Origin of the sequence: Enterobacter cloacae complex sp. SHL020 (assembly GCF_049236945.1) — a bacterium.
GTDB lineage: Bacteria > Pseudomonadota > Gammaproteobacteria > Enterobacterales > Enterobacteriaceae > Enterobacter > Enterobacter dykesii.
Map to the genome: position 1 here is coordinate 115,344 of NZ_JBMKJF010000004.1, position 373,717 is coordinate 489,060.

The window sequence follows — 373,717 nt, forward strand, 5'->3', positions numbered from 1 at the left end:
CTGACCTCCGTTATCCTGATCATCGGCGTGAGCGGCGCGAAGGTGCACATTGGTGCGGCCGAGCTGAAGGGCATGGCGCTGGCGACCATCGTCGGCGTGGGCCTGAGCCTGATCTTCAAGCTGATCTCGGTCATCCGCCCGGAAGAAGAAATTCTGGACGCGGACGAAAGCGAAAAAGCGCCACATTGATCGAAAAGTCGGGCGAGGGATCGCCCGGTTCTCTCCTTGCAGGTTCCGTGTTAAACTCCATTCCGATTTTACGTAGGATCTCTGGTTGAGGTATTTCTGAACGGACCGGCACAGCTCTCTCTGCCACTCTATCTCCCTGACGACGAAACTTTTGCGAGTTTCTGGCCGGGTGATAACCCCTCTTTACTGGCTGCACTGCAAAACGTGCTGCGCCAGGATCACAGCGGATACATCTATATCTGGTCACGCGAAGGCGCGGGGCGCAGCCATCTGCTGCATGCCGCCTGCGCGGAGCTTTCGGCGCGCGGTGATGCGGTAGGCTACGTGCCGCTGGATAAACGCACATGGTTCGTGCCTGAGGTGCTGGAGGGAATGGAACATCTCTCGCTGGTCTGCATCGATAATATCGAATGCGTGGCGGGGGACGAGCCGTGGGAAATGGCGATCTTTAACCTCTACAACCGCATTCTGGAATCGGGTAAAACCCGACTGCTGATCACCGGCGATCGTCCACCGCGTCAGCTGAATCTGGGGCTGCCGGACCTGGCGTCTCGTCTGGACTGGGGGCAAATCTATAAGCTCCAGCCGCTGTCGGATGAAGATAAGCTTCAGGCGTTACAGCTGCGCGCAAAGCAGCGCGGGTTTGAGCTGCCGGAGGACGTTGGGCGTTTCCTGCTCAAGCGTCTGGATCGCGAAATGCGCACGCTGTTTGACACGCTCGATCAGCTCGATCGCGCCTCCATTACCGCCCAGCGCAAGCTGACCATTCCGTTTGTGAAAGATATTCTCAAGCTGTAGTTGTGCCGGGTGGCGGCTAAATATCTCCCAGCAGGTGCTCAACCAAAAGTGGAATAGGTCTTCCCGACGCCACGCTCCTGCCGCTCTCTCGCCATAGCGCCGTACCGCTAATATCCAGATGCGCCCACGGAATGGTCGGTGGGCAGAAGTGGTGCAGCAGCCACGCCGCCGACGCACTGATTGCCGCATTGTTGGTCGGCGTGTTGCACAGATCGGCGATGGCGCTGTCGGTCTGTTTTTTCAGCCGCGCATCCAGCGGCAGGGACCACACTTCATCGCCGCTTCGTTTGCCCGCCAGCGTCAACGCCGCGCGCAGCGGCTCATCCTGCGTCATCAGCCCGCTCAGCTCATACCCCAGCGCCTTCACGACCGCGCCGGTTAAGGTGGCCATATCAATGATATAGTGCGCCTGCGGATGACGAAGGCTGGCCCAGGCGATGGCATCCGCCAGCACCAGTCGGCCTTCGGCATCGGTGTTGTTGATTTCAACCGTGGTGCCGTTGCAGGCCGTCGCCACCGTGCCGGGCTGCATGGCGTCCGGGCCGATGGCGTTTTCCGCCAGCGCCAGCACGCCCATGATGCGCACGGGCAGCGCCAGTTCTGCCACGGTCAGCATCAGGCCCAGCACGTTAGCCGCACCGCACATGTCGTATTTCATGGTGTACATGCCCGCGCCTTCCTTCAGCCACAGGCCGCCGGTATCGAAGGTAATGCCTTTACCCACATAGCAGCGCACCGGGCCGTCGTTGACGCCGTCATAATGAAGAGCCAGCAGGCGCGGCGGACAGGTCGCCCCTTTGCCAACGGCGTGCAGCAGCCCCAGACCCTGCTCAGCAATAGCCTTTTCGTTCAGCGCTTCGCAGCGCAGGGCGGGGAAGGCGGCACAGAGCCTTTGCGCCTCTTCCACCACAAACTGCGGCGTGCATCGGTCGGACGGGATATCCGCCAGACGTCGCGCCGCAACCATGCCGTGGGCGATGGCCTGCTGCTGGCGGAAGATCCCCTCCAGTTTTGCCTGCTGTTCCGGCAGGCAGAGGGCGGTGATGTGCGTAAGGCGCACCGGCGATTCATCCGTTTGCTTCAGCTTCAGGTCGCTTAGCCTGTGCGCCTGATTAAAGAGAAAACGCAGCACCTGCGCCAGCACCACATCGTCGATATCGGTAACGTCCAGTATCAGCTCGGGGCTGGCGGGCGAGGCCAGCAGCGGACGCAGCGCCTTCAGTAATCCTTCGGTCAGGCTATCCTGCCAGAGGGCACCCGGCAGCAGGGTGATCCGGGCAAACGGGGCGCAGCCAAAGCGGGTGTCAGCGAGGCCGGCAGACTGGCGCATTTCCGCGACAAGCGCCGTTTCGGGCAAATACGTACAGGAGGCGGACGCAATCAAATGGCTTTGCGGAGCCGCGTCAGAAAGCGCGGTGATAAACTGATAAGTAATCATCATGACTCCTCAATCGGCGCGCGGATCCGCGCGGCATAGGCCTGCATCCACGCATCGTCTACCGCGTGATAATGCGTTTTCTCCCGCAGGCGTTCGGTACGAAAAACGGTGAGGGGCTGGCGAGCCGTCGCCACCACGAACGAAAAGGTTTTGATGTTGGTAGCGGCACCAAATTCGCCCCTGTTGTTCATGCACACCACGGAGAGATCGCCCGCGCGGCCAAAGCGCGACATCAGCTTGTCCTCCAGTTCGAGCACCACCGAATCCGCCGCCTGCTGCGGCGTCATACCCTGCGCCATGCGGCGGACGATTTCGTAGCTGGTGCAGCCTTTCATCAGATCTTCACCGACGCCCGTGGCGGTGGCCGCGCCGGTTTCACTGTCGCAGTAAAAGCCGGAACCAATAATGGGCGAATCCCCGAGTCGGCCGCGCTTTTTCATGAACAGGCCGCTGGTGGAGGTAGCGACGCTCATTGACCCCTGTTTATCGAGGCCGATAACGCCGACGGTGTCATGCCCGTCGTAAGGGCTTAAGCCCTTATCCAGCGTCTCGCGGCAGCGTTTGCGGTAGTGCTGCATGGCGCGGTCAGTGAGCATAGTTTTGTCGGCAAAGCCCTGGCTCAGCGCCCATTCCCGCGCGCCCTGGCCGACCAGCAGGCTGTTGTAGCGCTGGCGGCTAAGCGCCTGCGCCACGCGCACCGGGTTGGCGATATCCACCAGGTTGCCCACGGCGCCAAACGCCAGCGTATCGCCGTCCATGTAGGCGGCGTCCAGCTCCACTTCGCCATTTTCGGTGGGCAGCCCGCCGTAGCCGACGGATTTATAAAACGGAAAGTCTTCGACGGCGGCGACGGCATCCACCACTGCCGCAGAGACCGGTTTTCCCGCAGCCAGCGCAGACGCAGACTCCGTAACGCTTTCAAGCGCCATTCTCCAGGTCGCGATAATTCCCCACATGCTTTACTCCTGTTTTGCAAGGGTGGTGTCGGTTTGCGTAACGGTGGCCATTTCCGCCGCGCGGTACTGTTTGTCCACGATACGCATAAAAGGCAGGTACAGCATGGCGCCAATCAGCAGGTTGATAAGCTGCATGACGCTGCCGCTCAGGTGTCCGGTAACGATAAAGCCGCTGATAACCGGCGGCAGCGTCCAGGGAATAAACACCCCGGTGGTGACGGCAACCGCGCCAATCTTCATCGCCGCATACTGCACGGTGACCAGCACCAGCGGCACCAGGTTGAACGGGATGAGCATGATCGGGTTCATGATCACCGGCAGGCCAAACAGGATCGGTTCGTTGATGTTAAACACCGATGCCCCGGCGCCGAGGCGCGCCACTTCACGCATGTTTTTGCTGCGGGCGAAAATCAGCATCGCAATCACCAGCGACAGCGTGGCTCCCGCGCCGCCCATCCAGATCATGTCAAAAAACTGTTCGGTGATAATGTGCGGCGGCGTCGTGCCTGCCTGAATCGCGGCGATGTTGTCGGTCTGGTTCTCCATCCACAGCGGGCGAATGATGCCGTTGATCATCGAGCCGGAGTTAATGCCCACTGACCACAGAATGGTGATGCTGAACACCGTCATCAGCGCGCCAAAGTAAGAGGTGCCGTAGTGGCGCACCGGCGTGGCAACCACTTCGTAAATAAACTGGTGGATGGTGTTGTAGTGGGTGTTTTCAAACACGATGCGGATACCCAGTACCAGAATCATCACCAGCAGGGCAGGGATCAGCGCGGCGAACGACTCCTGCACCGCCGGAGGCACGCCGTCCGGCATTTTGATCACCAGCTTTTTGCGCTTGAGCCAGCAGAACAGCTCCGTCCACAGCAGGGAACCGATCATCGCTACGAACAGCCCTTTGCTGCCAATCCACTCCACCGGAATGACGGTAATACCGCCGCTTTCCGCCACTTTGATAAAAGGCGTCAGGATGAGAAAGGCGACCAGCGCCAGGATACCGCAGGAGATGCGGTCTTCACCGTAGTGTTCCGCCAGGCGGAAGGCGACCAGGAAGCTGATGAACAGCGACATGGTGGAGAACACCGCGTTGAAGGGGATTTCAATAATGGCGCTCCAGCTCTCACCAAAGGCCTGAGACATAAACTGCTGGTAGGCTTGATTCGGGAACGACGAAATCACCAGCAGAATAGAGCCGACGATGATAAACGGCATGAAGGACACGTAAGCGCCGCGAATGGCCCCGAGATGACGCTGCTGGGCCGTTTTGGCCGCCAGCGGCATCAGTTTTGCTTCAAGAAATCCCAGAACATTGTTCATTGTGAACTCCGTACAAGATTGAGGGGGTGGTTTATGTTATGTCTGAGGATTATCAGTGAAGCGTGGCGAGCGAAAGGTGAAATCGGTCACAAAGCAATCGCTGGTGTAGTATAAATCTCATAAGATTGGTTCTGAGGATCCTGCGATGGAAATTAAACTGCATGCTAATGCCACCACGACGCCGCGCATCCGTCGCTATCTTCAGCAGTCAGATAAAAGCGACAGGGAGCTGGCTACCGAGCTGGGCATTTCGGTCACTACCGTCAGGCGCTGGCGCAACCGCGAGCAGGTTTCGGATAACCACACGACGCCAAAAGTGATACACAAAGCATTGAGACAGGAACAAGTTGCGCTGGTCAATGCCCTGCGGGATATCACTGGCGCCCCGCTGGACGAACTGCTGCAGATGGTCAATAGCGGACTCGGGATCGCCGTGTCCCGCGCGACCCTGAACCGCTACCTCAAACCGGCTTCGATAAAGCAGAAGGCCACGACGTTGCAGGGAAAAAAGGCGCTGAAGGCAGGTATCGTGCCGCAAAAACTCCTTTTACATTATCAGCCTCTGTCGCTGCATATGGACGATGGCGGAGAACAGCATCTGCTCTGGGCGCGTGAACCCGTGAGCGGCTGGTGCTACGCCCGGCTGTACGCGGGCATTTCTCCGCAGCTGCTGACCCGCTGGGCGAACGACGCGCTGGAAGCCTGTCCGGCTGTTATTCAATCTGTTGAGACTTTTGGTTTCGAGGTGAAGCTTGAAAAACGCAATACCACCGTAACGGTGCATCCGCAGCAGTACCGCGCCGTTCAGGTTGATCTGCCGCTATGTGAAATCATCCCACGTCTGAACAGTGAACCGGCAGGCGAGCTGTTGATCCAGCTGTGCGAAATTTACAACCGCGGAAAAGCGCAGAAAAAGCTGGGAGAGAGTACGCCGCAGGCCTTTCTGGAAGCGCTGCGGCATAAGGACTAGAGGATCTCGAGCACGTCTTCCGGCGGGCGTCCAATGCGCGCCTGGCCGTTCGCCACCACAATCGGGCGCTCAATCAGCTTTGGATTTTCAACCATTGCCTGGATCAGCTCAGCCTCGGTGAGACGGCTGTCATCCAGGTTAAGCGACTTATACAGATCTTCTTTCTGGCGCATCAGCTCTCTTGCACTGCCCATTCCCAGCATGTGCAGCAGCTGGCGGAGAGTTTGCGCGTCAGGTGGGGTGTCGAGGTACAGCACCACTTCCGGCTCAACGCCGTTAGACTTCAGCAGGCTCAGGGTGTCGCGGCTCTTGGAGCAGCGAGGGTTGTGATAAATTTTTACGGCGTCTGTCATGACGTGAATTCTCCTTTATTACATCTTCTCGTACGGCTTAAAGCGCTGCTGCAGGCCGCGCAGCTGATCGATACGCGCGTCGTAACGGGCCTGCTGTAGGCTGCCGAGCTTGACCTGCGAGCTGGCGCTGCTGAGCGCGGAAATCGCCTGATCGAGGCGGCCCACCAGGGCAAAACCTTCGGCACGCGCCGCCAGCTCCTGATCGCGATTGCCAAGCTGCGCTTGCGCCTGAGCGAGCAGATCCCAGCCGTTTTGATCGTCTTTATTATTAAAGGTGTAGCGGTTCAGAATGGTCGCCGCTTCGCCAGGCTGGCCGCCCTGTAAGTAAGCGTTCGCCAGGTTAAGCTGCAGCACCGGGTTGGTACGGACGTCTTTCGCCCCTTTCAGACGGTTAATCGCATCGGCCGTTTTCTTCTGGCCCAGATCGATATCCGTCGAGAGATCGAGATACCACGGGTTGTTCGGGTCGGCGGCCAGGAGCGGTTGCAGCGCTTTACGCGCCTCGTCGTATTTGCTGGCTTCCATCGCCTGGAGCGCCTGACCATACTGCGCGGCGTTTTTCTCACGCACGTTGCCTTTCGCCAGGGTATCCAGCAGGTCGCTGGTGAGCTGGTTACGCCCGGAATTGTACATTCCAAGCGTTCTCACTTTCGCCATGTAGAAATCCTGCGAAGACTGGACCACCACCGGACGCATCTGGTTTGCACGGTTACGCGCGTCCGACAGGCGGCTTTCCGGCAGCGGGTGCGTCAGCAGAATTTCCGGCGGACGGGAAGAGTAACGCGCCTGATCGAGCAGTTTTTCCAGGAAACTCGGCATGGCCTGCGGGTCAAAGCCCGAACGCTGCAGCACCTGAATCCCGATGCGGTCCGCTTCCTGTTCGTTTTGCTGGGTAAAGCTGATCATCCCCTGGCGCGTTCCCGCCAGCGTACCGGTCAGAGCCGCCATCCCGGCCTGCGGGCTGGCCATCGCCAGCAGAATAGAGCCCAGCGCGCCCACCCAGGTGAGGGGAGCGTTACGTTTCTGGTCTTCCATCGCACGCGCCAGGTGACGCTGTGTGACGTGCGAAATTTCGTGCGCCATTACCGAGGCCAGCTGGCTTTCATTGTCGGAATAACGGAATAACGCCGAATGCAGCACCACGTTACCGCCAAAGAAGGCGAAGGCGTTGATTTCGTCATTATTGATTAAATAGAAGTGGAAGGGGGTTTTTACCGAGTCAGCGTGCGAAACCAGGCGCATCCCCAGCCCGTTAATGTACTGTACCAGCAAAGGGTCGTTAATCAGCGGGGCGCTGCCGCGCAGCTGGCGAACATAGTAATCCCCCATTTGCATCTCTTGCCCAATAGAGAGCGTGCTTCCTGCTGTGGTGCCCATGTCCGGCAATGAATCGGACGAGTCAGCAAAAGCGGGCAACACCTGACCGACCGTCACCGCGGCAATCAGTGTTGCAACCAGTGTTTTTCTCAACTGCCTGAACATAACCACTGTCCTGTATGTTGGATGTGCTAATTTGACCGATGAACCGGCATAACGTTCCTCTCTGCTGCTCTGCGAGTGTAGCCGTGTTACAGCATGAAGAAAATCCCATTCATCAGGCTTTTGCGGATTACGATCGGGATACAAAAAGCGAAAGTCTTTTTTGTGACAGTTAGATACAATTCATCGTCTCACTCCCGCCATTCGATTCAGGGAAGGGTTGTATGCTCGAAATGTTAATGCAGTGGTACCGGCGTCGGTTCAGCGACCCGGAAGCCATTGCTTTGTTGGTTATTCTGGTTGCCGGGTTCGGTATTCTGTTCTTCTTCAGCGGTCTTCTCGCTCCCCTGCTGGTGGCGATCGTGCTGGCGTACCTGCTGGAGTGGCCGACGGCGCGCCTGGAACATATCGGCTGTTCCCGCCGCTGGGCGACAAGCATCGTGCTGGTGCTGTTTGTCGGCATCCTGCTGTTGATGGCCTTTGTGGTGATGCCGGTCGCCTGGCAGCAGGGAATTAACCTGATCCGCGATATGCCCGGCATGTTGAATAAACTCTCTGATTTTGCCGCCACGCTGCCGCGCCGTTACCCGGCCCTGATGGATGCCGGGATTATCGACGCGATGGCCGAAAATATGCGCGCCCGCATCATGACGATGGGCGATTCGGTGGTGAAGTACTCTCTGGCCTCGCTGGTCGGGCTGCTCACGCTGGCGGTTTACCTTGTGCTCGTGCCGCTGATGGTCTTCTTCCTGGTGAAAGATAAAGATCAGATGCTCAACGCCGTGCGCCGTATTCTGCCGCGCAACCGCGGGCTGGCAGGGCAGGTCTGGGAAGAGATGAACCAGCAGATCACCAACTACATTCGCGGCAAGGTGCTGGAGATGATTGTCGTGGGGGTAGCTACCTGGATTGGCTTCCTGATTTTCGGCCTGAACTACTCGCTGCTGCTGGCGGTGCTGGTCGGATTTTCGGTTTTGATCCCCTACATTGGCGCGTTTGTGGTGACCATTCCTGTTGTTGGCGTCGCGCTGTTCCAGTTTGGGCTGGGGACAGAGTTCTGGAGCTGCTTTGCGGTGTACCTGATTATTCAGGGCCTGGACGGTAACCTGCTGGTACCGGTGCTGTTCTCTGAAGCGGTGAACCTGCATCCGCTGGTGATTATCTTATCGGTGGTGATTTTCGGCGGGCTGTGGGGATTCTGGGGCGTGTTCTTTGCGATTCCGCTGGCGACGCTGATTAAGGCCGTGGTCCACGCATGGCCGGATGTGCCGGCGGTGGAAGAGAAGTAGGTTTTATGAGGCCTGATGCCCTCACTCCGACCCTCTGGGGAAAACACGAAAAACGGCAACCTGGGTTGCCGTTTTGCTGTTTATCAGGCGCTTGCTTTCAGCCAGTTCAACACCACGTCGTGGTGGTTGCTGGTTTTGAAGTCGTCAAACACATGTTCAACTTTACCGTCAGCGTCAATCAGGAAGCTGATGCGGTGAATACCGTCGTAGGTTTTACCCATAAACGTCTTTTCGCCCCAGACGCCGAACTGCTCGCACACCTGATGATCTTCATCGGAAAGCAGCGTGAAGTTCAGCAACTCTTTTTCAGCAAATCGTGACAGCTTTTCTGGTTTATCCGTGCTGATACCCAGCACTTCCACGCCGACTTTTTTCAACTCGTCCATGTTGTCGCGTAAGCCGCAGGCCTGTACGGTGCAGCCGGGGGTCATGGCTTTCGGGTAGAAATAGACCAGAACACGCTGTCCCTGGAAGTCGGTCAAATTTACTTGCTCGCCGTCTTGATCCGGTAAGCTAAATTTCGGTGCGATGTCACCGGCTTTCAGTGGGTTCATTACTCAACTCCATCCTGTTCGTGCTGCGAATAATTGACGACGCTTATACTGCCCTGCGCGTTTAATTCTGTACAGAGGGCTTTGAACGCTTGCTCGATATTTGACGCATCCTGTGAGGCAGGGCTGTGCGCGGTAATTTGAATAAACAGCACCGGAAGACCATGGTCATCGCTTGTCTGCGTACGGGAAACCAGTTCGGCAATATTCATCTGATGATTGTCAAAAAGCGCGGTGAAACGCTCAATCAGATGCGGTGAATCAGGCACTTCAACCTGCACCCAGACGGTAGAAGGCAGTGCCGGACGCGGACGCGCAGTGGTGCGCTTCATGACAATCAGCAAATCCAGTTCGGCCCCCTTCAGCGGCAGGGTCGATTCAATCAACGTAATGGCGTTCCATGTCCCGGAAAGCAACATAATAAATGTGAACTCTTCGCCAAGCATCGCCAGACGGCTGTCTTCGATATTACAGCCGCAGCTGCTTACGTGGCGGGTGATGGTGTTCACGATACCCGGCCTGTCGGCACCCAGCGCAGTGATAACCAGGTAATGTTGTGATGAGGTTGTCAAACCTGTTCTTCCTTTGCATGGTTAAGTCTTCCTAAGGAAAGCATAAAAAAAACATGCATACAACCGCCTGAGAGCCTCAGGTCGCTTGCTTTTATTACAGTTCCAAACGTAACATTGAGGCTCTTGTTCGCACAGAGGATGGCTCATGTTCACGGGAAGTATTGTCGCGCTTGTAACACCGATGGATGAAAAAGGTAACGTCTGCCGGTCAAGCATGAAGAAGCTCATTGATTACCATGTCGCCAACGGAACCTCGGCGATCGTTTCGGTAGGGACTACCGGTGAATCCGCAACGCTGAGCCACGACGAGCACGGCGATGTGGTTATGCTGACCCTGGAACTGGCTGACGGACGTATTCCGGTTATCGCGGGCACAGGCGCGAATGCAACCGCAGAAGCGATCAGCCTGACCAAACGTTTTAACGACAGCGGCATTGTTGGCTGTCTGACGGTGACCCCTTATTACAACCGTCCTACTCAGGAAGGTTTGTTCCAGCACTTCAAAGCCATCGCTGAACATACTGACTTGCCACAAATTCTGTATAATGTGCCGTCCCGTACCGGTTGCGATATGCTGCCGGAAACCGTTGGTCGTCTCTCGGAAGTAAAAAATATTATCGGTATTAAAGAGGCGACAGGGAACTTAAGCCGCGTTCATCAGATCAAAGAGCTGGTTTCAGACGACTTTATCCTGTTGAGTGGTGATGATGCGACCGCGCTGGACTTTATGCAGCTCGGTGGCCATGGCGTGATCTCCGTAACGTCAAACGTTGCGGCGCGCGATATGGCTGAAATGTGCAAACTGGCCGCAGCCGGTCACTTTGATGAAGCGCGCGTCATTAATCAGCGTCTGATGCCGCTGCACAATAAATTATTTGTCGAACCCAATCCGATCCCAGTGAAATGGGCATGTAAGGAGTTGGGACTTGTAGCAACCGATACGCTGCGTCTGCCAATGACACCGATTACCGACCACGGTCGTGACATCGTCAGGGCGGCGCTGAAGCATGCCGGTTTGCTGTAGAGTTTAGGGAGATTTGATGGCTTATTCAGTACAGAAGTCGCGCCTGGCGAAGGTTGCGAGTGTTTCGCTTGTTATGCTGCTCGCTGCCTGTAGTTCAGACTCGCGCTACAAGCGCCAGGTGAGCGGTGATGAATCCTATCTGGATGCGACCCCGCTTGCTGAACTTCACGCACCGGCTGGTATGATCCTGCCGATTCAGAACGGCGATTATAATATTCCCGTGACCAACGGCAGCGGCCCGGTCGGTAAAGCGCTTGATATTCGTCCGCCAGCACAGCCTCTGGCGCTGGTCAGCGGGGCGCGTACCCAGTTCACCGGTGATACGGCGTCTCTGATGGTTGAGAGCGCGCGCGGTAGCACGCTGTGGCCGCAGGTTGTCAGCGTCATTCAGTCGAAGAACTACACCATCGATAAACGCGATGACGCCAGCCAGACGTTAACCACCGACTGGATCGAATGGAACCGTCTGGATGAAGACCAGCAGTACCGCGGTCGTTATCAAGTCTCCGTTAAACCACAGGGTTACCAGCAGGCGGTTAACGTTAAGCTGTTGAACCTGGAGCAGGCGGGTAAACCGGTTGCGGATGCCGCGTCCCTGCAGCGTTACAGCACCGAAATGCTGAACGTCATTGCCGCAGGTCTGGATAAGACCGCTACCGATGCCGCCAACGCAGCGCAGAGCCGCAACGGCGCGACCTTCGATGTACAAAGCGGTGCGGATGATACCGGCCTGCCAATGCTGGTGGTGCGTGCACCGTTTAACCAGACCTGGCAGCGTCTGCCAGCGACGCTGGAAAAAGTGGGCATGAAAGTGACCGACAGCACGCGTTCAACCGGCAGCATGACGGCAACGTATAAGCCGCTCTCCGACAGCGCATGGCAGGAACTGGGCGCGAAAGATCCTCAGCTTGCCTCCGGTGACTACAAGATTCAGGTAGGCGACCTTGATAACCGCAGCAGTCTGCAGTTTATCGATCCTAAAGGTCACACGCTGACCCAGTCGCAGAACGATGCGCTGGTCGCTGTCTTCCAGGCAGCATTCAGCAAATAAATACGAGGGCTGGTGAATCCAGCCCTTTTTATTTTAGTGCCACGCAAACGTGTGCGTGGCATAATATCCCCAGTTTTGAACACAAATCATCACACCAGGAGTAATGAAGATGCAGAAGCAAGCTGAGTTGTATCGTGGCAAAGCGAAGACCGTATACAGCACGGAAAACCCGGATCTGTTGGTGCTCGAGTTCCGCAATGATACGTCAGCAGGGGATGGTGCACGCATTGAGCAGTTCGATCGTAAAGGCATGGTGAACAACAAGTTCAACCACTTCATTATGACCAAACTGGCCGAAGCGGGCATACCGACCCAGATGGAAGCGTTGCTGTCCGATACGGAATGTCTGGTGAAAAAACTGGATATGGTTCCGGTTGAGTGCGTTATTCGTAACCGTGCGGCGGGCTCCCTGGTGAAGCGTCTGGGCATTGAAGAAGGTATCGAACTGAACCCACCGCTGTTCGACCTGTTCCTGAAAAACGATGCGATGCACGACCCGATGGTCAACGAATCCTACTGCGAAACCTTCGGCTGGGTGAACCAGGAGAACCTGGCGCGCATGAAAGAGCTGACCTACAAAGCCAACGACGTGCTGAAAAAACTGTTTGATGACGCGGGCCTGATCCTCGTCGACTTCAAGCTGGAGTTTGGTCTGTTCAAAGGCGAAGTGGTGCTGGGCGATGAGTTCTCACCGGACGGTAGCCGCCTGTGGGACAAAGAAACCCTGGATAAAATGGACAAAGACCGTTTCCGTCAGAGCCTGGGTGGCCTGATTGAAGCGTACGAAGCGGTTGCTCACCGTTTAGGCGTTAAGCTCGACTAACTCCCTCACTTGCCAAAGGATGTTCCCATCCTTTGGCGTCTTACCCTTGTTTCCTATGGTAATCTTGCCGTTAACCGCCTACGATCATAGCTATTATAAATGGAATAGTTCGAGGTGGTTATGCGCTGGCAAGGGCGTCGTGAAAGTGACAATGTAGAAGACAGACGCGGTGATGGCGGCGGCGGTCCTTCAATGGGAGGACCCGGCTTCCGGTTACCCAGCGGCAAGGGCGGGATAATCCTGCTGATTGTCGTGCTGGTTGCGGGGTATTACGGCGTCGATCTCACTGGTTTAATGACCGGTCAGCCGCTGCAACAGCAGCAGCATTCTCAGCGCTCCATCAGCCCGAATGAAGATGAAGCGGCCAAATTTACCTCCGTTATTCTCGCCACAACAGAAGACACCTGGAGTCAGCTGTTCGAAAAGATGGGGCGTACCTACCAGCAGCCGAAGCTGGTGATGTACCGGGGGGCAACCCGCACCGGATGCGGTACCGGGCAATCTGTGATGGGGCCGTTCTACTGCCCGGCAGACGGCACCGTCTATATCGATCTCTCTTTTTACGATGACATGAAACGCAAGCTTGGCGCTGACGGTGATTTCGCCCAGGGCTACGTGATCGCGCATGAAGTCGGCCATCACGTGCAAAAGCTGCTGGGGATTGAGCCCAAAGTGCGCCAGCTTCAGCAAAATGCGTCTCAGGCTGACGTGAACCGCCTTTCCGTTAAAATGGAGCTGCAGGCGGACTGCTTCGCGGGCGTCTGGGGCCACAGCATGCAGCAGCAGGGCGTGCTTGAATCCGGCGATCTTGAGGAGGCGTTAAATGCCGCTCAGGCTATCGGTGACGACCGTCTTCAGCAGCAAAGCCAGGGGCGCGTCGTGCCGGACAGCTTCACTCACGGTACTTCACAGCAGCGCTATAGCTGGTTCAAACGCGGCTTCGACAGCGGCGATCCGGCGCAGTGTAATACCTTCGGCAAAGCGATGTAATGCTGGCGTTTGAACAGCTGATAAGCGAGCTTGAGCGCACCGGCCATCGTCGGTTGGTGGTGCTCAGCGGTGAGGCGCAGTGGACGTTAACCCAGGCGCTTGCCCTGCGTGACGCCTTGCCCGGAGACTGGGTTTGGTTTGACGAACATCCTTCAAAAGCCATCAGCGGCCTGCTGGGACGCGAGTTCCGGCATGCCGTTTTTGACGCCAGCGCCGGGTTTGATGTCGCCGCATTTGCCGCCCTGAGCGGAACGCTCAACGCCGGAAGCCTTCTTGTGCTGCGGGTTCCGCCGCTCGACACGTGGGCTGAGTTGCCAGACAGCGATTCACTGCGCTGGAGCGACAGCGCCGAAGCGATAGCCACGCCGCATTTTGTCCACCATTTCTGCCGGACGATTGCCGCCGATCCCGACGCGATTGTCTGGCTTCAGGGCTGCGCGTTATCCCTTCCGCCTTTACCCGACGCGCCAGACTGGCAGCCTGCCAGCGGCGCTCCGCAGCGCGAGCAGGCTGAGATCCTGGATGTGCTGCAGGGGATGGCGGAGGGCATCGTGGCCGTCACCGCCGCGCGCGGGCGCGGAAAATCAGCCCTGGCGGGCATGCTGCTGAACCGCATTGCGGGCAGCGCCGTGGTTACCGCGCCGTCGAAGGGGGCGACGGATATCATCGCCCGCTTTGCCGGAGATCGTTTTCATTTTATGGCCCCGGACGCGCTGCTTGCCTCTTCACGCCAGGCCGACTGGCTGATTGTCGATGAAGCTGCTGCTATCCCTGGACCTCTGCTGGAAAAGCTGGTTGCCCGTTTCCCTCGCGTGTTGTTGACCACCACGGTGCAGGGCTATGAAGGGACGGGCCGGGGGTTCCTGCTTAAATTCTGCGGTCGGTTTACCGGGCTGCAGCGCTACAGCTTATCTACACCGGTACGCTGGGCGGCGGGCTGCCCGCTTGAGCGGGTCGTCGCCAGCGCGCTGCTGTTTGACGATACGCTGATCGACCGACGTCCGGAAGGGGAGGTGCGTTTAACGTCTTTGACGCCGACGGCATGGGAAAGCCGCCCGGCGCTTGCAGCGAGCGTATACGAGCTCCTCTGCGCGGCGCATTATCGCACCTCGCCGCTGGATTTACGCCGCATGATGGACGCGCCCGGGCAGCAGTTTTCCGTTGCCGAGACGAATCCCGTTATCGCCGGGGCGCTCTGGCTGGTGGAGGAGGGCGGGCTCTCACCTGAGCTTAGCCGCGCCGTTTGGGCAGGGTACCGGCGTCCGCGCGGTAACCTGGTGGCGCAGTCTCTGGCGGCGCACGGCGGCTCTCCGCTGGCGGCGACGCTCAGAGGACGACGGGTGACCCGCATTGCCGTCCATCCTCACCGTCAGCGGGAAGGGATTGGCCAGGCGCTTGTTCGCGGCGCCAGCGGTGAAGATTATCTGTCGGTGAGCTTTGGTTATACCGATGAGCTGTGGCGTTTCTGGCAGCAATGTGGGTTTGTGCTGGTGCGGATGGGCAGCCATCGTGAAGCCAGCAGCGGCTGCTACACGGCGATGGCGCTGCTGCCTCTGAGCGAGGCAGGGCGTCGGCTGTGCGCTCAGGAACATCAGCGCTTGTGCCGGGATATGCGCGTCCTGTCTGCCTGGAACGGTGAAAAGATCCCCGTGGAAGACGGCTGGGAAGCTACCCTTAATAATGACGACTGGCTGGAGCTGGCGGGGTTTGCGTTTGCGCATCGGGCGTTTTCAACCTCGGTTGCCGCGCTGACGCGGCTGTTGCTCACCGTTGATATACCGCTCCCGGCCCTGCGGGGGAAAATGGACGGAAAAACGGAAGACGTCGGGCGAAAAGCGTTGCTGGCAACGTTGCGAAATGAAACCGCGCAAGCGATTGAAAGTCTTGATTATCTTCGTAGTCAGCAGTTGAAAGAAGACATTTTGCAATGGCAATTTTTTCAATGACTTCTTCAGTAAAGTGGCATGGTCATTCACGTCGGGAGGCGTAGAATCCAGGTCATCTATTAAGGAGACCACCATGAAACACGACCATTTTGTTGTTCAAAGCCCTGACAAACCGGCTAAACAGTTACTGCTTCTGTTTCATGGCGTTGGCGATAATGCCGTCAATATGGGTCAGATTGGCAGCTGGTTTGCGCCCGTTTTTCCGGAGGCATTGATTGTCAGCATCGGTGGCGTAGAGCCATGCGGTCCAAACGGACGCCAGTGGTTCTCTGTGCAGGGCGTGACGGAAGAGAACCGTCAGGCTCGCATTGACGCCATCATGCCTACCTTTATCGATATCGTCCGCTACTGGCAGCAGCAGAGCGGCGTGGGTGCCGACGCGACCGCGCTGATTGGCTTCTCGCAGGGGTCAATCATGTCGCTGGAAAGCGTAAAAGCGCAGCCGGGTTTGGCTTCACGGGTGATAGCGTTTAACGGCCGTTTTGCGACGTTACCGACAAGCGCAACCACGCAGACAACGATCCACCTGATCCACGGTGGCGAAGACCGGGTGATTGAGCTCTCGCATGCGGTTGCCGCTCAGGAAGCGCTGATTCGTGAAGGTGGGGACGTGACGCTGGATATTGTTGATGATCTGGGGCACGCGATTGACGACCGTAGCATGCAGTTCGCGCTCGATCGTTTGCGCTATACCGTACCGAAGCACTACTTTGATGAAGCGCTCAGCGGAGGCAAGCCGGACGATGATGATATTGTAGAGTTTATGTGAGGTTTCCCCCTCTCCCGGGGAGAGGGGAAACTTAACGATTACTTCTTCTGGTCCTTGTTCGGCCAGTCGTCGTCATCGTCCCACTTGTCGTTAAAATCACGGTGCGGGGGAAGATCCGGTTTGTTGGCGAGAAATTTTTTATGGTCAACGCGCTTAAGATCTTTAATCACGTTCAGCAGTACGCCGACCAGAAAAACCAACACCAGAATCCACCAGTACTTTGAAAGCCAATCCATTCGCTATTCCTCTCAGAGCGTTCGTCAGGCGACGAGTTGCTCCATAATACGTTGATACATACGGGCCAGCAGTTGCAAATCTGCCGCATTGACACACTCATTGATTTTATGAATGGTTGCGTTCACTGGACCCAGTTCGACAACCTGGGCGCCCATACGGGCAATAAAGCGTCCGTCTGAGGTGCCACCCGTTGTCAGCAGCTGTGGCTTAATTTCATTATAGTGCTCGATGGCGTTCACCACCGCATCCACCAGTTTGCCACGCTGCGTCAGGAACGGCTGGCCTGAAAGCCACCACTCCACGGTGTAGCGCAGGTGATATTTTTCCAGCAGGGCAACGACGCGCGCCTTGATCATCTCATCGGTCAGTTCGGTGCTGAAGCGGAAGTTAAACTGGACGAAGTAATCACCCGGGATCACGTTATTGCTGCCGGTCCCGGCCTTGACGTTCGCAATTTGCATGCTGGTCGGCGGGAAGAATTCGTTGCCTTTGTCCCACTCGATGCCCACCAGCTCGCTCAACATCGGCGCAGCGCGATGGACCGGGTTATCGGCCAGGTGCGGATAAGCCACATGCCCCTGAACGCCGTGAATGGTCAGGTTACAGGTCAGCGAGCCGCGACGTCCGTTTTTGACGACGTCACCCACCACTTCGGTACTGGACGGCTCACCGACCAGGCAGTAGTCGAGACGCTCGTTGCGGGCCATCAGCGCCTCAACGACCTTCACGGTGCCGTTATGGGCGCTGGCTTCTTCGTCGGAGGTGATTAAAAACGCGAGACGGTTTTTGTGGTTTGGATGCTGAGCCACAAAGCGCTCTGCCGCCACGACCATCGCCGCCAGAGAGCCTTTCATGTCTGCCGCGCCGCGACCAAACAGCATGCCGTCGCGAATGGTCGGTTCAAACGGCGGGTTAATCCAGCGATCCGCGTCACCGGCGGGAACGACGTCAGTATGCCCGGCAAAGGCCAGCGTTTCGCCCTGGCCGCGCCACGCCCAGAAGTTCTGGGTATCGCCAAAATCCATGCGTTCAACGGTAAAACCGATGGCACGCAGGCGTTCAATCATAAGAGCCTGACAACCTGCGTCGTCCGGGCTAAGGGAAGGACGGCGAATAAGCTGCTGAGTCAGCTCAATGACCGGGCATGACATAAACTACACCTCAACGAAAAAAGTCGGAATAAAGGGTTTCACTGAAACCCAGCAGCATAGGCTGCCCTGGCGCGCAGAGCAATGGGCGTTTGATAATTGCCGGCATCTCGAGCATCAGTTTTGCCGCGCTGTCAGCGTCGTTGATGCTGGCGCGCAGAGATTCGTCCAGTTTACGCCAGGTGGTACCGCGGGTGTTCAGCATTGCTTCCCACCCCAGTTCGCCGATCGCGCTATGCAGAAATTCTGCATCAAGCCCGTCGGCTCGGTAATCGTGGAAGCGGTACTCTACGTTGTTTTCTTCCAGCCAGCGGCGGGCTTTTTTGATGGTGTCGCAATTTTTAATGCCGTACATCACAACCATGGTGAATCCTTTTGACCTAATGATGATTAAATGTTCAGTAAATTCGAAGATATATCCTTAAGTAGAATATAACACATTGAGGAATCGTCTGGATTTACGCTTCATCTTAATTCAACTCACATCTGTACGCTGAATATTCTTTCACCCTTTAAGCATAGATGTCCATAAACTTTAAATTTCGAATAAACTCAGCGGGTAAAATAAAACTCACCCGTCCGTGGGGTTATTTCAAAATATTGCTAGCCGTCACAAAAAATTGAGGCCTCTCCGTTCATATTTATCATAAATCCCCGCAGGACGTGGGGTACAATCACAGCAATTGGTTAAATAGTCTTCACAATGATGGTCCGTTTTTGTAGAATGCGCATAATAATAAGAGAGGTTGTTATGATTGAACGTGAACTGGGGAACTGGAAAGATTTTATCGAAGGCATGCTTCGTAAATGACATTCAGTAAGAATTGCAAGAGCACTAAAATAAGTAAAATAACCATAGTGTGAATTAATCACGCAATAAAAAGGCGGCCGATAAAGCCGCCTTTTTTTATTTCAATCACTTACTCAGCCCGTTCCTTTAGCGGGAAGCGGCGACGCACCAGCACAAAGAACAGCGGAACGAAGTAAATGGCCAGAATGGTGGCCGAAATCATGCCGCCCATGACCCCTGTGCCGACGGCATGCTGGCTGCTGGAGCCTGCGCCCGTACTGGTTGCCATCGGCAGCACACCAAAAATAAACGCCAGCGACGTCATCAGGATCGGACGCAGGCGCTGACGGCAGGCGTGCAGCGTGGCGGCCATCAGTTCATGGCCTTTAGCATTCATCTCGTTGGCAAACTCAACGATCAGAATGGCGTTTTTCGCCGATAGCCCAATGACGGTGAGCAGGCCCACCTGGAAGTAAACATCGTTCTCGAGGCCGCGCATCCAGGTCGCGAGCAGCGCACCGATAACCCCAAGGGGCACGACCAGCATGACCGAGAACGGGACCGACCAGCTCTCATACAGTGCTGCAAGGCAGAGGAAGACCACCAGCAGCGAGAGCGCGTAAAGGGCCGGGGCCTGCGCCCCGGAGAGACGCTCCTGGTAGGACATTGCCGTCCACTCCAGACCAAAACCGGCGGGCAGCTGTTGAACCAGTTTTTCCATGGTGTCCATGGCGGTACCGGTGCTGACGCCCGGCGCGGCTTCCCCGACGATTTCAACCGCAGAATAGCCGTTATAGCGCTCCAGGCGTGGCGATCCGCTCTCCCAGTGCGATGTCGCAAAGGCAGAGAACGGCACCATGCCGCCAGCGTTATTCCTGACAAACCAGCGGTTAATATCATCCGGCAGCATGCGGAACGGCGCGGCGGACTGGACATACACTTTTTTCACGCGGCCGCGATCCATAAAGTCATTCACATAGCTCGAGCCCCACGCCGTTTGCAGGGTGTCGTTGATATCGTTGATCGAGACGCCCAGCGCCTGCGCCTTACGCTGATCGATATCCACCTGAAGCTGCGGGCTGTCATCCAGACCGTTATGGCGAACGCGGGTCAGGCCGGGATCGTTGCCTGCCAGCGCTAACAGCTTATCGCGTGCCGCCATCAGCGCCGTGTGGCCCGCGCCGGCGTGATCCTGGAGCTCCATATCAAACCCGGCGGAACTGCCCAGCCCGCTTATCGCCGGCGGGCTGCTGGCGAAGACGCGCGCCTCTTTAATATGCGCAAAGGCTTTGGTCGCACGCTCAATGATGGCAAATGACGTTCCCGTTCGGGTATCGCGCTCGTCCCAGTCCTTCAGGCGGACAAACATGCGGGCGACGTTCTGCCCGTTTCCGCCCGGCCCGGAGCCGACGGTAGAGAAGACCGACACAACGTTATCTTTCTCTTTAGTAAAGAAATACTGCTCCACTTTCTGGACCACTTTCAGCGTCTGCTGCTGCGTTGCGCCGCTCGGGAGCTGCACCGAGGTGGTGAACATGCCCCGGTCTTCCATCGGCAGGAACGAGGTGGGGAGATGCATAAACAGCCAGACCATGCCGCCCAGCAGCACAACGTAAATCATCATCCAGCGCAGGCTGCGATGGAGCACGCCACCGACGGCAGATTCATACCGCGCGGCATTGCGGTTGAACATCCGGTTAAACCAGCCGAAGAACCCTTTTTGCCCGTGATGCTCCCCTTTGTGCAGCGGTTTCAGAATAGTGGCGCACAGCGCGGGGGTGAGGATCAGCGCCACCAGCACGGAGAGCACCATCGCCGAGACGATGGTTATTGAGAACTGGCGGTAAATCGCCCCGGTTGTGCCGCCAAAAAAGGCCATCGGGATAAAGACCGCCGACAGCACCATCGCAATACCGACCAGCGCCCCCTGAATTTGCCCCATGGACTTGCGCGTCGCCTGGCGCGGCGAGAGTCCTTCTTCGCTCATGATGCGCTCGACGTTTTCAACCACCACGATGGCATCATCCACCAGAAGGCCAATCGCCAGCACCATCGCAAACATCGTCAGGGTATTAATGCTGTACCCGAACGCGTAAAGCACCGCAAAGGTCCCCAGCAGCACCACCGGGACGGCAATGGTTGGGATCAGGGTCGCGCGGAAGTTTTGCAGGAACAGGTACATCACCAGGAATACCAGCGCGATGGCTTCCAGCAGGGTCTTCACCACGTCCTCGATCGACGCTTTAACGAAGGAGGTGGTTTCATAGGCGACTTTGTACTCCAGCCCGTGCGGGAAATACTGTGAAAGCTCGTCCAGACGGTCTAACACCAGTTTCGCCGTCGCCATTTCGTTCGCGCCGGAGGCCAGTTTAATCCCCAGACCGGAGGCCTGATTGCCGTTAAAGCGGCTCAGGTAGTCATATTTTTCCGCCCCCATTTCCACAGTGGCGACATCGCCCAGACGCACTTCCGACCCGTCCTGATTCACGCGCAGGGTGATGTTGCGGAACTGGTCCGGCGTCTGCAGCAGGGATTGCGAATTAATGGTGGCGTTCAGGGCTTGCTTATCAACGGAAGGCGTTCCCCCCAGTTGCCCCACGGCAATCTGGGCGTTCTGGGCCTTTATGGCATCCGTCACGTCGGTTGCCGTCATCTGGTAGCTGTTGAGCTTGTTGGGATCGAGCCAGATGCGCATGGAGTATTGTGAGCCGTAGGCGTCGATATCCCCGACGCCGTTAATCCGGCTGATGGGATCCTGAATATTACTGGCGACGTAGTCCGCGATGTCCTGTTTATCCATCGAGCCATCGGTCGAGACAAACGCGATGGTCAAAATGTTTGTATCACCGGTTTTACGCACGGTCACGCCCTGATTCTGCACCGCCTGGGGCAGCTTGCGCATGGCCGACTGCAGCTGGTTTTGCACCTGCTGTACAGCTTCGTCCGGGTCGGTGCCCGCCTTAAAGCTCAGGGTAACCGTCGCCTGACCCGTGGCGCTACTTTGCGAGGACATGTACATCAGGTTATCCAGACCCGTCATGTTCTGCTCGATAACCTGCGTCACGGTGTTTTCCAGCGTTTGTGCGGAAGCGCCGGGGTAGTTTGCTGTTACGCGCACGTTAGGCGGTGCCAGATCGGGGTATTGCTCAACAGGAAGTGAAGTAATCGCCAGGACACCTGTAAGACACAACAGGATGGCAAGCACCCAGGCAAAAATGGGGCGATCGATGAAAAAATTCGCCATGAAAGAGTGACCTCGTTTTGCTGCACGTCATTATTGTTTATTGCCCGCATAACTTTAGCGGTAAGGCCCAGGTCAAACGTGGAGAAATAAAGGAGATAATGTAAATTATCATGCGCTTTTTCCTGCGCGTCCTCCTTTACCGTTATTTACCCGTTAGCGGCGCGGGCGCCGGGAACGTCACGCTGACCAGCGTGCCGCCGTTTTGCGGCTGCGAGAAGTGCAGCATCCCGCCGAGCCGTTGCGCGCGTTCGCGCATAATGTTCAGGCCGTAATGTCCCGGCGGCTCGCTGGCTTCGCCAATCCCGATGCCGTTGTCACGAATGCTGACGCTGTGCGTACCGTCCGGTGCGGTCACGCAGCTTACGGTGATCTCGCTGGCCTGCGCGTGCTTAATGGCGTTCAGCACGGCCTCACGCACGATCTGCAACAGATGCACCTGCTTTTGCGCGTCCAGCGCCAGCGAGGAGAGGCGGCAGTCAAGGTGCAGCTTCGCCTGCGTCTGGCTCTGCAGGACGTCGAGAGACTCCTGCAGCGCCGCGGGTAAGTTTGCGTGGTTCAGCGTCAGGCGGAAGGTGGTGAGCAGCTCGCGAAGCTGCTGCCAGGCATTGTTCAGCTCGCGGGAGAAGTCGGTGATGATGGTCTGCGCCGGGATATTTTCCTCGGGCACTGCGCGTTTGAGCAGCGCAAGCTGAATGCGCAGATATGACAGGACCTGCGCAAGCGAATCGTGCAGTTCGCGTGCAATGGTGGCGCGCTCTTCCATCAGCAGCAGCTGCTGGTAATGTTTTTGCGCCTGGTTAAAGTACAGCCCGCGCCCGAGCATGGTCGCCACGCTTCTCATCAGCGGAAGGGGAACGCTGTCCGTCTCGCTTTGCCAGCGCAGCTCGCCATAAAGGGTGTCCTGCATCAGTACCGGCAGGTGCTGCAGAGGAATGCCATGTGACTCCGTCCCTTCAGACAGCCGCCAGTCGTCGCTGGTGCGCAGTTCGAGATAATTCATCTGCGTATAGTCATGGACAATCTGCAGGATATGCCGAAAGCAGTGGCTGTCTATCTGGCCGGTATTCAGCGCCTGAGAGCATTTGAACAGCATGTCGAGCTGCTGGTGGGCTTCATGCAAATGCCGCGTCTTTTCCGCGACCGAGGCTTCGAGCGAACGGTAGAGCGTAGCCAGTTCGGCGGACATGTGGTTGAAGGCGCGGGAGAGTTGGCCCAGCTCGTTCGGCAGGGCGGTATCCGGCGCCGGGGTTGTAAATTCGCCACGCTCAACCCGTTCGCTGGCCGCCACCAGATTGTTAAGCGGCAACACCACCTGGCGACGGATGCGTCGCAGGGTAAACAGCGTTAGCAGCAGGATCCCGAGGGCGCCCGCCAGCGAGAGCAGGGTCACCGTCTGAATTTTATGTTCGGTGTAGTGCTGAAGGGCGAGCACAAAGGCATCAATGCGGCCGACAAAATCCTCAATGTGGGTTTGATACCACGCGCTGTCGCCGCGGGCGATGCGCGCATCCATTTCCAGCCACGCCACGTGCAGCTGCTGGTAGCGCGCTTTTACATCGTCCGGGACGTACCAGCGGTTCAGCTTCTGCAGGGCAGGCGCGTTCAGCGTCTGTTGCCAGCTGTCGCGATGCGCGGCAAGGGAAGGGCTGTTGCGCTGCATCTCGTAGCCCAGACGATAGCTCTGCATGCGCAGCGAACCCGCGATATTAATGGCTTCGGCGTCACGCTGGCTGCTGGCAAGCGTCAGCAGCGCGACGGTGCTGGTCAGCACGGATAAGGCAATTATCGAAAAGAAAGCCCAGGCAAGGCTTCCGGAAACGGGTCGTTTGACGGTCACAGAACGGCTCTCTGAATAAAATTGATCTGCTACAGGTTCACTGTAAATAATTCGGCATTCCGGGCAGTTGAACATTGCCCGATCGCGCCGTGATGCGTAAATACCATATTCATACAAAGAATAAGGTTATTGAACCAAAAACAGGTGTGGTTATGAATCGTTTTATTATGGCTAACAGCCAGCAGTGCATCGGGTGTCGCGCCTGCGAAGTGGCCTGCGTGATGGCGCACAACGATGAGCAGCACGTCCTGAGCGAGCGCCATTTTCATCCCCGTATTATGGTCCTGAAAACCGGCGAGAAGAGTAGCCCCGTCACCTGCCATCACTGTGAAAACGCGCCCTGCGCGCAAAGCTGTCCGAACGGCGCCATCAGCAAATGCGATGACAGCGTACAGGTGAATCAACAAAAATGCATCGGCTGTAAGGCCTGCGTGGTGGCCTGCCCGTTTGGCACGATGGAGATTATCGTCACCCCGCTCGACAGCGGCGGCGTGAAGGCCTCGGCGAATAAATGCGATCTCTGCCTGACGCGGCCACAAGGCCCGGCCTGTATCGAAAATTGCCCGGCAGATGTCCTCTCACTGGCGACGCCTGCTGTCCTTGATACTCTGGCGAAATCGCGCCGCCAGCGCACGGCCAGCCTGGAAGCGCAGCCCTGGCATGCGGAAGCTGTCAGAGAAGACGCTTCGCGCACCAAACTGCAGCAGATGCAAACAACCCCGCCACGCGGCGAGCCCGACAAGCTGGCTGCCGCCGCACGCGTGGGCCATTTTAACGAAATTTACCTGCCGTTCCGGGCCGAGCAGGCCGCCCGCGAGGCGTCGCGCTGCCTGAAGTGCGGCGAGCACAGCATTTGCGAATGGACCTGCCCGCTGCATAACCACATCCCGCAGTGGATCGAGCGCCTCAACGCGGGGGATATCGCCGGCGCGGTCGAGCTTTCTCATCAGACCAACTGTTTACCTGAAATTACCGGCCGCGTCTGTCCGCAGGATCGATTATGCGAAGGCGCCTGCACAATACGTGACGAGGTGGAATCTGTGACCATCGGTAACATCGAGCGCTATATCTCCGATCGGGCGCTGGCGATGGGCTGGCGGCCGGATATGTCCGCCGTCACGCCGTCAGGTAAAAGAGTCGCGATCGTCGGCGCGGGGCCCGCCGGGCTGGCGTGCGCCGACGTGCTGGCGCGCAGCGGCGCGAGCGTGACGGTCTATGACCGGCATCCGGAAATTGGCGGATTGCTGACCTTTGGCATCCCGGCATTTAAGCTGGACAAATCGCTGCTCGCGCGGCGCAGAGAGATATTTACCGCGATGGGGATCCGCTTCGAGCTGAACTGCGAGGTGGGCCAGGACGTGTCGATGTCTCAGTTAAAGAACGATTACGACGCCCTCTTTATTGGCGTGGGAACCTATCGCTCGATGAAGGCGGGTATCCCACATGAAGACGCGCCTGGGGTCTACGACGCGCTGCCTTTCCTGGTGGGTAACACGCGCCATGTTATGGGGCTGGGGTCGACGGCCAGCGAACCGTTCATCGACACCCGTGGTTTAAACGTGGTGGTGCTTGGCGGGGGCGATACCGCGATGGACTGCGTCCGCACCGCGTTACGCCACGGCGCGGCGAAGGTAACCTGCGCCTATCGTCGGGATGAGGCCAATATGCCGGGCTCGAAGAAAGAGGTGAAGAACGCCAGAGAAGAGGGCGCGGGGTTTGAATTTAACGTTCAGCCGGTCGAGCTGACGCTGGATCCCGACGGAAAGGTCAACGGTATCCGGATGCTGCGTACCGAGCTCGGAGAGCCGGACGCGCAGGGACGGCGTCGGCCCGTTCCGGTAGCGGGCAGCGAGTTCGTGATGGCCGCTGATGCGGTCATCATGGCGTTTGGTTTTAACCCGCACGCGATGCCGTGGCTTGAGGCGCAGGGTGTCGAAACGGATGACCGGGGGCGGATCGTTGCTTCGGTCGAGAGCCGCTACCGTTACCAGACGACCAACCCACAGATCTTCGCCGGGGGCGATGCGGTACGCGGCGCGGATCTGGTGGTGACCGCAATGGCGGAAGGGCGTCATGCGGCGCAGGGGATACTCGACTGGCTTGGGGTTAACGCGCCAAAACATCATTAATCCGGCGGGCGACAAAGCGGGATTCACGGCGTAGTATAGGACGACTCATTGTGTTGTGGAGCCCGTATGACCCTGAAAATTGACGTTATCAAAGACAAAATTCTCTCTGAAAACTACTTTGTCCTGCGTAACATCACCTATGACCTTACGCGTAACAACGGTGAGGTGATCCGCCACAAACGCGAGGTCTACGACCGCGGCAACGGGGCAACCATTCTGCTCTATAACCGTGAAAAGCAGAGCGTGGTGCTGATCCGTCAGTTCAGGGTGGCGACATGGGTTAATGGCAACCCTGACGGACGTCTGATTGAAACCTGCGCGGGCCTGCTCGATGATGATGAGCCGGAAGTTTGTATCCGCAAAGAGGCCGTGGAAGAGACCGGCTTCGAAGTGGGCGAGGTCAAAAAGGTCTTCGAGCTCTTTATGTCGCCGGGCGGCGTAACGGAAATTGTGCATTTCTTCATCGCGGAATACAGCGACGCGCAGCGCACTCACCGCGGCGGTGGCGTGGAGGATGAAGATATCGAAGTGCTGGAGCTTCCCTTTACCCGGGCGCTGGAGATGATGCGTTCAGGCGAAATCAGGGATGGTAAAGCGGTGATATTACTGCAGTATTTACAGACAACCGGGCTGATGAACACCACTTTCGAACGGATATAGCCTGTTTTTCGGGTATATCTGATAAATCCGATTGAGCAACCCCGGCGGGAACACGAAGATACTGCCCAGTTAAGCGTTTTCGTTCCGGGATTGTGTCATTCATGCGCTACAGCGTCTTTTTATTTTACCTGTTTTGTGTGCTCCTCGCGCCGCAGGTGCGGGCTGCACCTGCCCAGCAAGCCTTCTCCGACTGGCAGGTAACCTGCAATAACCAGAATTTTTGCCTCGCACGCAACACGGGTGAACACCGTGGTCTGGTCATGACGCTCACCCGTAGTGCCGGGGCGAAAACGGACGCCACGCTGCGTATCGATCTTGGCGGTCTTGATGCGCCCCCGGTCAAAGAGCCAGAGATTGCTACCCGGCTGCTGCTGGATAACGTTCCCCTGAAGCTGGACAAACAGCGCTGGCAGCTCACGCCCTGGCATCTGAAAACGGACGATGCGGCCACCATCACCGCCTTTCTGAAAAACATCCAGGAAGGGAAGGCCCTGACCCTGCGCGGCGGTAAGCAGGTTATTTCGCTGAGCGGTCTGAAAGCCGCGCTGCTGTTCATTGATGCGCAGCAAAAGCGCGTTGGTAGCGAAACAGCATGGATCAAGAAAGGTGACGATCCGCCGTTAAGCGTTCCGCCTGCTCCTGCCCTAAAAAAGGTGGCGGTCGTTAACCCGACCCCGACGCCGCTCTCCCACGCCGAACTGAACGACCTGCTGGACTATGGCACCGGGCGGATGAACACCAGCCAGTGCTCGCTGGATCCTAACCGTCGCGAAGTGCGCGTCACCGCGTTAACCGATGATAAAGCGCTGCTGATCGTCAGCTGCGAGGCGGGGGCCTATAACACGGTCGATCTGGCGTGGCTGGTATCGCGTAAAAAACCGTTCACCGCACGCAGCGTCAGGCTGCGCCTGCCGTTTACGCCGTCAGACGACGGGAGCGAAATGGAGTTGATGAATGCAAGCTTCGATGAAAAGACGCGCGAGCTGACAACGCTCGCGCTGGGGCGCGGTTTGGGCGATTGCGGAATACAGACGCGCTGGCGTTTTGACGGCCAGCGTTTCCGCCTGGTGCGTTACGCCGAGGAGCCCAGCTGCGACAACTGGAATGGGCCAGATGCCTGGCCCACGCTGTGGATCACGCGGTAAAGCACTACAGCACGCTCAGCGCCTTCTCAACCACGTTCTCAACGGTAAAGCCGAAGTACGGGAACAGCTTGTCGGCAGGGGCGGATTCACCGTAGCCCCGCATGCCGACAATCGCCCCTTTGAGCCCGACATATTTGTACCAGTAGTCGGCAATACCGGCTTCCACCGCCACGCGAGCCGCGACGCTGGACGGCAGGACCGATTCCCGGTACGCCTCGTCCTGGGCGTCAAAGATATCCGTGGAGGGCAGGGATACGACCCGAACCGCGTGTCCTTCGGCAGTCAGTTTCTCCGCCGCTTTCACCGTGATTTCCACCTCTGAACCGGTCGCAATCAGGATCACGTCCGGCTTGCCGCCGCTGTCCTTCAGGATGTAGCCGCCGCGGGCGATGTTCTTCACCTGCTCCGGGGTTCGCTCAATCTGCGCCAGGTTCTGGCGTGACAGAATCAGTGCCGTTGGGCCATTGTGGCGTTCTACCGCCAGCTTCCAGCCCACCGCCGCTTCGACCTGATCGCACGGACGCCAGGTGCTGAAGTTCGGCGTTAAGCGCAGGCTCGCCAGCTGTTCCACCGCCTGGTGCGTAGGCCCGTCTTCCCCCAGACCGATGGAGTCGTGGGTATAGACCATAATCTGCCGCGCCTTCATCAGCGCCGCCATGCGCGCCGCGTTACGGGCGTACTCGACGAACATCAGGAAGGTGGCGGTGTACGGCACAAACCCGCCGTGATGGGCGATGCCGTTGGCAATGGCGGTCATCCCGAACTCGCGCACGCCGTAGTGGATGTAGTTCCCGGCGATGTCCTCTTTCAGCGATTTTGAGCCCGACCAGATGGTCAGGTTGCTGGGCGCCAGATCCGCCGAGCCGCCGAGCAGTTCAGGCAGGAGAGGGCCGATTGCGTTCAGGGTATTTTGCGACGCCTTGCGGGTGGCGATTTTCGCCGGGTTGGACTGCAGGTTTTCAATCAGCGCCTGGGTTTTATCGTCCCAGTCCTCCGGCAGACCGCCGCTCATGCGGCGGGAAAACTCGGCGGCGAGATCCGGGTGCGCTTTTTTGTAGGCGGCAAACTTCTCGTTCCAGGACTGCTGGGCCTTTTCGCCCTCCTCACGGGCATCCCAGGCTCTGTAGATCTCTTTTGGGATCTCAAACGGTGGATGTTTCCACCCCAGCTTCTGCCGGGTCAGCGCCACTTCTTCCTCGCCCAGCGCCGCGCCGTGCGCCTCTTCTTTGCCCGCCTTGTTCGGCGAGCCGAAGCCGATCACCGTGCGGCAGATAATCAGGGACGGTTTATCCTTCACGCTCTGCGCTTCCTGAATCGCTTTTTTCACCGCTTCAGGGTCATGGCCGTCGATCTCATGCACCACGTGCCAGTGGTAGGCTTCGAAGCGTTTTGCCGTGTCGTCGGTAAACCAGCCTTCGGTTTCCCCGTCAATGGAGATGCCGTTGTGATCGTAAAACCCGATCAGCTTGCCGAGTCCCAGCGTGCCCGCCAGGGAGCAGACCTCGTGCGAGATCCCCTCCATCAGGCAGCCGTCACCCATAAACACGTAGGTGTAGTGGTCGACAATCTCGTGGTCCGGCTGGTTAAACTGCGCCGCCAGCGTGCGTTCGGCAATTGCCAGCCCGACCGCATTGGCCAGCCCCTGACCGAGCGGCCCGGTTGTCGTTTCCACGCCCGGCGTATAGCCGATCTCCGGGTGGCCCGGCGTTTTGGAGTGCAGCTGGCGGAAGTTTTTTAGCTCCTCAAGCGGCAGGTCGTAGCCGGAAAGATGCAGCAGGCTGTAGAGCAGCATCGATGCGTGACCGTTGGAAAGAATAAAGCGGTCGCGATCGTACCAGGTAGGGTCATTGGGGTTGTGCTTCAGAAAGTCGTTCCACAGCACTTCGGCAATATCAGCCATGCCCATCGGCGCGCCGGGGTGGCCGGAATTGGCTTTTTGCACGGCATCCATGCTGAGGGCGCGAATGGCATTGGCTAGCTCTTTACGGGACATAGTTCACTCCGTGGCAAGGTTAAAGTTTGGCGGCGAGAAGATCTTCAAGTTTGCGCTGGTCGACGGCGAACTGGCGGATGCCGTCCGCCAGTTTTTCAACGGCCATCGCGTCCTGATTGTGCTCCCAGCGGAACTCCGCTTCGGTCATGGCTTTCGGTTTCGGCAGAACGGTGGAGGTTGGCACCAGCTTGCGGATCACCGTTTCTTCTTTGTCCTGTAGCTCCTGGAGCAGGTTAGGGGAGATGGTCAGACGGTCGCAGCCTGCCAGGGCGAGGATCTGCTCGGTACGGCGGAAGCTGGCCCCCATGACGATGGTTTCGTAGCGGTGCTGTTTGTAGTAGTCGTAGATATTACGGACCGATTTCACGCCCGGATCCTCATCCACTACGTACGGATCCATCGGCTGTTTCGCCTGATACCAGTCGTAGATGCGCCCGACAAACGGCGAGACGAGGAACACGCCCGCTTCAGCGCAGGCGCGCGCCTGGGCAAACGAAAACAGCAGCGTCAGGTTGCAGTGAATGCCCTCTTTTTCCAGTACCTCCGCCGCGCGGATGCCTTCCCAGGTAGAGGCGAGTTTGATCAGAATGCGTGATTTATCGATCCCCTGTTCCTCGTAGAGTTCCACCAGGCGACGCGCCTTGTTTATGCTCTTTTCTTTATCGAACGAGAGGCGGGCGTCGACTTCGGTCGAGACGCGGCCCGGGATGCTTTTAAGAATTTCCGCACCAAAATTAACCGCCAGCTTGTCGCTGGCTTCGGCAACCTGCTGCTCCTGCGTTTTCCCGCGCTGTTTACCGTAGGCAATAGCGTCATCAATCAGATGACTAAAATGGGCAAGCCCTGCCGCTTTGAGCAGTAGCGAAGGGTTAGTGGTCGCGTCCTCCGGCTGATAGTGGCGAATCGACTCGATATCGCCGCTGTCTGCCACCACCGTAGTGAATTGTTTGATGCCGTCTAGCTGGTTCATAAATGATTACTCCTTGGAAATAAAAGAGTTAGATGAGTGCGTTAGTTCACACTTCTGAGAAAATCATGATGGACTTAACAAAAAAGCATAGCAGACGGGGGAGGCATTGCTTTTGAGACGGGTAACATGGCTGTTATAAATTGATAACAATTTTTAATGTGTGATGGTGAGAGTTTGGCAGCCTTCAAAGTTTATGCGCTGTCCTGCGGCGATACTATCTGACCGATACGTAAAAGGAATAACAAGATGGACGATCAGTTGAAACAGAGTGCCCTCGATTTTCACGAGTTCCCTGTCCCGGGCAAAATCCAGGTCTCCCCAACCAAGCCGCTGGCAACCCAGCGCGATCTGGCGCTGGCCTATTCGCCGGGCGTGGCTGCACCGTGTCTGGAAATAGAAAAAGACCCGCTGGCGGCCTACAAATACACCGCGCGCGGTAATCTTGTCGCCGTGATCTCTAACGGCACGGCGGTGCTGGGGCTGGGCAATATCGGCGCGCTGGCCGGTAAGCCGGTGATGGAAGGGAAGGGGGTACTGTTCAAGAAATTCGCCGGTATCGACGTGTTCGATATCGAGGTGGATGAACTCGATCCTGACAAATTCATCAACGTGGTGGCCGCGCTGGAGCCGACCTTTGGCGGGATCAACCTGGAAGACATCAAAGCGCCGGAATGTTTCTATATCGAGCAGAAGCTGCGCGAGCGTATGAACATTCCCGTGTTCCACGATGACCAGCACGGCACCGCGATTATCAGCACCGCCGCGATTCTTAACGGCCTGCGCGTGGTAGAGAAAAATCTCTCCGACGTGCGCATGGTGGTCTCCGGCGCGGGCGCGGCGGCGATTGCCTGTATGAACCTGCTGGTGGCGCTGGGTATGCAGAAACACAACATTGTGGTCTGCGACTCCAAAGGCGTTATCTATAAAGACCGCGAGCCGAACATGGCGGAAACCAAAGCGGCGTACGCGGTCGACGACGACGGTAAACGCACCCTGGACGACGTGATCGACGGCGCGGATATCTTCCTCGGCTGCTCCGGTCCGAAAGTGCTGACCCAGGAGATGGTGAAGAAGATGGCGCGTGCGCCAATGATCCTGGCCCTGGCGAACCCTGAGCCGGAAATCCTGCCGCCGCTGGCGAAAGCGGTGCGTGAAGACGCCATCATCTGTACCGGTCGTTCGGACTACCCGAACCAGGTCAACAACGTGCTCTGCTTCCCGTTCATCTTCCGCGGCGCGCTGGACGTTGGCGCAACGGCGATCAACGAAGAGATGAAGCTTGCCGCCGTTCACGCCATCGCGGAGTTGGCGCACGCCGAGCAGAGCGAAGTGGTTGCCTCTGCCTACGGCGATCAGGATCTGAGCTTCGGCCCGGACTACATCATTCCAAAACCGTTCGACCCGCGTCTGATTGTTAAAATTGCGCCAGCCGTTGCCAAAGCGGCGATGGACTCCGGCGTGGCGACGCGTCCGATTCACGATTTCGACGCTTACGTCGATAAGCTCACCGAGTTCGTCTATAAAACGAACCTCTTCATGAAGCCCATCTTCTCCCAGGCCCGCGCCGACGCGAAGCGCGTGGTGCTGGCGGAAGGGGAAGAGGCGCGCGTGCTGCACGCCACCCAGGAGCTGATCACCTTAGGCCTGGCGAAACCGATCCTGATTGGTCGTCCGAGCGTGATTGAAATGCGTATCCAGAAGCTGGGCCTGCAGATTAAGCCGGGCGTCGACTTCGAGATCGTTAACAACGAATCCGATCCGCGCTTCAAAGAGTACTGGAGCGAATACTACGCGATCATGAAGCGCCGGGGGATCACCCAGGAGCAGGCGCAGAAAGCGGTGATCAGCAACACGACGGTGATCGGCGCGATCATGGTGCATCGCGGCGAGGCGGACGCGCTGATCTGCGGCACAATCGGCGATTACCACGAGCACTTTAGCGTGGTGCAGGAGATCTTCGGCTATCGCGACGGCGTCCATACCGCCGGGGCGATGAACGCGCTGCTGCTGCCAAGCGGCAACACCTTTATTGCGGATACTTACGTTAACGACGATCCGACCCCGGACGAGCTGGCGGAAATCACGGTGATGGCCGCCGAGACCGTGCGTCGCTTTGGTATCGAGCCGAAGGTGGCGCTGCTGTCGCACTCTAACTTTGGTTCGTCTAAATCCGCGGCGGCCTGCAAAATGCGTCAGACGCTGGAGCTGGTGCGCGAGCGTGCGCCGGAGCTGATGATTGACGGGGAAATGCACGGCGATGCCGCGCTGGTGGAAAGCATCCGTAACGAACGTATGCCGGACAGCCCGCTGAAGGGATCGGCCAACATACTGATTATGCCAAACGTGGAAGCGGCGCGTATCAGCTACAACCTGCTGCGCGTCTCCAGCTCTGAAGGGGTGACCGTAGGGCCGGTACTGATGGGCGTGGCGAAACCGGTGCACGTGTTAACGCCGATTGCCTCTGTGCGTCGTATCGTGAATATGGTGGCGCTGGCGGTGGTTGAGGCGCAGACGCAGCCGCTGTAATTTTTACCCTCACCCTAACCCTCTCCCAAAGGGAGAGGGGCTACACCCAGTCCCGAACCTGAATAAACTCACGCAAGGCAGCCTCCGGGCTGCCTTCTTTTGGTTCGTAGCAGTACTCCCAGCGCACCAGCGGCGGCATCGACATCAGAATCGACTCCGTGCGCCCGCCGGTCTGCAGACCGAACAGCGTCCCGCGGTCCCACACCAGGTTGAACTCCACGTAGCGCCCGCGGCGGTAAAGCTGGAACTCGCGCTCGCGCACGCCGTAGTCGGTATTTTTACGACGCTCGACAATCGGCAGATAGGCGTCGGTATACCCTTCGCCCACCGCTCGCATAAAGCTGAATGCGGTATCAAAATCAGGGGTGTTGAGATCGTCAAAGAACAGCCCGCCGATGCCGCGCTGCTCGTCGCGGTGCTTCAGGTAAAAGTAGTCGTCGCACCACTTTTTGAATTTCGGGTAGACGTCTTCACCAAACGGCAGACAAAGGTCCCGCGCGGTGGTGTGCCAGTGCACGGCATCCTCTTCGAAGCCGTAGTAGGGCGTTAAATCGAAACCGCCACCGAACCACCAGACCGGGTCGGCGCCCGGTTTTTCCGCAATGAAAAAGCGCACGTTGGCGTGGCTGGTGGGCACGAACGGGTTGTGCGGGTGCACCACCAGCGAGACGCCCATCGCTTCGAAGCTGCGGCCCGCGAGTTCAGGACGATGTGCCGTCGCAGAGGTGGGCATGGCGTCGCCGTGAACGTGGGAAAAATTCACGCCCGCCTGTTCGAAGATGCCGCCGTTTCGCAGCACGCGGCTGCGCCCGCCGCCTCCGGCCTCGCGCTGCCAGGTATCTTCCTGAAATTCACCGCCGTCTGCGGCAGCCAGTTTCTGGCAGATCTCATCCTGCAGCTGCAGCAGGAAGGTTTTGACCAGTTGAGCATCGGGTTTCATCAACGTTTCCTGGAGTGCGCTTTTTGGTTATCGAACCAGTTGAAGTAACTGATAATGCCGGAGGCGATGGCGTTGGCGATCTTCTGACGAAACGCCGTGGTGCCGAGGAGCCGCTCCTCTTCCGGGTTGGTAATGAAGGAAGTTTCCACCAGCACGGACGGGATGGACGGTGATTTCAGCACCACGAACGCCGCCTGCTCGGTGCTTTTGCTGTGCAGGCGGTGCACCGGCTTAATCCGCTTGAGGATATGCGAGCCGAGCGTCAGGCTGTTTTTAATCGTATCCGTCTGCACGAGGTCGAACAGCACCTGCTGCAGCAGATGATCTTTGTCGGTGGCTTTCTTCCCGGCGACTTCATCCGCCCGGTTTTCGCGGTCGGAAAGGTATTTTGCCATGGCGCTACTGGCGCCACGGTTAGAGAGTGCAAACACCGAGGCACCGGCCGCAGAAGGGTTGGTAAAGCCGTCGGCGTGAATCGACATAAACAGATCCGCACCGTGCTGGTGGGCGATCTCAACGCGGTCATACAGCGGAATAAAGGTGTCGCCAGAGCGCGTCAGACGGGCGTCAATGCCGTTGCTGCGTAAAATTGCGCGCACGTTTTTTGCAATTGCCAGCACGACGTGTTTTTCTTTCGACCCGTTTTTGCCGATAGCGCCGGTATCAATACCGCCGTGGCCCGGGTCGAGCATTACCAGACGCTTCGCGCCCGGCTTTTTGGTTTTCGGTTTGCTGTGTCCGTTACTGGTTTTGAGCGTGCTCTCGTCTTTCGCCTGAGCCTGCTTTGCGATGCCCGTTAACGTTAAGGCCGCCAGCCCCGCTTTGAGAACCTGACGACGCGATGTGAGTGCTTTTAATGGTTTGAATGTGCTCATGCGGCCTGAATACTAAAAAATGGGGTCCTGGTGTTATATCGTATCGTGTTTCCCGTTACGACAGTCCATGTTGAGAATTGTTTTACTTTTCATTTCAATACGTGACAAAGTGACATTATGCCAAATTTTGGCGAGATTTTCCCCGGTTATTGGCGAAAGGCGAGCTTCGCGCCATAATCACTGTTTTTAAACCCGAAAAGGCGGTTAATACCATGGAGATACGCGTTTTTCGCCAGGAAGATTTCGAAGAGGTGATCACCCTTTGGGAGCGCTGCGATCTGCTGCGTCCGTGGAACGATCCGGAAATGGATATCGAACGTAAGGTGAATCACGACGTCAGTCTGTTTCTGGTCGCGGAAGTCAATGGCGCGGTTGTGGGAACGGTAATGGGCGGTTACGACGGCCACCGCGGCTCGGCCTATTATCTGGGCGTCCACCCGGAATACCGTGGCCGCGGCATCGCCAATGCGCTGCTGAACCGGCTCGAGAAGAAGCTGATCGCCCGCGGCTGCCCGAAAATCCAGATCATGGTGCGGGAAGATAACGACGTGGTGCTGGGCATGTATGAGCGTCTGGGCTACGAGCATTCCGACGTGCTGAGTTTAGGAAAGCGTCTGATCGAAGATGAAGAGTACTGAGATCCATCCGGCAGACTATGACGCGCAGGGCCGCGTCAGGCTGCCCTTTTTATTCTGGTGCGTTCTGCTGCTCCAGGCCCGAACCTGGGTGCTGTTTGTGATGGCCGCCGCGTCGCGCGGGCAGGGCGACACATTGCTGAATCTCTTTTATCCCGACCACGACGCCTTCTGGCTCGGTTTACTGCCGGGCGTACCGGCGGTGGTCGCTTTTTTGTGCAGCGGACGACGGCAGGCGATCCCCCGTTTTTGGCGCGCGCTTCGCTGGCTGCTGATCCTCGCCCAGATTGCGCTGCTCTTCTGGCAGCCGGTACTCTGGTGGTACGGTGAACCGCTGACGGGCACCGGCGTTGCGCTGGTGGTTGCCGATATCGTGGCGCTGCTGTGGCTGCTGACCAACCCACGTCTTCGCGCCTGTTTTGCTCATCAGGATGATTAATCCGGCACTTTTTGCCGATGTCGCACTCCAACAAGCGTTGATTTAACAAGAAAGGACGTTTCAATGAAATCGCTGCGTTTACTCTTATGCGCCCTCCCGCTGGCGTTGACCGGCTGTTCGACGCTCTCCTCCATTAACTGGTCCGCCGCGTATCCGTGGAACTGGTTTGGCTCATCAACGGAAGTGACCGAGCAGGGCGTGGGGAAAATTACCGCCGCGACGGCGCTGGATCAGGACGCCATTCAGGATGCGCTCAGCGGCGATTACCGCCTGCGCAGCGGCATGAAAACGGAGAATGGCAATATTGTTCGCTATTACGAAGCGCTGAAGGGCGACAAGCTGGCGCTGGTGATTAACGGTGACAAAGGCACCGTAAACCGTATCGCTGTGATGGATGAAGATATTCCGACGGCGAGCGGTGTGAAGGTGGGTACGCCGTTCAGCGACCTTTATAAGCAGGCCTTTGGCAACTGCGCCAGCCTGCCGTCTGACGACAAGGTCGCGGTGGAATGTAAGGCTGAGGGCAGCCAGCATATCAGCTATGTCTTCACCGGAACCTGGAGCGGCCCGGAAGGTCTGATGCCGTCCGACGACACGCTCAAGAGCTGGAAAGTGAGCAAAATACTCTGGAAGCAGTAATTTGCGCCTGAACAAACCGCCTCGCTGAAATCCGGGTATAATACCCGCCATCAATGCCACGCTGACGTGGCATCTTTATTTCAGGAGGAGCGATGTCTCAGGTTCAGAGTGGCATTTTGCCAGAACATTGCCGCGCGGCGATTTGGATTGAAGCCAATGTTAAAGGGGATGTGGATGCCCTGCGTGCGGCCAGTAAAGCGTTTGTTGATAAGCTGGCTACCTTCCAGGCCAAATTCCCGGAAGCTCACCTCGGCGCCGTTGTCGCCTTTGGCAATAACGTCTGGCGTCAGCTGAGCGGTGGTGAAGGGGCGGAAGAGCTGAAAGACTTCATCCCTTACGGCAAAGGTCTGGCTCCGGCAACCCAGTACGACGTGCTGATCCACATTCTCTCCCTGCGTCACGACGTGAACTTCTCCGTTGCCCAGGCGGCGGTAGCGGCCTTTGGCGACAGCATTGAGGTGCAGGAAGAGGTTCACGGTTTCCGCTGGGTGGAAGAGCGCGATCTGAGCGGCTTCGTCGACGGGACGGAAAACCCGGCGGGTGAAGAGGTTCGTCGCGACGTGGCGGTGATTAAAGACGGCGTGGACGCGGGCGGCAGCTACGTGTTCGTGCAGCGCTGGGAGCACAACCTCAAGCAGCTTAACCGCATGAGCGTGCACGATCAGGAGATGATGATTGGCCGCACTAAAGAAGCCAACGAAGAGATCGACGGCGACGATCGCCCTGTGACCTCTCACCTGACCCGCGTTGACCTCAAAGAGGACGGCAAAGGGCTGAAGATTGTCCGCCAGAGCCTGCCGTACGGTACCGCAAGCGGCACGCACGGCCTCTACTTCTGCGCCTACTGCGCGCGCCTGTATAACATTGAGCAGCAGCTGCTGAGCATGTTCGGCGATACCGACGGCAAGCGCGACGCCATGCTGCGCTTCACCAAACCGGTGACCGGCGGCTACTACTTCGCGCCGTCCGTTGAGCGTCTGCTGGGGCTGTAAAACCGCTCTCTATACGTAGGCCGGGTAAGCGTTAGCGCCACCCGGCAATTTTCTCCGCACCCTTATTCCCTTTTCTGCTTCTAAATCACCAAACGGTATATAAAACCGTTACTCCTTTCATCCCCGTTATAAATATTATGACTATAAGATAGTCATCACATTTATAAGGGTGCGCAATGGCCGTTACTGTACTGAAAAAAGGAACTCTGGCGCTGGCAGGTTTACTGCTGGTTGCCCAGGCGCAGGCGACTGAACTGTTAAACAGTTCGTATGACGTTTCCCGCGAGCTGTTTGCCGCCCTTAATCCACCGTTCGAACAGCAGTGGGCAAAAGACAATAACGGCGACAAGCTGACCATCAAGCAGTCCCACGCCGGCTCGTCCAAGCAGGCGCTGGCGATTTTGCAGGGCCTGAAAGCGGATGTGGTGACCTACAACCAGGTCACTGACGTGCAGATCCTGCACGATAAAGGCAAGCTGATCCCGGCCGACTGGCAGAGCCGCCTTCCGAACAACAGCTCCCCATTCTATTCCACCATGGGCTTCCTGGTGCGTAAGGGCAACCCGAAGAATATCCACGACTGGAGCGACCTGGTGCGTTCCGACGTGAAGCTGATTTTCCCGAACCCGAAAACCTCCGGTAACGCGCGCTACACCTATTTAGCCGCGTGGGGCGCGGCGGACAAGGCTGACGGTAATGATAAAGCCAAAACCGAGCAGTTTATGACCCAGTTCCTGAAAAACGTCGAAGTGTTTGATACCGGCGGCCGCGGGGCGACAACGACCTTCGCGGAGCGCGGTCTCGGCGATGTGCTGATCAGCTTCGAGTCGGAAGTGAACAACATCCGCAAACAGTACGAAGCGCAGGGCTTCGAGGTCGTTATCCCGAAAACCAACATCCTGGCCGAGTTCCCGGTGGCGTGGGTGGATAAAAACGTGCAGGCGAACGGTACCGAGAAAGCGGCAAAAGCCTATCTCAACTACCTGTACAGCCCGCAGGCGCAGACCATCATTACCGATTACTACTACCGCGTGAATAACCCGGACGTAATGAACAAGCTGAAAGATAAATTCCCGCAGACCGATTTGTTCCGCGTGGAAGATCATTTCGGCTCCTGGCCTGACGTGATGAAAACGCATTTTGCCAGCGGCGGTGAGTTAGACAAACTGCTGGCGGCGGGGCGTAAGTAATGTTTGCAGTCTCGACAAAACGCGTGCTGCCGGGCTTTACCTTAAGCCTCGGGACAAGCCTGCTGTTCGTCTGCCTGATCCTGCTGTTGCCGCTCAGCGCGCTGGTGATGCAGCTTGCTCAGATGAGCTGGGCGCAGTACTGGGACGTGATCACCAACCCGCAGGTGGTGGCGGCATATAAGGTGACGCTGCTGTCGGCGTTTGTCGCCTCCATTTTTAACGGCGTGTTTGGCCTGCTGATGGCGTGGATTTTAACCCGCTATCGCTTCCCGGGCCGCACGCTGCTTGACGCCCTGATGGATCTGCCGTTTGCGCTGCCGACGGCGGTGGCGGGCTTAACCCTCGCGTCGCTTTTCTCCGTGAACGGGCTGTACGGCGAGTGGCTGGCGAAATTCGACATCAAAGTGACCTACACCTGGCTCGGTATCGCGGTGGCGATGGCATTTACCAGCATCCCGTTTGTGGTCCGTACCGTGCAGCCAGTGCTGGAAGAGTTAGGTCCGGAATACGAAGAAGCGGCGGAAACGCTGGGCGCCACGCGCTGGCAGAGCTTCCGTAAGGTGGTTTTGCCGGAGCTCTCTCCGGCGCTGATGGCGGGTGTCGCGCTGTCGTTTACCCGCAGCCTCGGTGAGTTCGGCGCGGTGATTTTTATCGCCGGGAACATCGCCTGGAAAACAGAAGTCACCTCGCTGATGATTTTCATCCGTTTGCAGGAGTTTGATTATCCGGCGGCGAGCGCGATTGCTTCGGTGATCCTTGCGGCCTCGCTGCTGCTGCTGTACTCGATTAACACTCTGCAAAGTCGCTTTGGTCGACGTGTGGTAGGTCACTGATGGCGGAAGTTACGCAATTGAAGCGATACGATGCACCCCGCATCAACTGGGGTAAATGGTTTCTGATTGGGGCGGGCGTACTGGTTTCCACCCTCATTCTCGTCGTGCCGACGATCTATATCTTCGTTCAGGCGTTCAGCAAGGGCCTGATGCCCGCGCTGGAAAACCTGGCGAACCCGGATATGCTGCATGCCATCTGGCTGACCGTGCTGATTGCGCTGATCACCGTGCCGGTGAACCTCGTGTTCGGGACCCTGTTGGCGTGGCTGGTGACGCGCTTTAACTTCCCGGGACGTCAGCTGCTGCTGACCCTGCTGGATATTCCTTTCGCCGTATCGCCGGTGGTGGCGGGTCTCGTGTACCTGCTCTTTTACGGCTCCAACGGTCCGCTGGGCGGCTGGCTGGATGAGCACAACTTGCAAATCATGTTCGCCTGGCCGGGCATGGTGCTGGTCACCATCTTCGTGACCTGTCCGTTTGTGGTGCGTGAGCTGGTGCCGGTGATGTTAAGCCAGGGGAGCAACGAAGACGAAGCGGCGGTACTACTGGGCGCGTCAGGCTGGCAGATGTTCCGTCGCGTGACGCTGCCGAATATTCGCTGGGCGCTGCTTTACGGCGTGGTGCTGACCAACGCCCGTGCGATTGGTGAGTTTGGTGCCGTGTCCGTCGTCTCCGGCTCCATCCGGGGTGAAACCCTGTCGCTGCCGCTCCAGATTGAGCTGCTGCAGCAGGACTACAACACCATCGGCTCGTTTACTGCCGCAGCGTTGCTGACGCTGATGGCCATTTTGACCCTGTTTTTGAAGAGTGTGGTGCAGTGGCGTTTAGAAAATCAGGAAAAACGTCAGCATCAGGAGGGAAATCATGAGCATTGAGATTGCCAATATTAAGAAGTCTTTTGGTCGCACCCTGGTGCTGAATGATATCTCGCTGGATATCCCTTCCGGACAAATGGTGGCGCTGCTGGGGCCGTCCGGCTCGGGCAAAACCACGCTGCTGCGTATTATCGCCGGGCTTGAGCATCAGACCAGCGGGCACATCCGCTTCCACGGCATCGACGTGAGCCGCCTGCACGCCCGCGATCGTAAAGTAGGTTTTGTATTCCAGCATTACGCGCTGTTCCGCCACATGACCGTGTTCGACAACATCGCGTTTGGCCTGACCGTGCTGCCGCGTCGCGAGCGCCCGGATGCGGCAACCATTAAAGCGAAAGTGACAAAACTGCTGGAGATGGTGCAGCTGGCTCACCTTGCGGATCGTTTCCCGGCCCAGCTTTCCGGCGGGCAGAAACAGCGTGTGGCGCTGGCGCGCGCGCTGGCCGTTGAGCCGCAAATTCTGCTGCTGGATGAGCCCTTCGGCGCGCTGGATGCGCAGGTGCGTAAAGAGCTGCGTCGCTGGCTGCGTCAGCTGCATGAGGAGCTGAAATTCACCAGCGTCTTCGTGACCCACGACCAGGAAGAGGCGATGGAAGTCGCGGATCGCGTGGTGGTCATGAGCCAGGGCAACATTGAGCAGGTTGACGAGCCTGAACAGCTGTGGCGTGAACCGGCGACCCGCTTCGTGCTGGAGTTTATGGGCGAAGTGAACCGTCTGCAGGGCATCATTCGCGGCGGCCAGTTCCACGTTGGCGCGCATCGCTGGCCGCTGGGCTATACCTCCGCGCATCAGGGGCCGGTCGATCTGTTCCTGCGTCCGTGGGAAGTGGACGTGAGTCGCCGAACCAGCCTGGATTCACCGCTGCCGGTGCAGGTCCTGGAAGCTAGCCCTAAAGGTCACTACACCCAATTGGTGGTACAGCCGCTGGGCTGGTATACCGAGCCGCTGACCGTGGTCATGCGCGACGACGTGCCGCCGCACCGGGGCGAGCGTCTGTTTGTCGGGCTGCAGCATGCCCGTATTTATCACGGGAAGGAGCGTATTGAGACGCGCGAGGATATTGCTCTGGCGGAGTCAGCCTGATAGGTTAATGCGTATGTTTTTCGCCCGGTGGCGTAATGCTTACCGGGCTTTTTATTGAGCAAAAATCGTGAATACACTCGAACACACCATCGGCGACACTCCTCTGGTCAAACTTCAGCGCATGGGGCCGAACAACGGCAGCGAAATCTGGGTCAAACTCGAAGGCAATAACCCGGCGGGATCGGTAAAAGACCGTGCGGCGCTGTCGATGATTGTCCAGGCCGAAAAACGCGGAGAAATTAAGCCAGGAGACGTGCTGATTGAGGCTACCAGCGGCAACACCGGTATCGCCCTGGCGATGATTGCGGCGCTGAAAGGCTACCGCATGAAGCTGCTGATGCCGGACAACATGAGCCAGGAGCGCCGTGCCGCGATGCGTGCCTACGGGGCAGAGCTGATTCTGGTGACCAAAGAGCAGGGGATGGAAGGCGCACGCGACTTAGCGCTGGAGATGGCCGAGCGCGGCGAAGGTAAGCTGCTGGATCAGTTCAACAACCCGGACAACCCGTACGCGCACTACACCACCACCGGCCCTGAAATCTGGCAGCAGACCGACGGGCGTATCACCCATTTTGTCTCCAGCATGGGCACCACCGGCACCATTACCGGGGTATCGCGTTTTCTGCGCGAGCAGGAAAAAGCCGTCACCATCGTTGGCCTGCAGCCGGAAGAGGGGAGCAGCATTCCGGGCATTCGCCGCTGGCCGGCGGAATATATGCCGGGCATCTTTAATGCGCAGCTGGTGGATCGGGTGCTGGATATTCATCAGCGCGAGGCGGAGAATACCATGCGTGAGCTGGCCGTGCGTGAAGGCATATTCTGTGGGGTCAGTTCGGGTGGTGCTGTAGCAGGGGCAATCCGCGTTGCAAATGAAAACCCTGGCGCGGTTGTCGTGGCGATTATCTGCGATCGCGGCGATCGTTACCTGTCTACCGGCGTCTTTGGTGAAGAGAGTTATTCGCAGGGGGCGGGGATTTAAGCGTCATGGAGATGATTCTATTCCGGGATAACACCCGGGCGCAGCAAACCGACATTGTCGCCGTGCAGTCGCAGGTGGTTTACGGCAGCGTGGGGAACAGCATCGCGGTACCGAATATTCGTACCCACAGGCTGAACGTCACCGCCGTGCCGACGGTTCTGTTCAGCAACACGCCGCATTACGACACGTTTTATGGTGGGGTGATCCCCGACGAGTGGTTCAGCGGCTATCTGAAGGCGCTGGAAGAACGCGAGATCCTGCGCGAGCTTAAGGCGGTGACTACCGGCTATATGGGCAGCGCCAGCCAGATCGTCCTGCTGGCGCAGTGGCTGAAGGCGGTCAAAGCGCAGCATCCTGACCTGCTGGTGCTGGTCGACCCGGTTATCGGCGATATCGACAGCGGTATGTACGTGAAGCCTGAGATCCCGCAGGCGTATCGGGAGCATCTGCTGCCGCTGGCGCAGGGGATTACGCCAAACGTCTATGAGCTGGAAGTGTTAAGCGGCAAACCGTGCCGTACGCCGGAAAGCGCCATCGCTGCGGCGCAGGGACTGCTCTCCGACAGCCTGAAATGGGTGGCGATCACCAGTGCGCCGGTCGCCGATGACCCGGAAAACATCCACGTGGTGCTGGTGACGAATGAAGGCGTGACCGTCAGCGCGCATCCGCGCGTAGAAACCGATCTGAAAGGGACGGGCGACCTGTTCTGTTCAGAGCTGGTGAGCGGAATTGTTGAGGGGAAAACCGTTGCCGACGCCATTCGCATGGCGGGCGATCGGGTAACTGACGTGATGCTCTATACCCAGTCGAAAGGCTACGACGAGCTTATCCTCCCGGCATAAACAAAAATGGCGCCCGAAGGCGCCATTTTTCTGTGCGGCAAGAATTACTTCTTGATGCGGATAACCGGGGTTTCACCCACGGTGACGCTGCCAGACAGTTTGATCAGTTCTTTGATTTCGTCCATGTTGGAGATAACAACCGGCGTCAGGGTAGACTTGGCTTTTTCTTCCAGCAGTGGCAGATCGAATTCAATTACCGGGTCACCAACTTTAACACGCTGGCCTTCTTCCGCGATACGTTTGAAGCCTTCGCCTTTCAGTTCAACGGTGTCAATACCGAAGTGAACGAACAGTTCGATACCGCTATCAGATTCGATAGAGAACGCATGGTTGGTTTCAAAAATTTTACCGATGGTGCCGTCAACTGGAGCAACCATTTTGTTGCCAGTTGGTTTGATAGCAATGCCATCACCAACGATTTTCTCAGCAAACACTACATCCGGCACGTCTTCGATGTTGACGATCTCGCCGGAGAGCGGAGCAACAATCTCAATAGTTCCGGAGTCTTTCTTATCATCAGAAACCAGAGATTTCAGTTTATCGAACAAACCCATGATCTTCTCCTAAGCAGTAATTTGGGCCGCATCTCGTGGATTAGCAGATTGTTTTTTCTTCAATGAACTTGTTAACCAGCGTCATTAACTCGTCCGTTGTCGGTTGAGCAAGAGCCTGCTCTGCTAACACCTTCGCATCTTCGAAGTTCGTGTTACGGATAATCTTCTTAATGCGCGGGATGGAAATGGCGCTCATAGAGAATTCGTCCAGACCCATACCCAGCAACAGAAGTGTAGCACGTTCGTCGCCTGCAAGCTCACCACACATGCCAGTCCATTTACCTTCTGCATGAGAAGCATCAATAACTTGCTTGATCAAGTTCAGTACGGACGGTGACATTGGCTGGTAGAGATGTGAAATCATATCATTACCACGGTCAACTGCCAGGGTGTACTGCGTTAAATCATTGGTGCCGATACTAAAGAAATCAACTTCTTTGGCTAAATGACGCGCAATGGTCGCCGCCGCAGGTGTTTCCACCATCACGCCGATCTCGATTGACTCGTCAAACGCTTTACCTTCGTCACGCAGTTCCTGTTTGTAGATTTCGATCTCTTTCTTCAGTGCACGCACTTCTTCAACAGAGATGATCATCGGGAACATGATGCGCAGTTTACCGAACGCAGAGGCACGCAGGATCGCGCGAACCTGGTCACGCAGGATCTCTTTACGATCCATCGCGATACGGATTGCACGCCAGCCCAGGAACGGGTTCTCTTCTTTCGGGAAGTTCATGTACGGCAGCTCTTTGTCGCCGCCGATGTCCATGGTACGGACGATAACCGCCTGAGAGCCACAGGCTTCAGCCACAGCTTTATAGGCAGCAAACTGCTCTTCTTCCGTTGGCAGCGCGTCGCGGTCCATGAACAGGAATTCTGTACGATAGAGACCTACGCCTTCCGCACCGTTGCGCTCAGCGCCATCAACGTCGCGGACGGTACCGATGTTTGCGCATACTTCTACCTGATGGCCGTCCAGGGTGATGGCTGGCAGGTCTTTCAGCTTAGCCAGTTCCGCTTTTTCAGTCGCAACCTGCTCCTGAACCGCGCGCAGTTTATCGATCTCTTCGTTGGTTGGGTTGACGTAAACCAGATTGTTTACGGCATCCAGAATCAGATAGTCGCCGTTTTTCACCTGAGAGGTGACGCTACCGGTACCCACGATGGCAGGCAGTTCCAGAGAGCGCGCCATGATAGAGGTGTGCGAGGTACGGCCACCCGCGTCAGTGATGAAACCGAGGACCTTTTTCAGGTTCAGCTGTGCGGTTTCAGACGGGGTGAGGTCAGCGGCAACCAGGATGACTTCATCCTGAATCGCGCTCAGGTCTATAATGGCCAGACCCAGGATGTTGCGCAGCAGGCGCTTACCGATGTCACGTACGTCAGCCGCACGCTCTTTCAGGTATTCATCATCCAGTTCTTCCAGGGCAGTTGCCTGACCTTCGATAACTTCATGCGCAGCCGCGTCGGCCGTCATGCCTTTATCTTTAATCAGGGCTATGATTTCCTGCTCCAGCTCCTCATCTTCGAGCAGCATGATGTGCCCTTCGAAGATGGCTTCTTTTTCTTCACCGAAAGTTTCGCCAGCTTTAGTTTTGATTGCTTCCAGTTGCGCAGATGCCTTGGCACGACCGCTCAGAAAACGTTCAACTTCCTGATCAACCTTGTCGGCAGAAATTTTTTTCCGGTCGATGACGATCTCGTCTTCTTTCAGCAGCAGTGCTTTGCCGAAAGCGATACCCGGGGATGCTAAAATGCCTGAAATCATAACCCTACCTTACTTGTGACTGATATTTAAAAGAACCCGGAAACTTACTCGAGCTCAGCCATCAGTTTTACCAGATGCTCAACTGCTTTCTGCTCGTCTTCACCTTCTGCAGAGATGGTGACAACGGTGCCCTGAGTCAGGCCCAGAGTCTGCAGTTTGAACAGGCTTTTTGCGCTCGCGCTTTTGCCGTTGGAAGTCACAGTGATTTCAGAAGTGAAGCCTTTTGCTTCTTTAACAAACTGAGCAGCAGGGCGGGTGTGCAGACCGTTCGGAGCGGTAATGGTAACTTCTTGCTGGAACATTGTATTTCCCCAACTTATAGGTTTAGTGTTGTGGAACTAAAGTCTAGCCTGGCGACTGAACTTTAGCCTGTATTGTTAGCGCTGACGTTTCGATCGTCATTAAACATTATGCAGCGAAAGCAAGACTTGAACCAAATCATAAAATCGATTCAGCAAGGCTATTTCATTCACCGATTAATTTCACGCATCAAAATAATTGCTGGTTTAAATACCAGACCCAACGGGGTGAAGCAATGCCAGGAGGGGCAAAAGTTTGAAGCAGGCCACAAAAAAGCACCTGAAAAGGTGCTTTTTTACGCGTTATTAACATGCTGGCACTACTGTTGCAGTTCTTTTTCGGTAAACAGATCGGCAAACAGTGCGGTGCTCAGGTAACGCTCGCCCGAAGAAGGAAGGATAACCACAATGTTCTTGTTGGTAAAGGCTTCATCTTCCTGAAGCTTGAGCGCTGCCGCAACGGCCGCACCGGAAGAAATACCCGCCAGAATGCCTTCTTCATCCATCAGGCGACGCGCGGTAGAGATGGCTTCTTCGTTAGTGATGGTCACCACTTTATCGATCAGCTTCAGATCCAGGTTGCCCGGAATGAAGCCTGCACCAATACCCTGAATTTTATGAGGGCCTGGTTTAAGCTCTTCACCCGCCAGTGCCTGAGTGATAACCGGTGAGTCTGTTGGCTCAACGGCAACGGTGATCAGGTCTTTTTTACCTTTTGTGCCTTTAATATAGCGTGACACGCCGGTCAGCGTACCGCCGGTACCCACGCCGGAGATAAAGACGTCAACCTGGCCGTCGGTATCTTCCCAGATTTCCGGACCGGTGGTCTTCTCGTGAATTTCCGGATTAGCCGGGTTGCTGAACTGCTGCAGCAGCAGATATTTCGCCGGATCGCTGGCCACGATCTCTTCAGCTTTCTGAATGGCGCCCTTCATGCCCTTCGCGCCTTCGGTCAGCACCAGGTTCGCACCCAGCGCTTTGAGCAGCTTACGACGCTCGATGCTCATGGTTTCTGGCATGGTCAGCGTCAGCTTGTAGCCACGCGCGGCAGCCACATAGGCCAGAGCGATACCGGTATTACCGCTGGTCGGTTCCACAAGCTCAACGCCAGGCTTCAGTACGCCACGTTTTTCAGCATCCCAAATCATGTTTGCACCGATACGGCATTTTACGCTGAAGCTCGGGTTACGTGATTCGACCTTCGCCAGAATGCGTCCATTACCGATACGGTTCAGTCGAACCAGGGGCGTATGACCGATAGTCAGCGAGTTGTCTTCATAAATCTTACTCATGGCCTGTCCTTAACTGTATGAAATTGGGATACCGACCCAGCATACCTGCTAAGCAGGTAGGGGGAAGTAAGGAATTCGCATATCTATATACTGCAAGGAAATAATGGGGATCAGTATGGAATAAGGGGCGGCATAAGCCACCCCTGCTTTACACATTTTTGCATTATTTCCATAACGCGTGCTTAGCACGGTAGCAGTCGACCCACATCGCCGTCGCGCCGCAGACGGCGACGGGCACGATGAATAGATTCAGGAAGGGAATCATGGTGAACAGGCTGGTCAGCGCGCCAAACTGCATATTGGCGACCTTCTGGCTGCGCAGGGCGGTGCGCATCTCTTTAAACGGCACCTTGTGGTTATCGAACGGATAATCGCAGTATTGAATAGCCAGCATCCAGGCACTGAACAGGAACCACAGCACCGGCGCCACCGTCTGGCCAAAGCCTGGCACAAAATAGAGGATAAGCAGCACGACCGCGCGGGGCAGGTACCAGGCAAACTTCTGCCACTCGCGCCTCATGATGCGTGGCAGGTCCTTCATGATCCCCAGCACGCCCGTGTCCGGCGGCGTCGCGCCGGTAAGCCGCGCTTCAAGCTGTTCCGCCAGCAGACCGTTAAACGGCGCGGCTATCCAGTTGGCAATCGTCGAAAAGAAGTACCCAAACACCAGCAGCACGGAGATCACCGCTACTGGCCAGAGCAGGTAGTTAAGCCACTGCAGCCAGTCCGGCACGTAACTCATCAGCGACGGGATCCAGCTCTCCAGCTTTGTGAACAGCCACCAGAACGCGCCGCCCATCAGAATAATGTTGATCAACAGCGGCAGAATGACGAAGCGTCGAATCCCCGGCAGGGAGACCAGTTTCCAGCCCTGAGAAAAATACCAGACGCCGCTGCGCGGGGGAGAAGAAGATGTTGAAACCATAGACAGGCTGTACTCCTTTTTACACAACCAGTGGAATTGCCCGCCTATATTATCCACTTACGGAGCAATGACCAGTTCGGAAATGTTCGAAAAACCAGCAAAAAGCACGATTTCCTTCATCTTTATGCTGTGAATGCTCTGCACACACTTGCACTTGACGTAAACGGCAAATACTCTTAGTGAGTAAATGTTTGCCGTGGTGGCAAGGTGTTAGAACAACAGAGAATATAATGATGCAGGATTTGCGTCTGATATTAATCATTGTTGGCGCGATCGCCATAATCGCTTTACTGGTACATGGTTTCTGGACCAGCCGTAAAGAGCGTTCCTCGATGTTTCGCGATCGCCCACTGAAGCGCATGAAGTCCAGTCGTGACGACGATGACAGTGAAGATGACATCGACGGCAGCGATGATGACGGCGTGGGTGAAGTTCGTGTTCATCGGGTTAATACTGCGCCCGGCGCAGGCCATGGGGAGCATGAAGCGCCTCGTCCTTCGCAGCACCAGTATCAACCGCCGTATGCTTCTGCACAGCCGCGCCAGCCAGCGCCGCAGCCAGTGGAAGAGCCGGTGCGCCAGCCGCAGCAACAGCCTGTTTATCAGCAGCCTGCAGCGCCACAGCCGGTTCAACAGCAACCGGCGCAGCAGCCCGTGCCGCAACAGCCTGCTCAGCCGGTACAACAACCGCAGCAGCCTGTTCACGTACAGCCTGCGCCTCAGCCTGCTCCAGCCCCGCACGTTGAGCCTGAGCCCGTTGTAGAGCCAGAGCCGGTTGTTGAAAAACCGCAGCGTAAAGAAGCGGTGATCATCATGAACGTGGCCGCGCATCACGGCAGCCATCTCAACGGTGACGTGCTGCTCAACAGTATTCAACAGGCAGGATTCAAGTTTGGCGATATGAATATTTTCCATCGCCATCTGAGCCCTGACGGTAGCGGCCCGGCGCTGTTCAGCCTGGCCAACATGGTTAACCCTGGCACCTTTGATCCGGAAATGACCGGTGATTTCGTGACCCCGGGCGTCACTATCTTTATGCAGGTGCCTTCTTACGGCGACGAACTGCAAAACTTTAAGCTGATGCTGCAGTCCGCTCAGCACATCGCTGACGAAGTCGGTGGTGTGGTGCTCGACGATCAGCGTCGAATGATGACCCCGCAGAAGCTGCGCGAGTATCAGGACCGCATCCGCGAAGTTAAGGAAGCTAACGCGTAATAGTCGCGCTTACTTCAACTCCTCCTCAACCCCCGCCTGTCGGGGGTTTTTTCTCATTGATGGTGCGATATGGACTCAATCGAACAACAACTCACTGAACTGCGAACCACGCTTCGCCATCATGAATACCTCTATCATGTTATGGACGCGCCGGAAGTCCCGGATGCGGAATATGACCGCCTGATGCGCGAGCTGCGCGAACTAGAGGCGCAGCATCCGGAGCTTATCACGCCGGATTCCCCCACCCAGCGCGTCGGCGCTGAGCCGCTGGGCGCTTTCAGCCAGGTGCGCCATGAGGTGCCGATGCTGTCGCTGGATAACGTCTTCGATGAAGAGAGCTTCCTCGCGTTTAACAAGCGTGTGCAGGATCGCCTGAAAAGCTGCGACTCCCTCACCTGGTGCTGCGAGCTCAAGCTGGATGGCCTGGCGGTCAGCCTTCTCTACGAAAACGGCGTGCTGGTGCGTGCCGCAACGCGTGGCGACGGTACGACGGGCGAAGACATCACTACCAACGTGCGTACCATCCGCGCGATCCCGCTGAAGCTGCAGGGTGACAACATTCCCGCGCGTCTGGAAGTGCGCGGCGAGGTGTTCCTGCCCCAGGCGGGCTTCGAGAAAATTAACGACGAGGCGCGTCGCACCGGCGGTAAGGTGTTTGCTAACCCGCGTAATGCGGCGGCAGGCTCTCTGCGCCAGCTTGACCCGCGTATTACCGCGAAGCGACCGCTTACTTTCTTCTGCTACGGCGTCGGTATTCTGGAGGGGGGCGAGCTGCCGGATACGCACCTGGGACGTCTGCTGCAGTTTAAAGCGTGGGGCCTGCCGGTGAGCAACCGCGTTCAGCTCTGCGACTCGCCGGAAGCGGTACTGGCGTTCTACCACAAGGTGGAAGAGGACCGTCCTACGCTCGGTTTTGATATAGATGGCGTCGTCATCAAGGTGAATTCACTGGCGCTGCAGGAGCAGCTGGGCTTTGTTGCTCGCGCGCCCCGCTGGGCGGTGGCGTTTAAGTTCCCTGCTCAGGAGCAGATGACCTTCGTTCGCGATGTGGAGTTCCAGGTTGGCCGTACGGGGGCGATTACCCCTGTCGCCCGTCTGGAGCCCGTGCAGGTTGCGGGCGTGCTGGTAAGTAATGCCACACTGCATAACGCCGATGAAATCGAACGTCTGGGCCTGCGCATTGGTGACAAAGTGGTGATTCGCCGGGCGGGCGACGTTATCCCGCAGGTGGTTAACGTCGTGGAGTCAGAACGTCCTGCCGATACGCGCGAGATCGTCTTCCCGACCCACTGCCCGGTGTGCGGCTCCGACGTTGAGCGTGTGGAAGGTGAAGCGGTGGCGCGCTGTACGGGCGGCTTAATCTGTGGTGCGCAGCGTAAAGAGTCGCTGAAGCACTTCGTCTCCCGTCGGGCGATGGATGTCGACGGCATGGGTGACAAGATTATCGATCAGCTGGTTGAGAAAGAGTATGTCCATACGCCAGCGGATCTCTTCAGGCTGACGGCAGGTAAACTGACCGGTCTGGATCGCATGGGGCCAAAGTCAGCCCAGAATGTGGTTAACGCGCTGGAAGCCGCCAAAGAGACGACTTTTGCCCGCTTCCTGTACGCGCTGGGCATTCGTGAAGTGGGAGAGGCGACGGCAGCGGGCCTGGCGGCGTACTTTGGTACGCTGGAGGCGCTGGAAAAGGCAAGCATCGACGAGCTGCAGAAAGTCCCTGACGTTGGCATTGTAGTCGCCACGCACGTCTTTAATTTCTTCGCCGAAGAGAGCAACCGTGAAGTCATCGGCAAGCTGCTGGAAGAGGGCATCAGGTGGCCCGCGCCGGTGGTGGTTAACGCCGAAGAGATCGACAGCCCGTTCGCCGGTAAAACGGTGGTCCTGACTGGCAGCCTGAGCCAGCTTTCACGCGACGATGCGAAAGCGCGCCTGGTGGCGCTGGGGGCCAAAGTGGCGGGCAGCGTGTCGAAGAAAACCGACCTGGTGATCGCCGGGGAAGCGGCGGGCTCTAAGCTGGCGAAAGCCCAGGAGCTCGGCATTGAGGTTATCGACGAAGCGGAAATGATGCGTCTGTTAGGAGAGTAACGTGGAGAAAGAACAGCTCGTTGAGATTGCCAATACGGAGATGCCGTTCGGTAAATACAAGGGCCGCAGGCTGATTGATTTGCCGGAGGAGTATCTGCTGTGGTTTGCCCGCAAGGATGAATTCCCGGCAGGGCGACTGGGCGAGCTGATGGCTATCACGTTACTGATCAAAACCGAGGGGCTGACCCAGCTGGTTCAGCCCCTGAAACGTCCTTAAGCCTTCGCGGCGCGGGTCTCTTCCTGCGCCAGCTTTTCGGTCTGGCGCTTGTAGCGACGCGCCAGCACCGCGCAGACCATCAGCTGGATCTGGTGGAAAATCATCAGCGGCAGCACCATCATCCCAATCACCGAGGTCGGGAACAGAATATTGGCCATCGGGATACCGTTAGCCAGGCTTTTCTTCGAACCGCAGAAGACAATTGTGATTTCATCCGCTTTGCTGAAGCCGCACCTGCGTGCCACAAAGACGTTTACCGCAATCACAATCGCCAACAGGACGAGGCTGACTACCACGATAAACAGCAGCGAGCCTGCGCCTACCTTATGCCAGATCCCGTTCACGACCGCTTCGCTGAAGGCGGAATAGACCACCAGCAGAATCGATGACTGGTCGGTTTTGGAGATCCATTTTTTGTGCTTCGCCACGAATGCCCCTGTCCATGGACGGGATAGATGCCCCAGGACAAACGGGAGCAGCAGCTGCAGGCAGATTTTTCCAACCTGCTCGAGATTGCCTTCCGCGCCGTGCATGTTCATCAGCAGGCCTACCAGCAGCGGGGAAACGAAAATCCCAAGCAGGCTGGATGCCGAGGCCGAGCAGACCGCGGCCGCAACGTTCCCTCCGGCGAGAGAGGTAAAGGCAATGGCGGACTGCACGGTAGCCGGCAGAATACAGAGATACAGGAAACCGGTGTAGAGCGCCGGGTCGACGTTAACCGGCGCCCACCAGGCAAAAAGCACCCCAAGGATCGGGAACAGAATGAACGTGCTGCACATCACCCAGAGGTGCAGCCGCCAGTGGCTACCGCCCGCGATAATGGCTTCGCGGGAGAGCTTTGCGCCGTGCATAAAGAACAGCAGCGCGATGGCGGCCGTCGTCAGCCCTTCAAAAAACGGGACAAAGCCCCCGCGGGCGGGGAAGAACGAGGCCAGTAAAACGGTAACAACAAGGGTGAGCGTAAACGGATCAACAATACGAAATAGTTTCATAATGACTCCTGAAAACAGATGTCGCTATTGTGCTTTTTTCCATTTGAGAAATAAAATTGATTTATTGCATCCATTCATGAATAAAACAGATGAATTACTCCTTACGCCAGCTTCGTATTTTCGTCACCGTCGCTCACGCCCGCAGCTTTAGCCGGGCAGGGGAGACGATCGGCCTGAGCCAGTCGGCGGTCAGCCACAGCGTGAAAGAGCTGGAGAATCAGACCGGGGTGAAGTTGCTTGACCGCACCACGCGTGAAGTGGTGCTGACCGAAGCGGGGCAGCAGCTCGCCCTGCGTCTTGAACGATTGCTGGATGAGCTGAACAGCACGCTCAGAGATGTGGGGAGGCTGGGGCAGCAGCTTTCGGGGACCGTGCGCGTCGCGGCCAGCCAGACGATCTCTGCGCACCTTATCCCGCAGTGTATTGCCGAGGGAAATCATCGCTACCCGGACATTGATTTTGTCCTGCATGATAGGCCGCAGCAGTGGGTGCTGGAGAGCATCCGCCAGGGCGATGTGGATTTTGGTATTGTTATCGATCCCGGCCAGGCGAGCGACCTGGCGTGCGAAAGCGTACTTTCCGAGCCCTTTTTGCTGCTCTGCCGTGACGACGACCCGCTGGCCACGTTGTCGGAAGTCAGCTGGCAGTCCCTGACCGGCGCGAACCTGGTTTTACAGGATTATGCCTCGGGCAGCCGTCCGCTGATTGATTCCGCGCTGGTGAATCAGGGCGTAAAGGCAACGATCGTGCAGGAGATTGGGCACCCGGCAACGCTGTTTCCCATGGTGGAAGCAGGGATTGGCATCAGCGTGTTGCCCGCTCTGGCGCTTCCCCTGCCGCAGGGGAGTCGACTGGCCGTCAGGCGATTAACGCCCGTTGTTGAGCGAAAGCTGATGCTGGTGCGGCGAAAAAATCGTTCACTCTCGGGGGCGGCGCAGGCCATCTGGGAAGTGGTGCGCATCCAGGCACAGCGATTAACCGAGGCCCGCATACGCGACCCACTGTTTAATGCATCAGACGATTAGATGTAGATATCGATCTGATGATCGTCTGACGGGTTATTCACACCTTCGACCTTGCCCAGATTTATATCCTGCTTCTTCTGGGCCTCTTCGGCCTGCTGGCGCTGCAGCGCGGCGAGCTGCGCCTGCAGCACTTTGATCTGGGTCTGAATAAGCTCCTGCTGCTTCTTCTTCTCATCAGCGCTGCCGGTGTTGTTCGCCAGTTCTTTTAGCTGCTGAGTCAGCTTATTGATCTTGTCAATAATACTGCTGATCTGGGAAGCGATGTCGTTGCTGCCAGAAGCACCACTCCCACCGCTGTTGGTTTGAATCATTTGGGTTGAAGCCTGAATGGTCGTCATAGTATTTCCTCGCGTTATAAAACAGAGGTATCGGCACCGATGGGATTAGCTTGAGCAAAACTGCCATATCTGGCAGGGAGTTGCATCGATACACAATCAGTATTGATGGTGCGGTGAAAGTGTATTGGAGGTCACCGGCAGGCTGCGGATATAAGACGTAAGTCATGCGATCCCCGCTATCGCGAACTTAATCCTTAAGGAGCCTCTATGACCCTCTCGAATAACCCATGGTACTGCGCCGACATTATTCGCGCCGCTAAGCCGAACTTCACGCCTCGCGTGGCGTTTATTCTCGGCTCTGGACTGGGCGCGCTCGCCGACCAGATTGATGACGCCGTTTCCCTGAGCTACGAAAAGCTGCCGGGCTTCCCGGTGAGCACCGTGCATGGACATGCCGGCGAGCTGGTGCTCGGGCATCTGGCCGGGGTGCCTGTGGCCTGCATGAAGGGGCGCGGCCATTTCTATGAAGGGCGCGGGATGACCATCATGACCGATGCGATCCGCACCTTTACGCTGCTGGGGTGCGAGCTGCTGTTTAGCACCAATGCGGCGGGCTCGCTGCGCCCGGAGGTTCAGCCAGGAAGCCTGGTTGCCCTGAGCGACCATATCAACACCATGCCGGGCACGCCGATGGCAGGGCTGAACGATGAGCGCTTTGGCGATCGTTTCTTCTCGCTGGCCAATGCTTACGACGCGGATTACCGTGCCGTTCTGCAAACCGTGGCAACGAAAGAAGGCTTCCCGCTGCATGAAGGGGTGTTTGTCTCTTATCCCGGCCCGAATTTCGAGACGGCGGCCGAGATCCGCATGATGCAGATTATCGGCGGGGATGTAGTGGGGATGTCAGTGGTGCCGGAAGTGATTTCCGCGCGCCACTGCGGCCTGAAGGTCGTGGCCGTTTCTGCAATTACCAATCTCGCCGAAGGTCTGGGTGAGGTCAAACTCTCGCATGAGCAAACCCTTGCCGCCGCCGAACTCTCCCGCCAGAACTTTATCAATCTTATCTGCGGTTTTCTTCGCCATATTGCCTGAGTAAAACAATAAAGTGGCCCGCCAGGGCCACACTGCTATAAGGAATGGGTTATGAACATCACGACTCGCTTAAACATGATGTCCTTTATGCAATATTTTATCTGGGGGAGCTGGCTGGTTACCCTCGGCGCTTACATGATCAACACCCTACACTTTACCGGCTCCGACGTGGGCATGGTGTACAGCTCCAAAGGACTTGCCGCGATCGTTATGCCTTCGCTGGTGGGGATTATTGCCGACAAGTGGCTGCGGGCCGACCGTGTCTACGTGATTTGCCACCTCGTCTGCGCCGTCGCGCTCTGCTATGCCGCGCAGGTCAATGAGCCCGGGCTGATGTTCTGGGTCATGCTGGTGAATGCGATGGCGTTCATGCCCACGATTTCGCTGTCGAACACCATTTCCTACTCCTGTCTTGAACAGGCAGGGCTGGATACGGTAAGCCATTTTCCACGAGTACGGGTGTATGGCACCGTGGGCTTTATTGCCGCGATGTGGGCCATAAGCCTGATGGGAGCGGAGCTGAGCAACGTGCAGCTCTATATAGCGGCTGCCGCGTCCCTGCTGCTGGCGCTCTATTCTCTGACGCTACCGGCTATTCCGGTTGCGAAGGCAAAAGCGTCTCCGTCTCTGGCAAGCAAGCTGGGCCTCAATGCGTTTATCCTGTTTAAACAGCCCCGTATGGCGGTGTTCTTTTTATTCGCGATGCTGCTGGGCGCCGTGCTGCAGATAACCAACACGTTTGGCAGCCCCTTCCTGCATGATTTTGCGCGTAATCCGGCGTATGCAGATAGCTTTATCGTCAAATATCCGTCCATCCTGCTCTCCGTTTCGCAAATGTCTGAGGTGTTCTTCATTCTGACCATTCCGTACTTCCTTGGACGATTTGGCATTAAAACCGTCATGCTGATGAGCATGGCGGCCTGGATGCTGCGGTTCGGGCTATTTGCCTTTGGCGACCCGTCCGCGACGGGCTTTGTGCTGCTCATGCTCTCAATGATTGTCTACGGCTGCGCGTTCGACTTCTTCAATATTTCAGGCTCGGTATTTGTTGAACAGGAAGTCAGCGCCGATATCCGCGCCAGCGCGCAAGGGTTGTTTATGACGACCGTTCACGGTGTCGGGGCGTATTTCGGTTCGGTATTGAGCGGTATGGCAGTGGATTATTTCTCGGTGGACGGGGTGAAGGACTGGCAGACGATCTGGCTGGTGTTTGCGGCCTATGCCCTGGCGCTCGCGGTAGTCTTTTACTTCAGCTTTAACGACCACCACACCTGTAAAAACAGCGGGATGCGCACAGTTGCGCACTAAATTTTCCCTCCCGACGCTGAAAGGCTTTAAGGTAGGCGCATAAATGTTATCGCCAGGATATGTTTTGATGGAACGCGTCTATCGGACCGATCTCAAGCTGCTGCGCTATTTTCTGGCCGTGGCGGAGGAACTGCATTTTGGACGGGCTGCGGCCCGTCTCAACATGTCTCAGCCGCCGTTAAGCCTGCATATTAAAGAGCTGGAAAGTCAGCTGGGCACGTTATTGTTTATTCGCCACTCGCGGAGCGTCGCGTTGACGCATGCCGGTAAAGTGCTGATGGAAGAGTCCCGTCGGCTGCTCGCCAGCGCAAACCAGGCTCTGGCTCGCGTCGAGCAAATTGGCCGGGGTGAGACAGGGCGCATTGAGCTGGGGATTGTCGGCACCGCCATGTGGAGTGAAGTGTGCACGGTCATGCGCGCTTTCCTGAAAGAGCATCCGAATGTAGATGTCGTTTTTCGCGAAAAATCGCCGGTAATGCAGATGGCGCTGCTCGAGCGCCGGGAGTTGGATGTCGGGATCTGGCGAATGGCAACGGAACCTACCGCGGGGTTTACCAGCCTGCGGTTGCGTGAGGCGGCTTTTCTGGTGGCGATGCCGGAAGATCACCGGCTGGTCAGAGAGTCTTCCATTGCGCTCGCAGAATTGCAGGACGAGTATTTTGTCACAATGCCGTCTGCCCATTCAGACTGGGCATTTTTACATCGCGTCTGCCAGCAGGCCGGTTTTTCGCCGATGATTGTGCGCGAAGCCGTTGAACCGCAAACGGTGCTGGCGATGATCAGCATGGGGATGGGGATTACGCTCGCCGCAGACAGCTACGCGCAAATGCAGTGGCCGGGCGTGGTGTTCCGCCCGCTGAAAGAGCGTATATCGGCAGATTTATACGTGGTGTATGACGAGAAGCAGGCGACGCCCGCGGTGAAGACGTTGATTGCAACACTGTGATGTAAATCGCAGATAGCAAAAAAGCGCCTTTAGGGCGCTTTTTTACATTGGTGGGTCGTGCAGGATTCGAACCTGCGACCAATTGATTAAAAGTCAACTGCTCTACCAACTGAGCTAACGACCCGAAATGGTGGGCGATGACGGGCTCGAACCGCCGACCCCCTCCGTGTAAAGGAGATGCTCTACCAACTGAGCTAACGACCCGAAATGGTGGGCGATGACGGGCTCGAACCGCCGACCCCCTCCGTGTAAAGGAGATGCTCTACCAACTGAGCTAATCGCCCATTTCGGAACTGCTGCGATAAGGTGAGAATGGTGGGCGATGACGGGCTCGAACCGCCGACCCCCTCCGTGTAAAGGAGATGCTCTACCAACTGAGCTAATCGCCCAATCTCAATTCTTATCTACACTGCGAGTCTACCGAAGTAGATGGTGGGTGATGACGGGCTCGAACCGCCGACCCCCTCCGTGTAAAGGAGATGCTCTACCAACTGAGCTAATCACCCCCGCTGTGTGGAGTCGCATTATAGGGAGAGTTGAAAATGAGTCAACGCATTTTCTAAAGTTTTTATTCGTTCGTCGTAAAATTAAACAAAACGATCGCGAAACGGGCAATGGCGCATGATTTCTAAACAAAAATCGCAAACTCGGTCACGATAAAGGGATCAACATTGAGGAATCCCCCCACAGTGATAGAATATTGCCCATCGTTTTTTCCCCAGGATTTGCCGATTGCCGGCATCTTTATAACGTAAGGCCATTTCATGAAAATCAAAACTCGCTTCGCGCCGAGCCCGACAGGCTATCTGCACGTCGGTGGTGCACGTACCGCTCTCTATTCCTGGCTTTTCGCACGCCACAACAAAGGTGAGTTCGTGCTGCGTATTGAAGACACCGATCTTGAGCGCTCCACGCCAGAAGCAATTGAAGCCATTATGGATGGGATGAACTGGCTGAATCTGGAATGGGATGAAGGTCCTTATTTCCAGACCAAACGCTTTGACCGCTATAACGCTGTCATTGATGAGATGCTGGTCGCGGGCACGGCGTATAAGTGCTACTGCTCTAAAGAGCGTCTGGATGAACTGCGTGAAGCGCAAATGGCTAACGGTGAAAAGCCGCGTTATGACGGCCGCTGCCGACACGACCATAGCGAGCATGCTGCAGATGAGCCTTGCGTGGTGCGTTTTGCTAACCCGCAAGAGGGATCGGTGATCTTTGACGACCAGATCCGTGGCCCAATTGAATTCAGCAACCAGGAGCTGGACGATCTGATCATCCGTCGTACCGACGGTTCCCCAACCTATAACTTCTGCGTCGTGGTTGACGACTGGGATATGGAAATTACCCACGTTGTCCGTGGTGAAGACCATATCAACAATACGCCGCGTCAGATCAACATCCTGAAGGCGCTGAACGCCCCTGTGCCAGTTTATGCGCACGTTTCCATGATCAACGGCGATGACGGGAAAAAACTGTCTAAACGTCACGGTGCGGTAAGCGTTATGCAGTATCGCGACGACGGTTACCTGCCGGAAGCGCTGCTGAACTATCTGGTGCGTCTGGGCTGGGCCCACGGTGACCAGGAGATCTTCAGCCGCGAAGAGATGATCGAACTGTTCTCTCTGAGTTCTGTAAGCAAATCAGCGAGCGCCTTTAATACCGACAAGCTCCTGTGGCTGAACCATCACTACATTAACACCATGCAGCCAGAATATGTGGCGACGTATCTGCAGTGGCATATTGAGCAGGCAAATATTGATACCCGCACTGGCCCTGAGCTGGCGGACCTGGTGAAACTCCTCGGCGAGCGCTGCAAAACGCTGAAAGAGATTGCCGAAAGCTGCCGCTACTTCTATGAAGAGTTTGAAGAGTTCGACGCGGACGCCGCGAAGAAACACCTCCGTCCGGTTGCGCGTCAGCCGCTGGAAGTGGTGCGCGACAAGCTGGCGGCCCTTACCGAGTGGACCGCTGAGAATGTGCATCAAGCGATTCAGGCGACGGCAGACGAGCTGGAAGTCGGTATGGGTAAAGTCGGCATGCCACTGCGCGTTGCGGTGACCGGGGCGGGGCAGTCTCCGGCGCTGGATGTGACGGTTCACGCGATCGGCAAGTCACGCAGCGTGGCGCGCATTAACAAGGCGCTGGACTTTATCGCTGAACGTGAAAATCAGCAGTAATTAGGCCCCAGATAAAAAACGGCAGGTTATCCTGCCGTTTTTTTATGCCTCTTTTTCCGCGATGCCGAGCCGCGTAAGAAAACCGTCAATGCCTTCTCGTTTCAATAACGCGTCCAGACGCTTCTGCTCTGACGCAGTCATACTCTCCAGCGTCTCAATAATGCCCGGAGACAGGTTTGAAGAGGGTTCACTGTATGACGCGGTGACTTCAGCGAGATGGTAAACCGCCTGACGGTTACGGATCGCCGGGAGGCTCATAATATGTTCCTTCACGCGCGCATCGACATGAATGAGCCGCGCGCGACCGCCTTTCACGCCGTTGAGCCCTTCAGTTTTCCACCCCTGCTGGCGTATCCAGCGATTAACCGTTTGTCTGGCAACGCCCAAACTCTCCGCCAGCTCTTCCGTGGTCATTTTGCTGCGTAATCTTTTCATATCAGTCCCGATCGCGTATCCCTAAACGTTGCAACAAGCCGGTGATCCCTTCCCGTAATAACAGCGATGTCATCTGCTTCTGCTCTTCTGGCGTCATTTCATTGGCCAGCGTCAGGAGCAGCGTGTGAAGCGAACGGTCATGACCGACTCCTTCAGGCAGTTCGGACGTTTCACTTGCCCGACGTGCGCTGCGGATAAAGTCACGGACTTTTTCGTTGACATGTACCAGGCGAGCTTTCCCGCCCTGGACGCCTGGTTTTGGTGATGTAATCCAACCCTCTTTGCGTACCCATTTATTGATGGTCTGGCGGCTATAGCCAGTGAGGAGGGCTAACTCTTCTGGCGTCATTCGTTCCTTGATCATGCAATTTCCTGAATATCAGTGGGGTTAATTAACGGCTCATTTTATAGCACCGTTTTACGTGAAAACGTGACAGGCTTAACTCCTGACTGCGAGCAGGCTCGCAAAGTGATTCATTTGCATGAATTTTCGGCGATTGAATGGCTGGGATTGATTTTGCCGTTGACACTCCGCGGCGGAATTCATATTATGCCGCCCGTCAACATGACAGCTTTACGATGGGGCTATAGCTCAGCTGGGAGAGCGCTTGCATGGCATGCAAGAGGTCAGCGGTTCGATCCCGCTTAGCTCCACCAAACTCTGAACCCAACAGAGTGCGGTCAGTAAAGTCACATGTGGGGCTATAGCTCAGCTGGGAGAGCGCTTGCATGGCATGCAAGAGGTCAGCGGTTCGATCCCGCTTAGCTCCACCAAAATTGTAAACCCTCGTCGAAAGACGAGGGTTTTTTTTATGTGTTTGTAACACACTCTCCTGCATTTTGTTATCAAAAAGAAGGTATTCCCGTACCTCACCTCAATCGGCATCAATTAACCAGTCTAAAAATAGACTTGAACTTGATTCGCGCAATTAATAAACCTATTATCCATCCGGTCAATAATTCTCTCGGAAAATAACGCCCCGGTTAATGAATAGAAAAGCTTACAATAATGTAAAGATATTTATGATTGCTCTGGCTTTATGCCTGATTGCGGTACCTGTCTCCCGTTATCTCTCTCCCCGCGCAATTGTTAATGGTCACGACGTTTATTTAGCATGGTTACCTTTAAGCGTGATGCTGGCGGTAATCCTGCTATTTGGGCGCAGGGCTATTCTTCCCATTTTGTTAGGTTTTACTGTCACTAATTTATTCTATGTAAATTTAGCACCGCTACAATATTTAGTATTACTGTTCTGTCAGACCCTTGCGTTGTTCGCGGCGTGCGGCCTTCTGCGTATCATGCTGGGTAAGCGTTGGCGTTACTGCATCCCTAACAAGCACATCGGATTACGGATATTCTGGCTCGGTTTTATGGTGCCAATAGGGATTAAGCTGTCAATGTATTTGGCAGGCTATTTGTTTGATTTTCCGGTGACAATTTCGACATTTTTCGGCGAAGGAACGGTAATTTATAACGTTGTGGATATACAAAGCCTGATATGTGCGGCATTGATTTTTACCATGATGTTCTATTACCCGTTAAGAATGATAATTAATCCTCGTTATGCAATGAGTTTCTGGCGACGAAGCGTGAAGCCCGTGTTTTTTCACAAGAATTCATTATATATTTTTGCCTGGCTGGTGCTTTTAAGTTTCATTCTCATCATTTTATGTGGTCCTTTTGAATCTCCCGTCATTGCGGGCTATTTGATGCCGCTGATTTTTATTCTTTTTACCTTAGCGATAAGCCGACTGACCTATGCGTTGATTTCTCTGCTCTGGGCTGTATCTGCGCTCCTGCTGTTGACCTACAACTACAACTTCCTTAACGGGGTGGAATCGGGCCATTCGCTCTCTTTTATTCTGTCCGTGCTTATCTCGTTCGCGATCTGCCTGCTCTATATGTCGCGTATTTACCAGCGCAGCGAGTGGCTTAAGCGGGGCTGGCAGGGGAGGGCGCTCACCGATCCGCTGACCGGATTGCCCAATATTCGTGCGCTGGAGGATTATCTTGAGATTCACCCGGATGCAAAAGTGAGCATTCTGCGTATGGATAACCTGGAATTTTTGAGTCGCCACTATGGGATCCTGATGCGGGTCCACTGCAAACGCACGATCGCCACGTCGCTGCAGCCTCTCCTGCAAAAAGATGAGACGCTCTTCCAGCTCCCTGGAAGCGAGCTTGTGCTGGTATTACTGGGCCCGGGAACCGCTGAGCGCCTTCAGCATATGGTTGATCGGCTGAACAGCCGTAAGATTTTCTGGAACAACACCGGGCTGGATATTGAATTTGGCGCGTCCTGGGGAATGGTGGAAAACGGCGAAAAGTTGCACCACACGCTGGGGCAACTGAGCTGGCTGGCCGAGCAATCCTGCGGAACAACAAACAACGTGCTTGCGCTCACGAATAGCCTCGAGGCGGCATCAGGGCAAACGACAGAGCGAGTCCTGATGCTTGCGCGGATTAAGCATGCCCTGGAGGCGGGCCAGTTCCATTTGTACGCGCAACCGATCCAGAAGGCGGACGGGAGCGGCTACTACGAAATTCTGGCGCGTATGGAGAGCGAGGGCGAGATCTTCACTCCTGACCGCTTTATTCCGTTGATTGCCCAGTTCAACCTCAGCCACCGGTTTGATATGTGCGTCATGGAGAAATTACTGCTGTGGCTGCGCGATCACCCTTCAACGCAGGCTGGCGCCCGTTTCTCCGTCAATCTGATGCCGCTCACGCTGATGCAAAAAGAGGTGGCGACCGAGATTTGCGCGCTCTTTGAACGCTACGGCGTTGCGCCTCAGTCCGTCGTGATTGAGATTACCGAAGAGCAGGCCTTCTCAAATTCAGGGTGCAGCATCCACAATATTCAGCAGCTGCGGGATTACGGTTTCCGGATTGCCATAGATGATTTTGGTACCGGCTACGCCAACTACGAGCGCCTCAGACGCCTGCAGGCGGACATCATTAAAATTGACGGCTGCTTTATTAAAGACATTTGTACTGATGATATGGATGCGATGATCGTGCAGTCGATGTGTAATCTGGCGAAGACGAAATCGCTGTGCGTCGTAGCGGAATACGTCGAAACACCGGCGCAGCGGGAGATGCTGCTTCGTTTCGGCGTGGATTATCTGCAGGGCTACCTGATAGGCAAACCCAAGCCGCTGGAAGAATTGCGGGCATAAAAAAACCGGGAGCCAGGCTCCCGGTTTTTTGTTTAACGCTAAAGGTTAGAGCACCAGTGCCGCGATAGAAGCAGACAGGACGCTCACCAGCGTAGAGCCGTAAACCAGCTTCAGGCCAAAGCGAGAAACCACGTTGCCTTGTTCTTCGTTCAGACCTTTAATCGCGCCCGCGATAATCCCGATGGACGAGAAGTTCGCGAAGGAGACCAGGAACACTGACAGAATGCCTTCCGCGCGTGGAGAAAGCGTGCTGGCAATTTTCTGCAGATCCATCATCGCAACGAATTCGTTGGAAACCAGTTTGGTTGCCATGATACTACCCACCTGCAACGCTTCGTGAGCTGGCACACCCATCACCCATGCAACCGGGTAGAAGATGTAACCCAGAATACCCTGGAAGGAGATACCCAGCACCGCTGCGAACAGGGCGTTCAGCGCAGAAATCAGCGCAATGAAGCCGATCAGCATGGCGGCAACGATAATCGCCACTTTGAAACCGGCCAGAATGTACTCACCCAGCATTTCGAAGAAGCTCTGGCCTTCGTGCAGGTTAGACATCTGGATGTTCTCTTCGCTGGCATCAACGCGGTACGGGTTGATCAGCGACAGAACGATAAAGGTGCTGAACATGTTCAGAACCAGCGCCGCAACAACATACTTTGGCTCCAGCATGGTCATATACGCGCCCACGATAGACATGGAAACGGTAGACATTGCGGTTGCCGCCATGGTGTACATGCGGTTGCGGGACATTTTGCCGAGAATATCTTTATACGCGATGAAGTTCTCAGACTGACCGAGGATCAGGGAGCTGACTGCGTTGAAGGATTCCAGCTTGCCCATGCCGTTCACTTTGGACAACAGGAAACCAATTCCGCGAATAACGAACGGCAGAACGCGGATGTGCTGCAGAATACCGATCAGCGCGGAGATGAAGACGATAGGGCAGAGAACCTTCAGGAAGAAGAACGCCAGGCCTTCGTCGTTCATTTTACCGAAGACAAAGTTGGTCCCTTCATTGGCGAATCCGAGCAGTTTTTCAAACATTTCGGAGAAGCCTTTCACGAAGCCGAGGCCTACGTTGGAGTTCAGGAAGAACCACGCAAGTAAAACTTCAATGACCAGCAGTTGGACAACATAACGGATACGAATTTTTTTGCGGTCTGTGCTGACCAGCAATGCAAGTGCAGTAACGACAACAAGTGCCAGGACAAAATGAAGGACGCGGTCCATATTTGCTCCAAATATGAGGCAGGTTTAATTTTCGTGCACATTCTATGTAACAAGCGAAAAGAAAACGAGATCGAGGACACACTATAGTTACATCCTGTGACGAGTCTCAAAAATAGTGATCCACAATACATTTTTGTTATGTTAGGTAAATGAGTGAAAAGTTAAGTTTGTGTGCTAGTCTTCATAAAAGCGCGCGCAATTCAGTTTCTGTTTGAACGCCCACTTACCCGCCCGTCTATCGTTCAAAGCTATCAGAGAAATCACTGTAAACATCATAAACGATCTTGATAATCATTCTCATTTTGATAGCATTAAACATAGCAAAGGCTATATTTCAGAGGCAGAAATGACAAACAGTCGCGTAGAGGGTAGCAGTGGCAGAGCCGCGCGCAAGTTGCGGTTCGCATTAATGGGACCTGCGTTCATCGCTGCCATTGGCTATATCGATCCAGGTAACTTTGCGACCAATATTCAGGCCGGGGCTAGCTTCGGCTATAAGCTGCTGTGGGTGGTCGTCTGGGCTAACCTGATGGCGATGCTGATTCAGATGCTCTCTGCAAAGCTGGGGATTGCCACGGGTAAAAACCTGGCAGAGCAAATTCGCGACCATTACCCGCGTCCGGCCGTCTGGCTCTACTGGGTTCAGGCGGAAATCATCGCCATGGCCACAGACCTCGCTGAATTTATCGGCGCAGCGATCGGCTTTAAACTGATTCTGGGCGTATCGCTGTTGCAGGGGGCTGTGCTGACCGGGATTGCCACTTTCCTGATCCTGATGCTGCAGCGTCGTGGTCAAAAACCGCTGGAGAAGGTCATCGGCGGTCTGCTGCTGTTTGTCGCGGCGGCCTATATTGTCGAGCTGATTTTCTCACAGCCGAACCTGGCGCAGCTCGCTAAAGGAATGGCAATCCCAAGCCTGCCAACCTCGGAAGCAGTGTTCCTGGCCGCTGGGGTACTGGGGGCGACCATCATGCCGCATGTGATTTACCTTCACTCCTCGCTGACCCAGCATCTCCATGGTGGAACGCGCAAAGAGCGTTACTCCGCTACCAAATGGGACGTGGCGATCGCCATGACCATCGCGGGGTTTGTCAATCTGGCGATGATGGCTACCGCTGCCGCCGCTTTCCACTTTAACGGCCACACCGGTATTGCCGATCTCGACCAGGCCTATCTCACGCTTGAGCCCTTACTGAGCCATGCTGCCGCCACGATATTTGGTCTCAGCCTGGTGGCTGCCGGTCTTTCTTCTACGGTGGTGGGCACGCTGGCAGGCCAGGTGGTGATGCAGGGCTTTGTCCGCTTCCATATTCCGCTGTGGGTTCGTCGCTCCGTCACCATGCTACCGTCATTTATCGTGATTCTGATGGGGCTCGATCCTACGCAAATTCTGGTCATGAGCCAGGTGCTGCTGAGCTTTGGTATCGCGCTGGCGCTGGTGCCGCTGCTGATCTTTACCAGCAACAAAAACCTGATGGGCGAACTGGTTAACTCAACGCTGGTGAAACGGACCGGGTGGGCCATCGTGGTGGTGGTCGTTGCGCTGAACCTGTGGTTGTTGGTGGGAACCGCACTGGGTCTTTAACAAAAAAAGGAGCCTCCATGGCTCCTTTTTTATTAGTGGTGATGGCCGTGACCATGACCTTTCCCGCGACCCCAGCCGCCGCGGCGGTCGTCACGGTCGTTCCAGCCTTCACGGTAACCGCGCTCGTATGCGTTGTCTTTATACCAGCCGCGGTGTCTGCCGTTGTCATGTTTCCACCAGCGGTCTCCGCGCCACTCATAGTGACGGTTCCAGTAGTCACGGTCGCGCCAGTAGCCACCGTCCCAGTATCTGCCGTAGTCGTCACGATCGCCAATTTGTAATTTTACTGATGGCAACAGGGTGATTTCGCCCGCATTGGCGACCAGCGGGGCTGAAGCCAGTAATACCGCTGCAAGAATCAGTGACCTGAACATACTCTTTCTCCTTCACGATCGGGGCCCTTGTGGGGCCTGTTAACGCAATATTACGAGTTGGTAAAGCCTCGTTTCATCGCCTCAACTCCGAATTCCTGGGTGGGAGCACTTTTTGCTAAAAGTGATTCTATTTTGAGCTGCTCAGGATCGTGTCAATACGGACAAGTTCTTCTGCAGAGAAAAGGCGGTTTTCCAGCATCCCCACGGCATCATCAATCTGGGCCGTTTTACTTGCCCCAATCAGCACTGACGTCACATTCTCATGGCGTAATACCCAGGCCAGCGCCATCTGGGATAGCTTCTGACCGCGCTCTTCAGCTATGGCGTTCAGCTTTCTTACCTTCTCCAGCTTCTCTTCGGTGATCTGGTCAGGGTTCAGGAACTGACTGCCGCTTGCCGCGCGTGAGTCTGCCGGAATGCCGTTCAGATAGCGGTTGGTCAGTTGTCCACCGGCCAGCGGCGAGAAGGGAATGCAGCCCACCCCTTTTTCCTGTAGCACGTTCAGCAGCCCCTCTTCCGGCGCACGCTCAAACATAGAGTATTTCGGCTGGTGGATCAGGCAGGGGGTACCGAGATCGTCAAGGATATCAATTGCCTTGCGGGCCAGTTCCGCAGGATAGTTGGATAACCCGACATAGAGGGCTTTTCCCTGGCGCACCGCATGGTCAAGCGCTTTCATGGTTTCCAGCAGCGGCGTTTGTGGGTCAGGACGGTGGTGATAGAAGATATCCACATACTCCAGCCCCATGCGCTTCAGGCTTTGATCGAGGCTTGCCAGCAGATATTTGCGTGACCCCCAGTCGCCGTAAGGGCCTTCCCACATGGTATAACCTGCTTTGGTAGAGACGATCAGCTCGTCGCGCCAGGGCAGTAAATCCTCCTGCAAAATACGGCCGAAATTACGTTCGGCCGATCCCGGTGGCGGGCCATAGTTGTTGGCAAGGTCGAAATGCGTAATGCCCAGATCGAACGCGCGCTGTAAAAGTTGACGGCTGTTTTCGATAAGCGTGGTGTCGCCAAAGTTATGCCACAGCCCAAGCGAGATGGCGGGCAACCTGAGCCCGCTTTGCCCGCAGCGGCGATACTCCATTGTCTGATAACGATTTTTGTTCGGCTGATAACCCATTCTCATGACCTCTGGCGCTGAAGAAAAAAATCAGTGTATGCGTTTACATTAACGTGAAAAAAAGCAGCATAGCGCAGCCTTTTTTGTAAAGCATTCTTTCCATGCTCTTCTTATCGCCAATTCTGGACAGTCATCACGCTTATTTAATACTCAAGGTGAGGTCAACATTAGAAGGATACCTGTTCATGCGTACCCCATACTGCGTCGCCGATTACCTGCTGGACCGTCTTACAGATTGTGGAGCCGATCATCTGTTTGGCGTGCCGGGCGACTATAACCTGCAGTTTCTCGACCATGTGATAGACAGCCCGGATATCTGTTGGGTGGGCTGTGCCAACGAGTTAAACGCCTCTTATGCCGCGGACGGATATGCCCGATGTAAGGGCTTTGCCGCGCTGCTGACGACATTTGGTGTAGGAGAGTTAAGCGCCATGAACGGCATTGCGGGCAGCTACGCCGAGCACGTTCCGGTACTGCATATTGTCGGCGCGCCGGGTACGGCGTCGCAGCAAAGAGGAGAGTTGCTGCACCATACGCTGGGCGACGGTGAGTTTCGTCATTTTTATCATATGAGCGAGCCGATCACCGCAGCACAGGCGATTCTGACTGAACAAAACGCCTGTTACGAGATTGACCGGGTATTAACTACCATGCTTCGGGAACGTCGCCCCGGCTATCTGATGCTGCCTGCGGATGTGGCAAAAAAAGCCGCCACGCCTCCTGTAAACGCTCTCACTCTCCGGCATGCGCATGCGGATAGCGCCTGCCTGAAAGCGTTCCGGGATGCCGCTGAGAACAGGCTGACCATGAGCAAGCGTACTGCGCTCCTGGCCGATTTTCTGGTCCTGCGCCACGGCCTGAAGCATGCCCTACAGAAATGGGTCAAGGACGTACCGATGGCACACGCCACTATGCTGATGGGTAAAGGCATATTTGACGAGCGTCACGCCGGTTTTTACGGCACATACAGCGGTTCGGCGAGCGCCGGTGCGGTAAAAGAGGCGATTGAAGGGGCAGACACGGTGCTGTGCATCGGGACGCGATTTACCGATACCCTGACCGCCGGCTTCACGCATCAGCTAACCCCGTCACAAACAATTGAAGTTCAGCCTCATGCCTCACGCGTCGGTGACGTCTGGTTTACCGGCATCCCCATGCTTCAGGCAATCGAAACGCTGGTAGAGCTCTGTAAACAGCACGTGCACGATATGCCGGTACCGTCGTCTCAAAGCACGATGGGATATCCGCAGCCGGATGGCTCGCTGACGCAGGAGAATTTCTGGAAAACGTTGCAGACGTTTATCCGCCCGGGAGACATCATCCTTGCTGATCAAGGCACTTCGGCCTTCGGCGCGATCGACCTTCGTCTGCCGGCTGACGTGAATTTTATCGTCCAGCCGCTGTGGGGATCGATTGGCTATACGCTGGCGGCGGCGTTTGGCGCGCAAACCGCCTGCCCAAACCGGCGCGTGATTGTGCTGACGGGGGATGGCGCGGCGCAGCTCACCATACAGGAGCTTGGCTCGATGCTGCGGGATAAACAACACCCCATCATTCTGGTCCTTAACAACGAAGGGTACACGGTGGAAAGAGCGATCCACGGGCCGGAACAGCGATATAACGATATTGCGCTATGGAACTGGACGCAAATCCCGCAGGCCCTGAGCCTCGATCCTCAGGCCCAGTGCTGGCGGGTCAGTGAAGCGGAGCAACTGGCGGACGTCCTTGAAAAAGTGGCGCACCACGAGCGGCTCTCGTTGATTGAGGTGATGCTGCCGAAAGCGGATATCCCGCCGCTGCTGGGAGCGATCACCAAAGCGCTGGAAGCGCGCAATAGCGCCTGATTACTTGTCGTTTCGCCAGGCCATCATCATCGGTTTGCCCGCCAGCAGGAGCCAGGCGGGCAACATCACGATACAGAGCAGGGGGAAAAGCGTTGAATCCGGCACCACCACCGCAGCCATAAACAGGCTGAGCCACGCGTCGCGCGTAACCACCAGAACCAGTCCCAGAATAGAGCAGGAGACGGTAATCGCCGCCGGGACCGCATCGACATGCTCGTGCAGCATCAGCCCCAGCGCGACGCCGACAAAGACCACCGGGAAAATGCGTCCACCGCGGAAACCGCAGGCTGCAGCCACCACCAGCGCGGCCAGCTTGATCGCGGCAAACAGCAGATAGTCGGACACGCTAAACACCTGGCTGAAGGCCAACTGCTGCATCTCGTCCAGACCTTTGAACAATGTCACCGTTCCGCCGATTGCCCCTAAGATACCGAGGATCAAACCACCAGCCCCCAGAACTAACACCGGGTGTTTGAGTTTATGCATCAGCCGGTGCAGGCGAGGAAGACACCATACCGCCACCATTCCCAGCGCGATGGCGATCGCGACGACGATTGCGCCGCTGAAAATATCGGCTATCTGCATTTGGCCGTAGTGGGGGAAGGAGAGTGAAAAATGGGGATGGAAAAACAGGCTGGTCGTCAACGCCCCGGCGGCTGCGGCCATCAGCGGGGCAAACAGCTTATCCCACAGCGGGACGTCGTTATTGCTGCTGAGCGTCTGAGAAAAGATCAGTGCGGCAGCGACGGGCGTGCCGAAAAGCGCACCGATGGTGCCTGCGGAGGCGAGGATGGTCCAGTCCAGCGCGCCGACGCGGGGCAAAATCCGTGAGCCGAGGAAAACCGCCAGGCCAATATTCACCGCCATAATCGGATGCTCCGGCCCCAGGCTGACGCCGCCGGCCAGACCGATAATCAACGCAATGAGCAGCCCGGGCAGTGCCGAAGGGGGAACAGGGGCGCCAATCAGCGGTTCCTGCGCCGGGTCTGGCCCTGCATGGCCGGGACTGAAACGGATCACCAGGCCTACCGCAATACCGGTCAACGTCAGCATCACAATGATCCAGGCAGGAGAATCAGTGCTGACGCCCAGTTTTGTCGGAAGCGCTGTCCATAACATGGCTTGCAGCACCGACGCGACTTTCATCACGACAATGAGCACCAGACTTGAGGCCACGCCAATAATTAGCGCCGGAATTGCCAGCAACAGCATGGTTCTGGCTCGCGGGTGGAGCATGATGATTTCCTTGTACAAAACGGTATTACGTTACTTTGCACATTAAGCTTTATGGCAATAGTGCAAAAGGTGCTGAAACGGTAAAGTTATTCTGTGACGAAGATCGATAATCCATGGGCATTCACCTTATGGCCGTTGTTGTTATCACGCCTTGAATTTACAGTGTCCCAAAGATTTATTTTGACTTTAGCGGAGCAGTAGAAGAATGACAAAGTATGCTTTGGTAGGTGATGTGGGCGGCACGAACGCGCGCCTCGCATTGTGCGATGTTAATAGCGGTGAGATTTCCCGGGCGAAAACCTACTCAGGACTGGATTATCCAAGCCTTGAGGCCGTTGTTCGCGTCTATCTGGAAGAGCATCAGGTGAGCGTTGAAGACGGCTGCATCGCGATAGCCTGCCCGATAACCGGCGACTGGGTCGCCATGACCAACCATACCTGGGCATTCTCTATCGCCGAGATGAAAAAAAACCTCGGCTTTGCGCATCTTGAAATCATCAATGACTTCACCGCGGTGTCCATGGCGATCCCGATGCTGAAGCCTGAGCATCTGATCCAGTTTGGCGGCGCTGAACCTGTCGAAGGCAAGCCGATTGCGGTCTACGGGGCCGGTACCGGTCTGGGCGTGTCGCATCTGGTGCATGTTGCTCAGCGCTGGGTGAGCCTGCCGGGTGAAGGGGGTCACGTGGACTTTGCACCAAACAGCGAAGAAGAGGGCATTATCCTCGAAGAGTTACGCGCGGAGATCGGCCACGTCTCCGCCGAGCGCGTGCTGTCAGGGCCGGGGCTGGTGAATCTGTATCGGGCGATTGTGAAGTCAGACGGTCGTCTGCCGGAAAACCTGCAGCCGAAAGACGTCACCGAACGCGCGCTGGCGGACAGCTGCATTGACTGCCGTCGTGCCCTGTCGCTGTTCTGCGTGATTATGGGACGCTTTGGCGGCAACCTGGCGCTGACGCTGGGCACCTTCGGGGGCGTTTATATCGCGGGCGGAATTGTGCCGCGCTTCCTGGAGTTCTTTAAAGCCTCCGGCTTCCGCGGCGGGTTTGAAGATAAAGGGCGTTTCAGAAGCTACGTGCAGGACATTCCGGTTTATCTGATCGTGCATGATAACCCAGGCCTGCTGGGCTCGGGTGCTCACCTGCGTCAGGTTCTCGGTCAAATCCTCTGACGCAAAGCCCTCTCCAGCAGGAGAGGGCTTTTTCTTTACAGATGCATGAGCTGGCGGAACTCTTTCACCTTGCTGCGGCTTACCGGCACCTGAAAATCCAGATCTTTCAGACGTAAAATGTAGGTGTTGTTAAACCACGGTTCGATCTCGCGGATCTTGTTTAAATTCACGCAAAACGACCGGTGGCAGCGGAAAAAGTGGGCAGCCGGGAGCTTGCTGCAGAATTCGGTAATGTTCATCGCCATCACGTACGATTCCCGCCGGGTATAGACAAACGTCATCTTTTCATGGGCTTCGGCGTAATAGATATCGTTGACCGGGGTCACGATGATGCGCTCGTCTTTGACCAGATTAATGGTGTCGTTTTCCCGTACCGTCGGGCTGGCGGGAGCGATTTGCTGCTGCCAGGCGGCCTCCAGCTTTTGCAGCATGCTGACAATCCGCGACTCCTGATAAGGCTTAAGAATATAATCAAACGCCTCCAGCTCGAAGGCCTCTACGGCGTGCTCCTTCCAGGCGGTAACGAAAACGATAAACGGCTTATGGGCAAACTGATTGATGTTTTGCGCCAGCAATACGCCATCCAGCGACGGAATGTTGATATCCAGGAAAATGGCGTCGACCCGGTTATGCTGCAAAAATTTCAGCACGTCCAGACCATCATCAAACGTGCCCACAATCTCCATCTGGCTGTGGGTTTTAATAAGCCAGGTGAGCTCCTGCTGAGCCAGGAATTCATCTTCTACGATGATAACTTTCATGGGTCACTCCACCTGGGGCAATAGTGATGTCGTTGTATGCGCGCGCGAGCGCTCATTCGGGACGTAAAAAGCAATTTCTGTGCCCGGCTCAAGACGTTGAATATGCAGCCCGTCGCCATAAAGCAGCTTGACCCGGTGGTGCACGTTTAGCAGGCCTATTTTATTCCCCGGCATCTCGTTAGACTCCACGCGCTCAATGACTTTTGGGTCAATCCCGTGGCCGGTATCGCGCACGGCAATCCGCACCCGGTTGCCGCTTTCGGTAACGCTGATGGTGACGACGCCTTTGCCTTTACAGGGCTGAATACCGTGAACAATCGCGTTTTCGACCAGCGGCTGGATAAGCAGGCTCGGGATCACACAGTTGACCTCTTCATCAATATCGTAAATGACCGTGAGCTTGTCGCCAAAGCGGGCCTGCTCAATCGCGATGTAGTCCTTGATCTGATAAAGCTCTTTTTTGATGTCGATGTGCTCGTCATCTTTCAGTTCGATGTTGTAGCGCAGATAGCGCGACAGGTTAAAAATCAGCTGGCGCGCGGTGTCCGGATTAAGGCGGATGGACGAGGAGATAGCGTTCAGCGCGTTAAACAGGAAATGGGGATTAATTTTACTCTGCAGCGCGCGCAGCTCTGCCTTATTTGCCATCTCGCGCAGCTGTTCTGCACGGGAGACTTCCAACTGGGTGGAGATAATCTGCGACAGTCCGATGGCCATCTCCTGCAGCGTTGAGGTGATCTGATGCGCGTGGCAGTAATAAATTTTCAGCGTGCCCGTCACGACGCCTTTCTCCCACAGCGGGATCACCAGCATCGAGTGGATTTCCGGCGTTCGGTGGGCTTCATCATTGTTTTTAATAATGATTTTACCGTAGTTGATCGCCTGTCTGGTGGTCGGGCTAATAGTGTCATCATTGTCGCGATAGTTGTGCTCCCCGACGCCAACGTAGGCCAGCACGTGGTCAATATTGGTGATGGCGACAGCGTCAGCGTGGATGTCGTGGCGGATAATTTCGCAGACCTGACGCAACGATTCCGCGTTAACGTGGCGGAAGAGCGGCAGCGTTTTGTTGGCGATATCCAGCGCCAGCTTGGCCTGACGGGCGGCACTGGCCTCTTTTTCCCCTTCAACGCTTTGCACTAGCAGCACGATAAAACCGATGCATACGCTGCCCAGGATCATCGGAATACCGATTTTCGAGACGATATCCAGCCCCAGCTCGGTGGTGGGGGCCCAGACGACGACCAGGATCATGGTCAGCGTTTCGCACACCATGCCTGCGACGATCCCGGCGCGCCAGCGCTGTTTTTTCGGGATTTTGCGGCTGATCCAGCCGGAAAGCACCCCGGCGATAATGCTGGTAATAAAGCACGGCACCGCCGTTACGCCGCCGATATCAATCAGGTAGCGGTGCGTCCCGGCAATCAGGCCGGTGATAACGCCGACCCAAGGACCAAACAAAATGCCGCCGGACATGACGGCGATAATGCGCACGTTTACCAGCGAACCCTCTACCGGCACGCCGGACCAGGTGCTGAACAGGGCGAACAGCGAAAAGATGGCGGTAACGGCCAGCAGCTCTTTTGGCGAGTGGGCTGATTTGTGCAACAGCTCGCGAAACAGGCGAATGCGAATCAGGAAGAACAGGCAAATCAGCATTAATGCCGCACGGTCAAAAACCGCCAGCAGCATATTGAATATTTCGTGCACGAGTAGACCTGGGAAAACGGGAAAGAACCATGATAAAAAACCTGACGCGTATTGACCAGCTATCCGTCAGGTTTATCAAATGAGGAAAAACCATAATTTTCAAAGGGGATTATCTGTCCATGACCGATGCTTCCTGTTTTGTTCTTAACGGCGTATCCTCAGGTAACTGGTTTGATATCGTCCTGTTAAATAACAGCTACCAGAAAGCCGATCCCGAAACAAAGGCTTCCGCTTTTAGGCTCAGCCGGGTTCCTGTTTTCAGACGATCGCTTTTTTTTCATTTCCCTCTCGACAGCATGATTTTTTTCAGGTTATTTTCTAAGCATGCCACATCGGTGGCAGCGTCGCTCGGACGGTCCGGGCGCTAACGTTAATCTGAGGAATCTATGGCTGAATTCAGTCCTGAACGCCGTTTTACGCGTATCGATCGTCTCCCCCCTTATGTTTTCAATATCACTGCTGAACTGAAAATGGCTGCGCGTCGGCGCGGCGAAGATATTATCGATTTCAGCATGGGTAACCCTGACGGCCCAACGCCACCGCATATCGTTGAGAAGCTCTGCACGGTTGCCCAGCGCCCGGATACGCACGGCTACTCAACCTCTCGCGGTATTCCCAGGTTACGTCGCGCGATCTCGCGCTGGTATCAGGATCGCTATCAGGTTGATATCGATCCGGAAAGTGAAGCGATTGTCACCATCGGCTCGAAAGAGGGACTGGCACACCTGATGCTGGCCACGCTGGATCATGGCGACACGGTGCTGGTGCCTAATCCAAGCTACCCGATCCACATCTACGGCGCGGTGATTGCCGGGGCGCAGGTCCGTTCTGTGCCGCTGGTGGAAGGTGTCGATTTCTTTAACGAACTGGAACGTGCGATTCGCGAAAGTTATCCCAAACCCAAGATGATGATCCTCGGTTTCCCGTCGAACCCTACGGCGCAGTGCGTGGAACTCGATTTCTTCGAAAAAGTGGTAGCCCTGGCCAAGCGTTATGACGTGCTGGTGGTTCACGATTTAGCCTATGCAGATATCGTCTATGACGGCTGGAAAGCCCCGTCGATCATGCAGGTCCCGGGCGCACGTGATGTGGCGGTAGAGTTCTTCACCCTTTCGAAAAGCTACAACATGGCGGGCTGGCGAATTGGCTTTATGGTGGGTAACAAAACGCTGGTGAGTGCCCTGGCGCGCATTAAGAGTTATCACGACTACGGTACCTTCACGCCGCTGCAGGTCGCGGCTATCGCTGCCCTGGAAGGCGATCAGCAATGCGTTCACGAGATTGCCGCCCAGTATAAGCGCCGCCGCGACGTACTGGTAAAGGGGTTGCATGAAGCGGGCTGGATGGTGGAAATGCCGAAAGCGTCCATGTACGTCTGGGCGAAGATTCCGGAGCCCTATGCGGCGATGGGATCGCTGGAGTTTGCCAAAAAGCTGCTGCAGGATGCGAAGGTGTGCGTATCACCGGGCATTGGCTTTGGTGATTATGGCGATACCCATGTGCGTTTTGCCCTGATTGAAAACAGCGATCGTATTCGTCAGGCGGTGAGGGGCATCAAGAGTATGTTCCGGGCCGACGGTCTTCTGACCTCAAAGAGCGCCGCTGAACATCCCGCGTCGTCATGACATAAAAAACAGGAGCCGATGGCTCCTGTTTTTTTGACTGCATGTTCTTCACTAGATCATCAGGGCAAAGGTTCCGGCCCAGACTAAAACAATCACCGACATGCCCATAAAGAAATATTTCACGTTTCATCGCTCCGCGTATCTTGTGGTACGCATTTAAAAACAGAGTCCACCTGATTATAGAGAACTGAAATCCGGTCAAAACGGAAATGAGAATTTTCCCGTTACGCCGCTCACTCCAGCTCAGAATTCTGTGCTTTCCTGTTGCCAGACGGCGCTAATGTACGCTTAAAAATGAGGGGTGACAAGAGGGATTTTTTTAAATAATTTCCGTCACTTACGAGTGTCGTGGAACGGCGACAGTTTGATTTCACTTCGCAATAAATTCACTTTGGGCGACGCAATGAAAGACGATTTCTTAACGGGATGACAGGTGATTGAAAAGGTTAGTTTCTTAGCGAAACTAACCTTAATGAAAGGCTTAAATATAGAGCGAGGCTTCGCCAAGAGGGCGGGTTTTAAAACGACGATGCATCCACAGATACTGCTCCGGCGCACGCATGATTTCAGTTTCGATGACTTTATTAATAAACGCCGCGGCTTCGCACTCGTTTTCCGGATAGTTAGCCATTTCAGGAGAGATGTGCAGACGATAGCCTGATTTATCTGCTTTTCTCACCATCGTTACGGTCAGCATGGAAGCACCTGACAAACGAGAAATGACAAAGGTGCCGTTAGTCGTCGCAACATCTTTAACCGCAAAGAAAGGCGCAAAGCTGCTGCCTTTACGTCCATAATCCTGATCGGGTGCAAACCAGACAGCCTCTCCTTTCTTGAGAGCTCCGACCATACCGCGCAGGTTATTACGGCTGATCATCGCCTTATTGGAACGCATGCGGCCTCGCGTCTGCACCCACTCCATCAGAGCACTGTTGTGCGGTCTGTAAGTTGCCATCATTGGCTGACAAAGCCCCATCACGCGGCCGCCCAGCTCCAGCGACATAAAGTGAACGCCGACGACCATCACGCCGCGTTTTTGCATCTGCGCGCGTTTCAGATTATCCAGTCCTTCCACGTCAAACCACTTGCGGACACGCTCATCAGGCCAGAACCAGGCCATGCCGGTTTCAAGCAGCGCCATGCCGATAGACTTGAAGTTTTCAGCGATGAGTTTTTCGCGCTCTTCGGCATTGTACTGTGGAAAACAAAGCTCAATATTTTTACGCGCGATGGATTCGCGACGTTTCAGGAAAACGCGGGAAGCGCTGCCCAGTTTCGACCCCAGCAAGCGCAGGACAGGGTACGGAAGTTGAACCAGCAGCCAGAGTACGCCAAGGCCAAACCATGTAAACCAGTAACGCGGGTGTAAAAACGCGCGTTGAAATTTGGATTGAGACAAAATAGTAGAACCTATGTGAAGCCTGTAAAGGTAGCGCAGAGTTTGCGATACGACGTGCCGATAAGACCGTTCTTCAAGGTGATGGTTGCAGGCTTTACCGAACTTTACGGCGGCGTTGCCTGGCCACTGCTGATTTGGGCGGGCGGCGTAATGTAGCACCGTTATACGATATGTGCTATTACTCGTTTTTGATTAAAAAATCGGCGATCCGGGAGGTGTTTGATTTTACACTATATAAACTCCAGAAAGGAGAGCAGCTTTCATGCCTGAGAGGAGAACTGAAGTCTTTGCGCAAGGAGGAGTGGGCCGACAAAAGAGCAGCGGTGTTTATTTTCGGACCCGCATCTACATTTTATTTTCCTTCGAATGATAAATAAGAATTTTCTTTGTGAAAATTCTTATTTATTATTCATGTCATCAATCAATTCGTCACTCTTCTTAATTCATTAGCCTCTGTCCTTTATCTGCTTGTAATAACCTGTTTCCGTTCCTTCATCTTTTTTAATATCATGTTGTGATGCAAGTCAAAACAAGATGGTTTTATTAGCATCTCTCAGGTTACGATCCTTCTTACGGTACAAATATTCACTTTGCGTGAAAAAAGCAGTGTCTTTCCCTGAGGTGAGTGGATAATTCGCAATAATATATTAGTGGAAAATTCTTAAGAAATTTCTCATTGCGGATAAAAGATCTGTGTATTTGATTTTGTGTCGATCATTATTCTAATATTGCGCATCAAGAACGATACCGTGAATTTGGCGTAGCAAAAACAAAGAGGGATGATGAGATGGCTGACAGTTTTCAGAATGAGGTGCCTAAGGCACGTATTAACCTGAAGCTTGATCTGCATACGGGCGGGGCAAGCAAGAAAATGGAATTACCGCTGAAATTACTGGTTGCGGGTGATTTCAGTAATGGGAAAGAGTCTGCTCAAATATCTGATCGTGAGAAGGTTAACATCACGAAAAATAATTTCGACAGTGTTCTTTCTGAATACTCCCCAAAACTTAATCTAACCGTTAAAAATACGCTCTCTGATGATGGTGGTGAGGAAAATGTTCAGCTGACTTTCCAGAGTATGAAAGATTTTACGCCAGAGCAGGTGGCTGCTCAGATACCGCAGCTGAAGGCGATGCTGGCGATGCGCAACTTGCTCCGCGATCTGAAGGCCAATTTGCTGGATAACCAGACTTTCCGAAAAGAGCTGGAAAAAATCCTTCTGGACCAGTCCCTTAGTGCTGAACTGCGAAATGAACTATCCGCACTTGCATCAAGAAAATAGTAACCATCACGCTGTTTTAACGGATTAATCAAGGAATGCTCATGTCTGTACAAAATAATATTGCCGGTACTGAAAGCGTGGTGCTGGAACGTCCTGCTGCGGGTGGGGTTTACGCCTCCCTGTTTGAGAAAATCAATCTGAACCCTGTCTCTGAGCTGAGCGCGCTGGATATCTGGCAAGATGCGCAGGCGATGTCGGATGCGACCGCTGACGAGCGTCTGACCGCAGGTATGCAGGTCTTTCTGGAATGCCTGACCAAGGCAGGCGCGAAGGTCGAAAAACTGGATAAAAGCCTGATCGATCACCATATCGCTGAGCTCGACTACCAGATAAGCCGCCAACTGGACGCCGTTATGCACCATGACGAGTTTCAGGCGGTTGAGAGCCTGTGGCGCGGAGTGAAGTCGCTGATTGATAAAACAGATTTTCGCCAGAACGTGAAAATTGAGCTTCTGAGCATGTCTAAAGAAGAGCTGCGCCAGGACTTTGAAGACAGCCCGGAAGTCATCCAGAGTGGTTTGTATAAACACACCTACATTGATGAATATGACACCCCAGGCGGCGAGCCGATTGCGGCGCTGATTTCCGCTTATGAGTTCGATGCTTCAGCGCAGGATGTCGCTCTGCTGCGCAACATCTCAAAAGTATCTGCGGCTGCACATATGCCATTTATCGGCTCAGCAGGCCCGAAATTCTTCCTCAAGGAGTCAATGGAAGACGTTGCTGCGATTAAAGATATTGGTAACTATTTTGACCGCGCAGAGTACATCAAGTGGAAATCGTTCCGCGATACGGACGACGCCCGCTACATCGGCCTGGTCATGCCGCGCGTACTGGGACGTTTACCGTATGGCCCGGACACCGTTCCGGTTCGCAGCTTCAACTATGTCGAAGAAGTCAAAGGTCCGGATCACGACAAATACCTGTGGACCAATGCATCGTTTGCCTTCGCGTCCAACATGGTGCGCAGCTTTATCAATAATGGCTGGTGCGTACAAATCCGTGGCCCGCAGGCTGGCGGTGCGGTTCAGGACCTGCCTATCCATCTGTACGATCTCGGTACCGGCAATCAGGTAAAAATCCCGAGCGAAGTGATGATCCCTGAAACCCGAGAATTCGAATTCGCGAATCTGGGCTTCATTCCTTTGTCCTACTACAAAAACCGCGACTACGCGTGCTTCTTCTCGGCCAACTCCACTCAGAAACCGGCGCTGTATGACACCGCTGATGCGACGGCGAACAGCCGCATCAACGCCCGTCTTCCGTACATCTTCCTGCTGTCGCGTATCGCCCATTACCTGAAGCTGATTCAGCGCGAGAACATCGGTACTACCAAAGACCGCCGACTGCTGGAGCTGGAGCTGAACACGTGGGTCCGCAGTCTGGTGACCGAAATGACCGATCCGGGCGACGAGTTGCAGGCTTCTCACCCGCTGCGCGACGCGAAGGTGGTAGTGGAAGACATCGAAGACAATCCGGGCTTCTTCCGCGTGAAGCTTTACGCCGTGCCGCATTTCCAGGTGGAAGGCATGGACGTCAACCTGTCGCTGGTTTCCCAGATGCCGAAAGCCAAATCGTAAGGCGAGAGGAAATCAGGGATGAAAATTTACCGCCCGCTTTGGGAGGATGGGGCCGCTCTGGCCCCGCAACAGTTCCAGCAGCAGCTTCGCTGGAATGAGCACGTTGCCGACATGGTCGCCCGGATGGGTATTTCACATCCCTGGGGCGTGGTTGTGGCAGAATTTGATGACGCTGCGCTGGCGCTCTCTCGCCTGAATGCCACCCGTCTGGTGGTACGCTTTCAGGATGGTACTCTTGTGGATACCGACCTGGCAGATACGCTTCCTCCGGTCTGTGACTTGTCTGTTGCAGCCGGCAGTGAATCTGTTGATGTGGTTGTCGCACTACCGCTGCTGAGTGCCAGTGGTGGCAACCTCGATAACGGCCAGGACAGTGAGCGTCCGCGTCGCTGGAAAGCGGAGCGTGTGGTAGTGCAGGAACTGGCCGGGTATGAAAGCGGGGAGTTGGCCATTCTGCGTCATGCGTTGACCCTGCGTTTGTCCAGCCAGGAAAATACGGCATACCTGACCTGTCCAGTGGCCCGTCTGGTGCGTAATGCTCAGGGGCAATGGAGCCGGGACCCTGCATTCATTCCGACGATGCTTTCCCTTTCTGCAAGCCCGCTTCTGACCACCGAACTGGGTGACCTGCTGATCCGTTTACAGGCCCGCCGCCGTCGCCTGATGGCCATGCGCCGTGAAAGCAATGAGAGGATGGCCGACTTTGCAGTCGCGGATGTCTCCCTGTTCTGGCTACTCAATGCTCTGAACAGCGCCGAGCCGGTGCTGACGGAACTGCTGCAGACACCGGATCGGCACCCGGAGTTGCTGTACCGCGAACTGACACGTCTGGCTGGCAGCCTGTTGACCTTCTCGCTTGAGCACGACGCCGGGGACATTCCTGCTTATCAGCATGATGCACCGGAACGGGTATTCCCACCGCTGCTGACACTGCTCGATAAACTGCTGGAAGCGAGTCTGCCGTCGAGGGTGGTGAGTATCCACCTGGAGCATCAGGACCAGATCTGGAGAGGTGCCCTGCACGATGCGCGCCTGCGCGAAGGTGCTGACTTCTACCTTTCCGTACGTGCCTCCATGCCGAACCATGAACTTCAGACGAAATTCCCGCAGTTGTGTAAGGCGGGCAGCTTTGATGATGTTTCGGATGTGGTGAATGTGGCTCTCAGCGGGATGGTTATCAAACCTCTGACCCATGTTCCAGCGGCTATCCCGTTACGCCTTGAGAACCAGTACTTCTCTCTGGATCTGAGTACCGATGCGGCCCGGGCGATGCTGGAAGCGGGAAGCTGCACCTTCTACACACCGCGCTCATTGGGAGATGTCAAACTTGAACTCTTTGCGGTGCTGCGCACATGAATAAATCCGATCTCACCCAGTTAGAACGTATCTTCTACCCGGGCTGGCTGATGGTCAGTCAGCTACGGGGCGGTCAGGAAGTTCGTGATGGTGAAGGGCTCTATCGCCGTGCCTGCCGTCTGGTGCAGGACGCGAAAGCGGCGCTCACGGAAGTCGGCTACAGCGACATCCGCCGTGATCATATGGTGTATGCCCTGTGTGCGCTGCTTGATGAGAGCGTGATGAACCGGGGAACCACCGATGATGGTTATCTGACCTGGCGGCGTGACCCGCTGCAGGCACACTTCTTTGGCACTCTCAATGCTGGTGAGGAGTTGTGGGAAAGAATCCGAGACCTGCTGAAAGAAACTGCCCCTGACGCCGCCGTCCTGACCTGTATGTACCGGACCTTGCAACTGGGATTCGTGGGTCAGTATCGCGCCCAGGATGACGAGCGTCGGGAAGACATTATTCGCGCTCTCGCAGAACGGGTGCCCGCTTTTTCGCTGGCCCAGGATGCCCCCATTGTTGCCCGAGTATCACGTCTGCGCAGCGGTTGTCGCTGGTACTGGCTGACCTGGGCTGTGGCTGTTGTCGCCCTGGCAGCGCTCTGGTTCTTCCTTTCGTCTTCGCTTACCGAACTGGTAAGCCAGACCGTCAGGCCGGGGTAAGAGATGCGGGATGCGTACCGAAGTCTGTTAACTGCCCTAGGTGCCGTACTGGCGCTGTGGCTCATTCTGGGGTTCTGGGCACTGTCGACGGGAAGCCGTGTAGTACTCAGTCTGCTGGTTGTTGTGGTGTCCGGGCTGATGCTCTGGCGTCAACGCCGGGCTTCTCAGGCGCGGGCAACCGCTGTTCATCAAATTGTGGATGAAAACCTGCCGCCGGAAGATTTTCAGGGGGCGGTGATCCTCGCCTGTGGTGACAACGCTCCGCTGTTTGCGTCCGGCTTCCATCACCGGGAAACCCGGCATGGCTGGTACCTGCGGGTGAAAGATGCGGAACAGCTTCCCCTCTTTGCGCAGCACCTGAGTTTGATGCGTCCAGCCCTGGTGTCGCAAATCTCCGTAATGCTGGCGGTGGTGCCTGAACAGCATACCTGCCGTGATGATTTTACCCAGTCTCTGCGGGGCTGGCAGCGGGCTGTCGTCCAGTGCCGCGCGGCATTTGGCACTTTGCCACCGTTGTGGACCGTGACCTGGGTATCGCCCCCTGTGGCCTGCGCAGAGGAAGAGCCTGTCTGGTTTACCACGGTAAGTCAGCGGGGCGGTATTCATGTGTATCAGCCCGGTCAGGGCAGTATGTCACTGACGGAATGGACCCGAGATACTGGGGCAGAAGGGCGTCTTTCTCGTCTGAGTCAGGGCCTATGGCTGGACAGTCTGCTTGCCTGGCAGAACAGCGCGTTGAATGACCTGTTGTCGGTACGGCGGGGAGAGTTGCCGGTGATGAAGCCCTGCGTACAGGGTATGTGCATAGTTCCGGTGAGCGGTATCGAAGGCAATCTCTGGCAACAGCACATTACTTCCGTGACGGCGCTGCCACCGGATGCCGTTGTGACGACAGAGCCACTGCCGCTGCCTGAGTTGCTGCTGCCAGCGTTACCGCGCCGACGTGGCGTCAGCCGCAGAATGGTGTTCTGGCGCTACGCCGGATTTCTGGGCGGGATTTTCCTCGCGCTTGCCATGCTGGCGTCCTGGATGAACAACCAGCGCCTCATACGGAATGTTGGCGATCATCTTGCGTTATATCACCAGCTGACGGGGCAGCCTGCTGCTCCGAAACTGCGTGCGCAGCAGCGACTGAGAGCAGATGGCGCATTGCTGGACGACTGGCAGCGCCGCGGGGAGCCACTGCGTTATCGTCTGGGGTTGTATCAGGGTCTGCGCCTGATTCCGCTCGTTGAGGCTGCTCTCAGCGACTGGGCACCTCCGCCACCACCTCCACCGGTCATTAAGAAAATCATTCAGGGTCCGAAAACACTTCGCCTCGACAGCATGTCGCTGTTCGATACCGGCAAGTTCGTGCTGAAAGCGGGCTCCACCAAAATGCTGGTGAATTCACTGGTTGGCATTAAAGCGAAGCCGGACTGGCTGATCGTCGTGTCCGGGCATACCGATAACACCGGCAATCCGCAACTAAACCAGACGTTGTCTCTGAAACGTGCTGAAGCGGTGCGCAACTGGATGCGTGACACCGGCGACGTGCCGGAAAGCTGTTTTGCGGTGCAGGGCTATGGCGAAAGCCGCCCTGTCGCAACCAACGACACCCCGGAAGGGCGTGCGCTTAACCGCCGTGTCGAAATCAGTCTGGTACCGCAGGCAAGTGCCTGTCAGATACCCGGCAAACACATGGCGCCATCGCAGGATGATGGCGTCTCAGAAAATAAAACGGAGTAATTAACATGGCAATTCCTGTTTATCTTTGGCTGAAAGACGACGGCGGCGCGGACATTAAAGGGTCTGTTGACGTTCAGGATCGTGAAGGCAGCATCGAAGTTGTCGCTCAGGAGCATAACCTGTACATCCCGACCGACAACAACACCGGCAAGCTGACCGGCACCCGCATCCACACCCCGTTCCTGTTCACCAAGGAAATCGACTCGTCCAGCCCGTACCTGTACAAGGCGGTGACCACCGGTCAGACCCTGAAATCCGCTGAATTCAAGTGGTACAAAATCAACGACGCGGGTCAGGAAGTGGAGTACTTCAACACCAAACTGGAAAACGTGAAGGTAGTGAAAGTGAATCCTGAAATGTATGACATCAAGGATCCATCTAAAGAGAAGCACAACCACCTTGAACGCGTAGAACTGCGTTACGAAAAAATCACCTGGACCTACAAAGACGGCAACATCATTCATTCCGACTCCTGGAACGAACGCGCCACGGCGTAATCCAGATGCGGGCAGGTTTTCCTGTCCGCAGTTTTTTGCTGAGTGCCTGAGATGCGGGTACTCAGCAAAGAAAAAAATCTGCCTGCCTGACCTTATGCGCTTTGGTGAACAGCGAGGGGCGGTAGCGTGTCCAGGAACCGACAAAGAGAGAATCTCATGGAAAATCCAGCCATCCTGTTACGTCGTCTGAACCCTTACTGTGCCCGAGCGATGGAAGGCGCAGCTTCGCTCTGTCAGACCCGCACCCATGCGGAAATTTTGCCGGAGCACTGGCTGCTGAAGCTGCTCGAACAGGGAGAAGGTGATCTGACGGTGCTGGCACGCCGCTACGAGTGGGATATGGACGCCATCTGGCAGGATTTGCTGGGCTGGCTCGATAAACAGCCGCGCTCGGTTCGCCATCGTCCGCAGCTGTCTGATGCCATTCAGTCTCTGCTGCAGGAGGCCTGGCTGATTGCCTCGCTTAACGGTGAAGAGCACATTCGCAGCGTCCATCTTCTGATGGCGCTGGTGGAAAAACCGAAACTGGCGCGTTGTGACGGCCTGTGGCCGTTGTTAACGCTTGGTCAGAGCCAACTGGACCGCCTGCGACCTTTGCTGGATGCGCAATCGGATGAACGTCCGGAAATGCAGCGCGAAGCCGAGCTGGCACAGAGCCACGGTGGTGAGGTGGAGTTTGTCGGGCGCCCGGCTGGTATGGAAATGGAAGAGGGGGAGCTGAGCCCTGCGCTGCAGAACGCGCTGGATAAATTTACCCTCGATGTCACCGCCAAGGCTAAGGAAGGGAAGATCGATCCTGTGTTTGGCCGTGACACGGAAATCCGCCAGATGATGGACATCCTTTCTCGTCGTCGCAAAAACAACCCGATTCTGGTCGGCGAGCCGGGTGTGGGGAAAACCGCACTGGTTGAAGGTCTGGCGCTGCGTATTGCCGAGGGTAATGTGCCTGAATCCCTGAAAACGGTCACTCTGCGTACCCTTGACTTGGGCCTGCTACAGGCGGGTGCAGGCGTGAAAGGTGAGTTCGAACAGCGCCTGAAAAACGTCATCGATGCGGTGCAGCAATCACCGTCCCCGGTCCTGCTATTTATTGATGAAGCGCATACTATCATCGGCGCGGGCAACCAGGCGGGTGGTGCAGATGCGGCCAACCTGCTGAAACCGGCGCTGGCGCGTGGCGAACTGCGTACTATTGCGGCCACCACCTGGTCTGAATATAAACAATACTTCGAGCGCGACGCCGCGCTGGAGCGCCGTTTCCAGATGGTAAAAGTGGATGAGCCTGACGATGACACCGCTTGCCTGATGCTCCGAGGACTGAAATCCCGCTATGCCGAACACCACAATGTGCATATTACCGATGATGCGGTCCGTGCGGCAGTTACTCTTTCGCGTCGTTATCTGACCGGACGTCAGCTTCCTGATAAAGCGGTCGATCTGCTTGACACCGCTGCCGCTCGCGTGCGTATGAGCCTCGACACCGTACCGGAACAGCTAACCCGACTTCGCGCGAGTATCGCTGCGCTCGACATGGAGAAGCAGGCGTTACTGGAAGATATCGCCATTGGCAATCAGTGTCATGCCGAGCGTTTGAGCAAGATTGAGCAGGAAGAGGTGCGCCAGATAGTGACACTCGACGAACTGGAAACCCAGTACGGTCAGGAGATGAAACTCACCGAGCAGCTACGCGAAAGCCGTCAGGATATATCACGCCAGCGTGAAACTCACAGGCTGCAGCAGGAGCTTAACGAGATGCAGCGCAGCAACCCGCTGCTCTCCCTGGATGTGGATGTCCGCACCGTTGCCAACGTGATTGCCGACTGGACAGGCGTACCGTTGTCATCACTGATGAAGGACGAGCAGACCGAACTACTGACTCTGGAAAATGAAATCGGTAAACGTTTGGTTGGGCAGGATGTGGCGCTCGAGGCCATCGCCCAGCGTCTGCGTGCAGCAAAAACGGGTCTCACCTCCGAGAATGGCCCGCAGGGCGTGTTCCTGCTTGTCGGACCGAGCGGTGTCGGCAAAACTGAAACCGCACTTGCGCTGGCCGATGTCATGTACGGTGGTGAGAAGTCACTCATAACGATTAACCTTTCTGAATACCAGGAGCCGCACACGGTTTCCCAACTGAAAGGCTCGCCGCCGGGCTACGTGGGTTACGGCCAGGGCGGTATCCTCACCGAAGCTGTGCGCAAGCGTCCGTACAGCGTGGTGCTGCTGGATGAAGTAGAAAAGGCGCACCGCGACGTGATGAACCTGTTCTACCAGGTTTTCGATCGCGGCTTTATGCGCGACGGCGAAGGGCGAGAAATCGACTTCCGCAACACCGTCATTCTGATGACCTCGAATCTCGGCAGCGACCACCTGATGCAGCTGCTCGATGAACAGCCTGAGGCCAGCGAAGGCGATCTCCACGAGCTGCTGCGTCCGATCCTGCGCGATCACTTCCAGCCCGCGCTGCTGGCCCGCTTCCAGACCGTGATTTACCGCCCTCTGGCGGAAGCGGCTATGCGTACCATCGTGGAAATGAAACTCTCACAGGTCAGCAAGCGCCTGCATCGACACTACGGCCTGAGCACGCACATTGATGAAAGTCTTTATGACGCGCTGACTTCAGCCTGCCTGCTGCCGGATACGGGGGCACGTAACGTTGATAGTCTGCTCAATCAGCAGATTCTGCCGGTGCTGAGTCAGCAGCTGCTGAGCCATATGGCGGCGAAGCAAAAGCCGCAGTCTCTGACGCTGGGATGGAATGATGAAGAAGGGATTGTGCTGGAGTTTGCTAATGTCTGAAGAAGCTCAGGATCAATTCAATATAAAAGAAGATGGTATCAGACTACTCACTCTTGGTGAGATAAAGTTGGCTCAATCTGTTTTTCTATCCACTATTGATTATTCGAAAGTATGGATCCACAGAGAGAGTTATCTTCCTTTCAATTTACAGGATAAGAATACGGCGATGACCCCAAATGGGGAGATCCATTTTCGTGATCTATATTTCGATGATTTCTCACAGACAACCGACAGTTTTCAGCATCTGTTCATCCATGAAATGAGTCATGTCTGGCAGCGTGAAAAAGGAATGAATGTGATCTTCAGAGGGCTGGTGAGCTGGATGGTGAGTTACCGTTATACCCTTGATGGTCGTCTCTTAAGCGAATATACGATGGAGCAGCAGGCGCAGATTATTGCAGATAATTTTGTTTTACAGACATTTGGGTATGAAATCTGGAGTCACCTTGAAAATAAAAGATATCCCGATATTACGCTCGGTGGGGATACTTCTGAGTCGGTGATACGTGAGGGATATAAAAATGCTTTGAGGAGTTTTCCATGGTGAGAAGTAACTATTTTATTAAGCTTAACTCTTTGTTGTTAGCGTTTTTTTGTCTTCCAATCCTGACGGGATGCCCTGGACCAGGTGACAGATTTCGTTTTGATGAAACTGCACAGGTGAGTAAAAAGGGTGATAATGTTTGCGTGAATATTGATAATGCACAAGATTATCAGCCAGTAGATATGGGTATCAATCTGCGAGGGACGCCTTCAAAGGAGAAAGATTTTAATTTTTCTCCCGGCCTTAAGGTTATTGAAGGTGAATTATGTATTCCTCCATCTTATTTTCATTTTAAAGATGGTAGCAAGTATATTGTTGAGTTTGTACTTTATTCAACACTTGATAATAAAGAAGCGAGAAGCTTTGTTGTTGGTGTCGGTATTGATAATAATCAAGTGTATAATTTCCCTTTGACAGTTCGCGAATTCGCAAGGCCGTATGGTTCAATTAAGGTTCCAGAATAGCAAGTGTAATAAGTTTCCGTATTTAAAGTTTTTCATCTTATTTCTGTTTGTTATCGTTGGAGTTCTATTTCTACCTGAAGCTTTTATTTACACGTTTGTTAAGCGTTTTATTCCCATCAGTGGTAATGGGGAATATGCGATGGACAACTTTGAAATGACCGTGTTGCTGGTTAAAGCCCTCATGTGTGCTGTCGGGGGTGGAGCCGTAATCACTCTTTTTCGTACGCGCAGAGTACCCCTGATTAAACCTGTTACTTACCTGTCGGCAAGAAAGTCATGGACAGCAGGTTATCCCATGGAGTCAAAATCATGAGTCTGACAGATACACTGAAGAACACCTTGGCTGCACTAACTGAATGCGGGCTAAACCGCTACCGCCTGGATATTCCGTCCTGCACAGCATCACTGGATGTGGAAGAGTTTAACGGTAAGGAGTTCATGAGTGAGCTTTATTACTACCAGATTGTCTTTACCAGCAGCGATCAGAATATTAATTCAACTCAACTGTTGACCAAACCTGCGACGCTGACCATGGGAACCGGGCCTCTGATGGGGCTGACCGGGCAGAAAGTGGTGCATGGCGTGGTGACGCATTTTAAGCGTATCAGTGGCTCACTTGACCAGGTGACGTACCAGATTATTATTGAGCCGTTCCTGTCTTTGTTGCGCAAGCAATTCCGTACCCACCGCTTTTTTGTCAATAAGTCGGTGCCGGAAGTCGTCGCCGAAGTATTGCAGGAGCATGGCCTGAAAGGCTGGGAGTATGAGTTCACTCTCAAGGCCGACTATCCGAAGCGCGAACAGATTAACCAGTACAAGGAAAATGACCTCGCGTTCATTGAACGTCTTCTGGCCGAAGTTGGGATTTTCTATTTCTTTACCCTGCAACCTGAAACCCAGACTGAAGTGGTGCATTTCGCAGACAAGCAGAGCGCATGGACGTTCGGTAAGTCTCTGCCGCTCAGCAGCCCGTCAGGGATGAGTGATAATGCTGCTGACTCGGTATGGGGGGTTCACGTCCGACAGAACGTAGTCGAGCGCTCTGTCACCGCCAGTGATTACAACCACCGTGAAGCCCAGAATATCCTGACTTCTGTACCGGCAGACATGACGAGGGGTGATGGTGAAGGTGTGACCTACGGTGATGTGTATCACTACCTGCCACGTCATCTTGAACGCGGCGACAAAATCACCCCCGCAGCAGAAACCAGCAACTTCTGGGCACGCCTGGAGCATGAACGTTTCCTGTCCGGGCAGACGACTATCAGCGGCTGTAGTAATGATGCCCTGCTTTCTCCGGCCCAGGTGCTGACCATCAGTGAACGTGTGGTACCGCCGACACTGCCGTCAGAAACGGACAACGGTATTATCATTACCCGCACGGGCTATATAGCCAGTCGTAAAGATGCCCTGATAGTGATGTGGGAGGGGATGCCATATTACGAGAGCCGCTGCTGGCGTCCTGCGGCCAAAAAGCGTCCGGTGGTCAGCGGCACCCTGATGGCACGAGTGACCAGCGCCAAAGATAACGACATCTACGCCTGGCAGGATGCATCCGGCATGTACCGGGTGAAATTCGATGCTGACCGCGACGATAAACGCCAGGGCATGGAAAGCATGCCGGTGCGCTTTGCCAAACCTTACGGAGGTGACAAATACGGCTTCCACTTCCCGCTGATACAGGGTACTGAAGTTGCCATTGCATTCCATGAAGGCGATCCGGATCGTCCGTATATTGCCCATGCCATGCACGACTCCCGCCACGTTGACCACGTCACTGAACTGAACAGCACGCGTAACGTTATCCGCACAGCTGGCCTGAACAAGCTGCGGATGGAGGACAAGCGCGGCGAAGAGCACATTAAGCTCAGTACCGAATACGGGGGTAAGACCCAACTCAATTTAGGACACAACGTCAATGCTTCCGGGGCCCTTCGTGGCGAGGGAGCAGAGTTGCGCACTAACGACTGGGTCAGTGTTCGTGGTGGTAAGGGGATTCTGCTCACTGCAGATGCTCAGCCTGACGTCGGCAGTAAAATGCTTGAAATGGACAGGGCTGTGGAACAACTGGAGCAGGCACTCACGCTGGCAAGAAACCTCCAGGCCGCTGCGAAAGGGGCACAGGCCACGGTGTCTGACATCGACAGCCAAAAGACGCTAAACAGCGCACTGAAATATCTGAAAATGCCAGGAATGCTGGCCAGTGCTCCCGCGGGAATAGGCATTCTCAGTCCTGAGGCTGTCCGGCTTGCTTCAGGCGGCGCAAGTATTGGCCTCATGTCAGGTAAAAACACCGATATCAGCGCCGGGCAATCGTTCACTGTAGCGGCAAGCGAGGCTGTAAGTTTGTTCGCACAGGTTGCAGGAATGAAAATGTATGCCGGGGCAGGGAAGGTTGATATTCAGGCTCAAGCTGACGCCATGAATGTCTCAGCATTACAGGACATCACTGTCGCCAGTGGTCAGGGGAGCGTGAAGGTAAATGCCAGCAAGGAACTGATTTTAAGTTGTGGTGGTGCTTATATAAAGCTTAGCGGCGGGAATATTGAACTGGGATGTCCGGGGAATATTTTGCTGAAAGCGGCCAATGTTAATCAGACAGGTCCTGCCAGTTTAGATACACCGCCTGTAACTTTTCCTAAAGGGTACAGTGAAGGGTTTATCACAACCTCATCGACCAGCGGAGCAGTCAAGCCTTTCACCACATATAAAATTACAACGGCTGAAGGGGAGGTTTATGAGGGCATTTCCGGTGCAGAAGGAGAGACTTCTCCAATATTTACGTCTATGCCATCGCAGTTAAAAATCGAATATCCGCGAAATATTGCTGATAGCCAGGAGGGCGAATAACATGACTACCGCTGTATCCTCACTCTGCCGTAAAAACCCCCATGCTCCATGTGACGAGCAAATGCCCTACTGGGTCGAATTTCAGTTGGTTGATGAGCAGGGCGATGCTGTAGCGTATATGCCATGGACTGTTGAAATTGCTCATCCTGTTTCCGGGCCAGTCGATAACTTTACACATTCAGGCCAAAGTGATGCGAATGGGCTTATTCGTATTGATATGCCCCATGGACTTGAATTGAGGCTGACATTAGATGGCGAACAGTTGGCTACTGAAATGGAAAAACGTACCTTACGCGTTAGCCGTGATGCAGAAAATGTTCTGTTGTTCGTCCCGAAGCTGAAGAGAAAGGGTATATCTGGCATTATGCAGTTATCGGTGAGCTTTGCCGTACCCTTCCCTCCGTTAAACTACGAAAAGGAGAAGTGTGGCCGCCATTCCATTTTCCTCAGAATAAAATTCTGAAAGGGGTGGTAATAAGAACCAATGAACTTGAAAAGCGACACGTTATAGAAATATGTCCGTTCAGAGCCTGGGAGCTTGTTCTGCATCATCAAAAGGACTATTCCATTGCAAATGGAATTAATCTTGGTGCTGCAGCAACGCTTGCCTATGCAGACGACAGTGCTCTGGATACGGTGTCAATTACGCGCTTTTTTATCAACCAGTGCCAGGATCTTTCTCGCTTACCTCTGCTTTATAAAGACGACTCAGCATGGAATACGTTAGTACAGGATGTTCCCTACAGTAAGCGGTATTATCCCCCGGTATTTATGGATACCTCGCGCGATACTTCGACTAAGGTAGATGAGAAGACCCCACATGGAACAGTACAGGCAGAGGACGATACTGCTGCAACAAAGGCAGATGGTGATACGCAGCTTTATTATGTTTATAACGAGGATAAGGTGATAGTTGCCTGGCGTGGAACGGCCAGCTTGTTTGATGTGGGAACAGATCTTGCGTTTAGGCCGGTAAATTCGGAATTATGCGATATAGACAAAACGCAATGCACACCGTTACTCCCTGCTGGCAAAGTGCATACGGGGTTCTGGAGTGGATATAGTCGCGTTGAAAAGAAATTCAATAAAGAAATACTAGAATTATTAAAAACTATTGAAAGTAGAATGCTATTTATCTGTGGTCACAGTTTAGGTGGGGCTTTAGCTCTTATCCATGCTGCAAAATTAAAGGTTTATAATCCTTTACTATACACCTATGGGATGCCGCGAACATTTACCCGCGATGCTGTGGTGCAATTGTCGGAGATTACCCATTTCCGGCATGTCAATGATAACGACCCGATTCCTGCGCTCCCGGCAGAAGCTAATCTGGATAATGAGTTATATCAACTCTGGGGGTGGCTGGGCGGTACTCTGGGTTTTTTCTGGTCGGTGGGTGAACTTCTCGCTTACCAGATGGTTGCCTGGGGAGACTGCTTCTGGCACCACGGCAATACGGTTGCCTTTCTCACAGCCACACAGAGCCGGGAATGGAATGAGTGTAAGAGGGCTCTCCCCACTCCTGCAGGGTGTATTACCATCAGAAATCCACTTCCAGTAAAGGCTAAGCTTTATCTGGTGCCCGCTCTGGCGGAACAAGAGATGCAACAGGCCGGGAGGAAACAGAAAGATTTTAAAGCGTCATTGACGCAATCGAATTTAAATGATTTCTTCCCCAAAGGCAGCAACCCGGATAGAGGTTTTAATATAAATATTTTTGAACACTTTATGACGTCCTATATGCCTTACATGTATAACAAGGTGTTAGAGTTGATTGATAACGCCGGTATAGTAGAAAAACGCACATTTACTGAGCATATGTATAACGTTGATTCATTCAGGGAGCAGATGGCAGAAAATAAAAATGATATACCGGAGAAAGAGTTAGCAAGAAATAACATCTTTCTAAATATAGAAGGGCTGCTTGGCGTATCGCTTTCCTCTACGCTGTCTATGCCGTCTGGGAACGATACGCTTTTGCGGTTTGCTCAATATGGAGAAGAGGTAATGGAAAATGCATAACCAATCAAAAATTATTCTGCTTTCCCTGGTGCTGTTTACTGTGGAGGGTTGCAGCATGAGCCGGGCCGTAAATAAAACGTTATCCCCGCCGGCAGATACAAAATGGGTCAATATTGAAGTAAAAAACCCGTCTCAGTATACAAAACCCTTCCCGCTGGAAGTCAGATACATCTCGTATGAATGCATGAAAAAGAGAATCAGTGGCTTTGATGGCTCAGTTATCACGGAACCCAGCTATAACGTTATTGGGGTCCCCATGCAGAAAGAGAGCGGGGATATCTGGAAAGCAAAGGTGGCTATGACCGGGGGGGGCTCATGTAAATGGACCTTGAGTGCGGTTAATTTAGGTATCGAGTATATAGATGCAACACATCTTGGCAAAGATCTTCTACCTGGCACTGCGGTAGGGGTATCGCTCGCTTTTGATAATGATTCTTCTAGAAATGGGCAGTTTTATATGGTAGCAGGTAATATCTTAAAATTAGCACCTAATTATTATCCTTTGATTCATACTAACAAAAGGATTCAGAAAAATGATGCTTTAGAGCTTTTTGGTAAAAAAGATTTCATACAAAAAAGAATTGTTTTCAATGTCAGTAATGATGTTGTTATTATATTTTCACCAAAACTTGATGAGTCAAAAGTTGTAAAAATGGTTGCGCCAGTAGAGTATGGAGTGGGGGCATATTATAAAATAATATATCCTGATGGTACTGTCGTATCTGACGGCTCAACTCATCCCGACATCAGGAGGATGGAAAAGTAGGAGATGTATAATCAAACAAAAATTATTCTGCTTTCTCTGGTATTGTTTACTGTGGCAGGGTGTAGTGTGAGACAGGCCGTTAACAAGACGTTATCTCCACCGGCGGATACTAAATGGGTCAATGTTGAAGTAAAAAATCCGTCTCAGTATACAAAACCCTTCCCGCTGGAAGTCAGATACATCTCGTATGAATGTAAGAAAAAAAGAATCAGTGGATTTGATGGCTCAGTTATTACGGAACCCAGCTATAATGTTATCGGGATCCCCATGCAGCAAGAGAGCGGGGATATCTGGAACGCAAAAGTGGCTATGATCGGTGGTGGCTCGTGTAAATGGACGTTGAGTGCGGTCAATTTAGGTATCGAGTATATAGACGCGACACATCTTGGTAAGGATCTTGTACCCGGTACTGCCGTAGGGGTATCGCTTGCTTTTGATAACGATGCATCAAGAAATGGTCAATTTGAAATCATAAGTGGAAATAAATTCAATTACACCCCTAAATATTATCCCGTAATAGAAAGATGGAGCACTCAAAAGAACTCTACGAAATCAGACAAACTGAATTTGTTTGGGGAGGAAAGTTCCTTTTTTGATGTTCGTATGATTATAAAAGACAATGATGCTTGGGTGAGTTATGTTCCAGTAATTGAAGAAGCTAAAAAAGTTGAAATGATTTTTCCTTATGAAAAGAAAAAAGGAGCAACATTCACTTTTGTATATCCAAATGGTGAGAGGGTGTCATCACGAGATATTAAACCTGACTTTAAAAAACTTGATGAAATGAAGTCGGTGGCAATAAGAATAAATGAAGTACTTTGATGTTATGCTGTTGTTCAGGGGTATGGAAAATGAAGCATCAGATGAAAATTATTGTTGTTTTGCTGTCTGTATTGATTTTGAATAGCTGTGCACATGCAATGGATAAACACTCTCTCCGCCTTCAAACTCGAAGTGGGTGAATGTTGAAGTGAAAAACCCATCTCAGTACACGAAACCGTTTCCGCTGGAGGTTAGATACCTCTCGCATGTATGCATGAAAAAGAGAATCAGTGGATTTGATGGCTCAGTTGTCACAGAACCTAGCTATAACGTTATTAAAGTACCGTTGCAACAGCAGAAAGGTGATAAATGGAAAGGTACAGTCGCTATGACTGGCGGGGGGGCGTGTACATGGAGCTTAAGCGCAATCAATATGGGTATTGAATATATAGATGCCACCCACCTCAGTAATGATTTGATTCCAGGTGCTGCGGTTGGTGCAACTATTGCTTTTGATGCAAATGCGTCGCGGAATGGTCAGTTTGATACGGTGGTGGGTAATGAGTTTAATTACTCACCAAAGTATTATCCATTTATAAAGAAATGGAATGATAGCCCACAATCTTCTATGAAGGATAAACTTTATCTTTTCGGTAAGGAAGATGCATTTTGGAAAGTGAAGTTGAATTACAAATCTAACGAAGATATTTTAATAAATTACAATCCCTCTTTAGATGAAAGTAAAAAGGTGTTAATGACATTCCCAAATAAAAAGGGGAAGGATGCTATGTACTCTTTTGTCTATCCTGATGGGAGCATCATTTCATCAAAAAACACAAAACCTGATTTTAGTAAAGTCGACAGGACGAGGGGGGAATAATCAGCTAACCAAATTCGGGCATAATTTCAACGCGAGCAGGGGGCTTCGTGGTGAAGGCGCAGAACTGCGGACTAACGACTGGGTCAGCGTTCGTGGAGGTAAGGGGGTTTTGCTTACTCCAGATGCTCAGCCTGACGTCGGCAGTAAAATGCTTGAAATGGACAGGGCTGTAGAATAACTGAATAACTGGAGCAGGCACTCACGCTGGCAAGAAGCCTCCAGGCCGTTGCGAAAGGGGCACAGGCGACAGTATCTGACATCGACAGCCAAAAGACGCTAAACAGCGCACTGAAATATCTGAAAATGCCAGGAATGCTGGCCAGTGCACCTGCTGGAATAGGCATTCTCAGTCCTGAGGCTGTCCGGCTTGCTTCAGGCGGGGCAAGTATTGGCCTCATGTCAGGTAAAAACACAGATATCAGCGCCGGGCAATCGTTCACTGTAGCGGCAAGGCAGGCTGTAAGTTTGTTTGCACAGGCTGCAGGAATGAAAATGTATGCCGGGGCTGGGAAGGTTGATATTCAGGCACAAGCTGATGCCATGAATGTCTCAGCATTACAGGACATCACTGTCACCAGTGGTCAGGGAAGCGTGAAGGTAAATGCCAACAAGGAACTGATTTTAAGTTGCGGTGGTGCTTATATAAAGCTTAGCGGTGGGAATATTGAACTGGGATGTCCGGGGAATATTTTACTGAAAGCGGCCAATGTTAATCAGACAGGTCCTGCCAGTTTAGATACACCACCAGTGACTTTCCCAAAAGGGTATAGCGAAGGGTTTACCACAACGTCATCCGCCAGCGGAGCAGTCAGGCCCTTCACCACATATAAAATTACGACGGCTGAAGGCGATGTTTATGAGGGCGTTTCCGGTGCAGAAGGAGAGACTTCTCCAATATTTACGTCTATGCCATCGCAGTTAAAAATCGAATATCCGCGAAATATTGCTGATAGCCAGGAGGGCGAATAACATGACTACCGCTGTATCCTCACTCTGCCGTAAAAATCCCCATGCTCCATGTGAAGAGCAGATGCCCTACTGGGTAGAATTTCAGTTGGTTGATGAGCTGGGCGATCCCGTGGCGAATATGCCATGGGTAGCCGAAAGTTCTCATCCTGTTTCTGGGCCAGTCGATAACTTTACGCATTCAGGTCAAAGCGATTCAAATGGACTTATTCGTATAGATATGCCCCATGGACTTGAGTTGAAACTGACACTTGACAGTAATCAACTGATAAAGGAAATGGAAAATCGCGTTCTTCGTGTTGGTAGGGATCCTATAAAAGATTCGACCGTTCGTCCAAAAGCAGAGAAAAATGGCTATGTTTGGCACTATGCCGTCGTGGGCGAATTATGCCATGAAAAACCTGATTTACAACTAAGAGACGGGGAGGAGTTGCCTCTATATCATTTTCCAATCAGTAGTTCATTTAAGGGCGTTAAGGTCAGAACAAATGAACTCGAAAAACGTCATGTTATCGAAATTTGCCCGTTTAGAGCCTGGGAGTTAGTTCTCCATCACCAGAATGATTACTCTATGGCCAATGCCGTTAATTTAGGGTTGGCCTCTGATTTGGCATATGATGATATAGAAATTATTACTAAGTATTTTATTAGTAAATGTCAGGATCTGTCGACCATACCATCAAGAAAGATCGGTAAAACGATGATTAATGCATTAGTAATTGATGTACCGTATGCCGATAGATACTTTCTTCCTATAGATATCGATTCGAGCAAAGCGGATGATCCTGAAGGTGATACCCAGCTTTATTATGTTTACAGTAAAAATAAAATTATCATAGCGTGGCGCGGTACTGCCAGCCTGACTGATGGGATAACTGATGCTTCTTTTAGGCCAGTAGAGTCCGATAGTTGCAATATCAAATCGGAATGTACTTCATTAGTTCCTGCCGGGAAGGTGCATACTGGTTTTTGGGCAGGCTATACCTTAATAGAACGAAAATTTGAAAAGGAATTTACTGAACTAACGAGAATAATACCGGGTAAAGAGTTATTCATTTGTGGGCATAGCTTAGGAGGAGCGCTGGCATTAATTCATTCTGCTAGGTTAAAAAATAGGAACCCACTTCTTTACACATACGGTATGCCAAGGACGTTCACTAAAAATGCTGTAGATGCATTATCAAGTATTATTCACTATCGACATGTAAACGATCAAGACCCGGTACCATCAGTTCCACCAGAGGCCGATCTGGATAATCAGTTATATAAACTATGGGGGCCATTGGGAACAACGCTTGGTTTTTTATGGTCTGTCGTTGAGCTTACCGCCTGGCAAGTCGTAGAGTGGGGGGACTATTTTTGGCACCATGGGAATACGGTCGCATTTTTAACCACAACTCAAAGTAGAAAGTGGCAACAATGTAGTATTGAACTTCCTTACCCAAAAAATTGCATGACCATTCAGGCAAGGCTTCCAGAAAAGGTTAAGCTTTATCTTGTTCCTTCGCTGGCGCTTCAGGAAGCCAGGCAATCCGGGCAAGATCAAAAGGCTTTTAAAGCTTCACTAACTAAGGAAGATCTTCAAGGATTTTTCCCCGAAGGCATGAATCCAAATAGAGGGATTCCTGCGAATGTTGGAAATCATCTTCTGACATCCTATATGCCCTATATAAATAATAAATTGTTAGGGTTAGCTTATGAAAAAGGATTAAGCGATGGAAAGGCCTTCACTGAGCATGCCGATAAAGTAGCATCCTTTAATTTACAAATGGACCACTATTCAGGTGAAATCCCTAAGAATGAGTTTGACAGGAATAAAAAGTTTCTTTCGCTCGAGGATTTGCTAAAAAATTCGCTTAGCTCAACCATCTCTGCCACATCCGGTTCCGATGCTCTTAAAAGATTTGGCCATTATGGTGAAGAGGACATAGAAAATGTATAAGAGATTAAATTCATTCGTCTTGATCCAGTTTGCTTTATTGCTAAATGGATGCGCTCAGGCAACTGACAGAACATTATCACCACCATCGAATTCTGATTGGGTTAATATTGAGATAAAAAATCCTTCTGCGTATACAAAGCCTTTTCCTCTTGAAGTGTTGTACGTATCTACGACGTGCAAGCGTGAGTTGATGAGTATGCGAGATGGTAAGCATTATGAGAAGGTGGGACACAATCCAATAAAAATACCTCTTCAGGAAAAGAACTCATCCGGTGTATGGATTGCAAAAGTAGCAAGAGATGGTGGTGGCAAGTGTGACTGGAAATTGAGTGAGTTCAATATGGGGATCGAATATATTGAAGCTACCCACCTTGGTAAGGGATTGGTTCCTGGAACTGCCGTTGGTGCTACTATTGCGTTTGATGACAATGCAACAAAAAATGGTCGATTTAAGATATTTACAGGTTCCGAACTTATTTTATCTCCCATGTACTACCCTTTGATAGATAGTAATAAAGATGTAAGCGTGAATGATACGTTGAATTTATTTGGTCAGGATGATTTTTTACTGAAAAAGATAGTATCTTCAGAAAAAAATGTTCAAATTAAATTCGAACCGACAATCGATGAGTCTAAAGTCGTCAGGATGATTGCTCCAACAGAACAAAAAGTTGGGGTAAACTATAAAATTATCTACCCTGATGGCACTGTTGTGTCTGATGGGACAACTCACCCTGATGTAAACAGATTGAAGGATTAATTATGGAGAAACTTATAAATAAGTTATTCCTCTGCACGTTAATGTCCTTTATTGTTAGTTGTGTCAGTGCAGATGATCGTACGCTGTCACCGCCACTAAATACTGGCTGGGTTAATATTGAGATAAAAAACCCGTCTTCGTATACAAAGCCTTTTCCTCTTGAAGTGTTATACGTATCAACGACGTGCAAGCGTGAATTGATGAGTATGCGAGATGGACAGCATTATGAGAAGATAGGGCTTAATCCAATAAAAATACCTCTTCAGGAAAAGAACTCATCCGATATATGGATTGCAAAAATAGCAAAAGATGGCGGCGGTAAGTGTAACTGGAGACTGAGTGAGTTCAGTTTTGGTATTGAATATACTGATGCTACTCATCTCGGGAATGGTTTAGTACCGGGAACTGCTGTTGGTGCAACAATCGCGTTTGATGACAATGCAACAAAAAATGGCCTATTTAAAGTAATTCAAGATTCTGAGCTCGTTTTATCACCTGCGTATTACCCCTTGATACAAAGTAATAAGCGTATCAGCACAAATGATATATTGAATTTATTTGGAGAGAAAAACTTTATGAAAATAAAGATGATTTCCTCTTCCAAAAGCATTCAGATAAAATTCACGCCAACTCTTGATGAATCTAAGTTGGTTAAAATGATTGCACCAAAAGAGCATAAAGTCGGAGAGTTTTACAAAATCGTCTACCCTGATGGCTCAGTTGTATCTGATGGATCAACCCACCCCAATGTAAGCAGATTGAAGGATTGATTTGTGGGAAAACTTATAAATAAGTTATTTCTCTGTGGGCTAATGTTCTTTATTGCTAGTTGTGTCAGTGCGGATGATCGTACACTTTCTCCGCCATCAAATACGGAATGGGTAAATATCGAAATAAAGAACCCTTCATCGTATACGAAACCTTTTCCTCTTGAGGTGCTCTACGTATCGACGACGTGTAAGCGTGAGTTGATGAGTATGCGGGATGGTCAGCATTATGAGAAGGTGGGATATAATCCAGTTGAAATTCCACTTCAGAAACAAAGTGATTCAGATACGTGGGTCGCAAAAATAGCTAAAGATGGCGGTGGTAAGTGTAATTGGCAATTGAGTGAATTCAATTTGGGTATTGAATATATTGATGCAACTCACCTTGGTAAGGGGTTGGTACCGGGAACTGCTGTTGGTGCAACAATCGCGTTTGATGATAATGCAACAAAAAATGGTCTTTTCAAGACGGTTCATGGCGATGTTAATTTGTCACCAATATATTACCCATGTATAAGGGAGAGGAAATTAAACTCTACTGAAACTAGTTTATCACTTTTAGGTGAGAAAAGTTTTATCTCCTTGAAGGCGGATGGGACTAATAAGGTTAGTTTTATCCCTAGGTTAGATGAGTCAAAAGTCACACGGTATATTGGAGTGGCAAAGAAGGAGCCAGGCTCATACGCGAAGATAATTTATCCGGATGGAAGTGTAGCGCCAGAAGGTACAATAATTCTTGATTTTAATAAAATCAATGCAAAGTAACTGCTAATAAAATAAGGTGTTTATTATGTCCAATGGCATCGTATTGATCGGAGACAAAACTTCTCACGGTGGAAAAGTGATCTCCGCCTCTTCCAATATTACTGTTGACGGGAAAAAGGCCGCGTTAGTTGGCGATATGATCAGCTGCCCGATAGAAGGGCATGGAACAAATCCTATTGTAGAAGGATCACCGCACCGGACATTTAACGGTCGCGCTGTTGTCGTCGATGGCTGTAAATGCCAGTGCGGTTGTACTGTAATTTCAAGTGCTCAAAACAGCACAGTAGGATAATCAATGGGCTGGGAAAGGACGAAAGCAACAACAACGGAGTTGCCTCCTGAGCCATCTTTTACGGGATGGCTGTTGGCAGGGGGCGGGGCCGCAGTTGTGGGTATTTTGCTGTTTATTCTGCATGCATCAGGCTTGTTTAAGGCACTGGTTGTATTCAATATCTGGTGGCTGGCATCCAGCCCGGTTCTTGGCTGGTTTTTCCTGTTTTGCTTGCGGGGATGGCTGTGGGGCAGAACAGTCAATGAACATCAGTTTTTACAGAAGGAGGCTGAATACGGGCAGCAACAGTGGGAAGCCTGGGCTGGACGCTATCTGGCCGTACTGGGAAGCAGCATACTGCTGCCTTCCGGAGTGACCTCTGACGCCATTGCTAAATCAGATGCTGCAGATGCGCCGCAATTGCTTTCACTGACCAGCCATTTTGATGCGAAATCGACGACGTCCACCTCCTTGCTCGAACTGGGTCTGGCCGGTGTACAAAACGCGATCGCGTTGTTGCCTGCGTCAGTGCCGTTCAACGTTACCATTGTGAGCGACATGATTTCGTCAGACTTCGATACCCGGTTTCGCAAATCATGGGGGAAAATTTACCCTGGGCGTGCGCTAACAGGTTCAGTTTCATGTTGTGAAGCCCTTTCTTTTGACTGGGTCGAGGAGCGCCTTAAAAATCCCGTTTTCGATATTGATTTGATCCTGATATTGCAGAACCAGGGTGCTGAACTGTATTCCGATGCACTCGCAGCGATGGTTCTTACCAGCGATGATGTTGCTGAAAAATACCAGCTTTCACACTCCGCCCGCATATTGCGACCGATGCCGCTGAACATGACAAATTTCAGGGCTGATATGAGGTTGTTCCTCGAAACACAAACGATCGCCTGTCAGACGTCAAACGTGTTCTGTGATTACGGGCACTGGAATGACGGGTTTGCTGATCTAATGACCGCGTCTCAATCACATCTGACACCGTGGGTGCCCCAGGAAATTGATGTACTGGAAAAATATAACGGAATTCCAGGGGGCGGGAGTGCGTGGCTTCTAGCTACATTACTGGCCGACATTGTGTCCGTCAGCAACAAACCTGTTTTAGGGTTGTTTACCTCAGGTGCTGATCGTTTTGTCAGTACTGTTACCTCAGGGAGTGAAAATAATGATGCCGGGTAGTACATGGAGCAGAGGAGGGCTTGCTGGCATAATAGCCTGCATCTCAGCGATTATAGTGGCCTTGATCCTTCATTTCGGCCCCTCGCATGGCCTTGATACCCGACTGAAGCAAGTGCTTGCATTTGTTGCCGTATGGATAGTCCTGCTGATTATTTTCTATACACCGTTTATGTTCCGGTTTATGAAGGAAAAGTATCATCGCTGGCGAGAGCAGAAGAACAATGCGCTGCCCTCTGATGAATCAAGAGTTGCCCGGACTCCGCCACGCAATGTCACTGTGGATACTATCCGTGAAGCCATGCGTAACCTCTACGATCGGCGCTGGGGGCGTAAAACTCGCATCCTGCTGATAACCGGTACGGCCGCTGAAGTGGAGCAACTGACTCCGGGCCTTACAACTCAGCTCTGGCAGGAAGACCGCGGCACACTATTGCTGTGGGGCGGTGACCTCAATACACCAGCAGATAGTGCCTGGCTGACCGCGCTGCGTAAGCTGCGCCGTCGTCCGGTGGATGGCATGGTATGGGTCACCTCGGCCTTTGACCAGCTCTCAGCACCTGGGCTGGAGCAGCCGCTACCGGTTCCTTCAGAAAGCACCATGGATTCCCTGTCTCATGCCATCAGCGCGCGTATGGAAACGCTTGGCTGGAAACTTCCTCTCTACGTCTGGTCCCTTCATCCGCGCGCCGGTAAGCCGGAAGGGCGCATTACTCAGGCTACTGGTTGTCTTTTGCCTGCCGGTTGTCGCACCGAAGGGCTGGCAGAGCAACTCTCCGCCCTGACGCCAGACCTGACCTCACTGGGTCTGCAGCAGACCTGCGGTGAGGTGAAGCATAACTTCCTGCTGATGCTTGCCGACCAGCTCATTCGTGAGCCGGAGAGCCTGACCGCACCGCTGTCGGTGATGCTCAACCCGTACCGCCCGCTGCCGCTGGCTGGTGTGGTGTTCAGTCAGCCTTCTGCCGGTGCTGAACGTGCCGTGCCGCATCACTGGGGCATGGATAAGCGCTGGGATGTTCTGCCGGAGTCTGTCCGGATGCTTCCTGCCGGACTGCGTCCGCGCAAACCGGGCATTCCATGGCGCAAAGTGTTTGCGTCTCTCGTCGTCCTGGCGATGGTGGGCTGGGCTGTGTGGATGGGCATCGCGTATGTCACCAACCGCAGCCAGATTGCCGGTGCGAACGCCCAAGCCGCACTTGCCGCCAGACAGAATCAGCCGCTGGAGCAGCGCCTGCACGCGCTGTCTGAACTCCAGAAAACGCTGGGCCGTCTGCAGTACCGTTCAGAACACGGCGTACCGTGGTACGAGAAGGCCGGGCTAAGCCAGAATAATGCCCTGCTGGCGGCACTCTGGCCACGCTATCAGGACAGCGCGTTACCGCTATTGCGGGATGCGGCCGCAGACCATCTGCAAAAACAAGTCAGTGCCTTTAACGCGCTGCCGCCGGGCAGCCCGCTGCGTGAGCAGATGGCAAAAACCACTTATGACCAGCTCAAACTCTACCTGATGCTGGCTCGTCCGGAACACATGGATGCGGCCTGGTTCAGCCCTGCGTTGCTGCACGACTGGCCGAAACGTGATGGCGTGAAAGACGGCGTCTGGCAGGGTGTGGCACCGTCACTGCTGTCCTTCTATGGCGCGCAGCTGGTTGCGCACCCTGAGTGGAAATTGCAGGCAGATGAGAGCATGGTCAGCCAGGCGCGCTCGCTGCTGGTTCGCCTGATGGGCGTACGTAACAGCGAATCGACTCTGTACCAGAATATGCTCTCTCAGGTGGCGCACCTGTATGTCGATATGCGTCTTGAAGATATGACTGGGGATACCGATGCTGCCCGCCTGTTCAGCACCACCGAAATTGTACCAGGCATGTTTACCCGCCAGGCCTGGGAGCAGGCCGTTCAGCCCGCCATTGAGAAGGTGGTGAAGGCCCGCCGGGACGAACTCGACTGGGTGCTCACTGACAGCAAGCGTCAGGTGAATAAACAGGACGAGACCTCGCCGGAAGCGCTGAAAAAGCGTCTGACGGAACGTTACTTCGCTGATTTCGGTGGTGCGTGGCTGGCGTTCCTCAACAGCCTGCGCTGGAACCGGGCGACCACGTTGTCGGATTCCATTGACCAGTTGACCCTGATGGCCGACGTGCGCCAGTCGCCGCTGGTGGCGCTGATGAATACCCTGAATGTACAGGGCCGTACCGGCCAGACCGGTGAGGCTATTTCGGATTCACTGTTGAAATCAGCGAAAAATCTGCTGGGCGGTGACAACAGGGATGCCATTGACCAGAGTGCAGGTGTTCACGGCCCGCTGGATGCGACCTTTGGTCCGGTACTGGCGCTGATGGACAAAAACCGGACAGGTACACAGGAACTGAGCCTGCAGTCGTACCTGACCCGTGTGACGCAGGTGCGTCTGCGTCTGCAGCAGGTGACCAACGCTGCCGACCCTCAGGCAATGACTCAGACCATTGCCCAGACGGTGTTCCAGGGCAAGGCCGTGGACCTGACCGAAACCCGTGACTACGGCAGCCTGATTGCCGCCGGTCTGGGGCAGGAGTGGAGCGGCTTTGGTCGGACGGTGTTTGTGAATCCGATGGAACAGGCCTGGCAGCAGGTGCTGACCCCGGCGGCTGACAGCCTTAATGCTCAGTGGCAGCAGGCGGTGGTGGCAGAGTGGAACAGTGCCTTTGGTGGCCGCTACCCGTTCAATAACTCCAGCAGCGATGTTTCTCTACCGCTGCTCGCCAAATACCTCAATGCAGATTCCGGGCGTATCGCGCAATTCCTGCAGACCCGCCTCAAAGGTGTGCTGCACAGAGAGGGCAACCACTGGGTACCGGACAGCATCAACTCACAGGGCCTCGCCTTTAACCCGGCATTCCTCCACGCCATTAACACCCTGAGTCACATCTCGGATGTGGCCTTCACCGAAGGCAATGCCGGCATGAACTTCGAACTGCGTCCTGGTACCGCCGATGGCGTGATGCAGACCGACATGATCATCGACAGCCAGAAGCTGACGTATGTGAACCAGATGCCAGCGTGGAAGCGCTTCACCTGGCCTGCGGATACTGAAGACCCTGGTGCGAACCTCAGCTGGATCAGCACGCAGGCGGGCACCCGCCAGTACGCCGATATTCCCGGCGCCTGGGGCTGGATACGCCTGCTTGATAAAGCCGCGGTCAGTGCGTACCCGGGTGTCGGCAGCAGCTACAGTCTGAGCTGGAAAGCCCAGGACGGTCGCACGCTTAACTACACCCTTCGTACTGAAGCAGGCGAAGGCCCGCTGGCGCTGCTGAAGCTGCGTAACTTCCGTCTGCCGGAAACCATCTTCAGCACCACCGAAGTTGCACCGTCAGACCAGGTCGCCAGTGCGAACAGTGATGCAGAGGAGGTCTACTGATGAGCACGCTCAATGCCTTACTCAGTGCCTGCCGGGCAGAACAGGAACCATTACTTGTAGCAACCCGTGAGCGTGTGGCGCAGTGGGACAGCTGGCTGCAGCCGCTGTCCGGGCAATCGCCCACTGGCGAAGATCCGGGCTATGACGATGACTTCCAGCAGATGCGCGAAGAGGTCAACAAACTCTCCGGAGCGGATACCGAACTCATCTGCCGGCTGGCAGAGAAGTTGCTGACCACGACCGCCAAAGATATCCGTGTGGCGACCTACTACTGCTGGGCGAAGCTGCACCTCGAAGGTGAACAGGGGCTGGCCGAAGGACTCGAACTGCTGGCTGGTCTGTTGGAACGCTTTGATACACAGCTGCACCCACAACGTGACCGCAGCCGTAAGGCGGCACTGGAATGGCTGGCCGGGTCGCGCATGACTGATTCGCTTTCCCTGTACCCGGAAGTGGTCAGGATCGATGCGATGCGAACCACCGGTGCACTGCTGCTGATAGCACAGCTTATTGAGAATGAGCCGGATGAAACCCGTCCCGAACTCAATGCGCTTTATAGCGCGCTGGAAAGCCGTCTGCAGAAAGCGGGCGGCGTGGATGCGGTGGTACCGCAGAATGCCAGTACCAGTGAAACCCCTTCGGCTGCCAGCCGCAGCGATGCCCCGGCTATCGGGCGGATCACCTCCGGTCAGGATTTGCTGGCCCAGGCCCGCACCCTCACCGAATACTTGCGCGAGCAGCCAGATGGCTGGCTGTCAGCACACCATCTGATGAAAAGCCTGCGACATGACACCCTGCGGGCCATTCCGGCCCCGAATGCGCAAGGGCGCACACGCATCGAGCCGCCAAGGGCGGATCAGCGCGCGTTACTCAAACGCCTCTACCTGCAGCAGAGCTGGGCTGAAATGCTGGAAACGGCCGACAGCACCTTTTCCCGCGGAGCCAATCACCTGTGGCTGGATTTGCAGTGGTACATCCACCAGGCGTTGACGAAATCCGGTCAGGAGACGCTGGCCGACATTGTCTTGGCTGATCTGAAAGGGCTGCTGTCTCGCCTGTCCGGGCTGGAGACACTGGCGTTCAGTGACGGTACACCGTTTGCGGACGAAGTGACGCTGAACTGGATCCAGAATAGCGTGATTGATACCACTGGTGGGTGGGACAACGATACGCCATTAGCCCCGGCCACCGCCGGTAACGATGACATTCTGGCGCTGGAGCCGGAAGCCGTGGCGCTGGCCGACAGTGAAGGCCCGGATGCCGCGCTAGGCTGGTTGCAGACCCGGCCGGGCATGACCACCGATCGTCAGAAGTGGCTGTTGCGTCTGCTGATGGGGCGCATTGCTGAGCAGTACGGTAAAAATGACCTGGCGGTACACCTGTTTGCTGAGCTGGGTGAACGTGCAAGAGAAGTGACCCTCAGTAACTGGGAGCCTGAGCTGATGTTTGAGGTGCAGGCCCGCCATCTGAAACTCCTGCGTCTGAAAGCCGGTCGCAGCGAGGCTGAAAAGGCCCGCCTTACACCAGTAATGGACCAGTTACTTGCCGGACTGATCGCCGTCGATCCAGCCCGTGCCGCCGTGCTTTGCGGTTAAATCCACAGGAACAGAAATAAATGGAAGATTTGACCCTGCGTTATTACGACGCAGAAATGCGGTACCTGCGTGAAGCCGCGAAAGAGTTCGCTCAAACCCATCCCGATCGCGCAGCAATGCTCGACCTGGATAAGGCCGGCACACCCGATCCGTATGTAGAACGTCTGTTTGAGGGCTTTGCTTTTTCGATCGGACGCTTGCGGGAGAAGATTGACGACGACCTGCCGGAACTGACTGAGGGGCTGGTCAGTATGCTCTGGCCACACTACCTGCGAACCATTCCGTCACTCTCGGTGGTGGCGTTCACGCCAGTGCTTCAGGCCGTGAAGATGGCGGAAGTCATGCCCGCGGGTCTGGAAGTTTACTCCCGCCCGGTAGGGCCGAAGAATGCAGTCTGCCGCTACCGCACCACTCGCGATGTGATGCTCAATCCGTTGAACATCTCAGGGATAACCATGACCACTGAGCCTGACGGGCGTTCGCTGCTGCGGATGCGCTTTGCCTGCAGCACACAGGCGGACTGGTCCCATGCTGATCTCAGCCACCTGAGTCTCTATCTCGGCGCGGATGCGCCTGTCAGCAGTCAGTTACATCTGATGCTGACCAGGCGACAGGCTGCCCTGTATATGCGCCTGCCCGGACAAATCGACCGCATTCGCCTTGACGGGTACTTCTCGCCGGGAGGATTTGCTGAGGAAGATGGACTGTGGCCGAAAGGCGATACCGCCTTCAGTGGTTACCAACTGCTGCTGGAGTATTTCACCTTCCGTGACAAGTTTATGTTTGTCCACCTCAACGGCCTGGATGGCATTACACCCCCTGCCGGAGCGGAGTATTTCGACATCGAAGTCGTGTTCAGCACACCGTGGCCATCAGAGCTGCCGGTCACCGATGACGCAGTTCGTCTGCACTGTGTGCCGGTGATTAACCTATTCACACTGGAAGCTGACCCGCTCACCATTACCGGGCTTGAAAGTGAGTACCTGCTGCGCCCCAAACGTCTGCAGGACGGACACACCGAGATTTATTCGGTGGATTCGGTGACAGGCTCAAACCGGACCAGTGACGCTGAGTATGTGCCGTTCAGCAGCTTCAGGCACAAGGGCGGGATGATGCGCCGTCATGCACCACCCCGTTACTACCACACCCGCGTGAAGCGCAGCGTGACCGGGTTGTATGACACCTGGCTTATCCTTGGGGGACACCAGTGGGAAGAGGACCGCCTCTTTGAGCGTGAAGCCGTATCGCTGCAAATCACTGGCACCAACGGCCAGCTGCCGCGCCGTGCACTACAGAGTACGCTGCTTGACCGCTGTGAGCAGGTGGTCAGTACACAACTTTCAGTACGTAATCTCTGCAAACCAACGCTGCCAGTCTATCCGCCTTCCGAAGACCGGTTTCACTGGCGGGTTCTGAGCCACCTGGGATCCGGTTTCCTGAACATGATGAGTACCGCCGAAGTGCTGCGCGGGACGCTTGCGCTCTACAACTGGCAGGAAGATGAACTGAACACCCGGCGTCTGGAGGCGATTCAGCATGTAGAGCACCATCGCCTTCAACGTTTTGAACAGGGCTACCTGCTTCGGGGGCTGGATATCGAAGTAACCCTCGACAGCAACGGTTTCACCGGTGAGGGTGACATTCACCTGTTCGGTGAAATGCTCAACCGATTCTTTGCGCTGTATGCCGATATGAACCAGTTCAACCAGCTCACCCTCATTGTTCAGCCAGAAGGAAAATGCATCCGGTGGAAAGAGAATCACAGTCCGCGTCTGCCCGGCTGATAGCGCAACTGGGCGACCGGCTGCCGCACATGAATTTTTACCGTTTCTGTCAGCTACTGGAGCAGAGCCAGCCGGATAAACCCGTCACCGGCAGCACCTGGCAGGTACGTCATGAGCCGGTGCGCTTTCGGCCCCATTCGGGGATGGGGTTCCCGGCCTCTGAAATCAAAGGGGCAGAGCTATCGGAACATCCGCACCTTCCACCCACAATCCGTACCACCTTTATGGGGCTCTACGGCGTGGAATCCCCGCTGCCAACGCACTATATCGATGACATCACCCAGCGCCGGGAAGGGTATGAGGCCACCGCGGACTTCCTCGATATCTTCAACCACCGGCTGATTGCTCAGTACTACCGTATCTGGCGTAAATATTCATACCCGGCGACCTTCGAAGAAGGCGGTAAGGACAAAACCTCGCAGTACCTGCTGGGACTGGCCGGGCTTGGGATTAACGGCTGCACGGACAGCATCGCGACCCCGGCTTCGCGCTTTCTGGCGCTGCTGCCGGTTATGTTGCTGCCGGGGCGTACCGCAGAAGGCATGGCCTCGCTGGTGCGACTCCTGGCACCCAACACGCAGGCGAAAATCTGGCACCATGACAAACGCCGTGTGCCTCTGAAGAAACTTTTGGTTATGAGCGTCAGCCAGCCTGTCACGCTGACAAACCGTCCGGTGATGGGTAACTATGCCACCGACGTAAACAGCCAGGTGCTGATACGCCTGACAACCACTGACTCAACTGAAGTGCTGGGCTGGTTACCGGGCGGGGAGCTTCACTCGGACCTGATGACGCTGCTGCATGTGTATCTTGGGACTCGCCTGGATGTCCGCCTGCAGCTATCCGTCGACCGTAGTCTGCTGCCGGACGCGACGATGAACGCTAAACCCAACGCCGGCGCAGTGCAACTGGGCCGCACCGCAGTGATGCGACCGCTGAATGCGGCTAAGACCGCATCACACCCAAAAACCATAACCATCAATCTTGGCCGCTATGAGCGGGTACAGGAAAATATTCACCGCAGGGAGACCGATGAAGATGGCGATTACCGCTGGTAAATTTCCTCTGGCTGCGCTGGCCGCTGGTATCACCTTGATGCTGGCGGGCTGCGGGCTGACGCAAAAAGTGACAGACGGCACCGTTGCTGTGACCAAGTCGATTTTTTATAAGCAGATAAAGACCCTGCATCTGGATATACGTGCCCGGGAGGCAGTGAACAGCAATGCCGGCGGCGTGGCTCTGTCGACGGTGGTGCGCATCTACCAGCTTAAGGACCGCAAAACCTTCGATACCACCGACTACCCGTCGCTGTTTAAGGCTGACAGTCAGGCCATCAAGGCAGACCTTGTGGCGGAGAAAGATATCCGACTGCAGCCGGGGGGGGCGGTGATGGTCGATATGCCGATGGATGAAAATGCGCAGTACGTGGCGGTGGCCGGGATGTTTATGTCACCGGACCTGGAGAACAATACCTGGCGTGTGGTGATGAGTCGCGATGACCTTGATCCGGATAAGGCACGCGTCATTGAGGCGGGGAACAACAAACTGACCATGCAGGTGCTGAAAGATGAATGAGACGCCCCATTCCTCGCTTTACGAGACGCTATTTGGCAATTTTACCGGTGGGTTCGATCTGCATCAGGTCAGTGAAGAAAACCAGATCATCCTTTCGGTTCTGGACAATATGCAGCGCGTTCTCAACTGTCGCGCCGGCACGCTGGCGCATCTGCCTGATTACGGGCTGCCCGATATGACAAAAATCCTGCAGGGGATGCCCGGAACGGCTCATGAGCTCATGGGCACATTGTCTGCCGTTCTGCTCAAATATGAACCGCGCCTGAAAAAGATAGACGTTGTTCTGCTGGAGCAGAACATTCCCGGCGAGCTGCGCTATGCCATTGATGCTGAACTTAAAGGGATTGGCCTGGTGCGCTACGGGACTGAGTTCATGCCCGAAGGTCGGGTCCTGTTGCGGCATCTCAGGCAACAGCAGTATCTCGACACAACTCTCCGTATATAAGGCAGATAACACCATGTCAGTAAAATCACAGTTCCTGAAGAAGTTGCAGGCGCAACAACCTTCACCCGTTCCCGCAGTTAGCAAGAGTCAGGCCGACATTGCAGCGTTTCGCCAGCGAATGGCTCAGCTTAAGGATCAAATGGACGCGTGGCTGACAGATACCGGACTGAATGCAGAGCCACTGGCGGTATATGTTCCGGACCTGCTGGTGGAGGGGGGGACTTTTGATATTTCCGGTATCGTCCTGCGTTATGGTAACCGGGCGGTTAAGTTTATGCCGATATTCCTTTATGGACAGGGAGTCGCAGGTTGTATCGAGGTGACTTTGTGTTTCGGGGATAAGGTGATTTCTCAGGGACGCCTGTTCATGCGGGTGGGGAGCGTAAATGACTGGATCTTTATTCCCCCTGATACATCACCTCAGTCAGGACAACTATTTGATGAAGGTGTTTTTTTCGGCCTGATTTTAGCGCTGCTGCCCTAGCAATAACATTCATTCCTTTATTAGTCATTGCGTTTCTACACGCAAAATTGCTTTACACATCAACTGACGATATTAACCGACACGGATATGCAGGCCCTGCAGAATGACCAAACATATAACGTTAAAAACCGGCGGCGACCCGCGTACGCTGCCAGATTATGCCGCCCTCCGCGATGAACTCAGTAAGCTTACACATCCTGCTCGCCCTGATGTGAACTGGCAATATGTCCAAAGACTCTGTCTCTCAATGTTTGAACAGAACGGTGTGGAGTTGCAGACAGCAGCCTGGTACACCCTTGCCCGTACTCACCTGTCTGGATTAGCTGGCCTGAATGAAGGGCTTGCGATTCTGGAGGCCCTGATTAGCCGCCAGTGGCACACCTTATGGCCGAAGACACAACACGCTCGAATGGAAATCCTTAGCGGCCTTAGCCAGCGCCTGCAGCAGCGCATGCGTATGCTTCCATTCAACAGCAGTCATCTTAGTGAGCTTTATCGTGCAGAAGCGTTACTTACCAGCCTGAGCGCGGTGCTCCAGCGTCTTGAACTCAAACACATTAGCCAGTTCGATACGTTACGAACGTTGATACGTTCAAATGCTGAACGGCTGGAAAACAGTAATGACGCATCAGATTTGAATGTGAATATGAAGCCCGATAGCGAATCGCCTCTGGATAAAGCCGAACCGATCGAAGAGGTGAAATGGATATATGTTGTGCATCAGGAAAATCAGCCGAATGGAGAGGATCGCACGACAGCCCCCGTGCCAGTCAGACAGTTGAAGCCCTTTATTGCCGGGATGTGTTCTACGCTGGTGGTTTGCATCGCTGTGGCTTGGGGATGGATTTCTTTGTCCAGACCCGACCCCCTGGCGACTCAGGCTTTTGCCTCTCTGGCTCCGTTACCTGAAGTGCTCACGCCCGTGCAGCAAAACGCGTTAACACTGCGAGGTAGTTTACCGTCCACGTTTATCACAGACACGCAGCAGCAGCTTGCCCGCCTGGATAAACTGCCTCCTGACTGGAATATTTCCTACAGCCTTCAGCTGTTAGAACAGCTCCAGACATTGCGGCCGGAGGAGGCGAAATCGCTCACAATGCAGTGGCAGCAAAAATTTAACGCGGCAGCGTTACCTGTCGACGCAATGAACAGCTGGTATCAGGGAATGATGACGCTTCAGCAACTGAGTCACCGGCTGAGTAGTCTGGACGAGCAAAAAGGAAAATACATCACGGTAAGCGAGCTTAAATCGGTGGTTTTTTCGACTATACAGTCCTTTAACCAAACGATACCGGCTGAAGAACAGCTCAGGCGTCTGTCACAGCATCCAGCAGGTGATGCGCTTCCTGAAGCTGAAAAGACGCAACTGGAGTTACGTCTTAAACAGCTGGCAACGCGTTACGCTCAAATAAAACAGGATTCTTCTGCTCAGTGAATTCTGGCGGTAGACAGACGAATGTGCTGAAAAAAGCGGGAGGGTAAAGTGTCCCCTGCAGGAATCGAACCTGCAACTAGCCCTTAGGAGGGGCTCGTTATATCCATTTAACTAAGGGGACGAGGCGGCACGAGTATAGCCTTATTTACACTTTGCGTTAAGCGCATCGCCGCATGACTGCTCAAAGAGTCACCATTCAGGTCGATTTTTTTGTCGATTTATCATCATTTTCCCGTGCCTTAAGCTCAGCTTTGCGTTTGTTCGACATGTCGTTACGAATTTGGGCATGGCTTAACAGCGCGAAGATAAACGTTCCGCCGCAAATGTTTCCCGCCAGCGTCGGAAGGGCAAACGGCCAGAAAAAATCGCTCCAGTGAAGCGTACCGTTAAAGACCAGATAGAGGATTTCAACGGTACCGACCACTATATGCGTGGTGTCCGCCAGCGCAATCAGCCAGGTCATCAATATGATCACCACAATTTTGGCGTTTCCCGCTGAAGGAAACATCCAGACCATCGTGGCGATAATCCAGCCAGAGATGATGGCGTTTGAGAACATCTCGACCGGCGTGTTTTTCATTACGTCCATGCCGATTTTCACAAACGCATCCCGGGTGGGTTCATCAAAGATCGGCATATATTCAAACGCCCACGCCGCGATGCCCGTGCCGATAATATTACCCAGCAGGACCACGCTCCAGAGCCGCATCAATAAACCGAAATTACCGAGTGTGGGGTTTTGCATCACCGGCAGAACGGCGGTCACCGTGTTTTCGGTAAACAGCTGCTGGCGGGCCATGATGACAATAATAAAGCCGAAGGTATAGCCGAGATTTTCCAGTAAAAATCCACCGGGTACGCCTTCCAGCTGCACATGAAATATCCCTTTCGCAAGCAGAGATGCGCCCATTGAGAGCCCGGCAGCGATGGCTGACCAGAAGAGGGCCATCGCGTCGCGCTCCATCTCCTTTTCACCATCCTGGCGTATATGCTCGTGGATAGCCATTGCGCGGGAGGGGAGGCGATCTTCATCAATTTCTATCTTCTCGCCGCGCGCTTTCTCCTCACTTTCAATTTCAAGATCCTCACTGCTCTCGCCAATTTTTTCTTCGCCTACATCTTTCATATCTGCTCCCGGAGGTTGTCTTTCTCTTAAGCGTAGCGGCTTTTATCGGGATGCCTGTGGGGATGCTCTTAAATTGTCAGCAATGACAACAAAGGTGATACATCTCTTTCAAAGACATTATAAAATTGCCAGCGAAACGAATTCCAAAAGCCAGGCTATGCTGAGATCAGAGTCACGGTGGTTACTGCCCGTAATTGTGCTCATAGACATCGGTAAACGTGCTGTTACAATCGCTTGCACGTTTACAGACGGAGCATTAACGGCTCCGTTACGGATGGCAATCAACGATAGCCATACTGAACAGGGAGATATTTATGAAACTTCGGCTGTCGGCGCTTGCGCTTGGCGCGACGATGCTTGTGGGCTGCGCCAGCTCCGGTGAGCAAACGGGACGCTCCGATCCTCTCGAAGGATTTAACCGCTCAATGTATAGCTTCAACTACAACGTACTGGACCCGTATGTGGTTCGTCCGGTAGCAGTAGCATGGCGCGATTATGTTCCACAACCTGCGCGTAACGGGCTAAGTAACTTTACCAGCAACCTCGAAGAGCCTGCGGTAATGGTGAACTACTTCCTGCAGGGCGACCCGTATCAGGGGATGGTCCACTTTACCCGCTTCTTCCTGAACTCCATTCTGGGGATGGGTGGCTTTATTGATGTAGCAGGTATGGCTAACCAGAAACTGCAGCGTGAACAGCCGCACCGTTTCGGCAGCACAATGGGACACTATGGCGTAGGGTATGGTCCGTACGTGCATTTACCGTTCTACGGTAGTTTCACCCTCCGTGATGATGGCGGCGATATGGCGGATACGCTGTATCCGGTCTTGTCATGGCTGACCTGGCCGCTGTCGGTGGGTAAATGGACGGTGGAAGGGATTGAAACCCGCGCACAACTGCTCGACTCTGATGGCCTGCTGCGCCAGTCTTCTGACCCGTATATTATGGTGCGTGAAGCGTACTTCCAGAATCATGACTTTATTGCCAACGGCGGCAAGCTGAAGCCGGAAGAGAATCCAAACGCGAAGGCGATCGAAAACGAACTAAAAGATATCGATTCGGAGTAAATAAAAAAGGTGAGCAATGCTCACCTTTTTTGATTCCTGCGCAATTAGAACGCGTAGTTGAAGTTCATGCCGTACAGCCAAGCTTTACCTTCGGAAGAGAACTCATACGGACCTTCCTTGAAGTTAACTTTTTGACCGTGCATATAAGAGATGCCTGCATCAATAGATGCATCTTTATTGAATGCATAGGTCGCACCTGCGCTCAGCCAGAAGCGGTCCTGATCCGGAATTGAGATAGAGCGTTTGTCTGCTGGTACCGGACTATCATCGAAGGCAATACCGGTACGGAATGTCCAGTTGTCATCCATATAGTAGGTGGTCCCCAGCGCGATGCGGTAAGCATCACGGAAGCTCTCATCTTTATAGAAGAGCGTGTCGCCGTTGCTATTGGTCGCCTTCAGCTCCTGGAACTGGCTCCAGCTGGTGTAGGTCAGGCTATAGTGAACTGCCCACTGTGGCGCCACTTTGTTATAACCTGACAATTCCCACATTTCTGGTAAGTGCAGGCTCAGAGAGCCGCCAGTGGTTTGGCCATTGGTGCCCATCGGCAGACCGAAGTTGCCGAGGATCTGGTTATAGGCAGAAGGGAGGCTGCTTTTGTAATCTCCATCAAAGTCGATTTTTACTTCGGAACGGTAGGTTAAGCCGTAACGGTTGTTTTTATCGAGTTCATAAAGGATACCGGCGTTCCAGCCAAAGCCCCACTCATCGCCCTTCAGATAAGCGATCTGAGTGTCTGCCGGGATACCAGCCACTCGCTGTGCCAGGGCTGGAGGAAGTGCGCCTGAGCCAGCGACGACTTTACCCAGGTCGCCCGCATAACGTTCGATCTTGGCTTTAGCATACACAGCGTCAAAGCCAACGCCGAAACTCCAGTGACTATCCAGACGGTAAGCACCGCTCAGGTTCAGGTTCAGGGTTTCCAGGTCGGTTTTACCGCCAAACGCTCCAGCTGCATAGTCGTTATTGAACTCGGTTGCTAAACCATAGTTAGAGGTCACGGATGCGCCCCAGCCGAACTGGTCGTTAATCGGCGCCACGAAGTGCATGTTTGGAACCCATGCCGTTGGGGCAATGTTATCCGATTTCAGATCGGCACCTGTCGGAGAACGGCCCGATATATCAACACCTGGATCGACAAAAATTGCACCGGCAGAGAAAGTCGGACGATCGAACATCATGATCAACGCGGGGTTACGACTCGCGTTACCCGCATCATCAGCAATAGCGCCTTCCCCGGAATACGCACGGCCAAGGCCAGAGGAAGAAAATTCGTTTAACTGAAAGCCCGCTGACCAGGCGGAAGTGGAGACGAGTGCCACTGCGACTGCCAGCGCAGTCTTGTTGAACAGGGTTTTCTGGCTCATGACCATAACCTCATTGAGTTATTTTTATTCAATAATTGTTACATACCGTAACAGGAGCGCGAAGTGTAGGGTCTGAGGTATGACAGACAAATCAGACCAGTGGCCAGAGTATAGGTCTGACCAGCCAGAATGTTGCAAGTTTGTTTATTAATATTTTCAAACATGTTTCGTGAAACGAGATCTGGTTGGCAAAATTGTGACCATCAATACTCACCCATAAGGGTGGTTTTTGTTTTAGATCATTTTTTAGTGTGATATTGGTCACTTATCCGCTTTTGCGCCATTAACGGCTGGAGAGCGCCCGCTCCGGGGCGTAAAATATCAGCATCGTGTCTATCTCGCGCGCTGCGCGAATACAGAGGAAATTGAGCTATGAGTAAATGCAGTGCTGATGAAACCCCGGTTTGCTGCTGTATGGATGTTGGGACCATCATGGACAACACCGATTGCACCGCCTCTTACAGCCGTGTATTCACCAACCGTGCCGAAGCGGAAGAGACCCTGGCCGCGCTGAGCAAGCGTGCGCGTGACGTTGAATCCGATCCGTGTGAAATCAAGTCTACCTTTACCGAAGTGGAAGGTGGCGTGAAGCTGGACATCGACTTTGTCTTCGCCTGTGAAGCAGAAACGCTGATTTTCCAGCTGGGCCTGCGTTAATCTCTGCGGCCTGATGCCCTCACCCCCAGCCCTCTCCCACGGGAGAGTGTGCAAACACTAAAAACGGTAACCTATGGGTTACCGTTTTGCTTTTTCCTTGGGGCATTTTCTTTTTCTTCTCTGTGTTTTAGCTCGCACTTTTTCGTTTCCCCGATTGGCTGAATGTAAAAAAATGGTTAAGACTATTATCAGGTCAGACCACTTTATGTTTGCGAAAATTTTTTACAGGGGAGTGTTATGAGTCAGGCATTACCGCTTATTACCCGTCAGGGCGATCGCATTGCCATAGTCAGTGGGTTGCGCACGCCGTTTGCGCGTCAGGCAACGGCGTTTCATGGCATACCGGCCGTCGACCTGGGGAAAATGGTAGTGGGGGAGATGCTGGCTCGCAGCGAAATTCCGCCTGAGGTCATCGAACAGCTGGTATTTGGTCAGGTTGTGCAGATGCCTGAAGCCCCCAATATTGCGCGTGAAATCGTCCTCGGTACCGGAATGAACGTGCATACCGATGCCTACAGCGTCAGCCGCGCCTGCGCAACCAGCTTCCAGGCCGTGGCTAACGTCGCCGAAAGCCTGATGGCGGGCACGATTCGCGCCGGGATTGCGGGTGGGGCGGACTCCTCTTCGGTGCTGCCGATTGGGGTCAGTAAAAAGCTGGCGCGCATCCTGGTGGATGCCAATAAAGCCCGTACGACGAGTCAGAAACTCAAACTCTTCTCGCGTTTACGTCTGCGCGACCTCATGCCTGTACCACCTGCCGTCGCGGAATACTCCACCGGCCTGCGCATGGGGGATACCGCCGAGCAGATGGCAAAAACGTACGGCATTACGCGTGAACAGCAGGATGCCCTGGCGCATCGTTCACATCAGCTTGCGGCAAAAGCCTGGTCGGAAGGCAAGCTGGCCGACGAGGTCATGACCGCCTATATTCCCCCTTACCGTGAACCGCTTGCGGAAGATAACAATATTCGCGGCACCTCAACGCTGGCGGATTACGCCAAACTGCGCCCGGCGTTTGACCGCAAGCACGGCACCGTGACGGCGGCGAACAGTACGCCGCTGACGGATGGCGCCGCCGCCGTGATCCTGATGACCGAATCCCGCGCGAAGGAGCTGGGCATCACTCCCCTGGGCTATTTACGCAGCTATGCCTTCACCGCCATTGATGTCTGGCAGGACATGTTGTTAGGTCCGGCGTGGTCCACGCCGCTGGCGCTGGAGCGCGCGGGGCTGACGCTGGCTGATTTAACCCTGATTGATATGCACGAAGCGTTTGCCGCGCAAACCCTGGCAAACGTCCAGCTGCTGGCAAGCGAGCGTTTCGCGCGCGATGTGCTGGGCCGCGCGCATGCCACGGGCGAAGTGGATCAGAGTAAATTCAACGTGCTGGGCGGCTCTATCGCCTACGGTCATCCGTTTGCCGCCACAGGGGCGAGGATGATCACGCAAACATTACATGAACTCCGTCGCCGTGGCGGCGGGTTTGGCCTCGTTACCGCCTGTGCGGCGGGTGGCCTTGGCGCAGCAATGGTTCTGGAGGCTGAATAATGGATATGCCATCTGCATTTAATCTGACGGTTCGCCTCGATAACGTGGCCGTTATCACTATTGATGTGCCGGATGAAAAGATGAATACCCTGAAGGCCGAATTTGGTGTTCAGGTGCGCGCGATGCTAAAGCAGATCCGCGACAACAAAGCTATTCGTGGTCTGGTGTTTATCTCTGCCAAGCCGGATAACTTTATCGCCGGTGCGGATATCAACATGATCGCCCGGGCGCAAAGCGCCCTGGAAGCCGAAGAGCTGGCGCGTCAGGGCCAGCAGGTGATGGCGGAGATCAACGGTCTGCCGATCCCGGTCATTGCCGCGATCCACGGTGCCTGTCTGGGCGGTGGGCTTGAGCTGGCGCTGGCCTGTCACAGCCGGATTTGCACCGACGATGCGAAAACGATTCTGGGCCTGCCGGAAGTGCAGCTGGGCCTGCTGCCTGGATCCGGCGGAACGCAACGGCTGCCGCGCCTGGTGGGTATCAGCACGGCGCTGGAGATGATCTTAACCGGTAAACAGCTGCGTGCCCGTCAGGCGCTGAAAGCCGGTCTGGTCGATGATGTCGTGCCGCAGTCCATTTTGCTGGAGGCCGCCGTTGAGCTTGCGCTGAAAGGGCGTCAGGCAAAACGTCCTCTGCCGGTTCGCGAGCGCGTGCTGGCCGGCCCGTTGGGAAGAACCCTCCTGTTCAACATGGTGGGCAAAAAGACCGAACAAAAAACCAAAGGCAATTACCCGGCGGCAAAGCGGATCCTGGACGTGATCGAAACCGGGCTGTCGCAGGGCAGCAGCAGCGGTTATGCCGCGGAGGCCAAAGCCTTTGGCGAACTGGCGATCACGCCGCAGTCGCAGGCGCTGCGCAGCATCTTCTTCGCCAGCACGGAGGTGAAAAAAGATCCGGGCAGCGAGGCTGAGCCTGCGCCGCTGCGTGCCGTTGGCATACTGGGTGGGGGACTCATGGGCGGCGGTATCGCTTTTGTTACCGCCAGCAAAGGCAAATTGCCTGTACGAATCAAAGACATTAATCCTAAGGGGATCAACCACGCGCTGCAGTACAGCTGGCAGAACCTTGATCGGAAGGTTAATCGCCGCCATATCAAGGCAAGCGAGCGTGATAAAACCCTGGCGATGATCTCCGGTACGACGGATTACAGCGGTTTTGCGCACCGCGATCTGGTGATTGAAGCCGTGTTTGAAGATCTGGCGCTTAAACAACAGATGGTGGCAGACGTTGAGCAACATTGCGCCCCGCACACCATTTTTGCCTCTAACACGTCGTCATTACCAATTGGCGATATCGCGGCGAAAGCCGTGCGTCCGGAGCAGGTGATCGGACTGCACTTCTTTAGCCCGGTAGAAAAAATGCCGCTGGTGGAGGTTATTCCTCACGCGACGACCAGTCCGCAAACTGTTGCCACCGTGGTGAAGCTTGCGAAAAAACAGGGCAAAACCCCGATTGTGGTAGCGGACAAAGCTGGCTTCTACGTCAACCGCATTCTGGCGCCCTACATTAATGAAGCCATGCGGTTGCTGACTGAAGGGGAGAAGATTGAGCACGTCGACGAGGCGCTGGTAAAGTTTGGTTTCCCCGTTGGCCCAATCCAACTTTTGGATGAGGTGGGAATAGACACCGGCACTAAAATTATACCAGTGCTGGAAGCCGCATATGGCGATCGTTTTAGCCCACCTGCAAACATTGTTTCTGCGATTTTGAAGGACGATCGCAAAGGCAGAAAAAATGAACGCGGTTTCTATCTTTACGGCGCGAAAGGGCGTAAAAGCAGGAAACAGGTCGACCCTTCGGTATATGGACTCATTTCGACCACAGGTCAGGGAAAACTGTCCGCCGTTCAGTGCGCTGAGCGCTGCGTGATGATGATGCTCAATGAAGCGGCGCGCTGCTTTGATGAGCAGGTGATCAAGAGCGCGCGCGATGGCGACATCGGCGCGGTATTTGGCATTGGTTTCCCGCCGTTCCTTGGCGGCCCGTTCCGTTACATGGATACGCTCGGCGCGGGTGAAGTGGTTGCTATCCTGCAACGTCTGGCTTCGCAATATGGTCCCCGGTTTACGCCGTGTGACGAATTATTGCTGATGGCGGAACGCGGCCAGACATTTTGGCCTGCAAGGGAAACTGTCCTCGTAAGCTGAGGTCAAAGAAGGGTAAATCCTGAAGTGAATGGACCTGTTCTGGCGATTTTGTAAACAGAGATTGACTATACTTACGCCATTGAGGTAAAAAACAGCGTTTCATTCACCGAATGGATCAGGCACAATGCCCGGCCATCGGGTTTTCTACCTCTTAGCATTTATCGCGGGTAGTTAACGCCGGTGATTCTGGTTAACAAAAGCGGTGCAATATGCAAGTTTTTATCATGCGTCACGGCGACGCGGCACTCGATGCCGCCAGTGACTCAGTACGTCCTTTGACCGTCTGTGGCTGCGACGAATCTCGTCTGATGGCGACCTGGCTTAACGGTCAAAAAGTGGACATCGAACGCGTTCTGGTGAGTCCGTTCCTGCGTGCAGAACAGACGCTGGATGTGGTAGGTGAATGTATGAACCTGCCGACCAGTGTGGATGTTCTGCCTGAACTCACCCCGTGTGGCGATGTAGGCCTTGTCAGCGCTTATCTTCAGGCGCTGTGCAATGAAGGTGTCGCTTCCGCGCTGGTCATTTCCCACCTGCCACTGGTTGGCTATCTGGTATCTGAGCTGTGCCCGGGCGAGACCCCGCCGATGTTCACAACCTCCGCCATTGCCAATGTATCTCTCGACGAAACGGGCAAAGGTGTCTTCAACTGGCAAATGAGTCCGTGCAACCTGAAGATGGCAAAAGCGATCTGACGTGACGTGCGATATGGCGGGGTGCAATGTGCTTCCCGCCATTCTGTCAGGGCAACTCTGGCGGCTGCCACTCTTCCACTTCAATCAACACCAGCAACGCGGCATCTCCGCCGTACTCTTTCGGTGCCTGATGAAAAGCCATTACGTGTGGGTGCTGAGCCAGCCACAGCGGCGTCTGTTGCTTGAGGATATGTTTACCGTGGCCATGCATCACGCAGGCGCAAAAAACATGTTCACGGCGACAGGCAGCGATCAACGCCCCCAGCTCCTGTTTCGCCTGCATCTGCGTTAAACCGTGCAGATCGAGAAACAGCTCCGGCGAATAATCCCCGCGGCGTAATTTTTTCAGCTCAAAATGGCTGACGTCTTCGCGTACATACTTAACAGCCCCTTGCGTATTAAGCAGCGGCTGAAATTCATCTGAAAAATAGTGGCTGTTATCTGCCTGCTCCTGCAGCAGCCGTTTGACCGGGACTTCGCTGATTTTTTTACGCTGCGGGCGATGGACAATCGTGTCCTGCGCGATTTTCCGCGTCCCGGTCATTAGCTGGCGGAAGAGCGCCTGATCCTCCTCGCTGAGCGATGTTTTCTTTTTCATTCGTCATTCTCATCTCGTATTTCCGACAGTGTACCCGACTAAACGCATTTTTTAACCTCAAGCGCGACGCGTCATTGCTGATTTATCGCCGTCTTCATGGCAAACTAGCCGCCGAAAATTATGCGAGCATGCCCTGGAGGAAAGAGTGGATAAAATATTTGTCGATGAAGCAGTAAACGAGCTGCATACCATACAGGACATGTTGCGCTGGTCGGTTAGCCGCTTCAGCGCCGCCAATATCTGGTACGGTCACGGTACCGATAACCCGTGGGATGAAGCCGTACAGCTGGTGCTGCCGTCTCTCTATCTGCCGCTGGATATTCCGGAAGACATGCGCACCGCGCGCCTGACCTCCAGCGAAAAACATCGCATCGTTGAGCGCGTGATCCGCCGCGTGAACGAACGCATTCCGGTCGCCTATCTGACCAATAAAGCCTGGTTCTGCGGCCACGAGTTCTATGTCGATGAACGCGTGCTGGTGCCGCGCTCGCCGATTGGCGAGCTGATCAACAACCACTTTGAAGGTCTGATTGGCCATCAGCCGCAGCACATTCTCGATATGTGTACCGGCAGCGGCTGCATCGCGATTGCCTGCGCGTACGCCTTCCCGGAAGCGGAAGTGGACGCCGTCGATATCTCCACCGACGCGCTGGCCGTGACCGAGCACAACATCGAAGAGCACGGGCTGATCCATCACGTTACGCCAATTCGCTCCGACCTGTTCCGCGATCTGCCGACGCTGCAGTACGATCTGATCGTCACCAACCCGCCGTACGTCGATGCGGAAGATATGTCCGATTTGCCGAACGAATACCGTCACGAGCCGGAGCTGGGTCTGGCGTCAGGCTCTGACGGCCTGAAGCTGACCCGCCGCATTCTGGCCTGCGCGCCGGATTACCTGACCGACGACGGCGTTCTGATTTGTGAAGTGGGCAACAGCATGGTACATCTGATAGAGCAGTACCCGGATGTGCCGTTCACCTGGCTTGAGTTCGACAACGGCGGTGACGGCGTCTTTATGCTGACCAAAGCGCAGCTGCTCGACGCGCGCGAACACTTCAGCATTTATAAAGATTAATCCAGCGGGCTTCGGCCCGTTTCACAACGCTCAAACACAAACAACAACATCGGAGCCGTGATGGCAGGAAACAGTATTGGACAGGTATTCCGCGTGACCACCTTTGGGGAATCACACGGGCTGGCGCTGGGCTGTATCGTTGATGGCGTACCGCCAGGCATCGAACTGACCGAAGCCGATTTACAGCACGACCTCGACCGTCGTCGCCCGGGCACCTCTCGCTACACCACGCAGCGTCGCGAACCGGACCAGGTCAAAATTCTCTCCGGCGTCTTTGAAGGCCGCACCACCGGGACCAGCATTGGTCTGCTGATCGAAAACACCGATCAGCGCTCCCAGGACTACGGCGCCATCAAAGACGTGTTCCGTCCGGGCCACGCCGACTACACCTACGAACAAAAGTACGGCTTCCGCGACTATCGCGGCGGCGGACGTTCTTCCGCGCGTGAAACCGCGATGCGCGTGGCGGCAGGGGCGATTGCCAAAAAATACCTGCAGCAGAAATTTGGCATCGTTATCCGCGGCTGTCTGACCCAGATGGGCGACATTCCGCTGGCGATCAAGGACTGGGATCAGGTTGAACAAAACCCGTTCTTCTGCGCCGATGCCGACAAGCTTGAGGCGCTGGATGAACTGATGCGCGGCCTGAAAAAAGAGGGCGACTCCATTGGCGCGAAAGTGACCGTGGTGGCCGACGGCGTCCCGGCTGGCTGGGGCGAGCCGGTATTTGACCGTCTTGACGCCGACATTGCCCACGCGCTGATGAGCATCAACGCCGTGAAGGGCGTAGAGATTGGCGACGGCTTTGACGTGGTTCAGCTTCGCGGCAGTCAGAACCGCGATGAAATCACGAAAGCGGGCTTCCAGAGCAACCATGCGGGCGGCATCCTGGGCGGTATCAGCAGCGGGCAGCAGATTGTTGCCAACATCGCGCTGAAGCCAACTTCCAGCATTACCGTGCCGGGCCACACGATTAACCGCGATGGCGAAGAAGTTGAGATGATCACCAAAGGACGTCACGATCCGTGCGTGGGGATCCGCGCGGTGCCGATCGCAGAAGCGATGCTGGCGATCGTGCTGATGGATCACTTCCTGCGCCAGCGCGCGCAGAATGCGGATGTGACGACCACCATTCCACGCTGGTAAACATGAAAAAAACCGCAATTGCTCTGCTGGCGCTGCTTGCCAGTGGAGCCAGTCTGGCCGCCACACCGTGGCAAAAAATTACCCACCCGGTGGCGGGGAGCGCGCAGTCTATTGGCGCCTTTTCCAACGGCTGTATCGTCGGTGCCCAGGAGCTTCCTCTCCAGTCTGATACCTATCAGGTGATGCGTACCGACCAGCGTCGTTACTTCGGCCACCCTGACCTGGTGCTGTTCATCCAGCGCCTGGGAAACCAGGTGCATAACCTGGGGCTGGGCACGATGCTGATTGGCGATATGGGGATGCCTGCCGGCGGGCGTTTTAACGGTGGGCACGCCAGTCACCAGACCGGACTGGATGTTGATATCTTCCTGCAGCTGCCGAAAGCGCGCTGGTCGTCTGCCCAGTTGCTGAAACCGCAGGCGCTGGATCTGGTGGCGAGCGACGGTAAGCGCGTTGTCCCGTCCCTGTGGACGCGGGACGTATCCAGCATGATCAAGCTGGCGGCTGAAGATAACGACGTCACGCGGATTTTCGTCAACCCGGCCATCAAGCAGCAGCTCTGCCTGGATGCCGGAACCGATCGCGACTGGCTGCGCAAAGTGCGCCCGTGGTTCCAGCATCGTGCGCACATGCACGTTCGTCTGCGCTGCCCGGCGAATAGCCTGGAATGTGAAGATCAGCCGCTTCCGCCGCCAGGCGATGGCTGCGGTGCGGAACTGCAAAGCTGGTTTGAGCCGGCAAAACCTGGAACCTCTAAGCCTGAGAAGAAGACACCGCCTCCGTTGCCGCCTTCCTGCCAGGCGCTACTGGATGAGCATGTACTTTAATGGATAATTTCGTCGATCTGTTTATGGTGTCACCGCTGCTGCTGGTGGTGCTGTTCTTTGTGGCCATGCTGGCCGGTTTTATCGACGCGCTCGCGGGCGGCGGCGGGTTGTTAACCGTGCCCGCGCTGCTGGCGGCGGGCATGAGCCCGGCGCAGGCGCTTGCCACCAACAAGCTGCAGGCCTGCGGCGGCTCGCTCTCGGCGTCGCTCTATTTTATCCGCCGTAAGGTGGTGAGCCTGGCCGATCAGAAGCTCAATATCCTGATGACCTTTATCGGCTCCACGTCGGGCGCGCTGCTGGTTCAGCACGTGCAGTCCGATATTTTGCGCCAGATCCTGCCGATTCTGGTCATCTGCATCGGGCTTTACTTCCTGCTGATGCCAAAGCTCGGTGAAGAAGACCGCCTGCGTCGCCTGTACGGCCTGCCGTTTGCCCTGATTGCCGGGGGCAGCGTGGGTTTTTACGACGGTTTCTTCGGCCCGGGGGCTGGCTCGTTTTACGCGCTGGCGTTCGTGACGCTGGCCGGGTTTAACCTCGCCAAATCCACCGCCCATGCCAAAGTGCTCAACGCGACCTCAAACGTCGGCGGCCTGTTGCTGTTTATCATTGGCGGCAAGGTTATCTGGGCAACCGGGTTTGTGATGATGGCAGGGCAGTTCCTGGGCGCGCGCGCGGGCTCGCGTCTGGTATTAAGCAAAGGACAAAAACTTATTCGCCCGATGATCGTCATCGTCTCGGCCGTAATGAGCGCCAAACTTCTTTATGACAGCCATGGACAGGAGATCCTCACCTGGTTGGGGATGCACTAATGAACAGTACGCATAAATACGAACAGCTGATTGAGATTTTCGACGGCTGTTTTGCTGACGATTTTAATACCCGTCTGATTAAAGGCGACGACGAACCGATCTATCTTCCTGCTGATGCGGAGGTTCCGTATAACCGCATCGTCTTTGCCCACGGCTTTTATGCCAGCGGCTTGCACGAGATTTCGCACTGGTGCATTGCGGGTAAAGCGCGGCGCGAGCTGGTGGACTTCGGTTACTGGTACTGCCCGGACGGACGTGATGCCGCCACTCAGGGCCAGTTTGAAGATGTGGAAGTGAAGCCGCAGGCGCTGGAATGGCTATTCTGCGTCGCTGCGGGTTTCCCGTTCAACGTCAGCTGTGACAACCTCGAAGGCGACTTCGAGCCAGACCGTATCGTCTTCCAGCGCCGCGTTCACGCGCAGGTGATGGAATATCTTGAGAAAGGCATCCCGGAACGTCCGGCACGTCTGATCGAGGCCTTACAGAATTATTACCACACGCCGGTTATCACGGCGGAATGCTTCCCTTGGCCGGAAGATCTTTAACAGAGGAAAGAAGATGATCGCAGAATTTGAATCACGCATTCTGGCGTTAATTGATGACATGGTGGAACATGCCAGCGATGATGAGCTGTTCGCCAGCGGTTATCTGCGTGGTCACCTGACGCTCGCGGTAGCCGAGCTGGAAGCGGGGGACGATCACTCTGCTGATGCCGTTCACGCTGAAGTCACTCGCAGCCTGGAAAAAGCCATTCTGGCCGGGGAGCTCTCTCCGCGCGACCAGTCACTGGTGCTGGGCATGTGGGACAAATTGTTCCAGCAGGCGAAAGCGAAGTAAGTGTTTCACCACCCTCTCCCTGTGGGAGAGGGGCGGGTGAGGGCACCAGGCCGCACCTACTTAACCTTCTTCCCCTTCAGCAGTTTCCGTACCCACAAGCGATTCGGATTCAGCCCCGCAAGCGTAACCCTGTTCAGCGGGATCGGCTCGCCGCTCATTTGCGCGGCTAACACTTCCGCCAGCAGCGGCGCAGAACAGATCCCACGAGAACCCAGCCCGCCCAGCATAAACAGCTCCGGATACACCGGCGAGGCCGCCGCCGTCTCCCTGCGTTCAGCCAGATCCTGATAGGCCTCAAGCGTCGCATCATAGTCCGGCACATTTCCCGCCATTGGCAGATGATCGCGGGTGGCGCAGCGCACGCCGCAGCGCGCGTCTCCGGCGCTGACGTCGACTTCTTTCGCCCACGCCGCATCCGGGAAACAGTCAATCAGGCGCTGGCGGTTCTGCGCCTGATCCGCTTCGCTGTAGCGCATATCCGTTTCGCCACGATGATAGCTGGCCCCGATGCAGTGATGGCCGTTAGACGGATTTTGCGGCGTCAGATAGCCGTCATAGCACAGCACCTGACGCAGTTTGCTCAGTTCGGGCGCGGAAGGAATATGGCTCACCTGGCCGCCGACGGGATAAACCGGCAACGTCTCTGTCTGGATAAACTGGCTGATGTTATGTCCGTTTGCCAGCACAACGCTGGCATGGCTCGCCTCTTTGCCATCGGCAAAACGCAGATTCCAGCGTTCTGTCCGGCTCAACGATTCAACCTTGTGAGTATAATGCGTCGTCAGCCCGCGCGACTGCGCCAGCGCAATGACCGCCGCAGTCAGTTCAGCCGGGCACAGCCAGCCGCCGAGCGGATACTGAATGCCCCCACAGCCGGTTTCCACGCCAGCGGTGTCCGCCACCTCTTGCGCACTTACCGCGCGGGCAATCTCGTCAGGCAGGCCCAGCGACAGCATCTGCGTGATTTTTTGCTGGCTCTTTTCATCCCAGCCGAGCTGCGTGACGCCGCACCAGTCATGATCGAACGCCACCGGCAGGGCGTCGTACAGACGACGAGCGAAGGTAAACGCCGCGGGGAAAAACTGGAACAGGGCCGGATCGTGCGCGCTTAAAAGCGGGTAGAGCGCCCCCTGACGGTTACCGGACGCTCCACAGGCGGGTGCGTCGTCAGCGCAGTAGAGCGTGACCTGCCAGCCGCGGTGGAGAAGCGCGAGGGACAGCAGAGCGCTGGCGATCCCCCCGCCGACTATCGCCACCTCACGGGATGCGCTGGCGCGGCGCGTAAACCAGGGCGCCTGTGCGGGGATGTCCAGCGTCTGCTCCATTCTGCCGACCAGCATGTCGCGCTTGCGGCCAAAGCCTTTGGTTTTCTGCATGGTAAAGCCCGCCTCCTGCAGCCCGCGGCGGACAAAGCCTGCCGAGGTGAAGGTGGCAAGCGTTGCGCCCGGGCGCGCCAGCCGCGCCATCGCGCTAAACAGATGCTGGCTCCACATGTCCGGGTTTTTAGCGGGGGCAAAGCCGTCAAGGAACCACGCGTCCACCGTCTGATTCATCGAATCGTCGAGGGTATCGGTCAGGTCATTGATGTCGCCAAGCCATAAATCCAGCGTCACGCGTCCGCCGTCCAGAATCAGACGGTGGCAGCCGCCGATGTGAGGCGGCCACTGCGCCTGAAGCTGTTCCGCCCAGGCAGCAAGCTCTGGCCAGCGCTGATGAGCGAGCCGCAGATCGTGCGCGGTCAGCGGGAATTTTTCGAAACTGATGAAATGTAATCTTTGTAGCGTAGCCTCAGGGTGTGCAGCGTGAAACTGGTTAAACGCCTGCCAGAGGGTTAAAAAATTCAGCCCGGTGCCGAATCCACTTTCCGCGACCACAAACAGGCTCCGCGGATGCTCCGGGAAGCGGGTGCTGAGCTGGTTTCCGTCGAGGAAAACATAGCGAGTTTCTTCGAGTCCGTTATCATTAGAAAAATAGACGTCATCAAAATCTCGGGAAACAGGTGTACCCTCAGCGTTGAATTCGAGGTTGGCGGGTTGTATAGCGTTTTGTTTCACGTAAGTTACTCGTCTGACAGGCAGTGGCACGATCTTAACGATGTGAGTCCATCGGTGCAAATTTCCGCAGAAAATGTCTGATCGGACTTGTTCGGCGTACAAGTGTACGCTATTGTGCGACTCGAAACTTACTATAGTGCGACTTACAGAGGTATTGAATGAAACGTGCAGTGATTACTGGCCTGGGCATTGTTTCCAGCATCGGTAATAACCAGCAGGAAGTCCTGGCATCTCTGCGTGAAGGACGCTCCGGGATCACTTTCTCTGAAGAGTTTAAAGATTCAGGTATGCGTAGCCACGTATGGGGTAACGTCAAACTGGACACCACCGGTTTGATTGACCGCAAAGTGGTTCGTTTCATGAACGATGCCTCTATTTATGCTTATCTCTCCATGCAGGAAGCGATCAAAGATTCCGGCCTGAGTGAAGAGGTTTATCAGAACAACCCGCGCGTGGGTCTGATCGCCGGTTCCGGCGGCTCATCAAAAGCGCAGGTATTCGGCGCTGACGCAATGCGTAGCCCGCGTGGTCTGAAAGCAGTAGGTCCGTACGTGGTGACTAAAGCCATGGGTTCTGCGGTTTCCGCGTGCCTGGCGACCCCGTTCAAAATCCACGGTGTGAACTACTCCATCAGCTCCGCGTGTGCGACTTCCGCACACTGCATCGGTAATGCTGTTGAGCAGATCCAACTGGGTAAACAGGACATCGTATTTGCTGGCGGCGGCGAAGAGCTGGGCTGGGAAATGGCCTGTGAATTCGACGCGATGGGCGCACTGTCCACGAAGTACAATGAAACCCCGGATAAAGCATCCCGTACCTATGATGCGCACCGTGACGGTTTCGTTATCGCGGGCGGCGGCGGCATGGTTGTGGTTGAAGAGCTGGAGCATGCCCTGGCACGTGGCGCACACATCTACGCTGAGATCGTGGGCTACGGTGCAACGTCTGACGGCGCCGACATGGTTGCGCCATCCGGCGAAGGCGCGGTGCGCTGCATGAAGATGGCGATGCACGGCGTTGACACCCCAATCGACTACCTGAACTCCCACGGTACCTCTACTCCGGTAGGCGACGTGAAAGAGCTGGGTGCGATCCGCGAAGTCTTCGGCGACAACAGCCCGGCAATCTCCGCGACCAAAGCCATGACCGGTCACTCTCTGGGTGCGGCTGGCGTGCAGGAAGCGATCTACTCTCTGCTGATGCTGGAAAATGGCTTTATCGCGCCAAGCATCAACATTGATGAGATGGACGAGCAGGCTGCTGGCCTGAACATCGTGACCAAACCAACGGAAGCGACGCTGACCACCGTCATGTCAAACAGCTTCGGCTTTGGTGGCACCAACGCCACGCTGGTCATGCGTAAGCTGAAAGCATAAGTTTTACGTTTGAATCCGGAAGGGAGCCATAAGGCTCCCTTTTTTTATGCATTGACAAGCGGCTGATCTCACAGGCAAACTTCACCCTCAACATTATCCTCACGATAATGCGTAAGCGTTTAACGTCAACCAACGCACCTTAATCCTGATTATCAGGTAGAGGGGGCGTGGCATTTCCCCGCCTTACTCTTCATTTCGGAGTAAAGCATGACTGCAGTAACTCAAACAGAAACAACCCCTTCAGCGAACGTCTCGCTGTTCCGTATCGCGTTTGCGGTATTTCTGACCTATATGACCGTTGGCCTGCCGCTGCCGGTGATCCCGCTGTTCGTTCATCAGGAGCTGGGCTATGGCAACACCATGGTCGGCATTGCCGTGGGCATTCAGTTTTTAGCCACGGTATTAACCCGCGGTTACGCCGGACGGCTGGCGGATCAGCACGGTGCAAAACGCTCGGCGTTACAGGGGATGTTTGCCTGTGGGCTCGCGGGCGGCGCATGGCTGCTGGCTGCTCTCCTACCGGTAGAGGCCGCGTATAAGTTTGCGCTGCTGGTGCTGGGCCGTTTAATCCTCGGCTTTGGTGAAAGCCAGCTGCTGACCGGCACCCTGACCTGGGGAATGGGGCTGGTGGGTCCCGCACGCTCCGGCAAGGTGATGTCCTGGAACGGTATGGCCATCTATGGCGCGCTGGCCGCAGGCGCACCGCTTGGGCTGCTGATCAATAGCCAGTTTGGATTTGCGGCGCTGGCCGCAACCACAATGGCTTTACCCCTGCTGGCGTGGGCGTTTAACGGCTCGGTGCGTAAGGTGCCCGCGCACAAAGGCGAGCGTCCTTCCCTGTGGAGCGTGGTCGGCCAAATCTGGCAGCCGGGTCTTGGCCTGGCGCTGCAGGGCGTGGGTTTTGCGGTGATTGGTACCTTCGTCTCGCTCTATTTTATGAGCCGCGGCTGGGCGATGGCCGGTTTTACGCTTACCGCGTTTGGCGGCGCGTTTGTGCTGATGCGCGTCTTCTTCGGCTGGATGCCGGATCGCTTCGGCGGCGTGAAGGTCGCGGTGGCGTCGCTGATGATAGAGACCGTGGGTCTGCTGCTGCTGTGGAATGCACCCGTGGCATCCGTTGCGCTGCTTGGCGCGGCGCTGACCGGCTGCGGCTGTTCACTGATCTTCCCGGCGCTCGGTGTTGAAGTCGTGAAGCGCGTGGCCCCACAGGTGCGCGGCACGGCGCTGGGCGGTTATGCGGCGTTTCAGGATATCTCATACGGGGTAACCGGGCCGCTGGCCGGGGTATTAGCTACCTCGTTTGGTTATCCGTCCGTCTTTCTGGCCGGTGCGGTTTCTGCGGTGGTGGGGATCGTGGTGACGCTGGTGGCGTTTCGCAGGACTTGAGCCGCTGTAGGCCCGGTAAGCGCAGCGCCACCGGGCAAAACCTCAGGCAACCAGCCAGAAAATCGCCAGCGCAATCAGTAGCGCAATAAACATCAATCCCGGGCGCGCAGAGAGCGTTCTGAACGTCTCGACGACCGGCGCAAACAGCGGGCTATAGATCGGCTGAATGTTTCTCACCTCCGGCACGCCGCCCTCACGCTCGGCGCGGCGAACGAAGATTTGATTGAGCAGATCCTGCACCTGCGCGGTGGTCAGAACCGTTTGCGGCGTGGCCTGCCAGTTTTGCTGGGCGTAATCCCGGATGACTTCAAATTCGTGCGGCTCAAGCGGCTGCTTCAGTGCCGCCTGGACGGTATGCAGGGTAGGGGTATTCTGGGTGCTGAGCGTCTGGCGCGCCTGGAGCCAGGTCACCAGATGCGTAAACTGTTTGGCCGGGATTAACTCACCCGCCTTCACGCCGGACAGCTCCAGCATGGATTGCCAGATAAGCTTCGTCGGTTCGCCGGTGGCCGCAGCCAGCTTCGTCACCATCTGCTTGAGCGTGTTGTGCTCGGCTGGCAGCAGCGGACGCTCGGTCGCCGGGCGCACCTGAGGCTGCGGAATAGACAGCTCGTTGTTCTGCAGCAGGGTCAGCACGGTTTTAAGCTGGTCGGGCGTCAGCTGGCCCAGCGCGGTCTGACCATACTGCTGGCGAATAAAATCACTCACCGCCTGGCGGTTATTGCCCTGGCCCAGCAGCTCCGTCAGCTGAGCAACAATCTGGCGCGTGGTGTGGTTCTGCTGCGCGGTATTAATACGCTGGTTCAGGTTTTGTTCGGCCGCTGGGAAATGGCGCGACTGCAGCGGTGCGTCGTTCCTCACGCCTAAATCATGCTTTACCCCGGCCCAGACTTCCGCGTTTTGCTGCGAAGTCAGCGCAATCAGGCGCGTGATCAGTCGCTCCAGCACGGTGCGCTGTTGCGTGGATAGCGGTTGTTCACCGGCAACGTTTGGCGTGACGGGGCCTTCACCCGGAGGGCGTGGCGGCGTACCTGAAATGGGCTGCATCGTCAAAAATCCTTAAAGTCAAAACTCAGCGTAAACCTGGCGAACGTATATGCCTGGCGGCCAGATTATGGCACACTTGGCAGGTTTTCTTCCTCTCAAACAGGTACTCAGACGTGAAAATCCTCGTTGATGAAAATATGCCTTATGCCCGTGAGCTGTTTAGCCGCCTGGGTAACGTTAAGGCTGTCCCTGGTCGCCCGATCCCGGTCAACGAACTGGATGACGCCGACGCGCTGATGGTGCGCTCGGTGACCAAAGTAAATGAGGCGTTGCTCGCCGGTAAGGCGGTTAAATTTGTCGGGACCGCAACGGCAGGGACCGATCATGTGGATGATCAATGGCTGAAGCAGGCCGGAATCGGTTTTTCCGCCGCGCCGGGCTGTAACGCCATAGCCGTCGTGGAATACGTCTTCTCCTCCCTGCTGATGCTGGCCGAGCGCGACGGTTTTGCGCTAAAAGACCGCACCGTGGGGATTGTCGGCGTGGGTAACGTCGGCGGGCGCCTGCAAAAGCGCCTTGAAGCCTTGGGGATCCGCACGCTGCTGTGCGATCCGCCGCGTAAAGACAACGGTGATGACGGCGATTTCCGCTCGCTGGATGAGCTGGTCGAACAGTGTGACGTGCTGACTTTCCACACGCCGCTGTTTAAAGAGGGGCCGTATAAGTCGCTGCATCTTGCTGACGAGGCGCTGATCCGTCGTCTGAAGGCTGGCACTATTCTGATAAATGCCTGCCGTGGTCCGGTGGTAGATAACGCCGCGCTGCTGACGTGTCTGAACGAAGGACAAGACCTCAGGGTGGTGCTGGACGTCTGGGAGCCGGAGCCGGATCTCAACGTTGAGCTGCTTAACAAGGTGGACGTGGGCACCGCGCATATCGCCGGTTATACCCTGGAAGGCAAAGCCCGCGGTACCACGCAGGTCTTTGAAGCCTACAGCACTTTTATCGGCCATCCGCAGCAGGTGGCGCTGGATACCTTACTCCCCGCGCCTGAATTTGGCCGCATTACCCTGCACGGCCCGCTCGATCAGGCAACGCTGAAAAGGCTGGTGCATTTGGTGTATGATGTGCGCCGCGATGATGCGCTGCTGCGTAAAGTGGCGGGGATCCCGGGTGAGTTTGATAAGCTGCGCAAGAACTACGTTGAGCGCCGCGAGTGGTCTTCCCTGTATGTAATATGCGACGACGCCCCGGCGGCGACGCTGCTGCACAAGCTGGGGTTTAACGCCGTTCATCACCCGGCGCATTAATGTCTTCTTAATGCTCCCTGTCGGATACTCCGACAGGGACGCTTTTTTATTTCTGGAGTAAACCACCATGTCTGAAGGCTGGAACATTGCCATTTTAGGTGCCACGGGTGCCGTGGGCGAAGCCCTGCTCGAAACCCTTGCTGAGCGTCAGTTCCCGGTGGGCGATATCTATGCGCTGGCGCGTACCGACAGCGCAGGTGAGCATCTGCGTTTTAACGGTAAATCCGTCATGGTCCAGGACGCGGCCGCGTTCGACTGGACGCAGGCGCAGCTGGCGTTTTTCGCCGCGGGCGCTGAAGCCACTGCGGCGTACGTTGAAGAGGCGACTAACGCAGGCTGCCTGGTGATCGACCTGAGCGGTCTGTTCTCAATGGAGCCGGATGTGCCGCTGGTGGTGCCGGACGTGAACCCATTTGTGCTGGCTGACTACCGCAACCGTAACGTCATTGCGGTGCCGAACAGCCTCACCAGCCAGCTGCTGACCGCCCTGAAACCGCTGATCGACGACGGCGGCCTGTCACGCATTACCGTCACCAGCCTGCTGTCCGCGTCCGCGAACGGCAAAAAGGCCGTTGACGCCCTGGCCGGGCAAAGCGCGAAGCTGCTGAACGGTATCCCGATTGACGAAGATGATTTCTTTGGCCGCCAGCTGGCGTTCAACATGCTGCCGCTGCTGCCGGATCGCGAGGGCTCCGTGCGCGAAGAGCGCCGTATCGTCGATGAAGTGCGTAAAATTCTGCAGGATGATGGCCTGGCGATCTCCGCGAGCGTCGTGCAGTCTCCGGTCTTCTACGGCCACGCGCAGATGGTCGGCTTTGAAGCCCTGCGTCCGCTGGCGGCAGAAGAGGCGCGCGACGCGTTTGGCCGCGGTGACGACATCGTGCTCTCTGAAGAGAGCGAGTTCCCGACGCAGGTTGGTGATGCCACGGGCAGCGCGCATCTTTCCGTTGGCTGCGTGCGTAACGATTACGGCATGCCGGAACAGGTTCAGTTCTGGTCCGTTGCCGACAACGTTCGCTTCGGCGGCGCGCTGATGGCGGTCAAAATCGCTGAAAAACTGGTGCAGGAGTACCTGTACTGATGTCAGGCGTGGAACAAAAGCCGGTCCATAGAATTGCCCTCGGAATTGAGTACGATGGCAGTAAATATTATGGCTGGCAGCGTCAGAACGAGGTGCGCAGCGTCCAGGAGAAGCTGGAGAAAGCGCTCTCTCAGGTGGCAAACGAGCCGATTAACGTCCTGTGCGCGGGACGTACGGACGCGGGAGTTCACGGCACCGGACAGGTGGTGCACTTTGAAACCACCGCCGTGCGTAAGGATGCCGCCTGGACGCTGGGTGTAAATGCGAATTTGCCTGGTGACATTGCGGTGCGTTGGGTAAAAGCTGTGCCGGATGATTTTCACGCGCGCTTCAGCGCCACGGCGCGTCGCTACCGTTATGTCATCTACAACCAGCGCCTGCGTCCTGCGGTGTTAAGCCTGGGCGTGACGCATTTTTATGAACCGCTTGATGCAGAACGTATGCATCGCGCGGCGCAGTGTCTGATTGGTGAAAATGACTTTACGTCGTTTCGTGCGGTGCAGTGTCAGTCCCGCACGCCGTGGCGCAACGTCATGCACATAAACGTCAGCCGTTTTGGCGCGTATGTGGTGGTGGATATCAAAGCCAATGCCTTTGTACATCATATGGTTCGGAATATTGTGGGCAGCCTGATGGAAGTGGGTGCCGGACACCAGCCGGAGAGCTGGATTGCAGACCTGCTGGCAGCGAAGGACAGAACGCTTGCGGCAGCCACGGCGAAAGCGGAAGGATTGTATCTGGTCTCAGTAGACTATCCGGATCGATTTGACCTGCCGAAACCGCCAATGGGTCCGCTGTTTTTAGCGGACTAAACAAAGGTGCAATTAGGGCTTAGACAATATGGACGTAATACGTTTTCTGATTGATTTCATTCTGCATATTGATGTTCACCTGGCGGAGCTGGTCGCGCAGTATGGCGTCTGGGTTTACGCCATACTGTTCCTCATTCTGTTTTGTGAAACCGGTCTGGTCGTTACCCCATTCCTGCCAGGGGATTCACTGCTGTTCGTGGCTGGGGCGCTATCGGCGCTGCCCACTAACGATCTGAACGTGCATCTTATGGTTGTGCTGATGGTGATTGCCGCCATTGTCGGTGATGCGGTCAACTATACGATTGGACGGGTGTTCGGTGAGCGGCTTTTCAGCAATCCTGATTCCAAAATTTTCCGTCGCAGCTATTTAGATAAAACCCATGCGTTTTATGAACGCCATGGCGGGAAAACCATTATCCTTGCGCGTTTTGTGCCTATTGTGCGCACATTTGCACCGTTTGTGGCGGGAATGGGGCATATGTCCTATCGTCATTTTGCGGCATACAACGTGGTTGGCGCGCTGCTGTGGGTACTGCTGTTTACCTACGCAGGCTATCTCTTTGGCGATCTCCCGGTGGTGCAGGAAAACCTTAAGTTACTGATTATAGCGATTATTGTGCTTTCCGTACTGCCTGGCGTTATCGAAATCATTCGTCACAAACGTGCGGCGGCAAAACAAGCGAAGTAAATGCACACAGGCGGTTCGACCACTTTTTTATCCAAAGTTTCGGGCTGTTATGTTTTAATGTGCAACATTCATGGTCTGTTGGAGGCAAAAATGGCATTATTCGCCTCTTATAGCAAAACTGGCATACGACCAGGTTCAGGCAGAAAGGTTATCAATGAGCTGGATTGAACGAATTAAAAGCAACATTACCCCAACGCGCAAAGCGAGCATTCCTGAAGGGGTATGGACGAAGTGTGATAGCTGCGGTCAGGTTCTGTATCGCGCAGAGCTGGAGCGCAACCTTGAGGTGTGTCCAAAGTGTGACCACCATATGCGTATGTCGGCGCGCAACCGCCTGCATAGCCTGCTGGACGAAGGCTCTCTGGTAGAGCTGGGTAGCGAACTTGAGCCAAAAGACGTGCTGAAGTTCCGCGATTCCAAAAAATACAAAGATCGTCTGGCCTCTGCACAGAAAGAGACCGGCGAGAAAGACGCGCTGATCGTCATGAAAGGCACCCTGCATGAGATGCCGGTTGTCGCCGCTGCCTTTGAGTTCTCCTTTATGGGCGGCTCAATGGGCTCCGTGGTCGGTGCGCGCTTCGTGCGTGCCGTTGAGCAGGCGCTGGAAGACAACTGTCCGCTGATCTGCTTCTCAGCCTCCGGCGGTGCACGTATGCAGGAAGCGCTGATGTCGCTGATGCAGATGGCGAAAACCTCTGCAGCGCTGGCGAAAATGCAGGAGCGCGGTCTGCCGTATATCTCCGTGCTGACCGACCCAACCATGGGCGGTGTCTCCGCGAGCTTCGCGATGCTGGGCGACCTGAACATCGCTGAGCCAAAAGCGCTGATCGGCTTTGCGGGTCCTCGCGTTATCGAGCAGACCGTTCGTGAAAAGCTGCCGCCGGGCTTCCAGCGCAGTGAGTTCCTCATTGAGAAAGGCGCTATCGATATGATCGTCCGCCGTCCGGAAATGCGCCTGAAGCTGGCGAGCATCCTGGCGAAGCTGATGAATCTGCCAGCGCCGAACCCGGATGAGCCGCGCGAAGGCGTGGTGGTACCGGATCAGGAACCCGAGGCCTGATAACTGAAAAGGGCAGGGCCGGTTGGCGCTGCCCTTTTGCTTTCTAATCTGTTAATGACAACCGGGCATTATGGAAAATAAAAGCATTCCCCAAGCCACGTCGCCCCTGGCCGCGTGGCTTTCTTATCTGGAAAACCTGCACAGTAAAACCATCGATATGGGGCTTGAGCGCGTAAGCCAGGTCGCCGCGCGTCTTGATGTGCTCAAACCGGCACCTTTCGTGTTCACCGTCGCGGGCACCAATGGTAAAGGCACCACCTGTCGTACGCTGGAATCTGTCCTGATGGCTGCGGGTTACAGAGTAGGCGTGTACAGCTCTCCACACCTGGTCCGCTACACCGAGCGGGTCCGCGTGCAGAACAGCGAGCTGCCGGAATCGGCGCATACGGCGTCGTTCGCGGAAATTGAAGCCGCGCGCGGTGAGATCTCATTAACCTATTTTGAATACGGTACGCTTTCCGCGCTGTGGCTGTTTAAGCAGGCGCAGCTGGATGTGGTGATCCTTGAGGTTGGCCTCGGCGGACGTCTTGATGCGACCAATATGGTGGATGCGGACGTGGCGGTGGTCACCAGCATCGCGCTGGACCATATCGACTGGCTGGGACCGGATCGTGAAAGCATTGGCCGCGAGAAGGCCGGTATTTTCCGGGCAAATAAACCCGCCGTGGTTGGCGAGCCGGACATGCCGCACACCATTGCTGACGTGGCAAACGAGAAGGGCGCGCGTCTGCTGCGCCGCGGCGTTGACTGGCAGTATGTGGTTCAGGATAACGGCTGGCGCTTCAGCGATGGTCAGGGCACTCTGGACAACCTGCCGCTGCCGCAGGTGCCGCAGCCGAACGCGGCAACCGCGCTGGCGGCACTGCGCGCCAGTGGATTAGCGGTCAGCGATCAGGCTATCCGCGACGGCATTCAGAGCGCAATTCTGCCCGGGCGTTTCCAGATTGTCAGCGAGTCACCGCGCCTGATTCTGGACGTGGCGCATAACCCGCATGCGGCTGCGTATCTCGCGGGACGTCTCAAATCGTTACCAAAAACCGGGCGCGTGCTGGCGGTTATCGGTATGCTTCATGATAAAGATATCGGCGGGACGCTGGCCTGCATGGAGACTGTGGTCGATAGCTGGTATTGTGCTCCTCTGGAGGGGCCGCGCGGCGCGACGGCTGAGCAGCTGATGGAACATCTCGGCAAAGGCGCAATCTACAGTAGCGTGGCTCATGCCTGGCATGCCGCGATGGCGGATGCTAAACCAGAAGATACCGTGCTGGTGTGTGGTTCATTCCACACGGTGGCACATGTCATGGAAGTGATGGACGCGGGGAGAACCGGTGGCGAGTAAGTTTCAGAACCGTTTAACAGGAACCATTGTGCTGGTCGCGCTCGGGGTGATTATTCTCCCCGGGCTGCTCGACGGGCAGAAAAAGCATTATCAGGATGAGTTTGCCGCTATTCCGCTGGTGCCGAAGCCGGGTGACCGCGATGAGCCGGATATGCTGCCCGCGGCGACGCAGGCGCTGCCTGCCCAGCCGCCGGAAGGGGCGGCGGAAGAGGTGCGGGCAGGCGATGCCGCCGCACCGTCGCTCGATCCGTCTCGCCTGGCGGCAGCGAGCAGCAGCGATATCGATCCGTTGCCGGTAGAGCAGCCTAAACCTGTTGAAAAACCGAAGCCGGTTGAGAAGCCGCAGCCGAAACCGCAGCAACAGCCACAGCGGGATAAAGCAGCAGAGCAGCTGGCTGCCGCATCAGAAACCCCTCCGCCGGCAAAACAAGACGCGGCACCGACCGGAAAAGCGTACGTTGTGCAGCTCGGCGCGCTGAAAAACGCCGACAAAGTTAACGAGGTGGTGAGCAAACTGCGCAGTGCGGGATATCGTGTTTACACTTCACCTTCCACGCCGGTGCAGGGTAAAATTACCCGCATCCTCGTGGGGCCAGAAGCGTCCAAAGATAAGCTTAAAGGTTCGCTCGGCGAGCTGAAGCAGATCTCCGGCCTGAGCGGCGTGGTGATGGGCTACAGCGCGAACTAAGTACGACCTGCTCCTTAAAGAGAGAGGCGATAAGCCAACGGCGTTGAGCATTTTTTCAGCGCCTTTTTTATTTACGCGCGGGAAGGAAATCCCTACGCAAACGTTTTCTTTTTCTGTTAGAATTCGCCCCGAACTGGATGACAGGGCGTTAAATCGTGGGACACATATGGTCTGGATTGATTACGCCATCATTGCGGTGATTGGTTTTTCCTGTCTGGTTAGCCTGATCCGTGGCTTTGTTCGTGAAGCGTTATCGCTGGTGACTTGGGGTTGTGCTTTCTTTGTCGCCAGTCATTACTACACTTACCTGTCTGTCTGGTTCACGGGCTTTGAAGATGAACTGGTCCGAAATGGAATCGCTATCGCGGTGCTGTTTATCGCAACGCTGATTGTCGGCGCTATCGTGAATTACGTGATAGGTCAGCTGGTCGAGAAAACCGGTCTGTCAGGAACGGACAGGGTACTCGGGATCTGTTTCGGGGCGTTGCGAGGCGTGCTGATTGTGGCCGCGATCCTGTTCTTCCTGGATACCTTTACCGGGTTCTCCAAAAGCGAAGACTGGCAGAAATCGCAGCTCATTCCAGAGTTCAGCTTCATCATCAGATGGTTCTTTGACTATCTGCAAAGCTCGTCGAGTTTTTTGCCCAGGGCATAAACCCTGAGATGTGGCTTAACGAGGAAAAGACGAATGTGCGGTATTGTCGGTATCGCCGGTTTCATGCCGGTAAACCAGTCGATTTATGACGCGTTAACGGTGCTTCAGCACCGTGGGCAGGATGCTGCGGGTATCATCACCATTGATGCAAACAACTGCTTCCGTTTACGCAAGGCGAATGGCCTGGTGAACGATGTGTTTGAAGCCCGCCATATGCAGCGTCTGCAAGGTAATATGGGGATCGGTCACGTTCGTTATCCTACTGCTGGCAGTTCCAGCGCCTCTGAGGCACAGCCTTTCTACGTCAACTCACCGTATGGCATCACCCTTGCTCATAACGGCAACCTGACCAACGCGCATGAGCTGCGTAAAAAGCTGTTCGAAGAGAAACGTCGCCACATTAACACCACCTCTGATTCTGAAATTCTGCTCAATGTGTTCGCCAGCGAGCTGGATAACTTCCGCCACTACCCGCTGGAAGCAGACAACATCTTTGCTGCCATTGCTGCGACCAACCGCCAGATCCGCGGCGCGTATGCCTGCGTGGCGATGATCATCGGTCACGGCATGGTGGCCTTCCGCGATCCAAACGGCATTCGTCCGCTGGTGCTCGGTAAGCGCGACCTCGGCGATGGCCGTACTGAATATATGGTTGCCTCTGAAAGCGTGGCGCTGGATACCCTGGGCTTCGAATTCCTGCGCGACGTTGCGCCGGGCGAAGCGGTTTATATCACCGAGAAGGGCCAGCTGTTTACCCGTCAGTGTGCCGACAACCCGGTCAGCAACCCGTGCCTGTTTGAATACGTTTACTTTGCCCGTCCGGATTCCTTCATCGACAAGATTTCCGTCTACAGCGCGCGCGTGAACATGGGCACGAAGCTGGGCGAGAAGATTGCCCGCGAGTGGGACGATCTCGACATCGACGTGGTGATTCCTATCCCGGAAACCTCCTGCGATATCGCGCTGGAGATCGCCCGCATTCTGGACAAGCCATACCGTCAGGGCTTTGTGAAGAACCGCTACGTTGGCCGCACCTTTATCATGCCGGGCCAGCACCTGCGCCGTAAGTCCGTGCGCCGCAAGCTGAACGCCAACCGCGCTGAATTCCGCGACAAGAACGTTCTGCTCGTCGATGACTCCATCGTTCGCGGCACCACCTCTGAGCAGATCATCGAGATGGCGCGCGAAGCGGGCGCGAAGAAAGTCTACCTGGCCTCTGCTGCGCCGGAGATTCGCTTCCCGAACGTGTACGGCATCGATATGCCAACCGCTAACGAGCTGATCGCTCACGGCCGTGAAGTGGATGAAATTCGCCAGATCATCGGTGCCGACGGCCTGATTTTCCAGGATCTGAACGACCTCATCGACGCGGTGCGTGCTGAGAATCCGGAAATTCAGCAGTTCGAATGCTCCGTGTTCAACGGTATTTACGTGACCAAAGACGTTGACCAGCAGTACCTCGACTATCTTGATTCGCTGCGCAACGACGATGCGAAAGCCGTCCAGCTGCAGAACGATCTCGAAAGCTTAGAGATGCACAACGAAGGTTGATGCTCCGGCAGGTGAGGGCGAATGCCCTCACTTGCAACTCCCCGCAAAATCCTGCACAGTCTGCCCTGAAATCAGTAAGGGCGAAAATCATGAAACGACTCATTGTTGGGCTCAGCGGCGCCAGCGGCGCGATTTACGGCGTACGTCTGTTACAGGTTCTACGTAACGTGGCGGAAGTCGAGACCCATCTGGTGATGAGCCAGGCGGCGCGGCAGACCCTCTCTCTGGAAACCGATCTCTCCCTGCGCGATGTCCAGGCACTGGCTGACGTGGTTCACGATGCCCGTGATATCGCCGCCAGCATCTCCTCAGGCTCGTTTAAAACGGCCGGCATGGTTATCCTGCCCTGTTCGATTAAAACGCTCTCCGGCATTGTAAACAGCTATACCGACACCCTGGTGACGCGCGCGGCGGATGTGGTGCTGAAGGAGCGGCGTCCTCTGGTGCTCTGCGTGCGGGAAACGCCGCTGCACCTCGGCCATCTGCGTTTAATGACCCAGGCCGCCGAGCTTGGGGCCGTCATCATGCCGCCGGTACCGGCGTTTTATCATCGCCCGGCCTCGCTGGACGACGTGATCAATCAGACCGTCAACCGCGTGCTGGATCAGTTTGACATCGACCTGCCTGAAGATCTCTTCACCCGCTGGCAAGGGGCCTGAATCTGTGCACAAACAGAGTGCATGAAAAGAGACGTTGCCCTGTTTCAGGGCAATTATGCAACGGCGATCATATCCTCGACATTTAATTCGTTTTTTCCCTTTTTCTCTTTCCGGTTCGTTCGGCAGACCTGCTATCTTTCACCATTAAGGCAATATCGCAACGTTTTATTAACATATTTAACGTCGAAGTTTTGACCAGACGGCAATGTGGCATAAGACCTGCAAGATGAAGCCTGCAACACAACACACAACACAATACATAATAAAATCACGGTACTTGAGGGTAAATGTATGAAGAAGACGGTTCTGGCTCTGTCTTTGCTCGTGGGGTTAAGTGCGGCGGCAGGTAGCTACGCAGCGCTTCCACAGACGGTTCGTATCGGTACAGACGCAACCTACGCGCCATTCTCTTCCAAGGATGCGAAAGGCGATTTCGTGGGGTTTGATATCGATCTGGGAAATGAAATGTGCAAACGCATTGCTGTGAAATGCACATGGGTGGGCAGCGACTTTGACGCATTAATCCCGTCGCTGAAAGCCAAGAAAATCGATGCCATTATCTCTTCTCTCTCCATCACTGAAAAACGCCAGCAGGAGATTGCCTTCTCTGACAAGCTCTACGCTGCGGATTCGCGTCTGATTGCCGCGAAAGGTTCCCCGATTAAGCCCACCATCGACTCGCTGAAAGGGAAACACGTCGGCGTGCTTCAGGGGTCGACGCAGGAAGGTTATGCCAATGCGACCTGGCGCGAGAAGGGCGTAGACGTGGTGGCTTACCAGAACCAGGATCTGATTTACTCTGACCTGGCCGCAGGCCGTCTGGATGCGGCATTCCAGGATGAAGTCGCCGCGAGCGAAGGCTTCCTGAAACAGCCTGCGGGTAAAGACTATGCATTTGCTGGCCCGTCGGTAAAAGACAAAAAATACTTTGGTGACGGCACCGGTATTGGCCTGCGCAAGGATGATACCGAGCTGAAAGCCGCCTTTGACAAAGCCTTTGCAGAGCTGCGTAAAGACGGTACTTACGACAAACTGGCGAAGAAATACTTCGACTTCAACGTATACGGTGAATAATACCTGACGCTAACGCACCTAAAAGGTGCGTTACGGGAGCGGTTGACCCAATGCGGTGCGTTTGTTGCACCGTATTGGATCGCTTTGTGCATACTTACGCATTTATAATGCAAAAAATCCCGCCTGAAGGGCATTAGTCTTTGCCTGGCAGAGGGGATTAATGGCACATTAGCACCACCCCGTCGTCGTAAAAATCCCGTATGAAGACAGTTTGTTGAGGATAAATATGAAAAAACTCGTGTTGTCACTATCTCTGGTACTGGCCTTTTCCAGCGCCACCGCGGCATTCGCAGCCATTCCGCAGAAAATCCGAATTGGTACCGATCCAACCTATGCGCCGTTCGAATCGAAGAATTCAAAGGGTGAACTGGTCGGTTTTGACATCGATCTGGCCAATGAGCTGTGCAAACGCATCAAAGCACAGTGTACCTACGTTGAGAACCCGCTGGATGCGCTGATCCCGTCCCTGAAAGCGAAAAAAATCGACGTGATCATGTCCTCACTCTCCATCACCGAAAAACGCCAGCAGGAGATTGCCTTCACCGACAAACTCTACGCGGCCGATTCTCGTCTTGTAGTGGCTAAAGCTTCTGACATTCAGCCAACGCTGGAGTCGCTAAAAGGCAAACGCGTCGGCGTGCTGCAGGGCACCACGCAGGAAACCTACGGCAACGAACACTGGGCGCCGAAGGGGATTGAAATCGTCTCCTATCAGGGCCAGGAAAATATCTACGCTGACCTGACGGCAGGCCGAATTGATGCGGCATTCCAGGATGAAGTCGCGGCAAGCGAAGGCTTCCTGAAAACGCCGGTGGGTAAAGATTACAAGTTTGGCGGCCCGTCAATTAAGGACGTGAAGTTGTTTGGTGTGGGCACCGGCATGGGCCTGCGCAAAGAAGACAACGAGCTGCGTGAGGCGCTGAACAAAGCGTTCGCTGAAATGCGCGCTGACGGTACCTACGACAAACTGGCGAAAAAGTACTTTGATTTTAATGTTTACGGTGGCTAATCGCCCCGTCATATAACGTGCGGCCCCTCCCGCTGCGGGAGGGGAAAAGACACGGTTCCACCACTCACGATACGACAGGGCTCGCGGTATGCTGTACGGATTTTCTGGCGTTATTTTACAGGGCGCGCTTGTCACCCTTGAGCTGGCTATCAGCTCCGTGGTGCTGGCGGTGCTGATAGGTCTGGCAGGCGCAGGGGCGAAGCTTTCAGCTAACAAACCGCTGGCGCTCATATTTGAAGGCTACACCACGCTTATTCGCGGCGTTCCCGATCTGGTGCTAATGCTGCTTATCTTTTACGGTCTGCAGATTGCGCTGAACAGCTTAACGGACGCGATGGGCATGGGACAAATTGATATCGACCCGATGGTGGCCGGTATTATTACCCTCGGTTTTATCTACGGTGCCTACTTCACCGAAACCTTCCGCGGTGCCTACATGGCCGTGCCGAAAGGACACATTGAGGCGGCAACCGCATTTGGTTTTACCTCTTCACAAACGTTTCGTCGGATTATGTTCCCGGCCATGATGCGCTATGCGCTGCCGGGTATCGGCAACAACTGGCAGGTTATCCTCAAAGCGACAGCGCTGGTCTCGCTGCTCGGTCTGGAAGACGTCGTAAAAGCAACTCAGCTGGCGGGCAAGAGCACCTGGGAGCCGTTCTACTTTGCGGTGGTCTGCGGCGTGATTTATCTGGTCTTTACGACCGCCTCCAATGGTGTGCTGCTCCTGCTCGAGCGTCGCTACTCCGTGGGTGTGAAGAGGGCTGACCTGTGATTGAGATTATTCAGGAATACTGGAAATCGCTGCTCTGGACGGATGGCTACCGCTTTACCGGCGTGGCGATTACCCTCTGGCTGCTGATCTCCTCCGTGGTGATGGGCGGTATTCTGGCGGTGTTTCTTGCCATTGGCCGCGTGTCGAACAATAAATTTATCCAGTTCCCGATCTGGCTGTTCACCTACGTGTTTCGCGGTACGCCGCTGTACGTGCAGCTGCTGGTGTTCTATTCGGGGATGTATACGCTTGAGATCGTAAAAGGCACTGAGATGCTGAACGCGTTCTTCCGCAGCGGCCTGAACTGTACGGTGCTGGCGTTGACGCTCAACACCTGCGCCTACACCACCGAGATTTTCGCCGGGGCAATTCGCTCTGTTCCTTACGGCGAGATTGAAGCGGCGCGCGCGTACGGCTTTTCCTCGGTGAAACTTTATCGTTGCATTATTCTGCCGTCGGCACTGCGTATCGCGTTACCGGCGTACAGTAACGAAGTGATTTTGATGCTGCACTCCACCGCGCTCGCCTTTACCGCGACGGTGCCGGATCTGCTCAAAATCGCGCGCGATATTAACTCCGCGACCTATCAGCCGTTTACCGCGTTTGGCATTGCGGCGGTGCTCTATTTAATAATCTCTTATGTTTTGATTAGCCTGTTCCGTAAGGCTGAAAAACGCTGGTTGCAGCATATAAAACCTTCTTCGACGCACTGAGAAAGATGATGGCTGAGAACAAATTAAACGTTATTGATTTGCACAAACGCTACGGCGAACATGAAGTGCTGAAAGGGGTGTCGCTGCAGGCGAATGCAGGCGATGTAATCAGTATCATCGGCTCATCCGGCTCGGGTAAAAGTACCTTCCTGCGCTGCATTAACTTCCTTGAAAAGCCGAGCGAAGGCTCGATTGTGGTGAGCGGGCAGAATATTAACCTGGTCCGTGACAAAGACGGCCAGCTGAAGGTTGCGGATAAAAACCAGCTGCGCCTGCTGCGTACGCGCCTGACGATGGTGTTCCAGCACTTCAACCTCTGGAGCCACATGACGGTGTTGGAGAACGTGATGGAAGCGCCAATTCAGGTGCTGGGCCTGAGCAAGCAGGAAGCCCGCGAGCGCGCGGTGAAATACCTGGCGAAAGTGGGTATCGACGAGCGCCAGCAGATGAAATATCCGGTGCATCTCTCCGGCGGTCAGCAGCAGCGTGTCTCTATCGCCCGCGCGCTGGCGATGGAGCCAGAAGTGCTGCTGTTCGACGAGCCGACTTCCGCGCTGGACCCTGAACTCGTCGGCGAAGTGCTGCGCATCATGCAGAAGCTGGCCGAAGAGGGCAAAACGATGGTGGTGGTGACGCACGAGATGGGCTTCGCCCGTAACGTCTCGAACCACGTTATCTTCCTGCATCAGGGGAAAATTGAAGAGCAGGGACACCCGGACGAGGTGCTGGCGAACCCGCAAAGCCCGCGCCTGCAGCAGTTCCTGAAAGGGTCTCTGAAGTAGGTTTTGCCTTTCCCCCTCTCCCTGTGGGAGAGGGCATCAAGCCGCACCGCACTCCAGCCGATACACCCAGTCGTCATAGCGCACGCCGTCAATTTCATACGCCTTTTCCAGCACCTGCGTGCGCACAAACCCGGCTTTCTCCAGCACCCGCACCGAACCGCCGTTATCTGCCAGCACGTACGCGTTAATCGCTTTCACGCTGGTCTGGTTAAACGCGTAATCACACACCGCGCGCAGCGCCTCGCTGGCGATACCTTTCCCCTGCGCGGCAGGCACAACCGTATAGCCGATATCGGCCTCTTCACGATTCTCAGGGCTGATTTGCAGGCCGATATCGCCAAGCGGCGTATCGTCCTCAAGAGAGCGGATCACGAAGACATGCTCCGCCATCAGGCGTGCAGCAAACACGCGGCGGGTCTCTTTTTCCGGCGCGATGGCGGCCATGTAGCGCATGATGCGGCGATCTTCTCGCAGCGAGCGGAAGAAGGCCCAGTCAGTGGGTTCGAAAGGTGTGAGGTGAAGCCGGGGAGTGGTTATCGTTGCCATTGTTACGCCATATCTTCGGAACATGGCCTGTCACTGTAACATATTCACCGCACCACATCCCCCAGCGCCTCTTCTAATTCGTACCAGCGGAACGCAAAGCCGGCCGCTTCCAGCCGTTTTGGCAGCGCTCGCTGTCCGCCTAATACCAATACAGACGCTTCACCCATCATCAGGCGAATCACCGTGGCAGGCACGCGTAATATCGCCGGGCGGTGCAGGGCATGCCCCAGCGCGTGGGCAAACTGTTCGTTACGCACCGGATAGGGAGCAACCATGTTAAACGGCCCGCGCAGGTCGTTATCCAGAAGCCAGAGAATCCCGTTGACCATATCGTCGATATGGATCCACGCCAGGTACTGACGACCATTGCCGATAGGGCCGCCGAGCCCAAGCCGGAAAGGGGGAAGCATCTTCGCCAGAATGCCGCCCTTCGGCGCAAGTACGACGCCGGTCCGCAACAGGCAGACGCGGGTGCGATCGCTCTGCGCCGCGCAGGCGATACGCTCCCACTGGGCGCAGAGTTTATGGGTAAACTCGTTATGCGGCGGCTCTTCCTCGGTCACCACCACCTCGCCGAGATCGCCGTAATAGCCCACAGCTGAACCTGAAATCAGTACCGAAGGCGGCGTGTGGCTATTGCGGATCAGCTCGACCAGCTTTTCGGTAATGTTCCACCGGCTGCTGCATAACAGCTGTTTTTGCTCTTCCGTCCAGCGCTTATCGGCGATGGGTTCACCCGCGAGGTTAATGACGGCGTCAAAGCCGTCCAGATTTTGCTGCTCGGCCAGATTTTTCCAGATATCGACACCCGCCCCCAGCACCTGGCGCGCTTTCTCCGGGCTGCGCGTGACCACGGTAATGTCGTGATGCAAGGCCTGCAGATACGCAATGAGGTGACGACCAATCAGGCCTGTCCCGCCGGTCAGCAAAATCTTCATACAACCTCCAGGGTTACGCCTGGCGTCGCCAGCTTAGCGTCATGGAGACGGAATCGGCGTAGCGCAGGGCGTGAAGTTTATCGATCTCAACTTCAGCATAAGTGACCCAGTGATGTTCACGTGCGATATCGAGCACATCCTGAGTTAATTTTTCCAGCAGAGAGAAGCGGTTATTCTCCACGTACTGAATGATGTTTTTGGTTATTGTGCGGTAGTTCAGCGCGTCGTTGATATCTTCGCTGGCCCGCGCTTTGTCTGCGGGATAGTGAATTACCACGTTAATGACAATATCCTGACGGTTGGCGATCTCTTCCTCTTTGATGCCGATGAAGGTGCGCAAGCGTAAATTTTTTATACGAATAATGGCGTCTGGCTGTGACATTGCAGGTCTTCTCCGTGTCAGTATTTCCTGCTCATCATACATGAGAGGCTCGCAGGCACCCAGCCTCATAGCGGGTTAAATCTGCTGGATTTTTTGCATTGCCCGCTCGGTGGCCGGCCGGGTCCGGATGCGCTCAAACCAGTTGTTCACCGCCGGGTAAGCGGCCAGGTCAATTCGATGTTTTTCATGCGTATTCACCCACGGCCAGCAGGCGATGTCGGCAATACTGTAATGATCGCCCCCGAGCCACGGCGTTTTCTTCAGCCGACGGTTCAGAACGTCATAGAGCCGCTGCGTCTCGACCTGATAGCGTTCTATCGCATAAGGAATGGGCTGCGGGGCGTAAGCGGTAAAATGATGATTTTGCCCCAGCATGGGCCCCAGCCCGCTCGCCTGCCAGAAGAGCCATTGCAGGGTATGGTGACGCTCGCGAAGTTCGCCGCTCAGCAGTTTGCCGGTTTTCTCCGCCAGGTAGAGCAAAATTTCACCGGATTCAAACAGGCTCAGCGGCCTGCCCCCGTCCGCCGGCTGGTTATCAATAATGGCCGGGATTTTATTATTCGGCGATATAGCCAGAAAGAGAGGGCTGAACTGTTCGCCTTTGCTGATATCCACGCGAATGATCCTGTAATCCAGCTCGGCTTCTTCAAGAAAGAGGGTGATCTTATGGCCGTTTGGGGTAGGGGCGTAATAAAGGTCGATCATTCTCAACTCCTGTCCATGCGAAGAGTGGTGCCATGACAAATGAGTATAGGTGGTTGTTGTAAATCGTGAGTTTTCATCAAGTGACAGCGACGCAAAGAGATTATATGTTGAGTAAAAACCCGATCAGCCGATGAGGATGTTATGAACCAGCCCGTAATCACGTTGTGGTCCGATGCGAATTTCTTTTCTCCCTATGTTATGAGCGTATACGTTGCGCTGGCCGAAAAAGGGCTTACTTTTACGCTGAAGACCGTTAATCTCGACGGCGGTGAGCATCTCAAGCCGCAGTGGCAGGGTTACGACCTGACCCGACGCGTGCCGGTGCTGGAGATTGACGGTTTTGCCCTGAGCGAATCGTCGGCGATTGATGAATATCTGGAAGATCGGTTCGCGCCGCCCGAGTGGGAGCGCATCTATCCTCACGACCTGCAAAAACGCGCGCGGGCGCGGCAGATCCAGGCGTGGCTGCGAAGCGATCTGGTGCCAATTCGCGTGGAACGCTCAACGGACGTCGTGTTCGCCGGGGTGAAAAAGCCAGCGCTCAGCGCTGAAGGTCGTGAAAGCGCGCAAAAACTCATTGAAACCGCCACCTCGCTCCTCGCACACGGCAACCCGAACCTGTTCGGCGAATGGTGCATTGCCGACGCCGATCTGGCGTTGATGCTAAACCGCCTGATCCTCAACGGCGATGAGGTGCCGCAGCTGCTGGTGGATTATGCCGCGTTTCAGTGGCAGCGTGCCTCCGTGCAGCGCTATGTGGCACTATCTGCCAGGCGCGCGGGCTGATAAGCCCGGACGCTTCAGGTATGATGGGGGCAGTCTGTTTTCCCGAGGAGTGACTGATGAAACTGATGTTTGCGTCGGATATCCATGGATCGCTGCCCGCTACCGAGCGTGTCCTTTCCCTGTTTGCACAAAGCGGCGCGCAGTGGCTGATTATTCTGGGGGATGTGCTCAACCACGGACCGCGCAACGCGCTGCCGCAGGGCTACGCTCCGGCGCAGGTCGCGGAAAAGCTCAACCCGTACGCCTCGCGCATTATCGCCGTTCGCGGCAACTGCGACAGCGAAGTGGACCAGATGCTGCTGCATTTCCCCCTTACCGCGCCATGGCAGCAGGTGCTGCTGGAACAAAGCCGTCTGTTCCTGACGCACGGGCATCTTTTTAGCCCGGATAATCTCCCGGCGCTCGCGGCTGGCGATGTCCTGGTTTACGGTCATACTCATATTCCGGTTGCTGAAAAGCGCGGTGAGATTTATCACTTTAACCCGGGTTCGGTCAGCATACCGAAAGGCGGTCATCCAGCGAGCTATGGCATGCTGGATGGAAATACCCTGCGCGTTATCGCACTTAATGATCAGCAAGTTATTGCGCAGGTAGCGATTAATCCGTAAGTTACACCTCAACTGCAAACGCGCCGAAAGAGCGCTTAGAAGAGAAGGTTTCCCGATGGTGGAGCAGAGTCATTTGGCAAGTACAGAGTGGGTTGACATTGTCAGCGAAGAGAATGAAGTGATCGCGCAGGCCAGCCGCGAACAAATGCGTGCGGAGCGTCTGCGTCACCGCGCAACGTATATCGTTGTGCATGACGGGATGGGCAAAATTCTGGTCCAGCGCCGCACGGACACCAAAGATTTTCTCCCGGGTATGCTGGATGCCACCGCTGGTGGGGTTGTCCAGGCAGATGAAGTGCTGCTGGATTCCGCGCGTCGTGAAGCGGAAGAAGAGTTAGGCATCGCCGGTGTGCCGTTTGCCGAGCACGGCCAGTTCTATTTCGAAGACGAAAACTGCCGCGTCTGGGGCGGGCTGTTTAGCTGCGTCTCCCACGGGCCGTTCGCTCTGCAGGAAGAAGAGGTGAGTGAAGTCAGCTGGATGACGCCGGAAGAGATCACCGCGCGCTGCGACGAGTTCACGCCGGATTCGTTAAAAGCGCTGGCGCTGTGGATGACCCGCAACGCCAAAAACGAATCGACCAAATCAGAGAAAGAGGAAGAGGCTGAGTAAGCGTCAGCAACTCTCTCTCAGACACAGACTGGACGCGATGGGCTTTTGATCGCGCCAGTCCCCGTCATTCAGACGCTCCAGCAACGCTTTCCCGGCTTCAATTCCAATCTTACGATGCGGCACCGCCATCGTCGTCAGCGGCGGCTGACAGACGCGGCTCACGTCGCTATCGCCAAAACCTACCACCGCCAGATCGTCCGGCACCTTGATTCGCCTGCGCTGACACTCGTACAGCGCCCCGCAGGCCAGCTCGTCTGAGACGCAGACAAGCGCATCCAGCTCAGGCCACGCCAGCAGGAATTCTGGCAGCTGTGCCGCGCCGGTCGAGAAGCTCGGCGGCATCGCCGCGTTAATCACCCGGTTCGGCGACATATGGTGGCGAAGCATGGCTTTGTACCAGCCCTGCAAATGCTGCTGGAAAATCCACTGCTCCTGGTTAGCGCACAGCAGACCAATATTTTGATAGCCGCGCTTAATCACCATTTCCGTGAGTTCATACATAGCCGCTACGTTATCAATCCCGATATTCATATCGATCGGGTCGGCGCGCATGGCACCCATCTCCATCACCGGAATAGAGGCGTTTTTCAGCCAGTGGCGAACGGTATCGGTATGTTCAACGCTGAGCAGGATTGCGGCGGCAATGTTCGACGCCAGCAGCGTCTCCAGCAATTTCTCCTCCTGCTCCAGGCGATGCTGGGATTCTGCCAGCATGATCTGATACCCGGCAGGCTGTAGCACCTGCTGTAGCCCGGCGAACATCTCCGAGCATCCGGCTTCGGAGAGATTAGGCACCACCATAGCGATCGTCCATGACGACGCCGAGGCTAGCGCGCTGGCGGCAAGATTAGGCATATAACCCAGCTCCTGCACGGCAGCTTCAATTTTTTCTCGTAGTTTATCGGAAACCTGTTCGGGCGTGCGGAGTGCACGGGACACGGTCATCGTGCCCACACCGGCAAGCTGTGCGACATCGGCGAGTGTCACTTTACCGGTACTGCGCCGTTTTCGGGTTAGAGACATACACCTTCCTGCTGACCAGACGCGTTCTTCATTTCCTTCGCTTCACGTGACAGGCAGTATACGCCTTAAATCCCTTTTTTTGCTGTGATTTAGCGCCGTGATTGCAATTTGATAGCGCTATCACATTTCTGCATGTTAGTGATTGATAGCGCTATCTTTGTGATCGCGATCGCAGTCATACAGCGATGTGTTGAATAAAGTTTGCTCATCTTTAGCGTGTGGCGGGAGTGAAAAGTGCTCAAAAAATGGATATATGATACAACCATCACGCTGCAGGATAGCGTGGAAAACTGGCCGCAGGCGCTGGAGCTGTGCGCGAAGCCGCTTCTGGATTTGCAGGTGATTGAGCCTGAATACGTCACGGCCATCATCCAGCAGCATCACACGTTAGGACCCTATTATGTGCTGGCACCAGGGCTAGCAATGCCGCATGCGCGGCCGGAGGAAGGCGCCAAAGGACTGGGGTTGTCATTATTAAAACTAAAACAGGGCGTCTCGTTTGGTGCCGGTGAGTTTGACCCTGTCGATGTCATTATTATGCTCGCGGCACCGGACAAACATAGCCATATCGAAATGATATCCGCACTCGCAGAATTATTTTCCAGCGACGAGGATATGGAGAAACTGCATCAGGCGAATACCCTGGAGGAAATTAAAACGATTATTGACCGCTTCTGATTTAATTCTTTAATCCGATTATTCACAACATTACGCGCCAGCGTGATGGGGCGTGCTCTACTCAAAATAAGGGGACAACAATGAAAATCATGGCTATTTGCGGCTCCGGCCTGGGCAGCAGTTTTATGGTCGAAATGAATATTAAAAAGGTGCTTAAAAAGCTGGAGATTGAGGCTGAGGTTGAACATTCCGATCTCTCCTCGGCCACGCCGGGCGCGGCCGATCTGTTCGTGATGGCAAAAGACATTGCGGCCAGCGCCAGCGTGCCGGAAAGCCAGCTGGTGGTGATTAACAACATCATCGACATCAACGAACTTGAAGCGCAGCTGCGCGCCTGGTTCGAAAGACAATAACCCTGATAAGGCGAGGTGGATATGTTTATCCTTGAAACGCTGAATTTCGTTGTTGATATTTTAAAAGTCCCTTCGGTGCTGGTCGGCTTAATTGCGCTTATTGGTCTGGTTGCGCAGAAAAAAGCGTTTTCGGACGTGGTGAAAGGGACGATTAAAACCATTCTTGGCTTTATTGTGCTGGGCGGCGGCGCCACGGTGCTGGTGGGGTCATTAAATCCTTTGGGCGGTATGTTTGAGCACGCCTTTACGATTCAGGGCATTATTCCAAACAATGAAGCGATTGTGTCAATTGCGCTGGAAAAATACGGTGCAGCGACCGCGCTTATTATGGCTTTCGGCATGGTGGCGAATATTATCGTCGCGCGCTTTACCCGCCTGAAGTACATCTTCCTGACCGGACATCACACGTTTTACATGGCGTGCATGATTGGCGTGATCCTGACGGTAGCAGGCTTTGAGGGCGTGGGTCTGGTCTTTACCGGCTCGCTAATCCTCGGCCTGATCATGGCCTTCTTCCCGGCGATTGCGCAGCGCTACATGAAGCGCATTACCGGCAACGATGAGATTGCATTCGGCCACTTCGGCACGCTGGGCTACGTGCTGTCCGGCTGGATTGGCAGCAAGGTCGGCAAAGGCTCCCGCTCAACCGAAGAGATGAACCTGCCGAAGAACCTGAGCTTCCTGCGCGACAGCTCGATTTCCATCTCCCTGACCATGATGATTATCTACCTGATCATGGCGGTGAGCGCCGGGCGCGAGTACGTGGAGGCCACCTTCAGTGGCGGTCAGAACTACCTTGTCTACGCCATCATCATGGCGATCACCTTCGCGGCGGGCGTGTTCATCATCCTGCAGGGCGTGCGCCTGATTCTGGCGGAAATCGTTCCGGCCTTTACCGGCTTCTCGGAGAAACTGGTGCCGAACGCGCGTCCTGCGCTGGACTGCCCGGTGGTGTATCCCTATGCGCCAAACGCGGTGCTGATTGGCTTCCTGTTCAGCTTCCTCGGCGGGATTGTAGGGTTGTTCATTTGCGGTCAGTTTAGCTGGGTGCTGATCCTCCCGGGCGTCGTGCCGCACTTCTTCACCGGCGCAACGGCGGGCGTGTTCGGTAACGCCACCGGCGGACGTCGCGGGGCAATGATTGGCGCCTTTGCTAACGGCCTGCTGATCACCTTCCTGCCGGTCCTGCTGCTGCCGGTGCTGGGCGCCATTGGTTTTGCCAACACCACCTTCTCGGATGCCGACTTCGGCGCGGTCGGGATTGTGCTCGGCAACCTGGCGCGCTTCCTTTCGCCGCTCGCCATCACCGGGCTGGTCGTGGCGCTGTTCGCGCTGCTGGTGGCGTACAACGTCTTCGCGAAAAACAAACCTGCGGGCGGTAACGCGCAGGAAAACACCGGAGCCAAATCATGAATGAGAAAGAGATAACCGAACTCGCGCGTCAGATCCGTCTTGAGACGCTGAAATCCCTGACGCTGCTGGGCTTTGGGCACTACGGTGGCAGTATGTCGGTGGTTGAAACCCTGGCCGTGCTGTACGGCGCGGTGATGAAAATCGACCCGGCGGATCCGGACTGGCCGGAGCGGGACTATTTTGTCCTGTCGAAAGGTCATGCGGGCCCGGCCCTCTACAGCACGCTGGCGATCAAGGGCTACTTTCCGGTTGAAGAGCTGAGCACGCTGAACCAGAACGGCACGCGTCTGCCAAGCCATCCGGACCGCCTGAAAACGCGCGGCGTGGACGCCACCACCGGTTCGCTGGGGCAGGGGATCTCCATTGCCGGCGGTATGGCGCTTTCGCACAGGCTGGCGGGGCGACCGAATCGCGTCTTCTGCATCGTCGGTGACGGCGAGCTGAACGAGGGGCAGTGCTGGGAAGCCTTCCAGTTTATTGCCCACCATCGCCTGAACAACCTGACGGTATTCGTGGACTGGAACAAACAGCAGCTCGACGGCGAGCTGGACGAGATCATCAGCGCGTTCGACCTGGAGGGGAAATTCCGCGCCTTTGGCTTTGACGTGGCGAAGGTGAAGGGCGACGACATCCCGGGCCTGCTGGCGGTGACGTCGCGGGTCCCGGCTGCCGACGCGCGTCCGTTAGTCGTCATCCTCGACAGCATCAAAGGGCAGGGGGTGCCGTACCTGGAACAGCTCAGCAACTCGCACCACCTGCGGTTGACCGCGGAGAGCAAAGCGGCCCTCAACGAGACGATTCGCCAACTGGAGGCTTCACATGATTAAGGTTGCACCGGCAGGAGAGAAAGACGCCGTTGAGATGCGTAAGGTCTACGCGGGCTTTGTGGCAAAGCAGATTGAGGCGGGAAGCGAGATTATCGCCCTGGAAGCGGATCTGATGAGCTCGATGGCGATGGACGGCGTGGCGCGCGATTATCCGCAGCACGTGATTAACTGCGGCATTATGGAAGCCAACGTCATCGGCACGGCAGCCGGGCTGTCGCTTACCGGGCGTAAACCGTTCGTTCATACCTTCACCGCGTTTGCCAGCCGTCGCTGCTTCGACCAGCTGTTTATGTCCCTGGACTATCAGCGCAACAACGTGAAGGTGATTGCCTCGGATGCGGGCGTGACGGCCTGCCATAACGGCGGAACGCATATGTCGTTTGAGGATATGGGCATCGTACGCGGTCTGGCGCATTCGGTGGTGCTGGAGGTGACCGACGCGGTGATGTTTGAGGACGTGCTGCGCCAGCTTATCGACCTCGAAGGCTTCTACTGGGTACGCACCATCCGTAAGCAGGCGCCGAGCGTGTATGCGCCGGGCTCAACCTTCACCATTGGTAAAGGCAACGTGCTGCGCGAAGGAACCGATATCACCCTGATTGCCAACGGCATCATGGTGGCGGAAGCGCTGGAGGCGGCGCGCCAGCTTGAGCAGGAGGGGGTAAGCGCGGCGGTCATCGACATGTTTACCCTGAAGCCTATCGACCGGATGCTGGTGAAAAACTACGCCGAGAAAACCGGTCGCATCGTCACCTGTGAAAACCACAGCATTCACAACGGGCTGGGATCGGCGGTGGCGGAGGTGCTGGTGGAAACCTGCCCGGTGCCGATGCGGCGGGTGGGCGTCAAGGAGCGTTACGGTCAGGTGGGGACGCAGGAGTTCCTGCAGAAGGAGTATGGCCTGACGGCGCATGACATTGTGTCGGCGGCGAGAGAGCTGTTGTAAATAAAAAAGGCGACCAATTAAGTGGTCGCCTTTTTGTTGCCCGGTAAGCGCTAGCGCCACCGGGCTTTTTAACATTACTGCTGCTGTGAAGACTGGATCGCAGTCAGCGCGATGGTGTAGACGATATCGTCAACCAGCGCGCCACGAGACAGGTCGTTCACAGGTTTGCGCATGCCCTGCAGCATTGGCCCGATGGAGATCAGGTCTGCTGAACGCTGCACCGCTTTATAGGTGGTGTTACCGGTGTTCAGATCCGGGAAGATGAACACGGTAGCGCGACCTGCAACCGGCGAGTTCGGCGCTTTAGATTTCGCAACGTCGGCCATCACGGCGGCGTCGTACTGCAGCGGGCCGTCGATCATCAGGTCAGGACGTTTTTCCTGCGCCAGACGGGTCGCTTCACGTACTTTCTCTACGTCGCTACCAGCACCAGAGGTACCGGTGGAGTAGGAGAGCATCGCTACGCGCGGTTCGATACCGAAGGCAATCGCGGAGTCCGCGGACTGGATAGCGATTTCTGCCAGCTGCTCTGCGGTTGGATCCGGGTTGATCGCGCAGTCACCATAAACGTAAACCTGTTCAGGCAGCAGCATGAAGAACACGGAAGAAACCAGAGAGCTGCCCGGTGCAGTTTTGATCAGCTGCAGCGGTGGGCGGATGGTGTTCGCCGTGGTGTGAACCGCACCGGAAACCAGACCGTCAACTTCGTCCTGCTCCAGCATCAGCGTGCCCAGCACCACGTTGTCTTCCAGCTGTTCGCGTGCAACGGCTTCGGTCATGCCCTTGCTCTTACGCAGCTCAACCAGACGGGCAACGTAGCTCTCGCGAACCACTTCAGGGTCAACGATTTCGATGCCAGCGCCCAGCTCAACGCCCTGAGACGCCGCAACGCGGGTGATCTCATCCGGGTTACCCAGCAGCACGCAGGTCGCGATGCCGCGCTCTGCACAGATAGCAGCTGCTTTAACGGTACGTGGTTCGTCGCCTTCTGGCAGAACAACGCGTTTGCCCGCTTTACGCGCCAGCTCGGTCAACTGATAACGGAATGCTGGAGGAGACAGGCGGCGGCTGCGCTCGGAGGTTGCAGTCAGGGACTCGATCCAGTCTGCGTTGATGTAGCCCGCTACGTATTCCTGAACTTTCTCGATACGCTCGTGGTCATCAACCGGCACTTCAAGGTTGAAGCTCTGCAGGCTCAGAGAGGTCTGCCAGGTGTTGGTGTTCACCATGAAGACCGGCAGGCCGGTAGCGAACGCGCGTTCGCACAGCTTGCTGACGCGTGGGTCCATCTCGTAGGCACCGGTCAGCAGGATCGCACCGATTTCCACGCCGTTCATCGCTGCCAGGCAGGCGGCAACCAGCACGTCAGGACGATCTGCGGAGGTCACCAGCAGGGAACCAGCGCGGAAGTGTTCCAGCATGTGCGGAATGCTGCGCGCACAAAAGGTCACGGACTTCACGCGGCGGGTGTTGATGTCGCCTTCGTTAACGATGGTGGCGTTCAGGTGACGCGCCATATCGATTGCACGGGTGGCAATCAGATCGAAGCTCCATGGCACCGCGCCCAGTACTGGCAGAGGGCTGGATTCCTGCAGCTTAGCCGGGTCAACTTTGATGACTTTCGCTTTGGAAGAGTCGTCGAAGATCTCGGACAGGTCAGGGCGAGTACGGCCCTGCTCATCCACCGGTGCGTTCAGTTTGTTCACGATCACGCCGGTGATGTTGGTGTTTTTCGCGCCGCCGAAGCTGCTGCGCGTCAGTTCGATACGCTCGTTCAGCTGCTCTGGGGTATCAGTGCCCTGAGACATCACGAAAACGATCTCTGCGTTCAGGGTTTTCGCGATTTCGAAGTTCAGAGACTGGGCAAACTGGTGTTTGCGGGTTGGCACCAGACCTTCAACCAGCACCACTTCCGCGTCTTGCGCGTTAGCATGGTAGTTGGCGATGATCTCTTCCATCAGCACGTCTTTCTGGTTGCTGGACAGCAGAGATTCAACGTGGCTCATCTTCAGCGGTTCGGCCGCCGGCAGATTGGAGTTCTTGCGAACGATGGTGGTGGTCTGGTCTGGCGCATCGCCACCGGCACGTGGCTGGGCGATTGGCTTAAAGACGCTCAGACGAACGCCTTTGCGTTCCATAGCACGGATAACGCCAAGGCTGACGCTGGTCAGGCCGACGCTGGTTCCGGTAGGGATCAGCATAATAGTACGGGACACGGTTTATCCTCTTTCGTTACCGCCGCAATTGGGCGGGTTACAAAACAGCACCGCCAGCATTGCTGGCGGTGTGGAATCAGGCAGTCAGGCGGTGCGCGTCTTGCGCAATGACCAGTTCTTCGTTAGTTGGGATAACGAGAGCAGGGCGGGTGCCTTCTTTGTTGATGAAGCCAGACTTGCCGAAACGGGCAGCCAGGTTACGCTCGTGATCAACGTCGAAGCCCAGAACGCCCAGTTTGCCCAGGGACAGTTCACGAACCATTGCCGCGTTCTCACCGATACCACCGGTGAAGATAACCGCGTCCAGACGGCCTTCCATCAGCGCAGTGTAAGAGCCGATGTATTTCGCCAGACGGTGGCAGTAAACGTCCATTGCACGTTTAGCGTCTTCTTTCTCTGCGTAGTTGTCTTCAACGTAACGGCAGTCGCTGGTGACTTCGGTCAGACCCAGCAGGCCAGACTCTTTGGTCAGCATTTTGTTGATCTGGTCAACGCTCATGCCCAGGGTGTCGTGCAGGTGGAAGATGATCGCCGGGTCGATGTCACCGGAACGGGTACCCATCACCAGACCTTCCAGCGGGGTCAGACCCATGGAAGTATCAACACATTTACCGTTGCGGATAGCAGAAACAGAACCACCGTTGCCCAGGTGGCAGGTGATGATGTTCAGTTCTTCAACCGGCTTGTTCAGGACTTTAGCGGCTTCCTGAGTCACATAGAAGTGGCTGGTGCCGTGTGCGCCGTAGCGACGTACGCCGTGTTCTTTGTACAGGCTGTATGGCAGGGCATAGAGGTAAGACTCTTCCGGCATGGTCTGATGGAACGCGGTGTCGAATACGGCCACGTTTTTGTCTTTCAGATTCGGGAAGGATTTCAGCGCTTCAGCGATACCGATCAGGTGAGCCGGGTTGTGCAGCGGTGCGAAGGACGCAGAGTCCTTGATGCCCTGGATCACAGATTCGTCGATGACGACGGAGCTGGTGTATTTTTCGCCGCCGTGGACGATACGGTGACCAATCGCAGTCAGCTGAGCAGACAGTTCTGGTTTTTGTGCCAGAATAGTGTTAACGATAAAGTTCAGCGCTTCACTGTGAGCGGCGCCTGCACCTAAAGCCGCTTCTTGTTTGCTGCCGTCCATCTTCCACTTGATACGTGCTTCAGGCAGATGGAAACATTCGGCCAAACCAGAGAGGTATTCGTCACCGTTGAGCGCATCGATGATGGCGAATTTCAGTGAGGAGCTACCGCAGTTCAGAACCAGTACTAACTTACTCGACATGGAAGTACCTATTATTGATACGTGGCTAAAAAAACGTCAGTGAGTCTAACAGCGTAACGCATGAGGACTCGGACATTTATGATTAACATCATGCCAAACGAACATTGTGGCATGATGGAAGAAATAACTATGATTTTATGCCATTTTGCACAATTTTCAGCCAATGGCATAATGTGCAATAATTTGACGAGTTAATGATTCTCGTCTATGGCCCTATCAGGCTGGCACAGGATACCCGATACGGGGTAGAGATGACAAAATATTTTGAACGTTGTCATAGCTTGTTGTGGTTTTGCACGAAAATTTTAATTTTTATATGTGAAGTTGAGGTACAGCCATGTCGACACCAGAGAACCCGTCCGTAAATTTTTTTAGTCTGTTTCGTCGGGGACAGCATTACGCAAAGACGTGGCCGATGGAAAAGCGCCTTGCGCCGATGTTCATTGAGAATCGCACCATTCGCGCCACGCGCTATGCGATTCGCTTTATGCCGCCAGTCGCTGTCTTTACGCTGTGCTGGCAGATTGCGTTGGGCGGGCAGCTTGGTCCTGCCGTCGCGACGGCGCTCTTCGCCTTAAGCCTGCCGATGCAGGGCCTGTGGTGGTTAGGTAAACGGTCCATCACTCCGCTTCCCCCTTCTATTTTACACTGGTTTTATGAAGTGCGCGGAAAACTGGAGGAGGCCGGGCAGGCGCTCGCCCCGGTTGAAGGCAAGCCGGATTACCAGGCGCTGGCGGACACATTAAAGCGTGCTTTTAAGCAACTGGATAAAACATTCCTCGATGACTTGTGATTGATCATCGAAACGACGACGAAAAGAAGGCACAGTAACAATCAGTTACCGTGTCTTTTTTTTAAGTGCAATGCGCTACAGGAGTCGAAAGATGGAAATGACCCATGCTCAACGTCTGATTTTGTCCAACCAGTACAAGATGATGACTATGCTTGATCCCGATAACGCTGCGCGCTACAGCCGCCTGCAAACCATCGTCGAACGCGGTTTTGGTTTGCAAATGCGCGAACTGGACCGAGAGTTTGGCGAGCTGAAAGAAGAAACCTGTCGCATCGTGATCGACATTATGGAGATGTATCACGCCCTGCACGTGTCCTGGACGAATCTCAAAGATCGGCAGTCCATCGACGAGCGCCGCGTGACCTTCTTAGGCTTTGATGCCGCAACGGAAGCGCGTTATCTGAGCTATGTTCGCTTTATGGTGAATACAGAAGGGCGCTATACCCACTTTGACGCGGGTACCCACGGCTTCAACGCGCAGACCCCAATGTGGGATAAATATCAGCGAATGCTAAGCGCGTGGCACGCCTGCCCGCGCCAGTACCATTTAAGCAGCAACGAAATTCAACAAATCATTAATGCCTGACGGAGGTGCGTGTGCAGTGTAGAGGTTTTCTGTTTGATCTGGACGGTACGCTGGTGGATTCGCTGCCGGTTGTGGAGCGTTCATGGTGCCATTGGGCTGACCGACATGGCATCGACCATCAGGACGTGCTGAATTTTATCCATGGCAAACAGGCCATCACCTCGCTACGGCACTTCCTGGCCGGAAGTTCTGAGGACGAAATTCAGGCGGAGTTCAAATACCTGGAACACATTGAAGCCACGGATACGGACGGCATCACAGCCTTACCGGGCGCGCGCGAATTGCTTGAGCATCTGAACGAGGCGCAGATCCCGTGGGCTATCGTTACATCAGGCTCCATTCCCGTCGCCCACGCTCGTCATAAGGCGGCAGGTTTACCGAAGCCGGAAGTGTTTATCACTGCGGAGCGCGTAAAGCGCGGTAAACCGGAGCCCGACGCGTTTTTACTGGGCGCTGAACTGCTGGGCCTCGCGCCCGCAGAATGCGTGGTGGTGGAAGATGCGGCCGCTGGCGTACTGGCCGGGCTGAACGCCGGAAGCCACGTTATCGCGGTGAATGTTCCGGCGGGATCTCCCCGCCTGGAGGAGGCAGACTTTGTGCTGGATTCGCTGACGGCGCTGGCAGTTTCGAAAGCCTCTGACGGAGTGGTAACCGTCTCGCTAAAACTGTAATCCCATGATACAGCCCCACATTGCTGGGGCTTTTTTATGGCACAATTCCTCATCTCCCACTGACAAGGACATGTTGTGAACGGTGAACTGATTTGGGTCCTGAGCCTGCTTTTAATCGCCATCCTTCTTTTTGCAACGGGCAAGGTACGCATGGACGCCGTCGCCTTGTTTGTCATCGTGGCGTTTGTGCTGAGCGGAACGCTCACGCTACCGGAAGCGTTTTCCGGGTTTAGCGATCCTAACGTTATCCTGATTGCCGCCCTGTTTATTATCGGTGATGGGCTGGTGCGTACCGGCGTGGCAACCATCATGGGGTCGTGGCTGGTGAAGGTGGCGGGCAGCAGCGAAACCAAAATGCTTATCTACCTTATGGTGACCGTCGCCGGGCTGGGGGCGTTTATGAGCTCAACGGGCGTGGTCGCCATCTTTATTCCGGTGGTGCTGAGCGTCTCCATGCGGATGCAGATCTCGCCGTCGCGCCTGATGATGCCCCTGAGTTTTGCCGGTTTGATCAGCGGCATGATGACGCTGGTGGCAACGCCGCCGAACCTGGTCGTCAACAGCGAGCTTATCCGGGAAGGATTTCAGGGCTTCAGTTTTTTCAGCGTCACCCCGCTTGGGCTGGTCATTCTGGTGATGGGCGTGGTCTACATGCTGCTGACCCGGTTTGCCCTGAAAGGTGAAAAACAGGACAAAAATAAAGAAGGGTGGAAGCGACGCACCTTCCGCGATCTGATTAAAGAGTACCGTCTTACCGGGCGCGCGCGCCGTCTGGCTATTCGTCCCGGCTCGCCGATGGTGGGACAGCGTCTTGACGACCTGAAGCTGCGTGAGCGCTATGGCGCGAATGTTATCGGCGTAGAGCGCTGGCGTCGTTTTCGTCGGGTTATTGTCAACGTCAACGGGGTGTCGGAGTTCCGCGCGCGGGACGTCCTGCTGATTGATATGTCCACCGCGGACGTGGATCTGCGCGAGTTTTGCAGCGAACAGCTGCTGGAACCGATGGTGCTGCGCGGGGAGTATTTCTCCGATCAGGCGCTGGATGTCGGCATGGCCGAAGTATCGCTGATCCCGGAATCGGAACTGCTGGGCAAAACTGTGCGGGAAATGGGATTCCGAACCCGCTATGGCCTGAATGTCGTGGGGCTGAAGCGCGATGGCGTGGCGATGGAAGGGGCGGTGGTGGATGAGCCGATCCTGCTGGGCGATATCTTCCTCGTTGTCGGTAACTGGAAGCTGATTAGCCAGCTCGGGCAAAAAGGGCGCGATTTTGTGGTGCTCAACATGCCTGTCGAGGAGAGCGATGCCTCCCCGGCGCACAGCCAGGCGCCCCACGCGATTTTTTGTCTGGTGCTGATGGTGGCGCTGATGCTGACCGATGAAATCCCTAATCCGGTCGCGGCAATTATCGCCTGCCTGTTGATGGGCAAATTCCGCTGCATTGACGCCGAAAGCGCGTATAAAGCCATTCACTGGCCGAGCATTATTCTCATCGTCGGGATGATGCCCTTCGCCCTGGCGCTGCAAAAAACCGGCGGGGTGGATCTGATCGTTAAAGGCTTAATGGACGTTGGCGGCGAGTATGGGCCGTACATGATGCTGGTCTGTCTGTTTATCATGTGCGCCACCATCGGTCTGTTTATCTCCAACACCGCGACGGCGGTACTAATGGCGCCGATTGCGCTGGCGATGGCCAAATCCATGGGCGTGTCGCCGTATCCCTTTGCGATGATGGTGGCGATGGCTGCTTCCGCGGCATTTATGACGCCGGTCTCTTCACCGGTGAACACGCTGGTACTGGGGCCCGGGAATTATAGGTTCAGTGATTTTGTGAAGCTGGGCGTGCCGTTCACCGTGCTGGTGATGGTGGTGTGCGTGGTGTTAATCCCGGTTTTATTCCCGTTTTAGCGTGAGCGCAGAAACGTAGGCCGGGAAAGGCGCAGCCGCCACCCGGCTAAAAATTACAACGGTGAATCCTGGCTAATCTCATCCAGCGAAAGATGGAAACTCGGCACAAACACCTGCATAAAATAGTCCATCTCTGCGCTGCGGCGGGATTCCAGCGTTTTTTCCAGACGCGTTTTCGCCAGTAAAAATTCGTTATTCCCCGCGGACAGCTCTTCCAGACACTTCAGATAGGCGCAGAGCGCGTCGGCCTGCTTGACCAGCGACTTTTCATCTTCCGTGTACTGATGCTCATCGATGAGCGGCTCGAAAATGTCGCGCAACTCATCCGGCACCATGTCAATCAGCTTCTGCTGGGCAATCTTTTCGATGGCCTTGTATTCCTGCGCAATCTGCGAGTTGAAATATTTCACCGGCGTAGGCAGGTCGCCGGTCAGCACTTCTGACGCATCGTGGTACATCGCCAGCAGGGCGATGCGCTCTGGATTGACCTGACCGTTGAATTTGCGGTTTTTAATGGCGGCCAGCGCATGAGCAACCATGGCAACCTGCAGACTGTGCTCTGATACGTTCTCTGTGCGCACGTTGCGCATCAGCGGCCAACGGTTGATGAGTTTCAGGCGGGAGAGGTGGGCGAAGAAATGACTCTGACTCATAGGATACCTTTTGTCTTCACTGCGACAGGCGTTCATTGTGCGGGGAGGGGAGGGAAGATGCAAATCAGGCTACCGAAGTAGCCTGATTTTTAGATTACTGATGGTATCCGGCCAGGAAGCGCCCGAAGCGGCTGATGGCCATTTCGAGGTCATCTTCGCGCGGCAGCGTCACGATACGCACGTGATCCGGCCACGGCCAGTTAAACGCCGTCCCCTGAACCAGCAGCACTTTTTCCTGCAGCAGGAAATCCAGCACCATTTTCTGGTCGTCATGAATATTGAAGCGCTTTGCGTCAATTTTCGGGAACATATAGAGCGCGCCATTCGGCTTCACGCAGGAGACGCCCGGTATATCGTTGATCAGCTCCCACGCGCGGTTGCGCTGTTCGTACAGGCGACCACCGGGAACGATGAACTCGCTAATGCTCTGATAACCACCCAGCGCCGTCTGGATCGCGTGCTGCGCCGGAACGTTGGCACATAAACGCATGGAGGCCAGCATCTCCAGCCCTTCAATATAGCCTTTGGCGTGCTTTTTCGGACCGTTTAAGACCATCCAGCCCTGACGGAAACCGGCCACGCGGTAGGTTTTTGACAGGCCGTTAAAGGTGACGGTCAGCAGATCCGGGGCCAGCGCGGCGATGGAGTGGTGCTGTGCCGCGTCGTACAGGATCTTGTCGTAAATTTCGTCGGCAAAGATGATCAGGTTGTGCTGGCGGGCGAGCTCGACGATCTCCATCAGCAGCTCTTTTGAGTACACCGCGCCCGTTGGGTTGTTCGGGTTAATGATCACGATGCCGCGCGTGCGGGGGGTGATTTTTGCGCGAATATCATCGAGGTCCGGGAACCAGTCGGAGGACTCGTCGCACAGATAGTGCACGGCTTTCCCGCTCGACAGTGATACGGCAGCCGTCCACAGCGGATAGTCCGGCGCGGGAACCAGCATTTCGTCCCCGCTGTTCAGCAGCGCCTGCATCGCCTGCACGATCAGTTCAGAGACGCCGTTGCCGATATAAATATCTTCAACGGTAACATCGCGCATACCGCGTGCCTGATAATGCTGCATGATGGCTTTACGTGCGGAGTAAAGGCCTTTGGAATCGCAATAGCCTTGCGCAGTAGGAAGGTTGCGGATCACGTCAACCAGAATTTCATCCGGCGCTTCAAAACCAAATGGCGCAGGGTTACCAATGTTGAGTTTCAGAACCTTGTTGCCTTCCTCTTCAAGGCGTTTTGCCTCTTTCAGAACCGGGCCGCGGATGTCATAACAGACGTTATCTAGCTTGCTGGATTTTTCGATAGGGGACATGAACCTTTAACCTTTTCGCTATTATTGCCACTCCCTGCCGTGGAAGTCAGCACGGAATAATGTACTCCCCCCTCGCTTCGTTTTGAAGGGTGTGCAGTAGAAGATTTTGTGCCGGAAGCAAAATTTTGATAAATCTTTTTCGCTGTGCGTTAGCTTTTTTACTGTCTTAAAGTTGTGCGTATGGCACGCTGATAGGTTAAATGTGCTATTCATTTGTCAGGATTCTGTATATTGTGCTAATAAAAATAAGTGGTGAACCTGACAACGGTAGCAATCACCCTGCGTGACTTTTCGTAAAACCTGAATGCTTGATACATGTTCCTGTAAAAGCATAATGTGGCTAAAAGTTGCTCATGTGAAATTAATGTTAAGTGCCATTAATGAATGGTCTTAATCTAAATTAAAATTTATTTATTATTAACCTATAAAATGCAACTTTAGTTAATTTTAATAAAATTAGTTTAGAAGCTTAACATTCTTCTTTAATCCTCAATATTGCAATAAGACTTATAAATAAAGTGGATTTGGGTTAAGATGTCTTTCAGGAAAGCAGAGTGCAGATGCAAGAATTTTGTATATCTGGCACTGACTTTTCGAATTAATTGATTGTTATTGTTGGAGTTATCTCTGGCTGGAATGTGTCGCACATCTCCTGCTACGTTGACAGCGCTGCGATAAAGATGGCAGAAAAGGTGTTATACCTTTAATGTAATTTACATAAACCTGCGAACATCTAAATATCCTGAACGTTTAAGAGAATAAAAATAACGTCATGAAACGTGCTTTCTGACTGTTGATATAAAGCAGCACAATAACTATCTGTCAGGCAGTCTGCCGGGCCGGGATGCGAGGGAAAACCTTCAGAGGGAATTGCTTAACTGTTACACACAGCTTCAACCCGGGCAGCTCCGCACGAGCAACCTGAAAGTGAATAGATATGATAAATGCAAATCGTCCGATAATGAATCTCGACCTCGATCTGCTGAGAACGTTTGTTGCGGTCGCCGATCTCAACACTTTTGCAGCAGCTGCTGCCGCCGTTTGCCGAACTCAGTCCGCCGTTAGCCAGCAAATGCAGCGGCTGGAGCAACTGGTTGGTAAAGAGCTTTTTGCACGACACGGGCGTAATAAGCTCTTAACGGAACACGGTATTCAGCTACTGGGTTATGCCAGGAAAATTCTTCGCTTTAATGATGAAGCATGTATGTCATTAATGTTTAGCAACCTTCAAGGGGTGCTAACGTTAGGCGCATCTGATGAGTCAGCGGATACGATATTGCCGTTTCTTCTCAACCGTATTAGTTCGGTTTATCCGAAGCTTGCGCTGGACGTTAGCGTAAAACGTAATGCCTTTATGGTTGAGATGTTAAATGAGCATAAAGTCGACCTGGTGGTGACGACGCATCGTCCCGGGCAGTTTGATTGCCTGACGTTGCGCACATCACCTACGCACTGGTATTGCGCAGCCGAGTACGTGCTGCAAAAAGGGGAGCCGGTTCCGCTGGTATTACTGGATGATCCGAGCCCGTTCCGCGATATGGTGCTTACGGCGCTGAATGAGGCCAACATTCCGTGGCGATTGGCGTATGTGGCTTCCACGCTGCCAGCGGTTCGTGCCGCCGTGAAGGCCGGTCTGGGCGTAACGGCCCGTCCGGTAGAGATGATGAGTCCCGATCTGCGCGTCCTGGGGAAATCCGATGGTCTCCCTGCGCTGCCGGATACGGAGTATCTGCTCTGCCACAATTCGTCCAGCCATAACGAGTTGGCCAAAGTGGTGTTCGAGGCGATGGAAAACTACCATAATCCGTGGCAGTTCGAGCGCATTACCTCCGAAGGGGGGGATGACTCCCTGATCGTCGAAGGGGATTTTGAGTGATCGATAGCTCAATATTCTGGTAACAAAATGTAAGTGTAAAAAACAGCCACTCGTGTGATTTTCACATGCAGTGGCTTTTTTTACGCAATAATACCCGCTTATGGCGCAAGGGTTTTCAGGATACTCTCTTATTTATCAATAAGCTGAATACTTTTGCTTAAAACTTGTCCGTTTTCCGTTCTAACTTCGCCCATATCCCTCTCATGTTAAAAAAACAGGAAATATGTTGCCGTTTTCCATGTTGAATTAACAAAAGCGTGTCGCAGATCAAGAAAATACTCCTATTTGGGGGGAGGAATCGTTGGCAAATCCTGTCAAAATAGGAGGGTTATTTTTTTTACTTCCGAAACGGACACGATTCAACAACATACATTTGACGGAAAGTCATGCACCCACCAGGGTTAAAGGGCACCAAATGTTAATGAGAATCGCTCGATGTAATTTAATGTGAAGAAACCTTTGTTAAAGTTGACAATAGGTTATAGAAAGGAGTAAAAAACCCCATCATTTTGCTGTCTACGTCTCATTTCTGACAGTTAGTGTAAGGTTATTTGTTCCTCCCCATGAATCGATGTGATGCCCATCTGCCAGCAAGAGCAGTGTCGTTGGTATCACTTTTGATGAGTAAGCAATGAGTATGTCAACATCCACAGAAGTCATCGCTCATCACTGGGCATTCGCAATCTTTCTTATTGTAGCCATTGGCCTGTGCTGCCTGATGTTAGTCGGCGGCTGGTTCCTGGGCGGTCGCGCCCGTGCAAGGCACAAAAACACACCTTTCGAATCAGGTATTGATTCAGTAGGTTCCGCTCGCTTACGCCTGTCTGCCAAGTTCTATCTGGTAGCCATGTTCTTCGTCATCTTCGACGTGGAAGCGCTTTACCTTTTCGCATGGTCAACGTCCATCCGCGAAAGTGGTTGGGTGGGCTTTGTCGAGGCCGCAATTTTCATTTTAGTGCTACTGGCCGGTCTGGTTTATCTGGTGCGTATTGGCGCGCTTGACTGGACGCCTGCGCGTTCACGTCGTGAACACATCAACCCGGAAAACAGTATCTCTAATCGTCAGCAGTAACAGCGAGGCAATAAGATGGATTATACGCTCACCCGCATAGATCCTAACGGTGAGAATGACCGTTACCCCCTGCAAAAACAGGAGATCGTAACCGACCCCCTGGAGCAAGAAGTCAATAAAAGCGTGTACATGGGCAAGCTCGAACATGCCATGCACGATATGGTCAACTGGGGTCGTAAGAACTCCATCTGGCCTTACAACTTTGGCCTTTCTTGCTGCTACGTTGAAATGGTGACGTCATTCACTGCGGTGCATGACGTTGCGCGTTTTGGGGCCGAGGTACTCCGTGCTTCCCCGCGTCAGGCTGACCTGATGGTGGTAGCCGGTACGTGCTTTACCAAGATGGCACCTGTTATTCAGCGTCTTTATGACCAGATGCTGGAGCCAAAATGGGTTATCTCCATGGGCGCATGTGCAAACTCTGGCGGTATGTACGACATTTATTCCGTCGTGCAGGGCGTAGATAAATTTATCCCAGTGGATGTGTACATCCCGGGTTGTCCGCCACGTCCGGAAGCTTACATGCAGGCGCTGATGCTGCTGCAGGAATCTATCGGTAAAGAACGTCGCCCACTGTCGTGGGTTGTTGGCGATCAGGGTGTGTATCGCGCGAACATGCAGTCTGAGCGCGAGCGTAAACGTGGTGAACGTATTGCCGTCACCAACCTGCGTACGCCTGACGAAATTTAATTTGCGCCTGTAGGCCTGGAGAACACCTTCGCATATCACTACTCAAATAGCGCGAAGCCAGGCTCAACAGTCACCACGGACCATTTGCAATGGTGAACAATATGACCGACTTAACCGCGCAAGAAGCCGCCTGGCAGACCCGGGATCATCTGGATGACCCAGTCATTGGCGAACTGCGCAACCGTTTTGGGCCGGATGCCTTTACTGTTCAGGCTACCCGCACCGGGGTACCCGTTGTTTGGGTGAAGCGTGAGCAATTGCTGGAAGTTGTCGATTTCCTCAAGAAATTGCCAAAACCGTACGTCATGCTGTTTGACTTACACGGCATGGATGAACGTCTGCGTACCCACCGCCAGGGTCTCCCTGCTGCGGATTTTTCCGTTTTCTACCACCTGATCTCAATAGACCGTAATACGGATATCATGCTCAAGGTGGCATTGTCTGAAAACGACATGCATCTGCCGACAATCACCAAACTTTTCCCGAACGCGAACTGGTATGAGCGTGAAACCTGGGAAATGTTCGGCATGACCTTCGACGGCCACCCGCATCTGACGCGCATCATGATGCCGCAGACCTGGACCGGCCACCCGCTGCGTAAAGACTACCCGGCACGTGCAACCGAATTCGATCCGTTTGAGCTGACCAAAGCCAAACAGGATCTGGAAATGGAAGCGCTGACCTTCAAACCGGAAGACTGGGGCATGAAGCGCGGTACCGACAACGAGGACTTCATGTTCCTCAACCTCGGTCCAAACCACCCGTCTGCGCACGGTGCATTCCGTATTATTCTTCAGCTTGATGGCGAAGAGATTGTCGACTGCGTGCCTGACATCGGCTACCACCACCGTGGTGCTGAGAAGATGGGCGAGCGTCAGTCCTGGCACAGCTACATTCCGTATACCGACCGTATCGAGTACCTCGGCGGCTGCGTCAACGAAATGCCATACGTGCTGGCCGTTGAGAAACTGGCGGGTATCGTTACGCCGGATCGCGTTAACGTGATTCGCGTTATGCTGTCAGAACTGTTCCGTATCAACAGCCACCTGCTGTACATCTCCACGTTCATTCAGGACGTCGGCGCGATGACCCCGGTCTTCTTCGCCTTTACCGACCGTCAGAAAATCTACGATCTGGTGGAAGCGATTACCGGTTTCCGTATGCACCCGGCCTGGTTCCGTATCGGCGGTGTGGCACACGATCTGCCGCGCGGCTGGGACCGTCTGCTGCGTGAGTTCCTCGACTGGATGCCAAAACGTCTGGCGTCATACGAGAAAGCCGCGCTGCGTAACACCATTCTGAAAGGCCGTTCCCAGGGCGTTGCTGCCTACGGCGCGAAAGAAGCGCTGGAGTGGGGTACGACAGGTGCAGGTCTGCGTGCGACCGGTATTGATTTCGACGTGCGTAAAGCCCGTCCTTACTCTGGCTACGAGAACTTCGACTTTGAAGTCCCGGTGGGCGGCGGTGTCTCCGACTGCTACACCCGCGTGATGCTGAAAGTAGAAGAGCTGCGCCAGAGTCTGCGCATCCTTGAGCAGTGCCTCAACAACATGCCGGAAGGCCCGTTCAAGGCGGATCACCCGCTGACAACGCCGCCGCCGAAAGAGCGCACGCTGCAACATATCGAAACCCTGATCACCCACTTCCTGCAGGTTTCCTGGGGTCCGGTCATGCCGGCGCAAGAATCCTTCCAGATGATTGAAGCGACCAAGGGTATTAACAGTTACTACCTGACCAGTGACGGCAGCACCATGAGCTACCGTACCCGCGTGCGTACGCCGAGCTTTGCGCACCTGCAGCAGATCCCGTCCGCCATCCGCGGCAGTCTGGTCTCCGACCTGATTGTGTATCTGGGTAGTATCGATTTTGTTATGTCAGATGTGGACCGCTAATTATGCACGAGAATCAACAACCACAAACCGAGGCTTTTGAGCTGAGTGAAGCAGAACGTGCCGCGATTGAGCACGAGATGCACCACTACGAAGACCCGCGTGCGGCGTCCATTGAAGCGCTGAAAATCGTACAGAAACAGCGTGGTTGGGTGCCGGATGGGGCGATCTATGAGATCGCGAAAGTGCTGGGTATTCCGGCAAGCGACGTAGAAGGCGTGGCCACGTTCTACAGCCAGATCTTCCGTCAGCCGGTTGGCCGCCATGTGATCCGCTACTGTGACAGCGTGGTCTGCCACATCACCGGTTATCAGGGCATTCAGGCTGCGATTGAGAAAAAGCTCAATATCAAGCCGGGCCAGACCACGTTCGATGGACGCTTTACCCTGCTGCCAACCTGCTGCCTGGGTAACTGCGACAAGGGGCCGACCATGATGATTGATGAGGACACTCACAGCCATCTGACGCCGGAAGCGATTCCTGACCTGCTGGAGCAGTACAAATGAAAACTGTAATTCGTACTGCTGAGACGCATCCGCTGACCTGGCGTCTGCGCGATGACAAACAGCCGGTATGGCTCGACGAATACCAGAGCAAAAACGGCTATGCCGGAGCGCGTAAAGCCCTTGGCGGCATGGCGCCGGACGACATCGTTAACGCGGTGAAAGACTCCGGCCTGAAAGGCCGCGGCGGCGCGGGCTTCTCCACCGGTCTGAAGTGGAGCCTGATGCCGAAAGACGAATCCATGAACATCCGTTACCTGCTGTGTAACGCCGATGAAATGGAGCCGGGCACCTATAAAGACCGCATGCTGATGGAACAGCTGCCGCACCTGCTGGTGGAAGGCATGCTGATCTCCGCGTTTGCGCTGAAAGCCTACCGTGGCTACATCTTCCTGCGCGGTGAGTACATTGAAGCGGCGGAAAACCTGCGTCGCGCGATTGCCGAAGCCACCGAAGCGGGCCTGCTGGGTAAAAACATCCTGGGTACCGGCTTTGACTTTGAACTGTTCGTGCACACCGGCGCAGGGCGTTATATCTGCGGTGAAGAAACCGCGCTGATTAACTCCCTGGAAGGCCGCCGCGCGAACCCGCGTTCCAAGCCACCGTTCCCGGCAAGTTCCGGCGTATGGGGTAAACCGACCTGCGTAAACAACGTTGAAACCCTGTGTAACGTTCCGGCTATCCTCGCCAACGGCGTGGAGTGGTATCAGGGCATCTCCTCAAGTAAAGATGCTGGTACTAAGCTGATGGGCTTCTCTGGTCGCGTTAAAAATCCTGGCGTCTGGGAACTGCCGTTCGGTACCACCGCACGTGAAATTCTTGAAGACTACGCTGGCGGCATGCGCGATGGCCTGAAATTCAAAGCCTGGCAGCCGGGTGGGGCAGGGACAGACTTCCTGACCGAAGCCCACCTCGACCTGCCAATGGAATTCGAAAGCATTGGTAAAGCAGGCAGCCGTCTGGGTACGGCGCTGGCGATGGCCGTCGACCACGAGATCGGCATGGTCTCGCTGGTACGTAACCTGGAAGAGTTCTTCGCCCGCGAGTCCTGCGGCTGGTGTACACCGTGCCGTGATGGTCTGCCGTGGAGCGTGAAGATCCTGCGTGCAATCGAACGTGGCGAAGGCCAGCCTGGAGATATCGAAACGCTTGAGCAACTGTGTCGATTCTTAGGCCCGGGTAAAACCTTCTGTGCCCACGCACCGGGTGCCGTCGAACCTCTGCAGAGCGCGATCAAATATTTCCGCGACGAGTTCGAAGCAGGCATCAAGCAGCCGTTCAGCAATACCCATGCCATCAATGGGATTCAGCCGAACCTGCTTAAAGCGCGCTGGTAACGACAAGAATTTTGATTAACGCTCGGTTTCGACCGAGCCAACTGGAAGCATGCTAATGGCTACGATTCATGTAGACGGCAAAGAATACGAAGTCAACGGGGCGGACAACCTGCTGGAAGCTTGTCTGTCTCTTGGCCTCGATATTCCGTACTTTTGCTGGCATCCGGCGCTGGGCAGCGTCGGTGCTTGCCGCCAGTGTGCGGTGAAGCAATATCAAAACGCGGAAGACACGCGTGGTCGCCTGGTGATGTCCTGTATGACGCCAGCCACCGAAGGCACTTTTATTTCGATTGATGACGAAGAAGCCAAACAGTTCCGCGAAAGCGTTGTGGAATGGTTGATGACCAACCATCCGCACGACTGTCCGGTCTGTGAAGAGGGCGGTAACTGCCACCTTCAGGATATGACCGTGATGACCGGCCACAGCTTCCGTCGCTATCGCTTTACCAAGCGTACCCACCGTAACCAGGATCTGGGGCCGTTCATCTCTCACGAAATGAACCGCTGCATCGCCTGCTACCGCTGCGTGCGTTACTACAAAGACTACGCAGACGGTCAGGATCTGGGCGTATATGGCGCGCACGATAACGTCTACTTCGGTCGTCCGGAAGACGGTACGCTTGAAAGCGAATTCTCCGGTAACCTGGTAGAAATCTGCCCGACCGGCGTATTCACGGATAAAACCCACTCCGAGCGTTACAACCGTAAATGGGACATGCAGTTTGCGCCAAGCATCTGCCAGCAGTGTTCCCTCGGCTGTAACACCAGCCCGGGTGAGCGTTACGGCGAGCTGCGTCGTATCGAAAACCGTTACAACGGCACCGTTAACCACTACTTCCTGTGCGACCGCGGTCGTTTCGGCTATGGCTATGTGAACCTGAAAGACCGTCCGCGTCAGCCGGTTCAGCGCCGTGGCGACGACTTCATCACCCTGAACGCTGAGCAGGCGATGCAGGGCGCGGCAGATATTCTGCGTCAGTCGAAGAAAGTGATCGGTATCGGCTCCCCGCGCGCCAGCATCGAAAGCAACTTCGCGCTGCGCGAGCTGGTTGGAGCGGAAAACTTCTATACCGGTATCGCTCAGGGCGAGCAGGAACGTCTGCAGCTGGTACTGAAAGTGCTGCGTGAAGGTGGTATTCATACCCCTGCGCTGCGCGAAATCGAATCTTATGATGCGGTCCTGGTGCTGGGTGAAGACCTGACGCAGACGGGCGCACGTGCGGCTCTGGCGGTTCGCCAGGCGGTGAAGGGGAAAGCACGTGAAATGGCAGCGGCGCAGAAAGTGGCTGACTGGCAGATTGCGGCGATCCTCAACATCGGCCAGCGCGCGAAGCATCCTCTGTTTGTGACGAACGTCGACAACACCCGTCTGGATGATATCGCTGCGTGGACCTACTGCGCACCGGTTGAAGATCAGGCGCGCCTCGGCTTTGCCATTGCCCACGCGCTGGACAGCAGCTCGCCGGCCGTTGAACTGGATCGCGACCTGCAAAACAAGGTTGACGTGATTGTTCAGGCCCTGGCGGGTGCGAAGAAACCGCTGATTATTTCCGGTACCAACGCCGGTAGCGCGGAGATCATTCAGGCGGCAGCCAACGTTGCCAAAGCCCTGAAAGGCCGCGGTGCGGACGTCGGCGTGACCATGATTGCCCGTGCGGTGAACAGCATCGGTCTGGGTATGATTGGCGGCGGCTCGCTGGAAGCAGCGTTAAGCGAACTGGAATCCGGTTCTGCTGACGCCGTTGTGGTGCTGGAAAACGATCTGCATCGCCACGCCTCTGCCGCTCGCGTTGACGCCGCGCTCTCCAAAGCGCCGCTGGTAATGGTCATTGACCATCAGCGCACCGCGATTATGGATAAAGCGCACCTGGTGCTCTCTGCGGCAAGCTTCGCAGAAAGCGACGGTACCGTTATCAACAACGAAGGTCGCGCCCAGCGTTTCTTCCAGGTTTACGATCCGGCGTATTACGACAGCAACACCGTGATGCTGGAAAGCTGGCGCTGGCTGCACTCCCTGCACAGCACCGTGCAGAGCCGTGAAGTGGACTGGACGCAGCTCGACCACGTTATCGACGCGGTAGTCGAAAAACTGCCTCAGCTGGCAGGCATTAAAGATGCCGCACCTGAAGCAAGCTTCCGCATTCGCGGCCAGAAACTGGCGCGTGAACCGCACCGCTACAGCGGCCGTACCGCGATGCGCGCCAATATCAGCGTGCACGAACCGCGCCAGCCGCAGGATAAAGACACCATGTTCGCCTTCTCTATGGAAGGGAACAACCAGCCGTCTGCGCCGCGTTCGCAAATCCCATTCGCATGGGCGCCGGGCTGGAACTCCCCGCAGGCATGGAACAAGTTCCAGGCTGAAGTGGGTGGTTCCCTGCGCCACGGCGATCCGGGCGTGCGCCTGATTGAAGCCTCCGAAACCGGTCTGGACTTCTTCACCACCGTTCCAGCGAGCTTCCAGGCGCAGGAAGGTAACTGGCGTATCGCGCCGTACTACCATCTGTTCGGTAGCGACGAGCTGTCCCAGCGTTCACCGGTCTTCCAGACCCGTATGCCGCAGCCGTACATCAAGCTTAACCCGGCTGATGCCGCGAAGCTTGGCGTTAACGCGGGCGCGAACATTGCCTTTAGCTATGACGGCCAGACCATCAGCCTGCCGCTGATTATTTCTGAAAGTCTGACAGCAGGGCAGGTCGGTCTGCCGATGGGTATGCCTGGCATCGCGCCGGTTCTGGCGGGTGCGCGTCTTGATAATCTGCAGGAGGCAAAAGCATGAGTTGGTTAACGCCGGATCTTATCGACATCCTGCTGAGCATTCTGAAAGCGATTGTTATCCTGCTGGTGGTGGTCACCTGCGGCGCGTTCATGAGCTTTGGTGAACGTCGTCTGCTCGGTCTGTTCCAGAACCGTTACGGACCGAACCGCGTGGGCTGGGGTGGTTCACTCCAGCTGGTCGCGGACATGATCAAGATGTTCTTTAAAGAGGACTGGATCCCGCGCTTCTCGGACCGCGTGATCTTTACTCTGGCACCGATGATCGCCTTCACCTCGCTTCTGCTGGCGTTTGCTATCGTTCCGGTCAGCCCGACCTGGGTGGTCGCCGATCTGAACATCGGCATTCTGTTCTTCCTGATGATGGCAGGCCTCGCGGTTTACGCGGTGCTGTTCGCAGGCTGGTCCAGTAACAACAAATACTCGCTGCTGGGTGCGATGCGTGCTTCCGCGCAGACGCTGAGCTACGAAGTGTTCCTGGGGCTCTCCCTGATGGGCGTGGTGGCGCAGGCCGGTTCATTCAACATGACCGACATCGTCAACAACCAGGCCGACATCTGGAACGTTATCCCGCAGTTCTTTGGGTTTATTACCTTTGCTATCGCGGGCGTGGCGGTGTGTCACCGTCACCCGTTTGACCAGCCAGAAGCCGAACAGGAACTGGCCGACGGTTACCACATTGAATATTCCGGTATGAAATTCGGTCTGTTCTTCGTGGGCGAGTACATCGGTATCGTCACCATTTCCGCGTTGATGGTAACGCTGTTCTTCGGTGGCTGGCATGGCCCGTTCTTACCGCCGTTCATCTGGTTCGCGCTGAAAACCGCGTTCTTCATGATGATGTTCATTTTGATTCGCGCAGCGTTACCGCGTCCGCGTTACGACCAGGTAATGTCCTTCGGCTGGAAAGTGTGCCTGCCGCTGACGCTCGTCAACTTGTTGGTAACGGCCGCTGTCATTCTCTGGCAGCAGCCATAAGGGGCTATAGACCATGACCTTAAAAGAATTACTGGTAGGCTTCGGTACCCAGGTACGCAGTATCTGGATGATCGGCCTGCACGCGTTTGCCAAACGCGAAACCCGGATGTACCCGGAAGAGCCGGTATATCTGCCGCCGCGCTACCGTGGCCGTATCGTGCTGACGCGCGACCCGGACGGTTCCGAGCGCTGCGTTGCCTGTAACCTGTGTGCGGTAGCGTGTCCGGTAGGCTGTATCTCTCTGCAGAAAGCAGAGACGGTAGACGGCCGCTGGTACCCTGAGTTCTTCCGCATCAACTTCTCACGCTGCATCTTCTGCGGTCTGTGTGAAGAAGCGTGCCCAACCACGGCGATTCAGCTGACTCCAGACTTCGAGCTGGGTGAGTACAAGCGTCAGGACCTGGTGTACGAGAAAGAGGATCTGCTGATTTCCGGTCCGGGCAAATACCCGGAATATAACTTCTACCGGATGGCGGGTATGGCAATCGACGGCAAAGATAAGGGCGAAGCAGAGAACGAAGCTAAGCCTATCGACGTCAAGAGCCTGTTACCGTAAGGAGAGGGCAATGGAATTCGCTTTTTATATCTGTGGCCTTATCGCCATCCTGGCTACGCTGCGAGTGATTACGCACACCAATCCGGTGCATGCGCTGCTGTACTTAATCATCTCCCTGCTGGCTATTTCCGGAGTGTTCTTCGCACTGGGCGCACACTTCGCCGGTGCGCTGGAAATCATCGTCTACGCCGGGGCCATTATGGTGCTGTTCGTGTTCGTGGTGATGATGCTGAACCTGGGCGGCTCTGAGATTGAACAGGAACGTCAGTGGTTAAAACCGCAGGTGTGGATCGGCCCGGCAATTTTGTCGGCCATCATGCTGGCGGTGATTGTTTACGCCATTCTGGGCGTCAACGATCAGGGCATCGACGGCACGCCGATCGGCGCTAAAGAGGTCGGTATTACCCTCTTTGGCCCATACGTTCTGGCGGTTGAACTGGCCTCAATGCTGCTGCTGGCTGGTCTGGTTGTTGCTTTCCACGTTGGCCGCGAAGAGCGTGCTGGCGAGGTGCTGAGCAACCGCACTGACGACCGCGCGAAAAGAAAAACGGAGGAGCGCGCATGATCCCCTTAACACATGGACTGATCCTCGCTGCGATTTTATTCGTTCTGGGTCTGACCGGTCTGGTTATCCGCCGCAATCTGCTGTTTATGCTGATCGGTCTGGAAATCATGATTAACGCCTCCGCGCTGGCCTTCGTGGTCGCCGGAAGCTACTGGGGCCAGACCGATGGTCAGGTGATGTACATTCTCGCCATCAGCCTCGCGGCTGCCGAAGCGAGTATTGGCCTGGCGCTGTTGCTGCAGCTCCATCGTCGCCGCCAGAACCTGAACATCGATTCAGTAAGTGAGTTGCGTGGATGAACATGCTTGCCTTAACCATTATTTTTCCGCTGATTGGCTTCGTGCTGCTGGCGTTTTCTCGCGGCCGTTGGTCTGAGAATCTGTCTGCGACCGTGGGCATTGGCTCCATCGGTCTGGCTGCGCTGGTCACAGCGTATGCAGGTATCGACTTCTTTAACAACGGTCGTCAGCCTTTCAGCGTGCCGCTGTGGACCTGGATGTCGGTCGGTGATTTCAACATCGGCTTCAACCTGGTGCTGGACGGCCTCTCGCTGACCATGCTCTCCGTGGTCACCGGCGTTGGCTTCCTGATCCACATGTTCGCCTCCTGGTATATGCGCGGTGAAGAGGGGTACTCCCGCTTCTTCGCCTATACCAACCTGTTTATCGCCAGCATGGTGGTTCTGGTGCTGGCCGATAACCTGCTGCTGATGTATCTGGGCTGGGAAGGCGTGGGTCTCTGTTCTTACCTGCTGATCGGTTTCTACTACACCGATCCGAAGAATGGCGCAGCGGCCATGAAAGCGTTCGTCGTGACCCGCGTGGGTGACGTCTTCCTCGCTTTCGCGCTGTTCATTCTTTACAACGAACTGGGCACGCTGAACTTCCGCGAAATGGTGGAACTGGCGCCGGCACACTTCGCTGCAGGCAACAATATGCTGTGGTGGGCAACGCTGATGCTGCTGGGTGGCGCCGTGGGTAAATCCGCGCAGCTGCCGTTGCAGACGTGGCTGGCCGACGCGATGGCGGGTCCAACCCCTGTCTCCGCGCTGATCCACGCCGCGACCATGGTCACCGCCGGTGTTTACCTGATTGCGCGTACCCATGGCCTGTTCCTGATGACCCCGGAAATTCTGCATCTGGTGGGTATCGTCGGTGCGGTCACGCTGGTGCTGGCAGGCTTTGCCGCGCTGGTGCAGACCGACATCAAACGCGTTCTCGCGTATTCCACCATGAGCCAGATTGGCTACATGTTCCTTGCCCTGGGCGTTCAGGCGTGGGACGCAGCCATTTTCCACCTGATGACGCACGCGTTCTTTAAAGCGCTGCTGTTCCTCTCATCCGGTTCCGTGATTCTGGCCTGCCACCACGAGCAGAACATCTTCAAGATGGGCGGACTGCGTAAGTCCATTCCGCTGGTCTATGTCTGCTTCCTGGTGGGCGGCGCGGCGCTGGCGGCACTGCCGCTGATCACCGCGGGCTTCTTCAGTAAGGACGAAATCCTTGCGGGTGCCATGGCGAATGGTCATATCAATCTGATGGTTGCGGGTCTGGTCGGTGCGTTCATGACCTCCCTGTATACCTTCCGTATGATTTTCATCGTATTCCACGGTAAAGAACAAATTCACGCTCACGCAGGGAAGGGGATTACCCACCACCTGCCGCTGATTGTGCTACTGGTACTGTCCACCTTCGTTGGCGCGATGATTGTGCCGCCGCTGCAGGGCGTACTGCCAGACACCACCGAGCTTGAGCACGGTCGCGTTCTGACGCTTGAAATCACCTCCGGCGTGGTCGCTATCGCGGGCATCCTGATCGCTGCATGGCTGTGGCTGGGCAAACGTACGCTGGTGACTGCCGTTGCCAACAGTGCGCCGGGCCGTCTGCTGGGCACCTGGTGGTACAACGCGTGGGGCTTCGACTGGCTGTACGACATGATCTTCGTTAAGCCGTTCCTGGGCATTGCGTGGCTGCTGAAGCGCGATCCACTGAACAGCCTGATGAATATCCCGGCGATCCTTTCCCGCTTTGCAGGTAAAGGCCTGCTGTATAGCGAGAACGGTTACCTGCGCTGGTATGTGGCGTCAATGAGCATCGGTGCGGTTGTCGTGCTGGCGCTGCTGATGGTGTTGCGTTGATCGTTAAGTGAATTTTATTCGAATTCGTTGAAAATCAGGCCCCTGCTGGGGGCCTTAAAAAGGAATGTAAATCGCCATGTTACTACCCTGGCTAATATTAATTCCCTTCATCGGCGGCTTCCTGTGCTGGCAGACTGAACGCTTTGGCGTGAAGATGCCGCGCTGGATCGCGCTGATCACCATGGGATTGACGCTCGCGCTTGGTCTGCAACTGTGGTTGCAGGGCGGTTACTCACTGACCCAGTCTGCGGGCATTCCGCAGTGGCAGTCTGAGTTCATCCTGCCGTGGATCCCGCGTTTCGGCATTACGATCCACCTGGCGATTGACGGTCTGTCGCTGCTGATGGTGGTGCTGACCGGTCTGCTCGGCGTTCTGGCGGTACTTTGCTCCTGGCGAGAAATCGAAAAATACCAGGGCTTCTTCCACCTGAACCTGATGTGGATCCTGGGCGGCGTGATCGGCGTGTTCCTTGCCATCGACATGTTCCTGTTCTTCTTCTTCTGGGAGATGATGCTGGTGCCGATGTACTTCCTGATCGCGCTGTGGGGCCACAAGGCGTCCGACGGTAAAACGCGTATCACGGCGGCAACCAAGTTCTTCATCTATACCCAGGCGAGTGGTCTGGTGATGTTGATTGCCATTCTGGCGCTGGTGTTTGTTCACCACAACGCGACCGGAACCTGGACCTTCAACTACGAAGATTTGCTGAAGACGCCAATGTCCCACGGCGTTGAATACCTGCTGATGCTGGGCTTCTTCATCGCGTTCGCGGTGAAAATGCCGGTCGTTCCGCTGCACGGCTGGCTGCCAGACGCGCACTCTCAGGCACCAACGGCGGGTTCCGTTGACCTGGCGGGCATCTTGCTGAAAACGGCTGCCTACGGTCTGCTGCGTTTCGCACTGCCGCTGTTCCCGAATGCCTCCGCAGAGTTCGCACCGATTGCCATGTGGCTGGGTGTGATCGGTATCTTCTACGGTGCCTGGATGGCCTTCACGCAGTACGACATCAAGCGTCTGATTGCCTATACCTCCGTTTCCCACATGGGCTTCGTGCTGATTGCTATCTACACCGGCAGCCAGCTGGCGTACCAGGGCGCGGTGATCCAGATGATTGCGCACGGTCTGTCCGCAGCCGGCCTCTTCATCCTGTGCGGCCAGCTGTACGAACGTCTGCATACTCGCGACATGCGTATGATGGGCGGTCTGTGGAGCAAAATTAAATGGCTGCCAGCGCTCTCCATGTTCTTCGCGGTTGCCACCCTGGGGATGCCGGGTACCGGTAACTTCGTCGGCGAATTTATGATTCTGTTCGGCAGCTTCAAAGTGGTACCGGTGATTACCGTGATCTCCACCTTTGGTCTGGTGTTCGCTTCCGTGTACTCGCTGGCGATGCTGCACCGCGCATACTTCGGTAAAGCGAAGAGCGAAATTGCTGCACAAGAACTGCCGGGGATGTCGCTGCGTGAGCTGTTCATCATCCTGCTGCTGGTCGTACTGCTGGTGCTGCTGGGCTTCTTCCCGCAGCCGATTCTGGATACCTCGCACAGCGCGATGGGTAACATCCAGCAGTGGTTTGTTAATTCTGCTTCTACTACAAGGCCGTAATTCGCCATGACAATAACTCCACAACAACTGATCGCGCTGCTACCGCTGCTGATCGTCGGATTGACGGTGGTGGTTGTGATGCTCTCCATTGCGTGGCGACGTAATCACTTCCTGAATGCCACGCTGTCGGTCATCGGCCTGAACGCCGCGTTAGTCTCTCTCTGGTTTGTTGGCCAGGGTGGGGCGATGGACGTCACCCCGCTGATGCGCGTTGACGGTTACGCCATGCTGTATACCGGTCTGGTGCTGCTGGCGAGCCTGGCAACCTGTACCTTTGCGTACCCGTGGCTCGAAGGCTACAACGACAACAAAGAAGAGTTTTACCTGCTGGTTCTGATTGCCGCGCTGGGCGGCATTCTGCTGGCGAATGCGAACCACCTGGCCGCGCTGTTCCTCGGTATTGAGCTGATCTCTCTGCCGCTGTTCGGCCTGATTGGTTACGCCTTCCGTCAGAAGCGCTCTCTGGAAGCAAGCATCAAGTACACCATTCTGTCTGCTGCTGCGTCCTCGTTCCTGCTGTTTGGTATTGCGCTGCTGTACGCACAGTCCGGTAACCTCTCCTTCATGGCGCTCGGCAAGAGCCTCGGTGACGGCATGCTGCATGAGCCGCTGCTGCTGGCAGGTCTGGGCATGATGATTGTTGGCCTCGGCTTCAAACTCTCTCTGGTGCCGTTCCACCTGTGGACGCCAGACGTATACCAGGGCGCTCCGGCTCCGGTGTCGACCTTCCTGGCGACGGCGAGCAAAATCGCTATCTTCGGTGTGGTCATGCGTCTGTTCCTGTACGCGCCGGTTGGTGACAGCGAAGCGGTTCGCGTGGTGCTGGGCATTATCGCGTTCGTCTCCATCATCTTCGGTAACCTGATGGCGCTGAGCCAGACCAACATCAAGCGTCTGCTGGGCTACTCGTCTATCTCTCATCTGGGCTACCTGATGGTGGCGCTGATTGCGCTGCAGAGCGGTGAGATGTCGATGGAAGCCGTGGGCGTCTATCTGGCCGGTTACCTGTTCAGCAGCCTCGGCGCCTTCGGCGTGGTGAGCCTGATGTCCAGCCCGTACCGTGGCCCGGATGCCGATTCACTGTTCTCCTACCGTGGTCTGTTCTGGCACCGTCCGATCCTGTCCGCGGTGATGACCGTGATGATGCTCTCTCTGGCAGGTATCCCGATGACGCTTGGCTTCATCGGTAAGTTCTACGTGCTGGCCGTCGGTGTGCAGGCGAACCTGTGGTGGCTGACTGCGGGCGTGGTTATTGGCTCCGCGATTGGTCTCTACTACTACCTGCGCGTGGCCGTGAGCCTGTACCTGAGCGCGCCTCAGCAGCTCAACCGTGATGCCCCAACCAACTGGCAGTACAGCGCCGGTGGTATAGTGGTTCTCATCTCCGCGCTGCTGGTGCTGATCTTCGGTATCTATCCGCAGCCGCTGATTGATATCGTGCAGCGAGCGATGCCGCTGATGTAAAAACAAAAAACCCGCCTCGGCGGGTTTTTTATGGTTTTCTCCCTCTCCCCGTGGGAGAGGGACGGGCACCAGCCCGCACCAGACTTAAGCCAGCTGCTTGCGGCTAATCAACGGCCCGTCAATCTTCTTCATCGAGCGGTCCAGCACTTCCTCAATCACTGACGACAGCTCGTTCAGCTCAAACTTCGCCACATACCCGTCCGCCTTCACCTTGCGAATATGGTCTTCGTTGGCGTTACCGGAAAGGGAAGAGTGGATCACCACTGGAATGTCCTTCAATATCGGGTCGGTTTTGATTTTGCGCGTCAGCGTAAAACCGTCCATCTCCGGCATTTCAAGGTCGGTCAGCACCAGGGCGATCTTATCGGTGATGGGAACCCCCTCAGCCTGCGCCTGCGCGGCCAGAACCCCAATTTTCTCCCACGCGTCTTTGCCGGTGATATGCAGCTGCGCGGGGATCTCCATCGCCTGCAGACCTTTTTCCAGCATCGAGCGCGCCACTTTGGAATCTTCCGCGACGATGGCTACAGCGCCCGGTTTGATATGGAATTTGGTTGTCTTTAGATTCGTGGCGTGCAGATCGTGATTGGCCGGAGTGATGTCATACAGGATCTGCTCAACGTCCAGCACCATCGCCAGATCGTTGGTATCGGTCTTCTCGTCAAGACACGCGATGCTGGTGATGTAGCGACCGCTGACGGCGGTTTCCGCCGCATGCACCTGCTTCCAGTCCAGACGCATGATGTTCTCAACCGATTCCACGGCAAACGCCTGCACGCTGCGCGCGTATTCGGTGATCAGCAGGATGTTCAGCCCGGTGGTGGGCTTACAGCCCGCCACGGCGGCCAGGTCGATCACCGGGATCACCTGATCGCGAATATTCACCATTCCCATCAGCGGTGACTTCATCCCGGCGGGTTTCGTGAACTCCGGCATCGGCACAATTTCACGCAGCTTAAAAACGTTAATGCCAAACAGCTCGGATTTATTTTCGTTCAGAGAGGTGCCAAGACGGAACAGCAACAGTTCAAAACGGTTCGACAGGGTCAGATTCGCCCTGTCATCAATATCTTTCTGGAAATTATCCATTCTACCCTCGAGAGAAATGCTGACCTTTTAATCGTTATCGGCATCCTGAGGGAAAAATGAAGGACTAAACGCTAACCTGAGCGAAATCTTCGGCCAGCTCACATTCCGGGAACAGCGCGCGGCACTCTGCCAGCAGGCTTGCGCATCCCCGCGCGTCGTAGCGCGAGCTGACGTGGGTGACGATGAGCCGCCCTACGCCCGCGTCATGGGCAAGCTGCGCCGCCTGACGCGTGGAGCTGTGGCCCCGGCTGTTGGCTTTCTCTTCCATCGCCGTTTCAAGCGTCGCTTCATGCACCATCACGTCCACGCCCTGAGCCAGCGTGAGCGCCGCCGGGCACGGGGCCGTATCGCCAAAAATTGCCAGCTTTTTGCCGGGCTGCGGTGCGGCGAGATAATCCCGGCCGTTAATGACGCGTCCGTCCTCCAGCGTGACGGTCTCTCCATGCTTCAGACGCTGGAACAGCGGCCCGGGTTTTACGCCGTCGGCCATCAACGCGGCGGCATCCAGCGCGCCGGGTTTATCATGCGCCTCAATGCGGTAGCCATAGCACTCCACAGGATGATTGAGCGGTTGAGCGGTAACCCGATAATCCCCGTCGTCGAATACCAGGCCTTCGGCAATCTCAACGACCTCCAGCGGATAATCCGTCCATGACCCGCTAAGGCGCAGCGTTGTTTCTACAAATTCACGAATACCCGCTGGCCCGTAAATCGTCAGCGGGTTGGCGTTACCGGCCATCGAGCGGCTGCACAGCAGGCCGGGAAGGCCAAACAGATGGTCGCCATGCAGATGGGTGATAAAAATTTTATCCAGCTTGCCGGGGTGGTAAGTGGTGCGTAACAGCTGATGCTGCGTCCCTTCACCGCAGTCAAACAGCCACAGCCCGCCGCGGGTGGGATGCTTAAGATCCAGCAGGATCGCCGTCACGTTCCGTGAGCGGGTTGGCACGCCAGCGGACGTACCCAGAAAAATCAGTTCCATAACGCAATCAGCCCTTTGCCGAACGGGGAGGGGTTTAGTATAACGTGATGAACCCCAGGAAGGAGACTGACATGATCCAGTGGCAAGATTTACATCATAGTGACCTCACCGTAAATGAACTTTACGCGCTGCTTAAACTGCGCTGTGAAGTATTTGTTGTAGAACAGACCTGCCCGTATCAGGACATCGACGGCGATGACCTCGTTGGTGAGAACCGCCATATCCTCGGCTGGCGGGATAACGAGCTGGTGGCGTATGCGAGGATTCTGAAAAGCGAAGACGATTTTGAGCCCGTGGTGATTGGTCGGGTCATCATCAGCGGCAACGCGCGGGGTGAAAAACTGGGCTATCAGCTGATGGAAAAAACGCTGGAGGCGTGCCGGAAACAGTGGCCGGACAAGGCGCTATACCTGGGCGCGCAGGCACACCTGCAGTCCTTCTACGGCCACTTTGGTTTTGCGCCGGTGACGCAGGTCTACGATGAAGATGGCATTCCGCACATCGGCATGGCGCGGGAAGTGAAACAGGCGTAATGGCATCGCGTTGGCTATAGTTAGCGGACTGGTGTACTAACATGGAGAAAACTATGTCATTTCAATCCTGGGATACCCGTATCGACGACGATCTGGCTTTACTGAGCGAAACGCTGGAAGAGGTGTTACGTTCGTCCGGCGACCCTGCCGATCAGAAATATATTGAGCTAAAAGCCCGTGCCGAGCAGGCGCTGCATGAAGTGAAAAACCGCGTCAGCCATGCGTCTGATACCTACTACTATCGTGCCAAAAAAGCGGTGTACCGTGCCGATGATTACGTTCATGAAAAACCGTGGCAGGGTATTGGGGTGGGTGCTGCCGTGGGGCTGGTTCTGGGGCTTCTGTTAGCCCGTCGTTAAGCCGCTTAACCACTCCCTATACGTGGGTACTGCTATTTATTGCCAGTACCCCGTATAATACGAGGTTTTAACAGGGAGAGGTTCGCGTGAATTCGATTTTCCTCGCGCTGGAGCAACTGCGTTCCCAGCTGTCGCAAGCGTTACCCGCAGCACCCGGCATACGTCATTTCGACGTCTCTTTCCCGTTAAACGATGCTTTCGATCCCCTCGCCTGGCTGGGCGAGCAGCGGTGCTATCCGCAGTTTTACTGGCAGCAGCGTAACGGCGATGAAGAGCTGGCCGCGCTGGGGGCGGTCAACCAATTTTCCTCTCTGGCATTAGCCTCGCAGTTTTTGCGCGAGCAAAATGCGGCAAGTGATACTCGTATCTGCGGCCTGAACGCCTTTAACCCCGAACAGGGGAGCCTATTTTTACCGCGACTGTTCTGGCGGCGTACTGCCGGCAACGCCACGCTGCGCCTTCAGCTCTGGAGCGACCGCTCGCTTGTGGAGGATGCCCGCGTCGCGCAGGATTTTTTACAGCAGCTCCGTCCTGCCAAATCTATCCGTCCGCTCTCCGTGCATGTTGAGCACGAAACCCATCAGCCGCAGCAGGCCGAATGGCTGAAGCTTATCCGCACGGCGACGGAGGCCATCGCGCGCGGTGATTTTGAAAAGGTGGTTCTCGCCCGGGCAACCGATCTGCAGTTCTCGCAGCGCGTTAACCCTGTCGCGCTAATGGCCGCCAGCCGCGCCCTGAATTTACATTGCTATCATTTCTGCATGGTATTTGACGCCAGCAACGCGTTTCTCGGCTCTACGCCCGAGCGTCTCTGGCGGCGGCGCGGCAAGCTGCTGCGCACGGAAGCGCTCGCTGGCACCGCCGCCAGCCATAACGATGATAGCCAGGCGCAGCGTCTCGGCGAGTGGCTGCTGAATGATGATAAAAACCAGCGCGAAAATATGCTGGTGGTGGAAGATATCTGCCAGCGTCTTCAGCACTCTACGCAGACGCTTGAGGTACTGCCCCCCCAGGTGGTACGCCTGCGTAAGGTGCAGCATTTGCGCCGCTGTATCTGGACCGAGCTCAAACAGGCCGACGACGAGCAGTGCCTGCTCATGTTGCAGCCGACCGCGGCCGTTGCCGGATTACCCCGACAGCCCGCGCGCGAGTTTATCCAGAAGGTTGAACCCTTTAACCGCGAGTGGTACGCCGGTTCGGCCGGGTACTTATCCCCCGAACAGAGTGAGTTCTGCGTGGCGCTGCGCTCCGCGCGCGTTCAGGAGGACTCACTGCGGCTCTACGCCGGCGCCGGTATTGTCAGCGGGTCTGACCCGGAGCAGGAGTGGCAGGAGATTGAAAACAAAGCCGCCGGATTGCGCTCTCTGCTCCTAAGGGATTAATACAGATTCGCGCAATCCCGATTCATATCAAAATTCCAATTTTTTCTATTATTTATACTGTGTCGTATTCTTGATACCGGACAATCTCATGTCAGTAAGTTCTTTTAACCGACGCTGGGCGGCGGTGATCCTTGAAGCCCTGACGCGCCATGGCGTCAGGCACGTGTGTATTGCACCGGGTTCTCGCTCAACGCCGCTGACGCTGGCGGCCGCAGAAAACCGGGCGTTGATTCACCACACCCACTTTGATGAACGCGGCCTCGGCCATCTGGCGCTGGGGCTGGCGAAGGTCAGCAAAGAACCTGTGGCGGTGATTGTCACCTCCGGTACCGCCGTGGCGAACCTCTATCCGGCCCTGATTGAAGCCGGATTAACGGGTGAAAAACTGATCTTACTGACGGCCGATCGTCCCCCTGAGCTTATCGACTGCGGTGCCAATCAGGCCATTCGCCAGCCGGGGCTCTTTTCTTCGCATCCTTCGCAGACGATTTCGTTACCGCGTCCCACCCAGGATATTCCGGCAAGCTGGCTGGTCTCCACCGTCGATCACGCTATGGAGACGTTGCGCAGCGGGGCGCTGCATATCAACTGCCCGTTTGCCGAGCCGCTGTATGGCGAGCTGGACGATACGGGTCTTGACTGGCAGCAGTCCCTCGGCGACTGGTGGGAGAGTGAAAAACCGTGGCTGCGCGAGCAGACGCATCTTGAGAGCGCGAAGCAGCGCGACTGGTTCTTCTGGCGGCAGAAGCGCGGCGTGGTGATTGCCGGGCGCATGAGCGCCGCCGAAGGCAAACTGGTTGCCGAATGGGCGCAAACCCTCGGCTGGCCGCTGATAGGCGATGTGCTTTCCCAGACCGGTCAGCCACTGCCGTGTGCCGACCTCTGGCTGGGTAACGCGAAAGCGGTCACCGAGCTTGCGCAGGCGCAGATTGTTGTCCAGCTTGGATCGAGTTTGACCGGCAAACGGTTACTGCAGTGGCAGGCCACCTGCACGCCGGAAGAGTACTGGCTGGTGGATTCGCTGGAGGGACGGCTTGACCCGGCGCATCACCGCGGGCGTCGTCTGGTCAGCAGTATCGACGCCTGGCTGACGCTTCATCCGGCTGAAAAACGCAAGCCCTGGGCGGTGGCCATCCCGGACCTTTCGCGCCAGGCGTGGGAGCTGACCAAAGCGCACTGTGAAGCGTTTAGCGAAGCCGGGCTGGCGCACCGCATTCGCCAGTACCTGCCTGAACAGGGGCAGCTGTTTGTCGGCAATAGCCTCGTCGTGCGGCTGATTGACGCTTTCTCGAAGCTGCCCGCGGGCTACCCGGTGTACAGCAACCGCGGTGCCAGCGGTATCGACGGGCTGATCTCCACGGCGGCGGGCGTGCAGCGCGCCAGCGCGAAATCGACGCTGGCGATCGTGGGCGATCTCTCCGCGCTCTACGATCTTAACGCGCTGGCGCTGCTGCGTCAGGCGTCAGCCCCGTTTGTGCTGATTGTGGTCAACAACAACGGCGGGCAGATTTTCTCCCTGCTGCCTACGCCGCAGAGCGAGCGCGAGCGTTTCTATCTGATGCCGCAGAACGTGCAGTTCGAACACGCCGCGGCGATGTTTAGCCTGAAATACCATCGCCCGGAAAGCTGGGAGCAGCTGGACGCGGCGTTAAGCAGCGCCTGGAAACAGCCGGGCGCGACGCTGATTGAGCTGGTGGTGAACGAGGCTGACGGTGCGCAGGCCCTGCAAAGCCTGCTGGCGCAGGTGAGCCACCTGTGATCCTCTCGGGCGTGCAGCAGGCTGGCAAACCGGGCTATCCCTGGCTGGTCTTTTTGCACGGTTTTTCCGGCGACTGCCGCGAGTGGCAGAGGGTCGGTGAAGGGCTCAGCGATTATCCCCGGCTGTATCTGGATCTGCCGGGTCACGGCGGATCCCGGAATCTGGGCGTTACGGGGTTTGACGAGATGAGCACGTTGCTCACCCGAACCCTTCTTAGTTACAACATACTTAAGTTCTGGCTCATCGGGTACTCCCTCGGCGGCCGCATTGCGATGTTTCATGCCTGCCAGCAGCCGAAGGGGCTGCTCGGGGTGATTGTTGAAGGTGGACATCCGGGCCTTCAGGATGCAGATGCGAGAAGTGCGCGGCTGGCCTCAGACCGCCGCTGGGCAACGCGTTTTCGCACCGAACCGCTGGATAAGGTGTTCGCTGACTGGTACCAACAGCCCGTGTTTGCCTCCCTTACGAACGCCCAGCGCGAGGCGCTGATTACCCTGCGCAGCCAGAACAACGGCGCGACGCTGGCGATGATGCTCGAGGCGACCTCGCTGGCCGTGCAGCCAGATTTGCGTGCCGCGCTTAGCGCACGCGATTTCTCTTTTGACTATCTCTATGGCGAACGGGATGAGAAGTTCGCGACCCTTGCCGCGGAAGTGAACGCCGTTCGCCATGCCATTCCAGACGCCGGACACAACGCCCACCGGGAAAACCCCGATGCGGTTATCGCGAGTCTGGCTCAGATACTGCGTTATCGAATAAAGGACACTCTATGATCTACCCTGATGAAAACATGCTTTACGCCCCGGTTGAATGGCAGGACTGCTCCGAAGGCTACACCGACATTCGTTACCACAAATCCACCGACGGCATTGCCAAAATCACCATCAACCGTCCGCAGGTGCGTAACGCCTTCCGTCCGTTGACCGTGAAAGAGATGATTCAGGCCCTGGCGGATGCGCGCTACGACGACAACATCGGCGTGATTGTCCTGACCGGCGAAGGCGACAAAGCGTTCTGCTCCGGTGGCGATCAGAAAGTGCGCGGCGACTACGGCGGATACCAGGACGATGCGGGTACCCACCACCTGAACGTCCTCGATTTCCAGCGTCAGATCCGCACCTGTCCAAAACCGGTGGTGGCGATGGTAGCGGGCTACTCCATCGGCGGCGGTCACGTGCTGCACATGATGTGCGATCTGACCATTGCGGCCGAGAACGCCATCTTCGGCCAGACCGGTCCGAAAGTGGGCTCCTTCGACGGCGGCTGGGGCGCCTCGTACATGGCGCGCATCGTCGGACAGAAAAAAGCCCGCGAAATCTGGTTCCTGTGCCGTCAGTACAACGCCCAGGAAGCGCTGGATATGGGCCTGGTGAATACCGTAGTACCGATTGCCGATCTGGAAAAAGAGACCGTTCGCTGGTGCCGCGAAATGCTGCAAAACAGCCCGATGGCGCTGCGCTGCCTGAAGGCCGCTCTCAACGCCGACTGCGACGGTCAGGCGGGTCTGCAGGAGCTGGCGGGCAACGCCACCATGCTGTTCTACATGACCGAAGAGGGTCAGGAAGGGCGCAACGCGTTTAACGAAAAACGCCAGCCGGACTTCAGCAAATACAAACGGAACCCGTAATGCGTCGCGCGCAGGTTTACCGCTGGCAGATACCGATGGACGCGGGCGTGGTGCTGCGTGAACGGCGGTTAAAAACCCGTGACGGCTTCTTCGTGCATCTGCAGCAGGGCGAGCGGGAAGGCTGGGGCGAGATTTCTCCTCTGCCGGGATTTAGCCTGGAGTCGCTGGATGACGCGCAGTCTGTATTGCTGGCGTGGGCAGACGCGTGGCGTGAGGGGGCGGATCCGGCGTTGCCGGACGTGCCTTCCGCGGCTTTTGGCATCAGCTGCGCGCTGGCGGAGCTGGACGGTAGCCTGCCTGAAGAGGCTAACTACCGCGCGGCACCGCTCTGTACGGGCGATCCTGACGAGCTGTTCGCGATGCTCTCCACCATGCCGGGCGAGAAAGTGGCGAAAATTAAAGTCGGTCTCTACGAGGCGGTGCGCGACGGCATGGTCGCTAACCTGCTGCTGGAGGCGATCCCCGACCTTCATCTGCGTCTGGACGCTAACCGCGCCTGGACGCCGCTCAAGGCGCAGCAGTTCGCAAAGTACGTCAATCCGGCGTACCGCAGCCGCATTGCCTTCCTCGAAGAACCGTGCAAAACCCGCGACGATTCGCGCGCGTTTGCCCGCGAAACGGGGATTGCCATCGCCTGGGATGAAAGCCTGCGCGAGGACGATTTTGAATTTGTCGCCGAGCCCGGCGTCAGCGCGGTGGTGATTAAACCGACGCTGACCGGCAGCCTGGCGAAGGTGCGCGAGCAGGTCGCGGCGGCGCACGCCTCTGGGCTGACGGCGGTCATCAGCTCGTCGATTGAGTCCAGCCTTGGACTAACCCAGCTGGCGCGCATTGCCGCCTGGTTAACGCCGGATACCATCCCTGGCCTCGACACGCTGAACCTGATGCAGGCTCAGCTTCTTCGCCCGTGGCCGGACAGCGCGCTGCCGTGCCTTGATGTCGCGTCGCTGGAGCCGCTGCGATGAGTTTTTCCGACTGGCCGTGGCGGCACTGGTGCACGCAGTTTGCCAATAAACCGGCCCTGAGGCTGAACGACGAGGTGCTCAGCTGGCAACAGCTGTGCGCGCGCGTCGACCGCCTTGCGGCGGGCTTTCACCGTCAGGGCGTGGAGGAGGGCGACGGCGTGCTGCTGCTGGCCCATAATCACCCGCATACCCTGCTGGCGTGGCTGGCGCTGCTCCAGTGCGGGGCGCGTATTCTTCCCGTGAATCCGCAGCTGCCGCGCCCGCTGCTGGACGTGTTGCTCCCGCAGATGACGCTGCGCTTTGCGCTGGTGCTGGACGGTACCTGCGACGGTCTTCCTGCCCTGAGCATGCGCGAGACAGCCGATGCGTATTGCGTTGCGTGGCAACCGGCGCGGCTGGCGTCCATGACGCTAACCTCCGGCTCCACCGGGCTGCCGAAAGCGGCAGTGCATACCTGCGACGCCCATCTCGCCAGCGCGCGCGGCGTGCTGGCGCTGATGCCCTACGGCGAAGATGACGACTGGCTGCTTTCGCTGCCGCTGTTTCACGTTTCCGGCCAGGGGATTTTATGGCGCTGGCTGCAGGCCGGCGCGCGGTTAACCGTGCGCGAGAAACAGCCGCTGGCGCAGGCTCTGCGTGGTTGCACTCATGCCTCGCTGGTGCCGACCCAGCTCTGGCGTCTGCTTAACACCCACCAGCCTGTCGCACTGAAAGCGGTGCTGCTGGGCGGGGCCGCCATTCCTGTGGAATTAACGCAGCAGGCGCGAGAGCAGGGTATTCATACCTTCTGCGGCTACGGCCTGACCGAGTTTGCCTCTACCGTCTGCGCGAAAGCGGCGGACGGCGAGCCGGACGTAGGCTATGCGCTGCCGGGCAGAGAGGTGCAGGTGGTTAACGGCGAGGTCTGGATCCGGGCGCAGAGCATGGCCTCAGGCTACTGGCGGAACGGCGAACTGGTTCCGCTGACCAACGCGCAGGGATGGTTCGCTACCCGCGATCGCGGTGAATGGCATGACGGCCGCCTGACGATCCTCGGCCGCATGGACAACCTCTTTTTTAGCGGCGGAGAAGGGATCCAGCCGGAGAGCCTTGAGCGCGTTATCGCCCGCCATCCGCAGATTAACCAGGTGTTTATCGTTCCGCTGGACGACGCCGAGTTTGGACAGCGTCCGGTGGCGGTGGTGGAGTGCGAGCCGGGAACGGATATCACCTGTTTACCTGACTGGGTCAGGGATAAGGTGGCGCGTTTTGAGCAACCCGTCCGCTGGCTGCTGTTGCCGACCGAACTCAAAAATGGCGGCATTAAAGTCTCGCGCCGCGCGTTGCAGCAGTGGGTGAACGCCTCGCTGAAGGGATAATAGCCGTTTCAAATAATTACAATCTACTGACCTGCCGCACGCAGAGTGCTTGATCCCCAGGAGACTCCGGTTAAAATCTCGCGGTTTTGGGACTTCTTTATAATAATTGTGCGGGATCACGACAATGAAAAAAGTGGCATTCGTGGGCTTCGGCCTGATGGTTGTATCTGCGGCGGCTAACGCCATCAGCATTAACGGCTCGGCGGGTCAGGATTATACCCACTTGGGCTTTGGCATGGGTACCGAGACTTCCGGTCTGGCGATGACCGGCGGCTGGACGCATAACGATGACGACGGCGACGCGGCGAGCCTCGGCCTGGGTCTGAACGTTCCTCTTGGCCCGTTCCTGGCCACCGTCGGCGGTAAAGGTATCTATACCAACCCAAATGACGGTGACGAAGGGTACGCGGCGGCAGTGGGCGGCGGCCTGCAGTGGAAAATTGGCGACAGCTTCGGCCTGTTTGGTGAGTACTACTATTCGCCGGACTCCCTCTCAAGCGGTATCGAAAGCTATGAAGAGGCCAACGCCGGTGCGCGCTGGACCATCATGCGTCCGATTACCATCGAAGCGGGCTATCGCTATCTGAACCTGGCCGGCAAAGACGGCAACCGCGACAACGCGCTGGCCGACGGCCCGTACGTGGGCGTCAGCGCAGGCTTCTAATCACTCCGGCGCGGCGTTCTGTCGCGCCAGTTTCTCTCTTCTCCACCCCGCGTTTGCGCTATAGTGTTTTGACCAAATAAGCGGGAGAACATAATGATTAACGTGGAGATGTTATCCACCGGCGACGAAGTGCTGCATGGACAAATTATTGATACCAATGCTGCCTGGCTTGCCGATCTTTTCTTTGAGCAAGGATTACCGTTAACGCGCCGCAATACGGTGGGCGACAATCTTGAGTCGCTGGTCGCTATTCTGCGCGAGCGCAGCGAACAGTGCGACGTGCTGATTGTGAATGGCGGACTCGGCCCTACCAGCGACGATCTCAGCGCGCTGGCCGCCGCGACCGCAAAAGGCGAAGGGCTGGTGCTGCACGAGGCGTGGCTTTCGCAGATGGAGCGCTTTTTCTCCGAGCGTGGCCGCGTCATGGCCCCCAGCAACCGCAAACAGGCTGAAATTCCCGCCAGCGCCGAGCTGGTCGATAACCCGGTGGGTACCGCGTGCGGGTTTGCCATGCAGCTGAACCGCTGCCTGATGTTCTTCACGCCGGGCGTGCCCTCAGAATTTAAAGTGATGGTCGAGCAGCAGATCCTGCCGCGCCTTCGCGATCGTTTTACCCTGCCTGAACCGCCGCTGTGCCTGCGTCTGACCACCTTTGGCCGCTCGGAAAGCGATCTGGCCCAGAGTCTTGATACTCTCCCGCTGCCGCCGGGCGTCTCCATGGGCTACCGATCCTCCATGCCGATCATTGAACTTAAGCTGACAGGTCCGGCCGAACAGAAAGAGGCGATGCTGGCCCTGTGGCCCGAGGTGCAGCGCGTGGCGGGCGAAAGCCTGATCTTTGAAGGGACGGAAGGGCTGCCCGAGCAGATTGCGACGCATCTGCAGTCGCGTCAGCTGAGCGTGACCTTAAGCGAGCAGTTCACCGGTGGCCTGCTGGCGCTGCAGCTGTCGCGCGTCAACGCGCCGCTGCTCGCCAGCGAAGTGGTGCCGTTCCAGCAGGAGACTCTGGCGCAGACCGCCCGCTGGGCGTCCGAGAGAAGGGTGAAGCATTTTGCCGGTCTGGCGCTGTTTGTCGGCGGGCTGGACGAGGAATACCTTAACTTCGCGCTGGCGACGCCGGAAGGCACCTGGGCCCTGCGGGTAAAAATGAGTATCACCCGCCACAGCCTGGCGGTGCGTCAGGAGGTTTGCGCAATGATGGCGCTGAACATGCTGCGCCGCTGGCTGAACGGTAAAGAAGTCGCCAGCGAGCACGGCTGGATTAACGTTGTCGAGTCGCTGTTCGTGGAGTAATGCCTTTGCCGGGGCCTTTCGCCCCGGCACTGTTCAGCCCAGCGCCTTCGCCAGCAGGGTAATCGGATGTTCGCAGCGCTTGCCGGTGGACATCTCAATCTGCCACTTGCAGGTTTCGCAGTCCGTTACCACGATATCCGCGCCGCTCTCTTCAATCTGACGGAACAGCGGGGCGCCGATCGCCTGCGACGTTTCGTAGTTTTCACGCTTAAAGCCGTAGGTTCCCGCAATCCCGCAGCAGCGCGAATCCAGCACCGTCAGCTCCAGGCCCGGAATTAACCGCAGCAGCTCAAGCGTATAGAGCGACCAGCCCATTTTCTCCATATGACACGGCGTGTGATACACCACTTTCAGGGGCAATTTCCCCAGCGGCAACGTCTGCCCGCTGTCCAGCTTGCGCCACAGGAAGCGTGTCGCCAGCTCAATGTGCTCGCGCAGGCCGGTATTATCCACGTCCAGCAGATGCGGGTACTCATCGCGCAGGGTGAAGGTACAGGTGGACGAGGTCGCCAGCACCGGAATACCTTTATCGACAATCGCTTCGCGCAGTGAAGTAACATTGCTCTGAGCCTGCCTGCGCGCTTTATCGGTAAACCCGTTGGCGATCAGCGGTACGCCGCAGCACTTCTCTTTGTTCAGTAGCTGAACGCCCGTTCCCATGGCGTTCAGCACCTTCAGCAGATCTTTACCCAACTGCGGGTGGTTGTAGTTCACATAGCAGCCGTGGAAAAAGGCCACCTGATCGGCGTACTGCGCCTGCTCCGCCGCGACGGATTTGTACCAGCGGCGGAAGGTGCCGTGAGAATATTTCGGCAGGCTGCGGTGATGGTCTATCTTCAGCGTGGCATCCAGCAGCTGACGCACCGCTTTGAGGGAGGTCGCGGCATTCACCAGCGGGGCAAACGGCGTCGAGACGCTGCCCATCAGATCGGTATGGCTCAGAATAGCGTCACGCAGCGTCGGCTTTTGCGTGCTGTAGCGCGCCCGGGCGCGCTGGATGATATCGCCGATTTTCACATCCGACGGGCAGGCGACTTCGCAGCGTTTGCAGTTGATGCAGTATTTCAGCGCCTCGTCGTACAGCTTGCCGTCCTTCAGGCGCAGACGCTCGCCGTCCGGCCCGGCCTGCTTTGGCCCGGGATAGCGTGGATTCACGCCGCTGACCGGGCAGACGGTGGTACACACCGCGCATTTGATGCAGCTTTCAAAACGGGTATCGTTCATTGTTCAGCCTCCGTGCGCTGGCTAATCTGCTCTGCCACATACAGCGCCGTGACGGCGCAGACCCCGCCACCGCATCCCTGGGCAATGGGATCGTAACCGCCCAGCAGCGAACCGATGGCAAAGAGATTTCTGACGGGCTTACCGGATAGCTGCGGATGCAGCTGGTTATCGACAATCACGCCGAACTGCTGCCAGGGCTGCGGCGAGAAGAAATCACTCTGATACCAGTCCGCGCGGGAGGCTCGCTGGCGAACATCGAGTCCCATAATGGCTTCCCGGATGCCCTCCCGGCTGCTCAGCAGCCCGTTGCTGAAGAAACTGCCGCTTGCCAGCACCGTAAAGCGGGCGCGAAGCGGAATATCCTCGTGGTTTCGCGTCCAGATTTCGCTTACCGCGCCGTCCATCAGCGTAATTTTCTTCACCTCATCCCCCGCCATCCACACGCCGCCCTGGGCAACAAACTGGCGCTGGAGCTGGGTGTGCAGGCGAATGCCGGGGACGGAAGGAGGCAGGGTTGGCAGGAGGCCGAGCGAGCAGGGCAGACGATCCGAGAGCCAGCGCCAGAGCCGGTTGTCGCGTAAACCAAAGCAGGCGGGCATCAGCAGGGCGTCACAGCTGTCGCTGAGCGGCCTGAGCGCGTCATACAGCAGCGGCCATTTGTCCTCGTCATCCAGAAAACGGGCGATATTCACCGCGCGAAACTCGCTCGGGTTGTCGCGCAGGACATCCAGCTCAGGCAGCTCAATCTCTGCCGTTTCGGCATTGACGCCCTGGCGACAAAGCGACGCCGCCGCGAGATGGGGCTGAAAATCCAGAAAGCCGCTAATACCCACGACCCGCACGCGTGCGGCGTTGAAGGGAGCAACGGGCACTTCTTCCGGGCTGAGCCAGGCAGAGCGCAAGGTGCCGAGCGGCGTGACGCGCTGGTGATTGAACCTGGCGCTGCCCTGCAGACGCGCGCCGCACTCCGCCAGCAGCGCTTCGGTTTCCAGCGCAAAGCGGTCAATATGCTGGGCGCCAATCAGGTGATACGGGTGCTCCGGCGGCAGCTTATCGCGGTACGCTTCGTCCACCAGATCCAGAGAGCCCGACGAGAAGTGCAGGGCGCTCTGCCCCCGGGTGATAATGGCGCAGCGCAGCCCCTGCTTCGTGAGCCTGATGCCGCAGAGCAAGCCTGCCAGCCCGCCGCCGACAATCACGGTATCAAATTTCATCGCGTTGCTCCTTCTCCAGACCGCAAAGCCCCTGGTAGACCCAGCGGGTAAACTCGCTTTCGCGCAGGGCATCGCCCCAGGCGACAGGCTGAATGCCTTTCCAGCGCTCGTTTAAAAACGCGCTGAGCTGATCGAGCGACTGGGTGGCGGTGGTGGTATGAAAACGCTGCAGCAGCCCGGCGGCACGACAGGCGCACAGCTCGCCCTGACAGGTCCCCATTCCGACGCGGGTGCGGCGGCGGAGATCGAGCAGGCTGTTGACCGTCAGGTTCTCCACCGCGTACTGCACCTCACCGGCCGTCACGGCTTCGCACTCGCACACCAGGCTGCGGCTCAATCTTCCTTCACCAAGCCACGGTGGCGTTCTGTCGCCGTGGCGGTATACCGCGGATCCGCGCAGCGGCGCGGGCAGGGAGATGATTTTTTGCAGCGTTTTTTCGGTGGACTGACGTGAGCCGGGCAGAGCTTGTTCTGCCGTCACGCACCGTTCGGTATTGCCCAGCTTGCGGCAGACGGCGTCGGTCGCCCACTCGGCCATCAGGCGGTAGGTCATCAGCTTGCCGCCGGTGATGGTGATAAACCCGTCCATGCCGTCGCGCTCGGCGTGATCGAGCAGCACGATGCCCCGGCTGACGTTACGCCCGCTCGGGTCGTTATCGCTGGCGACCAGCGGGCGTACGCCCGCGTAGGCGCGGAGAATACGCGTCTGGGCCATCACCGGAGCCAGTTTTTCCCCTTCGCGCAGCAGGACGTCGACCTCTTCGGCGGTTACGCGGTTGTAGTCAATCTCGCTGTAGTCGACGTGGGTTGAGGTGGTACCGATTAACGAAATGGTGTCGCCCGGGACGAGGATATCGGCATCAGACGGCTTGCGGCAGCGGTTAATCACGTGGTTATTGATGCGGTGGTCGAGGATCAGCAGCGAGCCTTTTGCCGGGAACATGCGTACCGACAGGTCCGCGTATTCCGCGATGCGCTGCCCCCAGATCCCCGCCGCGTTAACCACCACGGCGGCATACAGCTCGCTGTGTTCGTTGTACTGCGTATCAAGGATCCGGACGCCGCAGATGCGATGACCTTCGCGGATAAGCCCGGTCACTTCATGTCCGGTCAGAATGCGTGCGCCATGCTCGCGGGCGTCCAGCATATTGGCGGCGGTCAGGCGGAAGGGATCAACGGTGCCGTCAGGCACTTTAACCGCGCCGATAATCGCCGGGTTAACAGACGGTTCCAGCCGCCGCGCCAGCGCCGGGTCCATGGCCTCAGCCTGAATGCCTGCAGCAGTGCAGGCGGTAATAAAGGTGTCCTGAAAGGCGAGGTCATCTTCGGGAAGAGTAATAAAGAGGCCGTCGGTCGGCTCAATGCAGTGGCGGGCGATACGCTTGAGGATCTGGTTTTCAGCAATACATTCGCGTGCGGATTCACCGTCGGTAACCGCGTACCGCGCGCCGCTGTGCAGCAGGCCATGGTTACGCCCGGTTGCTCCCGTGGCGATATCGTGGCGCTCCAGCAGCGTAACGCTTAAGCCGCGAAGGGCGCAGTCGCGTGCGATCCCGGCGCCGGTTGCGCCACCGCCAATGATTATCACATCGCTGTAGCGAGGATCGTGAATGGTCATTGTTTACCCTCTATGTTCGTTTTTTTATCATTTAGCCATATCAATAGTGTGGTTTGTTTGATTTCGAACATAAACGCGCGAAATTCGAAAGTGGAACGTGATTTCATGCGCTTTTTTGCGCATTCTGTCATATTTCTGTAACAATCTGTGCGTTGATTCACAGTAACAATCACCGTGATTTCTTAACATCCCCGCCTCTGGAATTCAGGTGCGAGCCACCTGCCCATTCAATTCAAGGCCACGGAGGCTGTTATGCTCAGTATCTTCAAACCTGCGCCGCACAGGGCGCGTCTGCCAGAGGCAGAAATTGATCCGCTATACCGCCGTCTGCGCTGGCAAATTTTCCTGGGGATCTTCTTCGGGTACGCGGCGTACTACCTTGTACGTAAAAACTTCGCGCTCGCGATGCCGTATCTGGTGGAGCAGGGCTTCTCCCGCGGCGATCTGGGGTTCGCGCTGTCGGGGATCTCAATCGCCTACGGTTTTTCCAAATTCATCATGGGGTCGGTATCGGATCGCTCGAATCCGCGGGTGTTCCTGCCCGCCGGCCTGATCCTGGCGGCCGCGGTCATGCTGTTCATGGGCTTTGTGCCGTGGGCAACCTCCAGCATCGCCGTCATGTTCGTCCTGCTGTTCCTCTGCGGCTGGTTCCAGGGGATGGGGTGGCCGCCGTGCGGGCGTACCATGGTGCACTGGTGGTCGCAGAAAGAGCGCGGCGGCATCGTGTCGGTGTGGAACTGCGCCCATAACGTGGGCGGCGGTATTCCGCCTCTGCTGTTCCTGCTGGGGATGGCCTGGTTCAACGACTGGCATGCGGCGCTCTATATGCCTGCCTTCGGCGCCATCGTCGTGGCGATTTTCGCCTTCGCGCTGATGCGCGATACGCCGCAGTCCTGCGGCCTGCCGCCGATTGAAGAGTACAAAAACGACTATCCGGATGATTACAGCAAGGAGCACGAAGAAGAGCTGACCGCAAAACAGATCTTCATGAAGTACGTCCTGCCGAACAAGCTGCTGTGGTACATCGCGGTGGCGAACGTGTTCGTTTACCTGCTGCGCTACGGCATCCTCGACTGGTCGCCAACCTACCTGAAAGAGGTGAAGCACTTCGCGCTGGATAAGTCCTCCTGGGCCTATTTCCTGTATGAATATGCCGGGATCCCGGGCACGCTGCTTTGCGGCTGGATGTCAGATAAGGTGTTTAAAGGCAACCGCGGCGCGACGGGCGTCTTCTTTATGACCCTGGTGACCATCGCGACCGTGGTGTACTGGCTCAACCCGCCGGGCAACCCATCAGTAGATATGGCCTGCATGATCGTTATCGGCTTCCTGATTTACGGTCCGGTGATGCTGATCGGTCTGCATGCCCTGGAGCTGGCGCCGAAAAAAGCGGCGGGCACGGCGGCAGGCTTTACCGGTCTGTTCGGCTACCTGGGCGGTTCGGTCGCGGCGAGCGCCATCGTGGGCTACACCGTTGACTTCTTCGGCTGGGACGGAGGCTTTATGGTGATGATCGGCGGTAGCGTGCTGGCGGTACTGCTGCTCATTGTTGTCATGATCGGTGAAAAACGTCACCACGCGGAAGTGCTGGCGCGTCGTCAATAAGGAGCATTGCGATGAAATTATCTTACGTAACAACCGGCCTGCTGCTGGCGGGCCTGATGACAGGCTCCGCGCTGGCGGCGGATAAAATCGTTATCGCCCACCGCGGTGCCAGCGGCTATCTGCCGGAGCATACGCTCCCGGCGAAAGCGATGGCTTATGCCCAGGGCGCGGATTATCTGGAGCAGGATCTGGTGATGACGAAGGACGACCAGCTGGTGGTCCTGCACGATCACTATCTGGACCGCGTGACGGACGTGGCGGAACGTTTCCCGGACCGCGCGCGCAAAGATGGTCGTTTCTACGCCATTGACTTCACGCTGGCGGAGATCCGCTCTCTGAAGTTTACCGAAGGCTTTGAGATTGAAAACGGCAAGAAGGTGCAGGTCTATCCGGGACGCTTCCCGATGGGCAAATCTGACTTCCGGATCCATACCTTTCAGGAAGAGATTGAGTTTGTTCAGGGGTTGAACCATTCAACCGGTAAAAATATCGGTATCTACCCGGAAATCAAAGCGCCGTGGTTCCACCATCAGGAAGGGAAAGACATCGCCGCGAAAACGCTGGAGGTGCTCAAACAGTACGGCTACACCAGCAAGCAGGACAAAGTTTACCTGCAGTGCTTTGACGCCGTCGAGCTGAAGCGCATCAAAACCGAGCTGGAGCCGAAGATGGGGATGAACCTCAATCTGGTGCAGCTGATTGCCTATACCGACTGGAATGAAACCCAGGAGAAACAGCCGGACGGCAAGTGGGTGAACTATAACTACGACTGGATGTTTAAGCCGGGCGCGATGAAGCAGATTGCGCAGTACGCCGACGGCATCGGGCCGGATTACCACATGCTGGTGGCGGAAGGCTCCTCCCCGGGTCACGTAAAGCTGACGGCGATGGTGAAAGAGGCGCACGCCAGCAGGATGCAGGTCCACCCGTATACGGTGCGTGCAGACCAGCTGCCGCCATATGCCACGGATGTGAATCAGCTTTATGAGGTGTTGTATAACCAGGCGGGCGTGGACGGGCTGTTTACCGATTTCCCGGATAAAGCGGTGACGTTCTTAAAATAGAAAAAGGGCCGGAAGGCCCTTTTTTACATCTCGATCTCAATATCGCCTTTTGCCCGGCAGCAGCAGGGCAAAATTTCCCCTTCGTTGATAAAAGCCAGCGGCTCGGTCAGCCAGTCCACCTGGCCGGCGACCAGACGGCAGCGGCAGGAGCCGCAGTAGCCGGAACGACACTGGTACTCAACTTCTACCTGATGCGCCTCAAGCGCCACCAGCAGAGAAGGGTGCTCCTCCCGACACAGCACCTCAGTGCCGGAAAGACTTAACGTGACGCGTGACATCAGAGCTGGAAGTTACTCAGGTCGTCGGTGTTGACTTCAGAATCAATCTGACCGACCAGATAAGAGCTGACTTCCACTTCCTGCGGCGCAACCTGCACGTTATCGGACACCAGCCAGGTGTTGATCCACGGAATCGGGTTAGAGCGCGTCTGGAATGGCAGGTCAAGACCGACGGCCTGCATGCGGATGTTGGTGATGTACTCAACGTACTGGCACAGGATGTCTTTGTTCAGGCCAATCATGGAGCCGTCGCGGAACAGGTAGTCGGCCCACTCTTTCTCCTGCTGAGCCGCCAGCACGAACAGGTCGTAGCACTCCTGCTTGCACTCTTCGGCGATTTCCGCCATCTCCGGATCGTCCGTACCGCTGCGCAGCAGGTTCAGCATGTGCTGGGTACCGGTCAGGTGCAGGGCTTCATCGCGGGCGATCAGACGGATGATTTTGGCGTTGCCTTCCATCAGCTTGCGCTCGGCAAAGGCGAAGGAGCAGGCGAAGCTCACGTAGAAGCGGATCGCTTCCAGCGCGTTGACGCTCATCAGGCACAGGTACAGCTGCTTTTTCAGCGCGCGCAGGTTCACGGTGATGGTTTTACCGTTCACGTTGTGGGTGCCTTCGCCCAGCAGATGCCAGTAGCTGGTCATCTCGATCAGCTCGTCGTAGTAATGGGCAATGCCTTCCGCGCGCTTCTGGATCTGCTCGTTGGTGACGATATCGTCAAACACCACCGCCGGATCGTTCACGATGTTGCGGATGATGTGGGTGTAAGAGCGGGAGTGGATAGTCTCGGAGAACGCCCAGGTTTCCACCCAGGTTTCCAGCTCCGGAATGGAGATCAGCGGCAGCAGCGCCACGTTCGGGCTACGACCCTGAATGGAGTCCAGAAGCGTCTGGTACTTCAGGTTGCTGATGAAGATATGTTTTTCGTGATCCGGCAGCGACTGGTAATCAATACGGTCGCGGGAGACGTCCACTTCTTCCGGGCGCCAGAAGAAGGAGAGTTGCTTTTCAATCAGCTTTTCGAAGATGTCATATTTTTGCTGATCGTAGCGTGCCACGTTGACCGGCTGGCCGAAGAACATCGGCTCTTTGAGCTGGTCGTTTTTCGTCTGTGAAAAGGTGGTATATGCCATGAGTGTGTCCTGTCTTACGAAATAAAGGCGGGGATATCCCCGCCCTTCATTAGATCTTACATGCGCCGCTTTCGCAGCCATCGTCCTGAATTGACGGTACCAGGTCGTCCTGCGCGTCTTCCGCACCATCACGGGTGTTGTGATAGTACAGCGTTTTCACGCCAAATTTGTAGGCGGTGAGCAGGTCTTTCAACAGCTGCTGCATCGGTACCTTGCCGGACGGGAAGCGCGTCGGGTCATAGTTGGTATTGGCAGAGATCGACTGGTCGATAAACTTCTGCATGATACCCACCAGCTGCAGGTAGCCGTCGTTGTTTGGCATTTCCCACAGCAGCTCGTAGTTGTTGCCCAGCGTTTCGTAATCCGGTACCACCTGACGCAGCACGCCGTCTTTCGACGCTTTGATGCTGACGTGGCCGCGAGGCGGTTCAATACCGTTGGTGGCGTTAGAGATCTGCGAAGAGGTCTCGGACGGCATCAGGGCAGAGAGCGTGGAGTTGCGCAGGCCGTGAGTCTTAATGGACTCGCGCAGACCTTCCCAGTCGAGGTGCAGCGGCTCGCTGACGATCGCATCCAGGTCTTTCTTGTAGGTGTCGATCGGCAGAATGCCTTTCGCGTAGGTGGTTTCGTTGAACCACGGGCATGCGCCTTGCTCTTTCGCCAGCTCGTTAGAGGCTTTCATCAGGTAGTACTGAATCGCTTCGAACGTCTGGTGCGTCAGGTTGTTGGCGCTGCCGTCAGAGTAGCGCTTGCCGTTTTTCGCCAGCCAGTAGGCGAAGTTGATCACGCCGATACCCAGGGTACGGCGGCCCATTGCACCGCGTTTAGCGGCCGGGATTGGGTAATCCTGGTAGTCCAGCAGAGCGTCGAGCGCGCGAACCGCCAGCACGGCCAGCTCTTCCAGCTCGTCCAGGCTCTTAATTGCGCCCAGGTTGAACGCGGACAGCGTACACAGCGCGATTTCGCCGTTTTCGTCGTTCACGTCTTCCAGCGGTTTGGTTGGCAGGGCGATCTCCAGGCACAGGTTAGACTGGCGCACTGGCGCAACCACCGGGTCAAACGGGCTGTGGGTGTTGCAGTGGTCCACGTTCTGGATGTAGATACGGCCGGTAGAGGCACGTTCCTGCATCATCAGGGAGAACAGGTCTACCGCCTTCACGCGCTGCTTGCGGATGCTGTCGTCTTTTTCGTATTTGGTGTACAGACGCTCGAACTCGTCCTGATCGGCAAAGAACGCGTCATACAGGCCTGGAACGTCGGACGGGCTGAACAGGGTGATGTCTTCGCCCTTCAGCAGACGGGTGTACATCAGCTTATTGATCTGCACGCCGTAGTCCATGTGACGCACGCGGTTGCCTTCCACGCCGCGGTTGTTTTTCAGAACCAGCAGGCTTTCCACTTCCAGATGCCACATCGGGTAGAACAGGGTCGCAGCACCGCCGCGCACGCCGCCCTGAGAGCAGGATTTTACTGCCGTCTGGAAGTGTTTATAGAACGGGATACAGCCGGTGTGGAACGCTTCACCGCCGCGAATCGGGCTGCCCAGCGCACGGATGCGGCCGGCGTTGATGCCGATACCGGCACGCTGGGAGACGTATTTCACGATGGCGCTGGAGGTGGCGTTGATGGAATCCAGGCTGTCACCACACTCGATCAGTACGCAGGAGCTGAACTGACGGGTTGGGGTACGCACGCCAGACATGATTGGCGTCGGCAGAGAAATCTTGAACGTGGATACCGCATCGTAGAAACGCTTTACGTATTCCAGACGGGTGTCACGCGGGTAGTTAGAGAACAGGCAGGCGGCCACCAGAATATAGAGGAACTGGGCGCTTTCGTAGATCTCACCGGTTACACGGTTCTGAACCAGGTATTTGCCTTCGAGCTGCTTCACCGCCGCGTAGGAGAAGTTCATGTCGCGCCAGTGATCGATAAACCCGTTCATCTGCTCGAACTCTTCTTCCGTATAGTCTTCCAGCAGATGCGTGTCGTATTTGCCCAGCTCAACCATTTTCACTACGTGATCGTAAAGCTTCGGCGGCTCAAACTGGCCGTAGGCTTTTTTACGCAGGTGGAAAATCGCCAGACGTGCAGCGAGGTACTGATAATCCGGTGCTTCGCGGGAAATGAGGTCTGCCGCTGCTTTAATGATTGTTTCGTGGATATCAGACGTTTTGATGCCGTCGTAGAACTGAATGTGGGAACGCAGTTCAACCTGGGAGATAGATACGTTGTTCAGTCCTTCTGCTGCCCAGTCGAGAACTCGATGGATTTTGTCCAGATTGATACGCTCGGTAGTACCGTCGCGCTTTGTCACCAGCAGACTCTGATTCATGTGGGTTTTACCTGTCCGTGAAATAAAAAATATCCCCCGTTTATCCACAGATCCGTCTTGTGACTAACTCTGTGGATAAATACTACATGTAGGGGGTTTGCGATAAGAAAAACGCTATATGGTGAGTATTCTAGTATCGAATCTTTTCAGCACAAGGGTTGATTTTGGCGTTAAATTGAGGTTGTGAAAGGGTAAAAAAGGCTAAGTCCTAGAACCGTAAGGCCTGGAAGACATGTCAATAATTAAGAAAAAAAATTCAAAATTTGATCGAGTGCTGATTTCTTCAACGGGAGGTCAGAATTGCGCAACATGATGTTGCGCAATCTTTATAAGAATAACGAATGACGTTAGTCGTTTTTGGCGGTGGTATGCAACATATAGTTAACATCTACGCCCGGTGCAAGTTTGAATTTATCGGTCAGCGGATTGTAGTGCAGGCCGGTGATGTGCTGCTCTTTGAGCCACGTCTGGTCAACCCAGCCTAACAGTTCGGCAGGCTTGATGAATTTCTTCACGTCGTGCGTCCCTTTCGGCACCATGCGCAGCACATACTCCGCGCCGACGACGGCCATCAGCCAGGCTTTACCGTTACGGTTGATGGTTGAGAAGAAGACCTGGCCGCCCGGTTTCACCAGTTTTGCACAGGCGTGCACCACCGACTGCGGATCGGGAACGTGCTCCAGCATCTCCATGCAGGTCACCACATCGTACTGATGGGCGTGTTTTTCCGCGTGCTCTTCCACGGTTTCCTGCACGTATTCCACCTGTATGCCGGACTCCAGCGCGTGAAGGCGGGCCACCTGAAGCGGTTCAAAGCCCATATCCAGGCCCGTAACATTCGCCCCTTCGCGCGCCATGCTCTCAGCCAGGATGCCGCCGCCGCAGCCGACGTCGAGCACTTTCTTACCGAACAGACCGCCGGAACGCTCCGCGATATAGCCCAGACGCAGCGGGTTAATGTGATGCAGCGGTTTGAACTCACCTTCGAGATCCCACCAGCGGGACGCCACCGCTTCAAATTTGGCAATCTCTTCGTGGTCAACGTTGTGAGCCACCGGGGATTTTTCGGCATTCATGGGCGCTTTTACTCCTTATTTAGCAAGACAAAGGAGTATATCAGGCAATCCCCGTGAATAAAGCGTATAGGTTTACCTCAATCACCTCGGCTGTGTTATAATTTGCGACCTTTGAATCCGGGATACAGTAGAGGGATAGCGGTTAGATGAGCGACCTTGCGAGAGAAATTACACCGGTTAACATCGAGGAAGAGCTGAAGAGCTCCTATCTGGACTATGCGATGTCGGTCATTGTTGGCCGTGCGCTGCCGGACGTCCGCGATGGCCTTAAGCCGGTACACCGTCGCGTACTATACGCCATGAACGTATTGGGCAATGACTGGAATAAAGCCTATAAAAAATCTGCCCGCGTCGTCGGTGACGTCATCGGTAAATATCACCCGCATGGTGATACCGCCGTTTATGACACCATCGTTCGTATGGCGCAGCCATTCTCCTTGCGCTACATGCTGGTAGATGGTCAGGGTAACTTTGGTTCAGTCGACGGCGACTCCGCTGCGGCGATGCGTTATACGGAAATCCGTATGTCGAAAATCGCTCATGAGCTGATGGCCGACCTGGAAAAAGAGACCGTTGATTTCGTCGATAACTACGACGGCACCGAGCGCATCCCAGATGTGATGCCAACCAAGATCCCGAACCTGCTGGTTAACGGTTCGTCCGGTATCGCGGTCGGTATGGCAACCAACATTCCGCCGCACAATATCACCGAAGTGATCAACGGCTGCCTTGCCTATATCGACGATGAAGACATCAGCATTGAAGGGCTGATGGAACACATCCCGGGTCCGGACTTCCCAACGGCGGCGATCATCAACGGTCGTCGCGGTATTGAAGAAGCGTACCGCACCGGCCGCGGCAAGATTTACATCCGTGCCCGCGCCGAAGTGGAAGCGGACGCCAAAACCGGCCGTGAGACCATCATTGTTCACGAGATCCCGTATCAGGTGAACAAAGCGCGTCTGATTGAAAAAATCGCCGAGCTGGTAAAAGAAAAACGCGTTGAAGGCATCAGCGCTCTGCGTGACGAGTCTGACAAAGACGGTATGCGCATCGTGATTGAGATCAAACGCGACGCGGTGGGTGAGGTTGTGCTGAACAACCTGTACTCCCAGACTCAGCTTCAGGTCTCCTTCGGTATCAACATGGTTGCGCTGCACCATGGTCAGCCGAAGATCATGAACCTGAAAGAGATCCTGAGCGCGTTCGTGCGTCACCGCCGTGAAGTGGTGACCCGCCGTACCATCTTCGAACTGCGCAAAGCGCGCGACCGTGCGCACATCCTTGAAGCGCTGGCGGTTGCGCTGGCCAACATCGACCCGATCATCGAACTGATTCGTCGTGCGCCAACCCCGGCGGAAGCGAAAGCCGCCCTGATTTCCCGTCCGTGGGATCTGGGTAACGTCGCCGCGATGCTGGAACGTGCGGGGGATGACGCAGCGCGTCCTGAGTGGCTGGAACCTGAATTCGGCGTGCGTGACGGCCAGTACTACCTGACTGAACAGCAGGCACAGGCGATTCTGGATCTGCGTCTGCAGAAACTGACCGGCCTTGAGCACGAAAAACTGCTCGACGAATACAAAGAGCTGCTGGAACAGATTGCTGAACTGCTGCATATCCTGGGCAGCGCAGAGCGTCTGATGGAAGTGATCCGCGAAGAGCTGGAGCTGGTCCGCGATCAGTTCGGCGATGCGCGCCGCACCGAAATCACCGCGAACAGTTCTGATATTAACATTGAAGATCTGATCAACCGCGAAGACGTGGTGGTCACCCTGTCTCACCAGGGCTATGTGAAGTATCAGCCGCTGACCGACTACGAAGCACAGCGTCGTGGCGGTAAAGGCAAATCTGCGGCACGCATTAAAGAAGAAGACTTTATTGACCGCCTGCTGGTGGCGAACACCCATGACACGATCCTCTGCTTCTCCAGCCGCGGTCGTCTGTACTGGATGAAGGTCTATCAGCTGCCGGAAGCGAGCCGCGGCGCGCGTGGCCGTCCAATCGTTAACCTGCTGCCGCTGGAAGCGAACGAACGTATCACCGCTATCCTGCCGGTACGCGAGTACGAAGAGGGCGTGAACGTCTTTATGGCGACCGCCAGCGGTACCGTGAAGAAAACCGCGCTGACCGAATTCAGCCGTCCGCGTTCTGCCGGGATCATCGCGGTGAACCTGAATGAAGGCGACGAGCTGATCGGTGTGGATCTGACCTCCGGTTCTGATGAAGTGATGCTGTTCTCTGCGGCCGGTAAAGTGGTGCGCTTTAAAGAGAACGCCGTTCGTGCAATGGGCCGTACCGCGACGGGCGTTCGTGGTATCAAACTGGCTGGCGAAGACAGCGTTGTTTCTCTGATTATTCCGCGCGGTGAAGGGGCTATCCTGACCGTGACGCAGAATGGTTACGGTAAACGTACGGCGGAAGGGGAATACCCAACCAAGTCTCGCGGCACGCAGGGCGTTATCTCTATCAAAGTGACCGAGCGCAACGGTTCCGTTGTGGGCGCGGTGCAGGTGGACGATGCCGACCAGATCATGATGATCACCGATGCCGGTACGCTGGTGCGTACCCGCGTCTCTGAGATCAGCGTGGTGGGGCGTAACACCCAGGGCGTGATCCTCATCCGTACAGCGGAAGATGAAAACGTGGTGGGTCTGCAGCGCGTTGCTGAGCCGGTGGATGACGAAGAGCTCGATTCCATCGACGGTAGCGTTGCGGAAGGCGATGATGATATCGCGCCGGAAGCCGACACCGACGATGACGTAGCGGATGACGCTGACGAGTAATGTCTCCTGATGCAAAAAAGGGCCGGATTCCGGCCCTTTTCTTTTGCACAAGCAGATAAGTCAACGTTGCGACCTGGCGCGTTTACCGCTACCTTAACCACATTCTTTTGACCCCGACGGCGGAGCCTCGCCCCCTTGAAATACCTCGTCTCCTTTCGTACTACGCTGAAAGTTTCTCGCTATCTGTTTCGGGCGCTGGCGCTCTTGCTTTGGCTGCTGGTGGCCTTGTTCTCGGTGTTTTACATCGTTAACGCGCTACACCAGAAAGAAGCGGAGATTCGCCAGGAGTTTAACTTAAGCTCCGACCAGGCCCAGCGCTATATTCAGCGAACGTCTGACGTGATGAAGGAGCTGAAGTATATTGCAGAAAATCGTCTGACGGCGGAAAACGGCATCCTTGCGCTTCGCGGGCGCAACGACAAAACCGAAGTCCCGGACTTCCAGCCGCTGTTCCCGGACTCCGATTGCTCCACCATGAGCAATACCTGGCGCGGGTCGCTGGAATCCCTTGCCTGGTTTATGCGCTACTGGCGCGATAATTTCTCCGCCGCCTATGACCTGAACCGCGTCTTCCTGATTGGCAGTGAAAATCTCTGCATGGCTGATTTTGGCCTGCGCGACGTGCCCGTTGAGCGTGACGATGCGCTGAAAAGCCTGCATGAACGAATTGTGAAATACCGCAATGCGCCGCAGGACGAGCGCGGAAATAACATCTTCTGGGTTAGCCAGGGCCCGCGTCCGGGCGTGGGCTATTTCTACGCCCTGACGCCGGTATATCTGGGCAATCGCCTGCAGGCGCTGCTGGGGATTGAGCAGACCATTCGCATGGAAAACTTCTTCACCCCGGGCAGCCTGCCTATGGGGGTGACCATTCTGGATGAGAACGGTCATCAGCTGATCTCACTCGCCGGGCCGGATAACCGGTTAAACGTCGAACCGCACTGGATGCAGGAGCGGTCGTGGTTTGGCTATACCTCGGGCTTCCGCGAACTGGTGCTGAAGAAGAGCCTGCCGCCTTCGTCGCTGAGTATTGTCTATTCGCTGCCGGTGGATATGGTGCTTGAGCGGATACGCATTCTCATCATGAATGCCATTCTGCTGAACCTGATCGCGGGTGGGGCGCTGTTTACCCTGGCGCGCATGTATGAGCGGAAAATCTTTATTCCGGCCGAAAGCGACGCCCAGCGGCTGGAGGAACACGAGCAGTTTAACCGGAAGATTGTTGCCTCGGCGCCGGTGGGGATCTGCATTCTGCGTACCCAGGACGGAACCAACATCCTGAGTAACGAGCTGGCGCATAACTACCTGAACATGCTGACGCACGAAGACCGACAGAGGCTGACGCAAATTATCTGCGGTCAGCAGGTTAACTTTGTCGACGTGCTCACCAGCACGCACACCAACCTGCAGATCAGCTTTGTGCATTCCCGCTATCGCAATGAAAACGTGGCGATTTGCGTGCTGGTGGATGTCTCCGCGCGCGTGAAGATGGAAGAGTCGTTGCAGGAGATGGCGCAGGCCGCGGAGCAGGCCAGCCAGTCGAAATCCATGTTCCTTGCCACCGTCAGCCACGAGCTGCGAACGCCGCTGTACGGGATCATCGGTAACCTCGACCTGCTGCAGACCAAAGAGTTGCCGAAAGGCGTCGACCGGCTGGTGACGGCGATGAACAACTCTTCCAGCCTGTTGCTGAAGATCATCAGCGATATTCTCGACTTCTCTAAAATCGAGTCTGAGCAGCTGAAAATCGAACCGCGGGAGTTCTCGCCTCGCGAGGTGATGAACCACATCAGCGCCAACTATCTGCCGCTGGTGGTGCGTAAACAGCTGGGGCTCTACTGCTTTATTGAACCGGACGTGCCGCTGACGCTGCACGGCGATCCGATGCGCCTGCAGCAGGTCATTTCTAACCTGCTCAGCAACGCCATTAAATTCACCGATACCGGCTGTATCGTGTTGCACGTCTGCCGGGCGGGGGATTACCTGAGCATTCGCGTGCGCGACACGGGCGTCGGCATCCCGGCGAAGGAAGTGGTCCGCCTGTTCGATCCGTTCTTCCAGGTCGGGACCGGCGTGCAGCGTAACTTCCAGGGCACCGGACTGGGGCTGGCGATTTGTGAGAAGCTCGTCAGCATGATGGACGGTGATATTTCCGTGGATACCGAGCCCGGCATGGGCAGCCAGTTCACCATCCGTATTCCGCTCTATTCGGCGCAGTATCCGGCAAAAGCGACGGTGGACGGGCTGAGCGACAAGCGCTGCTGGCTGGCGGTGCATAACGCCTCGCTGAATGATTACCTGACGGCGCTGCTTGCCCACAGCGGCGTGAGGGTGTGCCGCTATGAAGGCCAAACGCCGGACGTGGACGATGTGCTGATCGCCGACGAGATGCCGGAGCAACCGTGGCAGGGGAGAGGGTCGGTGCTCTTCTGCCGTCGCCACATCGGCATTCCTGTCGAGCGTGCGCCCGGGGAATGGGTACACAGTGTTGCAACGCCGCACGAGCTGTTGAGCCTGCTGGCGCGCATCTACAAAGTGGAGCTGGAAGAGCGTGACGGCGCGGGCGGATTGCCGTCACCGGAGTCTCTGGCGTCGGTAAATGACGATATGATGATTCTGGTGGTGGATGACCATCCGATTAACCGTCGCCTGCTGGCTGACCAGCTGGGATCGCTGGGCTACCAGTGCAAAACCGCCAATGACGGCGTGGATGCGCTGAATGTGCTGAGTAAAAATCATATTGATATCGTGCTTAGCGACGTCAACATGCCAAACATGGACGGCTACCGTCTGACGCAGCGCATCCGACAGCTGGGCCTGACGCTGCCGGTGGTGGGCGTAACGGCGAACGCGCTGGCGGAAGAGAAACAGCGTTGTCTGGAGTCAGGCATGGACAGCTGTCTGTCGAAGCCGGTGACGCTGGACGTGCTGAAGCAGACGTTGTCGATTTACGCGGATCGCGTGAGAAAAACCAGAATATAAAAAAGGCCCGTAAGGGCCTTTTCGCTTTTCAACCCTCTCACCGTGGGAGAGGGACGGGGTGAGGGCCTCAGGCCGCACACCCGTCCGGGATCAATCCTTGTCCGATGCGCTCAGCGTAACGGAGGAGAGATAGTTCAGCAGAGCAATATCGTTGTCCACGCCCAGCTTCATCATCGCTGATTTCTTCTGGCTGCTGATGGTTTTAATGCTGCGGTTCAGCTTCTTGGCAATCTCGGTCACCAGGAAACCTTCTGCGAACAGGCGCAGAACTTCACTCTCTTTCGGGGACAGGCGTTTGTCACCGTAGCCACCCGCGCTGATTTTTTCCAGCAGACGAGAGACGCTTTCAGGCGTGAACTTCTTGCCTTTCTGCAGCGCAGCGAGCGCTTTTGGCAGATCGGTCGGGGCGCCCTGTTTCAGCACAATCCCTTCGATGTCCAGATCCAACACCGCGCTCAGGATCGCCGGGTTGTTGTTCATGGTCAGAACAATGATCGAGATATCCGGGAAGTGACGTTTAATGTATTTGATGAGCGTGATCCCATCACCGTATTTGTCTCCAGGCATGGAGAGATCGGTAATGAGCACGTGTGCATCAAGCTTTGGGAGGTTATTGATCAGTGCTGTAGAGTCTTCAAATTCACCGACTACATTCACCCACTCGATCTGTTCAAGTGATTTGCGAATACCGAACAGTACAATCGGATGGTCATCGGCAATAATTACGTTCATATTGTTCATGTATAAGGCTACCTTGCTACAGCAAGCTTTTGACGTAGGCGTCAATGTCGCTGATGTATTTTTCAATGCCAGAGGCATCTTTCTCACGAATTAGATGTTCCAGCGTTTCACATAACTGCTTGCCGGGAACCAGATTAAGCATGGCAAACACCCCTTTAAGCCGGTGTGCTGTCTGTGCCAGCGCTGCAAAATCATTCGCAGCGGACTCAGTATACAACCGCTTAACATCATCTGGTACTGTATCAACAAAGAGTGAATAGTATCCGCTGGCGTGAAGCTCGGCATTTTCATTGCCGCCTAACGGTGACTCCGTTATCTCTTCTTGCGCCAGCTGCTCTTCTATTAGTTGTAGTACAGCTTCCTGCATCGCATTGCTTATATTAAAGTTGACGCGCAGCTGGCCAGGGCCGATTTTCCGCACGCCTGACTCATCATCGCTTAAAAGCAAGCCGGAGGCAGTAAGATTAGACGGATTATCAGTTAAAAACAGATCAAATTCTTGACTTGCAAGTCTTTCATCCGGCGTGATGCAGGCCGCTCCCCAGTTTTCTAACTGACGAACGACAATATTGCGGATCTCGTTCGAGGTCACATCGACCATCACCACCACATCATCCAGCAGACGTTCCTCATCTTCTTCCTGCGGATTGGCCGCCATTTTCACATGCAGAGAATAGCGTGTGCCGAGGGATTCACGGGCTTTGATATTCAGGTGGCCGCCGAGCTTACGCGCCAGCTGATCGCACAGCCAGAAGGTCAGGGCATTGGCCTTGCCGTAGCGATCGCTCTGCGTGTCATTCAGGAACGGGAAGTGCAGATTATCAATTTCACTCGTTGTGACGCCTTCCCCGGTGTCCAGGATGCGGAACGTCAGACGGTCTTCTGCCGACTCCTCGGTGCTGACTTCAAGGGTGATCTTGCCGATCTGCGTGGTGGTTACGGCGTACTGAATAATCATCAGCAGAATGCGGCGCAGCGCTTCGCGATCGCCGTGGCGTTCGTCATTCGCAGGGAGATTGTTATTGATCAGCAGCTGCAGCCCTTTGCGCTTGATGACGGGCAGCACTTCCGGCACCACTTCATCGATCAGATCCTGAATGGAGAAGAGGGCAGGCGTTCCCTTCCAGAAATCATTCTCCAGCATGTTCGCCAACTGGATCTCATCAACCATTCTGACCAGCGAATCGGCCTGGCAGGCAAGCTGGTGGCTTTCAGAGGTGTTTAGCGCCGCCGCCTGGGTCGCCAGCGTTTTTAACGGCTGCTTGAAGGCATCGCCAATGTTCTGCATGAATGCGGCGCGCCCCTGCTGGTTTTTCTCATACAGCCTTTGCGCCTGCTTGAGCTTCTTATTGACCAGCACTTCGCGATCCTGATCGCGAATAATGAAGATTTGCGTGCGGGGAGCCACCTGGCTGCGGAACTGACGGATCTCGTACAGTTCATTGTTGATGGTGGCCTGAATCACCCCCTGGTGCTGATCCGCCATGGTGGTGATGTTCTGCAGGTTAAGATGCGGCAGCAGATGGTCGGCAATTTTGTTGCTCATCACCGTACGATTCGCCTCCTGGTCGTGAACCAAGACCCCAAGCGGAAGCACGGAAACAATCTCTTCATTCAGCGCGCGTAATACGCGCAGCTCATTGCTGGTGCCGGCCGGAACCGCAGAGGCGTCGCTCTGACGCCCCGTCTGGAAACGGAAGGTGCTATAGCCAAACAGCGCCAGCGCCAGCAGACCGATATTCAGCAGCAGAGGCAGCAGGATATTTTGCAGGGTGTCGAGCAACAGCGTGCCAAACGGCACCTGCCACACCAGGCGCATACCGGTCGAATTCAGCGATGAGGCAATTTCGATTTTCGAGCCGTTAAAGGAGATCGATACGCTCTCTGCGGCCTCTTTGTCGGACGCCGCACGCATGTTCTGGGTGCTGCTGTCTGGCTCCAGGCGGAAGCTGTCGAGCGGCATATCCGGCGGGATTAAATCATTAATCGGTAAATCGAAGGCCACTACCGTCGCCAGATGTCCGGGCTGGTTGAACGTGGTACGCAGGGTAAAATAATGGCCGTTTTGCCAGGCCAGACGACGCAGAGAAGAGAAACTCTCACGTTCATCAAGGGCGTTCGCCTGCTGCAGCATCTCTGCCCGGCGGGAATCGACGATGCTGCCCACGGTGGTCTCTTTAAACCCGGATGAGAGATCTTTTAACGGCAGCGTTGAGATCAGGATCATGCTGTTGTCCTGACCGTTCAGATAATACATCGACCACGGTACCGTTTCGGCACCCCAGAGGGTATCCAGATAGGTCGAAATACGCTGCGTCATCTCAAGCGTCGCGCTGTCGTGAGAGCCGAAGATAAGAGCCTCGGTCTTACGCTGCGGTTTTTCGAGATAATAGACATCCTGCTTAAGCCGCGTTTCCTGAAGTCCATCCCCGGACGACGAGGTCGGGGCAGCCGCGATATTGTCGTAAATCTGCCAGGTGGCGTAGCGCCAGGTGTCTATGCGCTTGTGCACGGCATGAGTGATATCAACGACCTGATAGCTCTTATCCTTCAGCCAGGCGTTAACCGCGCTTTGTACCATCACCCCCATGGTGACTAACAGCACAACGATCAAAAGAAGAAAGAAACGGGTGATGCTCCCGGGGAGAAGGGAGAATTTGCTCGGGGCGGTAGTTTCAGTCTGACTCATTGATATCTTTAACCCGTTATGGTCGTGCTCTGTGGCGATAGGGCAGTATAAAGGGTAATAACTGAATTTCCAGCGCGACTGTCCGGGAAGAGGCGACTTTTTCTCCGAGCAATATCGGCGGCGGGGAGTACAGAAAACATGTACAAACTCGCCATGCGCGTACAAATAATCGACCCACGCCGTCAATAAATAGCACGAATTAACAAGAAATTAAGTTTTGTCCCAATTTTTGGACTACGAAGGATATCCGACGAGAATTTAGTTAATAGTCGTTACAATTACGGTGCGGTAGCACAAAAAAAGAGAAGTTACGTAAAGAAAGGTAAAAAAAAACCGAATGCGAAGCATCCGGTTCAATTAGGGATAAACAGACATTCAAAACTGAATGACGGTAATAAATAAAGTTAATGATGATAGCGAGAGTTATTTTAGAGATTAGCTGCGTTCTTGTTTTGTCATTCAGTGCTGTAACGGATTTTATTGTAACTTACTGATATTTATGGGGTGATTTTTCAGTTTGATTATAAGTGCTAATTTTCTAAGCTATTTGTGCTTTGTAAAAGTTCCTTGATATTTACATTTTGAAACATGTTGGTAGATAAATGAAACATCTTCAAAGTTTTCGTATCATATTCGCATTGGATTATTCTGTAATTTTGAGGAGAATGAAATTGCCGACTGGTTAATGAGGGTTAACCAGTAAGCAGTGGCAATTATAAGGCATATAACAGAGGGTTAATAAAATGAAAGTTAAAGTACTGTCCCTCCTGGTACCAGCACTCCTGGTGGCAGGCGCAGCAAATGCGGCCGAAATTTATAACAAAGATGGCAACAAATTAGATCTGTACGGCAAAGTCGATGGTCTGCACTATTTCTCTGACGACAAGGGTGCCGACGGCGACCAGACCTACATGCGTCTTGGCTTCAAAGGCGAAACTCAGGTTAACGATCAGCTGACCGGTTACGGCCAGTGGGAATACCAGATCCAGGGCAACACCTCCGAAAGCGAAAACGATGCCTGGACGCGTGTGGCGTTTGCGGGTCTGAAATTCGGTGACGCGGGTTCTTTCGATTATGGTCGTAACTACGGCGTAATCTACGACGTAACCTCCTGGACCGACGTTCTGCCAGAATTTGGCGGCGATACCTACGGCGCAGACAACTTCCTGCAGTCCCGTGCTAACGGCGTAGCGACCTACCGTAACCAGGACTTCTTCGGTCTGGTGGATGGTCTGAACTTTGCCCTGCAGTATCAGGGTAAAAACGGCAGCGTAAGCGGTGAAAACGTCGGTGGCCGTAGCCTGCTGAAACAGAACGGCGACGGCTACGGTGCATCCGTGACCTATAATCTGGGTGAAGGTTTCAGCGTGGGCGGCGCAATGTCCTCCTCCAAACGTACCGCCGATCAGAACGGCGCAAGCGTTTACGGTCATGGCGATAACGCAGAAGTCTATTCTGGCGGCCTGAAATACGATGCCAACAACATCTATCTGGCAGCGCAGTACTCTCAGACCTACAACGCAACCCGTTTCGGTACCTCTAACGGCAGCAGCCCAACTACCGCTTACGGCTTCGCTAACAAAGCGCAGAACTTCGAAGTGGTTGCTCAGTACCAGTTCGACTTCGGCCTGCGTCCATCCGTGGCTTACCTGCAGTCTAAAGGGAAAGACATCGAAGGTTACGGCGATCAGGATCTGCTGAAATATGTTGATGTGGGTGCGACTTACTACTTCAACAAAAACATGTCCACCTACGTGGATTACAAAATCAACCTGGTTGATGAAAATGAATTCACCCGTCAGGCGGGTATCGGTACTGACGATATCGTCGCGCTGGGCCTGGTTTACCAGTTCTAATCGCTTTATCGTGTGACGTAAGGGGCCTGATGGCCCCTTTTTTGTGCTTCCCGGATTCTCACTACTCACCCGTTTTGGTGTACTCTTGCCGCCCTGGCATGAGGATAATAATGAATGGACATGACTTTTTTACGCGCCAGCTTTCTGGCTATGCTTTTTTTCCTGACCGCGTGTAACGATCCCACACCCGTGGCGAAAACCGACGCACCCGCCGCGACGGTGCTAGAAGGCAAAACGATGGGCACCTTCTGGCGCGTCAGCGTGATGAATCTCGATAAAACACGCACGGATGAGCTTCGCGGCAAAATCCAGGCGCAGCTGGACGCCGACGATCAGCTGCTCTCAACCTATAAAAATGACTCGGCGCTGATGCGCTTTAACCTCTCCACCAGCACCTCCCTGTGGCCGGTGAGCGAGGCGATGGCCGATATCGTGACCGAATCCATACGCGTGGGTTACAAAACCAACGGGGCGATGGATGTGACCGTCGGCCCTCTGGTGAACCTCTGGGGATTTGGCCCGAATAAACAGCCGGTGAAGACGCCCGAACAGGCTGCCATTGATGACGCCCGCGCCCGGACGGGGCTGCAGCATCTGACGGTGATCAATCAGTACGGGCAACAGTACCTGCAAAAAGATATCCCCGATCTGTTTGTCGATCTGTCGACGGTAGGGGAAGGCTATGCGGCGGATCATCTTGCTGCACTGATGGCGCAAGAAGGCATTTCACGTTATCTGGTCTCGGTGGGCGGCGCGTTGGTCAGCCGGGGCATGAACGCCAGCGATAAGCCGTGGCGCGTAGCGATTCAAAAGCCGACCGATCGGCAAAATGCCGTGCAGGCGATAGTGGATATCAACGGACATGGCATCAGTACTTCCGGAAGCTACCGTAACTATTACGAGCTTGACGGGAAGCGTATTTCGCACGTGATTGATCCGCAGACCGGGCGTCCTATCACGCATAACCTGGTCTCGGTGACGGTCATCGCCCCCACCGCGCTGGAAGCGGATGCCTGGGATACCGGATTAATGGTTCTTGGCCCGGAAAAAGCCAAAGAGGTGGTCCGTCAGGAAGGGCTGGCGGTTTATATGATCGTTAAAGAGGGCGACGGGTTTAAAACCTGGAGCTCGCCGCAGTTCAACAGTTTCCTGGTCAGCGACAAAAATTAAAAAGCAAGGTTGCGGGTTTTTTATCACTGGCGCTCAGGCACGCTCTAGGTATGCTTACATGAGGAGCCGATAATGAGAAACCCGACCTTTACTACCGATGAGGATCGCTGGCAGGCCGTGCTGGCCCGCGATCCGCGCGCTGACGAGCGGTTTGTCTTCGCCGTGCAGACCACGGGGATTTTCTGCCGCCCGTCATGCCGCGCCCGCCACGCGCTGCGTAAAAACGTCCGCTTTTATCCCGATGCCCACCACGCCGTTCAGGCAGGATTTCGCCCGTGCAAGCGCTGCATGCCGGACAAACGCGATCCCCAAGAGCAGAAGCTGGCAAAAGTGGAACACGCCTGCCGGCTTCTGGAGCAGGATCCTGCGTTAACCCTGGAGAGGCTGGCGCAGCAGGTGGCCATGAGTCCTTTCCATTTCCACCGCCTGTTTAAGTCCGTGACCGGCATGACGCCAAAAGCCTGGCAGCAGGCGGCGCGAGGCCAGCGCCTACGCACCGCGCTTGCGCAGGGTGACAAAATTACCGACGCCGTGCTGGCGGCGGGGTTTCCCGACAGCAGCAGCTATTATCGTAAAGCCAACGACGCGTTGGGCATGACGGCGAAGCAGTACCGCAAAGGGGATGTGGCCGTGCGATATGCCATTAGCGACTCTTCGTTAGGACGCTGTCTGGTGGCAGAAAGCGAGCGGGGGATCTGCGCGATTCTGCTGGGTGACACAGATGCTGAATTAACCGCAGAACTTGCTACGCAATTTCCAAAAGCCACGCACGCGCCGCTGGACGACGCCTTTGTGCAGCGGATCCACCATGTGATTGCCAGTATTGATAACCGCGACGTGCCGCTTGCGCTGCCGCTGGATATTCGCGGAACCGCGTTCCAGCAGCGCGTCTGGCAGGCTCTTCGCAACATTCCCTGCGGCGAAACGGCAAGTTACCAGCAGGTGGCGCAGGCGATTGGCCAGCCCAGTGCGGTACGCGCCGTTGCCGGAGCCTGTGCTGCAAACACGCTGGCGATTGTGATCCCCTGTCATCGGGTGGTTCGTAACGACGGCGCGCTGTCGGGTTACCGTTGGGGGACGGCGCGAAAAGCGCTATTACTGAAACGTGAGGCGAAACGCCAGGAGGGATAATGCTCGATCTTTTTGCGGATGCTGAACCCTGGCAGGAGCCGCTTGCGCCGGGGGCGGTGATCCTGCGCCGCTTTGCACTCTCCCGTGCGGCGGCGCTGCTGGCCGGTATTGACGAGGTGACGGCGGTTTCGCCGTTTCGCCATATGGTGACGCCGGGCGGCTACACCATGTCGGTGGCCATGGCCAACTGCGGGGAATTGGGCTGGGCGACGAACGAGCGGGGCTATCTGTATGCCCAGAACGATCCCGCGACCGGCCAGCCGTGGCCACCCATGCCCGCGGTCTTTCAGGCTCTCTGTCACGAGGCCGCCGTGGCAGCGCAGTATCCTGATTTCCGGCCGGATGCCTGCCTGATTAACCGCTACGCCGTCGGTGCGAAGCTCTCGCTGCATCAGGACAAGGATGAACCCGATCTGCGCGCGCCTATCGTCTCGGTATCGTTAGGTCTGCCCGCCGTCTTCCAGTTTGGGGGATTACGTCGCAACGACCCGCTCAAGCGCATCATGCTGGAACATGGCGATGTGGTGGTGTGGGGCAGGGAGTCGCGGCTTTACTATCACGGCATTCAGCCGCTCAAGCCTGGGGTTCACCCGCTCACGGGCGAGTACCGTTTCAACCTGACCTTCCGTCAGGCGGGGCACAGTAAACTAAAATAAGAATTATTCTTGATGTACACGCAGGGCAGTTTACACTGCTGGCTGATTTTTATTGTCCGGATTGCCTGCATGCAACTACTTCTCCTCGTCTGGCGTCAATATCGCTGGCCCTTCATCGCAGTAATGGCGTTAAGCCTTGCCAGCGCCGCGCTGGGGATTGGCCTGATCGCGTTTATTAACGTGCGGTTGATTGAAATGGCCGACACTTCGCTCACCGTTCTGCCGGAGTTTCTCGGCCTGCTGCTCCTGTTGATGGCGGTGACGCTCGGTTCCCAGCTGGCGCTGACCGCGCTCGGGCACCATTTCGTTTTCCGTTTGCGCAGTGAGTTTATCAAGCGGATCCTGGACACCCAGGTTGAGCGCGTTGAGCAGCTCGGCAGCGCTTCCCTGCTGGCGGGGCTGACCAGCGACGTGCGCGCCATTACCATCGCTTTCGTGCGTCTGCCGGAGCTGGTGCAGGGGATCATTCTGACCTTTGGTTCGGCGGCCTATCTCGCCTGGCTCTCCAGCAAAATGCTGGCGGTGACCGCCCTGTGGATTGCGATCACCATCTGGGGCGGCTTTATGCTGGTGTCGCGCGTCTATAAACACATGGCGGTGCTGCGCGAGACCGAAGATAAGCTTTATAACGATTACCAGACGGTGCTGGAAGGGCGCAAAGAGCTCACCCTGAATCGCGAGCGCGCCGAGCATATCTTTAATCATCTCTATATCCCGGACGCGCGCGAATACCGTCATCACATCATTCGCGCCGATACCTTCCACCTGAGCGCGGTTAACTGGTCAAACATTATGATGCTGGGGGCGATTGGCCTGGTATTCTGGATGGCGAACAGCCTGGGCTGGGCGGACACCAACGTAGCGGCAACCTACTCGCTGACGCTGCTGTTTTTGCGTACGCCGCTGCTCTCGGCGGTCGGTGCGTTGCCCACCCTGCTGAGTGCGCAGGTGGCATTTAATAAGCTCAAAAAATTCGATCTCGCGCCGTTTAAAGCTGAATTCCCGCGCCCGCAGGCCTTCCCGAACTGGCAGACGCTGGAGCTGCGTAACGTCACGTTCCGCTATCAGGACAGCGCCTTCTCCGTGGGGCCGGTCAACCTGACGATCCGCCGCGGTGAACTGCTGTTCCTCATCGGCGGCAACGGCAGCGGGAAATCTACGCTGGCGATGCTGCTGACCGGGCTCTATCAGCCGCAGTCGGGCGAGATTTTGCTGGACGGCAAGGCGCTGAGCGCGGAGAAGCCCGAGGATTACCGCAAGCTTTTCTCGGCGGTGTTTACCGACGTCTGGCTGTTCGATCGGCTGCTGGGGCCGGAAGGGCAACAGGCCAATCCTGCGCTGGTGGAAAAATGGCTGGCGCAGCTGCAGATGTCGCACAAGCTGGAGTTACAGGACGGGAAGATCCTCAACCTGAAGCTTTCCAAAGGGCAGAAAAAGCGCGTGGCGCTGCTGCTGGCGCTGGCGGAAGAGCGGGACATCATCCTGCTGGACGAGTGGGCTGCCGACCAGGACCCGCATTTCCGCCGCGAGTTTTATCAGGTGCTGCTGCCGCTGATGCAGGAGATGGGCAAAACCATTTTCGCCATCAGCCACGACGATCACTACTTTATTCATGCTGACCGCCTGCTGGAGATGCGCGACGGCAAGCTGAGCGAGCTGACCGGTGAAGAGCGCGATGCGGCCTCGCGTGACGCGGTAGCGCGTACGGCCTGAAGCCCTTACCCTGACCCTCTCCCACAGGGAGAGGGGAGAGATCGTGGCCGTAATGCCGCTTTTTTCTCCATCCCGCCCCGTTGTTTATTCTTATTTACATATCCCCGCGCTATGCTTAATGCCAACTCATTTAATGGATTTATGATTGATGTCGGTATTAAAGAAAAACAGCGCCAGACAGCGTGACCAGGAGCGTGCGCGACTTATCTGGCTTCTCACGACCGATAAAGCGGTCACCTCTGCGTTATTAGGCAAACTGACCCTGGCTGAGCAATATGATGTCGGCACCTTAGCCGACGATATTGCTGAGGTAGGTGCGCTGGTTGCTCATTTACCCCCGCCGGATCTGGCGGATACTCTCGAAGCGCTTCCCTCGGAAGAACGTCACGCCCTGTGGCGTCTGGTGCAGGATCACGAGCGCGGGCAGGTGCTGCTTGAGGCCTCCGAAAACGTCTGGGACGACCTGATCGACGAGATGAGCGACCGGGATATTCTCGACGCTCTGCAAACCCTGGATATCGACGAGCAGATTTACCTCGTTCAGCACCTGCCGCGAAACCTGACCGGTCGCCTGCTGGCGTCACTGCCTGCGGAGGAGCGGGCGCGCGTGCGTCAGGTGATGCATTACGAGAAAAACAGCGTCGGCGCGATCATGGAGTTCGGCGTTATCACGGTGCGACCGGACGTGACGCTCGGCACCGTGCAGCGCTACCTGCGTCGCCTGGGCAAGATGCCGGACAACACCGATAAACTGTTTGTCACCTCCCGGGATAAAACCCTGCTTGGCGAACTGGAGCTGAAAACTATCCTGCTCAACAGCACCCAGCGAAAGGTGAGCGAGGTGATGGAAAACGAGCCGATGGTCTTCTCCCCTGAAGACGATGCGGAGAAAGCGGCGCGTACCTTCGAACGTGACGACCTGGTGAGTGCCGCCGTCGTGGATTCCGTCGGCAAACTGATGGGGCGTCTGACCATCGATGAGATCGTTGATGTGGTCTACGAAGAAACCGATAACGACCTGCGTGCGCTCGGGGGGATCAGCGCGGAAGATGACGTCCATGCCTCCGTCGGCAAGGCGGTGAAAACACGCTGGGCGTGGCTGGCCATTAACCTGTGCACCGCGTTTATCGCCTCCCGGGTGATTGACGGTTTTGAACACACCATTTCACAGCTGGTGGCGCTGGCCTCGCTGATGCCGATTGTCGCAGGGATTGGTGGTAACACCGGAAACCAGACTATAACCATGATCGTTCGCGCCCTTGCGCTGGAAAATATTCAGCCCGGTAACTTTTCGTGGCTGATTTTCAGAGAGATGGGCGTCGCGCTCATCAACGGCCTGGTGTGGGGCGGGATTATGGGCGGCATCACCTGGTGGCTGTACGACGATATGGCCCTGGGCGGCGTGATGATGCTGGCGATGGTGCTGAACCTGCTGGTAGCGTCGATAATGGGCGTCATTATCCCTCTGACGATGACCAAACTGGGGCGCGACCCCGCGGTGGGGTCGAGCGTGATGATTACCGCCATCACCGATACCGGTGGTTTCTTTATTTTTCTTGGGCTGGCGACGATTTTCCTTCTGTAGCCCGACGCTTAATGCGGGCGGGAAGCAGTGCCATGACGATAATCCCGCCCAGCACGCCAATCGCCAGATTGCCGGTTGATACCGTGGCGGCTACGGTGACCAGCATGACGACCGTTTCTGCTATCGGGGCCGTTTTCAGCGTGGCCGGCTGAAGGCTGTGCCAGCTGAAGGTTTTGACGGCGACAATCGCCATAATACCCGCCAGCACCGCCATCGGGATGTTGGCCATCACGTCGCTGAGCGCCGTCACCAGGATCAGTAGCACAATGCCCGCCGCAAAGGTTGAAATGCGGCTTCGACCTTTCCCCATCTCCACGTTGACGATGGTTTGTCCGATCATCGCGCAGCCTGCAATACCACCATAAAATCCGGCCAGAATATTGCCGACGCCTAATCCAATGCTTTCGCGGCGTTTACCTGACGGTGTCGAGGTCAGCTCATCCACCAGCTTTGCCGTCAGCAGGGATTCCAGCAGGCCGACAAACGCGATGCTCAGCGCGCACGGCCAGATAATGCTCAGCGTCTGCACATTGAGCGGGACCAACAGCTCGGTAAGCCCCGGCAAACCTCCGCTCATGGAGCCTTCATCGCCCACGGTCGGCAGGATTTGGCCGGTTGAAACGGTGAACAAGGTTAACAGCACAATCGCAATCAGCGGGGAAGGGATGCTTTTGATATAGCGCGGCACCCACAGCACGATCAGCAGCGTCAGCACGAACAGGCCCACAATCAGCGGGCTTCGGCTCCAGAAATGCGGCACCTGAGCGAAGAAGATCAAAATGCCCAGGGCGTTAACAAACCCGGTCATGACCGACTGGGGAATAAAGCGCATCAGCCTTGCCATGCCCAGTACGCCAAACAGAATCTGAATTACGCCCGCCATCAGCACGGCGGGAAGAATGTACTGTACGCCGTGCTGATGCACCATCGGGCCAATGACCAGCGCCACGGAGCCGGCCGCTGCCGTGACCATCGCCGGACGGCCCCCGAGTACAGAAAGGGCAAGACACAGCACCACGGAGGCGATCAGGCTGACCTTCGGGTCAACGCCCGCCACCACCGAAAATGAGATGACTTCGGGGATCAGCGCCAGGGCGGTGATCACCCCTGCCAGCGTTTCACGCGTCAGCAGCTTAGGGGAACGCAGCACGTTGGCTACGCGGTCTTCGGGGGATACAGCAGAATGGGGTAGGGACATAACAGTTCGCTGGTTAGGGCAGGCTTCCGTGCGCGCGATCACAAAACGCCACATACTAGCCAGTAAAACCGCGCTTTACCAGACGCATCGCTAATTCCTCACAAACAATCCATCATTAAATTTCACAATTACAATAATTTCGTAACCTTTAAACAATATTTAAAAGTTGTTACCGTGCCCCCGCAGCTTTTTTCACCTGCAATTTCCACGCATTAAGCACTTTTACACTAAGGCATAAATTATGAAAAAAATGACTGCCATGCTCTTTTCTCTGGCCGTGGGGCTTAACACCGTCTCCATGGCGGCGAAAGCTGACGCACCAAAAGAGCAGGAAACGGACGTCCTTTTAATTGGTGGCGGTATCATGAGCGCCACGCTGGGAACCTATCTGCAAGAACTGCAGCCGGACTGGTCTATGACCATGGTCGAGCGCCTTGATGGCGTCGCGCAGGAGAGTTCGAACGGCTGGAATAACGCCGGTACCGGCCATTCGGCACTCATGGAACTGAACTATACGCCGCAGAAAAAGGACGGTTCCATTAGTATCGAGAAGGCGGTCGAGATCAACGAAGCATTCCAGGTTTCTCGCCAGTTCTGGTCTCACCAGGTCAACAGCGGCGTGCTGCACGATCCGCACTCGTTTATCAACACCGTGCCGCACATGAGCTTTGTGTGGGGTGAGCAGAACGTTAACTTCCTGCGCGCGCGCTACGCCGCTCTGCAGCAGAGCACGCTGTTCCGCGGGATGAAATACTCTGAAGACCACGCGCAGATTAAAGAGTGGGCTCCGCTGGTCATGGAAGGTCGTGACCCGAACCAGAAAGTGGCGGCGACCCGTACCGAAATTGGTACCGACGTTAACTACGGTGAAATTACCCGTCAGCTGGTGACGTCTCTGAAGAAAAAAGAGAACTTCAACCTGCAGCTCAGCACCGAAGTGCGCGGTTTCAAGCGCAATGCGGACAATAGCTGGAGCGTGACCGTTGCCGATCTGAAAAACAACGAAGCCGAGCACGTCATCAAGGCGAAGTTTGTCTTTATCGGTGCCGGCGGCGCGGCGCTGAAGCTGCTGCAGGAGTCCGGTATTCCGGAAGCTGATGACTACGCGGGCTTCCCGGTGGGCGGACAGTTCCTGGTGTCCGATAACCCGGAAGTGGTGAATCGTCATCTGGCAAAAGTGTACGGTCAGGCTTCCGTTGGCGCACCGCCGATGTCTGTTCCGCACATTGACACCCGTATGCTTGACGGCAAACGCGTGGTGCTGTTTGGACCGTTCGCAACCTTCTCCACTAAATTCCTGAAAAACGGCTCTCTGTGGGATCTGCTCAGCGCCACGACCACCTCTAACGTCAAGCCGATGATGGACGTGGGTCTGGATAACTTCGACCTGGTAAAATACCTGATTAGCCAGGTGATGCTCTCTGACGACGACCGTTTCGAGGCGCTGAAAGAGTACTATCCGCAGGCGAAGAAAGAAGACTGGCGTCTGTGGCAGGCGGGTCAGCGTGTGCAGATCATCAAGCGCGATCCGAAAGAGGGTGGCGTGCTGCGTCTGGGCACCGAAGTGGTGAGCGATAAGGACGGCACCATCGCCGCGCTGCTGGGGGCGTCACCGGGTGCGTCGACCGCTGCGCCAATCATGCTGCACCTGATGGAAAAAGTGTTTAAAGACAAAGTCGCCAGCCCGGAATGGCAGGCTAAGCTGAAAACCATTATTCCATCCTACGGCACGAAGCTAAATGGCAACGTGAGCGCGACGGAGCAGGAGCTGGAATACACCAGCCGCGTACTGCAGCTGCAGTACATCAAACCGCAGGCTGCGGATGCTGCGCCAAAAGCGGAGCTGAAGCCTCAGCCGGAAAACAAACCGGTTGCGGATATCGCGCTGTAAGGTAAAAGCAAAACGGTAACATCCGTTACCGTTTTTAGTGTTTTCTCCCTCTCCCGGTGGGATAGGGTTGGGGTTAGGGCACCAGAGCGCACCCTTTCCGGGTCGGGTAAGGCGAAGCCGCCACCCGACTTATTTTTAACGTAATACCGCTTGTCCGACAGTCTCATCTGCCTTCCACACGCGATACTTCACATCTACGTTTTCAGGCGTATACACCACGATCGGCAGCTTGCTGTTGTAGCGCAACAGACTGTTGTCGCCCAGATACGCCGTTACAAATTTCTTCTCTTTCTTGCCGTCCGGGCAGGCCATCATGGTGGAGACCGGAGAGGTCACTTTGTCAAAGACGTAATAGTCGTAACCCCAGCCTTCCAGGGTTTTACTTTCCAACTGACCGCCCAGACGGTGTTGGTTGCAGTCCACTTCCAGCGTCTTGCCAATTAACAGTTCCACTTTGAAGTTCGCTTCATCCTGCTGAACCGGTAGCTGAATCACCTGACGCTTCATCCCTTTGCCCGCTTTTGGATACGGAGCGACTTTTTCCAGCGGCTGCTCTTTTGGGGGTTCGCTGGCGAAAGCACTGCTGCTGACGCACGCGGCGGCGATGAGGGCGATGGCAAATTTAGGTGCGTTTTTCATTGTCATTCCTTTATGTCAAAACGATCTCGTGCAGGTTAACATATCAACTATGAATGATTGGTGTTATTTACTTACATTTTCAATATTAATAGCGTAATAAACCACGTATTAACCATGTAGGTAGATATTTGTACTGGCATGGAGTCCGGCAGGCGTTTGTGTTATTTTAGACCCTATATATTGTTATTCATCTGTGAAAGGGAAGAGAGATGGTTCGTGCAAAACTGAAAACGCCTGAAGGCCGCAAATTCCTCCTGGCGCTGCTGGTCGTATTTATGATTGCCGCCGCGTGCGTGGGACGGGCCACTATTGTCGGCGTCATCGAACAGTACAACATTCCTCTCTCAGCCTGGACAACAAGCATGTATGTCCTGCAGTCGGCGATGATCTTCGTCTACAGCCTGGTGTTCACCGTTCTGCTGGCCATCCCGCTGGGCATCTTCTTCCTGGGTGGACGTGAGAAGCACTAAGCCTTCACCTCAGATAATGAAGCCAGCCTGCGGGCTGGCTTTTTTATATCAGATGATTTTTATTCGCATTTCCAGGATATTCTGTTTCGAACAAGGTTGTTCGACATAAATCAGGAGATGCGCAATGTTATCGCGGTTTGCAACGCTCAGCCGGATCCCGAAAGGCGTCTGGGTTGTGGGTGGCGTCAGTATGTTGATGGATATCTCTTCGGAAATCATTCACAGCCTGCTGCCGTTGTTTATGGTCACGACGCTGGGTGCCAGCGTGATTTTCATTGGTTTGATTGAAGGACTGGCTGAGGCCACTGCGCTGTTTATTAAAGTGTTCTCCGGCGCAATCAGTGACTATCTGGGCAAGCGTAAAGGGCTGGCGGTTCTGGGCTACGGTCTTGGCGCGTTAAGTAAACCGTTATTCGCTATTGCCTCTTCTTCCGGCATGATCCTTGGGGCACGTTTAATCGACCGTGTCGGGAAGGGGATCCGCGGAGCGCCGCGCGATGCGCTGGTTGCTGACGTTACGCCGCTGGAACTTCGCGGCGCGGCCTTTGGGCTGCGTCAGTTGATGGACACCGTCGGCGCATTTCTCGGGCCGCTGCTGGCCGTAGGATTGATGCTACTGTGGAACGATGATTTCCGCACGATTTTCTGGATTGCGGTGATCCCCGGTGTGCTCGCCGTGGCGCTGCTTTTCTTCGGCCTTCATGAGCCGAAAACGCCCGTCGAACATAAACGCACGAACCCCATCAAAAAAGAGAACCTACAGCGTCTCGGGAAAGGCTGCTGGTGGGTCATTGGCCTGGGGGCCATCTTTACGCTCGCACGTTTCAGTGAAGCTTTTCTTGTCCTTCGCGCTCAGCAGTCGGGTGTGCCGCTGGCGCTGATCCCGCTGGTGATGGTTGCCATGAATCTGCTCTATTTCCTCTCAGCCTATCCGTTTGGCAAGTTATCGGACGTGATGAGCCACACCCGATTATTGCAGTGGGGGCTGGTGGTGCTGATTGGAGCGGACATTGTGCTGGCGCTGAGCACCCACTGGGCGGGCATTATTTTAGGCGTTGCGCTTTGGGGGATACATATGGGCATGACCCAGGGGCTGCTGGCGGCAATGATCGCTAAAACCGCACCGCCCGATCTGCGCGGTACGGCTTTCGGTATTTTTAGTCTGGTAAGCGGCGTGGGATTGTTAATCGCCAGTGTGGGAGCCGGCGCGATATGGGAAACGTTTGGCGCGGAATATACGTTTTATGCCGGAGCGGTGATTTGTCTGGCTACGCTTGTGTATCTGCGCAAAACGCCGGACGAAGCGAAATAAAAAACCAGCCATCAGGCTGGTTTTCAATGTGTTTTTGGTCGGCACGAGAGGATTTGAACCTCCGACCCCCGACACCCCATGACGGTGCGCTACCAGGCTGCGCTACGTGCCGACGCATAAAAAGAATACTACTCGATTCCGTTTTGAATGCAAGGGAATCCGTCGCTAACTGGTTTATTATTAATCAGTTAGCGATGAAACGCTTCTCATCCGTCAGGACCTGCAGCAGCAGGCTCAGCTGCGGTTTCTGAGCTTTCAACCGTTCGCCCTGCAGATTATACGTCTGATAATTCCCGTTGCTGTTCAGCACCAGCGTCAGCTTCGGCGTGGTGACTACCAGCGTATTATTCCCCGCCGCCGTCACCCAGCTGTGGCGGCGCGCGGCGCTGAAGAGATCCTGCCCCTGCGAATACTCGTTTGCTGGCGTGCTGACGTGCAGCAGGCGTTGCATCAGGGTTGTCATCACATCTTTATGCTCGGTGAGCATATTGATGCGCTGCGCCGGTGTGCCTGGCCAGTGGATCACCAGCGGAACCTGCAGATTCGGGCGAGACCAGCTCATACTCTTCGTCTCGTCACCTAAAGGCACGCCATGGCCCGCGGTCACGATCACCACGGTATTGTCCAGCTTGCCCGACTCGCGAAGCGCATCAAGCACGCGGCCTATCTGAGCATCAACATCGCCAGCCGCGCGACCGTAGCGGCGCGCAAAGTCACTCTTATTGCTGTCAGCAAGCGTTGTGCCGTTAAAGGCAACCCATGAGAACCAGCGGTTATCTTCCTGGGCGTAGCGCTGCAGCCAGTTTATCCATTGGCTGGCGGTCTGCGCGTCGGACTGTTTTTGCGCCGTCGGCAGTGAGAAATCGGACAGCAGCGCCTGGCGGTAGAGCGGGCTGTTAAAGCCATCGGAGGAGAACAACCCTAGCTGATAGCCTTGCTGATTCAGCCCGGTGATCAGCGCCGCAGGCGTGCGGGTAGACAGTACGCCGTCCATGTAGCCGGCTGAAATGCCATAGAACAGGCCAAAGATACCCGCGTCGGTTGTGTTACCGGAGCTCATATGCTGAGTGAACGAGACGTTCTGACTCGCGAAAGCGGCCAGCGCAGGCATCTGCTTCTCGAAGCGGGAATAGTTCAGGCCATCGACGGTGATCAGCAGGACGTTTTGCCCGCGTCCCATATCGCGGTAGTTCAGGTCGCTCAGAGGATACTGCACGCTGACGGCTTCCGGATTACCCTGCTCGATGAGACGGCGCTGGTACTCCTGCGCATCAAGCAGGCCGTGTTTCTCGAGGAAGCGACGGGCCGTCATCGGATATGAGAGCGGCAGGTTCGCACGCTGCATGGTAATCGGGCGATAGAAGTTCGCATCCGCCCAGATATACATGATGTGCGAACTGATAAAGGAGACGAAAAAGAGCGCGGCGACGGGCTTCGCATAATGGCGTCGCCGGGTCAGGCTGCGGAGCTTTTGCCAGCTCCAGGTAGCGAACAGCATCTCAATCAACAGGATCACCGGGACGCTGATAAACATCAGCTGCCAGTCGCGGGCCGTTTCGTTCTGGTCGGGGTTAATCACCAGTTCCCAGACGATGGGGTTGAGATGCAGGTGGAAGCGGGTGAACACTTCACTGTCGATAAGCAGCAGCGTCATCCCCACCGTCGCAAGGATGGCGGACAAGAATCGCATCAGACGCTGCGACATGACGATAAACGTCAGGGGGAACAGGATCAGCAGATAGGTGGCGAAAACCAAAAAGCTAAAGTGACCGACAACGCTTATCCAGGAGTAAATACGCCCGGTTAGCGTTGTTGGCCAGTCTGCGACAAACAGATAACGACAGCCAATGACCGTCGCCAGCAGAATGTTGAACAGGGCAAACCAGTGCCCCCAGCTGACCATCTGGGAGACTTTTTCACGGTAGCGCTGACGATTCGTCACCATAAACTGTTGTTCGTATCCCTTAATGGGCCGGGTCGTTGCTGACGGACGACTGTAAAGCCTGGGCGAAAGATTTTGCGATCGCCTGACGCTGAGCCGGAGCAACGCTGGTGTTAATCAGGTTGGTGACCATATTTCCCAAAACCATCAGGGAGAGATCGGTCGGCGTTTTATGTTTTTCCAGTACGTTGACCAGCTCACTGAGCAGTTGTTCAACGTGTTCATCACTGTAGCGGGAATGTTGTGGCATAAATCAAAATCAGTTTGTTGATGAAAGGGCAACATATTACCGTAGCAACAGCTTTTTTTCCCCTTTTTTATCTGTTGTTGCACACATGTCCTGGTGGTGGTTGAATACCGCCCGGTCTAAAAGGAGAGTTTATCATGAGTCTGGAAATCAACCAGATTGCCTTGCACCAGCTTATCAAGCGTGATGAGCAAACCCTTGAAGTGGTGCTGCGCGATTCGTTACTGGAACCCACGGCGACCGTGGTGGAGATGATGGCAGAGCTGCATCGCGTCTACAGCGCCAAAAATAAAGCCTATGGTCTGTTCAGCGAAGAGAGTGAACTGGCCGATAGCCTGCGCCTGCAGCGTCAGGGCGAAGAGGATTTCCTGGCGTTTAGCCGTGCCGCAACCGGGCGTCTGCGCGACGAGCTGGCGAAATATCCGTTCGCCGACGGCGGGATCGTGCTGTTCTGCCACTATCGCTACCTGGCGGTAGAGTATCTGCTGGTTACCGTGCTGAATAACTTAAGCAGCATGCGCGTGAACGAGCAGCTGGATATCAGCTCAACGCATTATCTGGATATCAACCATGCGGATATCGTGGCGCGTATTGATTTGACCGAATGGGAAACCAACCCGGAGTCGACCCGCTACCTGACTTTCCTGAAGGGGCGCGTGGGCCGCAAAGTGGCGGATTTCTTTATGGATTTCCTCGGTGCCAGCGAAGGTCTTAACGCCAAGGCGCAGAACAAAGGGCTGCTCCAGGCGGTTGACGACTTCACGGCTGAAGCGCAGCTCGATAAATCTGAGCGCCAGACCGTGCGTCAGCAGGTCTACAGCTACTGCAACGAACAGCTGCAGGCAGGGGAGGAGATTGAGCTGGAGTCCCTGTCAAAAGAGCTGGCGGGCGTCAGCGAAGTCAGCTTCCAGGAATTCACCGCGGAGAAAGGCTATGAGCTTGAAGAGAGCTTCCCGGCCGATCGCAGCACGCTGCGTCAGTTGACCAAGTTTGCCGGCAGCGGCGGTGGGTTAACCATCAACTTTGACGCGATGTTGCTGGGTGAACGCATCTTCTGGGATCCGGCCACCGATACGCTGACCATTAAAGGTACGCCGCCGAACCTGCGCGATCAGCTTCAGCGCCGCACCTCGGGTGGGAAATAACAGCCATAAAAAAACCCCGCAGAAGCGGGGTTTTTTTTCGACGAGTTTGCGATTACGCGCGAACGAAGTCGATGTGAGTCAGTTTTGGCTTGAACGCGTGACGCTGAACAGCCTGAACTTTCACTTTTTCTTCTTTACCGCCAACAACGATGGTCAGAACTTCGCTGTAGAATTCAGCTTTGGTCTGCAGGTTCCACAGTTTGTCGTGATCCAGTTCGATTGCAACTGGAGCAGCTTCGCCACCGTAAACGATAGCCGGGAACTTGTTAGCGTTACGCAGGCGGCGGCTCGCACCCTTACCCTGCACATTACGTACTTCTGCTTCGATAGTGAACATTGATTTCTCTCTGTATTTAAAACCCTACTACAGGCGACCCAGCAGCAGGTGAGTGTTCTGCCTCACGGATGTGAAGCGGGCGGCATTTTATACTCAAATGCCCCTCACATCAATGAAAAGTCCCGCTAACCGCGCAATTCGTTGGCGCGACGGAAGCGACCTTCGTAGTCAAAGAGTTTCTCGCGCACCTGCCAGAACTGGCCTTTCTTACGGGCGACGACAAAATCCGGATGGCGCAATAACACCTGCTGGCGCACGATATCGGCCACGGTGATCCAGCGCAGCGGCACGCCCGGCGTTCGGGTATGCGGGCGGATAAACAGCTGTTCGAAGGCCATTCGCTGAGCAGGCGTCTGGACCCGGAAGCGCTCGCTGACGTCCGCCCCGTCCTCATCGTAATAGGTGATTTTCAGCCACTCACCTTTTTCATCGGCGCCGGGCTGCAGCACCATGCCGGAACAGCGCAGCACCAGAGCATCTTTCAGCTTTAATGCTGCTTTCAGCATGTCGTCCGGGTCAACCAGCACCGTGTCGCATTCCCGGCAGCGGCGAGCGGCAATGTCGTTTTCGGCATTGCACTGTGGGCAGTTTTTAAAGCGGAAGCGAAAATCGCACTGCTCGCGATGCCCGTCATCATCTTCAAACCAGCCCTGACAGCGGCGGCCAAAGTGTTCGACCAGCGTACCGTCGGCGGTGGTTTTGCCCCAGAAGGTGTTGGCAAACCCGCAGGCAGGGCAAAAGACCTGTACGGGCACGTTGTCGCTTTTTCCTTTTGGCGCGCCGACCTCAGGCGTATAGAGATCGTGCGGGTTACCGGCATAATCCAGAATCAGGCAGTCGGTTTTTCCCGGGGCCAGACGCAGGCCGCGGCCAACAATCTGCTGATAAAGACTGACCGATTCGGTCGGGCGCAAAATGGCGATCAGGTCGACGTGCGGGGCGTCAAAACCGGTGGTCAACACCGACACATTTACCAGATAGCGGAACTGCTGGGCTTTAAAGGCTTCAATCAGGCGGTCGCGCTCCGGACCGGGCGTCTCGCCGGTGATTAACGCCGCGTCGCCAGCGGGCAGTAATCCAGTGATTTCACGCGCGTGCTCAACGGTGGCGGCAAAGATCATTACCCCCTTGCGCGTCGCGGCGAACTCCTCAATCTGGCTGATAATATGCGGGGTAATGCGCTTCTGCTTTTTCAGCTCCTGGTTGAGATCCGCTTCGCTGAATAAGCCGTTGCTCTGCGCCTGCAGGCGGCTGAAATCGTACTGCACTACCGGCATATCCAGCCGTTCAGGCGGCGTCAGGTAGCCATGTTTAATCATGTAGCGCAGCGGAAGTTCGTAGATGCAGTCGCTAAACAGGGCCTTGTCATCGCCGCGCACCATGCCGTGATAATGGTAGCGATAGATCCAGCCTTTCCCCAGGCGAAACGGGGTCGCCGTCAGGCCCAGCAGGCGCAGATGAGGGTTCACCTCTTTCAGGTGGGACAGGATTTGCTGATACTGGCTGTCGTCGTCATCGCTGATGCGGTGACATTCGTCGACAATCAGCAGCGAAAATTCGCTGCGAAACAGGTCCAGATTGCGCGCCACCGACTGCACGCTGCCAAAGACCACTTTGCCGTGGCTCTCTTTACGCTTTAACCCGGCGGCGAAGATATCGGCCTCCAGCCCAAGCGCACAATACTTGGCATGGTTTTGCGCGACGAGCTCTTTGACGTGCGCCAGCACAAGCACGCGACCGCGGGCCAGACGCGCCAGTTCGGCGATGACCAGGCTTTTGCCTGCGCCGGTCGGGAGCACAATCGCCGCCGGCTCGCGATGTTTACGGAACCAGGCGAGGGTGGCGTCAACGGCTTCCTGCTGATAGGGACGAAGTGTAAAAGTCATGGGGTCTCGGTTTCGTTATTCCGCGCATAGTATGCCACGAAACTTTTTCCCTTGAGTGGCGCAACCAGACCATTATACTGAACCGTTCCAGACTGCTTCTTTTTTCGGACCTGTTGTCCGACTTCCAGCACCATTAAGGCTAAAAAGATTTCATGCGACTTGATAAGTTTATCGCTCAGCAACTCGGCGTAAGCCGCGCTATTGCCGGGCGCGAAATTCGCGCCAGCCGCGTTACCGTGGATGGCGACATTGTGAGAGACAGCGCGTTCAAACTGCAACCTGACCATCAGGTGGAGTATGACGGCAATCCGCTGACCCAGCAGCACGGTCCGCGCTACTTCATGCTCAACAAGCCGGAAGGCTACGTCTGCTCAACGGACGACCCGGATCACCCGACGGTGCTCTATTTCCTCGACGAACCGGTGGCGCACAAGCTGCACGCCGCAGGTCGCCTCGACATCGACACCACGGGTCTGGTGCTGATGACCGACGACGGGCAGTGGTCGCATCGCATTACTTCCCCGCGTCACCACTGCGAGAAAACCTATCTGGTCACGCTGGAGTCGCCGGTGTCGGATGACACAGCAGAGCAATTCGCGAAAGGCGTTCAGCTGCATAATGAAAAAGATCTGACCAAACCCGCCGTGCTTGAGGTGATTACGCCGACGGAGGTCCGTCTGACCATCAGCGAAGGGCGTTACCATCAGGTGAAGCGTATGTTTGCCGCGGTGGGGAACCACGTTGTTGGTCTGCATCGTGAGCGGATTGGTGCGATTGAGCTCGATCCCGACCTGGCCCCTGGCGAATATCGCCCGTTAACGGAAGAAGAGATCGCCAGCGTCGGTCTTCCTTCGCACTAATTTCAGGAGAGCTCTGTGACCACCAGGCCACACTCGTCGTTCAAAATCGTCTTCATTCTTGGCCTGCTGGCCATGCTGATGCCGCTGTCTATCGATATGTACCTGCCCGCGCTGCCGGTCATTTCCGCGCAGTTTGGCGTCCCGGCGGGCAGCGCGCAGATGACGCTCAGCACCTATATTCTTGGCTTTGCCCTCGGACAGCTGTTTTATGGCCCGATGGCGGACAGTCTTGGACGCAAGCCCGTCATTCTGGGCGGGACGCTGGTCTTTGCGGCCGCAGCGGTTGCCTGTGCGCTGGCGCAGACCATCGATCATCTGATTATCATGCGCTTCTTCCACGGTCTGGCGGCGGCTGCGGCAAGCGTGGTGATTAACGCCCTGATGCGCGATATCTACCCGAAAGAAGAGTTCTCCCGCATGATGTCGTTCGTGATGCTGGTGACGACGATTGCGCCGCTGGTGGCCCCGATGGCCGGTGGTGCGGTGCTGGTGTGGTTTAGCTGGCATGTGATTTTCTGGATCCTGGCCCTGGCCGCGCTGCTGGCCTCGGCGATGATTTTCTTCTTTATTGATGAAACGCTTCCCGTCGATCGCCGTCAGAAATTCCACATCCGAACCACCATCGGCAACTTTGCCTCGCTGTTTCGCCACAAGCGCGTGCTCAGCTATATGCTGGCAAGCGGGTTCAGCTTCGCCGGGATGTTCTCCTTCCTGAGCGCCGGGCCGTTTGTCTACATCGAGCTGAACCACGTTTCGCCGCAGCACTTCGGCTATTACTTTGCGCTTAACATCGTCTTCCTGTTCATCATGACCATCATTAACAGCCGCTTTGTCCGGCGGGTGGGGGCGCTGAACATGTTCCGCGCCGGGCTGTGGATCCAGTTTGTGATGGCTATCTGGCTGGTGGCGAGCGCGTTTTTGGGCGTGGGCTTCTGGGCGCTGGTGGTTGGCGTGGCGGCCTTTGTCGGCTGCGTGTCGATGGTGTCATCTAATGCGATGGCGGTGATCCTGGATGAGTTTCCGCATATGGCGGGCACCGCCTCTTCCCTGGCGGGGACGTTCCGCTTTGGCATCGGCGCTATCGTCGGAGCGTTGCTTTCAATGGCTACCTTTACGACGGCATGGCCCATGCTGTGGGCGATGGCTTTTTGCGCAACTAGCTCGATACTCTTCTATCTTTACGCCAGTCGACCGCGAAAAGCGGCCCACTAAAACACAGAGAAGGCCCGGCAGGGCCTTTTTTGTTGATGCATATCAACCAAACCCCCGTTCGTTTATTCCGTGTTTGTTTATTTTATGTAAAATCTATTTGTGTAAAAAGTCACATCATTGTATTCAAAAAGGTTGAGTTAGATCGCAGAAACGGGTACATATAGCGCCGACGCGAGCCTGAATACCGATAAAAAAGCGCTGAATAGTGCAGGCTGACGATGATGTGTTACTATAAATGTAAATAAATTGTGAAGTAAATTTTGCTTCCGGGGAACGAACGTGAATACATTACAACTTTCTATTGTCCATCGCTTGCCCCAGAGCTATCGCTGGTCGACGGGTTTTGCAGGTTCGAAAGTTGAACCGATTCCGCAAAACGTCGCGGGCTGTGAAAACTGCCTGGTGGCGCTCAAGCTGCTGAGCCCGAGCGACGAAAATGCATGGCGGGTGATGGAGCGTCTCAGTCAGGCCCTGACGGATATCGAAGTGGACAGCTCCGTGCTGGAGTGCGAAGGTGAGCCGTGCCTGTTTGTGAAAAGCCAGGACGAGTTTGCCGCCACCTGCCGTCTGAAAAATTTTGGCGTTGCCATCGCGGAGCCTTTCTCCGGCCAGTATCCGTTCTGACCGCTAGTCTGCCGACAACAGCTGGCGCGTGTAGCGCTGCGTTGGCGCGCTAAATACGCGCTGGCACTCTCCCTGCTCGACCACTTCTCCCTGTCGCAACACAATCACCTGATGGCATAGCGCCCTCACCACCTGAAGATCGTGGCTGATAAAGATATAGGCCAGCCGGTGCTTTTCCTGTAGCCCTTTCAGCAGCGCCAGGATCTGCGCCTGAACGGTTCTGTCCAGCGACGACGTCGGTTCATCCAGAATAATCAGCTCCGGCTTCAGGATCAGCGCGCGGGCAATGGCGATACGCTGGCGCTGCCCGCCGGAGAATTCAGCAGGATAGCGGTGGCGGGTCCCGGCATCTAAGCCCACTTCAGCCATCACCCGAATAACCTCCTGTTCCCGTTGCTGAGCGCTCAGGCCGGGCTGATGCACGCGCAGACCCTCCTCGATAATCTGTAACACGCTGAGCCGGGGGTTAAGCGAGGAGTTGGGATCCTGAAACACCACCTGCATGCGGGGCCTCACCGGCAGCATCTGACGGCGGTTCCAGCGGTGCAGCGGCATATCGTCAAAGAGGATCTCGCCCTGGGAGGCAATTAAGCGCAGCAGCGCCAAACCGGTGGTGCTTTTGCCCGAACCGGATTCGCCCACCAGCCCCAGGGATTCTCCCGGGCGCAGCGAGAAGCGGATGTTTTTCAGCACCGGATTCTGGTCGACGATGCGCCGCAGAATACCTTTGCGGATCGGGAACGAGACGGACAGATCCTCAACGCGCAGCAGCGGCGTGCTGTCAGCCGCGAGGGGAACCGGGTCGCCGGAGGGTTCGCTGTCGAGCAAACGCTGCGTATAGGGGTGCTGCGGCGCGCTCAGCAGCGTGGACGCGCTATTCTGTTCAACGCATCGTCCGTTCTGCATCACCGCGACGCTGTCGGCCAGCTTTCTCACAATACTCAGGTTGTGCGTGATAAACAGCAGGCTCATGTTCAGCTCGTCACGCAGTTCCCGCAGCAGCGTCAGTATTTGCGCCTGTACCGTTACGTCCAGCGCCGTCGTCGGCTCGTCGGCAATCAACAGCTCGGGCCGCGTGAGCAGGGCCATGGCGATCATCACGCGCTGGCGTTCGCCGCCGGAGAGCTGATGCGGAAAATCATTCAGCCGTTTGGCCGCATTGCGTATGCCGGTTCGTTCCAGACAATCCAGAATTTCTCCCCGCGCGGCCTCTTTGCGCATCCCCCGGTGCAGGGAGAGCACTTCATAGAGCTGTTTCTCCAGGCTGTGCAGCGGGTTGAGGGAAACCATCGGCTCCTGGAAGATCATCGCGATTTTGTTGCCGCGAATACCGCGCAGGGTATGTTCGTCGGCATGCATCAGCGAGCTGCCGTGAAACAGAATATCCCCTTGCGGGTAGCTCACCGGCGGAGAGGGCAACAGGCGCAGGATAGAGAGCGCCGAAACGCTCTTGCCTGAACCCGACTCGCCCACCAGTGCCAGCGTTTCCCCGGTCTGGATCTGCAGCGACAGGTCGGTGACCACGGTGCGCGTCTCGTCCTGCTTAGAAAAAGCAATCGACAGGTTTTCAATACTGAGAAGAGGCTGGGTCATTTTATACCGCCTTGTTCGGATCGAAGGCATCGCGCACGGCTTCGCCAATAAAAATCAGCAGCGACAGCAGCACGGCCACGGAAAGAAAGGCGGCGATACCTAACCACGGCGCCTGCAGGTTGTTTTTGCCCTGCAGCAGCAGTTCGCCGAGCGACGGGGAGCCCAGCGGTAGCCCGAAACCAAGAAAATCCAGCGAGGTGAGGGTGGTGATGGAGCTGCACAGAATAAACGGCAGGAAGGTGAGCGTTGCCACGACCGCGTTGGGCAGCATGTGGCGGAAGATGATCCCCCGGTCGCTCACGCCAAGCGCCTGCGCGGCGCGAATGTAGTCGAAATTGCGGGTGCGCAGGAACTCCGCGCGCACCACGCCCACCAGCGCCATCCAGCCGAAGAGGACGGTGATGCCTAACAGCCACCAGAAGCCAGGCTGCACCACGCTGGATAGCAGGATGATCAGAAACAGCGTTGGCATGCCTGACCAGACTTCAATAACCCGCTGGCCCCACAGGTCAATTTTCCCGCCGTAGTAGCCCTGAACGGCACCCGCCACAACGCCCATTACGCTTGAGAAGATCGTCAGCATCAGCCCAAAGAAAAGAGAAATTCGCGTGCCATACAGGATGCGCGCCAGCACGTCGCCGCCGTTAGCATCCGTTCCCAGCCAGTTTTGCGCGGAGGGCGGGGAAGGGAACGGAGTCGTGGTTGCGAAGTTAATGCTGTTTGCGCCAAAGCGGACCGGCGCCCAGAGCGCCCAGCCGTGCTGTTCGATCTGCTGGCGAAGCCACGGATCCTGATACTCCGCCGGTGTCGCAAACGGGCCGCCAAAGTCGCTTTCGCTGTAGTTGGCGATAACAGGCAAGTACCAGCGGTCGTTAAAATGCACCAGCAACGGCTTGTCGTTGGCGATCAGCTCCGAACACATGCTTAAGGCAAACAGCACGGCAAAAAGCCACAGCGACCAGTAGCCGCGGCGGTTGTGGCGAAAACGGGCCCAGCGGGCCTGGTTGACGGGGCTTAAACGCGGCATCAGCGGCCCTCAAAATCGATTCGGGGATCGACCAGCGTATAGCTGATATCACTGATGATATTCAGCAGCAGGCCAATCAGGGTGAAAATATAGAGTGTGCCGAACATAACCGGATAGTCGCGCGACACGGTAGCCTCATAGCCCAGCAGCCCCAGGCCGTTGAGTGAGAACATCACCTCTATCAGCAGCGAGCCGGTAAAAAACATGCCGATGAACGTGGCCGGAAACCCGGCGATCACCAGCAGCATGGCGTTACGGAACACGTGTTTCCACATGATCTGCTTGTCGCTCACGCCCTTGGCGCGGGCCGTGACAACGTACTGCTTACGAATTTCATCGAGAAAGGCGTTTTTGGTCAACATGGTCAGGGCCGCGAACCCACCAATGACCGTCGCCAGCACCGGCAGCGTGATATGCCAAAGATAGTCGGTGATTTTCTGATACCACGGCAGGGAGCTGAAATCGGCGGAGACCAGCCCCCGCAGCGGGAAGAGGTCGAAATAGCTTCCCCCGGCAAAAAAGACAATCAGCAGGACGGCAAACAGAAACGCCGGGATGGCGTAGCCGATGATGATGAACGTGCTGCTCCAGATATCAAACCGGCTGCCGTTATACACCGCTTTGCGGATCCCGAGCGGGATAGAGACCAGATAGATAATCAGCGTTCCCCACAGCCCCAGCGTTATCGAAACCGGCAGGCTTTGCTTGATCAACGTTAACACTGACGCACTGCGAAACAGGCTATCGCCAAAATCAAAGCGGATGTAATCCCAGAGCATCTTGAAATAGCGCTCGTGAATCGGTTTGTCAAAGCCGTAGCGGTGGGTGATCTCGGCGATCACCTCCGGATCCAGCCCGCGTCCGCCGCGATAATGGCTTTCGCTGATATTCCCTACGCCGGTTCGCGCATGGCTCGCGCCCATCCCTTCACCGCCGCCGCCGCCGGGCATGCCGCCGCTGTTGCCGAATTCAATGGCGGCAATCGCCTGATCGACCGGGCCGCCGGGGGCGATTTGCACGATAAAAAAGTTAATCGTGATGATGGCCCACAGGGTGGGGATGACCAGCAGGAGACGACGGAGAAGATAGGCACCCATGATGATTCCTTATCGCCGCTCAGCGGGAAGTCTGGCGGCTTTGTTAACGTCATACCACCAGGTATCAAAGCCCAGAGAATACACAGGGCGCACGGCAGGCACGGAGAACTTGTCCCAGCGCGCAAGGCGATCTTCGCCCATATACCACATCGGCAGCATGTAGTAGTTCCAGGTCAAGACCCTGTCGAGGGCGCGCCCGAGCGGCAGGAGTTTTTCTTTATCCCCCTGCGCCGCCACTATTTTCGCAATCAGCGCGTCAATCGCCGGGCTTTTTACCCCGGGCGCATTGTATGAAGAGTCGATGTAGCTGGAGGCCCAGGAGATTTGCAGGTCCGTGCTGGGCCACGGCTGGGCGGGCCACAGGCGCTGCATCATGTCGTAATCACGGCTGCGCATGCGGCTGGTGATCTGCGCGTTATCGACCTGGCGAATGTTCATGGTCACGCCCAGCCGCGCAAGGTTGTGCTTAAACGGCAGTACCCACTGATCGTTGCCCCCGGAGGAGAGCAGCAGTTCAAAGCTGAGAGGCTTACCCGTTCTGGCATCCACACGCTTTTGATTTTTCAGGTGCCAGCCCGCGTCATCCAGCAGCTTGCTGGCTTTCAGCAGGTTGTCGCGGTCGTAACCGTCACCGTTCGACGCGGGTGGCTGAAACACGGTGGTGAACACCTGTGGCGGCAGCTCCGCTTTCAGCGGCGCCAGCAGAGCCAACTCGTCGGCTTTCGGGTAATCGCGCGCGGCATATTCGGTGTTCTGGAAATAGCTATTCGCACGGCTGTAAGCCCCGTAAAACAGCGCCTTGTTCATCCATTCAAAATCAAAGGCCAGGGAAATGGCTTCCCGCACCCGGCGGTCATTAAATACCGGACGCTGAATATTAAACGCCAGCCAGCGTGTGTCCTGGGCAGACTCATTTTTGTGCTCGTCTTTGACGATATAGCCTTTGGCGAAATTTTTGCCGATATAGCGGGTCGCCCAGTTTTTGGCGCTGCTTTCTACGCGTAAATCGAAGGCACCGGCTTTGAACGCTTCAAACGCCACGTTATCGTCGAGGTAGTAATCATAGCGAAGGGTGTCGAAATTCCAGCGCCCGCAGTTTACCGGCAGGTTGGCCGCCCAGTAGTCTTTCACGCGAGAGTAAACAACATATTGCCCCATGCGCCAGTCGGTGATGCGGTATGGGCCGCCTGCCAGCGGCGGCGTGGAAAGCGGGTCGCTTAGCTTATGATTTTTCCAGAACGATTCAGGCATTACCGGCAGCGAGAAAAGGCTGAGCATATTCTCTTTGTTCGGTTCGCTCAGCTCGATGCGCACGGTGAGCGGCGCAATGGCCCTGACGGAAGCCCCTTTATACACGATGCGGAACTGGGGGACGCCTTCGGTCATGAATTTATGGAAGGTGAACGCGACGTCGCTGGCCTTCACCGGCGTACCGTCGTGAAAACGTGCCCGCGGATTCAGCGAGATTTCCGCCCAGGCGAAGTTATCGGCATAACGCACGTTCTCGGCAATCAGCGGATAGTAGCTGCCGGGTTCATCATCCGACGTGACGAAGAGCGTATCGTAAAGCGATTCCGTTCGCGCGGCCGCCACGCCGCGCAGGGCGAAGCGGTTGAAGTTGTCGAAGGTTCCCGTGGCGGAAAGCGTGACCTTTCCGCCCTTCGGCGCGGCAGGGTTAACGTAATCGAAGTGTGTAAAATTGACCGCATATTTCGGCTCGCCAATCACCGCGAAGGCGATATTTTCTTTGATGGCTTGCGCCTGGCTGGACAGGCTCGTTAGTGCCAACATCAGCAACATGAAGCGCATAAGCATCTCGCGGCGGCTCCCTCTTTTACAGACCGGCTCGGTTAAGCTGAATAATAAGTGACGTCGCGGGCAATGTGAAATTAATCACCCTCGGGCGAAATATCAGGCCGCCATTCGCGGAACTGCGCCAGCGGCATCGGGCGGCTAATCCAGTATCCCTGCAGGAAATTAACGCCGTGCTCGCGCAGCCAGGCGGCCTGTTCCGGCGTTTCCACTCCTTCGGCGACGGTCGACATATTCAACCGTCTTGCCAGCGTCAGGACGGCATCCAGCACCGGTGACGTCACCGTCTCAGTCCCTATCGCATTAACAAATCCACGGTCTATCTTGAGGTAGTCCATGGTGAAATGCTCAAGATAAATCAGCGCGCTGTGGCCGGTGCCAAAATCATCAATGGCTATCTCAAATCCTTCATTATGCAGCCATTCGAAAAGGCTGTTGGCTTCCCGGTGATTGAGCATATCGCGCTCGGTAATTTCCAGCACGATCTGGAAGTAATCCTGCGGCAGTAGCGCTTTGAAGGTGCGCATATCGTCTTTGAAGCTTTCTGCATGCAGATGCCCCGGCGCAATGTTGATGCCAACCTTTGCTCCCGGAGGTAACAGGGTTTGTAACACGGGGGCATCGTGAATGATAAGGTCAAAGAGATGCAGCGTCAGCGGGACAATCAGCTTCTGCGCTTCGGCAAAGTTGATAAACGCGTCCGGAGGAATTTCCCCCATTGTCGGGTGTTTCCAGCGCATCAGCACTTCAAGCCCGGTCATCTGGAGCGATTTAGCATCGACGACGGGCTGATAAACCACGTAAAACTGACCGCGCTTAATCGCGCTTAAAATCTCTTTACCCGGGCTGAGGCGAATGCTGAGGATATAGTAGTTGAGCGATCCGGCACAAATACCGCATACCAGCCCGAAGAAGAGGGCGTAGAGAATTTCATCGCTGGTCCAGGCGTCGGCATACAGGTTTATGGTCAGGGGGACGTCTTTCAGCGTCGCGGTACGGGCCGGAGTTTCATGCAGGTCATGCGCAAGGACCAGCGTGCTGGAGCGCGTTGACAGCGCATGATCGCCAATAATGATGGCAATGCCGGCAAATTCGTCCTGGCGCGCGGTGTAGAGCAGATAAGGCGTCAGATTAAGATTCACCGAGGTGAACACGCCGCCGTCCTTCACTAGCGGGTTACGGTACCAGATGGCAACCGCGGGCTTGTTGGGCAACATCGGGGTGCCTGGAAGCAATGCCATATCAATTTGTTTATCGATGTGCAGCTCAGGTATCAGCTCCTCCATCGGGGAATTCATCGGCCCCGTGGCAGAAGAGCAGAACGCCATTTTGTCTCTGACCAGCAGAAATGCGCGAACGTTAACGCTAAAGGCAGCGCGCGAGGTGAGTTCCTGATTAACGTCGTGGCAATTGCTTAGCGTGAGCGGCTGGAGCACATCGATAGAATTTTTTAACTCATCGAAATAGCTCTCCATATAGATGCTCACATCGTGGATCAGGGTGTCGAATTTGACTTCCCGCTTGTGGTAGCTCCAGAAAAATTGCAACGAACCCAGGAGCAGGGCGGCGATCAGGCCTGTGATGATGCTAAGGATCAGTATTTTGCGATTGCTGGAGAAATAGCGGGTGAGCATAGACGTCGTGATTCCTGAAATGCCGCTGGATGTATTCAGTGTAACGGGCAAAAAAAAACACTGCCGAAGCAGTGCTTTTTTTCATCATATCGTCAGCCAAGGGATAACCAACGATACGATAGTCATATTAACTGCGGGTCAGTACGCGGCGTGCTTCGTTGTAGCGCTTCTTCCAGTACGGTTCATTCATGCTGGAAATGGTCACACCGCTGCTGGTGGAGGCATGTACAAACTGGTCATTACCAATGTAGATGCCAACATGTCGACCTGTAGAACCGGCACGGAACAGGACTAAATCACCGGTGCGCAGTTTGGTACGTGAAATCGACTTGCCCATCTCCTGCTGTTCATAGGTTGAACGCGGAAGATCTAACCCAAATTGCTCGCGGAACGTACGCTGTACAAACCCGGAACAATCAATACCTGTTTTTGTGCTGCCGCCAAGACGATAGCGCACGCCTTTCCAGTCGGCATACTGGTCCATAATGCGGGACTTCACGTCCAGATTACGTACCATATTTTCAAATTCATCCTGAGAGGCTTGCAGTGACGAGGAATCTTCCATTCCCACAACACGCGTCTCAGGATGCATATTCTTTGCGGTGTTCGATGTACTACATGCAGACAACAGTACCGCGACTGCTATCGCCGGGATCCCCCGTAAGATATATCTCAGAAACGGTTGAGATTTGACCATTTTGTTTATTTTCCCTTGAAGTCCTTAACGACAAATATCGTTATAAAAATGCCAAACGTGACGAGACTAATTATCTGTTCACATTGAGACAATTCTTTCTGGTCACATTTGTGGCTCAGCGCACAAAATTATTTGCCATTGAAATAATTATCTCTATGGGGCAAAACGAGTTCGAGATTAACCGATTGCCTGGGGTAATGCGAGTAAAAAAAGCCTTTTTTTTATAAGAAAATGTGATACAGAAAGTAAAAACATGGAAATGCTCAAAATACCGGCAGATCCGCCGCGTAATCGCGTAATTGATTCATTTTTATCATGAATGTGATGACAGGAATATGACAGTGAGAAACGATCGTGGCGGGAGAGCTATCAGGGATCATGTCGATCCCTGATAGCTCACGTTAATTTAGGTTAGTTATTTGTTTAATTGTTGTTGCGCTCTGCCGGGAAGATAGCGATCGAACAGCGCTATTATCCTGTCGCTCAGTGGGGTCATCAAACACCACGGCAGCGCAATCAGCGCCACGGAGAGCGAACCGACGGCAATATCGGTGAACCAGTGAGCGCCAATCATTACGCGCGGGAAGGCAAAAACCACAAAAATAATCAGGGCTATGGCAAAGGCTTTTCTGCCGAAATAGCGAAGCATAATTGCGGAAAAAATAAGCAGCATCATGCCGTGATCGCCGGGGAAACTATCCTTCGACGCATCTTTTGTTGGGATATGCAGCAGTTCGCTGACGCGATAAATATCGGTGAAGAATAGCGTTGGGCTTGAACGCTTAACCGGAATAATCGCGGTTGCCAGCTGGTTAATGACAACGGCAAACAGCAGCATCACCAGACCGATAATGAGAATACGCCGACGCCCGGCTTTATCCTCTTTCAGCCAGAAAGAGAGCATCAGGCAGCCCATGGCCAGCAGCGAGAAGCCGTCGAAGGCACGGTTGTTGGTAATTGCCACCAGCCAAAGAAACGCGTTGCTCTTCACCAGTTCCTGGTTGAAGAAGTGAAAAATGGCAGAATCCAGCGGGAACCAGAAACCATGATCCGCCGGGATATACCAGGAGAAGAAAAGCGCCAGACCGGCGACATTAAGCAGTAATATCAGGGGAAATCGAGTTGTCATAACGTTCTGCATAGAGTGAAAACTGGGGCAACGTTAGCCGCCCGAACTTAAACGAATCCTCAACAGGCTGGACTGGAGGGCATTCCAGTCGGCGTTAACCGCACTAATTAACTCTATTCGGCTGTCAGGCGGCGCCACATTTTGCGTTTCAATAAAGAAATCGTCGCCCTGACGGTTGATCCTCACCAGCCCGTCTGGGGTGCGCATGATCGCTTTCACGCGATCGACGGGAGCAAGTCGGGCCCACTCCAGGATCCCGATGGTGTCGAAAACGGTTTCAGCATCAAAAATCCATCCGCAGGCCTGATATCCCTGGCCGCTGTTCAGGTTACGACGCCAGCGCTGATGTTCCGGCAGGCTGAGAGCGGCTAAACCCTGTTTCACCGAATGACGATGTTGATGTTCCGCACTGGCCGGAAGTTCAGCCATGTTCAGACGAGGAAGGTCAAGCAGGGCGCTATCAATATTCCCCTGGGTGGTCTGTACCCGCGTGCGGTTGCCGCCGAAATGTTGCCACCACGCGTCCAGCGCGGCCTGGCTTTCAGCCGTGGCGCGATCTGCTTTATTCGCGACAATAACGTCAGCCGAGGCGAGCTGATCGCGGAAGTTCTCATTGGCCACCGCCTTGTCATCCAGAAGCTGACGCGGATCGAGCAGGCACAGGGTGGCGCGCAGATCGATCCACGGCTCGTAAACCGGGGCGATCAGTAAATCGAGGATCTGCTTAGGGTGGCCCAGACCGGTGGGTTCAATCAGCAGGCGGTCAGGTTTGCCCTGACGCAGCAGGGTATTAAGCCCGACCTGCATCGGCAGGCCATTGACGCAGCACATGCATCCGCCGGGGATCTCTTTAATCATCGCGCCGCTGGATGACAGCAACGCGCCGTCAATGCCCACCTCGCCAAATTCATTGACCAGCACCGCCCATTTCTCGGCAGGATCTTTGTTCGCCAGCAGGTGGAGAATTGAGGTGGTTTTACCGCTGCCGAGAAAACCGGTGATGAGGTTGGTTTTGGTCACGTGCGCTCCAGATGAGAATTGTGATGCTATAACACTATTCTCTTTATCCTGGCGAAAAACGTGACCTGTGAGAAGAGGGAGGGCGAACGGAGGCTTCATCCGTTCGCGTTAAGCGCAATAATCGTTAAATATTTAACGTTTCGATAACAGCCTGACGTGCGCCGTGGCGGGTGATGCGCTGGTATGCCTGATTGACTGCCTCCACAAACACGCTGTTTTGCGCGAGATCGTGACCAAAGACCTCGCTGAGCCTCAGCAGCGCGTTAACGCGGTCGGCATCGCTACTGGCGTCGACGATGGCGCGGATTTTATCGCTGAGGGGATCGCGAACATCAATCGCGTTGCCACGGTCGTCGGTACCGCTGACGTAGCGTATCCAGCCGGCCACGCCCAGGGCCAGCAGCGGCCACGGTGTTTTTCGCTCGAGATGAACGCGGATCCCGTCCAGCATTCTTTGCGGAAGCTTCTGGCTACCGTCCATCGCGATTTGCCAGGTTCGATGCTGGAGCGCCGGGTTGGCAAAGCGCTCGAGAAGGCTATCGGCGTAGGCGGTGAGGTCGACATCCTTAATGCGTAATGTGGGGGCCTGCTCGTTCAGCATCAGCCGACGGGCGGCTTCACGAAACGCGGCGTCCTCCATGCATTCATTAATATGGGCGTAGCCCGCGAGATACCCCAGATACGCCAGGAAAGAGTGGCTGCCGTTGAGCATGCGCAATTTCATCTGCTCCCACGGCAGAACATCCTGCACCATCTGAACGCCCGCGACTTCCCACTCCGGACGGCCGGCGACAAAATTATCTTCCACCACCCACTGAATAAACGGTTCACAGCTGATGGCGCACGGATCTTCCACGCCGAGCGCGTCGGTGATTTCCGCCAGCGAGGCTTCCGTCGCGGCGGGAACAATTCTGTCGACCATCGTTCCCGGGAAGCTCACGTGGCTGTCAATCCATTCAGACAGCGCTGCAGAACGCTTTTGCGCCATGCCCAGCACTGCGTTTTTCACCACGTGCCCGTTGTCGGGGATATTGTCGCAGGAGAGCACGGTAAACGCAGGCAAACCGCGCTCGCGGCGGCGGTGAAGCGCTTCGACAAGGATCCCGGGTGCGGAATGCGGCTCTGAGGGATTTTCAAGGTCATGGATTATCCGGGCGTTGTGCAGATCGAGTTTCCCGGTCGCGGGATCGATGCAATAGCCTTTCTCCGTGATGGTGAGCGACACGATCGCGACCTGAGGCTCGCAAAATTTCTCAATAATGGCGGGCAGGGAGTCCAGTTTTGCGTTCAGGCATTCATGGACGGCACCGACGATAATCGCCTCATTTCCTTCTGCCCCTTTCTCCAGCACGGTGAACAGGTGATCCTGCGCGCGCAGCTGGCTCATCAGTATATCGCCGCTGAAAAGGCTAATCTCACAAATACCCCAGTCGCCGCCTTTTTCATTCAGCACCCGATTTGTTAACAATGCCTGGTGCGCACGGTGAAACGCGCCAAAGCCAAAATGGACGATGCGGGAGCGCAGTTGCTGACGATCGTAGCGCGGCTGCTGAACCTTAGCAGGAAGGGCTGTGGAGGCAATTGTCTTCATGTGATATACACCTGATTAACCATTAATTAACAATGTCAGTGTAAAGTTATATGACAGCAAATAAAATTGGTGAGCCGTAAATATCCACGTTCTGTGAGTTTGATCAATCAATGTGTGGCGATATGTTGACCCTTAGCGGCAAACATGTATGGTAGTCGTCATTGCAGTAACACATATTGGTATAACAACTTAAGAGGGTGAGGCAATGGAACAAACCTGGCGTTGGTACGGGCCGAACGATCCGGTTTCTCTTGATGATGTGCGCCAGGCTGGCGCAACGGGTGTCGTCACGGCGCTGCATCATATTCCTAACGGTCAGGTATGGCCGGTTGAAGAAATTCAACAGCGTCAGGCGCTGCTGGCGGAGAAAGGGTTAAGCTGGTCTGTCGTAGAGAGCATCCCGGTTCACGAAGACATCAAAACCCATTCCGGGGAGTACCAGACCTGGATTGCTAACTATCAGCAGAGCATTCGTAACCTGGCAGCCTGCGGCATTGATACGGTTTGCTATAACTTCATGCCTATTCTGGACTGGACGCGTACCGACCTTGAATACCAGATGCCGGACGGCTCGAAAGCGTTGCGTTTCGACCAGATCGCCTTCGCGGCGTTTGAGCTGCACATTCTGAAACGTCCTGGCGCCGACGCGGATTACAGCGCGGAAGAGCAGCAGCAGGCGCACGCGTGGTTTAACGCCGCCAGTGACGCAGACATCGAAAAGCTGACCCGTAATATTATTGCGGGCCTGCCGGGGGCTGAAGAGGGTTATACGCTGGATCAGTTCCGCGCGCGCCTGGCGGAATACGGCGATATTGATAAGCAGCAGCTGCGTGAAAACATGGCGTACTTCCTGCGCGCTATCGTGCCGGTTGCTGAAGAGGCAGGTGTACGCCTCGCGGTACACCCGGACGATCCACCGCGTCCTATCCTCGGCCTGCCGCGTATTGTTTCCACTATTGAAGATATGCAGTGGCTGAAAGAGACGGTAAACAGCATCTATAACGGCTTCACCATGTGTACCGGCTCCTACGGCGTGCGTGCGGATAACGACCTGGTGCGGATGATTGAAACCTTTGGCGATCGCATTCACTTTACGCACCTGCGTGCGACCTGCCGTGAGGATAATCCAAAAACCTTCCACGAGGCGGCGCACCTGGGCGGCGATGTGAATATGGTAGCGGTGGTAGATGCCATTCTGGCGGAAGAGGCGCGTCGCAAGCAGGCGGGCGACGTGCGTCCTATTCCGTTCCGTCCGGATCACGGCCACCAGATGCTGGACGATCTGCGTAAGAAAACCAACCCGGGCTATTCGGCGATTGGCCGTCTTAAAGGGATGGCGGAAGTGCGCGGCGTTGAGCTGGCGCTGAAGATGACGAAGTATCCTGAATTGCTGTAAAAGAAAAACCCGGCGTAAAGCCGGGTTTTTTGTGTTAGTCAGCGCGACCCATATAGCGTTTTTCTTCAATATGGATGCGGATCTTCTCGCCAGCGGAGAGGTATTCAGGCACCTGCACAACCAGGCCGGTGGTTAGGGTAGCCGGTTTGTTGCGCGCACTTGCGGATGCGCCTTTGATGCCGGGTGCGGTTTCCACGATTTCCAGATCGACGGTCTGCGGCAGCTCCAGCGCCAGCAGCACGCCGTCCCAGGTGAGGACCTGCATGTCAGGCATGCCGCCTTCAGGGATGAACAGCAGCTCTTCTTCAATCTGGTCTTTGGTGAAGATGTACGGGGTGTAATCTTCTTTGTCCATGAACACGTATTCGTTGCCGTCGATGTAGGAGAAATCAACGTAGCGACGGGTCAGGGTCACGGTATCGACGATGTCGTCACCTTTAAAGCGCTCTTCCACCTTCAGGCCAGTACGCACATCGGCGAAACGCATTTTGTACAGCGTTGCTGCACCACGGGCGCTGGGTGCCTGAATGTCGATATCTTTCACAATCAGCAGTTTGCCGTTGTAATTCAGCACCATACCTTTCTTAATTTCGTTCGCTCTTGGCATTGCAGTAATCCTGTTTACGGGAGGTAAAAAATATCGCGCCAAATTACTCGTGCGCGGCCTTTCAGGCAAGAGGAATTCGTGGCTTTTGCTATCAATACGCAAAAGGTGTTACTGTGCGCGCGATGCCCGACTGCGCGGGCCATCGTCAGCTAAAGAGAGCATTTATGGATTGTCGTCCCGATTGTGGCGCTTGCTGTACTGCACCGTCCATTTCAAGCCCCATTCCAGGAATGCCGGGGGGCAAGCCTGCCAATACCCGCTGCGTTCAGCTCTCGGAAACTAACCTGTGCATGATCTTTGGATCGCCGTTGCGCCCGAAGGTCTGCTCAGGGCTTCAGCCCACTGCCGAAATGTGCGGCAGCACGCGAGGGCAGGCGATGACGTACCTTCTTGAGCTGGAAGCACTCACCGCACCCTAAACGTCTTTAATTCTCGCCAGACAGCCGATTGTCAGCGTGCACATCACCAGCGCAATCCAGAACACCGTGTGATAGTTCCAGATTTCGGCAACGACACCGGCCATTGAGCCCGCGATAATCCAGCCCACGCGGGTGGTATTAGTATAAAGGGTGGTGGCTGAGCCTGCCTGGCCCGGCATCAGATCCTGGAAATAGAGCATGCCTATCCCGGCGAGAATGCCAATGTAGATGGCGTTCAGCAGCTGTAAAGCCAGCAACAGCCCCGGCGTATGTACCGTCAGCATACCGATATAGAACAGCAGACCGGCGGCAGCGGCGATGCGCATTAAAAAACGCTTTCCGAAGCGCTTTGCGTAATAGCCCGCAATGAGCATCGTCGGGATCTCAAGCCCGGCCGCGGTGCCCATCATGATGCCCGCCAGCTTCTCCGACAGGTGCAGTTCATCAATAATAAACAGCGGCATATTGATGATATACAGGCTGTTGGTGCCCCACATCAGCGTGCAGATCGCGAACAGGAGCAGGGCATCGCGGCGATTACGGCGCGGCGCTTCCAGCACGCCCGTTGCCACTTTCGCCTCTTTGCGCATGGACGGCAGGAAGAACCACACCAGCGCGCCGCACACCACAAACGCGACGGCCGCGCTCAGGTACATCACCGTAAAACCAAAACCCATCGCCAGCGCGTAAGCCAGCGGCGGGCCAATCACCCATGCCAGCGACACCTGAGCACGCAGGACAGAGCTGAACATCACCGCTTCACGTCCGGTATGGTCGGCGTGTTCGCGGGCAAGGGCGAACAGCTGTGGGTTCGCCGTCGAGCCAAAGCTGCTCAGGAAAACCCCGACGAAGAGCAGAATGAAATAGTTGCGGTTCCAGGCAAATAAAACGCAGGCCATGACCCCGAGCAGACAGCAGAAAACGATCAGGCTTTTACGATCGCCTTTTCTGTCGGATCGTCCCGCCAGAAACTGGCTGACCAGGATGCCGATGATAGCGCTTCCGGTAAAGAAGAAGCCCACCATCGCCGGACGGACGTGAACCTCGTTGGTCAGAAACAGGCTCAATGTCGGCGTCTGTAACGCACCGGCAATGCCCGTGAAGAAGGCAACAATCAGGAATGCCGCTGAGGTCAAATCAAAGGGCTTCGGCGAGACGGCCGCAGGGGTGTTATGCATGTTTTATAATTAGCGAGTAGCAGAGAGGGGCGGAGTTTACGCCGTCAGCTAAAAAATAAACAGTGGGTACGGTCAATGATGCCACGAAAAATCAAAATGGCATTTCAACTACGTCCCACCCGGCTGAACTTAGCTGAAACTGTCTTGCTGAACTTCAGCAAAATTCAGCTGAACGAAGAAGAAATGTGCTGTATCTCTAAATTCTGATATCGGAAATACGAGTTTACTTGCAAGACATTGCAGAAAGCGCAAGACTTTTTGAAACGTTTCAGCGCTATCTTGTTTTAACAAACGGAGCAGGCTAGCGCATTTTTTCTCATTAAAGCTGAAACGATTCAAGTTCAGCAGGAGTGGAGAACCATGTTCCAGTTATCTGTTCAGGATATCCACCCGGGCGCTCAGGCCGGGGATAAAGAAGAGGCTATTCGCCAGGTTGCCGCTGCGCTTGTGCAGGCGGGTAACGTCGCGGACGGCTATGTAAACGGCATGCTGGCCCGCGAGCAGCAGACCTCAACCTTCCTCGGCAATGGCATTGCCATTCCGCACGGCACCACCGACACCCGCGATCAGGTGTTGAAAACCGGCGTTCAGGTTTATCAGTTCCCGCAGGGCGTGCTCTGGGGCGACGGTCAGGTGGCGTATGTGGCTATCGGTATCGCGGCCAGCAGCGACGAACACTTAGGCCTGCTGCGTCAGCTGACGCATGTCCTGAGCGATGACGATGTGGCTGAACAGCTGAAGTCCGCGACCACAGCTGAAGAGCTGCGCGCCCTGCTGATGGGCGAAAAACAGAGCGAAGCGCTGAAGCTGGACAATGAAACGCTGACGCTGGACGTGGCTGCCTCCGATCTGGTGACGCTGCAGGCGCTGAACGCGGGTCGTCTGAAAGAGGCTGGCGCGGCGGATGCCACCTTTGTGACGCGCGTGATTAACGATAAGCCGTTGAATCTGGGTCAGGGTATCTGGCTGAACGACAGTGCTGAAGGCAACCTGCGCAGCGCTATCGCCGTGAGCCGCGCGGCCAATGCGTTTGACGTGGAAGGCGAGCGTGCGGCCATGCTGGTGACCGTGGCAATGAACGATGAGCAGCCGGTTTCCGTGCTGAAGCGTCTGGGCGATCTGCTGCTGAACAACAAAGCTGAAAAACTGCTGAACGCTGATGCCTCCACCGTGCTGGCACTGCTGACCAGTGATGATGCGCCGACTGAAGACGTGCAGACCGCGGAGTTCGTGGTACGTAACGAGCACGGCCTGCATGCCCGTCCGGGCACCATGCTGGTGAATACCATTAAACAATTCGAGAGTGAGATCACCGTGGCGAATCTTGACGGCACGGGCAAACCGGCCAACGGCCGTAGTCTGATGAAAGTTGTCGCGCTGGGCGTGAAGAAAGGCCACCGTCTGCGTTTCACGGCGCAGGGTGCAGATGCTGAACAGGCGCTGAAAGCGATTGGCGACGCCATCGCGGCAGGTCTGGGGGAGGGCGCATAATGAGCAGACGTGTTGCGACTATTACGCTGAACCCGGCTTATGACCTGGTAGGATTTTGCCCGGAAATTGAGCGCGGCGAAGTCAACCTCGTGCGTACCACTGGCCTGCATGCTGCGGGCAAAGGGATTAACGTCGCGAAAGTGCTCAAGGATCTCGGTATCGATGTCACCGTGGGGGGATTCCTCGGTAAAGATAACCAGGATGGTTTCCAGCAGCTGTTCAGCGAGCTGGGCATTGCCAACCGTTTTCAGGTTGTTCAGGGCCGCACCCGCATCAACGTTAAGCTGACGGAGAAAGACGGTGAAGTGACCGATCTGAACTTCTCTGGCTTCGAAGTAACGCCGTCTGACTGGGAGCGTTTTGTTAACGACTCTCTGACCTGGCTTGGTCAGTTTGACATGGTCTGCGTAAGCGGCAGCCTGCCGTCCGGCGTGAGCCCGGAAGCGTTTACCGACTGGATGACGCGCCTGCGCAGCCAGTGCCCGTGCATTATTTTTGACAGCAGTCGCGACGCGCTGGTTGCCGGTCTGAAAGCCTCGCCGTGGCTGGTTAAGCCGAATCGCCGCGAGCTGGAGATCTGGGCGGGTCGTAAGCTGCCGGAATTAAAAGATGTGATTGACGCTGCCCATGCGCTGCGCGAGCAGGGTATCGCTCACGTGGTGATCTCGCTTGGTGCAGAAGGCGCGCTGTGGGTTAACGCGTCTGGCGAATGGATCGCCAAACCGCCGTCAATGGAAGTTGTGAGCACCGTTGGCGCAGGGGATTCCATGGTTGGCGGCCTGATTTATGGTCTGCTGATGCGGGAATCCAGTGAACATACCTTACGTCTTGCCACTGCCGTTGCTGCCCTGGCCGTAAGCCAGAGCAATGTCGGTATTACCGATCGTACCCAGTTAGCCGCGATGATGGCGCGCGTTGACTTAAAACCTTTTAACTAACAGCAGGAGAGGAATAATGAAAACGCTGCTGATCATTGACTCCGGTCTCGGACAGGCTCGCGCCTATATGGCGAAGACCTTGCTGGGCGCGGCGGCACAAAAAGCACATCTGGACATTATCGATAATCCAGGCGATGCAGAACTGGCCATTGTACTGGGTGATAAAATCCCGGCTGACAGTGCGCTGAACGGCAAAAAAGTGTGGCTGGGCGATATTAATCGCACGGTGGCACACCCGGAACTGTTCCTGAGCGAAGCGAAAGAGCACGCGTCTGTCTACAGCGCGCCTGTCGCGACGGCACCGGCTGCGGCCACCGGTCCGAAACGCATTGTTGCGGTGACGGCCTGCCCGACGGGCGTGGCTCACACCTTTATGGCAGCTGAAGCCATCGAAACCGAAGCGAAAAAACGCGGCTGGTGGGTTAAAGTTGAAACGCGCGGCTCCGTCGGTGCCGGCAACGCTATCACCCCTGAAGAAGTGGCTGAGGCCGATCTGGTGATCGTGGCGGCGGATATCGAAGTGGACCTGGCGAAATTTGCCGGTAAGCCAATGTACCGCACCTCTACCGGCCTGGCGCTGAAAAAGACCGCGCAGGAGTTTGATAAAGCGCTGGTGGAAGCGAAGCCGTATCAGGCAACCGGCGCGCGTCAAACCGCGACGGAAGGTAAGAAAGAGTCTGCAGGCGCATATCGCCATCTGTTGACCGGTGTGTCTTACATGCTGCCGATGGTGGTTGCGGGCGGTCTGTGTATTGCCCTCTCGTTCGCATTTGGTATTACCGCGTTTAAAGAGCAAGGCACGCTGGCCGCTGCGTTAATGCAGATTGGCGGCGGTTCCGCGTTCGCACTGATGGTGCCGGTACTGGCAGGCTTTATTGCCTTCTCCATCGCTGACCGTCCAGGCCTGACGCCGGGTCTTATCGGCGGCATGCTGGCCGTGAGTACCGGTTCTGGCTTTATCGGCGGTATCATTGCGGGCTTCCTGGCCGGTTACGTCGCGAAGCTCATCAGCTCGAAGCTCAAGCTGCCGCAGAGTATGGAAGCGCTGAAGCCGATTCTGATCATCCCGCTGATTTCCAGCCTGGTGGTCGGTCTGGCGATGATTTACCTGATTGGTAAGCCGGTTGCTGGCATCCTGGCGGGTCTGACCCACTGGCTGCAAACCATGGGTACCGCGAACGCGGTTCTGCTGGGCGCAATCCTCGGCGGCATGATGTGTACCGACATGGGTGGTCCGGTGAACAAAGCGGCGTACGCCTTTGGTGTTGGCCTGCTGAGTACTCAAACCTACGCACCGATGGCAGCGATCATGGCGGCAGGTATGGTGCCTCCTCTGGCGCTCGGCCTGGCGACGATTATTGCCCGTCGTAAGTTCGATAAAGCGCAGCAGGAAGGCGGCAAAGCGGCGCTGGTGCTGGGTCTGTGCTTCATCACCGAAGGGGCGATTCCGTTCGCGGCTCGTGACCCAATGCGTGTGCTGCCGTGCTGTATCGCGGGTGGTGCAGTGACCGGGGCGATCTCCATGGCGATTGGCGCGAAGCTGATGGCACCACACGGCGGTCTGTTCGTGCTGCTGATCCCTGGCGCTATCACGCCGGTACTGGGCTACCTGCTGGCGATTATCGCGGGTACGCTGGTGGCTGGTCTGTCTTATGCGGTGTTGAAGCGCCCTGAAGCAGAAGCGGTTGCGAAAGTAGCCTAAGGGTTAACGTGACAAAAAAGCCGGGTGCATTATGCACCCGGCTTTTTTTATGCCGCCTGTTCAGCGGTTTGCTGTGCCTTCAGCCAGGCAATCTCTTCTGCCCAGATGTCCGGATTGATGGTTTCCAGCACCATCGGTATACCGTCGAAGCGGGCGTCCTGCATGATAAAGCGGAACGCATCGTGGCCAATATTGCCTTCGCCCAGGCTGTGGTGGCGGTCAACGCGGCTGCCAAAGGCGCTTTTCGCATCGTTTAAGTGCATTCCGCGCAGGTACTTAAAGCCCACAATACGCTCAAACTCATCGAAGGTGTTTTTCGTTGCCTCGGTGGTGCGCAGGTCATAACCGGCGGCAAACGCGTGGCAGGTATCAATGCACACGCCCACGCGGGATTTATCCTCCACGCCGTCGATAATTGCGGCCAGATGTTCGAACTTAAAGCCCAGGTTGCTGCCCTGACCGGCGGTATTCTCAATCACCGCGGTGACGCCTTTGGTCTTGTCCAGGGTGATGTTGATGGATTCAGCAATGCGCGCCAGGCAGGCATCTTCATCGATCTGCATCAGATGGCTACCCGGATGGAAGTTCAACAGCGTCAGCCCCAGCTGTTCGCAGCGCTGAACTTCATCAAGAAACGCCTCGCGGGATTTTTCCAGCGCCTCTTCAACCGGGTGACCGAGGTTGATCAGGTAGCTGTCGTGGGGAAGGATTTGGCCTGGCCCGTAGTGATACTTCTCACAGGCGGCCTTGAAATCATCAATCACTTCAGCGGTGAGCGCTGCGGCGCGCCACTGGCGCTGGTTTTTGGTGAACAGGGCGAAAGCGGTCGCCTCAATTTCGGCGGCGCGAATGGCGGCATTCGCAAGGCCACCTGCAGCGCTGACGTGCGCTCCAACATATTTCATAAAAAAACTCCTGCTAACCCGAAACGCTTATGATAGCGGGTTAGCAGGAGAAGGACGAGATGGTTTATGCCATCAGGCTGTGCACCGCGAGGTTAATGGCACCGCCGCCGACAATCAGCCAGATAAAGAGCACCAGCGCCATCAGCAGCGGTTTCGCCCCGGCTTTTTTCAGCGCGCTGACGTGTGTGGTCACCCCCAGCGCCGCCATGGCCATCGCCAGCAGCACGGTATCCAGCGTCACCAGCATATCCACCACCGCTTTCGGCAGCAGGTGGAATGAGTTGAAAATCGCCACCACGATAAACAGGATCGCAAACCACGGAATGGTGATTTTGCTTTTCTCGCCACCGCCTGCCGGTGCCAGCTGCTTAACCCGCGCGGCGAGGAAAATCAGGAACGGCGCCAGCATCATCACGCGCAGCATTTTGGCAATCACCGCCGCGTTTTCAGCTTCCGGGTTAATGGCATGTCCTGCCGCCACCACCTGGGCCACTTCGTGCATGGTCGAACCGATATAGATGCCGTAGGTTTCCGGGCTGAACCAGTGGGCAACCAGCGGATACATCGCCGGGTAGAGGAAGATCGCCAGCGTACCGAAGATCACCACCGTCGCCACTGCCACGGTTACCTTGCTGGCTTCGGCTTTAACAACGGGTTCCGTTGCCAGCACCGCCGCGGCCCCACAGATACTGCTCCCGGCACCGATCAGCCAGCTGGTCTGCTTATCCAGGCCAAAGACTTTCTGGCCGATAAAGCAGGCCAGCAAAAAGGTGCTGGTCAGGGTCAGGACGTCGATAGCGATTCCGCTGACACCCACATCCGCAATCTGCGAAAAGGTGAGACGGAAGCCGTAAAGGATAATGCCGAGACGCAATAAATGTTGTTTGGCGAAAATGACGCCCCCGTCGCAGGATTTCCAGATATGCGGGTAAACGGTATTTCCCACGACCATGCCGAGCAAAATGGCCAGCGTCAACGCGCTAAAACCGGCGCCCGCGATAGCCGGGATGCTGCCGCCCCATAGCGCGACGGCGGTTACTGCGGCGCTGAGCGCAAGACCCGGCACGAAGTGCCACACTGTACGATGATGTTGTAAGGTGATTTCTGACATAACCTTCTCCTTTGTCTGGCTAAAGGTTACGGCGCTCTGGCTTAAAAATAAAATTGATTATATACTTATAATCAATCTATATAAGTGGTAAGCAACCATGCACATTACATTGCGTCAGCTGGAAGTGTTTGCCGAGGTGCTGAAAAGCGGCTCTACGACCCAGGCGTCACAAATGCTGGCGCTCTCACAGTCTGCGGTCAGCGCGGCGTTGACCGATCTTGAAGGACAGCTGGGCGTTCAGCTTTTCGACAGGGTAGGGAAGCGTCTGGTGGTCAACGAGCACGGTCGTCTTCTTTATCCACGCGCGCTGGCGCTGCTGGAGCAGGCTATCGAAATCGAACAGCTGTTCCGCGAAGACAACGGCGCAATCCGCGTCTACGCCAGCAGCACCATTGGGAACTACATCCTGCCGGAAGTGATTGCCCGCTACCGCCGGGATTTCCCGACCCTGCCGCTGGAGATGAGCGTGGGTAACAGTCAGGACGTTATCAACGCGGTAATCGATTTCCGCGTGGATATCGGCCTCATCGAAGGGCCCTGTCATAACGTCGATATCATTGCCGAGCCCTGGCTGGAAGATGAGCTGGTAGTGTTTGCGTCCCCGGCCTCGTCGTTATTGCAGGGCGAGGTGACGCTGGAGCGGTTGGCGCAGGCGCAGTGGATCCTGCGCGAGCAGGGCTCCGGCACGCGTGAAATTGTCGATTATCTGCTGCTTTCCCATCTGCCGCATTTCCAGTTAGGGATGGAGCTTGGGAACTCTGAGGCTATCAAGCACGCGGTGCGTCATGGCCTGGGGATCAGCTGTCTTTCCCGGCGCGTTATTGCCGAACAGCTTGAGACGGGGTCTCTGGTGGAAATTCCCGTTCCGCTCCCGAAACTGGTGCGCACGCTATGGTGCATTCATCATCGTCAGAAACACCTTTCCAGCTCGCTGCAGCGTTTTCTGCGCTATTGCGAGATGTAATCTTCCCCTCATGCTGGCTCTCTCCCCACAGGGGAGAGGGAAAAATTATGCTTTACTTATAATCCTGGCCCAGTCATGAAGCTCTCTTATAACTGAGTATTTCTGCCGGAAGGAACGCGGATCGTCTGCTACAATCGCGCCTCATTTATTAAATGGACAGCATTTTCACATGGTTTCAGAAATTAAAACCACAGAAGCGCCCACGCTACGTCGTGAACTCAAGGCGCGTCACCTGACGATGATCGCCATTGGCGGCTCAATCGGTACAGGTCTTTTCGTTGCCTCTGGCGCAACGATTTCGGCAGCAGGCCCGGGTGGGGCACTTTTCTCTTATATCCTGATTGGCCTGATGGTGTACTTCCTGATGACCAGTCTCGGCGAACTGGCCGCGTACATGCCGGTATCCGGTTCGTTCTCGACCTACGGTCAAAAATACGTTGAAGAAGGTTTCGGCTTCGCGCTGGGCTGGAACTACTGGTACAACTGGGCGGTCACTATCGCCGTTGACCTTGTCGCCGCACAGCTGGTGATGAACTGGTGGTTCCCGGATACGCCGGGCTGGATCTGGAGCGCCCTGTTCCTGGCCGTCATCTTCCTGCTGAACTACATCTCCGTGCGCGGTTTCGGCGAAGCGGAATACTGGTTCTCTTTGATCAAAGTGGCAACCGTCATCATCTTTATCGTCGTCGGTGTGGCGATGATCGTTGGTATTTTCAAAGGCGCAGAACCTGCGGGCTGGAGTAACTGGGCGATAGGCGATGCGCCGTTTGCCGGTGGCCTTTCGGCGATGATTGGCGTGGCGATGATTGTCGGTTTCTCCTTCCAGGGGACCGAGCTGATTGGTATCGCCGCCGGTGAGTCAGAGAACCCGGAGAAAAATATTCCGCGCGCGGTCCGTCAGGTCTTCTGGCGTATCCTGCTGTTCTATGTGTTCGCGATCCTGATTATCAGTCTGATCATCCCGTACACCGATCCAAGCCTGCTGCGTAATGACGTAAAAGACATTAGCGTCAGCCCGTTCACGCTGGTCTTTCAGCACGCCGGCCTGCTTTCAGCCGCGGCGGTGATGAACGCCGTTATCCTGACCGCTGTGCTTTCAGCCGGTAACTCCGGGATGTACGCGTCCACCCGCATGCTCTACACGCTGGCATGCGACGGTAAAGCTCCGCGTATCTTTGCGAAGCTGTCCCGCGGCGGCGTACCGCGTAACGCGCTGTACGCCACAACGGTGATTGCCGGTCTGTGCTTCCTGACCTCCATGTTTGGCAACCAGACGGTGTACCTGTGGCTGCTTAACACGTCCGGGATGACGGGCTTTATTGCCTGGCTGGGCATTGCCATTAGCCACTACCGTTTCCGCCGCGGTTTCGTCAAACAGGGACACGATATTAACTCGCTGCCGTATCGCTCCGGCTTCTTCCCACTGGGTCCTATTTTCGCCTTCATTCTGTGCCTGATCATTACGCTGGGACAGAACTATGAAGCGTTCCTGGCGGACACCATTGACTGGGGCGCCGTGACGGCGACCTACATTGGTATTCCGCTGTTCCTCGTCATCTGGTTTGGCTACAAGCTGACGAAAGGAACACACTTCGTTCGCTACAGTGAAATGGAATTCCCGGAACGATTTAAACAATAACCGCACTTCCTCTCTTTTAACCCGCTCATTCGAGCGGGTTTTTTTATGCCCGCATCCTGAAACAAAGATATATTTCTTAACAATTTAATTGATAATAATTATCGTTTGCTTTATCGTTATCAAAAATAAGCGTGTCACCGACCCACCGCAGACGTGGGCGGCAAGGAAGACGCTGTGAGCAATGATGATTTGATTTAGTTGTATTTACCTCATGGAGATATGGAATGTTTAGGTTGAATCCCTTCGTCAGGGGAGGACTTTGTGCGTCCGCAATGTCCCTGGCCATGCCTGTTATCGCAGCGGAATCCGGCGACACAATGGTTGTCACGGCCTCCGCGACCGAGCAAAACCTGAAAGACGCGCCGGCAAGCATCAGCGTGATTACCCAGGAAGATTTGCAGCGCAAACCCGTTCAGAATCTGAAAGATGTGTTACGGGAGGTGCCGGGCGTTCAGCTCACGAGCGAAGGGGACAACCGTAAAGGGGTAAGTATTCGTGGACTGGACAGCAGCTATACGCTGATCCTGATCGACGGCAAGCGCGTTAACTCGCGTAACGCGGTATTCCGCCATAATGATTTCGACCTCAACTGGGTGCCGGTTGACGCCATCGAACGCATCGAAGTGGTGCGCGGGCCGATGTCTTCTCTTTACGGATCCGATGCGCTGGGCGGCGTAGTGAACATTATCACCAAAAAAATCGGCCAGAAATGGACGGGCACCCTGAGTGCCGATTCTACAATTCAGGAACACCGCGATCGTGGAGACACCTACAACGGTCAGTTCTATACCAGCGGCCCGCTGGTGGACGGCCTGCTGGGGCTGAAAGCCTACGGTAGCCTCGCGAAGCGTGAGAAAGACGGTCAGCAGAAATCCTCCACCACGGCGAGCGGTGAAACGCCGCGCATTGAGGGCTTCACCAGCCGCGATGCGAATGTGGAGTTCGCCTGGACACCGTCTGAAAATCACGACTTTACTGCGGGCTACGGTTTCGACCGTCAGGATCGCGACTCGGATTCCCTCGACAAAAACCGCCTTGAACGCCAGAACTACTCTCTCAGCCACAACGGGCGCTGGGGCGTCGGCAACAGCGAGCTGAAGGTTTACGGCGAAAAGGTGGATAACAAAAACCCCGGCAACAGCAATCCGATCACCTCCGAGAGCAACGCGGTGGACGGAAAATACGTGCTGCCGCTGGGCGAAATCAACCAGCTGCTGACCTTCGGCGGGGAATGGCGTCACGATAAGCTGAAAGATCCGGTCAACCTGACGGGCGGTTCCAGCAGCAGTACCTCGACAAGCCAGTATGCCCTCTTCCTTGAAGATGAATGGCGTCTCTTTGAACCTCTGGCGCTGACCACCGGCATCCGTATGGACGACCATGATACCTACGGCGATCACTGGAGTCCGCGAGCCTATCTGGTTTACAACGCGACCGATACCGTAACGGTGAAAGGGGGCTGGGCCACCGCGTTTAAAGCGCCGTCGCTGCTCCAGCTGAGCCCGGACTGGGTCACCGGCTCGTGTCGCGGTGCCTGTGAGATTGTCGGTAACCCGGATCTGAAACCGGAAACCAGCGAGAGCTTCGAATTCGGTCTTTACTACAGCGGGGAAGAGGGCTGGTTAGAGGGCGTGCAGGCCAGCGTCACCACCTTCCAGAATAATGTGGATGACCGCATCAGCATCAGCCGTACGGCCAATGCGAAACAGGCGCAGGGTTACCCTAACTACGTTGGCCTGAATGCGGACGGTGAACCGATTTTCCGCTACTACAACGTTAACAAGGCGCGTATCCGCGGTGTGGAGACCGAGCTGAAGCTCCCGCTGGCGGACGACTGGAAGCTCACCCTGAACTACACCTACAACGACGGTCGCGATATCAGCAACGGCGGCAACAAGCCGTTGTCCGATCTGCCGTTCCACACCGCCAACGGTACCGTTGACTGGAAGGCGACGCAGGACTGGTCGTTCTACGTTCAGGGCAACTACACCGGCGAGAAACGCGCGCTGACCAGCAGTGCAGCAACCCCGGGTGGCTATGTCATCTGGAATACCGGCGCCGCGTGGCAGGCGACGAAAAGCGTGAAGCTGCGCGCGGGCGTGCAGAACTTGCTGGACAAAGATCTGAGCCGCGACGATTACAGCTATACGGAAGACGGCCGTCGCTACTTTGTGGGCGTGGATTACAAGTTCTGATGCGGACAGGGTAAAAGCAAAACGGCAACGTAAGTTGCCGTTTTTAGCGTTTGTTCCCTCTCACTGTGGGAGAGGGCCAGGGTGAGGGCATCAGAGCGCTCGCACCCGCACTTACCCAAACAAATGCTCCGCATGGAAGCGGAGATGATCCTCAATAAAGGACGCGATGAAGTAATAGCTGTGGTCATACCCCGGCTGGATGCGCAGCGTCAGCGGCCAGTCTTTCTGGCGTGCCGCTTCGGCGAGCACCGCAGGCTGTAGCTGCCCGGCGAGGAACTGATCCGCATCGCCCTGATCGATAAGCATCGGGATCGCATTTGCTGAGTTGCTGGCCAGCATCAGCGCACAGCTGTCCCATTCCTGCCATTTCGCTTCATCTTCACCCAGATAGTTCGTGAAGGCTTTCTGCCCCCACGGCACCTGCGCTGGGTTCACAATTGGCGCAAATGCCGACACGCTGACGTATTTCCCCGGATTTTTTAGCGCCATGATGAGAGCCCCGTGTCCGCCCATGGAGTGTCCGCTGATGGCGCAGCGGTCGCTTACCGCAAACCCGGACTGAATCAGCGCGGGCAGCTCGTCGCGAATGTAGTCATACATGCGGTAGTGGCCAGCCCAGGGCTGCTCGGTCGCATTGAGATAAAACCCGGCGCCTTTGCCCAGGTCGTATCCTGCATCGTCGGCCACATCATCGCCACGCGGGCTGGTATCAGGCATCACCAGCGCAATGCCCAGCTCGGCGGCAAGTCGCTGCGCGCCCGCTTTGGTGGTGAAGTTTTCGTCGTTGCAGGTCAGGCCTGAAAGCCAGAACACAACCGGCGGATTTTCCGTCGGCGGCAGGAAAATGCTGAACGTCATCGCACAGTTCAGAACGGTGGAGTCATGCCGCCAGCGCTGCTGTCGACCTTCAAAACAACGGTGCTCTTCGAGCAGTTCCATGCAGGGCTCCTTAATGAGAATGCGTATTCATAAAAACCATAATACAGCCTTTTCATTGACCTGTGAGTAACTTTCACTTTCGCCAGACGGCGAGATGCTGCATCATAAATTTACTTTTCTTTAACAATTGGAGCGGTCATGGCGCTGCGTATTGCGCTCAGTGGGTTTGTCGTTCTGGTGGTAGCGATGGGGATAGGGCGCTTTGCCTTTACGCCTCAGGTGCCGCTGATGATTGCTGCCGGACAGCTTACGCTGACCAGCGCGGGTCTGGTGGCGGCGATGAATTATCTGGGCTATCTGGTGGGCGCATGGGATGCGATGCGCGCGCACCGCTTTGTTGAAACGCGCCTCTGGCTTGGCATCACCGGCGCGGTTGCGCTGACGCTGCTCTCCGCGGCGGCGGATAACGCCGTTGCGCACGGCCTGCTGCGCTTCGTGATTGGCTGCATGAGCGGCTGGTCGATGGTACTCGTTGCCGCCTGGACCAACGAACGGCTGGGGCAGCTGGGTAAACCGGGCCTGAGCGCCGCCGTGTTTGCCGGACCGGGGGCGGGCATTGCCCTGAGCGGGCTTCTCGCCGTCTATATCCATGCGAAATCCCTTTCGGCCAGTGCGGCATGGCAAATCTACGGCGTGCTGGCGCTGGTGCTGATTGCGCTGGTGGCGCGCTACCTGCCGCGATCCGGGCAGCTCCATCGCCCCGGCACCGCGCCGGAGCCGCTGGTGCTGACGGCGGATTTAAAGCGCCTGGTCTGGAGCTACAGCCTGGCCGGGTTTGGCTATATCCTCCCGGCGACATTCCTGTCGCAAATGGCGGCGGTGCGTTTTCCCGGCAGCCTGTTTGCCCAGTTTGTCTGGCCGATTTTTGGTCTCGCCGCCGTGGTGGGGATTGCGCTCAGTATCCTTTTACGACATACCTCAACGGCTAACCGCAGGCTGGCTATCGTACTGTGTTTACAGGGGGCTGGCGTGCTGGCGGCCTGGCTGCTGCCGGGGATTGGCGGTTTGCTGACGGGCGGGCTGCTGGTGGGCGGCGGCTTTTTGTGTGCCGTGCAGCTCTCTCTTTTATACGGCCGCGAGCTGGCGCCAAACCACACGCGCTATATGGCAGGCCTGCTCACCACCGGGTATGCGATTGGTCAATTAATTGGCCCGGTCACCTCGGCGTTATCAACCTGGCTTACCCACCGGCTGGAGCCCGCGCTGGGGCTGGCGGGCGTTGCGCTGTTCGTCGGCGGAGCGCTGGTCTGGAATCGTCACGCTGAAAGGCAACAGCAATTGCAATAATTATCGTCGTGAATACTGGATTATGTGCGCCGCCTCACGCACAATGAGCGCATACTTTTGCCACAACGAGGGCAAAAGACGCCACACCTGCAGGAGAACAAAATGTCATCACTCAGTAAAGAAGCTGCCCTGGTCCATGAAGCCCTGGTTGCGCGCGGTCTTGAAACGCCACTGCGTCCGCCCGTACAGGATTTGGACAATGAAACCCGCAAGCGTCTGATTGCCGGTCATATGACCGAGATCATGGAGCTGCTGAATCTCGATCTGAGTGACGACAGTCTGATGGAGACGCCGCACCGCATCGCGAAAATGTACGTCGACGAAATTTTCTCCGGGCTGGATTACGCCAACTTCCCGAAAATCACCGTCATTGAAAACAAGATGAAAGTGGACGAGATGGTGACGGTACGCGATATCACGCTGACCAGCACCTGCGAACACCACTTCGTGACCATCGACGGTAAAGCGACCGTGGCGTATATCCCAAAAGATACGGTAATTGGCCTGTCGAAGATCAACCGCATCGTACAGTTCTTTGCTCAGCGTCCGCAGGTGCAGGAGCGTCTGACGCAGCAGATCCTGACCGCGCTGCAAACGCTGCTGGGTACCAGTAACGTGGCCGTCTCTATCGACGCGGTTCACTACTGCGTGAAGGCGCGCGGCGTGCGTGATGCGACCAGTGCAACGACCACCACGTCGCTGGGCGGCCTGTTTAAATCGAGCCAGAATACCCGCCAGGAGTTCCTGCGCGCCGTACGTCACCACAACTAAGTCTTACAGGGCAGGAACCATGGAGCGAAACGTCACGCTCGATTTTGTTCGCGGCGTCGCCATTCTCGGTATCCTGCTGCTTAATATCAGCGCCTTCGGTCTGCCGAAGGCGGCTTATCTCAATCCTGCCTGGTATGGCGACATCACCCTCAGCGATGCCTGGACCTGGGCTGTCCTCGATCTCTTCGCGCAGGTTAAATTCCTCACGCTCTTTGCCCTGCTGTTTGGCGCAGGTCTGCAACTCCTTCTCAAACGCGGTACGCGCTGGATCCAGTCGCGCCTGACGCTGCTGGTTCTCCTCGGCTTTATCCACGGCCTGTTCTTCTGGGACGGCGATATTCTTCTCGCGTATGGGTTAGTCGGGCTCATTTGCTGGCGTCTGATTCGCGATGCGCACAGCGTAAAAAGCCTGTTTAACACCGGCGTGATGCTCTATGTCATGGGGCTTGCTGTATTGCTGCTGCTGGGGATGATCTCCGGCGAGGCGACAAACCGTTCCTGGATCCCGGATGCCGCTAACCTGCAGTACGAACAGTACTGGAAGCTGAAGGGCGGTACGGAAGCGATAAGCAACCGCGCGGATATGCTGGGGGATAACCTCCTTGCGCTGGGGGCGCAATACGGCTGGCAGCTGGCGGGCATGATGCTGATGGGGGCGTCACTGATGCGCACCGGCTGGCTGAAAGGGGAGTTCAGCCTGCGTCACTATCGACGAACGGGTGTCGGGCTGGTGCTGATCGGCGTGCTGATTAACCTTCCGGCGATAATCACGCAGTGGCACATCCACTGGGATTACCGCTGGTGCGCGTTCCTGCTCCAGGTGCCGCGCGAACTGAGTGCGCCGTTCCAGACCATCGGCTACGCGGCGCTGATCTATGGCTTCTGGCCAACGCTTTCCCGCCTGTGGATCGTCAGCGCTATCGCCTGCATGGGCCGCATGGCGTTGAGCAATTACCTCCTGCAAACGCTTCTCTGCACCACGCTGTTCTACCGTTTTGGCCTATTTATGAAATTCGACCGCCTCACGCTGCTGGCGTTTGTTATTCCGGTCTGGGTAGTAAACCTGGCGTTTTCTGTGCTCTGGCTACGCTATTTCCGCCAGGGACCGCTGGAGTGGGTGTGGCGTCATTTAACCGCACGTGCTTCAGGGGTATCATTGAAAAACACATCCAGATAACGATCTGGATCACAATCATTAACAAAACGGATGTAAGCGTTTTCATGAGTGTGAGCTTCTTCACGTAGTCCCCTTTCTCTCGCTGCCAAAATAGCCACCTTGCTAAACACAGGGGGTGTCTGTGAGTTGCTGCAATCCTTTGAAGGATGGTGAATATGATCACCATTCGTGACGTCGCCCGTCAGGCGGGCGTTTCTGTGGCTACCGTCTCACGCGTGCTGAACAATAGCGCGCTGGTCAGCCCTGAAACCCGTGAAACCGTAATGAAAGCCGTGACCCAGCTCGGGTATCGGCCAAATGCCAATGCCCAGGCGCTTGCGACGCAGGTCAGCGACACCATTGGCGTGGTGGTGATGGATGTATCGGATGCCTTTTTCGGCGCGCTGGTCAAAGCGGTCGACGTGGTCGCCCAGCAGCATCAGAAATATGTCCTGATCGGCAATAGCTATCATGAGGCGGAAAAGGAGCGCCATGCCATCGAAGTGCTGATCCGCCAGCGCTGTAACGCCTTGATTGTCCACTCAAAAGCCTTGAGCGATGAAGAGCTAACCGGCTTTATGGATCAGATCCCGGGCATGGTGCTGATCAACCGCATTGTCCCCGGCTATGCCCATCGCTGCGTCGGGCTGGATAACGTCAGCGGCGCCATGATGGCGACGAAAATGCTCATCAACAACGGGCATCAGCGGATCGGTTATCTGGCCTCCAGTCATCATATTGAAGATGACGACCTGCGGCGCGAGGGGTGGCAAAACGCCCTGAAAGAGCATGGCATTACGCCGTCAGAAAGCTGGACGGGCACCGGTACGCCGGACATGCAGGGCGGCGAGGCGGCAATGGTGGAGCTGCTGGGGCGCAACCTGCAGCTTACTGCGGTGTTTGCCTATAACGACAGCATGGCGGCAGGGGCCCTGACGGCGCTGAAAGATAACGGCATTGCGGTGCCACAGCATTTATCACTCATTGGTTTTGATGATATCCCGATTGCCCGTTACACCGACCCGCAGCTGACAACGGTGCGTTACCCCATTGCCTCTATGGCGAAACTGGCGACTGAGCTGGCGTTACAGGGGGCGGCAGGGCTGCTGGATCCGGGCGCAACGCACTGTTTCATGCCGACTTTAGTGCGTCGGCACTCCGTAGCGGCCCGGCAAATTGTGGTTCCGATCACTAACTGATTACATGAGCTGATGTAACCGTTTTCAATCTGTGAGTAAATTCACAGTATCTTAACAAGGCGCTGACTATGATGTCAGCGTTTTAGGAGCTGAAACGCTATGTAACGGTGATTATTCACTTTCACTATAGCCAACGTGCTGCAAACAACGAATAAAACGCATTTCTGGAGCGTTACCGAACACGGAAGATAGAAATTTTATAAGTGAACTTCGGCTGTCAGTAACGTTTTATTAACACCTGCCCGCCGATCGTTATTCACAAGAACTACCCTGCATAAAAAAAACCGGAGATACCATGAATAAGAAGGTGTTGACCCTGTCTGCCGTAATGGCAAGCATGCTTTTTGGTGCAGCAGCGCACGCTGCGGATACCCGTATTGGTGTGACCATCTATAAATACGACGACAACTTCATGTCTGTTGTGCGTAAAGCGATTGAGAAAGATGCGAAAGCAGCGCCAGACGTTCAGCTGCTGATGAACGACTCCCAGAACGACCAGTCCAAACAGAACGACCAGATCGACGTTCTGCTGGCGAAAGGCGTGAAAGCCCTGGCCATCAACCTGGTTGACCCGGCTGCAGCAGGCACGGTTATTGAAAAAGCGCGCGGCCAGAACGTGCCAATCGTCTTCTTCAACAAAGAACCTTCCCGTAAGGCGCTGGATAGCTACGACAAAGCGTATTACGTCGGTACCGACTCCAAAGAGTCCGGTATTATTCAGGGCGATCTGATCGCCAAACACTGGGCGGCGAACCCGAACTGGGATCTGAACAAAGACGGTCAGATTCAGTTCGTGCTGCTGAAAGGCGAACCAGGCCATCCGGATGCTGAAGCCCGTACCACCTACGTTATCAAAGAGCTGAACGACAAGGGTCTGAAAACCCAGCAGCTGGCGTTAGATACCGCGATGTGGGATACCGCTCAGGCGAAAGATAAGATGGACGCGTGGCTGTCCGGCCCTAACGCGAACAAAATCGAAGTGGTTATCGCGAACAACGATGCGATGGCAATGGGTGCGGTAGAAGCGCTGAAAGCACACAACAAATCCTCCATTCCTGTGTTCGGCGTAGATGCACTGCCAGAAGCGCTGGCGCTGGTTAAATCCGGTGCGATGGCCGGTACCGTTCTGAACGATGCCAACAACCAGGCGAAAGCGACCTTCGATCTGGCGAAAAACCTGGCCGATGGCAAAGGCGCGGCTGATGGCACCAGCTGGAAAATTGAAAACAAAATCGTTCGCGTACCTTACGTGGGCGTAGACCAGTCCAACCTGGCTGAGTTTATCGGTAAATAAGTTAGCGGTACTGTCTCCACTGGGCGCAATTCGTTGCGCCCTTTTATAACGCGATATGCGAGGCCAACAAGGTATAATTATGGTCAGCACAAATACTCAGTCATCCGGTGAATACCTGTTGGAAATGAGCGGTATCAACAAGTCATTTCCCGGCGTTAAGGCACTCGATAATGTTAATTTAAAAGTTCGTCCTCACTCTATTCATGCCCTGATGGGGGAGAACGGTGCGGGTAAATCAACATTATTAAAATGTCTTTTTGGGATCTATCAAAAAGATTCTGGCAGCATTCTTTTTCAGGGGAAAGAGATCGATTTCCATTCAGCGAAAGAAGCACTGGAAAACGGTATCTCGATGGTTCACCAGGAATTAAACCTGGTGCTGCAGCGTTCAGTCATGGATAACATGTGGTTGGGGCGTTATCCAACCAAGGGTGTCTTTGTCGATCAGGACAAAATGTATCGCGACACCAAAGCGATTTTTGACGAGCTGGATATTGATATCGATCCGCGCGCTCGCGTGGGAACATTATCCGTCTCCCAGATGCAGATGATCGAAATCGCCAAAGCGTTCTCCTACGATGCGAAAATTGTCATCATGGACGAACCGACATCGTCATTAACGGAAAAAGAGGTTAATCACCTTTTTACCATTATTCGTAAGCTCAAAGATCGCGGCTGCGGCATCGTATATATTTCCCACAAAATGGAAGAAATCTTCCAGCTGTGCGATGAGATTACCATCCTGCGCGACGGTCAGTGGATTGCCACGCAGCCGCTGGAAGGGCTGGACATGGACAAGATCATCGCCATGATGGTGGGTCGTTCCCTGAACCAGCGCTTCCCGGACAAAGAAAACAAGCCGGGCGAAGTGATCCTGGAAGTGCGCAATCTGACCTCGTTACGTCAGCCGTCTATTCGTGATGTCTCCTTCGACCTGCACAAGGGCGAAATCCTGGGGATTGCCGGTCTGGTCGGCGCAAAACGTACCGATATCGTGGAAACCCTGTTCGGTATCCGTGAGAAAGCCGAAGGCACTATTACGCTGCACGGTAAGAAAATTAACAACCACAACGCCAACGAAGCCATTAATAATGGTTTTGCGCTGGTGACGGAAGAGCGTCGTTCGACCGGTATTTATGCCTATCTGGATATTAACTTTAACTCGTTAATTTCTAACATTCGCAATTACAAAAACAAAGTCGGACTGCTGGATAACTCCCGCATGAAGAGCGATACCCAATGGGTTATTGACTCCATGCGCGTGAAAACGCCGGGACACCGCACCCAAATTGGTTCGCTGTCAGGCGGTAACCAGCAGAAAGTCATTATCGGACGTTGGTTATTAACCCAGCCAGAAATTCTGATGCTGGATGAACCGACCCGCGGTATTGACGTCGGCGCGAAGTTTGAAATTTATCAGCTGATTGCCGAGCTGGCGAAAAAGAATAAAGGGATCATTATTATTTCTTCCGAAATGCCGGAATTGTTAGGGATCACGGATCGTATTCTGGTTATGAGCAATGGTCTCGTTGCCGGTATTGTTGACACCAAAACGACAACGCAAAACGAAATTTTGCGTCTTGCGTCTTTGCACCTTTAAGATCAGGGGCTCCTCATGAGTGCGTTAAATAAAAAAAGTTTTCTCACTTACCTGAAAGAAGGCGGTATTTACGTTGTTCTTTTAGTACTGCTGGCTATCATCATTTTCCAGGACCCTACGTTCTTAAGCCTGCTGAACCTGAGTAATATTCTGACCCAGTCCTCCGTGCGTATTATCATTGCGCTGGGCGTGGCGGGCCTGATCGTGACCCAGGGGACGGACCTTTCTGCCGGTCGCCAGGTGGGTCTGGCGGCGGTTATCGCGGCAACCCTGCTGCAGTCGATGGAAAACGCCAACAAGGTCTTCCCGGAAATGGCCACCATGCCGATTTTCGTGGTGATCCTGATTGTCTGCGCCATCGGTGCGGTGATTGGTCTGATCAACGGTATCATTATCGCCTACCTGAACGTGACGCCGTTTATCACCACCCTGGGTACGATGATCATCGTTTACGGTATCAACTCCCTGTACTACGACTTCGTGGGTGCTTCGCCAATCTCGGGCTTTGACAGCGGCTTCTCGACCTTTACGCAAGGGTTCATCGCGCTGGGCAGCTTCCGCCTGTCTTATATCACCTTCTATGCGCTGATTGCGGTGGCCTTCGTCTGGATCCTGTGGAACAAAACGCGCTTTGGTAAAAACATCTTCGCCATCGGCGGTAACCCTGAAGCGGCGAAAGTCTCCGGCGTAAACGTTGCCCTGAACCTGCTGATGATTTATGCGCTGTCCGGTGTGTTCTACGCCTTCGGCGGGATGCTGGAAGCGGGCCGTATCGGCTCTGCCACCAACAACCTTGGCTTCATGTACGAGCTGGATGCGATCGCAGCCTGCGTGGTGGGCGGCGTCTCCTTCAGCGGCGGCGTGGGTACGGTGCTGGGCGTGGTGACCGGTGTGATCATCTTCACCGTCATCAACTACGGCTTGACCTATATCGGCGTGAACCCTTACTGGCAGTACATCATCAAAGGCGCCATCATTATCTTCGCGGTCGCGCTGGATTCACTGAAGTACGCGCGTAAGAAGTAATTGCTCCTCGCGTTATCCGGCCCGCTCACCGAGCGGGCTTTTTTATGCCCTACGCCAGATGCGACTCCTCTCGGGTCACAATGCGCTCAAACCAGTCGAGTTCAGACAGCTTGCAGGCGACCCACTGTTCGGAAAAGGCGTCGCCCAGGCTGTCGGTGAGATATTGACAGCGGGCAAAGGTCTCAATCGCCTCCTGCTGAAACAGCGGCAGCTCGGGTTGATCGTGCTGCGGTTCGGGCAAATCCTGCTCGTCGGTGTTTTCCAGCCCGTAAAGCATGCCGGTCAGGATCGTGGCCGCCACCAGATACGGATTGGCATCGGCCCCGGCCAGCCGGTACTCGATACGACGGTTGCGGTCATCCGAGCAGGGAATACGCAATGCGGCGGAGCGGGTGTTATAGCCCCAGGAGTTAAAGACGGGCTCCGTCAGGTTTTTACGCAGGCGACGAAACGCGTTAACGCCCGGCGCAAGAATGGCGACAGAGGCGGGCATCAGCGCCAGCTGCCCCGCGATGCACAAACGCATCATGCTGTTAAGCGCGTTCTCAGGTGAAGCAAAGACGTTTTCGCCGTGACGATTGTTCAGGCTGAAATGGAAGTGCAAACCGCTGCCGGACAGCTGGCTGAAAGGCTTAGCCATAAAGTTGGCCTGCAGGCCGTGCTTTTCGGCGACGTAACGGGTCAGGCGACGAAGCGCCAGCACGTTATCGCAGACCTCAACGACGCGATGGCTGTGCTTCAGGTTTAATTCGTACTGACCGGACTCGGCTTCCGCCACGATCCCGCACAGCGGGATGCGCTGAAGGTGCGCCAGCTGTTCCAGCTCGTCAAACAGTGCCGCATGGGCCGTCGTAGTATCCATATGAAAGCAGCCCTGATTTTGCGGATCCCGATCGTCATGCCCCGTCAGATAGAACTCGATTTCCGGGGCAATCACCGGGAAGAGGCCATGCTGGTGGAAGCGGGCCAGCACGTTCTGCAGTATCACGCGCGGCTCAAGCGGGCAGGGGGTGTCGTCGCTGTCTTTCATCGTCAGCAGGATCTGCGCGTTATGCTGCGGATCCTGCGGGCAGGGGCGCAGGGAGCCGGCGACAGGAACGCAGAGTCGGTCCGGTTCATCGTGAAGCGGGGCGGCGATTTTTCCTTTCTGATCCATCGAGTAGACGGAAAGGGGAAAATAACAGCCTTTTTCCAGGCTCAGCATGCTCTCCACCGACAGACGCTTGCCGCGCATCGTGCCGTTGATATCGTTCAGGTAAACGTCTACATGTTTCGTCTGCGGGTAACGTTCCAGATAATCTGCCACTTCCACTGAAATGTTGTGCTGCAGGGCGTCAATTTTTTCATCAAGCCAGAGACCGGAATTGAGTGCGCCGGGAAGTGATAAACCGGGAAAGTTAAAATACGGACGGAGACTTTTGAGGAAAAACGCATTCATTATTGAGTTCATAGTCATTCTTCAATGAAGCCGTAGCGGCAGTGAACTCAGCTTAAAAGAGCCGACGTAAAGGGGGGATAAAAAGCGTCAGGCCCGGCGTAAAGAAAGTATAAAGGCGGCCCTGTTATTTCTCTTTTTTCTGCATATCCAGCAGCTGCTCGGGCGTGACGGCCGGGTAACCCTGCGCGTCTTCCGGCACTTCGTGCATCGCCGGAATGGGCACCAGCGGGCCTAAAAAGCGCGGTTCGCGTTTGAAGATATACAGATCTGCCAGGGCACCAAAACGCGCGCCGAACTCGCGGACGCGCACGCTCAGCATATCTTTTGGCGACGGCACCGCGTAACACTGCGCCTGAATGCCCATATGCAGGGCGATAAACAGCGCGCGCTCGCAGTGGAAGCGCTGGGTAATGATGATGAAGTCGTTGGTGTCGAAGACTTTGCGCGTGCGCACGATCGAGTCCAGGGTGCGGAACCCGGCGTAATCGAGCACGATATCTGCAGGATCCACGCCCGCAGCAATCAGATCCTTCCGCATCGTCACCGGTTCATTGTAGCTTTGCAGTGCGTTATCGCCGCTCAGCAGCAGGTAGTTCACCTTGCCGCTGTTGTAGGCGTTCAGCGCGCCCTGAATGCGGTAACGGTAATACTGGTTGATGACGCCGGTGCGGTAATACTTGGCGGTGCCGAGCACCACGCCGACCTGACGATAGGGCAGGTCCTGCAGGTCATCAAAGATGTAGGGGGCGGTTTTCCAGCTCATCCAGCGGTCGAGACCGAGCACGATCAACAGCAGTATGCCGACCAGGACAGACAGGCTGTAAAAAACGCGCTTTAACATGGAGATGGCTCGTTCGTGGATGAAATTTAACTCAGGCTACTTTACCCGCCTGGTTAGCGCAAGAAACAGCAGCTCAACTGAGGGGTTTTTCAGCAAACGGGCAGGCATTTCTGCCCGCCGGAAGGATTACGCCAGCAGTACGCGGTCAATCGTCGTGCAGCCTAACGCTTTGAGCGTTGCGGCAGTGGCATCCCACTGGATCAGCGGCGCATCGGCTTTTTCTGCCAGAATGGCGCGCTGAATGTCAGGATAATCATAGCCGTTCAGGCTCAGCAGGTTGAGTGCGCCCTGCAGCGGCGGCAGCGTTGGGTTAAACGCGGCGTTTTCCGCATAGCTGCCGCTAAAGATTCGGCCATCACGGCACTGCAGCGCCACGCCGCTCGGCGACTTGCTGTATGGCGTGTGGCTTTTATTCGCCGCCCGAATGGCCGCCTGGCTCAGGTCATCGCCGGACAGGGCGTAACCGTGGTCCTGATCGTCCATCAGCAGCGTTTTGATCTCCAGATCTTTCGGGCCAAAGGCGTCAGGCAGATAATCGCCCAGCGTGTACGGCGCGCGGCCTGGCAGATTGATGCGCAGCTGCAGCCCGCTGTTCAGCTCGTTCATAAACTGGCGGCAGTGCCCGCAGGGGGTGTAGTTCACGGTAATCGCGCTCAGGGCTTTTTCACCGCGCAGCCAGGCGTGGCTGATGGCGCTCTGCTCGGCGTGAACCGTTTGCTGCATGGTTGCGCCCAGGAACTCCATGTTGCCGCCGAAGTACCAGGTGCCGCTGACGCCGCGCGCAATGGCCCCGACGTTAAAGTGGGAGAGATCGGCCCGCGCGCAGGCGGCAGCCAGAGGAAGCAGTGCGAAAGCCAGCGCGTCTTCGTCCAGTCCCGTTGCCTGTTTCAGCATCGTGACCTGCTCCGCGGTCAGCAGGGCGGGGAAGTGCGCATCTGCCAGAACGGGAGCAAGGGCTGACTGCAAATTCTCTGCAAGCTGGGCGAAAGCAGCTTGAAAACGTGGGTGCATGGCGTTTGCCTCATAAAGGTTAATGGATCGGTAGTTTACGGAGCCGTCAGGGCTTTATATGTGATCCACTTCTCATTATGTATGCAACTTATGAAATCAAAATGAAATTTGCGCGACGCATCGCAAATTTTAGCCTATCACCGCCAGAATCAGCGGGAAAATGAACGGGGCCAGCAGGGAGGTGATAATCCCGCAGATCACCAGCGCCAAGGAGCTAAAAGCTCCTTCCTGATAATCCAGCTCCGCGCAGCGGGCAGTGCCCAGGGCGTGGGAAGCGGTTCCCATCGACAGTCCCCGTGCCGCTTTAGTGTGAATACGCATCCCGTTCAGCAGGGTGTGACCAAACACCGCACCGAGAATACCGACGAAAATGACGCACATCGCGCTGATGGCCGGAATACCGCCGAGGCTGCCGCCAACCGCCATCGCGATAGGCGTGGTCACCGATTTAGGCAGGATAGAGGCGGCAATCTGCGGCGAGGCCCCCATCAACAGCGCTACCGACGTGCCGGTGATCATCGCCACCAGGCTGCCCACAAAACAGATGGTAATGATGGATTTCCAGCGGGCGCGGATCTGGTGCAGCTGTTCATATAAAGGAAAGGCGAGCGCCACAACCGCAGGCTGCAGCAGGTCGTTTAAGATTTTGCTGCCGGCAAAGTAGCGTTCGTAAGGAATGCCGGTGAGCAGCAGGAACGGAATAATCACCACCATTGCCACCAGCAGCGGGTTCAGCAACGGCATTTTGAAACGTGCGGCAAGCTTGCGCGCGGCGAAGAATACCGCCAGGGTTAACGGCAGCGACCACCAGATATTGGCCATCATTTTTTTGTTTTCTCCCCGACCACGTTACGTTCGCCATGCACCAGATGCGAACTCCAGCTCACCACCAGGAAAACCACCAGCGTACTGACCGCGCAGGAGACCACAATCGGGCCGAACTGGGCCTTGAGCAAATCAAAATACTGCATAACCCCGACGCCGATAGGCACGAAAAGCAGCGCCATATAGCGAATAAGGACGAAGCAGCCGGGATTGACCCATTTTGCGGGCAGGATTTGCAGCGCCAGCAAAACAAAGAGGATCAGCATGCCGATAATGCTGCCGGGAATGACAATCGGCAGCAGCGACGCGATGAAAATCCCGGCATACAGGCAGGCGTATATCAGGACGAATGCGCGCAGATATTGCCAGATAATGTTCAATGATTTGCTCATGGTGATAGTCCTTGCTGAAACGCATTCATCATACAATTAAACTCAAAAATGTGCCACGGATCACATCATGAAATTTGAGCATACCAGACATTCCAGAATGGAAAGTCGCGCTTTCCACATACATACAGAGCAGATACTATAGCGCGTCTTTTTTCACAGGTACTGCTATGCGTGTTTTACTGGCCCCAATGGAAGGCGTGCTCGACTCCCTCGTGCGCGAGCTTCTGACCGAGGTGAACGATTACGATCTCTGCGTGACGGAATTTCTGCGCGTGGTCGATATGTTGTTGCCGGTAAAATCCTTCTTCCGCCTGTGCCCCGAGCTGCACAACCAGAGCCGGACCTCTTCCGGTACGCTGGTGCGTATCCAGCTGCTCGGCCAGTATCCCGAATGGCTGGCGGAGAACGCCGCCCGCGCGGTTGAGCTGGGCTCTTACGGGGTGGATCTCAACTGCGGCTGTCCGTCGAAGCTGGTTAACGGCAGCGGCGGCGGGGCGACCCTGTTGAAAGATCCTGAGCTGATTTACCGCGGCGCGAAAGCCATGCGTGAGGCCGTGCCTTCGCATTTGCCGGTGACGGTGAAGGTGCGCCTGGGGTGGGACAGCGACGCGCGGCAGTTTGAAATCGCCGATGCGGTGCAGCAGGCCGGGGCCACCGAGCTGGTGGTACATGGCCGCACTAAAGAGGACGGCTACAAAGCCGAGCGCATTAACTGGCAGGCGATCGGTGAGATCCGCAAGCGCCTCACCATTCCGGTCATCGCCAACGGTGAAATCTGGGATTACGAGAGCGCGCAGGCCTGTCTGAAGGCCACCGGCTGCGATGCGGTGATGATCGGTCGCGGCGCCCTGAATGTGCCGAACCTCAGCCGGGTGGTGAAATATAACGAGCCGCGAATGCCGTGGGCAGACGTCGTTACGCTGCTGCAAAAATACAGCCGACTGGAAAAGCAGGGCGATACCGGTTTGTATCACGTCGCGCGAATTAAACAGTGGCTGAGTTATTTACGCAAAGAGTACGATGAAGCGCTGGGGTTATTTCAGGAGATTCGGACATTACAGACTTCGTCTGATATTGCCCGGGTGATTCAGTCAAAATAATAAGCGTTAAATTGCTCACACTTTTTTAAAGCAGAAAACAGTTCTGGTTTTCAACGTGGCGCGACGGTGTTAAGGTGCCACTGTTTTTAACGCAGGATTGTTACTGGCTAACAGGCAAAACCTAAGCGTTTCACAGCATTTTCGCTGTGGAGCGCTTAGGTTTTTTTTTGCCTCTCGTTTACTCAGGAGAGAAATTTGGCTTAGCGCTTTTTACTGATTTTAAAAAATGAAATATCGACAGGAAATAGAAAAATTTCCTGCGGCCGGTTACGCACAAAATACTCAATCACAGGTTGTTATCATGGCATATAAAAATAAACTCTATGCGCTCGCCTTATTGACGATATCCCCGCTGTCGGTGGCGCAGGACTGGAACGGAACGGTATTAGGCTTTGAAGCTCCTCCGGAGCCTGTTCTGGGCGAAATGCTCGGCATACGTAAAATCCTCAACGATAACGGTTTTACCTGGAATCTCGGATATCTGAATGAAATTGGCTGGAACGGAGGCGGTGGCTATAACCACGACTCCCACGTGGCCTATATTGACCAGTTTGCGCTGACCTTCAACCAGGACCTGGAGCGCTGGACCGGTATCCCGGACGCGCGTATCGAAGGGAACATCGTCAACCGTAACCACAATTACGACCTCACCACCAAACGCGTGCAGGACCCGCGCGTTAACTTTAACGATCTGACCCAGGAGAGCTGGGGCGGACAGTCCATTACCCGCCTGGGCTGGCTGACCTTTGCCCGCAGCTTTGACGACCGGCGTCTGACCTGGCGCATCGGGATGATGAACAAGGTGCAGACCTTCGATCAAATCATCCCCTGTGATTTCCAGCTGCTTTCGCAGTGCGGCGGCAAGTCAGCCAACTCGCTGACGTGGAACAACTGGAACGTTCACACCTGGGGCACCACGCTTGCGTATAAATTAACGCCGACGCTGACCTTAAAAGGTGGCGTGATGGAGCAAAATCCCGAGGCCTCCAGCCGCAGCCACGCCTGGAGCTGGTCGACGAAGGGCAGCAAAGGGGTTTTACTGCCGGTTGAAATCGAAGCGCGCCCGCTGATTAACGGCCTGCCGGGCGCGTACAACCTGGGCGTGGTGTTTACCAACGCGCCGCAAACCGATCTCTATCGCGGCAAATCCGGCGGTGCGGGGGCGACGGACCCGAACGGCTTTGATACCCACAGCCGGACCTGGTTCATGTACGCCGGGCTGAACCAGCAGCTTACGCAGCATCAGGATGATCCGAATCGCGGGTTGAGCACCTCTTTCAGCATGAGCCTTGCAGATCAAAGCACTAACTACATGCACCAGGTTTACGCCGCCTCGCTGCGCTACCGCGGGCTGTTTGACGCGCGACCGGAAGACTGGATTGGCTTCGGGCTAACCTGGATTGATATGAGCAGCCAGTACGCCCGCAACCAACGTTACCTAAACAGCGTGAGCGGCGTTAGCGATTACAACAATCCGGCATATCACCCGGTGCCGGGCCATTCCCTGAACGGCGAGTTTTACTACCGTTTTCGTCCCGTGCCGTGGCTTGAGCTGCAGCCGGGCATTCAGTACTGGCACCATCCTGGCGGCGTCAGTCGCACCCAGGATGCCTGGGTTACCGAGCTGAAAACTGTGGTGAGCTTCTGATATCACCGTTGCAATGTCGATCCGCGTCACGTTTCTGACGCGTGATGCATTGAGGCTATGAATGAAACTGATAGAGTGCCAGAACTGGATTGTTACTGCTTAGGCAGGCAAAACCTGATTTTCTGGCATCTGCCGGAGGTCAGGTTTTTTTGTTTCTGGGGTTCAGATGAAAATCGCCAAGATACTCAATAATAATGTGGTGGTTGTTCAGGATGAGCGCGGGCGCGAACAGGTGGTGATGGGCCGTGGGCTGGCCTTTCAGAAGCGCGTCGGTGAAGCGCTGGATACCGCGTTGGTTGAAAAGGTGTTTGCGTTACAAAGTGATGAGCTGGTGCGTCGACTCGGGGAGTTGCTGAGTCAAATTCCGCTGGAGGTAATGACCACCTGCGACCGCATCATCGGGCTGGCGGCGCAGCGGCTGGGCAAGCTGCAGGAGAGTTTGTATATCACCCTCACCGACCACTGCTACTTTGCGATTGAGCGGCAGAAGAACGGGCTGGCCATCAAAAACGTGCTGCTGTGGGATATTAAACGGCTGTATCCGAAGGAGTTCGAATTAGGGCAGGATGCGCGGGCCATTATCGCCAGACGCCTTAACGTCGAACTGGAGGAGGATGAGGCCGGGTTTATCGCGCTGCATCTGGTCACCGCGCAGCTGAACAGCGAAATGCCGGAAGTGATGCACGTGACGCGGGTGATGCAGGAGATCCTGCAGCTGGTGAAGTATCAGCTGCAGCTTGAGTACGATGAAGACTCGCTCAGCTATCAGCGTTTTGTCACGCATCTGAAGTTTTTTGCCCAGAGGATGCTGACCCGCACCGTGGTGGAAGATGACGACGTCTCGCTGCATACGGCGGTAAAAGACAACTACGCGAAGGCGTGGAAATGCGCCGAGAAAATCGCTCAGCACCTGAACAAAAGCTATCAGCGTGAGCTGACGACCGAAGAAATTATGTTCCTCGCCATTCATATCGAGCGGGTGAGAAAAGAGGGGCGTTAAGCCTCAAAACAGGATTGTTACTGCATCAAGCAGGCAAAACCTGAGCGCGGCCTTCGTAAGAAGGACGTTCTCGGGTTTTTTTATTTTTTGTACTCAGTCAACAGGTGCCTGCAGGCATCGGATGTAAGGAAATCGAGATGGAATACCAGGCTTTAGCGAAGGATATTCTCGGCCACGTTGGCGGAAAAGAGAACATCGTCAGTCTTGTGCACTGCGCCACCCGGCTTCGCTTCAAACTGAAAGAGAATCAACGAGCGGATGCGGAAGGGCTGAAGAAAAACCCGGGCGTCATCATGGTGGTCGAAAGCGGCGGCCAGTTTCAGGTAGTGATTGGCAACCACGTCCACGACGTCTGGCAGGCGGTGCGCAATGAGGCAGGCCTTACCGATGACGCTCCCGTCTTGGAAGAGAAGGGCGAAAAAGGGAATCTGCTGGGCCGCCTGATTGACATCGTCTCCGGGATCTTCACCCCGTTTATCGGCATTCTGGCCGCGTCCGGTATTCTGAAAGGGCTGCTGGCGCTGGCGGTGGTGTGCGGCTGGCTTACCATCGAAAGCGGCACCTATAAAATCTGGTTCGCCGCCAGCGACGCGCTGTTCTTCTTCTTCCCGCTGGTGCTGGGCTATACCGCCGGGAAAAAATTCGGCGGCAACCCGTTTATTACCATGGTGATCGGCGGGGCGCTCACCCATCCGATGATGATTGCGGCGTTTAACGCCAGCCAGCAGCCGGGCGCGGTATCGGACGCCTTTTTGGGCATTCCTGTCACCTGGTTTAACTACAGCTCGTCGGTGATCCCGATTATTCTCGCCGCGTGGGTGAGCTGCTGGCTGGAAAAACAGAGCACCAGGCTGCTGCCGTCCTCGATGAAAAACTTCTTCGCGCCGCTGATCTGTCTGGGCGTGACCGTGCCGCTGACTTTCCTCGTTATCGGGCCGCTGGCGACCTGGCTGAGCCAGATGCTGGCGAACGGCTATCAGAGTATTTACGTTCTGGCACCGTGGCTGGCGGGCGCGGCGATGGGCGCGCTGTGGCAGGTCTGCGTTATTTTTGGCCTGCACTGGGGGCTGGTGCCGCTGATGATTAACAACCTGGCGGTGCTGGGGCATGACTCCATGCTGCCGATGCTGTTGCCCGCGGTATTTGGTCAGGTAGGGGCCGCGCTGGGGATCTTTCTGCGTACCCGCGATGCCCGTCAGAAAATGCTGGCGGGTTCATCGGTGACGGCAGGGATATTTGGTATTACCGAGCCGGCCGTTTATGGCGTAAACCTGCCGCTGCGCCGCCCGTTTATTTTTGGCTGCGTGGCGGGGGCAATCGGCGGGGCGATTGTCGGCTTCAGCGACACCCACGTTTACTCCTTCGGCTTCGCCAATATCTTTACCATCGCCCAGATGATTCCGCCGGGTGGGGTAAACGCCACGCTGTGGGGCGGCGTGATCGGCACCGCTGTAGCGCTGGTGCTGAGCTGTGGCCTGACGCTGGTGGCCGGTATGCCGGGACGCGCAGCGCCCGAGGCGGTTGCGCCAGCGGGTGAAAACGATGTGCTGGCACCGATGACCGGCACCGTTCTGGCCCTCGACCAGGTGCCGGATACCACGTTTGCCAGCGGCCTGCTGGGCAGCGGTGCCGCGATTATTCCCTCGGATAACAAAGTGGTGGCCCCGTTTGCCGGCGTGGTGGCCTCGCTGTTTCAGACCAAACACGCCATCGGCCTGCTCAGCAACGGCGGGATTGAAGTGTTGATCCACGTGGGGATCGACACCGTAAAACTCGATGGTAAACCGTTTACCGCCCACGTGAAGGTGGGCGACAGGGTACAGCCCGGCGATCTGCTGCTGGAGTTTGACCGACAGGCGATTATCGATGCCGGATACGACCTGGCGACGCCGATCATTATCAGTAACAGCGATGAGTATCGTGACGTGGTGACCGTGGCGGCAACGTCTGTCAATGCCGGTGCGCCATTACTCAGCGTAAGTCATCAATAACAGGAGAACGTGATGAAAACTTTCCCGGACGATTTTTTATGGGGCGGCGCGGTTGCCGCGAATCAGGTAGAAGGCGCGTATCTGGAGGAGGGGAAAGGGCTGTCCACCTCAGACGTTCAGCCGCAGGGGGTCTTCGGCCCGGTGGTTGAGCGCGTGGCGGGCGACAGCGGCATCAAGGACGTCGCCATCGACTTCTATCACCGCTACCCGGAAGACATCAAACTGTTCGCTGAGATGGGCTTTAGCTGCCTGCGCGTCTCCATTGCCTGGACCCGTATTTTTCCGAACGGCGACGAGCAGCAGCCTAACGAAGCGGGGCTGGCGTTTTACGACCGGCTGTTTGACGAGCTGGCCGCGCACAACATTACCCCGCTGGTGACGCTCTCGCATTACGAAATGCCGTGGGGGCTGGTGAAGCAGTACGGCGGGTGGGGCAGCCGCCAGACCATTGGGTTCTTCGAGCGCTACGCCCGCACCGTGTTTGCGCGCTACAAGGAGAAGGTGAAGCTCTGGCTGACCTTCAACGAGATCAATATGTCTCTGCACGCGCCGATGACCGGCGTGGGCCTGCCGGAAACCAGCAGTAAAGGGGAGGTGTATCAGGCGATCCACCATCAGCTGGTGGCCAGCGCGCTGGCCGTGAAGGCCTGCCACGAGATTATCCCGGATGCCAGAATCGGCAACATGCTGCTGGGCGGCCTGATGTACCCGCTGACCTGCAAACCGGAAGATGTTCTGGAGACGCTGCAGGAAAACCGCGCGTGGCAATTCTTTGGCGACGTGCAGTGCCGTGGCGCCTATCCGGGGTATATGCAGCGCTTCTTCCGCGACAACGGTATTCAGCTTGAGGTAACGGATGCCGACCGCGAGGCGCTGAAATCGACCGTCGATTTTATCTCCTTCAGCTACTACATGACGGGCTGCGTCACCGCGGATGAGGCCCTCAACCAGCAGGCGCGCGGCAACATCCTGAGCATGGTGCCTAACCCGCATCTGGCCAGTTCCGAATGGGGCTGGCAGATTGACCCCATCGGCCTGCGTACCCTGTTAAACGTGCTCTGGGATCGCTATCAGAAGCCGTTGTTTATCGTGGAAAATGGCCTGGGGGCGAAGGATAAACCGGATGCGAACGGCGTGGTGCAGGATGACTATCGCATCAGCTACCTTAACGACCATCTGGTGCAGGTGCGTGAAGCGATTGAAGACGGCGTTGAGGTGATGGGGTATACCAGCTGGGGGCCAATCGACCTGGTGAGCGCGTCTAAAGCTGAACTCTCTAAGCGCTACGGCTTTATTTACGTCGATCGCGATGACAGCGGAAAGGGCACGCTGGCGCGCAGCCGTAAGAAAAGTTTCTACTGGTATAAAGAGGTTATTGCTACGAAAGGGGCTTCGCTGAAAGTCTGATATCGGGAACGTTGCCCGGCGCAGAGCCGGGCAAATAGATCAGAAAATCATCTTGAATACGCCGGTGACCACTAAGAGCCCTATCAGAAATATAATTAAAATAACCCACAGTAATATTTTCATTCCTTTCTCCCGCTCATGTATGTCCTGAATAAGTGTAGCAGCGTATTTATATTTGGCGTGAATGCATTGGATTTAATCATTCTCTTTGGGAATAAATTTCCGGGTATTAAAATGTATGACAATTTGCGGATTGCCACGCGTTACTAAAAAAATGAACGATATCGAGCGTAACGTGCGCCTTTATTTTTTGAGTGTATGGCGTCATGAAACGTTCTCTTATTTTATCTCTGAGTGCTCCCTTCGCTTTTATTCTGGCAGCCTGTGCGCCTGAACATGCCACGGTATCTCCCCTTAAAACGCAAACCGCTGCGGCGTCGGTGAATACGGTTCTGAATCATCAGGACTGGCCGAAAAATGAGTGGTGGAAAGCGTATAAAGATCCCCAGCTTAATGGGCTGATTGCGAAAGCGTTGAGCGATGCACCGGATATGCAGATTGCCCGTCAGCGCATTATGCTTGCCGAAGCACAGGCCAAAGCCGCAATGGCCGCTGACGGCCCGCAGATTGATTTTTCCGCCGATGCGGAACGCCAGAAAATGTCCGCCGAAGGGCTGATGGGGCCTTTTGCCCTTACCGACCCGGCTGCAGGCACCACCGGGCCGTGGTACACCAACGGCACCTTTGGCCTGACCGCAGGCTGGGAACTCGATCTGTGGGGAAAAAATCGCGCCCGGGTCGAGGCCCGGATTGGCAAAGTGAATGCGCAAAAAGCGGAACTGGAGCAAACCCGCCAGCTGCTGGCCAGCAGCGTGGCGCGGCTCTACTGGGAGTGGCAAACTCAGGCCGCCGCGGGGGAGGTTCTCGCGCAGATCAAACATGAGCAGGACAATATTATCGGCGCCGACCGCGAGCTGTATCAGCACGGGATCACCTCCTCCGTGGAAGGGGTGGAAACCGATATCAACGCCAACAAAACCGAAGAACAGCTGGCAGAAGTCAACGGGAAGATGAAAGCCGTTGAGGCGCGTCTGGTCGCGCTGACGAATTCTTCCTCCGTAACGCTTACGCGCCATGCGCTGCCGACGGTAGAGGCCTCGTTACCGCCGACGCTCGGTTATGAGCTGCTGGCACGCCGTCCGGATCTTCAGGAGGCGCACTGGTATATCGAAGCCTCCATGAGCGAGGTGGAGGCCGCCAGAGCGGCTTTCTATCCTGACGTGAACCTGATGGCGTTCTTACAGCAGGATGCTCTCCATCTGAGCGATCTGTTTCGCGCTTCAGCGCAGCAGATGGGCTTGACAGCCGGGCTTACGCTGCCGATTTTCGACAGCGGCAGGCTGAACGCCAGCCTTGATATCGCCCAGGCGCAGAACAATCTCTCGGTCGCGAACTACAACAAAGCGGTGGTCGAAGCGGTCAATCAGGTGGCGCGCACGGCCAGTGAAGTCGAAACGCTGACGGCGAAGAACCGCCATCAGCAGCAGGTCAAAAAAGATGCCGCGCGGGTTGTGGCGCTGGCGCAGGCGCGTTTCAGCGCGGGGATTGTTGCGGGCTCGCGGGTCAGTGAAGCCAGAATACCGGCCCTCAGGGAAGACCTCGCCGGACTGTTGCTGAAAGGCCAGTATGTCGATGCCACGCTGCAGCTCACGTCGGCGCTGGGCGGCGGCTATCATCATGGCTAAAAATGGTCATTATCTATACTTACCTCTTTGCAGTTTTTCAGGAGGTGAGTATGACCAGAGTAGCGATAGTGACCGCATCGGATTCCGGGATTGGTAAAACCACGGCGCTGATGCTCGCAGAGCGCGGGTTTGATATTGGCGTCACCTGGCACTCGGATGAAAAAGGGGCGCTGGAAACCTGCCGCGAAGTTGAGGGGCAGGGGCAGCGCGCAGAGGCTATCCATCTTGATTTAAGCACGCTGCCGGAAGGCGCAAAGGCTATTGAAACGCTGATTGCGCGTTTTGGTCGGCTGGACGTGCTGGTTAACAATGCCGGAGCGATGACCAAAGCGCCGTTCCTTGATATGCCGTTTGATGACTGGCGGAACATTTTCACCGTCGACGTGGACGGCGCGTTTCTCTGCTCACAAATTGCCGCCCGGCAGATGGTGAAGCAGGGGAAAGGAGGGCGGATTGTGAACATTACCTCGGTGCATGAGCACACGCCGCTGCCGGAGGCCAGCGCCTACACGGCGGCAAAACACGCGCTCGGCGGGTTAACCAAATCCATGGCGATGGAACTGGTTAAGCACAACATTCTGGTGAACGCCGTCGCGCCGGGCGCCATTGCCACACCGATGAACGACATGGACGACAGCGAAGTGAAGGAAGGCTCAATGCCTGAAATCCCGCTGGCGCGGCCGGGCCACACCAAAGAGATTGCCAGCCTGGTGGCGTGGCTGTGCGACAGCGACGCCAGCTACACGACGGGGCAATCGTTTATTGTCGACGGGGGCTTTATGCTGGCGAACCCGCAGTTTAAGCCGGAGGGGTAGGTTACTTTCTCCCTCTCCCTGTGGGAGAGGGTTAGGGTGCGGGCATCAGGCCGCGCCCGGCTACTCCTCATCCCGCGTCTTATCCCGGTGCTTCAGCCACAGCCTGACCCCAATCACCGCCACCACCACCAGAATCAACCACGCCCAGTGTTTCAGGTGCTGGTCGAGATTATGCAGCCACGGGCCAATCACTTCGCCCCCGACGTAGCCGAGCGTCGTAAAGATCAGCGCCCAGGCTATCGCACCAAGAACATTGAGCGGCAGGAAAATTTTTGGCGGCAGATGGCTGGCGCCAATCAGTATCGGCCCGATAATGCGAAAGCCATACATAAAGCGCGTGCCGATGACGAACAGATAGGGATGACGTTGAATGAGCCGTTGAGCGCGGCGGATTTTCTTCTGATGCTTTGCGAAACGCTTAAGCAGCGTGGGCCCGAAGCGCAGCCCGAGAAAGTAGAGCAGCTGATCGCCAATCATTCCGCCGAGCGCGACCGCGGCGACGACCAGCGGGAATTTCAGTAAGCCCTGATGCGCGGCGACTCCGCCTAACAGCGTGATGGTTTCACCTTCCGCCACGCTACCGACGACCAGCGCGGCATATCCATATTGTTCAATGAGTGCGTTAATATCCATTACGTAAATGTTATCTCCCTCAGCATACCTCGTTTAATCATATACCCCATGAATCAACAGCGGGGAAATCAACGGAAATTTCCCACTGTACATAAAATAATCTAAAGCCTGCATTATACTTAAGGTATCGCTGACGGGCCGACAACAAGGGGGCGCTATGAACCATGTCTGGGGACTTTTCTCCCATCCCGATCGTGAAATGCATGTCATTAAAAGTGAGAACGAAACGGTCTCGCATCATTACACGCACCACGTGCTGCTGATGGCGGCGGTGCCGGTAATATGCGCTTTTATCGGAACAACACAAATCGGCTGGAACTTCGGTGATGGCACCGTGGTTCAGCTTTCCTGGTTTACCGGGCTCTATCTGGCCATCGTTTTTTATGGCCTGATGCTGGCGGGTGTGGCGATAATGGGGCGTGTCATTCACTGGATGGCGCGTAACTACCCGCAACGTCCATCGCTGGCGCACTGTATGGTCTTTGCCGGATATGTCGCGACCCCGCTGTTCTTAAGCGGTATTGTTGCGCTCTATCCACTGGTCTGGCTGTGCGCGCTGATCGGTACTATTGCCCTCTTTTACACCGGGTATCTGCTGTATCTGGGGGTTCCAACCTTCCTGAATATCAATAAAGAAGAAGGCCTGAGTTTTTCCAGTTCAACGCTCGCCATTGGGGTGCTGGTGCTGGAGGCGCTACTGGCGCTGACGGTTATTCTTTGGGGTTACGGATACCGTCTCTTCTGAGTTCACTGCATTGCTGGCGTAAATGCCAGCAATGCAGCATCTGTTCACGATTATCCGCTGGCGACAACGCCCGGTGACCGCTATGATGCCGAAGCCAGCCTGTGTTTATCCGTTGATACAGGCGGTGTACGTCATGACGTGCGTGAATAATTATCAGAAGTCTCACCATGCTGAAATTCCGAGTCTCTTTACTTAGCCTGGCGCTATTGCTGGGCGCGTCCGCTGCCGTGCCGGCCGTCGCTAAAACGCCCGCGGTGACCGCCGCTGCTGCTCAGCCGCAAATTGCGTCCGGCAGCGCGATGATTGTCGATCTCAACACCAATAAGGTGATCTACGCCAGCCATCCGGACCTGGTGCGCCCGATCGCCTCAATAACCAAATTAATGACCGCGATGGTGGTGCTTGATGCCCATCTGCCGCTGGACGAAAAATTGAAAGTGGATATCAGCCACACGCCGGAGATGAAGGGGATCTACTCCCGCGTGCGCCTGAACAGTGAGATCAGCCGTAAGAATATGCTGCTGCTGGCGCTGATGTCGTCTGAAAACCGCGCGGCGGCGAGCCTGGCGCACCACTATCCGGGCGGCTATGACGCCTTTATCCGCGCGATGAACGCGAAAGCCAAAGCGCTGGGGATGACCAATACGCACTACGTTGAACCGACGGGTCTGTCGATCAACAACGTCTCCACGGCCCGCGATCTGACGAAACTGCTGATTGCCAGCAAACAGTATCCGCTGATTGGTCAGCTCAGCACCACGCGTGAAGAGATGGCGACCTTTGCGAACCCGGCCTATACGCTGCCGTTCCGCAACACTAACCATCTGGTATACCGCGATAACTGGAATATTCAGTTAACGAAAACCGGCTTTACCAACGCGGCAGGACACTGTCTGGTGATGCGCACCGTGTTTAACGGTAAGCCAGTGGCGCTGGTGGTGATGGATGCCTTCGGCAAATATACCCACTTCGCGGACGCAAGCCGCCTGCGTACCTGGATTGAAACCGGGAAAGTCCAGCCCGTGCCGGCCGCGGCATTGACGTATAAAAAACAGAAAGCGGAACAGATGGCGACGGCGCAGAACGATTAGGTAAAAGCAAAACGGTAACGCATGTTACCGTTTTTTATGTTTTCTCCCTCTCCCTGTGGGAGAGGGGCGGGGTGAGGGCACCAGACCGCACTGCGTTTATTCCGGCAGCGTCCAGTCACCGTCGTTGAGCGAGCGCTGCATAATCACCGTATCCCGCCAGTCGCCTTTCTTATAGCCTACGCTACGCAGCTGACCGACAATCACGAAGCCATGTTTTTTATGCAGGCGTAACGAACCGGCGTTGTTATTGCCATCTCCCACTACGGCAATCATCTGCCGCCACGGCCCTTGCTCGCAGCGTTCAATTAGCGCATCCATCAGTGCCGAGCCAAAACCGCGCCCGGTGATGCTGGCATCCACGTAAATCGACTCTTCCAGGGTATAGCGGTAGGCGTGTCGCGGGCGGTAAGGCGTGGCGTAGCAGTAGCCCACCACGATGCCGCGATAGAGCGCGATAAGCCACGGTAAACCGCTCTCAGCCACGCTTTTCATACGCTGACGCATTTCGTCGATGGTAGGGGGGACTTCTTCAAATGACGCGCGCCCGTGCAGCACATGCCAGGCATAGATCGCGGCGATGGCATGCACATCATCGGGAAGGGCATCGCGCACTTCCAGTTCGGTCTCGGATAAAACATCAATAGCCGACATGATGTGCCCGCTCCTCGTTATAGAAAGCCGGAGAAACGTTTCTCCGGCGTCAGAAAGATACTCTATTACGATTAAGGCGCGCTAAACAATCTCTCAAATTTGGCTGTAGGAATTAATCAGACGCTTGCGTTACGCGCTGCTCCGCATCTGCCTCTTCTTTCCAGTATTTCTTCCGCGTTGTTTTACCAATGCCGGGATTCATGCTGTTTGTAGGGTCATTCTCGCGATAAAACTGCTTAAGTGCGTCAGGGGCTTTATAAAGATGCCCGACGTTATGTTCCGCAGGATATTGTGCGCCGCGTTCACGCAGCAGGGCGAGCATCTGCTCCTTCAGTTCGTGTGCATCGACCCCTTTTTTGACGATGTAATCCTGATGGAAGACATAGCACATAAAGTGGCCGTAATAGAGCTTATGCACCAGCTTGCTGTTGATTTCCGGCGGCAGGTGTTCAAACCACTCGGTGTCGTTACGCCGCAGGGCGATATCCAGCGCCAGAATGTCTTCCACCTCTTCGGAATGCACCGCCTGATATCGGATGGCGGCGCCGGCGGCGGCAAAGCGGTGCAGGAACGCTTTGCTGCCCTCTTCAGGCGTACAGGCAAAGAAATCCCCTTCGGCGGTTTTGAAGAACTCGGTCAGCCAGGCCTGCGCTTCGGCGATCCCGTCTCCGGCCATTTTCAGCAGCAGGTGATGCTCGTACTTATCGCGCCAGGTTTTCATTCGCTCCGGCAGATGCGCCGGGAAAACGTTGCCCAGCTTCTGCATAAAGCGGTCGGTGAAGTGCGGTTTGAACAGCGACACTTTCTCCAGCATCGCGTCGGTGCGTCCCTTCATGGTGAAGAAGAACGGCATTTTGTCGGTGCCGAGCTTGTCGATCATCAGGAACGTATCTTTGCCGTAGCGCTCGGCGATGTCGTAAATGTCCCGGTGCATGTACTCGCCCGCCACCGGCAGATGGGTAAATTCGCCCAGAATATGACGACGAATTTCGGTCAGAACCTCAGGCTGATTGGTACCAATGTAAAACACCTGCTGCTTTTTCTCCGCCGGGAAGGTATCGAGGCGCACGGCAAAAACGGCAAGCTTCCCGGCGCAGCCGGAGGATTCAAACAGGCGGTCCGGGTCGGCGTTGTAGCGCGCCGGCGTATCGGCGTCGATATCCCGCACGCGGGTCACGTAGTCGTGATCGTGCGCATGACGACCGTCGTGCTGCACGTCTTCGTCCTTCACGCGATCGTCGTCAAGCTTGCTGAGGATCTGTTCCGGCGTTACGCCGAGATCGATACCCAGATGGTTCACCAGCGTCAGCTTGCCGTTTTCGTCAATACGGGCAAACAGCGACATCTCGGTGTAGGCCGGGCCGCGCTGTACCAGCGAGCCGCCGGAGTTATTGCAAATCCCACCAACCACCGAGGCGCCAATACAGGAGGAGCCAATCACCGAGTGCGGCTCACGGCCCAGCGGCTTAAGCGCTTTTTCCAGGGAGTAGAGCGTCGTGCCGGGGAACGCGAGCACCTGCTCGCCTTTGTCCAGCAGGTGCAGCTTGTCGAGGCGCAGGGTACTGATAATCACGATGTCGCGATCGTAATCGTTGCCGTTCGGCGTGGAGCCTTCGGTCAGGCCGGTGTTGGCCGCCTGCATTAAAATAATCTTGTCGGCGGCGACGCAGGCGCTCAGCACGCGCCACAGCTCCAGCAGCGTGCCGGGGAAGACCACCGCCAGCGCCTCGCCCTGACCGGAGCGGAAACCTTTGCGGTAGCGGGCGGTTTTGGCCGGGTCGGTAAGCAGGTGAGAGGAGCCAACCAGGCGCGACAGTTCGTTAATAAAAGCCGTGTTATCGTTTGTTCGAACAGAAGACATCTTCCACTCCTTGTGGTGGGGCAAATTTCTCGCTGTAAAGCATAGCGCGATTAACTGTTAAGCGGTCGAGTATTCACGAGAAAAATCAGAGAATAACCCTGCAACGTTCAGAGGGTTTGTGGCACACTGCGCTTTTCGCACGGTATGGCCGAGATCGTCCGGCGGTTATTGATGAGAGAGTAAAACGACATGAAATGGCTATGTTCTGTAGGTGTCGCCGTCAGCCTGGCGCTGCAACCTGCGCTGGCAGAGGATTTGTTTGGTAATCACCCGCTCACGCCTGAAGCACGGGACGCGTTTGTCACTGAATTGCTCAAGAAAATGACGGTCGATGAGAAAATCGGCCAGCTGCGTCTTATCAGCGTCGGCCCGGATAACCCGAAAGAGGCCATCCGCGGGATGATCAAAGACGGGCAGGTAGGGGCCATCTTTAATACCGTCACCCGCCAGGATATCCGCAAGATGCAGGATCAGGTGATGGATCTCAGCCGCCTGAAAATTCCGCTGTTCTTCGCCTATGACGTAGTGCACGGCCAGCGTACCGTCTTCCCGATTAGCCTCGGCTTAGCCTCTTCCTTTAACCTCGACGCGGTGAAAACCGTCGGGCGCGTGTCGGCTTATGAAGCGGCGGACGACGGCCTGAACATGACCTGGGCGCCAATGGTGGACGTCTCGCGCGATCCGCGCTGGGGGCGCGGCTCGGAAGGCTTTGGTGAAGATACGTATTTAACCTCCACGATGGGGAAAACCATGGTGGAAGCGATGCAGGGCAAAAGCCCGGCGGACCGCTACTCGGTGATGACCAGCGTGAAGCATTTTGCGGCCTACGGCGCGGTTGAAGGCGGGAAAGAGTACAACACCGTCGACATGAGCCCGCAGCGCCTGTTCAACGACTATATGCCGCCGTACAAGGCTGGTCTTGACGCGGGCAGCGGCGCGGTGATGGTGGCGCTAAACTCGCTGAACGGCACGCCTGCGACGTCCGATTCCTGGCTGCTGAAAGACGTGCTGCGCGACCAGTGGGGCTTTAAGGGCATCACCGTTTCCGACCACGGCGCGATTAAAGAGCTGATCAAACACGGCACGGCGTCCGATCCGGAAGACGCGGTGCGCGTGGCGCTCAAGTCCGGCATCAACATGAGCATGAGCGACGAGTACTACAGCAAATACCTGCCGGGTCTGGTGAAGAGCGGCAAGGTCACGATGGCGGAGCTGGACGATGCCGCGCGCCACGTGCTGAACGTGAAATATGACATGGGTCTGTTTAACGATCCGTACAGCCACCTGGGTCCGAAAGACTCTGACCCGGCAGATACCAACGCCGAAAGCCGCCTGCACCGCAAAGAAGCGCGTGACGTGGCGCGCGAGAGCCTGGTGCTGCTGAAAAACCGCCTCGATACGCTGCCGCTGAAAAAATCCGGCACCATTGCCGTGGTGGGCCCGCTGGCCGACAGCAAGCGCGACGTGATGGGCAGCTGGTCTGCCGCAGGCGTGGCCGATCAGTCCGTGACCGTGCTGACCGGGATTAAGAGTGCCGTGGGTGATCACGCGAAAGTGGTGTACGCCAAAGGGGCGAACGTCACCAACGACAAAGACATCGTCACCTTCCTCAACCAGTACGAGGAGGCGGTGAAGGTCGATCCGCGCACGCCGAAGGAGATGATCGACGAGGCGGTGAATACCGCGAAACAGTCTGATGTGGTTGTCGCGGTCGTGGGCGAAGCGCAGGGTATGGCGCACGAGGCCTCCAGCCGTACCGACATCACCATCCCGCAGAGCCAGCGCGATCTGATCGCCGCCCTGAAAGCCACCGGCAAGCCGCTGGTGCTGGTGCTGATGAACGGGCGTCCGCTGGCGCTGGTGAAAGAGGACCAGCAGGCTGACGCCATTCTGGAAACCTGGTTTGCCGGTACCGAAGGCGGTAACGCCATCGCCGACGTGCTGTTTGGTGATTACAACCCGTCGGGCAAGCTGCCGATGTCCTTCCCGCGCTCCGTCGGGCAGATCCCGGTCTACTACAGCCACCTGAACACCGGTCGCCCGTATAACGCCGACAAGCCGAACAAGTACACGTCCCGTTACTTCGACGAAGCTAACGGCCCGCTGTATCCGTTTGGTTACGGCCTGAGCTACACCACCTTCAAGGTTTCTGACGTGAAAATGTCGGCGCCGACCCTGAAGCGTGACGGCAAAGTTACCGCCAGCGTTGAGGTGACCAACACCGGCAAGCGCGACGGGGCAACGGTGATTCAGATGTACGTTCAGGATGTCACCGCCTCGATGAGCCGTCCGGTGAAGCAGTTGCGCGGCTTCGAGAAGGTTAATCTGAAGCCTGGCGAAACCCAAACCATCAGCTTCCCGATTGACGTGGACGCGCTGAAGTTCTGGAACCAGCAGATGAAATACGATGCGGAACCGGGCAAATTTAACGTCTTTATCGGGGTGGATTCCGCCCGCGTGAACAAAGGCGAGTTCGAGCTGCTGTAACCTTCCTTCCTTCGCATCCCCCGGTTTCCGGGGGATGCGTCTTACCTTATGCTAAAAAGGCATTTTGCCGGGTAAATCCGCCGTTTTAAGCTACGCTTTTCTCTCAAGCCTCTGAAAAAGGCGATAAAAAAATGAGGACAGCGGAATGACGATTAAAACGGGGATGGTAGCTTCTGCGGCGCTACTCGCAGCGCTAAGCCTGCCGCTACAGGCGGCGGAGCCGGTAAAAGTGGGCTCAAAGATCGATACCGAAGGCGCGCTGCTCGGCAATATTATTTTGCAGGTGCTGGAAAGCCACGGCGTGAAAACCGTCAATAAAGTTCAGCTGGGCACCACGCCCGTCGTGCGCGGGGCGATTACCTCCGGCGAGCTGGATATCTATCCGGAATACACCGGCAACGGGGCATTCTTCTTCAAAGATGAAAACGATCCGGCATGGAAAAATGCCAAAGCCGGGTATGAGAAAGTCAAAAAACTCGACGCGGAACAGAACAAGCTGGTCTGGCTGACGCCGGCCCCGGCCAACAACACCTGGACTATCGCCGTGCGCAAGGACGTGGCGGAGAAAGGTAAGCTGACGTCTCTGGCGGATCTCAGCCGCTATCTGAAAGAGAAGGGCGACTTTAAGCTGGCTGCGTCCGCGGAGTTTATCGAGCGTCCTGACGCGCTCCCGGCGTTCGAAAAAGCCTACGACTTCAAGCTCGACCAGGCGCAGCTGCTCTCGCTGGCGGGCGGGGATACGGCGGTAACCATTAAGGCGGCGGCGCAGCAAACTTCCGGTGTTAACGCGGCAATGGCCTACGGCACCGACGGCCCGGTGGCGGCGCTCGGCCTGCAAACCCTGACCGATCCTAAAGGTGTACAGCCGATTTACGCCCCGACCCCGGTCGTGCGTGAGGCGGTGCTGAAAGCCTATCCGGATATTGCAGAATGGCTCAAGCCGGTCTTCGAAAAACTGGATGAAAAAACGCTGCAACAGCTGAATGCCAGCATTGCCGTCGAGGGGCTGGATGCCAAAAAAGTGGCCGCCGACTTCCTGAAACAACAAGGGCTTGTGAAGTAACGGGAAAGGGCTGTGCCAATAAAATGTCATAACCGCGTCCTGCTGCTGTTGGCCTGCGTGGCCATCGCGGCAGTCGCGCTGCCGTTTGTGAATGTCGCACCTAACCGCCTGATGTCAGGGGAAGGGCGCTATCTCTGGGAAGTGTGGGCATTCACGCCGTGGTTGCTGGCGGCGTCGCTAGGCGCGTGGGTTGCGCTATCGCTCTGGCAAGGGCGCACGGCGCAGTGGCTGACGCTGCTCCTCTCTGAAGGGCTCTTCATCGTGCTGTTCTGGAGCGCCGGGCTGGCGGCGACGCATATGGCGTCGGCGGAGAGTCCGCTGGCGAGAACCACAATAGGCAGCGGCCTCTGGCTGTGGCTGGCGCTGTGTCTGCTGGCCAGCAGCGACGCTATTCGTCGACTTATCTCCAGCGCCGTCTGGCGCTGGGTGCTCAACGCGCAGATATGGTGTATTCCCTTGTTCCTGCTGTTCAGCGGTGAGCTGAACAATCTCTCGCTGCTGAAAGAGTACGCCAACCGTCAGGAGGTGTTTGATGATGCCCTGGCGCAACACCTGACGATCCTTTTTGGCACGCTGATCCCGGCTCTGCTGATCGGGATACCGCTCGGCATGTGGTGCTATCGCCATCCTTCACGCCAGGGTGGGGTTTTTACCGTCCTCAACATTATCCAGACCATTCCCTCCGTCGCGCTGTTTGGCCTGCTGATTGCCCCGCTGGCCGGGCTGGTGAAGTCGTTTCCGGTGCTGGGAACGCTCGGCATAGCCGGAACGGGGTTAACGCCCGCGCTTATCGCGCTGGTGCTGTATGCGCTGCTGCCGCTGGTGCGCGGCGTGGTCGCGGGGCTGAGTCAGGTCGCGCCGGATGTGCTTGAAAGTGCCCATGCGATGGGGATGAGCGCACGGCAGTGTTTCTGGAAAATTCAGCTCCCGCTGGCGCTGCCCCTGCTGCTGCGCAGCCTGCGGGTGGTGGCGGTCCAAACCGTCGGCATGGCGGTGATAGCGGCGCTGATTGGCGCGGGCGGCTTTGGCGCACTGGTGTTCCAGGGGCTGCTCAGCAGTGCCCTCGATCTGGTGTTGCTGGGCGTGGTGCCCACGATTGCGCTGGCGGTTGTCGTCGACGCGCTGTTTGCCTTATGGCTCGCGCTGCTCAGGAGAAGAGCCAATGATTGAATTTCATGATGTCAGTAAAACCTTTGCCGGTCGCCCGGCGGCGAGCCACCTGAACCTGAACTTTGCCGAGGGGGCATTTTCCGTGCTGATTGGCACCTCTGGGTCGGGCAAGTCCACCACGCTTAAGATGATCAACCGTCTGGTGGAGCATGACAGCGGGCTGATCCGCTTTGCCGGGGAAGAGATCCGCAGCCTGCCGGTGCTGGAGCTGCGCCGCCGGATGGGCTATGCCATTCAGTCTATCGGCCTGTTTCCGCACTGGACGGTGGCGCAGAACATCGCCACCGTGCTGCAGCTGGAGAAATGGTCGCGGGCGAAAATCGCCGATCGTGTTGATGAGCTGATGTCTCTGCTGGGGCTGGAGCCATCGTTGCGCGACCGCTATCCGCACCAGCTCTCCGGAGGCCAGCAGCAGCGCGTGGGCGTGGCGCGCGCGCTGGCGGCTAACCCGCAGGTACTGCTGATGGATGAACCCTTCGGCGCGCTGGATCCGGTTACGCGCGGGGCGCTGCAGGCGGAGATGACCCGCATTCACCGCATTCTCGGACGCACGATCGTTCTCGTGACGCACGATATTGATGAAGCTCTGCGCCTGGCCGACCATCTGGTGCTGATGGATCATGGCGAAGTGGTGCAGCAGGGCTCGCCGCTTGAGCTATTAACATGGCCGAAGAACGACTTTGTGCGCGAGTTTTTTGGCCGCAGCGAGCTGGGCGTGAGGCTGCTTTCCCTGCGGACGGTCAGCGACTATATGCGACGGGAGGTGGTTCCGGTGAGCGGCGAACCGCTGCAGGCGCAGATGAGCCTGCGGGATGCCCTCTCGGCGTTTGTCGCGCGCCAGTGCGAGGTATTGCCCGTCTCGGACTCGCGCGGTACGCCGTGCGGAACCTTACATTTTCGCGATCTGCTGGCCGGGGAGGTGACGCGTGAAGGCACTGCGTGATCCGCTCCTCTGGCTGGTAGCGCTCTTTGTCGCCTTACTGTTTCTTATGCCCCACAGCGCGGCGCTGTTTAACACCCTTTTTCCCGGGCTGCCGCGGCCGGTCTATCAGCAGGAGAGCTTTATTAATCTCGCTCTGGCGCATCTCTGGCTGGTGGCGCTCTCAAGCGTCATCGCGGTTGTGCTGGGCGTGGGGGCGGGCATCGCGGTCACGCGGCCTGCAGGCAAAGAATTTCGTCCGCTGGCGGAGACGATAGCGGCGATTGGCCAGACGTTTCCCCCGGTGGCGGTGCTGGCGATAGCGGTGCCGGTGATGGGCTTTGGCCAGCAGCCCGCCATTATTGCGCTGATTTTATACGGCGTATTGCCGGTGCTGCAGGGCACGCTGGCGGGCCTCGCGGCGGTACCGGCGTCAGTGCTGAGCGTGGCAGAAGGGATGGGGATGAGTCGTGGCCAGCGGCTGCGCAAGGTTGAACTGCCGCTCGCGGCGCCGGTTATCATTGCCGGGATCCGCACATCGGTGATTATTAACATCGGGACGGCGACAATTGCGTCTACGGTCGGCGCTAATACGCTGGGAACGCCGATTATTATCGGCCTGAGCGGGTTTAATACGGCTTATATCGTGCAGGGGGCGGTGCTGGTCGCGCTGGCGGCAATCGTCGTCGATCGCCTTTTTGAGCGGCTGGCGCTGTACCTCAGCCGACACCGCCGCGAACAATAAACGAGTATCCTGCCAGCATCACGCCGCCGATACCGCTCACGGCCATCAGGACAAAAAGGGTAATAATGGCCAGTTTGGTTGCCTTCATCATGTGCTCCTGTTGTTAACGGAACAATTATACGGTGAAGCGCAGCTGTTAATGAACCATTAAATGCCGTTATGGCTCATCCGGGCCAAGGGAATATACCGGGTAACCATTCTCTCGCCATTGTGTCAGCAGCTGCTGCTGCGTGGCGGAGGGCACTTCCCCACACCAGACCAGCAGGGTCTGACCGTCGAAAAACTCGGGCTTAAGCTGCGCCAGCGAGTGCGCCAGGACATCCACGCGCCAGCCCTTCTGGGTCGCAATCCACGCTTCCAGCCACAGGCGGGTGGTATCGTGCACGTTCCAGCCGACCACCAGCGCATCTTTTCCGGCTTTGTTCTTCGCCGAGGCAAGGCAGACGGCAATATAGTTGATCAACACCCCGTCGAGCAGGCTGAGCAGCGCCTGCAGGGTAGACTGCTGGCACTGCAGGCGTCGACGGAGCGGAATGAAAAGATGGGAGATCAGCGTCTGTGCCGGATAGTCGCGGCCCTGCTCTTTTATCCATGCGCGCAGGCGCTGCAGGTTGCCCGCCTGCAGAAGCCGAAGCAGGGTTTCCTGCTGTTCGCGCCAGAGGTGCTGCGTGTCAGGATCGTCGTGGCTCAACAGGGATTTCACTTTCCCGACCTGCACTCCGTTGTCGATCCAGCTTTTTATTTCGCGGATACGGTCGATATCGGCCTCATTAAAGAGGCGATGCCCACCGTCCGTTCTTTGCGGTTTAAGCAATCCATACCGTCGCTGCCACGCCCGTAGGGTAACGGGATTGATATCACAAAGGAGTGCCACTTCACCTATTGTGTAAAGCGCCATATTCGCCCCCTGGCTTACGCGTCCCCAGCTTAACTGTAGACCCACTTTGGCGAACCAGGAAGAATTGATTGATTTTTGAACAAACAATGCGAAGCATGCGCGATATTCAGAAAAAGGTGTGATAACGGACACGATTTTGCGCTTTTTTGGGATGCTTCAAAGAAAGTAAACCCGCATCAGTGTATGTTACGCGTTTTTAGCGTGTGCGGTTTTGAGTATGTACGAGTTTAATCTGGTGCTGCTGTTGCTTCAGCAGATGTGCGTGTTTCTGGTCATTGCCTGGCTGATGAGCAAAACTCGCCTGTTTATCCCGCTGATGCAGGTCACCGTACGTCTGCCTCATAAGCTGCTCTGCTACGTCACCTTCTCTATTTTCTGCATCATGGGGACTTATTTTGGTCTCCATATCGAAGACTCTATTGCCAATACGCGCGCGATTGGCGCGGTGATGGGCGGGCTGCTGGGCGGTCCCGTAGTCGGCGGCCTTGTCGGCTTAACCGGGGGGCTGCATCGCTATTCCATGGGCGGGATGACGGCGCTCAGCTGCATGATCTCGACGATCGTGGAAGGGCTGCTCGGCGGGCTGGTGCACAGCTATATGATCAAACGCGGCCGCCCTGATAAAGTCTTTAGCCCGCTTACCGCCGGTGCCATTACCTTTGTGGCCGAAATGGCGCAGATGGCGATCATACTGCTGATTGCCCGTCCGTTTGAGGATGCGCTGCACCTGGTCAGCAGTATTGCCGCTCCGATGATGGTGACCAACACCGTGGGGGCAGCGCTGTTTATGCGCATTCTGCTCGACAAGCGCGCCATGTTCGAAAAGTACACCTCGGCTTTTTCCGCCACGGCGCTGAAGGTCGCCGCCTCGACCGAAGGGATCCTGCGCCAGGGCTTTAACGAAGAGAACAGCATGAAGGTCGCGCAGGTGCTCTACAAGGAGCTGGATATCGGCGCGGTGGCCATAACCGACCGCGAGCGGCTGCTGGCCTTCACCGGCACCGGGGACGATCACCATCTGCCGGGTAAACCTATCTCCTCAGCCTATACGCTGCGCGCCATTGAAACCGGCGAGGTGGTGTATGCCGACGGTAACGAAGTGCCTTACCGCTGTTCGCTGCATCCGCAGTGCAAGCTGGGTTCCACGCTGGTGATTCCGCTGCGCGGGGAAAATCAGCGGGTGATGGGCACCATCAAGCTGTATGAGGCAAAAAACCGTCTGTTCAGCTCCATCAACCGCACGCTGGGAGAGGGGATCGCCCAGCTGCTGTCCGCGCAAATCCTTGCCGGGCAGTATGAGCGGCAGAAAGCCCTGCTGACGCAGTCCGAAATTAAGCTGCTGCATGCTCAGGTCAACCCGCATTTCCTGTTTAATGCCCTCAACACGCTCAAAGCGGTGATCCGCCGCGACAGCGATCAGGCCGCCCAGCTGGTGCAGTTTCTGTCGACCTTTTTCCGCAAGAACCTGAAACGGCCTTCAGAGATCGTGACCCTCGCCGATGAGATTGAGCACGTGAATGCCTATCTGCAGATCGAGCAGGCGCGTTTCCAGTCGCGCCTGCAGGTGTCGCTCTCCGTTCCGGACGAGCTGGCGTATCAGCATCTCCCGGCCTTTACCCTGCAGCCTATTGTGGAAAACGCCATCAAGCACGGTACATCACAGCTGCTGGGAACGGGGGAGATAACCATTGCCGCCAGCCGTTTCAACAACCATCTGGTGCTGGATATTGAAGATAATGCCGGGCTTTACCAGCCTTCCGCCTCCGGCGGTTTAGGTATGAGCCTGGTGGATAAACGCCTGCGCGCCCATTTTGGCGACGACTGCGGCATTACCGTCGCCTGTGAGCCAGACCGATTTACCCGTATTACCGTACGACTGCCGCTGGAGGAAAACGCATGTTAAGAGTGCTTATCGTGGATGACGAGCCGCTGGCACGGGAAAACCTGCGCGTTCTGCTGCAGGAGCAGCCGGATATTGAGATTGTGGGAGAGTGCGCGAACGCCATTGAGGCCATCGGCGCGGTGCACAAGCTGCGCCCGGACGTGCTGTTTCTCGATATTCAGATGCCCCGCATCAGCGGGCTGGAGATGGTCGGTATGCTTGACCCGGAGCATCGCCCGTACATCGTGTTTCTGACGGCGTTTGATGAATACGCCGTTAAGGCCTTTGAGGAGCACGCGTTTGACTATTTACTCAAGCCGATTGAAGAGAAGCGTCTGGAAAAAACGCTCACCCGTTTACGCCAGGAGCGCACCGTGCAGGACGTCACGCTGCTGCCGGAGAACCAGCAGCCGCTGAAGTTTATCCCCTGTACCGGACACAGCCGGATCTATCTGCTGCAGATGGATGATGTGGCGTTTGTCAGCAGCCGACTGAGCGGGGTGTTTGTCACCAGCGCGGAAGGGAACGAAGGGTTTACCGAGCTGACCCTGCGCACGCTGGAGAGCCGCACGCCGCTGCTCCGCTGCCACCGCCAGTATCTGGTGAACATGGCGCACCTGAAGGAGATCCGCCTGGAAGATAACGGCCAGGCCGAGCTGGTGCTGCGCGCGGGGCAAACGGTACCCGTCAGCCGTCGCTATCTGAAGAGTTTGAAAGAGGCGATTGGCCTGTAAAGCTGGTACACTGCGCGCCATTGCATCATCGACATTCGAAGGCTCTATGCTAAGTAACGATATTCTTCGTAGCCTGCGCTACACCCTGAAAGCGAACAATAACGACATGGTGCGCATTCTTGCACTGTCGGACATGGAATCCACGTCTGCGAGTTTTGACACGTGGATGACCAAAGAAGACGAAGAGGGCTTTGTCCGCTGCCCTGACATCATTCTGTCGGGTTTCCTTAATGGCCTGATCTACGATAAGCGTGGCAAGGATCCGGCCGCGCCGGAGCTGGCGCTGGAGCGTCGCGTGAACAACAACACGGTGCTGAAAAAGCTGCGTATCGCGTTCTCGCTGAAAACGGACGATATTGTGGCGATCATGACCGAGCAAAAATACCGCGTATCCGTGCCGGAAGTGACCGCCATGATGCGCGCGCCAGATCATAAAAACTACCGCGAGTGCGGCGATCAGTTTCTGCGTAATTTCCTGCGCGGGCTGACCCACCGGGTGCATCACCCGAAACCATAAAAAAAGCCGGAGATTATCTCCGGCTTTTTTGTTATTTCACCTGCTGGCCAGGCTTCGCGCCTTCGTCAGGGCTTAACAGGAAGATATCTTTCCCGCCAGGGCCAGCGGCCATCACCATCCCCTCGGAGATGCCGAAGCGCATTTTGCGCGGTGCCAGGTTCGCCACCATCACGGTCTGACGACCGATCAGGACCTGCGGGTCCGGGTAGGCTGAACGGATGCCGGAGAAGACGTTACGCTTATCGCCGCCCAGATCCAGAGTCAGGCGCAGCAGCTTGTCAGAGCCCTCCACGAACTCCGCGTTTTCGATCAGCGCCACGCGCAGGTCGACTTTGGCGAAATCGTCAAAGGTAATGGTTTCCTGAATCGGATCGTCCGCCAGCGGGCCGGTGATCGGTGCCGCAGCCGCTTTAACCTCTTCTTTAGAGGCTTCCACCAGGGCTTCAACCTGCTTCATCTCGATGCGGTTGTACAGCGCCTTAAAGGTGTTCACCTTGTGGCCGAGCAGCGGCTGCGCCATGGCATCCCAGGTCAGTTCGGTGTTCAGGAACGCTTCAGCGCGGGCTGCCAGCTGCGGCAGAACCGGCTTCAGGTACGTCATCAGCACGCGGAACAGGTTGATGCCCATGGAGCAGATGGCCTGCAGATCGGCATCGCGACCTTCCTGTTTCGCGACAACCCACGGTGCCTGTTCGTCCACATAGCGGTTTGCCAGGTCGGCCAGTGCCATGATTTCGCGCACGGCTTTGCCGAACTCACGGGTTTCCCACGCGTCGCCAATGGTGGCTGCCGCGTCGGTAAAGGTTTTGTACAGAGCAGGGTCAGCCAGTTCAGCCGCCATCACGCCGTCAAAACGCTTAGCGATAAAGCCCGCGTTACGGGAGGCGAGGTTCACCACCTTGTTGACGATGTCCGCGTTCACGCGCTGCACGAAATCTTCCAGGTTCAGGTCGATATCGTCGATGCGGGAAGAGAGCTTCGCGGTGTAGTAGTAGCGCAGGCTGTCCGCGTCGAAGTGGTTCAGCCAGGTGCTGGCCTTAATGAACGTCCCGCGGGACTTGGACATCTTCGCGCCGTTCACCGTTACGTAGCCGTGAACGAAAAGGTTGGTTGGCTTGCGGAAGTTGCTGCCTTCCAGCATCGCCGGCCAGAACAGGCTGTGGAAGTAAACGATGTCTTTACCGATAAAGTGATACAGCTCGGCCGTGGAATCTTTCTTCCAGTATTCGTCGAAGCTGACGGTGTCGCCACGCTTGTCGCACAGGTTCTTGAAGGAGCCCATATAGCCGATTGGCGCGTCCAGCCAGACGTAGAAATATTTGCCCGGCGCGTTCGGGATTTCAAAGCCGAAGTACGGCGCATCGCGGGAGATATCCCACTGCTGCAGGCCGGATTCGAACCACTCCTGCATTTTGTTCGCCACCTGTTCCTGCAGCGCGCCGCTGCGGGTCCACGCCTGCAGCATTTCGCTGAAGGACGGCAGGTCGAAGAAGAAGTGCTCGGAGTCACGCATCACAGGCGTGGCGCCGGAAACCACGGATTTCGGCTCGATAAGCTCGGTCGGGCTGTAGGTCGCGCCGCACACTTCGCAGTTATCGCCGTACTGGTCCGGGGATTTACATTTCGGACAGGTGCCTTTGACGAAACGGTCCGGCAGGAACATGCCTTTTTCCGGATCGTACAGCTGAGAGATGGTGCGGTTTTTGATAAAACCGTTCTCTTTCAGACGGGTGTAGATCAGCTCCGACAGCTCGCGGTTTTCGTCGCTGTGCGTGGAGTGATAGTTGTCATAGCTGATGTCAAAGCCAGCAAAATCAGTCTGATGCTCTTGACTCATTTCGGCAATCATCTGTTCCGGGGAGATCCCCAGCTGCTGCGCTTTCAGCATGATCGGCGTGCCGTGAGCATCGTCCGCACAGATGAAGTTAACCTCGTGGCCGCGCATTCGCTGGTAACGGACCCAGACATCAGCCTGGATATGCTCCAGCATGTGGCCGAGGTGGATTGAGCCGTTGGCGTACGGCAGTGCGCACGTTACCAGAATTTTCTTCGCGACTTGAGTCATAGTAGGCATTACTTCTTTTAACTGTGAAAAGGGTTTTTGATATTACCAAAAGGGGCATTATTAAGTAAGCACAAACCACGGCCTTTCAGGTAAACTTGTTCATCTAAGGTCTTATTCACAAGAACAAAGGAGTCGGGATGAGTTCTCAATCCCAGGCCAAATCACCGGAAGCCTTACGAGCAATGGTCGCCGGGACGCTGGCTAACTTTCAGCATCCAACCCTGAAGCACAATCTCACTACGCTGAAAGCGTTACACCACGTTGCCTGGCTGGACGATACCCTGCACATTGAGCTGCAGATGCCGTTCGTCTGGACCAGCGCCTTTGACGCGCTGAAAGAGCAGACCAGCTCTGAGCTGCTGCGCATTACCGGCGCGAAGGCGATTGACTGGAAGTTGAGCCACAGCATCGCCACGCTGAAGCGCGTGAAAAACCAGCCTGGCGTGAACGGCGTGAAAAATATCATTGCCGTCAGCTCGGGCAAGGGCGGGGTAGGGAAATCCTCTACCGCCGTTAACCTGGCGCTCGCGCTGGCAGCGGAAGGGGCAAAGGTCGGCATTCTGGATGCGGATATCTACGGTCCGTCTATTCCGAACATGCTGGGCGCGGAAAACCAGCGCCCCACCTCGCCGGACGGGACCCACATGGCGCCAATTATGGCGCACGGTCTGGCAACCAACTCCATCGGTTACCTGGTGACCGACGATAACGCCATGGTCTGGCGCGGCCCGATGGCCAGCAAAGCGCTGCTGCAGATGCTGCAGGAGACGATGTGGCCTGATCTGGATTATCTGGTGCTGGACATGCCGCCGGGCACCGGTGACATTCAGCTGACGCTGGCGCAGAACATTCCTGTCACGGGGGCGGTCGTCGTGACTACGCCGCAGGATATCGCGCTGATCGACGCCAAAAAAGGCATCGTGATGTTCGAGAAAGTGGAAGTGCCGGTGCTCGGTATCGTCGAGAACATGAGCATGCACATCTGCAGCAACTGCGGTCACCACGAACCTATCTTCGGTACGGGTGGCGCAGAAAAACTGGCTGCGAAGTACCATACTCAGCTGCTGGGGCAGATGCCGCTGCACATTACCCTGCGTGAAGATCTGGACAGCGGAAAGCCGACGGTGGTCAGCCGTCCGGACAGCGAGTTCGCGGAAATGTATCGCCAGCTGGCAGGACGCGTTGCGGCGCAGCTCTACTGGCAGGGCGAAATCATCCCGGGAGAAATCGCGTTCCGCGCGGTGTAATTCCTCTGCTCCTAATTGCCGGGTGGCGCTTCGCTTACCCGGCCTACAAACGGCACCATCACGTAGGTCGGATAAGGCGAAGCCGCCACCCGACTTTAACCCAACCGATAGTGCATCAAATAATACTCTCCGTCCGGAGAATCACCCGTCGCCTCGATGTGCCAGCCGTGTCGCTGGTAAAATGCAATAGCCCGCGCATTCTTCATCAGACACTTAAGCGAACCCGTACTGGTAAACGTCTTCTGAACGTGCTCAAGCAACTCATGCCCGACGCCCAGGCTCTGATACTGCGGATCGACAAACAGGTTGTGCAGGAAATTATCGTTCATCCAGACGGAGGCAAAACCCAGGCGATGACCGTTCTGAACAGCAACCCAAATCACTTCGTCACGGGTTGCCGCGTCAAAGTCTTCCAGCTGCCAGTCTGAACCGTCCAGCCATGGCCAGGCTTCACGCCGGGCGTGGAGGTAGAGCGTGCGCAGGAAAGGGCAGTCACTATCCTGCCAGGGGCGAATCAGAATTGCGTTAGCGGTGATAGAAAATATCTCCATTGTAGGCTTTGTAGATCTTGCCATCAGCATCGCCAATCAGCACGTAGTTCTCACCCATGTAGGTCCAGTGGGTTCCGGCATCCGGAGCCGGCAGGTTACGCAGCTGGTACTGTTTGATGGTGTACTCGGGCGTCTGATACTGCGCCGGTGCCGTGTCGCCAATCTTGAATTTCGTGAAGTCCGCGATGAACTCTTGTTCTTCATAGGCCTTGATGCCGGATGGCGCAGCGGCCGTTTGCGGGGCTGCGAAAGCGGATCCCGCCAGAGACAGTAATACACCCAGAAGCAGCAATTTACGCTTAGCCATTTTTTCTCCAGTGATATCGTGACAGATACTTTTCGTCTGCGGGTCGTGCAAAGCGGAGCAGACAGTCCATTTTAAGTATCAACGCAGGGGATGTTTGAAAAAAAATGTAACAAAAGTGGACGGTTTTGTGTAGTCGAATTGGATGGTGTTTATCATTTCAATGAATATTATCTGCGCTTTATATTTCTAATATTTATTCTTTCAACAATCAATTCTGAAAATGGTTTTTAACGTCAAAATTGGACTGTTGTATGAATGCTTTCCTGCCGAAGAAGATTTAATATTGCCTTCGGGCGAAACAATCTTACTTCTCTTTTTTTACAGGGATGAGTATCAATTTTGTTTTTTAGAGAGCAGTTTTGCCACGTTTTATAATGTCAGAATTTCATGTTTCATGAAAATAATACATTAAATTTCATTGGGTTAGATTTGATCTCTTTGCAAGATTGACGATAAACGCAACGTTAAAAATAAATGTTTATACAAATGAAAAGTACAACTGCTTTTTCGCTGTTATTTCTCACCGTTAGTCAGTTAACGGGGTGTGTATTTTCCCCCGGCCAGAACTTAAGTGTGTCTGGCAAAAAAGTCATTGCGGCGGAAGACATTAATTATAATCTTGATAAGCGCGTGGAAATTTTCCCATTAACGCCAGGATTGATTGAAAAGCTGCGTCCGACCGTATCGAAATCTCAGGCAAATCCTAATCTGGATGAGCAGATCAAAAACTGGGAATACCGTATTGGCACAGGCGACATACTGACGGTTACCGTCTGGGATCACCCTGAATTAACGACGCCCGCGGGACAATATCGTAGCGCAAGCGATGCAGGCAACTGGGTCAACGCCGATGGTACGCTCTTTTATCCCTACGTCGGTAAGCTGCGAGTGGCGGGAAAAACGGTTTCACAGGTACGTGAAGAGATTACAGCGCGACTGGATAAAGTCATTGAGAGCCCGCAGGTGGACGTCAGCATTGCCGCCTTCCGTTCCCAAAAAGCCTATGTCACCGGAGAGGTCGAAAAATCGGGCCAACAGCCCATAACCAATATTCCGCTGACGGTGATGGATGCGGTTAACGCCGCTGGCGGTCTTTCTGCGGATGCCGACTGGCGTAACGTCGTGCTCACGCATGATGGCAAAGACGCCCGCCTTTCGCTCTATGCGCTGATGCAGCATGGCGATTTGACCCAAAATAAGCTGCTTTATCCGGGCGATATCCTGTTTATTCCCCGGAACGACGCGCTGAAAGTGTTCGTGATGGGCGAAGTGGTCAAGCAGAGCACGCTTAAGATGGATCGTAGCGGCATGACGCTGGCCGAAGCCCTGGGAAATGCCGGTGGACTTAACCAAAATATGGCCGATGCAACCGGCATTTTTGTTATTCGGCAGGTATCTAAAAAAGGCGACACGAACAAAATTGCCAATATCTATCAACTGAATGCTGAAGATGCGTCAGCCATGGTGCTGGGTACGGAATTCCAGCTGGAGCCGTATGACATCGTTTACGTCACTACGGCACCGTTATCACGCTGGAACCGCGTGATCACCCAACTGGTGCCTACCATCAGCGGCGTCCATGACCTGACCGAAACCGTTCGTTACATCAGATCGTGGCCGCAGTAATGTTTCAGTCAATCTTAGTGATCTGCACCGCCAATATTTGCCGTTCACCGATGGGTGAGCGGTTGTTGCGCCAGCAATTACCCGGTAAGCACGTGACCTCAGCAGGTATTTTTGGACTTGAAGGACGCCCGGCTGATGCGGCTGCGCAGGTTGTCGCCCGGCGTCATGGCGTTTCGCTGGAAGGACATGTTGCCCGAAAGGTGACGCGCAGCCTGCTGCAAAAATCCGATTTGATTCTGGTAATGGAGCCGGAACATCTCCGTTTCATTGCCACAATGGCCCCGGAGAACCGGGGAAAATCGCTGCTCTTTGGACAATGGCTGGAAAGCAGGGACATTCCTGACCCGTATCGCAAAAGTCGCGAAGTCTATGAATATGTTTTCGAGCAATTGGGGAAAGCCAGTCAGGAATGGGCTCGTCGTTTGAGTCAACAAGGAATGAAGCCGTAATGTCGTCTTCTAAATCAGACAAATATAGTGCTGCGACACCGCAGAATAATGAAATCGATCTTCTTCAGTTGCTTGCTGATATGTTTGATAACCGGCTGACGATCGCGTGCGTCACGCTCCTGTTCACGGTATGCGCGGGTATCTACGCGTTCAGCGCCACGCCAGTTTATCAGGCTGATGCCCTGGTACAGGTAGAGGCGAAGCAGAATAACTCGCTGCTCAAGAACCTGACCCCGTTCGGGTCTGAACTCTCGCCAGAGGTCGCGCCGGAACTTTTACTCCTTAAATCACGGATGATTCTGGGAGAGACCGTTGATCAATTAGGGTTGACGTACAACGCCAGGCGACGCGTGTTTCCTGTCATCGGGCCGTTGTGGGAACACGTGCGGGGACGTAAATCCGATGAAATAACGATTGGCGCGCTGACTATTCCCCTTCTGGAAGGTAAGCCACAAAAGCTTTTACTCACCGTAGAGGAAAAAGGGCGGTATCGTCTTGAGGGAAAAACGTTTGAGGCAAACGGCATAGTGGGGAAAACGCTGGTTAAAGACGGAATATCGCTTCTGGTGACATCCCTCAGCGCAGAACCAGGCACCCGTTTTAACCTCGAAACCGTCACAAGGCTTGACGCGATCAACGCCATTCAGGACAGGCTTACGGTTGTTGAGTCGGCGAAACAGAGCGGTATGATCGCATTAACGTTTATGGGTGAAGACCCCGACAGAATCGCTACGGTACTAAATACCATTGCCGAAAATTTTCTCAGCCAGAATATTGCGCGCCAGGAAGCGAAAGATTCCCGCAGCCTAACGTTCTTACAGGATCAATTACCTAAGATCAGCCGGGAGCTGGATGAAGCTGAAGCGCGTCTGAATGCCTACAGAGAGCAACGCGATTCTGTCGATTTATCTCTGGAAGCAAAGTCAGTCCTTGATCAGGTTGTTAACGTGGAAAACCAGCTTAACGAGCTGACGTTCCGCGAAGCAGAGGTTTCACAACTTTTCAAAAAGGACCATCCCACCTACCGTGCCTTGCGGGAGAAAAAGCAAACGCTTGAACGCGAGCGTGCGCGCCTGAATAATCGCGTCTCAACTATGCCTTCCACGCAGCAGGAAATCTTACGGCTGAGTCGTGACGTTGAATCCGGGCGTACCATATACCTGCAGCTGCTGACGCGTCAGCAAGAGCTGAGTATTTCGCGTTCCAGCGCTATCGGGAACGTGCGGATTATTGACCCGGCCGTAGCGCAGCCAGATCCGATTAAACCGCACAAAGCGCTCATAATCGTACTGGGCATGCTGATGGGGTTGATGCTCTCTGCCGGCATGGTTTTAGTGCGCTCAGCCTTTAATCGGGGCATTACCTCGTCTGAACAACTGGAAGTGCAGGGGATACCGCTTCTGGCGACGCTCCCGCGCTCGGTGTGGCTCTGGAAAAAAACGCACCTGCGCAGGAGAACCCTGTTTGCGTCCCACTGGAAGCACAGGACGTCGAACGTTCCATTTCTGCCCGTTGACCGTCCGGCAGATATGTTTGTTGAGGCAGTGCGCGGGCTGCGCACCAGTCTGCATTTTACCATGATGGATGCCGCAAACCGGGTCGTCGTGGTGTCTGGCCCCACGCAGGACTGCGGAAAGACGCTGGTCAGCACTTCACTGGCATCGATTGCCGCTCAGGCCGGACAGCGAGTGCTGTTTATTGATGCGGATATGCGTAAGGGGTATGTCCACAATGTTTTCAAAATGAGCAATCATCGGGGATTATCCTGCGTGCTCGCAGGAGCTGTCGAATGGCAGGAGGCGGTTCAGCACGTTGAGAAAGGCGGTTTTGATGTATTGACATGCGGACCCCAACCTTCGCATCCCGTTGAGCTGCTCATGAGCGAACGCTTCCAGGCCGTGATGTCGCAGATAGACAAAGTATATGACATCGTGATTGTCGACACTCCGCCAGTACTTGCCGTAACGGATGCCTTGCTGATAGCCAGAGCGGCGGCGACCACGCTGCTGGTCGCCCGCTTTGGTAAAACCAGCGTCAAGGAGATCGAGAACTGCCTGAAGCGTCTTCAGCAAATGGGCGTGCAGGTGAATGGCGCGATCCTCAATGATATCGTGAAATCTGCCGTGCTCTACTACAACTCGGGATATAGCCATTACGACTACGGCTATACCCAGGAGTAAACCTGGCGCGACACTTCTTTACAGCGTGATGGCGTTTTGCCCGTTAAGATGACCTTCATTGAAACATGAGGTCACAATGGATAACCGCAAAATCAGTCGACTGCGCCGCTGGGCGCGGGAAGGGATCATACTCGTTCTGCTGACGCTGGCCGTAGTGTGGGGTGTTGATCGGTATCGAAAACCGACACTCCCCGCCAGTTTTAGTGCAACACCGATGCAGAGCATTGACGGCAAGATGCATGATATCTCGGCGCTCAGCCAGGAACGCCCGCTGCTGATTTACGTGTGGGCCACCTGGTGCAGCATATGCCGTTACACGACGCCTTCCGTTAATCAGCTGGCAGAAGAGGGCGTGAACGTGATTAGTATTGCCATGCGTTCCGGTGATAACGCAAAGCTTGCGCGCTGGGTTGAAAAGAAACAGCTGAAAATGCCGGTGATCAACGATGAAAACGGTGCGTTGTCGCAGCAGTGGCAGGTGAGCGTAACGCCGACGCTGGTCATTGTGTCGAAGGGGAATGTGGTCAGCACCACGACGGGCTGGACGAGTTACTGGGGTTTAAAATTAAGGATGTGGTGGGCAGGCGTATAAAGATAACCCCCTCTCCCTGCGGAAGAGGGGGTTGTATTACTTAGCCAGAACTTCCTGCGCGGTGCGCTCAACCAGAGAGAGCAGGATTTTAATATCTTCCAGCGTCACGGTTGGGTTCAGCAGCGTCAGCTTCAGGCAGGTGACGCCGTTATGCTCGGTCACACCGACGTTCGCACGGCCGGATTCCAGCAGCGCATCACCAATTTTCTGGTTCAGCAGGGCGATCCCTGCGTCATCCATCTGCACCTGTCCGCGGAAGCGGAACAGAACGCTTGCCAGCTGTGGCTGCATAACCAGTTCCAGCGCAGGCTGCGCTTTCACGTAGGCCGCAACCTGCTGTGCCAGGGTCACGCCGTGATCGATGATCGCCGCGTATTGCTCCTGACCCAGCGCTTCCAGGCTCATCCACAGCTTCAGCGCGTCAAAACGACGGGTGGTCTGCAGAGATTTGGACACCAGGTTAGGCACGCCGGCTTCTTCGTCGAACTCAGAGTTCAGGTAGGCCGCCTGATAGCGCATCAGCTCATAGTGACGCGCTTCTTTCAGCAGGAACGCGCCGCAGCTGATGGTCTGGAAGAACTGCTTGTGGAAGTCCAGGGTAACGGAATCCACCAGCTCGATGCCGTCCAGGTAGTGACGATACTGCTCAGACATCAGCAGCGCGCCGCCCCAGGCCGCATCAACGTGTACCCAGATGTTCTGTTTCGCCGCCAGCTCTGCAATCGCACGCAGTGGGTCGATGGCACCGGCATCGGTGGTACCTGCCGTCGCGACGATCGCCAGAATCTGCTCACCGTTTGCATTGCACTGCTCAATTTTCGCCGCCAGATCGGTCAGATCCATGCGGGAGAATTCGTCCGTTTTCACCTGCACCACGGACTGGTAACCCAGACCCATCAGCGCCATGTTTTTCTGCACGGAGAAGTGTGCGTTTTCGGAGCACAGCACGCGAATTTTGCGCAGATCGCCCACCAGACCGTCCTGCTGAACGGAGTGACCCTGACGCGCAAAGAACGCATCGCGCGCTAGCATCAGGCCCATCAGGTTGCTCTGGGTGCCGCCGCTGGTGAAGACACCCGCGTCGCCAGCCTGATAACCCACGCGGGTACGCAGCCACTCGATCAGTTTGATCTCAATGATGGTTGCGGACGGGCTTTGATCCCAGGAGTCCATACTCTGGTTAGTGGCGTTGATCAGCACTTCCGCCGCCTGGCTTACCACCAGGCTTGGGCAGTGCAGGTGCGCCACACACTGCGGGTGATGAACGGACAAGCTGTCTTTCAGGAAGAACTCCACGGCGCGTTCAATCGCCGCTTCGTTGCCCAGCCCTTTAGGGTTGAAATCCAGCTTAATACGGTCGCGCAGTTCCGCGACCGTTTTGCCCTGGTACATCTCAGGCTGTTTAAGCCACTGCATCACAGCCTGAGTGCTTTGTTCGATCGCCTGCTGATAAGCTTCAATGCTCTGCGCAGAGGAGAACAAAATTGGGTTTGAATCAGACATCGTAATCAATAACTCCGGTTACGCCGGGCGAACGCCCGCAGCAAGCAGTGCCTGCTCAAATTTATCCAGGAAGATTTTCAGCTCTTCGTCGCTGATCAGCAGAGACGGCAGCAGACGCAGAACGATACCGTTACGGCCACCGCGCTCCAGAATCAGACCGGCTTCGAAGCACTTCTTCTGAATCAGTGCAGACAGTTCGCCGTCGCCCGGGAAGCAGCCCATGTGGTCAGCGGCTTCATGTGGTTTAACGATCTCAATACCGATCATCATGCCCAGACCGCGCACGTGGCCGATCACCGGATAGCGTTTCGCCATCTCTTTCAGCTGGCCTTTCAGCCATTCGCCCTGAGCGGCAACTTTGCCCGCGATATTCTGGTCTTTCAGGATTTTCAGCGTGGTCAGACCGGTTGCCATCGCCAGCTGGTTGCCGCGGAAGGTACCGGTGTGGTGGCCTGGCGCCCATGCGTCGAACTGCTTCTTGATACCGAGCACGGCCAGCGGCAGACCGCCACCTACGGCTTTAGACATCACGATGATGTCTGGCTCAATGCCTGCGTGTTCAAAGGCGAAGAATTTACCGGTACGGGCAAAGCCAGCCTGAACTTCGTCGAGGATCAGCAGAATGCCGTGTTCCTGAGTCACTTTACGGATGCGCTGCAGCCACTCAGCCGGAGCCGGGTTCACGCCGCCTTCGCCCTGAACGGCTTCCAGAATCACCGCAGCAGGTTTACGCACGCCGCTTTCAACGTCGTTAATCAGGTTGTCGAAATAGTAGGTCAGCGCTTTCACGCCCGCTTCACCACCGATACCCAGCGGGCAACGGTACTCGTGCGGGTAAGGCATGAACTGTACTTCTGGCATCATACCGTCAACCGCTTCTTTCGGAGACAGGTTGCCGGTCACGGACAGTGCGCCGTGGGTCATACCGTGGTAACCACCAGAGAAGCTGATGATACCGCTACGACCGGTCACTTTTTTCGCCAGCTTCAGCGCCGCTTCAACGGCGTCAGCACCGGATGGACCGGTGAACTGCAGGCAGTACTCTTTGCCCTGACCAGGCAGCAGAGAGAGTAGGTATTCAGAAAACGCGTCTTTCAGAGGCGTAGTCAGATCCAGTGTATGTAACGGCAAGCCGCTGGTAATGACATTTTGGATGCTTTTCAGCACATCAGGATGGTTATGGCCAAGCGCAAGGGTCCCCGCGCCTGCTAAACAGTCAAGGTATTCTTTATTATCTGCATCGGTGATCCACACGCCTTCTGCTTTAGTGATGGCTAAAGGCAGTTTGCGCGGATAACTCCTGACGTTAGATTCAAACTCGGCCTGACGGGCCAGATAGGTTTCGTTGCTTTTGTGGGCATCTACGGTGTCAATACGGACTTTATCCGTCATCATATCACTCCTACAACCGCCGCTTCGTTATGAGCCACGATTGAATAAAAAGTTAAAAAACAGATGGGGCCTGAAAAAAACGCCGCCAATATAGAGCCTTTTGCCACGGCGCTCAATGGTTAATTTGTTTACTGTTTTGTGACACGGGGCTGTAACGAGGAAATATCCCCATTTTTAAAATGAAAATTGCATTTTATGCCAAATAAAATCAGCGCGTTAGAGGCCCTTTACCCGGTGTGTAAAGTCACAGAAAAGAGTGTGACAAATCGTGCCATCGAACGGCATAAAAGGGGGGAGTTCTGCCTGTTTCTGCGTCATGGACAAAAAGCGGTGCTCATGATGCATGCGCAATGGAATTACGCAGTAAAAAAGGACTTTCTACACGCGTGGTGTTCTGATGCCCTTCACCGTTAATAATATGCAAGGCGCTCAGACGACCAATTTCATAGTGTGGCAGTTGAACCGTAGTGAGAGGAGGCAGGAACAACTCCCCAATACCCACCATATTGTCATAGCCGATAACGGCGACATCTTCTGGTATGCGAAGCCCTTGCGCCAGCAGCGTCTGGTAGACCATAAATGCGATACGGTCGTTGCCGCAGATAACGGAGTCGAACCCGGGAATGCCATTCTGCACGTGCGCCAGCAGCACTGACGGGATATCACGATAGTGCTCGTCCCCTAACGTCATATAGCTGTGCGCCAGGCTGTCCGGATCGAGCCCCGCTTCTCGGCATGCACGTTCCAGCCCCTGTCGGCGCCGGGTTGTGGCCAGATGTCCCTCAGGCAAATGCAGGCAGAGAGGGCGTCGATAACCCTCCGTGAGTAACGCCCGCACGGCGGTATATTGGCCCTGTTCATCATCGGGAATATAGCTGGCGACCTTTTCGCCGTCACTTTCGCAGTTGGCCAGCACGCAGGGAAGGGTGAGTAATTTAGCCGGGAGAGGGACACGACGTAACCCCATGGTGGTGTAGATAATCCCGTCAGGCCGATGAGAGAGGAGAAGGTCGACGATGGCGTCCGGGTTGTCATCGGTAAACATATTCATCACGAAGCTATTCCAGCCGTGCATTCTGGCCGTCTCTTCAATAGACAGCGCGATCTCCACCGAGAAAGGTGTCGTCACCGTATCGAGCGCCAGTACGCCTATGGTTTTCGGCGAGGCATGCGCGCCGCGGATTTTCTTGGCGGACAGATCCGGCACATAGCTGGTCTGCTCGATAGCCAGCTGAACGCGTGCCAGCGTTTCCGGTTTAAGGCGCTCCGGGGTGTTCAGCGCGCGGGAGACCGTCATCAGCGATACGTTAGCCAGCTTTGCGACGTCCTTCAGGGAAGCCATCTTGTTACTCCGTTAGTGCTCTGTGTGAGAGGGTATACAACTAAGTCGCTGATGTAAAAGGAAGGCTGCTGCACAGGCCAGGCCATTCTTACCTGAGTGATGAAAATTTGATCGCGATCTCACTCTCTTGATGTTAACGTTAACTTTCGTGATTAACATCTTAATTTTTTACCAAATAGCATGAGAAAACTCAAATGTTAACGTTACCATCCTGTCATTACTCCAACATGAGAATGTCATGATGAAAATGCATCACTCTCACAGCTACCCTTTATTAAGCGCATTACTGTTTTTCTTTTTTGTCACGTGGTCCTCTTCCGGCTCGTTGCTTTCTATCTGGCTACACCAGGAGGTGGGGTTAAAGGCAGGGGATACGGGAGTCATCTATGCCGTACTGTCTGTCTCCGCGCTGTGCGCGCAAATCTGCTACGGCTTCATTCAGGATAAACTCGGCCTGCGAAAAAACCTGCTCTGGTTTCTGACCAGCCTGCTCATTCTTTCCGGTCCGGCCTTCCTGCTGTTTGGTTATCTGCTGCACATTAACGTATTACTCGGCAGTATTTTCGGCGGGATTTATATCGGGCTAACGTTTAACGGCGGGATTGGAGTACTGGAATCCTATACCGAGCGCGTGGCCCGCCAGAGTCAGTTTGAGTTTGGTAAGGCAAGGATGTGGGGATCGCTTGGTTGGGCGGTGGCAACCTTTTTTGCGGGGCTCCTGTTTAACATTAATCCAAAGCTGAACTTCGCTGTCGCGAGCTGCGCAGGGCTGGTGTTTTTTGTGTTGCTGGCGCGTCTCAGGGTCTCTTCCGCCCCGCACGCCATGCAGGAGGCGGTATCCGGCGGTAAGGTCACGCTGGAGGATGCATTGCGCCTGCTGACGCTGCCGCGCTTCTGGGCGCTGGTGTTTTTCGTTATCGGCACCTGTATTTATGGCGTTTATGACCAGCAGTTCCCGGTCTATTTCTCCTCCCAGTTCCCGACGTTACAGGAAGGGAACGCCATGTACGGCTATCTCAACTCATTCCAGGTTTTCCTGGAGGCGGCGGGTATGTTTTGCGCCCCGTGGCTGGTGAATCGTCTCGGTGCGAAAAACGGCCTGATTTTCGCCGGAATGGTGATGGCGATGCGTATGGTGGCATCGGGTCTGGTTGAGGGACCGGTACTGATCTCCATTACCAAGCTATTGCACGCGGTTGAGCTGCCCGTTTTGCTGGTCTCCATCTTTAAATACAACAGCCTGCATTTTGACAAGCGGCTCTCTTCCACCCTCTATCTGGTGGGCTTTGCCTGTACAAGCTCGGTGATTGCCTCGGTGCTGTCGCCGCTGGCAGGTTACAGCTATGAGAAATACGGCTTTGCTCAGTCCTATCTCATCATGGGGCTACTGGTATTCAGCACCACGTTTATCTCCATCTTCCTGTTGCGCTCGGGTAAGTCCTCTTCTGACCCGCTCATGCCGCAACCTTCCACCATCTGATCGAAAGAGTAGAGAAATGACGTATTCAATTACGAAAGCAGAACAGGAACTGCAGTCCAGACGCGAAGGGCTTAACCTGCGCTGGTATCCCCGTTACCACCTCGCTGCGCGTGCTGGCTGGATGAACGACCCGAATGGCCTGGTCTGGTTTGACGGCTGGTATCACGCCTTTTATCAGCATCATCCATATTCGACCCAGTGGGGGCCGATGCACTGGGGCCATGCGCGAAGCAAAGATTTAGTTAACTGGGAGCACCTCCCGGTTGCGCTGGCACCGGAAGGACCAGACGACAAGGACGGCTGTTTTTCTGGCTCAGCGGTGGTCGATGGCGACATGCTGGCGCTGATCTACACCGGCCACAAATTCCACGGCGATCCCGGCGATGAGGCGAATCTCTACCAGGTTCAGTGCCTGGCAACCAGCCGAGACGGCATCCAGTTTGTGCGGCACGGGACCGTCATTGACACACCGCCCGGACTGCATCACTTCCGCGATCCGAAAGTATGGCGTGAAGGGGAGTGGTGGTACATGGTCGTTGGTGCGCGGGAGGGTGATACGGGCCAGGTGCGTGCGTACCGGTCTGCCGATCTGCGCGAGTGGCAGGACATGGGCGTGCTCGCAGTGGCTGAAAAAGAGATGGGCTATATGTGGGAATGTCCGGACTTTTTCACCCTCAATGGTAAACGCGTGCTGATGTTTTCGCCTCAGGGGCTGGCGGCAGAGGGATTCAAAAATCGTAATCTTTTCCAGAGTGGCTACCTGCTGGGCGAGTGGCAGCCCGGCAAACCTTTCGTGCGTGAAGGAGAATTTGTGGAGATGGATCGCGGACATGATTTCTATGCGCCACAAAGTTTCCTCACGCCTGACGGCCGCCGCATCGTTATCGGCTGGCTGGACATGTGGGAATCGCCCCTGCCGGAACAGCAGGATGGCTGGGCAGGCATGCTCTCCTTACCGCGCGAGCTGACGCTTAGTGTGGATAACCGCCTGCAAATGCGGCCGGCCAGAGAAGTTGAAACCCTGCGCGGGGCGTGGTTCCCCTGGCCGATAAGTACGCTTAATAACCAGCAGATGACGCTGGTTGAACACTGCGATGCGATGGAGGTCATTCTGCAATGGGATTGCGCGAATAGCAGCGCGGAGCAATACGGCATTCGTCTCGGCGACGGGCTACACCTCTATGTTGATGCACAGATGCAGCGCCTGGTGCTGGAGCGACACTATCCACAGTATGGCCTGTGCGGTACCCGAAGCGTTGCGCTTAACCTAAACGACGCGCTCAGCCTGCGCCTGTTCTTTGATAGCTCGTCTGTGGAAGTGTTTGTTAACGAGGGTGAGGCGTGCCTCAGCAGCCGTATTTATCCTGATGCAGACTGCCGCGAGCTGGCGTTGTTTGCCTGGACGGGGGGAGCGTCGCTTATCCAAGGTGGGGCCTGGCAGTTAGAATAAAAGGCTTATGTCATTTCTGACCTGTGTATCGGGTAAGACTGGCAAATGAATCAGGCGAGGGCAGTCACCTGATTGATTTGATCAAGTGTTCAACCCGATACGCGGCCCACTTGGCCCTATAATATGCGCCATAGCCGATTACACCCGCGGCCACAACACCGCCAACCACCCAAAGCCCGACCTTAATGTATCAATCATCATATAATCTTTCAGAATAATTGAAAAAAACGCCCATCTGTTAAGGGCGGCTTTAGCAATACATTAAAGACTGACAATCACGAATCTTACTTACTGCTGCCTTATCTATTAGACTTCGCTTTAAAGTCTTTTAAGAAAGAGGGACGTCATTTTTTGAGTTGTGAGTTAACTACTATTTCATTTTCAACAGTCAGCGAAAGCGTATAGCCTTGTTTCTTCCATACTCCATTATTAGGTTTCCAGCCTTTAGCAAGCAGATATTCCGCACTATCAGGGATAGGTTTATTCATGACATGATCGGCTTCCTGAGTGATGTTATTCACTTTTGGTGTTTTGATATTGCATTGCCCCGCTGCATCCATCACTTGTGTACAGCCTTTAGGTAAACCATGCGCTGATTGTGCTTTCTGTACTGGATAGAGCGCTTGCGCGTTTTCCATTGCTTGCTTTTCAACTGAAGCGTTTATAGTCGCTTGCCTGTTTTGTTGAGCAATGTAGCAAGCATCACGGCTAATACCTTGAGCTTTACAATCTGCCATACGTTGAGCCTGTGAAGTACAACCCGCTAATGCGGAAACAGCTAAAGCTACTGTCATCAATTTGTTCATATGTTCTACACCGTTATTTAAATTTTGGAGCTTTACTCGCCTCTACTTGTTCTTCTGTTGTATCTCTCCACATTGTTGAAGAGAAGAAGCTATAAACTAATTTAGCTTCATCAGCAGAAACTAAGGCTTTTTTAACCTGGTTAGCATTCTTAGCCGCTACAATTACGATAGGGTGATTGCTAAGGGTGCACGTAATACCATTACTGGTGCTGTATTCATCGTGCTTATCAACGTTATTCCCCTGACTACAATGAGCAATAGTATTAGCTAATTTGCCAGTTTCAATATTACGGTCTACAACCATCACCATTTTAATTAGATAATCCCCTTAATCTTAGCAATTTTTACTGCAGAGATTATATAAACTATCCAAACCCTTATACCTGATCTTTTAAAGTAAGTCATATCAATACCGTATCAGCACCGTATCAACACAGATGAGTTTATATGCTCCTATAGAGCTAAGGGCAATCTCTTCACACTCGCTAGCCTTAATATTAAAACTTCGTTCTTTGATACGCTGTATAACCGTCAGGCGTAGAAGTTGTATAACTAGCCTGTTGCGATCTTATAATCTAACCCATTGAGCATACATTAGACCTATAAAGATCCCCGTAGCCACTAAGGCTAATGCCACTATAGCGGAGAATAAAATATATTTTGTCATGTTCAATATCATCAGAATAATTAAATTAAGTCAGCCAGCCAGGCAGAAACCACAGAGTTAGTTTGTAGTGTGATCGGTGCTTTACTGTTTTTTATTTTAAAACGCGTAATGAAACCCTCTAATGAAGAGGCCAGAATGAAAAGCTTTACTTAGTAACCGAAAGACACGCCAGCCCCGTAAGTAGCTCCTCCGAAGGAACCTGCACCAACAGAAGCTTTAGTGACGATATGATCGGTAATACGAGCTGAGATCCCGATAGCAACAGCACCTTGAGAGTCATAACCGCCAACGCCCGCACCGATAGCAAAAGCCTGAGAATCTGTTACTTGTGGGATGTTGCTCATCGCAGCAACAGAAGCAACACCAACAGCAGCACGTTTACGGTTGTTATCTACATCATCCTTAAGATTCCGGAAGTTGTTATTACTTTCATTTTCTAATGCTGTAATACGCTCTTCATGATTATTCAGTTGTGCGCTGTGATTCTGAATAGTGGTTTCTTGTGCTTGTTGACGCGACTGAACGTTAGCTACAGCAGCTTTGTTAACAGCAGCCACGGTAGCGGCATCTGCGGCTTGTTGTTGAGCATATACGCCTGCAGAGTAGGCTACATCAGCCTTATTTTGTGCAGAGTTAGCTACCGTAGTTGCAGTGTTAGCAACGTTAGTAGCATCATCAATCAAGCCATTTTGAACAGCATCAGTAGTAGCCTGTTTAGTGGCTGTATCACGCTGATCCTGAATGATGTTTGCAACATCAGTTTGACGTTGTTTGATCTCGTTATCCAGTGAAGCTACTTCAGCTTTACCCGTTTTCAGATCGTCGATAGAAGCGATGTTAGTTTTAACACCATCAATGGCCGCTTGTGCTTTATCATCGGTTTGTTGCAAAGCGCCGTTAGTGAGATTGATTTGATGGGCTAACGCATTATCAGCTCCCTGGCGTGAATTTACTTCACCTTGCAATTCCAAATAATTGCTTTGTACGTTGGATTTTACGCCATCAATAGCGGCTTGTGCTTGATCATCTATACGTTTGATATTATCCGTTGTAGATTGAGCGGTAGCATTCAGATCACCGCGCAGAATAGAAATATCAGAGGTGTTTTTTCCAGTATCAGCCTGGAGATTAAGAATATCTGAATTTGTTTTATCCAGATCGTATTGTACATTCTCTTGAGCAGTTACAATGATGCCTTGACCTGTAGCCTGATCTTGCAAGAAAAGATTAACTTGCGCAGCATGAGCATTACCCATAACAGCACCGAATACAGAACCAAACACGATAACAGCCAAAGTCGTTTTATCACCAGCATTAACGGTAGTTTTCATTTAAAAGCTCTCATCACATTAATAAATTAGGTTATTTCGCTTTCCTGGCGGGAAGATATGTCACCCTGACATATCCAGGTAATTCCATGTAAGTTACAGTGATTTATGTTTAAACACTTATTTCGTAACGTGTAGTAACTATCTTGTAATACATAAATTTGAATATTGACCTGGATCACTAAAAGAACGGAAAGCTAAAATGCCCTTATGTGAAACATATTAAATAAACCTAATAAATACATATAGATATGAAATGACGCATTAAATACAACTCACACCAGTCCATCGAAAATACATTAATTATATTTATGTGTTTTGTCCGTAAAACGTTCAAATAAAGCCCATTCAGTAAAGTTAATTAATGTATTTATGAAAGTATATTCTTTCCGAAATATTTATTGGTTTTGAATGAAAGTATGTTTTCATGTGGGGAAAAATATTTTTAATCGACAATAAAACAGTGTTTTGATTGCTATAAATCAGTGATTGAAATGTTGAAAAAGATGATGTTTTTATTTTTCTTGATTAGAAAATTAGATTGATAAGATTACAAAAAAGATTGTTAGCAGCAGGTGCATCACCTGGTGGTGGAGTATTATCGCGAGAGTGGCGACAGGTAATGTATTGCTGTAATCCGCCAGCTCAGAAGAAGTGTTGTCAGACGCAGGAAGCCACGATAGAGGGAAGGGCGTAAGGAACGATAAAGAATCCAGATAAATAGGTTTGTGAAGCCGCCTTCAATGGTGCTGTTGAGGCGGGGGAAATCCGGCATTTTTAGTGTTTGGTGTTTGGTGTTTGGTGTTTGGTGTTTGGTGTGTGGTGCTGTGAGCCACAACGTGGGACACAGGCTGGCACACAGAGCATTTTTTAAGGTTGAGTCTTTGGCTTCCCGCTGGCATGATCCAGAACAGGGATTAACGGGACGTTAATCGCAACCTTATGATTTTGTTTTATTTGACTCGGGGTGCCCTTCTTTGTGAAGGCTGAGAAATACCCGTATTACCTGATCTGGATAATGCCAGCGTAGGGAAGTCAGATGCCTTCCCGGTCATCGCTTCTTCACGCAAGGCAGGAGCGAACCCATGCAGCCTGACCTGCTCGATTTACACGTTTTACACCACTTCCGAACCCGTTCTCCGCTGACCCACTGTATGACCAACGATGTCGTACAGACCTTCACGGCCAACGTTTTGCTGGCGCTTGGCGCATCACCTGCGATGGTGATTGAGGCCGAAGAGGCTGAACAGTTTGCCGGCATCGCCGATGCGCTGCTGATTAACGTTGGTACGCTGACCTCGCCGCGTGCCCAGGCGATGCGTCGGGCAATTGAAAGCGCGGTGGCTGCAGGCAAGCCCTGGACGCTGGACCCGGTTGCCGCGGGTGCCCTGACGTTCCGCACCCGTTTTTGCCATCAAATCCTTGCCCTGAAACCGGCTGCCATTCGCGGCAATGCCTCCGAAATTCTTGCCCTTGCCGGAATGAGCGCGGGCGGGCGCGGCGTTGATTCAACCGATACCGCAGCCAGCGCGGTGCCCGCTGCACAGGCGCTGGCGCGCCAGACCAATGCCGTTGTGGTCGTCACCGGTGAGGTGGATTACATCACTGACGGGCAACGCACCCGCACGGTAACGGGCGGCGATCCGCTGATGACGCGCGTAGTGGGAACCGGATGCGCGCTTTCTGCCGTTGTGGCGGCGAGCTGCTCGCTGCCGGGCGACCGGATGGATAACGTGGCTGCCGCCTGCGGATGGATGAAGCGAGCCGGAACGGTGGCCGTTGCGCAGTCACGTGGCCCGGGCAGTTTTGCCAGCGCGTTCCTGGATGCGCTCTATACGCTGGAGGAGCAGGCATGAAGCGGATTAACGCCCTGACCATTGCCGGCACCGATCCCAGCGGCGGCGCGGGTATCCAGGCCGATCTCAAAACCTTCTCGGCCCTTGGCGCGTACGGCTGCTCGGTCATTACCGCGCTGGTGGCGCAAAACACGCGCGGCGTGCAGTCGGTCTACCGTATCGAGCCGGATTTTGTTGCCGCGCAGCTGGATTCAGTGTTCAGCGACGTGCGCATCGACACCACCAAGATCGGCATGCTGGCCGAGACGGACATTGTGGAAGCGGTGGCCGAGCGGCTTAAGCGCTATCAGGTGCAAAACGTGGTGCTGGATACCGTCATGCTGGCAAAAAGCGGCGACCCGCTGCTCTCCGCTTCCGCCGTCGAGACGCTGCGCAATAAGCTGTTGCCGCAGGTGGCGCTTATCACGCCCAATCTGCCGGAGGCCGCCGCGCTGCTGGGCACATCGCATGCGCAAACTGAACGCGAGATGAAAGCGCAGGGAAACGCGCTGCTGGCGATGGGCTGCGGGGCGGTGCTGATGAAGGGGGGGCATCTGGATGACGCGGAAAGCCCGGACTGGCTCTTCACCCGCGACGGCGAAGTGCGCTTTACCGCGCCGCGCGTGCAGACCAAAAACACCCACGGCACGGGTTGTACGCTTTCGGCCGCGCTGGCGGCGCTGCGCCCGCGGCATGACGGCTGGGCCGATACGGTGCGCGAAGCGAAAACCTGGCTCTCGGCGGCGCTGGCAAAAGCCGATACTCTGGAAGTGGGTCACGGTATTGGGCCGGTTCATCATTTTCATGCATGGTGGTAACCCAGTATACTGGCAGGAAACACCACGCCTGAGAAAACAGAGATGGAACAAGCGCATACCCGGTTAATCGCTCAACTGAATGAACGGATCGCCGCGCCTGACAACACGCCGCTGTACCTGAAATTTGCCGAAACGGTAAAAAACGCGGTGCGCAGCGGAGTGCTGGAGCACGGGAATATTTTGCCCGGCGAGCGCGATCTGAGCCAGTTAACCGGCGTGTCGCGCATCACCGTGCGAAAGGCGATGCAGGCGCTGGAGGAAGAGGGCGTGGTGACGCGTTCCCGTGGCTATGGCACACAAATCAACAACATCTTTGAATATTCGCTGAAAGAGGCGCGCGGCTTTTCCCAGCAGGTGGTGCTGCGCGGCCAAAAACCTAATACGCTGTGGGTCAACAAGCGGGTGGTGAAGTGCCCGGAAGAGGTCGCAAACCACCTGTCGATCCCGCCGGACAGCGAGGTCTTTTTGCTGAAGCGCATTCGCTATGTGGATGACGATGCGGTGTCGATTGAAGAGTCCTGGGTGCCGGTTGGGCTCATTCCCGATCCGGATGCGATTGGCATTTCGCTGTACGACTACTTCCGCAGTCAGAATATTTTCCCGCAGCGCACCCGTTCACGGGTTAGCGCCCGCATGCCCGACAGCGAGTTTCAGGCGCACATTAAGATGGACGAAAAAATACCGGTGCTGGTGATCAAGCAGGTCGCGCTTGACCAACAGCACCGGCCGATTGAGTACAGCATCAGCTACTGTCGTAGCGATCTATACGTCTTTGTGTGCGAGGAGTAATTCCTCTCGAGTCGGTGCGCAGTCCCCGCCGCGGTGGCTGACTACCCAGGACGCCACGGCATTCCCCAGCAGAACGGCATCTGCCAGTGACCATCCCGCCGCCAGGCCGGCAAGCGTGCCGCCCGCGTGGCTGTCGCCTGCGCCAATGGTGTCCACAACCGTGGCCGGGAACGGCGGAACAATGCCCGAGGCGTCACCGTCATACCATGCGGCGCCGTCTTTATCATGCCGCATAATCAGCGCGGCGCCGAAGCGATGCTGCCACTCCACATCCAGGTTTTCAGTCGCGACACCCAGTCGTTCAGCTGCGATCTCCGCTTCCTGACGATTAAGCGAGACGACCGGCCTGCAGGCCATAATCCGCGCCATCAGCGCGTCGGGAATATCCGCGATGCGGGGGCCGAAATCGATAAAGGCCGTCACGTCCTGCAACCCCTCCAGCCAGCGTGTCAGCAGCTCGCCGCACGACGAGGCGAGCTGATAGCCGGATAAATAGACCAGGCTGTTCGACGGAATGTTGAGCACATCAAGCCAGCGCTGCTGCCACTGGTTCTCCACGCCGCTAAAGGACATAAAGGTGCGCTCGCCGTCTGGCTCCACCAGCGCCAGGCACCAGCCGTTATCGCCGGTTTCGGCCTCCACGGCGCTGTGCAGATCCTGCTTCGCCATGGCGTTGCGGATAATATCCGCCCAGATGCCGTGACCGACGGGAAGGGCGTTTTGCGACGCAATACCGAGCCGTTTCAGGGCGATGGCAATGTTCAGCGCGCAGCCGCCTATATTCACGCCCTGCTGTTTGAGCTCGATATCGCACCCGCGCCAGGGCAGGGCGTAGGCGTCGGCGATGACGTCAATCACCGCCGCGCCCAGCACCGTCACCGGCCGCGCGGCGTGCAGGGTATCGAGACGTTGGGCAAATGAATTCATACGCCCTCCCTTTGCTCCCGGTAGTGCAGCAGTTTCTCGCAGTAGTGGCCGAAATCGAGCCGGTTAACGGCGTCGAGCTCGGCCTTCAGCGCCGGGTCAATGGCCTGGACGCCGCGGAGCGCGCCGCAGATGGCCGTCGCCATCGCGCCAATGGTGTCGGTATCGCCGCCCAGATTGGCGCATAAAATGGCGCAGCGGTTCGGGTCGGTTTCCGCCAGTTCGACCATCGCAATGGCCGCCGGGACGGACTCAATGGTGCTGGTTCCAGCCCCCACGAGCTGATACACCTGCTCGCTGGCGGACTCAACCCCGTTGGCTTCCCGTACGGTCTTAAGCGCCAGCTCAATACGTGCCGCCAGCGACGCGCTGAAGGTGGTGGTTTTCGCCTCCTGCGCATAGCGGGCGATACCCGGCAGGGCATCGACGATGTTCTGCCAGCTTTCGCCGTCGACGGCGCGCGAAACCGCCCAGGCAATCACCACCGCGCCGGCAATGGCGAGGTCGGATTTATGGGTCGGGCTGGAGGCCAGCGCCACCTGCTCAACAAAGTGTTCCAGACGCGTAGCCGGAAGCAGGCAGCCCAGCGGGGAGGCGCGCATCGCCGCCCCGTTAGTCACGCCGTTGTTGTCCAGTTCGCTAACCGGCTTGCCGTCGCGAATCGCGTTAAGCGCGATTTTGGAGGTCGGGCCGAGCACGTTCTTATTAAACGCGTCGAAATCGAGCGCCCAGTTCAGGATATGCTTGCCGATAACGTCCGCGTTAATCTCCCCGTCGCACTCGATGAGCGCGTCCGCCAGGCACAGCGCCATTGAGGTATCGTCGGTGAACTCTGCCTGTTTGAAATAGCAGGCCGCATTATTCTCTGCCGGGCCGGGTAAAAAGCGGTCGATCCAGCCGAAGTGCGCTTTGACGCGCTTTCTCGGCCACAGCTCCGACGGCATGCCCATCGCATCCCCTAACGCCTGCCCGTAAAGGGCACCGAGAACACGTTCTTGTTTCATTTAACTTCCCCTTGTGTCAGCGCGGCATCGCCATCAACCACCGCAATGGCGGCGATCTCTTTATCCGATTCGCGGAAAAACAGCATAAACAGCACGGCAATCACGGCAATCATGATTGCACCAAACGTCCACATTCCGGCCCAGTTGAAGGTCAGCCCATTCACCGGCTCTTTGTATGCGAACATTTTTTCCATCATCACGCCGCCCAGGCGGTAACCCAGCAGGCTCCCAAAGCCCTGACAGCAGAGCGTAATCAGGCCCTGCGCGGCGGTACGCATATGCACCGGCGCTTTTTTGTCCACGTAGATGTACGCGGTGACGTAGTAGAAGTCGTAGCTCACGCCGTGCAGCAGAATGCCGAGGAACAGCAGGGCGTAGGTGAAGTATTGTTCCGCTCCGCCGTAAACAAAGAACCCATAGCGGATGGCGGCGGTAATCAGACCCAGCAGTAAGACCTTCTTAATACCAAAGCGTTTGGTAAAGAACGGCAGGGCGAGCATAAAGAAGATTTCGGAGAACTGGCCAAGCGTCATCCAGCCGGTGGCGTTTTTCATCCCCACTTCGGTGAGGTAGCCGTTGGCGAAGATGTAATAGAAGGCCAGCGGCATGGCGAACAGGAACGAGCAGAAGAAGAACACCAGGAAGTTTCTGTCGCGCAGCAGGATCAGCGCGTCCAGCCCCAGCATCACTTTGAAATCCAGCTTGCCGGTACTTTTCGGCGGCGTATTCGGCAGGAACAGGGCAAAGACGCCGAGCAGGGCGGAGCTGGCTGCCGTCATCAGCAGCGGGATATTGGTATCGGAAATATCGCTGTAGCCCAGCATCTGCGGCAGGAACCCGCACGCCAGCCCGGAGGCGATCCAGCCGATAGTGCCCATCACGCGGATACGCGGGAAATCGGCCTCGACGTCGTCCACGTTGGCAAAGGCAATACTGTTGGTCAGCGCGATGGTCGGCATATAGGTCAGGGAGTAAACCAAAAGCAGCGGGAAGAAGGTGCTGAACTGGGTTTGCTGCGCGGCGAAGTACATCAGAATGGCTCCGGCGAACATCAGCACTGACAGCACTTTCTGCGCGGCGAAGAAGCGGTCCGTCAGCGAGCCGACCAGAATCGGCGAGAGGATCGCGGCAATGGCGGTACAGGCGTAAGACCAGCCGATTTCCCCGGCGGTAAAACCGCTTTTGCTCAGCCACAGCCACAGCGGCACAAACCATGCGCCCCAGATAAACCATTCAACAAACATCATGAATGACAGTTGGACTTTCGTTTTCATTTTTTAATCCTGCATGTCAGAGAGGGTACGCCTTTAACATACCACTCAATAATACCTTTTAAATACCTTTGTGGCGATTGTTTGATCAATGTAACAGTTTTGTTGTACACGAATCGAGCCAGCAGATTGTGCTGAAAAAAAAAGCAAAGAGTGGAAAATCTGTTAAGTCGGTACCAGGCTTAGTCTGCCCATAAAAGATGGGACTGGATAAACACACACCGACACGACGTCGGACTTACGGGAGTATCACATGACTGATATTGCGCAGTTGCTTGGCAAAGACGCCGACAGCCTTTTACAGCATCGTTGTATGACCATTCCAGCCGACCAGCTGTATCTGCCTGGTCACGACTACGTTGACCGCGTGATGATCGATAACAACCGTCCGCCTGCGGTCCTGCGAAATATGCAGACGCTTTACAACACCGGGCGGCTCGGCGGCACCGGGTATCTCTCTATCCTGCCGGTGGACCAGGGCGTTGAGCACTCTGCGGGCGCCTCTTTTGCGGCGAATCCGCTCTATTTCGATCCGAAGAACATTGTTGAGCTGGCGATTGAAGCGGGCTGTAACTGCGTGGCGTCTACCTACGGCGTGCTGGCCTCGGTTTCGCGTCGCTATGCTCACCGCATTCCGTTCCTCGTGAAGCTGAACCATAACGAAACTCTTAGCTACCCAACCGAATATGACCAGACCCTCTACGCCAGCGTCGAGCAGGCGTTCAACATGGGCGCGGTGGCGGTAGGGGCGACGATTTACTTCGGCTCCGAACAGTCCCGCCGTCAGATTGAAGAGATCTCTGCGGCGTTTGAGCGCGCGCACGAGCTGGGCATGGTCACCGTACTGTGGGCATATCTGCGCAACAACGCGTTCAAGAAAGACGGCGTGGATTACCACGTGTCTGCCGACCTGACCGGGCAGGCGAACCACCTGGCGGCGACCATCGGCGCGGATATCGTGAAGCAGAAAATGGCCGAGAATAACGGCGGCTACAAAGCGGTGAACTTTGGCTACACCGACGATCGCGTTTACAGCAAGCTGACCAGCGATAACCCGATCGACCTGGTGCGCTACCAGCTGGCGAACTGCTACATGGGCCGTGCGGGGCTGATCAACTCCGGCGGCGCGGCGGGCGGTGATACCGACCTGTCAGACGCGGTGCGTACGGCGGTGATCAACAAACGTGCGGGCGGCATGGGGCTGATCCTTGGCCGCAAGGCGTTCAAGAAATCGATGGCCGACGGCGTGAAGCTGATCAATGCGGTTCAGGACGTCTATCTGGATAGCAAAGTCACGATTGCCTGACGGCTCCATCTCCCTCTCCCGGTGGGAGAGGGCATCATCGCGCACCGTGCGAAACATCAGCGCAAAAGCACGCAGTCCGGCGGCAGCCGACACTGTAGCGCACCGGGCAACACCTCAATGCGGAACTGCGTCCCGCTCAGCGGCTCTCCGTCGAGGTTAAAGGTCATCCCGTGGGGAGCATTCACTTCAAACCACGCCGATTTCCCGGCGATGATATTTGGGCTCTCTTCCGGCTGCGTCAGCGTGGTAAACAGCGCGGGCAGCAGGCCGTCGCCCGTGAAAATACGCAGCTGGAGCTGACCGTCATTAATCAGCGCCTCCGGGCAGAGCTGCTGTCCGCCGCCCGCCTGACGCCCGTTGCCAATCCCAATCACCAGCGCGTCACCCTGCCACTGAAAATCCTCGCCGCGAATTTCGCAGCGGTCAGGCTTGAGGGTGTCCATGCGCATCAGGCCGTGGATCAGGTACGACACGCCGCCCAGCGCCGCCTTCAGTTTTTCCGGCGTTTCGCTGGTGATGCGCGTGCCAAACCCGCCGGTCGCCATATTGATAAAGCAGGTTTTATCATTCACCTGCGCGATATCCACAGCGGTGGCCTTGCCGAGGATCGCCAGCTGAAGCGCCTTCTCCAGCTCTTCCGGGATCCCGGCGCTGGTGGCAAAATCATTGGCTGTGCCGAGCGGTAAAATGCCCATCACCGGCCGGTCTGCTGTGGGCAGGTTGATAAGCGCAGAGGCGATCTCATTGATGGTACCATCGCCGCCGCCGGAAATGATGGTGCTGACGCCAAGCCCGAGGGCTTCATTGATATAGCGTGCCGCGTCGCCTTTTTCCCACGTCACCCTGACGTGAATGCGCGCGCCGTCGTCACGCAAACCCTGAATTGCCTGACGCAACGGATCGTTGCCTGCGCTTTTGCCATTGAGAATCAATAAACTGTCTGGATAGGTTGCCATCCGCGCTGCTCCCTTTTTTAGCGTTAGTAAGAGTGTATAGCAGAGAGGAAAAAAGCGGGTAAGAACAGGATGAAAGGGAAAAATAATCCCGCGTAAAAAGGGGCTCCTTTACAACGAAAGATGTGCCCCGTGTTGTTGACTCTTTAAACGGCTTTCGCTCAAAGGATTCTTACCGTCAGCGTTTGAGTCCTGCAATTTACTTTGCCTCTATTTTCAACTGTTTACGCCACACCCGATTATGTAGCGTTAGCGCAATTGAACGGTAAAAGACTGACGTATTCATCCACACGATATTCAGGCAGAAAAATCCCAACCCTAATAATGAGGTTATTTGTGGTGTGTAATTTTCTACAGAGCCGAATAAAAGCGAAATCCACGTCCAGATAAAGTAAACGATGCTCATCAAGCCAGTCAGTGTAATAACGGAAATATGCAGTTTATATCCCGTAAGGGACCCTCGGGCAGTTAAAAACATCGTGCTCATCACAACCATGCAATACACCACTGCTGCAAGGAATACTCCCATCATTACCTTAAACTCAGGTAAGCCGAGCAGGCGAAATAGCAACATCCAGACAGAAATTTGTAGCATAGCGTAGCAAAAAATAGTGAGTAAGCTACTTATTGCTAAGGGAATACCTGTCATATGTACACCCACAGGAACACCGAACTGACTTTTTAAGCGATCTTTCAATGATTCAAGCCGTTGGCAATCGTCAGTCGCCATTTCACCTGTTATCACAGTACTTAATGCAAGGCTCTTTTTTATGTAATTTATCATGTCCGGGTCAATAACTTCCTGTAAATGAAAAAGACTGAATCAAACCAAAAATGTATTTACCAGATTGTGTAATATTCTGAGGGTTCCGGATTGTACCCGAGATAGCACTGCCAACAAATGCTGAGGAGTTTGAAATAGCATTCAACAGCTCTCGCTGTAAGAGCAGTTGCAGCGCTTCCGAGGGGTAACGTTTAGGGTAAACGCCAGCTTTCATCGCTGCTTTAACACCTGAATTAGAGATCCCAGGATTTCGAATACGAATGATTTCCTCAGTTAACCGCGTGCGGTCCGCTCGACTCATTTTTTGTAATAACGAGAGTAAACTTTCGGACGTCGAGCGATTAAGTAGGCGGTAGGTTAATACAGCGCTTTTTAGACCCGCAGCAGCCCCGGCAAGTGAAATCGCATCAAGAGCAGTATTGGTTGCTGTATACCACTCCTGGGAATCCATCCACGCAACATAGTCATTATGATTCATGGCAATAAGTGACAAGCGGCCAAGCCCGTTTGCACACTGAATACCCGTCGCTATACCACCAGCGACAATCACAGCGGCAACAGCACCGGAAGAACCTGCGGTGAGAGGAATGGCCATACCTGCGCCTGCAGCAAGTACGACTGTAAGAATGGCAGCTCCGCAAGAAATCGCCGTAGAACCTATTTCAGTCGCTAATGATGGTGACTGAATTGTCGTCGTCGTTGCCTGGAGAGGATTACTTGATGAGGCGTTTACTTTAGTGATGACGACATGACTTACCGAGCTTTCGTTTGGCGTCGCAATCCGTCTTGAGGGTCTCACTAACCACTGACGCGCACCGTCTGAATAGATGATCCCAACCTGGCTAAAGTTACGGCTACAGTCCAGCTGATTGGCAAGGGCGGTGAAATTAAAATCGCCGCCGGAGGCTAGACCCAGACTGCGTGCGAGTTCGTAATCCGGAATATCCTTTGAAATCTGACCAGGAAAAGTCATGTTGTCTCTCCGTCCATGTGAAATCGTATAACGCTAAGAAATAAACAAACAGTAAAGGGCATGTTATGGAGGGGAATTAGGAATGATCCGAATAACACGCCATCCTGCCAGAACCAATGAAAATTGTGATGGATATCATATACCCGCCCGATTTTCGTAAAAGATCTTCCAGCAGACGCTGTCGAGGATCAACACCCTTCATTTGGTGGGGCGGTGCAATTTCATTCTGACTAAGTGGACTGAATTGTACAAAAAAATAAGCCCGCGTAAGGGAGATTACGCAGGCTAAGGAGGTGGTTCCTGGTACAGCTAACATTTATGGGTTATGTTTTTCAGCGGGGGGATAATACCCGTATTGAACGAAGCGGTATGTGATCCGATTCTAAGAATTATCCCAGCGCGAAAAAATTTCCCTGATTAACTATTTGCCGTGTGGGTTTCGGGTGCTTTCACCGTTGAAGTTACGCATCAGCAGCGCAAACTTCAGCTCCACCTCTTCCGGAACCGGCAGCCAGACGGTATGCCCGTCGCCCGGCGCCACGTCAATCGCCTCGCCTTTGCCGTTTTCCAGATGTTCCAGCGTGAAGTTCATGTTGCCCTGCGGGGTCATCAGCTCCAGGCTGTCGCCTTTGGTGAATTTGTTTTTCACCGCGACGGCCGCCAGCGCGCCTTTGCGCTCGCCGGTGAAGTCGCCGACAAACTGCTGGCGCTCGGAAACGGAGTAGCCGTGCTCGTAGTTCTGGTAGTCATCGTGAGTATGACGGCGCAGGAATCCTTCGGTATAGCCGCGGTGCGCCAGGCCTTCCAGAGTTTCCAGCAGGCTGGTATCGAACGGTTTACCGGCCGCCGCATCGTCGATGGCTTTGCGGTACACCTGCGCTGTGCGCGCGCAGTAGTAATAGGATTTGGTGCGGCCTTCGATCTTCAGGGAGTGCACGCCCATCTGGGTCAGACGCTCAACGTGGGCGATGGCGCGCAGATCTTTCGAGTTCATGATGTAGGTGCCGTGCTCGTCTTCAAAGGCGGTCATGTACTCGCCCGGACGTTTGGCTTCTTCAATCATAAACACGCTGTCGGTTGGCGCACCGATGCCAAGCGTAGGCTCAACGTTGGTCACCGGGATTGGCTCGTGCTTGTGCACGATATTACCGACGTCATCCTCTTTGCCTTCCTGGACGTTATATTCCCAGCGGCAGGCGTTGGTGCAGGTGCCCTGGTTCGGGTCGCGCTTGTTGATATAGCCGGAGAGCAGGCAGCGGCCGGAGTAGGCCATGCACAGCGCGCCGTGAACGAAGATTTCGATTTCCATATCCGGCACCTGGGTGCGGATCTCTTCGATCTCTTCCAGCGAAAGCTCGCGGGACAGGATGACGCGGGTCAACCCCATCTGCTTCCAGAACTTCACCGTCGCCCAGTTGACGGCGTTAGCCTGAACGGAGAGGTGAATATCCATCTCCGGGAAGTTCTCCCGAACCAGCATGATTAAACCCGGGTCCGACATGATCAGCGCGTCCGGCCCCATATCCACCACTGGCTTCAGGTCACGGATGAACGTTTTCAGCTTGGCGTTGTGCGGCGCGATGTTCACGACCACGTAGAATTTTTTGCCCAGGGCATGCGCTTCGTTGATGCCGAGCTGCAGGTTCTCGTGGTTGAATTCGTTGTTGCGCACGCGCAGCGAGTAGCGCGGCTGGCCCGCATAAACGGCGTCGGCACCATAGGCGAAAGCGTAACGCATATTTTGCAGCGTTCCCGCCGGGGAAAGGAGTTCCGGTTTAAACATGTTTGTTCTCGTTCTGATGACAGGTCAGATCCGCGTGCACCAGGTGCAGCGGTAAGGGGAGATCCCCCACTTTAAGGGCGGGCATTGTAGCGCTGCGGGACAGGGAGGTAAAGCGTCGAGTCGTATCACCGCCCATCCGGCGTGTACGCATATTTTTAGGTATTGTCTTTACCATCTGGCTTGAAAGACCGAGGCAATGCCGTTTCCCGCTTTCAGTAAAAGCGTGGACTGAACGTCATTGCTTTTGCTTAATTCGGATCAGCCAGATACAGGAAAACTAATTGATATTGAGATCGTGTATAACTTTTGAACGTCATCAAGTCGTCTGTTCAGGAACCTATCTGAATACGTAGCTTGATTAATGAAGAGAAAAAGACGGAATCTGTTTATGAACCGTTACCATTTGTCAGGGGAAGAGTATGGCGAGGCTGGATTTCTGTGAACTTGCTTCTGCAAACGCAGAGACTGCAGATAGCGACCAATTTGAGAAGTTCGCAAAAATATTCATGGAAAAAATTTTGGGAGGGATTGTAACTAAAGGCCCAAGCCGGGGGGCGGATGGTGGTATAGATATACGGGTTGAGTTTGATATTGCCGGACGTCGCATTGCCAAACTGGTTAGCTGCAAACACTACGCTCCGTCTAAAAAGTCCGTTGGTCGCAGTGATGAAGAAGACATTCAGGACAGACTTGCTGAATTTGAATGTGATGAGTTTGTTGGATTTTATTCCACCATTGCATCGTCTGGACTTGAGCAAAAACTGGAGCAACTGAAAGATAAAAAAGGGATTTTATACCAGATTTATAATTCAGAGGATATTGAAACCTTGTTACTGGAAAATCACGCGGGCTTTCAGTTAGCAAAGCGTTTTTTTCCTCGTTCAGTACAAAATATATTACCACAGTTTATTGCCCTACTGCCCACCTACACATCCTGTGATGCAGTGCGTCATTCTTCAGGTTGGATAGTCCCGGATGTTTATAGTGACTACGAGCCACGGGTCTACGCCTGTAATGCTAATTTAGCTGCACAGTATGCAAATGAGAAGGCGATGAATGATATCCATGAACCTATGTTCTTGCAGGCATGGAAAGATGCCGTCCATATGTTTTCAGATTATTTCATTATTCCTGCTGCCGGTATTAACAGTGTAAGCAATATTAATGAATTACCACCGGACTGGGATACTTCAGACGATATAATAAATTTATCCGCCGGGAAACGATGGGCACTTTTGGCTATCTGGAGTTTTTTTGATGATAAAAAGGTTAATGCTATTTTGAAGAAAATGCATAAACATCCTTCTCAGCAAGATTTGAACGTTACTAGCTTCGCTTTCCTGGCGATGATAACTGGCACCGAGCGTCGCGATGTATTAGCGCGACTTTTTGCCTATGCTACACCTTTTCGTTCCTGGTAAGGCCACAGTTTTAATGTCTGGCGTCTCTGCCCCGCAGTGCTGCGGGGCAATATTCTCACATTATCCTGCACGCATCCGCTTCCCAGCGATACCCCACGCCGTACACCGCACGAATAAACGACTGCTCGGCGTCCAGCGCTTCCAGCTTGCGGCGCAGGTTTTTTATATGGCTGTCGATGGTGCGGTCGGTCACGACGCGGTAATCGTCATACAGGTGGTTCAGCAGCTGTTCGCGGGAGAACACTTTTCCCGGCTCGTGGGAGAGGGTTTTCAGCAGGCGGAACTCCGCAGGCGTCAGGTCCAGCAGCTTGCTGCGCCAGCTAGCCTGGAAGCGGCTTTCGTCGACAATCAGCGGGCTTTCGGCGTCGAGCACCTGAAGCTCGCGCTGCGGCCTGCAGCGGCGCAGAATGGTTTTCACGCGGGCGACCACTTCACGCGGGCTGTAGGGCTTGCAGATGTAATCGTCCGCGCCAATTTCGAGCCCCAGCAGGCGGTCAATCTCTTCAATTTTTGCGGTGACCATGACGATCGGCACGTCGGAGAAGCGACGAATTTCCCGGCACAGGGTCAAGCCGTCAACGCCCGGCAGCATTAAATCCAGCAGGATCAGGTCCGGCGGGGTCTGGCGCACGTAGGGCAGCACCTGGTCGCCGTGGCTTATCAGTGACGGGGCATAGCTGGCCGCGCGTAAATAGTCGATCAGCAGCTGTCCCAGCTTGGGTTCGTCTTCCACAATCAAAATGCGCGGCGTGTTTTCGTCAATCGGTAACTCGGTCATACTTCTCTCGATAAATCCCGTTCCAGAGGTAACTCTACTGTAATGCTAACCCCGCCAAAAGGCGAATGGGCGGCGCGGATCGTGCCATTATGCGCCTCAACGATGTTAACGCAAATCGCCAGCCCCAGGCCGGAGCCGCCGCTGGCGCGGTTGCGGGAACCTTCGGTACGGTAGAAACGTTCAAACAGCTTTTCCAGCTGCGCGTCCTGCACGCCGGGGGCGGAATCCGCGAAGGTGAGGGCAAAGCGCCCGTTTTCCTGCCTGCCGGAGATATGCAGGCCGCCGCCGCTGTCGGTGTAGCGCAGGCTGTTTTCCAGCAGGTTATTGAACAGCTGCATCAGCCGGTCTTTGTCGCCAAACACCACCGCGCTGTCCGGCAGGGAGAGGTCGATTTTCAGGTTGCGGCTGGCAAACCGCTCGCGGAACGCGCCGCTGATCACTTCCAAAATGTTAATTACGTCCACCGGCGCCTTCTGGTAGGCCAGCGCGCCTTCGTCGGACATGGAGAGCTGGTGGAGATCGTCCACCAGCTTGGTGAGTGTGCCCACTTCCGCCTGCAGAGAGGCCACCGATTCGGGCGTAAACTGGCGCACGCCGTCCTGAATGGCCTCCAGCTCGCCGCGCAGCACCGCCAGCGGGGTGCGCAGCTCGTGGGAGATATCGGCCATAAAGTCGCGGCGCATCTGCTGGTTTTTCTCCAGCGTGCTGGCGAGCTGGTTAAAGTCCTGCGCCAGCTTGCCCAGTTCGTCCTGGCTGCGGGTATCGACGCGGGTGGTGAAATCCCCGGCGGCGAGCTTGTGCGTCCCTTCCACCAGCCGTTTCACCGGAGCGAGCAGACCGCGCGCCAGCGGGAAGGTGGCGAGCGCGGCGAGCAGGGTGGAGAGGGCGACAATCAGCCAGCTTGTGCGGCGCTGCTGGCGGTCAAAGTTGATGTCGGTGTTGCGCGTCAGGCGCTCCACCGGGGAGGCGATAACCCAGCCGACTGTCGCGTTATTGACTTTGATTGCACGACGTGTGCCGTCCGGCGGTATCGGCGCGCGCGGACCCACCAGCGTGCGCATGTCCTGATCAATTACCCAGAACTGGGTGCGCCAGCCGTGCGGCGGCATGCCCGGCCCCGGGCGATCGTCACCGGTATCGTGCTCAAGCGAGCGCAGGATCTGGAAAATAAAGCGGTCGTTATTGCGCAGAAAACGCCAGTTGCCGTGCTGGGCGTACTGTTCACTCAGCGCATCGCTTAAGCCCTGTAAACGCTGTTCATTGCCATGCTTGATGTAATCAATAAAACCGCGCTCAAAGCTTACCCGCACTGCCCAGTGCATGGTGACCAGCAGGACGATACAGGTGGCAAATATCGCCACGAAGAGCTTGCCGGTAATGCCCGGACGCCAGAATTTCATGAACCACTCCTTTTGCCGCGCCTGATCACGACGTTCTTGCTGGTATCATCCGGCACTCTGGCGAAGATGAAAGCGGGCAGGGCGATGATGACCGCCATGCTTAAATAGGTATACAAAAAGACCTGATGCGCCACCGGCGTGTCGACGCTGAGATGGTGCTGGCCGTACATGCCGAGCAGCAGGCCGGCAATGGTGACGCCCACGCTCATTGAGAGCTGCATGATCATCGACAGCAGGCTGTTGCCGCTGCTCGCCAAATCGTCCGGCAGGTCTTTTAGCGTGAGGGTATTCATCGACGAGAAGCGCATGGAGTTGACGATCCCCTGGCAGAACAGCACCAGCGGCAGGACGTAGTACCAGCCCATCAGCGCCACGGCCATAAACAGCAGGCTTACCAGCGCCAGCCCCAGCGTGGCGGCCACCAGCACGTGTCGATAGCCAAAGCGGTTCACCACCTGCACCACAATGCGCTTCATTCCCATGCTGCCGAGCACCATCGGGATCATCATCAGGCCCGCGTGGAACGGCGAAAATCCCATTCCGATTTGCAGGAAAACGGGCGTCATAAACGGCAGCATGCCGCTGCCGACGCGCCCGGCGAAGCTGCCGAACAGGCCAAGGCGATAGGTGGGGTTTTTAAACAAGTTCAGGCTGAACAGCGCCTTATCGTTACCTCTGGCATGCCGCAGATACCACAGTATGGCGGTAACGCCGAGCGCGATCAGAATACCCAGCTTCAGGGTGGAAATCCCGAGCCCTTTTTGTCCGTCCAGCGCCAGGGTCAGCGTGGCCATGCCCGCCGCAAGCAGAATAAAGCCAAAGAAATCAAAGCGCCGCGTCTGCATTTTGTAGTTCGGCATCAGCGTCAGGGTGGCGATGGCACCGATGATGCCCACTGGCAGGTTGATTAAGAAGATCCAGTGCCAGGAGGCGTACTCCACCAGAATGCCGCCGAGCGCCGGGCCCAGCAGCGGCCCCACCTGACCGGGTAACGTCACAAAGGTCATCGCCGCCATGTACTGCTCGCGCGGCACGATCTTCATCACCGTTAGCCGCCCGACGGGCACCATCATCGCCCCGCCGACGCCCTGCAGCACCCGCGCCATCACCAGCTGGTCGAGGGTATTGGCCTGGGCGCAAAACAGCGAGCCGGTGGTAAACAGCACGATGGCGGTAAAGAAGATATTCCGCACGCCCACTTTATCGGCCAGCCAGCCGCTGGCGGGCAGCATCACGGCCACCGTCAGCACGTAGGAGACAATCACCATGTGCATATGCAGCGGGCTCTCCCCCAGGCTTTTCGCCATGGAGGGGAGGGCGGTGTTGACGATGGTCGTATCCAGCGACTGCATAAAGAAGCCGAAGGCGACTATCCATAATTGCCAGCGAACGTTGCTGGGAAGCTCGGTCATTTACCCGTTTACCGTTTCTCTGTTTTTACGCGAAAAGCGCAGCCGCAGGCGGTCGAAGAACAGATAGACCACCGGCGTGGTGTACAGCGTCAGCAGTTGGCTCATCACCAGGCCGCCGACGATGGTGATCCCCAGCGGCTGGCGCAGCTCTGAGCCGTCGCCGCCCGAGATAACCAGCGGTAGCGCGCCAAACAGCGCCGCCAGAGTGGTCATCATAATCGGACGAAAACGCAGCAGGCAGGCCTGGAAGATCGCCTCTTCCGGCGATAGATTGCCGTTGCGCTGGGCGTCCAGGGCGAAGTCGACCATCATGATCGCGTTTTTCTTCACAATACCAATTAATAGCATGATTCCGATGAGCGCGATCAGGCTGAATGGCGCGCCGAACAGCTCCAGCGCCAGCAGCGCCCCAACGCCCGCCGACGGCAGCGTCGAGAGAATGGTCAGCGGGTGAACGTAGCTCTCGTACAGCACGCCCAGCACAATATAAACCGTGGCGATGGCGGCCAGAATCAAAATCACCTGCGAATTCATCGTCTCCTGGAACACCTGCGCGGTGCCGGCAAAGCTACCGCGCACGGTGGACGGCACGCCAAGCTGCGTCATCGCGCGGTTAATTGCGTCGCTGGCTTCAGAAAGCGACGAACCGGCGGGCAGGTTAAAGGAGATAGTCGACGCCGCCGATAGCCCCTGGTGGTTCACCGACAGCGGCGCGTTGGCCGGCTGCCAGCTGGCAAAGTAGGAGAGCGGAATCGCCTTGCCGTCGTTGTTAATCACAAACATTTTGTCCAGAGCGCTGATGTCCTGGGTGTAGCGCGGATCGACCTCCATCACCACCTTGTACTGGTTCATCGGCTGGTAGATGGTGGAGATCTCGCGCTGGCCGAAGGCGTTGTTCAGCAGGCTGTTGGCGGCTTCAACGTTAATGCCCAGCCGCGACATGGTTTCGCGGTCGTAGGTCAGGGCCATCTCGGCGCCGTTATCCTGCTGATCGGAGTTGACGTCCGCCAGCTGCGGCAGGGCGGCCAGCGCCTTGCGGATCTTCGGCTCCCACTCGCGCAGGGCGGCTAAATCGTCCGAGAGCAACGTGTACTGATAGCTGGCGTTCGCCTGACGGCCGCCGACGCGGATATCCTGAACGGCCATCAAAAACAGGTTTGCCCCCGGCTCTTTGGCGAGCTTCACCCGCAGGCGGTCAATCACCTGCTGGGCGGTTTCGTTGCGCTCGCCGCGCGGTTTCAGGGTAATAAACATCATCCCGCTGTTGACGCGTGACCCGCCGGTAAAGCCGGTGACGTTATCCACGGCTTTGTCTTCACGAATGATCTTCATGAAGTCCTGCAGCTTGCCGCGCATCGCCTGGAACGAAATGCTCTGGTCCGCCTGAATCCCCCCCATCAGCACGCCGGTGTCCTGCTCCGGGAAGAAAGTTTTCGGGATGGTGATGTACATCCAGACGTTGAGCACGATGGTACCGATCAGCACCAGGCCGACCAGCCGGGTATGGCTCAGCACCCACTTCAGCGATTTGCCGTAGCCTTCCTGCATGGCCATCAGGAAGCGACCAAAGCCTTTGCGGCGCGGCTGCGAATGGGGCTTGCTGCGCTTGAGCATCCAGCCGCACATCATCGGCGTCAGCGTTAGGGAGATCGCCAGCGAAATCCCGATGGCGACGGAGAGGGTGACGGCAAACTCGCGCAGCAGCCTGCCCGGCAGCCCGCCCATCAGCAGCAGCGGCAGGAATACCGCCACCAGCGACAGGCTCATGGAGAGCACCGTAAAGCCCACCTCGCGCGTGCCCTGCAGCGCAGCCTGCAGCGGCTTCACGCCCGCTTCCAGGTGGCGGGAAATGTTTTCCAGCACCACGATGGCGTCATCCACCACGAAGCCCGTCGCTATCGTCAGGGCCATCAGCGACAGGTTGTTGAGGCTAAACCCGCACAGGTACATGGCGGCAAAGGTACCGATCAGCGAGACCGGCACGGCCACTGCCGGGATAAGCGTTGCGCGGCCGGAGCGCAGGAACAGGAAGACCACCAGGATCACCAGCGCGACGGAGATAATCAGCGTTTGCTCGACCTCTTCCAGCGAGGCGCGAATGGTCGGGGAGCGATCCTGGGCAATTTGCAGATCGATTGCTGCCGGGATGGTCTCCTGCAGGTCCGGAAGACGGGCGCGAATGCTGTTCACCGTCTCGATAATGTTCGCTTCCGGCAGCTTGCGGATCATCAGCAGAATGGCCGGTTTGGCGTTGGTCATCCCGGCGTTACGCACGTCCTGCACCGAGTCGGTGACGCTGGCAACGTCGCTTAAGCGCACCGCCGCGCCGTTGTTGTAGTGAATAATGAGCGGCTGATACTCCGCGGCGGTTTTCAGCTCGTCGTTGGTGTGGATCTGCCAGCGGTGGCTGCCGTCCTCAATCGCCCCCTGCGGTTTACGCACGTTGGCGTTGCTGATGGCGGAGCGCACGTCGTCCAGCGACACGCCCTGGTTGAACAGCGCCTGCGGGTTTAGGCCGACGCGCACGGCGGGCAGGGAGCTCCCGCCGACGCTCACGTCACCGACGCCGTTAATTTGTGAGATTGTCTGCGCCAGCTGGGTAGACGCAAAGTCGTAAAGCTGCCCCTGAGAATACGTATCCGAGGTCAGCGTCAGGATCATGATCGGCGCATCGGACGGGTTGGCCTTGCGGTAGGTTGGTCGGCTCGGCATCCCGCTCGGCAGCAGGCTTTGCGCGGCGTTGATGGCGGCCTGCACGTCGCGCGCCGCGCCGTTAATGTCCCGGTCGAAGCTAAACTCCAGAATGATGCGCGTGCTGCCCAGCGAGCTGCTGGAAGTCATCTCGTTGACCCCCGCAATCCGCCCGAGCGAGCGCTCCAGCGGCGTGGCAACGGACGAGGCCATGGTTTCCGGCGAGGCGCCCGGCAGCGAGGCGCTGACCATGATCACCGGGAAATCCACCTGGGGCAGGGGGGCTACCGGCAGCAGCCGGAAGCCCAGCACGCCGCAGAGGGTGATGGCGAGCGAGATTAGAATCGTCGCCACCGGGCGATAAATGAAGAGGGCGAAGAACTTCACTTATGCCTCCTCTTCACGTTTCGGGAAGCGGCTTTTGGTCCACAGCGCCAGGCGGTCAAACAGCAGGTAGATCACCGGCGTGGTGAAGAGCGTTAGCACCTGGCTCACCAGCAAACCGCCGACCATGCCGATACCCAGCGGACGGCGCAGCTCCGCGCCGACGCCCGTGCTGAGCATCAGCGGCAGCGCGCCCAGCAGGGCGGCCAGCGTGGTCATCAGGATCGGACGAAAACGCAGCAGGCAGGCCTGGAAAATCGCGTCGCGCGGCGACATGCCCTGCTCGCGCTCGGCGGCCAGCGCGAAGTCGATCATCATGATGGCGTTTTTCTTCACGATCCCGATAAGCAGGATAATGCCGATGATGGCAATAACGTCCAGCTCGCTGCCCGCCAGCATCAATGCCAGCAGCGCTCCCACGCCCGCCGTCGGCAGGGTAGAGAGGATGGTGATCGGGTGGATAAAGCTTTCGTACAGCACGCCGAGCACGATGTACATCGCCACGACCGCCGCGACGATCAGCCAGATGGTGTTACCCAGCGCGGCCTGAAACGCCAGCGTGCTGCCCTGGAACCGGGTCTGAATATCGGACGGGAAGCTGAGTTCTTTTTCAGCCGCCTGAATCGCCTCCACCGCTTCGCCGAGAGAATAATTGTCCGGCACGTTGAAGGAGATGGTGGTGGACGGGAACTGATCCAGATGGTTAATCGACAGCGGGGTATAGCGTTCTTCCACCGTGGCGATAGCGCTCAGCGGCACAATGCCGCCGTCTTTGCTGGTCAGGCGCACCGAGTCCAGCCCCGCCAGGCCAGGCGTGTTGTCCGTGTTGTGCTCCAGCACCACGCGATACTGGTTGGCCTGAGTGTAGATGGTGGAGATCAGGCGCTGACCGAAGGCGTTGTACAGGGCGTTGTCCACGTCTGACATGGTAATGCCCAGACGGCTGGCGGTATCGCGGTTGACGTTCACGTACGCCGCCAGCCCTTTGTCCTGCCAGTCGCTGCTGACGTCGGCGAGCTGCGGCAGGGTGTTAAGCTTGTTCACCAGCTGCGGCACCCAGGTGCTGAGCGCGTCCAGCGAGGTGGCCTGCAGCGTGAACTGGTACTGCGTGCGGCTGACTTGGGTATCAATGGTCAAATCCTGAATCGGCTGCAGGTAAAGCTCAACGCCCGGCACCCGCGCGACGGCGTTTTGCAGACGCTCAATGACGGCGTTGACGCGATCGTCGCGTTCATCCAGCGGCTTAAGGTTGATCTGCAGACGCGCGCTGTTCAGAGACGGGTTGGTGCCGTCGACGCCCACGTAGGAGGTCAGGCTCTCGACCGCCGGATCTTTCATGATGATTTCGGACACCTGCTGCTGGCGCTGGGCCATACTGGCGAAGGAGACCGACTGCGGGGCCTGAAGCGTTCCCTGAATAATGCCGTTGTCCTGAATCGGGAAGAAGCCTTTCGGAATGAAAATCCACAGCATCACGCTGAGCGCCAGGGTTCCCAGCGCCACGCCGAGCGTGGCCCACGGATGGTTCAGAACTTTCGCCAGCACGCGGCCGTAGGCGGCAATAATCCGCTCGAACATGCGCTCGGAGGCGCGCGAGAAGCGGTTTTGCTTGCGCAGGGACTCGTGGCTGAGCATGCGGGCGCACATCATCGGCGTCAGGGTCAGCGACACCACGGCGGAGATCAAAATGGCGACCGCAAGCGTCACGGCAAACTCGCGGAACAGACGTCCGACGATATCGCCCATAAACAGCAGCGGGATCAGCACCGCAATCAGCGAGAAGGTCAGCGAGATAATGGTAAAGCCGATTTCCCCTGCGCCTTTCAGCGCGGCGGCCAGCGGTTTTTCGCCTTTCTCGATATAGCGTGAGATGTTCTCGATAACGACGATGGCATCGTCCACCACGAACCCGGTGGCGATGGTGAGCGCCATCAGCGTCAGGTTATTGATCGAAAAATCGAGGAACACCATCACCGCAAAGGTCCCGACCAGCGAGAGCGGCACGGCGACGGCGGGAATAATGGTCGCCGGGACGTTACGCAGGAACAGGTAAATGATCATCACGACCAGCGCAATCGCCAGCATCAGCTCAAACTGGGTGTCGGTGACCGACGCGCGAATATTCGTGGTGCGGTCGGAAAGCACCTTCACGCTGACCGATTTCGGCAGGCTTTCGATCAGCTGCGGCAGCATGGCGCGGATGCTGTCGGCGGTTTCGATGATGTTAGCACCCGGCTGGCGCTGCACGTTCATCACGATCGCCTGCTGTTTGTTGGCCCATGCCCCCAGCCAGCTGTTTTCCGCGCCTTGCTCCACGGTCGCCACGTCGCCCAGGCGAACCGGGGCGCCGTTCTGGTAGGCAATAATCAGCTGACGGTACTCATCGGCGGACTGCATTTGATCGTTGGCAGAGAGCGTCACGGCGCGAGTGGGGCCGTCCAGCGAGCCCTTCGCCGAGTTGACGTTGGCGCTGCTGATGGCGGTACGGATGGTTTCGCTGGTAAGACCCAGAGCGGCAATCGCCTGCGCGTTAAGCTTCACGCGCACGGCGGGACGCTGGCCGCCCGCCAGGGTGACGAGGCCGACGCCGGAAACCTGAGAAATCTTCTGCGCCACGCGCGTTTCGACCATGTCTTCAACCTGGGTCATCGGCATGGCGGAGGAGGTGACGGCAAGCGTCATGATCGGCGGATCCGCCGGGTTGACCTTGCTGTAGACCGGCGGGTTAGGCAGATCCGACGGCAGCAGGTTGGTGGCGGCGTTGATGGCGGCCTGCACCTCCTGCTCGGCGACGTCCAGCGACAGCGTCAGCTGGAACTGCAGCGTCACGACGGATGCCCCGCCGGAACTCTGGGAGGACATCTGTTTTAGCCCCGACATCTGGCCGAACTGGCGCTCCAGCGGAGCGGTAATGGCGGACGTCACCACATCCGGGCTGGCGCCAGGATAAAGCGTCACCACCTGGATGGTTGGATAATCCACCTCCGGCAGCGCCGACACTGGCAGGAAGCGATAGCCGATAATCCCGGCGAGCAGGATCGCCACCATCAGCAGCGTGGTGGCGACAGGACGAAGGATAAACAGGCGTGACGGCCCGCCTGTAGAGCCTGGGGGCATCACCTGCATCAGGATTTCGCTCCCTGTTTCGCAGGTTCAACCACTTCCACTTTGGCCCCTTCGGTCAGACGGTCAATGCCATCGGTAACCACGCGGTCGCCTGCGGAAAGGCCGGCGGCGATGACCACCGTCTGGCTGTCCTGAATACCGGTTTTCACCAGGTGCTTGCTGACCTTATTGTCGCTGTTAAGTACCCAGACGAAGTTACCTTCGTTACCCATCTGCAGCGCAGCCGTTGGGATCACCACCGCGTTCTCTTCGGTCGCGACCAGCATGCGCGCATTGACGAACTGGTTCGGGAAGAGGGCATCGTCCTGATTGTTAAAGCGCGCTTTGAGCTTGATGGTGCCGGTGGTGGTGTCGATCTGATTATCCAGACTGAGCAGGGAACCTTCGCTCAGCTTCTGCTTGTTGGTGCGGTCCCAGGCCTCCACCACCAGGCCTTTACCGGCTTTTTGCGCCTGCACCACGGTCGCAATGTCGCTTTCCGGCAGGGTAAAGACTAAATCAATCGGGTGGGTCTGGGTGATCACCACGATGCCCGTGGTGTCGCCGCTGGAGATCTGGTTGCCGATATCGACCTGCTTCAGGCCCACGCGCCCGTCAATCGGCGCGGTGATGCGGCTCCAGTCCAGCTGCAGCTGTGCGCTGGCGACGGCGGCCTCGTCGGCTTTGATGGTGCCCTGCGTTTCGCTGACCAGCGACTGCTGGGTATCCAGCTCCTGACGAGACACGAGGTTGGTTTTCACCAGCTGCTGGTAGCGGGCCAAATCGCGCCGGGCGTTGGCGAGGGTGGCTTTGTCTTTCGCGAGCTGCCCCTGCGCCTGGGCGAGGGCGACCTTAAACTGGCTCGGGTCGATTTCCGCCAACAGGTCACCAGCCTTAACCTGCTGACCTTCCTGGAAGTGGATCGCGATGAGCTGGCCGTCGACGCGGCTGCGCACCGTGGCGGTATTGGCGGCGGTAATGGTCCCGAGACCTGTGAGATAGCGAGGAACGGCTTTATTCACCGCCGTCGCCGCCTGAACCGGCGCCAGCGCGCCGCCGCGCATGCCGTGACGTCCTCCGCCTGCCGGGCGCTGCGCCTGACCGGTGGCACCGGCGGGAGCGGCGGAGTTCGCGGATTGACTGTGCCAGTACCATGCGGCGGCAAGGACCACCATAATGATGCCAGCGGCGATTGCCCAGCGGGATTTGTTACTGCCTTTCATCGTTATACGTTCTCATCCTGAATACTTCGGGGAATGATACTAGTTTAGTCAGCTAACACAGCGGAAAAATGGAGGAAATATGGAAGACTGTCAGGAATGGTCTGAGAGTAGCGCCGCGGTTTTCTCCCTCTCCCTGTGGGAGAGGGTATCAGACTGCACCGCAACAACATTAGCTAAACATCACCTGCGCCCAGCGCGCCAGCCCTGCGGTAACGGAGCCAAAGTCATCGCCACCGGCAATAGGAATGCCCGGCAGCTGTTCCGCCAGCGCTTTCTTGATCAGCGGCGAACGGGCGCTACCCCCGGTCAGGTAAATCACGTCCGGCTTCTCTTTGCCGTTCTCCAGCGCCAGCTGCACCTGTTCCAGAATACGCTGCAGCGGCTGCGCGAGCGCCGTCTCCAGCCCGTCCTGTGAAATCGCGGTGGCCAGATCGTCGCTGATAAACGGCAAGGAGACCGCATGCTCAGTACGGTCGGAAAGGGCTATTTTGCTCTCTTCGGCAGTTCGCACCACGCGGTAGCTCAGGCGCTGACGCCACACTTTATACAGCAGCGCGACTTTTTCGGCGTCCTGCGCGTCACGCACCAGATCGTTAAGGAAGCGGCCGTTCGCGGTGCTGTAAAAATCACTCTGCGCAGGCACGTCATTAATGGCAATCGCGTTCCACCACGGCAGGATCGGCAGGGCGATGCCTTTTTCCGTCTGACCGCCCATGCCGAGCAGCGGCATCAGGCTCTTGAATGCCAGCGCGATATCGAGATCGTTACCGCCAACGCGGCAGCCGCTGTGCCCCAACAGGCTATTTTCACGGTCGCGACGGTTATGCCACTGCGGCCCCATCAGCAGCAGCGAGCAGTCCGTTGTGCCCCCGCCGATATCCACGACTAATACGCGCTTCTCTTCCGTCAGCGTGGCTTCAAAGTCCAGCCCCGCCGCAACCGGCTCGTACTGGAACACCACGTCACGGAAGCCTGCCCGGTGCGCCGCGCGTTCAAGGATCCCCTGCGCCTGCTGGTTGGCCTCATCGCCGCCCAGCCCCTGAAAGTTGATCGGGCGGCCAATCACCGCCTGGGTAATCGCATCGGAGACCTGCGTCTGCGCCTGATTGCGAATATGTAGCATCATCGCGCACACCAGGTCTTCGAACATCGCCACCTGCTGCGGCTTCAGCCCGCTGGCGCCGAGGAAGGATTTTGGCGACTTAACGAAGTAGACCTCTTCAGGGTCTTCAATGTAGTGCCCGAGCGAAGAGAGGCCGAACTGCACGCTGGACGGCGTAACGTCGATGTCTTCCTCGCGGTTAAAGCTGACCGCCCGGCGCAGCAGCGCCTGGGTCTCCGCCGCCGTGGCCGGAACCTGATGGTGGCGGAACAGCCATTCGCTCACCGCTTCGCGCGTCGGCGCGCAGAGCATTGAGGGCAGCAGCGTGCTCTCTTTTTCCATTTTCAGAAGCTGTGGCTGTCCGTTTTGCATAATCGCAACCGAGCAGTTTGCCGTACCGTAGTCGAATCCAATAAACACGATAAATCCCCATGCCAGTGAGAAGGGGCGAGACTTTAACGAAATGTCTTCATGGCGACAACAGGAATATGAAAGCAAGGCAATACAAGGTCTTTCCGTTTATGCTGATAAGAACAAAAAAGGAGCAACGATGTACACCCTGAACTGGCAACCCCCTTACGACTGGCAGTGGATGTTTGGCTTTCTCGGCGCGCGTGCGGTGACGGGCATTGAAACCGTCACGCATGACTACTACGAGCGCAGTTTTGCCTGCGAAGGGCATCAGGGGATATTTCGCGTCACGCCGGATATCGCCACCCATACGCTGACCGTCACGCTCAGTCCGGGGTTAATCCCGGTTGCGCAGACGTGCCTTGAACGCATCGAACGCCTGTTCGATCTCGCCTGCAACCCGCAGCACATCGCGGATACGCTGGGCGATCTCGGCGCTGCCCGGCCAGGCTTGCGTTTGCCGGGGGCGATGGACGCGTACGAGCAGGGCGTACGGGCGATCCTCGGGCAACTGGTGAGCGTGGCGATGGCGGCGAAACTGACGTCGCGCGTGGTGGCGCTGTGCGGCGAACCGGTGGCGGATTTTCCGGGGTATCTCTGCTTCCCCACGCCGGACGCGTTAGCGGCAGCGGACCCGCTGGCGCTGAAAGCGTTGGGCATGCCGGTAAAGCGCGCGGAGTCGTTAATTCACCTGGCGCAGTCGGTCATTGACGGGACGTTTCCGCTTTTGCCGCCCGAGAATATTGAGGCCGGGATGAAGGCGCTACAGCAGCGGCCGGGGATAGGGCGCTGGACGGCAAACTACCTGGCCCTGCGCGGCTGGCAGGCGAAAGATGTCTTTCTGCCGGATGATTATCTGATTAAGCAACGCTTTGCCGGGATGACGCCCGCGCAAATTCGTCGTTATGCCGAACGCTGGCAGCCGTGGCGCTCTTACGCGCTGCTGCACATCTGGTACACCGACGGCTGGACGCCGTCAGTTGATAGCGAAATAGCTGGTGTTGAGCAGAAGATCTAATGGCTGCGGCTCGGCGATAGTGTCGCCATAGATGAAATCAATGCCGATGCCGGAGAGCGTATCCATCATGATGGGCTGATTGCACGGCCCTGCTATAGTTTTCATTCCCAGACGCTGGGCGTGGCCCTGCACAATGGTCACCATCATCTCATCCATCAGGTTGCCATACACGTTGCTTACCACCTCCGCGTCCAGCATCAGATAGTCGGCCATATTGGCGGTCAGGTGGGTGAAGACGTTCATGTCGCGGCCCACCTGGCTGAAGATCACGCGGCAGCCCGCCTGACGAAGCTTTTGCAGACTCCGCTGCAGGTTTTTATCCGGGCTGCACACCACGTCGGCAGAGATAACAAGATGCAGGAGACGGCCCGGCATGGGGCTTTTATCCAGCAGGTCGAGAAGCTCATCGACCAGCGTTACGCTGGCTAAACCGGCCTCAGAAAGCGGCAGCGCCACTCCCATGCCTTTACTGGCGATCTGGGCGGCAGAGGCGCGGAAAAACTCATTAAAAATGCGCCTGTCGAGGGCGTGCAAAAGCTCAGGCTCCGCCAGGCCCGAGCGGAAGGCATGCTCTTCCTGGACTTCGCCCTGGCTGGTCCACAGGCGTAACGAGAGCAGCCAGAAATTACTGCTTTCCGGGATACGCGGGGAGGCGACGCTGCGGGCGATCATCATCAGGTGATTGTCTTTAATCATGTGCCACTGTTCATCAAGCGACATCATGCTGCGCGTGTTGTGATCCCGCTCCTGCTGGGGTTCGTAAACCGTCACCATGCCGCGCCCGCTGTTTTTCGAGGCATAACAGGCAATATCCGCCTGCGACATGATTTCCGACGCCTGATGGTTATTTTCATCAATCAGCGTGATACCTGCGCTGGCGCCGATCCGGTGCAGGCGGCCTTCCCACATAAAGTGATAGTCATTGATCGTGTGGATCAGGCGCCCGGCAATATAGCGCGCGCTTTCAATATTGCAGTCCGGCAGCAGTAACCCGAATTCATCTCCGCCCAGACGCGCCAGCACGTCGCTGGAGCGGAGCATGGTCAACATCAGGGAAGAGAGCTCCCGCAGCAGGGCATCGCCCGCCGCATGGCCTGCCGTATCGTTGACGGCTTTGAAGCGGTCGAGATCGATAAAGACCAGGGCATGGCGCTGGCGCGTTTCGCGAACGGTCTGCAGAAGTCGTTTGAGATGATTTTCGAAGCTGACCCGGTTTGCCAGATGGGTCAGGGCATCGTGGGAGGCGCTATAGCTCAGCTGACGCAGCATCTTGCGCGACTCGGTCACGTCCTGAATCACGATAACCGAGCCAATATTCTGCCCGTCCAGCGTGCTGAGCGGCGTAATGCTGTAGTGAATATCAAAATTGCCGCCGGTACGGCAGTTCAGCACCACGTCCTGATCGATATCGGAACGGGACATATCGCCGCTGTGAATATTCTCCATCAGCGGCCCTTTTTCACCAAAGGTGATGTGCAACACCTTCAGGATCGGCTGGCCGATAGCCTCGGTCTGCAGCCAGCCGCTCATTTTCTCGGCCACCGGGTTCATAAAGGTGACGTTCATGTTGATATCGGTACACAGCACCGCTTCACCGATGGAGTCGAGGGTGATGTGCAGACGCTCTTTTTCCTGGAAGAGGGCCTCGTTGAGCTGCTTAACCTCGGTCATGTCCATGTTGATACCGAGCAGCCGTTCGACTTCACCCTGCTTATTGAGCACCCGGTTCGCCAGGGAGCGAATATGGCGCACGCCTTCCTTCACGCGGATGCGAAATTCCAGCTTAAACGGCAGGCGGGATATCAGCGAGTCCCGCAGCACCTGCTCGGCGTGGGCACGATCTTCCGGCAGCATCGTGTCGTGCCAGAGCTGCCAGGTAGGCTTGATGTGCGGCGGGATTTCATACAGCTCAAACATCCGCTTGTCCCAGCTGATAATGTCTGGCTCCAGATCCCACTCCCAGATGCCGATGCCGCCCGCTTCGTTGGCGAGCGTAATGCGCTCCATCAGGCGTTTATTAACCCACTCGGTCTGCTTCAGGTCATTAATGTCTTCAATCTGAGCAATAAAATAGAGCGGCGAACCGTCGGCATGGCGCACGACGGAGACGGCAAGGAGCGCCCAGACTACTTCCCCGTCGCGGGTGTAATAGCGCTTCTCGAGGGTATAGGTATTGATGTCGCCGTTGACCAGCTGTTCGAGCTGTTCCAGGTCGGTGTGCAGATCTTCCGGCCAGGTGAGTTGCTGGAAGGTCAGCGACTGGAGCTCCGTCTGGCTGTAGCCGAGGAAATTGCACAGCGCCTTGTTAGCCTGCAGCCATTTACCCTCAATGCTGACCAGCGCCATGCCAATCGCGGAATACTCCATCGCATTGCGGAAACGCTCCTCGCTTTCGGTGATGTGTTTGCGCTCGGCGCGGAAGGCGTACATCACCATGGTCATCACGTTGGCAGGCAGGAGCAGCATCAGGAACGGCAGCCAGGGAGCGTTCAGCATCGCCCCGACGTGCTGGGTTGTCAGCGCCACAGGATTTTGGGCAATCATCAGCGACACAACCATCACGGTGACCAGAAATACCAGGAACGCTTCCATTCGCGGCAAGCGCACGGCGCTCCACATAAGCAAAACGATTACGCAGGTGAAAGGCCACGGCAGCCAGGTGATGGCTGCCCAACTGAGGGCCAGCGTTACGGCCAGCGTGGTCAGGGTTTCCAGCAGCAGTCTCGGGTCACGGTGGCGCAGCAGATAATGCGGTTTAAACAACAGCCCCAGCGGAACCACCGCCAGCGCGCCGATGGCTTCGGATAACACCCAGACGAAGAAATTACGCAGGGGTTCGGGGCCGGGCGCCAGCAGGGAAACCAGCAAGCCGCCAACCAGCGGCGGTATCACCGCGCTGCCGATGGCCACGCGGATCCAGTCATTCAGATTCTGCAGCGGGTTGTACCATGGGAGCAACTTGCGCAACAACAACGCACCGATAAAGGCTTCAACCACGTTAACTGAGGTGTAGGTAAGGTTTATCGATCCCCACGAAAAGAGCATCCAGGTGGCCAGAATATTGCCAAACGAACAGGCCAGGGCGATTCCCGGCCACATTTTTCCTGCATGGCGGTAAAACGCCACCATCATAATGGCGGTGGGGAACCAGAGCGGGGCCAGCAGGGTGCCGAACCGGGTGAGCTCGAGGGAAAATAAGGTAAAGATAAAGGTGACCAGGCCCAGACAGACAAGTCGTATTAAAGGATGTGGGGTGGTAACCAAAACCCGCTGGTATTGTTTATTCATTACCGCTTTATCCAGAGACGCCATGCCGTCAGGGAAGATGTCCGAACGCGTGAATTTGATAATTTGGTTTATGCTAGTACAAACAATTTACAATTCATATGGTGACCGCTCAGAATTTGACACCACAGACTTATTAAATAGAGGCTCCGTGAGAAAAAAACGGTTAAACGCTGAAAAAACGTTCATTTAAATTTCACTCAGGGAATAAAACGTCACTTTTCGGCCAGTCTCGCAGAACCTGTGCATTCGACTGGTATCACGCCCGCGAAATCCCTATAATTGCCGCGTTTGACGCTCCGGCGTCGTCCTTCCTTAACATCCAGGTTAATCAGGTCGCTAAATTTATGACTGATAAGTCTCATCAGTGCGTCATTATAGGCATCGCCGGCGCATCGGCTTCAGGTAAAAGTCTAATTGCCAGTACGCTTTATCGCGAACTGCGTGAACAAGTAGGTGATGAGCATATCGGCGTCATTCCCGAAGACAGCTATTACAAAGATCAATCCCATCTGTCGATGGAAGAGCGCGTCAAAACCAACTATGACCACCCGAATGCAATGGATCACAGCTTGCTGTTCCAGCATTTAGAAGCGCTTAAGAGCGGCCAGGCGATTGAGCTGCCCGTTTACAGTTATGTAGAACACACCCGCACGCAGGAAACCATCCGCATCGAGCCGAAAAAGGTCATTATCCTTGAAGGCATCCTGCTCCTGACCGACGCCCGCCTGCGTGAATCCATGAATTTCTCGATTTTCGTTGATACCCCGCTGGATATCTGCCTGATGCGCCGCATCAAGCGTGACGTGAATGAACGAGGCCGTTCGATGGACTCCGTCATGGCGCAGTATCAGAAAACGGTTCGCCCGATGTTCCTGCAGTTTATTGAGCCATCCAAACAATACGCCGATATCATCGTGCCGCGCGGGGGTAAAAACCGCATTGCTATTGATATCTTAAAAGCGAAAATCAGCCAGTTTTTTGAATAAGCCGCGTGAATTGTGTACCGTTCAGAGATAACCTGGTTTTACCCTGAGCGCTTACCGCCTCAGGGTACGATGCATGAAAGGAGAAATAGGCATGCGTCTTTGTGATCGCGATATAGAAGCCTGGCTGGATGAAGGCCGTTTATCTATTACCCCACGCCCACCGGTTGAGCGTATCAATGGCGTGACCGTTGATGTCCGCTTGGGGAATAAATTCCGCACCTTTAGTGGCCATACCGCACCGTTCATTGACCTCAGCGGGCCGAAGGACGAAGTCAGCGCCGCGCTCGATCGCGTGATGAGTGACGAAATCGTTATCGATGAAGGCGAAGCTTTTTATCTGCATCCGGGTGAACTGGCCCTGGCGGTGACGTTTGAATCCGTCACCCTGCCTCCGGACCTGGTCGGCTGGCTTGATGGCCGTTCTTCGCTGGCGCGACTGGGGCTGATGGTTCACGTGACCGCGCACCGTATCGATCCAGGCTGGTCGGGGCGTATCGTGCTGGAATTCTTCAATGCCGGTAAATTGCCGCTGGCGCTGCGCCCGGGCATGATGATCGGCGCGTTGAGCTTTGAACCGCTGTCAGGCCCGGCAGATCGTCCTTATAACCGTCGACAGGACGCAAAATATCGCGACCAGCAGGGCGCGGTTGCCAGCCGTATTGATAAAGACTGATCGTTAGTCCATTGAGGATGCCATGAGAAGAGTTCTGACGACGCTGATGATTTTGCTGGTGGTGCTGGTGGCTGGCCTTTCGGCGTTGGTTCTGCTGGTTAACCCCAACGATTTCCGCGCTTATATGGTGCGGCAGGTCGAGGCGCGCAGTGGTTATCAACTGAAGCTTGACGGGCCGCTGCGCTGGCACGTCTGGCCGCAGCTCAGCATTCTCTCTGGCCGCATGTCGCTCACCGCGCCGGGGGCGGCCCAGCCGCTGGTGTCCGCAGACAACATGCGCCTTGATGTGGCGCTGATCCCGCTCATTTCCCATCAGCTGCAGGTTAAGCAGGTGATGCTGAAAGGCGCGGTGATTCAGCTCACCCCGCAAACCGAAGCCGTGCGTGATGCCAGTGCGCCGGTTGCGCCGCGCGAAAATACTCTGCCTAATGAACCGTCTGATACCGGCTGGTCCTTTGATATCGGCAAGCTGAAAGTTGCCGACAGCGTGTTGGTTTTCCAGCATGAGCACCAGGAGCAGGTGACCATTCGCAACATTAACCTGCAGATGGAACAGGATGCTCACCATCTTGCGTCGCTGGAATTTAGCGGGCGCGTGAACCGCGATCAGCGTGATTTGACCCTGTCGCTGAATGCTAATGTGAACGCCTCGGACTACCCGCATCAGCTCACGGCCGACATTCAGCAGCTGAGCTGGCAGCTGACGGGTGCCGATCTCCCCACCCAGGGGATAACCGGGCAGGGAACGCTGCAGGCCGTGTGGCGCGAAGAACAAAAGCAGCTGGAGCTGGATAATCTCAACCTGCAGGCAAATGACAGTAGCCTGAAGGGGCAGGCGAGCGTCACGCTCGAAGAGAAGCCGAAGTGGGTGCTGAATCTGCAGTTTGACAAGCTCAATCTGGAAAACCTGCTGCCGCCTCTGCCGGCCAGCGCCACGGATAGCGATGCCACCCAGACGGGGCAAAGCCAGGCACCGGCATCACGTCCGGTTATCTCGTCTAATCTCGATCAGCCTGACTATAACGCCCTGCGCGGATTCACGGCGGATATTCTGCTGAAAGCCAATAGCCTGCGCTGGCGTGGCATTGATTTTACCGACGTGAGCAGCCAGATGTTTAACCATAACGGTTTGCTGGTGATCTCCGAATTGAGCGGTAAGATGGGCGCAGGAAACCTCTCGCTGCCCGGCACGCTGGATGTCCGTAAAGACGTTGCCAGCGCCGAATTCCAACCGCGTCTCGACAACGTTGAGATAGGCACCATCCTGAACGCGTTTAACTATCCGATATCCCTGACGGGGCAGTTGACGCTCGCAGGTGACTTCTCAGGCACGAAAATTGATGCAGATGCTTTCCGCCGCGAGTGGCAGGGGCAGGCGCATCTTGATCTGAAAAATTCCCGTATGGAAGGGCTTAACTTCCAGCAGCTGGTGCAGCAGGCGGTTGAGCGCAGCAGCGATGTGAAGGCCCAGGATAACTACGACAGCGCCACGCGCCTCGACAGCTTCACCACGGACCTGACGCTGGACAACGGGCAACTTACACTCGACGGGATGCAGGGTGCCTCTTCACTGTTATCAATGACCGGTGAAGGTAAGCTGGATCTGGTGAAAGAGACCGCGGACACGCGCTTTAACGTGCGGGTACTTTCCGGCTGGCAGGGTGAAAGCAAGCTCATCGACTTCCTGAAAGAGACGCCTGTCCCGCTGACCGTATACGGCAAATGGCAGGCCCTGAATTACAGCCTGCAGGTGGATCAGATCCTGCGCAAGCATCTGCAGGATGAAGCGAAACGTCGGCTTAGCGGCTGGGCGGATCGCAATAAAGATTCACAGGACGGTAAGGACGTGAAGAAGCTTCTGGATAAGCTTTGATGTCCGTTGCGCCGGGGAGCGTTGCGGCCTGATGCCCTCATCCCGGCCTTCTCCCGTGGGAGAGGGAGCAAACACTAAAAACGGCAACCGGGTTGCCGTTTTGTTTTACCTAAACCTCAAAATCCAGCTCTTCCTCATCCCGCAGCGGAATGAGCTGAACCTTCTGCACGCGATGGTTTTCAATCTGCAGCGTTTTGAGCAGATAGTCGCCCACCTGAACCTCTTCCCCCGGCTGCGGGATACGCTGCAAATACTCCATCAGCAGACCGGCAATAGTATGATATTCCCGTTTTTCATCCAGCGGCAGCGGCACGTATTGCACCAGGTCTTCCAGCGGCATATGGCCGTTAGCCGTCCACGAACCGTCTGCGTTTTTCTGAATATCATGGCGGGCGTCAATCTCATCCACCTCGTTAGGCAAATTACCGGCAATGGTTTCCATCACGTCGCTGAGCGTGACCAGCCCTTCCACCGAACCAAACTCATCCACCACAAAGGCAAAGTGCGTGCGCGCGTTACGGAATTGCTCAAGGGCGGAAAGCAGCGGTAGCCCCTCCGGGAAAACCAGCGGCTGGCGGACCAGTACGCGTAGATTGAGCGCCTCGCCGTGCAGCTGCTGCTGGAGCAGGTCAATAACGTGCACCACGCCCAGCAGCTCCTCTTCCTCTTCACCGCCGGTCACCACCACGCGGGTGTGCTGGTTTTTATCCAGCAGGGCGCGAATGTGCTCTTCCGGTGCCGTCAGGTCGATATGCTCAATGTCGTGCCGCGAGGTCATGATGCTGCTGACCGTCCGCTGATTCAGATTAAGCACCCGCTCGATCATCCGTCTTTCCTGCGGGTCAAAGATCAGCCCGTCGCTGTGATCGGCCAGCATGGCGGAGGATTCGGCATCCAGCTCCGCATCCTCTTTCTTACCGCTTAGCAGGCGCATAACCGTGTCGGCCGTGCGCTGACGCAGAGTCTGATTCGCGGACAGGAAGCGGCGGCGGTTAAATATTGCCAGCTGGTTAAGCGCTTCAATCATGACGGAGAAGCCGATGGCGGCGTACAGGTAGCCTTTCGGAATATGGAAGCCAAAACCGTCGGCCACCAGGCTAAAGCCAATCATCAGCAGGAAGCTCAGACAGAGGATCACGATGGTCGGGTGACTGTTCACAAAGCGGGTCAGCGCCTTGCTGGCCATGACCATCAGCGTGATGGCAATGATCACCGCAGCCATCATCACCGCAAGGTGATCCACCATCCCGACGGCGGTGATCACCGAGTCAAGTGAGAAGACCGCATCCAGCACCACGATTTGCGCCACTACCGGCCAGAATTTCGCCCCGCGACGCTGGGTCGGGTTCTCGCTGTCTTTGCCCTCCAGCCGCTCGTTGAGCTCCACCGTGGCTTTGAACAGCAGGAACAACCCGCCGAAGAGCATGATCAGATCGCGGGCGCTAAAACTCAGGCCGTGAATGGAGAACAGAGGCTGAGTGAGCGTCACCAGCCAGGAGATAGAGGCCAGCAGCAGTAAACGCATCACCATCGCCAGCAGCAGACCCGTTACGCGCGCGCGGTCGCGCTGGGAAGGGGGCAGTTTTTCAGCAAGGATGGCGATAAAAACCAGATTATCAATCCCGAGCACCAGCTCGATGACGACCAGCGTAACCAGCCCGGCCCAGATTGAGGGATCGGCAATCCATTCCATAGTAATAGCAATACCTTCTGTTATATGACGAATGTCACACTTCGATCATGGATAAAGCTGGGGGAAATTGCAATGCCGGGCTGAGATTTCTCTTAATACGACGGTTAAAAAAGAGAGCATTCTCAATAATGTGTAAATAAGCGAAATGCGAATATTTAATTGCAGAGATAGCATTTTAGGATATATCGCAGGCGGTGTTTTTTACTCTCATTTTGTCAATATAAAGAAAATCCTAAAAGGTCAAAAATTTGCTCTTAATATTAATCTTAAAAACCGATATTAGGACTGTTGTCTCCTTGCCTGCTATTAGGTTAGCTGCAACAATTCTCCCAGCATCAAATGTTAAATCTCGGTGTTGCTATTAATGTTTGGTCTTCAGGAGATGGTTATTCATTATCCGTTGGGTTTCTCAAGCGACTGATATATTTCCAGAAGACCTTGCTCAAGAGGGTGTCTATCCATAACACATTGTTTAGTCAGTGGATTGGTAACTGAAAGCCAAGGGCGGTAGCGTGCCTGAAAGCGTGTGAATCAGCCTCGATTATTCTGTCAATAGCCAATGGATGAATAAGCTTTTTTTAGGACTGATGCCAGTTATATTTCTATTTGATTAACTGCATGCTGAAACCCAATACGACTCGAGCTTATTTAAATTGCACAGGATAATTACTCTGCCAAAGTGATAAATAATCAATGATGAAATCCAAAATGAAATTGATGCCATTATTGGTGTCTGTGACCTTGATGAGTGGTTGCACGGTCTTTCCCGGCAGCAATATGTCAACAATGGGTAAGGATGTGATCAAACAACAGGATGCCGATTTTGATCTCGACAAAATGGTGAATGTTTATCCTCTTACGCCTCGTCTGGTCGAACAATTACGTCCACGTCCGAATGTTGCCCAGCCGAATATGTCGCTGGATCAGGAAATTGCGTCTTACCAGTACCGCGTGGGGCCGGGGGACGTGATCAACGTGACCGTCTGGGACCACCCTGAACTGACCACGCCAGCGGGCCAGTACCGTAGCTCAAGCGACACCGGTAACTGGGTGCAGTCAGATGGCACCATGTTCTATCCCTACATTGGTAAAGTCCATGTTGCAGGCAAAACGCTTGCCGAGATCCGTAGTGATATTACCGGCCGCTTAGCGCAGTACATCGCCGATCCGCAGGTGGACGTTAATATCGCCGCATTCCGCTCGCAAAAAGCCTATATCTCCGGCCAGGTGAATAAATCCGGCCAGCAGGCCATCACCAACGTTCCTCTGACGGTACTGGATGCCATTAACGCCGCGGGCGGGTTAACCGACGGCGCGGACTGGCGCAACGTCGTGCTCACCCACAACGGGAAGGAGCAGCGCATTTCGCTGCAGGCGCTGATGCAAAACGGCGATCTGACCCAGAACCGCCTGCTCTATCCGGGCGACATTCTCTACGTACCGCGCAATGACGATCTGAAAGTCTTCGTGATGGGTGAAGTGAAGAAACAGAGCACCCTCAAAATGGACTTTAGCGGTATGACGCTGACCGAAGCGCTGGGCAATGCTGAAGGTATCGATCTGACGACCTCTAACGCGACCGGTATCTTCGTTATCCGTCCGCTGAAAGGTGAGGGCAGTGCGAAAGGCAAGATTGCCAACATCTACCAGCTGGATATGTCCGATGCGACCTCTCTGGTGATGGCAACGGAGTTCCGTCTCCAGCCATACGATGTGGTGTATGTCACCACCGCGCCGGTTGCCCGCTGGAACCGTCTGATCAACCAGTTGCTGCCAACCATCAGTGGCGTTCGCTACATGACGGATACGGCGCGCGACATTCATACCTGGTAATCCGCGATGTTTAACAAAATTCTGGTGGTATGCGTGGGGAATATCTGCCGTTCCCCTACGGCTGAACGGTTGTTGAAACACTACCAGCCCGAACTGACCGTTGATTCGGCCGGGCTGGGTGCACTGGTCGGTAAAGGTGCCGATGAGCGCGCAACGAGCGTGGCGCGGGATCATCATCTCTCTCTCGACGGCCACGTGGCCCGCCAGGTCACTGGCCGCATGTGCCGCGAGTATGACCTGATCCTGACGATGGAAAAACGCCATATTCATGCGCTGTGCGATATCGCTCCGGAGATGCGCGGCAAGGTGATGCTGTTTGGTCACTGGGACAATGAACGTGAAATCCCCGATCCGTATCGCAAAAGCCATGAGGCCTTTGAGGCGGTTTACACCTTACTTGACCAGTCTGCCCAACAGTGGGCGCAGGCACTGAAAGCTCAGCAGGGATAACAATGACAGAAAAAACAAGACCTTCTGCCGCCCCGACTTCGGGCAGTGATGAAATTGATATTGGGCGCCTGGTCGGCACTGTTGTAGAGGCAAAGTGGTGGGTGCTTGGCATTACCGCCGTGTTCGCCGCGGCGGCCGTCGTCTACACGCTCTTCGCCACCCCTATCTACAGCGCCGATGCGCTGGTGCAGATCGAGCAGAATACCGGCAACTCGCTGGTGCAGGACATTGGTTCCGCGCTGGCGAACAAGCCGCCGGCATCCGACGCCGAAATTCAGCTCATCCAGTCACGCCTGGTGCTGGGTAAAACGGTTCACGACCTCGGGCTCGATATCTCCGTCACCAAAAATACCTTCCCAATCTTTGGTGCCGGCTGGGATCGTCTGATGGGGCGAAGCAACGACACGGTGAAAGTGACTGACTTCGTGCTGCCGAAAGGGGCCGCCGATCAGACGTTTACCCTGACGGTGCTTGGCCCGAAACAGTATCAGCTAACCAGCGACGCAGGTTTTAGCGCCCGCGGTGAAGTGGGGCAGATGCTGACCAAAGACGGCGTCAGCATGATGGTTAGCGCCATCAACGCACAGGAGGGCGGTGAATTCACCGTCACCAAATTCTCCACGCTGGGAATGATCAATAATCTGCAAAACAACCTGACCGTCACCGAAAACGGTAAGGACACCGGCGTGCTGAGCATGACCTTTACCGGTGAAGATAAGGATCAAATCCGCGACATACTGAACAGCATTACCCGCAACTATCTTGAGCAGAACGTCGAGCGTAAGTCGGCAGAAGCGGCGAAAAGCCTGGCGTTCCTGTCAAAACAGCTCCCGGAAGTGCGTGCCCGTCTGGATGATGCCGAGAACAAGCTGAACGCCTATCGTCAGGATAAAGACTCCGTTGACCTGCCGCTGGAGGCGAAATCGGTCCTCGATTCAATGGTCAACATTGACGCGCAGCTCAACGAGCTGACCTTCAAAGAGGCGGAAATTTCCAAGCTTTATACCAAACGTCACCCGGCCTACCGCACGCTGCTGGAGAAACGCCGCACGCTGGAAGAGGAGAAGGCGAAGCTCAATGACCGCGTGACCGCGATGCCGAAAACGCAGCAGGAGATCGTGCGTCTGACCCGCGACGTGGAGTCAGGACAGCAGGTTTACATGCAGCTGCTGAACAAGCAGCAGGAGCTGAAAATCACCGAAGCCAGTACCGTCGGTGACGTGCGTATCGTCGACCCGGCCATTACCCAGCCTGGCGTGCTGAAGCCGAAGAAAGCGCTGATTATTCTCGGCAGCATTATTCTCGGCCTGATGCTCTCCATCGTGGGCGTGCTGCTGCGTTCGCTGTTCAACCGCGGTATCGAAAGCCCGCAGGTGCTGGAAGAGAGCGGTATCAACGTCTATGCCAGCATTCCGCTGTCCGAGTGGCAAAAATCCCGTGACAGCGTCAAAACCATCAAGGGCGTCAAGCGTTACAAACAGAGCCAGCTTCTGGCGGTGGGTAACCCGACCGACCTCGCCATCGAAGCGATCCGCAGCCTGCGCACCAGCCTGCACTTCGCCATGATGCAGGCCAAAAACAACGTCCTGATGTTAACCGGCGTGAGCCCGTCGATCGGTAAAACCTTCGTCTGCGCCAACCTGGCGGCGGTGGTCAGCCAGACCGACAAGCGCGTGCTGCTGATCGACTGCGATATGCGTAAGGGCTACACCCACGAACTGCTGGGCACCAACAACGTGAACGGTCTGTCGGAAATCCTGCTCGGCAAAGGTGACATCAGCCAGAGCGCGAAACCCACAACGGTGCCGAAATTTGATCTGATCCCACGCGGTCAGGTGCCGCCTAACCCGTCCGAGCTGCTGATGAGCGAACGCTTCACCGAACTGGTGGAGTGGGCGAGCAAAAACTACGACCTGGTGCTGATCGATACGCCGCCAATTCTGGCCGTAACCGACGCAGCGGTTGTTGGCCGCCACGCTGGCACCACGCTGATGGTGGCGCGTTACGCGGTCAACACCCTGAAAGAGGTGGAAACCAGCCTGAGCCGCTTCGAGCAGAACGGGATTGAGGTGAAAGGGGTGATCCTGAACTCCATCTTCCGCCGCGCGACCGGGTACCAGGATTACGGTTATTACGAGTACGAATATAAATCTGACAGCAAATAAAAATCCCCCTCACCCTAACCCTCTCCCCAGAGAGGAGAGCAGCTATCTCCCTCTCCCTCCGGGAGAGGAGCGGGGTGAGGGATAAGGGGAAGACCATGACCACACAACGCCCTTTAGTTTCAATCTATATGCCGACATGGAATCGTCAGCAGCTGGCGATCCGCGCAATAAAATCCGTCCTGCGACAGGATTACGATAACTGGGAGCTGATCATCGTTGATGACTGCTCTTCCTCGTATGAACAGCTGCAAAAGTTTGTGACTGACCTCAACGACCCGCGGGTGGTCTATACGCATAACGCGATTAACTCCGGCGCGTGCGCGGTGCGTAATCAGGCGATTATGCAGGCCAAAGGGCAGTATCTGACCGGAATCGACGACGATGACGAATGGACGCCGAACCGCCTGTCTATCTTCCTGTCGCATAAAGAACAGCTGGTCACGCACGCTTTCCTGTATGCCAACGACTATGTCTGCCAGGGCGAGGTTTACTCGCAGCCCGCGAGTCTGCCGCTGTACCCGAAATCGCCGTACTCTCGCCGCCTGTTCTACAAGCGCAACATTATTGGTAACCAGGTCTTCACCTGGGCGTGGCGTTTCAAAGAGTGCCTGTTCGATACCGAACTCAAGGCCGCGCAGGATTACGATATCTTCCTGCGCATGGTGGTGGAATACGGCGAGCCGTGGAAAGTGGAAGAGGCCACGCAGATCCTGCATATCAACCACGGGGAGATGCAAATCACCTCCTCGCCGAAGAAGTTCTCCGGCTACTTCCATTTTTACCGCAAGCACAAGGACAAGTTTGACCGTGCCAGCCGTAAATATCAGCTCTTTACCCTCTATCAGATCCGCAATAAGCGCATGAACTGGCGCACGTTGCTGACGCTGCTGTCCGTGCGTAACGGCAAGCGCCTGGCTGATGGACTTCGGGGGAAATAATGTTTCTGGAAGATTGCCGCGCTAACAGCTGGAGCCTGCGTCCGTGCTGCATGGTTCTGGCGTACCGCATCGCGCACTTTTGCTCGGTGTGGCGTAAGAAAAACGTGCTGAACAATATCTGGGCGGCGCCCGTGCTGGTGCTGTACCGCATCATTACCGAATGCTTTTTTGGCTATGAAATTCAGGCCGCTGCCACCATTGGCCGCCGCTTTACCATCCATCACGGCTATGCGGTGGTAATCAACAAGTTTGTGGTCGCCGGGGATGATTTCACCATTCGTCATGCGGTCACCATTGGCAACCGCGGGCCTGACAGTCTGGCCTGCCCGGTCATCGGCAACAACGTCGAGCTGGGCGCGAACGTGGTAATCATCGGTGACATTACGATTGGTAATAACGTCACGATTGGTGCTGGCAGCGTAGTGCTGGACAGCATTCCGGATAACGCGCTGGTGGTGGGAGAAAAAGCCCGCGTGAAGGTGATTAAATGAACATTCTGCAATTTAACGTACGCCTCGCAGAAGGCGGAGCGGCAGGCGTGGCCCTGGATCTGCACCAGCGCGCGCTGCAAAAAGGACTTCAGTCTCGCTTTATTTACGGTTACGGCAAAGGCGGCAAGAAAAGCGTCAGCCACGATAACTTCCCGCAGGTGCACAAGCACACGCCGCGTCTGACCTCGATTGCCAACATTGCGCTGTTCCGTCTGTTTAACCGCGATCTGTTTGGCAACCTGAACAATCTTTACCGCACGGTTACCCGCACCGCGGGCCCGGTTGTGCTGCATTTTCACGTGCTGCACAGCTACTGGCTGAATCTGGAAGAGGTGGTGGCGTTTTGCCAGAAGGTGCAGGCCCACAAGCCCGATACCCGCTTTGTCTGGACGCTGCACGATCACTGGAGCGTGACCGGACGCTGCGCGTTTACCGACGGCTGCGAAGGCTGGAAAGATAACTGCCAGAAGTGCCCGACGTTAAGCAACTACCCGCCGGTGAAGGTGGATCGCGCGCATCAGCTGGTGGCCGGAAAGCGTCAGCTGTTCCGCGACATGCTCTCGCTCGGCTGTACGTTCATCTCCCCGAGCCAGCACGTGGCCGATGCCTTCAACAGCCTGTACGGGGCAGGGCGCTGTCAGATTATCAACAACGGCATCGACGTGGCGACGGAAGCCATTCTTGCCGAGCTAACCCCGGTGGCCGAAACCGCGGGCAAACCGAAAATCGCTATTGTTGCGCATGACCTGCGTTACGACGGTAAAACCAACCAGCAGCTGGTGCGTGACATGATGGCGCTGGGTGACAAGATAGAGCTTCATACCTTCGGCAAGTTTTCCCCATTCGAAGGGACTAACGTGGTGAACCACGGGTTTGAGACCGACAAGCGCAAGCTGATGAGTGCGCTGAATGAAATGGACGCGCTGGTGTTCAGCTCCCGCGTGGATAACTACCCGCTGATCCTCTGCGAAGCGCTCTCTATCGGCGTGCCGGTGATCGCCACCCACAGCGATGCGGCGCGCGAAGTGCTGGAAAAGTCCGGCGGGAAAACCTTCACGGAGCAGGAGGTCCTGCCGCTGGTACAGCTGCCGAAGGCGCAGATTGCTGAGATCGTTTTTGGCACGGACCTGGAATCGTTCCGCAACCGCAGCCGCAAGGCCTACAGTGGACAACAGATGCTGGAGGAATATGTCTCGTTCTATCAGAGTCTGTAGTTATCTGCTGCTGCCGCTGATCTACCTGCTGGTCAACGTCAAAATTGCCCAGCTCGGCGAAAGCTTCCCGATAACCATCGTAACCTTCCTGCCCGTTCTGCTTCTGCTGTATGTCGATAAAATCAACCTCAAGAAGCTGATGATTGCCTTAGGGCTGGGCACGGGCCTGACGCTGTTTAACTACATCTTTGGCCAGTCGCTGGATGCCAGTAAATACGTCACGTCAACCATGCTGTTTGTTTATATTGTCATTATTATCGGTATGGTCTGGAGTATTCGGTTTAAAACTATTTCTCCGCACAATTATCGGAAAATCCTTAGGTTCTTTTATATTGCCGTTGCGTTAATTGTTATGCTTGCCGCGCTGGAGATGGCGCAAATTATTCTCACCGGCGGCAGCAGCCTGATGGAGATAATTTCGAAATATCTCATTTACAGTAACAGCTATGTATTGAACTTCATCAAGTTTGGCGGGAAGCGTACTACAGCCCTCTATTTTGAACCGGCGTTTTTCGCTCTGGCGTTAATCTCAATTTGGCTCAGCATCAAACAGTTTGGTATCAAAACGCCTAAGACCGATGCTATGATTCTTGCAGGAATTGTTCTGTCTGGATCGTTCTCAGGGGTAATGACATTTATCCTGTTTTACCTGCTGGAATGGGCGTTTCAGTACCTGAACAAAGATGCGATTAAGAAAAAACTGCCGCTGGCGATTATCTCCCTGACGGTATTTATGGTAGGCGTGATATTTGCCTTCCCGTACATCTCAGAACGTCTGGGTGATTTGGGAACGGAAGGGTCTTCGTCCTATTATCGCATCATTGGACCGCTGGTGATGGTGGGTTATTCCTTAACCCATATTGATGGGGTAGTAAGATTCGGCTCACTTTACGAATATGTTGCATCATTCGGAATCTTTAACGGTGCGGATGTCGGTAAAACCATAGACAATGGTCTGTATCTGTTAATTATTTATTTTTCGTGGTTCGCCGTACTGTTGACCCTGTGGTATCTGTTTAAAGTTTTCAAAATGATGATTAACGCGTTTGGTGATAACCAGAATTTTCGCGTTCAGCTTTATCTGTTTACTCCGGTGTCGCTGTTTTTTACCGGGTCAATATTTAGCCCGGAATATGCTTTCTTGATTGTCTGTCCGTTTATTCTGCGCAAGGCGCTTAATATTACGAACGTATGACGAAATGAGGTGATTTATGTTTCTTAGCGTCATTACTGTCGCTTTTCGTAATTACGAAGGGGTGGTAAAAACCTGGCGCTCGCTGCGCAACCTGGCGCGCGATCCAAGCCTCACCTTTGAGTGGATTGTGGTCGACGGCGGCTCGAACGATGGCACGGCGGAGTTTCTGGAAAAACTCAACGGTGAGTTCAACTTACGCTACATCAGCGAGAAAGATAAAGGCATCTACGATGCGATGAATAAAGGCATCAACATGGCGCAAGGCCGTTATGCCATCTTCCTGAACTCGGGCGATATTTTCCATGAAGACGTGGCGCTGTTTGCCCGTCAGCTGGCTCGCCAGAAAGAGGACGCCATGTATATTGGCGATGCGCTGCTCGATTTTGGCGATGGACATAAAGTGTGCCGTAGCGCGAAGCCAGGCTGGTATATCTACCACAGCTTGCCGGCCAGCCATCAGGCCATTTTCTTCCCGGTAAAGGGGCTGAAAAAACAGCCTTACGATTTGCAGTATAAAGTGTCTTCCGATTATGCGCTGGCAGCCAGCCTGTATAAATCAGGTTACCCGTTCCGTCGAATTAAAGGGCTGGTGTCTGAATTCTCAATGGGCGGCGTGTCAACGTCTAATAATCTGGAATTGTGCCAGGATGCCAAAAACGTGCAGCGTAAAATATTACGCGTGCCGGGGTTCTGGGCGGAATTGTCCTATTTATTACGCCTGCGTACCACAGGCAAAACGAAAACCTTATATAACAAAGCCTGAATATAAGGAAACGCAATGCAGGATTTAAAAGGTTTCTCCGTGCCGAAAGGTTTTCGGGGCGGGAACGGTATTAAGGTACAGCTGTGGTGGGCCGTTCAGGCAACATTATTTGCCTGGTCGCCGCAAATAATGTACCGCTGGCGAGCTTTTTTATTGCGCCTGTTTGGCGCAAAAATCGGAAAAAACGTAGTCATCCGACCTTCTGTGAAAATTACCTATCCGTGGAAATTAACGCTGGGGGATTACGCATGGGTTGGGGATGATGCGGTGTTATATACCCTTGGCGAAATTACGGTTGGCGCAAATTCGGTGGTTTCACAGAAATGTTATTTGTGCACCGGCAGCCACGATTTTATGAGTCAGCATTTTGATATTACCGCTTCGCCTGTTGTGATTGGCGAAAAATGCTGGCTGGCAACGGATGTTTTTGTTGCACCGGGTGTTTCTGTTGGCGATGGCACGGTAGTCGGTGCCCGCAGCAGCGTTTTTAAATCGCTACCGGCAAATAAAATTTGCCGTGGCAACCCCGCAGTGGTGATACGCGAACGCGTTGAAACTGATTAAATTCATAAGTAGAGGAATATAAACATGTCTAAAGTCGCTCTCATCACCGGCGTTACCGGGCAGGATGGTTCTTATCTGGCAGAGTTCCTGCTGGAAAAAGGGTATGAAGTACACGGTATTAAACGTCGTGCATCTTCTTTCAACACCGAACGTGTGGATCATATTTATCAGGATCCTCACGCGGCGAACCCGAAATTCCACCTGCACTACGGCGACCTGACCGATACCTCCAACCTGACCCGTATCCTGCAGGAAGTGCAGCCGGATGAAGTCTACAACCTGGGCGCGATGAGCCACGTAGCGGTCTCCTTCGAATCCCCGGAATACACCGCTGACGTTGATGCCATGGGTACGCTGCGTCTGCTGGAAGCGATCCGCTTCCTCGGCCTTGAGAAGAAAACTCGCTTCTACCAGGCATCCACCTCCGAGCTGTACGGTCTGGTGCAGGAAATCCCACAGAAAGAGACCACGCCGTTCTACCCGCGCTCTCCGTATGCGGTAGCAAAACTGTACGCCTACTGGATCACCGTGAACTACCGTGAATCCTACGGCATGTACGCCTGTAACGGCATCCTGTTCAACCACGAATCTCCGCGTCGCGGCGAAACCTTCGTGACCCGCAAAATCACCCGCGCTATCGCCAACATCGCGCAGGGTCTGGAGTCTTGCCTGCACCTCGGCAACATGGATTCCCTGCGTGACTGGGGCCATGCCAAAGACTACGTGAAAATGCAGTGGATGATGCTGCAGCAGGAACAGCCAGAAGACTTCGTGATTGCGACCGGCGTGCAGTACTCCGTACGTCAGTTCGTTGAAATGGCCGCGGCACAGCTGGGCATCAAACTGCGCTTCGAAGGTACCGGCGTGGAAGAGAAAGGTATCGTGGTTTCCGTGACCGGCCACGACGCACCGGGCGTGAAGCCAGGCGACGTGATTGTCCAGGTTGACCCGCGCTACTTCCGTCCTGCTGAAGTGGAAACCCTGCTGGGCGACCCAACCAAAGCGCACGAGAAGCTGGGCTGGAAACCAGAAATCACTCTGCAGGAAATGGTTTCCGAGATGGTAGCTAAAGATCTTGAAGCAGCGAAAAAACACTCCCTGCTCAAGTCTCATGGCTACGAGGTTGCCATCGCGCTGGAGTCCTGAGAATGACAAAACAACGTATTTTTGTCGCCGGTCATCGCGGAATGGTGGGTTCCGCGATTGTTCGCCAGCTGGAGCAGCGCGGTGACGTGGAAGTGATTGTCCGCACCCGCGACGAGCTGAACCTGCTCGACAGCCGCGCGGTACAGGACTTCTTTGCTAACGAACGCATTGACCAGGTGTATCTGGCGGCGGCGAAGGTGGGCGGTATTGTCGCTAACAACACCTACCCGGCGGATTTCATCTACGAAAACATGATGATCGAGAGCAACATCATTCACGCGGCGCATCTGCACAACGTGAATAAGCTGCTGTTCCTCGGATCGTCCTGTATTTACCCGAAAATGGCGAAACAGCCGATCGCCGAAAGCGAACTGCTGCAGGGCACGCTGGAAGCGACCAACGAGCCGTACGCGATTGCCAAGATTGCCGGGATCAAGCTGTGCGAGTCCTACAACCGTCAGTACAACCGCGACTATCGTTCGGTGATGCCGACCAACCTGTACGGACCGCACGACAACTTCCACCCGAGCAACTCGCACGTGATCCCGGCGCTGCTGCGCCGCTTCCACGAGGCGACCGCCGAGAACGCGCCGGACGTGGTGGTGTGGGGGAGCGGTACGCCGATGCGCGAGTTCCTGCACGTGGACGACATGGCTGCCGCCAGCATTCACGTGATGGAGCTGGATCGCGAAGTGTGGCAGGAGAACACCGAGCCGATGCTGTCGCACATCAACGTCGGTACCGGCGTGGACTGCACCATTCGCGAGCTGGCGCAAACCATCGCGCAGGTAGTGGGCTACAAAGGCCGCGTGGTGTTTGACGCGACGAAACCGGACGGCACGCCGCGCAAGCTGCTGGACGTGACCCGTCTGCATCAGCTGGGCTGGTATCACGAGGTGTCACTGGAGCAGGGGCTGGCCAGTACCTACCAGTGGTTCCTGGAAAACCAGCACCGCTTCCGGGGGTAACGATGTTTTTAAGTCAGGAAGATTTTGCCACGGTAGTGCGTTCCACTCCGCTCATCTCGATTGATTTGATCGTGGAGAACGAACGCGGCGAGTTCTTGCTGGGGAAACGAACCAACCGTCCTGCACAGGGCTTCTGGTTCGTGCCCGGCGGGCGCGTGCAAAAGGATGAGACGCTTACCGATGCGTTTGAGCGTCTCACTCTGGCGGAACTGGGCCTGCAGCTGCCGATGGCAGCGGGCCAGTTTTACGGGGTCTGGCAGCACTTCTATGACGATAACTTTTCAGGCACCGGATTCACCACGCACTACATCGTGCTGGGGTTCCGTCTGAAGGTGAGTGAGGCAGACCTGCGTCTGCCTGATTCTCAGCACGACGACTACCGCTGGCAGACGCCAGAGGCGCTGCTGGCGAGCGACAATGTGCATGACAATAGTCGTGCCTATTTCCTCGCTGAACGTCAGTCCGGAGTGCCGGGCTTATGAAAATTTTAGTGTACGGAATCAACTACTCGCCGGAATTAACCGGCATCGGGAAATACACCGGCGAGATGGTCGAGTGGATGGCGAGCCAGGGACATGACGTGCGGGTCATTACCGCGCCGCCGTACTACCCGGAGTGGAAAGTGGGGGAGCGCTACTCAAGCTGGCGCTACCGTCGCGAAGAGGGCGCAGCAACCGTCTGGCGCTGCCCGCTGTATGTGCCTAAGCAGCCCTCAACGCTGAAACGGTTACTTCATCTGGGCAGCTTCGCCCTGAGCAGTTTCTTCCCGCTGATGGCGCAGCGTCGCTGGAAGCCGGATCGCATTATCGGCGTGGTGCCGACGCTGTTTTGCACGCCGGGCATGCGCCTGCTGGGCAAACTCTCCGGCGCGCGCACTCTGCTGCACATTCAGGATTATGAAGTTGACGCCATGCTGGGCCTGGGGATGGCAGGCAAAAGTAAAGGCGGCAAGGTGGCGAAGCTCGCCAGCGCCTTTGAGCGCAGCGGCTTACATAACGTGGATTACGTCTCGACTATCTCGCGCTCGATGATGAACAAGGCGCAGGAGAAGGGCGTTCCGGCAGAGAAGGTGATCTTCTTCCCGAACTGGTCCGAAGTGGCGCGTTTTCGCGACGTGACTGAGCAGGACGCTCAGGCCCTGCGCGCGCAGCTCGGTTTGCCTGAAGATCAAAAAATCATTCTTTACTCAGGCAACATCGGCGAAAAACAGGGGCTGGAGAGCGTGATTGAAGCGGCCCAGCTGCTGAGTGAACATCCGTGGACGTTTGTGATTGTCGGGCAGGGCGGGGGAAAGGCGCGGCTGGAAAAAATGGCCGGGGAACGCGGCCTGACCAACGTGAAATTTTTCCCGCTTCAGTCTTACGAGGCATTGCCTGCGCTGCTGAAGATGGGCGACTGCCATCTGGTGGTCCAAAAACGCGGCGCCGCGGACGCGGTGCTGCCGTCCAAGCTGACCAACATTCTGGCAGTGGGCGGTAACGCGGTGATTACGGCAGAAGCCGAAACAGAATTAGGCCAGCTGTGTGACAGCTATCCGGGGATTGCCGTGTGCGTGGAGCCGGAATCGGTCCCGGCGCTGGTAACCGGAATTGAGCAGGCACTTGCCATGCCAAAAGTGAACACGGTGGCACGTGAATATGCCGAACGCACGCTCGAGAAAGAGAACGTGCTGAGCCAATTTATTGCAGATATACGGGGATAAATCATGAGTCAAACCACTTTGTATCCGGTTGTGATGGCTGGTGGCTCTGGTAGCCGGTTGTGGCCGCTGTCCCGCGTGCTCTATCCAAAACAGTTCCTCTGCCTGAAAGGGGATCTCACCATGCTGCAGACGACGGTAAACCGTCTGCACGGCGTGGAGTGTGAAAGCCCGGTGGTGATTTGTAACGAACAGCACCGCTTTATTGTTGCCGAGCAGCTGCGCCAGCTGAATAAGCTCACCGAAAACATCATCCTGGAGCCTGCCGGACGCAATACCGCGCCTGCGATTGCCCTGGCGGCGCTGGCGGCAAAACGCAGCAGCCCGGACTGTGACCCGCTGATGCTGGTCCTGGCGGCAGACCACGTTATCCAGCAGGAAGACGCCTTCCGCGACGCGGTGCGTGCGGCGATCCCTTACGCCGAGAGCGGCAAGCTGGTGACCTTCGGCATCGTGCCGGATCTGCCGGAAACCGGCTATGGCTATATTCGTCGCGGCAGCGTGACGCCGGGTCAAGGCGACAGCGTGGCGTTTGACGTGGCGCAGTTTGTTGAAAAACCGAATCTGGAAACCGCGCAGGCGTATGTCGCCAGCGGTGAGTATTACTGGAACAGCGGGATGTTCCTGTTCCGCGCCGGACGCTATCTGGAAGAGCTGCGCAAATACCGCCCGGATATTCTGCACGCCTGCGAGAAAGCAATGGCGGTGGTGGACCCGGATCTCGATTTCATCCGCGTGGATGAAGAGGCGTTCCTCGCCTGCCCGGAAGAGTCCATTGACTACGCGGTGATGGAACGTACGGCGGACGCCGTCGTGGTACCGATGGATGCGGGCTGGAGCGATGTCGGCTCCTGGTCCTCCCTGTGGGAGATCAGCGCCCATACCCCGGAGGGTAACGTCCACCACGGCGATGTGATTAGCCACAAAACGGAAAACAGCTACGTCTACGCCGAATCCGGCCTGGTGACCACGGTCGGGGTGAAGGATCTGGTGGTTGTCCAGACCAAGGACGCCGTGCTGATTGCCGACCGTAACGCCGTGCAGGACGTTAAAAAAGTGGTGGAGCAGATCAAGGCCGATGGCCGTCACGAGCACCATATTCACCGCGAAGTCTACCGTCCGTGGGGGAAATATGACTCCATTGATTCCGGTGACCGCTATCAGGTGAAACGCATCACCGTGAAGCCGGGCGAGGGGCTGTCGGTGCAGATGCACCATCACCGCGCCGAGCACTGGGTGGTGGTTGCGGGTACCGCTAAAGTCACTATCGACGGTGAAATCAAACTGCTGGGTGAAAACGAGTCCATTTATATTCCGCTGGGGGCGACGCACTGTCTGGAAAACCCGGGGAAAATTCCTCTCGACTTAATTGAGGTGCGCTCCGGCTCGTATCTGGAAGAAGACGATATCGTGCGCTTCCAGGATCGCTACGGGCGGGTGTAGCACTCTGCATTATGCCCGGTGGCGCTGAGCTTACCGGGCCTGCGAATGACAAAAAATCAATTTGGCCATTAAGTGGTCAGGGCCGACTGTTGCCTGAAAAAGGGGTCATCATGGAAAAATTAACCTGTTTTAAAGCCTACGATATTCGCGGCAAGCTGGGCGAAGAGCTGAATGAAGACATCGCGTGGCGCATTGGCCGCGCGTACGGCGAATATTTAAAACCGCAGACCATCGTGCTGGGCGGCGACGTGCGTCTGACCAGTGAATCCCTCAAGCTGGCCCTGGCGAAAGGGCTGCAGGACGCGGGCGTGGACGTGCTGGATATCGGCCTTTCCGGGACCGAGGAGATTTACTTTGCCACCTTCCACCTGGGCGTGGACGGCGGTATCGAAGTGACCGCCAGCCACAACCCGATGGACTACAACGGGATGAAGCTGGTGCGCAAGGGCGCGCGCCCGATCAGCGGCGACACCGGCCTGCGCGACGTGCAGCGCCTGGCGGAAGCCAACGACTTCCCGCCGGTGAACGACGCGAAGCGCGGCAGCTACAAAAAAATCAACCTGCAGAAAGAGTACATCGACCACCTGCTGGGCTACATCAACGTGGCGAACCTCAAGCCGCTGAAGCTGGTCATCAACTCCGGTAACGGCGCGGCTGGCCCGGTGGTGGATGCGCTGGAAGCCCGCTTTAAGGCACTGAACGTGCCGGTCACCTTCGTCAAGGTGCACAACACCCCGGACGGCAACTTCCCGAACGGTATTCCTAACCCGCTGCTGCCGGAGTGCCGCGACGACACCCGCAACGCGGT

Annotated in this window: 326 protein-coding genes, 9 tRNA genes, 2 pseudogenes and 1 riboswitch (1 of these 338 running past the window's edge); of the genes and pseudogenes, 217 read left to right on the forward strand and 120 right to left on the reverse strand. The window is 55.8% G+C overall.

Annotated features, from left to right (window positions below):
- Both uraA and ACOTZB_RS12090 read left to right on the forward strand, forming a co-directional pair.
- Nucleotides 1-189, forward strand: partial view of a uracil permease gene (gene uraA, locus ACOTZB_RS12085; protein WP_257833749.1) — the end only. The gene continues 1,101 nt to the left of window position 1, outside the view; 189 of the gene's 1,290 nt are visible here — the last part of the coding sequence; its start codon lies off the left edge, out of view; its stop codon occupies nt 187-189.
- A 96-nt stretch (nt 190-285) separates the two neighbouring features.
- A complete protein-coding gene (locus ACOTZB_RS12090; protein ID WP_211438414.1) occupies nt 286-987 on the forward strand; it encodes a DnaA inactivator Hda in 702 nt (233 codons plus the stop codon).
- A gap of 16 nt (nt 988-1,003) precedes the next feature.
- On the opposite strand, the gene ACOTZB_RS12095 is transcribed toward ACOTZB_RS12090, so the two are convergent.
- From ACOTZB_RS12095 to celB, 3 genes are read right to left on the reverse strand one after another with little or no spacing between them, the layout of a single operon-like run.
- Nucleotides 1,004-2,425, reverse strand: coding sequence for a leucyl aminopeptidase family protein (locus ACOTZB_RS12095; RefSeq protein WP_421627445.1), 1,422 nt, complete (start codon nt 2,423-2,425; stop codon nt 1,004-1,006).
- A complete protein-coding gene (locus ACOTZB_RS12100) occupies nt 2,425-3,381 on the reverse strand; it encodes a N(4)-(beta-N-acetylglucosaminyl)-L-asparaginase (protein WP_421627237.1) in 957 nt (318 codons plus the stop codon). Before ACOTZB_RS12100 ends, ACOTZB_RS12095 begins: the two co-directional genes overlap by 1 nt.
- A 3-nt stretch (nt 3,382-3,384) precedes the next feature.
- Complete coding sequence (gene celB, locus ACOTZB_RS12105) at nt 3,385-4,704, reverse strand: PTS cellobiose transporter subunit IIC (RefSeq protein WP_368525431.1); 1,320 nt, start codon at nt 4,702-4,704, stop codon at nt 3,385-3,387.
- Between the two features lie 145 nt (nt 4,705-4,849).
- On the opposite strand from celB, the gene ACOTZB_RS12110 reads away from it, so the two are divergent.
- Nucleotides 4,850-5,674: an XRE family transcriptional regulator gene (locus tag ACOTZB_RS12110; protein ID WP_421627238.1), complete on the forward strand. Its 825-nt coding sequence runs from the start codon at nt 4,850-4,852 to the stop codon at nt 5,672-5,674.
- Here the strand turns inward: ACOTZB_RS12110 and arsC are convergent.
- The gene (arsC, locus tag ACOTZB_RS12115; RefSeq protein WP_023308762.1) at nt 5,671-6,027 is read right to left on the reverse strand and encodes an arsenate reductase (glutaredoxin); all 357 of its coding nucleotides are present in this window, start codon (nt 6,025-6,027) and stop codon (nt 5,671-5,673) included. The genes ACOTZB_RS12110 and arsC overlap by 4 nt on opposite strands.
- Before the next feature lie 18 nt (nt 6,028-6,045).
- Nucleotides 6,046-7,509, reverse strand: a complete 1,464-nt coding sequence (gene bepA, locus ACOTZB_RS12120; protein ID WP_023308761.1) for a beta-barrel assembly-enhancing protease — start codon at nt 7,507-7,509, stop codon at nt 6,046-6,048.
- A gap of 221 nt (nt 7,510-7,730) precedes the next feature.
- On the opposite strand from bepA, the gene ACOTZB_RS12125 reads away from it, so the two are divergent.
- Entirely contained in the window at nt 7,731-8,795 is a 1,065-nt protein-coding gene (locus ACOTZB_RS12125; RefSeq protein WP_047652648.1) for an AI-2E family transporter, read from the forward strand.
- Between the two features lie 83 nt (nt 8,796-8,878).
- Here ACOTZB_RS12125 and bcp read toward each other — a convergent pair whose 3' ends face one another.
- Together bcp and ACOTZB_RS12135 are read right to left on the reverse strand one after the other, a co-directional pair.
- Nucleotides 8,879-9,349 (reverse strand): thioredoxin-dependent thiol peroxidase, encoded by a 471-nt coding sequence (bcp, locus tag ACOTZB_RS12130; RefSeq protein ID WP_032659360.1) that lies wholly within the window; start codon nt 9,347-9,349, stop codon nt 8,879-8,881.
- Complete coding sequence (locus ACOTZB_RS12135; protein WP_033146171.1) at nt 9,349-9,918, reverse strand: glycine cleavage system transcriptional repressor; 570 nt, start codon at nt 9,916-9,918, stop codon at nt 9,349-9,351. Before ACOTZB_RS12135 ends, bcp begins: the two co-directional genes overlap by 1 nt.
- A 145-nt stretch (nt 9,919-10,063) precedes the next feature.
- Here ACOTZB_RS12135 and dapA point away from each other — a divergent pair, with 145 nt between their 5' ends.
- The 6 genes from dapA to ypfH all read left to right on the forward strand — a co-directional run bounded on the left by dapA (nt 10,064) and on the right by ypfH (nt 16,521).
- Nucleotides 10,064-10,942 carry a 4-hydroxy-tetrahydrodipicolinate synthase gene (dapA, locus tag ACOTZB_RS12140; protein ID WP_033146170.1) on the forward strand — a complete coding sequence of 293 codons (879 nt, stop codon included), beginning with the start codon at nt 10,064-10,066 and terminating at the stop codon, nt 10,940-10,942.
- A gap of 16 nt (nt 10,943-10,958) precedes the next feature.
- The gene (gene bamC, locus ACOTZB_RS12145) at nt 10,959-11,993 is read left to right on the forward strand and encodes an outer membrane protein assembly factor BamC (protein WP_126329938.1); all 1,035 of its coding nucleotides are present in this window, start codon (nt 10,959-10,961) and stop codon (nt 11,991-11,993) included.
- A 109-nt stretch (nt 11,994-12,102) separates the two neighbouring features.
- Nucleotides 12,103-12,816, forward strand: coding sequence for a phosphoribosylaminoimidazolesuccinocarboxamide synthase (gene purC / locus ACOTZB_RS12150; RefSeq protein ID WP_032659350.1), 714 nt, complete (start codon nt 12,103-12,105; stop codon nt 12,814-12,816).
- A 120-nt stretch (nt 12,817-12,936) separates the two neighbouring features.
- On the forward strand, nt 12,937-13,806 hold the full coding sequence (locus ACOTZB_RS12155; protein ID WP_337280908.1) for a neutral zinc metallopeptidase: 870 nt from the start codon (nt 12,937-12,939) through the stop codon (nt 13,804-13,806).
- The gene (locus ACOTZB_RS12160) at nt 13,806-15,752 is read left to right on the forward strand and encodes a tRNA(Met) cytidine acetyltransferase TmcA (protein ID WP_421627239.1); all 1,947 of its coding nucleotides are present in this window, start codon (nt 13,806-13,808) and stop codon (nt 15,750-15,752) included. The genes ACOTZB_RS12155 and ACOTZB_RS12160 overlap by 1 nt, the downstream gene beginning before the upstream one ends.
- Nucleotides 15,753-15,825: 73 nt before the next feature.
- Nucleotides 15,826-16,521, forward strand: a complete 696-nt coding sequence (ypfH, locus tag ACOTZB_RS12165) for an esterase (RefSeq protein ID WP_193805927.1) — start codon at nt 15,826-15,828, stop codon at nt 16,519-16,521.
- Between the two features lie 38 nt (nt 16,522-16,559).
- On the opposite strand, the gene ACOTZB_RS12170 is transcribed toward ypfH, so the two are convergent.
- The 3 genes from ACOTZB_RS12170 to ACOTZB_RS12180 are packed head-to-tail and all read right to left on the reverse strand — an operon-like array spanning nt 16,560 to nt 18,270.
- The gene (locus ACOTZB_RS12170) at nt 16,560-16,757 is read right to left on the reverse strand and encodes a hypothetical protein (RefSeq protein WP_023308751.1); all 198 of its coding nucleotides are present in this window, start codon (nt 16,755-16,757) and stop codon (nt 16,560-16,562) included.
- A gap of 24 nt (nt 16,758-16,781) precedes the next feature.
- Nucleotides 16,782-17,909 (reverse strand): succinyl-diaminopimelate desuccinylase, encoded by a 1,128-nt coding sequence (dapE, locus tag ACOTZB_RS12175; RefSeq protein WP_047060712.1) that lies wholly within the window; start codon nt 17,907-17,909, stop codon nt 16,782-16,784.
- 10 nt (nt 17,910-17,919) lie between these two features.
- A complete protein-coding gene (locus ACOTZB_RS12180; protein ID WP_193805931.1) occupies nt 17,920-18,270 on the reverse strand; it encodes an ArsC family reductase in 351 nt (116 codons plus the stop codon).
- 387 nt (nt 18,271-18,657) lie between these two features.
- Between ACOTZB_RS12180 and ypfM the strand changes: the two genes are divergently transcribed.
- Nucleotides 18,658-18,717: a protein YpfM gene (ypfM, locus tag ACOTZB_RS12185; RefSeq protein WP_015572204.1), complete on the forward strand. Its 60-nt coding sequence runs from the start codon at nt 18,658-18,660 to the stop codon at nt 18,715-18,717.
- Between the two features lie 109 nt (nt 18,718-18,826).
- Here ypfM and acrD read toward each other — a convergent pair whose 3' ends face one another.
- Together acrD and narQ are read right to left on the reverse strand one after the other, a co-directional pair.
- Nucleotides 18,827-21,940 (reverse strand): multidrug efflux RND transporter permease AcrD, encoded by a 3,114-nt coding sequence (gene acrD, locus ACOTZB_RS12190; protein WP_421627240.1) that lies wholly within the window; start codon nt 21,938-21,940, stop codon nt 18,827-18,829.
- 142 nt (nt 21,941-22,082) lie between these two features.
- Nucleotides 22,083-23,777 carry a nitrate/nitrite two-component system sensor histidine kinase NarQ gene (gene narQ / locus ACOTZB_RS12195; protein ID WP_421627241.1) on the reverse strand — a complete coding sequence of 565 codons (1,695 nt, stop codon included), beginning with the start codon at nt 23,775-23,777 and terminating at the stop codon, nt 22,083-22,085.
- A 152-nt stretch (nt 23,778-23,929) separates the two neighbouring features.
- Here narQ and aegA point away from each other — a divergent pair, with 152 nt between their 5' ends.
- From aegA to ACOTZB_RS12210, 3 genes are all read left to right on the forward strand, one after another.
- Nucleotides 23,930-25,906, forward strand: a complete 1,977-nt coding sequence (aegA, locus tag ACOTZB_RS12200; RefSeq protein WP_421627242.1) for a formate-dependent uric acid utilization protein AegA — start codon at nt 23,930-23,932, stop codon at nt 25,904-25,906.
- 66 nt (nt 25,907-25,972) lie between these two features.
- The gene (nudK, locus tag ACOTZB_RS12205) at nt 25,973-26,566 is read left to right on the forward strand and encodes a GDP-mannose pyrophosphatase NudK (protein ID WP_182071346.1); all 594 of its coding nucleotides are present in this window, start codon (nt 25,973-25,975) and stop codon (nt 26,564-26,566) included.
- A 101-nt stretch (nt 26,567-26,667) separates the two neighbouring features.
- Nucleotides 26,668-27,711, forward strand: coding sequence for a DUF1176 domain-containing protein (locus ACOTZB_RS12210; protein ID WP_421627243.1), 1,044 nt, complete (start codon nt 26,668-26,670; stop codon nt 27,709-27,711).
- 4 nt (nt 27,712-27,715) lie between these two features.
- Here ACOTZB_RS12210 and tkt read toward each other — a convergent pair whose 3' ends face one another.
- Nucleotides 27,716-29,704, reverse strand: a complete 1,989-nt coding sequence (gene tkt / locus ACOTZB_RS12215; protein ID WP_421627244.1) for a transketolase — start codon at nt 29,702-29,704, stop codon at nt 27,716-27,718.
- A gap of 19 nt (nt 29,705-29,723) precedes the next feature.
- A complete protein-coding gene (gene tal / locus ACOTZB_RS12220; RefSeq protein WP_047652638.1) occupies nt 29,724-30,674 on the reverse strand; it encodes a transaldolase in 951 nt (316 codons plus the stop codon).
- A 246-nt stretch (nt 30,675-30,920) separates the two neighbouring features.
- On the opposite strand from tal, the gene maeB reads away from it, so the two are divergent.
- Nucleotides 30,921-33,200, forward strand: coding sequence for an NADP-dependent oxaloacetate-decarboxylating malate dehydrogenase (gene maeB, locus ACOTZB_RS12225; RefSeq protein ID WP_126329918.1), 2,280 nt, complete (start codon nt 30,921-30,923; stop codon nt 33,198-33,200).
- 40 nt (nt 33,201-33,240) lie between these two features.
- Here the strand turns inward: maeB and hemF are convergent, their stop codons facing one another.
- Both hemF and amiA read right to left on the reverse strand, forming a co-directional pair.
- Nucleotides 33,241-34,140, reverse strand: coding sequence for an oxygen-dependent coproporphyrinogen oxidase (gene hemF / locus ACOTZB_RS12230; RefSeq protein WP_421627245.1), 900 nt, complete (start codon nt 34,138-34,140; stop codon nt 33,241-33,243).
- Complete coding sequence (amiA, locus tag ACOTZB_RS12235; protein ID WP_047652635.1) at nt 34,140-35,015, reverse strand: N-acetylmuramoyl-L-alanine amidase AmiA; 876 nt, start codon at nt 35,013-35,015, stop codon at nt 34,140-34,142. Before amiA ends, hemF begins: the two co-directional genes overlap by 1 nt.
- A gap of 212 nt (nt 35,016-35,227) precedes the next feature.
- Here amiA and ACOTZB_RS12240 point away from each other — a divergent pair, with 212 nt between their 5' ends.
- The 10 genes from ACOTZB_RS12240 to pdxK all read left to right on the forward strand — a co-directional run bounded on the left by ACOTZB_RS12240 (nt 35,228) and on the right by pdxK (nt 43,523).
- On the forward strand, nt 35,228-35,653 hold the full coding sequence (locus ACOTZB_RS12240) for a GNAT family acetyltransferase (RefSeq protein ID WP_421627246.1): 426 nt from the start codon (nt 35,228-35,230) through the stop codon (nt 35,651-35,653).
- Complete coding sequence (locus tag ACOTZB_RS12245; RefSeq protein WP_421627247.1) at nt 35,640-36,089, forward strand: DUF2919 domain-containing protein; 450 nt, start codon at nt 35,640-35,642, stop codon at nt 36,087-36,089. The genes ACOTZB_RS12240 and ACOTZB_RS12245 overlap by 14 nt, the downstream gene beginning before the upstream one ends.
- Before the next feature lie 63 nt (nt 36,090-36,152).
- Nucleotides 36,153-36,728 carry an RpoE-regulated lipoprotein gene (locus tag ACOTZB_RS12250; RefSeq protein WP_193805945.1) on the forward strand — a complete coding sequence of 192 codons (576 nt, stop codon included), beginning with the start codon at nt 36,153-36,155 and terminating at the stop codon, nt 36,726-36,728.
- A gap of 92 nt (nt 36,729-36,820) precedes the next feature.
- Nucleotides 36,821-37,720: a Dyp-type peroxidase gene (locus ACOTZB_RS12255; protein WP_193805947.1), complete on the forward strand. Its 900-nt coding sequence runs from the start codon at nt 36,821-36,823 to the stop codon at nt 37,718-37,720.
- 176 nt (nt 37,721-37,896) lie between these two features.
- Nucleotides 37,897-38,910, forward strand: coding sequence for a sulfate ABC transporter substrate-binding protein (locus ACOTZB_RS12260; protein WP_047652632.1), 1,014 nt, complete (start codon nt 37,897-37,899; stop codon nt 38,908-38,910).
- Nucleotides 38,910-39,743, forward strand: coding sequence for a sulfate/thiosulfate ABC transporter permease CysT (gene cysT / locus ACOTZB_RS12265; protein WP_008501609.1), 834 nt, complete (start codon nt 38,910-38,912; stop codon nt 39,741-39,743). Before ACOTZB_RS12260 ends, cysT begins: the two co-directional genes overlap by 1 nt.
- Nucleotides 39,743-40,618 (forward strand): sulfate/thiosulfate ABC transporter permease CysW, encoded by an 876-nt coding sequence (gene cysW, locus ACOTZB_RS12270; RefSeq protein WP_421627248.1) that lies wholly within the window; start codon nt 39,743-39,745, stop codon nt 40,616-40,618. Before cysT ends, cysW begins: the two co-directional genes overlap by 1 nt.
- Nucleotides 40,608-41,702, forward strand: coding sequence for a sulfate/thiosulfate ABC transporter ATP-binding protein CysA (gene cysA / locus ACOTZB_RS12275; RefSeq protein ID WP_421627249.1), 1,095 nt, complete (start codon nt 40,608-40,610; stop codon nt 41,700-41,702). Before cysW ends, cysA begins: the two co-directional genes overlap by 11 nt.
- A 67-nt stretch (nt 41,703-41,769) precedes the next feature.
- On the forward strand, nt 41,770-42,681 hold the full coding sequence (cysM, locus tag ACOTZB_RS12280) for a cysteine synthase CysM (RefSeq protein ID WP_421627250.1): 912 nt from the start codon (nt 41,770-41,772) through the stop codon (nt 42,679-42,681).
- 5 nt (nt 42,682-42,686) lie between these two features.
- Nucleotides 42,687-43,523 carry a pyridoxine/pyridoxal/pyridoxamine kinase gene (gene pdxK, locus ACOTZB_RS12285; protein ID WP_023332955.1) on the forward strand — a complete coding sequence of 279 codons (837 nt, stop codon included), beginning with the start codon at nt 42,687-42,689 and terminating at the stop codon, nt 43,521-43,523.
- Nucleotides 43,524-43,567: 44 nt separating this feature from the next.
- On the opposite strand, the gene crr is transcribed toward pdxK, so the two are convergent.
- The 5 genes from crr to cysZ all read right to left on the reverse strand — a co-directional run bounded on the left by crr (nt 43,568) and on the right by cysZ (nt 48,361).
- On the reverse strand, nt 43,568-44,077 hold the full coding sequence (gene crr, locus ACOTZB_RS12290) for a PTS glucose transporter subunit IIA (RefSeq protein WP_003861316.1): 510 nt from the start codon (nt 44,075-44,077) through the stop codon (nt 43,568-43,570).
- A 40-nt stretch (nt 44,078-44,117) separates the two neighbouring features.
- Nucleotides 44,118-45,845 carry a phosphoenolpyruvate-protein phosphotransferase PtsI gene (gene ptsI / locus ACOTZB_RS12295; RefSeq protein WP_023332954.1) on the reverse strand — a complete coding sequence of 576 codons (1,728 nt, stop codon included), beginning with the start codon at nt 45,843-45,845 and terminating at the stop codon, nt 44,118-44,120.
- A 44-nt stretch (nt 45,846-45,889) separates the two neighbouring features.
- Nucleotides 45,890-46,147 (reverse strand): phosphocarrier protein Hpr, encoded by a 258-nt coding sequence (ptsH, locus tag ACOTZB_RS12300; RefSeq protein WP_000487600.1) that lies wholly within the window; start codon nt 46,145-46,147, stop codon nt 45,890-45,892.
- A 317-nt stretch (nt 46,148-46,464) separates the two neighbouring features.
- The gene (cysK, locus tag ACOTZB_RS12305) at nt 46,465-47,436 is read right to left on the reverse strand and encodes a cysteine synthase A (protein ID WP_014884739.1); all 972 of its coding nucleotides are present in this window, start codon (nt 47,434-47,436) and stop codon (nt 46,465-46,467) included.
- A gap of 163 nt (nt 47,437-47,599) precedes the next feature.
- Entirely contained in the window at nt 47,600-48,361 is a 762-nt protein-coding gene (gene cysZ, locus ACOTZB_RS12310) for a sulfate transporter CysZ (protein ID WP_421627251.1), read from the reverse strand.
- Between the two features lie 230 nt (nt 48,362-48,591).
- Between cysZ and zipA the strand changes: the two genes are divergently transcribed.
- The 3 genes from zipA to ACOTZB_RS12325 all read left to right on the forward strand — a co-directional run bounded on the left by zipA (nt 48,592) and on the right by ACOTZB_RS12325 (nt 51,877).
- Nucleotides 48,592-49,575 carry a cell division protein ZipA gene (gene zipA / locus ACOTZB_RS12315; protein ID WP_421627252.1) on the forward strand — a complete coding sequence of 328 codons (984 nt, stop codon included), beginning with the start codon at nt 48,592-48,594 and terminating at the stop codon, nt 49,573-49,575.
- Between the two features lie 69 nt (nt 49,576-49,644).
- Nucleotides 49,645-51,660 (forward strand): NAD-dependent DNA ligase LigA, encoded by a 2,016-nt coding sequence (ligA, locus tag ACOTZB_RS12320; protein WP_421627253.1) that lies wholly within the window; start codon nt 49,645-49,647, stop codon nt 51,658-51,660.
- A gap of 1 nt (nt 51,661) precedes the next feature.
- Nucleotides 51,662-51,877 carry a DUF3820 family protein gene (locus tag ACOTZB_RS12325; protein ID WP_003861328.1) on the forward strand — a complete coding sequence of 72 codons (216 nt, stop codon included), beginning with the start codon at nt 51,662-51,664 and terminating at the stop codon, nt 51,875-51,877.
- Here the strand turns inward: ACOTZB_RS12325 and ACOTZB_RS12330 are convergent.
- Entirely contained in the window at nt 51,874-52,869 is a 996-nt protein-coding gene (locus ACOTZB_RS12330; protein WP_047060698.1) for a bile acid:sodium symporter family protein, read from the reverse strand. The two genes, ACOTZB_RS12325 and ACOTZB_RS12330, sit on opposite strands and share 4 nt — an antisense overlap.
- Before the next feature lie 89 nt (nt 52,870-52,958).
- Between ACOTZB_RS12330 and ACOTZB_RS12335 the strand changes: the two genes are divergently transcribed.
- On the forward strand, nt 52,959-53,894 hold the full coding sequence (locus ACOTZB_RS12335; protein WP_421627254.1) for a LysR family transcriptional regulator: 936 nt from the start codon (nt 52,959-52,961) through the stop codon (nt 53,892-53,894).
- Here ACOTZB_RS12335 and ACOTZB_RS12340 read toward each other — a convergent pair.
- On the reverse strand, nt 53,891-54,232 hold the full coding sequence (locus ACOTZB_RS12340) for a FlxA-like family protein (protein ID WP_421627255.1): 342 nt from the start codon (nt 54,230-54,232) through the stop codon (nt 53,891-53,893). The genes ACOTZB_RS12335 and ACOTZB_RS12340 overlap by 4 nt on opposite strands.
- A 207-nt stretch (nt 54,233-54,439) precedes the next feature.
- Here ACOTZB_RS12340 and xapA point away from each other — a divergent pair, with 207 nt between their 5' ends.
- The 3 genes from xapA (at nt 54,440) to ACOTZB_RS12355 (ending at nt 57,518) form a co-directional block, all read left to right on the forward strand.
- Nucleotides 54,440-55,264, forward strand: coding sequence for a xanthosine phosphorylase (xapA, locus tag ACOTZB_RS12345; protein ID WP_421627256.1), 825 nt, complete (start codon nt 54,440-54,442; stop codon nt 55,262-55,264).
- 51 nt (nt 55,265-55,315) lie between these two features.
- Nucleotides 55,316-56,572 carry a nucleoside permease gene (locus tag ACOTZB_RS12350; protein WP_421627257.1) on the forward strand — a complete coding sequence of 419 codons (1,257 nt, stop codon included), beginning with the start codon at nt 55,316-55,318 and terminating at the stop codon, nt 56,570-56,572.
- Nucleotides 56,573-56,639: 67 nt separating this feature from the next.
- A complete protein-coding gene (locus ACOTZB_RS12355) occupies nt 56,640-57,518 on the forward strand; it encodes a LysR family transcriptional regulator (RefSeq protein ID WP_421627258.1) in 879 nt (292 codons plus the stop codon).
- Between the two features lie 48 nt (nt 57,519-57,566).
- On the opposite strand, the gene ACOTZB_RS12360 is transcribed toward ACOTZB_RS12355, so the two are convergent.
- The 5 genes from ACOTZB_RS12360 to ACOTZB_RS12380 form a co-directional block, all read right to left on the reverse strand.
- Nucleotides 57,567-57,642 (reverse strand) — tRNA-Lys (locus ACOTZB_RS12360).
- 4 nt (nt 57,643-57,646) lie between these two features.
- Nucleotides 57,647-57,722, reverse strand: a tRNA-Val gene (locus ACOTZB_RS12365).
- Nucleotides 57,723-57,726: 4 nt separating this feature from the next.
- Nucleotides 57,727-57,802: transfer RNA gene (locus ACOTZB_RS12370), tRNA-Val, on the reverse strand.
- 29 nt (nt 57,803-57,831) lie between these two features.
- Nucleotides 57,832-57,907, reverse strand: a tRNA-Val gene (locus ACOTZB_RS12375).
- Between the two features lie 41 nt (nt 57,908-57,948).
- Nucleotides 57,949-58,024, reverse strand: a tRNA-Val gene (locus ACOTZB_RS12380).
- Nucleotides 58,025-58,282: 258 nt separating this feature from the next.
- Between ACOTZB_RS12380 and gltX the strand changes: the two genes are divergently transcribed.
- Nucleotides 58,283-59,698, forward strand: coding sequence for a glutamate--tRNA ligase (gltX, locus tag ACOTZB_RS12385; RefSeq protein WP_126329894.1), 1,416 nt, complete (start codon nt 58,283-58,285; stop codon nt 59,696-59,698).
- 42 nt (nt 59,699-59,740) lie between these two features.
- Here the strand turns inward: gltX and ACOTZB_RS12390 are convergent, their stop codons facing one another.
- Together ACOTZB_RS12390 and ACOTZB_RS12395 are read right to left on the reverse strand one after the other, a co-directional pair.
- The gene (locus tag ACOTZB_RS12390; protein ID WP_126329892.1) at nt 59,741-60,133 is read right to left on the reverse strand and encodes a YfeC-like transcriptional regulator; all 393 of its coding nucleotides are present in this window, start codon (nt 60,131-60,133) and stop codon (nt 59,741-59,743) included.
- Between the two features lies 1 nt (nt 60,134).
- The gene (locus ACOTZB_RS12395) at nt 60,135-60,497 is read right to left on the reverse strand and encodes a YfeC-like transcriptional regulator (RefSeq protein ID WP_126329890.1); all 363 of its coding nucleotides are present in this window, start codon (nt 60,495-60,497) and stop codon (nt 60,135-60,137) included.
- Between the two features lie 217 nt (nt 60,498-60,714).
- Between ACOTZB_RS12395 and ACOTZB_RS12400 the strand changes: the two genes are divergently transcribed.
- The 3 genes from ACOTZB_RS12400 (at nt 60,715) to ACOTZB_RS12410 (ending at nt 63,313) form a co-directional block, all read left to right on the forward strand.
- Nucleotides 60,715-60,790, forward strand: a tRNA-Ala gene (locus tag ACOTZB_RS12400).
- A gap of 41 nt (nt 60,791-60,831) precedes the next feature.
- Nucleotides 60,832-60,907: transfer RNA gene (locus ACOTZB_RS12405), tRNA-Ala, on the forward strand.
- A gap of 213 nt (nt 60,908-61,120) precedes the next feature.
- On the forward strand, nt 61,121-63,313 hold the full coding sequence (locus tag ACOTZB_RS12410; protein ID WP_421627259.1) for an EAL domain-containing protein: 2,193 nt from the start codon (nt 61,121-61,123) through the stop codon (nt 63,311-63,313).
- A 45-nt stretch (nt 63,314-63,358) separates the two neighbouring features.
- On the opposite strand, the gene ACOTZB_RS12415 is transcribed toward ACOTZB_RS12410, so the two are convergent.
- Nucleotides 63,359-64,546 carry a NupC/NupG family nucleoside CNT transporter gene (locus ACOTZB_RS12415; RefSeq protein WP_008501591.1) on the reverse strand — a complete coding sequence of 396 codons (1,188 nt, stop codon included), beginning with the start codon at nt 64,544-64,546 and terminating at the stop codon, nt 63,359-63,361.
- Between the two features lie 346 nt (nt 64,547-64,892).
- Between ACOTZB_RS12415 and ACOTZB_RS12420 the strand changes: the two genes are divergently transcribed.
- The gene (locus ACOTZB_RS12420) at nt 64,893-66,131 is read left to right on the forward strand and encodes an Nramp family divalent metal transporter (RefSeq protein WP_421627260.1); all 1,239 of its coding nucleotides are present in this window, start codon (nt 64,893-64,895) and stop codon (nt 66,129-66,131) included.
- Nucleotides 66,132-66,163: 32 nt separating this feature from the next.
- Here the strand turns inward: ACOTZB_RS12420 and ACOTZB_RS12425 are convergent, their stop codons facing one another.
- Together ACOTZB_RS12425 and mgrA are read right to left on the reverse strand one after the other, a co-directional pair.
- A complete protein-coding gene (locus ACOTZB_RS12425) occupies nt 66,164-66,505 on the reverse strand; it encodes a DUF2502 domain-containing protein (RefSeq protein ID WP_047652620.1) in 342 nt (113 codons plus the stop codon).
- Between the two features lie 127 nt (nt 66,506-66,632).
- Nucleotides 66,633-67,631 carry an L-glyceraldehyde 3-phosphate reductase gene (mgrA, locus tag ACOTZB_RS12430; protein WP_421627261.1) on the reverse strand — a complete coding sequence of 333 codons (999 nt, stop codon included), beginning with the start codon at nt 67,629-67,631 and terminating at the stop codon, nt 66,633-66,635.
- A gap of 185 nt (nt 67,632-67,816) precedes the next feature.
- Here mgrA and ipdC point away from each other — a divergent pair, with 185 nt between their 5' ends.
- The gene (ipdC, locus tag ACOTZB_RS12435; protein WP_421627262.1) at nt 67,817-69,475 is read left to right on the forward strand and encodes an indolepyruvate decarboxylase; all 1,659 of its coding nucleotides are present in this window, start codon (nt 67,817-67,819) and stop codon (nt 69,473-69,475) included.
- Here ipdC and ACOTZB_RS12440 read toward each other — a convergent pair whose 3' ends face one another.
- Nucleotides 69,476-70,711, reverse strand: a complete 1,236-nt coding sequence (locus ACOTZB_RS12440) for an ion channel protein (protein WP_421627263.1) — start codon at nt 70,709-70,711, stop codon at nt 69,476-69,478.
- Between the two features lie 205 nt (nt 70,712-70,916).
- Here ACOTZB_RS12440 and glk point away from each other — a divergent pair, with 205 nt between their 5' ends.
- Entirely contained in the window at nt 70,917-71,882 is a 966-nt protein-coding gene (glk, locus tag ACOTZB_RS12445; protein WP_126329882.1) for a glucokinase, read from the forward strand.
- 35 nt (nt 71,883-71,917) lie between these two features.
- Here the strand turns inward: glk and ACOTZB_RS12450 are convergent, their stop codons facing one another.
- Nucleotides 71,918-72,643 (reverse strand): LytR/AlgR family response regulator transcription factor, encoded by a 726-nt coding sequence (locus ACOTZB_RS12450; protein ID WP_421627264.1) that lies wholly within the window; start codon nt 72,641-72,643, stop codon nt 71,918-71,920.
- Between the two features lie 3 nt (nt 72,644-72,646).
- Nucleotides 72,647-74,353 carry a LytS/YhcK type 5TM receptor domain-containing protein gene (locus ACOTZB_RS12455; RefSeq protein WP_421627265.1) on the reverse strand — a complete coding sequence of 569 codons (1,707 nt, stop codon included), beginning with the start codon at nt 74,351-74,353 and terminating at the stop codon, nt 72,647-72,649.
- A 119-nt stretch (nt 74,354-74,472) separates the two neighbouring features.
- Here ACOTZB_RS12455 and ACOTZB_RS12460 point away from each other — a divergent pair, with 119 nt between their 5' ends.
- Together ACOTZB_RS12460 and alaC are read left to right on the forward strand one after the other, a co-directional pair.
- Nucleotides 74,473-74,721, forward strand: a complete 249-nt coding sequence (locus tag ACOTZB_RS12460; RefSeq protein ID WP_126329878.1) for a hypothetical protein — start codon at nt 74,473-74,475, stop codon at nt 74,719-74,721.
- An 18-nt stretch (nt 74,722-74,739) separates the two neighbouring features.
- Entirely contained in the window at nt 74,740-75,978 is a 1,239-nt protein-coding gene (gene alaC / locus ACOTZB_RS12465) for an alanine transaminase (RefSeq protein WP_090420042.1), read from the forward strand.
- Between the two features lie 51 nt (nt 75,979-76,029).
- Here alaC and ypdK read toward each other — a convergent pair whose 3' ends face one another.
- Both ypdK and lpxP read right to left on the reverse strand, forming a co-directional pair.
- Nucleotides 76,030-76,101 carry a membrane protein YpdK gene (gene ypdK / locus ACOTZB_RS12470; RefSeq protein WP_126330041.1) on the reverse strand — a complete coding sequence of 24 codons (72 nt, stop codon included), beginning with the start codon at nt 76,099-76,101 and terminating at the stop codon, nt 76,030-76,032.
- A gap of 358 nt (nt 76,102-76,459) precedes the next feature.
- Nucleotides 76,460-77,380, reverse strand: a complete 921-nt coding sequence (gene lpxP, locus ACOTZB_RS12475) for a kdo(2)-lipid IV(A) palmitoleoyltransferase (RefSeq protein ID WP_024907634.1) — start codon at nt 77,378-77,380, stop codon at nt 76,460-76,462.
- 12 nt (nt 77,381-77,392) lie between these two features.
- Here lpxP and ACOTZB_RS12480 point away from each other — a divergent pair, with 12 nt between their 5' ends.
- The 32 genes from ACOTZB_RS12480 to ACOTZB_RS12635 all read left to right on the forward strand — a co-directional run bounded on the left by ACOTZB_RS12480 (nt 77,393) and on the right by ACOTZB_RS12635 (nt 112,928).
- Complete coding sequence (locus ACOTZB_RS12480) at nt 77,393-77,533, forward strand: hypothetical protein (RefSeq protein ID WP_162531704.1); 141 nt, start codon at nt 77,393-77,395, stop codon at nt 77,531-77,533.
- Between the two features lie 631 nt (nt 77,534-78,164).
- A complete protein-coding gene (tssB, locus tag ACOTZB_RS12485; protein WP_421627266.1) occupies nt 78,165-78,659 on the forward strand; it encodes a type VI secretion system contractile sheath small subunit in 495 nt (164 codons plus the stop codon).
- A gap of 35 nt (nt 78,660-78,694) precedes the next feature.
- Nucleotides 78,695-80,239, forward strand: a complete 1,545-nt coding sequence (gene tssC / locus ACOTZB_RS12490; RefSeq protein ID WP_421627267.1) for a type VI secretion system contractile sheath large subunit — start codon at nt 78,695-78,697, stop codon at nt 80,237-80,239.
- 18 nt (nt 80,240-80,257) lie between these two features.
- Nucleotides 80,258-81,595 carry a type VI secretion system baseplate subunit TssK gene (gene tssK, locus ACOTZB_RS12495; RefSeq protein ID WP_421627268.1) on the forward strand — a complete coding sequence of 446 codons (1,338 nt, stop codon included), beginning with the start codon at nt 80,258-80,260 and terminating at the stop codon, nt 81,593-81,595.
- A complete protein-coding gene (gene tssL, locus ACOTZB_RS12500; RefSeq protein ID WP_214576795.1) occupies nt 81,592-82,245 on the forward strand; it encodes a type VI secretion system protein TssL, short form in 654 nt (217 codons plus the stop codon). Before tssK ends, tssL begins: the two co-directional genes overlap by 4 nt.
- Nucleotides 82,246-82,248: 3 nt before the next feature.
- Entirely contained in the window at nt 82,249-83,973 is a 1,725-nt protein-coding gene (locus ACOTZB_RS12505) for an OmpA family protein (RefSeq protein WP_421627269.1), read from the forward strand.
- A 5-nt stretch (nt 83,974-83,978) separates the two neighbouring features.
- Nucleotides 83,979-84,470, forward strand: coding sequence for a type VI secretion system effector Hcp (gene hcp / locus ACOTZB_RS12510; RefSeq protein ID WP_023325816.1), 492 nt, complete (start codon nt 83,979-83,981; stop codon nt 84,468-84,470).
- A gap of 156 nt (nt 84,471-84,626) precedes the next feature.
- Nucleotides 84,627-87,266 carry a type VI secretion system ATPase TssH gene (gene tssH, locus ACOTZB_RS12515; RefSeq protein WP_421627270.1) on the forward strand — a complete coding sequence of 880 codons (2,640 nt, stop codon included), beginning with the start codon at nt 84,627-84,629 and terminating at the stop codon, nt 87,264-87,266.
- Nucleotides 87,259-87,813 carry a type IV secretion protein Rhs gene (locus tag ACOTZB_RS12520; protein WP_421627271.1) on the forward strand — a complete coding sequence of 185 codons (555 nt, stop codon included), beginning with the start codon at nt 87,259-87,261 and terminating at the stop codon, nt 87,811-87,813. The genes tssH and ACOTZB_RS12520 overlap by 8 nt, the downstream gene beginning before the upstream one ends.
- On the forward strand, nt 87,807-88,274 hold the full coding sequence (locus ACOTZB_RS12525) for a putative T6SS immunity periplasmic lipoprotein (protein ID WP_421627272.1): 468 nt from the start codon (nt 87,807-87,809) through the stop codon (nt 88,272-88,274). Before ACOTZB_RS12520 ends, ACOTZB_RS12525 begins: the two co-directional genes overlap by 7 nt.
- A gap of 309 nt (nt 88,275-88,583) precedes the next feature.
- Nucleotides 88,584-91,124 (forward strand): DUF2345 domain-containing protein, encoded by a 2,541-nt coding sequence (locus ACOTZB_RS12530; protein WP_421627273.1) that lies wholly within the window; start codon nt 88,584-88,586, stop codon nt 91,122-91,124.
- 1 nt (nt 91,125) lies between these two features.
- Entirely contained in the window at nt 91,126-91,587 is a 462-nt protein-coding gene (locus ACOTZB_RS12535) for a hypothetical protein (protein WP_421627274.1), read from the forward strand.
- Nucleotides 91,548-93,146 carry a lipase family protein gene (locus tag ACOTZB_RS12540; RefSeq protein ID WP_421627275.1) on the forward strand — a complete coding sequence of 533 codons (1,599 nt, stop codon included), beginning with the start codon at nt 91,548-91,550 and terminating at the stop codon, nt 93,144-93,146. The genes ACOTZB_RS12535 and ACOTZB_RS12540 overlap by 40 nt, the downstream gene beginning before the upstream one ends.
- A complete protein-coding gene (locus tag ACOTZB_RS12545) occupies nt 93,139-93,912 on the forward strand; it encodes a hypothetical protein (RefSeq protein WP_421627276.1) in 774 nt (257 codons plus the stop codon). The genes ACOTZB_RS12540 and ACOTZB_RS12545 overlap by 8 nt, the downstream gene beginning before the upstream one ends.
- Before the next feature lie 3 nt (nt 93,913-93,915).
- On the forward strand, nt 93,916-94,734 hold the full coding sequence (locus tag ACOTZB_RS12550) for a hypothetical protein (RefSeq protein WP_421627277.1): 819 nt from the start codon (nt 93,916-93,918) through the stop codon (nt 94,732-94,734).
- A gap of 214 nt (nt 94,735-94,948) precedes the next feature.
- Entirely contained in the window at nt 94,949-95,554 is a 606-nt protein-coding gene (locus ACOTZB_RS12555) for a hypothetical protein (RefSeq protein ID WP_421627278.1), read from the forward strand.
- The gene (locus ACOTZB_RS12560) at nt 95,484-95,732 is read left to right on the forward strand and encodes a type VI secretion system Vgr family protein (protein ID WP_421627447.1); all 249 of its coding nucleotides are present in this window, start codon (nt 95,484-95,486) and stop codon (nt 95,730-95,732) included. The genes ACOTZB_RS12555 and ACOTZB_RS12560 overlap by 71 nt, the downstream gene beginning before the upstream one ends.
- Nucleotides 95,733-95,857: 125 nt before the next feature.
- On the forward strand, nt 95,858-96,523 hold the full coding sequence (locus ACOTZB_RS12565) for a DUF2345 domain-containing protein (RefSeq protein ID WP_421627279.1): 666 nt from the start codon (nt 95,858-95,860) through the stop codon (nt 96,521-96,523).
- A gap of 1 nt (nt 96,524) precedes the next feature.
- Nucleotides 96,525-98,462, forward strand: coding sequence for a lipase family protein (locus ACOTZB_RS12570; RefSeq protein WP_421627280.1), 1,938 nt, complete (start codon nt 96,525-96,527; stop codon nt 98,460-98,462).
- Entirely contained in the window at nt 98,455-99,222 is a 768-nt protein-coding gene (locus tag ACOTZB_RS12575; RefSeq protein ID WP_421627281.1) for a hypothetical protein, read from the forward strand. The genes ACOTZB_RS12570 and ACOTZB_RS12575 overlap by 8 nt, the downstream gene beginning before the upstream one ends.
- A 2-nt stretch (nt 99,223-99,224) precedes the next feature.
- Nucleotides 99,225-99,992 carry a hypothetical protein gene (locus ACOTZB_RS12580; RefSeq protein WP_421627282.1) on the forward strand — a complete coding sequence of 256 codons (768 nt, stop codon included), beginning with the start codon at nt 99,225-99,227 and terminating at the stop codon, nt 99,990-99,992.
- 3 nt (nt 99,993-99,995) lie between these two features.
- The gene (locus ACOTZB_RS12585; protein WP_421627283.1) at nt 99,996-100,754 is read left to right on the forward strand and encodes a hypothetical protein; all 759 of its coding nucleotides are present in this window, start codon (nt 99,996-99,998) and stop codon (nt 100,752-100,754) included.
- A gap of 25 nt (nt 100,755-100,779) precedes the next feature.
- The gene (locus ACOTZB_RS12590; RefSeq protein ID WP_421627284.1) at nt 100,780-101,046 is read left to right on the forward strand and encodes a PAAR domain-containing protein; all 267 of its coding nucleotides are present in this window, start codon (nt 100,780-100,782) and stop codon (nt 101,044-101,046) included.
- A 3-nt stretch (nt 101,047-101,049) separates the two neighbouring features.
- Entirely contained in the window at nt 101,050-102,210 is a 1,161-nt protein-coding gene (locus tag ACOTZB_RS12595) for a hypothetical protein (RefSeq protein ID WP_421627285.1), read from the forward strand.
- Nucleotides 102,197-105,610, forward strand: a complete 3,414-nt coding sequence (locus ACOTZB_RS12600) for an ImcF-related family protein (RefSeq protein WP_421627286.1) — start codon at nt 102,197-102,199, stop codon at nt 105,608-105,610. The genes ACOTZB_RS12595 and ACOTZB_RS12600 overlap by 14 nt, the downstream gene beginning before the upstream one ends.
- On the forward strand, nt 105,610-107,205 hold the full coding sequence (gene tssA / locus ACOTZB_RS12605; RefSeq protein WP_421627287.1) for a type VI secretion system protein TssA: 1,596 nt from the start codon (nt 105,610-105,612) through the stop codon (nt 107,203-107,205). The genes ACOTZB_RS12600 and tssA overlap by 1 nt, the downstream gene beginning before the upstream one ends.
- 20 nt (nt 107,206-107,225) lie before the next feature.
- Nucleotides 107,226-108,989 (forward strand): type VI secretion system baseplate subunit TssF, encoded by a 1,764-nt coding sequence (gene tssF / locus ACOTZB_RS12610; RefSeq protein ID WP_421627288.1) that lies wholly within the window; start codon nt 107,226-107,228, stop codon nt 108,987-108,989.
- Nucleotides 108,944-110,047 carry a type VI secretion system baseplate subunit TssG gene (gene tssG / locus ACOTZB_RS12615; protein ID WP_421627289.1) on the forward strand — a complete coding sequence of 368 codons (1,104 nt, stop codon included), beginning with the start codon at nt 108,944-108,946 and terminating at the stop codon, nt 110,045-110,047. The genes tssF and tssG overlap by 46 nt, the downstream gene beginning before the upstream one ends.
- A complete protein-coding gene (tssJ, locus tag ACOTZB_RS12620; RefSeq protein ID WP_421627290.1) occupies nt 110,028-110,564 on the forward strand; it encodes a type VI secretion system lipoprotein TssJ in 537 nt (178 codons plus the stop codon). Before tssG ends, tssJ begins: the two co-directional genes overlap by 20 nt.
- Nucleotides 110,557-111,009 carry a type VI secretion system baseplate subunit TssE gene (tssE, locus tag ACOTZB_RS12625; RefSeq protein ID WP_421627291.1) on the forward strand — a complete coding sequence of 151 codons (453 nt, stop codon included), beginning with the start codon at nt 110,557-110,559 and terminating at the stop codon, nt 111,007-111,009. The genes tssJ and tssE overlap by 8 nt, the downstream gene beginning before the upstream one ends.
- 13 nt (nt 111,010-111,022) lie before the next feature.
- Nucleotides 111,023-111,493 carry a hypothetical protein gene (locus ACOTZB_RS12630; RefSeq protein WP_421627292.1) on the forward strand — a complete coding sequence of 157 codons (471 nt, stop codon included), beginning with the start codon at nt 111,023-111,025 and terminating at the stop codon, nt 111,491-111,493.
- Nucleotides 111,494-111,596: 103 nt separating this feature from the next.
- Nucleotides 111,597-112,928 (forward strand): VasL domain-containing protein, encoded by a 1,332-nt coding sequence (locus ACOTZB_RS12635; RefSeq protein ID WP_421627293.1) that lies wholly within the window; start codon nt 111,597-111,599, stop codon nt 112,926-112,928.
- Nucleotides 112,929-112,977: 49 nt separating this feature from the next.
- Here the strand turns inward: ACOTZB_RS12635 and ACOTZB_RS12640 are convergent.
- Together ACOTZB_RS12640 and ACOTZB_RS12645 are read right to left on the reverse strand one after the other, a co-directional pair.
- A tRNA-Arg gene (locus tag ACOTZB_RS12640) sits at nt 112,978-113,049 on the reverse strand.
- 75 nt (nt 113,050-113,124) lie between these two features.
- Complete coding sequence (locus ACOTZB_RS12645; protein WP_368525114.1) at nt 113,125-114,054, reverse strand: formate/nitrite transporter family protein; 930 nt, start codon at nt 114,052-114,054, stop codon at nt 113,125-113,127.
- A gap of 314 nt (nt 114,055-114,368) precedes the next feature.
- Here ACOTZB_RS12645 and mlaA point away from each other — a divergent pair, with 314 nt between their 5' ends.
- On the forward strand, nt 114,369-115,121 hold the full coding sequence (mlaA, locus tag ACOTZB_RS12650) for a phospholipid-binding lipoprotein MlaA (RefSeq protein ID WP_337281352.1): 753 nt from the start codon (nt 114,369-114,371) through the stop codon (nt 115,119-115,121).
- A gap of 44 nt (nt 115,122-115,165) precedes the next feature.
- On the opposite strand, the gene fadL is transcribed toward mlaA, so the two are convergent.
- Nucleotides 115,166-116,488: a long-chain fatty acid transporter FadL gene (gene fadL, locus ACOTZB_RS12655; RefSeq protein WP_047652592.1), complete on the reverse strand. Its 1,323-nt coding sequence runs from the start codon at nt 116,486-116,488 to the stop codon at nt 115,166-115,168.
- 372 nt (nt 116,489-116,860) lie between these two features.
- Here fadL and ACOTZB_RS12660 point away from each other — a divergent pair, with 372 nt between their 5' ends.
- The 4 genes from ACOTZB_RS12660 to sixA all read left to right on the forward strand — a co-directional run bounded on the left by ACOTZB_RS12660 (nt 116,861) and on the right by sixA (nt 121,535).
- Nucleotides 116,861-117,145, forward strand: a complete 285-nt coding sequence (locus tag ACOTZB_RS12660) for a YfcZ/YiiS family protein (RefSeq protein ID WP_023336445.1) — start codon at nt 116,861-116,863, stop codon at nt 117,143-117,145.
- 237 nt (nt 117,146-117,382) lie between these two features.
- Nucleotides 117,383-118,693 carry an acetyl-CoA C-acyltransferase FadI gene (gene fadI, locus ACOTZB_RS12665; RefSeq protein WP_337281351.1) on the forward strand — a complete coding sequence of 437 codons (1,311 nt, stop codon included), beginning with the start codon at nt 117,383-117,385 and terminating at the stop codon, nt 118,691-118,693.
- Nucleotides 118,693-120,840 carry a fatty acid oxidation complex subunit alpha FadJ gene (gene fadJ, locus ACOTZB_RS12670; protein ID WP_421627294.1) on the forward strand — a complete coding sequence of 716 codons (2,148 nt, stop codon included), beginning with the start codon at nt 118,693-118,695 and terminating at the stop codon, nt 120,838-120,840. Before fadI ends, fadJ begins: the two co-directional genes overlap by 1 nt.
- A 209-nt stretch (nt 120,841-121,049) precedes the next feature.
- Nucleotides 121,050-121,535, forward strand: coding sequence for a phosphohistidine phosphatase SixA (sixA, locus tag ACOTZB_RS12675; RefSeq protein ID WP_032659231.1), 486 nt, complete (start codon nt 121,050-121,052; stop codon nt 121,533-121,535).
- Nucleotides 121,536-121,581: 46 nt separating this feature from the next.
- Here sixA and smrB read toward each other — a convergent pair whose 3' ends face one another.
- On the reverse strand, nt 121,582-122,133 hold the full coding sequence (gene smrB, locus ACOTZB_RS12680) for an endonuclease SmrB (RefSeq protein WP_008502613.1): 552 nt from the start codon (nt 122,131-122,133) through the stop codon (nt 121,582-121,584).
- Between the two features lie 145 nt (nt 122,134-122,278).
- Here smrB and prmB point away from each other — a divergent pair, with 145 nt between their 5' ends.
- Genes prmB through ACOTZB_RS12710 form a run of 6 tightly spaced genes read left to right on the forward strand, consistent with a single transcriptional unit; the run spans nt 122,279 to nt 126,830 of the window.
- Nucleotides 122,279-123,211, forward strand: coding sequence for a 50S ribosomal protein L3 N(5)-glutamine methyltransferase (prmB, locus tag ACOTZB_RS12685; protein WP_008502612.1), 933 nt, complete (start codon nt 122,279-122,281; stop codon nt 123,209-123,211).
- Nucleotides 123,212-123,271: 60 nt separating this feature from the next.
- Nucleotides 123,272-124,357 carry a chorismate synthase gene (gene aroC / locus ACOTZB_RS12690; protein WP_045888688.1) on the forward strand — a complete coding sequence of 362 codons (1,086 nt, stop codon included), beginning with the start codon at nt 123,272-123,274 and terminating at the stop codon, nt 124,355-124,357.
- A 2-nt stretch (nt 124,358-124,359) separates the two neighbouring features.
- The gene (gene mepA / locus ACOTZB_RS12695; RefSeq protein WP_047647178.1) at nt 124,360-125,184 is read left to right on the forward strand and encodes a penicillin-insensitive murein endopeptidase; all 825 of its coding nucleotides are present in this window, start codon (nt 124,360-124,362) and stop codon (nt 125,182-125,184) included.
- Nucleotides 125,184-125,993, forward strand: coding sequence for a sulfite exporter TauE/SafE family protein (locus ACOTZB_RS12700; RefSeq protein WP_421627295.1), 810 nt, complete (start codon nt 125,184-125,186; stop codon nt 125,991-125,993). The genes mepA and ACOTZB_RS12700 overlap by 1 nt, the downstream gene beginning before the upstream one ends.
- A complete protein-coding gene (locus tag ACOTZB_RS12705; RefSeq protein WP_033146101.1) occupies nt 125,993-126,538 on the forward strand; it encodes an elongation factor P hydroxylase in 546 nt (181 codons plus the stop codon). The genes ACOTZB_RS12700 and ACOTZB_RS12705 overlap by 1 nt, the downstream gene beginning before the upstream one ends.
- Nucleotides 126,539-126,551: 13 nt before the next feature.
- On the forward strand, nt 126,552-126,830 hold the full coding sequence (locus tag ACOTZB_RS12710; RefSeq protein ID WP_047652588.1) for a YfcL family protein: 279 nt from the start codon (nt 126,552-126,554) through the stop codon (nt 126,828-126,830).
- Between the two features lie 56 nt (nt 126,831-126,886).
- Here ACOTZB_RS12710 and mnmC read toward each other — a convergent pair whose 3' ends face one another.
- Entirely contained in the window at nt 126,887-128,884 is a 1,998-nt protein-coding gene (gene mnmC / locus ACOTZB_RS12715) for a bifunctional tRNA (5-methylaminomethyl-2-thiouridine)(34)-methyltransferase MnmD/FAD-dependent 5-carboxymethylaminomethyl-2-thiouridine(34) oxidoreductase MnmC (RefSeq protein WP_421627296.1), read from the reverse strand.
- Between the two features lie 158 nt (nt 128,885-129,042).
- Here mnmC and fabB point away from each other — a divergent pair, with 158 nt between their 5' ends.
- Together fabB and ACOTZB_RS12725 are read left to right on the forward strand one after the other, a co-directional pair.
- A complete protein-coding gene (gene fabB / locus ACOTZB_RS12720) occupies nt 129,043-130,260 on the forward strand; it encodes a beta-ketoacyl-ACP synthase I (protein WP_023336433.1) in 1,218 nt (405 codons plus the stop codon).
- A gap of 207 nt (nt 130,261-130,467) precedes the next feature.
- On the forward strand, nt 130,468-131,646 hold the full coding sequence (locus ACOTZB_RS12725; RefSeq protein WP_421627297.1) for an MFS transporter: 1,179 nt from the start codon (nt 130,468-130,470) through the stop codon (nt 131,644-131,646).
- A 42-nt stretch (nt 131,647-131,688) separates the two neighbouring features.
- Here the strand turns inward: ACOTZB_RS12725 and flk are convergent, their stop codons facing one another.
- Nucleotides 131,689-132,693, reverse strand: a complete 1,005-nt coding sequence (flk, locus tag ACOTZB_RS12730) for a flagella biosynthesis regulator Flk (RefSeq protein ID WP_023312569.1) — start codon at nt 132,691-132,693, stop codon at nt 131,689-131,691.
- A 113-nt stretch (nt 132,694-132,806) separates the two neighbouring features.
- Here flk and pdxB point away from each other — a divergent pair, with 113 nt between their 5' ends.
- The 15 genes from pdxB (at nt 132,807) to hisP (ending at nt 146,829) form a co-directional block, all read left to right on the forward strand.
- Complete coding sequence (pdxB, locus tag ACOTZB_RS12735; RefSeq protein WP_421627298.1) at nt 132,807-133,943, forward strand: 4-phosphoerythronate dehydrogenase PdxB; 1,137 nt, start codon at nt 132,807-132,809, stop codon at nt 133,941-133,943.
- 67 nt (nt 133,944-134,010) lie between these two features.
- The gene (locus tag ACOTZB_RS12740; RefSeq protein ID WP_421627299.1) at nt 134,011-135,024 is read left to right on the forward strand and encodes an aspartate-semialdehyde dehydrogenase; all 1,014 of its coding nucleotides are present in this window, start codon (nt 134,011-134,013) and stop codon (nt 135,022-135,024) included.
- Nucleotides 135,024-135,836, forward strand: a complete 813-nt coding sequence (gene truA, locus ACOTZB_RS12745) for a tRNA pseudouridine(38-40) synthase TruA (protein ID WP_421627300.1) — start codon at nt 135,024-135,026, stop codon at nt 135,834-135,836. The genes ACOTZB_RS12740 and truA overlap by 1 nt, the downstream gene beginning before the upstream one ends.
- A gap of 28 nt (nt 135,837-135,864) precedes the next feature.
- Nucleotides 135,865-136,524, forward strand: a complete 660-nt coding sequence (locus ACOTZB_RS12750; protein ID WP_421627301.1) for a DedA family protein — start codon at nt 135,865-135,867, stop codon at nt 136,522-136,524.
- 154 nt (nt 136,525-136,678) lie between these two features.
- A complete protein-coding gene (accD, locus tag ACOTZB_RS12755) occupies nt 136,679-137,584 on the forward strand; it encodes an acetyl-CoA carboxylase, carboxyltransferase subunit beta (protein WP_003861408.1) in 906 nt (301 codons plus the stop codon).
- Nucleotides 137,585-137,654: 70 nt separating this feature from the next.
- The gene (folC, locus tag ACOTZB_RS12760) at nt 137,655-138,923 is read left to right on the forward strand and encodes a bifunctional tetrahydrofolate synthase/dihydrofolate synthase (protein ID WP_421627302.1); all 1,269 of its coding nucleotides are present in this window, start codon (nt 137,655-137,657) and stop codon (nt 138,921-138,923) included.
- A complete protein-coding gene (dedD, locus tag ACOTZB_RS12765; protein WP_421627303.1) occupies nt 138,913-139,611 on the forward strand; it encodes a cell division protein DedD in 699 nt (232 codons plus the stop codon). Before folC ends, dedD begins: the two co-directional genes overlap by 11 nt.
- A gap of 166 nt (nt 139,612-139,777) precedes the next feature.
- On the forward strand, nt 139,778-140,266 hold the full coding sequence (gene cvpA, locus ACOTZB_RS12770) for a colicin V production protein (RefSeq protein ID WP_000262116.1): 489 nt from the start codon (nt 139,778-139,780) through the stop codon (nt 140,264-140,266).
- Nucleotides 140,267-140,299: 33 nt separating this feature from the next.
- Entirely contained in the window at nt 140,300-141,817 is a 1,518-nt protein-coding gene (purF, locus tag ACOTZB_RS12775) for an amidophosphoribosyltransferase (protein ID WP_021241570.1), read from the forward strand.
- An 89-nt stretch (nt 141,818-141,906) separates the two neighbouring features.
- Entirely contained in the window at nt 141,907-142,476 is a 570-nt protein-coding gene (locus ACOTZB_RS12780; RefSeq protein WP_028016217.1) for a UbiX family flavin prenyltransferase, read from the forward strand.
- A gap of 291 nt (nt 142,477-142,767) precedes the next feature.
- On the forward strand, nt 142,768-143,550 hold the full coding sequence (argT, locus tag ACOTZB_RS12785; protein WP_193806068.1) for a lysine/arginine/ornithine ABC transporter substrate-binding protein ArgT: 783 nt from the start codon (nt 142,768-142,770) through the stop codon (nt 143,548-143,550).
- A gap of 226 nt (nt 143,551-143,776) precedes the next feature.
- The gene (gene hisJ / locus ACOTZB_RS12790; RefSeq protein WP_023336423.1) at nt 143,777-144,559 is read left to right on the forward strand and encodes a histidine ABC transporter substrate-binding protein HisJ; all 783 of its coding nucleotides are present in this window, start codon (nt 143,777-143,779) and stop codon (nt 144,557-144,559) included.
- 88 nt (nt 144,560-144,647) lie between these two features.
- A complete protein-coding gene (locus ACOTZB_RS12795; protein ID WP_193806070.1) occupies nt 144,648-145,334 on the forward strand; it encodes a histidine ABC transporter permease HisQ in 687 nt (228 codons plus the stop codon).
- A complete protein-coding gene (locus tag ACOTZB_RS12800; protein WP_008502590.1) occupies nt 145,331-146,047 on the forward strand; it encodes an ABC transporter permease in 717 nt (238 codons plus the stop codon). Before ACOTZB_RS12795 ends, ACOTZB_RS12800 begins: the two co-directional genes overlap by 4 nt.
- An 8-nt stretch (nt 146,048-146,055) precedes the next feature.
- On the forward strand, nt 146,056-146,829 hold the full coding sequence (hisP, locus tag ACOTZB_RS12805; RefSeq protein WP_045354320.1) for a histidine ABC transporter ATP-binding protein HisP: 774 nt from the start codon (nt 146,056-146,058) through the stop codon (nt 146,827-146,829).
- A gap of 36 nt (nt 146,830-146,865) precedes the next feature.
- Here hisP and ACOTZB_RS12810 read toward each other — a convergent pair whose 3' ends face one another.
- The 4 genes from ACOTZB_RS12810 to yfcG all read right to left on the reverse strand — a co-directional run bounded on the left by ACOTZB_RS12810 (nt 146,866) and on the right by yfcG (nt 149,400).
- Nucleotides 146,866-147,375: a GNAT family N-acetyltransferase gene (locus ACOTZB_RS12810; RefSeq protein WP_214576758.1), complete on the reverse strand. Its 510-nt coding sequence runs from the start codon at nt 147,373-147,375 to the stop codon at nt 146,866-146,868.
- Between the two features lie 44 nt (nt 147,376-147,419).
- Nucleotides 147,420-148,313 (reverse strand): TIGR01777 family oxidoreductase, encoded by an 894-nt coding sequence (locus tag ACOTZB_RS12815; protein WP_421627304.1) that lies wholly within the window; start codon nt 148,311-148,313, stop codon nt 147,420-147,422.
- 13 nt (nt 148,314-148,326) lie between these two features.
- Nucleotides 148,327-148,695, reverse strand: a complete 369-nt coding sequence (gene folX, locus ACOTZB_RS12820) for a dihydroneopterin triphosphate 2'-epimerase (protein ID WP_023312555.1) — start codon at nt 148,693-148,695, stop codon at nt 148,327-148,329.
- A gap of 75 nt (nt 148,696-148,770) precedes the next feature.
- Complete coding sequence (gene yfcG / locus ACOTZB_RS12825) at nt 148,771-149,400, reverse strand: GSH-dependent disulfide bond oxidoreductase (RefSeq protein ID WP_023312554.1); 630 nt, start codon at nt 149,398-149,400, stop codon at nt 148,771-148,773.
- A gap of 141 nt (nt 149,401-149,541) precedes the next feature.
- Between yfcG and yfcF the strand changes: the two genes are divergently transcribed.
- Genes yfcF through yfcD form a run of 3 tightly spaced genes read left to right on the forward strand, consistent with a single transcriptional unit; the run spans nt 149,542 to nt 151,404 of the window.
- Entirely contained in the window at nt 149,542-150,186 is a 645-nt protein-coding gene (yfcF, locus tag ACOTZB_RS12830; protein ID WP_193525395.1) for a glutathione transferase, read from the forward strand.
- Between the two features lie 56 nt (nt 150,187-150,242).
- Entirely contained in the window at nt 150,243-150,794 is a 552-nt protein-coding gene (gene yfcE, locus ACOTZB_RS12835) for a phosphodiesterase (RefSeq protein WP_421627305.1), read from the forward strand.
- 55 nt (nt 150,795-150,849) lie between these two features.
- Complete coding sequence (yfcD, locus tag ACOTZB_RS12840; RefSeq protein ID WP_023312551.1) at nt 150,850-151,404, forward strand: NUDIX hydrolase YfcD; 555 nt, start codon at nt 150,850-150,852, stop codon at nt 151,402-151,404.
- 3 nt (nt 151,405-151,407) lie between these two features.
- On the opposite strand, the gene ACOTZB_RS12845 is transcribed toward yfcD, so the two are convergent.
- On the reverse strand, nt 151,408-152,427 hold the full coding sequence (locus ACOTZB_RS12845) for a LacI family DNA-binding transcriptional regulator (protein WP_029741925.1): 1,020 nt from the start codon (nt 152,425-152,427) through the stop codon (nt 151,408-151,410).
- A 234-nt stretch (nt 152,428-152,661) separates the two neighbouring features.
- On the opposite strand from ACOTZB_RS12845, the gene ACOTZB_RS12850 reads away from it, so the two are divergent.
- The 5 genes from ACOTZB_RS12850 (at nt 152,662) to ACOTZB_RS12870 (ending at nt 156,644) form a co-directional block, all read left to right on the forward strand.
- Complete coding sequence (locus ACOTZB_RS12850; RefSeq protein ID WP_047060619.1) at nt 152,662-153,105, forward strand: PTS sugar transporter subunit IIA; 444 nt, start codon at nt 152,662-152,664, stop codon at nt 153,103-153,105.
- Nucleotides 153,106-153,185: 80 nt separating this feature from the next.
- On the forward strand, nt 153,186-153,458 hold the full coding sequence (locus ACOTZB_RS12855) for a PTS sugar transporter subunit IIB (RefSeq protein ID WP_003861447.1): 273 nt from the start codon (nt 153,186-153,188) through the stop codon (nt 153,456-153,458).
- A gap of 21 nt (nt 153,459-153,479) precedes the next feature.
- Nucleotides 153,480-154,871, forward strand: a complete 1,392-nt coding sequence (locus ACOTZB_RS12860; RefSeq protein ID WP_023312548.1) for a PTS ascorbate transporter subunit IIC — start codon at nt 153,480-153,482, stop codon at nt 154,869-154,871.
- The gene (locus ACOTZB_RS12865) at nt 154,868-155,698 is read left to right on the forward strand and encodes a transketolase (protein WP_421627306.1); all 831 of its coding nucleotides are present in this window, start codon (nt 154,868-154,870) and stop codon (nt 155,696-155,698) included. Before ACOTZB_RS12860 ends, ACOTZB_RS12865 begins: the two co-directional genes overlap by 4 nt.
- A complete protein-coding gene (locus ACOTZB_RS12870; RefSeq protein ID WP_193806081.1) occupies nt 155,691-156,644 on the forward strand; it encodes a transketolase family protein in 954 nt (317 codons plus the stop codon). The genes ACOTZB_RS12865 and ACOTZB_RS12870 overlap by 8 nt, the downstream gene beginning before the upstream one ends.
- A gap of 74 nt (nt 156,645-156,718) precedes the next feature.
- Here ACOTZB_RS12870 and pta read toward each other — a convergent pair whose 3' ends face one another.
- The gene (gene pta, locus ACOTZB_RS12875) at nt 156,719-158,860 is read right to left on the reverse strand and encodes a phosphate acetyltransferase (protein ID WP_023312545.1); all 2,142 of its coding nucleotides are present in this window, start codon (nt 158,858-158,860) and stop codon (nt 156,719-156,721) included.
- Nucleotides 158,861-158,936: 76 nt separating this feature from the next.
- Nucleotides 158,937-160,139: an acetate kinase gene (ackA, locus tag ACOTZB_RS12880; protein ID WP_023312544.1), complete on the reverse strand. Its 1,203-nt coding sequence runs from the start codon at nt 160,137-160,139 to the stop codon at nt 158,937-158,939.
- A gap of 337 nt (nt 160,140-160,476) precedes the next feature.
- Between ackA and yfbV the strand changes: the two genes are divergently transcribed.
- The 4 genes from yfbV (at nt 160,477) to ACOTZB_RS12900 (ending at nt 164,097) form a co-directional block, all read left to right on the forward strand.
- Nucleotides 160,477-160,932: a terminus macrodomain insulation protein YfbV gene (gene yfbV, locus ACOTZB_RS12885; protein WP_023312543.1), complete on the forward strand. Its 456-nt coding sequence runs from the start codon at nt 160,477-160,479 to the stop codon at nt 160,930-160,932.
- A gap of 91 nt (nt 160,933-161,023) precedes the next feature.
- Nucleotides 161,024-161,518: a YfbU family protein gene (locus tag ACOTZB_RS12890; RefSeq protein WP_023617380.1), complete on the forward strand. Its 495-nt coding sequence runs from the start codon at nt 161,024-161,026 to the stop codon at nt 161,516-161,518.
- Between the two features lie 11 nt (nt 161,519-161,529).
- A complete protein-coding gene (locus tag ACOTZB_RS12895) occupies nt 161,530-162,189 on the forward strand; it encodes a sugar phosphatase (protein ID WP_421627307.1) in 660 nt (219 codons plus the stop codon).
- A 75-nt stretch (nt 162,190-162,264) separates the two neighbouring features.
- A complete protein-coding gene (locus ACOTZB_RS12900; RefSeq protein ID WP_421627308.1) occupies nt 162,265-164,097 on the forward strand; it encodes an SLC13 family permease in 1,833 nt (610 codons plus the stop codon).
- Nucleotides 164,098-164,150: 53 nt separating this feature from the next.
- Here ACOTZB_RS12900 and yfbR read toward each other — a convergent pair whose 3' ends face one another.
- Nucleotides 164,151-164,750, reverse strand: a complete 600-nt coding sequence (gene yfbR, locus ACOTZB_RS12905) for a 5'-deoxynucleotidase (RefSeq protein ID WP_029741932.1) — start codon at nt 164,748-164,750, stop codon at nt 164,151-164,153.
- Nucleotides 164,751-164,844: 94 nt separating this feature from the next.
- Nucleotides 164,845-166,059, reverse strand: coding sequence for an alanine transaminase AlaA (alaA, locus tag ACOTZB_RS12910; protein WP_421627309.1), 1,215 nt, complete (start codon nt 166,057-166,059; stop codon nt 164,845-164,847).
- A gap of 937 nt (nt 166,060-166,996) precedes the next feature.
- Between alaA and lrhA the strand changes: the two genes are divergently transcribed.
- From lrhA to nuoN, 14 genes are all read left to right on the forward strand, one after another.
- The gene (gene lrhA / locus ACOTZB_RS12915) at nt 166,997-167,935 is read left to right on the forward strand and encodes a transcriptional regulator LrhA (RefSeq protein WP_047174162.1); all 939 of its coding nucleotides are present in this window, start codon (nt 166,997-166,999) and stop codon (nt 167,933-167,935) included.
- Between the two features lie 631 nt (nt 167,936-168,566).
- On the forward strand, nt 168,567-169,007 hold the full coding sequence (nuoA, locus tag ACOTZB_RS12920; RefSeq protein ID WP_014171000.1) for an NADH-quinone oxidoreductase subunit NuoA: 441 nt from the start codon (nt 168,567-168,569) through the stop codon (nt 169,005-169,007).
- Between the two features lie 15 nt (nt 169,008-169,022).
- Nucleotides 169,023-169,697 (forward strand): NADH-quinone oxidoreductase subunit NuoB, encoded by a 675-nt coding sequence (gene nuoB, locus ACOTZB_RS12925; protein ID WP_003861482.1) that lies wholly within the window; start codon nt 169,023-169,025, stop codon nt 169,695-169,697.
- 89 nt (nt 169,698-169,786) lie between these two features.
- On the forward strand, nt 169,787-171,589 hold the full coding sequence (nuoC, locus tag ACOTZB_RS12930) for an NADH-quinone oxidoreductase subunit C/D (protein WP_023312537.1): 1,803 nt from the start codon (nt 169,787-169,789) through the stop codon (nt 171,587-171,589).
- Nucleotides 171,590-171,591: 2 nt separating this feature from the next.
- Entirely contained in the window at nt 171,592-172,092 is a 501-nt protein-coding gene (gene nuoE / locus ACOTZB_RS12935) for an NADH-quinone oxidoreductase subunit NuoE (protein ID WP_006176513.1), read from the forward strand.
- Nucleotides 172,089-173,426, forward strand: coding sequence for an NADH-quinone oxidoreductase subunit NuoF (nuoF, locus tag ACOTZB_RS12940; protein WP_421627311.1), 1,338 nt, complete (start codon nt 172,089-172,091; stop codon nt 173,424-173,426). Before nuoE ends, nuoF begins: the two co-directional genes overlap by 4 nt.
- Before the next feature lie 55 nt (nt 173,427-173,481).
- Nucleotides 173,482-176,205, forward strand: a complete 2,724-nt coding sequence (nuoG, locus tag ACOTZB_RS12945; protein ID WP_257830680.1) for an NADH-quinone oxidoreductase subunit NuoG — start codon at nt 173,482-173,484, stop codon at nt 176,203-176,205.
- Nucleotides 176,202-177,179, forward strand: a complete 978-nt coding sequence (gene nuoH / locus ACOTZB_RS12950) for an NADH-quinone oxidoreductase subunit NuoH (RefSeq protein ID WP_008500211.1) — start codon at nt 176,202-176,204, stop codon at nt 177,177-177,179. The genes nuoG and nuoH overlap by 4 nt, the downstream gene beginning before the upstream one ends.
- Before the next feature lie 13 nt (nt 177,180-177,192).
- A complete protein-coding gene (gene nuoI / locus ACOTZB_RS12955) occupies nt 177,193-177,735 on the forward strand; it encodes an NADH-quinone oxidoreductase subunit NuoI (protein WP_003861491.1) in 543 nt (180 codons plus the stop codon).
- Between the two features lie 10 nt (nt 177,736-177,745).
- Nucleotides 177,746-178,300 (forward strand): NADH-quinone oxidoreductase subunit J, encoded by a 555-nt coding sequence (nuoJ, locus tag ACOTZB_RS12960; RefSeq protein WP_023312534.1) that lies wholly within the window; start codon nt 177,746-177,748, stop codon nt 178,298-178,300.
- On the forward strand, nt 178,297-178,599 hold the full coding sequence (nuoK, locus tag ACOTZB_RS12965; RefSeq protein WP_003861496.1) for an NADH-quinone oxidoreductase subunit NuoK: 303 nt from the start codon (nt 178,297-178,299) through the stop codon (nt 178,597-178,599). Before nuoJ ends, nuoK begins: the two co-directional genes overlap by 4 nt.
- Complete coding sequence (gene nuoL, locus ACOTZB_RS12970) at nt 178,596-180,437, forward strand: NADH-quinone oxidoreductase subunit L (protein ID WP_014884634.1); 1,842 nt, start codon at nt 178,596-178,598, stop codon at nt 180,435-180,437. The genes nuoK and nuoL overlap by 4 nt, the downstream gene beginning before the upstream one ends.
- Nucleotides 180,438-180,513: 76 nt before the next feature.
- A complete protein-coding gene (gene nuoM / locus ACOTZB_RS12975; RefSeq protein WP_023312532.1) occupies nt 180,514-182,043 on the forward strand; it encodes an NADH-quinone oxidoreductase subunit M in 1,530 nt (509 codons plus the stop codon).
- A gap of 6 nt (nt 182,044-182,049) precedes the next feature.
- Nucleotides 182,050-183,507 (forward strand): NADH-quinone oxidoreductase subunit NuoN, encoded by a 1,458-nt coding sequence (gene nuoN / locus ACOTZB_RS12980; RefSeq protein WP_047652564.1) that lies wholly within the window; start codon nt 182,050-182,052, stop codon nt 183,505-183,507.
- Nucleotides 183,508-183,591: 84 nt separating this feature from the next.
- Here nuoN and ACOTZB_RS12985 read toward each other — a convergent pair whose 3' ends face one another.
- Both ACOTZB_RS12985 and rbn read right to left on the reverse strand, forming a co-directional pair.
- Complete coding sequence (locus ACOTZB_RS12985; protein WP_033146077.1) at nt 183,592-184,596, reverse strand: chemotaxis protein; 1,005 nt, start codon at nt 184,594-184,596, stop codon at nt 183,592-183,594.
- 64 nt (nt 184,597-184,660) lie between these two features.
- Nucleotides 184,661-185,578: a ribonuclease BN gene (gene rbn / locus ACOTZB_RS12990; RefSeq protein WP_421627314.1), complete on the reverse strand. Its 918-nt coding sequence runs from the start codon at nt 185,576-185,578 to the stop codon at nt 184,661-184,663.
- A gap of 71 nt (nt 185,579-185,649) precedes the next feature.
- Here rbn and ACOTZB_RS12995 point away from each other — a divergent pair, with 71 nt between their 5' ends.
- From ACOTZB_RS12995 to ACOTZB_RS13040, 10 genes are all read left to right on the forward strand, one after another.
- Entirely contained in the window at nt 185,650-186,111 is a 462-nt protein-coding gene (locus ACOTZB_RS12995; RefSeq protein WP_193806098.1) for a GNAT family N-acetyltransferase, read from the forward strand.
- 53 nt (nt 186,112-186,164) lie between these two features.
- Nucleotides 186,165-186,470, forward strand: a complete 306-nt coding sequence (elaB, locus tag ACOTZB_RS13000; protein ID WP_008500219.1) for a stress response protein ElaB — start codon at nt 186,165-186,167, stop codon at nt 186,468-186,470.
- Between the two features lie 86 nt (nt 186,471-186,556).
- Nucleotides 186,557-187,852 carry an isochorismate synthase MenF gene (menF, locus tag ACOTZB_RS13005; protein WP_421627316.1) on the forward strand — a complete coding sequence of 432 codons (1,296 nt, stop codon included), beginning with the start codon at nt 186,557-186,559 and terminating at the stop codon, nt 187,850-187,852.
- A gap of 88 nt (nt 187,853-187,940) precedes the next feature.
- Entirely contained in the window at nt 187,941-189,611 is a 1,671-nt protein-coding gene (gene menD, locus ACOTZB_RS13010) for a 2-succinyl-5-enolpyruvyl-6-hydroxy-3-cyclohexene-1-carboxylic-acid synthase (RefSeq protein ID WP_421627317.1), read from the forward strand.
- Nucleotides 189,608-190,384, forward strand: a complete 777-nt coding sequence (menH, locus tag ACOTZB_RS13015; protein WP_421627319.1) for a 2-succinyl-6-hydroxy-2,4-cyclohexadiene-1-carboxylate synthase — start codon at nt 189,608-189,610, stop codon at nt 190,382-190,384. Before menD ends, menH begins: the two co-directional genes overlap by 4 nt.
- Nucleotides 190,381-191,238 carry a 1,4-dihydroxy-2-naphthoyl-CoA synthase gene (menB, locus tag ACOTZB_RS13020; protein ID WP_023312524.1) on the forward strand — a complete coding sequence of 286 codons (858 nt, stop codon included), beginning with the start codon at nt 190,381-190,383 and terminating at the stop codon, nt 191,236-191,238. The genes menH and menB overlap by 4 nt, the downstream gene beginning before the upstream one ends.
- Nucleotides 191,238-192,203, forward strand: a complete 966-nt coding sequence (gene menC, locus ACOTZB_RS13025; protein ID WP_421627321.1) for an o-succinylbenzoate synthase — start codon at nt 191,238-191,240, stop codon at nt 192,201-192,203. The genes menB and menC overlap by 1 nt, the downstream gene beginning before the upstream one ends.
- Complete coding sequence (gene menE, locus ACOTZB_RS13030) at nt 192,200-193,561, forward strand: o-succinylbenzoate--CoA ligase (protein ID WP_421627322.1); 1,362 nt, start codon at nt 192,200-192,202, stop codon at nt 193,559-193,561. The genes menC and menE overlap by 4 nt, the downstream gene beginning before the upstream one ends.
- Before the next feature lie 124 nt (nt 193,562-193,685).
- Nucleotides 193,686-194,225 carry a YfaZ family outer membrane protein gene (locus tag ACOTZB_RS13035; RefSeq protein WP_045354282.1) on the forward strand — a complete coding sequence of 180 codons (540 nt, stop codon included), beginning with the start codon at nt 193,686-193,688 and terminating at the stop codon, nt 194,223-194,225.
- 93 nt (nt 194,226-194,318) lie between these two features.
- Nucleotides 194,319-195,518 (forward strand): nicotinamide mononucleotide deamidase-related protein YfaY, encoded by a 1,200-nt coding sequence (locus tag ACOTZB_RS13040; protein ID WP_421627323.1) that lies wholly within the window; start codon nt 194,319-194,321, stop codon nt 195,516-195,518.
- A 33-nt stretch (nt 195,519-195,551) separates the two neighbouring features.
- Here the strand turns inward: ACOTZB_RS13040 and glpC are convergent, their stop codons facing one another.
- The 3 genes from glpC to glpA are packed head-to-tail and all read right to left on the reverse strand — an operon-like array spanning nt 195,552 to nt 199,574.
- Nucleotides 195,552-196,742 (reverse strand): anaerobic glycerol-3-phosphate dehydrogenase subunit GlpC, encoded by a 1,191-nt coding sequence (gene glpC / locus ACOTZB_RS13045; RefSeq protein WP_421627325.1) that lies wholly within the window; start codon nt 196,740-196,742, stop codon nt 195,552-195,554.
- Nucleotides 196,739-197,956: a glycerol-3-phosphate dehydrogenase subunit GlpB gene (gene glpB / locus ACOTZB_RS13050; protein ID WP_421627327.1), complete on the reverse strand. Its 1,218-nt coding sequence runs from the start codon at nt 197,954-197,956 to the stop codon at nt 196,739-196,741. Before glpB ends, glpC begins: the two co-directional genes overlap by 4 nt.
- A complete protein-coding gene (gene glpA, locus ACOTZB_RS13055; RefSeq protein ID WP_421627329.1) occupies nt 197,946-199,574 on the reverse strand; it encodes an anaerobic glycerol-3-phosphate dehydrogenase subunit A in 1,629 nt (542 codons plus the stop codon). Before glpA ends, glpB begins: the two co-directional genes overlap by 11 nt.
- 252 nt (nt 199,575-199,826) lie before the next feature.
- On the opposite strand from glpA, the gene glpT reads away from it, so the two are divergent.
- Both glpT and glpQ read left to right on the forward strand, forming a co-directional pair.
- Nucleotides 199,827-201,179, forward strand: a complete 1,353-nt coding sequence (gene glpT / locus ACOTZB_RS13060; protein ID WP_421627331.1) for a glycerol-3-phosphate transporter — start codon at nt 199,827-199,829, stop codon at nt 201,177-201,179.
- Nucleotides 201,180-201,190: 11 nt separating this feature from the next.
- Nucleotides 201,191-202,243: a glycerophosphodiester phosphodiesterase gene (gene glpQ / locus ACOTZB_RS13065; protein ID WP_421627333.1), complete on the forward strand. Its 1,053-nt coding sequence runs from the start codon at nt 201,191-201,193 to the stop codon at nt 202,241-202,243.
- 23 nt (nt 202,244-202,266) lie between these two features.
- Here glpQ and yfaE read toward each other — a convergent pair whose 3' ends face one another.
- From yfaE to ubiG, 4 genes are all read right to left on the reverse strand, one after another.
- A complete protein-coding gene (yfaE, locus tag ACOTZB_RS13070; protein ID WP_008500234.1) occupies nt 202,267-202,521 on the reverse strand; it encodes a class I ribonucleotide reductase maintenance protein YfaE in 255 nt (84 codons plus the stop codon).
- Nucleotides 202,521-203,651, reverse strand: coding sequence for a class Ia ribonucleoside-diphosphate reductase subunit beta (gene nrdB / locus ACOTZB_RS13075; protein ID WP_023312514.1), 1,131 nt, complete (start codon nt 203,649-203,651; stop codon nt 202,521-202,523). Before nrdB ends, yfaE begins: the two co-directional genes overlap by 1 nt.
- Before the next feature lie 49 nt (nt 203,652-203,700).
- Nucleotides 203,701-205,986, reverse strand: a complete 2,286-nt coding sequence (nrdA, locus tag ACOTZB_RS13080) for a class 1a ribonucleoside-diphosphate reductase subunit alpha (RefSeq protein WP_045402753.1) — start codon at nt 205,984-205,986, stop codon at nt 203,701-203,703.
- 347 nt (nt 205,987-206,333) lie between these two features.
- Entirely contained in the window at nt 206,334-207,062 is a 729-nt protein-coding gene (gene ubiG / locus ACOTZB_RS13085) for a bifunctional 2-polyprenyl-6-hydroxyphenol methylase/3-demethylubiquinol 3-O-methyltransferase UbiG (protein WP_421627335.1), read from the reverse strand.
- 146 nt (nt 207,063-207,208) lie between these two features.
- Between ubiG and gyrA the strand changes: the two genes are divergently transcribed.
- Entirely contained in the window at nt 207,209-209,845 is a 2,637-nt protein-coding gene (gene gyrA, locus ACOTZB_RS13090; RefSeq protein WP_039263204.1) for a DNA topoisomerase (ATP-hydrolyzing) subunit A, read from the forward strand.
- Nucleotides 209,846-209,980: 135 nt separating this feature from the next.
- Entirely contained in the window at nt 209,981-212,827 is a 2,847-nt protein-coding gene (gene rcsC, locus ACOTZB_RS13095; RefSeq protein ID WP_047652548.1) for a two-component system sensor histidine kinase RcsC, read from the forward strand.
- 90 nt (nt 212,828-212,917) lie between these two features.
- On the opposite strand, the gene rcsB is transcribed toward rcsC, so the two are convergent.
- The gene (gene rcsB, locus ACOTZB_RS13100; protein ID WP_006176468.1) at nt 212,918-213,568 is read right to left on the reverse strand and encodes a response regulator transcription factor RcsB; all 651 of its coding nucleotides are present in this window, start codon (nt 213,566-213,568) and stop codon (nt 212,918-212,920) included.
- Between the two features lie 16 nt (nt 213,569-213,584).
- A complete protein-coding gene (gene rcsD, locus ACOTZB_RS13105; RefSeq protein WP_058841535.1) occupies nt 213,585-216,257 on the reverse strand; it encodes a phosphotransferase RcsD in 2,673 nt (890 codons plus the stop codon).
- 743 nt (nt 216,258-217,000) lie between these two features.
- Here rcsD and ACOTZB_RS13110 point away from each other — a divergent pair.
- The 6 genes from ACOTZB_RS13110 (at nt 217,001) to mgtE (ending at nt 224,368) form a co-directional block, all read left to right on the forward strand.
- Complete coding sequence (locus ACOTZB_RS13110) at nt 217,001-218,113, forward strand: porin OmpC (RefSeq protein WP_047060579.1); 1,113 nt, start codon at nt 217,001-217,003, stop codon at nt 218,111-218,113.
- A 114-nt stretch (nt 218,114-218,227) separates the two neighbouring features.
- On the forward strand, nt 218,228-219,283 hold the full coding sequence (gene apbE, locus ACOTZB_RS13115; protein ID WP_257830706.1) for an FAD:protein FMN transferase ApbE: 1,056 nt from the start codon (nt 218,228-218,230) through the stop codon (nt 219,281-219,283).
- 72 nt (nt 219,284-219,355) lie between these two features.
- Nucleotides 219,356-220,414, forward strand: a complete 1,059-nt coding sequence (gene ada, locus ACOTZB_RS13120; protein ID WP_421627336.1) for a bifunctional DNA-binding transcriptional regulator/O6-methylguanine-DNA methyltransferase Ada — start codon at nt 219,356-219,358, stop codon at nt 220,412-220,414.
- Nucleotides 220,414-221,070, forward strand: coding sequence for a DNA oxidative demethylase AlkB (gene alkB, locus ACOTZB_RS13125; RefSeq protein ID WP_421627337.1), 657 nt, complete (start codon nt 220,414-220,416; stop codon nt 221,068-221,070). The genes ada and alkB overlap by 1 nt, the downstream gene beginning before the upstream one ends.
- A gap of 69 nt (nt 221,071-221,139) precedes the next feature.
- On the forward strand, nt 221,140-222,783 hold the full coding sequence (locus tag ACOTZB_RS13130) for a multidrug ABC transporter permease/ATP-binding protein (RefSeq protein WP_421627338.1): 1,644 nt from the start codon (nt 221,140-221,142) through the stop codon (nt 222,781-222,783).
- A 148-nt stretch (nt 222,784-222,931) separates the two neighbouring features.
- Nucleotides 222,932-224,368, forward strand: coding sequence for a magnesium transporter (mgtE, locus tag ACOTZB_RS13135; RefSeq protein WP_421627339.1), 1,437 nt, complete (start codon nt 222,932-222,934; stop codon nt 224,366-224,368).
- Here the strand turns inward: mgtE and ACOTZB_RS13140 are convergent.
- A complete protein-coding gene (locus ACOTZB_RS13140) occupies nt 224,331-225,620 on the reverse strand; it encodes a SulP family inorganic anion transporter (protein ID WP_421627341.1) in 1,290 nt (429 codons plus the stop codon). The genes mgtE and ACOTZB_RS13140 overlap by 38 nt on opposite strands.
- A gap of 187 nt (nt 225,621-225,807) precedes the next feature.
- Between ACOTZB_RS13140 and mqo the strand changes: the two genes are divergently transcribed.
- Complete coding sequence (gene mqo, locus ACOTZB_RS13145) at nt 225,808-227,457, forward strand: malate dehydrogenase (quinone) (RefSeq protein WP_023344564.1); 1,650 nt, start codon at nt 225,808-225,810, stop codon at nt 227,455-227,457.
- 135 nt (nt 227,458-227,592) lie between these two features.
- Here the strand turns inward: mqo and eco are convergent, their stop codons facing one another.
- Nucleotides 227,593-228,096: a serine protease inhibitor ecotin gene (gene eco / locus ACOTZB_RS13150; RefSeq protein ID WP_421627342.1), complete on the reverse strand. Its 504-nt coding sequence runs from the start codon at nt 228,094-228,096 to the stop codon at nt 227,593-227,595.
- 209 nt (nt 228,097-228,305) lie between these two features.
- Here eco and ACOTZB_RS13155 point away from each other — a divergent pair, with 209 nt between their 5' ends.
- Together ACOTZB_RS13155 and ACOTZB_RS13160 are read left to right on the forward strand one after the other, a co-directional pair.
- Nucleotides 228,306-228,566 (forward strand): DUF2534 family protein, encoded by a 261-nt coding sequence (locus ACOTZB_RS13155; protein ID WP_008500962.1) that lies wholly within the window; start codon nt 228,306-228,308, stop codon nt 228,564-228,566.
- 124 nt (nt 228,567-228,690) lie between these two features.
- The gene (locus ACOTZB_RS13160; protein WP_421627343.1) at nt 228,691-229,878 is read left to right on the forward strand and encodes an MFS transporter; all 1,188 of its coding nucleotides are present in this window, start codon (nt 228,691-228,693) and stop codon (nt 229,876-229,878) included.
- Between the two features lie 35 nt (nt 229,879-229,913).
- Here the strand turns inward: ACOTZB_RS13160 and ACOTZB_RS13165 are convergent.
- From ACOTZB_RS13165 to ACOTZB_RS13175, 3 genes are all read right to left on the reverse strand, one after another.
- Nucleotides 229,914-229,990: transfer RNA gene (locus ACOTZB_RS13165), tRNA-Pro, on the reverse strand.
- A 72-nt stretch (nt 229,991-230,062) separates the two neighbouring features.
- Nucleotides 230,063-231,823: an LPS biosynthesis-modulating metalloenzyme YejM gene (yejM, locus tag ACOTZB_RS13170; protein WP_421627345.1), complete on the reverse strand. Its 1,761-nt coding sequence runs from the start codon at nt 231,821-231,823 to the stop codon at nt 230,063-230,065.
- 19 nt (nt 231,824-231,842) lie between these two features.
- Nucleotides 231,843-232,070 (reverse strand): YejL family protein, encoded by a 228-nt coding sequence (locus ACOTZB_RS13175; RefSeq protein ID WP_008500958.1) that lies wholly within the window; start codon nt 232,068-232,070, stop codon nt 231,843-231,845.
- 134 nt (nt 232,071-232,204) lie between these two features.
- Between ACOTZB_RS13175 and yejK the strand changes: the two genes are divergently transcribed.
- The gene (gene yejK, locus ACOTZB_RS13180; protein WP_008500957.1) at nt 232,205-233,212 is read left to right on the forward strand and encodes a nucleoid-associated protein YejK; all 1,008 of its coding nucleotides are present in this window, start codon (nt 232,205-232,207) and stop codon (nt 233,210-233,212) included.
- A 52-nt stretch (nt 233,213-233,264) separates the two neighbouring features.
- On the opposite strand, the gene rplY is transcribed toward yejK, so the two are convergent.
- Together rplY and ACOTZB_RS13190 are read right to left on the reverse strand one after the other, a co-directional pair.
- Nucleotides 233,265-233,549 carry a 50S ribosomal protein L25 gene (gene rplY / locus ACOTZB_RS13185; protein ID WP_023312497.1) on the reverse strand — a complete coding sequence of 95 codons (285 nt, stop codon included), beginning with the start codon at nt 233,547-233,549 and terminating at the stop codon, nt 233,265-233,267.
- A 125-nt stretch (nt 233,550-233,674) separates the two neighbouring features.
- A complete protein-coding gene (locus ACOTZB_RS13190; RefSeq protein ID WP_421627347.1) occupies nt 233,675-235,435 on the reverse strand; it encodes a DEAD/DEAH box helicase in 1,761 nt (586 codons plus the stop codon).
- Between the two features lie 152 nt (nt 235,436-235,587).
- Here ACOTZB_RS13190 and rsuA point away from each other — a divergent pair, with 152 nt between their 5' ends.
- The 3 genes from rsuA to ACOTZB_RS13205 all read left to right on the forward strand — a co-directional run bounded on the left by rsuA (nt 235,588) and on the right by ACOTZB_RS13205 (nt 238,131).
- Nucleotides 235,588-236,295 carry a 16S rRNA pseudouridine(516) synthase RsuA gene (gene rsuA / locus ACOTZB_RS13195; protein WP_348941138.1) on the forward strand — a complete coding sequence of 236 codons (708 nt, stop codon included), beginning with the start codon at nt 235,588-235,590 and terminating at the stop codon, nt 236,293-236,295.
- A gap of 15 nt (nt 236,296-236,310) precedes the next feature.
- Nucleotides 236,311-237,507: a Bcr/CflA family multidrug efflux MFS transporter gene (locus ACOTZB_RS13200; protein WP_421627348.1), complete on the forward strand. Its 1,197-nt coding sequence runs from the start codon at nt 236,311-236,313 to the stop codon at nt 237,505-237,507.
- 279 nt (nt 237,508-237,786) lie between these two features.
- Nucleotides 237,787-238,131, forward strand: a complete 345-nt coding sequence (locus tag ACOTZB_RS13205) for a YejG family protein (RefSeq protein WP_045334337.1) — start codon at nt 237,787-237,789, stop codon at nt 238,129-238,131.
- Between the two features lie 3 nt (nt 238,132-238,134).
- Here the strand turns inward: ACOTZB_RS13205 and yejF are convergent, their stop codons facing one another.
- The 9 genes from yejF to ACOTZB_RS13250 all read right to left on the reverse strand — a co-directional run bounded on the left by yejF (nt 238,135) and on the right by ACOTZB_RS13250 (nt 249,731).
- Nucleotides 238,135-239,724, reverse strand: a complete 1,590-nt coding sequence (gene yejF, locus ACOTZB_RS13210) for a microcin C ABC transporter ATP-binding protein YejF (RefSeq protein WP_193806142.1) — start codon at nt 239,722-239,724, stop codon at nt 238,135-238,137.
- A gap of 1 nt (nt 239,725) precedes the next feature.
- A complete protein-coding gene (locus ACOTZB_RS13215) occupies nt 239,726-240,751 on the reverse strand; it encodes an ABC transporter permease (RefSeq protein ID WP_421627350.1) in 1,026 nt (341 codons plus the stop codon).
- A complete protein-coding gene (locus ACOTZB_RS13220; protein ID WP_421627351.1) occupies nt 240,751-241,848 on the reverse strand; it encodes a microcin C ABC transporter permease YejB in 1,098 nt (365 codons plus the stop codon). The genes ACOTZB_RS13215 and ACOTZB_RS13220 overlap by 1 nt, the downstream gene beginning before the upstream one ends.
- A 9-nt stretch (nt 241,849-241,857) precedes the next feature.
- Nucleotides 241,858-243,663, reverse strand: coding sequence for an extracellular solute-binding protein (locus ACOTZB_RS13225; RefSeq protein ID WP_421627353.1), 1,806 nt, complete (start codon nt 243,661-243,663; stop codon nt 241,858-241,860).
- Nucleotides 243,664-243,737: 74 nt separating this feature from the next.
- On the reverse strand, nt 243,738-245,294 hold the full coding sequence (locus ACOTZB_RS13230; RefSeq protein WP_421627354.1) for a cyclic di-GMP phosphodiesterase: 1,557 nt from the start codon (nt 245,292-245,294) through the stop codon (nt 243,738-243,740).
- A gap of 127 nt (nt 245,295-245,421) precedes the next feature.
- Nucleotides 245,422-245,991, reverse strand: coding sequence for a bifunctional murein DD-endopeptidase/murein LD-carboxypeptidase (gene mepS, locus ACOTZB_RS13235; RefSeq protein ID WP_008500946.1), 570 nt, complete (start codon nt 245,989-245,991; stop codon nt 245,422-245,424).
- Nucleotides 245,992-246,406: 415 nt separating this feature from the next.
- A complete protein-coding gene (locus ACOTZB_RS13240) occupies nt 246,407-247,120 on the reverse strand; it encodes a phosphatase PAP2 family protein (RefSeq protein WP_029740964.1) in 714 nt (237 codons plus the stop codon).
- Between the two features lie 33 nt (nt 247,121-247,153).
- Complete coding sequence (locus ACOTZB_RS13245; RefSeq protein WP_421627357.1) at nt 247,154-248,140, reverse strand: CobW family GTP-binding protein; 987 nt, start codon at nt 248,138-248,140, stop codon at nt 247,154-247,156.
- Between the two features lie 124 nt (nt 248,141-248,264).
- Nucleotides 248,265-249,731, reverse strand: a complete 1,467-nt coding sequence (locus ACOTZB_RS13250) for a mannitol dehydrogenase family protein (RefSeq protein WP_421627358.1) — start codon at nt 249,729-249,731, stop codon at nt 248,265-248,267.
- Nucleotides 249,732-249,936: 205 nt separating this feature from the next.
- Between ACOTZB_RS13250 and uxuA the strand changes: the two genes are divergently transcribed.
- Nucleotides 249,937-251,127 carry a mannonate dehydratase gene (gene uxuA, locus ACOTZB_RS13255; RefSeq protein WP_421627359.1) on the forward strand — a complete coding sequence of 397 codons (1,191 nt, stop codon included), beginning with the start codon at nt 249,937-249,939 and terminating at the stop codon, nt 251,125-251,127.
- A 34-nt stretch (nt 251,128-251,161) separates the two neighbouring features.
- On the opposite strand, the gene yeiP is transcribed toward uxuA, so the two are convergent.
- The gene (gene yeiP, locus ACOTZB_RS13260; protein WP_008500940.1) at nt 251,162-251,734 is read right to left on the reverse strand and encodes an elongation factor P-like protein YeiP; all 573 of its coding nucleotides are present in this window, start codon (nt 251,732-251,734) and stop codon (nt 251,162-251,164) included.
- A 164-nt stretch (nt 251,735-251,898) separates the two neighbouring features.
- On the opposite strand from yeiP, the gene ACOTZB_RS13265 reads away from it, so the two are divergent.
- Nucleotides 251,899-252,153: a zinc/iron-chelating domain-containing protein gene (locus ACOTZB_RS13265; protein WP_047652737.1), complete on the forward strand. Its 255-nt coding sequence runs from the start codon at nt 251,899-251,901 to the stop codon at nt 252,151-252,153.
- On the opposite strand, the gene setB is transcribed toward ACOTZB_RS13265, so the two are convergent.
- Nucleotides 252,150-253,331 (reverse strand): sugar efflux transporter SetB, encoded by a 1,182-nt coding sequence (gene setB, locus ACOTZB_RS13270; RefSeq protein ID WP_421627360.1) that lies wholly within the window; start codon nt 253,329-253,331, stop codon nt 252,150-252,152. The two genes, ACOTZB_RS13265 and setB, sit on opposite strands and share 4 nt — an antisense overlap.
- A gap of 360 nt (nt 253,332-253,691) precedes the next feature.
- Here setB and fruB point away from each other — a divergent pair, with 360 nt between their 5' ends.
- The 3 genes from fruB to fruA are packed head-to-tail and all read left to right on the forward strand — an operon-like array spanning nt 253,692 to nt 257,462.
- Entirely contained in the window at nt 253,692-254,822 is a 1,131-nt protein-coding gene (gene fruB / locus ACOTZB_RS13275) for a fused PTS fructose transporter subunit IIA/HPr protein (RefSeq protein WP_368525147.1), read from the forward strand.
- Nucleotides 254,822-255,760: a 1-phosphofructokinase gene (fruK, locus tag ACOTZB_RS13280; RefSeq protein WP_008500936.1), complete on the forward strand. Its 939-nt coding sequence runs from the start codon at nt 254,822-254,824 to the stop codon at nt 255,758-255,760. Before fruB ends, fruK begins: the two co-directional genes overlap by 1 nt.
- A 16-nt stretch (nt 255,761-255,776) precedes the next feature.
- Entirely contained in the window at nt 255,777-257,462 is a 1,686-nt protein-coding gene (gene fruA, locus ACOTZB_RS13285; RefSeq protein ID WP_421627362.1) for a PTS fructose transporter subunit IIBC, read from the forward strand.
- A gap of 47 nt (nt 257,463-257,509) precedes the next feature.
- Here the strand turns inward: fruA and nfo are convergent, their stop codons facing one another.
- Nucleotides 257,510-258,367, reverse strand: coding sequence for a deoxyribonuclease IV (gene nfo / locus ACOTZB_RS13290; RefSeq protein ID WP_421627363.1), 858 nt, complete (start codon nt 258,365-258,367; stop codon nt 257,510-257,512).
- Between the two features lie 64 nt (nt 258,368-258,431).
- Complete coding sequence (locus tag ACOTZB_RS13295) at nt 258,432-259,478, reverse strand: YeiH family protein (protein ID WP_193806157.1); 1,047 nt, start codon at nt 259,476-259,478, stop codon at nt 258,432-258,434.
- A gap of 97 nt (nt 259,479-259,575) precedes the next feature.
- Between ACOTZB_RS13295 and yieE the strand changes: the two genes are divergently transcribed.
- The 3 genes from yieE (at nt 259,576) to cirA (ending at nt 264,276) form a co-directional block, all read left to right on the forward strand.
- Nucleotides 259,576-260,442 (forward strand): DNA-binding transcriptional regulator YeiE, encoded by an 867-nt coding sequence (yieE, locus tag ACOTZB_RS13300; protein ID WP_024908171.1) that lies wholly within the window; start codon nt 259,576-259,578, stop codon nt 260,440-260,442.
- A gap of 169 nt (nt 260,443-260,611) precedes the next feature.
- Nucleotides 260,612-262,081: an amino acid permease gene (locus ACOTZB_RS13305; protein WP_047652522.1), complete on the forward strand. Its 1,470-nt coding sequence runs from the start codon at nt 260,612-260,614 to the stop codon at nt 262,079-262,081.
- Between the two features lie 224 nt (nt 262,082-262,305).
- A complete protein-coding gene (cirA, locus tag ACOTZB_RS13310; RefSeq protein ID WP_421627365.1) occupies nt 262,306-264,276 on the forward strand; it encodes a catecholate siderophore receptor CirA in 1,971 nt (656 codons plus the stop codon).
- A 111-nt stretch (nt 264,277-264,387) separates the two neighbouring features.
- Here the strand turns inward: cirA and fghA are convergent, their stop codons facing one another.
- The gene (gene fghA, locus ACOTZB_RS13315; protein ID WP_421627366.1) at nt 264,388-265,215 is read right to left on the reverse strand and encodes an S-formylglutathione hydrolase; all 828 of its coding nucleotides are present in this window, start codon (nt 265,213-265,215) and stop codon (nt 264,388-264,390) included.
- A 138-nt stretch (nt 265,216-265,353) separates the two neighbouring features.
- Here fghA and ACOTZB_RS13320 point away from each other — a divergent pair, with 138 nt between their 5' ends.
- The 7 genes from ACOTZB_RS13320 (at nt 265,354) to mglC (ending at nt 273,548) form a co-directional block, all read left to right on the forward strand.
- Nucleotides 265,354-266,502, forward strand: coding sequence for a YbfB/YjiJ family MFS transporter (locus tag ACOTZB_RS13320; protein ID WP_421627367.1), 1,149 nt, complete (start codon nt 265,354-265,356; stop codon nt 266,500-266,502).
- Between the two features lie 102 nt (nt 266,503-266,604).
- Nucleotides 266,605-267,273, forward strand: a complete 669-nt coding sequence (gene folE, locus ACOTZB_RS13325; RefSeq protein WP_047652518.1) for a GTP cyclohydrolase I FolE — start codon at nt 266,605-266,607, stop codon at nt 267,271-267,273.
- A 19-nt stretch (nt 267,274-267,292) separates the two neighbouring features.
- Nucleotides 267,293-268,450 (forward strand): DUF418 domain-containing protein YeiB, encoded by a 1,158-nt coding sequence (gene yeiB / locus ACOTZB_RS13330; RefSeq protein WP_421627368.1) that lies wholly within the window; start codon nt 267,293-267,295, stop codon nt 268,448-268,450.
- 155 nt (nt 268,451-268,605) lie between these two features.
- On the forward strand, nt 268,606-269,628 hold the full coding sequence (galS, locus tag ACOTZB_RS13335; protein WP_029740403.1) for an HTH-type transcriptional regulator GalS: 1,023 nt from the start codon (nt 268,606-268,608) through the stop codon (nt 269,626-269,628).
- A 295-nt stretch (nt 269,629-269,923) separates the two neighbouring features.
- Entirely contained in the window at nt 269,924-270,922 is a 999-nt protein-coding gene (gene mglB / locus ACOTZB_RS13340; protein WP_023312468.1) for a galactose/glucose ABC transporter substrate-binding protein MglB, read from the forward strand.
- Between the two features lie 79 nt (nt 270,923-271,001).
- Nucleotides 271,002-272,522, forward strand: coding sequence for a galactose/methyl galactoside ABC transporter ATP-binding protein MglA (gene mglA, locus ACOTZB_RS13345; RefSeq protein WP_023312467.1), 1,521 nt, complete (start codon nt 271,002-271,004; stop codon nt 272,520-272,522).
- A 15-nt stretch (nt 272,523-272,537) separates the two neighbouring features.
- Nucleotides 272,538-273,548 carry a galactose/methyl galactoside ABC transporter permease MglC gene (gene mglC / locus ACOTZB_RS13350; RefSeq protein ID WP_013097952.1) on the forward strand — a complete coding sequence of 337 codons (1,011 nt, stop codon included), beginning with the start codon at nt 272,538-272,540 and terminating at the stop codon, nt 273,546-273,548.
- Nucleotides 273,549-273,597: 49 nt separating this feature from the next.
- Here mglC and ACOTZB_RS13355 read toward each other — a convergent pair whose 3' ends face one another.
- The 5 genes from ACOTZB_RS13355 to ACOTZB_RS13375 form a co-directional block, all read right to left on the reverse strand.
- Nucleotides 273,598-274,986: a glutamine synthetase family protein gene (locus ACOTZB_RS13355; RefSeq protein WP_421627448.1), complete on the reverse strand. Its 1,389-nt coding sequence runs from the start codon at nt 274,984-274,986 to the stop codon at nt 273,598-273,600.
- Nucleotides 274,987-275,110: 124 nt separating this feature from the next.
- The gene (gene sanA / locus ACOTZB_RS13360) at nt 275,111-275,827 is read right to left on the reverse strand and encodes an outer membrane permeability protein SanA (protein WP_008500918.1); all 717 of its coding nucleotides are present in this window, start codon (nt 275,825-275,827) and stop codon (nt 275,111-275,113) included.
- A gap of 126 nt (nt 275,828-275,953) precedes the next feature.
- Entirely contained in the window at nt 275,954-276,838 is an 885-nt protein-coding gene (gene cdd / locus ACOTZB_RS13365) for a cytidine deaminase (protein WP_421627370.1), read from the reverse strand.
- A 129-nt stretch (nt 276,839-276,967) separates the two neighbouring features.
- Nucleotides 276,968-277,663: a CidB/LrgB family autolysis modulator gene (locus ACOTZB_RS13370; RefSeq protein WP_248237889.1), complete on the reverse strand. Its 696-nt coding sequence runs from the start codon at nt 277,661-277,663 to the stop codon at nt 276,968-276,970.
- Nucleotides 277,660-278,055, reverse strand: coding sequence for a CidA/LrgA family protein (locus ACOTZB_RS13375; protein WP_023312463.1), 396 nt, complete (start codon nt 278,053-278,055; stop codon nt 277,660-277,662). The genes ACOTZB_RS13370 and ACOTZB_RS13375 overlap by 4 nt, the downstream gene beginning before the upstream one ends.
- 167 nt (nt 278,056-278,222) lie before the next feature.
- Between ACOTZB_RS13375 and dusC the strand changes: the two genes are divergently transcribed.
- From dusC to ACOTZB_RS13410, 7 genes and pseudogenes are all read left to right on the forward strand, one after another.
- Entirely contained in the window at nt 278,223-279,155 is a 933-nt protein-coding gene (gene dusC, locus ACOTZB_RS13380; protein WP_045888710.1) for a tRNA dihydrouridine(16) synthase DusC, read from the forward strand.
- A gap of 301 nt (nt 279,156-279,456) precedes the next feature.
- Nucleotides 279,457-280,803, forward strand: a complete 1,347-nt coding sequence (locus tag ACOTZB_RS13385) for a carbohydrate porin (RefSeq protein WP_421627371.1) — start codon at nt 279,457-279,459, stop codon at nt 280,801-280,803.
- 166 nt (nt 280,804-280,969) lie between these two features.
- Nucleotides 280,970-281,803, forward strand: coding sequence for a BglG family transcription antiterminator LicT (gene licT / locus ACOTZB_RS13390; RefSeq protein ID WP_421627373.1), 834 nt, complete (start codon nt 280,970-280,972; stop codon nt 281,801-281,803).
- Nucleotides 281,804-281,827: 24 nt separating this feature from the next.
- Nucleotides 281,828-283,794: pseudogene (gene bglF / locus ACOTZB_RS13395) on the forward strand (PTS beta-glucoside transporter subunit IIABC).
- 12 nt (nt 283,795-283,806) lie between these two features.
- Nucleotides 283,807-285,201 carry a glycoside hydrolase family 1 protein gene (locus ACOTZB_RS13400; protein WP_023312458.1) on the forward strand — a complete coding sequence of 465 codons (1,395 nt, stop codon included), beginning with the start codon at nt 283,807-283,809 and terminating at the stop codon, nt 285,199-285,201.
- 326 nt (nt 285,202-285,527) lie between these two features.
- Entirely contained in the window at nt 285,528-286,946 is a 1,419-nt protein-coding gene (mdtQ, locus tag ACOTZB_RS13405; protein ID WP_421627375.1) for a multidrug resistance outer membrane protein MdtQ, read from the forward strand.
- Between the two features lie 50 nt (nt 286,947-286,996).
- Nucleotides 286,997-287,761, forward strand: a complete 765-nt coding sequence (locus ACOTZB_RS13410; protein ID WP_193806179.1) for an SDR family oxidoreductase — start codon at nt 286,997-286,999, stop codon at nt 287,759-287,761.
- Nucleotides 287,762-287,821: 60 nt separating this feature from the next.
- On the opposite strand, the gene ACOTZB_RS13415 is transcribed toward ACOTZB_RS13410, so the two are convergent.
- Complete coding sequence (locus tag ACOTZB_RS13415; RefSeq protein WP_126330772.1) at nt 287,822-288,394, reverse strand: DedA family protein; 573 nt, start codon at nt 288,392-288,394, stop codon at nt 287,822-287,824.
- 157 nt (nt 288,395-288,551) lie between these two features.
- On the opposite strand from ACOTZB_RS13415, the gene ACOTZB_RS13420 reads away from it, so the two are divergent.
- Entirely contained in the window at nt 288,552-289,139 is a 588-nt protein-coding gene (locus tag ACOTZB_RS13420; RefSeq protein WP_033146018.1) for a Yip1 family protein, read from the forward strand.
- Between the two features lie 167 nt (nt 289,140-289,306).
- Nucleotides 289,307-290,230: a D-alanyl-D-alanine endopeptidase gene (gene pbpG / locus ACOTZB_RS13425; protein ID WP_023312453.1), complete on the forward strand. Its 924-nt coding sequence runs from the start codon at nt 289,307-289,309 to the stop codon at nt 290,228-290,230.
- A gap of 96 nt (nt 290,231-290,326) precedes the next feature.
- Here the strand turns inward: pbpG and ACOTZB_RS13430 are convergent, their stop codons facing one another.
- Together ACOTZB_RS13430 and dld are read right to left on the reverse strand one after the other, a co-directional pair.
- Nucleotides 290,327-290,881: a GNAT family N-acetyltransferase gene (locus tag ACOTZB_RS13430; protein WP_126330768.1), complete on the reverse strand. Its 555-nt coding sequence runs from the start codon at nt 290,879-290,881 to the stop codon at nt 290,327-290,329.
- A 112-nt stretch (nt 290,882-290,993) separates the two neighbouring features.
- Nucleotides 290,994-292,742: a D-lactate dehydrogenase gene (dld, locus tag ACOTZB_RS13435; RefSeq protein ID WP_421627379.1), complete on the reverse strand. Its 1,749-nt coding sequence runs from the start codon at nt 292,740-292,742 to the stop codon at nt 290,994-290,996.
- Nucleotides 292,743-292,931: 189 nt separating this feature from the next.
- Between dld and bglX the strand changes: the two genes are divergently transcribed.
- From bglX to ACOTZB_RS13460, 5 genes are all read left to right on the forward strand, one after another.
- Nucleotides 292,932-295,229 carry a beta-glucosidase BglX gene (gene bglX / locus ACOTZB_RS13440; RefSeq protein WP_421627381.1) on the forward strand — a complete coding sequence of 766 codons (2,298 nt, stop codon included), beginning with the start codon at nt 292,932-292,934 and terminating at the stop codon, nt 295,227-295,229.
- Nucleotides 295,230-295,374: 145 nt separating this feature from the next.
- The gene (gene osmF, locus ACOTZB_RS13445; RefSeq protein WP_193806184.1) at nt 295,375-296,292 is read left to right on the forward strand and encodes a glycine betaine ABC transporter substrate-binding protein OsmF; all 918 of its coding nucleotides are present in this window, start codon (nt 295,375-295,377) and stop codon (nt 296,290-296,292) included.
- A 12-nt stretch (nt 296,293-296,304) separates the two neighbouring features.
- A complete protein-coding gene (locus ACOTZB_RS13450; RefSeq protein WP_421627383.1) occupies nt 296,305-297,462 on the forward strand; it encodes an ABC transporter permease in 1,158 nt (385 codons plus the stop codon).
- Nucleotides 297,455-298,405, forward strand: coding sequence for an ABC transporter ATP-binding protein (locus tag ACOTZB_RS13455; protein ID WP_421627385.1), 951 nt, complete (start codon nt 297,455-297,457; stop codon nt 298,403-298,405). The genes ACOTZB_RS13450 and ACOTZB_RS13455 overlap by 8 nt, the downstream gene beginning before the upstream one ends.
- Nucleotides 298,389-299,126 (forward strand): ABC transporter permease, encoded by a 738-nt coding sequence (locus ACOTZB_RS13460; protein ID WP_421627387.1) that lies wholly within the window; start codon nt 298,389-298,391, stop codon nt 299,124-299,126. The genes ACOTZB_RS13455 and ACOTZB_RS13460 overlap by 17 nt, the downstream gene beginning before the upstream one ends.
- Here the strand turns inward: ACOTZB_RS13460 and ACOTZB_RS13465 are convergent.
- Entirely contained in the window at nt 299,101-299,214 is a 114-nt protein-coding gene (locus tag ACOTZB_RS13465) for a protein YohO (RefSeq protein ID WP_008500895.1), read from the reverse strand. The two genes, ACOTZB_RS13460 and ACOTZB_RS13465, sit on opposite strands and share 26 nt — an antisense overlap.
- Nucleotides 299,215-299,283: 69 nt before the next feature.
- Nucleotides 299,284-300,024: an HTH-type transcriptional regulator MlrA gene (gene mlrA, locus ACOTZB_RS13470; RefSeq protein ID WP_421627389.1), complete on the reverse strand. Its 741-nt coding sequence runs from the start codon at nt 300,022-300,024 to the stop codon at nt 299,284-299,286.
- 217 nt (nt 300,025-300,241) lie between these two features.
- Between mlrA and ACOTZB_RS13475 the strand changes: the two genes are divergently transcribed.
- Genes ACOTZB_RS13475 through ACOTZB_RS13485 form a run of 3 tightly spaced genes read left to right on the forward strand, consistent with a single transcriptional unit; the run spans nt 300,242 to nt 303,157 of the window.
- Nucleotides 300,242-301,927, forward strand: a complete 1,686-nt coding sequence (locus tag ACOTZB_RS13475; RefSeq protein WP_421627391.1) for a LytS/YhcK type 5TM receptor domain-containing protein — start codon at nt 300,242-300,244, stop codon at nt 301,925-301,927.
- On the forward strand, nt 301,921-302,640 hold the full coding sequence (gene btsR / locus ACOTZB_RS13480) for a two-component system response regulator BtsR (protein ID WP_047652497.1): 720 nt from the start codon (nt 301,921-301,923) through the stop codon (nt 302,638-302,640). The genes ACOTZB_RS13475 and btsR overlap by 7 nt, the downstream gene beginning before the upstream one ends.
- Nucleotides 302,641-302,686: 46 nt before the next feature.
- Complete coding sequence (locus ACOTZB_RS13485; protein ID WP_193806190.1) at nt 302,687-303,157, forward strand: DUF1456 family protein; 471 nt, start codon at nt 302,687-302,689, stop codon at nt 303,155-303,157.
- A gap of 31 nt (nt 303,158-303,188) precedes the next feature.
- Here the strand turns inward: ACOTZB_RS13485 and metG are convergent, their stop codons facing one another.
- On the reverse strand, nt 303,189-305,222 hold the full coding sequence (gene metG / locus ACOTZB_RS13490) for a methionine--tRNA ligase (protein ID WP_193806197.1): 2,034 nt from the start codon (nt 305,220-305,222) through the stop codon (nt 303,189-303,191).
- A gap of 137 nt (nt 305,223-305,359) precedes the next feature.
- Here metG and apbC point away from each other — a divergent pair, with 137 nt between their 5' ends.
- Nucleotides 305,360-306,469, forward strand: a complete 1,110-nt coding sequence (gene apbC, locus ACOTZB_RS13495) for an iron-sulfur cluster carrier protein ApbC (protein ID WP_029740176.1) — start codon at nt 305,360-305,362, stop codon at nt 306,467-306,469.
- Nucleotides 306,470-306,564: 95 nt separating this feature from the next.
- On the opposite strand, the gene ACOTZB_RS13500 is transcribed toward apbC, so the two are convergent.
- Nucleotides 306,565-307,020: a GNAT family N-acetyltransferase gene (locus ACOTZB_RS13500; protein ID WP_421627395.1), complete on the reverse strand. Its 456-nt coding sequence runs from the start codon at nt 307,018-307,020 to the stop codon at nt 306,565-306,567.
- A complete protein-coding gene (locus tag ACOTZB_RS13505) occupies nt 306,995-307,327 on the reverse strand; it encodes an RcnB family protein (RefSeq protein WP_023336316.1) in 333 nt (110 codons plus the stop codon). Before ACOTZB_RS13505 ends, ACOTZB_RS13500 begins: the two co-directional genes overlap by 26 nt.
- Nucleotides 307,328-307,813: 486 nt before the next feature.
- On the opposite strand from ACOTZB_RS13505, the gene ACOTZB_RS13510 reads away from it, so the two are divergent.
- The 4 genes from ACOTZB_RS13510 (at nt 307,814) to ACOTZB_RS13525 (ending at nt 312,174) form a co-directional block, all read left to right on the forward strand.
- Entirely contained in the window at nt 307,814-308,953 is a 1,140-nt protein-coding gene (locus ACOTZB_RS13510) for a polysaccharide export protein (RefSeq protein ID WP_193806201.1), read from the forward strand.
- Nucleotides 308,953-309,402, forward strand: coding sequence for a protein tyrosine phosphatase (locus ACOTZB_RS13515; RefSeq protein WP_322626687.1), 450 nt, complete (start codon nt 308,953-308,955; stop codon nt 309,400-309,402). The genes ACOTZB_RS13510 and ACOTZB_RS13515 overlap by 1 nt, the downstream gene beginning before the upstream one ends.
- Nucleotides 309,402-311,582, forward strand: a complete 2,181-nt coding sequence (locus tag ACOTZB_RS13520) for a polysaccharide biosynthesis tyrosine autokinase (protein WP_421627398.1) — start codon at nt 309,402-309,404, stop codon at nt 311,580-311,582. Before ACOTZB_RS13515 ends, ACOTZB_RS13520 begins: the two co-directional genes overlap by 1 nt.
- A gap of 76 nt (nt 311,583-311,658) precedes the next feature.
- Nucleotides 311,659-312,174, forward strand: a complete 516-nt coding sequence (locus ACOTZB_RS13525; protein ID WP_421627400.1) for a protein disulfide oxidoreductase — start codon at nt 311,659-311,661, stop codon at nt 312,172-312,174.
- 36 nt (nt 312,175-312,210) lie between these two features.
- Here ACOTZB_RS13525 and ACOTZB_RS13530 read toward each other — a convergent pair whose 3' ends face one another.
- The 3 genes from ACOTZB_RS13530 to ACOTZB_RS13540 form a co-directional block, all read right to left on the reverse strand.
- The gene (locus ACOTZB_RS13530; RefSeq protein WP_126330746.1) at nt 312,211-313,677 is read right to left on the reverse strand and encodes a pyridoxal phosphate-dependent decarboxylase family protein; all 1,467 of its coding nucleotides are present in this window, start codon (nt 313,675-313,677) and stop codon (nt 312,211-312,213) included.
- Nucleotides 313,678-313,695: 18 nt separating this feature from the next.
- A complete protein-coding gene (locus tag ACOTZB_RS13535) occupies nt 313,696-315,072 on the reverse strand; it encodes a diaminobutyrate--2-oxoglutarate transaminase (RefSeq protein WP_014884533.1) in 1,377 nt (458 codons plus the stop codon).
- A gap of 331 nt (nt 315,073-315,403) precedes the next feature.
- On the reverse strand, nt 315,404-316,411 hold the full coding sequence (locus ACOTZB_RS13540) for a LacI family DNA-binding transcriptional regulator (protein ID WP_421627403.1): 1,008 nt from the start codon (nt 316,409-316,411) through the stop codon (nt 315,404-315,406).
- A 238-nt stretch (nt 316,412-316,649) separates the two neighbouring features.
- On the opposite strand from ACOTZB_RS13540, the gene ACOTZB_RS13545 reads away from it, so the two are divergent.
- Together ACOTZB_RS13545 and ACOTZB_RS13550 are read left to right on the forward strand one after the other, a co-directional pair.
- Nucleotides 316,650-317,891 (forward strand): MFS transporter, encoded by a 1,242-nt coding sequence (locus ACOTZB_RS13545; RefSeq protein WP_421627405.1) that lies wholly within the window; start codon nt 316,650-316,652, stop codon nt 317,889-317,891.
- 16 nt (nt 317,892-317,907) lie between these two features.
- Entirely contained in the window at nt 317,908-319,341 is a 1,434-nt protein-coding gene (locus tag ACOTZB_RS13550) for a glycoside hydrolase family 32 protein (RefSeq protein ID WP_421627407.1), read from the forward strand.
- A gap of 344 nt (nt 319,342-319,685) precedes the next feature.
- On the opposite strand, the gene ACOTZB_RS13555 is transcribed toward ACOTZB_RS13550, so the two are convergent.
- The 3 genes from ACOTZB_RS13555 to ACOTZB_RS13565 form a co-directional block, all read right to left on the reverse strand.
- On the reverse strand, nt 319,686-320,147 hold the full coding sequence (locus ACOTZB_RS13555) for a hypothetical protein (RefSeq protein WP_421627408.1): 462 nt from the start codon (nt 320,145-320,147) through the stop codon (nt 319,686-319,688).
- A gap of 13 nt (nt 320,148-320,160) precedes the next feature.
- The gene (locus tag ACOTZB_RS13560; RefSeq protein WP_421627410.1) at nt 320,161-320,457 is read right to left on the reverse strand and encodes a DUF2000 family protein; all 297 of its coding nucleotides are present in this window, start codon (nt 320,455-320,457) and stop codon (nt 320,161-320,163) included.
- Between the two features lie 506 nt (nt 320,458-320,963).
- Nucleotides 320,964-322,145 carry a YadA C-terminal domain-containing protein gene (locus ACOTZB_RS13565; RefSeq protein WP_421627412.1) on the reverse strand — a complete coding sequence of 394 codons (1,182 nt, stop codon included), beginning with the start codon at nt 322,143-322,145 and terminating at the stop codon, nt 320,964-320,966.
- Between the two features lie 950 nt (nt 322,146-323,095).
- Nucleotides 323,096-323,192: riboswitch (TPP riboswitch) on the forward strand.
- A gap of 35 nt (nt 323,193-323,227) precedes the next feature.
- Here ACOTZB_RS13565 and thiM point away from each other — a divergent pair.
- The 3 genes from thiM to ACOTZB_RS13580 are packed head-to-tail and all read left to right on the forward strand — an operon-like array spanning nt 323,228 to nt 325,584.
- Nucleotides 323,228-323,998 (forward strand): hydroxyethylthiazole kinase, encoded by a 771-nt coding sequence (gene thiM / locus ACOTZB_RS13570; RefSeq protein ID WP_421627414.1) that lies wholly within the window; start codon nt 323,228-323,230, stop codon nt 323,996-323,998.
- Nucleotides 323,995-324,795, forward strand: a complete 801-nt coding sequence (thiD, locus tag ACOTZB_RS13575) for a bifunctional hydroxymethylpyrimidine kinase/phosphomethylpyrimidine kinase (RefSeq protein ID WP_421627415.1) — start codon at nt 323,995-323,997, stop codon at nt 324,793-324,795. Before thiM ends, thiD begins: the two co-directional genes overlap by 4 nt.
- Before the next feature lie 42 nt (nt 324,796-324,837).
- Nucleotides 324,838-325,584: a GntR family transcriptional regulator gene (locus ACOTZB_RS13580; RefSeq protein WP_023312428.1), complete on the forward strand. Its 747-nt coding sequence runs from the start codon at nt 324,838-324,840 to the stop codon at nt 325,582-325,584.
- Here the strand turns inward: ACOTZB_RS13580 and ACOTZB_RS13585 are convergent.
- From ACOTZB_RS13585 to ACOTZB_RS13595, 3 genes are read right to left on the reverse strand one after another with little or no spacing between them, the layout of a single operon-like run.
- Nucleotides 325,558-326,511: a PfkB family carbohydrate kinase gene (locus tag ACOTZB_RS13585; RefSeq protein WP_421627416.1), complete on the reverse strand. Its 954-nt coding sequence runs from the start codon at nt 326,509-326,511 to the stop codon at nt 325,558-325,560. The two genes, ACOTZB_RS13580 and ACOTZB_RS13585, sit on opposite strands and share 27 nt — an antisense overlap.
- Nucleotides 326,508-327,512, reverse strand: a complete 1,005-nt coding sequence (locus tag ACOTZB_RS13590; protein WP_421627418.1) for an ADP-ribosylglycohydrolase family protein — start codon at nt 327,510-327,512, stop codon at nt 326,508-326,510. The genes ACOTZB_RS13585 and ACOTZB_RS13590 overlap by 4 nt, the downstream gene beginning before the upstream one ends.
- The gene (locus ACOTZB_RS13595; protein WP_033145997.1) at nt 327,509-328,786 is read right to left on the reverse strand and encodes a nucleoside permease; all 1,278 of its coding nucleotides are present in this window, start codon (nt 328,784-328,786) and stop codon (nt 327,509-327,511) included. The genes ACOTZB_RS13590 and ACOTZB_RS13595 overlap by 4 nt, the downstream gene beginning before the upstream one ends.
- A gap of 250 nt (nt 328,787-329,036) precedes the next feature.
- Between ACOTZB_RS13595 and fbaB the strand changes: the two genes are divergently transcribed.
- On the forward strand, nt 329,037-330,089 hold the full coding sequence (fbaB, locus tag ACOTZB_RS13600) for a class I fructose-bisphosphate aldolase (RefSeq protein WP_023312424.1): 1,053 nt from the start codon (nt 329,037-329,039) through the stop codon (nt 330,087-330,089).
- A gap of 56 nt (nt 330,090-330,145) precedes the next feature.
- Here the strand turns inward: fbaB and yegS are convergent, their stop codons facing one another.
- The 4 genes from yegS to yegQ all read right to left on the reverse strand — a co-directional run bounded on the left by yegS (nt 330,146) and on the right by yegQ (nt 334,582).
- Nucleotides 330,146-331,045 carry a lipid kinase YegS gene (yegS, locus tag ACOTZB_RS13605; RefSeq protein WP_421627420.1) on the reverse strand — a complete coding sequence of 300 codons (900 nt, stop codon included), beginning with the start codon at nt 331,043-331,045 and terminating at the stop codon, nt 330,146-330,148.
- A 196-nt stretch (nt 331,046-331,241) separates the two neighbouring features.
- Complete coding sequence (locus ACOTZB_RS13610) at nt 331,242-331,772, reverse strand: hypothetical protein (RefSeq protein WP_421627422.1); 531 nt, start codon at nt 331,770-331,772, stop codon at nt 331,242-331,244.
- A gap of 61 nt (nt 331,773-331,833) precedes the next feature.
- On the reverse strand, nt 331,834-332,799 hold the full coding sequence (locus tag ACOTZB_RS13615) for a hypothetical protein (protein ID WP_421627423.1): 966 nt from the start codon (nt 332,797-332,799) through the stop codon (nt 331,834-331,836).
- A gap of 421 nt (nt 332,800-333,220) precedes the next feature.
- A complete protein-coding gene (gene yegQ / locus ACOTZB_RS13620) occupies nt 333,221-334,582 on the reverse strand; it encodes a tRNA 5-hydroxyuridine modification protein YegQ (protein WP_023312421.1) in 1,362 nt (453 codons plus the stop codon).
- A 419-nt stretch (nt 334,583-335,001) separates the two neighbouring features.
- Here yegQ and ACOTZB_RS13625 point away from each other — a divergent pair, with 419 nt between their 5' ends.
- Nucleotides 335,002-336,003 carry a hypothetical protein gene (locus tag ACOTZB_RS13625; protein ID WP_421627424.1) on the forward strand — a complete coding sequence of 334 codons (1,002 nt, stop codon included), beginning with the start codon at nt 335,002-335,004 and terminating at the stop codon, nt 336,001-336,003.
- A gap of 55 nt (nt 336,004-336,058) precedes the next feature.
- On the opposite strand, the gene baeR is transcribed toward ACOTZB_RS13625, so the two are convergent.
- From baeR to yegD, 7 genes are all read right to left on the reverse strand, one after another.
- Entirely contained in the window at nt 336,059-336,781 is a 723-nt protein-coding gene (gene baeR, locus ACOTZB_RS13630; protein WP_023312418.1) for a two-component system response regulator BaeR, read from the reverse strand.
- Nucleotides 336,778-338,181, reverse strand: coding sequence for a two-component system sensor histidine kinase BaeS (baeS, locus tag ACOTZB_RS13635; protein WP_348941103.1), 1,404 nt, complete (start codon nt 338,179-338,181; stop codon nt 336,778-336,780). Before baeS ends, baeR begins: the two co-directional genes overlap by 4 nt.
- Nucleotides 338,178-339,593: an MFS transporter gene (locus ACOTZB_RS13640; protein WP_421627427.1), complete on the reverse strand. Its 1,416-nt coding sequence runs from the start codon at nt 339,591-339,593 to the stop codon at nt 338,178-338,180. Before ACOTZB_RS13640 ends, baeS begins: the two co-directional genes overlap by 4 nt.
- Nucleotides 339,594-342,671, reverse strand: coding sequence for a multidrug efflux RND transporter permease subunit MdtC (gene mdtC / locus ACOTZB_RS13645; RefSeq protein ID WP_421627428.1), 3,078 nt, complete (start codon nt 342,669-342,671; stop codon nt 339,594-339,596).
- Nucleotides 342,672-345,794 carry an MdtB/MuxB family multidrug efflux RND transporter permease subunit gene (locus ACOTZB_RS13650; protein WP_421627430.1) on the reverse strand — a complete coding sequence of 1,041 codons (3,123 nt, stop codon included), beginning with the start codon at nt 345,792-345,794 and terminating at the stop codon, nt 342,672-342,674. It lies immediately after the preceding gene.
- Nucleotides 345,794-346,948, reverse strand: a complete 1,155-nt coding sequence (locus ACOTZB_RS13655) for an MdtA/MuxA family multidrug efflux RND transporter periplasmic adaptor subunit (RefSeq protein ID WP_421627450.1) — start codon at nt 346,946-346,948, stop codon at nt 345,794-345,796. The genes ACOTZB_RS13650 and ACOTZB_RS13655 overlap by 1 nt, the downstream gene beginning before the upstream one ends.
- A gap of 217 nt (nt 346,949-347,165) precedes the next feature.
- The gene (gene yegD / locus ACOTZB_RS13660) at nt 347,166-348,518 is read right to left on the reverse strand and encodes a molecular chaperone (RefSeq protein ID WP_193806250.1); all 1,353 of its coding nucleotides are present in this window, start codon (nt 348,516-348,518) and stop codon (nt 347,166-347,168) included.
- A gap of 130 nt (nt 348,519-348,648) precedes the next feature.
- On the opposite strand from yegD, the gene alkA reads away from it, so the two are divergent.
- Nucleotides 348,649-349,527 carry a DNA-3-methyladenine glycosylase 2 gene (gene alkA / locus ACOTZB_RS13665; RefSeq protein WP_421627432.1) on the forward strand — a complete coding sequence of 293 codons (879 nt, stop codon included), beginning with the start codon at nt 348,649-348,651 and terminating at the stop codon, nt 349,525-349,527.
- Here the strand turns inward: alkA and ACOTZB_RS13670 are convergent.
- Complete coding sequence (locus tag ACOTZB_RS13670; RefSeq protein WP_047652475.1) at nt 349,486-352,815, reverse strand: diguanylate cyclase; 3,330 nt, start codon at nt 352,813-352,815, stop codon at nt 349,486-349,488. The two genes, alkA and ACOTZB_RS13670, sit on opposite strands and share 42 nt — an antisense overlap.
- Before the next feature lie 344 nt (nt 352,816-353,159).
- On the opposite strand from ACOTZB_RS13670, the gene udk reads away from it, so the two are divergent.
- From udk to asmA, 3 genes are all read left to right on the forward strand, one after another.
- Nucleotides 353,160-353,801 (forward strand): uridine kinase, encoded by a 642-nt coding sequence (gene udk, locus ACOTZB_RS13675; protein WP_008500855.1) that lies wholly within the window; start codon nt 353,160-353,162, stop codon nt 353,799-353,801.
- A gap of 91 nt (nt 353,802-353,892) precedes the next feature.
- Nucleotides 353,893-354,474 carry a dCTP deaminase gene (dcd, locus tag ACOTZB_RS13680; RefSeq protein WP_023312408.1) on the forward strand — a complete coding sequence of 194 codons (582 nt, stop codon included), beginning with the start codon at nt 353,893-353,895 and terminating at the stop codon, nt 354,472-354,474.
- A gap of 22 nt (nt 354,475-354,496) precedes the next feature.
- The gene (asmA, locus tag ACOTZB_RS13685) at nt 354,497-356,347 is read left to right on the forward strand and encodes an outer membrane assembly protein AsmA (protein ID WP_421627434.1); all 1,851 of its coding nucleotides are present in this window, start codon (nt 354,497-354,499) and stop codon (nt 356,345-356,347) included.
- A 109-nt stretch (nt 356,348-356,456) separates the two neighbouring features.
- Here asmA and ACOTZB_RS13690 read toward each other — a convergent pair whose 3' ends face one another.
- Nucleotides 356,457-358,040 carry a TerC family protein gene (locus tag ACOTZB_RS13690; RefSeq protein WP_023312406.1) on the reverse strand — a complete coding sequence of 528 codons (1,584 nt, stop codon included), beginning with the start codon at nt 358,038-358,040 and terminating at the stop codon, nt 356,457-356,459.
- Nucleotides 358,041-358,733: 693 nt separating this feature from the next.
- Between ACOTZB_RS13690 and ACOTZB_RS13695 the strand changes: the two genes are divergently transcribed.
- The 15 genes and pseudogenes from ACOTZB_RS13695 to ACOTZB_RS13765 all read left to right on the forward strand — a co-directional run.
- Nucleotides 358,734-359,873 carry a polysaccharide export protein gene (locus ACOTZB_RS13695; RefSeq protein WP_014170829.1) on the forward strand — a complete coding sequence of 380 codons (1,140 nt, stop codon included), beginning with the start codon at nt 358,734-358,736 and terminating at the stop codon, nt 359,871-359,873.
- Nucleotides 359,874-359,879: 6 nt separating this feature from the next.
- The gene (gene wzb / locus ACOTZB_RS13700; RefSeq protein ID WP_332986037.1) at nt 359,880-360,323 is read left to right on the forward strand and encodes a low molecular weight protein-tyrosine-phosphatase Wzb; all 444 of its coding nucleotides are present in this window, start codon (nt 359,880-359,882) and stop codon (nt 360,321-360,323) included.
- A gap of 2 nt (nt 360,324-360,325) precedes the next feature.
- Nucleotides 360,326-362,488, forward strand: a complete 2,163-nt coding sequence (wzc, locus tag ACOTZB_RS13705; RefSeq protein ID WP_193806268.1) for a tyrosine-protein kinase Wzc — start codon at nt 360,326-360,328, stop codon at nt 362,486-362,488.
- Nucleotides 362,489-362,583: 95 nt separating this feature from the next.
- Nucleotides 362,584-363,426 carry a colanic acid biosynthesis glycosyltransferase WcaA gene (gene wcaA / locus ACOTZB_RS13710; RefSeq protein ID WP_023312403.1) on the forward strand — a complete coding sequence of 281 codons (843 nt, stop codon included), beginning with the start codon at nt 362,584-362,586 and terminating at the stop codon, nt 363,424-363,426.
- Complete coding sequence (gene wcaB / locus ACOTZB_RS13715) at nt 363,426-363,917, forward strand: colanic acid biosynthesis acetyltransferase WcaB (RefSeq protein ID WP_023312402.1); 492 nt, start codon at nt 363,426-363,428, stop codon at nt 363,915-363,917. The genes wcaA and wcaB overlap by 1 nt, the downstream gene beginning before the upstream one ends.
- Nucleotides 363,914-365,131 (forward strand): colanic acid biosynthesis glycosyltransferase WcaC, encoded by a 1,218-nt coding sequence (gene wcaC / locus ACOTZB_RS13720; protein WP_421627438.1) that lies wholly within the window; start codon nt 363,914-363,916, stop codon nt 365,129-365,131. Before wcaB ends, wcaC begins: the two co-directional genes overlap by 4 nt.
- Nucleotides 365,106-366,326: a colanic acid polymerase WcaD gene (gene wcaD, locus ACOTZB_RS13725; RefSeq protein ID WP_024908105.1), complete on the forward strand. Its 1,221-nt coding sequence runs from the start codon at nt 365,106-365,108 to the stop codon at nt 366,324-366,326. The genes wcaC and wcaD overlap by 26 nt, the downstream gene beginning before the upstream one ends.
- A 16-nt stretch (nt 366,327-366,342) precedes the next feature.
- Entirely contained in the window at nt 366,343-367,089 is a 747-nt protein-coding gene (gene wcaE, locus ACOTZB_RS13730; protein ID WP_033145980.1) for a colanic acid biosynthesis glycosyltransferase WcaE, read from the forward strand.
- 15 nt (nt 367,090-367,104) lie between these two features.
- Entirely contained in the window at nt 367,105-367,653 is a 549-nt protein-coding gene (wcaF, locus tag ACOTZB_RS13735) for a colanic acid biosynthesis acetyltransferase WcaF (protein ID WP_421627440.1), read from the forward strand.
- Between the two features lie 24 nt (nt 367,654-367,677).
- The gene (gene gmd / locus ACOTZB_RS13740) at nt 367,678-368,799 is read left to right on the forward strand and encodes a GDP-mannose 4,6-dehydratase (protein ID WP_014884502.1); all 1,122 of its coding nucleotides are present in this window, start codon (nt 367,678-367,680) and stop codon (nt 368,797-368,799) included.
- 2 nt (nt 368,800-368,801) lie between these two features.
- Complete coding sequence (fcl, locus tag ACOTZB_RS13745) at nt 368,802-369,767, forward strand: GDP-L-fucose synthase (RefSeq protein ID WP_024908102.1); 966 nt, start codon at nt 368,802-368,804, stop codon at nt 369,765-369,767.
- 2 nt (nt 369,768-369,769) lie between these two features.
- Nucleotides 369,770-370,249 carry a GDP-mannose mannosyl hydrolase gene (locus ACOTZB_RS13750; protein WP_045418617.1) on the forward strand — a complete coding sequence of 160 codons (480 nt, stop codon included), beginning with the start codon at nt 369,770-369,772 and terminating at the stop codon, nt 370,247-370,249.
- Nucleotides 370,246-371,469, forward strand: a complete 1,224-nt coding sequence (gene wcaI, locus ACOTZB_RS13755; protein ID WP_047647341.1) for a colanic acid biosynthesis fucosyltransferase WcaI — start codon at nt 370,246-370,248, stop codon at nt 371,467-371,469. Before ACOTZB_RS13750 ends, wcaI begins: the two co-directional genes overlap by 4 nt.
- A 3-nt stretch (nt 371,470-371,472) precedes the next feature.
- On the forward strand, nt 371,473-372,909 hold the full coding sequence (cpsB, locus tag ACOTZB_RS13760; protein WP_421627442.1) for a mannose-1-phosphate guanyltransferase: 1,437 nt from the start codon (nt 371,473-371,475) through the stop codon (nt 372,907-372,909).
- Nucleotides 372,910-373,019: 110 nt separating this feature from the next.
- A pseudogene (locus ACOTZB_RS13765) lies at nt 373,020-373,717 on the forward strand (phosphomannomutase CpsG); the annotation flags it as partial.

What these genes read in the sequence shown, in the direction of transcription:
- tssC (WP_421627267.1), top strand. Translation starts at nt 78,695, where the DNA reads ATGCTCATGTCTGTACAAAATAATATTGCCGGTACTGAAAGCGTGGTG.
- cirA (WP_421627365.1), top strand. Translation starts at nt 262,306, where the DNA reads ATGTTTAGGTTGAATCCCTTCGTCAGGGGAGGACTTTGTGCGTCCGCA.
- baeR (WP_023312418.1), bottom strand. Translation starts at nt 336,781, where the DNA reads ATGACCGAGTTACCGATTGACGAAAACACGCCGCGCATTTTGATTGTG.
- nrdB (WP_023312514.1), bottom strand. Translation starts at nt 203,651, where the DNA reads ATGGCATATACCACCTTTTCACAGACGAAAAACGACCAGCTCAAAGAG.
- gyrA (WP_039263204.1), top strand. Translation starts at nt 207,209, where the DNA reads ATGAGCGACCTTGCGAGAGAAATTACACCGGTTAACATCGAGGAAGAG.
- ACOTZB_RS12250 (WP_193805945.1), top strand. Translation starts at nt 36,153, where the DNA reads ATGAAATCGCTGCGTTTACTCTTATGCGCCCTCCCGCTGGCGTTGACC.
- ACOTZB_RS13535 (WP_014884533.1), bottom strand. Translation starts at nt 315,072, where the DNA reads ATGATGACGGATAAAGTCCGTATTGACACCGTAGATGCCCACAAAAGC.
- yegS (WP_421627420.1), bottom strand. Translation starts at nt 331,045, where the DNA reads ATGGCAACCTATCCAGACAGTTTATTGATTCTCAATGGCAAAAGCGCA.
- folX (WP_023312555.1), bottom strand. Translation starts at nt 148,695, where the DNA reads ATGTCACAGCCAGACGCCATTATTCGTATAAAAAATTTACGCTTGCGC.
- amiA (WP_047652635.1), bottom strand. Translation starts at nt 35,015, where the DNA reads ATGAGCACATTCAAACCATTAAAAGCACTCACATCGCGTCGTCAGGTT.
- fadL (WP_047652592.1), bottom strand. Translation starts at nt 116,488, where the DNA reads ATGAGCCAGAAAACCCTGTTCAACAAGACTGCGCTGGCAGTCGCAGTG.
- nuoE (WP_006176513.1), top strand. Translation starts at nt 171,592, where the DNA reads ATGCACGAGAATCAACAACCACAAACCGAGGCTTTTGAGCTGAGTGAA.
- wcaF (WP_421627440.1), top strand. Translation starts at nt 367,105, where the DNA reads ATGCAGGATTTAAAAGGTTTCTCCGTGCCGAAAGGTTTTCGGGGCGGG.
- yfcF (WP_193525395.1), top strand. Translation starts at nt 149,542, where the DNA reads ATGAACCAGCCCGTAATCACGTTGTGGTCCGATGCGAATTTCTTTTCT.
- wcaB (WP_023312402.1), top strand. Translation starts at nt 363,426, where the DNA reads ATGTTTCTGGAAGATTGCCGCGCTAACAGCTGGAGCCTGCGTCCGTGC.
- ACOTZB_RS13545 (WP_421627405.1), top strand. Translation starts at nt 316,650, where the DNA reads ATGATGAAAATGCATCACTCTCACAGCTACCCTTTATTAAGCGCATTA.
- mlrA (WP_421627389.1), bottom strand. Translation starts at nt 300,024, where the DNA reads ATGGCGCTTTACACAATAGGTGAAGTGGCACTCCTTTGTGATATCAAT.
- ACOTZB_RS13295 (WP_193806157.1), bottom strand. Translation starts at nt 259,478, where the DNA reads ATGTCAGAAATCACCTTACAACATCATCGTACAGTGTGGCACTTCGTG.
- tssF (WP_421627288.1), top strand. Translation starts at nt 107,226, where the DNA reads ATGGAAGATTTGACCCTGCGTTATTACGACGCAGAAATGCGGTACCTG.
- ACOTZB_RS13370 (WP_248237889.1), bottom strand. Translation starts at nt 277,663, where the DNA reads ATGATGGCCAATATCTGGTGGTCGCTGCCGTTAACCCTGGCGGTATTC.
- yeiP (WP_008500940.1), bottom strand. Translation starts at nt 251,734, where the DNA reads ATGCCAAGAGCGAACGAAATTAAGAAAGGTATGGTGCTGAATTACAAC.
- ACOTZB_RS12350 (WP_421627257.1), top strand. Translation starts at nt 55,316, where the DNA reads ATGAACATCACGACTCGCTTAAACATGATGTCCTTTATGCAATATTTT.
- nuoM (WP_023312532.1), top strand. Translation starts at nt 180,514, where the DNA reads ATGTTACTACCCTGGCTAATATTAATTCCCTTCATCGGCGGCTTCCTG.
- ACOTZB_RS12570 (WP_421627280.1), top strand. Translation starts at nt 96,525, where the DNA reads ATGACTACCGCTGTATCCTCACTCTGCCGTAAAAATCCCCATGCTCCA.
- ACOTZB_RS12870 (WP_193806081.1), top strand. Translation starts at nt 155,691, where the DNA reads ATGATTAAGGTTGCACCGGCAGGAGAGAAAGACGCCGTTGAGATGCGT.
- ACOTZB_RS12995 (WP_193806098.1), top strand. Translation starts at nt 185,650, where the DNA reads ATGATCCAGTGGCAAGATTTACATCATAGTGACCTCACCGTAAATGAA.
- fruA (WP_421627362.1), top strand. Translation starts at nt 255,777, where the DNA reads ATGAAAACGCTGCTGATCATTGACTCCGGTCTCGGACAGGCTCGCGCC.
- ACOTZB_RS13580 (WP_023312428.1), top strand. Translation starts at nt 324,838, where the DNA reads ATGGAACAAGCGCATACCCGGTTAATCGCTCAACTGAATGAACGGATC.
- ACOTZB_RS13500 (WP_421627395.1), bottom strand. Translation starts at nt 307,020, where the DNA reads ATGGAGATATTTTCTATCACCGCTAACGCAATTCTGATTCGCCCCTGG.
- ACOTZB_RS13250 (WP_421627358.1), bottom strand. Translation starts at nt 249,731, where the DNA reads ATGAAGACAATTGCCTCCACAGCCCTTCCTGCTAAGGTTCAGCAGCCG.
- mepS (WP_008500946.1), bottom strand. Translation starts at nt 245,991, where the DNA reads ATGGTCAAATCTCAACCGTTTCTGAGATATATCTTACGGGGGATCCCG.
- cvpA (WP_000262116.1), top strand. Translation starts at nt 139,778, where the DNA reads ATGGTCTGGATTGATTACGCCATCATTGCGGTGATTGGTTTTTCCTGT.
- hisP (WP_045354320.1), top strand. Translation starts at nt 146,056, where the DNA reads ATGGCTGAGAACAAATTAAACGTTATTGATTTGCACAAACGCTACGGC.
- ACOTZB_RS12415 (WP_008501591.1), bottom strand. Translation starts at nt 64,546, where the DNA reads ATGGACCGCGTCCTTCATTTTGTCCTGGCACTTGTTGTCGTTACTGCA.
- ACOTZB_RS12390 (WP_126329892.1), bottom strand. Translation starts at nt 60,133, where the DNA reads ATGAAAAGATTACGCAGCAAAATGACCACGGAAGAGCTGGCGGAGAGT.
- ACOTZB_RS13555 (WP_421627408.1), bottom strand. Translation starts at nt 320,147, where the DNA reads ATGAACAAATTGATGACAGTAGCTTTAGCTGTTTCCGCATTAGCGGGT.
- gltX (WP_126329894.1), top strand. Translation starts at nt 58,283, where the DNA reads ATGAAAATCAAAACTCGCTTCGCGCCGAGCCCGACAGGCTATCTGCAC.
- sixA (WP_032659231.1), top strand. Translation starts at nt 121,050, where the DNA reads ATGCAAGTTTTTATCATGCGTCACGGCGACGCGGCACTCGATGCCGCC.
- ACOTZB_RS12750 (WP_421627301.1), top strand. Translation starts at nt 135,865, where the DNA reads ATGGACGTAATACGTTTTCTGATTGATTTCATTCTGCATATTGATGTT.
- rbn (WP_421627314.1), bottom strand. Translation starts at nt 185,578, where the DNA reads ATGGAACTGATTTTTCTGGGTACGTCCGCTGGCGTGCCAACCCGCTCA.
- menC (WP_421627321.1), top strand. Translation starts at nt 191,238, where the DNA reads ATGCGTCGCGCGCAGGTTTACCGCTGGCAGATACCGATGGACGCGGGC.
- ada (WP_421627336.1), top strand. Translation starts at nt 219,356, where the DNA reads ATGAGAAACCCGACCTTTACTACCGATGAGGATCGCTGGCAGGCCGTG.
- yejM (WP_421627345.1), bottom strand. Translation starts at nt 231,823, where the DNA reads ATGGTGACGAATCGTCAGCGCTACCGTGAAAAAGTCTCCCAGATGGTC.
- ackA (WP_023312544.1), bottom strand. Translation starts at nt 160,139, where the DNA reads ATGTCGAGTAAGTTAGTACTGGTTCTGAACTGCGGTAGCTCCTCACTG.
- ACOTZB_RS12630 (WP_421627292.1), top strand. Translation starts at nt 111,023, where the DNA reads ATGTCAGTAAAATCACAGTTCCTGAAGAAGTTGCAGGCGCAACAACCT.
- yfcG (WP_023312554.1), bottom strand. Translation starts at nt 149,400, where the DNA reads ATGATCGACCTTTATTACGCCCCTACCCCAAACGGCCATAAGATCACC.
- cdd (WP_421627370.1), bottom strand. Translation starts at nt 276,838, where the DNA reads ATGCACCCACGTTTTCAAGCTGCTTTCGCCCAGCTTGCAGAGAATTTG.
- dld (WP_421627379.1), bottom strand. Translation starts at nt 292,742, where the DNA reads ATGTCTTCTGTTCGAACAAACGATAACACGGCTTTTATTAACGAACTG.
- sanA (WP_008500918.1), bottom strand. Translation starts at nt 275,827, where the DNA reads ATGTTAAAGCGCGTTTTTTACAGCCTGTCTGTCCTGGTCGGCATACTG.
- ACOTZB_RS12560 (WP_421627447.1), top strand. Translation starts at nt 95,484, where the DNA reads ATGGGAGCATCATTTCATCAAAAAACACAAAACCTGATTTTAGTAAAG.
- acrD (WP_421627240.1), bottom strand. Translation starts at nt 21,940, where the DNA reads ATGGCGAATTTTTTCATCGATCGCCCCATTTTTGCCTGGGTGCTTGCC.
- ACOTZB_RS12420 (WP_421627260.1), top strand. Translation starts at nt 64,893, where the DNA reads ATGACAAACAGTCGCGTAGAGGGTAGCAGTGGCAGAGCCGCGCGCAAG.
- ACOTZB_RS12240 (WP_421627246.1), top strand. Translation starts at nt 35,228, where the DNA reads ATGGAGATACGCGTTTTTCGCCAGGAAGATTTCGAAGAGGTGATCACC.
- yejF (WP_193806142.1), bottom strand. Translation starts at nt 239,724, where the DNA reads ATGACCCAGCCTCTTCTCAGTATTGAAAACCTGTCGATTGCTTTTTCT.
- baeS (WP_348941103.1), bottom strand. Translation starts at nt 338,181, where the DNA reads ATGAAATTCTGGCGTCCGGGCATTACCGGCAAGCTCTTCGTGGCGATA.
- ACOTZB_RS12810 (WP_214576758.1), bottom strand. Translation starts at nt 147,375, where the DNA reads ATGGCAACGATAACCACTCCCCGGCTTCACCTCACACCTTTCGAACCC.
- apbE (WP_257830706.1), top strand. Translation starts at nt 218,228, where the DNA reads ATGGACATGACTTTTTTACGCGCCAGCTTTCTGGCTATGCTTTTTTTC.
- ACOTZB_RS13430 (WP_126330768.1), bottom strand. Translation starts at nt 290,881, where the DNA reads ATGTCGGCTATTGATGTTTTATCCGAGACCGAACTGGAAGTGCGCGAT.
- cysA (WP_421627249.1), top strand. Translation starts at nt 40,608, where the DNA reads ATGAGCATTGAGATTGCCAATATTAAGAAGTCTTTTGGTCGCACCCTG.
- alkA (WP_421627432.1), top strand. Translation starts at nt 348,649, where the DNA reads ATGTACACCCTGAACTGGCAACCCCCTTACGACTGGCAGTGGATGTTT.
- tssL (WP_214576795.1), top strand. Translation starts at nt 81,592, where the DNA reads ATGAATAAATCCGATCTCACCCAGTTAGAACGTATCTTCTACCCGGGC.
- ACOTZB_RS12170 (WP_023308751.1), bottom strand. Translation starts at nt 16,757, where the DNA reads ATGGATTGGCTTTCAAAGTACTGGTGGATTCTGGTGTTGGTTTTTCTG.
- ptsH (WP_000487600.1), bottom strand. Translation starts at nt 46,147, where the DNA reads ATGTTCCAGCAAGAAGTTACCATTACCGCTCCGAACGGTCTGCACACC.
- ACOTZB_RS12450 (WP_421627264.1), bottom strand. Translation starts at nt 72,643, where the DNA reads ATGAAAGTTATCATCGTAGAAGATGAATTCCTGGCTCAGCAGGAGCTC.
- wcaA (WP_023312403.1), top strand. Translation starts at nt 362,584, where the DNA reads ATGACCACACAACGCCCTTTAGTTTCAATCTATATGCCGACATGGAAT.
- ACOTZB_RS13225 (WP_421627353.1), bottom strand. Translation starts at nt 243,663, where the DNA reads ATGCTTATGCGCTTCATGTTGCTGATGTTGGCACTAACGAGCCTGTCC.
- ACOTZB_RS12110 (WP_421627238.1), top strand. Translation starts at nt 4,850, where the DNA reads ATGGAAATTAAACTGCATGCTAATGCCACCACGACGCCGCGCATCCGT.
- ACOTZB_RS12100 (WP_421627237.1), bottom strand. Translation starts at nt 3,381, where the DNA reads ATGTGGGGAATTATCGCGACCTGGAGAATGGCGCTTGAAAGCGTTACG.
- glk (WP_126329882.1), top strand. Translation starts at nt 70,917, where the DNA reads ATGACAAAGTATGCTTTGGTAGGTGATGTGGGCGGCACGAACGCGCGC.
- ACOTZB_RS13230 (WP_421627354.1), bottom strand. Translation starts at nt 245,294, where the DNA reads ATGCTCACCCGCTATTTCTCCAGCAATCGCAAAATACTGATCCTTAGC.
- yfbV (WP_023312543.1), top strand. Translation starts at nt 160,477, where the DNA reads ATGTCGACACCAGAGAACCCGTCCGTAAATTTTTTTAGTCTGTTTCGT.
- menB (WP_023312524.1), top strand. Translation starts at nt 190,381, where the DNA reads ATGATCTACCCTGATGAAAACATGCTTTACGCCCCGGTTGAATGGCAG.
- alaA (WP_421627309.1), bottom strand. Translation starts at nt 166,059, where the DNA reads ATGTCCCCTATCGAAAAATCCAGCAAGCTAGATAACGTCTGTTATGAC.
- ACOTZB_RS13505 (WP_023336316.1), bottom strand. Translation starts at nt 307,327, where the DNA reads ATGGCTAAGCGTAAATTGCTGCTTCTGGGTGTATTACTGTCTCTGGCG.
- glpT (WP_421627331.1), top strand. Translation starts at nt 199,827, where the DNA reads ATGCTCAGTATCTTCAAACCTGCGCCGCACAGGGCGCGTCTGCCAGAG.
- ACOTZB_RS13485 (WP_193806190.1), top strand. Translation starts at nt 302,687, where the DNA reads ATGCTAAGTAACGATATTCTTCGTAGCCTGCGCTACACCCTGAAAGCG.
- ACOTZB_RS12210 (WP_421627243.1), top strand. Translation starts at nt 26,668, where the DNA reads ATGCGCTACAGCGTCTTTTTATTTTACCTGTTTTGTGTGCTCCTCGCG.
- glpA (WP_421627329.1), bottom strand. Translation starts at nt 199,574, where the DNA reads ATGACCATTCACGATCCTCGCTACAGCGATGTGATAATCATTGGCGGT.
- yegQ (WP_023312421.1), bottom strand. Translation starts at nt 334,582, where the DNA reads ATGTTTAAACCGGAACTCCTTTCCCCGGCGGGAACGCTGCAAAATATG.
- ACOTZB_RS12740 (WP_421627299.1), top strand. Translation starts at nt 134,011, where the DNA reads ATGTCTGAAGGCTGGAACATTGCCATTTTAGGTGCCACGGGTGCCGTG.
- crr (WP_003861316.1), bottom strand. Translation starts at nt 44,077, where the DNA reads ATGGGTTTGTTCGATAAACTGAAATCTCTGGTTTCTGATGATAAGAAA.
- ACOTZB_RS13305 (WP_047652522.1), top strand. Translation starts at nt 260,612, where the DNA reads ATGGTTTCAGAAATTAAAACCACAGAAGCGCCCACGCTACGTCGTGAA.
- yejK (WP_008500957.1), top strand. Translation starts at nt 232,205, where the DNA reads ATGAGTCTGGAAATCAACCAGATTGCCTTGCACCAGCTTATCAAGCGT.
- ACOTZB_RS12330 (WP_047060698.1), bottom strand. Translation starts at nt 52,869, where the DNA reads ATGAAACTATTTCGTATTGTTGATCCGTTTACGCTCACCCTTGTTGTT.
- asmA (WP_421627434.1), top strand. Translation starts at nt 354,497, where the DNA reads ATGAGAAGAGTTCTGACGACGCTGATGATTTTGCTGGTGGTGCTGGTG.
- ACOTZB_RS12180 (WP_193805931.1), bottom strand. Translation starts at nt 18,270, where the DNA reads ATGGTTGTGATGTACGGCATTAAAAATTGCGACACCATCAAAAAAGCC.
- mqo (WP_023344564.1), top strand. Translation starts at nt 225,808, where the DNA reads ATGAAAAAAATGACTGCCATGCTCTTTTCTCTGGCCGTGGGGCTTAAC.
- ACOTZB_RS12580 (WP_421627282.1), top strand. Translation starts at nt 99,225, where the DNA reads ATGGAGAAACTTATAAATAAGTTATTCCTCTGCACGTTAATGTCCTTT.
- ACOTZB_RS12700 (WP_421627295.1), top strand. Translation starts at nt 125,184, where the DNA reads ATGGATAATTTCGTCGATCTGTTTATGGTGTCACCGCTGCTGCTGGTG.
- setB (WP_421627360.1), bottom strand. Translation starts at nt 253,331, where the DNA reads ATGCATAACACCCCTGCGGCCGTCTCGCCGAAGCCCTTTGATTTGACC.
- menE (WP_421627322.1), top strand. Translation starts at nt 192,200, where the DNA reads ATGAGTTTTTCCGACTGGCCGTGGCGGCACTGGTGCACGCAGTTTGCC.
- ACOTZB_RS12095 (WP_421627445.1), bottom strand. Translation starts at nt 2,425, where the DNA reads ATGATTACTTATCAGTTTATCACCGCGCTTTCTGACGCGGCTCCGCAA.
- ACOTZB_RS12425 (WP_047652620.1), bottom strand. Translation starts at nt 66,505, where the DNA reads ATGTTCAGGTCACTGATTCTTGCAGCGGTATTACTGGCTTCAGCCCCG.
- ACOTZB_RS13520 (WP_421627398.1), top strand. Translation starts at nt 309,402, where the DNA reads ATGTCGTCTTCTAAATCAGACAAATATAGTGCTGCGACACCGCAGAAT.
- tssB (WP_421627266.1), top strand. Translation starts at nt 78,165, where the DNA reads ATGGCTGACAGTTTTCAGAATGAGGTGCCTAAGGCACGTATTAACCTG.
- tssK (WP_421627268.1), top strand. Translation starts at nt 80,258, where the DNA reads ATGAAAATTTACCGCCCGCTTTGGGAGGATGGGGCCGCTCTGGCCCCG.
- ACOTZB_RS13215 (WP_421627350.1), bottom strand. Translation starts at nt 240,751, where the DNA reads ATGCCGCGTTTAAGCCCCGTCAACCAGGCCCGCTGGGCCCGTTTTCGC.
- ACOTZB_RS12260 (WP_047652632.1), top strand. Translation starts at nt 37,897, where the DNA reads ATGGCCGTTACTGTACTGAAAAAAGGAACTCTGGCGCTGGCAGGTTTA.
- cysW (WP_421627248.1), top strand. Translation starts at nt 39,743, where the DNA reads ATGGCGGAAGTTACGCAATTGAAGCGATACGATGCACCCCGCATCAAC.
- ACOTZB_RS13585 (WP_421627416.1), bottom strand. Translation starts at nt 326,511, where the DNA reads ATGAATTCATTTGCCCAACGTCTCGATACCCTGCACGCCGCGCGGCCG.
- mepA (WP_047647178.1), top strand. Translation starts at nt 124,360, where the DNA reads ATGAAAAAAACCGCAATTGCTCTGCTGGCGCTGCTTGCCAGTGGAGCC.
- ACOTZB_RS13220 (WP_421627351.1), bottom strand. Translation starts at nt 241,848, where the DNA reads ATGGGTGCCTATCTTCTCCGTCGTCTCCTGCTGGTCATCCCCACCCTG.
- maeB (WP_126329918.1), top strand. Translation starts at nt 30,921, where the DNA reads ATGGACGATCAGTTGAAACAGAGTGCCCTCGATTTTCACGAGTTCCCT.
- fcl (WP_024908102.1), top strand. Translation starts at nt 368,802, where the DNA reads ATGACAAAACAACGTATTTTTGTCGCCGGTCATCGCGGAATGGTGGGT.
- thiM (WP_421627414.1), top strand. Translation starts at nt 323,228, where the DNA reads ATGCAGCCTGACCTGCTCGATTTACACGTTTTACACCACTTCCGAACC.
- nuoN (WP_047652564.1), top strand. Translation starts at nt 182,050, where the DNA reads ATGACAATAACTCCACAACAACTGATCGCGCTGCTACCGCTGCTGATC.
- nuoB (WP_003861482.1), top strand. Translation starts at nt 169,023, where the DNA reads ATGGATTATACGCTCACCCGCATAGATCCTAACGGTGAGAATGACCGT.
- ACOTZB_RS13415 (WP_126330772.1), bottom strand. Translation starts at nt 288,394, where the DNA reads ATGGATATTAACGCACTCATTGAACAATATGGATATGCCGCGCTGGTC.
- nuoK (WP_003861496.1), top strand. Translation starts at nt 178,297, where the DNA reads ATGATCCCCTTAACACATGGACTGATCCTCGCTGCGATTTTATTCGTT.
- tssJ (WP_421627290.1), top strand. Translation starts at nt 110,028, where the DNA reads ATGGCGATTACCGCTGGTAAATTTCCTCTGGCTGCGCTGGCCGCTGGT.
- pdxK (WP_023332955.1), top strand. Translation starts at nt 42,687, where the DNA reads ATGGAGATGATTCTATTCCGGGATAACACCCGGGCGCAGCAAACCGAC.
- ACOTZB_RS13110 (WP_047060579.1), top strand. Translation starts at nt 217,001, where the DNA reads ATGAAAGTTAAAGTACTGTCCCTCCTGGTACCAGCACTCCTGGTGGCA.
- xapA (WP_421627256.1), top strand. Translation starts at nt 54,440, where the DNA reads ATGACCCTCTCGAATAACCCATGGTACTGCGCCGACATTATTCGCGCC.
- ACOTZB_RS12575 (WP_421627281.1), top strand. Translation starts at nt 98,455, where the DNA reads ATGTATAAGAGATTAAATTCATTCGTCTTGATCCAGTTTGCTTTATTG.
- mdtQ (WP_421627375.1), top strand. Translation starts at nt 285,528, where the DNA reads ATGAAACGTTCTCTTATTTTATCTCTGAGTGCTCCCTTCGCTTTTATT.
- nfo (WP_421627363.1), bottom strand. Translation starts at nt 258,367, where the DNA reads ATGAAATATGTTGGAGCGCACGTCAGCGCTGCAGGTGGCCTTGCGAAT.
- folC (WP_421627302.1), top strand. Translation starts at nt 137,655, where the DNA reads ATGGAAAATAAAAGCATTCCCCAAGCCACGTCGCCCCTGGCCGCGTGG.
- nuoA (WP_014171000.1), top strand. Translation starts at nt 168,567, where the DNA reads ATGAGTATGTCAACATCCACAGAAGTCATCGCTCATCACTGGGCATTC.
- ACOTZB_RS12460 (WP_126329878.1), top strand. Translation starts at nt 74,473, where the DNA reads ATGACCGATGCTTCCTGTTTTGTTCTTAACGGCGTATCCTCAGGTAAC.
- wcaI (WP_047647341.1), top strand. Translation starts at nt 370,246, where the DNA reads ATGAAAATTTTAGTGTACGGAATCAACTACTCGCCGGAATTAACCGGC.
- ACOTZB_RS12710 (WP_047652588.1), top strand. Translation starts at nt 126,552, where the DNA reads ATGATCGCAGAATTTGAATCACGCATTCTGGCGTTAATTGATGACATG.
- nuoJ (WP_023312534.1), top strand. Translation starts at nt 177,746, where the DNA reads ATGGAATTCGCTTTTTATATCTGTGGCCTTATCGCCATCCTGGCTACG.
- fbaB (WP_023312424.1), top strand. Translation starts at nt 329,037, where the DNA reads ATGACTGATATTGCGCAGTTGCTTGGCAAAGACGCCGACAGCCTTTTA.
- ACOTZB_RS13515 (WP_322626687.1), top strand. Translation starts at nt 308,953, where the DNA reads ATGTTTCAGTCAATCTTAGTGATCTGCACCGCCAATATTTGCCGTTCA.
- tssG (WP_421627289.1), top strand. Translation starts at nt 108,944, where the DNA reads ATGCATCCGGTGGAAAGAGAATCACAGTCCGCGTCTGCCCGGCTGATA.
- ACOTZB_RS12985 (WP_033146077.1), bottom strand. Translation starts at nt 184,596, where the DNA reads ATGGATAATTTCCAGAAAGATATTGATGACAGGGCGAATCTGACCCTG.
- btsR (WP_047652497.1), top strand. Translation starts at nt 301,921, where the DNA reads ATGTTAAGAGTGCTTATCGTGGATGACGAGCCGCTGGCACGGGAAAAC.
- wcaC (WP_421627438.1), top strand. Translation starts at nt 363,914, where the DNA reads ATGAACATTCTGCAATTTAACGTACGCCTCGCAGAAGGCGGAGCGGCA.
- mglB (WP_023312468.1), top strand. Translation starts at nt 269,924, where the DNA reads ATGAATAAGAAGGTGTTGACCCTGTCTGCCGTAATGGCAAGCATGCTT.
- bamC (WP_126329938.1), top strand. Translation starts at nt 10,959, where the DNA reads ATGGCTTATTCAGTACAGAAGTCGCGCCTGGCGAAGGTTGCGAGTGTT.
- wzb (WP_332986037.1), top strand. Translation starts at nt 359,880, where the DNA reads ATGTTTAACAAAATTCTGGTGGTATGCGTGGGGAATATCTGCCGTTCC.
- smrB (WP_008502613.1), bottom strand. Translation starts at nt 122,133, where the DNA reads ATGAAAAAGAAAACATCGCTCAGCGAGGAGGATCAGGCGCTCTTCCGC.
- fabB (WP_023336433.1), top strand. Translation starts at nt 129,043, where the DNA reads ATGAAACGTGCAGTGATTACTGGCCTGGGCATTGTTTCCAGCATCGGT.
- ACOTZB_RS12845 (WP_029741925.1), bottom strand. Translation starts at nt 152,427, where the DNA reads ATGTCTCTAACCCGAAAACGGCGCAGTACCGGTAAAGTGACACTCGCC.
- thiD (WP_421627415.1), top strand. Translation starts at nt 323,995, where the DNA reads ATGAAGCGGATTAACGCCCTGACCATTGCCGGCACCGATCCCAGCGGC.
- ACOTZB_RS12860 (WP_023312548.1), top strand. Translation starts at nt 153,480, where the DNA reads ATGTTTATCCTTGAAACGCTGAATTTCGTTGTTGATATTTTAAAAGTC.
- ACOTZB_RS13385 (WP_421627371.1), top strand. Translation starts at nt 279,457, where the DNA reads ATGGCATATAAAAATAAACTCTATGCGCTCGCCTTATTGACGATATCC.
- nuoG (WP_257830680.1), top strand. Translation starts at nt 173,482, where the DNA reads ATGGCTACGATTCATGTAGACGGCAAAGAATACGAAGTCAACGGGGCG.
- ACOTZB_RS13455 (WP_421627385.1), top strand. Translation starts at nt 297,455, where the DNA reads ATGATTGAATTTCATGATGTCAGTAAAACCTTTGCCGGTCGCCCGGCG.
- metG (WP_193806197.1), bottom strand. Translation starts at nt 305,222, where the DNA reads ATGACTCAAGTCGCGAAGAAAATTCTGGTAACGTGCGCACTGCCGTAC.
- rcsD (WP_058841535.1), bottom strand. Translation starts at nt 216,257, where the DNA reads ATGAGTCAGACTGAAACTACCGCCCCGAGCAAATTCTCCCTTCTCCCC.
- mlaA (WP_337281352.1), top strand. Translation starts at nt 114,369, where the DNA reads ATGAAACTTCGGCTGTCGGCGCTTGCGCTTGGCGCGACGATGCTTGTG.
- tssA (WP_421627287.1), top strand. Translation starts at nt 105,610, where the DNA reads ATGAGCACGCTCAATGCCTTACTCAGTGCCTGCCGGGCAGAACAGGAA.
- ACOTZB_RS13530 (WP_126330746.1), bottom strand. Translation starts at nt 313,677, where the DNA reads ATGTCTGATTCAAACCCAATTTTGTTCTCCTCTGCGCAGAGCATTGAA.
- osmF (WP_193806184.1), top strand. Translation starts at nt 295,375, where the DNA reads ATGACGATTAAAACGGGGATGGTAGCTTCTGCGGCGCTACTCGCAGCG.
- nuoL (WP_014884634.1), top strand. Translation starts at nt 178,596, where the DNA reads ATGAACATGCTTGCCTTAACCATTATTTTTCCGCTGATTGGCTTCGTG.
- ligA (WP_421627253.1), top strand. Translation starts at nt 49,645, where the DNA reads ATGGACTCAATCGAACAACAACTCACTGAACTGCGAACCACGCTTCGC.
- ACOTZB_RS13625 (WP_421627424.1), top strand. Translation starts at nt 335,002, where the DNA reads ATGGCGAGGCTGGATTTCTGTGAACTTGCTTCTGCAAACGCAGAGACT.
- ACOTZB_RS12645 (WP_368525114.1), bottom strand. Translation starts at nt 114,054, where the DNA reads ATGAAAGATGTAGGCGAAGAAAAAATTGGCGAGAGCAGTGAGGATCTT.
- ACOTZB_RS12600 (WP_421627286.1), top strand. Translation starts at nt 102,197, where the DNA reads ATGATGCCGGGTAGTACATGGAGCAGAGGAGGGCTTGCTGGCATAATA.
- gmd (WP_014884502.1), top strand. Translation starts at nt 367,678, where the DNA reads ATGTCTAAAGTCGCTCTCATCACCGGCGTTACCGGGCAGGATGGTTCT.
- uxuA (WP_421627359.1), top strand. Translation starts at nt 249,937, where the DNA reads ATGGAACAAACCTGGCGTTGGTACGGGCCGAACGATCCGGTTTCTCTT.
- wcaE (WP_033145980.1), top strand. Translation starts at nt 366,343, where the DNA reads ATGTTTCTTAGCGTCATTACTGTCGCTTTTCGTAATTACGAAGGGGTG.
- ACOTZB_RS12525 (WP_421627272.1), top strand. Translation starts at nt 87,807, where the DNA reads ATGGTGAGAAGTAACTATTTTATTAAGCTTAACTCTTTGTTGTTAGCG.
- ubiG (WP_421627335.1), bottom strand. Translation starts at nt 207,062, where the DNA reads ATGAATGCCGAAAAATCCCCGGTGGCTCACAACGTTGACCACGAAGAG.
- ACOTZB_RS13695 (WP_014170829.1), top strand. Translation starts at nt 358,734, where the DNA reads ATGATGAAATCCAAAATGAAATTGATGCCATTATTGGTGTCTGTGACC.
- ACOTZB_RS12520 (WP_421627271.1), top strand. Translation starts at nt 87,259, where the DNA reads ATGTCTGAAGAAGCTCAGGATCAATTCAATATAAAAGAAGATGGTATC.
- flk (WP_023312569.1), bottom strand. Translation starts at nt 132,693, where the DNA reads ATGCAGCCCATTTCAGGTACGCCGCCACGCCCTCCGGGTGAAGGCCCC.
- ACOTZB_RS12125 (WP_047652648.1), top strand. Translation starts at nt 7,731, where the DNA reads ATGCTCGAAATGTTAATGCAGTGGTACCGGCGTCGGTTCAGCGACCCG.
- fruB (WP_368525147.1), top strand. Translation starts at nt 253,692, where the DNA reads ATGTTCCAGTTATCTGTTCAGGATATCCACCCGGGCGCTCAGGCCGGG.
- alaC (WP_090420042.1), top strand. Translation starts at nt 74,740, where the DNA reads ATGGCTGAATTCAGTCCTGAACGCCGTTTTACGCGTATCGATCGTCTC.
- yfcE (WP_421627305.1), top strand. Translation starts at nt 150,243, where the DNA reads ATGAAACTGATGTTTGCGTCGGATATCCATGGATCGCTGCCCGCTACC.
- ACOTZB_RS13140 (WP_421627341.1), bottom strand. Translation starts at nt 225,620, where the DNA reads ATGTGGCGTTTTGTGATCGCGCGCACGGAAGCCTGCCCTAACCAGCGA.
- ypfH (WP_193805927.1), top strand. Translation starts at nt 15,826, where the DNA reads ATGAAACACGACCATTTTGTTGTTCAAAGCCCTGACAAACCGGCTAAA.
- dapE (WP_047060712.1), bottom strand. Translation starts at nt 17,909, where the DNA reads ATGTCATGCCCGGTCATTGAGCTGACTCAGCAGCTTATTCGCCGTCCT.
- ACOTZB_RS12705 (WP_033146101.1), top strand. Translation starts at nt 125,993, where the DNA reads ATGAACAGTACGCATAAATACGAACAGCTGATTGAGATTTTCGACGGC.
- alkB (WP_421627337.1), top strand. Translation starts at nt 220,414, where the DNA reads ATGCTCGATCTTTTTGCGGATGCTGAACCCTGGCAGGAGCCGCTTGCG.
- ACOTZB_RS12505 (WP_421627269.1), top strand. Translation starts at nt 82,249, where the DNA reads ATGCGGGATGCGTACCGAAGTCTGTTAACTGCCCTAGGTGCCGTACTG.
- ACOTZB_RS13035 (WP_045354282.1), top strand. Translation starts at nt 193,686, where the DNA reads ATGAAAAAAGTGGCATTCGTGGGCTTCGGCCTGATGGTTGTATCTGCG.
- tssH (WP_421627270.1), top strand. Translation starts at nt 84,627, where the DNA reads ATGGAAAATCCAGCCATCCTGTTACGTCGTCTGAACCCTTACTGTGCC.
- purC (WP_032659350.1), top strand. Translation starts at nt 12,103, where the DNA reads ATGCAGAAGCAAGCTGAGTTGTATCGTGGCAAAGCGAAGACCGTATAC.
- ACOTZB_RS12410 (WP_421627259.1), top strand. Translation starts at nt 61,121, where the DNA reads ATGAATAGAAAAGCTTACAATAATGTAAAGATATTTATGATTGCTCTG.
- glpC (WP_421627325.1), bottom strand. Translation starts at nt 196,742, where the DNA reads ATGAACGATACCCGTTTTGAAAGCTGCATCAAATGCGCGGTGTGTACC.
- ACOTZB_RS13475 (WP_421627391.1), top strand. Translation starts at nt 300,242, where the DNA reads ATGTACGAGTTTAATCTGGTGCTGCTGTTGCTTCAGCAGATGTGCGTG.
- ACOTZB_RS13650 (WP_421627430.1), bottom strand. Translation starts at nt 345,794, where the DNA reads ATGCAGGTGATGCCCCCAGGCTCTACAGGCGGGCCGTCACGCCTGTTT.
- ACOTZB_RS12725 (WP_421627297.1), top strand. Translation starts at nt 130,468, where the DNA reads ATGACTGCAGTAACTCAAACAGAAACAACCCCTTCAGCGAACGTCTCG.
- eco (WP_421627342.1), bottom strand. Translation starts at nt 228,096, where the DNA reads ATGAAAAACGCACCTAAATTTGCCATCGCCCTCATCGCCGCCGCGTGC.
- ACOTZB_RS12890 (WP_023617380.1), top strand. Translation starts at nt 161,024, where the DNA reads ATGGAAATGACCCATGCTCAACGTCTGATTTTGTCCAACCAGTACAAG.
- ACOTZB_RS13670 (WP_047652475.1), bottom strand. Translation starts at nt 352,815, where the DNA reads ATGAATAAACAATACCAGCGGGTTTTGGTTACCACCCCACATCCTTTA.
- ACOTZB_RS13590 (WP_421627418.1), bottom strand. Translation starts at nt 327,512, where the DNA reads ATGAAACAAGAACGTGTTCTCGGTGCCCTTTACGGGCAGGCGTTAGGG.
- yieE (WP_024908171.1), top strand. Translation starts at nt 259,576, where the DNA reads ATGCACATTACATTGCGTCAGCTGGAAGTGTTTGCCGAGGTGCTGAAA.
- fadJ (WP_421627294.1), top strand. Translation starts at nt 118,693, where the DNA reads ATGGATATGCCATCTGCATTTAATCTGACGGTTCGCCTCGATAACGTG.
- ACOTZB_RS13175 (WP_008500958.1), bottom strand. Translation starts at nt 232,070, where the DNA reads ATGCCACAACATTCCCGCTACAGTGATGAACACGTTGAACAACTGCTC.
- celB (WP_368525431.1), bottom strand. Translation starts at nt 4,704, where the DNA reads ATGAACAATGTTCTGGGATTTCTTGAAGCAAAACTGATGCCGCTGGCG.
- ACOTZB_RS12660 (WP_023336445.1), top strand. Translation starts at nt 116,861, where the DNA reads ATGAGTAAATGCAGTGCTGATGAAACCCCGGTTTGCTGCTGTATGGAT.
- accD (WP_003861408.1), top strand. Translation starts at nt 136,679, where the DNA reads ATGAGCTGGATTGAACGAATTAAAAGCAACATTACCCCAACGCGCAAA.
- purF (WP_021241570.1), top strand. Translation starts at nt 140,300, where the DNA reads ATGTGCGGTATTGTCGGTATCGCCGGTTTCATGCCGGTAAACCAGTCG.
- ACOTZB_RS13655 (WP_421627450.1), bottom strand. Translation starts at nt 346,948, where the DNA reads ATGGTGGTCCTTGCCGCCGCATGGTACTGGCACAGTCAATCCGCGAAC.
- nuoC (WP_023312537.1), top strand. Translation starts at nt 169,787, where the DNA reads ATGGTGAACAATATGACCGACTTAACCGCGCAAGAAGCCGCCTGGCAG.
- ACOTZB_RS12545 (WP_421627276.1), top strand. Translation starts at nt 93,139, where the DNA reads ATGCATAACCAATCAAAAATTATTCTGCTTTCCCTGGTGCTGTTTACT.
- lrhA (WP_047174162.1), top strand. Translation starts at nt 166,997, where the DNA reads ATGATAAATGCAAATCGTCCGATAATGAATCTCGACCTCGATCTGCTG.
- ptsI (WP_023332954.1), bottom strand. Translation starts at nt 45,845, where the DNA reads ATGATTTCAGGCATTTTAGCATCCCCGGGTATCGCTTTCGGCAAAGCA.
- ACOTZB_RS13750 (WP_045418617.1), top strand. Translation starts at nt 369,770, where the DNA reads ATGTTTTTAAGTCAGGAAGATTTTGCCACGGTAGTGCGTTCCACTCCG.
- ACOTZB_RS12635 (WP_421627293.1), top strand. Translation starts at nt 111,597, where the DNA reads ATGACCAAACATATAACGTTAAAAACCGGCGGCGACCCGCGTACGCTG.
- rcsB (WP_006176468.1), bottom strand. Translation starts at nt 213,568, where the DNA reads ATGAACAATATGAACGTAATTATTGCCGATGACCATCCGATTGTACTG.
- ACOTZB_RS12555 (WP_421627278.1), top strand. Translation starts at nt 94,949, where the DNA reads ATGAAAAAGAGAATCAGTGGATTTGATGGCTCAGTTGTCACAGAACCT.
- ACOTZB_RS13410 (WP_193806179.1), top strand. Translation starts at nt 286,997, where the DNA reads ATGACCAGAGTAGCGATAGTGACCGCATCGGATTCCGGGATTGGTAAA.
- fghA (WP_421627366.1), bottom strand. Translation starts at nt 265,215, where the DNA reads ATGGAACTGCTCGAAGAGCACCGTTGTTTTGAAGGTCGACAGCAGCGC.
- ACOTZB_RS12815 (WP_421627304.1), bottom strand. Translation starts at nt 148,313, where the DNA reads ATGAAGATTTTGCTGACCGGCGGGACAGGCCTGATTGGTCGTCACCTC.
- ACOTZB_RS12795 (WP_193806070.1), top strand. Translation starts at nt 144,648, where the DNA reads ATGCTGTACGGATTTTCTGGCGTTATTTTACAGGGCGCGCTTGTCACC.
- ACOTZB_RS13190 (WP_421627347.1), bottom strand. Translation starts at nt 235,435, where the DNA reads ATGACTTTTACACTTCGTCCCTATCAGCAGGAAGCCGTTGACGCCACC.
- pbpG (WP_023312453.1), top strand. Translation starts at nt 289,307, where the DNA reads ATGCTGAAATTCCGAGTCTCTTTACTTAGCCTGGCGCTATTGCTGGGC.
- yeiB (WP_421627368.1), top strand. Translation starts at nt 267,293, where the DNA reads ATGGAGCGAAACGTCACGCTCGATTTTGTTCGCGGCGTCGCCATTCTC.
- ACOTZB_RS13690 (WP_023312406.1), bottom strand. Translation starts at nt 358,040, where the DNA reads ATGGAATGGATTGCCGATCCCTCAATCTGGGCCGGGCTGGTTACGCTG.
- ACOTZB_RS12355 (WP_421627258.1), top strand. Translation starts at nt 56,640, where the DNA reads ATGGAACGCGTCTATCGGACCGATCTCAAGCTGCTGCGCTATTTTCTG.
- ACOTZB_RS12535 (WP_421627274.1), top strand. Translation starts at nt 91,126, where the DNA reads ATGACTACCGCTGTATCCTCACTCTGCCGTAAAAACCCCCATGCTCCA.
- folE (WP_047652518.1), top strand. Translation starts at nt 266,605, where the DNA reads ATGTCATCACTCAGTAAAGAAGCTGCCCTGGTCCATGAAGCCCTGGTT.
- cysK (WP_014884739.1), bottom strand. Translation starts at nt 47,436, where the DNA reads ATGAGTAAGATTTATGAAGACAACTCGCTGACTATCGGTCATACGCCC.
- ACOTZB_RS12155 (WP_337280908.1), top strand. Translation starts at nt 12,937, where the DNA reads ATGCGCTGGCAAGGGCGTCGTGAAAGTGACAATGTAGAAGACAGACGC.
- rplY (WP_023312497.1), bottom strand. Translation starts at nt 233,549, where the DNA reads ATGTTCACTATCGAAGCAGAAGTACGTAATGTGCAGGGTAAGGGTGCG.
- nuoH (WP_008500211.1), top strand. Translation starts at nt 176,202, where the DNA reads ATGAGTTGGTTAACGCCGGATCTTATCGACATCCTGCTGAGCATTCTG.
- zipA (WP_421627252.1), top strand. Translation starts at nt 48,592, where the DNA reads ATGATGCAGGATTTGCGTCTGATATTAATCATTGTTGGCGCGATCGCC.
- elaB (WP_008500219.1), top strand. Translation starts at nt 186,165, where the DNA reads ATGTCATTTCAATCCTGGGATACCCGTATCGACGACGATCTGGCTTTA.
- ACOTZB_RS12590 (WP_421627284.1), top strand. Translation starts at nt 100,780, where the DNA reads ATGTCCAATGGCATCGTATTGATCGGAGACAAAACTTCTCACGGTGGA.
- rsuA (WP_348941138.1), top strand. Translation starts at nt 235,588, where the DNA reads ATGCGACTTGATAAGTTTATCGCTCAGCAACTCGGCGTAAGCCGCGCT.
- cpsB (WP_421627442.1), top strand. Translation starts at nt 371,473, where the DNA reads ATGAGTCAAACCACTTTGTATCCGGTTGTGATGGCTGGTGGCTCTGGT.
- ACOTZB_RS13375 (WP_023312463.1), bottom strand. Translation starts at nt 278,055, where the DNA reads ATGAGCAAATCATTGAACATTATCTGGCAATATCTGCGCGCATTCGTC.
- ACOTZB_RS12565 (WP_421627279.1), top strand. Translation starts at nt 95,858, where the DNA reads ATGCCAGGAATGCTGGCCAGTGCACCTGCTGGAATAGGCATTCTCAGT.
- ACOTZB_RS12245 (WP_421627247.1), top strand. Translation starts at nt 35,640, where the DNA reads ATGAAGAGTACTGAGATCCATCCGGCAGACTATGACGCGCAGGGCCGC.
- ACOTZB_RS12595 (WP_421627285.1), top strand. Translation starts at nt 101,050, where the DNA reads ATGGGCTGGGAAAGGACGAAAGCAACAACAACGGAGTTGCCTCCTGAG.
- licT (WP_421627373.1), top strand. Translation starts at nt 280,970, where the DNA reads ATGAAAATCGCCAAGATACTCAATAATAATGTGGTGGTTGTTCAGGAT.
- ACOTZB_RS13595 (WP_033145997.1), bottom strand. Translation starts at nt 328,786, where the DNA reads ATGAAAACGAAAGTCCAACTGTCATTCATGATGTTTGTTGAATGGTTT.
- ACOTZB_RS12530 (WP_421627273.1), top strand. Translation starts at nt 88,584, where the DNA reads ATGAGTCTGACAGATACACTGAAGAACACCTTGGCTGCACTAACTGAA.
- nuoF (WP_421627311.1), top strand. Translation starts at nt 172,089, where the DNA reads ATGAAAACTGTAATTCGTACTGCTGAGACGCATCCGCTGACCTGGCGT.
- ACOTZB_RS13400 (WP_023312458.1), top strand. Translation starts at nt 283,807, where the DNA reads ATGAAAACTTTCCCGGACGATTTTTTATGGGGCGGCGCGGTTGCCGCG.
- ACOTZB_RS12550 (WP_421627277.1), top strand. Translation starts at nt 93,916, where the DNA reads ATGTATAATCAAACAAAAATTATTCTGCTTTCTCTGGTATTGTTTACT.
- galS (WP_029740403.1), top strand. Translation starts at nt 268,606, where the DNA reads ATGATCACCATTCGTGACGTCGCCCGTCAGGCGGGCGTTTCTGTGGCT.
- tkt (WP_421627244.1), bottom strand. Translation starts at nt 29,704, where the DNA reads ATGTCCCGTAAAGAGCTAGCCAATGCCATTCGCGCCCTCAGCATGGAT.
- ACOTZB_RS13420 (WP_033146018.1), top strand. Translation starts at nt 288,552, where the DNA reads ATGAACCATGTCTGGGGACTTTTCTCCCATCCCGATCGTGAAATGCAT.
- ACOTZB_RS12340 (WP_421627255.1), bottom strand. Translation starts at nt 54,232, where the DNA reads ATGACGACCATTCAGGCTTCAACCCAAATGATTCAAACCAACAGCGGT.
- tal (WP_047652638.1), bottom strand. Translation starts at nt 30,674, where the DNA reads ATGAACCAGCTAGACGGCATCAAACAATTCACTACGGTGGTGGCAGAC.
- ACOTZB_RS13465 (WP_008500895.1), bottom strand. Translation starts at nt 299,214, where the DNA reads ATGAAGGCAACCAAACTGGCCATTATTACCCTTTTTGTCCTGATGGCC.
- udk (WP_008500855.1), top strand. Translation starts at nt 353,160, where the DNA reads ATGACTGATAAGTCTCATCAGTGCGTCATTATAGGCATCGCCGGCGCA.
- bcp (WP_032659360.1), bottom strand. Translation starts at nt 9,349, where the DNA reads ATGAACCCACTGAAAGCCGGTGACATCGCACCGAAATTTAGCTTACCG.
- ACOTZB_RS12780 (WP_028016217.1), top strand. Translation starts at nt 141,907, where the DNA reads ATGAAACGACTCATTGTTGGGCTCAGCGGCGCCAGCGGCGCGATTTAC.
- menD (WP_421627317.1), top strand. Translation starts at nt 187,941, where the DNA reads ATGTCAGTAAGTTCTTTTAACCGACGCTGGGCGGCGGTGATCCTTGAA.
- ACOTZB_RS13640 (WP_421627427.1), bottom strand. Translation starts at nt 339,593, where the DNA reads ATGACCGAGCTTCCCAGCAACGTTCGCTGGCAATTATGGATAGTCGCC.
- ACOTZB_RS12855 (WP_003861447.1), top strand. Translation starts at nt 153,186, where the DNA reads ATGAAAATCATGGCTATTTGCGGCTCCGGCCTGGGCAGCAGTTTTATG.
- ACOTZB_RS13265 (WP_047652737.1), top strand. Translation starts at nt 251,899, where the DNA reads ATGGATTGTCGTCCCGATTGTGGCGCTTGCTGTACTGCACCGTCCATT.
- dcd (WP_023312408.1), top strand. Translation starts at nt 353,893, where the DNA reads ATGCGTCTTTGTGATCGCGATATAGAAGCCTGGCTGGATGAAGGCCGT.
- wzc (WP_193806268.1), top strand. Translation starts at nt 360,326, where the DNA reads ATGACAGAAAAAACAAGACCTTCTGCCGCCCCGACTTCGGGCAGTGAT.
- cysT (WP_008501609.1), top strand. Translation starts at nt 38,910, where the DNA reads ATGTTTGCAGTCTCGACAAAACGCGTGCTGCCGGGCTTTACCTTAAGC.
- hisJ (WP_023336423.1), top strand. Translation starts at nt 143,777, where the DNA reads ATGAAAAAACTCGTGTTGTCACTATCTCTGGTACTGGCCTTTTCCAGC.
- ACOTZB_RS13040 (WP_421627323.1), top strand. Translation starts at nt 194,319, where the DNA reads ATGATTAACGTGGAGATGTTATCCACCGGCGACGAAGTGCTGCATGGA.
- mgtE (WP_421627339.1), top strand. Translation starts at nt 222,932, where the DNA reads ATGTCGGTATTAAAGAAAAACAGCGCCAGACAGCGTGACCAGGAGCGT.
- yfaE (WP_008500234.1), bottom strand. Translation starts at nt 202,521, where the DNA reads ATGTCACGCGTCACGTTAAGTCTTTCCGGCACTGAGGTGCTGTGTCGG.
- ACOTZB_RS13160 (WP_421627343.1), top strand. Translation starts at nt 228,691, where the DNA reads ATGTTATCGCGGTTTGCAACGCTCAGCCGGATCCCGAAAGGCGTCTGG.
- ACOTZB_RS13355 (WP_421627448.1), bottom strand. Translation starts at nt 274,986, where the DNA reads ATGAATGCGTTTTTCCTCAAAAGTCTCCGTCCGTATTTTAACTTTCCC.
- ACOTZB_RS13560 (WP_421627410.1), bottom strand. Translation starts at nt 320,457, where the DNA reads ATGGTGATGGTTGTAGACCGTAATATTGAAACTGGCAAATTAGCTAAT.
- nudK (WP_182071346.1), top strand. Translation starts at nt 25,973, where the DNA reads ATGACCCTGAAAATTGACGTTATCAAAGACAAAATTCTCTCTGAAAAC.
- ipdC (WP_421627262.1), top strand. Translation starts at nt 67,817, where the DNA reads ATGCGTACCCCATACTGCGTCGCCGATTACCTGCTGGACCGTCTTACA.
- hcp (WP_023325816.1), top strand. Translation starts at nt 83,979, where the DNA reads ATGGCAATTCCTGTTTATCTTTGGCTGAAAGACGACGGCGGCGCGGAC.
- aroC (WP_045888688.1), top strand. Translation starts at nt 123,272, where the DNA reads ATGGCAGGAAACAGTATTGGACAGGTATTCCGCGTGACCACCTTTGGG.
- mglC (WP_013097952.1), top strand. Translation starts at nt 272,538, where the DNA reads ATGAGTGCGTTAAATAAAAAAAGTTTTCTCACTTACCTGAAAGAAGGC.
- mgrA (WP_421627261.1), bottom strand. Translation starts at nt 67,631, where the DNA reads ATGGGTTATCAGCCGAACAAAAATCGTTATCAGACAATGGAGTATCGC.
- hemF (WP_421627245.1), bottom strand. Translation starts at nt 34,140, where the DNA reads ATGAAACCCGATGCTCAACTGGTCAAAACCTTCCTGCTGCAGCTGCAG.
- wcaD (WP_024908105.1), top strand. Translation starts at nt 365,106, where the DNA reads ATGTCTCGTTCTATCAGAGTCTGTAGTTATCTGCTGCTGCCGCTGATC.
- ACOTZB_RS13240 (WP_029740964.1), bottom strand. Translation starts at nt 247,120, where the DNA reads ATGACAACTCGATTTCCCCTGATATTACTGCTTAATGTCGCCGGTCTG.
- fadI (WP_337281351.1), top strand. Translation starts at nt 117,383, where the DNA reads ATGAGTCAGGCATTACCGCTTATTACCCGTCAGGGCGATCGCATTGCC.
- fruK (WP_008500936.1), top strand. Translation starts at nt 254,822, where the DNA reads ATGAGCAGACGTGTTGCGACTATTACGCTGAACCCGGCTTATGACCTG.
- nrdA (WP_045402753.1), bottom strand. Translation starts at nt 205,986, where the DNA reads ATGAATCAGAGTCTGCTGGTGACAAAGCGCGACGGTACTACCGAGCGT.
- ACOTZB_RS13550 (WP_421627407.1), top strand. Translation starts at nt 317,908, where the DNA reads ATGACGTATTCAATTACGAAAGCAGAACAGGAACTGCAGTCCAGACGC.
- truA (WP_421627300.1), top strand. Translation starts at nt 135,024, where the DNA reads ATGTCAGGCGTGGAACAAAAGCCGGTCCATAGAATTGCCCTCGGAATT.
- ACOTZB_RS13615 (WP_421627423.1), bottom strand. Translation starts at nt 332,799, where the DNA reads ATGACTTTTCCTGGTCAGATTTCAAAGGATATTCCGGATTACGAACTC.
- ACOTZB_RS13540 (WP_421627403.1), bottom strand. Translation starts at nt 316,411, where the DNA reads ATGGCTTCCCTGAAGGACGTCGCAAAGCTGGCTAACGTATCGCTGATG.
- ACOTZB_RS12395 (WP_126329890.1), bottom strand. Translation starts at nt 60,497, where the DNA reads ATGATCAAGGAACGAATGACGCCAGAAGAGTTAGCCCTCCTCACTGGC.
- dusC (WP_045888710.1), top strand. Translation starts at nt 278,223, where the DNA reads ATGCGTGTTTTACTGGCCCCAATGGAAGGCGTGCTCGACTCCCTCGTG.
- yfbR (WP_029741932.1), bottom strand. Translation starts at nt 164,750, where the DNA reads ATGAGTCAGAGTCATTTCTTCGCCCACCTCTCCCGCCTGAAACTCATC.
- mglA (WP_023312467.1), top strand. Translation starts at nt 271,002, where the DNA reads ATGGTCAGCACAAATACTCAGTCATCCGGTGAATACCTGTTGGAAATG.
- apbC (WP_029740176.1), top strand. Translation starts at nt 305,360, where the DNA reads ATGAGTTCTCAATCCCAGGCCAAATCACCGGAAGCCTTACGAGCAATG.
- arsC (WP_023308762.1), bottom strand. Translation starts at nt 6,027, where the DNA reads ATGACAGACGCCGTAAAAATTTATCACAACCCTCGCTGCTCCAAGAGC.
- ACOTZB_RS12255 (WP_193805947.1), top strand. Translation starts at nt 36,821, where the DNA reads ATGTCTCAGGTTCAGAGTGGCATTTTGCCAGAACATTGCCGCGCGGCG.
- ACOTZB_RS13130 (WP_421627338.1), top strand. Translation starts at nt 221,140, where the DNA reads ATGCAACTACTTCTCCTCGTCTGGCGTCAATATCGCTGGCCCTTCATC.
- ACOTZB_RS13320 (WP_421627367.1), top strand. Translation starts at nt 265,354, where the DNA reads ATGGCGCTGCGTATTGCGCTCAGTGGGTTTGTCGTTCTGGTGGTAGCG.
- aegA (WP_421627242.1), top strand. Translation starts at nt 23,930, where the DNA reads ATGAATCGTTTTATTATGGCTAACAGCCAGCAGTGCATCGGGTGTCGC.
- ACOTZB_RS12160 (WP_421627239.1), top strand. Translation starts at nt 13,806, where the DNA reads ATGCTGGCGTTTGAACAGCTGATAAGCGAGCTTGAGCGCACCGGCCAT.
- tssE (WP_421627291.1), top strand. Translation starts at nt 110,557, where the DNA reads ATGAATGAGACGCCCCATTCCTCGCTTTACGAGACGCTATTTGGCAAT.
- yfcD (WP_023312551.1), top strand. Translation starts at nt 150,850, where the DNA reads ATGGTGGAGCAGAGTCATTTGGCAAGTACAGAGTGGGTTGACATTGTC.
- cysZ (WP_421627251.1), bottom strand. Translation starts at nt 48,361, where the DNA reads ATGGTTTCAACATCTTCTTCTCCCCCGCGCAGCGGCGTCTGGTATTTT.
- ACOTZB_RS12865 (WP_421627306.1), top strand. Translation starts at nt 154,868, where the DNA reads ATGAATGAGAAAGAGATAACCGAACTCGCGCGTCAGATCCGTCTTGAG.
- ACOTZB_RS13510 (WP_193806201.1), top strand. Translation starts at nt 307,814, where the DNA reads ATGAAAAGTACAACTGCTTTTTCGCTGTTATTTCTCACCGTTAGTCAG.
- ACOTZB_RS13155 (WP_008500962.1), top strand. Translation starts at nt 228,306, where the DNA reads ATGGTTCGTGCAAAACTGAAAACGCCTGAAGGCCGCAAATTCCTCCTG.
- glpB (WP_421627327.1), bottom strand. Translation starts at nt 197,956, where the DNA reads ATGAAATTTGATACCGTGATTGTCGGCGGCGGGCTGGCAGGCTTGCTC.
- ACOTZB_RS12440 (WP_421627263.1), bottom strand. Translation starts at nt 70,711, where the DNA reads ATGCTCCACCCGCGAGCCAGAACCATGCTGTTGCTGGCAATTCCGGCG.
- glpQ (WP_421627333.1), top strand. Translation starts at nt 201,191, where the DNA reads ATGAAATTATCTTACGTAACAACCGGCCTGCTGCTGGCGGGCCTGATG.
- ACOTZB_RS13525 (WP_421627400.1), top strand. Translation starts at nt 311,659, where the DNA reads ATGGATAACCGCAAAATCAGTCGACTGCGCCGCTGGGCGCGGGAAGGG.
- bepA (WP_023308761.1), bottom strand. Translation starts at nt 7,509, where the DNA reads ATGTTCAGGCAGTTGAGAAAAACACTGGTTGCAACACTGATTGCCGCG.
- dapA (WP_033146170.1), top strand. Translation starts at nt 10,064, where the DNA reads ATGTTCACGGGAAGTATTGTCGCGCTTGTAACACCGATGGATGAAAAA.
- ACOTZB_RS12335 (WP_421627254.1), top strand. Translation starts at nt 52,959, where the DNA reads ATGAATTACTCCTTACGCCAGCTTCGTATTTTCGTCACCGTCGCTCAC.
- ACOTZB_RS13565 (WP_421627412.1), bottom strand. Translation starts at nt 322,145, where the DNA reads ATGAAAACTACCGTTAATGCTGGTGATAAAACGACTTTGGCTGTTATC.
- ACOTZB_RS13610 (WP_421627422.1), bottom strand. Translation starts at nt 331,772, where the DNA reads ATGGCGACTGACGATTGCCAACGGCTTGAATCATTGAAAGATCGCTTA.
- argT (WP_193806068.1), top strand. Translation starts at nt 142,768, where the DNA reads ATGAAGAAGACGGTTCTGGCTCTGTCTTTGCTCGTGGGGTTAAGTGCG.
- nuoI (WP_003861491.1), top strand. Translation starts at nt 177,193, where the DNA reads ATGACCTTAAAAGAATTACTGGTAGGCTTCGGTACCCAGGTACGCAGT.
- bglX (WP_421627381.1), top strand. Translation starts at nt 292,932, where the DNA reads ATGAAATGGCTATGTTCTGTAGGTGTCGCCGTCAGCCTGGCGCTGCAA.